This window comes from Micromonospora citrea, assembly GCF_900090315.1.
In the GTDB taxonomy this organism is placed as follows: Bacteria; Actinomycetota; Actinomycetes; order Mycobacteriales; family Micromonosporaceae; genus Micromonospora; species Micromonospora citrea.
On the sequence record NZ_FMHZ01000002.1, the window covers coordinates 5,457,958 to 5,917,934 of the forward strand.

Below are 459,977 nucleotides of genomic sequence, written 5' to 3' on the forward strand. Positions count from 1 at the left end.
GAGCCGCTCACCGTCGGCGGTGATGCGGAACCAGCCGTCGCTGACGCTGACCAGACCGGCCCCGACGAGGCGGCGGACCGCCGTCTCCACCTCGTGCCGTTCGGGGATGGTCTGGTTGAGGTGGTCGGCCGTGGAGAGCACGTCGGCCAGGCGCACGCCCTCGGGCCGCCGGCTCGACGCCGCCCGGCGGTGCCGTCCGGCGCCGCTGGCGATCACCAGCGAGACGAAGATCCAGGCGTCGCTCCAGCGCCAACCGCTCTCCCCCATGCCAGGATTCTGCCGGGCGTCGCGGCGGAAGGGAACACCGACGCCGGGTCGGGTCAGGTCGCCGGGAGCGGCCCGACCGGGGCCGGGGCCGCCTCCGCCGGCTGCGGGACGGTGAACAACGGCAGGAAGAACTGGGTCAGCGGGCCGATGGCGAGCGCGTACGCGACCGTGCCGACGCCGACCGTGCCGCCGAGCAGCCAGCCCAGCGCCAGCACGGTGACCTCGATGGCGGTGCGGACCCGCCGGATCGACCGGCCGGGCCGCCGGGCCACGTAGCCGGTCATCAGGCCGTCGCGCGGGCCGGGCCCGAGGCGGGCGCCGATGTAGAGGCCGGTCGCCGCGCCGTTGGCCACGATGCCGGCGACCAGCAGGCCGATCCGTACGCCGAGCGGCCCGCCGGCCGGCAGCACGGCCAGCGCCGCGTCCACCACCAGCCCGATCACCAGGACGTTGCTGACCGTGCCGAGCCCCGGGCGCTGCCGCAGCGGGATCCAGAGGAGCAGCACCGCCGCGCCCACCGCGATGGTGACGGTGCCGAAGGAGAGGCCGGTCCGCTCGGACAGGCCCTGGTGGAACACGTCCCACGGGTCGAGGCCCAGCCCCGAGTTGATCAGGAGGGCCATGCTGAGGCCGTAGAGCACGAGCCCCGCGTAGAGCTGGGTGAGCCGCCGCACGGGGCGCTGCCGGAGATTGCCAATTGCTGCCACTCATGCCACCCTAGGGTCCAATTGGCGGTCGGGAAGAGCCAATATCGGGGGAGTGGCCATGACGAGTCAGGTTCGGGGTGCCCAATTGGCGCGGCTCCTGGGTCAGTGGCATGCGCTTCCGGGCCGCCGGCGCAGCCCCGACTACGCCGCCCTGGCCGGCGCCGTCCGGGGCCTGCTCGCCGACGGCCGGCTGCCGCTGGGCGTACGCCTGCCGGCCGAGCGGGAACTGGCCGAGGCCCTGAAGATCAGCCGTACCACGGTCACCGCCGCGTACCGGGAGCTGCGCGAGAGCGGGCACCTGGCGAGCCGGCGCGGCGCCGGCAGCTGGACCATGCTCCCGGGCACCCACCGGGTGGCGAGCACCGGGCTCTGGACCCCGCTGGACGACCGGGACATGATCGATCTCGGTGTGGCCGCGCTCGCCGCCCCGCCGGAACTGCTGCCCGCCGCCCGGGCCGCGGCCGAGGACCTGCCGCGCTACCTGGGCGGGGCCGGCTACCACCCGACCGGGATCATCGAGCTGCGCGAGGCGGTGGCCGCCGCGTACACCGCGCGGGGCCTGCCCACCTCGCCCGACCAGATCATGGTCACCAACGGCACCCAGCACGCCCTGGACCTGGTGCTCCGCCTGGCGCTCGCGCCCGGCGGCACCGTGCTGGTGGAGGCGCCCAGCTATCCGAACGCGCTGGCCGCGCTCTCGGCCCGGCGGGCCCGGATCACCACCCACGGCCTGGCCGTCGAGGAACCCGGCTGGGACGCCGACCTGCTGCTCGGCAGCCTCCGTCAGGTCCGGCCGAAGCTGGCGTACCTGATCCCCGACTTCCAGAACCCCACCGGCCACCTGATGCCGGCGCCGCTGCGCGAGCGGGTGGTGGCCACCGCGCACGCCGTCGGCACCGACCTGGTCGTCGACGAGTCCTTCGTCGACCTGCCGCTGGACGGGACGGTGCTGCCTCCGCCCACCGCCGCCCACGACCGGCACTCCCGCGTGATCACCATCGGCGGGATGAGCAAGCCGTTCTGGGGTGGCCTGCGGATCGGCTGGGTCCGCGCCTCGGCGCCGCAGGTGCAGCGGTTGGCCGCCGCCCGGGTCGGGGTCGACATGGCCAGTCCCGTGCTGGACCAACTGGTCGCGGTCCACCTGCTCGCCGAGGCCCCGGCCATCGTCGCCGCGCGCCGGGCGCAGCTCACCGCCCAGCGCGACGCGCTGCTGGCGGCGCTCGCGCAGCGCCTGCCCGAGTGGCGGGTCACCGTGCCGCACGGCGGGGTGACCCTCTGGGCCGAGCTGGACGGCCCGATCTCCAGCGCGCTCGCCCGCGCCACCGAGGAGGTCGGCGTACGGCTGGCGCCCGGGCCCCGGTTCGGCCTGGACGGCACGCTGGAGCGCTTCCTGCGGCTGCCGTTCACCCTGCCCGTCGCCGACCTGGTCGAGGCGGTCGACCGGATCGCCGCGGTCCGGTACGACCTGGACCGGGGCGGCCGGCCGCAGTGGCGGGAACCGGCCGTCATCGCCTGATCGGCGCTGTCCCGGGGCACCGGGCGGGCCCGTCGGCTGCCAGACTGTGCGCCGTGACAATCGGCGGTACGACGCGGCGCGCGCCGCGCATGCGGGCCATGACGGAGGGGTCCACCGTGACCCCGCTGGAGCTCTTCTTCGATCTGGTCTTCGTCTACGCGCTCACCCAGGTGACCGCGCTGATGGCCGACGACCTCACCGGGCGCGGGCTGCTGCGGGGCCTGCTGCTGCTGGCCCTGCTGTGGTGGTGCTGGTGCTGCTACGCGTGGCTCGGCAACACCGTACGGGCCGACGAGGGCGTCGTCCGGGTCGCCCTGTTCGCGGTCATGGCCGCCATGTTCGTGGTGGCGGTGACCATTCCGGAGGCCTTCGACGACCTGCCCGGCGGGCTCTCCGGGCCGGTGGTCTTCGCCGCGTGCTACCTCGTCGTGCGGGTGCTGCACCTGGTCGTCTACTGGCACGCCGCGCGCGGCGACGCCGGCCTGCGCCGACAGCTGCTGCGGGCGGCGCTGCCCATGCTGGGCGGGGCGCTGCTGCTCTTCTCCGCCGCGTTGCTGCCGCAGCAGCTCGCCGACGACCCGGCCCGGGTCTCCACCATCCGGACGGCGCTGTGGATGCTCGCGCTGGTGGTGGACTACGCCGGCATCATGCTCATCGGCGCGGACGGCTGGCGGATCTTCTCGGCGGCGCACTGGGCCGAGCGGCACGGTCTGATCATCATCGTGGCGCTGGGGGAGTCGCTGGTCGCCATCGGCGTCGGCGTCACGCAGCTGCCGATCTCCTGGCCGATCATCGTCGCGTCCGCGTTGGCCATCACCGTGACCGCCGCGCTGTGGTGGGCGTACTTCGACGTGGTGGCCATCGCGGCGGAGCGGGTGCTGCACCGCGCCGAGGGCGCGGCCCGCGCCGCGCTGGCGCGGGACTCGTACACCTACCTGCACCTGCCGATGGTGATCGGCATCATCCTGCTCGCGCTCGGCTTCAAGAAGGTGCTGTCGTACGTCGGCGACGGCGTCGAGCACGACCTCACCGACCCGCTGCACGGTCTGGGCCTCTACGCCCTCTACGGCGGGGTGGTGCTCTACCTGCTCGGGCATCTCGGCTTCCGGCTGCGCAACATGGGCTCGGTCAACTGGCCCCGGGCGGCGGCCGTGCTGCTGCTGGTCGGCCTCGTGCCGCTGGCCGACCGCCTGCCGGCGCTGGCCGCGCTCGCGATGCTCGCCGTCGTCTGCGTCGGCATGGTGGTGGCCGAGACGCTGCTCTTCAGCGAGGCGCGGCGCGCCCTGCGGGAGTCGGCGCTGCCCCCGCACGGCACCGGCGCCGAACCCGGCCACTGACCAACCCCGTCGCGTCGGTGGCCGGCCCCGGCCGCCGCTCCGGCCCCGGCCGCCGACGCGACGCGCCCGCCGCCCCGGCACGGTCGCCGTCCCTGGCCCGGCCAGCGGCCCGGCGCGGCCCCGGTGCGGCGCGGCCACCAAGGTGTGGCCCCGCACGGTTGCGGCCGTTCGGACGGGCTGCGCCGATCCGGCCCTCGGGTGCCGGGTCTGCTGAAACACTGCCCTGGTGGAGAGCACGGGCGGCGTCCGGTGGCCGCGCGGGATCCAGCCCAGCGCGCCGGGTTCCCGCACCACCCGGCTCGAACTCTTCTACGACCTCGTCTTCGTCTTCGCCTTCCTCAACGTCACCACGGCGACCGCCGGCAACCCGACCGCGCGCGGGCTGATCCAGTGCCTGGTCCTGCTCGCCCTGCTCTGGTGGTGCTGGAGCGGATTCGCGGCCCTGGGCAACGTGGTCCGCACCGACCAGGGCGTGGCGCCGCTGGTCGGCTTCGCCGCCTCCGCCGCGGTCTTCGTGCTCGCGCTGATCCTGCCGAAGGCCTTCGTCGACCGGCCCGGCGGGCTGTCCGGCCCGGTGGTCTTCGTCGTCTGCTACTTCCTGGTCCGGGCGTCCGAGGTGACGATCTTCCTGTGGGTGGCCCGCGCCAACCGGGCGGTGCGCCGGCGGACCCTGCCGTTCGTGCTGCCGGTGCTGCTGGCGACGGCGCTGCTGCTCGCCGCCGCCCTCCTGCCGCAGCGGGTGTCCGACGGCACGGCGGAGGGCCTGCTCCGGCTGGCGCTGTGGCTCGCCGCCCTCGGCGTCGAGTACGGCTTCGGCGCGGCGCTGGGCGGCGCCGGGTGGACGGTGCTCTCGGCGGGACACTGGGCCGAACGGCACGCCCTGATCGTCATGGTGGCGCTCGGCGAGTCGATCATCGCGCTCGGCCTGGGGCCGGGGGCCGGCACCGGGCTGCCGGTGACCTGGCCGGTGATCATCGCGGCGGTCCTCGGGGTCGCGGTGGTCGCGGCGCTGTGGTGGGCGTACTTCGACACCCTCGCCCTCGCCATGGAGCAGACGCTGCACCGCACCCGGGAGCCGGCCGCCCGCGCCGCGCTGGCCCGGGACGTCTACACGTTCCTGCACCTGCCGCTGATCGCGGGCGTGATCCTCTTCGCCCTCGGCCTCAAGGGGCTCATCTACGAGGGGGCCGCCCCGGAGACCCCGACCTGGGGGGTTCCGCTGCCCGGGTTCGACCTGCTGGCCCTCTACGGCGGGGTGGCGACCTACCTGGTCACGCTGATCCTGCTGGGAAAGCGGGCGCTGGGGGCGCCCCGGTGGCCGTCGGTCGCCGGGGTGGCGCTCCTCGTCGCGCTGGTCCCGGCCGTCGCCCGGCTGCCGGAGCTGGTGGCGCTGGCCGTGCTGGCGGCGGCCGCCGTGGCGACGGTCGCCGGGCAGACGGTCGTCGACGCCCCGCGACGGCGGGAGGTGCGGCGGGTGGCGCTGGAGGAACAGCTCGCCACCGAGGTCGAGCAGACGAGGTGGCGGGGGCACCACCTGTGACGGCCGGCGGTCCCGGGCCGGGCCCGGGACCGCCGGCGCGGCGTGCTCAGAGTTCGGCGAGCGTGCCGGCGTACATCTTCTCGATCTCGGCGGCGAAGTTGCTCTCCACGCCCCGGCGCTTGATCTTCAGCGACGGCGTGATCTCGCCGTGCTCGATGGTCAGGTCGCGCGGCAGGATGGCGACCTTCTTGATCGTCTCCCAGCGGTTGAGCTTGGCGTTGAGCTCGGCCACGTATCCCTCGACCATGGCCTTCGCCTCCGGCGAGGCGACGATCTCGGCGTAGTCGCGACCCTCCAGCGGCGTGCCGGCGGCCCAGCCCTTGATCGCGTCCGGGTCCAGCGTGACCAGCATCGTGCAGTAGTTGCGGGCCTGGCCGATCACGACCGCCTGCGAGGTGTACGGGCAGGTGGCCTTGAACATCCCCTCGATGTGCGAGGGCGCGATGTACTTGCCGCCCGAGGTCTTGACCAGGTCCTTCTTCCGGTCGGTGATCTTGAGGTAGCCGTCGGCGTCCAGGGTGCCGATGTCGCCGGTGCGGAAGAAGCCGTCCTCGGTGAACGCGGCGGCGGTCTCCTCGGGCAGGTTGTGGTAGCCGCGCATCACCGGCCGGCCACGCACCAGGATCTCGCCGTCGGTGTCGATGCGGCACTCCAGGTCGCCCATCGCCTTGCCGACGGTGCCGATCCGCAGCCCGTCCGGCGGGTTGACGAAGTTGCCGGCGCTGGTCTCGGTGAGGCCGTAGCCCTCGGAGATCGGCAGGTTGGCCGCGGCGAAGAAGGTGGCGATCTCCGGGCTGAGCGGGGCCGCGCCGGAGACGAGCACCCGGATCCGGCCGCCGAGCCGGGCCTGGAGCTTGCTGAAGACGAGCTTCTCGGCCACCGCGTACTTCAGCTTCAGCCCCGCCGGGACCGGCCGGCCGGCCTGCTCCAGGGCGACCTTCTCCTTGCCGACGCGCACGCCCCAGGCGAAGATCTTCGCCTTCGCGCCGCCGGCGGCCTGCGCGGTCGTGACCGCCTTGTTGTAGACCTTCTCGAACACGCGGGGGGCGCCGCACATCAGCGTCGGCCGGATCACCGCGAGCAGGTCGACCAGCTTGTCCACCCGGCCGTCGACGTACGTCGGCAGGCCCACGTGGATCGCTCCGCAGAGCAGCGTCTTGCCGAACGAGTGGGACAGCGGCAGCCAGAGGTATTGCAGGTCGTCGTCGCGGAGCAGCCCCAGTTCGGCCTGCGCCACGCCCTCCCAGCACCAGCCGCCGTGCAGCAGCTCGACGCCCTTCGGCCGCCCGGTGGTGCCCGAGGTGTAGATCAGGGTGGCCAGGTGGTCGGGGCCGATCCCGGCGACGAGCATCTCGATCAGGTCGGGCTCGGCGGCCAGCGCCCGGACGCCCCGCTCCTCGAGCTCGGCGAGGGTGAGCTGCGGGACGGCGGCGGACGGGTCGGCGGCGCCGTCGAAGAGCACCACGTGGGTCAGGGCGGGCAGGTCCGCTCCGGCGATCTTGGCCGCCTGGGCCGGGTTCTCGGCGAAGAGCACCCGCGAGCCCGAGTCGGCGATGATGTAGGTCGCGTCCTCCGGCTCGGTGGTGGGGTAGACGGTGGTGGTCGCGCCGCCGGCACACATGATGCCGAGGTCGGCGAGCACCCATTCGAGCCGGGTGTTGGCCAGGATCGCCACCGGATGCTCCTGACCGACCCCGAGCCCGTGCAGCCCGGCGGCGATCGCCTTGGCGCGGCGGCCCACCTGCTCCCAGGTCAGCCAGACCGGGCCGGAGTCGTCGGGGGCCGGGTGGGCGAAGGCGTCGCGGTCGGGGGACGCCGCCACGCGCTTGAGGAACATGTCAGGGATGGAGCGGTACGGTACATCGAGAGCCATCGCTGTAGCCGCCTTCGGGGGTGGAGGCGTGACGGTCGTCACGTCGGTGTTCGTTACCGAAGAGTATTGCCTGCACCCGCGGGTCGGCCAGCCCTCTGTCGATCACGGCTGGGCCACGTCCCGGCACGTGGAACGCCGTCAGGCGTACCGGGCGGCGCGCAGCGACCAGTCGTAGGTGGCCCGGATCCAGTTCCGCCGGGCGGTCACCGCGGGCCGCAGGCTGTCGTCGCCGGCCGCCAGCAGCGCCGACTCCGTCGTCAGGTAGGCGGCCAGGGACTCGTTGAACCGGTCGGCCGCCGCCCGCAGTGCCGCCGACTCGTCGCCACCGGCGCGTCCGGCGGCGATGACCGCCACCAGGTTGTGTCCGTCCGGCTGGTCGGCGCTCTCCTTGCCGTACGAGAAGACGTCGTTGCACCAGCAGACCAGGTCGGCGGCGAGCAGGTCGAGCGCGACCAGCGCGGGCGCGGCGCGGTCGGCCGCCCCCGGTTGCCCCCCGGCGGCCAGCTCCGTAAGCGTGAAGCTCGGGTGCACCCCGCCGGTGTGCCGGCGCATCTGCACGTACTCGGCCAGCTCCGGCACCCGGCCCTGCTCCCGGTTCGCCGCCTCCCACAGCAACGCCAGCAGATACTCCCGCACCTCGCCGACGAAGCGCAGCAGCATCGCCGGCGTCCCGACGGCCCGGACCCGCCGGCACAGGTCGGCCAGCGCGTCGCCCAGCGGGCCCGCCGCGCCCGGCCCCCCGGCCGCTTCGCCGTGCCGGTCCAGCACGTCGAGCAGGGCCGCGACCGTCGGCGCCAGCCGGGTGGGGGCGTCGCCGAGGCCGTCCTCGTCGCAGGCGTCGTCCATCACGAACAGCCAGGAGATGAGGTCGGCGAGCAGGCGCAGCCGGTCGACCGACCCCTCCGGGCAGGCCCGCCCGGCCAGCCCGGCGGCGTCGGCCCGGTGCAGGCGGCGCAGCCGGTGCCCGCTAATGATCAGGCCGAGGTCGAGCACCCACTCGGTGCTCTCCTGTGCCACCTGATCGGTGGCGTAGTGTCGGCGCGCGGGGAAAGGGGGTTCCCGCAGTGCCGAGACCGCAAAGGTCCGCATGGTGCCCCCTGTCGCGCCGCCCCCGGGCGGGACGGCGCGGGACAGCGTACGGGAGCGGGGATCGGTCGCGGTCGTTGGGTCGAGCCGATTTCAGATTACGACGCGACCGCTTCCGTACATTGAGTTACATGCCCAGGTGGGCGTTGCGGAGTCGGTCGGCCGCCGCCGGCGGCCCGTCGATCTGCACCCGGGCGACCCGCTGGCGGCCGGAGAGGAACAGGACGAGCTCGCTCGGCGCACCGACCACCCGGACGGGCTCGCCGCCCCGGCCGACGGCGAGCGCGCCGTAGCCGGGCGCCTGCACGAAGACGTCGGCCGGGAACCGGCGCAGGGCCAGCCGGGCCATCCCGGCGGCCCGACGCCACAGCACCGCCTGGAGCCCGGCCGCCAGGTCACGCGGGAGCCAGCCCGGGCGGGCGCGCCGGACGTCCTCGTGGTGGATGAAGAACTCCATCGTGTTGGCCAGTTCGTCGGTCACCGGGTTGCTGACCGGGCTCCACACCGGCGCCCGGCGCACCTGCTCGACCAGGCGCGGCCAGGGGCGCTTCGCGATGCGCCGGCGCATCCGCTCCGCGTACCCCCGCAGGGGCGGCAGCACGATGCCGCCGGCGGCGTCCGGGCGGCGCTCCCGCAGCACCAGGTGGGCGGCGAGGTCGCGGGTGGTCCACCCCTCGTTGACCGTCGGCGCGTCCGGTCCCAGCGTGAGCATCAGGTCGGCGAGCGCCTCGCGCTCCGATCGGGCGTACCGCGGCATGTCACCGATCGTAGGCGCGCGGAACCGGCTCGGCGCGCCGGGCGTGGCGGGCCGGGGTCCGTGACGGCGGACATACCGGCCCGGGGCGGCGGAGCGGGCCCCGAGCGGTAAGGATGAGGGAGATAATTGCGGCTTACGGCGGGGGAGAGCGTGGCGAGCAAGGCAAGTCGGGACGTGCTCGGCAGAGGGCTGGCCGTCCTCGGGAGGGCGATCCGGGAACAGCCGCGGATCTTCGCGGTCGCGGTGACCGGCAGCGTGCTCTTCGGCGCCATGACGGTGGCCAGCGCGTTCGTGGTGGGCGCGGTGGTCGGCGACGTGGTGGTCCCGGCGATCGAGCGCGGCTCGGTCGGGGTCGGGGCGCTCGCCCTGGCCGCCGTCGCGCTGTTCGGCATCAGCGTGCTGCGGGTGGTCGGCATCTTCGGCCGCCGCCTCGGCGCGGGCTACATGCAGTACCGCCTCCAGGCCGCCTACCGGCGTCGGGTCACCCGGCGCTACCTGGAGCTGCCGCTGTCGTGGCACCACCGCAACGCCACCGGCACGCTGCTGTCCAACGCCAACTCCGACGTGGAGGCGGCCTGGCACCCCATCGCCCCGCTGCCGTTCGCGGTCGGCACCCTGGTGATGCTCGTCGGCGCGGTCGCCTCGCTCTTCGCCACCGACTGGGCGTTGGCCCTGGTCGGCCTCGGCGTCTTCCCGGCGCTCTTCGCGCTCAACGTCGCCTACTCGCGCCGGATGGCCCCGCGCCAGGCCCGGGCCCAGCGACTGCGCGCCGAGGTCAGCGGCATCGCCCACGAGAGCTTCGACGGCGCCCTCGTGGTCAAGACGATGGGCCGGGAGGCCCAGGAGACCGACCGGTTCGCCGCCCGCGCGGGCGAGCTGCGCGACGCGCTGGTCTCCGTCGGTCGGCTGCGCGGCGTCTTCGACCCGGTGCTGGAGACACTGCCCAGCCTCGGCACCCTCGCCGTGCTGGTGGTGGGCACCTTCCGGCTGCGGCAGGGCGCGATCAGCGTCACCGAGCTGGTCAGCGTCGCGTTCCTCTTCACCGTGCTGGCCTTCCCCGTGCGGGCCATCGGCTGGGTGCTGGCCGAGCTGCCGCGCAGCGTCGCCGGCTGGGACCGGGTCCGCCGGGTGCTCGACGCCACCGGCGAGATGCCGTACGGCGACGTCACGCTCGACGCGGCCGATCCCCGCCCGGCCACGCTCACCTTCTCCGGCGTCCGGTTCGGCTACGAGCCCGCCGAGGCGCACCTGCCCGGCGCCGAGGTGCTCGGCGAGGTCTCCTTCACCGTGCCCGCCGGCAAGACCGTCGCCCTGGTCGGGCCCACCGGCGCCGGCAAGTCCACGGTCGCGGCGCTGGCCGTCCGGCTGGTCGACCCCCGGGCCGGCACGGTGACGCTGGACGGGGTGGACGTGCGCCGGCTCACCGCCGCCTCGCTGGCCGGCACCGCCGCGCTGGTCGCCCAGGTGCCGTTCGTCTTCGACGACACCGTCCGGGCCAACATCACCCTGGACCGGCCCGGCGTCGGCGACGACGACGTCTGGGCGGCGCTGCGGCTGGCCGAGGCGGACGGCTTCGTCGCCGCCCTGCCCGACGGCCTCGACACGATGGTCGGCGAGCGGGGCACCTCGCTCTCCGGCGGCCAGCGGCAGCGGCTCACCCTGGCCCGCGCGCTCGCCGGCCGGCCCCGCCTGCTGGTGCTCGACGACGCGACCAGCGCCGTCGACCCCCGGGTGGAGGCGGCCATCCTGGCCGGGCTGCGCTCGTCGGCCGGGGAGCCCGGCGCGCCCGCCGCGTCGATCCTGGTGGTCGCCTACCGGCGGGCCACCATCGCGCTGGCCGACGAGGTGGTCTACCTGGAGCAGGGGCGGGTGGTCGCCCGCGGCACGCACGCCGAGCTGCTCGCCACCGTGCCGGGCTACGCCGACCTGGTCACCGCCTACGAGCAGGCGGAGGTCGACCACACCAAGGACGAGACGTACGACGAGGTCGCCCCGCTGAGTTCGGGCCTGGAAATCGAGGTGGACCGGTGAGCGCGACCGAGAGCAAGGCGGCGTCGGCCGAGATGACCGAGACGGCGGAGACGACCTGGCAGACGCTGCGGCGGGGGCTCGCGCTCTCCCCGGAGCTGCGGGTCGGTCTCGCCGGCACCCTCGGCCTGGCCCTGGTCTACATGGTCGGCCGGGCGGCCGTGCCGGTGGCCGTGCAGCAGGGCATCGACAACGGCATCGTGGGCGGGCTCGACCTGACCGTGGTCTGGACGGTGGTCGCGGCCACCGCGGCCGTGCTGGTGGTGACCACGCTCTGCGGCTACCTGATGATGCGCCGGCTCTTCACGGTCAGCGAGACCGCGCTGGCGAACGTGCGGGTGCGGGCGTTCCGGCACGTGCACGACCTGTCCATGCTGCACCAGCAGTCGGAGCGGCGCGGCTCGCTGGTGTCGCGGGTGACCAGCGACGTCGACCAGATCACCCAGTTCCTCCAGTGGGGCGGCGTGATCCTGGTGATCAATCTCGGCCAGCTGGTGGTGACCACGCTGGTGATGCTGGCCTACTCCTGGCAGTTGACCCTCGTCGTCTACGCCGCCTTCCTGCCCGCCGTGCTGGTGATCCGGCTGTTGCAGCGCCGCCTCGCCGGGGCGTACGGGGTGGTGCGGCAGCGCACCGGGGCCCTGCTCGGGGCGATCGGCGAGAGCGTGGTCGGCGCGCCGGTGATCCGCGCGTACGGGATCGCGGGGCGGACCGCGCGCCGGCTGGACGAGGCGATCGACGGCCAGCGGCGGGCCCAGCAGAAGGCGATCAGGATCAGCATCCTGGGCAGCTCGGTCGGCGAGCTGGCCGCCGGGCTGGCCCTCGCGGGCGTGGTGGTGCTCGGGGTGACCCTCGGCGCCGACCGCACCCTGAGCGTCGGCGAGGTGACCGCCTTCCTCTTCCTGGTCACGCTCTTCATCCAGCCGGTGCAGATCGCCACCGAGGTGCTCAACGAGGCGCAGAACGCCATCGCCGGCTGGCGCCGCGTGCTGGACGTGCTGGACGTCGCGCCGGACGTCGCCGACCCGGGCGAGCAGGGGCGCGAGCTGCCGCCCGGCCCGCTGGACATCCGCTTCGCCGGGGTGGGCTTCGCCTACCCGGGCGGCCCGCCCGTGCTGCACGACATCGACGTGGAGATCCCGGCGAAGAGCCGGGTCGCGGTGGTCGGCGAGACCGGCAGCGGCAAGACCACGTTCGCGAAGCTGCTCACCCGGCTGATGGATCCGACCGCCGGCCAGGTGCTGCTCTCCGGGGTGCCGCTGGAGCAGGTGCGGTTCGCGTCGCTGCGGTCGCGGGTGGTGATGGTCCCGCAGGACGGCTTCCTCTTCGACGCCACGGTCGCGGAGAACGTCCGCTTCGCCCGGCCGGAGCTGACCGACGAGCAGCTCGGCGCCGCCTTCACCGAGCTTGGGCTCGCCGACTGGGTGGACGGGTTGCCGTCGGGCCTGCACACGCCCGTCGGGGAGCGGGGCGAGGCGCTGAGCGTGGGGGAGCGGCAGCTGGTGGCGCTCGCCCGCGCGTACGTGGCGGACCCGGACCTGCTGGTGCTGGACGAGGCGACCAGCGCGGTCGACCCGGCCACGGAGGTGCGGCTGCAACGCACCCTGGACGCGGTGACCCGGGGGCGCACCACGCTCGCCATCGCGCACCGGCTCTCCACTGCGCAGTCGGCGGACGAGGTCATCGTGGTGGACCGGGGCCGGATCGTGCAGCGCGGCCCGCACGACGAGCTGGTCCGCGACCCGGAGTCGGTGTACGGCCTGCTCTACGCCTCCTGGCTGGAGCAGACCCGCTGAACCGACCCGTCCTGGCCGCGGCGGGCGCGCCGGAACGCGCCCACCGCGGCCCGTCGGCCCGTCGGAGCGCCGGTCAGCGGGAGTGGAACTCCACGACGAACTGCTCGTCGCAGTGCACCGGGACCTCGTGCCGGGCGGGCTCGCGCAGCTCGGCCAGCTCCACCGACAGGTACGGCCGGGCCGTACCGTCGCCCGCGTTGGCGCCGGCGGTGGCGAGCTAAAACGGCGTCGACCCGCGGCTGCGCTCGCGGACGGCCACCACCCGGCCGGGCCGCAGCCGGTAGGACGGCCGGTCGACCTTGCGGGTCAGCGGGATGCCGAGGGCGTGGGAGAGCCGGGCTTGGGCCTGGGGTGGTTCACGCTGGACGTCTCCGAACCGGTGCTCTAGTCTCCGATTTAGGTAAGCCTAACCTACCTTGGAGGTCGGCCATGCGGCCCAGCCCGGCGGAGATCGTCCGTACCCTCGTCGCCGGCCGGTTGCCCGGCCTCGCCCACGTGGCGCGCCGGCCCGGCCCGCACCAGGTGCGGCACGTGACCGACCCGGACGGGCGGGTGCTGCTGCTCGTGCCGGTGGTCAGCGACCTCGCCGCGGCGCTGCGGCCCGCCGCCGGCGAGACCGACGTCGCGCTGGTGCTGGACGTGCTCGACCTGCCGCCCGCCGCCGGAGCGCCCAGCCTCGGCCGGGCCTGGGTCTCCGGCTGGGCGACCCGGCTGGACGGCGCCCGGGAGCGCCGGGCCGCGCTGGACTTCGCCGAGGTCGAGCCGACCGGCGACCTGCTCGACGTCGGCACCCGCTTCCGGCTGCACCGCTTCGAGGTGGCCGAGGCCCGCTGGGAACGCGCCGACGCCGTCCGCCGCATCGACCCGACGGCGTACGCCGAGGCCGAGCCGGACCCCCTGCACCCGGTCGAGGCGGGGCTGCTGGCCGACCTGGCCGAGCACCACGCCGCCGAGATGGCCGCCTACCTGCGGCGGCAGCTCGGCCTGGCCGACACCGGCCCGGACACCGCGCCACGGGTGGTCCGGATCGACCGGTACGGCCTGCTGGTGGCACACGGCCGGCCCGGCGCCCGCCGGCGCGCCCGCCTGACCTTCCCGCGCCCGCTGACCGGCGAGGCGGAGCTGGCCCGCGTCCTGCCCCCGATGCTCTGCCGCCACGCCGCCGCCCGGCACGCGGACCACGCCTGATCCCGCCGCGTCAGCCGGCGAGGACCTCGGCGAGATCGCCGGTCAGGTAGCGCTGCACCGTCGGGCCGACCGCCGCGACGAGCGTCTCCGGGGCGGCCGAGGCGACCGGCTCCAGCCGGATCACGTGCCGCATCATGGCCAGGCCGATCATCTGGCTGGCCACCAGCGAGCCGCGCAACGGCAGCTCGGCCGGGTCGACGTCGAGCCGGTTCAGGACCGTGCGGAGCACCTGGCTGACCAGGAACTCCCGCAGCAGTCGGGCGGTCCACTCGTTGCTCACCGCCGAGCGCAGCAGGGCCACCCCGGCGGCGCCGGCCGGGGAGTCCCAGACGCCGAGGAAGGTGCGGACCAGTCGCTCGCCGACGCCGTCCCGGTCGCCCGCCAGCACCCTAGGCAGCAGCTCGCCGGGGTCGACCGGGGCCCGCATCGCGGCCAGGAAGAGCTGGTCCTTGCTGCCGAAGTAGTGGTGCACCAGGGCCGGGTCGACCTGTGCGGCGGCGGCGATGGCCCGGATCGAGGCCGCGTCGAACCCGCGCTCGGCGAAGGCGGCGCGGGCCGCGTCGAGGATCGCTTCCCGGGTGTCCGGGTTGCCGGGTCGCCGTCCGGTCCGCCGCGCCATCGCCGCCCTTCACCTCGTCGTCCGCCGCCCGCCCGGGCCGGCGTGCGCGGCGTCAGCCGCTGCGCCGCCGCAGGGTGGCCGCGGCGAGCACCAGCGCCAGCACCGCCGCGCCGGCGACCACCGCCACGTCCTGCCACATCGTGCCGGTCGGCTCGGCGTTGGCGCCCACCTCCTGCAGCGCCTCGACGGCGTACGACAGCGGCAGCACGTCGCTGACCGCCTGCAACCAGCCCGCCATCTCGCCCCGGGGCACGAACAGCCCGCAGAGCAGCAACTGGGGCACCACCACGACCGGCATGAACTGTACGGCCTGGAACTCGGTGCGGGCGAAGGCGCTGCAGAAGAGCCCGAGCGCGACGGCGAGCACCGCGTTCAGCGCGGCGATCATGATCACCAGCCCGCTGTCGCCGGCGGTGTACAGGTCGAAGACCCCGTACGCGACGGCGGTCGCGATGACGGCCTGGACCACCGCGGCCAGCCCGAACGCGATGCCGTAGCCGAAGAGCAGGTCGAGCTTGCCCAGCGGGGTGGTGAGCAGCCGCTCCAGCGTGCCGGTGGTGCGCTCGCGCAGCATCGCGATGCTGGTCACCAGAAACATGATCACGAAGGGGAAGAACCCGAGCATCACCAGGGCGACCCGGTCGAACACCGACGGCTGCCCGGGCGGGGCGGGCTGGTCGACGTACATGAAGTAGACCAGGGCGAGCAGCGCCGACGGCACCACCGCCAGCAGCGCGACGGTGCGCCGGTCGTGCCGCAGCTGGCGCAGGATGCGGCCGGTGGTGGCGGCGAGGATCCGCGGGTTCACGACGCCTCCCCTCCGGCGGCCCCGCCGGCTCTGATCAGCCGCAGGAACGCCTCGTCCAGGTCGTCGACGCCGGCGGCGGCGCGGATCGCGTCGGGGGTGTCGTCGGCGATCAGCCGCCCCTCGCGGATCAGCAGCAGCCGGTCGCAGCGGGCCGCCTCGTCCATCACGTGGCTGGAGACCAGCAGGGTGGTGCCGGCGGCGGCCAGGGCGTGGAACCGGGCCCAGAGGTCGGCCCGCAGGACCGGGTCCTGGCCGACGGTCGGCTCGTCGAGGACGACCAGCTCCGGCTCCCCGACGAGGGCGCAGGCCAGCGACGCCCGGCTGCGCTGCCCGCCGGAGAGGGTGCCGACCAGCTGGCCGGCCGCCTCGGCCAGGCCGACGTCGGCGACGGCCCGGTCGGCGTCGGCCCGGCCCCGGCCGTGCAGCGCGGCGAAGTAACGCGCGTTCTCCCGCACCGTCAGGTCGGCGTAGACGCTCGGCGCCTGGGTGAGGTAGCCGACCCGGCGGCGCAGCTCCGGCGACCCGGCGGGCCGACCGAGCACGGTGACCGTGCCGGCGCCGACCACCTGCACCCCGACGACCGCGCGCATCAGCGTGGTCTTGCCGCTGCCGCTGGGCCCGAGCAGCCCGGTGACCTCGCCGCGCGGCACCGACGCGGTGACGCCGTGCAGCACCCGTCGCCCGCCCCGGTCGACGACCAGGTCGCGGACGGCGATCGCCTCCTCCATCGCCACCTCCACGCGAAACTCAACGCCCGATGAACTCGACGCTAGGTGAGACCTTCCCGGGCGCGCAACGGTTGACTTCGCGTGTATCTCCGACACCTGGCGGTACCCCGAGGCGTCGATGGAGTTCCCCGGGCATTAGCCTTCGGACCGGACACCGGGTCCGGCATCGGGCATTGCGCGCCGATCGGGCGTACGGCACGATGGCGCCGTGGGTCACGCTCCGTCACCGGACGAGGGGTTCCTCCGCGAATGGACCGCCCGGTTGCGGGCCGGCGCAGAGCAGCCCGTGGTCGGCATCATGCTGCGCGGCAGTCACGCCCGGCGGGCCGCGACCGCGCACAGCGACATCGACGTGGACGTGCTGCTCGGCGGCGCCCCGTACGCGGCCCGCAGCGCGTACCTGGCGGAGCACGCCGGTCGGCTGACCCACGTCTCGGTGGCCGCCCGCGACGTGCGCTCCTGGCTGACCCGGCTCGGCGAGCCGGCCGACTGGGCGTTCGGGCTGCCGGTGACGGCGCCGGCGCGGCTGCTCTGGGCCGATCCGCACTGGCGACTGCGGATCGACCTGCCGGTGCTCTGCCAGCCGGCCGGCGCGCCGCAGCTCGAGGAGCTGATCGCGACCCTCGGCAAGGTGGCCGGCGCGCGGGACGCCGACGACCGTCTCGGCGTCCGGCTGGCCGCCGCCGACCTGGCCCGCCTCTGCCCCTCCGTGCTGCGGCCGGCCAACCCGTCGGTCCGGGTGGCGTCGCGCCGGGCGGCCTTCGCCGCCGCCCTCGACCTGCCCGTGGCGCCGCCGACCTACCGCGAGGACATGCTGCTCTGCCTCGGGCTGCGCCCCGGGTCCGTCGGCCAGGTCTGCGCGGCGGCGACCCGCCTGGTCGCGGGCGCCCTGCCGCTGATCCGCCCATACGCCGCCGAGATCGCCGAGACCGCCGGGGCGGACCTGGCCGACGCCCTCGTCGACGGCCGGCTGGACCGCTACGTCGCGCAACTGGCCCGGCCCGCCGACGCCCCGCCGCGACCCTGGCGGGAGCCGTCGCCGGTGCCCGCCCCGCGTGCGGGACAATGGGTCACTGTGCCCGTACCTGACGCGCCGGTGACCGGCGCCCACCCCAGCCCGCAGGGGCCCGCGGCCGGCCCGGCGCGCGCCTCCCGGCTCGACCCGGCCATCGCCGCCCGGCTCCGTCGCACCCCCGACGGCCTGGTCGCCGCGGTGGTCCGCCAGCACGACTCCGGCGAGGTGCTGATGGTCGCCTGGATGGACGACGAGGCGCTGCACCGCACCCTGACCACCGGGCGGGCCACCTACTGGTCGCGCAGCCGCCAGGAGTACTGGGTCAAGGGCGCCACCTCCGGGCACCACCAGTACGTCCGCTCGGTGGCGCTGGACTGCGACGGCGACGCCCTGCTGGTCGACGTCGAGCAGGTCGGCGCGGCGTGCCACACGGGGCACCGGACCTGCTTCTTCACCGAGCTGCCCGTGACCGGGGAAGGGGCGGGGGCCCGGTGACCGCGCCGCACCCGGCGCCGCCCGGCGTGGCGGCCGGCTCCCGCAGCGACGGCGCGGTCAGCCCCGACGTGGCCACCTTCACCGAGCTGGCCGCCCGCTGGCGGGTCGTACCGGTCACCCGGCGGCTGCTCGCCGACGCGGAGACCCCGGTCGGCGTCTACCGCAAGCTCGCCGGGGGCCCCGGCACCTTCCTGCTGGAGTCCGCCGAACAGGGCGTCGGCTCGGCCGGGCTGGCCTGGTCGCGGTACTCGTTCATCGGCGTGCGCAGCAGCGCCACGCTGACCGAACGGGACGGCGTGGCGACGTGGACGGGGCAGCCGCCGGCCGGCGTGCCCGCCTCCGGTGACCCGGTCCGGGTGCTGCGCGAGACCGTCGCGGCGCTGGCGGGCCCGGCCTTCGACGCGGCCAGTGGGATGCCGCCGCTGACCGGGGGCATGGTCGGCTTCCTCGGCTACGAGCTGATCCGCCGGTTCGAGCGGCTGCCCGAGCTGACCGAGGACGACCTCGGCCTGCCCGAGCTGGGCATGATGCTCGCCACCGACCTGGTGGTGCTGGACCACTATGACGGCTCGGCGATCCTCGTCGCCAACGCGATCCTGCCGCCGCCGGACGAGCCGGACCGCGGCGCGCTGGTGGCCGCCGCGTACCACCACGCGGTCGGCCGGCTCGACGCGATGACCACCGCCCTGTCCCGGCCCATCCCGCCGATGGTCTCCACGGTCGCCCGGCCGCCGTCGGGCGAGGTGCGCAGCCGCACCCCCGAGGGCGGCTACCCGAAGGCCGTGGAGGCGGCGAAGGAGGCGATCCGGGCCGGCGAGTGCTTCCAGATCGTGCTGTCCCAGCGGTTCGAGCGGGAGACGCACGCCGACCCGCTGGACGTCTACCGGGTGCTGCGCACGACGAACCCCAGCCCGTACATGTACCTGCTGCGCTTCGACGGCTTCGACATCGTCGGCTCCTCCCCGGAGGCGCACCTGAAGGTGACCACCGACGGCGACGGGCGGCGGCGCGCGCTGCTGCACCCGATCGCCGGCACCCGGCCGCGCGGCGGCAGCCCGGTCGCCGACGCCCGGCTCGCCGCCGAGCTGCTCGCCGACCCGAAGGAGCGGGCCGAGCACGTCATGCTGGTCGACCTGGGCCGCAACGACCTCGGCCGGGTCTGCCTGCCGGGCAGCGTGGAGGTGCCGGAGTTCGCCACCATCGAGCGCTACAGCCACGTCATGCACATCGTCTCCACCGTGGTCGGCACCCTGCGCGACGATCGCACGGCCTTCGACGCGCTCGCCGCGACCTTCCCCGCCGGCACGCTCTCCGGCGCGCCGAAGGTTCGCGCCATGGAGATCATCGAAGAGCTGGAGCCGGTCCGCCGCGGCGTCTACGGCGGCACGGTGGGCTACTTCGGCTTCGGCGGCGACCTCGACATGGCCATCGCCATCCGCACCGCGCTGATGCGCGACGGCCGCGCCTACGTGCAGGCCGGTGCGGGGGTGGTGGCCGACTCGGACCCGGCCGCCGAGGACCAGGAGACGCGGAACAAGGCCGCCGCCGTGCTCGCCGCGATCGCCGCCGCCGAGACCCTGCGGCCCGCCCGATGACGGCCGCCACGCCGCGCGGCGGCGAACCGGCGACCGCCGCGGCGGCCGAGGCCGAGGAACGCGGCCGGGCGGTCGCGGGCAGACGCGAGCTGACGTACGCGGTGCTGCTCTGCGTGGCCGGCGCGGGCCTGGCGCTGTGGGCGTCGACGCGCACCTGGGCGGTCGAGCTGACGGCCCGGCCCACCCCGCTGCCGCCGGTACGCGATGTCCGCACGGGCACCGACCTGCTGCCCTGGCTGCCGGCGCTGGCCCTGGTCGGGCTGGCCGGCGGCGGCGCGGTGCTCGCCACCCGGGGCCGGGCGCGGCGGCTGCTGGGCGGGCTGCTCGCCGGGCTCGGCGCGGCGGTGACGGCCGGTGGCGGCTACGGCCTGTTCGCCGCGTTCGACGGCGAGGTCAGCCGGCAGTGGCCGGCGCTGTGCCTGGTGGGTGGCCTGCTCGCCACGGCGGGCGGGCTGCTGACGGCGCTGCGCAGCCGGCGGTGGCCGGCGATGGGCGCCCGCTACGAGCGCCCGGCCCGGGACGGCGGCGCGCCGGTCGCCCGGGACTCCGACGGCCGGGTCACCGGCCGGCGCACCACCGAGGCGTGGGACGCGCTGGACCGGGGCGAGGACCCGACGGTCAGCTGACCGGCTGGCGGGCCCGGGCGGCGGCCCGGGCCGCCGCCAGCTCCGCCACCAGGCGGTCGAGTTCGGCCCGCTGCTCGGCCCGGGCCCGGTCGGCGCAGACGGCCTCCCAGGCGTTGCCGCGCGCGGTCCGCATCCGGGCCTCGCCGACCACCGCGCGCTCGAGGGTGTGCACCACGCCGACGGCGAGGGACGCGACGGTGCGCGAGATGGTCGTCAGTCCGATGGTCTGGTTGGGTTCGACAGTGCTCATGATCACCCCGCACGGAGATCGTCGGTGTCGGTGGGGCAGGCGCGACGTCGAGTCTGCCCGAGAAAGATGCTGGCTGGCTCACGTTTCGCCGTGGTGACCGACACGTCAACTCTGCGTCCGGGGCCGCGACCAGGGAAAGGGCCCTTCGTCCTTGAGCTACGTCACAGCCCGTCGGCGTACCCCGGGCCGTCGCGCGCAACCGGGCGGGGCGCAGGGCGGGCGGATAGGATCAGGTCGATGCGTAAGGGGGGTGGGGGGTGGAGCGGGCGGGTGACGGCCGTCGATGGGCATGGTCGCCCTGCGTGACATCCCGTTCACCGGAAGTCGGCCATTATGCCGCAGCCCATCTCGTGAGGCACGCCATACCCCCGGCACTTGTCGCCAGGTGGCGCCCCCTAGCATCGGCCCATGACACCCGGAGAGGGGAGTCCGTTGGTGACTGCAGAGCATGCGCACGCGGAGGGCAACGAGGCCGGTCCGGCGGCGTCCGTAGGCGTGCTCGACGAGATCCTGGCCGGCGTGCGCGAGGACGTCGCGCGGCGACAGGCGCAGGTTCCGCTGGAGCGGATCCGTGAACTGGCCGCCGCCGCGCCGCCGCCGCTGGACGCGTACGCCGCGCTGCGCAAGCCGGGCGTCGCGGTGATCGCCGAGGTGAAGCGCTCGTCGCCGTCCAAGGGACGGCTGGCCGAGATCGCCGACCCGGCAGACCTGGCCGGCGACTACGCCGCCGGGGGCGCGCGGGCGATCAGCGTGCTCACCGAGGGGCGGTGGTTCGGCGGCTCGCTCGACGACCTGGCCGCCGTCCGTGCCGCCGTCACCATCCCGGTGCTGCGCAAGGACTTCGTCGTCTCCAGCTACCAGGTGCACGAGGCCCGGGCGCACGGCGCCGACCTGGTGCTGCTGATCGTCGCCGCCCTGGAGCAGAACGTCCTCGTCGGCCTGCTGGAGCGGATCGAGTCCCTCGGGATGACCGCTCTGGTCGAGGTGCACGACGAGGAGGAGGCCGACCGGGCACTGGAGGCCGGTGCCCAGGTGATCGGGGTCAACGCCCGCAACCTGCGTACCCTGGAGGTCGACCGCTCGGTGTTCGAGCGGATCGCGCCCGGCCTGCCCAGCAGCGTCGTCAAGATCGCCGAGTCGGGGGTGCGCGGCCCGCACGACCTCATCCGGTACGCCTCGGCGGGCGCCGACGCGGTCCTGGTCGGGGAGGGCCTGGTCACCCAGAAGAGCCCTCGCGAGGCGGTGGCCGAGCTGGTCAACGCCGGCAACCACCCGGCCACGCCCCGCCCGGTGCGCTGATCCCGCGCCGGTTCGTCAGCACCGAGAGGACGATCCCATGACGCGAAGCGGAGTGTCGGCATGAGCGAGCGCAGCGAGCGAATCATCAGGCTCAGCGTGATGGTGCCTCATGGCGGCACGGAGCGAAGCGGAGTGTCGGCATGAGCGAGCGCAGCGAGCGAATCATCAGGCTCAGCGTGATGGTGCCTCAGGGCGGCACGGAGCGAAGCGGAGTGTCGGCATGAGCGCCGACGCGTTGGCCGCCCCGGCCGGTCCGCAGCCCGACTCCGCCGGTCACTTCGGCCGGTTCGGCGGCCGGTTCGTGCCGGAGGCCCTGGTGGCGGCGCTCGACGAGCTGGACGCCGCGCACCGCTCGGCGATGGCCGACGAGTCGTTCCGGGCCGAGTTCGGCGCCCTGCTGCGCGACTACGCCGGCACCCCCTCGCTGCTCTACACGGCCGAGCGGTTCTCCGCCAAGGTGGGCGCGCGGGTGCTGCTCAAGCGGGAGGACCTCAACCACACCGGGGCGCACAAGGTGCGTAACGTGCTCGGTCAGGCCCTGCTCACCCGGCGGATGGGCAAGCGCCGGGTGATCGCGGAGACCGGCGCCGGCCAGCACGGCGTCGCCACCGCCACCGCCGCCGCGCTGTTCGACCTCGAGTGCGTGGTCTACATGGGCCAGGTCGACACCGAGCGGCAGGCGCTCAACGTGGCCCGGATGCGGATGCTCGGCGCCACCGTCGTGCCGGTCACCACCGGCTCGCGCACCCTCAAGGACGCGATGAACGAGGCGATGCGGGACTGGGTCGCCAACGTCGACGACACGCACTACCTGATCGGCACCGCCGCCGGCCCGCACCCGTTCCCGGCGTTGGTCCGCGACTTCGTCCGCGGTATCGGCGACGAGGCCCGCAAGCAGTGCCTCGACCTCACCGGCGCGCTGCCGGACGCGGTCACCGCCTGCGTCGGCGGCGGCTCCAACGCGCTGGGCATCTTCCACGCGTTCGTCGGCGACCCCGACGTGCGGCTCTACGGCTTCGAGGCCGGCGGCGACGGGGTGGAGACCGGCCGGCACGCGGCCAGCATCACCGGCGGCTCTGCCGGGGTGCTGCACGGCACCCGGACGTACGTGCTCCAGGACGCCGACGGGCAGACCTGCGAGTCGCACTCGATCTCCGCCGGGCTGGACTACCCCGGCGTCGGGCCGGAGCACGCCTGGCTGCACGACACCGGCCGCGCGACCTACCTGCCCGTCGACGACGACGAGGCGATGGCCGCGTTCGAGCTGCTCTGCCGCACCGAGGGCATCATCCCGGCGATCGAGAGCGCGCACGCGCTCGCCGGCACCATCAAGATCGCCCCGAAGCTCGCCGCCGAGCTGGGCCGGGAGCCCACGATCGTCGTCAACCTCTCCGGCCGGGGCGACAAGGACGTGCACACCGCCGGCGACTACTTCGGCATCCTCGACAGGGAGCGGTGAGAACGTGAGCCGGATCGGGGTGGCGTTCGACAAGGCGCGCGCCGACGGGCGGGCGGTGCTGGTCGGCTGCATGCCGGCCGGTTTCCCGACCGTCGAGGGCAGCATCGCCGCGATGACCGCGATGGTCTCCGCCGGCGTCGACGTGATCGAGGTGGAGATCCCGTACTCCGACCCGGTGATGGACGGCCCGGTCATCCAGAAGGCCAGCGACATCGCCCTCGCCGGTGGCGTACGCACCGCCGACACGCTGCGCATCATCGAGGCGGTCGCCGCCACGGGGGCGCCTGTGGTCACCATGACCTACTGGAACCCGGTGGAGCGCTACGGCGTCGACGCCTTCGCCCGCGACCTCGCCTCGGCCGGGGGCACCGGCCTGATCACGCCGGACCTGATCCCCGAGGAGGCCGGCGAGTGGCTCGCCGCCTCCGACGCGTACGGGCTGGACCGCACCTTCCTGGTGTCGCCGTCCTCCACCGACGCGCGGCTGGCGATGACCACCGCCCACTGCCGGGGCTTCGTCTACGCCACCGCGATCATGGGCGTCACCGGCGCCCGGGCGAAGACCTCCGACGCGGCCCCGATCCTGGTCTCCCGCACACGGGAGGTCACCGAGCTGCCGATTGGTGTCGGGCTGGGTGTCGGCACGGGCGCGCAGGCCGCCACGGTCGCCGGGTACGCCGACGGCGTCATCGTCGGCAGTGCCCTGATCCGCTGCCTGCTCGACGCCCCGGACGAGGCGTCCGGGCTGGCCGCCCTCCGCACCCTCAGCGCCGAACTGGCCGAAGGCGTCCGCACCCCCACCCGCTGACCCTCCCACCCCACCCACCGTCCTCCCCACCCTCCACCGCCCGCGATCTTGCAGTTTCTGCCCCCGGAATGCGTGGAACGCCCCGTTTGACGGGGCAGCAAGTGCAAGATCGCCGAGCGGGGAGGGCCCCGACGGCGGGGGTCAGGGGCGGGGTACGCGGTCGGTGGAGGGCTCCGCGCGTTGGCCCGGGGGTGGGGCCGGCGTGGCCCTGGGCGTGGTCGGCGGCGGTGGGTGGGTGCGCGTGGTGGCGTCCGGGCTCTGCGGTCGGTCCGTGCTCGTCACCGTGTCCGGCGCGTCGGCGCTTGCCGCCGTGTCCGGGGTCGGCGGGGTACCGGCGCTTGTCGTGGCGTCCGGGCTCTGCGGCGCGCGCAGGACGCCGGAGCGGCCCGCGAGCGCGTCGGCCAGGGCGGCGCGGGTGGTCGGCGTGAGCGCCTCTGGCAGGGCCGCGACGTCGTGCCAGGACACGCGGCAGCCGCCCATCGGGTCGCCGGTCGGCCCCGCCCCCAGGACGCGGGCTCGGAACACGTGCACCAGGACGTCCGGCAGTGGCCCCGCGCGTCCGGCCGACGACGCGGCCAACCCGGCCGGGATGTCGGGCGTCGGCGGGAAAGTGGCGTCGGGTGTCGGTGGGGAGGTGGTGCGGGCGGCCGGCGGGGAGGCGGCGGCCGGCGGCCGGGGGCACGGCGCGGCGAGGTGGTAGAGGCCGACGAGGTCCACCACCTCGACGTCCCAGCCTGTCTCGGCCCGGATGTCGCGCACCACGGCCTGCGCCGGGCTCTCCGCCGGGCGAAGCCGGCCGCCGGGAAGCGCGTGGCGACGCTCGCCCCGGCCCTGCCGGCAGAGCAGCACCCGGCCGGCGTCGTCGGTGACGACCGCCGCGACCGCCCAGGTGAGCGCGCCCATGGACAAAGAGCCTACGGCGGCGCAAACCAGAAGTCACCGGGATCGCGCGACGGCGGACCGGGGTGCCGCCGGAGGGGCCGGCGACGGTAGCGTGTGCACCCGTGACTCTCGCCTCGCTGACACCCCAGGCGGCCCTGCCCAGCCCCAGCACCGCCGTCTGGCAGCTCGGACCGGTGCCTGTCCGGGCGTACGCGTTGTGCATCATCGTCGGCATCGTGGTGGCCTGCTGGGTCACCGAGCGGCGGCTGCGCCAGCGCGGCGTGGCTCCCGGCGCCGTCCTTGACATCGCGGTCTGGGCGGTGCCGGCGGGCATCATCGGCGCCCGGATCTACCACGTGATCACCTCCCCGGAGAAGTACTTCGGCACCGGCGGCGACCCGATGAAGGCGTTCGCCATCTGGGAGGGTGGTCTCGGCATCTGGGGTGCGGTGGCCGGCGGCGCGCTGGGCGCCTGGATGGCCGCCCGGCAGCTCGGCATCCCGTTCGCGGTGGTCGCCGACGCGCTGGCCCCGGGCCTGCCGCTGGCCCAGGCGATCGGCCGGCTCGGCAACTGGTTCAACAACGAGCTCTACGGCGGCCGGACCACCCTGCCCTGGGGGCTGGAGATCCACCGGATGGACCCGGACAATCCCGGCCAGGCGCTGCGGGACGACGCCGGCAACCCGATCCTCGAACCGGGGCTCTACCACCCGACGTTCGCCTACGAGGCGCTGTGGAACGTCGGCGTCGCCGCGCTGGTCTTCGTCCTCGACCGCAAGCTGCGGCTCGGCCGTGGGCGGGCGTTCGCGCTCTACGTGATGGGCTACACCGCCGGGCGGTTCTGGATCGAGCTGATGCGCACCGACGAGGCGAACACGATCCTCGGCGTACGGCTGAACGTCTGGACCGCCGGCCTGGTCTTCCTGGGCGCGCTCGCCTACTTCGTGCGGGTGCGCGGCCCCCGGGAGTACCTCGTCCCGGTCGGCGACGTCCCGCCGTCCGCGCCGCCCGTCGACTCCGACGTCTCGCAGGTCGACCTGTCGGCCCGCGAGGCCGGCGCCGAGCCGGTCGCCCCGGAGGGCTACCGGGTGGTCGACGAGCAGCAGTACCGGCGCTGGCGGGAGACCGGCGAGACGCCGGCCGGGACGGGCGGCGACACGCCGTCGGCGGAGGGGGCCACGCCAGCCGACGCCACGCCGAGTAACGACGACCGGCCCGGGGACGACGAGCCCACGGGTGACGGATCCACCGGCGACAGTTCCGTCGGGCCCGACACCGTGGAGAGCGCCGGGGAGGCCCCGCAGGACCGGGCGGGGGCCGGCGGCTCCCGCCCCGCCGACCGCGACAGCTGAGGGGGGAGCACCACATGCGTAGCGCGGTGGTGGTGGGCGCCGGCATCGGCGGCCTCGCGGTCGCCGGCGCGCTCGCCCGCTCCGGGTGGCGGGTCACCCTGCTGGAACGGGCCGACCGGGTCCGCCCCGAGCCGACCGCCGTGGTGCTCTGGCCCAACGGCGTACGCGCGCTGCGCGTCCTGGGGCTCGGCGCCGGCCTGGAGGCGATCGCCACGCCGCTGCCCGACGGCGGGGTGCGCCGCCCGGACGGGCACTGGCTGGTGCAGCCCCGCCCGACCCCGCCCGACCGGATGCCGGTGGTGGTGCACCGGGAGGACCTGCACGACGCGCTGATCGCCGGCCTGGGCGACGAGGTCGAGCTGCGCACCGGCGTGACGGTGCGGACGGTCCGCGCCCAGCCCGGCGAACGCCCGGCGGTCGGCGACGGCCGGCACACCATCGAGGCGGACCTGGTCGTCGCCGGCGACGGCACCGACAGCGAGCTGCGCCGGCAGCTCGCGCCGGAGTCGGGGGTGGTCAGCTCGGGGTGCGCCGCCTGGCGGGCGGTGATCCCCTGGTACCGGGCGCCGAAGCTGCCCGCCGACCGGCCCGTCGGCGGCGAGGTGCTCGGCGCCGGCTACCGCTTCGTCTCCGCCTCGCTGGGCGAGCGGGGTTCCTCGGGCGCCTCCAGTCGGGGCGGCATCTACTGGGTGGCCACCGCCGCCGGCGCGCCCCGCCCCGAGCCGCCGGAGACCCAGCTCGCCCTGCTGCGCCGCTGGTACGCGGGCTGGCCCGCCCCGGTCGCCGACCTGCTCGACGCCACCGACCCGGCGGACCTCGTGCAGCAGGAGATCCGCGAGCTGCGGCCACTGCCCAGGTCGTACGCCTTCCCGGCCGGCCCGGGCGGGGTGGTGCTGCTCGGCGACGCCGCGCACGCCATGCCGCCGCACCTCGGCCAGGGCGCCTGCCTCGCCTTCGAGGACGCGGCCACCCTCGCCTCGCTGCTGCGCGAGTCCCGGCTGCCCGACGCCCTGGTCGCGTACGACCGGGCGCGCCGGCCCCGGGCGGCGACGGTGGTGCGGCAGACCCGCCGGATGTCGGCGGTGCTGAAGGCCCGGGGCCCGTTGGCGCTGCGCGCCCGCGACGCCGCCCTCGGCACCCTCAGCCCGCGCCTGCTCTCGACGGCCGCCGCGACGGCGGCCCAGTGGCGCCCTCCGGCCTGACCCACCCCGCCGCGCCCGTCGGACGCCGACGGGCGCACGTCGTGGCGGGAGGACGGGCGGACCGGTGGCGCCCTCCGGCCGGATCCACCCGCCGCGCCCGGCGGACGCACGTCGTGGCGGGAGGACGGGCGGACCGGGCACCGCGGGGTCGACCGTCAGGGGGTGACGGGGGCGGGTTCGGCGATGCAGGCGGTGCCGACGCGGCGGAAGCCGACCCGCAGGTAGACCCGGGCGATCTCCTCACTGCCGGCGGAGAGGAAGACCAGTTCGGTGCCGGCCGTCAGCAGTTCGCGGGCCAGCGCGGCGGTGACGGCCGCGCCCAGGCCCCGCCGGCGCGCGGCCGGCAGCGTGGCGACCCCGGCGATCTCGGCGACGTCGCCGACCCGCATCGCCATGCCGCTGGCCAGCGCGCCGTCGGCGGGCGTCCCGGCCAGCGCCGACAGCCGGCGGCCGTCGGCGACGCGGGCGCGCTCCTCGTCCAGCGCCGCCTCGTCGATCTCCGCGACGGCGGCGTCCCGCTGCGCCGGGCCGGCCTCTCCGCGCCCGGTGCCGGGGGCGGAGAACCCGACGGCGGCGACCGCGCGGCGGGCGGCCACGTCCGCCGCGAAGTTCGGGTCCGCCGGGTCGAGCAGCCGCACCGGTACGTCGGTGAGGGTCCCCGGGTCGGGCAGGGCCGCCGGGTCGAGCACCATCAGCGGCGCCTCCAGCACCGACAGGCCCGCCGAGCGGGCCACCGCCAGCAGGTCGGGGGTCGTCTCGTGCACCCACTCGAACGCCTCGGGCAGGCCGAGTTCGCGCTGCCGTTCCCGCACCGCCGCGACGTCGGCCAGCGATGGCGGCGTGTCGGCGTCGAGCCGGGGGCGTGCGTAGAACGGCCAGCCGGCGCCGTCGCGGACGAACAGCACAAGGGCGCCGTGCTCCTCCGCCCGGGCGGCGTCACGGGGCACCGCGTCGTAGAACCGTTCCAACCGGTCGAAGAGGTCCGTACGCACGCCATCCACCGCGCGAGACTACACGTCCCAGACTCTGGAAGGTGTGATCAATCTGCACTGGCCTTGCGTACCGGACCCTAACGTAGACTCAATAGACCCTTGAGGGCCGACGTCGTCCCGATCGAGTTCCAACCTGAGTGACGACAGGAGGCCCGGTGGCCTTTCCGTACCCTCACAGCAGCCCGCAGCAGGCCCCGCACCTCGGCCCGGGAGCGCCCGCGGCCGGGCTCTACGATCCCGCGCAGGAGCACGACGCCTGCGGCGTGGCCTTCGTGGCGGACCTGCACGGGCGGCGCTCGCACGCGGTCGTGGCCAACGGCCTCCACGCGCTCCGCCGGCTGGACCACCGGGGCGCCCGGGGCGCGGAACCGAACACCGGTGACGGCGCGGGAATCATGATCCAGGTGCCGGACGCGTTCCTGCGCGCGACTGTCGACTTCCCGCTGCCGCCCGCCGGCGAGTACGCCACCGGCCTGGTCTTCCTCCCCGACGACGACGCCGCCGAGGCCCGCGCCCGCCGCGTGGTCGAGAAGTACGCGCTGGTCGAGGGCGCCGACGTGCTCGGCTGGCGCGACGTGCCGGTCGACCCGCGCGGCCTCGGCGAGACCGCCCTCGCGGCGATGCCCCGCGTCCGGCAGCTCTTCCTCGCCGCGCATCGGCTCACCGACTCGCCGGCCGGGCCGGCCGGGTCGCCGCTGCGCGGCATCGAGCTGGAGCGGGTGGCGTTCTGCCTGCGCAAGCAGGCGGAGCGGGAGAGCGCCGAGCGGGGCGTGCCGGCGTACTTCCCGTCGCTGTCGGCGCGGACCATGGTGTTCAAGGGCATGCTGACCCCCGACCAGCTGCCGGCGTTCTATCCGGAGCTGACCGACGAGCGGGTGCAGAGCGCGATCGCGCTGGTGCACTCCCGCTTCTCCACCAACACGTTCCCGTCCTGGCCGCTGGCGCACCCGTACCGGCTCATCGCGCACAACGGCGAGATCAACACGATCCGGGGCAACCGCAACTGGATGCAGGCGAGAGAGTCGATGCTCACCAGCGGCGCTTCCTCAGCCGCCGGCGGAGCCGGCGGTCACCTTCCCGGCAACATCCGCCGGGTCTTCCCGGTCTGCACCCCCGCCGCCTCCGACTCGGCGAACTTCGACGAGGTCCTGGAGCTGCTGCACCTGGCCGGGCGCAGCCTGCCGCACGCGGTGCTGATGATGATCCCCGAGGCGTGGGAGAACGACCCGGACATGGCCGCCGACAAGCGCGCCTTCTACCGCTTCCACGCGAGCCTGATGGAGCCCTGGGACGGGCCGGCGTCGGTCGCCTTCACCGACGGCGAGATCGTCGGTGCCGTGCTGGACCGCAACGGGCTGCGCCCGGGCCGCTGGTGGCGGACGGCCGACGGGCTCGTGGTGCTCGGCAGCGAGGCGGGCGTGCTCGACCTCGACCCGGCCCGGGTGGTCGCCAAGGGCCGGCTCCAGCCGGGCAAGATGTTCCTGGTCGACACCGTCGCCGGCCGCATCGTGCACGACGAGGAGATCAAGGCCGAACTGGCGGCCGAGCAGCCGTACGCCGACTGGCTGCACGCCGGTCTCATCGAGCTGACCGACCTGCCGGCGCGCGAGCACATCGTCTACACCCACGACTCGGTACGCCGTCGCCAGCAGACCTTCGGCTACACCGAGGAGGAGCTGAAGATCCTGCTCGCGCCGATGGCGCGCAGCGGCGCCGAGCCGATCGGCTCGATGGGCACCGACACCCCGATCGCCCCGCTGTCGACCCGGCCGCGGCTGCTCTACGACTACTTCCACCAGCTCTTCGCGCAGGTCACGAACCCGCCGCTGGACGCCATCCGGGAGGAGCTGGTGACCAGCCTGGCGTCGACCATCGGGCCGGAGGGCAACCTGCTCGACCCGGGCCCGGCGAGCTGCCGGCAGATCGTGCTGCCGTACCCGGTCATCGACAACGACGAGCTGGCCAAGATCCTCTCCATCGACGAGGACGGCGACCTGCCCGGTTTCAAGGCCGTCCGGGTCTCCGGGCTCTACCGGGTGCGGGAGGGCGGCGCCGGCATCAAGGCCCGGCTGACGGAGATCTGCCGGCACGTCTCCGAGGCGATCGAGGACGGCGTACGCATCCTGGTGCTGTCGGACCGCGACTCCAACGCCGACCTGGCCCCGATCCCGTCGCTGCTGCTCACCGCCGCCGTGCACCAGCACCTGGTGCGCGAGCAGACCCGCACCCAGGTGGCGCTGGTCGTCGAGTCCGGCGACTGCCGCGAGGTGCACCACGCGGCGGTGCTGATCGGCTACGGCGCGGCGGCGGTGAACCCGTACCTGGCGTTCGAGTCGGTGGAGGACATGATCTCCACCGGCGCGCTGGTCGGCGTCGAGCGCACCACGGCGGTCCGCAACTACGTCAAGGGCCTCGGCAAGGGCGTCCTCAAGATCATGTCCAAGATGGGCATCTCGACGGTGTCGTCGTACTGCGGGGCGCAGGTCTTCGAGGCCGTCGGGCTCGACTCCCGGCTCGTCGAGCGCTACTTCCGCGGCACCCCGAGCAAGATCGGCGGGATCGGGCTGGACGGCATCCACGCCGAGGTCGCCGCCCGGCACTCGCTGGCCTGGCCGGCGCCGGGCGCCACGGCGTCCGACCGTCTCGAGGTGGGCGGCGAGTACCAGTGGCGCCGCGAGGGCGAGCTGCACCTGTTCAACCCGGAGACGGTATTCCTGCTCCAGCACGCCACCCGCAGCCGCCAGTACGACGTGTTCCGGCAGTACACCGCCAAGGTCGACGAGCTGGCCGCGAGGGCCGGCTCGCTGCGCGGGCTGTTCCGGCTGCGTACGGGCGTGCGGCCCCCGGTGCCGATCGAGGAGGTCGAGCCGGCCACCGAGATCGTCAAGCGGTTCGCCACCGGCGCCATGTCGTACGGGTCGATCTCGGCGGAGGCGCACGAGACCCTGGCGATCGCGATGAACCGCCTCGGCGGCAAGTCCAACACCGGCGAGGGCGGCGAGGACGTCGAGCGGCTGCACGACCCGGCCCGCCGCTCCGCGGTCAAGCAGATCGCCAGCGGCCGGTTCGGGGTGACCAGCGAATACCTGGTCAACGCCGACGACCTCCAGATCAAGATGGCGCAGGGCGCCAAGCCTGGCGAGGGCGGGCAGCTGCCCGGCAACAAGGTCTGGCCGTGGATCGCCCGTACCCGCCACGCCACCCCCGGCGTGGGCCTGATCTCCCCGCCGCCGCACCACGACATCTACTCCATCGAGGACCTCGCGCAGCTCGTCCACGACCTGAAGTGCGTCAACCCGTCCGCGCGGGTGCACGTCAAGCTCGTCAGCGAGGTGGGCGTCGGCACGGTGGCGGCGGGCGTGGCCAAGCTCAAGGCCGACGTCATCCTGATCTCGGGCCACGACGGCGGCACCGGCGCGTCGCCGCTGAACTCGCTCAAGCACGCCGGCACCCCGTGGGAGCTGGGGCTGGCCGAGGCGCAGCAGACGCTGCTGCTCAACAAGCTGCGCGACCGGGTCACCGTGCAGGTCGACGGGCAGCTCAAGACCGGCCGCGACGTGCTGGTCGCGGCGCTGCTCGGCGCCGAGGAGTTCGGCTTCGCCACCGCGCCGCTGATCGTCGAGGGCTGCGTGATGATGCGCGTCTGCCACCTCGACACCTGCCCGGTCGGCATCGCCACCCAGAACCCGGTGCTGCGGGAACGCTTCACCGGGCGGCCCGAGTTCGTGGAGAACTTCTTCCTCTTCCTCGCCGAGGAGGTCCGCGGCTACCTCGCCGAGCTGGGCCTGCGCTCGATCGAGGAGGCCATCGGGCAGGCCGAGCTGCTCGACGTCGCCCCGGCGATCGCGCACTGGAAGGCCGGCGGGCTCGACCTGACCCCCGTGCTGCACCTGCCGGAGTTGCCGGCCGGGGCCGCCCGCCGGGGCGTACGGGCCCAGGACCACGGCCTGGAGCTGGCACTGGACAACGAGCTGATCGCGCTGGCCGCCCCGGCGCTGCGCGACCGTACGCCGGTGCGGGTGGCGGTGGCGGTGCGCAACGAGCACCGCAGCGTCGGCGCGATGCTCGGCGGCGAGGTGACCCGCCGCTTCGGCGGGGCGGGCCTGCCCGCCGACACGATCGAGTTCACGCTGCGCGGCACCGCCGGGCAGTCGTTCGGCGCGTTCCTGCCGCCCGGGGTGACCCTGCGCCTGCACGGAGACGCCAACGACTACGTCGGCAAGGGACTCTCCGGCGGCCGGCTCGTCGTCCGGCCGGACGCCACCGCGCCGTTCGTCGACGGCGACGCTCCGGCGGGGCAGCGCGCCGAGGACCAGACCATCGCCGGTAACACCATCCTCTACGGGGCCACGGCGGGCGAGCTGTTCCTGCGCGGCCGGGTGGGGGAGCGGTTCGCGGTGCGCAACTCCGGCGCGGTGGCCGTCGTCGAGGGCGTCGGCGACCACGGCTGCGAGTACATGACCGGCGGGACCGTGGTGGTGCTGGGGCCGACCGGCCGCAACTTCGCCGCCGGCATGTCCGGCGGTACCGCGTTCGTGTACCGGCTGGACCGCCGCCGGGTCAACGCCGAACTGGTCGACCTGGCCCCGCTGTCGGAGGAGGAGCAGGCCGTGCTGCACGAACTGGTGCAGCGGCACTTCGCCGAGACCGACTCGTCGGTCGCCGAGGGGCTGCTCAAGCGCTGGCCGGAGGCGGTTGCGGAGTTCACCGCCGTGGTGCCCCGCGACTACCGCCGGGTTGTGGAGATCATGCGGGCCGCCGAAGCCGCCGGCCGCGACGTCGACGACGCGGTGATGAGCGCGCTCTCCGCGCCCGCCGCGAAGTCCGTGCCGACCACGCCCGCCCCGCGGGCGGCGGTCCAGGAGGTGGCTCGTGCCTGACCCGAACGGTTTCCTGCGCTACGACCGGCGGCTGCCCGCGCGCCGCCCGGTGCCGGTGCGGATCAGCGACTGGCGGGAGGTGTACCCACCGGCCGGCGAGGAGCTGATCCGTGAGCAGGCCACCCGCTGCATGGACTGCGGCATCCCGTTCTGCCACGACGGCTGCCCCCTGGGCAACCGCATCCCGGACTGGAACGACCTGGTCCGCACGGGCAACTGGGACGCCGCGGTGGAGTCGCTGCACGCCACCAACAACTTCCCCGAGTTCACCGGCCGGCTCTGCCCGGCGCCCTGCGAGGCGGCCTGCGTGCTCGGCATCGGCGGCGGTCAGCCCGTCACCATCAAGCAGGTCGAGGTGGAGATCGCCGACGCGGCAGTCGCGCGGGGCGGCCTGTCGCCGCGCCCGCGGCCCGCGCCGACCGGCCGGTCGGTCGCCGTGGTCGGCTCCGGCCCCGCCGGGCTCGCCGCCGCGCAGCAGCTCGCCCGCGCCGGTCACGCCGTGACGGTGTACGAGCGCGACGACGCGATCGGCGGCCTGCTCCGGTACGGCATCCCCGACTTCAAGCTGGAGAAGGTCCACATCGACCGGCGGCTGGCCCAGCTCGCCGCCGAGGGGGTGCGTTTCCGCACCGGGGTGAACGTCGGTGTGGACGTCACCGCCGAGCAGTTGCGCGCCGAGCACGACGCGGTGCTGCTCGCCTGCGGCGCGCTGCGGGGCCGGGACACCCCGGAGACTCCGGGTCGGGGTCTGCGCGGCGTACACCAGGCGATGGACCACCTCGTCGCCGCCAACCGGGTGGTCGCCGCGGCGGCCGGCGGCCGGCCCGATCCGGCGGTGCTGCCCGACGGCACGCCGATCGACGCGGCCGGCAGGCACGTCGTGATCATCGGCGGCGGCGACACCGCGGCAGACTGCCTGGGCGTGGCGCACCGGCAGGGCGCCGCCGGCGTATACCAGCTGGACCTCTACCCGCAGCCGCCGCAGACCCGGGACGAGGCCCGGGACCCGTGGCCCACCTGGCCGTGGCTGCTGCGCAGCTACCCGGCGCACGAGGAGGGCGGCGAGCGGGTCTTCGCCGTCGCGGTGCAGGAGTTCGTCGACGACGGCACCGGCCAGGTGCGGGCGGTGCGGATCGCCGAGGTGACAGTGGAGAAGCGGGACGGGCGGCGGATCGTCACCCCGCTCCCCGGCTCCGAGCGGGAACTGCCGGCCGACCTGGTGCTGCTGGCGATCGGCTTCGAGGGCACCGAGGAGCAGCCGCTGCTCGACCAGCTCGGGGTCGCCCGCAACGCACGCGGCGCGGTCGACGCCCGGCCGGACTGGCAGACCGACGCCGACGGCGTCTTCGTCGCCGGCGACATGCACCGGGGCGCCTCGCTCATCGTCTGGGCGATCGCCGAGGGGCGGGCCGCGGCGTCGGCCATCCACGCCTACCTCGGCGGGACGGGAGCCCTGCCGGCCCCGGTCGACCCGGCCCGGCAACCCCTGGCGGCCCGATAGCGGCGGCCCCAGCCGGGCTCGCCCCCGGTCCCTGCCGGGCTCGCCCCCGGTCCCTGCCGGGCTCGCCCCCGGTCCCTGCCGGGCTCGCCCCCGGTCCCTGCCGGGCTCGCCCCCGGTCCCTGCCGGGCTCGGCCCCGGCCCCGGCCGGCCCCGGCCCCGGCCGGCCCCGGCCCCGGCAGCGCGTTGCGGTGCGGTTGCCGGCGCCGCCCTCGACAGCGCGGTATCGCGCCTCCGGGGCGCCCGCCGGCCGGGCTCGGCGCTGCCTACCTCCGCCGGTCCGGTCCGGGCAGACGGGTGCCGCAGGCTCGGCGTCCGCCTGCCGGGCCAGTGCGCGGTGCGGCGCCTCGGACGGTGCTGCGGCGTGTGGGACGGTGCTGTGGCGTGTGGGACGGGTGCCGTGGCGTGTGGGACGGTGCCGTCGCGTGTCGGACGGTGCCGTCGCGTGTCGGACGGTGCCGTGGCGTATGGGGACGGGTGCTGCGGCGTGTGGATGGTGCCGTGGCGTATGGGGACGGGTGCTGCGGCGTGTGGATGGTGCCGTGGCGTGTCGGACTGGTGCGGCATCCCTATGACGGCGGCCTGTCGAGCTGATGTCGTAAACGAATCACGGGGTGGGCAAGCGCGGGGCGGCAACGTCGTCCAACCCGTGGGTGCCGCCGTTCAACGGGCGATGGCGCCGCCCGGTGAACGGTGCGCTTGCCCGCGCCGAGGACGACCTGTCTACTTCGCCTGAGAGCTGACCCTCATGGTTCCGTGCGGCGGCGATGCCCGTCGTACGCGGGGGTTGCCCGCCGTGACGGGGTTGCCCGCCGTGACGGGGTTGCCCGCCGGGATGGGGGTTGCCCGCCGGGATGGGGGTTGCCCGCCGCGATGGGGGTTGCCCGCCGCGATGGGGGTTGCCCTGCCGTGGGGTGGGTTGCCCTGCCGTGCGTTGGCGTGGCCGGCGTGCGACGCGTGGCACGCCGAGACGGCGACGGTGATTCGTTTACGACATCAGCTCGACAGCGTCGGTGCGGTCATCCCGCGGCCTCCGGCCCGCCCGGCTACCTGCCTGCCTGCCTGGATGTTCGTCCGGCTGTCCGGCTGCCGCCAGCTGCTCGGCGGTCCAGCCACCCGAACTGCCCAGCCACCCAAACTGCCCAGCCACCGGACTGCCCAGCCGCCCAGCCACCCGGACTGCCCAGCCACCCAAACTGCCCAGCCACCCGGACTGCCTGGCCGCCCAGCCGGTCGCCCGACCGGCCCGGTCCGTCCGCGCGCCCGGCGGGACGCGCGGACGGACCAGGGTGAGGTTGCAGCGGTGGCGGGGCGGCGGTCAGCGGCCCAGTAGCGCGTGCGCCTCGCGGATCCTCGCCCACGACTTCGGCTCGGCGGGCGGCGCGGCCGTCGGCTCGGCCCGGCGGTCGGCTCCAGCCACGTTCGGGCGGCCGGGGGTGAGCAGCCAGGTGGTGAACAGCTCGTCCAGGTCCAGTCCGGAGATCTGCTCGGCGAGGGCCCGGAACTGCGCGATCGTGGCGTTGCCGTGCCGGTGCGCGGCGGTCCAGGCCGGCAGGATCTTGAAGAACGCGTCGTCGCCGACCGCCAGGCGGAGCTGGTGCAGGGCCATCGCGCCCCGGTCGTAGACCGCGTCGTCGAAGATCCTGGCCGGGCCCGGCTCGCCCGGCGGCACCTGCCAGAACTCGTCGTCCGCCGGATGGCTGGCGTACGTGAAGTCGAACAGCTCCTGCGCGGTGCCCTCGCCCTGCTCCTCCGACCAGAGCCACTCCGCGTACGAGGCGAAGCCCTCGTTGAGCCAGATGTCGCTCCAGTCGGCCACCGAGACCGAGTCGCCGAACCACTGGTGGGCGTTCTCGTGCACCACCACGTAGGTGTTGGCGCCTCGCCGCCAGAAGCCCGGCCCGTACACCGAGCGGGTCTGCGTCTCCAGCGCGAAGCCGATGCCGTCGACCGGCCCGGCCACCCCGCCCTGCGCCTCGAAGGGGTACGGGCCGAAGAGGCCGCTGCCCCACTCGACGATCTCGGCGGTGCGCTCGATGCTGGCGCGCGCGGCCGGCCCCAGCTCGCCCAGCGTGGTGCTGTACGCGTTGACCACCGGCCGGCCGTCGGGCGCGGTGTCGGTGACGATCTCGTACTGGCCGATGGCGAGGAACGCCAGATAGGTGGCGGTCGGCGAGGTGGTCCGCCAGCTCCACCGGGTGCGGTTGCCCGCCTCGGGCAGCGGCGCGCGCGGCTGGACGCCGTTGCTGACCACCTCGACGCCGGTGGGCACCGACACGGAGATGTCGTAGGTGGCCTTGTCCAGGGGGTGGTCGTTGCTCGGGAACCACCACCAGGCCGACTCCGGCTCGTTGACCGCCATCGCGCCGTCGGCGGTGCGGGTCCAGCCGGTGTAGCCGCCGACGAGGGTCTCCGAGGGTACGCCCGAGTACCGCACCACGACGGTGAGCTGCTGGCCGGCGGTGATCGCGCGGCGCGGGGTGACCACGAGCTCGTGCGCGCCCTCGCGGGCGGTGCCGGCCTGCCAGCCGTTGACCCGCACCGACTCGACGTCGAGCAGGAAGTCCAGGTTGAACCGGGACAGGTCCTGGGTGGCCCGGGCCAGGATCGTGGTGGTGCCGGTGAGCCGGTCGGTGTCCGGGTCGTAGCGCAGCCGGACGTCGTAGTGGGTGACGTCGTAGCCGCCGTTGCCGTAGTCGGGGAAGTAGCTGTCGCCCAGGCCGGAGCCGCCGGGTTGCGGCGCGGCGGCGGGGACGGCGGGCCGGCCCCAGCCCGAGGGGGCGGCGTGGCCGGGGGCGCCGGTGACCAGGCCGCCGGCGGTGGTGACGGTCAGGGCGGCGATGGCCGCCGTGAGAGCGCGTCGCACGGGGTGGACTCCCTCCGTCGGGGTGTACGCACCGGCCAACCTAATCGACATTTGTGAACCCGTTAGACCCGTCGGATGATCGCGGGGCATTCCATTGTTGCGAATGTTTCGATAGCATTACCGCCTGGTAACAACCCCGTCCCTGGCCACGCGCGCGGTCACCGGGCCCCACCACTCCGTCCCCGTGGAGGTCCCCCATGCCCCACCGCCCCCTGGCCCGTGCCCTCGCCACGCTGGTCGCCGTGCTCACCGCCACCCTCGGCGCGGTGTTCGTTCCCGGAACCGCCCAGGCCGCCACCGTCAACTACGTCGCCCTCGGCGACTCCTACTCCTCCGGCGTCGGCGCCGGCCCGTACGACCTGTCGACCTGCCTGCGCAGCCAGAAGTCGTACGCCCCGCTCTGGGCCGCCGCCAACGCGGTCACCAGCTTCAAGTTCGCCGCCTGCGGCGGCGCGGTCACCGCCGACGTGATCAACAACCAGGTCGCCTCGCTGAGCACCAGCACCACCCTGGTCACCATCACCATCGGCGGCAACGACGCCGGCTTCGCCGACGTGATCACCAGTTGCCGCTTCGGCAGCACCTCCACCTGCACCAACGCCGTCAACGAGGCCAAGGCGTTCGCCACCGCCACGCTGCCCGGCCGGCTCGACGCCACGTACGCCGCCATCCGCGACCGGGCCCCGAACGCCCGGCTGATCGTGCTCGGCTACCCGCGGCTGTTCGAGACCAACTACTGCGGCCTGCTGGCGATGAGCACCTACAAGCGGACCATCCTCAACGAGGCCGCCGACGTGCTCGCCACTGTCATCTCGGGCCGGGCCCGGGCGGCGGGCGCCACCTTCGCCGACACCCGGCCGTACTTCGCCGGGCACGGCGTCTGCGCGGGCGACCCGTGGATCCGCGACGTCAGCGGCGTCATCGAGGCGTACCACCCGGACGCCGACGGCTACCGCTTCGGCTACCTGCCCGCCCTGAACGCCGTCACCCGCTGACCGCCCCGCCCACCTGCGGTGTGGGGAAGGGGCACTTCCTCACACCGCAGCCGCCGCGCCCGGGTTCGTCACTGTCCGGTGTCGTCGGTGTCCGTTAGGGTCTTCGTGGATCAGGTGGGCGACGGCGACGGGAGCGAGAAGTGAGCAGGCTCGCGTCGGCGTACGGGCAGGCGGTCGCCGCCCACCGGGCCGCCCGCGTCCACCTCGAAAACGCCCGCGCCGCGTGGCGGGCCGCGCCACCGCCCGCCCCACCGGAGGCCGACCCCGACCTGGTCGCCCGGCTGGCCCGCGTCGGCGGCGCGCTCGCCGCCCCCGCTCCGGGCACCCCGCTGACCGGTACGCCCCGGCCGGTCCGCCTCGGTGAGGCGATCACCGCTGGCGGCGGGTTCCCCGTGCTGGTGCCCCTCGGCGGCGGCCATCACCTGTCCGTCGACGTCGACGCCCGTGACCCGCGTACCGCAGCGCTGCTGCGGGCCGTCGTCCTGCGGATGTTGGCCACCGCGCCGCCCGGTGGGCTGCGGGTCGCCGGGCTCGACGCCGCCGCCCTCGGGGCCACCTTCGGACCGCTGCGCCCGCTGGTCGACGCCGGGGTGCTCGACCCGCCCGCCACCACCGAGGCGGAGGTGGCCGCGCTGCTCGACGACGCGGAGCGGCACGCCCGCGCCGCCCGCAACGGCGACCGCGTCGACCAGGAGCTGTTGCTGGTGGTGGCCGCGTCCGCCCCGTCGCCTCGCGAGGCCGCCCGGCTCGCCGCGCTCACCCACGCCGGCCCGGCCGCCGCCGTCTGCGTCCTGGTCGGCGGCTGGCCGTCCGGGCCGTCGGCCACCCCACCGCCGCCGCTGGGCACCACCACCGCGCTGCGCCTGACCTCCGACGGCTACGCCCACGTCGGCGACCCGCCCGGCGCGCCGTTCAGCGCCGACGGCAGCGGGCTGGCCGTGCCGGTGCTGCTCGACGGCGATCCGCCGCCGGCGGCCGTCTCGGCCCTCGCGGGGCACCTCGACGCCGCCGTCCGCCGCCAGGCCGCCGTGGGCTTCGCCGACCTGCTGCCCCCGCGCCGGTGGACGGAGTCCGGCCGGGCCGGCCTGCGTACCGTGGTCGGGCGCGCCGGCCGGGAAGCCGTCGCGGTCGCCTTCGACGACGCCACCCCGCACTGGCTCGTCGGCGGGCGCACCGGCGGCGGCAAGACGGTCTTCCTGCTCGACGTCCTCTACGGGCTGGCTGCCCGCTACTCCCCGGCCGAGCTTCAGCTCTACCTGCTCGATTTCAAGGAGGGCGTGAGCTTCACCGAGTTCGTGCCGACCGAGCGCGACCCCGCCTGGCTGCCGCACGCCCGCGCGGTGGGCATCGAGAGCGACCGCGAGTACGGCGTCGCCGTGCTGCGCGAGCTGCGCCGCGAGCTGAACCGCCGGGCCACCCTGCTCAAGCGGTACGGCGTCACGAAGCTCGCCGACCTGCCCGCCGACGTCGCGGCCCCCCGGGTCGTGGCGGTGGTCGACGAGTTCCAGGTGCTGCTGGCCGGCCGGGACGCGCTCGCCCGCGAGTCGGTGGACCTGTTGGAGGAGTTGGCCCGCAAGGGCCGCTCCTACGGGGTGCACCTGGTGCTGGCCAGCCAGAGCATGACCGGTATCGACGCCCTCTACGGGCGGGCCGAGGCCGTCTTCGGGCAGTTCGCCCTGCGGGTGGCGCTGCCCGGTGGCGGCGGCGTGCTGGACCGCGACAACCCCTCCGCCGCCACCCTGAGCGTCGGCACGGCCGTGCTCAACGCCGCCGCCGGGGCCACCGGCGCCGACACGGTCGTCCGTTTCCCCGACGCGCACGCCGAATCCGGCGCGCTGTCCCGGCTGCGCCACGAGCTGTGGCAGGCCCGCCCGGCGGGTGCCCGCCCGCCGTCGGTGTTCCGGGGATACGAGAGGGCCCGCGTCGAGGACGACACCACGTTCGCCGGTCTGCGCCCCGGCGGCCGGCGCCCCCTGGCGCTGGTCGGCCGCACCGTCGACATGGACGGCACGTCCGCGCTGTTCATGATGGACACCAGCCCTGGCCGGCACCTGGCCGTCGTGGGCACCGCCGTTACCGCCGCCGAGGTGCTGCGCGCGGCCACCCTCAGCCTCGCCCGCCAGCACGGCCCCGGCGAGGCGCGGTTCCTGCTCGCATCCCTCGTGGCCGCCGCCGACCCGGCCGTCGACGACACCGTCGCCGCGCTCGTGGCCGCCGGCCACACCGTGGAATTCCTCGACGCGCACGCCCTGCGCGACCGGATCGTGGCGCTGGCCGCGTCGGCCCCCGGCCCAGCGGCGTCGACTGTCCCGGTGCCCGCGACCAGCCCGGCGACGTCGACCAGTGCGGGGCCGGCCCGCAGCTACCTGGTCGTGTTCGGGATGGATGCCGCCTCCGCCGTGCTCGCCGCCGCTGATCCGGTGACGTTCCGTTCCGCCCATGAGGACCTGCGTGCCCTGCTGCGTCAGGGGCCGGGGCGGGGCGTGCACCTACTGGGCTGGTGGCGCGGCCTGCGCCGGCTCGCCGACGACCTCGGTGGCACCCAGAACCGGGACGACGTGGCCTGTCTGGTCGCGCTGAACGTGACCGGCGCCGAGCTGGGGCTGCACCTGGGCGTGCACGATCTGGCCTACGAGCCGCGCTCCGACCGGGCGCTGCTGGTCGACCGGCACGACCAGCGGGTACGCCTCATCGTGCCGTTCACCCGCGACGGGCACCCGCCGGACGGAGAGAGCTGAGTGTCCACCTTCGAGGACTACGCGGCGCTGGTTCGTCATCTCGCCGCCCAGCGGCAGGCCGGTGAGCAGGGCGCCGCCGCCGAGTCGGCCCGCCAGCGGGACCTGCACGCCGCCGTCGACTACCTCGATCGCCGGCTCACCGCGCAGGGGCAGCGCCTCGACCAGATCGGCCACACGATCGGCAGTCCACCCCCGCCCCCCGGCCAGCCCGCCCCCGGCGCCCCACCGGGCGGCCCGCTTCCGGTTGCGCCGACGTCGGGCGGGCCGGTGGCGGGTGCGCCCACGTCGGGCGGCCCGTCGGCCGTCGGGGTGCCGTCGGCCGGGCAGCCCCACGGGTTGCCGCCACCGGGGACGGGATCGGTCGGCGGCGCAGCCGCCGTGCCGGGGCGGCCGGGGGTCGGGGCGTACCCCCAGGGAAGCCCGGGGGAGACGGCGCTGGCGGTGCCGGGCGGGGTGCCCACGCCGCGCGCCGGGGAGCTGGACCCGGCGGCGGAGCTGGAGTCGGCGCGGCGCTGGGCCGACGAGGCCGACCGGCTGGGCCAGCAGGTCGAGCTGCTGGCCCAGCGCCCGGCGCTCCTGCCGGGCTGGTCACCGATGGCCCGGGCGCTCGCCGTCTATCTCGGCTGTGCCGGCGTCGGCGTGCTGCTGATGCTGGTCATGGTGCTCGCCTCCGGCGTCGGGGCGCTCGGCCTCGGCACGCTCTACACGTGGATGTGTGCCGGGCTGCCCGCCGTGTCGCTGATCGCCGGGTGGCTCATCCTCGGTCGCTGGGGCACGCCCGCCGTGGTCGTCGGCACGCCGCCGCGCTACCCCCTGCTGGGCATCCTGGTCTGCTTCCTGGCCGTCCCACTGGCCTACTGCGGCTACCTGCTGATGTTCCGCGCTCTGCGCTGACGCCGCGCCCTGCGCTGACACCGCGCCGTCGCGCCGGGCGGCGGTCTCGGTGGCGGCGAGGAAGGCGTCCAGCTCGGCGGGGGTGAGCCCCTCGTCCTCCAGCAGCGCCAGGAGCAGCACCGTGCCGGCGGTCACCGCTGCGGCGGTGCCGGGCGGCGGCGGGCGCTCGCCCAGGGCCGCGCCGAGCAGCGTCTCCGCCAGGGTCGGGTCGACGTCCACGCCGGTCAGGTCGTAGCGTTCCCGGGCCGCCGCGACGAACCTGATAAGCGGCGCGCGGTCCTGCCCGGCGACGAACCGGCGGCGCGCGGCCACCAGCAGCGCCCCGGCGAGCAGGTCGGCGTAGCGCAGCCACTGCGGCTCGGTGAAGCGGCGCAACCGGCGGTCGTGCCGGCCGAGCCGCCCGTCGAGCAGGCTCCGCAGGGCGGTCGTCGGGTCGTCGGTCATCGGCGGTTCCACCTTCCTCGGTTCTGTCGGCTGCGCGGCAGGCCCGCTCCGGCCCGCGGGGCGTGCCGTTTGGCGCTGGCGACGACCAGGTCGGCGGCGGCCCGTGCCCCCTGTGCCGTTGCCCGTGCGGTCGCTGATGCGTCCGCCCGCGCCGGGGCGACCCGCCGGGGCGGCAGCGCGGGTGCCGGCTCCGGTGTGCCGGACAGGGCCGCCGCCCACCGGTCGATGGCCCGGCCGCCGTGCGCCAACCGCGCGGCCACCAGGTCCAGCCGGGCCACGGCCGCCCGGAACCGGCCCGCCGCGGCCAGGTCGCTCGGGTCGCGCGCCGCGCCGGGCCGCTGCGGCAGGTTGCCCCCGCTGGTGGGGCCGGAACGCTCCCGGTGATGGCTGCGGCGGATCCGGTCCTCGGCCGCCGCCAGCCACCATCGGGTCCTGGCGGCCTCGGCGCCGGCCCGGTCCGCGTCGGCGCGGGCCGCCCGCAGCCCGGCGAGCAGGTCACCGGCGCTGCCGGAACCGGCCCGGGCCACGCCGAGCCCGGCGTGCACGAGGCTCAGCGCCCGCCAGCATTCGGTGACGGCATCCTGCCAGGGCAGCCGCCGGTCGGGCGGTCCCGCGCCGTGCAGCAGCCCGCCGGCCCGGTCGGCCGCCGCGATGGTCGCCAGCCAGGCGTCCCGAAGCCGGTCGACGGCACGCGCGTGCCCTGGCAACTCCGGTGGCGCCGCCCGGCCTCGGGGCGCCGGCAGCACGGGCGACGCCGGGCGGATCGGCGGCGCAGCGTCGCGTCGGTCACGGAGCCGGGCCCGCGCGGCGCGCTGCGCGTCGCAGGGGCCGGGCCGTCCGCAGCTGCGGCAGATCCCGGTGTACGCCTCCGTGTCGTGCTCGGCCACCGTCCGCCGCGCCTCGGCCAGCTCGCGTAGGACGTGGCGGCGCAGCTCGTCGGCGTTCACAGGGCGACCCTGGCGTGCTTCACCAGGTGGGCGAAGCGCACCTCCGGGCACGGGTACGGCTCGCCGCACCCGCACATCCAGCGCGTCACGGGCCGGGGCGGGTGGGCGAACAGCACGTCGTCCGCGTCCTCGACGTCCTGCGCCGACGCGAATTCCGTGCCGCTGATGGGTGGAGTGTGTTCGCCAGGTGGCATGTTTGGTTCGTAGGGCACGAGGGTGTCTCCCGTCCGTCACTTGCGGTGCGGAATCCAGCCGGGGCCGCGTGCGGCGACCACGGCACGCCCGGCCGACCGGGGGGATCGACCGGCCGGGCGCTCTGTGCGGTGGGGAAGAACCAACTCCGTGGTTGCTGACCAGGGGAGCCGGCCGAGAGACAGCTTTACATGTGCGCCCATTCAAAGCAAGACCTGATCGTCATGGGTGGCCATTTCTTGCCATGTAAAGCTTCGGCGTGATCAAATGGCGGTGCTGACCAGGGAGTCCACATGCCCGCCAAACCCAAGTGGGAGCGGCTCGCCGACCATCTGCGCGCTCAGATCGAGTCGGGTGAGCTGGCACCCGGAGCCAAACTGCCGTCGACCGCTGAGCTGTGTCTGGAGCACAAGGTCTCTGCGATCACCGTGCGCCAGGCCATCTTCAAGCTGCGTACCGAGGGGCTGATCGAGGGCGTCCAGGGTGTAGGCGTCTTCGTCGTCGATGAGTAGAGCCCGGCGGTGATCGCCGTGCGGCTCTGAGCCGCATCCGTAGATGACACCTTCGGAACGAGCTTCGCTCGAATTTTGGTCCGCTCGCTCGTTCCTGCGGTAATCGGGTGGTCGCGCTAAGTGCGTTGATCTCGTACTCTCCTCTGTGGTCGTCGCTCGTGCGGGGCGCGGCTCGTCAGGAACCGGGGGAGGGCGTGTGAGCGCAGCGGAGATGATCGCCAGGTTGGCGGCGGCGTCGCAGAAGCTGGACGAGGCGAAGGCAAAGACGGCGGCGGCTGCCCAAGACGCGGCCGAGGCGCGACAACTCGTCGCGGGTGCGTTGCAGGGCATCGGGGCCGGACCGCTCATTGGAATGATCGATTCATATCGGGAAGCGCTCACGAGGGCCGCGCAGGGCAGCGAGCCGGCCAAGCAGCAGGTCCAGGAGACGATCGCCAAGGTGCATGCGCTGGGAAACTGAGCACGGGTGGTGGCGGCGGTACCGGTCAGCCACCCGTTGTCGCGAGACCAGTGATTCGACCGGCCATTCCCCGAAGGCTTGACGCCGGTGCTCGCGGGCAGGCCGCTCCTCCCGCTCGCCCACGCGAACGCCTCTCCAGCGAGTCGATCGCCTGGTGGACATCAGCGACGGCGACGGCGTATGCGACGTTTCAAGAGTTCCTGCCGCCTGTGGTGAAGGCGTTCGCCGGCACTGTCCTGGCTGCCGCCACATCTGTCGGCTCATACAAGGCATGGCAAGCGGAGCGGAGAGATCGGAGTAGTGTCGATGAAGATCGATGACCGTGTCGAGGCGCTGGTCAGATCTGTCCTGGATGCGGCGGTCCACAAGGATGCCGACCGCCTGGCTGCGGCAACGGCGTCGCTCGGGGACAAGGCGACCGTGACGAAGGCTGTGGAACTCAGCCTCGCGGTAGCGGCTGCCGTGCTCTTCGAGGTTCATGAGGGGATGCCCTCGGCCGATCAGGTCACGGAGATTTCCCGCACGATCGCGGAGCAGGAACGGTGGAGCGGGGTCCGAGCTGCCGAGGTCGATGCCCTGCTGCGAGCGATTTCGACCGGAAGCCCGGTGGTAACGGGGAGTGGTTCGGCGTCGGCTGCCGTGCCGTTTGTGGTCACGGCGAACCTGCTCGCCGCTGCTTCCCAGCCGGATGAGGGCGAGTGGTGGTTCAACTACCTGGACAAGGTGGAGGCGGCGATCGAGGCGGCGGGATGACCGGGGCGTCCGAGCCGGTAACGCGTGACGGTGGGGTGCTGGACGGGTTCCACATCCGGCAGGTGCCGGGTGACACCGGCACCGAGGTCTCCGACTTCGCCAGCGAATGGGACGACGTCCGGTTCGCCACGCGGGTCTGGGAGCGACAGACCGACGACGGTCACCAGGTCGACCTGCGCGTACATGTCATGCGGGGCGAGCGGCTGACCGACCTCGCCGCGCTGCGCGACTTCCTCACCGAGTATCACGAGCACGACCCTGACGACTGGCCGTTGATCGACTTCATGCACGGTGAGTCTGCGGGACTTCGGGACGACTCCCAGGCGTTCTGGCTCGCTGAGCCTGGCGTCGCCGTCAACGTGCTGGTCGCCACCGACTTGGCGGGCGGAGGGCAGCTTCTGGCAACGGCGCTTGCTGTCGTGGCGGTATCGGATCGAGGTGGCCCAGTCAGCTCAGGCGTCGAACGGCCGGCCGCAGCACGTCCACCAGCGGACTAGCCCGGCAGGATCCCCTGCCGTTCGTCTCCGGTGTCGAAGAACCTGTCCAGGTAGGCGTCGGCGGGGAGGTTGCTGTCTCTCATCAGCGAGTAGATCTCCGCGCCGTGGCCCGGCTCGGCGGACAGGTGATGGACCTGCGCAAAGCCCAAATGGACGCGGTCGACGCCCTCCGTGTACTCGGCGGCCTCGGCCTCAGCCATAACGACCGCCGCGTCGAAGCTCGATGCGCGCCAGATCGTGATGCGTTCCTCGTACACGTGCGGTGCGGCATTGCCGTACTGGAAGACGGACCTTACTGCGTACCAACCGTGCTCCACTGCCTCGGCGGTACCCTGCACGTCGTCCACCCGCCCATCCTGTCCCGGTACCCCCGTCGCCGCCAAGGTGTTTACCGCGTGCGGTCCGTCGACCTGCATGTCAATCAGGTCGAACCGCTTCGTCATCGCTAGGGTGTCCGCGAGGTGTCAAGCCCCGGGTTTAATGGACCGCATGGCCGCTCGCACAGTGGACCGGACCGCCCACGTTGTCGCGTACGCCGAGGCTGGCGGGCGTGCCGGTCAGATCGTGTGGATCGTGATGAGGTCTTCGAGACCTGCGAGGTCGTCGGCGTTGCGGGTGTACAGGGCGGCGTCATGGGCGTGTGCGGTTGCAGCGATGAGCAGATCCATCACCCTGGCTCGTGGCTGGCGGCCGATCTCGACCACGCGTGCAGCCAGTCGTGCGTAGCTGTCGGCAATGGCTTCGTCGATGGGAAGGGGATCAAACCGACGTTGGATGGCGCTCAGTCGCGCCAGACGGAGCGCCCTCGCCTCGGAGGTCTTCGCGATCAGGACACCGAACTGGAGTTCGCCAATGCTGGCGACGCTGATGGCCAGTTCCCCGGGAATCGGGGTTACATCAGTAGCGATGAGAACGCTGGTGTCGAGGATGCCTCGGCTCACCGCTCGACCCACGGATCGGTGACGGTGTCGTCGAGGAGGCCCCGATCGCCGGCCCACTCTGGGTCTGTGGGTTGGTCGAACATGCCGGCAAGGTCGTCCCACTCGCGCCAGGTTCGAGGACTGACCGGGCCGAGCACGGCTGCCGGTCGGCCGGCGACAGTGATCGTCACGCGTTCACCCGCTTGCGCCCGCCGTACCAGTTCGCTGGCGTCCTGTCGCATCTCCCGCAGCCCAACCTCACGCATACGCTCTACCGTAGCACTTGTGCTACATGCCGTCGAAGGTTGCCGCACCCCGGGTGTCGGATAGGCGTGTCGACCATCGACTACGTGGAGCAGTTGACGTTCCCGCTGTTCCTCAAGATGGCCGACGAGCGGGCGAAGCGGTTGAGCGCCCGGCTCGCCGGCCGACGCGGCGCGACCCGGGGCGCGTCGGCGCTGACAACGCAGCCCGCCGGCCTGCTCCCCGGTCCGGCCCGCGGTCACGTGCGCTCGACGACGACGACGGGGATCTCCCGGTCGGTCTCCTTCTGGTAGCGGGCGTACGTCGGGAAGACCTTCGTCATCACCTGCCACAGCCGGGGCCGCTCCTCGGCGGTCGCGGTACGCGCCGTGGCCCGGAACTTCTCGGCCCCGACCTGCACCTCCACCTGCGGGTCGGCGCTCAGGTTGAGATACCAGTTGGGGTGCCGCGCCGCGCCGCCGTTGGACGCCACCAGCAGGTAGCGGTCGCCGTCGCGGCCGTAGATGAGCGCCGTCCGCCGCAGCGTGCCCGTCCGGCGCCCCCGGGTGGTGAGCAGCAGGGCGTCGTAGCCGTGGTACTTCCCGCCGTCCGCGCCGTCGGTGGCCAGGTAGCGCTGGACGTGGCTGGCCACCCAGCCGACCGGACTGTCCTCGATGGTCTCTGCCATCGCAGCAGCCTAGCCGTCTCAGCGGTAGTCCGCGGTCCGCCGGACGGCGCCGAAGCGGGGAAAGATCCGCTCGACGGCGAACTCGTGTTCGTCGGCGGCGAAAGCGGACATCGCGTCGGCCACGAACTCCAGCTCGTAGCCGTGGTCGCTGGCGGCGCGGGCCGTCGACTCGACGCCCATCGTGGTGACCAGCCCGGCCAGCACCAGGGTGTCGACCCCGCGCCCGCGCAGTTGCTCGTGCAGATCGGTGCCGTGGAACGCGCCGACGGTGTGCTTGACGACCACGATGTCGCCCGGCTCGACCAGCGCTTCGGCGAAGCCGCTGCCCGGCGGCTGCTCGGCCACCCCGGGCCGATCGACGCGGACCTGCGCCACCGGCCGGCCCTGGGCGCGGAACGCGGCGGCGAGTTGGCGGCAGCGGTCGAGGACCTCCTCGCCGCGGTACGGAGCCAGTTCCAGGCCGATGATCCGGGGCATCAGGTCGATGAGCACGAGGGCGGCCGTCACCCGGATGATCATAGAGGACGGGCGGTGCGGATCAGGGATCGGTGAGCAGCAGCCAGTCGTCGTCGAGCCGCGCGACGGTCGTGCCCTCGGGCCAGACGTGCGGGCCGGCCGCCGCCGCCCGCGCCTGGTCGACCAGGGGCGGTCGGGCGAACGTCGCCCCGTCGAAGGTCGCCAGGTCGTGGAAGCGGGCCCGGCCGAAGTTCGCGGCGCCGTCGAAGCGGGCCCGCTCGAACCAGGTCTGGCCGCCGAACTCGGTCCACCGGAACAGGGCCAGGTCGGCGAAGCGGGCCTGCCGGAATCCGGCGTAGCCGCCGACCGCGGCGTGGTCCATCGAGAGCCCGCTGAGGAAGACCGCCTCGCGGAACGTCGCGCTTCTGGTGAAGCGGGTCCCGTCGAAGCTCGCCGTCCGTCCGACCGTGGTGCCCCGGAAGTATGCCCGCGCGACGGTGGCGTGCCGGCACGACAGGCCGCCGCCGATCTCGGCGCGGTCGAAGCTGAGGCGGCCGGCGATCCGGGCGTCGTCCAGGACGATCTCGGCGTCACCGCGCAGGTCGTCGCAGATCAGGTCCGCGAAGGTGGCGCCGAGGGACAGCCGGCCGCGCACGGTCGCGCCGGCGAGGCTGGTGGTGCCGGCGCAGACCGCGCCGGTGAGGTCCGCGTCGACCAGGGTGCAGCCGGCGGCGTCGAAGCCGTCGAGGTGGGCGCCGGTCAGGTCCAGCGTGACGCCGGGCCAGAAGGCGTCGTCGTCGGCGCGCAGGTGCCGGGTCAACATCCGCTGCGCGGTGCGGCGCACCTCCGCCTCGCCCGCGTCGGCGTCGGCCGGCGGCATCCGCAGGTACGCGCAGAGCACCGCCACGATCGTCGGCCGCTGTGCCGGATTGTCCTGCCCGAGCCGTTCCAGGGCGTGCAGTCCGCCGAGGCGTACGGCCGCCTTGTCGTTGCCGAGCAGCTCGACGGCGCGGGTGTAGAGCTCGGTGAGCCGGCGCTCGGCGGCATCGTGTTCGGCGGCCTCGGCCTGCCGGTCCTGGTGCCGCTGCCCGGCCTCGGCGACGGCCTCCACGTGGGCCTGCGCCCGGTCCCGGTGCGCCTGCTCCTGCGCGGCGACGGCCTCCTGGTGCCGCTGGGCGCGCTCGCTGATCCACTGGCGGCGGGCGGCCAGCAGCAGCGCCAGGCCGCCGCCGGTGCCGGCCACCACGGTCAGCCCGGTGCGGATGGCGTCGATGCGCAGGGTGGCGCGGGTGTCCGGCTGGGCGGCCCGGTCGGCCTCGCCGAGCAGCCAGTCCAGGACCAGCCAGCCCAGCAGCCCGGCGGCCAGCAGCCCGACGAGCACGAGCCACCAGGGCATCACCCGCAGCGGCTTCTCGCCGGTCGGTGTCCGAGGCACGGGCCACAGCATGCCACCGGCGTCGGGCTCGCGCGCGCACCGTCCCGCGTGGACGGCTGGCCGCCGGGTCGCCCCGCTCCGGCGTGCCCGCGAGCGCGCCAGCGGTGAGGGGCCGACCCGACCCCGCCTCGACCGCGCGCGAATTGCCGGTTTGCGCTCCCGGCGCGACAAGGGTTACCAGTCCGTAACTTAGTTATTGACGATCGTAAATCTAAACCCTCATCATCGTCCCACGATCGATCGGACCCCCCGCCCGCCGTCCCGGGTTCCCGGGTACCTCCCGCCGGAGGTGCAGCCATGCTGCTCCGAAAGATCCTCGCCGTCGCCGCCACCGCCGCCCTGCTGCTCGTCCCGGCCACCGCCGCGACGGCCGCCCCCGACCGCCCCGCCGCCGGCACCCCGGTCGTCGCCGACAGGCCGGCGACGGTGACGGCGACGACCACCGCCGCCGATCCCGTCATCGTCGTCGGGGGCCTGGTCGGCGTCTCCATCGCGTACGAGCCGATCGCCGCCCGGCTGCGCGCCGACGGCTTCCGGGTCTTCGTCTACCAACTGCCCGGCCTCGGCTTCGGCGACATCCGCGACTCCGCCCGCGCCTTCGCCGCGTACGTCGAGCAGGTCCGCTCCGTCACCGGGGCGTCCCGGGTGGACGTCGTCGGCCACTCCGAGGGCGGACTGGTCTCCCGCTGGTACGTGAAGTTCCTCGGCGGCGCGGGCGCCGTCGGCCGCTACGTCAGCCTCGGCAGCCCGCAGCAGGGCACGTACGTCGCGAACATCCTGCGGTTCGTCGGCCTCGGCAGCTGCGCCGGAATCGTCGCCTGCCAGCAGATGTCGATCGGGTCGAGCTTCCTCGCCGAGCTCAACGGCGGCGACGACACCCCCGGCGCGGTCCGCTGGACGACCGTCCGGACGTGGCAGGACGAGCTGGTCCGGCCGGTCGGCAACGCCACCCTGGCCGACGGGGCGACAAACGTGCTGATCCAGGCCGCGTGCCCGCTGCGGGTGGTCGGGCACCTCGGTCTCGTGCTCGACGGCACCACGTACACCGTGGTGCGGCAGGCGCTGCGCGACGCGCCCGTCCGCCCCGACTGCCTCGCGCTGTAGCGGGCCGTCCCCGGGGCGGGCGGCGCGCGCCGCCCGCCCCGCCCCGCGTCAGGCGGCCGCGGCGAGGGCCTCGTACTCCTCGTCGCTGAGCCGCACCTCGGCGGCGGCGACGTTCTCCTCCAGGTGCGCGACCGACGACGTGCCCGGGATCGGCAGCATCACCGGTGACCGGCGCAGCAGCCACGCGAGGGCGAGCTGCGCGGGCGTCGCGCCGTGCTCCGTGCTGATCGCGTCCAACGGCCCGCCGGGCCGGGCCAGGTTGCCGGTGGCGATCGGGAACCACGGGATGAACGCGAGGTCGTTGCGCTCGCAGTGCTCCAGGACGGCCTCCGCGCTGCGGTCCGCCAGGTTGTAGAGGTTCTGCACCGACACGATCGGCGTGATCTTCCGGGCCGCCTCGATCTCCTCGACCGACACCTCCGACAGGCCGACGTGCCGGATCTTGCCCTCCTGCTTGAGCAGCGCCAGCTCGCCGAGCTGGTCGGCCAGCGGCACCTGCGGGTCGATCCGGTGCAGCTGGTAGAGCGGGATGCAGTCCAGGCCGAGGTGCCGCAGGCTCAGCTCGCACTGCTGGCGCAGGTATTCGGGGCGGCCGACCGGCCGCCAGTCGCCGGGCCCCGAGCGGGTCAGGCCGGCCTTGGTCGCGATGACCAGGTCGTCGGCGTACGGGTGCAGCGCCTCCCGGATCAGCAGCTCGCTGACGAAGGGCCCGTACGAGTCGGCGGTGTCGATGAAGGTCACGCCCAGCTCGTACGCCCGGCGCAGCACCCGCACCGCCTCGGCCGGGTCCTTCGGGTCGCCCCACACCCCGGGGCCGGTGATCTGCATCGCCCCGTAGCCGAGGCGGTCGACCTGGAGGTCGCCGCCGATCCGGTAGGTCCCGGAGGCCTTCGCGGGCTGTTTGCCGGCGTCGTTCGCCATGCGTGGATTCCCCATCCTGTCGATCGTCTCCAGCGGCCACCGTAGCCACCACCGGATCGGCTTTCCCGCGGATCGCCGGGCGCACCACCACCGGGATGCATGGAGACCGGGATCACCGGCCCCGGGCCCCGCCGTGGCACGCCGGGAGCGCCCCGTCCGGGCGGGCGAAATTCGCGCCCGGGCGGCAACCGGACGCCGGCGGCGACGGAGTTGACCGGAGCACCCGTGCCGGCAGCCCGCACGTGCGACGCTGGGCGCGGGCCGGTCGGCGTCGCCCAGGCGTCGCCGCGCGGCGCGACGCGGGGGAGGGAGCGCCCATGACGGGAGTGCCGCAGGTCGACTTCGCGCTCGACACGTACGAGTGCATCGTGCTGTATCCCGGCCCGGCCGGGCGGGCGCTGCCGGCGGAGACGGTGCAGCGGCTGCAGGCCGAGCACCTCGCGCACATGCAGGCACTGCAACGGCGGGGCATCATCCTGGTCGCCGGCTCGGTCGACGGCCCGGCCCGCGAGCCGGACCCGCCGATCGGCTTCGGCCTGGCCAGGACCGGGTCCGTGGACGACGTGCGCAGCGTGATGGAGGCCGACCCGGCCGTGCAGGCCGGGCTCTACCGGGTGGACGTGATGACCTTTCTCTGCCCGGCGGGCTCGCTGGAGTTCCCCCTGGTCAAGACGCAGAGCTAGCCCGCGTCGGCCGTTACGGCCCGGCCGTCACGCGCGGTGCCTGTCGGCAGGACGACGGCGGCGGTCGTCCGCCGGTGCTACGGTCGCGCGCAGCGAGGACCGCCGCCAGGGCGCACCGGGCGCCGGCGACCGGCCCCGGTCGAGGAGCCGCCATGACCTCCGCCGCCCCCGACGTCCGGCTCGCCGCCACCCTGCTGCGCGAGGCCCTCGGCGACCGGCTGCTGCTGCCCGGCGACCCGGGTCACGCCGCCGCCGTCCGGCTGTGGAACGCCGCCGTCGACCGGGCGCCCGCGCTGCTCGCCCGCTGCGTCGACGCCGAAGAGGTGGCGCTGGCCCTGCGGGTCGCCCGGCGGTGCCACCTGCCGCTGTCCGTACGCGCCGGGGGCCACGACTGGGCGGGCCGCGCGCTGCGCGACGGCGGCCTGGTCCTGGACCTGACGCTGATGCGTCGCGTGGACCTCGACGCGCCGGCCGAAGAGGTCACCGTGGCCGGCGGGGCCACCGCCGCCGACGTGCTCGCCGTCACCGGCCCGCACGACCTCGTCGTCGCCACGGGCGTGGTCCGCGCGGTCGGCATGGCCGGCCTCACCCTCGCCGGCGGGTACGGTCCGCTCTGCGGCCGGTACGGGCTGGCGCTGGACAACCTCCTCGGCGCCGAGGTGGTGCTCGCAGACGGCCGGCGGGTGACGGCCGGCCCCGGGCACGACGCCGAACTCCACTGGGCGCTGCGCGGCGGCGGCGGCAACTTCGGGGTGGTCACCGCACTGCGCCTGCGGACCCATCGACTGCCGGCCGCGCTCGCCGGCATGATCATGTTTCCGCTGGACCAGGCGGCGGCGGTGCTGCGCGGCTACCGCGCGGTCATCGCCGACGCCCCCGACGAGTTGACCGTGATGGCCGGCTTCCTCGCCGGCGCCGGGGGCGAGCCGCTGGTCTTCGTCTTCCCGACCTACGTCGGCCCGGACCCGGCGGCCGGTTGGCCGTGGGTGGAGCGGCTCCGCGCGCTGGGCGACCCCGTCGTCGACCAGGTCGCCCCGATGCCGTACGACGAGGTGCTGCGGATGTTCGACGGCGGGATGGTCGACGGCAACCACTACCTGCTGCGGACCCGCTGGCTGGGCACCCTCGCCGACGCCGCCGTCGAGGCGCTCGTCGACGCCGCCCGCCGGATCACCTCGCCGTACTCGACGCTGGCCCTGCACCACTTCCACGGGGCGGCCAGCCGCGTCGGGGCGGGCGACACCGCGTTCGGCCTGCGTGCCGACCACCTGCTGGTGGAGGTGATCGCCGTCTGGCGGCCCGGCGACGATCCCGGCCGGCACCGCGAGTGGGCCGAGCGGACCTCCGCCGCGCTGGCCCCGCACGCCCTGCCCGGCGGCTATCCCAACCTGCTCGCCCCCGCCGAGACCGACCGCGTCCGGCTGGCGTACGGCGACAACTGGGACCGGCTGCGCCGCGCGAAGCGCCGCTACGACCCGCGCGGCGTCTTCTCGGCCGTGCCGACGCTGCCGCCGTCGACCCCGTCGCCGCCACCGGGGCCCGGGCCGGGCTGAGGCGGCGGGGAGCACCCGGGTGTCCGGTCGCGCCGGGGGCGTACGATTCCGGGCGCGCGGTCGCCGATGCCCGCCACCCTCGACGTCCCGGCGTGGGTTCCGCCCGCCGGCTGCGCGCGTGACGCGCGCCGTTGGACAATGTTCCGCAGCCCGCAAGGGGTCGGCCCGCATTCCGACCCGGAGGAGAGACTAGCCTGATGGGCGTGACACGCCGCGCGAAGATCGTCTGCACTCTTGGTCCTGCCACCTCGTCGCCGGAGCGCATCCGAGGGCTCGTCGAGGCCGGCATGAACGTGGCCAGACTCAACTTCAGCCACGGCAGCCACGCCGACCACGAGGCGGTCTACCGGCTGGTCCGCGAGGCCGCCGAGGCGGCCGGCCGCCCGGTGGCCGTCCTCGCCGACCTCCAGGGCCCGAAGATCCGGCTCGGTCGCTTCGCCGACGGCCCGCACGAGTGGCGCACCGGCGACTCGGTCGTCATCACCGGCGACGACGTCCTCGGCACGAAGGACCGGGTCTCCTGCACCTACCGGAAGCTTCCGCAGGAGGTCAAGCCCGGCGACCGGCTGCTGATCGACGACGGGCGGGTCGCCGTCGAGGTCACCGACGTCACCGGCAACGACATCCGCTGCCTGGTCACCGAGGGCGGCCCGGTCTCCAACAACAAGGGCGTCTCGCTGCCCAACGTGGCGGTCAGCGTGCCCGCGCTGTCCGAGAAGGACGCGGAGGACCTGCGCTTCGCCCTCGGCCTCGGCGTCGACCTGATCGCGCTCTCCTTCGTCCGCTCCGCCGACGACATCAAGCTGGTGCACGCCATCATGGCCGAGGTCGGGGTGCACCGACCGGTGCTGGCCAAGGTGGAGAAGCCCGAGGCCGTCGACTGCCTGGAGCAGATCGTGCTGGCCTTCGACGGCGTCATGGTCGCCCGCGGCGACCTCGGCGTGGAGCTGCCGCTCGACCAGGTCCCGCTGGTGCAGAAGCGTGCCGTGCAGCTCTGCCGGGAGAACGCCAAGCCGGTCATCGTGGCCACCCAGATGCTCGACTCGATGATCGAGAATTCCCGCCCGACCCGCGCCGAGGCCTCCGACGTGGCCAACGCCGTGCTCGACGGCGCGGACGCGGTCATGCTCTCCGGCGAGACCAGCGTCGGCAAGTACCCGGTGCTCACCGTCAGCACCATGGCGAAGATCGTAACCACCACCGAGTCCGGCTCGATCGGGGTGCCGCGCCTGCAGCACGACCCGCGTACGCACGGCGGCGCGCTGACCGTGGCGGCCTCCTCGATCGCCCGGGCCATCGGCGCGAAGGCCATGGTCGCCTTCTCGCAGACCGGCGACACCGTGCGGCGGCTGTCCCGGCTGCACTGCGACCTGCCGCTGCTCGCCTTCACCCCGGTGCCCGAGGTGCGTAACCAGCTCGCCCTCTCCTGGGGCGTGGAGACCTTCCTGATGCCGTTCGTCGAGCACACCGACGAGATGTTCCGCCAGGTCGACCAGGCGATGCTCGGGCTCAACCGGGCCGACCCCGGCGACTACGTGGTGATCGTCGCCGGCAGCCCGCCCGGCACCCCCGGCTCGACGAACACGCTGCGCGTACACCAGCTCGGGTCGCTCGTCGACGCCGCGTCCGCGCGGGCGTTGCAGTGAGCGGCCGGGAGGTCGCGGTCGGCCAGGCCGCGGTCGACCAGCTGCTCGAGGTGCTCGACCTGGAGCACACCGGCGAGATGAGTTTCCGGGGGATGAGCCCGCCGGTCGGCCCCCAGCGGGTGTACGGCGGGCAGGTCGCCGGCCAGGCGCTGGTGGCCGCCGGCCGGACCGTCGACCCGACGCGCTTCGTGCACTCCCTGCACGGCTACTTCGTGCGCGCCGGCGACCCCAGCGAGCCGATCGCCTACGAGGTGGAGAACGTCCGCGACGGCCGCTCCTTCTCGGTGCGCCGGTCGGTGGCGCTCCAGCACGGCAAGCCGATCTTCTTCATGTCGGCGTCGTTCCACCGCCCCGAGGAGGGCCTGGACCACCACGCGCCGACCCCGCCGGACGTGCCGGGGCCCGACGCGGTGCCGACGATGACCGACCGGCTCTCCCGCTACCCGGAGCGGCTCGGCATCTGGGCCCAGATCCCGCGCCCGATCGACGTCCGCTACGTCGGCGAGCCCGGCTGGGTACGCCCCGGCGACCGCCCCGCCGACCCGCACCAGCGGGTCTGGATGCGCATCGACGGCAAGCTGCCCGACGACCCGCTGCTGCACGCCTGCGCGCTGACCTACGCCTCCGACCTGACGCTGCTCGACTCGGTGCTGTCGGTGCACGGCGAGGTGTGGGGTCCGGGCGGCGTGGTGGGGGCCAGCCTCGACCACGCGCTGTGGTTCCACCGGCCGTTCCGCGCCGACGAGTGGTTCCTCTACGACTGCTGGAGCCCGTCCGCCTCCGGTGCCCGGGGGCTCGCCACCGGCCGCCTGTTCACCACCGACGGCCGGCACATCGCCAGCGCCGTGCAGGAGGGGCTGCTGCGCCGCGTCGGGGAGTGACCTCCACCCCGCGCACATCGTCGCCGACCGATCGGCCGAGGGGTGATCGGCCGGGCGGAGTGACCAGCGGGTTAACCTTTCCGGCATGCGTCTCTCCGCCCGGGTCGACTACGCCCTCCGCGCGGTTGCCGAGCTCGCCTCGGTGACCGGCGGCGCCGGGGCCGGGCGAGGTCGGCCGGTGACCGCCGAGCAGATCGCCCGCGCCCAGGAGATCCCGCCGAAGTTCCTGGAGAGCATCCTGCTGCAACTGCGCCGGGGCGGCATCGTGCACGCCCAGCGTGGCCCCGAGGGCGGCTACTGGCTGGCCCGGCCGGGCGGCGAGATCTCGCTGGCCGAGGTGATCCGGGTGATCGACGGCCCGCTCGCCCACGTACGCGGGCAGCGGCCCGAGGAACTCGGCTACCACGGCGCCGCCCGCGCCCTCCAGGAGGTCTGGATCGCCCTGCGGGCCAGCGAACGCCAGATCCTGGAACTGGTCACCGTCGCCGACGTGGCCGCCGGCACGCTGCCCGAGCGGGTCACGGAACTGTCCGCCGACCCGCGCGCCTGGACCTGAGGCCGGCACGGCCGCCGGAGCCGGCCCGCGCGCCTGGGCCTGAGGCCGGCACGGCCGCCGGAGCCGGCCCGCGCGCCTGGGCCTGAGGCCGGCACGGCCGCCGGTGCGGGTCGGCGAGCGGGCTTCCGCCACCTCGACCCGCCCGGAGCGGGCCACCGAACCGGCCCGCGCCTGGATCTGACGTGGGCACGTCACTGTCGTCTCACTGACCGGTAGGAGGCTTGACCCGGCCCCGCGCGTGCCGCATTGTCGACCAAGTCGATAGGAGATGCCGAAAAGTCTGGGGGCGCTCGTGCGCAAGCTGCTGGTCCTCGCGCTGGTCGGGCTCGCCGCGCAACTCGTCGACGGCGCGCTCGGCATGGCGTACGGGCTCACCTCCTCCACGCTGCTGCTGTTCGTCGGCGTCGCCCCGGCCGCCGCGTCGGCCTCGGTGCACCTGGCCGAGATCGGCACGACGCTCGCCGCCGGGGTCGCGCACTGGCGGTTCGGCAACGTCGACTGGCGAGTGGTCGCCCGCATCGCCGTCCCCGGGGCGGCGGGTGCCTTCGCCGGCGCGACCTTCCTCAGCGCGATCTCCACGGAGTCGGCCGCGCCGTGGATGGCCGGCATCCTGTTCACCCTCGGCGCGTACCTGCTGGTGCGGTTCACCCGACCGCTGCGCACGGACCGGCGCGCCGGCCGGCTGCGCGGCCGTCACCTCGGCCCGCTCGGCCTGGTCGCCGGCTTCGTCGACGCCACCGGCGGCGGCGGATGGGGGCCGGTCGCCACGCCGGCGCTGCTGGTCAGCGGCCGGATGGAGCCCCGCAAGGTGATCGGTTCGGTGGACACGGCGGAGTTCGTGGTCGCCGGCGCCGCCAGCATCGGTTTCCTCATCGGCCTCGGCTCGGAGGGCTTCCTGCTGCCGATGGTGGCCGCGCTGCTCGTCGGCGGCCTGATCGCCGCGCCGGTCGCCGCCTGGCTCGTCCGGATCGTCCCCGCCCAGTTGCTCGGCGCGGCGATCGGCGGCGTGATCGTGCTGACCAACGCCCGCACCCTGATGCGCGCCGCCGATCTCGACGGTCCGGCCCGGCCCACGGTCTACGCGGTGCTGGCCGCCGCCTGGGTCGTCGCCCTGGTGCTGGCCGTCCGGGTGCTGCGGCGCGCCCGCCGGCAGCGGACCGTCGCCGCGACCGCCCTCGCGGACCACGCCCCGGCGGGCGCCGCACCGCAGCGGACGCCGGGTGCCCCGCCGGCACCGAGGTTCGAGCACGCCCCGGCGCCCCGGTAGGCGCGACGGCCGACGCCCGTTCCGGTCACGTCTGCGAGCGTGGCGCGGCGGGGTCCGGGGCCGCCGGGGGCCTCGTGTAGAGGACGTCGCGGGCCTGCTCCGCGGCGCGGGTGATGTTCTCGCCGATGAAGTCGACGAAGCGGGCGATGTTCTCCAGGCGGGCGGCGGCGGGGGTGTGGGGTCCGAGGACGTCGATGCCGTCGCGCGCGGTCTCGGCGAGCTGGGCGAGGGACCGGGCGTTGCTGATCATCGACTGGTACCAGACGTCGTCGTCCACGACGTAGCGCTCGCGGCGGCCTTCGTCGCGGTCCCGGCGGACGAGGCCCAGGCTTTCGAGGAGGGCGATCGCCTTCGAGACGGACGCCGGGCTGACCTGGAGGCGCTGGACGAGTTCGGCCGCGGTGAGGCTGCCCTCGTCGGTGGTGTAGAGGCAGGTCAGCACCCGGGCCATCATCTTGGGCAGGCCCTGCTGCATCAGGAGGGTGGTGAAGGCCTCCTCGTACTCGCGTACGACCGCGCTGTCGCGCCCGTAGGCCGGTGCGGACGCCTGCGGCGTCCCCGGGGCGGCGGCCTTGCGGTGTCGCCGGGCGCGGCGTTCGGTGGCGCGGTGGGCCAGGTCGGCGCGGTAGGCGGTGGGGCCGCCGTTGCGCATCACCTCACGCGTGATCGTCGAGGTGGGACGGTCGAGACGTCTGGCGATCTCCGCGTACGCGAGCCCGTCGGCGAGCCCCAGCGCGATCTGCTGGCGTTCCTGCTGGCTGAGCCTGCCTCCCGGCACCGCTGCCCCCTTCTGTCCGGTATCGAGCTGGAGCGCTTCGATCCCGCAATGATCTCGTTGCCCCGCCCCTGAACGCAACGTAGCGTTTCCTCCGCCGGAAACGACGGTGCGGGAGGAGAAGCCCGACACCCCGCCGTGGCCGCGCGCGGCAGCGGAACCGACGGCCCGGGGCGGGTCAGCGGGGGAGCAGGGCGTCCGCGGCGTCGCCGAGCAGGGACCACGCCTCGTCGACGTGGGCCTCGGTGGTCTGCGGGGAGCCGACGGCCAGGCGCAGCGTGTAGCGGCCGTCGACCCGGGTGTGCGTCAGATGCACCCGGCCCGTGGCGTTGACCCGGGCCAGCAGCTCCGCGTTGACCTCGTCGTCGGCGCGCAAGCGGAAGCAGACCAGCGAGTACGGGTGCGCCCCCACCAGCGCGAACCGGTCGTCGCCGCCGACCCGCTCGGCGAACCGGGCGGCCAGCGCCACCCCGGACCGGATGTGCGACCGCAGCCCCGCGACGCCGTACCAGCGCAGCACGAACCAGAGCTTCAACGCCCGGAACCGGCGCCCCAGCGGCACCTGCCAGTCCCGGTAGTCGATCACCGCGCCCGACTCGGTGGCGGCGTTGCGCAGGTACTCGGGCAGCACGCTCAGCGCCTCGATCAGCTCCGCCGAGTCGGCCACCCAGAACGCGTCGCAGTCGAAGCCGGTCAGCAGCCACTTGTGCGGGTCGAAGCAGTACGAGTCGGCGTACTCCAGGCCGGCGTGCCCGAACCGCAGCTCCGGGCAGACCGCAGCCGCCCCCGCGTACGCGGCGTCGACGTGCAGGAAGATCCCGTACTCGGCGCAGATCGCGCCGATCTCCGGCAGCGGGTCGACGGCGGTCGTGGACGTGGTGCCGACGGTCGCCACCACGATCGCCGGCACCACACCGGCCGCCACGTCCGCCTCGATCGCCGCGCGCAGCGCCGCCGGGGACATCGCCTGCGTCTCCGGGTCGACCTCGACCGGGCGTACGCCGTCGGCGCCCAGCCCGGCGATCCGCGCGGCTTTCTCGATCGACGAGTGCCCCTGGGTGGACGCGTAGGCGCGGTGACGGCGGTCGACGCCGACCTCCCGCCACCGGCCGCCGCCGGCGCGGTGCAACGCGACCAGGGTCGCCACCAGCGTCGCCGACGACGCCGAGTCCTGGATCACCCCGCCGCCGCCCGAGCCGGAGCGGAACCGCTTCGGCAGGTCCAGCAGCTCGGCGAGCCAGTCCAGCATCACGGTCTCCAGCTCGGTGCACGCCGGACCGGTGGCCCAGAGCATGCCCTGCACCCCCAGCCCCGAACTGACCAGGTCGCCCAGCACGCTCGGGCCGGAGGTGTTCGCGGGGAAGTAGCCGAAGAACCCGGGATGCTGCCAGTGCGTCAGCCCGGGGACGACGAGGGCGTCCAGGTCGGCGAGGACCGCCTCCACCGGCTCACCGTGCTCCGGCGGGCCGGCGGGCAGCCGGGCGGCCACCGCGCCGGGCGGATCCTGCGACGTCACGGGGCGTTGCCCCACCGTCGCCCAGTAGTCGGCGATCCAGTCCACCACGGCGTGCCCGGCGCGGCGGAACTCGTCCGGGGTCATGTGCTCAGCCACGACCTGAGTCGATCAAGAATCCGGACCGGCGGCAAGGTGGCGGCCGATTGTGTCGAGAAAGCGCTTGCCCTAGCATCCCAGGTGCGCGGAGCCACCCTCGTGTCGACGCCGATCGGTCGCGTCGCACCACCACCGCCGCCAGCGCGGCGTACGCCTCCCGCCGGCCCAGGGCAGGCCGACGGCGACCGGCGGCCGCGCGCCGACCTCCCCGGAGGATCGCCCCATGCCCGTCACCCCCCACCGCGTCGCGCTCCTCGCCGCGGGCGCCGCGGCCGCTCTCGTCGCCGGCGCACTCCCGACCCTGACCGCCGCGGCCGCCGCCACCGCCTGCCGGGTCGACTACCGGATCACCAGCCAGTGGCCCGGCGGTTTCGGCGCCGACGTCACCGTGACCAATCTCGGCGACCCGCTCACCGGCTGGACCCTGACGTGGTCCTACGCCGCCGGCCAGCGGGTCGGCCAGGCGTGGAACGCCGTCGTGACCCAGTCCGGGGCGCAGGTCACCGCCCGCAACGTCGACCACAACGGTGCGATCGGCACCGGCGGCGCCGCCGCCTTCGGCTTCACCGGCTCGTGGGACGGCACGGCCAACCCCGTTCCGGCGGGCTTCGCCCTCGACGGTACGGCCTGCACCGGCGCGCCACCCACCAGCACGCCACCCACCAGCACGCCACCGACGACTCCGCCCCCGACGACCCCACCGCCTGGTGCCAAGCAGATGGAGGATCTCGACCGGGGCCTGGTCAGCGTCCGGTCCGGCACCGGCAACCTGGTCTCCTGGCGGCTGCTCGGCACCGAGACCTCCGGGGTGGCGTTCCACCTCTACCGCGACGGCACCCGGATCACCGGCGCGCCGATCACGGGCGCCACCGCCTGGCTCGACGCCGGCGCGGCGGCCGGGGCGTCCTACACCGTGCGGGCCGTGGTAGGCGGGGCGGAACAGGCCCCCTCCGCGCCCGCGCTTCAGCTTCCCGCCGGCCACCTCGACGTGCCGTTGCAGGTGCCGGCCGGCGGGGTCACCCCGAGCGGGGAGAGCTACACCTACTCCGCCAACGACGCCAGCGTCGGCGACCTCGACGGCGACGGCGACTACGAGTTCGTGGTCAAATGGGAGCCGTCGAACGCCAGGGACAACTCCCAGTCCGGCTACACCGGCAACGTGTACGTCGACGCGTACACCCTGACCGGCGCCCGGCTGTGGCGCGTCGACCTGGGCCGAAACATCCGTGCCGGCGCCCACTACACCCAGTTCCAGGTGTACGACTACGACGGCGACGGCCGCGCCGAGGTGGCCATGAAGACCGCCGACGGCACCCGCACCGGCACCGGCCAGGTCATCGGCTCCGCGACGGCGGACCACCGCAACTCCGGCGGCTACGTCCTGACCGGCCCCGAGTACCTCACGATGTTCGACGGGCGCACCGGCGCGGCGCTCTCCACCGTCGCCTACGACCCGCCGCGCGGCACGGTCTCCTCCTGGGGCGACAGCTACGGCAACCGGGTCGACCGCTTCCTCGCCGCCACCGCCTACCTCGACGGGCGGCGCCCGTCGCTGGTGATGGCCCGGGGCTACTACACCCGCGCGGTCATCGCCGCCTGGGACTTCCGCGACGGCACCCTGCGCAAGCGGTGGACCTTCGACTCGAACGCCTCGGGCAACGGCGCCGCCTCCGGTCAGGGCAACCACAACCTCTCCGTCGCCGACGTCGACGCCGACGGGCGGCAGGAGATCGTGTACGGCTCCGCCACCGTCGACGACGACGGTCGCCTGATGTACGCCACCGGCTACGGTCACGGCGACGCCCTGCACGTCGGCGACCTCGTCCCGCAGCGCGCCGGGCTGGAGGTCTTCACCATCCACGAGTCCGGCAGCCAGCCCGCGGCCGACCTGCACGACGCCCGCACCGGCCAGGTCGTCTGGCAGCGGCCGAACAACGGGGGAGCCGAGGGGCCCGGCCGGGGCGTCGCCGCCGACGTCCACGCCGGCAGCCCCGGCGCCGAGTTCTGGGGCGCCGGCACCCACATGGGCGACCTCTACGGCGCGACCGGAGCCGTCGTCGGCCGCCGGCCGTCCTCGGCGAACTTCCTCGTCTGGTGGGACGGCGACCCCGTCCGGGAGCTGCTCGACGGCACCCGGATCGACAAGTACGGAACGGGCGGCGACACCCGCCTGCTGACCGGCAGCGGGGTGGCGTCGAACAACGGCACCAAGTCCACCCCGGCGCTCTCCGCCGACCTGTTCGGCGACTGGCGGGAGGAGGTCGTCTGGCGCACCAGCGACAGTCGCGCCCTGCGGATCCACAGCACGCCCACACCCACGGGCACCCGGATCCACACGCTGATGCACGACCCGCAGTACCGGGTCGCGGTCGCCTGGCAGAACACCGCCTACAACCAGCCCCCGCACCCGGGCTTCTTCCTCGGCGACGGGATGGGCGCGCCGCCGACGCCGAACATCTACCTGCGCTGACCCGGCCGGCGCTCACGCCCGCCACCCCGCCGGCGGGGGAGGGAACGGAGGGGGCAGGCCGCCGGAGACGAGTCAGACCGCCGGAGACGAGTCAGACCGCCGGAGACGGAACAAGACGCCGGTGGCGGGACAGGCACCGGGCCCGGCCGCGGAATCCGCACAGCCGAGGCCCGGTGCCCCACACCGCGGCATCCCCGACCCGTCCCGACCGGAGATGCCGTACCACCACCGGGGACAAACCTAGGCGGTCCGCGCGTCTCCCCGGTGACGGCGACGTGAAGATCGTGTTTCAGCCGTCCCGGCGCAGGCCACCGGCCACCTTGGTCGCGATCAGCTCGTACGACCGCACCCGGTCGGCCACGTCGTACACCAGCGTGGTCAGCATCAGCTCGTCCGCCCCGGTACGCGCCAACAGCTCACCGAGCTGCCGCCGTACCGTCTCCGGCGACCCCATCGCCTGCCCCTCCCGGCGCTGCCGCACGAACTCCCGCTCGACCTCCGTGAAGGGGTACGCCGCCGCCTCGTCCGGCGACGCCAGCGGCCCCGGACGACCCGAGCGCAGCCGCAGCAGCGACAGCGCGCTCGGCCCCGCCAGCCACTCCGCCCGCTCGTCGCTGTCCGCGCAGACCGCGTTGACCGCCACCATCGCGTACGGCTCGGCGAGCCACCGCGACGGCCGGAAGCTCTGCCGGTACAGCGCCAGCGCGGGCAGCGTGTGCTGCGAACTGAAGTGGTGCGCGAACGAGAACGGCAACCCCAGCATCCCGGCGAGCTGGGCGCTGAACCCGCTGGAGCCGAGCAGCCAGACCGCCGGCTGCTGGCCGCGACCGGGAGTGGCGGTGATCGGCCCGGGCCGCTCGCCGGTGAAGTGGTTCATCAGTTCCGCCAGCTCCCGGGGGAAACCCTCCGCCGACAGCCCCTCCATCGTCCGGCGCAGCGCCAGCGCGGTCACCTGGTCGGTGCCCGGGGCACGCCCGATGCCCAGGTCGATCCGGCCCGGATGCAACGCGTCGAGCGTGCCGAACTGCTCGGCCACCACCAGCGGCGCGTGGTTGGGCAGCATCACTCCGCCCGAGCCCAGCCGGATCGTCGAGGTGTGCGCGGCCAGGTGCGCCAGCAGCACCGCCGGGGCGGAACTCGCGATCCCCGGCATGTTGTGGTGCTCGGCCACCCAGAACCGGTGGTATCCCAGCTCCTCCGTACGCCGGGCCAGCTCGGTGGTGTGCCGCAGGGCCTCACCGGCCGTGGCGCCGGCCGCGACCGGGGCGAGGTCAAGAACAGACAGCGGTACGTCGATCACACAGCAGGGCAACCCGGCCCGCTCCCGAATTGTTCCCCGGAGCAACCAGCCCCACGTTCCGACCCGGCCGTCAGCCCTGGCCCCTGGCCTGCTCGAAGATCAGGCTCGTCTGGGTGTGCTGCACCGCCGGATCCACCGCCAGATGGTCCAGCACGAAGTCGCGCAGGGCGTCCGCCGACGCGGCCCGCACATGCAGCACGTAGTCCTCCGCGCCCGCCACGTGGAACACCGACACCACTCCCGGAAACCGCACCGACCGCGCCCGGAACGCGTCCACCACCGCCCGCTCGTGCGCGGTCAGCCGCACCGACACGAGCGCCTGCAACGGCAGCCCCATCGCGGCCGGATCCACCTCCGCGTGGAACCCCCGGATCGCGCCGCTCTCCCGCAGCGCCCGGGTGCGGGTCAGGCACGTCGACGGGGCGACCCCGACCCGCTCGGCCAGGGCGTTGTTCGGCAGCCGCCCGTCGGCGGCCAACTCCGACAGGATCGCGCGGTCGGTGTCGTCGAGGGCCGCGAACCGCCGCACATCATTCGTCGCAAGGGGCATGGAAACATCCTCCACCGAATCAGCAAGCCAACGGAAGGATTGTTATCGAATCATCTTCGGATCTATTGCCTCACTGCGGCGCTATGTTCGATCCTTCCGGCATGACGACCGTGGACACCCGAGCCGTGCACGCCGGCCGCGACGACCTCGCCGCCCTGGGCGTCCACGTGCCACCCATCGACCTCTCCACCACCAATCCGCTGCCGTCGGTCGAGGCCGGCGGCGACGCGTACGAGACCCTCGCCACCGGGGGCACCCTGCCCACCGGCGGCAGCGCCGTCTACCAGCGCCTGTGGAACCCGACCGTCGCCCGCTTCGAGACCGCCCTCGCCGCCCTCGAAGACACCACCGACGCCGTCGCCTTCGCCAGCGGCATGGCCGCCCTCACCGCCACGCTCCTCGCCGCCACCCGGGACGGCAAACGCCACCTCGTCGCCGTCCGCCCGCTCTACGGCGGCACCGACCACGTGCTCGCCACCGGCCTGCTCGGCACCACCGTGACCTGGGCCGGGCCCGACGAGGTCGCGGCCGCCGTCCGCCCCGACACCGCCCTGGTGATCGCCGAGACCCCGGCCAACCCCACCCTCGACCTGGTGGAGATCGCCGCGCTCGCCCGCGCCGCCGGCGACGTGCCCCTGCTCGTCGACAACACCGTCGCCACCCCCGTGCTCCAGCAGCCCGCCCGCCACGGTGCCGCCCTCGTGCTGCACAGCGCCACCAAGAGCATCGGCGGCCACGGCGACGTCCTCGCCGGCGTGGTCGCCTGCGACGCCGACTGGGCAGCCCGGCTGCGCCAGGTCCGCGCGCTCACCGGCGCGATCCTGCACCCCCTCGGCGGCTACCTGCTGCACCGCGGCCTGCAGACCCTGCCGGTGCGGGTCCGCGCCCAGCAGGCCGGCGCCGAGAAGCTCGCCGCCTGGCTCGCCGCCCACCCGGCCGTCACCCGGGCGCACCACCCGTCACTGCACGACCCGGCCGGGCTCGTCGGCCGGCAGATGAGCGGCCCGGGCAGCCTCCTCGCCTTCGAGGTACGCGGCGGCGCGCCCGCCGCGGCAGCCGTCGCGAACGCCTGCCAGCTGATCACCCACGCGGTGTCGCTCGGCGGCGTCGACACCCTCATCCAGCACCCGGCGTCGCTGACCCACCGCCCGGTCGAGGGCGAGGCCAAGCCCGCCGGCGGCCTGCTGCGCGTCTCCGTCGGCCTGGAGGACCCGGAGGACCTGCGCGTGGACCTGGCGCGGGCGCTCGCCGAACTCGGCTGAGCCGGCGCCTCCGCGCGCCCGGCAGCTCGGCACTTCCGCCCCTGCGAGCCAAAGCCAGCCGGGTCGGGCGGGCAGCCGGTCGCGAGGCGGTCGCCCGCCCCTCCGAGCGGGTCGCACAGCGGGGGATTCCAGCGGGCGGGTCAGGACTTCGGGCCGACGTGGCGGTCGAGGGTGGTGACCGCCTCGCGGCGCGCGACCGACAGGGAGTTGCGGCGGTTCATCCGCCAGGCGACCCCGAGCAGGTCGAGCGCCCACTGGCAGAGGCCCATGATGTCGGCCGACTCGTTGACGAACATGTAGCGCGGGTAGACATACGCCTTGCCGCGCACCGTCACCCGGTTGCTGACTCGACACCCGTCCGAGTGGAAGAGGCCCCGCAGGAAGTAGCCGGGGTGCGCCGTGAGGATCCTTCTCTGCCAGTCGCAGAGGACGATCGACCGCTCATGTTTCTTGCCCGGCCCGTGCTGCGGAAGCAGACACGGCCAATGCGTGCCCGTGCTCTGCACCGCCACGCAGCCCTTCTTCCGTATCCGCTGGACCTTGTTCGCGAGCACGGCCTTCATCGCGGCGTCGCAGAGGTCCACCAGATCAGCCCACGCGTCGGCGCAGTAGATCCGCAGGACCGGCACCCTGTCGGTGGTGACCAGATGACCGTCGCCGAGGTAGAGGCCCAGTAGGTAGGAGTAGGCCGCCGGGTCGGTCGGGTAGCCGACATCGGGCGAGCAGCGGAAGCAGCGGGCGGCGGTGCCGGTCATGCGCGGCTCGGGCCGGTCGACGCACCAGTGCCAGACGGTGGTGTAGGGCAGGGACAGGGCGCGGGCAACCGACCGGATATCGCTTCCTCGGGCGCGGAGGGCGCGGGCACGCATCTCGGGTGGGTGCACCCACGCATCATGGAACAGCTGTATGACAATGGTGCCGGGAGCGGGATTCGAACCCGCAAGCCCTTTCGGGCAGAAGTGTTTGAGACTTCCGTGTATGCCGTTCCACCATCCCGGCGAGTGCCGCTTACTGTACCCGACTACGCTCATGCGGGAGCATGGGTGGTAGCCGTGCCGGGAACAATGGTGGGAGTGGCTCGTGGCCGAGACGCAGACGGACGCCGAGCGCAGGCGCGTACTGATCGCCGAGGACGAGGCGCTCATCCGGCTGGACCTCGCCGAGATGCTGGTCGAAGAGGGCTACGAGGTGGTCGGGGAGGCCGGCGACGGCGAGACCGCCGTCCGGCTCGCCGAGGAGCTGAAGCCCGACCTGGTCATCCTCGACATCAAGATGCCGATCATGGACGGGTTGGCCGCCGCCGAGCGGATCGCGGGCGCGCGGATCGCTCCGGTGATCATCCTGACCGCGTTCAGCCAGCGTGATCTGGTGGAGCGGGCCCGGGCGGCCGGCGCGATGGCGTACCTCGTGAAGCCCTTCCAGAAGAGCGACCTGGTGCCGGCGGTGGAGATCGCGCTGTCCCGCTACTCGGAGATCGCCGCCCTGGAGGCGGAGGTCGCCGGGCTGACCGACCGGCTGGAGATCCGCAAGACCGTCGAGCGCGCCAAGGGCGCGCTGATGACGACGTACGGCATGACCGAGCCGCAGGCGTTCAAGTGGATCCAGCGCACGGCGATGGACCACCGGATGACCATGAAGGAGGTCGCCGAGCGGATCCTCGCCGAGACCGCCGGCGGCGAGGTCGCCCAGCCGGCCTCCTGACGCGGCCCGGCCGACGACGGCGATGTCACGACACGCCGGATGCCGCGCGCCGGGGCCCCACGCCGGGCCAGCCGATCGATAAGATCTGATCCCATGCGGATCCGGCGGCTGGTGGCGGTGCTGGGCGTCCTCGCCGTGCTGTCGGTCGGCTGCGACCGGGCCCCGGTGGAGCCCGCCGACGAGCCGCTGCGCCCGCGGTGGCAGGCGCTGACCCTGCCCGCGCCGCCGGGCGCGGCCGGTCGGCCGCTGCTGCGCGACGCGGTGGCGTGCGCGGGCCGGTGGTACGTGGTGGGCGGGCTGGCCGACGCGACGGGGGAGACCCGGCCGGCGGCCTGGGGCAGCGCCGACGGCGTGTCGTGGTCGGCGCTGCCGGTGGCGGCGTCGAGCTTCTACGGCCGCCAGCACGTGTTGTACGCGGTCGCCTGCCGGGAGGGGCGGCTGGCGGCGCTCGGGGCGAAGAACGGCGGCGTGCACGGCAATCCCCGCACGGGCACCTGGGCCCTCGCCCCGGGCGGCGCGCTGCGTGAGGTCCCCGCTCCCTTCGAGTTGTACGCGGGCCCGCGGGCGGTGAGCGTGGCGCGGTTGGCGGCGGGGCCGGCCGGCTGGCTGATCGCGGGGGCGCGGGTCGACGGGGCGGCGGTCTGGACGTCGGCGGACGGCGAGCGGTTCGCCGTCCGGGAGGGCGTGCCGGAGCTCGCCGGCGACGGGCGTGGTCGGACGGTGGCGTACGACGCGGTGGCCGTGCCGTCGGGTTGGTGGGTGGTGGGGGCGGTGCTGCCGCCGGGTGCGACGGCGCTGGCGCCCCTGGCCTGGTCCTCGGCCGACGGGCGGGCCTGGCGGCGGGTGGCCCTGCCGGTGCCGGACGGGCGCGGGCAGGCGCAGCGGGTGGCGGCCGTCGACGGTGGGTTGGTGGCGGTGGGCCCGGTGCGCGACGGGTTCGGGGCCTGGCGGCTGGTCGGGGACGAGTGGCGGCGGGTGGGTGGGTTCCGCGCGGCGGGGTCGGGGGTGTCGTCGGTCGACGGTCTGGTGTCGGCCGGGCGGGCCCTGGTGGCGGTGTCGGGTGACGGTGACGGTCACCGGCTGTGGTCCTCGGTCGATGCGGGGGATTCGTGGCGGGCGATGGCGATGCCCGACGTGGTGCCGGACGGGGGGAACTCGGCGGTGGGGGTGGCGCTGCAGGGGGATCGACTGTTGTTGGTCGCGGACGACGGTCAGGCGTCCCGTGCCTGGTGGCTGGGGTTGTCGACCATCGGTCGGTAGGGGGTCGGGGATCGTTGACCCGTTACCGACGATCCGAAGGTGAAAGCCACTCGCGACAGACGGTTCTTACAGCGATCGTTTCCAATTCGCCACGGCGTGTAACGGTTCGGTCAACCCGCTCCGCTGGGGCTTTCGTCACAGCTGAAAGGTGGGATAGCGTCCGGCCCCAGACCGGCGACGACGGTCTGGTTCGTCCGCCCCCGCAAGGGCCAATCGGCAGCGGGTGGTTCGGACCATGGGACGGAGGAGGGTTCGGGCCTTGAGGCAGAAGCTCGCGCGCGTTATCGGTGGGGTGGCCATGCTGGCGCTCGTCGCCGGCGGCACCGCATGCTCCAGCGGTGGCGACGACACGGCGTCCGGTGACGCCTGTGGCAGCAAGATCGCGTTCTTCGGCGCGCTGACCGGCAGCTCGGCGGCGCTCGGCATCAACGAGCACAACGGCGTCAAGCTGGCCGTCGACAAGTACAACAAGGAAAACGCCGACTGCAAGGTCGAGCTGGTTCCGCTGGACTCGCAGGGCAGCCCGGACCAGGCTCCGCAGCTGGCCCAGAAGGCCATCGACGACACGAAGATCCTCGGCATCGTCGGCCCGGCCTACTCGGGTGAGTCGGAGGCCGCCGGCCCGCTGTTCAACGAGGCCGGTCTGGTGACCATCACCCCCTCCGCGACCCGTCCGAGCCTGGCGGAGCAGGGCTGGAAGACCTTCTTCCGGGCGGTCGGCAACGACTTCAGCCAGGGCCCCGCGGCCGGCAACTACATCAAGAACGTGCTGAAGGCCGACAAGGTCTACGTCATCGACGACCAGTCCGCGTACGGCGCCGGCCTGGCCGACGAGGTCAAGAAGCTGCTCGGCCCGGCGGTCGTCGGCTCGGACAAGGTCCAGGGCGAGGGCAAGCAGGTCGAGTTCTCCGCCGTGGTCACCAAGGTGAAGGCCGCCAACGTGAAGGCGATCTTCTACGGTGGCTACTACCAGGAGGCCGGCCTGATCCGTAAGCAGCTCACCGCTGCCGGGGTCAACGCCCCGCTGGTCGCCGGCGACGGCGTGAACGACGTCGCGTACATCACCTCCGCGGGTGCGGCGGCGGCCGAGGGCACCATCCTCACCTGCCCGTGCCAGCCGGCCACCGAGGCGCGCGGCACCTTCGCCCAGGAGTACAAGGCCCTCAACGGCACCGACCCGGGCACCTACAGCGACACCGCCTACGACGCGGCGAACATCCTGCTCGCCGGCATCAAGGCGGGCAAGGCCACCCGCGAGGGTCTGCTGGAGTTCGTGAAGGGCTACAGCGGCGAGGGCGTGGCGGCGAGCTACAAGTTCGTCGAGGGTGGCGAGCTCGACCCCGCGCAGGTCAAGGTCTGGGCCTTCAAGGTCCAGGGCGGCAAGGTCGTCCCGGACCAGGAGATCCCGAAGTCCTGACGCCGGTCGCTGCTACAGCGATTGAGTTGTGATCGCGGGTGCGGCCGGGAGCTCGCTCCCGGCCGCACCCCCTTTTTCTCTCCAGACCCTGATGGAGCGTCCCTCCCTTGAACTTCGACGGACTGTTCTCCAACTTCGGAGAACTCACGACGACCGGCCTGACGCAGGGCGCCATCTACGCCCTGGTCGCGCTGGGCTACACGCTGGTCTACGGCGTGCTGAGACTCATCAACTTCGCCCACTCCGAGGTCTTCATCGCCGGCGCGTTCGCCGCGCTGTGGACCTGGAACGGATTCGGCCTCAACCAGGACTCGCAGGTCAGCGGTGTCGGCACGATCATCTTCTACCTGCTGGCGGCGATGGTCGTGGCGGCGGTCGCCTCGGCCGGCACCGCGACGGTCATCGAGCGGGTGGCGTACCGGCCGCTGCGTAAGCGCAACGCGCCGCCGCTGGCGTTCCTGATCACCGCGATCGGCGCGTCGATCGCCATCGCCGAGGCGTTCGGCGTCTACACCGACCGTCGCCCGCAGGGCGCCCCGGCGCTGGTCAGCTCCAAACCGTTGTTCGAGGTCGCCGGGGTGCCGATCGACGCCATCCAGCTGCTGACCATCGGCGCCGCGCTGGTGATGATGATCGGGCTGGACATGTTCATCAACCGCAGCCGGGTCGGTCGCGGCATCCGGGCGGTCGCCCAGGACGCCAACACCGCCGCGCTGATGGGCGTGAACAAGGACCGGATCATCATGATGGTCTTCATCGCCGGTGGCGCGATGGCCGGCGTCGCCGGCCTCCTCTACGACGTGCGGATCCAGACCCTCACCTACAGCGTCGGCTTCCTGCTCGGCCTCAAGGCGTTCACCGCCGCGGTGCTGGGCGGCATCGGCAACCTGCGCGGCGCGCTCCTCGGCGGCCTGCTGCTGGGCGTCGTGGAGAACTACGCCTCCGGACTGTTCGGCAGCGAGTGGAAGGACTTCGCCGCGTTCGCGCTGCTGGTGGTGTTGCTGATGTTCCGGCCGACCGGTCTGCTGGGTGAGTCGCTGGGGAGGGCACGGGCATGACGACCGTCCTGGAGAAGGTGCGCTCCGGCCGCGAGGCGGCCGGCGAACGGTGGCGTGGCGCGCCGCGCTGGGTGCGCTGGGCGCTCCTGGCCGCGGTGATCGTGTTCTTCTACGCGCTGCCGAACAAGGAGTTCTACCAGTACCTCGGGCCGATCCCGACCCCCGGTGCGAACTTCACGCAGGTGATGTTCACCGTCTCGATCTACGTGCTGCTGGCCGTCGGGCTGAACATCGTGGTCGGCTTCGCCGGCCTGCTCGACCTCGGCTACTTCGGCTTCTTCGCCGTCGGCGCGTACACCGTGGCGGTGCTGACCTCGCCGAGCAGCGACATCAAGACGCTGTGGCCGTGGCTGCTGGCGGTGCCGGTGGCGATCGCCCTGACGATGGTCTCCGGCGTCATGCTCGGCACGCCGACCCTGCGGCTGCGGGGCGACTACCTGGCGCTGGTGACGCTCGGCTTCGCCGAGATGATCCGGATCGGCGCGGTCAGCTCCGAGTTCCTGAAGGGTCAGCGGGGCTTCAACCAGATCCCGCACCCGCCGGGCCAGTACGCCGACGGCAAGCCGGTCTTCGGCGTGCTCGACGCCCGGCCGTACTACTGGCTGGTGCTCACGCTGATCATCCTGGTCGTCATCGGGGTGCGGAACCTGACCCACAGCCGGGTCGGTCGCGCCTGGATCTCGATCCGGGAGGACGAGGACGCGGCACAGCTGATGGGCGTGCCGACCTTCAAGTTCAAGCTGTGGGCGTTCGCGGCGGGCGCGGCGATCGCCGGTCTGGCCGGCGCGCTCTTCGCGGGCAAGCAGAACTTCGTCAACTCGCAGAACTTCGAGCTGCTCAACTCGATCATCATCCTGGCCGCGGTCATCTTCGGCGGCTCGGGCAACATCGTCGGCGCGATCGTCGGCGGTGGCCTGGTGGCGTACATGATCGAGCGGTTCCGCGGCATCGAGGTGTTCGGCTTCGAGCTGTACGAGTTCCGGTTCCTCTTCTTCGGCCTGGTCCTGGTGATCATGATGATCTTCCGGCCCGAGGGCCTGATCCCGAACCGACGACGCGCGGCGGAGTTCAAGGACCGCCGCAAGGAGGTGACCGTCGGTGAGTGACACCGAACAGACGCCGGCCGTCCCGGCGCAGGCCGGCGCGCCGGCCGTGGAGGCGGTGCCCACCCGGGAGCCGCTGCTGGAGGTCGACAACGTCACGCTGCGCTTCGGCGGCGTGGTGGCCCTGAACGAGGTGGACTTCACCCTCTACAAGGGGGAGATCCTCGGTCTGATCGGCCCGAACGGCGCCGGCAAGACCACCTGCTTCAACGCGATGACCGGCATCTACCAGCCCAGCGAGGGGCAGATCCGGTTCCGCGGCCAGAAGATCAGCGGCAAGAAGCGCCACCAGATCACCAGGATGGGGATGGCGCGGACGTTCCAGAACATCCGCCTCTTCCCCGAGATGACCGCGCTGGAGAACGTCCTGGTCGGCGCCGACGCGCACCACAAGACCAGCGTCATCTCCGCGCTGTTCCGCCTGCCGCGGTACTGGAAGGAGGAGCGCGAGGGCCGGGAGAAGGCCGAGCGCCTGCTGGAGTTCGTCGGCATCCGCAAGCGGATGCACGAGTTCGCCCGCAACCTCTCCTACGGCGAGCAGCGGCGCCTCGAGATCGCCCGCGCGCTGGCCACCGACCCGGTGCTGCTCTGCCTGGACGAGCCGGCCGCCGGCTTCAACCCGGCGGAGAAGGAGGAGCTGCTCCAGCTCATCCGGCAGATCCGGGACACCGGCGTGACCGTGCTGCTCATCGAGCACGACATGCGCCTGGTCATGGGCGTCACCGACCGGATCGTGGTTCTGGAGTTCGGAAAGAAGATCGCCGAGGGGCTCCCCGCCGAGGTGCGGGACAACCCGAAGGTGATCGCGGCGTACCTGGGGGTGCCGGACGATGCTGCTTGAGATCGACGATGTGAGCCTGCTCTACGGGCGGATCCAGGCGCTGCACGGCATCAGCCTGACGGTGGACGAGGGCGAGATCGTCGCCCTGATCGGGGCCAACGGCGCCGGCAAGTCGACCACGATGCGGGCGATCTCCGGGATCCGGCCGGTCGCCACCGGCAGCATCCGCTTCGACGGCGAGGACATCACCAAGCTCCGGGCGGACCTGCGGGTCCGGCGCGGGCTGTGCCAGGCCCCCGAGGGCCGGGGCATCTTCCCCGGCATGACGGTGCTGGAGAACCTGGACATGGGCGCGTACACCCGGCGGGACCGGGCCGGCATCGCCCAGGACCTCGACCGGGTGCTGGGGCTCTTCCCGCGCCTGGCCGAGCGGCGCAAGCAGCACGGCGGCACCCTCTCCGGCGGCGAGCAGCAGATGCTGGCCGTCGGCCGGGCGCTGATGAGCCGGCCGAAGCTGCTGCTGCTCGACGAGCCCTCGATGGGTCTGGCGCCGATGCTGATCCAGCAGATCTTCGACATCATCGTCGAGATCAACCAACAGGGCACCACCGTCCTGCTCGTCGAGCAGAACGCCCAGCAGGCCCTGGCCCGCGCCCACCGGGCGTACGTGCTGGAGACCGGCCGGATCGTCAAGAGCGGCACCGGCGCCGAGCTGCTGCACGACCCGGCGGTCAAAGAGGCCTACCTCGGCGTGGCCTGACCTGCCGCCACCCCTCACCGCAAGGAGAACCACATGTTCCACATCACTGGTGGCCGCCGGGCCGTGCTCGGCGCCGCGGGTGCCGCGCTGCTCGCCCTCTCGATCGCCGGTTGCGGTGAGAAGGAGAACACCGAGCAGCCCGGCGCCGGCCCCAGCGTCACCGCCGCCGCCGACTCGGCGCTGGCCGCGAAGGTGCCCGACGCCATCAAGGCCGACGGGGTGATCAAGGTCGGCACCGACTCGACGTACGCCCCGGCGGAGTTCCTCGACGCCGACGGCAAGACGGTCGTCGGCTTCGACGTCGAGCTGTTCAACGCCGTCGCGCAGAAGCTCGGCCTCAAGGCCGAGTACGAGTCGGCCCCGTTCGACTCGATCCTGCCCGGCGTGGACTCCGGCAAGTACGAGGTCGGCGTCTCGTCGTTCACGATCAACGCCGAGCGGATGAAGACCGTCAACATGGTCAGCTACTTCTCGGCCGGCACGCAGTGGGCCACCAAGTCGGGCAACCCGGCCAAGGTCGACCCGAACGACGCCTGCGGCAAGAAGGTCGCCGTGCAGGTCGGCACCGTGCAGCTCGACGACATCACCGCCCGGTCGAAGAAGTGCACCGACGCCGGCAAGCCGGCCATCACCATCGACCAGTACCAGGCGCAGAGCGACGCCACCGCGGCCGTGGTCAGCGGCAAGGACGACGCCATGCTGGCCGACTCCCCGGTCGGCGCGTACGCGGTGAAGCAGAGCAACGGCCAGCTGGAGCTGCTCGGCGACATCTACGAGTCCGCCCCGTACGGCTACGCGGTGAAGAAGGACCAGGCCGCGTTCGCCGAGGTGCTCAAGGAGGCCGTCGCGGCGGTCATCGCCGACGGCACGTACGAGGGCGCGCTGAAGAAGTGGGGCGTCGAGGGCGGCGCCATCACGACTCCGGCGCTGAACCCGACCAGCTGACCATGTCGGTCGAGACAGACACACCCGAGCGGGCACGGCCGGAACCCATCCGCGCCGTGCCCGTGCGGCATCCCGGACGGTGGGTCGCCGTCGCCGTGATCGGGGTGCTGGTGGCCATGTTCGTCCACCTGCTGGTGACGAACAAGGCGTTCAACTGGTCGTTCATGGTCGACGAGATGTTCCGTCCGCCGATCATGGAGGGCGTACGCGGCAGCCTCGCGCTGTTGGTGACCGCCATGCTCATCGGCGTCGGGCTGGGCGTCGTCATCGCCATCATGCGGCTGTCGGAGAACCCGATCCTGCGCGGCGTCGCCTGGGCGTACACCTGGTTCTTCCGGGCGGTGCCCCGGCTGGTGCTGGCGATCCTCTTCGGCAACCTGGGCATCCTCTGGGCCCGGATCGAGTTCGGGCTGCCCTTCGACCGGCAGATCGGCGCCCTGTTCGGGGTGGACGACTTCGAGGCGCGGCTGTTCGGCTTCTCCTCGGTGGACATCCTGACCGGCTTCGTCGCCGGCATGCTGGCGCTCGGCCTGTCCGAGGCCGCCTACATGGCGGAGATCGTCCGGGCCGGCATCCAGTCGGTCGACGAGGGGCAGACGGAGGCCGCGCAGGCGCTGGGCATGCGGCGCGGGCAGATCCTGCGTCGTATCGTGCTGCCGCAGGCCATGCGGGTGATCGTCCCGCCGACCGGCAACGAGACGATCGCCATGCTCAAGGACACCTCGCTGGTGGCCTTCGTGCCGGTCTCCGCCGAGCTGTTCTTCCAGCTCAGGGCCGTCGGCAGCCGGACCTTCCAGGTCTTCCCGATGCTGGTCGCGGCGACCATCTGGTACCTGCTGCTGACCAGCGTGCTGCTGGTGGGTCAGTACTACCTGGAGCGGCACTTCTCCAAGGGCGTGGGGCGCAGCGGTCGGGCGAGGACGCGGCTGCGGGCAATCACGGCGGAGAGCGGCGGCACGACCGGGAAGGCGGGCGGCGCATGACCGAGCTGACGGTGCCGACCCTGGCTGACGGGGCGGTGGATTCCGGGCCGATGGTCCGGGCCGAGCAGGTGCACAAGTCGTTCGGGTCGATCGAGGTGCTCAAGGGCATCGACCTGGAGGTCCGCGCGGGCGAGGTGTGCTGCCTCCTCGGGCCCTCGGGCTCCGGCAAGTCGACGTTCCTGCGCTGCATCAACCACCTGGAGAAGATCAACGCCGGTCGGATCTGGGTGGACGGCGAGCTGATCGGCTACCGGGAGCGCGGCGGGAAGCTGCACGAGCTGCGGGAGAAGGAGGTGGCCGCGCAGCGCCGGTCGATCGGCATGGTGTTCCAGCGGTTCAACCTCTTCCCGCACATGACCGCGCTGCAGAACGTCGCCGAGGCGCCGGTGCTGCTCGGGCGGGAGAAGAAGGCGGACGCCCGGGACCGGGCCGCCGCCCTGCTGGAGCGGGTGGGGCTGGGCGACAAGCTCGGCAACTATCCCGGTCAGCTCTCCGGCGGCCAGCAGCAGCGGGTGGCGATCGCCCGGGCGCTGGCCATGCAGCCGAAGCTGATGCTCTTCGACGAGCCCACCAGCGCGCTCGACCCGGAGCTGGTCGGCGAGGTGCTCGACGTGATGAAGGACCTGGCCCGCGACGGCATGACCATGATCGTGGTGACCCACGAGATCGGCTTCGCCCGCGAGGTCGGCGACTCGCTGGTCTTCATGGACGGCGGCGTGGTCGTCGAGTCCGGCAACCCGCGCGAGGTGATCGCCAACCCGCGTCACGACCGGACGAAGGCGTTCCTGGCGAAGGTGCTCTGACCGGCACGCCGGCGCGGCCCGGAGGCGGGCCGCGCCGGCGTCGACCGGTGGCGTGGCACGGCGTGCCGGCGGTGGCCGTGCCGGTGTCCCAGGTTGTCGGAGTGGGCGGCTAGAGTCGCTCGCGTGACAGCTACGACGCCGCGCCTGCTCCTCGTCGACGGACACTCCCTGGCATACCGGGCGTTCTTCGCCCTGCCGGTGGAAAACTTCTCCACCACGACGGGCCAGCCGACCAACGCGGTCTACGGCTTCACGTCCATGCTGATCAACGTGCTGCGCGACGAGCAGCCGACGCACATCGTCGTCGCCTTCGACGTCTCCCGCCGCTCCTTCCGCACCGAGAAGTACGCGGAGTACAAGGCCGGCCGCAGCGAGACCCCGACCGACTTCAAGGGCCAGGTCAGCCTGGTCAAGGAGGTCCTCGCGGCGCTGCGCGTCCCGGTGGTGGAGAAGGAGGGCTACGAGGCCGACGACATCATCGCCACCCTCGCCTGCCAGGCCCGCGACCAGGGCATGTCGGTGTTGATCAGCACCGGCGACCGGGACGCGTTCCAGCTCGTCGGCGAGAGCATCACGGTGCTCTACCCGCGCAAGGGCGTCTCGGACCTGGCCCGGATGGATCCGGCGGCGATCGAGGCGAAATACGGTGTCGCCCCCGAGCGCTACCGCGACCTGGCCGCCCTGGTCGGCGAGACCAGCGACAACCTGCCCGGCGTCCCGGGCGTGGGCCCGAAGACCGCCGCGAAGTGGATCAACCTCTACGGCGGGGTCGAGGGTGTCGTCGCGCGGGCCGACGAGATCAAGGGCAAGGCCGGCGACAGCCTGCGCGAGCGGCTCGCCGACGTGATCCGCAACTACGAGATCAACTGCCTCGTCTCCGACCTGGAGCTGCCGCTGCGCCCCGAGGACGCGCGCTGGGAGGGGTGGGACCGCGAGGCGGTGCACCAGGTCTTCGACACCCTCGAGTTCCGCATCCTGCGCGACCGGCTCTACCAGTACCTGGAGGCGGTGGAGCCCGAGGCCGAGGCCGGGTTCGACCTGACCGGCGAGGTGCTCACCGCGCCCGGCGCGGTGGCCGGGTGGCTGGAGACGCACGCGCCGGCCGGGACCCCGGTGGGGCTGGCCGTGAAGCTCGACACCGGGCCCAACCGGCGGCACACCGCCACGGTGACCGGCCTGGCCCTGGCGACCGCCGGCGGCGCGGCGGCCTGGCTCGACCCCGCCGTGCTGGAGCCGGCCGACGAGGCGGCCCTGGCGGCCTGGCTGGCCGACGCGGCGCGGCCCAAGGTGCTGCACGACAGCAAGCCCGCCGTGCTCGCGTTCGCCGCGCACGGCTGGGGGCTGGCGGGCATCCTCCGCGACACCCAGATCGCCGCCTACCTGGCCCGCCCCGACCAGCGCTCCTACGACCTCACCGACCTGGCGCTGCGCTACCTGCACCGCGAGCTGCGCGTCGACGCCCCGGAGACCGGTCAGCTCACCCTCGACGGGCTCGGCAACGACGGCGAGGCGGAGCAGAACCTCATGCTCCAGGCCCGCGCGACGCTCGACCTCGCCGACGCGATCGACGCCGAGCTCTCCCGCGACGGCGAGCAGTCCGCCCGGCTGATGGCCGAGGTGGAGCTGCCGCTGATGCGGGTGCTCGCCACGATGGAGCGCACGGGCATCGCCGCCGACACGCACTACCTCTCGGAGCTGGAGGCGCACTTCGCCGCCGAGGTGAAGGCCGCCGCCCAGGGCGCCTACGCGGCGGTCGGGCGGGAGTTCAACCTCGGCTCGCCCAAGCAGCTGCAGGAGATCCTCTTCGGCGAGCTGGGCCTGCCGAAGACCAAGAAGATCAAGACGGGCTACACCACCGACGCCGACGCCCTGCAGTGGCTCTACGCGCAGAACCCGCACCCGGTGCTGGCCCACCTGCTGCGCCACCGCGACGTGGCGAAGCTCAAGACGACCGTCGACGGGCTGCTCAAGTCGGTCTCCGACGACGGACGCATCCACACCACCTTCAACCAGACGGTGGCGGCCACCGGCCGGCTCTCCTCGACCGAGCCCAACCTGCAGAACATCCCGATCCGCACGGAGGAGGGGCGGCGCATCCGCCGCGCCTTCGTGGTGGGGGAGGGCTACGAGTGCCTGCTCACCGCCGACTACAGCCAGATCGAGATGCGGATCATGGCGCACCTGTCGTCGGACGACGCGCTCATCGAGGCGTTCAACTCCGGCGCCGACTTCCACGCCGCCACCGCCTCGTCGGTGTTCGCGGTGCCCCTCGAGGAGGTCACCGCCGACCAGCGGCGCAAGATCAAGGCGATGAACTACGGCCTGGCGTACGGGCTGAGCGCGTTCGGCCTGTCCCAGCAGCTCGGGATCACCGCCGACGAGGCGCGCGGGCTGATGGAGGACTACTTCGCCGGGTTCGGCGGGGTGCGTGACTACCTCCAGGAGGTCGTCGCCCGGGCCCGGCACGACGGCTACACCTCCACGATCCTGGGTCGCCGGCGCTACCTGCCCGACCTGGTCAGCGACAACCGGCAGCGTCGCGAGATGGCTGAGCGGATGGCGCTCAACGCCCCCATCCAGGGTTCGGCGGCCGACATCATCAAGGTGGCCATGCTGCACGTCGACACCGCGCTGCGCGAGGCCGGCCTGCGCTCGCGGATGCTGCTCCAGGTGCACGACGAGTTGGTCTTCGAGGTCGCCCCCGGCGAGCGGGAGACCCTGGAGGCGCTGGTGCGGCGGGAGATGGGCGGGGCATACCCGCTGTCGGTGCCGCTGGAGGTCTCCGTCGGCGAGGGCCGGGACTGGAACAGCGCCGACCACTGACGCCCGCCAGCCCCGCCCGGCCGGCGCCGTCCTGGGCACGGGCGGTGACCCACATCGGCCGGCGGCCGACCACCGGTCGGTCCGGGCGCCGCAGGTCCGGACGTGGTTACGACCGGTCCGGCCGCCGGCTCACGGGCCGGTCCGGCCGCCGGCTCACGGGCCGGGTCGGCCGCCGGCTCACGGGCCGGGTGGTGCGTCGTGGGACCTCGCCGGGATCACCGGCCCGGTCCCCGGCGCGTCTTCGGCGGGGCGCCGCGCCGTTCGAGGGCCTGCCGGGACCGGCCGCCCGGGGCCGGCAGCGGCGCCTTGAGGGGATCGTGGCCCCAGTTCATCAGCGACCAGCGCCACTTGGTGTTGCGGACGTCGCCCGACGGGCGCTGCGCCATGTGCCGGCGGACGTACCCGACGACCTTGCGCATGTGTCGGTAGTCGCCCTCGGAGAGCTCGCCGCGCTTGCGGCGCAGCAGACCGATGATCTTCCGGCCGGACTCGTGGCCGACGGACTCGCCGCCTCCGCTGCCCTTCTTCCGCCAGCCGACGTGCTTCGACTCGTCGGTCTCCAGCCACTTGGACAGCTCGCCGGGCTTCATGTTGACCGCCTCGGTGAACTCGCGGTAGGTGTCCCGGCCCTCGTCATCCCTGCTCACGGCGCAGCACCTCCGGTCGGTGGGCGACGTCCCGGCCCGAGTCGTCGTTGCGGATCCGGTACTGCGGGTCGTCGGGGGACGCGTTCACGGCGTGCCCGCGTACGTGCGTCCGTTCGGTGATCTTCTCCTTGACCACGCCGTACGCCCGGCCGCTGTGACTGGCCCAGGAGACGTGGTCACCCTTGCGGAACTCGTTCTGCTCGGCCATGCCGCGCGGGTACCCGGCGTCGCCGGGTGGAAACAGCGGCGCCGGGCTACGGGACGATCTCGGCGACCGGGAGCTTGATCTCGAACGGTTCGGTCAGCTCGATCAGCTCGGCGCTGTCGGCGACCAGTTCGTACTGCCGCTCGCCGCCCGGACCGATCCGGTCGCCCCGCCGGTACGCGTAGACGTGCACCGGATCCTGCTCGATCCGCCAGTAGAAGGGGATGCCGGCGGCGGCGTACTCGCCGGGCTTGGCGAACCGGTCCGTCCGCCGGGTGCCGGGCGACACGATCTCCACCGCGAGCACCACGTCCTCCGGCCGCAGCAGAGACCGGTCGGACGGTACGTCGACGCTGCGCAGCAACACGTCGGGCTGCCGGCTGGTGTTGGCGTTCAGCGCGACTCCGACGGCCTGGGCGACCCGGAGGTGCCCCGGTGCGTGCCGCAGCAGCCAGTGCGCGAGCAGCAGGGAGATGTCCTGGTGGCCCAGGGTGGGGGAGGGTGTCACCTGGATGACTCCGTCGACGAGTTCGACGCGGGGGGCGTCGTCCGGCAGGTCGAGCAGGTCCTCCAGCGTGTAGTCGGCACGCTGCTGCCGGAGCGGGTCCGGACACCAGGGGTCAGGTGGTGTCGCGATCGGCTCGGCGCTCACCGGCTCAGCGTAACCCCGTCCGGGCCCGGCGCAGTCGCACCCGGTGTCCGGCCTGTCACGCGGCCGGTTTCTCGGCGACGAAGATGGCGGTGCCGGGGAAGAGGCGGCCGCGCAGCGGGCTCCACTGCCCCCAGATCCCCTCGTGCCCCGCGGGCCACTCCGGCTCCACGAGGTCGACCAGGCGGAACCCGGCCGCCACCAGTTCCCGGACGCGGTCGCCCAGCGTGCGGTGCTGCTCGACGTAGGTGGCCCGGCCGGTCTCGTCCTGCTCGACGTAGGGGGAGCGGTCGAAGTACGAGTGCACGGCCGTGAGCCCGCCCTCGCCGGGGTCGTCGAGGAAGATCCAGCGCATCGGGTGGGTCACCGAGAACACCCACCGGCCGCCCGGGCGCAGCACCCGGAACACCTCGCGCATCGCCGCCGCCGAGTCGGCCACGAACGGGATCGCCCCGAACGCCGTGCACGCGGTGTCGAACGCCGCGTCGGCGAAGGGCAGCGCCAGCGCGTCGCCCTGCACCAGCGGCACGCGTACGCCGGTGCGTCCGGCGGCGAGGGCGGCGTGCCGCAGCATGCCGGCGGAGAGGTCCATCGCGACCGGCCGGGCGCCCTGGGCGGCCAGCCACCGCGCGGCGGCCGCCGCGCCGCAGCCGACCTCCAGCACCCGCCGCCCGGGCAGCTCGCCCAGCAGCCGTACGTCCGCCTCGCGGACCCCCTCGGGGCACCAGACGAAGTCGACGTCGCCGAGGAAGTCGCCGTGCTCGGCCTGGTAGTCGTCGGCGTCGGCGTCCCACCAGCGGCGGTTGGCCCGACGGGCCTCGGCGTCACCCACCCGGCGCCGGGTCACCCGGCTGTCGTCATCCACCCGCTCACGCTAGGCCCCGGTCATGCCCGGCGCGAGGGCGGGCGGCGGGCACCCCCGGGTGCGGCGGTTCCCGCGTGGCGCTACCGTCTCCGGTGGTGCTCCTGTGACGGACGCGACACCTGGGGCTTGTTCCTGCCGATATCTCCGCTTTCGCAGGTGGCGCGGCAGCGAGAGGACGGGAGGCCTTGCACGCTGTGGTAATGCAGCGGGTAGGCTAGACGACGCGCTCGCGGATCGTGTGCCTCGGCAGGGAGCAGGTGCGCGGTCTCCGGGACCACTGGCGGAGTTTCTCCATGATCTCACTCGATCTCTCGGTGTGCCCGGCGACGGATCCGCTGGCGCGAACAGGTCACCGCGACACCAGCCTGCTGTGACACACCATCCGACCGGAGCAACCGCCCACATGACGAGCAGCATCGAGGCCCCCTCGAGCGCCACCCGGGTCACCCACGACGATCTCGGTTCCGAGGAAGCTTTCCTCGCCGCCATCGACGAGACCATCAAGTACTTCAACGACGGCGACATTGTCGAAGGCACCGTCGTCAAGGTCGATCGGGACGAGGTCCTGCTCGACATCGGCTACAAGACCGAGGGTGTCATCCCCTCTCGTGAGTTGTCGATCAAGCACGACGTGGACCCGGCCGAGGTCGTTTCGGTTGGTGACCACATCGAGGCCCTGGTTCTCCAGAAGGAGGACAAGGAGGGGCGTCTGATCCTCTCCAAGAAGCGGGCGCAGTACGAGCGGGCCTGGGGCACCATCGAGAAGATCAAGGACGAGGACGGCGTCGTCCGCGGCTCGGTCATCGAGGTCGTCAAGGGTGGTCTCATCCTCGACATCGGCCTGCGCGGCTTCCTGCCCGCCTCCCTGGTCGAGATGCGCCGGGTGCGGGACCTGCAGCCGTACGTCGGCCGCGAGCTCGAGGCCAAGATCATCGAGCTGGACAAGAACCGCAACAACGTGGTCCTGTCCCGCCGGGCCTGGCTGGAGCAGACGCAGTCCGAGGTGCGCACCGAGTTCCTCAACAAGCTGCAGAAGGGCCAGGTCCGCAAGGGCGTCGTGTCCTCGATCGTCAACTTCGGCGCGTTCGTCGACCTGGGCGGCGTGGACGGCCTGGTACACGTCTCCGAGCTGTCCTGGAAGCACATCGACCACCCGTCCGAGGTCGTCGAGGTGGGCCAGGAGGTCGAGGTCGAGGTCCTGGACGTCGACCTGGACCGCGAGCGGGTCTCGCTGTCGCTGAAGGCGACCCAGGAGGACCCGTGGCGTCAGTTCGCCCGCACCCACGCGATCCAGCAGATCGTGCCGGGTAAGGTCACCAAGCTGGTGCCGTTCGGCGCCTTCGTCCGGGTGGACGACGGCATCGAGGGCCTGGTCCACATCTCCGAGCTGGCCGAGCGCCACGTGGAGATCCCGGAGCAGGTCGTCCAGGTCGGCTCCGAGGTCATGGTCAAGGTCATCGACATCGACCTGGAGCGCCGCCGGATCTCGCTGTCGCTCAAGCAGGCCAACGAGGGCTTCGTCGAGGGCGAGGAGCACTTCGACCCGACCCTCTACGGCATGGCCGCGACCTACGACGCCGAGGGCAACTACATCTACCCGGAGGGCTTCGACCCGGAGACGGGCGAGTGGCTCGAGGGGTACGAGAAGCAGCGCGAGACCTGGGAGCAGCAGTACGCCGAGGCGCGTCAGCGCTGGGAGGCCCACACCAAGCAGGTGCAGACCTCCCGGGCCGCCGACGCCGAGGCCGCTGCCAACCCGGCTCCGGCCGTCACCGGTGGCACCACCACCTCGACCAGCGCGGCCCCGAGCCGGCAGGCCGAGGAGCCGGCCGGCACCCTGGCCACCGACGAGGCGCTCGCCGCTCTGCGGGAGAAGCTCGCCGGCGGCAAGTGACCCGCTGAACGACGGAAGGGCCCCGTCCCCGCGATCGTGAGATCGCCGGGGGCGGGGCCCTCGCCGTTGCCGAGCCGCGCGAGCGCTCAACCGGCGGCGGCGACCGGCTGCCGCAGGATGGTGCGTTGCCTTTCGGGCGCGACCCTGCGGAAGTCGCTGAGGTAGATCTCGTGGTGTCTGCCCGCCAGCCGCAGCCCGTTGGCCGGCACGAACTCGCCGTGCAGCCGCGCCAGCACCTCCGCCTCGTCGTCGAAGGAACCGACGTGCAGCGTCTGCACGCACCGCCCCTCGGACAGCGTCTCCAGCCGGGTGTCGTCCAGGCGCGACGGGCGGTTCCCGGCCCCGGCCTGTCTCACGGCGGCGGCGAACATGTCCTCGTCGATCCAGTCCGGCACCATGATCATCAAGGTCCAGTCCCACCGGGACTTGTCGCGCTCCGCGGTGAAGGACGCCATGTCCTCGGCCCACCACAGGCCCTCCAGCGGCGGTACGACGTAGTCGCGCCCGAGGTCTCGCCTGCTGGCGAACTTGAGCTTGTAGGCCACCGGGTAGAGGGCCTCGACGGCGTCGGAGAACGCCGGCGAGGTGTTGGGGTCGCCGTGGCCATCGATCATGAGATACCGCGTGTCGGGCACGTCCACGATCCGGAACCGGCCACGGGTGGCGCGGTAGGCGTCGAGGGTCTTCTTGAAGTCAGTCTTGTCGGTCATCGATCACCTGGGCCCGGCCGGCGAGCCACTGCCTCTCTGCCTCGAGGAGGCTCAGCGAGTACGAGAACACCTCACGCGCCGGTCGCGGGAGGGGGGACTGCGTCCGCTGCGCCGCGCGGACCGACTCGATGCGGGACTCGACCCGCGCCAAGCGGGTGCGCAGCGCCCGCGCGTAGTCCCGTTCGGACAGCAGGGAGAGGTTGGCGATCCCGACCAGGAGCGGGTGCGGGACCGGGCGTGGTTCCTCGATGAGGGCCAGCGCGGTGCGCGCCGCGGTCTCCCGGCCCTGCGCGGTGGCGTGGAAGACGCGGCGCGACCTGGCGGCGGCGGGCGCCTCGGGGACGTTCACCAGTCCGCGCTTCTCCAGCTTGGCGAGCAGGTAGTAGATCGAGGAGAACCCGACGTCGGCCCACTGCCGGATGCCGCGCTGCTCGATCACCTGCTCCAGGTCGTAGCCGTGTCGGGGGCGTTCGACGATCAGGCCCAACACGGTCAGTTCGGCGGCGGTCAGCTCCACGAGGCTATTCTAGCGCTAGAATAGAAGGCGGGGCGTCCCGCCGGGCCCTGGGCTGCCGTGCGCGCCCGACGAGGTGCCCCGGTGCCGGCGGCGCGGTGGTGATCCGGTTGACTGGTGCCGTGCTGAAGGTGGGACTGACCGGAGGAATCGGGTCCGGCAAGAGCGCCGTGGCGAGCCGGCTGGCCGAGCACGGCGCCGTGGTCATCGACGCCGACAAGGTGGCCCGAGAGGTGGTCGCCCCGGGCACCGAGGGGCTGGCCGAGATCGTCGCGGCCTTCTCCGGCCGGGTCCTCGACGCCGACGGCGCCCTCGACCGCGCCGCGCTCGGCGCCGTGGTCTTCGCCGACGAGACAGCGCGCCGCCGGCTGGAGGCGATCACCCACCCCCGCGTACGGGCCCGCACGGCGGAGCTGGCCGCCGCGGCGTCGCCCGACGCGATCGTCGTCAACGACGTGCCCCTGCTGGTGGAGGTGGGCCTCGCACCCACGTACCACCTGGTGGTCGTGGTGCAGACGGCGGTGACCACCCGGCTGACGCGGCTGGCCCGCGACCGGGGAATGGACCGGGCGGAGGCCGAGCGGCGGATCGCCGCGCAGGCCGACGACGCCCGGCGGCGGGCCGCGGCCGACGTGGTGCTGACCAACGACGGCAGCCTCGCCGAGCTGCACGCCGCGGTCGACGCGCTGTGGCGGGAGCGGCTGGTGCCCTTCGAGGCCAACGTGCGCGGACGGCGGCCGGTGCACCCGCACCGCGTCGAGCTGACCGAGGCCGACCCGACGTGGCCGCAGCAGTACGCGCGCCTCGCCGCCCGGATCCGGCACGCGCTGGCCCCCGCCGACCTGCGGATCGACCACATCGGCTCGACGGCGGTCCCCGGCCTCGCCGCCAAGGACGTGATCGACATCCAGCTCACCGTGCCGACCCTCGCCGACGCGGACGGGCCCCTGGCCGAGCGGCTCGCCGCCGCGGGCTTTCCGCGCCTGCCCGGCGACTGGTGGGACAACCCGCGTCCGCCCGGCAGTGGCCGGTGGGAGAAGCGGCTGCACGGCAGCGCCGACCCGGGCCGCCCCGTGCACCTGCACGTCCGCGCGGTGGACTCGCCGGGCTGGCGGTACGCGCTGCTGATGCGCGACCACCTGCGCGCCGACCCGGACCAGCGGGCGGCCTACCTGCTGCTCAAGCGGGAGCTGGCCGCCTCGGCCCCGGACAGCGTCACCTACACCACGGCGAAGGACCCGTGGTTCGACGAGGAGCACCTGCGCGCGGAGGAGTGGGCGGCGCAGACCGGCTGGCGCCCCTGACCGTTCCCAGCCGTCGGCGCGCGGCTCGGGGCTCCGCCCGCTGCCACAAAGCGTGGGTCCGGCCGTTCACCGGCGGGCGTGGCCGCTCCGCGCGCTGCCCGGCCGGCGTCGCCGGTCCGGCCGTTCACCGGCCGGCGGTCGGCGTTCTCGGGCGCTGCGGGGCCGGCCCGACCGGGGGCAGTCGGGGCGTCGCGCCCGGGGCCAGGTCGAGCTGGGCCCAGGCGCCCGGGCGGGTGCGCAGCTCCAACCGGCGGAGCAGGCCGGACCGGTCGATCCAGTAGCGCAGCAGCGCCCGGGAGGTGCGCAGCTCGACCACGTCCACGCTCTTTCCGGCGAGGCTGTCCCCGCGCACCCGCAGGGCGGTGCCCCGTTGGCCGGGCGACCGGGCGGCCCGCAGCGCCGCGTCGAGCAGCAGGCCCAGGTCGCCGGCGCGCGCCGGATCGGCCCGCCAGCCCCGGGCCGGGGGCGGCAGCGGGGGCCGGCCGGGCGCCTCCACCCCGCCCGGCACCGTCGCGGCGGGCACCTCCGCCCTGGTCACGCCGGCGGCGTCGATCCGCAGCAGCGTCCGGCGTTCCGGTGTGCCGAGGTCGGCGAGGGTCACGTACGCGACCGGTCCCGTCCAGCTCACCCAGCCCGTGCCGCGCAGGTCGGTGCCGGCGGCGAGCGGCGCGGCCAGGGTGACGGCGGCGCCGCCGGCGGCCCGGAGCCGCCCGGGCAGCCGGTCCAGCCGGCCTCGCTCGGCGGCGGTCAGCGCGCGGGGCTGCCCGGGATGGCCGCCGAGGGCGTCGACCGGCCGCAGCGTGGGCCGATCGGTCCGGGTCAGCTGCACGGTGACCGGTCCGAGACCGGGCAGTTCCGTCTCGAGCCGGTGCAGGCGCGCGTCGCGGTCAAGCCAGTAGCGCCGCGCCGCCGGCGCCGATGGTGGCGTGCCCTGAATGGGCGGCGGCGCCTGGAGGATGTCGACCGGCTCCGCCCCGACCGTGGCGCGCCCCACCCACCGGGCGCTCTCCGCGGGCGGCTCGGGGCGGTCCGCGCCGAGCCGGAAGAGCAGGTCGAGCACGGCGGCGAGCCCGCGCCCGGCCGCCGGGTCGTGCAGCCGCCAGCGGCCCGCCGGCGGCACCAGCGGGGGCGGCGCCGGGGTCGGCACCGCCGACGGGTCGGGGCGCAGCACGGCCACGGTCGGGGTGGCCTGGAGCAGGCCGCGTTCCGCGCCCGCGCCGGGCCCACCGACGTCCAGGTAGAGCAGCGGCCGGGACCAGTCGACCCAGCCGACGAGTTCGGTACGCGCGGGCCCGGCCCCCGCCGTCACGCGGACTCCGGCCCGCAGGTCGCGGACGTTGGTGACCCGCATCGCGGCGAGCCGGTCACGCTCGTCGCCGGTCAGCGCGCGGGGCGGCTCGGACCGGTCGGGCGACCAGCTCAGCAGCCCCACGACCAGGGCCGTCGCGGAGAGCACGGCCACGACCGCGAGCACCAGCAGGGTGACGCGGCGTCGGCCGGTCACCACCCGGGGGAGGCTCCCGGTGTGGGCGTCGTCGTGCGGCGGGTGGCCCGGCGGCGGGACGGCGCGGTCGGTACGGGCGGCGGAGGTCTCCACGGATGGTTGAACGGGATTCACCGTCGCGGGGTGACGAGCAGGGGCGCTCGCGGCGGCCGGTCAGCGCCTCGGCGCGACCACGTCGGGTGCGCACGCCGGGCGTGCCGGGTGCTGCGACCCCTGTGCCGGGGGCGGGCCGGCCGTCGAGGCCTGGCCACCTGCCCGGTCGGCCGCCGCGAGCGGCCTACACCGAGAGCGTAGTCCGGTGAGATGGGCCACACAATGGGAATATCGAAGCCGATCAGGGACTGTCCGTAGTCGGCGCGGGGTGTCGGACCCCCGGCGTACCGTTGGGGTCATGGCGCTCGACATTCCCCGGCTCGACGGCCGCTTCCAGGTCGTCAGCGAGTTTCAGCCGGCCGGCGACCAGCCGGCGGCCATCGACGACCTGGAGCGTCGGGTCCGACGCGGTGACCGCAACACCGTGCTGCTCGGCGCGACCGGCACCGGCAAGAGCGCCACCACGGCGTGGCTGATCGAGCGGTTGCAGCGGCCGACGTTGGTGCTCGCGCCCAACAAGACGCTCTGCGCGCAGCTCGCCAAGGAGTTCAGCGAGCTGCTGCCGCACAACGCGGTGGAGTACTTCGTCTCCTACTACGACTACTACCAGCCCGAGGCCTACATCCCGCAGACCGACACCTACATCGAGAAGGACTCCTCGATCAACGAGGAGGTCGAGCGGCTGCGGCACTCGGCGACCATGTCGCTGCTGACCCGCCGCGACGTGGTCGTCGTGGCCACCGTCTCGGCGATCTACGGCCTGGGCACCCCGGAGGAATACCTCGACCGCGCCGTGCGGGTCGCCGTCGGGCAGGAGCTCGACCGCGACCAGTTGCTGCGTCGGCTGGTCGACATCCAGTACTCGCGCAACGACATGGCCTTCAACCGGGGCACCTTCCGGGTCCGCGGGGACACCCTGGAGATCATCCCGGCCTACGAGGAGCTGGCCGTGCGGATCGAGCTGTTCGGCGACGAGGTGGAGAAGCTCTACTACCTCAACCCGCTGACCGGCGACGTCGTCCGCGAGGTCGACCACCTGCTGATCTTCCCGGCGACGCACTACGCGGCCGGCCCGGAGCGGATGGAGCGGGCGATCCGCGACATCGAGGCCGAGCTGGCCGAGCGGCTGGCCGAGCTGGAGCGGCAGGGCAAGCTGCTGGAGGCCCAGCGGCTGCGGATGCGCACCACCTACGACATCGAGATGATGCGGCAGGTCGGCTTCTGCTCCGGCATCGAGAACTACTCGATGCACATCGACGGCCGGCTGCCCGGCAGCCCGCCGCACTGCCTGCTCGACTACTTTCCCGACGACTTCCTGACCGTCGTCGACGAGTCGCACGTGACGATCCCCCAGATCGGCGGCATGTACGAGGGCGACGCGTCGCGCAAGCGGATGCTCATCGACCACGGGTTCCGGCTGCCCAGCGCGGCCGACAACCGGCCGTTGCGGTTCGACGAGTTCCTGGAGCGGGTCGGCCAGATGGTCTTCCTCTCCGCCACGCCCGGCCCGTGGGAGCTGGAGCAGGCCCAGGGCGAGTTCGTCGAGCAGGTGATCCGCCCGACCGGCCTGGTCGACCCCGAGGTCGTCGTCAAGCCCACCAAGGGCCAGATCGACGACCTGATGCACGAGATCAAGCTGCGCACCGAGCGCGACGAGCGGGTGCTGGTCACCACGCTGACCAAGAAGATGGCGGAGGACCTGTCCGACTATCTGCTGGAGAACGGCATCCGGGTGCGCTACCTGCACTCCGAGGTCGACACGCTGCGCCGGGTGGAGCTGTTGCGGGAGCTGCGCAAGGGCGACTACGACGTGCTGGTCGGCATCAACCTGCTCCGGGAGGGCCTCGACCTGCCCGAGGTGTCGCTGGTCGCCATCCTCGACGCCGACAAGGAGGGCTTCCTGCGCAGCGGCCGGTCGCTGATCCAGACCATCGGCCGGGCGGCGCGGAACGTCTCCGGCCAGGTGCACATGTACGCCGACAAGATCACTCCGTCGATGGCGGAGGCGATCGAGGAGACCAACCGCCGGCGCGACAAGCAGATCGCGCACAACGAGGCGCACGGCATCAGCCCCGAGCCGCTGCGTAAGAAGATCCACGACATCCTCGACGACATCTACCGCGAGGCGGAGGACACGGAGAACAGCCGGGTCGGCGGCGCGGTGCGGCAGCTCTCCCGGGGCAAGGCGCCGGTCAAGGAGACGCGCAGCCGGAGCCGGGCCGGCGCCGGGCCGGCGCGGGAGGGGATGGCCCGGGCCGAGCTGGCCCAGCTCATCCAGGACCTCAACGACCAGATGCTGGCCGCCGCGCGGGAGCTGCAGTTCGAGCTGGCCGCCCGGATCCGCGACGAGGTCGCCGACCTCAAGAAGGAGCTGCGCGGCATGGACGCGGCCGGGGTGAAGTGATCCACCTCGACGTCGAGGGCCGCCGGGAGCCGCTGCGGTGGTGAGGCGCGCGGATGACGGTTGCGGTGTGCGAGTGAGCTATTGCGCTGTGTGATCGTCCTGCGTAGTCTCCCTCGGTGGGGAGGCTGGGGATGCCGTTGCCAACGAGTCCGGTCATTCGTCGCGCCCGGCTGGGCGCCGAGCTGCGTCAGCTGCGGCGGCGGGAGGCACTGACCCTGGAGCAGGTCTGCGACCGGCTGGGTTGGGCCTCCACCTCGAAGCTGTCCCGCATCGAGCTGGGGCAGAGTCGGCCGGACCTGGCCGACGTGCTGGATCTGCTCGACGTCTACGAGGTGCCGCCGCCGCAGCGCGACGCGCTGATCGTCATCGCCCGTGACGCCGCCACCAGCAGGGGCTGGTGGAAGGCGCTGGGGGAGATGGGAGAGCGGCAGCGCACCTACGCCGAGCTGGAGGCGGGGGCTGCCACCATCGTCGACTGGCAGCCCGCCGTCGTGCCCGGGTTGCTCCAGACCCCGGCGTACGCGCGGCTGCGGATCGCCGCCGGGCGGCTGCTCGACCCGACCGTGGACGTGGAGGCCGACGTACGCGCCCGCGCGATGCGGCACGAGGTGCTGCGGCGTGCCGATCCGCCGCGCTACACGGCGCTGCTCGGGGAGGCGGCCTGCGAGGCCGGCGACACCCCGCCGTCCGTGTGGCGCGAGCAGTTGCGGCACCTGGTCGACCTGGCCGGCCTGCCGCACGTGACGATCCGGCTGCTGCCCGGGAGCGTCGTTCCGCGGGGCGGGGTGCGGCCGCTCACGCCCTACTCCTGCTACTCGTTTCCCGACCCGGCCGACCCGCGCACCGTGATGCTGGAGGCGCTCACCACCGACGTGCGCCTGGTGACCACGGCCGACGTCGACCGCTACGAGCAGCTCACCGGCTGGCTGCTGGAGGCGGCCCTGAGCCCGGAGGAGACGAGCGCGGCGCTGAGCCGCCACGCCGGCGGCTGACAGGGGCTGAGTCGTTGCGCCCGGCGGCTGACGTGACGGGGCTGAGTCGTTGCGCCCGGCGGCTGACGTGACGGGGCTGAGCCGTTGCGCCGGCGGGCTGACAGGGGCTGAGTCGTTGCGCCCGGCGGCCGACTGGGCTGAGCCGCTTTGCCGGCGGCTGAGCGGGCGGGCATCGGGTCGGGGCGCGTCCGTCGACGGCGTCGGGCACGGGCGTCCCGCTCTGGAAGGGCCCCGCGGGTAACCAGTCGGCCGGCGGCCGTGGCGGGGTCAGCGATCGACGCCGCGCGGCCACCGGGCCCGGCGCCCCCGAGCCCGTCGGGACCGACGGCCGCGCGTGCACCGTGCAGGATAGGGCGGGGGTACGACAGCCTCAGGCCGGCACGTCGACGAAGTGCTCGACCAGCGGCGGGTTGGCGAAGTGCGGACCGATCAGCGCCCGCCATTGGGAGAAGCGCTCGGTGCCCCGGAAGTTGTCGTTGTGCGCCTCGACCGAGTCCCACTCGACCAGCAGCACGAACCGCGACGGGGACTCGACGCCCCGGGTCATCCGCACCGACCGGCAGCCCGGCGTCCCGGCGAGCACCGGGTGTCCCTCGGCGTACGCGGCGGCGAACGCGTCCTCGTGTCCGGGCAGTACGTCGATGAGCGCGACCTCAAGCACCATGACGGCAGCTTTTCACGTGGCCCTCCCGGCCGGGCGTCGCGGGGGTCCGTTCCCGACGGTCGGACCGACCGGCCCGCACCCGGACCGACCGGCCCGCACCCGGACAGGCCTGCACCCCGATGGGCCGACCCCGTACCCCGGACAGGGCCTGCACCCCGTTGGGCCGGTCCGCACCCGGACAGGGCCCGCACCCCGATGGTCCGGTCCGCACCCGGATCGGCCGGCCGGCGAGATGACCTGCGGCGCCTGCTCGCGTTCCGCCGCTGCCGACCACTGACGAGGCCCACCCTTCACACCTAGCCTCCTAGGAAGCGCTGGGGAAGGTGCGCCGAGCCACCCAGGGGGATCCCACCCCGTCGGGTCCCGCACCCGCCCAGACCACCGCGCCGGGACCGGCGCGGCCGGCCGTGTGCGCGGTCCCGCCAGGAAGCCCGTGCGCTGCGCGGAAGGGGCGGACGGCTGGCGCGGCGGCGCCCCCGTACGGCGGTGTCGCCCGGATCGCGGATCCGGGGTGGGCGAGGACACCGAGGCCCGAGGTGCGGTGACTGGCCGTGGTGGGCAAGAATGACGGACGAGGAGGGGAGTATTCCCCCGCGACGGAGTCGTCAGCACGGTCGAGCGCCGATCCCCGGCGGGCGACCCGGCCCCGTCGGTCACCGCCTCCAGGGGCGATGGCGGAAGAGACCTCCGACAGTCACCAGAGTCAGCGTCACCGGCACACCGCGCCCACGGAGGGCGTACGGTGTGCCCGTCGTTGCGTGTCTGCCGGAGGAATGAACCTTGGACGTGTCCGGACTGGTCTGGGCGGGGACTCTCGTCGTACTGACCGGGATCCTGCTCGTGGATCTGCTGATCATCGGTCGGCGACCGCACGAGCCGAGCGTGCGTGAGTCGAGCCTCTGGGTCGGCTTCTATGTCGCCCTGGCCCTGATCTTCGGCGCCGGCGTCTGGCTCGCCTCCGGGGCGCGTGCGGCGGGGGAGTTCTACACGGGCTGGCTGACGGAGTACAGCCTCTCGGTCGACAACCTCTTCGTCTTCGTGATCATCATGGCGCGCTTCGGCGTGCCCCGGAAGTACCAGCAGAAGGTGCTGCTCATCGGCATCGTGCTGGCGCTGGTCATGCGGGGCGGGTTCATCGCCGCCGGCGCGGCGCTGATCTCCCAGTTCTCGTGGGTGTTCTACATCTTCGGCGCGTTCCTCATCTACACCGCGATCAACCTCGCCCGGCAGGGTGAGCCGGACGAGGACGAATTCAGCGAGAACGTGCTGATCCGGTGGAGTCGCAGGGCGCTGCCGATCTCCCGGGACTACGACGGGGCGAAGATGACCACCCGCTCGCCGAACGGCAAGCGGATGTTCACCCCGATGCTGATCGTCATGATCGCCATCGGCACCACCGACCTGATCTTCGCGCTCGACTCGATTCCGGCGATCTTCGGCATCACGCAGGAGCCGTACCTGGTCTTCACCGCCAACGTCTTCGCGCTGATGGGCCTGCGGCAGCTCTACTTCCTGCTCGGCGGCCTGCTGGAGCGGCTCATCTACCTCAGCTACGGCCTGGCCGTGGTGCTCGGCTTCATCGGCGTGAAGCTGGTGCTGGAGGCGCTCGCGGAGAACAACCTGCCGTTCGTCAACGGCGGGGAGCACGTCTCCTGGGCTCCGCACATCCCGATCTGGCTCTCGCTGACGGTCATCCTCGGCACCCTCGCCGTGGCGACCGTGGCCAGCCTGGTCAAGTCCTCCCGCGACCGGCGCCGCCTGCTGGCCGACGCCCGCCGCTGAGGCGTACCCACGCGACGAGGGGGCGCTCCCGGTCCGGGAGCGCCCCCTCGTCGCGCGACCGGGTCAGACCCGGTGCACGCCCACCAGGGTGGCGGTGCGCTCGGCCGGCAGCCGCTCCTCCAGCACCCGGCGTTGCCGGTAGCAGGCGTGCAGCATGCGCCGGTCGTCGCCGGGGCGCGGGTCGGCGGTGACGATGCCGATGTGGTGGATCTTCCGGCCGGGCCGGGCGAAGAAGTAGAGGTCGCCGGGGCGTTCGGTGCCCAGCGGCACCGGTGTGGTCGCCGTCGCCTGGTCGTCGGCGTCGCGCGGCAGCAGCCGGCCGAGCCGCCGCCAGGCCAGGTGGACCAGGCCGGAACAGTCGATGCCGTACGCCGACACCCCACCCCAGATGTAGACCACGTCGAGCAGCCGTCGGGCGATCGCCAGCACCTCGCCGGCCGACGGGGGCGTGACGGGCACCGGTACGGCGTCGGCTGCGGGCAGCCAGAGCGGGTCGGTGTGACCGGGCGCGTGCACCGGGCGCCAGCCGTCGACCGCCGGGCCGGCCGGGGTCAGCCCGGTGCCGAGCACCACCCCGGGCACCACCTCGGCTCCGCCCGGCGTGGCGCGCAGGGCGGTGACGGTGGCGTCGACCACGAGCGGGTCGCCCTCGCCGGTGACCGTGGCGGTGGTCAGCTGCTCGGCGGGCAGCCAGCCGGGGTAGCCGCGCGGGTCCAGCTTGGGGGCCGGCTGCTCGACGGCCACCACGTGTGCCCAGCCGTCGGGGCGTACCTCGGTGACGAGCACCCGCTCGCCGAGCAGCAGTTGGCTCAGCACGCAGTCGCCGACCTGCTGGTCGGTGTCCATGCCGGCGATCCAGCCGGCGATGTCGGTGCGGGCGGCGAGGGCGGGGCGGTCGACGGGCCGTACCGCCTCGGGGGAGGCCCAGAGGGTCGCGACGGCGACCCGGACCACGGCCTCCCGGCCGGCTTGCAGCTCCACGTGCACCCCCAGGTCGGTCGTCTCCGCGACCCTATGAAAATTTCCGCCAACCATCAATTACGAGTTTGCATCTTTACTTCAGTCACGGAGGTCACGCCGAGCCCGGGCGCGTCCGGCAGCACGACGGTCGCGCCGTCGTACCGCAGGCCGCCCCGCACCGGCGACCAGGCCAGCCACCAGGCGGCGTCCAGGTCGGAGACGGCCGTGGTGCGGTAGGCGGCGACCAGGCTGGCGGCGGCGCCGATGCCCACCTGGCTCTCCATCATCGACCCGACGATCGTGCCGAGTCCGTGCGCGGCCGCCAGGTCCAGCAGGGTCCGGGCGGGGTGCAGGCCGCCGCACTTGGCGAGCTTGACGTTGACCATGTCGGCGGCCCGGCGGCGGATCACCTCGACCAGGTCCCGGACGCCGAAGACCGACTCGTCGGCGAGGATCGGCACCTCCACCCGGTCGCTGACCCAGGCCAGCCCGTCCAGGTCCCAGCGGGCGACGGGCTGCTCGACCAGTTCCACGTCCAGCCCCGCGTCCTCGACGCCGCGGATGACCCGGACCGCCTCGCGCGGGGTCCATCCCTGGTTGGCGTCGAGCCGGATCCGCACGTCCGGGCCGACCGCCGCCCGTACGGCGCGGACCCGCTCCAGGTCGCCGGCGGCGTCGGTGCCCACCTTCATCTTGAGCACGCCGAAGCCCTCCTCCCGCCGCTGCCGGGCCGCCGCCGCGAGGTCCACCGCGTCGCCCGCGGCCAGCGTGACGTCCGTGGGGACCCGCAGGCCCGTGCCGCCCAGCAGCCGCACCAGCGGTACGCCGAGCCGCCGCGCCGCCAGGTCGTGCAGCGCGACGTCGACGGCGGCCTTGGCGGCCTCGTTGCCGACGACGGCGCGCTGCACCTCGGTGCAGCGGGCCACCAGGTCGTCGGCGTCGCGGCCGGTGAGGGTGGGGCCGAGCAGGTCGCGCACGCACGCCTCGGAGCCGGCGACCGAGGCGCCGGTCACCTGCCACACCTGGGGCGCCTCGCCGTAGCCGGAACGGCCGTCGGCGTCGACGATCTCCACCACCAGGGTCTCCACAGTGGTGGTGCGGCGCAGCGCGGTCACGAACGGGGTGTGCAGGGGGGCGGAGAGCCGGTGGGTGCGGACCGCGGCGATCGTCATGTGCGGCACCCTATACGGACACGCACAGGCGAAGGGGAGGCCGCATGAGCGAGCGAGTCGTCGGGCGCGGGGCGGTGGCGCCCCGGGGTGCACGGGCCGCGGACGGGGCGCCGGCATGAGCGGGCGGGACTGGGAACTGGTGGGTGCGCCGAACGCCAGGGACCTCGGCGGGCTGGTCGGCGCGGACGGCCGGCGGGTGCGCCGCGGCGTGCTGATCCGCACCCCGGCGCTGGGCCGGCTGGCGGACGAGGACCTGCCGGTGCTGGCGAAGCTCGGCCCGGCGTGCGTGGTCGACCTGCGGGACCACTCGGAGATCGCGGTCGCGCCGCCGGACCGGTTGCCGGGCGAGCCGACGGTGGTGCACCTGCCGGTGCACGACGCCGAGCACCCGGTGTTCACCTACGTCTCGGCGGTGCTGCTCGGCCACGACCTGGGGGCGTACGCGGCCCTGGCCGAGGAGGGCACGCCGGCGGCGATGGCGGCGATCTACCGCTGGTTCGTCACGGGTGAGTCGGCGCGGGAGAGCTTCGGGGCGGCGGTGCGGCTGGCGGCGCAGGCGCGGAACCTGCCGCTGGTCTACCACTGTTCGGCGGGGAAGGACCGCACCGGCTGGCTGACGGTGCTGCTGCTGGGCGCGCTCGGCGTGGACGAGGCGGCGATCCGGGCGGACTACCTGGCCAACAACCGGCTGACCGAGAGCCTGCGGGAGGTCATCCTGGAGGCGATGCGCCGGCGGCAGCCGGGGTTGGACGTCGCGGCGGTGCGTCCGGTACTGGAGGTGCGGCCGGAGTACCTGGACGCCGCGTACGCGGAGGTGCGCCGGGTGCACGGCTCGTTCGGGGCGTACCTGCGCGACGGGTTGGGGGTCACCGACGACGTCGTGGCGGCGCTGCGGGCGCACCTGTTGGAGTGACGCCCGCCGGCCGTCAGAGGTCGTGCCGCGCGTCCCAGGCGGCGGCGGAGATCCGCGCGATCAGCCGGCAGGCGTCGTCCTCGGGCTCCTCGCCGGTGGGGCCGCCGTCGGCGAGTTCGGTGGTGGTGCAGCCGACGACGGCGTACGGCGGCGCGTCGTCGGGGAAGACCACTCCGGCGCCGTGCCGCACGCCCCGTACCCAGCCGTTCTTGTGTGCGATGCGGGTGCCCTCGGGCAGCCCGGCGGCCAGGTCCTCGCGGTGTTCCTGGGCGAACAGCACGTCCAGCATGGCGGCGCAGCCGGCCGGCGAGGCCAGCGGGCCCGGGGTGTCGGCCCCGGCGGCCAGCGCGCCGAGCAGGGCGGCCAGGTCGGCGGCGGTGACCAGGTTGGTGATGCCCGCGTCGCGGGCGGCGAAGTCCTCGATGCCCCGCCCGGTGACGCTGTGCCGGGCCCCGGCCAGGGCCCAGACCTCCGCCACCGCCGGCAGGCCGACGTGGCCGATGACCAGGTTGGTGGCCAGGTTGCTGGAGCGGACGATCATGCGGTGGGCGAGCCAGCGCAGCGACGCGGTGTCGCCGGCCCGGTCCCAGACGGCCTCGTCGTTGTCGTAGTGGCGGGCGCAGGAGAACCGGGGCGCGCTGGGCAGCGCCGAGTCGAACTCGTTGCGCACCGGCACCGGGGCGTCCAGGTCGAGGGCGCCGGCCTCGGCGGCCCGGTGCAGCGCGACGAGCACCGCCACCTTCATGGTGCTGGCCGCGTAGTGGGTGGCGTCGGCGTGCCGGGTCCAGGCGGGGGCGGCGCCGAGGCGCCCCACGTACGCCGACAGGGTGCCAGGCACCCCGTCCAGGTGTGCGTCGAGCTCGTCCCAGGTCATGCGGGTGACCGTAGCGGATCATCTGCCCGGCGGCGGGGCGGGGCGACGGGTCGACCGGGTCGCCCCTGCTCGCCCCGGGCCGGGGTGGGCCGCGACGGCCCGGAGCCCGGACCGCGGGGGGCGGTCCGGGCTCCGGGGCGGCTGTGGTCGTACGTCAGCCGGCGTGCTTGCGTCGGGCGGCGGCCCGGCCGCGGAGCTGCTGGTCGAGCACGACCTTGCGGATCCGTACGGCGGCCGGGGTGACCTCGACGCACTCGTCCTCGCGGCAGAACTCGAGGGCCTGCTCCAGCGACAGCTTGCGCGGCGGGATCAGCTTCTCGGTCTCGTCGGCGGTCGACGAGCGCATGTTGGTGAGCTTCTTCTCCTTGGTGATGTTGACGTCCATGTCGTCGGAGCGGGAGTTCTCCCCGACGATCATGCCTTCGTACACCTCGGTGCCGGGCTCGACGAAGAGCTGGCCGCGCTCCTGGAGGTTGGTCATCGCGAAGGCGGTGACGCTGCCTGCGCGGTCGGCGACCAGGGAGCCGTTGTTGCGGGTGCGCAGCTCGCCGAACCACGGCTCGTAGGACTCGAAGACGTGGTGCAGGATGCCGGTGCCCCGGGTCTCGGTGAGGAACTCGGTGCGGAAGCCGATCAGGCCGCGGGCGGGGACCAGCCACTCCATCCGGATCCAGCCGGTGCCGTGGTTGACCAGCTGCTCCATCCGGCCCTTGCGGGTGGCGAGGAGCTGGGTGATCGCGCCGAGGTACTCCTCGGGGGCGTCGATGGTGAGCCGCTCGACCGGCTCGCAGGTCCGGCCGTCGATCTCCTTGGTGACGACCTGCGGCTTGCCCACGGTCAGCTCGTAGGACTCGCGGCGCATCTGCTCGACCAGGATGGCCAGCGCCAGCTCGCCCCGGCCCTGGACCTCCCAGGCGTCGGGGCGCTCGGTGGGCAGCACCCGCAGCGACACGTTGCCGATCAGTTCCTTGTCGAGCCGGTCCTTGACCATGCGGGCGGTGACCTTGGCGCCCTTGACCCGGCCGACCAGCGGCGAGGTGTTGGTGCCGATGGTCATCGAGATGGCCGGCTCGTCGACGGTGATCAACGGCAGCGGCTGCGGGTTCTCCGCGTCGGCCAGGGTCTCGCCGATCATGATCTCGGGGATGCCGGCGACCGCGATGATGTCGCCGGGGCCGGCCGAATCGGCCGGCTTGCGCTCCAGGCCCTCGGTCATCAGCAGTTCCGAGATGCGGACCCGCTGGGTGCTGCCGTCGGTGCGGCACCAGGCCACGGTCTGGCCCTTGCTGATGGTGCCCTGCCGCACCCGGCACAGCGCCAGCCGGCCGAGGAATGGGGAGGCGTCGAGGTTGGTGACGTGCGCCTGCAGCGGCGCGTCCTGCTCGTACGCGGGCGGCGGGATGGTGTCGAGCAGCGTGCGGAACAGCGGCTCGAGGTTGTGGCTGTCGTCGGGGACGGCGCCGTCGGCGGGCTGGGTGAGCGAGGCGATGCCGTCGCGCGCGCAGGCGTAGACGATCGGGAAGTCGATCTGCTCCTCGTCGGCGTCCAGGTCGAGGAAGAGCTCGTAGGTGTCGTCCACGACCTCCTTGATCCGGGCGTCGGGACGGTCCACCTTGTTGATCACCAGGATGATCGGCATGCGGGCCTTGAGCGCCTTGCGGAGCACGAACCGGGTCTGCGGCAGGGGGCCCTCGCTGGCGTCCACCAGCAGCACCACGCCGTCGACCATGGTCAGGCCGCGCTCCACCTCGCCGCCGAAGTCGGCGTGGCCGGGAGTGTCGATGATGTTGATGGTCACCGGGTCGGAGCCGTCGGCCGGCATGTACCGCACGCCGGTGTTCTTGGCGAGGATGGTGATGCCCTTTTCCCGTTCGAGGTCCATCGAGTCCATGACCCGCTCGGTTACCTCGCCGCGGGCGCCGTAGGCGCCGGCCTGCCGCAACATGGCGTCGACCAGGGTCGTCTTGCCATGGTCGACGTGGGCGATGATGGCGACGTTGCGGAGGTCGGTGCGAAGCTGCATACCCTCCATACTCCTGTCTGCGGTTGCCGGGGCACGCGTCGGGGTCTCCCCCCAGATGGCCCGGATCTCTGCCGAAACTGATGTTCCGACCGTTTCAGCGCCTGGCATGCTGACCCCCGTGGGAATGGGGGCCCGATGCACGACCTGCTGACCTCGCTGCAGGGCCTGCCGCCCCTGCTGATCTATGTGATCGCCGCGATTATCGTCGCGGGGGAGACCGCCGTGATCTTCGGTCTGCTGGTGCCGGGCGAGGCGACCCTGCTGCTGGTCGGTTTCCTAGCGTACGCGGGGACGCTGCGGCTCGCGCCGGCGCTGCTGGTGATGATCCTTGCAGCGGTGATCGGGGACACACTGGCGTTCCGGGCCGGCCGCCGGTACGGGCCGCGGGCGCGGGCGGGGCGGTGGGGTGCCCGGGTGGGTCACCAGCGGTGGGGCCGGGCGGAGGCGATGCTCGGCCGGCTGGGCGGGCGCGGGGTGCTCACGGCCCGCTGGGTGGCCTTCGCCCGCACGCTGGTGCCCCGGCTGGCCGGGGCGGCGGGGATGCCGTACCGGCGGTTCGCGCCGTGGAACCTCGCCGGGGTGGTGACCTGGGTCGGTGGCTCGGTGCTCGCCGGCAACCTGGCCGGGGAGTCGTACGAGACGGTCTCCCGGCTGCTGGGGCGGGCGACCGGCGCGGTGCTGGTGCTGGTGGCGGCGCTGGTCGCGGTGGTGCTGGCCGGGCGGTGGCTGGGCCGCAACCCGGATCCGGCCCGGGCGCTGGTCTCCCGGGCCGCCGGGCTGCGGCCGGTGCGCTGGCTCAGCGGCCGGTACGGCGTGCTGTTCTTCCTGCTCGCCATGTACGTCGGGCCGACCTGGACGTTGCTGATCAACCTGGTCGGCGGGCTGTTGCTGCTCTTCGTGGCCGGGTTCGCCATCGCGTGGGTGTTCGAGGCGGTGGTCCGGCACAGCGGGCTGGCGGCGGTCGACGGCGCCATCGCCGGCTGGTTCGCCGACCGCCGTACGCCCGGCGCGGTCGACGTCACGCTGGCGGTGGTGTCGGCGCTGCGGGGCCCGTTCCTGATCGCGCTGGTGGCCGTCGTGGCGGCGGTGCTGGCCTGGCGCAACCGGCCGTGGCGGGCGGACCTGCTCGGCGTCGTGGGCACGGTGGGGGCGTTCGTGCCGCTGGTGGTGCTCGCCGTGGTGGTCGAGCTGACCGGGCCGGGCGTCGGCGGGCCGGGCGGCCGGGACGCCGGCCCGTTCCCGACGCAGAACGCCGTGGTGGCGGCCAGCCTCTGCACCCTGGCCTGGCTGTTGTCGCGTGGGGCGCGCTGGCCGGTGGCGGTGGCCGCGTGGACCGGGGCGGCGGCCGGGGTGGTCGGCATCGTCGGCGCCCGCCTCTACCTCGGGCTGAGCAGCGCCAGCGGCAGCGCCACGGCGGTGCTGCTGGGAGTGGCGTGGACGGCGTTGTTCGTGGTGGCGTGGGCCACCCGCGACCGGGCGGTGGGCGAGGCGTCGGCGGAGCCGGAACGGTCGGCGGTGCCCGCCGAGACGTGAGGTGGACCGGCCTCCGGCGGCGCGGGCGGCGTGAGGTGGCGCGGAGCGGGCGGCGCGGAGCGGGACGGCGCGGCCGCGACGGGCGGTGGGGGCGGAACGCGGACCGGGGGTCGTGGCGTGGCCGTCACGACCCCCGGTGGTGCGTCGGTCAGTCCCGGGCCGCCACCGGCTCCGGGGCCGGGGCGTCGTCCGGGGCGGGCTCCCGGGCGATCCGGCCCGGCCACCAGAAGCGGTCGCCGAGCGTGAACGCCAGCGCCGGCACCAGGACCGTCCGGACGAGCAGCGTGTCCAGCAGGACGCCGATGCAGACGATGATCCCGATCTGGGTCAGCAGGATCAGCGGCAGGACGCCCAGTACGGCGAAGACCGCCGCGAGCAGGATGCCGGCGCTGGTGATGACGCCGCCGGTGACCCGCAGGGCCGACAGCATGCCGTCGCGGGTGCCGGTGCGGCGGGCGTCCTCCCGGGCCCGGGTGACGAGGAAGATGTTGTAGTCCACGCCGAGGGCCACGAGGAACACGAAGGCGAGCAGGAGCACGCCGCTGTCCAGCGCCGGCATGTCGAGCACGTGGTCGAAGAGCAGCCACGACGCGCCGATGCTGGCGAAGAACGAGGCGATCACCGTGAGCACGAGCAGCACCGGCGCGACGAGGCCGCGCAGGAGCAGCACGAGCACGAGGCCGACCAGCAGCAGGATGACCGGCAGGATCAGGCGCAGGTCCTTGCCGTTGGCCTCGTTCTCGTCGTAGGTGGCGGCGACGGAGCCGCCGACGACCGCTCCGTCGAACGCGGGTGCGCCCGCCACCGCCGGCGGGGCGGAGTCGGGGACCGCCGCGACCGTGTCCCGCAGGGCCCCGACGGCCCGGTTGGCGGCGTCGGTGCCCGGTTCGGCCTCCAGCACGACGTCGACCTGGGCGACCCGGTCGCTCGCCTCGCCGGGGCGGGCGGAGGCGACGCCGGGCACCGCCGAGGCGGCGTCCGTGACGGCCTTCGCCGCCTCGGGGGTGGTGAGCACCGCGACCGGCTGGGTCGTGCCGGCGGGGAAGGACCGGGCGAGGGTCTCGGCGCCGGCGACCGCCTCGGGCTTGACCCGGAACTGCTCGGTCTCCGACAGGCCGGTGCGGATGCCGAGCCCGCCGAGGGCGAGGGCGGCGAGCAGCAGCGTGGCGAGCACGGCGACCGGTGCGGGGCGGCGTTCGACGGCGGTGCCGAGGCGGCCCCAGAGCCGGCCCTCGCGGACCGCCCCGCCGACGCGGGGCACGAACGGCCAGAACAGGCCGCGGCCGAAGATCACCAGCGCCGCGGGCAGGACGAACAGCGCCGAGAGCATGGCGAGCACGACGCCTGTCGCGCAGGCCACGGCGAGGGCGCGGTTGAGTTCCTGCTCGGACAGCAGCAGGGTGAGCACGCCGAGGACGACGGTGGATCCGCTGGCGAGGATCGGCTCGGCGGTGCGGCGCAGCGCGGCGCGCATCGCCGTGAACCGGTCCTCCTCGCGGCGCAGCTCCTCGCGGTAGCGGGCGATGAGCAGCAGCGCGTAGTCGGTGGCGGCGCCGAAGACCAGGACGCTGGCGATGCCGGTGACGGCGCCGCCGGGCAGGTTGACGCCGGCCGCCGGGACGATGGTGTCGAGGGCGCGCAGCGTGAGCTGCTCGGTGGCGGCGACGACGACCAGGGGCACGATCCACAGGAACGGGCTGCGGTAGGTGATCAGCAGCAGCAGCGCGACGACGGAGGCGGTGACGATGAGCAGCGTGGTGTCGGCGCCGTCGAAGACCTTCGTCAGGTCGGTGGTGAACGCGGGCCCGCCGGTCACCTCCACCTTCAGCCCCGCCGGCACGTCGTCCAGGGACGCGCGGAGCTGGTCGATGCGGCCGGCGATCTCCTCCTGTCCGCCGGCGGTGGACAGCGGGACGGCGACGAGCGCCACGGTGCCGTCGGGGGAGACCTGCGGAGGGCTGACGCGGCCGCCGACGGCGAATCGGCCGAGGTCGTCGGACCGGCCGGTCAGGGCCGCGCGGTCGGTCTCGGTGAGGGCGGCCCGGTCGGCGCGGCTGACCACCACGATCGCCGGCTGGACGTCGCGGGAGGGCAGTTGCTCCTGGAGGCGCTCCACCTGGGTCGACTGCCACTGCACCGAAAGGCCGGTCGACGAGACGGGGGCGGGGTTGTCGGGCTTGGGCAGCCCGAAGACGGCGGCGCCGAAGACGATCGCGGCGACCACGGTGAGCCACGCGGCCAGGCGGCCGTGGGCCACGCGGGTGAACACTGACATCGGATGCCCTTCACGGTCTCTCGGCGGGTTTCTGCCAGGTCAAGACCTCGCGGACGACGCAAAATGCCGACCGTCGAGTATCTTGATGAACGAGATTATCGACTGCTGAGTTATGCTGCAACCGGGACGGACGGCAGGAGGCGGCGACCGACGTGGCAGGTCACGGCATGTACCGACGGCGCGACACCCGCCGCGAACGACTGGTCGCCGAGATCGGGGCCGAGCTGCGGCGCTACTCCGTCGACGCCCAGCACATCGGGCACGCCTTCGCCAACCTGCACGGCCTCAACGCCACCGACCTGCAGGCGCTGATCGCGGTCATGGACGCCGAGCTGGTCGGCCGGCCCATCACCCCCGGCCGCCTCGGCGAGCAGCTCAACCTCTCCTCCGGCTCCGTCACCGCCCTGATCGACCGGTTGGAGCGCGCCGGCCACATCCGCCGCGACCGCGACACCGCCGACCGGCGCAAGGTCTTCCTGCACTACGCCGAGCGCGGCGCCGCGCTCGCCATGGAATTCTTCCGTCCTCTCGGCCGGCGCACCGACGACGTGATGGCCGGCTTCGACGACGACGAGCTGGAGGTGGTACACCGGTTCATGACCGCGATGACCGCCTCGATGCGGGAACACCGTGACGCGGTGCGCGCGGCCCGCGACGAGCCGGCCCGGCGCGCGAACGGCTGACGTCGTGCTCGACCGGCTGGCCACCCGCCTCGCCACCGCCGCGCTGCGGCTGCCGGCCGCGCGCGCCCGGCGGGTCACCCTCACCCGGGGCATCCCGGTGCGGGTACGCGACGGGGTGCCGCTGCGCACCGACCATCACGCCCCGGACCTGCCCGGCGCGCCGACCGTGCTGATCCGCACGCCGTACGGGCGGGGCGGGCCGATGCGGCTGCTGGGCCGGCTGGCCGCCGAACGCGGGTTCCACGTGGTGATCCAGTCCTGCCGGGGCACGTTCGGCTCGGGCGGCACGTTCGACCCGCTGGTGCACGAGCGCGACGACGGGCTGGACACCCTCGACTGGCTGCGCCGCCAGCCCTGGTGGACCGGCGCGTTCGGCATGTTCGGCGCGAGCTACCAGGGCTTCGTGCAGTGGGCGCTGGCCGCCGACGCGGGGGAGGAGCTGCGGGCGATGGTCGCGGTGGTGACGGCCTCGGGCACCCGCGACTCGACGTACGCCGGGGACTCGTTCGCCCTCGACACGGTGCTCACCTGGGCCGAGCTGCTCCAGGCCCAGACCGTGCCCTGGCTGGCCCGGCAGTGGGAGCTCAAGCGCGGCCAGCCCCGACTGACGGCGGCGCTGGCGCACCTGCCGCTGGTCGAGGCCGACCGGGTGGCCACCGGGGTGACGGTGCCGTTCTTCCAGGAGTGGCTGCGCCACCACACCCCCGACGCCGGCTACTGGCGCGACCGCGTCTTCGGCGACCGGATCGCCGAGGTCCGGGCGCCGGTGGCGATGGTCACCGGCTGGCACGACATCTTCCTGCCGGCCCAACTGCGCGACTTCGCGGCGCTGCGCGCGGCCGGCGCCCACCCCCGGCTCACGGTCGGGCCGTGGACGCACGGCAGCCCCGGGCTCTTCGTGGCCGCCCTGCGCGACGGGCTGGACTGGCTGGACGAGCACCTCGCCGGCCGGCCGCCGCGGCGGGGCGCCGCCGCCGGGCGGGCGGCGCCGGTGCGGGTGCACGTCGGCGGGGCCGGCGGCGGCTGGCGGGACCTGCCGGACTGGCCGCCGCCGGCGGTGCCCACGCGGTGGCACCTGCACCCGGGCGGAGGGCTGCGTACCGCCGCCCCGGTCCCCTCGGCCCCGGACCGCTTCCGCTACGACCCGGCCGACCCGACGCCCTCGCTCGGCGGCCCGCTGCTCGTGGCCCAGCGGGCCGGGCCGGTCGACAACCGTCCGGTCGAGGCTCGACCCGACGTGCTGACCTACACCAGCGCCCCGCTCGCCGCGCCCGTCGAGGTGGTCGGCCCGGTGCGCGCCGAGATCCACCTGCGCAGCGAGCTGTCCCACCTGGACGTCTTCGTGCGACTGTGCGACGTGGACCGGCGCGGCCGGTCGTGGAACGTCTGCGACGGGCTGGTCCGCGTCGAGCCCGGCCGGTACCCGACCGACCCGGCCGGCGTGGTGACCGTGCCGGTGGAGCTCTGGCCCGCGGCGCACCGGTTCGCGCCCGGCCACCGGCTGCGCGTGCAGGTGTCCGGCGGCGCCCATCCGCGCTACGCGCGCAACCCCGGCACGGGCGAGATGCTCGGCACGGCTGTCACCCTGCGTGCCGGCTGGCGAGAGATCCTGCACGACCCGCGGCGACCGTCCGCAGTGGTCCTACCGATCATGCCGATCGCCTCCGGGCTTTCTGCCAGCCGAAATAACCCCTCCTGACCTGGGCATTCATTCATCGACGGGGCTATGGTGGGGTCAATGCCCGGCGCTGTGCACCACTCGGCCGGGCCTGAGCGTGAGGCCTCACACCGCCTACGCGGTGTCACCGTCGTGCCCGGCCCCCGACCATCCGCAAGGGGGAACCCATGACGCGGGCACCGGAGAATCTGCTGACCGTCCGCCGTCTGCTGCTCGACCACCTCGACCTCGACCCCGACACCAGCCGCAGCCAGGACCTGGAACCCGCCGAGGTCGGCATCGTCGGCGACTCCGCCCACCGGGGCGGCTACCACTGCGGCTCCGACCGGGTGGTGACCAACGACTACTCGGTCGTCGAGTCGCCCCGCGACTCGTCCGGCCTCACTCTCGACGCGGCCGCGCTCGACGTCGGCCTGTTCCAGGTCAGCGCCGGCGGCCGTACGCACGACCTGCGCACCTTCTCCACCTGGTGCGTGGCGCAGTGCGTCGCCGACACCCCGGACACCAGGGACATCAGGGAGATCATCTATTCGCCCGACGGCGCGGTCGTGCGGCGCTGGGACCGGCTCCGCCGGCGCAGCAGCGGGGACGACTCGCACCTGTGGCACACCCACTTCAGCTTCTTCCGCGACTCGATCAAGGCGAACCGGGACCAGACCCCGCTGTTCCGCCGCTACCTGACCACCATCGGACTCCTGGAGGACGACATGAGCGCACAGGCCGAGAGCCAGATCAACAGCATCTTCACCGGGATGTTCTACGGCGGATCGAGCATGGGTCGCAGCGTCGACCCCGACGCCGGCGGACCCGCGACGGCCAGCAACAGCCTCGTGGCGAAGCTGGACTACACGATGCAACGCCTCGACGCGGTGGCCGCGCAGCTCACGGCCCTGTCCGGCAGGGACTTCACCGACGAGCAGGCGATCGTCGCGGGCGTGCTCGCCACGCTCACCCCCGAGAAGATCGCCGCGGCGATCCCCCCCACGATGGCCCAGCAGGTCGCCGACGAACTCGCCCGGCGGCTGACCGCCTGATCCCGACGCCCCGGCCCCGCGGGGTGTCAACGGGAACCGGCAACGACAGTTTCGCAATAATCGTTGCGCAACTGTCGTTGCCGGTGTCAGGCTGTGGGCATGACGAATCCCGACGTACGCCAGGTCACCGACTCGCGGGTCCTCGCCGCGCTGTCGCACCCGCTGCGCCGCCGGCTGATGGACGTGCTCAAGGTCCACGGCCCCTCGACCGTCGGCCAGCTCGCCGAGCGGACCAGCCAGGCGCCGGCGAACACCAGCCACCACCTTAAGGTGCTGGCCGGCGCCGAGCTGGTCGAGGAGGCGCCGGAGCTGGCCCGCGACCGCCGGGAACGGTGGTGGCGGCTGGTCAACCGCAGCCTGAGCTGGTCGCGGTCCGACTTCGAGGCCGACCCCGCCGACCGGGCCGTCGCCGACGCGGCCGTCTCGCTCAACCTGGAGCGGCACGCCGCCCTCGTCCGCGCCTGGTACGCCGCCGCCGACGACACCCAGGCGGCCTGGGGGCAGGGGCCGTTCTCCATGGACCGGTGGCTGCGCCTGACCCCGCAGGAGCTGGCGCAGCTCGACCGCGAGATGAACGACCTGCTGACCCGGTGGGCCGACCGGGAGGTGCCCGACGACGGGCGACACCGCGAACCGGTCTTCGTGTTCGCCTACGGCGTTCCGGCCACCCCGTGACGCGGCCCGCCGCGCCACCGCGCACCCCCGACGCCGGCGCGCCACGGCCGGACCCGGTCGCGGCACCGCAGGGAACCGACGCGCCCGGGCCGGAGCGTGCCGCGCCGCCGCAGGGTTCCAACGGGTCGCGGCCCGCGTCCGCCGAGCCGCCGCAGCCGTCCGGCGCGTCGCGGCCCGGGCCCGCCGCGCCGACACCGGAGCCCGCCGCGCCCGGCCCGGCGGCGCCGCGAGGCGGCCTGCTGCGGCACCGGGACTTCCGGCTGCTCTGGGCCGGGCAGACGGCCAGCTCCATCGGCAGCAACGTCACCACCGTGGCGCTGCCCCTGGTCGCGGTGACCGTGCTCGACACCGGCACCTTCGGCGTCGCGGTGCTCACCGCCGCCGCCTGGCTGCCGTGGCTGCTCTTCGGCCTGCCGGCCGGCGCCTGGGTCGACCGGCTGCCGCGCCGCCCTGTGATGATCGTCTGCGACCTGGTCTGCGCGCTGCTGTTCCTCAGCGTCCCGGTCGCCGCCGTGCTCGGCGTGCTGACCGTCGGGCAGTTGCTCGTGGTGGCGCTGGGCGCCGGACTGGCCCGGGTCTTCTTCGAGACGGCCGACCAGGTCTACCTGCCCGTGCTGCTGCGCCCCGAGCAGGTGCCGGAGGGCAACGCCAAGATCCAGGCCACCCACACCGCGAGCTACGTGCTCGGCCCCGGCATCGCCGGCGTCGTCGCGCAGGCCGTCGGCGCGGTCGCCGCGCTGCTGCTCGACGCGCTGAGCTTCCTGTTCTCCGCGGCCTGCCTGCTGCGCATCCGCACCGTCGAGAAGCGCCCCGGGCGCGTCGAGCGGTCCCGGTCGCTGCGCCGGGAGATCGGCGAGGGGATCCGGTTCGTCGCCCGCGACCCGTACCTGCGGGTGCTCGCCGTCTTCGGCGCGGCCAGCAACGTGGGGCTGATCGGCTACCAGGCGGTCCTGGTGGTCTTCCTCGTCCGGGAGGCGCGCCTGGCGCCCGCGGCGGTCGGCGCGCTGGTCGCGGTGATGAGCCTCGGCGGCATCGCCGGCGCGCTGCTGGCCACCCGGCTCGGCCGGCGGCTCGGCACCGCCCGCGCGATGCTGCTGGCCGGAGCGCTCACCGGCCCGACGGCGCTGCTGATCCCGCTCGCCGGCCCCGGCGGGCGGCTGGCCCTGCCGGCGATCGGCGGCGTGCTGGTCAGCCTCGGGGTGGCCGTCGGCAACGTGCTCAAGGGCAGCTTCCGGCAGACCTACACCCCGCACCACCTGCTCGGCCGGGTGACGGTGAGCATGCAGATGCTCAACTACGGCACGATTCCGCTGGCCGCTGTGCTGTCCGGGGCGATCGGCGCGGCCTACGGGGCCGGCACGGCGATCGCGGTGATGACCGGCTGGCTGGCGCTCACCCCGGTGATCCTGCTGGTCGGGCCGCTGCGACGGCGACGGGACCTGCCCGTCGCGCCGGAGCTGCCCTGAACGCGCTGCGGCGGCGGTCGGGACCCGACCGCCGCCACCGGCACGGATCTACATCGGGCGGACGTTGTCCGCCTGCGGACCCTTCTGCCCCTGGGTCACCTCGAACTCGACCTTCTGGCCCTCGTTCAGCTCCCGGTAACCGCTCGTCGCGATGGCCGAGTAGTGGACGAAGACGTCCGGCCCTCCGCCGTCCTGCTCGATGAAGCCGAAGCCCTTTTCCGAGTTGAACCACTTAACCGTGCCGGTTGCCATGCATCTCTCCCTGTTCCAATGCGGGTGACCCTCGGTCGTCGACCGAATGATCGCCCGGTACCACCCCGACAGTAACCGGCCGGACCCCGATTCGCTGGCCGAAGTGCCGTAGGCGGCGTGGTGAACTCTCGGAGCCCGCCGTGCGAAAGCGGCGTGGCGGCCCGCCCGCTGGGGCATGCTTGCGCCGATGAGGGGTGCCACGGCCGTCGCGCTGACCGAACTGGAGCGGGAGATCGACGCTCCGGGCGGCGGGCTGGACCGGCTCCGGTTGGTGCGGATCCCGTTCGTGCCCGAGGTGCGGCTGCACCTGGCCGAGGACGCCATCGTCTGGTGGGCCCGGATGGAGGCGCACGCCGGGCACGCCCTGCCGCCGCCGTACTGGGCCTCGGTCTGGGCCGGTGGGCAGGCCCTCGCCCGTCACCTGCTCGACCACCCCGACCTCGCGGCCGGGCGCCGGGTGCTCGACCTGGCCGCCGGGTCCGGCCTGGTGGCGATCGCCGCCGCGCTCGCCGGCGCCGAGCGGGTCGTCGCCAACGACATCGACCCGTACGCGGTCGCGGCGGTGACCGTCAACGCCCGCGCCAACCGGGTGACGGTCGCGGCCACCGGAGGCGACCTGCTCGACTCCGATCCGGCCGGAGTGGACCTGCTGGTCGCCGGGGACGTGCTCTACGACGAGGCGATGGCCGCGCGGGTGCTGCCCTTCCTGCGCCGGGCCGCCGCCACCGGCGCAGACGTGCTGGTCGGCGACCCGGGGCGGGGGCACCTGCCGCCGGACGTGCTGGCGGCCGTGGCCAGCTACCCCGTGCCGACCACCGAGCCGGCCGTGGACTCGCCCGTGCGGCGGGTGCAGGTGCTGCGGCCCCGCTGACGCGGGCGTTCTCAGGGTCGACCCCGAGCCGGATACCAGGGGGCGGTGGGGGATCGGACCCGATGCCGGGGGTGGCGGGGCGGCCATAGCGTACGGGGCATGACGGATTGGCTGGCCCAGGTCGGAGAGCTTCCCACCACCCTGCTGATGGGGGTGCTCGGGGTGGTGATGCTCTTCGACGCCGTGCCGCTGCTCGGGGTGCTGGTCCCCGGCGACGTGGCGATCCTGGCCGCCGTGGGGGTCGGGGGGCCCCTCACCGGCGTCACCACCTTCGCCGTCGTGGTGGCCGGCTGCCTGTCCGGGTGGTCGCTGAGCTTCCTCGCCGGCCGCCGGTACGGGGAGCGGCTGCGACGCAGCCGGATCGGCGGGTGGATCGGCGAGGAACGCTGGGCGGCGGCGGAGGGCATCCTGCAGCGCGGGGGTGGCCGGATGGTGCTGGTCGCGCCGTTCCTGCCGGTGTTCAACGCGCTGCTGCCGCTGGCGGCGGGCGGGCTGCGGATGTCGTACCGGCGCTTCCTGGCCTCGGCGGCGCTCGGCGCCGCGGCCTGGGCGGGTCTCTACCTGGCGCTGGGCAGCGCCTCGCGATCGCTGGCCGGGCTGCTTCCCGGCGAGTCCAGCCCGATGCTGGTCACCATGGCGGTCGGGCTGGTGCTGGCGGGGGTCGTGCTGATGGGCACGCGGCGCCGGCTGCGGGCGGTCACGGGGGCCTGACCGCCGTCCACCGGGGGAGCGGGGCCGGGCGCGACACGCGCCCGGCCCCGCTGGTGCTCACCAGCCCCGGGCGCGCCACTGCGGCAGCGCCGGGCGCTCCGCGCCGAGCGTGCTGTCCTTGCCGTGGCCCGGATAGAACCAGGTCTCGTCGGGCAACCTGTCGAAGAGCTTGCGCTCGACGTCGTCGATCAGCGCGGTGAAGCGCTCCGGGTCCTTGTCGGTGTTGCCGACCCCGCCGGGGAAGAGGCTGTCGCCGGTGAACAGGTGCGGCGTGCCGGCCGGGTCGCGGTAGAGCAGGGCGATCGAGCCCGGGGTGTGGCCCTTGATGTGGATGACCTCCAGCGCGCAGTCGCCCACCGGCACGGTGTCGCCGTCGGTCAGCGTCTCCGCCTCGATCGGCAGCCCCGCCGCGTCGTCGGCGTGCACCAGCGGCCGGGCGCCGGTCTTGGCGACCACCTCCTCCAGCGCCACCCAGTGGTCCATGTGCTGGTGGGTGGTGACCACCGTGGTCAGCCCGGCGTCGCCGACGAGGTCGAGCAGCCGGGGCGCCTCGTTCGCCGCGTCGATCAGCACCTGCTCGCCGGTGGACCGGCAGCGCAGCAGGTAGGCGTTGTTGTCCATCGGGCCCACCGACACCTTGGTGATGGTGAGCCCGTCGAGCTCACGTACGGCCGGCGCACCGCCGGGCGTGACGTCTCCGCTGTAGGTCATGAGGTTGCCTATATCCATTCCGGTGGTTGCGGCAGCGGACCGTCCGGGGTGACGGTCAGCACGGTGCCGGGGCTGCGGCCGATCAGCCAGGCGGCGAGTTCGGGGGCGGAGCCGGTGACCGTGGGCGCGGCCGCCGGGTCGCCGACGACGACTTCGTGCCGGCTGCCGTCGAAGCGCAGCACCATCGGCGGCACGTCGGCGCGTGCGGCGAGACCGTCGGCGACCTCGTGCAGCAGCCGGTGGGCGAACGCCTCGGGCCAGTCGGCCGGCCGGTAGCCGGCGTCGAGGTCCACGTGGTGCACCTCGACCTCGCGCAGCCGGCCCCAGACCAGCATGGTCGCCGGCCAGGGGCCGCGCCGCGTCTGGACCGTGGCCGCCCACGCCTCGACCGGCATCGCCGCGACCGCCTCGGTGAACCGGTCGGCCGAGCGGCGCAGGTCGTCGAGGTGCTCGTCGGGCGGCCGGGCGGCGCCGGCCTCGATCTCGGCGTCCCGGGCCTGCGCGGAGGCGTACATCGGGACCGGCTCGCCCGTGCGCGCGGCGGTGAGCAGGTTGACCATGGCGTCGGCGTTGCGGGCCAGGTGCGCCAGTACGTGCCCGCGGGTCCAGCCCGGCAGCAGCGACGCGGCGGCGACGCCCGCGTCGTCGAGGGCGGCGGCGGTCCGCAGCAGGCGGTCCGTGGCCGCGTCCACCTCGCCGGTGAGCAGAAGCGGATCAGTCGTCACGCCACCGACCCTATCCGCCGGCCGGCCGTCCGTCGCCGGGGAAATCGCTTTCGGCGCGTCGCCGCACGCCCTACCGTCGGCGTCGCAACGCGGCACCGGGAGGTCGGAAGGAGGTGGTGACGTTGCCGGTCCACGCACGCGTGCACCACCCGCTCCGACACCGATGAGGATGCCATGACCATCGATCTGACCGCCCTCGGCTGGGACGCCGACCGGGCGGCACACGTACGACGACGCGGCGGCCGCCGCCCGGGCCGGGTGGCCCGGGTGGACCGGGGCGTCTGCACCGTGCTCTGCGCGGACGGACCGGTCCGCGCCACCCTGGGCGGCGCGGTCCTGGCGGCCGCCGCCCGGGACCTGACCCGCCTGCCCTGTGCGGGTGACTGGGTGCTGCTCGGCGCCTGGCCGGACGGCAACGTGACAGTGGAGGCGGTGCTGCCGCGGCGCACCGCCCTGATCCGGCGGACCGCCGGCAAGGACGCCAGCGGCCAGGTGCTCGCCGCCAACCTCGACGCCGCCGCAGTGGTGGAGCCGGTGCACCCGGAGCCCGACACCGGGCGCATCGAGCGGCTGCTGTCGCTGGCGCACGACTCCGGCGCCCGGCCGCTGGTCGTGCTCACCAAGGCCGACCTGGCGGCCGACCCGGAGGCGGTGGCGCGCCAGCTCGCGGCCGTCGCGCCGGGGGTGCCGGTGCTGGCGGTCAGCGCCGAGCGGGGCACCGGGCTGGAGCCGCTGCGCGCCGAGGTGGCGCCGGGGCGCACGCTCGGCCTGCTCGGCCCGTCCGGCGCCGGCAAGTCCAGCCTGGTCAACGCGCTGGCCGGGGCGGCGGTGATGCCCACCCAGGCGATCCGGCGGGTCGACGGCAAGGGCCGGCACACCACCACGTGGCGGGCGCTGATCCCGGTGCCCGGCGGCGGCGCGGTGCTCGACACCCCGGGGGTACGCGCGGTCGGCCTGCTGGACGGCTCGGCGGGGCTGGACCGGGCGTTCGCCGACATCGCCGAACTGGCCGCCGGCTGCCGCTACGGCGACTGCGGGCACGACGGCGAGCCCGCCTGCGCGGTGCGCGAGGCGCTGGACAGCGGCGAGCTGCCGGTGCGCCGCTGGGAGAGCTGGCGGCGGTTGCAGCGGGAGCTGGCCCACGAGAGCGGGCGGCGGGAGACGCGGCTGGCCGCCGAGCGCCGCGGCGGCTGGCGTTCGGCCCGCCGTCGGGCCGCCCGCCCCTGACGGACGTGCGTGGCGGGGCCGGTCGACGACCGGCCCCGCCCCCGTCTCCGGGTGCGGCCGACCGGGCTGAGCTGGGGGAATGTGCCGGCGGGGAAAAGTGTCGTACCTCAGGGCTAGAGTTGCCGGGGCGCCTTTCCTGCGCGCACACAACCGCTCAGACCAGCCTCGGAGCGGACATTTCCTCCTCATCTTCTTCACCCGGGAGTACACGGACAGTGGCCGACCGACTGATAATCCGTGGCGCGCGCGAGCACAACCTGCGTGACGTCAGTCTCGACCTGCCCCGGGATGCCCTGATCGTCTTCACCGGGCTCTCCGGGTCGGGCAAGTCGAGCCTGGCCTTCGACACGATCTTCGCCGAGGGGCAGCGCCGCTACGTTGAGTCGCTGTCGTCGTACGCGCGGCAGTTCCTCGGCCAGATGGACAAGCCGGACGTCGACTTCATCGAGGGCCTGAGCCCGGCCGTCTCCATCGACCAGAAGTCCACCTCGCGCAACCCGCGCTCGACGGTGGGCACCATCACGGAGGTCTACGACTACCTCCGGCTCCTCTTCGCCCGCATCGGCGAGCCGCACTGCCCGGTCTGCGGCGAGCGGATCTCCCGGCAGACCCCCCAGCAGATCGTCGACCGGGTCCTCGCCATGGCCGAGGGCACCCGGTTCATGGTGCTCGCGCCGGTGGTGCGGGGCCGCAAGGGCGAATACGTCGACCTCTTCGCCGAGCTCCAGGCCAAGGGCTACGCCCGGGCCCGGGTCGACGGCGTGGTGCACCAGCTCACCGAGCCGCCGAAGCTGAAGAAGCAGGAGAAGCACACCATCGAGGTGGTGATCGACCGGCTCACCGTCAAGCCGAGCGCCAAGCAGCGGCTGACCGACTCGGTCGAGGCGGCCCTGGGCCTGTCCAACGGCCTGGTCCTGCTCGACTTCGTCGACCTGCCCGAGGGCGACCCGGAGCGCGAGCGGCGCTACTCCGAGCACCTGGCCTGCCCCAACGACCACCCCCTGGCGATCGAGGACCTGGAGCCCCGGGTCTTCTCCTTCAACGCGCCCTACGGCGCGTGCCCGGAGTGCACGGGCATCGGCACCAAGAAGGAGGTCGACCCCGAGCTGGTCGTCCCCGACCCCGAGCGCACCCTGCGCGAGGGCGCGGTCCAGCCCTGGTCGACCGGGCACAACCTGGAATACTTCCTCCGCCTGCTGGAGGCCCTCGGCGAGGCCGAGCACTTCGACGTCGACACCCCGTGGCGGGCCCTGCCGTCCCGGGCGCAGAAGACGATCCTGCACGGCTCCGACGACCAGGTGCACGTGCGCTACCGCAACAAGTTCGGCCGCGAACGCTCCTACTACACCGGCTTCGAGGGCGTGGTGCAGTGGATCGAGCGCCGGCACACCGACACCGAGTCGGAGTGGTCGCGGGAGAAGTACGAGGGCTACATGCGGGACGTGCCCTGCGCGGCCTGCGGCGGCGCCCGGCTCAAGCCCGAGGTGCTCGCGGTGACCCTGGCCGGCAAGAGCATCGCCGAGGTCTGCAACCTCTCCGTCGGGGAGGCAGCCGACCTGCTCGCCGGCATCGAGCTGACCGACCGGCAGAAGCTGATCGCCGAGCGGGTGCTCAAGGAGATCAACGCCCGGCTGAGGTTCCTGCTCGACGTCGGCCTGGACTACCTCTCCCTCGACCGGCCGGCCGGCACCCTCTCCGGCGGCGAGGCGCAGCGCATCCGGCTGGCCACCCAGATCGGCTCAGGCCTCGTCGGGGTGCTCTACGTGCTCGACGAGCCGTCGATCGGGCTGCACCAGCGCGACAACCACCGGCTGATCGAGACCCTGGTCCGGCTGCGTGGCCTGGGCAACACGCTGATCGTGGTCGAGCACGACGAGGACACCATCCGCACCGCCGACTGGATCGTCGACATCGGTCCCGGCGCCGGCGAGCACGGCGGCAGGATCGTGCACAGCGGCTCGGTGCCGGCGCTGCTGGAGAACCCGGAGTCGGTGACCGGGGCGTACCTGTCCGGCCGGCGGTCGATCCCGACGCCGCGGCAGCGCCGCCCGCAGACGCCGGGCCGGGAACTGGTCGTGCACGGCGCGCGCGAGCACAACCTGCGCAACCTGACCGTCTCGTTCCCGCTCGGCCAGCTCATCGCCGTCACCGGAGTCAGCGGCTCCGGCAAGTCCACGCTGGTCAACGACATCCTCCACGCGGTGCTGGCCAACCAGATCAACGGCGCGCGGCTGGTGCCGGGGCGGCACACCCGCGTCTCGGGGCTGGAACACGTCGACAAGGTCGTGGGTGTCGACCAGTCGCCGATCGGGCGCACGCCGCGCTCCAACCCGGCCACCTACACCGGCGTCTGGGACCACGTCCGCAAGCTGTTCGCCGAGACCACCGAGGCCAAGGTCCGGGGGTACGGCCCGGGGCGGTTCTCGTTCAACGTCAAGGGCGGCCGCTGCGAGGCGTGCTCCGGCGACGGCACGATCAAGATCGAGATGAACTTCCTGCCCGACGTGTACGTCCCGTGCGAGGTCTGCAAGGGCGCCCGCTACAACCGGGAGACCCTGGAGGTGCACTACAAGGGCAAGACCGTCTCGGACGTGCTGGAGATGCCGATCGAGGAGGCGGCCGAGTTCTTCTCCGCCATCCCCGCCATCCACCGGCACCTCAAGACGCTGGTGGACGTCGGCCTGGGCTACGTACGGCTCGGCCAGCCCGCGCCGACGCTCTCCGGCGGCGAGGCGCAGCGGGTCAAGCTCGCCTCGGAGCTGCAGAAGCGCTCCACCGGCCGGACGGTCTACGTGCTGGACGAGCCGACCACCGGCCTGCACTTCGAGGACATCCGCAAGCTGCTGATGGTGCTGGAGGGGCTGGTCGACAAGGGCAACACCGTGATCACGATCGAGCACAACCTCGATGTGATCAAGTCGGCCGACTGGCTGATCGACATGGGTCCCGAGGGCGGCCACCGGGGCGGCACCGTGCTCGCCACCGGCACCCCCGAGGAGGTCGCGGAGGTGCCGGAGAGCCACACCGGGCAGTTCCTGCGGCAGGTGCTCAAGCTCGACGGCGAGGCCAAGGGCGCGAAGGCGGCCACCACCCGGGCGGCCAAGGCCAACGGGGCGAAGACCCGTGCGCGGAAGGTCCCGGCCGGGGCCCGCTGACCCGACGTGGCGCGCCCCGGACGGGTCGTTCCCGCCCGTCCGGGCGCCCGGCGGTCGCCGATCGGGTGAACCGTCGGGCACAGTGATCCGTGTACCCGAGCATGGCCGCGGATCATGACTGGGCGGCGGCAGCCGAGAGAGAGGCGAGGCATGAGTGACGAGCAGGAGCTGACCGGGCCGGCGACACAGACACGGCGCGCCCTCCTCACGGGCGCGGGCGCGGTCGGCGCGGCGGTGATCCTGGCCGCCTGCGGCAGCGACGACTCCGGCGGCGGCGCGGCCCCGACCAGCGGCGGCCCGGCCGTGCCCAGCACCGGCGACGCCGGCGGCGGCGACCGCGAGGGCGCGCAGTCGCTGGCCCGCACCGCCGACATCCCGGTCGGCGGGGGCGCCGTCTACCCCGCCCAGGGCGTGGTGATCACGCAGCCGACCGCCGGCCAGTTCAAGGCGTTCGACTCGATCTGCACCCACCAGGGCTGCCCCGTGACGAACGTCGACGGCGGCACCATCAACTGCACCTGCCACTTCAGCAAGTTCTCGATCGAGGACGGCTCGGTGAAGGGCGGCCCGGCCACCAAGCCCCTCCCGGCGAAGAACATCAAGGTCACGGGCGACCAGATCTCCCTGGCCTGACCGGCATGGCGCGGTCGGCGACCCCCACCGGGTCGCCGGCTCCCGCGGCACCGGCGCCGGTCGGGGTCGTACCGTCTCGACACCGGCCGGGGCCCATCCGTCGCGGTGCCGACACCGGTCGGGGTCATTTCGTCGCGGTGCCGGCGCCGGTCGGGGTCATCCCGGCGTGTTCTCGCCGCCGGCCGGGTCATCGCGTCGGGGCGTCCGCGTCGGCCCGTGCCGGGGCGGCCCGCGAGGGCTCCCGGAGGGCGGCCGGCGGCAGGTGCCGCTCCAGCGCCAGCACCCCGGCCGCGCCGGCGGCGTTGAGCAGCGCCAGGGCCAGCCACGGCGCGGCGTCGTGAGCCTCGTACAGGGTGGCGAAGAACGCCGGCGCGACCAGCGAGGCGACCGCGAAGGAGTACTGGAACGCCGCCAGGTAGCGACCACGGGCGGCGACCGGCGCGGCGGCGGCGGCCAGCGCGGCGGACGCCGGCGCGTGGACCAGTTCCGCCGCCGTGAACAGCAGCGTGGCCGCGGCCAGCAGCACGGCCACGGTGGCCAGCCGGCCCGGACCGACAGTCGCCATGGCCAGTCCCCAGGCCGCCCAGAGGACCGCCGCCGCCGCGATCGCGCGGGTGCGGCGGTGGCGCGGCAGGCGCGTGCCGACGGACGCGGACAGCAGGGCGACGAGGAACGCGTTGCCGGCGAGGACGGTCGAGGTCAGCCAGGCGGGCCCGCGCACGTCCGTGAGCATCACCGTGGGCAGCGCCAGGCCGAGCATCATGCTGCTCAGTGCGAAGACGGTGTTCAGGCCGGTCAGCGCCAGGAACGGTCGGTCGCGGGCCAGCGTGGCGTACCCGCCGCGCCGCAGGGCCACCGGCCGGTCGGTGGCCGCCGGGGTGCGCACGCACGCGGCGATGAGCACCGCGGCGAGGGCGAAGCAGGCCGCCGCCGCATACGCCACCGCCCGGTAGGTGCCGGCCCGCCCGTCGGCGACCACCACGCCGGTGACGAGGCCCCCCGCCGCCAGTCCGGCGGTACGCGCGCCGTTACTGACCGCGTACCAGGTGTCCCGGGTCCAGGCGCCGGGGCTGCTGTCGGCGTAGTCGGCGACGGCGGTGAAGACCGTGGACCAGAAGAACCGCACGCCGACGGCGACCAGCGCCGCCGCGACGAAGACCCCGACCGGGCCCCGCACCCAGGCGTACGCCAGATAGCCGGCGGCCTGGAGCAGTTGCGCGGCGACGACCACCGGCAGGGCGCCCACCCGGTCCGCCAGCGCGCCGGCCCACAGCGGCACCGGGAGCGTGAGCACGGTCGCGGCGCTGAGCAGCACGCCGAGCAGCGACAGGGGCACGTCGGTCAGCCGCAGGAAGTAGACAAGCGACAGCGGCAGGAACAGCCCGTTGCCGACGGAGTCGACGGTGAGCGCCGCCACGAGGACGGCGCCCCCTCGACCACGTTCCGCGACGTCCGCCCCCATCCGCCCGTGCTCCCCTCGCGTCTGGTCCGTCAGGGGCGGATGCTAGCCGGGAGCGTTCCCGGCGGCACCGGATTAACCCCGGGTCGGCGGGCGGGCGCGGGACGCGGGGTTCCGGGGGCTGTCGGGGGTGCGGACTACGCTTGCTGGCGTGGCTGACCCCTCGACCTACCGTCCCGCACCCGGCACCATCCCGGAGTCGCCGGGGGTCTACCGCTTCCGCGACGGCACCGGCCGGGTGATCTACGTCGGCAAGGCGAAGAACCTGCGCAGCCGGCTCAACTCCTACTTCGCCGACCTGTGGGGCCTGCACCAGCGCACCCAGCAGATGGTCACCACCGCCGAGTCGGTCGACTGGGTCACCGTCGGCACCGAGGTCGAGGCGCTCCAGCTCGAATACACCTGGATCAAGCAGTACGACCCGCGCTTCAACGTCCGCTACCGCGACGACAAGTCCTACCCCTACCTGGCGGTGACCCTCGACGAGGAGTTCCCGCGCCTGCAGGTGATGCGGGGCGCCAAGCGCAAGGGGGTGCGCTACTTCGGGCCCTACTCGCACGCCTGGGCGATCCGCGAGACGCTCGACCTGCTGCTGCGCGTCTTCCCGGCGCGCACCTGCTCGGCCGGGGTGTTCAAGCGTGCCGGCCAGGTCGGCCGGCCCTGCCTGCTGGGCTACATCGGCAAGTGCTCGGCGCCCTGCGTGGGCAGCGTCACCCCCGAGCGGCACCGCGAGATCGTCGACGGCTTCTGCGAGTTCATGGCCGGCCGCACCGACACCATGGTCCGCAAGCTGGAACGGGAGATGACCGACGCCAGCGAGCAGCTGGAGTTCGAGCGGGCCGCCCGGCTGCGCGACGACATCGCCGCCCTGCGTCGGGCGATGGAGAAGCAGACCGTGGTGCTCGGCGACGGCACCGACGCGGACGTGGTGGCGTTCGCCGACGACCCCCTGGAGGCGGCCGTCCAGGTGTTCCACGTGCGCGACGGCCGGGTCCGGGGCCAGCGCGGCTGGGTGGTGGAGAAGACCGAGGACCTGACCACGGGCGACCTGGTGCACCACTTCTGCACCCAGGTCTACGGCGGCGAGCAGGGCGAGGCCGACGTGCCGCGCGAGCTGCTCGTGCCGGAGCTGCCCGCCGACGCGGCCGCGCTGGCCGACTGGCTCTCCGGCCGCCGGGGCAGCCGGGTCTCCCTGCGGGTGCCGCAGCGCGGCGACAAGCGGTCGCTGCTGGAGACGGTCGAACGCAACGCCAGGGACGCCCTCGCCCGGCACAAGCTGCGCCGCGCCGGCGACCTGACCACCCGTGGCAAGGCCCTCGACGAGATCAGCGAGGCCCTCGACATGCGCACGTCGCCGCTGCGCATCGAGTGCTTCGACATCTCGCAGATGCAGGGCACCGACGTGGTCGCGAGCATGGTCGTCTTCGAGGACGGGCTGCCCCGCAAGAGCGAATACCGGCGCTTCATCATCCGTGGCGCCACCGACGACCTCTCGGCCATGTCCGAGGTGCTGCGCCGTCGCTTCGCCCGCTACCTCGACGCGCGGGCCGAGACCGGGGAGGCGGGCGTCGAGCCGGCCGACGACCCCGACGCCCCGGCCGGCCAGGCCGGGGCCGACGAGCCCCGGGTCGGCGCCCTGATCGACCCGACCACCGGCCGCCCGCGCAAGTTCGCGTACCCCCCGCAGCTGGTGGTGGTCGACGGCGGCGCGCCGCAGGTCGCGGCGGCGGCCCAGGCCCTCGCGGAGCTGGGCGTCGACGACGTGGCGCTGTGCGGCCTGGCCAAGCGGCTGGAGGAGGTCTGGCTGCCCGACGACGAGTTCCCGGTCATCCTGCCGCGCACCTCGGAGGGGCTCTACCTGCTGCAACGGGTCCGCGACGAGGCGCACCGCTTCGCCATCACCTTCCACCGGCAGCGGCGCTCCAAGCGGATGACGGAGTCGGCGCTGGACAGGGTGCCGGGCCTGGGGGAGGTGCGGCGCAAGGCGCTGCTGCGCCATTTCGGCTCGCTCAAGCGCCTCTCCGCCGCCACCGTCGAAGAGATCACCGAGGTGCCCGGCGTGGGCCGGCGCACCGCCGAGGCGATCCTCGCCGCCCTGGACGAAGGCGCCCAGCGCGCCCCCGACGCCTGACCCGCCGCCGGGTTCTCCACGAGCCTGCCCGCTTCGGGGCGTTCCTGTTCGGCAACCGCGAATGGCGGCGGTGAACGAGCCGTATGCCGAATACGAGCGTCGCCTCCGCCGCCGGACCGCTCGGGGCGCTGTTCCTGCGAGGTATCCGGTTCGTGTCGAAAATGCGAGTCGATTCACGTCTTCGCATCGTGCTCGGGCGGGCCGAAGCAAACTCGGGCGAGGCCAAAGTAAAAGCAGGGATACCGCTCCCTGCCACTGTCAACATATATCGCACCCCGGGTCTTGCGGCAAGGCCCAGATGCTGGCGCAGAATCAGCGGCCGGAAGTCGGAAGGCACGGATTCGGAAGCACATTGCTGCGGAGACGGGAGTCGGGCGTGCGGATTCTGTTGACGGCATGGGGGTCGCGCGGAGATGTGGAGCCGCTGGTGGGGCTGGCGGTGGAATTGCGGAAACTCGGCGCGCAGGTGCGGGTGTGCGCGCCGCCGGACGAGGAGTTCCGGGCGCTACTGGCGCGGGTCGACGTGCCGTTGCTGCCGTTGGGCCCGACGGTGCGTTCGGTGGTCGCCGGAACGAAGCCGCCCACGGCGGAGGACGCGTTCCGGCTCGCTCCCGCGCTTGTCGCCGCGCGGTTCGACACGCTCGCCGGAGCCGCCGAGGGAAGTGACGTGCTGCTGGCGACCGGCCTGATGCCGGCGGGTGCCAGGGACGTGGCCGAGAAACTCGGCATCCGCTACGTGTACGCGTGCTTCCACATCCTCGGGCTGCCGTCGCGGCATTTTCCCCCGGGGGCACGGCCGGGCAGGCAGTCCCCGGCGGACGAGTCGGACAATCGAGTGCTGTGGGAGCAGGACGCCCAGCGGGTGAACGCGTTGTACGGCGAGGCGCTCAACCGCCATCGAGCGGCGATCGGCCTGCCGCCGGTGGAGAACGTCCGCGATCACGTCTTCACCGGCCGGCCGTGGCTGGCGGCGGACGCGACGCTGTGCCCGTCGCGGGGGCTGACGGATCTCGATGTCCGACAGACCGGGCCGTGGCTCCTGCCGGACGACCGTCCGCTCCCGGAAGGGCTGGAGGCGTTCCTGGACGCCGGTCCCGCGCCGGTGTACGTGGGCTTCGGCAGCATGGCGGCGCACGCCCCGGAGGGCATCGCCCGGGTGGCCGTGGAAGCGTGCCGCGCGCACGGCCGTCGCCTGGTCCTCGGCCGTGGCTGGGCGGACCTGGCGGCGGTCGACGACGCCGATGACTGCTTCGTCGTCGGTGAGGTCAACCAGCAGGCGCTGTTTCGTCGGGTGGCCGCCGTCGTGCACCACGGGGGTGCGGGCACCACGACGACGGCGGCCCTGGCCGGCGCGCCCCAGGTGGTGGTGCCCCGGATCGCGGACCAGCCGCACTGGGCGGCCCGAGTGGCGGAGCTGGGCCTCGGCCGGGCGCACGACGACTCGACGCCCACCGTCGACTCTCTCTCCGCCGCGCTCGACGGTGCCCTGACCGCCGAGATCCGGGCCCGAGCGACGGCCGTGGCCGCTCTGATCCGGACCGACGGTGCGGCGGTGGCCGCAAGAACGCTCCTCGACGGCCTCGACCCGGAAGGGTCGCCTGGATCGGCGTGACGCTGCGGGCAGGCTTCGGAGCGGGGCCGGTCACCCGACGGCGGGCCCTCGCCCGAGGGGCCCGGCGAACCCGTCGGGGCCACCGCCCCCGCCGAATGGCGACCGCCGGCGGAGGAGATCCGACGGGCCGACCCCCGCGAGGGGGCCGGCCCGTCGTCGTCTCACCCCTCGGCGAGCACGGCGAGGATGCCCTCGCCGTACTTGGCCAGCTTGTTCTCGCCGACGCCGCTGACCCGGGACAGCTCCGCCAGCGAGGCGGGCGCGTCGGTGGCGATCTGCCGCAGCGTGGCGTCGTGGAAGATCACGTACGCCGGGACGCCCTGCTCCTTGGCGGTGGCCGCCCGCCAGGCGCGCAGCCGCTCGAAGACCGCCGTCGCCGCCGGGGACAGCTCGGCGACGACGGTGGCCGCGCCGCGCGGCTTGGCGGCCCGGGACGAGGCGACCTTCTCCGGCTCGCGACGCATCATCACCGTGCGGCGGCGGCCCAGCACCTCCGCGCTGGCCTCGGTGAGCGTCAGCGTGCCGTAGTCGCCCTCCACGGCCAGCAGTCCTTCCGCCAGCAGTTGGCGCACCACGCCGCGCCACTCGGCCTCGCGCAGCTCGCCGCCGATGCCGAACACGGTCAGCGAGTCGTGGCCGTACTGGCTGACCTTGTCGGTCGCGCGGCCGAGCAGGATGTCGATGCAGTGCCCCGCGCCGAAGCGCTGGTTGCGTTCCCGGTCGAGCCGGAAGACCGTGGAGAGCAGCTTCTGCGCCGCCACCGTGCCGTCCCACGACTCCGGCGGCTCCAGGCAGGTGTCGCAGTTGCCGCAGGCGGCCGTGGCCTGCTCGCCGAAGTAGTCGAGCAGTTGGGTGCGGCGGCACCGGACCGTCTCGCAGAGCGCCAGCATCGCGTCGAGGTGGGCGGCGAGGTTGCGCCGGTGGGCGAGGTCGCCCTCCGAGGTCTCGATCATCTTGCGCTGCTGCACCACGTCCTGCAGCCCGTACGCCAGCCAGGCGGTCGACGGCAGACCGTCGCGCCCGGCCCGGCCGGTCTCCTGGTAGTAGCCCTCGACGGACTTGGGCAGGTCGAGGTGGGCGACGAAGCGGACGTCGGGCTTGTCGATGCCCATCCCGAAGGCGATGGTGGCCACCATCACCAGGCCCTCCTCGCGCAGGAAGCGCTGCTGGTTGCGGGCGCGGGTGCCCGCGTCCAGCCCGGCGTGGTAGGGCAGCGCGGCGATGCCGTTGGCGGTGAGGAACTCGGCCGTCTTCTCCACCGAGGCGCGGGACAGGCAGTAGACGATGCCCGCGTCGCCGGGGTGCTCGTCGCGCAGCAGGCCGAGCAGCTGCTTGCGCGGCTCACGCTTGGGCACGATGCGGTACTGGATGTTGGGCCGGTCGAAGCTGGCCACGAAGTGCCGGGCGTCGGTGAGCTTGAGCCGGGTGGCGATCTCGGCGCGGGTCGCGCTGGTCGCGGTGGCGGTCAGCGCGATGCGGGGCACGTCGGGCCAGCGTTCGTGCAGCATCGACAGGGCCAGGTAGTCGGGGCGGAAGTCGTGCCCCCACTGCGACACGCAGTGCGCCTCGTCGATGGCGAACAGGGCGATCCTGCCCCGGTCCAGCAGTTGCTGCACGCCGCGGGTGCCCAGCGCCTCCGGGGCGAGGTAGAGCAGGTCCAGCTCGCCGCCGACGAACGCCCGCTCCACCGCCCGGCGGGCGTCGAGATCCTGCGTCGAGTTGAGGAAGCCGGCCCGCACGCCGACCGCCGTCAGCGCGTCGACCTGGTCCTGCATCAGCGCGATCAGCGGCGAGACCACCACCGCCACGCCGTCGCGCACCAGCGCCGGGATCTGGTAGCACAGCGACTTGCCGCCGCCGGTCGGCATCAGGACCAGCGCGTCACCGCCGGCCACCACGTGGTCGATCACCTCCTGCTGGAAGCCGCGGAAGGCGTCGTAGCCGAACACCCGGCGCAGCACCTCCAGGGCGTCGGAGGCGCGCAGGTCGGTGGGGGATGCCATCCCGGGATTCTACGAACCGCCCCCGACACCGGTCGGCCCGCGCCGCCCGGGCGCGCCGGGTCGCGGGCCGCGGGTGGGGTCGGCGACCCGTCGGCGGCGTCGCGTCGATCCACCGGGCCGCGCCGGTCGCGGGCCGCGGGTGGGGTCGGCGATCCGTCGGCGGCGTCGCGTCGATCCACCGGGCCGCGCCGGTCGCGGGCCGCGGGTGGGGTCGGCGACCCGTCGGCGGCGTCGCGTCGGCCCGCCGGGCCGCGCCGGCCACGGGCGTACGCCGGCCGGCCGGGGACGGCGGGATAGAGTCGCTGATTGACCACACGCGGCCCGGGGTGCCGGCCGCGTGCGCCACGGCTGGGGGGTAGTGGGTGAGCGAGGCGCGTACGGCCGAGGATCGGGGCGCGACGGTGGCCGGGCAGTCGGGCCCGGCGGAGTCGGACACCACCCTGGTGGTGGTCACCGGCCTCTCCGGCGGTGGTCGCAGCACGGTGGCCCGGGCGCTGGAGAACGTCGGCTTCTACGTGGTGGACAACCTGCCCCAGGCGCTGATGCTCGACATGGCCGAGCTGGCGTTCAAGGCCGGCGGTGCGGCCCGTCGCACGGCGATGGTGCTGGACGTGCGCTCCCGCGCCTTCTCCACCGACCTGGCCGGGGCGATCCGGGAGCTGAAGGAGCGCGGTTTCTCGCCCCGGGTGGTCTTCGTCGACGCCGACGACGAGGTGCTGATCCGGCGCTTCGAGAGCGTCCGGCGGTCGCACCCGTTGCAGGGCGACGGGCGGCTCGCCGACGGCATCGCGGTCGAGCGCGGCCTGCTGGAGGAGGCCCGCGACCAGGCCGACGTGATCATCGACACCAGCCACCTGAACGTCAACCAGCTCCGCCGCCGCATCGAGGAGCTGTTCGGCGGCGAGGACGCCCGCCGGCTGCGGGTCACCGTGCTCTCCTTCGGCTTCAAGTACGGGCTGCCGCCGGACGCCGACTTCGTGCTCGACGCCCGTTTCCTGCCCAACCCGTACTGGGTGCCCGAGCTGCGAGAGCACACCGGCCGGGAGGAGGCGGTCAGCTCGTACGTGCTGGGGCAGGAGGGCGCGGACGCCTTCGTCGACTCCTACGCCGACCTGGTCAACGCCACCACCGCAGGCTTCGAGCGGGAGGGCAAGCGCTACCTGACCGTCGCCGTCGGCTGCACCGGCGGCAAGCACCGCAGCGTGGCCATCGCCGAGGAGCTGTCGGCCCGGCTGCGCCAGTCCGGCCTGGCGGCCAACGCCCAGCACCGCGACCTGGGGCGCGAATGACGGCGACGCGGGTGGTCGCCTTCGGCGGCGGGCACGGCCTGTCCGCCTCGCTGCGCGCGTTGCGTCGCTGCGCCCCCGAGCTGGACCTGGACATCACGGCGGTGGTGACCGTCGGCGACGACGGTGGCTCCAGCGGCCGGCTGCGCGCCGAGCGGGGCGGCCTGCCCCCGGGCGACCTGCGGCAGGCGCTGGTCGCGCTGGCGGGGGACCATCCGGCGACCCGGCGCAGCGCCGGGCTGTTCCAGCACCGCTTCGCCGAGGTGCCGCCGTCGTACGCCGGCGGGGCGCCTCCCACCGGCGGCTCGGCGGACGGGCTGGCCGGGCACGCGGTGGGCAACCTCGTGCTCTGCGGGCTGATGGAGCTGCTCGGCGACCCGGTGGCCGCCCTGGAGCACGCCGGCGCGATGCTCGGCGCGGTGGGCCGGGTGCTGCCGATGTCCTGCGAGCCGGTGGGCATCGAGGCGCGGGTGCGTGGCGCCGACCCGAGCCGGCCCGACGAGGTGCGTACGTTGAGCGGCCAGCACCAGGTCGCGGTGACCACGGGCCGGGTGGAGTCGCTGCGGCTCACGCCGACCGCCCCGCGGGCGTGCCCGCAGGCGGTCGCGGCGATCGGCGCGGCGGAGTGGCTGATCTTCGGGCCGGGCAGCTGGTACACCAGCGTGCTGCCGCACCTGCTGGTGCCGGAGCTGGCCGCCGCGATCGTCGCCAGCCCGGCGCGGCGGCTGGTCACCCTGAACCTCGCGGCGGAGAAGGAGACGCTCGGGCTCTCGTTGGCCGACCACCTGGCCGCCCTGAGCTGGTACCTGCCGGAGCTGAAGGTCGACCATGTGGTCGCCGATTCCAAGGCGGTGGGTGACCCCGAACCGGTCGGACGTGCGGCAGAATCGCTGGGTGCCCGCCTGGTCCTCGCTCCCGTCGCGGTCACCGACGGCACTCCCCGTCATGATCCGGCCGCCCTGGGCGCCGCACTGGTGCCTGTCCTGGGCGCCGATCGTTAGACACGTACGTAATCTCCGGCGACACGCCGGAACAGGTCCGTGAGGGGACGCACAATGGCGATGACGGCTGCGGTCAAGGACGAGCTGAGTCGGGTCGACGTGCCCAAGCCCTGCTGTCGGCGGGCGGAGATGGCGGCGCTGCTGCGCTTCGCCGGCGGGCTGCACATCGTCTCCGGTCGGGTCGTGGTGGAGGCCGAGCTCGACACGGGGGCGGTGGCCCGACGGCTGCGGCGGGAGATCGCGGAGGTCTACGGCTACCCCAGCGAGATCCACGTGCTCGCGTCCGGCGGCCTGCGCAAGGGCAGCCACTTCATCGTGCGGGTGGTCAAGGACGGCGAGGCCCTGGCGCGGCAGACCGGCCTGCTGGACGTGCGGGGGCGCCCGGTGCGCGGCCTGCCGCCGCACGTCGTCGCCGCGAACGTCTGCTGCGCCGTGTCGGCCTGGCGGGGCGCGTTCATGGCGCACGGCTCGCTGACCGAGCCCGGCCGCTCCAGCGCGCTGGAGATCACCTGCCCCGGCCCGGAGTCGGCGCTGGCCCTGGTCGGCGCGGCCCGCCGGATCGGCATCACCGCCAAGAACCGCGAGGTGCGCGGCGTGGACCGGGTGGTGGTCAAGGACGGCGACGCGATCGCCGCGCTGCTCACCCGCATCGGCGCCCACTCCAGCGTGCTGGCCTGGGAGGAGCGCCGGGTCCGCCGCGAGGTCCGGGCCACGGCGAACCGGCTGGCCAACTTCGACGACGCCAACCTGCGCCGCTCGGCGCGGGCGGCGGTGGCCGCCGCCGCCCGGGTCACCCGGGCGCTGGAGATCCTCGCCGACGACGCGCCGAACCACCTCACCTCGGCCGGTCGGCTGCGCCTGGAGCACCGGCAGGCCTCGCTGGAGGAGCTGGGCGCGCTGGCCGACCCGCCGCTGACCAAGGACGCGATCGCCGGCCGGATCCGCCGGCTGCTGGCGCTGGCCGACAAGCGTGCCCGCGACCTGGGCATCCCGGATACGGAAGCGGCCGTCACGCCCGACATGCTCGTGGTCTGATAGGACGGTGAGGCTCGGCGCCGCCAGTGGGATCACCACCCGGCGCTGCACGGTGTCGCACGCTCGGATAGGGTCGCTGCGTACGGCAAGGGGGCCGGCACAGGCACTCCTCGCCGTGCTCACCGCCTCGGGCGGTCAAGGTCCGACGAGACCGCGGCGGGGTGGCCGAGATGAATCGTCAACGGCCGGCTCCAACGGTCGGCGCACACACCTCCGCCGGCCCGGGTCTGACGCCGGCGGACCAGAACGCGAGGAGATGGGACCTGTGACCATCCGGGTTGGCATCAACGGCTTCGGCCGGATCGGCCGCAACTTCTTCCGGGCAGTGCTGGCGTCCGGCGCTGACATCGAGGTCGTGGCGGTCAACGACCTGACCGACAACGCGACGCTCGCCCACCTGCTCAAGTACGACAGCATCCTGGGTCGCCTCCCGCACGAGGTGAAGGCCACCGCCGACGAGATCACCGTGGGTGGCAAGACCATCAAGGCGTACGCCGAGAAGGATCCGTCGAAGCTGCCGTGGGGCGAGGTCGGCGCGGACGTGGTCATCGAGTCCACCGGTTTCTTCACCGACGCCACCAAGGCGAAGGCGCACGTCGACGGCGGGGCCAAGAAGGTCATCATCTCCGCCCCGGCGAAGAACGAGGACGTCACGGTCGTCATGGGCGTCAACCACGAGCAGTACGACCCGGCCAAGCACACCATCATCTCCAACGCCTCCTGCACCACCAACTGCCTCGCCCCGATGGCGAAGGTCCTGCACGACACGTTCGGCATCCAGCACGGCCTGATGACGACGATCCACGCGTACACCCAGGACCAGAACCTGCAGGACGCGCCGCACAAGGACCTGCGTCGGGCCCGCGCCGCCGCGCTGAACATCGTGCCGACCTCGACCGGCGCGGCGAAGGCGATCGGCCTGGTGCTGCCGGAGCTGAAGGGCAAGCTGGACGGCTACGCGCTGCGCGTGCCGATCCCGACCGGCTCGGCCACCGACCTGACCGTCGACGTCAACCGGGAGACCACGGTGGACGAGGTCAACGCCGCGCTGAAGGCCGCCGCCGAGGGCCCGCTCAAGGGCATCCTGACCTACAACGAGGACCCGATCGTCTCCGCCGACATCGTCACCGACCCGGCGTCGTGCATCTTCGACGCGCCGCTGACGAAGGTCGTCGGCAACCAGGTCAAGGTCGTCGGCTGGTACGACAACGAGTGGGGCTACTCCAACCGCCTGGTCGACCTGGTCAAGCTGGTGGGTAGCTCGCTGTGAGCATCCGTACCCTCGACGACCTGCTCGCTGAGGGGGTGTCGGGTCGGCGCGTGCTGGTGCGCGCCGACCTGAACGTCCCGCTCGACAAGCAGACCGGCGAAATAACAGACGACGGCCGCATCCGGGCCGTGCTGCCGACGCTGAGCGCGCTCACCGGGGCCGGCGCCAAGGTGGTCGTCTGCTCGCACCTGGGCCGCCCGAAGGGCACGCCGGACCCGCAGTTCAGCCTGAGCCCGGTCGCCGGGCGGCTCGGGGAGCTGCTCGGCACGCGCGTGCACTTCGCCTCCGACACGGTCGGCGAGTCCGCCCGCTCCACGGTGGACGCGCTCGCCGACGGCGAGGTCGCGCTGCTGGAGAACCTGCGCTTCAACGCCGGCGAGACCAGCAAGGACGACGCCGAGCGGGGCGCCTTCGCCGACCAGCTCGCCGCGTTCGGCGACGCCTACGTCGACGACGCGTTCGGCGCGGTGCACCGCAGGCACGCCAGCGTCCACGACGTGCCGGCCCGGCTGCCGCACGTCGCGGGCCGGCTGGTGCTGCGCGAGGTGGAGGTCCTGTCCCGGCTGACCGGTGAGCCGGAGCGCCCGTACGTGGTGGTGCTCGGCGGCTCGAAGGTCTCCGACAAGCTGGCGGTGATCGAGGCGCTGCTGCCGACGGTCGACCGGCTGCTCATCGGCGGCGGGATGTGCTTCACCTTCCTCAAGGCCCAGGGCCACGAGGTGGGCTCCTCGCTGTTGGAGGAGGAGATGGTCGAGACCTGCCGCAGCCTGCTGGAGCGCTCCGAGGGCAAGATCATGCTCCCGGTCGACGTGGTGGCCGCGGACGCGTTCGCCCCGGACGCCGCGCACGACACCGTGCCGGCCGACGGCATCCCCAGCAAGCGGGTCGGGCTCGACATCGGGCCGGAGACGGTCGCCGGGTTCGCCGCCGCACTCAAGGGCGCGCGGACGATCTTCTGGAACGGCCCGATGGGCGTGTTCGAGATGCCGGCGTTCGCCCACGGCACCCGGGGGATCGCCGAGACGATCGCGAAGTCCGACGCGTTCACCGTCGTCGGTGGCGGTGACTCGGCGGCGGCGGTCCGTGCCCTGGGGCTGGACGAGTCCTCCTTCGGGCACATCTCCACCGGCGGTGGCGCCTCCCTGGAATACCTGGAGGGCAAGACCCTCCCCGGCATCGCGGCTCTGGAGAACTGATGGCGAGCGCCACCCGCCGGCCGCTGATGGCCGGCAACTGGAAGATGAACCTCAACCACCTCGAGGCCAACCTGCTGGTGCAGAAGCTGGCGGCCAGCCTCACCGAGAAGCAGCTCACCGACGTGGAGACGGTGGTCCTGCCGCCGTTCACCGACCTGCGTACGGTGCAGACCGCCGTCGACGGCGACAAGCTGCTCATCGGCTACGGCGCGCAGGACCTCTCGCCGCACGCGTCGGGGGCCTACACCGGTGACATCTCCGGCCCGATGCTGGCCAAGCTGGGCTGCACCTACGTCGTGGTCGGGCACTCCGAGCGGCGGGCCTACCACCACGAGGACGACTCGGTCGTCAACGCCAAGGTGCAGGCGGCGCTGACCCACGGGCTCACCCCGATCCTCTGCGTGGGGGAGGGGCTCGACATCCGGGACCAGGGCACCCACGTGGCGCACTGCAGCGATCAGCTCGACGGCGCCCTGAAGGGGCTCACCGCCGAGCAGGTGGCGAAGGTCGTGGTGGCCTACGAGCCGGTCTGGGCCATCGGCACGGGCAAGACGGCCACCCCGGAGGACGCGCAGGAGGTGTGCGAGGCGGTCCGTCAGCGGCTGGCCGAGTCCTTCGGCCAGGACACCGCCGACAAGGTCCGGGTCCTCTACGGCGGCTCGGTCAAGTCCTCGAACGTCGCGGCGATCATGGCCAAGCCGGACGTCGACGGGGCGTTGGTCGGCGGCGCGAGCCTGGACGCCGAGGAGTTCGCGAAGATCTGCCGGTTCCCGGAGCACATCGCCCGCTGATCGCTCGCTATCCTTGACTCCGCCCGTCCGTCGGTCGGTGCCACCGTGCCCGATCTGCCCGGGCGAGGATCGTAACGAGAGGACTGACCCCAGCCATGCCGATCTGGTTCGCATACACGTTGATCGTGTTGCTGGTCATCACGAGCATCCTGCTGACCATGCTGATCCTGCTGCACCGCGGTAAGGGCGGCGGGTTGTCGAGCATGTTCGGTGGCGGCGTCAGCTCCAGCCTCGCCGGCTCGTCGGTGGCGGAGAAGAACCTGGACCGCTACACCGTCCTGGTGGGCATCGTCTGGTTCGCCTGCATCGTCGGGCTCGGGCTCTGGCTGCGCCTCCAGACGGCCAGCGGCGTCGTCTGAGCGCCGTCAAGTCGTACAATCTGCGCGCGGTCCGTCACTGACGGGCCGCGCGCAGTCCGTTTCACCCGCTGCACCGCGTCGCCCGCCGCCCCCTCCGCGGCGGTACCCCTCCGACGACAGGAGCGAGCAGCCGTGCCGAGTGGCAACGTCATCCGGGGCACCCGCGTCGGGTCCGCCCGCGAGCGTCACGCCGAGCGCTACCAGCCGGCCCCGTGCCGGGCGGTCACCTACTGGTGTCGCAACGACCACCGCACCGAGATCCGGATCGCCGCGGAGGCCGAGGCCCCGCAGGTGTGGGACTGCCCGCGCTGCGGCCTGCCCGCCGGCCAGGACGCGGGGAACCCGCCGGGACGGGCCCGGCTGGAGCCCTACAAGACCCACCTGGCGTACGTGAAGGAGCGGCGCACCGCCGAGGAGGGCGCGGCCATCCTCGCCGAGGCCCTCGCCGACCTGCGCCGCCGCCGGGGCCGCCCGCCGGTGTGAGGAGGGGCGCCTCGTCGGGCCCGTCCCCGCGTGCGAGGACGGGCCCCTCCTGGACGCACGGCGTCCACGAGGGGCCCCTCACCCGGTCAGCGCAGGCTGCGCAGGCGGGCCGGCACGTCGGCGGCCGCAGCCCGGTCCAGCAGCCAGAGGGTGCGCCCCGTGCCCTGCACCCCGGCCGCCGGCAGCTGCACCGGCCCCGCCCCGGCCAGCGCCATGCCGACGGCCCGGGACTTGTCGGCGCCGCTGGCGACCAGCCAGACCTCCTCGGCGGTGTTGATCGCCGGGAGGGTCAGGGTGGTCCGCACCGGCGGAGGCTTCGGGCTGCCCCGGACGGCGCTGACCGGCCGGTTGTCGTGGTGCACGGGGTGCTCCGGGAACACCGACGCCACGTGCCCGTCCTCGCCGACGCCCAGCATCAGCACGTCGAAGTGGGGGAGGGCGGCGTGGCCGGGGCGTGCCGCGCGGGCGAGTTCCTCGGCGTACCGGGCGGCCGCCTCCTCCGGGTCGGGGCCGGCCGGACCGTCGGAGGCCGGCATCGGGTGGACCCGGGCCGGGTCCAGCGGGACCGCGTCCAGCAGGGCCGCCCGGGCCTGCGTCTCGTTGCGGTCCGGGTCGCCGGCGGGCAGGAACCGCTCGTCGCCCCACCAGACGTCCACCCGGGACCAGTCCACCGCGTCCCGCGCCGGCAGCGCCGCCACCGCCCGGTGGACCGCCGCGGCGATCCGCCCGCCGGTCAGCACGACCGACGCCTGGCCCCGTTCGGCCTGCGCGTCGAGCAGCTTCACCACCAGCCGGGCAGCGACAGCCTGCGCCAGCAGGTCGGCGTCGGCGTGGACGGCGACACTCGCCTCACTCATTCCCTGTGCCTTCGTTTCTCCGGCCGCCGCGCGGTCGGTGTTTCGCTCGTGCGCCCGGCAGTCGGGCGCTCAGTGCTCGGCGCTCGTTCCCGCGTGCGCGGTCACCCCCGCCTCGGCCCGCTGGGCGGTGGCCGGGTCCTTCCAGACGTGCACCCGCTGCGCCGGCCGCTGATCCAGGCCGCTCAGGCCCGCCGCCGCGCCGAGCGCCTCCGCGTACACCTGGTCGGCGTCGAGGCGGCGAAGCTCCTCGGCCAGTTCGTCGCCGAGGGGCCGGCGGACGAGCGGCAGCTGCCGGTCGTCCTGGCCGGTACGCCGGAACGTCGCCACGCTGTCCTCCCGGGTGAGGGTCAGCTCGTCGCCGTTGGCGCAGCGCAGCTGCACCTCCCGCATCCGGGGGAACTCGTCGGTGCGCTGCCACACCGGCTCGATGCCGAGGCGGGCGGCCAGCCAGCCCCGCATCAGCGCCGCCGTGGGGTCGGAGGCCGGGGCGACCACCGTCGCCTCGGTCACCCGGGCCTGGGTGGTGTCGAACGCCCCGGCCACCAGGGTGCGCCACGGGGTGATCCGGGTCCACGCCAGGTCGGTGTCGCCCGGGGCGTAGTCCCGGGCCCGCTGGCGCAGCGCCTCGATCGGGTCGGCGGCCTGCGCGGAGTCGGTGATCCGCCGGTCGGCCACCACGCCGAGGAAGTCCGTGGCGATCTCGGCCGGCGGCTCACCGTGCCACCACGTCACGACCGGCACGTCGGGCACCAGCAGCGGCATCACCACCGACTCGGCGTGCAGGGCCAACCGCCCGTACATCCGGGTGACGACAGCCTCGCACGGGCCGAGGCGACCGCCGACGACGATCTCCGCGTCCAGCCGGTTGCGTTCCCGCTCGACGTCGGCGCGGACCACCACCACCAGCCGGCAGGGGTGGGCGGCGGCCGCTATGGTCGCCGCCGCCTCCGCCTCGCGGACCCGCTTCTCGTCCACCACCACGATCAGGGTGAGCGCCATGCCGCTGGCCACCCCGCCGGCGCTGCGCCGCTCGGCGGCGAGCGCCTTGACCACCTCGTTGCCGGTGGTGTCCCACAGGCCGATCACTGGAGCCTCCTGGTTGACTCGCTGGGCATGCTCACCGCGCCTGCCTTCGTCTGCGACTGCGGGGCTCGCAGAACCGGCTCACTCCTCGCGCTCACGCTCGCCGCCACGCCCGGCCCTCGCGGGCCAGCATCTCGTCGGCGGCCCGGGGGCCCCACTCGCCGGCCCGGTACGGCTCCGGCCTGGTGCCCGCCCACGCGTGCTCCAGCGGATCCACCACCTGCCAGCTCTGCTCGACCTCGGCGGCGTCCGGGAACAGGGTGCGGTCGCCGATGAGCACGTCAAGCACGAGCCGCTCGTACGCCTCGGGGCTGGACTCGGTGAACGCCTCGCCGTACTGGAAGTCCATCGCGATGTCGCGGACCTCCATGGTGGTGCCGGGCACCTTGGAGCCGAACTTCAGCACCACCCCCTCGTCCGGCTGCACCCGGATGACGAGCTGGTTGTTGCCCAGCGACTCCATGTCGGCGGCGTTGAACGGCAGGTGCGGCGCCTTCTTGAACATGATGGCGACCTCGGTGACCCGGCGCGGCAGCCGCTTGCCGGCCCGGATGTAGAACGGCACCTCCGCCCAGCGGCGGTTCTGGATGCCGAGCCGGACCGCCACGTACGTCTCGGTGGTCGAGTCCGCCGGGACGCCCTCCTCCTCCAGGTAGCCGACGGCGCGCTGGCCGCCCACCCAGCCGGGCAGGTACTGGCCGCGGACGGTGCCCTCCGCGATGTCCTTCGGCAGGGTGATCGCCCGGAGCACCTTGAGCTTCTCGGTGCGGATCTCGTCCGCGTCGAAGCTCGTCGGCTCCTCCATCGCCACCAGCGCCAGCAACTGGAGCAGGTGGTTCTGGAGCACGTCGCGGGCCGCGCCGGCCGAGTCGTAGAAGCCGGCGCGGGTGCCGATGCCGACGTCCTCGGCCATGGTGATCTGCACCGAGTCGACGTACTTGGAGTTCCACAGCGGCTCGAACAGGTTGTTGGCGAACCGCAGGGCGAGGATGTTCTGGACCGTCTCCTTGCCCAGGTAGTGGTCGATGCGGAAGACGTCCTTGCGGGTGAAGACGTCGTCGACCAGGTCGTTGAGCGCCTTCGCCGAGGGCAGGTCGTGCCCGAACGGCTTCTCCACCACCACCCGACGCCAGCCGCCGGACTTGGCGTTGTCGGCCATTCCGGTGCGCGCCAGCTGCTTGAGCACCACGGGGAACGCCGCCGGGGGGATGGAGAAGTAGAAGGCGGCGTTGCCCGGGATGCCGTGGGTCTGGCGCAGCTCGTCGAGGGTGGTGGCGAGCTGGTCGAACGCGGCGTCGTCGTCGAACGAGCCACCGACGAACTTGATGTTGCCGACCAGCCGCGCCCACACCTCCTCCCGCCAGGGGGTGCGGGCATGCTTCTTGGCGGCCTCGTGGGCCAGCGACTCGAAGTCGCCGTCGCCCCAGTCGCGGCGGGCGAAGCCGAGCACGACGAAGCCCGGGGGCAGCAGCCCCCGGTTCGCCAGGTCGTACACCGCCGGCAGGAGCTTCTTGCGGGCCAGGTCGCCGGTGACGCCGAAGATCACCAGGGCGCACGACTCCGGAATCCTGGGCAGCCGGCGGTCCTGCGGGTCGCGCAGCGGGTTCACGCCGCCTCCTCGCTCCGCGTCGTCCACGGTCCTCATCGTCACGCCCGCAACGCCCCGGTCGCGTCCAGCAGCTGGGCCACGCCCACGGACCGGTCGGTCAGGTGCAGCCGCACCACCGGGCGCTGCCGCTCCGCCAGGGCCTGCCGGTCGCCGGCGGCCTGCGCCGCCTGCAGCTCCCCGAAGGTGTACGGCCGGCCCGGCACCGGCAGGTCGTCGGTGACCGCGCCGGTGAGCTGGAGGTAGCTGCCGACCTGCGGACCGCCCTTGTGGTACTGGCCGGTGGAGTGCAGGAACCGCGGCCCCCAGCCGAAGGTGACCGGCCGCCCGGCCGCCCCGGCCAGCAGCGGCCGCAGCCGGGCCGCGTCGGCGTCGGCGAACCGGTCGAGGTAGGCCATCACCGCGAGGTAGCCGTCGCCGCCCAGCCCGTCGACCAACCAGCGGAGCACACCCGCCAGGTCGCCCGGGGCGCCCTGCGGCGCGTACACCTCGATCGCGCCCTCCGTGAACGACGGCGTCTCCGCCGGCGGCCCGGAGGCGAGGATCTTGTTGGTGTTCTCCTTGGACTCGGTGACGTTGGGCTGGTTGAACGGGTCGATGCCCAGCACCGCGCCGGCGATCGCCGTGGCGTACTCCCAGGTCAGGAACTGCGCGCCGAGCGGGCCGTTGACCGCCACGTCGGCGCCGACGCCGCCGCCCGGGACGGTCCCGGTGGCCAGCGCCCCGCCGTAGGTCACGGTGAGCACGTCGTCGCCGGTGGCGCCGGGGCTCTGCGGAGACTCCACGACGACCGGCAGGATGCCGACCCCGGACTTGCCGGTGGACTCGGCGATGAGCTGCTCGGCCCAGTCGCCGAGGCCGTCGATGCCGGTGCCGTCGGAGACCAGGGCGACCTTGTCGCGCCCCATGGTGGCCGCCGCGCCGAGGGCGGCGCCCAGCGCCAGGCCCGGATTGTCCCGGTCGCCACCCAGCGACCGGGACAGCGCGTCGGCCTCGTCGAGCAGCTCCGCCACCTCGACGCCGGCCAGCGCCGACGGGACCAGCCCGAACGCGGTCAGCGCGGAGTAGCGACCGCCCACGTTCGGGTCGGCCAGCACCGTGAAGGCGCCCATCTCGGCGGCGGTCCGCTCCAGCGGCGAGCCCGGGTCGGTGACGATGACGAAGTGCCGGCCGGCCTCCGCCTCGGTCATCCCGGCGTCCAGGAACGCCTGCCAGTAGGCCCGGCGGTGGCTGTCGGTCTCCACCGTCGAGCCGGACTTGCTGGCCACCACGACCACGGTGCGCTCCAGCCGGTCGGCCAGCGCCGCCCGGACCTGCCCCGGGTCGGTGGTGTCGAGCACGGTCAGCTGCTTGCCGAGGGTGCGCGCGATGACCTCGGGGGCCAGCGACGAGCCGCCCATGCCGGCGAGCACCACGTGGTCCAGGTCGGCCAGCTCGGCCTTCAGCTCGGCGAGCTGGGGGAGCAGCTCGCGGCTGCGCCGGTGGGTGTCCACCCAGCCGAGGCGGATCTTCGCCTCGGCCTCGGCGCCCGGGCCCCACAGGGTCGGGTCCTTCTCGGCCAGCCGGCCCGGGACGCCGGCGGAGACCAGGGCGTCCCGGGTCGAGGCGGGGGCCGACCTGTCGACCGTGTCGGCGCCGTGCACGGCGAGCCCGGCGGCCGCCTCGACCGGCCCGTTGAGCAGGTCACTCACGCCGCCACCTCGCTCCGCTCGGCGGCGGCGCGAGGCGCCGCACCGCTGAGCCTGATGGTTCGCTCGCTGCGCTCGCTCACGCGTTGCCTCCCGCCTGTTGCGCGGCCTGGGCGTTGCCCTTCGCGGCGCTGCCCGGGTGGCCGGTGCCCCTGCCGGCGGCGGCCAGCGACTTGCGGACGCCGTCGAGCAGCTCCTGCCAGCTCGCCTCGAACTTCTCCACGCCCTCGCGCTCCAGGGTGGCGATGACGTCGGCCATGTCGACGCCGACCGACTCCAGGCCCGCGAACACCTGGCGGGCCTCGTCGTACGAGCCGGTGATGGTGTCGCCGCGGGTCTCGCCGTGGTCGGCGTACGCGTGGACGACCGGCTCCGGCATCGTGTTGACGGTGCCGGGGGCGATCAGCTCCTCGACGTAGATGACGTCGCGGTAGTCCGGGTTCTTGGTGGAGGTCGACGCCCACAGCGGCCGCTGCGGGTGCGCGCCGGCGTCGGCGAGGGCCTGCCACCGGCCGGAGGAGAAGACCTCGCCGTAGCGCTCGTACGCCAGCTTGGCGTTGGCGACGGCGGCCTTGCCGCGCAGCGCCTTGGCCTCGGCGGAGCCGAGCTTCTCCAGCCTCTTGTCGACCTCGCTGTCGACGCGGGAGACGAAGAACGACGCGACCGAGCCGATCTTGCTCAGGTCGTGGCCGTTGGCCTTCGCCTGCTCCAGGCCGGCCAGGAACGCCTCCATCACCTGCGAGTAGCGGTCCAGCCCGAAGATCAGCGTGACGTTGACGCTGATCCCCTCCGCCAGGGTGGCGGTGATGGCCGGCAGGCCCGCCTCGGTGGCCGGGATCTTGATGAAGAGGTTGGGGCGGTCGACCAGCCACCACAGCGCCTTGGCCTCGGCGACGGTCTTGTCGGTCTCGTGGGCCAGCCGCGGGTCCACCTCGATGGAGACCCGGCCGTCGACGCCCGCGCTGCCCTCGTACGACGGGCGCATCACGTCGCACGCCCACCGCACGTCGTAGGTGGTGAGCATCCGCACGGCCTCCTCGACCTCCACCCCTCGGGTGGCGAGGTCGCGCAGCTGCCAGTCGTACTCGTCGGCGTCGCTCAGCGCCTTCGCGAAGATCGTCGGGTTGGTGGTCACCCCGGCCACGTGCTTCTCCCGGCGGAGCTGGTCCAGCCCGCCTGAGCTCAGTCGCACCCGGGAAAGATCGTCGAGCCAGACCGCCACGCCCGCGGCGGTGAGTTCGCTCAGCCTGTCCGTCATGCCGTCCACGCTCCCCTCAGTTGCCGGTCGTGAAACCGGTGATGTCGCCCACCCGGGTCATCGCCGCGTGTGCGGCGGCCACGATCCGGTCGGGGGTGAACCCGAACTGCTCGAACAGCACGGTGTGCGGGGCGCTGGCGCCGTAGTGCTCCAGGCTGACGCTCTCGCCGAGGTCGCCGACGACGCCGCGCCAGGACATGGCGATGCCCGCCTCCACGCTCACCCGTGCCTTTACCCCGCGCGGGAGCACCGACTCCCGGTAGGCCTCGTCCTGCTCGTAGAACCACTCCTGGCAGGGCATGGAGACCACCCGGGTGGGGGTGCCGTCGGCCTCCAGCCGCTCCCTCGCGGTCAGGCAGAGCTGCACCTCCGAACCGGTGCCGACGAGGATCACCTGCGGCTTGCCGGTGGAGGCCTCGGCCAGCACGTAGCCGCCCTTCGCCACGCCCTCGGCGCCGGCCAGCTCCGACCGGTCGAAGGTCGGCAGCGCCTGGCGGCTCAGCGCCAGCGCGGTCGGCCGGTCGGTGTGCTCCAGGGCCTGCCGCCAGGCCCAGGCGGTCTCGTTGGCGTCGGCCGGGCGGACCACGTCCAGGCCCGGGATGGCCCGCAGCGCGGTCAGGTGCTCCACCGGCTGGTGGGTCGGGCCGTCCTCGCCGAGGCCGATCGAGTCGTGCGTCCAGACGTAGATCACCGGCAGCTTCATCAGCGCGGCGAGCCGGACGGACGGGCGCATGTAGTCGCTGAACACCAGGAACGTGCCGCCGTAGGGGCGGGTGCCGCCGTGCAGGGCGATGCCGTTGAGGATCGCGCCCATGGCGTGCTCGCGGATGCCGAAGTGCAGCGTCCGGCCGTACTCGTGGCCGGGGAAGTCCTTGGTGGCGTGGGCGGCCGGGACGAACGACGGCTCGCCCTTCATCGTGGTGTTGTTGCTCTCGGCCAGGTCGGCCGAGCCGCCCCACAGCTCCGGCAGCACCGGCGCGAGCGCCTCCAGGACCTTGCCGGAGGCGGCGCGGGTGGCGATGCCCTTGGCGTCGGCCGGGAACTCCGGCAGCGCGTCGGCCCAGCCCTGGGGCAGCACCCGGCGGGCCGTCCGGTCGTAGAGCGACCTGCGCTCCGGGTTCGCCTTCGACCAGGCGTCGAACGCCGTGGTCCACTCCTGCTGGGCGCGGGCGCCGCGCTCCATCACCTGGCGGGCGTGCCCCAGCACCTCCTCGTCGACCTCGAAGGACTGCGCCGGGTCGAAGCCGAGGATCTGCTTGGTGGCGGCCACCTCGTCGGCGCCGAGCGCGGACCCGTGGATCTTGCCGGTGTTCTTCTTGTTGGGCGCGGGCCAGCCGATGATGGTGCGCAGCGAGATGAAGGAGGGACGGCCGGTCTCGGCCTTCGCCGCCAGCAGCGCCCGGTGCAGGGCCTCCACGTCCTCGTGGTAGTCGCCCTGGTCGGCGTCGCCGGTGCGCCAGTCGACGGTCTGCACGTGCCAGCCGTACGCCTCGTAGCGGGCCGCGACGTCCTCGCTCATGGCGATCCGGGTGTCGTCCTCGATCGAGATCTCGTTGTCGTCGTAGATCACGCAGAGGTTGCCCAGCTGCTGGTGGCCGGCGAGGGCACTGGCCTCGTGGCTGATGCCCTCCTCGATGTCGCCGTCGGAGGCGATGCACCAGATGTCGTGGTCGAAGACCGACGTGCCCGGCTCCGCCTCCGGGTCGAACAGGCCGCGCTCGCGGCGGGCCGCCATCGCCATGCCGACCGCGTTGCCGATGCCCTGGCCGAGCGGCCCGGTGGTGGTCTCCACGCCGGGGGTGTGCCCGTGCTCGGGGTGGCCGGGGGTGAGCGAGCCCCACTGCCGCAGGGACTTGAGGTCCTCCAGGGCCAGCGGGTAGCCGGAGAGGAAGAGCTGGATGTAGAGGGTGAGGCTGGAGTGGCCCGCGGAGAGCACGAACCGGTCCCGGCCGGGCCAGTTCGGGTCGGCCGGGTTGTGCCGCATGACCCGGTTGAAGAGGAGGTAGGCCGCGGGCGCGAGGCTCATCGCGGTGCCCGGGTGGCCGTTGCCGGATTTCTCCACGGCGTCCATGGCCAGCACGCGGACGGTGTCGACGGCCCGGCGGTCGAGGTCGGACCAGTTGAGTGCGGGGTGCTCGGGTCGATTGGCAGCCACGATGGTTGTGCTCCTCGGCAGATGGGCGGAACCCTCAGTGATGACCCTATCGAGCGGTCCTAAACGTCCGCCCGGGGATCTCCGCATGCTGGTCTGTGCGTGTCCGGGAGGATCGGTGGTTCGCCCCGGCGGTGTGACGGCCCGCACCGTTGTCGGGTCGCCCGGGCAGCCAAAACGACAGCGCGTAGTCTGTGGTGCGGTGTGTGGCCCGAGCCGGGTCCGACCGACCCGACCTCCCCTGCCGACGCCGGAAGGTGGCAATCCGTGAGCATGATCACCGAGCGCCCCGTCAGCAACCCTGCCGGTCAGCCGGTGCGCAAGGCGGCGGAGGCGCCGGCGGTCGGCCGGCGGGACGTCCGCGCGGTGATCTCGGCGTACGTGACGCTGACCAAGCCGCGGATCGTCGAGCTGCTCCTCGTCACCACCGTGCCGGCGATGATGCTCGCCGACGGCGGCCTGCCCTCGCTGTGGCTGATGGCCGTGGTGCTGGTCGGCGGCTCGCTCGCCGCCGGCGCGGCCAGCGTCATCAACTGCTACATCGACCGGGACATCGACCAGTTGATGCGGCGCACCAAGCGCCGCCCGCTGCCGGCGCACACCGTGACGCCGCGCAACGCGCTGATCTTCGGTCTGGTGCTGGCCACGGTGTCGGTCGCGCTGATGGTCGCGTTCACCAACCTGCTGGCCGCCGGGCTCACCCTGGCCGCGATCGTCTACTACGACGTCGTCTACACCCTCTGGCTCAAGCGCACCACGACGGCGAACACGTTCTGGGGCGGCGCCTGCGGGGCGGCGCCGGTGCTGATCGGCTGGGCGGCGGTGACCGGCTCGCTGGCGCCGGCCGCGTGGGCGCTCTTCGCGGTGGTCTTCTTCTGGCAGATGCCGCACTTCTACCCGCTGGCGATGAAGTACAAGGACGACTACGCCCGCGCCAACATCCCGATGCTGCCGGTGGTCGCCTCCACCCGGCGGGTGAACGCCGAGATCATCGGCTTCGCGTGGCTGACCGTGGCGTCCTCGCTGGCCGTGTGGCCGCTGGGCATGAGCCTGATCTACGGCGTGCCCGCCGTGGTGGTCGGCGCCATCTTCCTGGTGGAGGCGCACCGGCTCGCCCGCCGGGCCGTGCGCGGCCAGGCCGTGAAGCCGATGCGGCTGTTCCACTGGTCCACGACCTACCTGACCATCCTCTTCGCGGCCGTCGCGCTCGACGCGCTGATCTGATCCGGGTGGCGACCGGCCGGCGGTCCGGCCGTTCCCCCTCCGATCCACCCTCCCCGGGGGGTTGGTGGCCGGCCTCGGCGCCGGCCCCGGGGACCGCTGCGGAACCGTTCCCCGCGCCATCGGCCGGCTCCGCGCTCCGTCCGCGCCGCGGGTCGCCGTCCCTCGCCGCCGGGCCCACCCGTCGTCGTCCCTCGCCGTCGCGCCCCCGGCCGCCGTCCCTGTCCGGTCGCCGGTCGCCGCGTCGGTCGACGTCCCGGCAAATCATCATCGTGTATGCCTTGTCCGGGTTTCTCGTCACATCGACGACACCTTCGCCATCGGTCCGAGAGGTGGGCCATGTGCCGGGTGGCACCGGTTCGGGCCGGCGATTTGACCCGATCAGTCCGGATAAAACGGCCCATCTCGCCTGTGGTCTTCCTTAAACCTCCAGGTAATTGGCATCACAAAAGGTTCATGGTTCTCGCCCGCCCGGGTGGATGTCTGCTTACGCTTCGCGTCATGGCAGATGGTTCCGATACGACGCTGACGGCCGAACAGACCGCCGGGCAGGCCCCCCAGGGCCTGGTCGCGGGCATCAAGTCGTTCGCCGCCGGGCACGGCGGGGCGAAGGCGGTCATCGAGTACGTCGGCAAGCGTGGCGCACGCATCGTCCTCGTGGGTGAGGACGGGGTGTGGGGCGACCAGTTCGCCGACGACACCGTCGTCGCGCGGGAGGCCTGCGCGAAGGCGGGAGTCACCGTCGAGAACGCCTGGGAGCGTGAACTGATGGACCAGATGCGTCCGAGCAACGACCTCTGGCGGTCGATGGCCCGGCGCTCGATGGCCCGTTGACATAAATTGACCGACCACCACCAGTCGACCCGGGGGGAACCCCGGGTCGCCCTCGTCACCTGTGCCGAACTGCCCGACCTCGACCCGGACGACCGCCTGCTGCTCGCCTCGCTGACCGAGCGCGGGGTGACCGCCGAGCCGGTGGTCTGGGACGATCCGGCGGCCGACTGGTCGGCGTACGACCTGACGGTGCTCCGCTCGCCCTGGGACTACGCGCTGCGCCGCGACGAGTTCGTCGCCTGGGCGTCGACCGTGCCCGCCCTGGCCAACCCGGCCGACGTGGTCCGCTGGAACACCGACAAGCGCTACCTGGGCGAGCTGTCGGCGGCCGGGGTGCCGACCGTGCCGACCTCCTGGGTCGCGCCGGGCGAGACCTGGCAGCCGCCCGCCGAGCGGGGCGAGTACGTCGTCAAGCCGGCGGTCAGCGCCGGCAGCCAGGACACCGGCCGCTACGACCTCGCCGACCCGGAGCACCGGGAACTGGCCGCGGCGCACGTGCGACGGCTGTCGGACGCCGGCCGGCTGACCATGGTGCAGCCGTACCTCGACGCGGTCGACACGGCCGGGGAGACGGCGCTGCTGTTCCTCGCCGGGCCGGCGGGCCCGACGTTCAGCCACGCCATCCGCAAGGGGCCGATGCTGACCGGCCCGGACCTCGGCGTCGAGGAGCTCTACAAGCCCGAGGAGATCACCGCCCGCACCGCCACGGCGGAGCAGTTGGCGGTCGCGGAGCTGGCCCTGGCGGCGGTGCCCGGCGGGGCGCGACGGCTGCTCTACGCCCGGGTGGACCTGATCCCGGGCCCGGACGGCGCGCCCGTCCTGGTCGAGCTGGAGCTCACCGAGCCGTCGCTGTTCCTCGGGCACGCCGACGGCGCCGCCGACCGCCTGGCCGACGCCGTCCTGACCCGCCTGAGCGCCACGGCCCGCTGACCGCCCGGGTGCCCGTCAGGCGGGCACCGGGACGGCGTCCTCGGTGGTGGGGGTGGGCTCCGGGGTCGGCGCGACGGCGCGGCGCTCGCGGGTGGACCACTGGACCGAGAGTGTGGCGAGCAGCACCAGGCAGGAGCCGAGCATGTGCGCGCCCACCAGCACGGCCGGCAGGTTGGTGAAGTACTGCACGAAGCCGATCAGGCCCTGTCCCAGCTCGACGGCGACCAGCACCAGCGCCGCCCGGGCGGCCCGCCGTGCGCCGACCGCGCGGAACGCGAACACCAGCGCCACCGACAGGCCGATCAGCAGGAAGACGCTGTCGGCGTGCACCTGGGCGATCGTCTCCGGAGCGAGGCCGTTGCGGGCGGAGCCGTGGTCGCCCGCGTGCGGGCCGCTGCCGGTCACCCAGGTGCCGATCACCAGCACGGCCGCGCTGACCACGGTGGTGAGCAGGGCCAGGGTCCGCAGCGGGGCCGGGACGACGGGCGCCGCCGGGCCGGCCGGGTCCTTGATCCGCCGCCACAGGGCGTACGCGGCGGCGATGACCGCCATCGAGGCGAGGAAGTGCAGGCCGACCACCCACGGGTTGAGGTCGGTGAGCACGGTGATGCCGCCGATGATCGCCTGGGCGGGGATGCCGAAGAGCACGGCGACCGCCAGCGGGACCAGCTCCCGGCGGCGGGGGCGTTGCAGCAGCACCGCCACCAGCACGGCCAATGCGATGCCCCCGACGACGAAGGCGAGGAGGCGGTTGCCGAACTCGATCGCGCCGTTGATGCCCATCTCGGCGGTCGCCACGTACGACTCGTCGGTGCACCTGGGCCAGGTGGGGCAGCCGAGACCGGACTCGGTGAGCCGGACGGCCCCGCCGGTGACGACGATGCCGACGTTCGCGATGATCGAGGCGAGCGCGAGGCGGCGCAGCAGGGCGGTGGAGACCGGGAACCGGACGGATCGCTTCACGGCGCAAATCCTACGCACCGTAGTGGAGCGCGATCGGGTGACTCCGCCGGCGCGGTGGTTGGGATCACCGGGACCCGGGTTTGCGGCCCTCCGGCGAATTACGTAACGTGGGCGTTGTGAAAAACGCGGCGGCGCTCTCCGGGCACCAGCCGGCGGCCGCCCCGGCCGCCGGTCAGTCCGCGTCCGCCGGCGACCTCTCCACCCGCGACCGGGTCACCCGGCTGCTGCTGGAGCGGGGGGCCACCACCGCCGCGCAGCTCGGTTCGGCGCTCGGGCTCAGCCCCGCCGCCATCCGCCGGCACCTCGACGCGATGCTCGCCGACGGTGACGTGGTCGCCCGCGAGCAGACGGTGCGCGGCCACCGGGGTCGCGGCCGGCCGGCGAAGGTGTTCCTGCTGACCGACGCCGCGCGGGGCCGGTGCGGCACCCACCACTACGACAACATGGCCACCGCCGCGCTGCGCTGGATCGCCCGCAACGGCGGCTCCGAGGCGGTCGAGGCGTTCGCCGCCGACCAGGTGGCCGCCCTGGAGGCCCGCTGCCGGGCCGCCATGGAGGACGCCGGCGACGAGCCCCTGGCGCGGGCCGAGGCGCTCGCGGGGGCACTGACCGCCGAGGGCTACGCTGCCAACGCGTCCACGATCGCCTCCGGCGGCCAGCTGTGTCAGCACCACTGCCCGGTGGCGCACGTGGCCGCCGAGTTCCCCCAGCTGTGCGAGGCCGAGACCGCGGTGATCTCCCGCCTGGTCGGCACCCACGTGCAGCGCCTGGCCACCATCGCGCACGGCGACGGGGTGTGCACCACGCACATCCCCACCCAGCCGCGCATGTCCGGTAACACCGTCACCACTGTGAGGACAGATAGATGACCGAGCAGATCGTCCAGCCCCTGACCCAGGAAGAGCAGCTCGCCGCCCTGGGTCGCTACGAGTACGGCTGGGCCGACCCCGACGTCGCCGGGGCGGTCGCCCAGCGCGGCCTCAACGAGGCGGTGGTGCGGGACATCTCGGCCAAGAAGAACGAGCCCGCCTGGATGCTCGACCTGCGGCTGAAGGGCCTGCGGCTGTTCGACCGCAAGCCCATGCCGGCGTGGGGCGCCGACCTCACCGGGATCGACTTCGACAACATCAAGTACTTCGTCCGGTCCACCGAGAAGCAGGCCACCAGCTGGGAGGACCTGCCCGAGGACATCAAGAACACCTACGACAAGCTGGGCATCCCCGAGGCGGAGAAGCAGCGGCTGATCGCGGGCGTCGCGGCGCAGTACGAGTCCGAGGTCGTCTACCACAAGATCCGTGAGGACCTGGAGGAGCAGGGCGTCGTCTTCCTCGACACCGACACCGCCCTCAAGGAGCACGAGGACCTGTTCAAGGAGTACTTCGGCACCGTCATCCCGGTCGGCGACAACAAGTTCGCCGCGCTGAACACCTCCGTCTGGTCCGGTGGCTCGTTCATCTACGTGCCGAAGGGCGTGCACGTGGAGATCCCGCTGCAGGCCTACTTCCGGATCAACACGGAGAACATGGGCCAGTTCGAGCGGACGCTGATCATCGTCGACGAGGGCGCGTACGTGCACTACGTCGAGGGCTGCACCGCGCCCATCTACTCCTCCGACTCGCTGCACAGCGCCGTCGTGGAGATCATCGTCAAGAAGAACGCCCGGTGCCGTTACACGACCATCCAGAACTGGTCGAACAACGTCTACAACCTGGTCACCAAGCGGGCCGTGTGCCACGAGGGCGCGACCATGGAGTGGATCGACGGCAACATCGGCTCCAAGGTCACCATGAAGTACCCGGCGGTCTACATGACCGGCGAGCACGCCAAGGGCGAGGTGCTCTCGGTGGCCATGGCCGGCGAGGGCCAGCACCAGGACGCCGGCGCCAAGATGGTGCACGCCGCGCCGCACACCTCCTCCACCATCGTCTCGAAGTCGATCGCCCGCGGTGGCGGCCGGACGTCGTACCGGGGTCTGGTGCAGGTGCTGGAGGGCTCGACCAACAGCCGCAGCACGGTCAAGTGCGACGCGCTGCTGGTCGACACGATCTCCCGCTCCGACACCTACCCGTACGTCGACATCCGCGAGGACGACGTGTCGATGGGGCACGAGGCCACCGTCTCCAAGGTCAGCGAGGACCAGCTCTTCTACCTGATGAGCCGGGGCCTGAGCGAGGACGAGGCGATGGCGATGATCGTGCGCGGCTTCATCGAGCCGATCGCCAAGGAGCTCCCGATGGAGTACGCCCTGGAGCTCAACCGGCTGATCGAGCTGCAGATGGAGGGCGCGGTCGGCTGACGCCACCGGCCCTCGCGCGGCCCGAGCCCGTCGCGCCGCGTCGTGAGCAGCCCGTCCGACCCTCCGACCAATCGCAGAACAGACCAAGGAAGAAATGACTACCCAGGCTTCCGCGCCGCCCAGCACCAAGTCGCAGGCGCTCCGCTCGTACGACGTCGCCGACTTCCCGGCCCTCACCGGCCTGGAGGAGGATTGGCGGTTCACCCCGCTGAAGCGCCTGCGTGGCCTGGTCGGCGGGGCGCAGGCCGCCACCGGCACGGTCCGCCACGAGCACGGCGACCTGCCCGAGGGCGTGGCCGTCTCCCGGATCGGGAAGGACGATCCGCGGGTGGGCAGCGTGCTCACCCCGGTCGACCGGGTCAGCGCGCTGGCGTACGGCGGCGCCGACCAGGCGCTGCTGGTGCAGATCGCCCGGGACGCGGTGGTCGCCGAGCCGGTGGCCCTGCGGGTGGTCGGCGACGGCGCGGACGGCCTCGCCTTCGGGCACACCTTCGTCGAGGTCGACCGCTTCGCCGAGGCGACCCTGGTGCTGGAGCACGCCGGGTCGGCGACGCTGGCCGACAACGTCGAGGTGAGCGTGGCCGACGGGGCGAAGCTGACGCTGGTCACCGTCGCGGACTGGGCGGCCGACGCGGTGCAGGCCCAGCACCTCAAGGTGCGGCTGGGCCGCGACGCCAGGGTGGTGCACGTCCAGGTCACCCTCGGCGGGGACCTGGTCCGGCAGTACACCTCGGTGGAGTACACGGACCGGGGCGGCGAGGCCGAACTGTACGGCCTCTACTTCGCCGACTCCGGGCAGCACCTGGAGCACCGCCAGCTGGTCGACCACAGCGTGCCGGACTGCCGCAGCCACGTCGGCTACCGGGGCGCCCTGCAGGGCGAGAGCGCGCGTACCGTCTGGGTGGGCGACGTGCTGATCCGCGCCGAGGCGACCGGCACCGACACGTACGAGATCAACCGGAACCTGCTGCTGACCGACGGCGCGCGGGCCGACTCCGTACCCAACCTGGAGATCGAGACCGGCGAGATCGCCGGCGCCGGCCACGCGAGCGCGACCGGCCGCTTCGACGACGAGCAGCTGTTCTACCTGATGGCCCGGGGCATCCCGGAGGCCGAGGCGCGCCGCCTGGTGGTGCGCGGCTTCTTCGCCGAGCTGATCAACAAGATCCCGGTCGAGGAGCTGCGCGAGCGGCTCGGCGACGCCATCGAGGCCCGACTGGCCAAGGCCGGCGCCTGATGATCAAGATCTGTTCGACCGAGGACGTGCCGAAGGGCACCGCGATCAGCGCCGACGTCGACGGCACCCAGATCGCGGTCGTGCACGGCGAGGACGACAACTTCTACGCCGTCCACGACGAGTGCTCGCACGCCGCGGTCGCCCTCTCCGAGGGGGAGGTGTCCGGCTGCACGCTGGAATGCTGGCTGCACGGATCCCGTTTCGACCTGAGGACCGGCGAGCCGACCGGGCTGCCCGCCACCGAACCCGTTCCCGTCTATCCCGTCGAAGTCCGCGACGGTGACATCTACGTCAGCCTCACGCCGAGCAATGGAGTGACCCGATAATGAGCACCCTGGAGATCCGCGACCTGAAGGTGTCGGTCAAGCTGCCCGAGGGTGAGCTCAAGCCGATCCTCGCCGGGGTAGACCTGACGGTGAGGTCGGGGGAGACCCACGCGATCATGGGCCCGAACGGGTCCGGCAAGTCGACCCTGGCCTACTCGATCGCCGGCCACCCCAAGTACGAGATCACCGGCGGCTCGGTGACCCTCGACGGCGAGGACGTGCTGGCCATGTCCGTCGACGAGCGGGCCCGCGCCGGCCTCTTCCTGGCCATGCAGTACCCGGTCGAGGTGCCCGGCGTGTCCGTGGCGAACTTCCTGCGTACCGCCAAGACCGCCATCGACGGCGAGGCGCCGAAGCTGCGCACCTGGGGCGGCGAGCTGCGCGGCGCCATGGAGCGCCTCCAGATGGACCCGGCGTTCGCCCAGCGCAACGTCAACGAGGGCTTCTCCGGCGGCGAGAAGAAGCGGCACGAGATCGTGCAGCTCGAGCTGCTCAAGCCGAAGATGGCCATCCTCGACGAGACCGACTCCGGCCTCGACGTCGACGCGCTGCGCGTGGTCAGCGAGGGCGTCAACCGGGTCCGCGACACCGGCGACACCGGCCTGCTGCTGATCACCCACTACACCCGGATCCTGCGCTACATCAAGCCGGACTTCGTGCACGTCTTCGTCGCCGGCCGGATCGTCGAGCAGGGCGGCCGGGAGCTGGCCGACAAGCTCGAGGAAGAGGGCTACGAGCGGTACGTCGCCGGGGCCGGTTCGGCGCGGGCCTGAGGGTAAGGACCAGCTGAGGTGACCACCATCGCGATCCCGCCCGGGATGCCGCAGTACGACGACGTGCCGCGTTACGACGTGGCCAAGGTGCGCGCCGACTTCCCGATCCTCGACCGGGAGGTCAACGGGCACCGGCTGGTCTATCTCGACAGCGCCAACACCTCGCACAAGCCGCGGCAGGTGCTCGACGTGCTCGCCGAGCACTACGCCGCGCACAACGCCAACGTGTCCCGCTCGGTGCACACGCTGGGCACGGAGGCCACCGAGGCGTACGAGGGCGCGCGGGCGAAGGTCGCGGCGTTCATCAACGCGCCGAGCGCGGACGAGGTGGTGTTCACCAAGAACTCCACCGAGGCGATCAACATCGTGGCGTACGCGTTCTCCAATTCCTCGCTGCGGCCCGACGCCGACCCCCGCTTCCGGCTCGGCCCCGGCGACGAGATCGTGATCTCCGAGATGGAGCACCACTCGAACATCGTCCCGTGGCAGCTGCTGGCCGAGCGCACCGGCGCGACGCTGCGCTGGTTCCCCGTCACCGACCACGGGCGCCTGGACGAGTCCGGGCTGGAGGACCTGGTCACCGAGCGGACGAAGATCGTCTCGCTGGTGCACATGTCCAACATCCTCGGCACCGTCAACGCCACCTCGCGGATCACCGAGCGGGTCCGGCAGGTGGGAGCGCTGCTGCTGCTCGACTGCTCCCAGTCGGTGCCGCACATGCCGATGGACGTGGTCGACTACGACGCCGACTTCATCGTCTTCACCGGTCACAAGATGTGCGGCCCGACCGGCATCGGGGTGCTCTGGGGTCGGGCCGAGCTGCTGGCGGCGATGCCGCCGGTGTTCGGCGGCGGCTCGATGATCGAGACGGTGTCCATGGCCGGCTCCACGTTCGCCGCGCCGCCGGCCCGGTTCGAGGCGGGCACCCCGCCGATCGCCGAGGCCGTCGCGCTGGGTGCCGCCGTCGACTACCTCAGCGGCATCGGGATGCGCGCCATCCAGTGGCACGAGAAGGAGTTGACGGCGTACGCGCTGGACGCGCTCGGCTCGGTGCGCGGCCTGCGGATCTTCGGGCCGACAGTGCCGGTGGGCCGGGGCGGCACCATCTCGTTCGCCCTCGGCGACATCCACCCGCACGACGTGGGGCAGGTGCTCGACTCCCTCGGCGTGCAGGTGCGGGTCGGCCACCACTGCGCCCGGCCGGTGTGCACCCGGTTCGGCGTGCCGGCCATGACGCGGGCCTCGTTCTACCTCTACACCACCACGGAGGAGATCGACGCCCTGGTGGCGGGCCTGGAGCGGGTGCGGAAGGTGTTCGAGTGAGCGGCGACGCAGGAGCCCGCGGAGCTTACGGGAGTTCAGCCTGATGCAGCTTGAGTCTCTTTACCAGGAGATCATCCTGGACCACTACAAGCACCCGCACGGCCGCGGCCTGCGGGACGCGGGCGACCCGGCGGACCGGGTGGCCGAGGCGCACCACGTGAACCCGACCTGCGGTGACGAGGTGACCGTCCGGGTCGCCACCGACGGCGAGGTGCTGCACGACGTCTCGTACGACGGCATGGGCTGCTCGATCAGCCAGGCGTCGGCGAGCGTGCTGCACGAGCTGCTGGTCGGGCGCGCCGCGGGCGAGGCGTTCCGGGTGCACGAGGCGTTCGTCGAGTTGATGTCCGGCCGCGGCCAGGTCGCGCCGGACGAGGACGTGCTCGGTGACGGGGTGGCGTTCGCGGGCGTCGCCCGCTACCCCGCCCGGGTCAAGTGCGCGCTGCTGCCGTGGATGGCGTTCAAGGACGCCGCGGCACGCGCCGGCGTGGGCGTGAGCCCTTCGGAGGTTAAGGCATGAGTAGCGAGGACACCGCCACCGCGGCGACGCCGGCGGTCGAGGGCACGACGACGCCGCAGACGGCCGCCGCCGCGCCGGGCACGGACGCCGCGCCGGCCACGGACGCCGCGCCGGCGGCCCGGGGCAAGGCCGCCGTCGCCGACATCGAGGAGGCGATGAAGGACGTCGTCGACCCCGAGCTGGGCATCAACGTGGTCGACCTCGGCCTGGTGTACGGCGTGCACGTCGGCGACGACAACGTCGCCACCCTGGACATGACGCTGACCTCGGCGGCCTGCCCGCTGACCGACGTGATCGAGGACCAGGCCCGGCAGGCGCTGACCACCGGCCCGGGCGGCGGCCTGGTCGACGACATCCGGATCAACTGGGTGTGGCTCCCGCCGTGGGGCCCCGACAAGATCACCGACGAGGGACGCGACCAGCTCCGCTCCCTCGGCTTCAACGTCTGACCCGGCCCACGCCGGCCCCGTCGAGCGCGTCGCCCACCCGGGCGGCGCGCTCGACCCGTCCGCCCCTCAACTCCGCCGGGCTCCGCGTGGGCTTCGCCAGGCTCCGTCGGCTTCGCCGGGCTCCGTTGGGCTCCGCGTGGGCTCCGTCGGGCTCCGTCGGGGCTTCGTCGGGCTCCGCCCCTCGGCTCCGTCCTCGACGGCCGGCCGCGGGTCGCCGCCCTCGACGAGGCCGAAGCCCTGTCCTGCGGCCCGGAGCCGCGCAGGATGGTTTCCCAGCCGTGATTCCGCTGGCCCCCGCCCAACCCGTCACTCGCTGCCCGCGCCGCACCCCCACCCAGCACGTCCACCCCCACCCAGCACGTCCACCCCGCCCACGCGCTCACTACCCGGCGCGCCCCTCGCCGTAGCCCGCCCCGCCTGGCGCTCCCACCACCGCGCGCCCCCGCCCTCCTCGCCCGCGATCTTGCACTTCCTGCCCCGACAAACCGGACGCTCTCGACATCTCGCGGGCAGAAAATGCAAGATCGGCGCCCTGTCGCCCTGTCGCCCTGTCGCCCTGCGGCTGTGGCGTCATGCGCCCGGGAAGGGGACGCGGCGGCGGTCGGGTGGGGATTTCGGTGGCCGGGAGGTGGAGTGGGGAAGCAGGATCTGGGGGTGACCGAGACCTGCCTGGTGAAGCCCGCCCCCGTCGTCGCGACCGTCGTTGCGCGGCGACAGCGCACGGCAGCCGGGTTCGCATCGGCGCGCCTTCGACCGTCTTGAGCGGGGCCTTCCTCGCCGGCCTGCTCGCCGGCTACGGCGTGGCGATACCCGTCGGCGCCATCGCGGTGCTCATCCTCGGGCTCACCGCCCGCACGTCGTTCCGGGTCGGCGCCGCCGCCGCGTTCGGGGTGGCGACGGCCGACGGGCTCTACGCCGCGGTGGCGGCTCTCGGCGGCACCGTGGTCGCCGGGCTGATCGCCCCGGTCGCCGGGCCGCTGCGGTTGGCCGCCGCCGTCGTGCTGCTCGTCCTCGCCGGCCACGGCGCCTGGCGCACCCTGCGTCCGGGCGCCGCGTCCGCAGTTCCCGCCGGCAGTCGCCGGGGCCTGGACACCCCGGCCCGGGCCTTCGCCGGCGTGCTGGCCCTGACCCTGCTGAACCCGGCGACGGTGGTCTACTTCGTCGCCCTCGTCATCGGCCGGCAGGGCGGCGCGGACCCGGGCGCGGCCGACGCGCTGCTCTTCGTGGCGGGCGCCTTCGCCGCCTCGGCCAGTTGGCAGCTGCTGATCGCCGGCGGGGGCACGCTCGTCGGGCGGGTGCTGACCGGGCCGCGCGGCCGGCGGGTCACGGCGCTGGTCTCCAGCGCCCTGATCGCGGCCCTGGCGGCAGCCATGCTGCTGCCACGGTGAGGTCCGGGTGTCAACGCGCCCCCGGCCAGGTCGGCGAGCCTCCTCGGGGGAGAGCCGATGCCAGGGTGGCGTCTCCGCCAGCGGTCTCCGCCAGCGCTCTCCGCCGGGTGGCCTCTCCGCCGGGTGGCGGTCTCCGCCGGGGTGGCGGCCCCGCGAAGGTGGCGGGCATCCCTCCAGCCGGAACGCCCGCCGCCGATCCGCTGCCGTCCACTGTCAGTCGGCGTAGCCGGGTGACATCGCCGCCGCCAGGCGCAGGTGGGCGGCGGCCCGTGGGCTGTCGCCCTGCCGCTGGAGGGTCCGACCCAGCAGCAACTGCACGTACGAGTCGTCCGGCGTCTCCGCCGCCAGCGGCTCCAGGATTCGCAGCGCCCGGGTGAGCTGGGCGGAGTGGAAGTAGGCCCGGGCGGCGAGCAGCCGGGTGCCGCGATCGTCGCCGTGGGCGTCGAGCAGGGGTCCGAGCAGGGTGAGGGCGCCGAGGGGGTCACCGAGGTCCAGCAGCGCCTCGGCGTGCCGGAAGCGTTCGACCTCCTCGGGGAGTTGCCGAGGGGCGCGCCGGGCGGCCTCGACCAGGAAGTCGTGGATCACCTCCGGCGGCTGTGCGCCTCGCAGCGCCGCGCCGTTCACGACGAAAGTCGGAGAGGTCGCCACCCCCGCGGCCCGGCCCCGCAGCACGAGCTCCCGGACGGCGGTGTCGCCTTCGCCGTCGGCGAGCAGCCCGCCGCTCGCCGGGAAGCCCGCCCGGCGGGACACCTCGTCCAGCACGGCCGGGAGGCTGATGTCCAGGGCGTCGACGAAGTGCGCCCGCATGACCTCCTCGGCCACCGCGTCCTGCAGTCGCGTACCGCCTGCCTCGTGGGCGAGGGCGATGAGGCGGTGCGCGTCGTGGCTGCTGGACCGCCACCCGGCTCCCCAGCGCGGGCCGAGGCCCTCGGCGAGCGCGATGCGGGAGACGCGTTCCCGGTTCTCGCCGGGCGTGAGGTCCGGTGCGCATCCCCGCAGGGCGGCGTCCACCATCGGGTCGCGCAGCACCTCCGCCAGCGGCTCGCCGGGGGTGGGGGCGGAGGGGTCGATCCGGTAGGGCCGCCACACGACCTCGACCGGGTCGCCCTGCCAGGAGGCCAGCGCCCGCTCCAGCCGGCGCTTGCCGATGTACGCCCACGGGCAGACGACGTCCGCCCAGATCTCGATCCGCATGACCGGAGACGTTACACGACACCTGTCGCATAAACCACGGGTGTCGTATAGTCTCGGGGTGACCTCCTCCGACCCCCGCGCCCGGCGGACCCGGGCCAGGCTGCGGGCGGCCGTCCTCGACCTGGCCGCCGAGCGGGAGCTGGGCGACATCACGATCGCCGAGGTGGCCAAGCGGGCCGGGGTGAACCGCGCGACGACCTACCTCCACTTTCCCGACCTGGACGCGCTCGTCACCGACGCGATGGAGGAGGCGGTCGCCCAGGTGGCGCGCGCCGCGGCGCTCTGCCCGCTGGACGCCCCGCGCGACGAGCCGCCGCAGCCGCTGCGCGACCTCTTCGACACGGTCGCCGCCAACGCGGTCCTCTACCGTCGGATGCTGTCACCGCACGGCAGCGCCCGCTTCGCGGCGACCCTGCGGGACCGGCTCGCCGCCGAACTGCGGCGGAGCCTTGAGGCGCGGTCCCGTCCCCGTGGCACGGACGACGTGCCGGTGGACGTCCACGCCGCCTACCTCGCCGGCGCCCTGACCGGCGTCATCGCCACCTGGACGGCGGCGGGGGCCCCGGCCGGCGCGGCCGACACGGCACTCGCGACGTGGCGGTTGCTCCGTGGTTGACGACGGTGCCGTCGTCGGCACCCAAGTGGCGCAGGCCCGCCCGGTCCCGCTCACCAGGCGTACGTCATTCGGGAGGTTGTCGTGGTCGGCAGGCCGGCGGTAGGCGGAGGTCGATGGGTCGAGGTGGATCCGGGCCGGGTCGCCCGCTGGGTCGCCGGCTTCGCCGACCGGCACGGCCCGCCCACCACCGCCGAGCAGGCGTACGGCCTGCTGCTGGCCGCCCCGGACGGCGCGACCGCCGAGCTGCACACCCCGCCCGGCGCGCGAGCCGCCTCGGACGTGCCCGGGTTCGCCGCCGCCGCGCTCACGCCCCGCCGCATCGGTCTGCTGCTGGCCCGCAAGGGCGCGGTGGCCGTCGGCGTGGCGGCGGGGGAGGAGCTCGTGGTCTCCAAGGTGGACACCCGATACGTGCAGGGCCGCACCGCCGCCGGCGGCTGGTCCCAGCAGCGCTTCGCCCGGCGCCGCGACAACCAGGCGAAGGCGGCGCTGGGCGACGCCGCCGACCTGGCCGTACGCCTGCTGCTGCCGGAGGCGTCGTCGCTGAGTGCGCTGGTCTGCGGCGGCGACCGGCGGGCGGTGGACACCGTGCTCGCCGACCGGCGGCTCGCCCCGCTCGCCGCCCTCCGCGCCGAGCGCCTGCTCGACGTCCCCGAGCCCCGGCGCGCGGTGCTGGTCGCGGCCGTGGCCGCTGCCCGGGCGGTCCGGATCCTGGTACGCGATCCCGCGCCGTCCTGATCCGGGATCCCGCGCCGTCCTGATCCGCGGGCCACGACGGCCCGGGCCGATGGACGCCGCTCGGGACGGCCGGCCGGCCGGCGGTCGCACTAGGCTGGTCGCGAGGGTCGGGAAGGAGCCGGGATGGCGGAGACGGCTGCGGCCGACGTCGTCGTGGTCGGTGCCGGGACCACCCCCGACGACGAGCTGGTGGTGGAGAGCCTGGGCCACCGGATCAGGCGGCTGCGGGCGGCCCGGGGCCTGACCCAGCAGCAGGTGGTCGGCACCCGCTACACCCGCGCGTTCCTCGGCGCGGTGGAGTCGGGCGCGCGGGCGCCCAGCCCCGAGGCGCTGGCATACTTCGCGGACCGGCTCGGGCTGCCGGTGGACGACCTGCGGTACGGCCGACCGGCCGACGCGGCAGACCGGCTCGCGGCTGAGCACGCCGCGGCCCGGCGCGCTCTCTCCGCCGGCCGGCTGGACGCCGCCGAGCGGGCGTTGGCCGGGATACGCCGTCGGGCGGAGCACTACGGACTCTCCGAACTGGCCGGTTGGGCCGAATACCACCTGGCGGAGGCGCAACTGCACCGGGGGCGGACGGAGGACGCCGCCGCCGGCTACGACGAGCTGGCGAAGGCGCTGCCCGACGGGTGTCCGGCGCTGCGCGCGGCGGTGCTGGCCCGGCAGGCGTACTGCCTGCTGGTCACCGGGGACGCCCCTCGGGCGGTGGCGATGCTGGAGGGTGGGCTGCGGTGCCTGCGGGCGGCGCCGCCGGTGGACGCCGACGCCGAGCTGCGGTTGACCAACGCGTTGATGTACACGTACCTCGAACTGAGCTGGCGCGAGCGGGCCCGCCGGCTGGAGCGGGAGGTGACGCCCCTGCTCGACCGGGTGGGCAACCGGGAATGGGTGGCGCAGTTCCACGCCGTCGCCGGGCAGTTGCGCCGCGACGGGGAGCTGGCCGAGGCGGACCGGCACCTGCGGGAGGCCGCCCGGGGCTACGCCGAACTGGGGCTGACCCGCGAGATCGCGCTGTGCCGCTGGGCCCGTGGCTACGTGCTGCTGCGGGCCGGGCGGCCGGCGGAGGCGGGGGCGGAGCTGCGGGCCGCCCGGGAGATGCTGGGTGCCGTCGGCGCGGTGCTCGACCACGCCGGGGCGACGTTGGAGCTGGCCGAGGCGCGCCGGCGGGAGGGCGCCCTCGACGAGGCGGGCGAGCTGGCCGAGGAGGCCGCCCGGACGTGTGCCGCCTGCGACCACCGCGAACTCATGGCCGAGGCCGACCGGGTACGCGGACTGGTGCGGGCCGCCCAGGGCGACGACGACCAGGCGCGGCGGCTGTTGTCGCGCGCGGTCGACCGGTACGAGCGGGCCGGCCTGATGGGGGACGTGGTGATCACCTGCCGTCACCTCGCCGAGCTGCTGCTGGGCCGGTCGGAGCGGGACGCGGCCGCTGCGGTGCTGCGCCGGGGTCTGCGCGCGGCGGAGCGCCTGTCGTGACCGGGCCGGCGCCCGCCGTGGTGGGTGACGCGGCTCGGGGCGGGCTGGGCGCGCGACTCCACCGGTTGCGTACGGAGCGGGGCCTGACCCAGCGCGCCCTCGCGGAGCCCCGGTACACCGCGGCCTACGTCTCCGCCGTGGAGGGCGGGCGCCGGGTGCCCTCCGCCGACGCCGTCGCCCACTTCGCCGAGCGGCTCGGCGTGACCCCCGGGGACCTGGCCACCGGCCGCTCGCCGGCCGAGGCGGTACGCCTTCGGCTCCGGCTGGTCGGCACGGACCTGGCCGGGGCGGCGGGCGACCCGAGCGCCGTCCTCCGGGAGGTGGCAGTGGCCGCCGTCGACCTGGCGGAGCCGGTGCTGGCCGGCAGGGCCCGGCTCGGTCTGGCCCGCGCCGCGCTGCGCCGGGGCGATCCCGACGCCGCGTCGGTCGAGGTGGACCGGGCGGAGGAGCTGCTGGCGGGGGCGTCACCGCACGTGCGTGCGGAGGTGGCGGCCGGCCGCGCGGCGGTGGCGTGTCACGCCGGCGATCCCCGGTACGCCCGCTACCTGCTCACCGAGGCGCGGGACGCGCTGACCCGGGAGGGCTATCCGGACCCGTCGGCCCTGCTGGCCCTGCACGCCGAGCTGGTGCTCTGCCACGTCGCGCTCGGCGACGGGGACGCGGCGGCGGAGGACGCCGCGCGGGCCCTGGCCCTGGCGGTGCTGCCCGCGCCGGCGCAGGTGGCGGAGCTGCACCTGACCGTCGCCCGCTCGCTGCTCGCCGCGAAACGGACGGCGGAGGCCGAGGCCGCCGCCGAGCAGGCCCGTCAGGCGGCCCGGCAGGTCGCCATGGGGGTGCAGTTGGCGTGCTGCCGCAGGGCCCGGGGGCAGGGCCGGCGGGCCGCGGGCGACCTGGCCGGCGCGCTCGCCGACCTGGCCGACGCGCACGCGGCGCTGGCCGCCGCCGGGCGGCGGGTCCTGGCCGGGGACGTCGGAGTGGAGTTGGCCGAGGTCCACCATGCCCTGGGCCAGCCCGAGCGCGCCGAAGCGCTGCTGCGCGACGCCGCCGACCCGGGTGGCGACGTGGTGGTGGCGGCCCGCGCCGAGCGGGTACGCGGACTGCTGCGGGCCGACGCCGGGGACCGGGCCGGCGCCGAGCGGCACCTGCGGGCGGCGATCGCCGGCTACCGGGCGGCCGGGCGGCGCCGGGAGCTGGCCGGAGTGGTCCTGCTGCTGGCCGACCGGCTGGACGGGTGGGGCCGGTCCGGCGACGCGCTCGACCTGCTCCGCGACGGACTGCACCAGGTGGAGCAGCTCGGCGAGCGGGTCGCCGCGCTCCGCGCCACGGCCTGACCCGGCCGGCCCGCGCCGGGCCGGGCCGTCGCACGCGCCGGCGCGTCCGGTCCACCGCCCCGGGCGACCGGTCCGTCCGGGGCGACCGGTCGCCCGTCCGCGACCCACGACAAGACGGGCGACCGGTCCGTTCACGGTCCCGCGTCAGTCGCGGGCCCAGAGCGCCGGCGTGTGCGGCGGCTCCCAGCCGGGCTGGGCGGTGTGCGCCTGGAGACACCGGTAGCCCAGGCCGCCGTACGTCACCCGGGCGCCCGCCGGGTACGCGGTGCCGGGTGCCCAGGTGCCGCCGGGCGCGGTGCCGGTCGGGGTGGGGGTGGGGCCGGAGGTGACGTTCAGGACGAAGTCGAAGGTGGCCTCCCGACCGCCGTCCACCGCACGCACCGTCATGAGCAGGGCGGGGTCGAAGATCGGGTCGGTGTTGTTGCGCGGTTCGCCGGGGAAGTACAGCTGGGTGGTGAGCACCGGCCGGTTGGGCGCCTGCGCCTTGACGTGGATGTGCCGCGTCCGTCCGGGATAGAGGCCGGGCACGATCGTGGTGAGCCGGTACGCGCCCGACGCGTCGGTGAACTGGTGGCCGCGCAGCCGGTAGCCGGTGTTGTCGTAGGCGCCGTTGGCGTCGGCCTGCCAGAAGTCCAGCAGCGCGCCGGCAACCGGCCGGCAGTCCAGCCCGAAGACGTGGCCGACGACGGTGAGCCGGGTGCCGACCACGCCGGCCTCGACCAGGGAGGTGCGCCGCGGCGAGTTCGGCTTGAAGTAGGGGCCCTCCATCTGCTCCGGCGTCGGGTCGTCGCCGTCGTCGCAGTACGGGGTCAGGGGCGGTGGCGACGCGGTCGCCCCCGCGCCCGAACCCTGTGCGGCGCCGGCGACGAGGAACGGGGCGGGCAGCGCCAGCGCCGCCACCTTCAGCACGCTCTTGCGTGTCACGCCGCTGCGGGGGCCGGGGTCGCCGGGCTCCTGCGCGTCGCTCGGTGCACCGTTCATGAGCGCTCCTCCTCGTGGGACATCGGATCTTCCGGCCCGGCCGGCCCGTGGGCCCGCGACGCCGGGTGGGCCGGCGCGGCCGGCGATCCGACGGTATTGACCGACGTCAGGGCGCGTCGATGTGCCGCGGGCCGCGGTCGTGGTGTTTTCCGCCGTGCCGTCGGAACGCGCCGGGGGAGTCGCCGACCTCGCGGCGGAAGAACCGGCAGAAGTAGGCGGGGTCGGCGAAGCCGAGCCGACCGGCGATGGCGGCCACGGTCAGGTCGGTTCCGGTCAGCAGGCGTTTCGCCTCCAGCACCCGGGCCCGGCGGATCAGCCGGGCGGGGGTGGTGCCGGTGGCCAGCGGCACCGCGTCGTTGAGGTGGCGTACCGACACGCCGATCCGGCGGGCGTACGCGCCGGGCGGCTCGCCGACGAGGTCCGGTTCGGCGAGCAGTTCCTCGAAGCGGCGGGCGATGGCGGCGGCCCGGCGGTTGCGGGTGGTGGCCCCTGGCGGCGGGTCGGGGGCCGGCCGCGTGGGGCGGGCCCGGAGCACCTCGGTGAGCAGGAGGTGCAGGTAGGCCCGGAGGGTGTCTTCGCGGCCCGGCGCGGCCCGGCGGTGTTCGGCGGTCGCCCAGCGGAGCAGGGTGACCACCCTCCTCGCCTGGGTGGCGTCGCGGGGGCGCCAGGAGCGGTTTGTCGAGCGGTGCAGCGCGTCGCGGGCGGCCGGCACGGTGAGCAGGAACTCCGCGGCGCAGAGCAGCACGTGCCCGCGCAGGTCGCGCTGGTCTCGCCAGTGGTGCACCTGGCCCGGGGTGACGACGAACAGGTGTGGCGGCCGGACGGGGTGGGCGTCGAGGTCGATGACGTGCGACGCCCGGCCGTGGGTGACGTACACCAGCTCGTAGAAGGTGTGCCGGTGCGGGAAGTCGGCGCGGGAGAGCGGGCCGATCTCGTCGAAGGTGCCAACGGCGAACGGCACGTCGTCCGGGGCGGGCGCCGCGAGGTGGTGCCGGGGCAGGGCCGGCGGTGGTGCGGCGACGGCCGGTCGTGAGCGGAGGGACGGGGCCGGGCGGGGGGACTCCTCGGGCGGGCGCGACGGGGACACGGGCAACTCCTGCGGCTGACGCGGGACGGATGCAGATCGATCGACGCCTCTATTGACGGCATCGGATGCCTAACCTACGGTAATGGCAACAGAGTTAACAACAAATGTTGCCTCTCTAGTAGCGCACGGCGGGGAGCCCGCCACTTGGCGCTGCGTACCTGCTCATGCCTGGTCGATTCGACCCTCCACATCGTCCTGACCGCGAGGAGACCCCCATGCTCCGCCGAACAGCCACCGTGGCGGCAACTACCCTGAGTGCCGCCTCCCTGGTGCTGACCGTGGCCCTGGCAGCCCATGCCGGCGCCGATCCCACTGCCGCGTCCGCCGCCCCGGTCGCCGCCCCCGAGGGCGTCGCCCCCGAGATGTTCGCCGCCCTGCAGCGGGACCTGCGGCTGACCCCGGCCCAGGCCCGAGCTCGTCTCGACGTCGACGACCGGGCCAGCCGGGTCCAGCGGGTGCTGCGCACCACCCTCGGCGCCCGCTACGGCGGCACCTGGGTCGCGGAGCGGGGCGACGCCGTGTCGGTCGGCGTCACCAGTGCCGCCGACGCCGCCTCCGTCCGCAACCTCGGCGCGCTCCCCGTTCCGGTGACGTACCCCGAGCGTGCCCTGGACGCGGCGGTCGACCGGCTGAACCGCGGGGCCGCCGCCGCGCCGGACGCGGTCGTCGGCTGGTACGCCGACCTGCCCGGCAACGCCGTCGTGGTCCTCGCCCGCGACGGCGGCACGTCCGCCGCCCGCTCCTTCGCGGCCGCCGCCGGGGTGCCGGCCGGCGTGCTGCGCGTCCGCGCCAGCACGGAGGACCCGAGGCCGTACGCGGACGTGATCGGCGGCAACGCCTACTACACCGGCAGCAGCCGCTGCTCGATCGGGTTCTCGGTCAACGGCGGCTTCGTCACCGCCGGCCACTGTGGCCGGGCCGGCGCCCGCACCTCGCAACCGGGCGGCACGGTGCGTGGCTCCACGTTCCCCGGCCGCGACTACGCCTGGGTGCAGGTGGACGCTGGGAACACCCCGCGCGGGCTGGTGAACGACTACCGGGGCGGGACGGTGGCCGTGGCCGGCAGCGTCGAGGCCGCGGTGGGCGCGGCGGTCTGCCGGTCCGGCTCCACCACCGGCTGGCGCTGCGGCACCATCCAGCAGAAGAACGCCTCGGTGACCTACCCCGAGGGCACCGTGAGCGGGCTGACCCGCAGCAACGCCTGCGCCGAGCCGGGCGACTCGGGCGGCTCCTGGATCTCCGGTAACCAGGCCCAGGGCGTGACCTCGGGCGGCTCCGGCAACTGCAGCACCGGCGGCACCATGTACTTCCAGCCCGTCAACCCGATCCTGGCGGCGTACGGGCTGACGCTGGTCACGACCGGAGGCCCCGGCCCGACCCCCACGCCCACCTCGACCGGCACCCCGCCGGGCGGCACGACCTGGCAGGTCGGCACCGCGTACGCCGCCGGCGCGACGGTGGACCACGCCGGGGTCTCCTACCGTTGCCTCCAGGGGCACACCGCGCAGCCCGGGTGGGAGCCGCCGAACGTGCCGGCGCTCTGGCAGCGGCTCTGACCACCGCCTGCGCCACGACGTGTACGGGCCCGGTCGCCACGGCGACCGGGCCCGTACCCTGCGGGCAGGTGGTCAGCCCGCCCGCCTCGCCGTCGTCACAGCGACCCGCCGAAGGTGTCGCAGGACTTCGGGTCGCCGGTGGAGTAGCCCCGGGTGAACCACTGCCGGCGCTGCTCCGAGGAGCCGTGGGTGAACTCCTCCGGGTTCACCGGCCGGTTCGCCCGCTCGGAGATGGCGTCGTCGCCGATCTTCTCGGCGGTGTCGATGGCCTGCCGGATGTCCTGCTCGGTGATGCTGGTGAAGATCTTCTGACCGCTGGCGTCGGCGGTGCCGGTGGCGTTCTTGGCCCAGGCGCCGGCGTAGCAGTCGGCCTGCAGCTCCAGCTTCACCGACAGCGCGTTGGCGTTGTCGGGGTCGCGCTGCTGCTGGCGGCGCATCTGGGCCTCGGTGCCGAGCAGGTCCTGCACGTGGTGGCCGTACTCGTGGGCGAGCACGTACGGCTGGGCGAACTCGCCCTCCGCGCCGAGCTGCCGCGCGAGCACCTGGTAGAAGGTGAGGTCGATGTAGACCTGGTCGTCGGCGGGGCAGTAGAACGGGCCGACGCCGGAGTCGGCCTGCCCGCAGGCGGTGCTGACGCCCTGGCTGAAGAACACCGTCTTCGACGGGCGGTACTGCTCGCCGAACGCCTGGGGCAGGGCCTTCTGCCAGTACGCCTGGATGGAGTTGACGTAGAGCGTGTTGCGGCAGTCGAGCTGCTGGAGCGCGTCCTCGGCCGAGCACTTCTGCTCCAGCGACGTGTTGTCGCCCTGCGGCTCGTCGCCGCCGTTGGTGGCGGCGTTCAGGCCGAAGCCGCCGCCGACGAGGGCGACGAGCACGGCGATGACGAGGCCGACGATGCCGCCCCGGCCGCCGCCGATCGGGATGGGGATGCCGCCCAGCCCACCGCCTCCGCCGGATCCTCGCCGGTCGTCCACCTGGCTGGTGTCGATCCGCGCGTTCTCGTTCAGCTCCATGTCTACCCCGATCACCGTTCGATCCGTCTTGGTGGCTGCGGTACCGGACCGGGTCCGGACGGCGTTTCCGGTACCCGATGATCTTGGTCGGTAATCCGGAGGGGCGGCCGGGCGACGCCCGGTACACTTGCCCCGTGCTGCTCTGCGAAGGCTGAACCGCCCCGCGCCGACGGGCCTCGTGCTCGCCGGCGCTTTCGCGTGCCCTGAGTCAGCCCTTCCAGACCCCGAGAGCGAGTCCTCCGACATGATCACTGCCACCGGCCTGGAGCTGCGCGCCGGCGCCCGCATCCTGCTGTCCGACACCACGCTGCGCGTGCAGCCGGGTGACCGGATTGGCCTGGTCGGCCGCAACGGCGCCGGCAAGACCACCACGCTCAAGGTGCTCGCCGGCGAGGGGCAGCCGTACGCCGGGCAGATCGACCGGCGCAGCGCCATCGGCTACCTCCCGCAGGACCCGCGCACCGGCGACCTGGAGGTCACCGGCCGCGACCGGGTCCTCTCCGCCCGGGGTCTGGACGTGCTGATGGCCCAGATGAAGGAGATCGAGGCCAAGCTCGCCGACGGCGCCGACGACAGGCTGGTCCGCCGCTACGGCGCGCTGGAGGACCAGTTCGCCTCCCTCGGCGGGTACGCGGCCGAGGCCGAGGCCGCCCGGATCTGCGCCAACCTCGGGCTGCCGGACCGGGCGCTCGCCCAGACCATCGGCACGCTCTCCGGCGGCCAGCGCCGCCGCATCGAGCTGGCCCGGATCCTGTTCCGCGACGCCGGCGAGAACGGCGGCGGCATCCTGCTGCTCGACGAGCCGACCAACCACCTCGACGCCGACTCGATCACCTGGCTGCGCGGCTTCCTCGCCAACCACAAGGGCGGCCTGATCGTGATCTCCCACGACGGCTCGCTGCTGGAGTCGGTGGTCAACAAGGTGTGGTTCCTCGACGCCACCCGCTCCGTGGTCGACGTCTACAACCTGGGCTGGAAGGCCTACCTGGAGGCCCGCGAGACCGACGAGCGGCGCCGCCGCCGCGAACGGGCCAACGCCGAGAAGAAGGCCGGCGCGCTGATGGCACAGGCCGACAAGATGCGGGCCAAGGCCACCAAGACCGTCGCCGCGCAGAACATGGCCCGCCGCGCCGAGAAGCTGATCTCCGGACTGGAGGAGGTACGCGTCGCCGACAAGGTGGCGAAGGTGCGCTTCCCCAGCCCGGCCCCGTGCGGCAAGACGCCGCTCACCGCGACGGGCCTGTCCAAGTCGTACGGCTCGCTGGAGATCTTCACCGACGTGAACGTGGCGGTGGACCGGGGCTCGCGGGTCGCCATCCTCGGGCTCAACGGCGCCGGCAAGACCACCCTGCTGCGGATGCTCGGCGGCCTGCTGGAGCCGGACACCGGCGAGGTGCACGCCGGGCACGGCCTGCGGCTGGGCTACTACGCGCAGGAACACGAGACCCTCGACGTGGACCGGACGGTGCTGGAGCACATGCGCAGCGCCGCCATCGAGCAGACCGACACCGAGCTGCGCAAGATCCTCGGCGCGTTCCTCTTCTCCGGCGAGGACGTGGACAAGCCGGCCGGGGTCCTCTCCGGCGGCGAGAAGACCCGGCTGGCCCTGGCCACCCTGGTCTGCTCCGGCGCGAACGTGCTGCTGCTCGACGAGCCGACGAACAACCTCGACCCGGTTAGCCGGGAGCAGGTGCTCGACGCCATCGCCCGCTACCCGGGCGCGATCGTGCTGGTCACCCACGACCCCGGCGCGGTCATGGCACTGAAGCCCGACCGCGCCATCCTGCTTCCCGACGGCGACGAGGACGCCTGGAGCGACGACCTCCTGGAACTGGTCGAACTCGCCTGACCCCGCCTCTGCCCCTGTCCTCCCGTCGCCCGGGCGGCGGGGTGCCCGCCCGTCGGTGTCGCCCGGGCGGCGGCGCGGGCCGGTGCTCCGGTCGGCAGGATCACTCTATCGGGAAGATGACAACGCATAGCGTGTCGGTTGGCGAAGAGTTGATATCTGGCGCATGATCGTTCGAGGCGGTCTAATAGGTGGGACCGTATCCGAACCGCACAGTCTGGGACGTGAGGACACAGCATGGCAGCCACTGGCACAGCCACCAGCACTGAGAAGGGTCGCCGGATCGTCGGAGCCGAGCGTCAGACGCTCGCCAAGGACCTGGTAAAGCGGTACACCTCGGGTGAGAGCATCCGCGCGCTCGCGGCCTCGACCGGCCGTTCCTACGGGTTCATCCACCGGGTGCTCACCGAGTCCGGGGTTCAGCTGCGGCAGCGTGGCGGCGCCCGGCGTCGCAAGAAGGCATGATCCGCCCACCAGCGTCGTCCATCAGCGCCGCGCCCCGGGTCGCCCCTTGAGTTCAGAGGCGACCGGGGTTCGGCTGGAGTGCGACGGGCCGGTCGCGACGGTCACGCTGTGCCGGCCCGACGTGCTCAACGCCCAGACCCCGGCGATGTGGCACGCGATGAGCGAGTTCGCCCGGAATCTCCCCGGCGACGTGCGTGTCGTGGTCGTCCGCGGCGAGGGGCGGGCGTTCTCCGCCGGCCTCGACCTGACGGTGGCCGGGGCGTCCGGGCCGGGCTCGTTCGCCGAGCTCGCCACCCTGCCCGAGCACGAGTGTGCCGACCGGATCGGGGAGATGCAGGGCGGCTTCACCTGGCTGCACCGGCCCGACATCGTCTCCGTCGCCGCCGTGCAGGGCCACGCGATCGGCGCCGGGTTCCAGCTGGCGCTCGCCTGCGACCTGCGGGTGCTCGCCGAGGACGCGAAGTTCTCCATGGCCGAGGTGACGCTCGGCCTGGTGCCGGATCTCGCCGGCACCAAGCGCCTGGTCGACCTGGTCGGCTACAGCCGCGCGCTGGAGATCTGCGCCACCGGCCGGCGGATGGACGCCGCCGAAGCGGACCGGATCGGCCTGGCCACGGTGGTGGTGCCGAACGCCGACCTGGACGCCGCGGTGCGCGACCTGACCGCCGGGCTGCTGGCCAACAACCGCAACGCGGTGGTGGAGATCAAGGCGCTGCTGGCCGGCGCCGTCGGTCGGTCGGCCGCCGAGCAGCAGCGGGCCGAGCGTGAGGCGCAGACCCGGCGGCTGCGCGACCTCGCGGGTCGGGGAGAATAGTAAGGACCGTTCGGGAAGATCCGGGTTACGACCGAGGTTGTCAGAGTCGTCGGGAGAATTGACCTGACGGTGTGGTCGACCCGACGACCCGGAGGTGAAAGTGTCCAACCCGATGTCCGGTGGCGGCATGGCCGGTTGGAGCATGCTCCGGTCGATGCGCAGCCGCGACGAGATCTCCACCCACCGGCTCAAGCGCGGCGTGGCCCGCCGGATCGTGGCCTTCGCCCGGCCCTACCGCCGGGACATCGTCGTGTTCCTGGTGACCGTGGTGCTGGCCGCGATCATCGGCGTGGCCACCCCGGTGCTGGCCGGCGACGTGATCGACGCGATCAGCCGGGGCGGCTCGGGGGCCGGCGACCTGGTGGTCCGGTTGGCCCTGGTCATCGCGGCGCTCGCGGTGGCCGACGCGCTGCTCTCCCTGGCCCAGCGGTGGTATTCGGCCCGCATCGGCGAGGGCATCATCCTCGACCTGCGCACCCGGGTCTACGACCACGTCCAGCGGATGCCGCTGCAGTTCTTCACCCGCACCCAGACCGGCGCGCTGGTCAGCCGGCTCAACAACGACGTGCTCGGCGCACAGCGGGCGTTCACGTCGACGCTGTCGGGCGTGGTCAGCAACGTCATCCAGCTGGTGCTCACCGCCGCCGTGATGTTCACCCTGTCCTGGCAGATCACGGCGCTGTCGCTGGTGCTGCTGCCGGTGTTCATCATCCCGGCCCGACGGGTCGGCAAGCGGCTCGCCGAGATCACCCGCGAGTCCTACAACCTCGACGCCAAGATGAACGCCACGATGACCGAGCGCTTCGGTGTGTCGGGGGCGCTGCTGGTGAAGCTCTTCGGCCGGCCGGAGGTGGAGGCGCGTCGGTTCGCCGGGCGGGCCGAGCGGGTCCGCGACATCGGCATCCAGTCCGCGATGTACTCGCGGACCTTCTTCGTCGCCATGCTGCTGGTCGCCTCACTGGCCCAGGCGCTCACCTACGGCCTGGGCGGCTGGCTCGCCGTCACCGGCAACGTCAGCGCCGGCACCGTGGTGACCCTCGCGCTGCTGCTCACCCGCCTCTACGGCCCGCTGACCGCGCTGTCCAACGTGCGCGTCGACGTGATGAGCGCGCTGGTCTCCTTCGACCGGGTCTTCGAGGTGCTCGACCTGAGGCCCAGCATCGAGGAGAAGCCCGACGCTGTTCCGGTGCCGCGCGGCAGCGGTCGGGTGGAGTTCCGCGAGGTGCGGTTCCGCTATCCCAGCGCCGCCGAGATCTCGCTGGCCTCGCTGGAGGAGGTCGCCGCGCTGGACCGTACGGTCAACGAGCCGGTACTCAAGGGCGTCTCGTTCGCCGTCGAGCCGGGGCAGATGGTGGCGCTGGTGGGCCCCTCCGGCGCCGGCAAGTCGACGCTGTCCATGCTGATCTCCCGGATCTACGACGTCACCGACGGGCAGGTGCTGGTCGGCGGGGTGGACGTCCGCGACGCCACCCTCGACTCGCTGCGCGACGAGATCGGCGTGGTCACGCAGGATTCGCACCTGTTCCACGAGACCATCGCCGAGAACCTGCGCTACGCCAAGCCGGACGCCACGGACGACGAGATCTGGGCGGCCCTGGCCGGCGCGCAGGTCGCCGACCTGGTCCGGTCGCTGCCGGAAGGGCTGGACACCCTCGTCGGTGAGCGGGGCTACCGCTTCTCCGGCGGCGAGAAGCAGCGCATCGCCATCGCCCGGCTGCTGCTCAAGGCCCCGTCGATCGTGATCCTCGACGAGGCGACCGCGCACCTCGACTCCGAGAGCGAGGCGGCGGTGCAGCGGGCGCTCGCGGTGGCGCTGACCGGGCGTACGGCGTTGGTGATCGCGCACCGGCTCTCCACGGTCCGCGACGCCGACCAGATCCTGGTCCTCGACGACGGGCGGATCGTCGAGCGGGGCCGGCACGAGGAGCTGGTCGCCGTGGGCGGCCTCTACGCCGAGCTCTACCGCACCCAGTTCGCGGTGGCCGACTCTCCCACCCCGTACGGCGACGCGACGGGCCCCGAGCCGGTGGCCGTGCCGCCGCTGCGGCCCTACCTCGCCGACGAGGCACTGCCACCGGCCGCAGCCAACTGACCTCGGCCGGCGGTGCCGACCGACGTCTCGGCCGGCACGAATCTGCCGGCGGCGGCCGGCGGGTAAGCCGGCGGCGGGCGATCGGCGCCGGGGTCGGCGGGGCGGACGGCGGCCTCAGCCGGTGACGACCGCCGCCCGTAACTCCCCGAACGCGGCGCCGAGCGTCTCGGGGGTGAAGTGCGCGTTCAGGCCGCTGGGGTTGGGCAGCACCCAGAGCCGGGCGTCGGCCAGGGGCTCCGGCTGCGGCCCGAAGGCGGCCTTCGGCCGCGCGAACCCGATCCGGTACGCGGTCACCCCGACCACGGCGACCCACCGGGGCCGGTACCGCGCGACCTTGCCGGCGAGGATCTGCGCCCCCTCGACCAGTTCGGCCGGGGTCAGCTCGTCCGCCCGGGCGCTGGCGCGCGCCACCATGTTGGTGATGCCGAGGCCGAGGCCGGGTAGTTCGTGCTGCTCGCTCGGGTGCTGCAGCCGGGGCGTGAAACCGCCCCGGTGCAGTGCCGGCCAGAACCGGTTGCCCGGCCGGGCGAAGTGCCAGCCGGTCGCGGCCGACCACAGGCCCGGGTTGATCCCGACGAAGAGCACGTCCAGCCCGGGGGCGATGACGTCGGGAATGGTGCGCTCCGCCGCCGCGGCGAGTTCGTCGCGGGTGGGGCGCGGGTGCCGCCCGGCCGCGTCCCCCGCCCCGGCCCGCCGCCCAGCCGGGGAGTCGGGGGCCGGCCGGGCGGGGGTACCGGCCACTACAGGCCCCGCAGCGCGCCGCCGTCGACCGGCACGGTGACCCCGGTGAGGTAGCTCGCGGCGGGGGAGAGCACGAACGCGGCCACCCGGCCGAACTCGGCGGGGGCGCCGATGCGGCGCAGCGGGATGCCCGCCTCGGCCTCCGCGCGGGCCCGCTCGGGGTCGCCGGTGGCGGCGAAGAGCTCGACGTTGCGGTCGGTCATGATCCGACCGGGCAGCAGCCCGAGCACCCGCACGCCGCGGGGGCCGTACTCGTCGGCGACGTCCTTGGCCATGCCCGCCAGGCCGGGCCGCAGGCCGTTGGAGATGCCCAGCCCGGGCAGGGGCGAACGCACCGAGGTCGACAGGACCAGCCCGATCGCGCCGCCGTCGCCCTCGGCCAGGGCGGTGGCGATCGTCCGCACCGCGCGGACGGTGCCCAGGAAGACCGTCTCGAAGGAGCGGCGCCACTGCTCGTCGGTGACCGACGCGGCGCTGCCCGGTGGCGGCCCACCCACCGACACGAGCGCCCCGTCCAGGCGTCCGAAGTGGTTGCGGGCCGCCGCCACCAGCCGCTCCGGCGTCTCGGGGTCGGTCAGGTCGGCGGCCACCCCGACGGCCCGCTCCGGCCCGCCGAGGCGCTGCGCGGCGGCGGCCACCGCGTCGGCGTCGCGGGCGGAGAGCACCACGCGGGCACCGTCGGCGACGAGGCACTCCGCGGTCGCGTGGCCCAGGCCGCGGGAGGCGCCGGTCAACACGTACACCCGATCGGTCAGTCCGAGATCCATGCCGACGATCCTGCCGCACGCGCCGGGATCCGCCAGCCGGGGGCGGCGGGTCGGTTCAGCGGCGGGCGGGGCGCAGCAGGCGTACGCGACCGGCGACCTGCACGGCGACGGCGCCGCCGGCGCGTCCCCACCCGGGCAGGCGGCGCGGCCGCGGCGGCCGGTGGCCGTCGTAGCGGTGGGTCGCCTCCCGCGCGGCCAGCTCCTCCGCGCCCAGCGGCGGCAGCGTGCCCTGACCGCGCAGGTCACGGGCGAGGTCCCAGCCGTCGCGCAGCGAGCCGCGGGTCGGTCGCCGCGCCGCCCACCGGGCGAAGGTCGCCGGCCAGTCGGCGCCGAGACCGGCGGCGAGCAGCGGCCAGTGCCGGGCCACGTCCCCGGCCCGTTTGCGCAGCAGCGCGGCCCGGGCGGCGGCCAGCGCCGCCGGGTCGAAGCCGGGCGGGAGCGGAGCGCCGGCCACCAGCGCCGCGACCAGTGCGGCCTGCCGGTCGGCCAGGTCGCCGCTCACGCCACGGCCGGGAAGCCGGAGGCGGCGGCGAGGGCGTCCAGCTCGGCGCGCAGCGCCGCGGCAGGCGGGTAGTGCCCGTCGCGTTCCAGCAGCAGCGCCGGCGGCCGGTGGCGGGCGCACAGCTCGCGCAGCAGGTCGAGCACCGCCGGGGGCACCGGGTCGGTGTGCGTGTCGTGGTAGAAGCCGCCGTGCTCGGCGCCGCCCGCCACGTGCAGGTAGGCGACCCGGTCCAGCGGCAGCCGGTCGAGCAGCGCGACCGGGTCGGTGCCCCGGTTGTGGGCGTTGGCGTAGACGTTCGCGACGTCGAGCAGCAGGAACGCGCCGGTGCGGTCCAGGATCTCGGTGAGGAAGTCGGCCTCGTCGAGCTCGTCGTCGGGCCAGTCGAACAGGGCCGCGATCGGCTCCAGGGCGATCGGCGCCGGCAACTCCGCCTGGGCGCGGGCGACGTTGGCGCAGACCGCGTCGACCGCCGCCCGGCTGCGGGGCAGCGGCAGCAGGTGGCCGGCCTCGACGCCGCCGGCCCGGACGAACGCGATGTGCTCGCTGACCAGCGGCGCGTCCGTCAGCTCCGCCACCGCCGCCAGGTGGGCGACACGGGCCGGATCGACCGGCTCCGCGCCGCCGAGGGAGAGCCGCACGCCGTGCGGTACGACCGTCACGCCGCGCTCGCGCAGCGCGGCGAGCCCGCCGGGCAGCGGCCCGGCCGCCGGGACGGACTCCGCCACGACCTCCACGAAGCGCAGCCCGGGCAGGTCGGCCACGAAGCCGGAGATCTCCGGCCGCCAGCCGATCCCGACCCCGCGCGGGCCGGTCATCCTCCGCACCCGCCGCCGCCCCCGCCGCCGCAGGAGCTGCCGCCACCGCAGGAGCTGCCGCCACCGCAGGAGCTGCCGCCGCCGCAGCCGGAGGAGCCGCCGGCACTGCTGGCCGCCTGCCGCTGGATCTCGGCCTGCTCGGCGAAGCCGGGGTCCATCGCCCACAGCGACGCGGCGCCGAACAGCGCCACGCCCATCGCGGCGCCCGTCGCGCCGTAGGTGGCGTAGGCGGGGGCCGACGCGGGTGCGAGGTAGGTGTGCTGCTGCCGCAGGCCGCGCAGCTCCCGGGTGGCGGCACGGGTCCGCCTGGGCACCCGGTACAGCAGGACGGCCGCCACGATCAGCGGGAGCTGGCTCAGCACGAGCCAGCCCACCGGCCGGTCGTTCGACAGGCCCGCGAAGATCCGGACGAACCCGACCAGCAGCAGGGCGGAGAGCAGGAACGGGCCTCTGCGCAGGGCCGCCCGCCGGGCCGGCGCGAGCGCCAGCCCGCGCTGCTCCAGGCCGGTCCGGAGCTGGTCCAGCGCCCGGCGTACCCACTCGTCGTGGCGCAGCTCCCGGGTGGTGGCGTGCCGGCTGGCCGCGCGGTGGATCGCCTGGTCCAGCGGGGTGGTCCCGGCCGGCGGCGGACCGCCGGTGGCCAGCCGCCGGTCCGGTCGTACGCCGATCGCCCCGCTGCCGCGCAGCCCGCCGAGCGAGGCCCAGATCGCCAGCTGCTCCCCGCCGTTGAGGTAGGCGACCTGTTGCGGGCCGAGCGGGCCGACGGCACCGGCCGGCGGCCCGGCGAGGACGCGGGCCCGGTGCACGATCGAGGCGACGACGACCACGGCGGCGGCGAGGAGATAGACGCGGAGGAAGAGGGGGCCGGGGATGCCCCAGGTGTCACCCGGTGCGGCGAGGACAAGCATCTGCTGCTCCTGTCGAGCGAGGGGTCGCGGCCTCATTGTGGGGCAGGTCCGCCAGGCCGGACCCACCGCGAGGGGCGAGTTACCGGACCGATACGCGGACGGCCGGACGCGGGGAGGGACGGCGCGGCGGACGGGCTGCCGGCGGGGCGGGGGCGTCGTGCCGGTCAGCGGCGAGAGCCCGCCTCCCCGACCAGGTGGACCGTCGAGCCGGCCAGCGGCGGCGGAACCCGCCGGCCGGGTGGACAGCCGTGCCGGTCAGCGGCGGCGGTACCCGCCGGCCGGGTGGACAGCCGTGCCGGTCAGCGGCGGCGGTACCCGCCGGCCGGGTGGACAGCCGTGCCGGTCAGCGGCGGCGGACCGCCTCCTCGACCAGGTCGAGCACCGGGCCGAGGTCGCCGGCGGGGCGGCCCATCGCCAGGTGCAGCACCAGCCCGTCGTAGGCGAGTTCGAGGAACTGGGCCAGCACGTCGATCGGCACGTCGTCGCGGAGCACGCCGGCCTCCCGCTGGCGGGCCAGCCGCTCGCGGGTCGCCTCGGCGATCGCGGCGGACCGCTGGGCCCACCGCTTCGCGAACGCCGGGTCGGTGCGCAGCCGTCGGGAGACCTCGAGCTGGCTGCCCAGCCAGCCGGTGGTGTCGGGGGAGACCGCGCCGGCCAGCAGGTCCCGCATCACCTGGACCAGACCGTTGCGAGCGACAGTCTCCACCATGGCGGCGGCGTCGTCCTCGGCGACGGCCAGGAAGAGCGAGTCCTTGTCGCGGAAGTGGTGGAAGATCGCGCCCCGGGACAGCCGGGTGGCCTCCTCGAGCCGGCGCACGGTGGCACCCTCGTAGCCGTGCCGCGCGAAACACGCCCGCGCGGCGGCGAGGATCTCCTGCCGGCGCGCGTCGAGCTGGTCCTGGCTTACTCTGGGCACGGGTCGATCGTGTCAGGTCGCCCCTTGTCCTGCAAACCGTACGTACGGCTTGGTTGCGCCGAACGAATGATCATCGGGAGTGGCGGGGCCCTCTAGGATCGGCGCGTGACGTCACTCCCCGCCGCCGAGGCACCTGCCGCCGCCGAGGTTCCCGCCGCGCCGCTGACCGTCGCGACCGTGCAGGCCGAGGCCGTCCCCGGTGACGTGGCCGGCAACGCGGCCACCGCCGCCCGGCTCGTCCGTCGGGCCACGGAGCGGGGTGCCCGGGTGACCGTGCTGCCCGAGCTGTTCCTGCCCGCGTACCACCCGCAGACGCTGGCGGCCGACCCGGCCGGCACCGACGTCGCGGCCGACGCCACCGCGACGGTCGACGACCCTCGGCTGGACCCGCTGCGCGAGGCGGCCCGCGACGGCGGCGCCGCCGTGGTGATCGGCGCGGCGGTCCAGCACCCCGACGGCAGGCGGACCATCTCCTCGCTGGTGGTCGACCCGGCCGGCGTGGTCCGCGTCGGCTACGACAAGCAGCAGCTCTGGGGCGGCGAGCGGGAGCTGTTCGTCGCCGGCGACCGGGGCGCCACCCTGCTGGTCGACGGCTGGCGGTTCGGGCTCGGCATCTGCTACGACGGCTGCTTCCCGGAGCACGGCCGGGCCGCCGCGGTCGACGGCGCGCACGGCTACCTCTGCCCGAGCGGTTACGTGGTCGGCTCCGAGCACCGTCGCGACCTCTACTACGCCGCCCGCGCGCTGGACAACACGATGTACGTGGTCTTCTCCAACGCCGTCGGCGGGGAGGGCCGGTGGCGGTTCGGCGGCGGCGCCGCCGTCTACGACCCGGAGGGCCGGCCGCTGGCGCGGGGCGCGGACACCGGCGAGGACGTGCTGGTCGTCGCGCTCGACCCGGAGGCCCTCGCGGCCACCCGGGCGGCGCACTCCATGCTGCTCGACCGCCTGCCCGACCAGGGGCCCGCCCGTACGGCGCTGTCGGCCTGACCAGGGGCGTGGCCGTGGGGCGCTGTCGGCCTGACCCGACGACCGGGACGGTTGCGGCGACATCGGGCGTCACCGGCCCGCCGCCGCGGCCTCCGGCGGGCACCCCTGGGGCGCGTCGGCCCGCCGGAGGCCGCCCCGCCGCGCGGGCCTGTCGGGGGAGGTCGCAGTCCCGTAGTGTGCGCGAGTGCCGCTGCTCCTGCTGGATCTGGACGACACCCTGCTCGACCGGGCCGGCCCCTTCCGCGCCTGGGCGGAACGTTTCCTGGACGGCGTCGGCGCGCCGGCCGGCGACATCGACTGGCTGCTCTCCGTCGACGCCGACGGGCTGACCGACCGGTGGGACGTGGCGGACGCCGTCCGGGACCGGTACGGGCTGCGGATCCCGTCCATCGACCTGGTCGAGGAGCTGCACGACGCCGTGGTCGCCAACAGCCGGCTCGACCCGCTGGTCGCCTGCGCGCTGCGGATCGCCGACGACGCCGGCTGGACGCCCGTGGTGGTCTGCAACGGCGCGGTGCGGCAGCAGGAGGCCAAGATCCGGCGTACCGGGCTGGACCGGTTCGTCGCCGACTGGGTGATCTCCGAGGAGGCCGGGGTCAGCAAGCCCAACCCGAGGATCTTCGCGCTGGCCGCGCGGCGGGCGCGGCTGCCGCTGCGGGGTGCCTGGGTGGTCGGTGACGGGCCGGAGGCGGACATCGGCGGCGCCGCCGCCATCGGGCTGCCCAGCGTCTGGTTGCACCGGGGGCGCGCCTGGACCGACGGCCGGTTCGCGCCGACCCGCACCGCCGACGGCCTGATCGCCGCCGTCGCCGTGGTGCTGGGCGGCTGACGCCCGGGCGGTAATCCGCTTGACCCGGCGACGCCGGAGGCGTGAGCATGGTCGGCGCATCGTGCAGCCGGGCGTGCGTCCGGTCGAGGAGAGGGGGTCGGTCATGGCCGTCTTCGCAGGTCACTTCCACCTGCCTCCATCAGCCTCGAGCAAGGGATCACCACCGCAGTGCGCGATCACGACCTTCCGGCGCGCGAGCGCCGTACCCGCGGCAAGCGCCGCTTCGACGACGACGAACAGCTCTTCCTGAAGCACGGCCGGGCCGCCGCGCCCGCCCCCGCCGACCCCGACGCCGAGCCGGACCCCGACACGGGGGAGCGCTGGTCCTCCTGGGACGACGCCGTGCACGGCCCGCAGCCCCACCCGGACTGGCTGGTCACCGAGCTGGCCGCGAAGGACACCGAACTCGGTGTGCTCAAGACCGGCAAGGAGGCGGACGTCCACCTGGTGCGCCGGGCGGTGCCCGACACCGACCGGTCCTGCCTGCTGGCGGTCAAGCGCTACCGGGACGCCCAGCACCGGCTCTTCCACCGCGACGCCGGCTACCTGGAGGGGCGCCGGGTGCGCCGCTCCCGCGAGAACCGGGCGATGGCCGGCCGCACGGCGTTCGGCCGGCAGATGATCGCCGGTCAGTGGGCGGCGGCGGAGTTCGCCGCGCTGGCCCGGCTCTGGGAGATCGGCGCCCGGTACGGCACGATCTCCGTCCCCTATCCGGTGCAGCTGCGCGGCACCGAGCTGATGCTGGAGTTCCTCGGCGATCCGGCCGAGGGAACGGCCGCGCCCCGGCTGGCCCAGCTGCGGCCCGAGGCCGGTGAGCTGCGCGACCTGTGGGAGCAGATGGTCGACGCCCTGGTGGTGCTCGCCCGCGCCGGCCTGGCGCACGGCGACCTGTCGCCGTACAACCTCCTGGTGCACGCGGGGCGGCTGGTGCTGATCGACCTGCCGCAGGTGGTCGACGTGGTGGCCAACCCGCAGGGACCGGAGTTCCTGGCCCGCGACGTCCGCGTTGTCGCGACCTGGTTCGCGGCCCGGGGGCTGCCGGCGGAGGCCGCCGACCCGGCCACGCTGACGGCGTTGCTGCTGCGGGAGGCGGGGATCCGTTGACCGGGTGCCCCGGGCGGTCGAACTCGGCCGCCCGGGGCCCGGCTCACTGCAGGTAGCGCTCGACCTCGGGCCGGGGGCGCACGCCCTGGGCGTCCGGGTCGCCGTGGGTCTGCCGTGCCGCCCGGCGCCGGCGCAGCAGGTCCCAGCACTGGTCGAGGGACTCCTCCAGCTCGCGCAGCCGGGTGCGGGCGTCGTCGTCGGTGCCCGACTCGTTGGCCTGCGCGTCGGCGCGCAGCCGGTGCTCCTCGTCGACCAGCTCGGAGATCCGGTTCAGGATGGTCTTGTCGTCCATGCCCTGAGCCTGGCACAGGCGGTGCGGGCGCGCCCGGATTCCACCTTCGACCGCCCCCCGCCGTGGGGGCCGCTGCGGTAGGTTTCCCAGCCATGGCGCTCACCGTCCGGGCCGCCGCGCCGCGCGACGCGGTGCCGGTCGCCGGCCTGCTCCGCGCCGCCGAGCCCCACCTGGTCGTCACGCCCGAGCTGCTCGCCTGGCAGGCGACCGGCAAGCCTGCGGAGCGCTTCGGGATGCTCGTGGCCGAGGCGGGCGACGGGATCGCCGGCGTGGCCCGGACGGGGCTGCTGCACGAGAGCGCCGAGCCGGGGCTCGGCTTCGTCAACCTCGTCGTGCGTCGCGAGCGGCGGGGCCGGGGCGTCGGGTCGGCGCTGCTCGCCGCCGCCGAGGAGCGGCTCGCCGGGCTCGGGGTGCGCCGGGCGTACGCGCGGGTGGCCGACGAGCCGGCCGCCGTCTCCTTCGCCGAGCGGCGCGGCTACCGACCGGGCCGGCGCAACCTCATCCTCCGCCTGGACCTGACGGTGGCGCTGCCGGCGCCGCCCGCCGCGCCGCCGGGGGTGCGGCTGATCGCGGCCGCCGACCTGCCCGATCCCCACCCGCTCTACGAGGCGGACCTCGACGCCGCCGCCGACGAGCCGGGCGACGTGGGGATGGACGAGATCGACTACGCCGACTGGCGGGCCGCGTACTGGGACCGGCCGGACCTGGACCGGCGGCTGACCACGGTGGCCCTGGTGGACGACGAGGTCGTCGCGTTCAGCGTCGCGCTGACCGACGGCGGGGCCGCCTACCTCTCGGGGATGACCGGCACCCGGCGCGAATGGCGGGGTCGGGGCCTGGCCCGGCTGGTCAAGCACGCGTCGCTGCGCTCCGCCCGGTCGGCCGGCCACCGGCAGGCGTTCACCGTCAACGACGCCGGGAACGACGCCATGCGCGCGGTGAACGAGTGGTTCGGCTACCAGCGGGTGGCGGCCGAGCGGCGTTACCTCGCGGAGCTGCCCCGTCGACCGTCATCCATTGCGTGACAGTGGGACATTTCGCAGCGCAAACGCTGGAGCTGCTCCCTGCGGTGATGAGATGCTCTCGGCACCCAGGCGGTGGAAGTTCCATGTGGACCTGCGACGGATCACCGCCGACACGACGAGGAGACGTGGTACGCGATGCCAAGCCTGCCTGACGGCCAGGACGCCCCTCTCTCCGCCGACCCGCGCACCATCCCGCTGCGGCGGGCGCTGCCCGCCCTGATCCGGGACCCCCTCGGCGCGCTGGTCGGCTTCGCCGAGGAATCCGGCGGGGACGTCGTCCGGCTCAACCTCGGAACGTTCCGCCCGTTCCTGGTCAGCCACCCCGAACACCTGCAGTACGTGCTGCGGGACCGCGCGGACAACTACGTCCGGGACGGTCGGGGGCTGCTGTGGCGTCCGGTCCGCCGGGTCGTCGGGGAGGCCATCCTGGTCGCTGAGGGCGAGGTGTGGGAGTCCAGCCGCGACGCCCTGCAACCGCTGTTCACCGCGAAGCGGGCTGAAATGCTGGTGGACCGGATGGCCGAGGCGATCAGCGAGGCGGTCGACGAGTGGGACGAGCCCGCCCGGCAGGGGCGGCCGATCGACACAGCCGACGAGCTGACCCGTATCGTCCTGCGCGCCACCATGCGGGTGCTCTTCGCCGACCGGATCTCCGTGCCGGACGCGCAGCGGATCAGCGCCGCGCTGGACACCGTCACCACCTCGATGCTTCCCCGCCTGCTGGTGCCCTTCGTGCCCTACTCGGTGCCGGTGCCCGGCGACCGCGCGTTCCGGGCCGCCGTCCGGACCATCGACGACGTGGTGTTGCCGATCATCCGCGAGGCGCGGGCTCGGCCGGGCGACGGCGACGACATCATCTCCACCCTCTGCCGGCCCCGCCCGGACGGCCGCAAGCCGGACGAGTACCAGATCCGGGGCGATGTCGTGGCCATGTTCTCCACCGCCACCGAGACCACCATCGCGCTGCTGTCCTGGCTCTGGCCGGTGCTGGAAACCCAGCCGGAGGTCGCTGCCCGGCTCTATGCCGAAGTGGACCGGGTGGTCGGCGGCGACCGGGTGCGGCGGGAGCACCTCGGCGAGCTGCGGTACGGGCGCATGGTGCTGGACGAGATGCTGCGGCTCTATCCCGCCGGTTGGATGATTCCCCGGACGGCGGTCGCCGACGACGTGCTGGGCGGGGTGCGGATCAAGGCGGGCGCGACGGTGCTGGTCAGCCCGTACGTGACCCAACGGATGCCGATGTTCTGGGACGACCCGGACCGGTTCGATCCCGAACGCTTCTCGCCGGAAAAGCCCCGACGCCGCTACCGCTACTCCTACTTTCCCTTCGGCGGTGGCCCCCACCAGTGTCTGGGGCAGTACCTGTTCCTCCTGGAGGCGCAGATCATCGTGAGCACACTGCTGAGCCGCTTCCGGTTCCGACCCACGGAGCCGGCCGACCTGACCCCCCGGATGGGCGCCTCGCTCTCGCCCCGGCAGCGGCTGCGGGTGACCCTGTCGCCGGTGCAGCGGCCGGTCGCCCCGTGAGCACGACGGACGCGCCGCCGCGGGCCGGCCAGGCCGACGTTGCCGAGCAGGGCAGGATCTGCGCCCTGGCCACCCGGGGCGTACGCGACCTGCAGAAGGTGACCGCCGCGCATCCCGGACTCTTCTCCGCCGCCACGTTCGATTCCGCGCTGCTCGGTTCCGTCGCCAGCGCCATCGCCTTCACCGCGCCCTGGCACAGCGCCGCCGAGCTGCGCATCACTACCCGTACGCTGCTCTGGGTCTTTGCGGCGGACTGGCAGGTCGACTACCTGGCGACATCCGCCGACGCCGTGCAGGCGGTGGTGGCGGAGTGCCTGGCGGTGGCCGACGGCGCCCATCCGCCGGCGGGGCTGCACCTTGCGCGGCTGCTGGCCGACATCCGCGATGATCTGGCGACCGTGCCGGCGTTCGACCGGTTCCGCCCGGTGTGGCGCGACGAGCTGGCCCGGATGTTCGCCGCGGTGGCTCGGGAGTGGGACTGGAAGAACGCCTCGCGCGCGCCGGGCGGCTCCCTGCCCACCCTCGACCGCTACCTCGACAACGCCGACAACCTGGCCTGTTCCTTCGTCAACGCCACCCACTGGATCGCCACCGGCGACGGGAAGTGCCTACGGCACCTGGACGAGCTGCTGACGGTGGGTCGGGAGGTGCAGCGGGTGCTACGCCTCGTCAACGACCTGGCCACGCACGAGCGGGACGTGGAGTGGGGGGACCTCAACGCGCTCATGCTGGTGCCGGATCCCGCCCTCGTGCGCGACCGGTTGACCCAGCTCACGCGGCGCTGCCAAGGGCTGCTGGACCTGCTGGCCGAGCGGGATCCCCGGCAGGCCGACTACCTGCGCCGGCAGATCTCCTTCACCGCCGGCTTCTACCAGGTCTCGGACTTCTGGGGGCGCGATGAGTGACGGCGGATCCCGGGCGGCCACGACACCGGCTCAGCGCACCGGCCACGACCCCGACGGCTGCGCCGACCTGGCCCGGGAACTCGTCGCCACCATGGCGCTGCGACCGTGGGGAGAGGTAGCTCCCTCCGTCTACGAGACCGGCCGGTTGGTGGTCGTCGCGCCCCGGCTCGCCGGGCACGCGGAGCGGGTCGCGTTCCTCGTGCGGACCCAGCGCGCCGACGGCGCGTGGGGACCCCCGGAGGGCTACGCGCTGGTGCCGACACTGAGTGCCACCGAGGCGCTGCTGGCGGCGCTGACGGACGAGTTCCTGCCGGCGACCGCCCGCCCGGCCCTGGCCGACGCGGCCGGGCGCGGACTGCGCGCCCTGTCCGTCCTGCTCGCGGCGAGCTCCGCAATGCCGGACACCCCCGCCGCCGACCTGATCGTGCCGGCCCTGGTGGACTCGATCAACGCACGGACCGCCGGGCCGGACGCCGCGCTGTCGATCCCGTACCCGTTGAACCTTCCCACCGGGACGGACCGTCACCGATTGACCGCGGTCCGGGCGGCGCACGCCGCCGGCGCCGACCTGCCTCCGAAACTGGCGCATTTCGGCGAGCTGCTGCACGGGCCGGCGCCGCGGTCCCGCGCGGCCGATCCGACCGCGGTCGGGGCCTCGCCGGCGGCGACCGCGGCATGGCTGGCCGCCGCCGGTCCCGACGCCGACGGGCGAGAGGCCCGCGTCTTCCTGGAACGGGTGGTCGGCGAGGGCGACGGGGCGGTGCCGTGCCCCATGCCGATCACCGTCTTCGAACGCGCCTGGGTCCTCGGCGGACTGTCCCGCGCCGGCGTCCCGGTGCAGCCACCGAGGTCCGTCCTCGCCAGCCTCACCGACGCCGTCGGCCCCGCCGGTGTCGCCACCGGAGCGGGCCTGCCGACCGACGCGGACACCACGGCCGTGACCCTGTACGCGCTCGGGCGCCTGGGGCGTCCGATCGAGCCGACGAGCCTGTGGGCGTACGAGACGGCGGAGGGCTTCTGCACCTGGCCAGGAGAGGACGGCTTCTCGGTCACCACCAACGCGCACGTGCTCGACGCCCTCGGGCAGCATGCCGTGCGTGACCCGGGCGCCGCCCGTTACCGGAGGGCCGTCGACCGGCTGACCCGGGTGCTCCGGGAGCGGCAGGAGGCCGACGGCAGCTGGCACGACCGGTGGCACGCCTCGCCGTACTACGCCACCGCCTGCTGCGTGCTCGCGCTGACCGAGTCCACTCATCACGGAGACCGGGCGGGGGCTGTCGACCGAGCGGTGTGCTGGGTGCTGGCCAACCAGCGCGACGACGGGTCGTGGGGCCGGTGGGAGGGCACCGCGGAGGAGACCGCGTACGCCCTGCAGATCCTGCTGGCCGTGCCCTCGAACGAGCCGGCGGTGGTCGATGCCGTCCTCAGGGGACACGCCTACCTCCGGGCCCGCGTCGGCCGGCGCGAGCACCCGCCGCTGTGGTACGGCAAGGAACTCTACTGCCCGACGACCATCGTCCGGGCGGCGGTGGTCGGCGCCGTCCACATCGCACACCGCTGGCCCGGAAACCGGCGCACTGCTGGGCATGTCGTGACCGGACGGCAGAAATCAGCAACTTGAGGCAACATGTGGGCACTGCTAGCGTACGCACTGCCTCCGTCCCGCACGCCTGCCCTGCGGGACATCCGCATCTCTACGAACTGTCGTTGATGACCTGAGTCAACGCCGGCCTGGGACGGTTCAATGCGTTCTCGCGGTACAAGTATCCGTACGAAGGTTGTCGCTCTCCTGCTCTCCCTGGTCGCGCTCTGGATGTTCGCCGCCTGGGTGACCCTTCGGGACGGTTTCAACCTGCTCGGCGTCCAGATGCTCAACACGAAGGTCTACGTCCCCAGTGAGCCGCTGCTGCAGGAACTCCAGGTCGAACGTCGCCTGACCCAGGCGTACCTCAGTGATCCGGGTCCGGCGCAGCGGGCGGCGCTCGAGGCCGAGCACCGCACGACGGCGGAGCTGACGAGCGCCTTCACCGCCTCCGTCCGGCACTGGCAGGTCGACGTCGCGGGCACCGACAAGCTGGGTAGGCACCTCGACCAGTCGGTGGCGCAGCTGGAGGCGCTGGCCAAGGTCCGCGAAGCGGTACTCGCCCGGGGCGTGGACCGGGTGTCCGCGGCGGACGCCTACACCCGGGCCATCGGATCGATCTTCCAGGTGTACGAGGTCACCGGCAGCCTGGACGACAAGGAGTTGGCGGCGGAGGCGACGGCGCTCATCCGGCTCAACCAGATGCGGGAGCTGATCTCTCAGCAGGACGCACTGCTCAGTGGTCTCTTCGGCAGCGGCCGCATGACCGGGTCGGAGTACGCCCGGTACACCGCGCTCGTCGGTGCCGAGCGCTTCCTCGGCGACGAGACCAGGTTGAAGCTCTCCGCCGCCGACCAGCGTCGCTACCAGGAGCTCGTCGAAAGCGACGCGTTCAAGCGACTGCGCTCTGTGCAGGACAGCATCATCCACGACGGCCGGCCGGTGACGCGGCTGCCGTTGAGCCAGGACGAGTGGCGTGGCACGGTCGACCCGGCGCTGACCGGAGTGAACGACGCGGTGGTGGCGGGCGGCGAGGGCCTTGTCGACCGCGCGACCACCATGGCCGCGATGGTGATCCTGCGCCTCGTCCTGGCCACCGGTCTGGGTCTGCTGGCGGTCGTCGCCTCGATCATCATCTCCGTCACGACGGCCCGCGCGCTGTTGCGGCAGCTGGAGCGGCTGCGGGAGGCGGCGTTCCGGCTCGCCAACGAGCGGCTGCCCGGCGTGGTGGAGCGGCTCGGCCACGGCGAGGAGGTCGACGTCGCCAAGGAGGCGCCCCCGCTCGAGTTCGGCGACGACGAGGTCGGCCAGGTGGGCAAGGCGTTCAACGCCGTGCAGGAGACCGCGATCCGCACCGCCGTCGAGCAGGCCGAGCTGCGCCGCAACGTCCGGGAGGTCTTCCTCAGCCTGGCCCGGCGCACCCAGGCGCTGGTGCACCGCCAGCTCACCCTGCTCGACGCGATGGAACGGCGCGAGCACGACGCCGAGGAGCTGGAGGACCTGTTCCGGGTCGACCACCTGGCGACCCGGATGCGGCGCAACGCGGAAAACCTGATCCTGCTCTCCGGCTCCACCCCGGGCCGGGCGTGGCGGCGCAACGTGCCGATGGTCGACGTGGTCCGGGGCGCGGTCGCCGAGGTCGAGGACTACACGCGGGTCAACGTGCTGCCCCTCGGCGCGGTCTCGCTGACCGGGCGCGCGGTGGGTGACGTCATCCACCTGCTGGCCGAGCTGATCGAGAACGGGCTGTCGTTCTCGCCGCCGCACACCACCGTCGAGGTACGCGGGCAGATGGTGGCCAACGGCTTCGCCATCGAGATCGAGGACCGCGGCCTGGGCATGAGCGAGGAGGACCTCGCCGCCGCGAACCACCGGATCGTGGACCAGTCCGAGCTGAACCTGGCCAACGCCTCCCGTCTGGGGCTCTACGTGGTCAGCCGGCTGACCGAACGGCACGGCGTGCGGGTGCAGCTCAGGGAGTCGGCGTACGGAGGGACGACCGCCGTCGTGCTGATCCCCGCCGAGTTGGTCACCGCCGACGACGCGGACCCGAGCACCTCGGGCGGCTTCCCGACCGGCGCGCCGGGCGTCGCCACCCCGGCGACCGCGGCCCCCGCCGCCGAGCGGCCCGCCACGGCGCCGGTGGCGCTGGCCGAACCGCAGGCCGCCCTCCCGGCGTCGAACACCGACGCCACAGCGGACGGGGAATCCGCCGACGACGCCCTGCCCACCCGCACGCGCGGCCGGAGCCTGCCGACCGCCGCCCCGACGGAGGAGCGGCTGCCCACCCGGAGCCGGGGGGCGTCGACGCAGCCGGCCCTGGACGGCCCGACCCTGCCGACCGGCCTGCCGGTGACGGCCGCCCGCCCGCAGGCGGCCGGCGCCGCGGCACCGGCGCCCGGGCCCGAGACGGCGGAGACCGCCCCGGCGGGCGGCGGCCCGGCGCGGACGGCCCGACCGGTGCAGGCGCGCACCGACTCTGGCCTGCCGGTGCGGGTCCGCCAGGCCAGCATCGTGCCGGAACTCCGCGACGAGCCCGCCGAGGCTGAGCACGACGACGACACGGTACGCCCGCCGGAGCAGGTGCGCCGGATGATGAGCTCCTATCAGACCGGCACGCGGCGCGGTCGTACGGACGCCGCCCGGCTGGTCGGCGGTGCCGGCGGCGGCCGGGCCGAGGCCGACGAGGGACCCGACGCCAGCGACCAGCAGGCGACCTGACCGGCGCCGCCCGCGCTGCGGGAAGACCCCGCGGCATGGCGGTCAGCCCAGACGAGCACGGCGACTAAAGCCGGGGGAGAAGAGGACGACGAGTGGGGCAGAAGACGGCTTCGAGTGCCGACCTGACGTGGTTGCTGGATGACCTGGTCGGCCGGGTGAAGCAGGCCGAGCATGCGGTCGCGCTCTCGACGGACGGCCTGCTGATGGCCGCCTCGGGAGGGCTCAGCCGCGACGACGGAGAGCACCTGGCGGCGATGGCGGCAGGCATCCAGAGCCTGGCCCGGGGGGCGGGCAAGCGCTTCGGCGGCGGGCAGGTGCAGCAGACCATCATCGAGATGCAGTCGTCGTTCCTGTTCGTCACGGCGGCCGGACGCAACGCCTGCCTGGCCGTCCTCGCCAGCGAGGACGCCGACGTCGGCCTGATCGCCTACGAGATGGCGATGCTGGTCACCCGCGTCGGCAAGTACGTCGCGTCGCCGTCGCGGACCGAGCAGCCGGCCGGCGAGAAGTAGCCGCGATGACGGTGCAGGGGGAGTCCGCCGAGCACCAGTGGGTCGACGACCATGCCGGCCCGGTCGTGCGACCCTACGCGGTGACCCGCGGCCGGGCCCGACCGGTCACCGGCACGTTCGACCTGATCTCCCTGGTGACGGCGACCCGCGCGGACGTGACCCCGGAGGTCGGGCTGGGTCCGGAGCACCTGGCGATCGTCGGGCTCTGCCAGCGGATCCAGTCCGTCGCCGAGATCGCCGCCCACCTGGACCTTCCGGTGGGCACCATCCGGGTCCTGCTCGGTGATCTCGTGGCCCGCAGCCTGGTGCAGGTACGCGAGCCGCAAACCACGGCCGGCCTTCCCGACAACAGCGTTTTCGAGGCGGTAATCAATGGACTACGGGCACTCTGAGCGGCCGGCGGGAGCGACGCCACTGCCCACCGCGATCAAGATCCTCGTCGCGGGCGGTTTCGGCGTGGGCAAGACGACAATGGTCGGCGCGGTCAGCGAGACCCGCCCGCTGCGCACGGAGGAGGTGCTGACCGAGTCCGGCGTCGGCATCGACGACCTGTCCGGGGTGGAGAGCAAGACGACCACCACGGTGGCGATGGACTTCGGCCGCATCACCATCAGCGACGACCTGGTGCTCTACCTCTTCGGCACGCCGGGGCAGGACCGCTTCTGGTTCGTCTGGGACGAGCTGGCGCTCGGCGCCATCGGCGCGGTGGTGCTCGCCGACACCCGGCGGTTGGCGGACTGCTTCCCCTCCATCGACTACTTCGAGGGGCGCGGCACGCCGTTCGTGGTCGCGGTGAACTGCTTCGAGGGCGCGCGGCAGTACCGGCTCGACGAGGTGCAGGCGGCGCTCAACCTCGACCCCGGGGTGCCGGTGCTGCTCTGCGACGCCCGGCAGCGGGAGTCGAGCAAGGAGGTGCTCATCACGCTGCTGGAGCACGCCATGAAGACCCGCGAGGCCCGCCGCCGCGCCGCCGCGGTCGACTGAGACCGCTTCCGCCGGACCGCTCCCGCGCGGGGTTCCGGCGCCTCCGGCGGTCCCGGACACGCGAGGGGCCTCCTGCCGTACGGCAGGAGGCCCCTCGTTCGTGTCGTCAGCTGGCGATCATGCGGCGCAGGACGTACTGCAGGATGCCGCCGTGGCGGTAGTAGTCCGCCTCGCCCGGCGTGTCGATCCGCACCACGGCGTCGAACTCGACGCCGGTGTCGGTGCTGACCTTCACCGTGCGCGGGGTCTCGCCGTCGTTGAGCGCGGTGACCCCGGTGATGGTGAACGTCTCCGTGCCGGCCAGGCCCAGCGACTCGGCGGTCTCGCCGGCCGGGAACTGCAGCGGGAGCACGCCCATGCCGATCAGGTTCGAGCGGTGGATCCGCTCGTACGACTCGGCGATGACCGCCTTGACGCCGAGCAGCATGGTGCCCTTGGCCGCCCAGTCGCGGGACGAGCCGGAGCCGTACTCCTTGCCGGCCAGGACGACCAGCGGGACGCCCGCCTCCTGGTAGGCCACCGAGGCGTCGTAGATCGAGGTCTGCTCGCCGGTCAGGTGGTTGACCGTGAAGCCGCCCTCGACGCCCGGAACCAGCTGGTTCCGCAGCCGGATGTTGGCGAAGGTGCCCCGGATCATGACCTCGTGGTTGCCCCGTCGGGAGCCGTACGAGTTGAACTCGTGGCGCGGCACGCCGTGCTCGGCGAGGTACCTGCCGGCGGGGGAGTCGGCCTTGATGGAGCCGGCCGGCGAGATGTGGTCGGTGGTCACCGAGTCGCCAAGCTTGGCCAGCACCCGCGCGCCGCTGATGTCGACGACCGCCTTCGGCTCCCGCTGCATGCCCTCGAAGTACGGGGGCTTGCGGACGTAGGTGGACTCGTCAGCCCAGGCGAACGTGTCGCCGGTCGGCGTCGGCAGCGACTGCCAGCGCTCGTCGCCGGCGAAGACGTTCTCGTACGCGGCGCTGAAGCCGGTGGCGCCGATCGCCGAGGCGATGACGTCCTGGATCTCGGCGCTGTTCGGCCAGATGTCGCGCAGGAACACCGGGTTGCCCTGGCTGTCGTCGCCGATCGGCTCGTTGGCCAGGTCGATGTCCATCGTGCCGGCCAGCGCGTACGCCACCACCAGCGGCGGGGACGCCAGGTAGTTCATCTTGACGTCCGGGTTGATCCGGCCCTCGAAGTTGCGGTTGCCGGAGAGCACCGACACGACGGCCAGGTCGGCCTCGTTGACCGCGGCGGAGACCTCCTCCGGCAGCGGGCCGGAGTTGCCGATGCAGGTGGTGCAGCCGTAGCCGACCAGGTTGAAGCCGAGCTTGTCCAGGTAGGGGGTCAGGCCGGCCCGCTCGTAGTAGTCCATGACGACCTTGGAGCCCGGGGCCAGGGTGGTCTTCACCCACGGCTTGCGGGTCAGGCCCTTCTCCACCGCGTTGCGGGCCAGCAGCGCCGCACCGATCATGACCTGCGGGTTGGAGGTGTTGGTGCAGGAGGTGATCGCGGCGATCACCACGGCGCCGTGGTCCAGTTCGTACTCGACGCCGTCGGCGCCGGTGACGCGGATCGGGTTGCTGGCCCGACCACCGGAGCCCACCGCCGCGGTCTCCAGGTCACGCGGGGCGTCGGCCGGGTCGCTGACCCCGTTGGCCGGCGGGTCGCTGGCCGGGAACGACTCGGCGCTCGCCTCGTCGGCGTGGCCGTCGGCCCCGAACGGCTTCTCGAGCTGCGGCACACCCGGCTTGCGGGAGCGGTCGCCGCCGGTCTCGTCGGCGGCCACGTAGTCGGTGAGCGCCGAGCGGAACAGCGTCTTGGCGTTGCCCAGCGGGACGCGGTCCTGCGGCCGCTTCGGGCCGGCCAGAGACGGCTCGATCGTGCTCAGGTCGAGCTCCAGGCGCTCCGAGTACTCCGGCTCGGCGTCCGGGTCGTGCCAGAGGCCCTGCTCCTTGGCGTACGCCTCGACGAGCGCGACCTGCTGCGGGTCCCGGCCGGTCAGCTCCAGGTAGCGGACGGTCTCGGCGTCGATCGGGAAGATCGCGACGGTGGAGCCGTACTCCGGGGACATGTTGCCGATGGTGGCCCGGTTGGCCAGCGGCACCGCGCTCACGCCGGGACCGTAGAACTCGACGAACTTGCCGACCACGCCGTGCTTGCGCAGCATCTCGGTGATGGTGAGCACCAGGTCGGTGGCGGTGGTGCCGGCCGGCATCTCGCCGGAGAGCTTGAAGCCCACCACGCGCGGGATCAGCATGCTGACCGGCTGGCCGAGCATCGCGGCCTCGGCCTCGATGCCGCCGACGCCCCAGCCCAGCACGCCGAGGCCGTTGACCATCGTGGTGTGCGAGTCGGTGCCGACCACGGTGTCCGGGTACGCTTGGCCGTTGCGCTCCATGATCGTACGGGCCAGGTACTCGATGTTGACCTGGTGCACGATGCCGGTGCCCGGCGGGACGACCTTGAACTCGTTGAACGCGGTCTGGCCCCAGCGCAGGAACTGGTAGCGCTCCTTGTTGCGCTCGTACTCCAGCTCAACGTTGCGCTGGAAGGCGTCCTCGCGGCCGAACAGGTCGGCGATGACGGAGTGGTCGATGACCAGCTCGGCCGGGGCGAGCGGGTTGACCTTAGTGGCGTCGCCGCCGAGGTCGCGTACGGCCTCGCGCATGGTGGCCAGGTCGACCACGCAGGGGACACCGGTGAAGTCCTGCATGAGCACCCGCGCCGGGGTGAACTGGATCTCCACGCTCGGGTCGGCGGTGGGGTCCCAGCCGCCGAGCTGCCGGATGTGGTCGGCGGTGATGTTCGCGCCGTCCTCGGTCCGGAGCAGGTTCTCCAGGAGGATCTTCAGGCTGTAGGGGAGCCGTTCGTGGCCCTCCACCTTGCCGATCTTGAAAATCTCGTAGCTCGCGTCTCCGACGCGTAGCTGGGTCTTCGCACCGAAGGTGTCGAGGCTCGCCACGTCGTACTCCTTCACACCAGCGACCGTGAGTAGTCCTGAGCAGTCTGTCGCACCGGCCGGAGTGCCGCCGTGGTTAGGGGACACTTACCGCCGATTCTCGTCGTCAACAAAACCGTACGTCCGTCTTGCTAACTCCGCAACCTCGTGCCATCGTTCGGGACGAGGAGGTGCCACCATGATCCATCACGTCCTGCTCGCCTGCCCACGCGGCTCCGAGGATGCCTCGCGGGCCTTCTACGTCGGGGTGCTCGGGATGACCGAGAAAGCCAAGCCGCCCGCGCTGGCGGCCCGTGGTGGCTGCTGGTTCGTCGGGCACGGCATCGAACTGCACCTGGGCGTGGAGGACGACTTCCGCCCGGCCCGCAAGGCCCACCCCGGCCTGCTCTGGCCCGACCTGGACGCGCTCGCCGGCCGGCTGGCCGCCGCCGGGCACCCGGTCACCTGGGGCGACGAGGAAGTGCCCGGGATGCGCCGCTTCCACGCCCACGACGTGCACGGCAACCGGCTGGAGTTCCTCGCCCCGATCGGCTGACCCGCCTGTCCGGCTGCGCCTGCCCCCGCTTCCCGGTCACGGTCGCCTGACCGCCTGTCGGGCTGCGCCTGCCGGACACGACGAAAGGGCCGGCTCCCGGGGTGGGGGCCGGCCCTTTGCATCGTGTTGGTGTCAGGCGGTGTAGCCGCGGGTGGCGATCCAGTCGGCGAGGGTGTCGACGCTCATCCGGTAGGAGGCCTGGTTGGGGTCGGCGGAGTCGGCGATGGTGACGGTGTTGCCGTTGTCGCGGTAGCCGACGACGCTGATGTAGTGGCCGCCTTCGAAGGAGTGGGTGGTGCCGTCGGTGTCGGTGGCGGTGCCGGCGATGTTGGCGACGACGGCGTGGCCTTCGTCGATGGCGGTGACGATGTCGGTGCGCAGCTTGTCGGTCTGCTTGTCGTCGGCGGTGGCCTCGCGGATCTCGACGGACTGGTAGGCGTCCTTACCGGTTTCCTTGTTCAGGACGGGGGTGATGTCGTTGATGGAGTTGGTGCCGGCTTCGGTGGTGCCCATCAGTTTGGCCATGCCGTCGACGTCGATGTCCTTGCCCTGGACGCTGAGGGCGTTGCGGGCGGCGGCGGGGCCGCAGTAGTAGAAGTTCGGCTGGGCCTCGTAGCGCACGCCGAGTTCCCGCTCGCCGTTCTTGCGGTCCTGGCTGACGGTGGCGGGCTTGTTCTCGGTGGTGGTGGCGTGGGCGGTGGTGACGGGGCCGGCGATGGCGCCGCCGGTGAAGGCGAGGCCGGCAGCGGTCAGGGCGGTCTTACGCAGGATGTCGGTACGCATGGTGAGGTCACCTTTCGATCGGGGGTACGCGGACACGCCGGGGGTGGGTCGTGTCGCGGGTCGGGAAAGGTCACGCCAGAAAATGCAGGGTGCGCCCCTTGCGGTGCGGGGTGGGGCGCGGGGCTTCCGGGGGAGGTAACCGGTGGGGGCGGGCCGGGTGTTTCCGGCGGCCGCCGCAGCCGGCGGTGTCCCTGGGTCCGGGGGATGTAACGACGTGGCTCCGGCCGGCATTCCGGCCGCCGCCTCGGCCCGAGGGCCGGCGGGTCATGGGCTCGCGGTGGTTACAACGCCCCGCGTCGGCGGGCGATGCCCGCCGGGCCGGTGACCCCCACCACCACAGAACGCCACGAACCGGACACCCGGCCGAGGCCGGCACCGCCCTCGCCCCGCCAGCCTGGCCCTTCGCCCCGCCGGGCTGGCCTGTCGCCTCGCCGGGCTGACCTGTCGCCTCGCCGGTCCAGCCTGTCGCCTCGCCTCGCCCGTCCTGCCCTTGCCTCGCCGGTCTGCCTCTTGCCCCGCTCCGGGCGCCCTCACCGCCGGCGAAACCGGACAGACAGCCCAGGTGGCCCCTGGCCCCGACAGACGGGGCGGTGTCCCTGGGACGCCTCCGGCTCGTGAAGGGCGCACCGTCGTCGACCTGCGCGGTGGGCCTTCGGGGGTCAGTGCTGTCTCTTGAAGGGCGGACCCGGACCCTCGTGGCGGAGCATTCGGGGGACGGGCCTGTGCTGTGCGCCCTGTCGAGCTGAATCGCTTACGACATCACCATCCGGTTGCCTCGCTCGGCCCCTGGTGTGCGACAAGAGACGTGCCCAGGCACGCGTGCGGGGTGCCCGAAACGCGGCCCCGGGCGCAGAACCCGGACTGGAAGATCACCCTGAGCCGTTGCCGAGCGTGAATCGTCTACGACATCAGTTCGACAGGCGGGTGCGACAAGTGGTCGAGCCGCCGTCGGCAGCGAGCCGGGCGACAGTCCTGCGCCCGGTGTGAGATCGGCCTGATCAAGGTGCCGCCGGCGATGCGGGAGGGCATCGTCACGGCGTCTCTACAGGGCCCCGCTCCCGGGGCGCACGGCCCCAGCGTCGTCAGCCTGCTCCAGTTCGACGAGATGGTCGAGGTGGGCCGCGCCGCCGCGACAGGCGCACCGCCCCGGGGGAAGCCGGTGCCCCGCAACCGGATGGATGGCGCCGGCGAGCAGGCACCGCGGCGGGCGTCCGGTGCGGGTGGATGGCGCCGGCGAGCAGGCACCGCGGCGGACGTCCGGTCGGCGGCGAGCAGGCCACCGCGGCGGACGCCCGGGCGTGGCCGCCGTGGGCCGAAACGCGACGGCTGCCACCATGACCGCATGGAGATCTGGAACAACCCGTCCTGCTCGAAGTGCGCCGCCGCCCGCTCCGCCCTCGACGAGGCCGGCGTGGGCTACGGCGTGCGCCCCTACCTGGACCGGCCGCCGAGCGCGGCGGAGTTGACCGAGGTGCTGCGCAGGCTCGGCGCCCGGCCCTGGGACGTCTGCCGCACGCAGGAGCCGGCGGCGGTGGCCCTCGGCATGGCCGACTGGCCGCGGGACGAGGCGGCCGAGCCGCGGTGGATCGAGGCGATGGTGGCCGCCCCGGAGCTGATCCAGCGCCCCCTGCTGCTGCTCGACGACGGCAGCGCGCTCGTGGGGCGTACCCCCGAGGCGGTGGCGGAGGCGGTGCGCCGCGCCGCCGTGTCGCCCGGCACGGGCGCGGGGCCCGGCGGTCCCTCGCCCCGATGAGGCGGCGAACGACCGAACCGGTGGACCCGCGAACCGGCTGACCGCCCGCTGAACCGATGGCGCGTTTCCACCCTTGGCCGTTCGGGAATGCGGCCTGCTCGGAGTGCACCCGCCGCACGCCGAGGAGGAGGGTCGGATGCCGCGCCAGAGCCTGTCCACCGCCACCCCGCAACGGCTCACCCCGGTCGCCGGGGCACCCCTGTGGTGCGACGCGCGCGAGTTCGGGTTGCGCGGCGACGGCGTGACGAACGACCAGCCGGCACTGTCCGACCTGGTGGACCGCCTCGGCGAGGGGTACGCCGCCGACGGGCGGGCCCGGGTCATCTACTGCCCGCCGGGGATCTACTCGATCCGGGACGCCGGCACGGTGTGGCGCAGCGGAGTGTCGCTGATCGGCGCCGGTCCGGGGGCGACCCGGTTCCTGCTCAGCAACGAGGGGAACCGGGCCGAGCCGACGCCGCTGGCGTTCTGGACCACGGTGCAGCACGGCGCGAGCCGCGACCGGCACATCGCCGACTGCACCTTCGCCGACTTCGAGATCGACGGCTCCGGCGTGGCGATGGTGGAGTACAGCTACCTAGCCAAGGGCCTCGGCCTCCAGTACGTCGTGCGCGGCGTCTTCCGCAACCTCTACATCCACCACACCGGGGCGACCGGCCTCGGCTGCGACTTCCTGCAGGACAGCCTGATCGACGGGGTGGTCGTGGTCGGCTGCGGTCGCCTGGACAACGGCGAGGAGATGGGCGGGGCCGGCATCGGCGTGGGCATCGGCGGGTGGGGCGACGTGGAGCGGCTCACCATCGCCAACTGCACCACCGTCGGCAACGGCACCAACGGGATCTTCCTGGAACTGCAGAAGAACTACTGGACTCCGCCGCGCGGCTACCGCATCATCGGCTGCCACAGCCAGGCCAACCGCTTCGGCATCTCCGACTGGGGCGCCGACGGCCTGATCGTCTCCGCCTGCACCCTCACCGGCAACCTGGAGGCCGGCTTCGACGTCTCCGCGAACGGCACGGCGGGGGTCGCGGGGCGGGGCGGGATCCTCACCGACTGCGTCATCGACCGCAACGTCCGCGACGGGATCAGCATCGGCAACACCCCGGGTCCGTACACGATCCGTGGCAACCGGGTCAGCGCCAACGGGGCGTACGGCCACCACGAGCACGACCTCGGGCACGGCTACCGGGGCGCGGCGGCCGACGTGGTCGTCGACAGCAACGAGTTCTGGGACAACGGCCTGGACGCGATCCGCATCGACCGGTCGATGACCGACGCCGTGCTGACGAACAACCGGATCCGCAACAACGGTCGACGACACGCGCCGGCGACGACCGGCGGGGGCGAGGCGGTGCGCTACCAGGACCGCTCCGTCACGGACCGGACGGCGCACTGGCCGCACGACGGGCACCGGGGCAAGGTCGTGCGGGTCGGGTCACGGGCGGCGGTGGTGGTGTCCAACACGGACACCGAGCTGACCCTCGCCGAGGTGCGGGCGGACTCGCCGACGGGATGGAACGAGGACACACCCCCGGCCGGTGCGGCCTACGAGCTGCCCGCCGCTCCGCCCGTCCGGGCCGGGATCACCGTCAACGCGCCGGTCGACTCCGCCACCGTGCGGGGCAACCGCGTCTGGGACCGCGGCGAGCGGACCCAGACCCACGGGCTGTGGATCACCCCGGCGGGCAGTTGCGTGTCCTGTCGGATCGAGGACAACGACTTCGCCGGCAACGCGGACGGGCCGGTGCGGCTCGACACCCCGCCGATCGGCGGGCGCTGGGACCGCAACCACCACGACGAGGACTGACGCCCGGGGCGGTCAGCGCGCGTCGTCGGCGGGCGTCGTGGCCGCCGCGTGCCGGTCGCGCAGCCGGGCCCGGATCTCCTCCGGGGTGTACGCCCGACGCCGCCGTTCCGCCCGCGCGATCACCACGCCGGAGGCCGCGACGCCGGCGAGACCCGCGAGCCCGAGCACCTTCCACCACCGCATCCGTTGCCGCATCGGCCTAGGGTAGACCCCCATGAGCATCAGCCTGGACGAGGCAGTGGAGCTGACCCGCACCGGCGACGTGTGGGTGTTCCGGGGCCGCAGCGTGCCGGACCGGGCCATCCAGTTGACCACCAACAGCCCGGTCAACCACGTCGGCATGGCCGTGGTGCTGGACGACATGCCGCCCCTGATGTGGCACGCCGAGCTGGGTCGGTCGCTGCCCGACATGTGGTCCGGCACCCACCAGCGCGGCGTGCAGCTGCACGACCTGCGGGACGCGGTCTGCGTCTGGGCCAACCGGTACGGCCAGCGGGCCTGGCTGCGCCAGCTCGACCCGCCGGCCGACGCGGAGATGGAGAACGCGGTGCTGCGCACCGTCGCCCGCCTCGACGGCACGCCGTTCCCGTCCACCGCCCAGCTCGCCTGGCGCTGGCTGCGCGGCCGGGTCCCGGCGGTACGGCTGCCGGCGCTGCCCCGACCCGCGCGGGACCGCTCCGCCGCGTCGGTGCGCGACCGCGCGCTCGAGACGGCGTACTGCGCGGAGGTCGTCGCGGTGACCTACGAGGCGATGGGGCTGCTCCCCGCCGGGCGGCGGCCGAACTGGTACGACCCGGGCCGGTTCTGGAGCGGCGACGACCTCGGCCTGGCCGGCGACGCGCGGCTCGGCGCCGAGATCGAGGTGCGGATCCCGCCGCGCTGAGGTTTGGCGGGGCGGCCGGCCGGCAAATGCTGTCCCCGTGACAGCATCCACCGATCTCGACACGCTTACCGACTTCTTCGACCGGTACGGCGTGGCGCTGACCACCGGCGACCTGCCCGCCATCGCCGGCTGTTACGCCCTGCCCGGGCTGGTGGTGGCCGACACCTACAGCTTCGCCTTCACCTCCCCGGCGGCGGTGGCGCTGTCCTTCGTGGGCGCGGCCCCCGACTACCAGGAGCGCGAGCTGGTCGCGGCGCACGCGGCCATCGAGGACGTGCAGCCGATGTCGGCGCTGCTGACGATGGTCGCGGTCGAGTGGGAGTTCCTGGACAGCCAGGGCCGGACGGTGCCCGGCGAGCGCTACCGCTACCTGCTGCGCAGCACCGAGGACGGCCCGGTCATCTGCACCGTCCTGCGGACCGCCTGACCTCCGGGGCGAGCCGAACCGTCCCGCGACGGCAGTCGTTTCGCGCTGCACCGTGTCGTCGCCGACCGTTACGCTGCCTCCGACGACGGCTGGAGGAGGGGCATGTCCGGCACCCGCCGCACATCGAGCAGGTCCTACGGCACGACCGCCATCGCGTCCTCACCCTGGATCGTGGTGTCCGTCGGAGTCGGGGTGATGGTGGTGCTGCTGGTCATCGCGCTCGGCGCGTACCGGGGGCGCGGGCCCGCGTACGAGGCGCAGCCCGCCCCGCCCGAGCCGACCCTCGCCCTGCCCGATCCGCGTCCCTCGGGGAGCAGCCCGTCGGCGACCTCGTCGCCGTCGCGGCGGGCGTCGGCCTCGCCGTCCGCCCGCCCCAGCCGGTCCGTCCGCCCCACGCCGGACCCCAGGCGTACGTCGTCGCCGACGGCCGGCGGGAGCTCTGACGCGGTGCTGGTGGTGCCCCCGTCCCCCGCGCCGCCGGTCACCGGGCGCTACCGGGTGGTGGACGAGTCCCACGGCGGGTTCATCGGTGAGGTGCAGGTCAGCAACACGTCGTCGACCGCGCGGGAGTGGACGGCGCGGCTGGCTTTTCCCGGCGGGCGGCTGGGCAGCGCGTGGCTCGAGGGCGCGCCACAGGGGACGGTGAGTCGCACCGACGACGGCTTCACCTACCGCAGCGGCCAGGACCTGGCCGGTGGCGCGTCGGTGCTGCTGCGCTTCTACGTCGAGCGGGCGGACAGCCGCCCGACGAGCTGCACCGTCGACGGCGGCACCTGCCGAGGGTTGTAGGCGCACGTCCGCCAGGCCCTCGCCCGATTCGGTCATCCGAGGCTGCACGGTGGCCCGGCGCGGATCCGCGCCGGGCCACGTTCTTTGCAAGCAGGCTGCTTTGTTGCGACTTGATTTGCAAGGTATTGCAGAATGTTTCGGCAAGGGCTAGCGTGCGGGCGAATCAGCGACCAGAGGAAGGCCGTCGATGAAACCCCCGCCGATGTCCCGCAAGGCCCTGCTCGCCCTCACCTGCATGCTCACCCTCACCCTCGTGGGCGCCCCGGTCGCCGTACGCCAGCTCGGGGCCGACGCCACCGACGGCACGGACGGCACCGGCCCGCTCGCCGCCGCCGGTGCCGCGCAGTGGCGCGCCGAGCCGTCGGCGGAGGCGCTGCTCTCCGCCGGCAGCAGCCAGGCCCGCGCCGAACAGTTCTACTTCGTCCTGCCGGACCGGTTCGCCAACGGCGACCGGCGCAACGACACCGGCGGCCTGACCGGCGACCGGCTCGCCACCGGCCTGGACCCGACCGACAAGGGCTTCTACCACGGCGGCGACCTCAAGGGCGTCATGGACCGGCTCGACTACATCGAGGGGCTCGGCACGACGGCCATCTGGCTCGCACCGATCTTCAAGAACCGCCCCGTGCAGGGCACCGGATCCGACGTCTCCGCCGGCTACCACGGCTACTGGATCACCGACTTCACCCAGGTCGACCCGCACTTCGGCACCAAGGAGGACCTGAAGCGGCTGGTCAAGCTGGCCCACCGGCGGGGCATCAAGGTCTACCTCGACGTCATCGTCAACCACACCGCCGACGTCATCAGGTACGCCGAGGACAAGTACACCTACGTCGACAAGGCGACCTCGCCCTACACCGACGCGCAGGGGCGTCCCTTCGAGGACCGCAACTACGCCGACGGCAGCCGGGGCTTCCCGAAGGTCGACGCCACGTCGTTCCCGTACACCCCGACGTTCGCCAACCCGGCCGACGCGAAGGTAAAGGTCCCGGCGTGGCTGAACGACCCGACGATGTACCACAACCGGGGCGACTCCACCTTCGCCGGTGAGAACAGCGAGTACGGCGACTTCTTCGGCCTCGACGACCTGTGGACCGAGCGCCCCGAGGTGGTACGCGGGCTGACCGACGTCTACTCCGAGTGGGTGGAGTCGACCGGCGTGGACGGCTTCCGGCTCGACACCGTCAAGCACGCCAACCTCGACTTCTGGCCGCAGTTCAGCCAGGGCGTCGAGCGCGCCGCCGACCGCGCGGGCAAGAAGGACTTCTTCATGTTCGGCGAGGTCTACAGCGCCGACCCGGAGATCACCTCGACGTACGTGCGGCGCGGCGGCCTGCCGGCCACCCTCGACTTCGCCTTCCAGGAGGCGGCGCGCGGCTACACCGCCGGCCACGGCTCCGCCAGGGCGCTCGCCGACGTCTACGCCCGCGACGACCTCTACCGCGCCCGCGACACCGACGCGCGCCGGCTGACCACCTTCCTCGGCAACCACGACATGGGGCGGATCGGCTCGTTCATCGCCGGCGGCGGCACCGACCCGGCCACCCACCTGCGCCGCGACCGGCTCGCCCACGAGCTGATGTTCCTGACCCGTGGTCAGCCGGTGGTCTACTCCGGCGACGAGCAGGGCTTCACCGGCCCGGGCGGCGACAAGGACGCCCGGCAGGACATGTTCGCCTCGAAGACCCCCGACTACCTCGACGACGACCTGCTCGGCACCGACCGCACCCACGCGAGCGACCAGTTCGACCGCGCCCACCCGCTGTACCGGGCCGTCGCCGAGCTGGGCGCGCTGCGCCGGGCGCACCCGGCCCTGCGCGACGGCGTGCAGGTCAGCCGCTACGCCGCCGACGGGCCGGGCGTCTTCGCGTTCTCCCGGATCGACCCGAAGCAGCGCACCGAGTACGTCGTCGCGGTGAACAACGCCGCGACGGCGCAGACTGTCACCGTGGACACCTGGTCGGCGGGCGCCACCTTCACCGGCGTCTACGGCGCGTCGGCCGCCCCGGTCGCCGGCGGCGACGGCAAGCTCACCCTGACCGTGCCGCCGCTGTCGGCCGTGGTGCACCGCGCCGGCACGCCGATCGCGCTGCCCGACGCCGCGCCGAAGATCACGATCACCGCCCCGGCGCCTGGCGAGCCCGTCGCCACGAAGGCCCCCGTGACCGCCCAGGTCACCGGCGACCCGCTGGCCACCGTGACGGTCGCCGCCCGGGTCGCCGGCGGCAGGTGGACGCTGCTCGGCAGCGCCGAGACGGCCCCGTACACCGTGCACCACGACCTGACCGGCCTGGCCGGCGGCACGAAGATCGAGTACAAGGCCGTCGTCCGCGACGGAAAGGGGCGCACCGCGACCGCCCGGTCCACCGCGACCGTGGGCACCCCGGCGCAGTCCGCGTCCCGGGAGTGGGCCGTGGTGCACTACCAGCGCCCCGCCGGCGGCTACGACGCCTGGGGCCTGTACGCCTGGGGCGACATCGACCCCGCGTACGCCACGGAGTGGCCCAAGGGGCAGCCGTTCGCCGGCGAGGACTCCTACGGCCGCTTCGCGTGGGTGAAGCTCAAGCCGGGCGCGAAGTCCGTCGGCTTCCTGGTCGTCGACAAGTCCGGCAACAAGGACGTCGGGCAGGATCGCACCATCGACGTGACGCGGACCGGCGAGATCTGGGTCAAGCAGGGCGACCCGGCGGTCTACCCGAGCCGGCAGGCCGCCACCGGCGAGCCCGACCCGCCGGTGGAGGAGGGCACCGCCGTCGTCCACTACCGCCGCGCCGACGGCAACTACGACGGCTGGGGCCTGCACGTGTGGGACGGCGCCGCCAGCCCGACGGACTGGGCCGCCCCGCTCGCCCCCGCCCGGATCGACTCCTTCGGCGCGGTCTTCCGGGTGCCGCTGGCCGCCGGGGCGACCGGACTCAGCTACATCATTCACAAGGGGGACGAGAAGGACCTGCCGACCGACCAGCGGCTCGACTTCGCCGCCGCCGGGCGGGAGGTGTGGCTGCTCGCCGGCACGCCGGGGCGGCTGCTGCCGTCCACCGCGTCCGGTGCCGCCCGGGACGTCGACATCACGAAGCAGAAGGCGCACTGGATCGACCGCTCCACCGTGGCCTGGCAGGCCGGGCCCACCGACGGCCGGACGTACGCCCTGGTCGCCGCCCCTGCCGGCGGGGTCACCGTCGCCGACGGCGAGCTGGCCGGCACGTACACGACGCTGCCGCTGACCGCGCAGCGCAACGGGCTCACCGAGGCCCAGCGCGCGGCCTTCCCGCACCTGTGGGCGTACCGGAGCTTCACCCTCGACCGGCGGGACCTGGCGAAGGTGCCGGCGGCCCTGCGCGGGCAGCTCCTGGTGACCGAGCGGGACGCCGAGGGCACCCTGCTCGCCGCGACCGGCGTGCAGATTCCCGGCGTGCTCGACGACGTCTACGCCCGGGCCGTCGACGCGCGCCTCGGGCCGACCTTCGCCGGCGGGGTACCGACGCTGGCGCTCTGGGCACCGACGGCGCGAAACGTGTCGCTGCAGCTCTTCGACTCGCCGACCGCGCAGCCGAGGACGGTGGCGATGCGCCGCGACGACCGCACCGGCGTCTGGTCGGTACGCGGCTCCCGCGACTGGCGAAACAGGTACTACCGCTACCAGGTCCAGGCGTGGCAGCCGGCGACGCAGCGGATGGTCACGGCCTCGGTGACCGACCCGTACTCGCTGGCGCTGGCGCCGGACTCCACGCACAGCCAGATCGTGGACCTGGCCGACCCGGCTCTCGCGCCGGCCGGCTGGGCGAAGCTGCGCAAGCCGGCGGCCGTGCCGTCGACGAAGGTGCAGATCTCCGAGCTGTCGGTGCGGGACTTCTCCGTCGCCGACACCACCGTGCCGGCCGAGCGGCGGGGCACCTACCTCGCCTTCACCGACCCGGGCACCGCCGGCATGAAACACCTGAAGGCGCTCGGCGACGCCGGGGTGACCCACCTGCACCTGCTGCCCGCGTTCGACTTCGCCACCATCCCCGAGCGCCGCGCCGACCAGCGGCAGCCGGCCTGCGACCTGGCCGCGCTGCCGCCGGACTCCGAGGAGCAGCAGAAGTGTGTCGCGGCCGTCGCCGACACCGACGGCTACAACTGGGGGTACGACCCGCTGCACTACACCGTGCCGGAGGGCGGCTACGCCGTCGACCCGGCCGGCGCGAGGCGCACCACCGAGTTCCGGCAGATGGTGGCCGGCGTCAACGGCGCCGGGCTGCGCGTGGTGATGGACGTCGTCTACAACCACACCTCGGCGGCGGGCGCCGATCCGAAGTCGGTGCTCGACCAGATCGTGCCCGGCTACTACCACCGCCTGCTCGACGACGGTGCCGTCGCCAACTCGACCTGCTGCGCCAACACCGCCCCCGAGCACGCCATGATGGGCAAGCTCGTCGTGGACTCGCTGGTCACCTGGGCCCGGGCGTACAAGGTGGACGGCTTCCGGTTCGACCTGATGGGCCACCACCCGAAGGCGAACATCCTGGCCGTACGCAAGGCGCTCGACGAGCTGACCGTCGCCCGCGACGGCGTGGACGGCAGGAGGATCCTGCTCTACGGCGAGGGCTGGAACTTCGGCGAGGTGGCGAACGACGCCCGGTTCACGCAGGCCACCCAGGCCAACATGGCCGGCACCGGCGTCGGCACCTTCAACGACCGGCTCCGCGACGCGGTGCGCGGCGGTGGGCCGTTCGACGCCAACCCGCGGGTGCAGGGCTTCGCCTCCGGGCTGTTCACCGACCCCAACGGCGACCCGGTCAACGGGACCGCCGCCGAGCAGCGGGCCCGGCTGCTGCACCAGCACGACCTGATCAAGGTCGGCCTCACCGGCAACCTGGGCGGCTACCGGTTCACCGACTCGTCGGGCCGGCAGGTGACCGGCGCGCAGGTCGACTACAACGGCTCGCCCGCCGGCTACACCGCCGCGCCGGGGGAAGCCGTCACCTACGTCGACGCGCACGACAACGAGATTCTGTACGACGCGCTGGCGTACAAGCTGCCGCAGGACACCCCGGCGGCGGACCGGGCGCGGATGCAGGTGCTGGCGCTGAGCACGGTGGTGATGGGGCAGGGCACCGGGTTCGTCACCACCGGCACCGAGCGGCTGCGCTCGAAGTCGCTGGACCGCAACTCCTACAACTCCGGTGACTGGTTCAACCAGCTCCGGTGGGACTGCGCCCAGGGCAACGGGTTCGGCGCCGGCCTGCCGCCCGCGCAGGACAACCGCGACAAGTGGTCGTACGCCAGGCCGCTGCTGGCCGATCCGAAGCTGGTGCCGGACTGCGCGGCGGTCGACACCACCAACGCCCGGTACGCCGAGCTGCTGAAGATCCGGGCCTCGTCGCCGGTCTTCGGGCTGACCACGGCCGACCAGGTGCAGAAGCGGGTGGCCTTCCCGCTCTCCGGCGCGGCCGAGACGCCCGGCGTGCTCACCATGACGCTGGACGGGCGTGGCCTCGACGGGCGCTGGAAGTCGGTGACGGTGGTCTTCAACGCCACTCCCGAGACGGCGACGCAGCGGCTGACCGGGCTGCGCGGGGCGGACGTGGCGCTGCACCCGGTGCTGCGCACGTCGGCGGACGAGGTGCTGCGGACGGCCTCCTTCGACCGGGCCAGCGGCACGTTCACCGTGCCGGCGCGCAGCGTGGCGGTCTTCGTGCAGCAGTAGTAGGTGGCACGATCCGGCCCCCTTCCGCTGCGCGGAAGGGGGCCGGCCGTCTTTCTGCGTCAGCCGATGCCGTACCGGCCGATCACCGTGTCACCGGTCTCAGTTGGCGCAGCCGGGGACGTTGGTGCAGTTGCGGGGTTCGTTCTTCTTGATGATGGTCTTGTCGTCGAGGTTGACGGCGTTGTTGGCGTTGTTGGCGTTGAAGATGCCGCCGGCGCCGGCGGTTGCGCTGGCGAAGTTGCCGACGATCTTGCTGGTGCGGATGGTGAGTCTGGCGTTGTTGCTGTTGTAGATGGCGCCGCCCTCGCGGGCGTGGTTGCCCGTGAACTCGCTGTCGTGGAGGTTCAGGGTGCTGCCGATGCCGTTGAAAATGCCGCCGCCGTTGTTGCCTGCGGTGTTGTCGGTGAAGGCGGCGTGCTTGATGGTGGCGTCACTGTTGCTGTTGTGGTGGACGCCTCCGCCGTCGTTGGTGGCCTTGTTTTCGGCGATGATGACGTACTCCAGCAGCATGGTGGAGTTGCCGACGTTGTTGATGCCGCCGCCGTTACCGCAGGCGGTGTTGCCGGCGATCTTGGTGCGGGTGACGGTGAGGTGGGCGGTGCTGGCGCTGTTGATGCCGCCGCCGGCGTTGCTGGCCTTGTTGTTGGTGATCTGGCTGTAGGCGATGGTGGCGATGCCGTTCGCCGCGTTGGCGATGCCGCCGCCGCTGCCGCTGACCGCGCTGTTGCCGGTGGCGGTGTTGTTGTCGATGCGGGTGTCGTGGACGGTAAGTTCGCCTTCGTTGTAGATGGCGCCGCCGTCGCCGCCAGCGCCGACGCCGCGGGCGTGGTTGTTGGCGAGGACACTCTTGTCGATCTCGACCTTGCCGAGGTTGTAGATGGCGCCGCCGTTGCCCTGGGTGCCGACGCCGGTGGCACGGTTGTCGATCAGTTTGGTGTGCGTCAGGGTGGCCTCGCCGCCCAGTTGGACCAGCAGGGCGCCGCCGTTGGCGGTGCTCAGCGGCGGCGGGGGCGCGGTCACCTGGCCGCCCTTGAGGGTGAGGTCCTTGAGCGTCAGGTCGCCGCCGGAGGCGACTTCGAAGAACCGGAACAGTGTGCTGCCGTCGTGGAACAACGTCGAGTTGTTGCCCAGGATCGTGATCCGCTCGTCGATGACGGGGAAGGCGTTGTTGCCGGTGGCCTCGCTGAACTTGTAGGTGCAGTCCTTGGCCAGCTTGAACACGCCGCCGTTGTCCTCGTTGGCCCGGTTCACCGCCTCGACCAGGACGTCGACATCGCACGGCAGTTCCTTGGCGTCCTTGCCGTCCTTGTCCCGGCCGTCCTTGTCCTTACCGTCCCGGCCGTCCTTGCCCGACCAGTCCTTGCCGTCCTTGCCGTGCCAGTCCTTGCCCTGCCAGTCCTGACCGCCGCGGTCGTCCCGCCCTTCCTGGCCCTTGCCGTCCTCGCGGCCCTCGCGACCGGCGGCGTCGTCCTTGGCGACCTGCTCGGCCGTGGACCACTTCAGGTTGGCGAGGCTGTCGACCCCGACGGCGCCCGCGCTGCTCGCGGCGGCGACGCCAGCGAGGCTGACCACGCCGGTCAGCCCGGCGACGCCGGTGGCGAGCCAGAGCTTGCGCCGGCTGTTCGGCGCGGTGTTCTCTGCGTTCTTGCGAAGGTAGTTGGACATCGGAGCTCTCTGCTCTCTCCTCGTACCAGACAGGGCCGCTCCATCACCGCGGGGCTGCCCTGGCTACAAATCGGTTGTAGCTACTGAGGATCACCGTATGAGAATCTTCTTCTCTTCACGGCCATATCCGAAAGTAACCCACGTTAGGGATAAGACCGGTCAAGGTGGACGGCCTGGACGATGGTGAGCTCGGCCCCGGAGTTGCCAGTCGGGTCGAACTGGCACCTTGCGCCACGTGTGGCCCCGAACGGTGCGGAACTCCGCGCCGAGCCGCCACCGCTCCGATTCCCGAGGCTGAGGTTCTGGACCGGATGCTCACACGGAAGGGATCCCTTCCTCCGTGCCCGGTGGAAGGGATCCCTTTCGTTATGTGGTGGTTCAGTTGGCGCAGCCGGGGACGTTGGTGCAGTTGCGGGGTTCGTTCTTCTTGATGATGGTCTTGTCGTCGAGGTTGACGGCGTTGTTGGCGTTGTTGGCGTTGAAGATGCCGCCGGCGCCGGCGGTTGCGCTGGCGAAGTTGCCGACGATCTTGCTGGTGCGGATGGTGAGTCTGGCGTTGTTGCTGTTGTAGATGGCGCCGCCCTCGCGGGCGTGGTTGCCCGTGAACTCGCTGTCGTGGAGGTTCAGGGTGCTGCCGATGCCGTTGAAAATGCCGCCGCCGTTGTTGCCTGCGGTGTTGTCGGTGAAGGCGGCGTGCTTGATGGTGGCGTCACTGTTGCTGTTGTGGTGGACGCCTCCGCCGTCGTTGGTGGCCTTGTTTTCGGCGATGATGACGTACTCCAGCAGCATGGTGGAGTTGCCGACGTTGTTGATGCCGCCGCCGTTACCGCAGGCGGTGTTGCCGGCGATCTTGGTGCGGGTGACGGTGAGGTGGGCGGTGCTGGCGCTGTTGATGCCGCCGCCGGCGTTGCTGGCCTTGTTGTTGGTGATCTGGCTGTAGGCGATGGTGGCGATGCCGTTCGCCGCGTTGGCGATGCCGCCGCCGCTGCCGCTGACCGCGCTGTTGCCGGTGGCGGTGTTGTTGTCGATGCGGGTGTCGTGGACGGTAAGTTCGCCTTCGTTGTAGATGGCGCCGCCGTCGCCGCCAGCGCCGACGCCGCGGGCGTGGTTGTTGGCGAGGACACTCTTGTCGATCTCGACCTTGCCGAGGTTGTAGATGGCGCCGCCGTTGCCCTGGGTGCCGACGCCGGTGGCACGGTTGTCGATCAGTTTGGTGTGCGTCAGGGTGGCCTCGCCGCCCAGTTGGACCAGCAGGGCGCCGCCGTTGGCGGTGCTCAGCGGCGGCGGGGGCGCGGTCACCTGGCCGCCCTTGAGGGTGAGGTCCTTGAGCGTCAGGTCGCCGCCGGAGGCGACTTCGAAGAACCGGAACAGTGTGCTGCCGTCGTGGAACAACGTCGAGTTGTTGCCCAGGATCGTGATCCGCTCGTCGATGACGGGGAAGGCGTTGTTGCCGGTGGCCTCGCTGAACTTGTAGGTGCAGTCCTTGGCCAGCTTGAACACGCCGCCGTTGTCCTCGTTGGCCCGGTTCACCGCCTCGACCAGGACGTCGACATCGCACGGCAGTTCCTTGGCGTCCTTGCCGTCCTTGTCCCGGCCGTCCTTGTCCTTACCGTCCCGGCCGTCCTTGCCCGACCAGTCCTTGCCGTCCTTGCCGTGCCAGTCCTTGCCCTGCCAGTCCTGACCGCCGCGGTCGTCCCGCCCTTCCTTCTCCTCGTCGCGTGCGTCGGAGGCCGGGTCGGCCTTGCCGGCGTCGCTGACGTTCTGCTTCGGCGTCGACGACTGCGCGTCCGACAGCCGGTCCACGCCGCCGGGCTTGTCATCGCGAGCGGCCAGGCCACCCAGCGCGGCCAGGCCGACCACGCCGGTCAGCCCGGCGACGCCCGCGGCCACCCAGAGTTTGCGCCGCCCTCGGGTCGGTGCGCCCACGGGGGCGTCACCGTCGGGAGTCGTTACGTCATTGGACATCGGAGCCTTCCGCCCTTTCCTGCTGCCAGACGGGGTCGCACCATGCGAAGCGGCGCGACCAGCTACAAATGTGTTTGCAGCCTCTGATAGCCACCGTATGAGAAGGTTCCTCGCGAGAGGGCCGAATCCGAGAAACCCCCGCATTACCCTCACTTCGGGCGCGACCCGGCAACCCGGCGGATCCGGGCAGGAAGCCGAGTGAGCAGCGCAAACGCCGACGGGCCCCGCCGCAGGTGCGTCGACGTCGGAAAACGTCGCGACCCGGCGGCGGGGCCCGTTGTGGTCGTACCGCTGGCGTCAGCCGGGCAGGCGGGGTCCCGCCTCGCGCTGCTCGGCCAGCCAGGTCTCCACCTCGTCGGCCGCCCGCGGCAGCCCGGCGGAGAGGTTCACCGCACCGGTGGCGGTGACCAGGATGTCGTCCTCGATCCGGATGCCGATGCCGCGCAGCTCCTCCGGGACCATCTCGTCCTCGGGCTGGAAATAGAGCCCGGGCTCGACGGTGAGCACGTAGCCCTCGCCCAGCGTGCCCTTCTTGTAGTTCTCGTCGCGGGCGTTGGAGCAGTCGTGCACGTCGATGCCGAGCATGTGGCCGAAACCGTGCAGCGTCCACCGCCGATAGACCGTCGACTTCTCGTCCATCGCCTCGTCCACGCTGCCCGGCAGCAGGCCCAGGTCGGCCAGGCCCTCGGCGAGCACCCGCATGCAGGTCAGGTGCACGTCGCGGAACGCCACCCCGGGCCTGATCGCGTCGATGCCGGCCTGCTGCGAGGCGTACACCACGTCGTAGACCTGGCGCTGCAGCGGACTGAACCGGCCGTCGACCGGCAGCACCCGGGTCACGTCGGCCGTGTAGAGGTGTCGGTTCTCCACGCCCATGTCCATCAGCAGCAGCTCGCCCGGGCGGGTCGACCCGTTGTTGCGTACCCAGTGCAGGATCGTCGCGTGCTCGCCGGCGCCGACGATCGAGCCGTAGCCGACGTCGTTGCCGTCGTGCCGGGCGCGCAGCGCGAAGACCCCCTCCAGCAGGCGCTCCGAGACCCCCCGGTCCGCCGGCAGCACGCGGGCCACGTCCTCGAAGCCGCGCACGGTGGCGTCGATCGCGTCCTGGAGCTGGCTGATCTCCCACTCGTCCTTGGCCAGCTTCAGCTCCGCGATGGCGATCGCCAGCTCCCAGTCGCGGGCCGGCTGGCCCTGGGCGCGGGGACCGTCGTACGGGCGCACGGCCCGGTCCACCCGCCCGTCGAAGCCGCGCAGCACCCGGGTCCGCCCCGGCGCCAGGTCGGCCAGCGCGCCCTCCAGCTCGGTCAGGTCGGCGGTCGGCACGCCCAGCTCGGTCGACTTCTCGGCCAGGCTGTGCCGCCGGCCGAGCCACAGCTCACCGTGGCGGCTGCGGAAGAACTCGTCGTTCTGCCGGGACGACCGGGGACGCATGTACAGCGTGGCGTCGTGACCCGACCCGTTCGGCCGCAGCACGAGCACGCTGTCCGGTTCGTGGTCGCCCGTCAGGTAGGCGAAGTCACTGCCCGGCCGGAACGGGTACGCGGTGTCGTTGGCGCGAACCTTCTCGCCGCCGGTCGGGATCACCAGGGTCTCGCCCGGGAAGGCGGCGGAGAGCGCGGCGCGGCGCTTGGCGTAGTTGGGCACCTCCGGCCGCGGCCCGATCGGCAGCGTCGTGTCCCGCCAGCCCTGCCGCATGAACGCCAGGAACGCCTCCGGGAAGGCCGGGTCGTGCGACTCGGTGCCGTCGGCCGGCTTGTTGTCGGTGCGTTCCTCGGTCATGCTTCGCTCCCTCCGGATCCGTGCTGGTCCTGACGGTACTCCGCGCCTCGGCGGCCCGGGCGCCCCGGTACGCCCGCCGCGTGGGCCGGGACGGAAGAGGCTGCGGTGCCGCGACGCCCGGTCGGGGCGCGTGGAAAGATGACCACCATGTGCGGACTCCTGGCCTTCTTCAGCGCGCGCGGCGACGCCGCCGCCCACCGCGACAACATCGCCGGGGCGTTGGAATGCCTGCACCACCGCGGACCGGACGAGACCGGTGTCGAGGTGGTCGGCGACGCCTCCGGCCGGTACGCGGACGGGGTGTTCGCGCACAAGCGCCTGGCGATCATCGACGTGGCCTCGAGCCAGGAGCCCCTGTCCTACGCGAACGGGCGCTACCTGCTCACCTTCAACGGCGAGATCTACAACTACATCGAGCTGCGCGAGGAGCTGATCCGGAACTTCGGCGCGCAGTTCGCCACCGCGGGTGACGGCGAGGTGATCGTCGCCGGCTACCACTTCTGGGGCGAGCAGGTGCTCACCCGGCTGCGCGGCATGTTCGCCTTCGTCATCTGGGACCGGCAGGAGCGCCGCGCCTTCGGCGGCCGGGACTACTTCGGCATCAAGCCGCTGCACTACCTGGAGACCGCCGACGGCCTCTACCTCGCCTCGGAGAAGAAGGCGCTGCTGCCCTTCGCGCACTCCAACTACCAGGGCGACGCCGGCATCGACACCGCCAACCTCAGCCACTACCTGACGCTGCAGTACGTGCCGGAGCCCGGCACCCTGCACAAGGGGATCAACCGGATCGGCTCGGGGGAGTACCTCACCTGGACCCCGGGCGGGCGGATCGACGTGCGGCGGTGGTACAGGCCGGTGTTCCGGCCCACCCCGGTCTCCGACGAGCAGCGGCTCTACCACGAGATCCGGGAGACGCTGCGGGAGAGCGTCCGGATGCACATGCGCTCCGACGTGCCGGTCGGCTCGTTCCTCTCCAGCGGCATCGACTCGACCGCCGTGGTCGCCCTGGCGCGCGAGTTCAACCCGAACATCCTCACCTTCACCGTCGGCTACGACGTCCCGGGCTACTCCGAGATCGACGTCGCCCAGGACTCGGCCCGACACCTCGACGTGACGACCATCCCGACGAAGATCGGGCCGTACGACATGATCGAGGCGCTGCCGAAGATCGTCTGGCACCTGGACGACCCGGTGGCCGACCCGGCGCTGGTGCCCCTGTACTTCGTGGCCAAGAAGGCCGCCGAGCACGTCACGGTGGTCCTCTCCGGCGAGGGCGCCGACGAGTTCTTCGGCGGCTACACGATCTACCGCGAGCCGCTGTCGCTCAGCGGCGTCAACGGCCTGCCGGGCGGCGTGCAGAAGGGGCTGCGGGCGGTCTCCAAGGCGATCCCGCAGGGCGTCAAGGGCAAGAGCTTCCTGGAGCGCGGCACCACCCCGATCGAGCAGCGCTACTACGGCAACGCCCGGATGTTCACCGAGGAGGAGAAGCAGCACCTGCTGCGCCGCTACGACCCCTCGGTGCGCTACACCGACGTCACCGCGCCGATCTACGCGGAGTGCACCGAACTCGACGACGTGACCAAGATGCAGTACGTCGACCTCTACACGTGGCTGCGCGGCGACATCCTGGTCAAGGCCGACCGGATCTCGATGGCGCACTCGCTGGAGGTGCGGGTGCCCTTCCTGGACCGGGAGGTCTTCGACGTGGCGTCGCGGATCCCGGTGGACCTGAAGCTCCCGCCGCGCTCCGACGCCACCAAGTACGCGATGCGTCAGGCGCTGCAGGGCGTGGTGCCGCCGGCCATCGTCAACCGCAAGAAGCTCGGCTTCCCGACCCCCACCCGGGTCTGGCTGCGCGGCGAGATGTACGAGTGGGCCCGGCACGTGCTGGCCACCTCCGGCGCGGGCGACCTGCTCGACCTGTCGTACGCGATGCGGCTGCTGGAGGAGCACAAGCGGGAGGAGGCCGACCACTCCCGCAAGGTGTGGACCGTGCTGATCTTCTGCATCTGGCACGCCATCTTCGTGGCGAAGACCCTCGACCCGGGCATCCAGCGCAACCAGTCCGCCCTGCTCACCAAGCCGGTGGTCGGTTCGATGGTCCGCTGAACCACCCCGCCTCCGGGCCCGCCCGCGTCGTCGATCAGGAGGTCTGCGTCACCGGAACGGTCGGTGGTGACGCAGACCTCCTGATCGCTTCAGGGTCGGCGCCCGGCCCGGGTCCAGGGCCCGGGCCGGGGAGTGCGGGTGTCGGGTCAGCGGCCGGAGCAGGTGACCGTGGGCAGGGTGTTGGTGCCGTTGGTGGTGGCGACGAAGCCGAAGGTCGTGGTGCCCTCCGGGGCGATCGTGCCGTTCCAGGCCGCGTTGGTCACGGTGACCGAGGAACCGGATCCGCCCAGCGTGCCGCTCCACAGGCTGTTGATGCTCTGCCCGCTGGGCCACGTCCAGTTCGCCGTCCATCCGGACCACGTCGAGGCGGTGTGATTCATGATCGTGACCTCGCCCTGGAAGCCGCCGTTCCACGAGCCGACCACCTTGTAGACCGCCATGCAGTCACCGTCGTGCGGCGGCGGGGTGGTCGGGCTCGGCGGGGGCGTGGTCGGGTTCGGCGGCGGGGTCGTGGTGGGCGGCGGCAGCGTGCCGCCGGGGCCGACGCCGGTCACCTCGCCGTTGCCCCCGTCGAAGGTCACGTCCGAGCAGCCGAAGAAGTTCTCCTGGCTGTCCGAGCGGACCCACCGCGAGTAGATGATGTGCCGGCCGCTCTTGTTGGCCGGCAGGTTGCCGCTGAAGTAGTAGTGCCCGTCGTTGGTGCCGACCGCACCCCGCTGGGGCGGGTTGGTCACCGTCAGGAACGGCTGCTCCTCCAGGTCGCTCCAGGCCAGCGGGCGGGTGGGGCTCCAGCTGTCCTTCGTCACGTAGAAGTAGAAGGTGCCGGGGTGGTGGGCCCAGTTGCTGTAGCGGAACTCCATCCGCGCCCCGGCCGTCAGGTGGGTCAGCGGCCAGTCGGTGCGGGCCAGGTCGTAGCCGGCGAAGCCGGTGTTGCCGCCGCTGCACAGCTTGCCGTCCGGGATGTAGCCGACGGTCCGGCCGCCGGCGTCGGAGCGCAGCACGCTGAACCAGTTGTAGAGCGAGTTGGCGCCGCTCTGCGCCACGGCGGCCGAGCAGGCGGGGTTGTTCGGCCTGATCTCGCCGGTGGCGGTGAGGCCGTCCTTCCAGCACAGGAACGTCCGGCTGCCGGGGGTCATGGCGGCGCCGTGCGCGGCGGCGGGGTCGGGCCCCGCCGTCAGGGCGACGGCGCCCACGAGGAGGGTGGCGGCCGCGGTGAGCAACGCGGCCGTACGCGATCGGTGGGACACGGGTTCTCCTGACTCGCGGGACGCGGGCGTCCCGCGGGTGACGCGGGGTGGCAGCGCCGGCCGCCCCGCTGCACGAGCGGATACGACGGTCGCGGCGGACGTGCCCCGGCGCGGATGGCCGGCGGACGTGCGCCGTCGGCGGCCCGTTCTCGCGGGCCGGTGCCCTCGCGTGGATGTGAACCCGGCGCCGGCGGCACGGCAGCCCCCGCACCGCCCGGCATGCGCCATCCCACCACGCGGGCGGGACGGCGCGCAATAGCCCTTTCTCGATGTGTCAGTAACGCTCGGCGAGGTGTTCGCGGCCGGGCGGCGGCTCGTAGGCCGCCGGCCAGAACTCGGTGATCTCGCGGACCAGACCGGCGTCGTCGAGGTCGAAGAAGCTCGTGGCGGGGAGCTGCTCGCCCCGGTAGGCGCAGGTGATCCAGGTGGCGGCGTGCCGGCCCGAGGCGACCGCGCGGGTCACCGCGAGATGCCAGTCGCCGGGGTATTCCTGGTTGAAGCGCAGGAACGACTCCCGGCCGACGATCCGCTCGCGGGTCTGCGGCATGTGGTAGACCACGTCGTCGGCGAGCAGGCCGGCGAGGGTGTCCCAGTCCCTCGCCTCCAACGCCGTCCAGTAGGCCGACACGGCGGCTTCGGTGTTCATCATGGCGCGTACTGTGCCAGCCTGGTGCGACACGTTGAGTCGGCGCGCGGTGCGGACGAGGGGGAGCGGATGGGTTACGCGGTGGTGCTCGGTGAGGCGCTGGTCGACCTGCTCGACACCGAGTGCGACGGGGAGCCGGTCTACCGGCAGGCCGTCGGCGGCGGGCCGCTGAACGTGGCGGTCTGCGTCGCCCGGCTCGGCGGCGCGGTGCAGTTCGTCGGGTCGCTCGGCGACGACGCCCTGGCCGGGCGGATCCGCGACTTCCTGGCCGGGGCCGGCGTCGGCCTGGCCGGGGCGGTCACCGTCGCCGCCCCGACCGCGCTGGCGGTGGCCACCTTCGCCGGGCCCGAGCCCGACTTCCGGTTCTACGGCGAGCCGCCCTCCTACGGCCTGCTCGGCCCCGACGACCTCGACGCCGACCTGGTCGCGGGCGCCGACGTCCTGTACTGCGGGTCGATCGTGCTGCTCCAGCCGTCGGTGCTGGCCGCCGCTCGCCGGGCCTGGGCGCTGGCCGGCGGCCTGCGGGTCCTCGACCCCAACGTGCGACCCCGGCTGCTCGACGGGCCGGCCGCGCTGGCCGGGCTGCGCGAGATCGTGGCCGAGTTCGCCGCCGGCGCCCACCTGGTCAAGCTGAGCGCGGCCGACGCGAAGCTGCTCTACCCCGGCGAGCCGGAGGAGGGGGTGGCGGCGTACCTGCGGGAACTCGGCGCGGGCACCGTCGTGGTCACCCTCGGCGCAGCCGGCGCGGTGGTCGCCGCCGCCGGCGCCGATCCGGTACGCGTGCCCGCCCCGAAGGTGGAAGCGGTGGACGCGACCGGCGCCGGCGACTCGGTGATGGGGGCGCTCGTCGCCGACCTGCTGACCGACGGCGAACCCGCCGCGCCGGCCGGCTGGCACGAGCGGGTGGCCTTCGCGCTGCGGGTGGCCGCCCTGGTCTGCGAGTCGCCGGGCGGCGCGACCGCCATGCCCACCCGCGCCGAGGTCCTCGCCCGCTTCGCCCGCTGACCCGGAACCGTTCCGTCCGGTCGCCGACGGGTGGGAGGCCGCCCGCCGGCGCCCTCAGGCGGTGCCGTCGAGCTCGGCGTAGCCGCGGCGCGCGGCGTGCAGGGCGGGGCGCGCGCCGAAGGGCGCCTCGGCGGCGACGCGCTCGGGCGGGGCGCCGCCGGTGTGCCCGGCCCGGATGAGCCAGGCCAGCTCGACGAGCTGGGCGTGCTGCGCGCGGACGAACGCGGCGTCCACCGGCTCGCCGTGCCCCGGCACGACGACGGTCGCCGGGGTGGTCATCCGGAGCAGCTCGGCCAGGGCGTCCGGCCACTGCAGGGGGTAGGACTCCTCGAAGGCGGGCGGGCCGCTCTGCTCCACCAGGTCGCCGGCGACGAGCACGTCGGCGTCCGGCACGTGCACCACGAGGTCGCCCGCGGTGTGCCCGCGACCGGGATGGCGCAGCACCACCCGCCGGCCGCCCACGTCGAGCACGGTCTCGCCGTGCACGGTGTGGGTGGGCGCGAGCAGCGTGGTGCCGGGCAGCTCCTCGGCCAGCGCGGGGTGCTCGTCGCGCATCTCCTCGTACGCCTCCCGGCGCAGCCGGTCCGCCTCCTCGCGCATCGCCGCGGCGGCCACCTCGTGGGCGTAGACCGGGCGCGGCGGGTCGGCGGCGAGGGTCGCGTTGCCGAAGCAGTGGTCGAAGTGGTGGTGGGTGTTCACCACCGTCCACGGGTGGGTGGTGACCGCCCGGGCGGCGGCGGCCAGCTCGGCGGCCTGCCCGGCGGTGGAGAGCGTGTCGACCAGCAGCGCCGCCCCGTCGCCGACGACCAGCGTGACGTTGACGTGCAGCAGCGGCTCGCGCAGCACGTGCACCCCGTCGGCGACCTGCGTGAAGCCGGCGGTCATGACGACCGCGCGGCGCGTTCCACGAAGCGCTGCCGGTCGACCAGCACCCGCTCCACCCGGCCCTCGGCGACCGTCTCGTCGCCGTCGCTGACGCTCACCTCGAAGTGCAGGCGTCGCCCCTCGACCGCGGCCAGCCGGGCCTGCGCCACCACCGTCCGCCCCACCGGGGTGGCCGCGCGGTGGTCGAGCTCGACGCGGGTGCCGACCGTCGTCGACCCGCTGGGCATCCGGGTGGCGGTGGCCGCCACGGTGGCGGCCTCGGCGAGGGCGAGCACCCGGGGCGTGCCCAGCACCGGCACGTCCCCGGAGCCCACCGCCTGGGCGGTGTCGGTGTCGGTGACGGTCAGCTCCACCCGGGCGGTCAGACCCGGCGTGAGGGCGGGCTCCGGCTGCTGCTGCATGGTCAGAGCCTAGACGAGACGGCACCCGGTGGCGGGCCGCCCGCGCGGGAGCGTGGTGGTCGGCGTCGGTGGATGCCGCCCGCGCCGTTAACCTTGACCGCGATGTCTGTCGCGACCGACCCCCAGCCCCCCGCCCGGACCGGCCCACCCGCCTCGCCCGACGGCGGGCGTCGGCGCGTGGTCGCGATGACGGTCTGGGGGGTCGCCTTCGTCGCCGGCTGGCTCGGCATCGGCCTGCCGACCGACCCGGCCTACGCGTTCCTGTGGATCTGGGCGGCGACGATCGCCTGGAACAGCAGCCGCCCCTGGCGCAGCCACCTGCGCTTCGCCCGGGACTGGGTGCCGGTGGTGCTGCTGCTCGCGGTCTACAACCTCTCCCGGGGCTTCGCCGACAACGGCGCGACCCCGCACGCGTACGAGCTGATCGTCGCCGACCGGGTCATGTTCGGCTGGGCGACCGGCGGCGAGGTGCCGACGGTCTGGCTCCAGCAGCACCTCTACCGGCTCGAGGTGCACTGGTGGGACGTCCTCGTGAGCTGGGTCTACTTCTCCCACTTCGTGGTGGCGCTGGCCGCCGCGGCGGTGCTCTGGCTGCGCGACCGGGGGCGCTGGGCGGCGTTCATGCGCCGCTGGGGCTTCCTGTGCGCCACCGGGCTGGTCACCTACTTCCTCTACCCGGCCGCCCCGCCGTGGTGGGCGGCGCAGAACGGCCTGCTGGAGGAGGTCGCCCGGATCTCCACCCGGGGCTGGAAGGCGTTCGGCATGCACGGCGCGGGCAACCTGCTCAACGCCGGGCAGATCGCCTCCAACCCGGTGGCCGCCATGCCGTCGCTGCACACCGCGTTCGCCCTGTTCGTGGTGCTGTTCTTCATCCGGCAGACCCGCCGCCGCTGGTGGCCGCTGCTGCTGGCGTACCCGCTGGCGATGACCTTCACGCTGGTCTACTCGGGCGAGCACTACGTCATCGACGTGCTGGTCGGCTGGGCGTACGTCGGGATGACCTTCCTGGCGGTCGGCCTGGCGGAGCGCTGGTGGGCGGCCCGCCGGGCCCGCCGGCAGCCCGCCGGCAGCGACGCCGGGCCGGCCGATCCGCCGGCCCCCGCCGAACCGCCGGCGGTGCCGGCGACGCGCTGACCGCCGGGCGCGTCTGCCCGCACCTGCTGGTCGGTGGTCTGCTGGCCGTGGTCGCCCGGGCGGCGGTCAGCCCGCCCGCCGGGCGGCGCGCGCCCGGTCGGTCAGCTCCGCCGCCAGGGCCCACGCCTCGGCCAGGTCGCGGTCCCGGGCGGCCGCGCCGGCCCCGCCGGCGGTGTCGGCGTGCACCGTCGCCAGCCCCAGCCGCCGCTGCGCCGGCCCCTGCACCACCCGCACGCTCTGGATCCGGGCGTACGGCACGAGCGCCACCTGCCGCGTGAGCAGGCCGGACCGCACCGCGAAGACCCGGTCGTCCAGGCCGGCGCCGAGCACGTCCCGGCTCAGCGGGTTGAGCCAGCGGGCCCGCGCGGGGGGCGGGCTCAACGGCAGCGCGGCGAGCCGCACCCCGGGCAGCACCTCGGCCACGATCGCCTCGCCGGTCGGCAGGTCCCCGACGGGGAGCAGCCGGTCCGGGCGGTTACGGTCGTCGCCCTCGCCGGCGGAGTAGCCGGCCACCTCCAGGCGCAGCCGCAGCCAGCCCTTGACCCGCCACAGCAGCGGCCAGCTCACCCCGACGGTCTGCACTCGGTCCAGCGGGACCGTCTGGGCGCGGGTCTCCAGCAGCCCGTTGCGGATCCGCAGCGTGCCCTCGTCGCGGGCGAGCCGGAAGTTCCAGTCGTCGAGCACCCGGCGCACCGGCTGCAGCAGCACACCCGCCATGGCGGTGAGGGTGCTCGCCACCGCGATGAACGACCACGAGTCCTCGGAGAGGAACTGGGCCAGCACGAACGCCACGCCGAACGGGATCATGAACGCCTGCGGCGTCAGCAACTGGCTGACCAGCAGGTCGTTGTTGCGGACGGTGTGCAGCGGCCGGCCGGGCGGCGCGGACACCTCCGCCGGCGCCGCACCCGTCTCCGCCTCCGCCGCGACCCCGCCGGCCTGTGCCCGCCCCGCCAGGACGAGCAGCCGCCCGCGCAGCGCGGTCGCGTCGGCGACGCTCAGGTATGCCAGCGGCGCCTCGGTCTTGCCCCCGCCCACCACCTCCAGCCGCAGCTCGGCCAGGCCGGTGAGCTGGGCGAGCAGCGGGCGGACCACCTCGACGGCCTGGAGCCGTTCCAGCGGGATCGCCCGGGTGCGCCGCCAGACGAGCCCTTCGTGCACCCGCAGCTCGCGGCCGACCACGTGGTAGCCGGTGTGGTACCAGCTCACCACCGCCAGCACGGTCGCGCCCAGCGCCAGCACGACCGCCATCAGCGCGAACCAGCCGAAGCCGACCCGGGACAGCGTCGACCAGGACAGGCCGGCGATCACCACGACCAGCGACTTCGCGCCGTGCAGCGCGGGGCTGAGCGGATGCAGCCGCTGCCGGGGCTCGTGCGGCTCCGGCGCCCTGCCCACCTGCGCCGGCCCGGCGAACGAGGCCGCCGTGCCCGCCGGCGCCGGCCCGGTGAACGCGGGCGGCGGGTGCGGGCCGTCCGGGGCGTGGGCGGCGGCCGGATCCGGTCCGGCCGGCGCGGCGGCGGCCAGCCCGGGCGGGTCCGTCCGGTCCGCCGCGGGGCCGGCCGGGTCGCTCACAGCCCCTCCGCCCGGTCCTCGCCGAGCGCGGTGAGCCGATCGCGCAGCCGTGACGCCTCCGCCGGGCGCAGCCCCGGCACCCGGGCGTCGCTCGCCGCCGCCGCGGTGTGCAACTGCACGGTGGCCAGGTTGAACGCCCGCTCCAGCGGCCCGGCGCTGACGTCCACGAACTGCATCCGGGAGTACGGCACGATGGAGAGCCGGCGCACCAGCAGCCCGTGCCGCACCAGCAGGTCGTCCTCCCGCTCGGCGTACCCCCAGGCGCGTACGGCCCGGACGATGGTCACGACCCGCAGGGCGCCCAACAGCAGCACCACGCCGAACGCGACGCCGACGGGCCAGGCCCCGCTGAGCGCCCAGCCGACACCCAGCCCGAGCAGGACCACGCCCAGCAGCATCGCCAGCCGCAGCAGCTCCACCCAGATCAGGTCCGACGAGATCGTCTGCCAGCGGACCGTGTCCGGCCACGGCTCCAGCGGGCCCGCCGCGGGGCGGGGCGCCGCCGGCGGCGGGCCGGCGAACTCGGCACCGGTCACCGGAGAAATCCGTTGTGCGCGCTCACCCTTCGAGCGTAGGCGATCCGGCCACCGGTACGACCTCCCGGAGGAAGCCACGGGCGTCGAGAAAGTCGCCGAGGGTCGAGCGGTGCTCGGCGCAGGCGAGCCAGGTCTTGCGCCGGTCGGCGTCGTGCAGCCGGGGATTGTTCCACCGCAGCGCCCAGCGGGCGGGGGCACGACAGCCGCGCGACGAGCAGATCAGCGGCTCGTCGGTGGGGAGGGGGTCGCTCATCCGGCCCACTCTAGGGCGGGACGGGAGATTGAGCGCCGGGCGGCCACGGGGGGAGCCGCCCGGCGACGGGGTGAATCGTACACGCGCCGGACCCGTCGGTGTCCACCCGGTGAGCGACGATTCCGCCACGTGGAACGGCGTGGCGGAACGGCCCGGCGATCCGGCGAGCGGGGGCGGCGCGGCGAAAATCGGGTTCTCCCCACCTCGGCACTCAGCCGGGCATGCGAGTCTTGGTACGCACCACGCCGCGCGACAACCGATCATGCTGTGGAGGACCGGTGGCCCAGCCGACCACGCCCGACGCCCCGACGCCCAACGGGACGCGCCCGGAGACATCCGCGCCGGCGACCACGCCGGCCGAGGACGCGACCCTGCTGGAGCGGGCGCTGTTCGAGATCAAGCGGGTGATCGTCGGGCAGGATCGGATGGTCGAGCGGATGTTCGTCGCGCTGCTGGCCCGGGGCCACTGCCTGCTGGAGGGCGTGCCCGGGGTGGCCAAGACGCTCGCCGTGGAGACGCTGGCCAGGGTCGTCGGTGGCTCCTTCGCCCGGGTGCAGTTCACCCCCGACCTGGTGCCGGCCGACATCATGGGCACCCGCATCTACCGGCAGTCGAGCGAGAAGTTCGACGTCGAGCTGGGCCCCGTCTTCGTCAACTTCCTGCTCGCCGACGAGATCAACCGGGCGCCGGCCAAGGTGCAGTCGGCGCTGCTGGAGGTGATGAGCGAGCGGCAGGTCTCCATCGGCGGGGAGACCCACCGGGTGCCCGACCCGTTCCTGGTGATGGCCACGCAGAACCCGATCGAGCAGGAGGGCGTCTACCCGCTGCCCGAGGCGCAGCGGGACCGCTTCCTCATGAAGATCGTCGTCGGCTACCCGACCGACGCCGAGGAGCGGGAGATCGTCTACCGGATGGGGGTGGCCCCGCCCGAGCCGGTACCGGTGTTCACCACCGCCGACCTGGTCGCGTTGCAGCGGAAGGCGGACCAGGTGTTCGTGCACAACGCCCTGGTCGACTACGCGGTCCGCCTGGTGCTGGCCACGCGCGCCCCGGCGGAGCACGGCATGCCGGACGTCGCCCAGCTCATCCAGTACGGCGCCAGCCCGCGCGCCTCGCTCGGCCTCGTCCGGGCCACCCGGGCGCTGGCGCTGCTGCGGGGCCGCGACTACGCGCTGCCGCAGGACGTGCAGGACATCGCGCCGGACATCCTGCGCCACCGGCTGGTGCTCAGCTACGACGCGCTCGCCGACGACGTGCCCGCCGACCACGTCGTGCACCGGGTGATGTCCACGATCCCGCTGCCGTCGGTCGCGCCCCGCCAGCAGGCCACACCGACGCCGACCGCCACGCCGCCCGGTGCCGGTTGGCCCGGGCAGCGGCCGTGACCTCACCCGTCCGTCGGCCCGCCGACACCCCCTCGGACCGTACCGAAGCCGTCCTGTCGCGGCTGCAACTGCTGGTCACCCGCAAACTCGACGGCCTGCTCCAGGGCGACTACGCCGGCCTGCTGCCGGGGCCGGGCAGCGAGGCGGGGGAGTCCCGGGAATACCGCCCCGGCGACGACGTGCGCCGGATGGACTGGCCGGTGACGGCCCGCACGACGATGCCGCACGTGCGGCGTACGGTGGCCGACCGCGAGCTGGAGACGTGGCTGGCGGTGGACCTCTCGGCCAGCCTGGACTTCGGAACCGGCCGGTGGCTCAAGCGGGACGTCGTGGTGGCGGCCGCGGCGGCGCTGACCCACCTGACCGTGCGCGGCGGCAACCGGATCGGGGCGGTGATCGGCAGCGGCGGCGGCACGAGCGCTCCGGCGCGCCGCTGGCGCGGCGCGCCCCCGGTCCCCGGCCCGGACGTGTTCACCCGGGTGCCCGCCCGCTCCGGCCGCAAGGAGGCACAGGGGCTGCTGCGGGCGATCGCCGGCACCGAGATCCGCCCGGGGCGCAGCGATCTGGGCACGCTGGTGGACATGCTCAACCGGCCGCCCCGGCGGCGCGGGGTGGCGGTGGTCATCTCCGACTTCCTCGCCCCGACCGACCGCTGGGCCCGGCCGCTGCGCAAGCTGCGCGTCCGCCACGACGTGCTGGCGATCGAGGTGGTCGACCCGCGGGAGCTGGAGCTGCCCGACGTCGGGGTGCTGCCGGTGGTCGACCCGGAGACCGGGGGCCTGCACGAGGTGCAGACCGCGGACCCGCTGCTGCGACACCGCTACGCCGAGGCGGCGGCCGCCCAGCGGGCGGAGATCTCCGCCGCGCTGCGCGGCGCGGGCGCGGCCCACCTGCGGCTGCGTACGGACCGAGACTGGCTGCTCGACATGGTGCGCTTCGTGGCCGCGCAGCGGCACGCCCGCACCAGGGGGACGACACGATGATCCGATTTCTGCAACCGTGGTGGCTGCTGGCCGTGCTGCCGGTGCTCGCCCTCGCCGCGCTCTACGTCTGGCGGCAACGCAACCGCCGGGCGTACGCGATGCGGTTCACCAACGTGGACCTGCTGCGCACCCTGGCGCCGAAGGGGCTGGGCTGGCGGCGGCACGTCCCGGCCACCGCCTTCCTGCTCTGCCTGCTGGTGCTGGCGACGGCGCTGGCCCGGCCCGCGGTCGACACTCGGGAGCCGCTGGAGCGCGCCACCGTCATGCTCGCCATCGACGTGTCGTTGTCCATGCAGGCCGACGACGTGTCGCCGAACCGGCTGGAGGCGGCGCAGGAGGCGGCCAAGCAGTTCGTCGGCGAGCTGCCGGAGAGCTACAACCTGGGGCTGGTGTCGTTCGCCAAGGCGGCGAACGTGCTGGTGCCGCCCACCAAGGACCGGGAGGCGGTGACCAGCGCGATCGACGGGCTGGTGCTGGCCGAGGCGACGGCGACCGGGGAGGCGGTCTTCACCTGCCTGGAGGCGATCCGGTCGGTGCCGGCCGACGGCGCGGCGGGGGTCCCGCCGGCGCGTATCGTGCTGCTCTCTGACGGCTACCGCACCTCGGGCCGGTCGGTGGAGGAGGCCGCCGCGGCCGCTCAGGCGGCCAACGTGCCGGTCTCCACCATCGCCTTCGGCACCGACTCGGGCCAGGTGGACATCGGGGGTCAGTTGCAGCGGGTGCCGGTCGACCGGCTGGCCCTGGCCGACCTGGCCGAGGCCACGGAGGGCTACTTCTACGAGGCGGCCTCGGTCGCCGAGCTCAAGCAGGTCTACCAGGACATGGGCAGCTCGATCGGGTTCCGCACGGAGCCCCGCGAGGTCACCCAGTGGTACGCCGGCGTGGCCCTGCTGCTGGCGCTCTGCGCGGGCGCCCTCAGCCTGCTGTGGTCGTCCCGGATGCTGTGAATCCGCGTCGCCGGCCGAGCGGCGGTCGGTGGGCGCCGCCGACGGCCGGTGACGGTCGGTGCGCGCTGCCGACGGCCGCTCGGCCGGTGGGCGCTGCCGTCGGCCGGCGGTGGTCGGTGGGCGCCGCCGGCCGGCCGTCAGTGGGCGCCGCCGCCGGCTGCCGAGCGGCGGTCAGTGGGCGCCGCCGCCGGCCAGGACGAAGACGACGGCCACCCAGACGGCGGCGAGGGTGAAGCCCAGCGGGGCGACGTAGCGGCTCATGGACGGCTCCGGGTGGCGACTGGACGGTCCGCGCGTGCGGGGGCGGACCGCAGGGGGGTGGATCAGGACGCGCACACGAAGTCGTGACCGGGCGGCTCCCGGCGGACCGCCCGGCTGCGGGCGGCGCGGCACGGCGACCGGCGAGGGGCCGGGTGACCGTGCGGAGGCGGGGAGCGGAGCTGGGTCAGCTCACCTGCTGAGTCGTGGCTCAGCGGGGCTGACGTTCGGCCCGGCCACGACTGGGAGGATCGCTATCTCGCACAGCGATCACCTCCTGCGGTCGGCGGGGCCCGGAAGGCGGGCCGGCACGGCCCGCGAACGCCGATCATCGTACACCCGCGGGCGCGTGCCCCCGCACTCAGCCGACCGGGCGGGCGATCCCGTCCGCCGGTGGACGCCCGGCCGGCCGCGCGGCCGCCGCAGCGCCGGTCGTCCGCCCACGGATCAGCACCACCAGCACGGCGGCCAGCACCGGCAACCAGCAGAGCCGGGCCACCAGCCAGCCGGGGCCGTCCGGCGCCGTGTGCAGCCCGGGCAGGGCGACGCCGGTGCGGCCCGCCAGCACCGCAACCCCGACCAGCACCGGCTGGTGCCAGAGGTAGACGCGCACCGCGTGGCGGTTGACCAGGCCCACCGCCCGCCCGGCCCACGGCCGCCTGGACAGCCGGGCCAGCGCCGGCCGGGCCGCCAGACCCACCCCGACCTGGGTCACCGCCAGGGCGACCGCCAGCAGCGACGGCGGGTGCAGGTTGGACACCTGCGCGCCGGGCACCCCGACCGCGCTGACCGGGTAGCCGAGCGCGACCAGGCCGGCCAGCCCGGCGGCCCCCGCGCCGGCCAGCCCCAGCGCGGCCCGTCGACCGGCGAGCCGGCCGTCGGCGTGCGCCAGCCCCAGCAGGTAGGGCACCGCCCACGCGGCCAGCACGGCGACCGGCAGCCGCCCGGGGACCTGCGGGAGCAGCCGGCCGGCCAGGTCGACCGCCGCCACCACGGCCACCGCCGGGGCGGCACAGCGCAGCGGACCCCATCGGCGTACGGCGGCGCGCAGCGGGGCGGTCAGCGCCACCAGGACCAGCAGCGGGAGCAGGAACCACAGCGGACTGACCGTCAGCGTCAGCGCCACGGACAGGGTGGCGTCGGGGGTGCCCAGCGCGGTGGCGGCCAGCAGCACCGCCGCCCCGGTGCCGAGCAACGCCACGGCGGGCAGCACCAGCCGCCGCAGGCGGCGGGCGAGCCAGGCCGGCCCGCCGCGCCGGCGGGCGGCCGAGCGGGCCGAGGCGTACCCGGCGGCGAAGAAGAACAGCCCGAGGGTCTGCAACAGCCAACTGGCCGGCGCCAGCGACGGCATCGCGGTCAGCGGGCTGGCCTGGGACAGCGTGCCGTCCGGGGCGAGCACCAGGCCGGTGACCAGCCAGTGCCCGAGCACCACTCCGCCCACCGCGTACGCCCGCAGCGCGTCGACCGCGCGGTCCCGGCTCACCGGGCCGCCCCGCCCGTGCCCGCCCCGCCGGTGAGCACCACCGACGCGACTGCGCCGACGGTCGCCGCGCCCGGGCTGAGGTAACTGTCGTGCCCGGTCACCCCGGCCACCGGCAGCGGCCGGGCGCCGAAGGCCGGGTCGGCCGGCCGGATCCCGTGCCCGAGCCCGGGCAGCCGCAGCTGGGGCACGCGGCGGATCCAGTCCGTCTCCGCCTCCGCCGCCCAGAACCGCACGCCGCCGAACCGGTCCGCCCGGTCCGTGCCGACGCCGACCCCGCCGAGGGCCACCACGTCGGTGACCTGCGCCGGCGCCCCCGTCGCGGCCAGCCCGACCACCAGCGCGCCGTAGCTGTGCCCGATCAGCGTGACCCGGGCCCGCGGCCGGCGCGCGGCCAGCTCGGCCAGCAGCTCGGACAGGGCGGCGGCGCCCCGCCGTGCGGCGCCCGCCCCGGCCGCCGCGAGCACCCCGTCCGGCGGGTCGTAGCCGAGCCAGGCGAGCACGGCGACCCGGGCGCCGGGGTCGGTCGACCGCAGCGCGGCGTGCAGCCCGGCGGCCTGCACGGCCGGCGCGCGGCGAGCCACCCCGCCGAGCCCCCGGTCGAAGTCGCGCAGCGTGCAGCCCACCCCGGGCACCAGCACCGCGATCGCGTCCGCGCCGGCCAGGTCGCCGAGCACCTCGACGGCCAGCCCGTCGCCGCGCGGGTCGAAGGCCAGGAACCGCCGGCCGCGCTCGGCCCAGTCGGCGTACGGCGCGCCGGCGGCCCGCATCGCCGCCGTCGTCGCCGGGTACCGCTCGACGAAACCCGCCGCGGCAACCGGGGCCGGCCGGGCCGGCAGCACCACCCCGGCGCCGAGCAGCGCGGCGAGCACGACCTTAAGGACATCCCCGCTCCGCATCACCGTGCTCCCTCCGTGTCCGTCCACGGTGGGCAGCGTGCGGTGCCGGGCGCCGCCGGCGCGTCACCCCGGGGAGCCGTCTCCGGCCCGGTACCGGGGTGCTACTCGCCGGCGGCCACCAGACCCGACTCGTACGCCGGCACCACGGCCTGCGCGCGGTCGCGCAGGCCCAGCCTGGCCGGGATCCGACCGACGTGGTCTTCACGGTCTGCTCGGCGACGACCAGGTCGGCGGCGTAGTCGTCCAGGTCGAAGGTGGTCAGGATGAGCCCCCGGGGACGGTCGGCGGGGCGGTCGCCGAGGAGCTTCCGGGTGGCCGCCAGGCCGTCCAGCACCGGCATCCGCACGTCCATCAGCACCACGTCGGGATCGGGCCGGAGGGCCGCCTCGACCGCCTGCGCCCCGTCGGCGGCGTCGCCGACCACCAGCAGGTCCGCCACGCCCACAGCGGCCACCGCGCCGCCAGCGCCACCGGAACGGTGGCGCCCAGGGCGAGGCGACGGCGTACGCGTCGGTCAGCCCGCGGTCGTGGCGGCCGCGGCGGTGAGCCCGAGCAGGGCCGGCAGGGCGACCGGGACCAGGTAGGCGCGCCAGCCGTGCCAGCGGCGCCGGCTGGCCGCCGGGCGCGGCGGCACGTCCGGGCCGACGAGCAGCCGACGCAGGTCGCGCAGGGCGACACTGGCCGGATTGTCGGGCTGGACCATCCGGGGAGGCTACGACGACGGCGCCGCGCCGGTCGTGCCACCACGGGACGACCCGGACGTCGTACCCAGGGGTGACGTGCCCACCCGTTAGCGCTTACCTGCCGGTAACGCCTAGGCTCCGACCGACCGGGAGATCACTGAGCAGAGGGGGACCCGTGGCCCGTACCGTCCTGGTGACCGGCGGCAACCGGGGGATCGGCCTGGCGATCGCGCAGGCCTTCGCCAAGCAGGGTGACCGGGTGGCGGTGACCCATCGGGGTGGGGGAGTGCCCGGCGCCGGCGCAGCCGAGCCGGGGTCTGGCGCAGGCGGAGCCGGCCATCAGGGCGGCCTGTTCGGGGTGCGCTGCGACGTGACCGACCCGGACTCGGTCGACGCGGCGTTCACCACCGTCGAGGCCGAGCTGGGGCCGGTCGAGGTGCTGGTCGCCAACGCCGGCATCACCGACGACACGCTGCTGATGCGGATGTCCGAGGAGCAGTTCACCCGGGTGCTGGACACCAACCTGACCGGCGCGTTCCGGTGCGCCAAGCGGGCCTCGACGAAGATGCTCCGGGCCAGGTGGGGCCGCATGATCTTCATCTCCTCGGTGGTCGGCCTCTACGGCGGCCCCGGCCAGGTCAACTACGCGGCGAGCAAGGCCGGCCTGGTGGGCGTGGCCCGCTCGATCACCCGCGAGCTGGGCAGCCGCAACATCACCGCCAACGTGGTGGCGCCCGGCTACGTCGAGACCGACATGACCGCCGCGCTGCCCGAGGACCGCAAGACCGAGTACCGCAAGGTCATCCCCGCCGGCCGCTTCGCGCAGCCGGACGAGGTCGCGGCGGCGGTCACCTGGTTGGCCGGGGACGGCGCGGGCTACATCTCCGGCGCCGTCATCCCCGTCGACGGCGGCCTCGGCATGGGCCACTGACAGCGGCCACTGACAGACTACGGAGGAACCCCTGCATGTCCGGACTGCTCGCCGGTAAGCGGCTGCTGGTCACCGGCGTCATCACCGACGCCTCGATCGCCTTCTCGGTGGCGAAGCTCGCCCAGGAGAACGGGGCGCGGGTCGTGCTCACCGGCTACGGCCGGCTGTCCCTGGTCGAGCGGATCGCCAGGCGGCTGCCCGAGCCGGCCCCGGTGATCGAGCTGGACGTGACCAACGCCGAGCACCTCGCCGGGCTCGCCGACCGGGTCCGCGAGCACGTCGACGGCCTGGACGGGGTGGTGCACTCGATCGGCTTCGCCCCGCAGAGCTGCCTCGGCGGCGGCTTCCTCGACGCCCCCTGGGAGGACGTGGCGACCGCGTTGCAGGTCTCCACGTACTCCTACAAGTCCCTCGCGATGGCGGCGCTGCCGCTGATGTCGGCCGGTGGCGCGGTGGTCGGCCTGACCTTCGACGCGACCAAGGCGTGGCCGGTCTACGACTGGATGGGCGTGGCCAAGGCCGGGCTGGAGTCCGCCTCCCGCTACCTGGCGCTGCACCTGGGCAAGCAGGGCATCCGCAGCAACCTCGTCGCCGCCGGGCCGCTGCGCACCATCGCCGCCAAGTCGATCCCCGGCTTCGACCAGTTCGAGGACGCCTGGACCGAGCGCGCGCCGCTGGGCTGGAGCCTCACCGACCAGGAACCGGCCGCCCGGGCCTGCCTGGCCCTGCTCTCCGACTGGTTCCCGGCCACCACCGGCGAGATCGTCCACGTCGACGGCGGCTATCACGCCATCGGCGCCTGAGGTGTGCGGAAGGGCCCCTGCCGTCGCGTCTCGGACGGCGGGGGCCCCTCCTCGCACCACGCGACCAGGGGGCTCTGCCCGGCGGGGGCGGCCGACCGGGAAGAATGGGCCCATGGCGTACGACGCGGTGGTCCTGGTGTCCTTCGGCGGGCCGGAGCGGCCCGAGGACGTGATGCCGTTCCTGCAGAACGTGACCCGTGGGCGGGGCGTGCCCCCGGAGCGGCTGGCGGAGGTGGCCGAGCACTACCAGCACTTCGGCGGCGTCTCCCCGATCAACCAGCAGTGCCGGGAGCTGCTCGCGGCGATCCGGGAGGACTTCGCCGCCAACGGGATCGACCTGCCCGTCTACTGGGGCAACCGGAACTGGCACCCGATGCTCGCCGACACCCTGGCGCAGATGCGCGACGACGGCGTCCGGCACGCGCTGGCGTTCGTGACCAGCGCGTTCGGTGGCTACTCCTCCTGCCGGCAGTACCAGGAGGACATCGCCGCCGCCCGCGCGGCGGTCGGCCCGGACGCCCCGCTGGTCGACAAGATCCGCCAGTTCTGGGACCATCCGGGCTTCGTCGAGCCGCACGCCGACGCGGTGCGGGCGGCGCTGGGCCAGCTCGACCCGGCGAAGCGCGACAGCACCCGGCTGGTGTTCACCGCCCACTCGGTGCCGAACTCGATGGCCGCCAGCGCGGGCCCGCACGGCGGCCGGTACGAGGCGCAGCTCCACGAGGTCGCCCGGCTGGTCCACGCGGCGGCGGCCCCCGACCTGCCCTGGGACCTGGTCTGGCAGAGCCGCTCCGGCCCGCCGCAGGTGCCGTGGCTGGAGCCGGACGTCAACGACCACCTGGCCGCGCTGGCCGACAACGGCACCACCAGCGTGGTGGTCAGCCCGATCGGGTTCGTCTCCGACCACCTGGAGGTCGTGTGGGACCTGGACACCGAGGCGCGGCAGACGGCCAGGCAGGTCGGCCTCGACTTCGCCCGCGCCGGCACCCCGGGCACCGACCCCCGGTTCGTGGCGATGGTCCGCGAGCTGGTGCGGGAGCGGATCGAGCCGGACGGGGTGAACCTGCGCCGCCGCCTCGGCGAGCTGCCGATGTGGGACACCTGCCCGACGGTGTGCTGTGTCCCCGCCCGCCGCCCCACCGCCGCCGCCTCCGGGCAGCCCGCCTCCTGACCCCCGCCGCCGACCGCCGCCGGGCCGACCGCAGCCCCGACCCGCGGCACCCGCCCGACTGCCGTCGGGCCCGGCCCGGTCCCCGGGCCGCCCACCGACCGCCGCGCCGGCCCCGCCGGCCGACCCGACACCCCTGGAACGAGTCGAGATGCAGGACCGCAAGCCGGTGGAGAGCTGGCTGACCGACATGGACGGCGTGCTGGTGCACGAGGGCCAGCCCGTGCCCGGCGCGCCGGAGTTTGTCTCCCGACTGCGCGCCTCGGGCAAGCCGTTCCTGGTGCTGACGAACAACTCGATCTACACGCCACGGGACCTCACGGCCCGGCTGAGCCGGATGGGCCTCGACGTGCCCGAGCAGGCGATCTGGTCCTCCGCGCTGGCCACCGCCCAGTTCCTGGCCGACCAGCGGCCGGGCGGCACCGCGTACGTGATCGGGGAGGCCGGGCTGACCACGGCGCTGCACGCGGTCGGCTACGTGCTGACCGACTTCGCGCCGGACTACGTGGTGCTGGGGGAGACCCGCACCTACAGCTTCGAGGCGATCACCAAGGCGGTCCGGCTGATCAACGACGGAGCGCGGTTCATCTGCACCAACCCCGACGTGACCGGCCCGTCGGTGGAGGGCGCGCTGCCCGCCGCCGGCTCGGTCGCCGCGATGATCTCCAAGGCGACGGGGGTCGAGCCGTACTTCGTCGGCAAGCCCAACCCGATGATGATGCGCTCCGCGCTCAACACGATCAACGCGCACTCCGAGACGACCGCGATGATCGGCGACCGGATGGACACCGACATCCTGTGCGGGCTGGAGGCCGGCCTGGAGACGATCCTGGTGCTGACCGGGATCAGCAGCCGCGCCGAGGCGGAGCGCTACCCGTACCGTCCGTCGCGGATCGTCAACTCCGTCGCCGACCTGGTCGACGAGGTCTGACGCGCGGGCCCGCCTCGGTGCGTCGGGCGATCCCGGGCGCGATCGGCGGAAGGCACGGACGGCAGGCCCGGCCGCCGGCGCGGCCGACCGGCGCGACGCTCAGGGGCGCAGCGGGGCGTTGCAGGCGGCCACCAGCGCCTGCCGGCAGGCGGTGGTCAGCGGGCGCAGCGCGGCGTCGCGCTGCTGGGCCTCGTAGTTGTTGACGGCGCCGCCGGGCGCGGCGTGCCCGGCCAGCGCCAGCACCCGGTCGAGCACGGCGGCCCGGGCGAAGAGCCGCCGGGCCCGCGGGTCGAAACCGGGCGGCAGGTCGGTGGCGCCGTCCGGCCGGCGCAGCGCCTCCAACGCCCCGGCCAGCTCGGGGCGCCACTGGGCGACGTCCAGCCGGGTCAGCGCGGCGGTGGTGTCGTGCAGGGCCGCCGCCAGTTCCGCCTCGGCCTCGGCCGCGCCGGGCAGCGCGAGCGAGGCGGCCGGGGCGTCGGCCGGCAGCGGATAGACCCGCCAGAGCACCGTCTCGAAGGTGTCGCCGGAGCCGGAGGTGTGCGTGCGCACGTGCGGGATCAGCCCGAGGCTGCCCGCCACGACCGCCTCGCCGGCGAGCAGCGCCGCACCGGCGAAGTCGCCCGGACCCGGCAGGCCGCGCGGGTCGCCCGGCGCGGGCAGCACCAGCCGGATCTCGTCCGGCGAGAGCTTGGCCAGGGTGGGCAGCGCCTCGGCCAGCGGGACGTCTGTCCAGGTGCCGGGCGCGTCGGCGACCAGGTGCTCCTCGTCGCCGGCGACGGCGTCGGCGACCTCGTCGAAGGGCACCAGCCCGGCGCGCCACGCGCGCACCCAGGCAACGAACCGGCTGGACCGGCGCGGCGCGAGAGTGGCCGCGCCCGCTGCGGGGGTGGACATGCCGAAAAGGGTACGTGGTCACCGCCGCCCCTGTCTCGACTGCCGCTCCGCCCGCCCACCGCCATGTCGATCATGCGATCGTGGTGGACGGGGCGTCGAACGGGGGCCCGTCACCCGGGCAGCGTGACCGCCCCCTCGGGGCGCCGTCACCCGTCGCGGCGTGTCGGATGCGGGGGTGCGGGCGGCCGGTTAGCTTCTCTGGCATGGGGCGGCGGTATGCGGACGACGTGTTGGCGGGGGACTGGCGGCGGCGCAAGGTCACGCCCGAGGTCGACGCGGAACCGGACCTCGTGGTCGAGGACGCCGACTCCGGCTTCTGCGGGGCGGTGGTCGGCTTCGAGTCCGGCGCGGTGGTGCTGGAGGACCGGCACGGCCGGCGGCGCAACTTCCCGCTGCTGCCGGCGGCGTTCCTGCTCGACGGGCAGCCGGTGACGCTGCGCCGACCCGCCCGCGCCCCCGTCCCGGCGGCCCGCCGGCGCACCGCCTCCGGCTCGATCGCCGTGGACGGCGTCCGCGCCCAGGTCGCCAAGGCCAGCCGGATCTGGGTGGAGGGCGTCCACGACGCCGCCCTCGTCGAGCGGATCTGGGGCGACGACCTGCGCATCGAGGGCGTGGTGGTGGAGCCGCTGGACGGCGTCGACGCCCTCGACGCCGAGGTGCGCGCCTTCGCTCCCGGCCCCGGCCGCCGTCTCGGCGTGCTGGTCGACCACCTGGTCCCCGGGTCCAAGGAGAGCCGGATCGTGGCGAAGGTGACCTCACCGCACGTGCTGGTCACCGGTCACCCGTACGTCGACGTGTGGCAGGCGGTCAAGCCGTCGGCGCTGGGCATCCGGGCGTGGCCGGTGGTGCCCCCGGGGCAGCCGTGGAAGGAGGGGGTCTGCGCCGCGCTCGGGGTGGCCGAGCCGGCCGACATGTGGCGGCACATCCTGTCCCGGGTCGACAGCTTCGCCGACGTGGAGACCCCGCTGATCAACGCGATGGAACGCCTGATCGACTTCGTCACCGAGCCCGCCTGAGCGTGGTTGCGGTCAGGGCCGGGGCCGCCGTGCCCGGTTCCGGGCGGCCAGGCTCCGCCTTCCGTCCGCGTGCGAGATCGTGCTCGATCCTGGATGTGGTGGCCTCGGGTGGCTCGCGAGGGCACCCGATCCAGGATGTTGCGTGATCCTGTTGGCCGTGGTGGCCCGGACAGGGACGGGCGGGGTCAGGGCTCCTGGTCGGGGGTGCGGGTGAAGACGAAGGTGGCGATGTCCAGGGCCGCCACCCGGCCGGCCTCGTCGCGCAGCACCGACAGGATCTCGCCGTTCTCCGGGCCGGAGCGGCCCCGCCAGCGGTCGGGCCCCTCCGGGGCGAACGCGCTCACCCGCTCCCCGCGTACGTAGACCACCAGCTCGCCCGCGCCCGGGTCCCAGGTGACGTCGAGCGAGGCGCCCATCCACCACCAGCGGCCGCTGATCTCCGCGACCTCCGCGGGCGGGGCGCCCGTGGCGGGCCGCCACGGGCGAGGCAGGGCCGGCTCGGCGTCCAGCACGGTGGTGAGGGCCCGCTGCGCGAGCCCGCCGATGCCGCCGGTGCGGAAGCCGTACGAGTTGGCGAAGCCGATCACGCCGGTGCGGGAGGGGCGGTGCACGGCCAGGGCGGCCACGTAGCCGGGCATCGAGCCGCCGTGCCCGACGTACACCCGCTCGCCGTCGCGGTAGAGCTCCAGGCCCAGGCCGTGCCCGCCGGTCCACGAGTCGAGGTCGCTGATCACCACCGGGGCGCACATCTCGGTCAGCGTCCGCGCCGCCAGCACCTCCGGCGCCGGGTCGGCCAGGAACGCCGCCCACCTGGCCAGGTCCTCGGCGGTCGACCAGAGCTGCCCGGCCGGCGCCATCGCCCCGGTGTCGGTGCGCGGCTCCTCCCGCAGGGTGTCGTGCCAGGGGTGCACCACGTAGCCGCGGGCGAACGGCTCCGTCGCCGCGTACGTCGTGCGGCGCATGCCGAGCGGCTCCAGGAGGCGCTCGCGCAGCAGGTCGGCCCAGGGCGTGCCGGTGATCCGCTCCAGCACCCCACCCAGCAGCCCGTACGCCAGGTTGGAGTAGTGGTAGGCCCGGTGGGCGGGATAGGCGATCTTCTCGGCGGTCACCCCGGCCAGCAGCGTGGCCAGGTCCGGGCCCTCGGCGCGCTCCCACCAGGCCCCCTCCGGCTCGCGCTGCAACCCGCTCGCGTGGCCGAGCAACTGCCGCAGCGTGAGGGCGCCGACGGGGGTGCCGGGCAGGTGCTCGCCCAGCGCGTCGTCGAGGGTCAGCCGGCCGGCGTCGCGCTCCTGCATGACCAGCACGGCGGTCATCGTCTTGCTGATCGAGCCGATCCGGTACTGCAGGTCGGCGTCGGGGCGCGGGTGTTCGCCGGCGGTGGCGAGGTGGGTAAGCGCGCCGTCGCGTACCACGCCGATCACCAGCGACGGCGTACGGCCGGCGGACTGCGCCTCCGCGACGAGGGCGTCGACCTGGCGGGCGGTGGTGGGCAGCAGGGGCACGGGGCGCTCCTCGCTCGGGGCCCGGGGCGGGCCGCTGGTGTGCCGAAAGTCGCCCCGCGGGGGCGCCGACCGGTGTGCCGCCGGGCGGCCCGCGGGGGCGCCGACGTACGCCGCCGGGCGGCTTGGAGGGGCGTCGCCGGCGTGCCGCCGAGCTTACTGATCTTCGAGGCTGGGTGGTGCGTGCACCGGCGTGTCACGATCGTGGGGTGGACGCCGTGCTGTGGATCGTGCTGGGCGTCGTGCTGGCGGTCGCCGAGATCTTCACCACGACGCTGTTCCTGATCATGTTCGCGGCCGGGGCCTTCGCCGCCGCCGGCGCCGCGGCCCTCGGCGCGCCGGTCGGCGTGCAGGCGATCGTCTTCGCCGCGGTGTCGGCGCTGACGGTGCTGGGCGTGCGGCCGACGCTGCGCCGGCACCGGCGCTCGGCGCTGGACAGCGGCGAGCAGGCCTTCGGCGTGGAGGCGATCGAGGGCAGCGCGGCGTTGGTGCTGGAGCGGGTCGACGCCGGGCAGGGCATGGTCAAGATCGACGGTGAGCTGTGGCAGGCCCGCTCCTACGACGCGAGCCAGGTCTTCGCCCCGGGCGACCGGGTGCAGGTGATCCAGGTGCGGGGCGCCACCGCCCTGGTGTGGCGGGACGACGTTTCCCCTTCCGGCGAGCTACCCGAAGCGAAAAGGTGAGCACATGGAACTCGTGATCCCGGTCCTCCTGATAGCCGTCGCGCTGATCGGGGTGATCACCCTGGCCAAGGCGGTGCGGATCGTGCCGCAGCAGCGTCAGGACGTGGTCGAGCGGCTGGGTCGGTACAAGCGCACGCTCAACCCGGGGCTGAACCTCCTGGTCCCCTTCATCGACGCGGTGCGCACCAAGGTCGACATGCGCGAGCAGGTGGTCAGCTTCCCGCCGCAGCCGGTGATCACCTCCGACAACCTGGTGGTCTCGATCGACACGGTCCTCTACTTCAAGGTGGTCGACTCGGTCCGGGCCACGTACGAGATCTCCAACTTCCTCCAGGCCATCGAGCAGCTCACCGTCACCACGCTGCGCAACGTCATCGGTTCTCTCGACCTGGAGCGGGCGCTGACCAGCCGCGAGGAGATCAACCGGCACCTGTCCGGGGTGCTGGACGAGACGACCGGCCGCTGGGGCATCAAGGTCACCCGGGTGGAGATCAAGGCGATCGAGCCGCCGCCGAGCATCCGCGACTCGATGGAGAAGCAGATGCGCGCCGAGCGGGACCGCCGCGCGGCCATCCTCAACGCCGAGGGGCACAAGCAGTCGCAGATCCTCACCGCCGAGGGCGAGAAGCAGGCCGCGGTGCTGCGCGCCGACGGTGACCGGCAGGCGCGGATCCTGCAGGCCGAGGGCCAGGCCAAGGCGATCCGGACGGTGTTCGACGCCATCCACCAGGCCAACCCGAGCCAGAAGGTGCTGGCCTACCAGTACCTCCAGGCCCTGCCGCAGATCGCCAACGGCACCGCGAACAAGGTCTGGATCGTGCCGGCCGAGCTGACCAAGGCCCTCGAGGGGATGGGCGGCGCGCTCGGCGGGCTGAGCCAGATGGTGGGTGACACCCCGGCGCCCGAGGCCGCCGACCACGCGAGCCAGGTCGAGCGCGAGGCGGCGGAGGCCGCGCAGGCCGCGGCGGCCGCCGCCCAGCAGATCCACGACGAGGTACGCGTCGCCGAGGCGCAGGCCTCCGGCGGCAAGCCGCAGGGACTGCCGGCGCCGGAGCCGGTCTCCCCGGCGAGCCTGCTCAACGACCCGGCCGACCAGCGCGAGCGGGGCTGACCGGCCCGGTCGACCAGCGCGAGCGGGGCTGACCGGCCCGGTCGACCAGCGCGAGCGGGGCTGACCGGCCCGGGCGGCGATCGCCCGGGGAAATGCGAGAAAGACTCATGGGGCGCTCCGGTGCCTGCCACCATCGGTCCTAGGACGGGCGGTGACCAGGCACCGGGGCGCCCCGGCGCGTCCCGCGCCGCTCGCGGACGAGCGAGGTGACGCATGAAGGATCCGGCGAAGCGGATGTGGTCCTCGGCCCCGGTGCCCGGCGCGCACGACCCCACCGGGCCGCTGGGGAGCCGGCGCACCGGCGGCGGGTTCGGGGTGCTGCCGTTCGTCGAGCCGACGCCGGTCGGGCCGGCCACCAACGCCAGCTGGGCCTGGTCGCTGCGGCGGCTCGCCCGGGCGGCGGTGTGGCTGCTTCCCGCGTACGCCGTGCTCTACGGCGTCGTGGCGATGGCCAGCGACGGCGGGGTGGGCAACGACCCGTACCCGGCCGACGGGCGGCCGCTCTACCTGGTGGGCTGGGTGGCGTCGGTCTGGCTCGGGCTGCTCGCGCTGCTGGCGCTGACGGGTCTGCTGGCGGCGGCCCGCAGCCGCCGGGCGGCCGTGGCGGGCCTGCTGGTGTCCATGGCCGGCACGGTGCTCATGCTGCCCTTCGCGGGGCTGGCGGAGCAGACCCCGGTCTTCGGCACCACCGCCCGCGCGCTCGTGCTCGTCGGGGCCACCTGCTACAGCGTGGGCTGGCTGCTGACCGGTTGGTCGGTGGCCCGGTCCGGGACGTTCAGCATCGGTGACGGCACCATGCTGATGATCGCCGCCCCGCTGCTGGGCGTCGGCGGCGCGCTGATCGGCTCGTTGCAGACCTTCGGGGCCATCTTCGTGCTGGTCGCCGGCATCGGCATCGGCTACCGCTCCGGGCGCCTGATGCCCCGCGACATCGTCCGCGACGCCGCCAGCGCCAGCCTCGCCACGGCCGCCGCCCCGACCGGGCCGGGCCCGAACGGCCCGCTGGCCGCCGGCTGAGCCGCGCGCCACCGGCGCAGGCCGCATCCGGGGCGGTGCCGGTGGGGCCCCCGGGGAGGCTGGGGCGGCTGGGTGGGAGGTCGCTGGCAGCCGGCGGTGAAGTTGCTGACAGGTGGCCCGCGGGGGTGGTCGGTCGGCGGCTTTCGTGGCAATCCTGGAGACCATGGCCCCACCCCGCTCGCCGCTGTCGCGGCTGTTCACCGTGCTGCTCGCCGGCGTGCTCGCCGGCCTGGTGCTGGCGGTCGCCGCGCTGCCGGGCAACCTGCTGTTCGGGTTCGCCGCCAAGGCCGCGGCGGGGTCGTACGAGGCGCTGCCCGAGGCGCTGCGCACCCCTGCCACGCCGCAGCGCTCCTACCTCTACGCCAACGACGGCAAGACGCTGATCACCACGTTCTACGACGTCAACCGCACCGACGTGCCGCTGGACGAGATCGCCCCGGTGATGCGGCAGGCGATCGTGGCGGCCGAGGACCGGCGCTTCTACGACCACGGCGGCGCGGACCTGCGCGGGCTGCTGCGGGCCGTGGTGTCGAACGCCTCCGGCGGGCAGCAGGGCGGTTCGACGCTGACCATGCAGTACGTCCGCAACGTGCTCAAGACCGACCCCGGCCGCACCGCCGAGCAGCGCGCCGCGGCCACCGAGCAGACCGTCGGGCGCAAGATCCAGGAGATCCGGTACGCCACGGCGCTGGAGCAGCGCCTGAGCAAGGACGAGATCCTCAACCGCTACCTGAACATCGCGTACTTCGGCTCCGGGGCGTACGGCGTCGCGGCGGCCAGCCAGCGCTACTTCGCCAAGGCCCCGGCGGAGCTGACCCTCGGCGAGGCGGCCCTGCTCGCCGGCCTGGTGCAGTCGCCGGAGGCGTACAGCCCGATCGACGGCGACGCGGACGCGGCGCTTCAGCGGCGCGGCTACGTGCTGGACGCGATGGTCTCCACCGGCGCGATCAGCGCCGAGGAGGCCGCGCGGGCCCGCGCGGAGAAGCTGACGCTGCGCCCCACCGCCCAGCCCAACGGCTGCACCGCCGTCGCCCAGGGCCACGACGACTGGGGCTTCTTCTGCGACTACCTGCGGCAGTGGTGGCTCGCGCAGCCCGCGTTCGGCGAGACCGTCGAGGAGCGCGAACAGGCCCTGCGCCGGGGCGGCTACACCGTGGTGACGTCGCTGGACCCGCAGGTCCAGGCCACCGCGCAGAAGGAGGCCACCCGGGTCTACGGGTACGCCGACAAGCGCGCCCTGCCGATCGCCGCCGTCGAGCCGGGCACCGGCCGGGTGCTGGCGATGGCCGTCAACCGGCACTACAGCCTCGACGCCAACCCGGACGGGCGGGCCAACCGCCCCAACACCGTCAACCCGCTGATCTCCGGCGGCGACAGCGTCGACGGCTACCAGGCCGGGTCGACGTTCAAGCTGTTCACCATGCTCGCCGCCCTGGAGGCCGGCAAGCCCCTCGCGACCGGCTTCGACGCGCCCAGCCGGCTGCCCACCCGGTACGCCGCCGAGGGCGAGGGAAGCTGCGAGGGCCGGTGGTGCCCGGCAAACGCCAACCCGGAGTGGATGGACGGCTACCGGATGATGTGGGACGGCTTCGGTCGCTCGGTCAACACCTACTTCGTCTGGCTGGCCGAACAGGTCGGGCAGGAGAAGGTGGTGGAGATGGCGCAGCGCCTCGGCATCACCTTCCGGGCCGACGCCGACGCCGCGTTCGCCGAGAACGACGCCGCCAACTGGGGCTCGTTCACCCTGGGCGTGGCCGCCACCACCCCGCTCGACCTGGCCAACGCGTACGCCACGGTGGCCGCCGAGGGGACCTACTGCACGCCGCTGCCGGTGGTCTCGGTGACCGCCCCCGACGGCGAACGGGTGCCCGTGGGCGACCCGTCCTGCCGCCGGGTGCTCGACGCCGACGTGGCCCGGGCCGCCACCGACGCGGCGCGCTGCCCGGTGGGCCAGCAGTCCGCGTTCGGGCAGTGCAACGGCGGCACGGCCACCTCGGTGAACCGGATCCTCGACGGCCGCCCGGTCGCCGGCAAGACCGGTAGCTCGGAGCGCAACGCGACGGAGACGTTCGTCGGCTTCACCCCGCAGGTGGCGGTGGCCGGCATCGCCGCCAACCCGGACGACCCGACCGACTCGGTGGGCGCCGCGGTGCAGGCCAAGGTGATCGACGCGGTCGCCCGGGTCATCGCCACCGCCGTCGACGGGCAGCCGGAGAAGAGCTTCGCGGCCCCCAGCCGCGAACTCGTCGGCGACCCGCGCCGCCCGGTGGAGCGACCCCGGGTCGAGCCGCGTCGCCCCGCCGAGGAACGGCGGCCCTCGGACGAGCAGCGCCTGTCCGACCTGCGACGCTGGCTCGAGCGCCGGGGCTGACGACGCGCCGGGCCGGGCCGGCCGGTGCCGTCGCCCGGGTGGGTCCGGCGGGAAAAGACCTCCCGGAGAAATCTTCCCGGGGCCGTCGGATCCGGCGTCGCCGCTCCGACCCCCTGGCGAGAACGCCCACGAGGGGCGTCCGACGCCAACGGGAGCAGGACCATGCGGAAGATCGTCTACGGGGTGCACCAGTCGCTGGACGGCTTCATCGAGGGGCCGAACGGCGAGTTCGACTGGCCGCGGATGGGCCCGGAGCTGTCCGCCTTCTCGCTGGAGCAGTGCGGCCGGGCCGGGTCACTCGTCTACGGCCGCCGGGTCTGGGAGTTCATGGCGGCCTACTGGCCGCAGGCGGAGTCGATCTCCGACCACCCGCACGACCTCGCGTTCGTGCCGATCTGGCGGCGCACGCCCAAGGTGGTGATCTCGCGCACGCTCGCCGAGGCCGACCACGGTGCCCGGGTGGTCGGCGGCGGCGACCTCGCCAGGGAGGTCACCGCGCTCAAGGACCAGCCGGGCGGTGACCTGCTGCTCAACGGTGGCGCCGAAGCGGCCGCCGCGCTGACCGCGCTCGGCCTGGTCGACGAGTACCAGATCTTCGTGCACCCGGTGGTGCTGGGCGGCGGCAAGCCGGTCTTCTCGGCCACGGAGCGGCTGAAGCTGCGACTGGTGGAGTCGCGGACCTTCGACGGCACCTCCGTGCTGCTGCGATACCACCGGGCCGGCTGACGACGGCCGGGTCCGGGGGCGGCGCGGCGCGTCCGGCAGAATCGTGCGGGTGCCAGTCCACCAGATCACCGACCCGGACGACGACCGGATCGCCGACTACCGCGCGCTGACCGACGTCGAGCTGCGTACCCGCTGGGAGCCGCCGCACGGCCTGTTCATCGCCGAGGGTGAGCTGGTGCTGCGGCGGGCCCTGCGGGCCGGCTATCCGGCCCGGTCGTACCTGGTGGACGCCAAGCGGGTCGACCAGCTCGCCGACCTGGACACGGGCGACGCCCCCGTCTACGCGGCCACGCAGGACGTGCTGGAGCGGGCGACCGGCTTCCACGTGCACCGGGGCGTGCTGGCGTCGTTCCGGCGCAAGCCGCTGCCGGCCGCGGAGGAGGTGCTCGCCGCCGCCCGGCGGGTGGTCATCCTGGAGGACGTCAACAACCACACCAACCTCGGCGCGGTGTTCAGGGGCGCCGCCGCGCTCGGCATCGACGCGGTGCTGCTGTCGCCGTCCTGCGCCGATCCGCTGTACCGACGCAGCGTGCGGGTCAGCATGGGAGAGGTCTTCGCGGTCCCGTACGCCAAGCTCGAGCGCTGGCCCGCGGGCCTGGACCAGGTGCGGGAGGCGGGCTTCACGGTGCTCGCCATGACGCCCGCCCCGGACGCCGTACCGATCCAGCGGTTGACTCCGGCGCAGCGCGAGCGGGCGGCGCTGCTGCTCGGGGCCGAGGGGCCCGGCCTCACCGCGGCGGCCCAGTCGGCCAGCGACGTACGGGTGGTCATCCCGATGCGGCGCGGCGTCGACTCGTTGAACGTCGCCGCCGCCGCGGCGGTGGCGTTCTGGGAACTGGGTCGCGACGACCCGCCGTTCGGCAACGGGTAGCCGCCGAGGATGGTCGATCTCAGGTCTCGGCTTGCATGACCATGCGCTCTGGTGAATAATCTTCCCCGTGTCCAAGGTTCTCACCTCCCTGCCCATCGGTGAACGTGTCGGCATCGCCTTCTCCGGCGGCCTCGACACCTCGGTCGCGGTCGCGTGGATGCGCGACAAGGGCGCCGTGCCCTGCGCCTACACCGCCGACATCGGCCAGTACGACGAGCCCGACATCGCCTCGGTGCCCGGCCGCGCGCTCAGCTACGGCGCCGAGGTCGCCCGACTGGTCGACTGCCGCGCCGCCCTGGTCGAGGAGGGCCTGGCGGCGTTGACCTGCGGGGCGTTCCACATCCGCTCCGGCGGACGGGCGTACTTCAACACCACCCCGCTGGGCCGGGCCGTGACCGGGACGCTGCTGGTGCGGGCGATGATCGCCGACGACGTGCAGATCTGGGGCGACGGCTCGACGTTCAAGGGCAACGACATCGAGCGGTTCTACCGGTACGGCTTGCTGGCCAACCCGCAGCTGCGCATCTACAAGCCGTGGCTGGACACCGACTTCGTCACCGAACTGGGCGGGCGCACCGAGATGTCGGAGTGGCTGCTGGAGCGCGGCCTGCCCTACCGGGACAGCACCGAGAAGGCGTACTCCACCGACGCCAACATCTGGGGCGCCACCCACGAGGCCAAGACACTCGAACACCTGGACACCGGCATCGAGACGGTCGACCCGATCATGGGAGTCCGGTTCTGGGACCCGTCGGTGGAGATCCCCACCGAGGACGTCACGATCGGCTTCGACCAGGGCCGCCCGGTGACGATCAACGGCAAGGAGTTCGGCAGCGCGGTCGACCTGGTGCTGGAGGCCAACGCCATCGGCGGCCGGCACGGCCTGGGCATGTCGGACCAGATCGAGAACCGGATCATCGAGGCCAAGAGCCGGGGCATCTACGAGGCGCCCGGCATGGCGCTGCTGCACGCCGCGTACGAACGGCTGGTCAACGCCATCCACAACGAGGACACCCTGGCGAACTACCACAACGAGGGCCGCCGCCTCGGTCGGCTGATGTACGAGGGGCGCTGGCTGGACCCGCAGGCGCTGATGCTGCGCGAGTCGTTGCAGCGCTGGGTCGGTACGGCGGTCACCGGCGAGGTGACGTTGCGGCTGCGCCGGGGCGAGGACTACTCGATCCTCGACACCACCGGCCCGGCGTTCAGCTACCACCCCGACAAGCTGTCGATGGAGCGCACCGAGGACTCGGCGTTCGGCCCGTCGGACCGGATCGGCCAGCTCACCATGCGTAACCTGGACATCGCCGACTCGCGGGCGAAGCTGGAGCAGTACGCCACCCTCGGCATGGTCGGCGGCGCGGCCCCCCAGCGGATGGTCGGCGCCGCGCAGGCGGCGTCGACCGGGCTGATCGGTGCGATGCCGCAGGGCGGCGCGGAAGCCATCGCCTCCCGGGGCGTCCCCTCCGTCGACGACGAGGCACTCGACCGCGCCGCGATGGAGTTCGGCGTCGACTGAGCGACGACCCGGGAAGGGATCGGTGGAGCCGTCCGTGACCGGCCGGCCGTACGATTCGTGATCATGACGACTCCCGCAGACGCGAGCCTCCGTCCCTTCCGGGTCGACGTCCCGCAGCACGACCTCGACGACCTGCACGAGCGGCTCGACCGCACCAGGTGGCCCGACGAGCTGCCCGGGGTGGGCTGGGAGTACGGCGTCCCCCGGGACTACCTCATGGAGCTGGCGGGCTACTGGCGGCACGAGTACGACTGGCGGGCCGCCGAGGCGAAACTCAACGAGTGGCCGCAGTTCGTCACCACGATCGACGGGGCGGACGTCCACCTCGCGCACGTCCGCTCCCCGGAGCCCGACGCGACCCCGCTGCTCGTCACGCACGGCTGGCCCGGCTCGATCGTCGAGTTCACCCGGATCGCCGGGCCGCTGACGGATCCGCGGGCGCACGGCGGCGACCCGTCCGACGCCTTCCACCTGGTCATGCCGAGCATCCCGGGGTTCGGCCTCTCCTGGCCGACGCGGGAGACCGGCTGGGAGTTCCGGCGGGTGGCGGCCGCCTTCGCCGAGCTGATGCGCCGCCTCGGCTACCAGCGGTACGGGGTGCAGGGCGGCGACTGGGGCTCGCTCATCTCCCGCGAACTCGGCCGCACCCGCACCGACCAGGTCATCGGCGTACACCTGAACCTGCTGCCGCGCTCGGCCGCGACGGAGGAGCCCGACGCGGAGCTGCTCTCCTCCCTGAGCCCGGCGGAGCGGGAGCGGACGCTGGCCTCGTGGCGGCGCACGCGACAGTGGGAGCGCGACAGCGGCGGCTACGCGGCCATCCAGTCCACGCGGCCGCAGACGCTCGCCTACGGCCTGACCGACTCGCCGGTCGGCCAGCTGGCCTGGATCGCCGAGAAGTTCAAGGAGTGGACGGACTCGTCGGCCCGCCCGGAGGACGCCGTCGACCGCGACCACCTGCTCACCAACGTCATGCTCTACTGGCTCACCGGAACGGCCGGCTCGTCCGCCCGCATCTACTACGAGCGGGCGCACTCGGACTACTTCGACTCGCCGCCGGAGCCGTCGGCCGCGCCGACCGCGGTGGCCGTCTTCCCCCGGGACAACTTCATCCCGCTGCGGCACATCGCCGAGCAGACGAACAACATCGTGCGGTGGACCGAGTTCGACCGGGGCGGGCACTTCGCCGCCATGGAGGCCCCCGAGCTGCTGGTCGGTGACGTCCGGGCGTTCTTCCGGCAGCTCCGCGCGGAGACGTCCGACTGATCGAGCGGTCGAGAATCGGGGTCACGGACGGTAGCGTGTCGCCCGTGTTCCCTACCGTCCGTGAGATCCTCGCGCTGGATCCCGTCCGCCACGGTGCCCCGCGCGTGGTCGCCGGGGACGTCGGGCTGGACCGTCCGGTGCGGTGGGTGCACGTGGCGGAGGTGCCCGACATCGCCACCCTGCTCGGGGGCGGTGAGCTGGTGCTCACCACCGGCATCGGGCTGCCCGCCGACGACGACGGGTTGCGCGCCTTCATCGGCGACCTGGCCGACGTCGGGGTCTCGGGGCTGGTCGTCGAGCTGGGCCGCCGGTACGTCAGCGGGGTCCCCCGGGTGATGGCGGCCGTCGCCGAGCGTCGTGGGCTGCCGCTGGTCGAGCTGCGCCGGGCCACCCCGTTCGTCCGCGTCACCGAGGCGGTGCACGCGCTGATCGTCGACGCCCAGCTCACCGAGCTGCGGGCGACCGAGGAGATCCACCAGCGCTTCACCGAGCTGTCGGTGGAGGGCGCCGGCCCCGGCGAGGTGGTCCGGCAGGCCGCCGAGCTGTCCGGCTGCCCCGTGGTGCTGGAGAACCTCTCCCGGCAGGTGCTCGCGTACGACCCGGCGGGGGAGAGCGCCGAGTTGCTGCTCGACGGCTGGGAACAGCACTCCCGCCGGATCCGGCCGGCGGGACGGACGGCGTACGACGCGGACAGCGGCTGGCTGGTGACCACCGTGGGAGCCCGGGGCCACGACTGGGGCCGGCTGCTGCTGCGCTGGCCGGGCGGGGGCGACCTGGCCGCCGGCCGGCGCGTACCCGGCCCGGCGGCCGACGACGGGACGACCGTCACCGGCGCGCCGCCCACCCGGCTGACGATCCTGGTCGAGCGGGCCGCCTCGACGCTGGCCCTGGGCCGGCTGATCCGCCGCGACGCGGAGGGCCTGGAGCGGCAGATCCACCGTACGCTGCTGACGGCCCTGCTCGACCACTCCCGGCCGGTGGACGAGGTGGCCCTGCGGGCCCGGGCGTTGGGGGTGGTGCTGGAGCGGCGGCACCTCGTCGGGGTGGTGGTCCGGCACCGGGCCGACGGCCCGGGGGAGGGCGGGGCGGCGGTCGAGTTCGCCGCTGCGGGTGAGCCCGGCGCGGACGGCCCGGAGGCGGGCCCGGCGCGGCTGCGGGACCTCGCCGAGGCGGTCGGTCAGGCGCTGCACGAGGCGAAGCTGGCCGGGCTGACCAGCGCCGTCGACGACCACGCCGTCGGCGTGCTGCTCGCCCTGCCGGAACCGGCGGCCGAGGAGCGGGCGCTGGCCGCGTTCGCCGCCGCGCTGCGTCGGGGCCGCCCCGACGCTCCGGGCCGCCGGGACGCTCCGGGCCGCCGGGACGTTCCGGGCCGCCGGGACGTTCCGGGCCGCCGGGACGTTCCGGGCCGCCGGGACGTTCCGGGCCGTTTCGACGGGGCGTCCCGGGCGGAGGCCCGGTGGGACGGCTCCGCCCGGCCGCCGTCGACGGGTGCCCTGCTGATCGCCGCCGGCTCCGGGGTGGGCAGCCTCCGGGAGGCCCGACGGTCGCTGATCGAGGCCCGGCAGGTCGCCGAGGCCGCCCGGCGGGACCGGCGGGACCTGCCGATCTTCCGGCTGCCGCACGTCGGGCTTGCCGGCCTGCTGCACCTGCTCCGCGACGAGCCCCGGCTGCAGACCTTCGTCGAGCGGGAACTCGGCGCCCTGCTGACGTACGACGCGCGACACCCCCGGGAGCAGCTGCTCGGCACCCTGCGGGCATACCTGGACGCCGGCCGGAACAAGTCCGCGGCGGCCGCCGCCGCGCACCTGTCCCGGCCGGCGTTCTACGAGCGGCTGGCCCGGATCGGCCGCGTCCTCGACGTCGACCTCGACTCGGTGGAGGCCTGCCTCTCCCTCCACGTCGCCCTGCTCGCCCTCGACGCCATCCGCACCCCCTGACCCCCACCCGTTCCCGCCCGCCCCGTCCCGGCCCCCGTCCCGGCCCCCGTCCCGGCCCCCGTCCGTTGATCATGGCGTTGGCGGGGACGAATCGCCCGAACCGCACCGCTAACGTCATGATCAACGGGCGCAGCGCGCCGCGGGCCGGGGCAGCGGGGGCGGGGGTGGGGTGGGGGTGGGGTGGGTTAGGTGAGGGTGGTCAGGGCCTTGGTGTAGGCGGGGGGGACGTGGTGCGGGCCGCCGGGGGTGAAGACGTCCGAGGTGGCCGCCGCCGACCAGGCCGTGGGCGGTACGGCGTCGACGAGGGCACGGACGACGGGGGCGTCGCGCCACTGCTCCTGCTCGGCGAGCAGGCTCAGCGCCACCACCGACTCCTCCACCTCGCCGACGCACTCGAACGGCTTGTGCCCGTCCACGCCGAGCAGCTCCCGGTAGCCGGGGATCTGCGAGGAGTCGGCGAGCAGGTCGCCGCCGAAGATGTGGGTGATCCGCTCGCGGGACATGAACGGCGCCATCGCCAGGAAGACGAAGCGGCACTTCGGGCAGTCGCGGCACCAGCGCTCGCTGGCGTCGCGCAGCTTGAACGCGGCGTTGCAGCTCGTCACCACGTCGTCGTAGCGGTCGATCTCGGCGAACAGTCGGGCGATGTGCAGCTCCGACAGCGAGCGCAGCAGGGAGAAGTACGGCTCGGTGAGCCCGGCGTGCTCGGCCAGCGCCGCCCGCAGCAGCCCCTCCGCCTCCACGCCCTTGGACCACTGGTGGTTGATCTCGTGGCCGTCCCAGACCAGGTTCGGGTCCGACGCCGACCGCTCGTTGGACATCACCACCGGGCCCAGCCCGTGCAGCACCGCCGTGGCGACCGCGATCAGCGAGTTGATCGCGGTGACCGGGATGTGGCCGTTGAGCGCGCCGGCGGCGTTCAGCTCGAACAGCACCGGGTCGATGCGCCGCCGGGCGGCGAGCGGGGCGAGCCCGGACGCCTCGTTCACCGCGACGATCACGTGGTTGGGGTTGACCGAGAACGGCACCGGGTCGAGACCGGCCCGACGCAGCGCCTCCAGGCTGACGATGGAGTCCTTGCCGCCGCCGACGGCCGAGAGCGGACGCCGGTCCGAGTCGTCGTACACCCGGGGCGGCGACACCTCGCCGGCCGGCACCTCCGGTCGCAACCGGAGCACGTGCGGCAGCCGGTTGCGGTACGCGTACTCCGCCAGGCCCTTGGTGTAGACGGCGGTGACCAGCTCGGCGGCGGCCGCGCCCAGCGGCGCCGGCAGCACCAGGCGCGGCGGCGCGGCGGCCTTGTAGTAGCTGACGCCGGCGACGACGTGCAGCAGCTCCAGCACCCGGCCGAGGGTCGCCACGGTCTCGTCCGACGGCGGCGCGTCGGGCAGCGGGAGGGTGATCACCTCGGTGAACCGCTGCTCGCCGTCGGGGCCGGTGAGGGCGTAGTCGAAGAGCACCTCCCCGGTGGAGAGGTCGATCGAGTAGGACGGGAAGGTGAAGGCGTCCATCCGCCGCAGCTGCTCATTGGGCACACGCCATACTAGGCCCTGGTTCGTCCGGCGTGTCCGGCTGTGCCGGACGTGCCTGTGCCCCGCCGTCGACATCCCCGAGGAGAACCAGTGCGCCTGTCTGACCTGCGCGGACGTGCCGTCGCCGTCTGGGGGGCCGGCCGGGAGGGCCGGGCCGCGGTGACCGCGATCGCCGCGCACGGCCCGGCCGACCTGGTCGCCGTCGACGACAGCGCCAACTTCCTCAGCCTGCCCTGGGAGGGGCCGCTGGCCGAGGCGGCGCCGCTGGTCACCGGCGAGGAGGGCTTCGCCCGGCTGGCCGCCGCCGACGTGGTGGTCCGCTCGCCCGGCGTGCCGCAGACCCACCCGTGGCTGGTGGAGCTGCGCCGGCGCGGCGTGACCGTCACCCAGGGCACGGCCCTGTGGATGGCCGACCACGCCGACCGCACCGTCGGCGTCACCGGCAGCAAGGGCAAGAGCACCACCTCCAGCCTGATCAGCCACCTGCTCGCCGCCGTGGACCGGCCGAACGTCTTCGGCGGCAACATCGGCGTGCCGACGCTGGACCTGCCGGAGGCGGAGCTGTACGTGCTGGAGCTCTCCAGCTACCAGTGCAGCGACCTGACGGACTCGCCGCGCGTGGCGGTGGTCACCTCGCTCTTCCCCGAGCACCTCGACGCGCACGGCGGCGAGCGCGAGTACTACCGCGACAAGCTCAACCTGCTGGCGCACGGCCCGCGCACCGTCGTGGTCAACGGCGCCGACCCGCGGCTCGCCCTCGAACTGGGCGACCGCGCGGCGGTACGCGCCGGCCTGCCGGACACCGTCCACGTGGCCGGCGGCGCGGACGGCACGCCCTGGTTCCACCTCGCCGACCAGCCGCTCTTCCCGCGCGCGGTCCTGCCGCTGGTCGGCCGGCACAACGAGGGCAACCTCTGCGTCGCCCTCGCCGTGCTCGACGCGCTGGGCGTCGACGTGGTGGCCCGCAAGGACACCCTGGCCGTGGCGGTCGCCGAGTTCCAGGGGCTGGCGCACCGGCTCACCGAGATCGCCGACCCGTCCGGCCTGACCTTCGTCGACGACACCCTCGCCACCAGCCCGTACGCGGCCATGCACGCCATCGACGCGTACGAGGGACGGCCGTTGACGGTGATCGTCGGCGGCACGGACCGGGGCCTAGACTACGCGCCGCTGCGCGAGCACCTCGCGGAGCGCGAGATCACCGTGCTCGGCATCCCCGACAGCGGCGCCCGGATCGTCGAGGCGCTCGCGGGGCTGCCCAAGGTGCGCGCCGAGGTGGTCGACGACCTGGTCGCCGCCGTCCGGCGGGCCCGCGAGCTGACCCCGGCCGACGGCGTGGTGCTGCTCTCCCCGGCCGCGCCCAGCTACGGGCGGTTCCGCAACTTCGAGCACCGCTCCGAGGTCTTCGCCCAAGCCGTCCGCGACACCGCGTCCGGCTGACCGCCGGCCGGCGCGGTCCCGGGGCTCAGCCGCCGGGCGCGAGGCCGGCGATCAGGTCGGCGGCGTCCAGCAGCCGCACCCGGTCGCCGTCCAGGTCGCCTCGGTACAGCGCGTACGCCTGCGCCCCCTCCGCCAGCGGCAGGTCACCGCGCACCAGCGCGGCGAACGCCGGCGCGGCGGTCGGGACGTCGCGCGGGTCGGTGGGGCCCAGCGCGACGAGCCGGCCGGCGAACGCCGCGTCGCCCTCGCCGGGCTCGCGCCGATAGGCCGAGGTCGCGCCGTCGCGGTGCCGGACCACGACCGTCCCGGCCCGGGCGGCGGCGTGCCAGCACGCCAGCTCCCAGAGGCTCACCCGCCGTCCGGCCGCGAAGTGTCCGTCGGCCGCGGCGCTGAGCCGGGCGAGCGTACGCGAGTACCGGGCCACCGAGTGGTAGCTGCCCGTGCCGGTCATCGTGGCGTCGATCCAGCGCAGCGTCCCGAGGTGGAGGTCGACGACGAGCGGGGTGGCCGCCTTGACCTGGCCGGTGAGGTCGAAGCGCTGCTCGACGGCCTTCGGCTCGAACGGCCCGCCCCGCCCGGGGTCGCCCAGGAGACCGGCGAACGCGTCGGTCATCGCGTCGAACGGCACGTTGTTGTAGCTGAACACCACCATCGCGACGTACCGGATCCCGCGCCCGCGCAGCGCCGCCACGTCGAGGTCGACGAACTCGCTCGCCCCCAGCGGCGCCGGCGCGGAGGTCAGGTCGCCGGAGTGCACGGCGGCGTCGTGGAAGCGCAGCCGGGTGTAGTCGCACCAGCCGGCGAACCGGCCGTCGTCGGCGACCATCGCGACGGAGAGGTCGAGGTCGACCCGGGTGCCGGTCGGCTCGGTCCAGTGCAGGAAGAGCCGGACCCGCCGCCCCGGCGGCAACGGCTGGCTGCTGCCCCGGGGCAGGCGGACCAGGGCGGCCGAGGCGGTACGTTCGGCGAACGGGGCGGTGAGGTCGGCCAGTCCGGCGTCGACGACGGCGACCTCGACGCCGGGCAGCAGCCCGGCGCGTCTGCGCAGCTCGCCGGTGAGCACCTCGTCCAGCGCGCCGCCCAGGTCGGCCGGCAACCGCGGCCGCCGGTCCGGCTCAGCCCAGAGCCGGGCCCGCCCGCCGCGCGGGAAGTACAACCGGGACACCGCCGGCCACGTCGCGGCGCGGACCGCGCCCACGGCGGCCACCAGCACCCCCGGTGCGACGGCGCCCGCGACGGCCGCCACCGTGTCGAGCAGGTGTCGCGGGTCGTCGACGCGTGCGGCCAGCGCCACCACCCGGCGCAGCAGCTCACCGGGGCGACCGGCGAGCAGCCGGACGGCGGTCGGCGCGTCGCCGGCGCGCAGCGCCTCCTCCACCCGGGTGCCCCAGGACGCGGCGCGCAGCCGGCCGTCCTCGATCCGCAGCAGCGGCGCGTGCGTGGCAGCCGCCGCCCGCAGCAGCCGGCCCAGCGCGGTGGCGTCGTCGACCGGCGTGCCGCGCAGCACCGCGAACGCGGCCGCGGCGCGCGGGTGCCGGTCGGGCCGCTCGAACGGGTGCAGCGGCTCCGCCGCGTGCAGCCAGCGGGACCGGTGGCGCAGCAGATCGTCCACCAGGAGCCCCGGGTCGAGGGCGTCCAGGCGGGCGAGCAGCGCCCGGCGCAGCGGACGGGGCAGGGACCGGTGCCGCTTCGGCGGCGCGACCAGCCCCGGGTCGCCGCCGTGCAGGGCGTACAGCAGGCGCAGCGCGTCGGTCGCGGAGGTGACGTGGCGGTCGAGCAGCTCCGTCGTCCGCGCCGCGGTGAGCGGGCCGGCGAGGAGCCGGGCCAGCACCAGCGCCCGGGTCTCCCGGACCGGGATGTCCGGCAGCCAGGCCGGGTCGGCGGTGCCGACCCGGTCGAGCAGGACCGCCAGATCGGCCCGGTCCACCGGGGACAGCGGCGTGCGCCGGGCCAGCAGCGCCGCGAGCGTCTCGTGGGCGGCCCGCTCGACGTCCCCGGCGAGTTCCAGCACCGCGGCGCGCCGGGGCATGGGCAGGACGGGACCGCCGTGCGGTCGGGCGGCCGGGCTGAGGAACGGCCCGTCCCCGGTCAGCCGGCGGTGGCACAGCGGGCAGCCCGTGTAACCGTCGTCCCAGCAGGCCGTGCAGACCAGGTGCGCGCACGGCGACACCGGCCCGACCGTGCCCACCCGCCCGCACAGCACGCACGGCTGTGCCGGCTCCTGGAGGAGCAGCGTGAACACCCGGCGTACGTAGAGCTCGTCGGTGTCGGCCGGCACACGACGTGGGAAGTCCCGGAACAGGGGCACGTGCGGTGTGTGCGCGCCGACCGCCGACTCCAGCACCGCCAGCAGCGCCAGGCCGGTGACGGCGAGCCGGTCGGCGGGCAGCCCGGCCAGCGCGGCGCGCAGCCGCGGCCCGACCTGCCAGCCCAGCGCCAGCGCGTCGGCCTCCAGTGCCCGCAGCCCGGTGTCGACGGCCGCCGGCCGCCGGCCGGCCCGCTTGGCCTTGCGACCGCCGCCGAGCAGGCCCGCCGCGACGAGCCCCGAGCGCCGCACCAGAGTGACCGCGAGCGGATGCACCGCCGCGCCGGCCGCCTGGACCGTGAGCTGGGTCGCCACCGCCATCCTCCCCGAGAGACGCAGAACGGCGAGGGCGGAGATCGGGCGCGCTAGCAGGTCACCAAGACAGGATGAGAAGGAAGCACGCCCAGGAGCCGCCCTCGCCGTGCCGCGAAGGCTACCGGCCGGCCCGTGGCCGCCGCAGCCCGGTTTCCGCGCGCCGCCCGTCGGTCCGGCACCCCGCCCCTGGCTCCGCCACCGCCGGGGCGGCCGGCCCGGTTCAGGCCTGGACGGGGGCGGCGTGCAGGGCGCGCATCGACCGGATCGCGGAGCGGATCTCCTGGAGGTAGCGGCCCGGGGTGAGGGTGGGCTCGGGCAGCCCGGCCAGGTCGGGCAGGGCCGGGTCGACGCCGACGGTCTCGATCGCGCAGCCGTACGGCACGGCGAGGGTGCGCAGCGCGTCGCAGTGCTGGAACGGCACGTAGATCGGGGCGGTCACCAGCAGCACCGGGTCGCCGGGGGAGAGCCGGACGTGCTCGGCCCAGAAGCGCTGGGTGTCGGCGGTGTGTGCGCGACGTCGGTCGGGCTCGCTGGACGGGGCGGCCAGCACCCGCACCGGCGGGCCGCCCGGCCGGTAGGTGCGCGACGACCAGGAGTGGTGCGGGTGGCCGGCGTCGTGGCCGTCCTCCTCGGCCGGGGCGGGCACCCGGAACTCGCGCCGCACCGCCGCGTCCAGCGCCTCCACCTCGGTGTCGCAGGGCGGGACGCCGGCCGCCGCCAGCCCCGCGCACTCCACCGGCGACAGCGGGCGGAAGCTGCCGAGCACGGCCACCTCGCCGGCGACGCGGATGCCGGCGCGCAGCAGGTGCGCCGCGTACGCGACCCGGCGCTGGCAGGCGTTCGACAGGCCGCCGAGCACCACCAGGTGGGCGTACTCGGTGCGGGCCGGCGGGACCGCGTGGACCAGGCCCAGCGCGGCGGCGGCGTCGAGCACCAGGTTGGCGGTGGCCGGGTCGAGGGCGGGCTCCCGGGCGTCGGGGCGTTCCCGGCCGCCCCGGAAGTCCCAGTGCCGGGCGGAGAAGTCGTCGAGGGCGGCGAGCACCGCCGCCAGGTCACCGGCCGGCCAGTCGCCGCCGAAGTGCCCGACGAGGGCGCGCAGCGGCGCCGAGGCCACCCAGGCCCGGACGCCGGCCGCGATCTGCCCGGCGTCCGGGCCCGCGGCGCCGGTGGGCAACGCCACCTCCCCGATCCGCACCGCCGGATCGTACCGGCGGCGCACGCGCGCGGCGGCGGGGCGCGCCACCGTGGCCCGGCAGGACGCGCGCCCGCTCACCCGGCCTCGGCGACCAGCTCCGCGATCCGGTCCAGGGGTGCGGCGTACGCGGGCCAGTCGAGGCCGTCCACGCTGAGCTCGGCGCGCCGGCGTACGCCGTCCACGGCGCCGGCGTGCAGCACGATCGCGGTCAGCACCTCGTAGGACCACTCGGGGCGGAGCAGGTCGCGCAGGGCCGGCACGTCGGGGCGCAGCACCGCCAGCGCGCCCACCAGGGCGGCGGCGGCCCAGTTCGAGGTGCCGCCGACGAGCAGCGCGTCGCAGTCGACGACGCACCGGATCCGCTCGCCCCGGTCGACCGCCCGCCCGACGAGTTCCGCCGGCAGCCGGCCCATGCCCAGCTCGTTGCCGCCGTCACCGATGCCCACCCGGAAACCGGGCCCGGCGGTGTAGAGCCGGTCGAGCGGGGCGGTGTGCGCGCCGATGTCCTCCCCGCGCATGTTGCGGGGACGGCCGTCGACGCCGGGGCCGCCCCGTTCGCAGGCGATCAGGTGTGACAGCTTCGCGTACCGTCGTGCGGCGGCGTCCGCCCAGGCGTCGTACCCCTGCAGCGGCGCGACCTCCAGCGGCACCTCCGGGGCGGCGGCCAGCGCGGCGGTGAGCACCGGCGCGCACGGGGCGTCGGTGACAATCCGGGCCCGGCCGCCGAGCGCCCGCAGCGCGGCGGCGATCTGCACCGACCCGATCGGCCCGTCGGTCTCCGCCGCGGGCGGTTCGGCGCCGGGGATGAAGAATCCGGTGAGCACGGCGACGTCGGGCGCCGGATGCTCGGCCAGGGACCGGGCGGCGGCGAGCAGGCCCCCGGCCGCCGGCCCGGCCAGCTTGGCGCTGCCCCGGCCCACGTCGGTCGCGGCCACCCGTTCCAGCTCGTTGATCGTTTCCTCCACCCGCACGGGGCGCACCTCCTCGTCGTGGCGGAACGGACCCAAGGGTATGCCCGACCATCGATCCGCGCCCGTCGCCGGACCGATTGCGGAATAAGTTGTGGGAGCGTTCACAAATTGCCGAATCGGGGGCAGGTGTTCCCGCCCCACCATCGGAAACCGCAGATCGGACGGGAGTCGCAGGGTGGGCCGGCGGTCAGCCCCGGCTCGCCCACGCCGACCTGAGCAGCCGCAGGACGCCGGCCCCGGCCAGGTACGCGACCAGCGACGGCGCCGGCACGCCCAACGGCTCGGGCGCCGACCTCGGCGTCTCGGCGTTGACCACCAGGGCGTACACCACGGCGGCGAATCCGGCGGCGGTGAGCGCGGCGCGGACGCCGCCCCACCGCCGCGGACCGCCGGCCGGCCCGTCGCCGCCGGCCCGTCCGTCGCCGCCCGCCCGCCCGTCGCCGCCCGCCGGCCGCGCGGCCGGCGCGCGGCCTCGGGTCGGTGCCCCGCCGCCGTCGGCCCGCCGACGGTCCCGGGCGCGGCCGCTCGGGCCGGTGCGGGCCTCCACGGGGCCGAAGACGGCCACCAGGGCGGCCAGCAGCACGGTCAGCATGAGCACCCACGGCACCCGCCAGGCCAGCCAGGCGGCCGAACCCACCGGCGGGGTGGGCAGCCACCCCGCCGCGGCCAGCGCGCCGACCAGCAGGATCGCCGCGGTCAGGTGCCAGAGGAAGACGGTGAGCACGACGGCGTTCACCGCGATCACCGCCTGCCAGGGGCGGGGGCGGCGCAGCCAGCGCTCCGCCGGGTCGCGCAGGAGCAGGATCAGCCCGAGCTGGGCGGTGGTCAGGGTCAGCAGCGCCAGGCTGGGCGGCGCGGCGTTGTCGAGCCGCTCGCCCGGCACGTTGAGCATGCTGACCGGGTAGGGCCCGACGGTCAGCAGCACCGTCGCGGCGAGCCCGCCCAGCAGCGCCGTCCCGCCGGCCCGCCGGGACAGCGGCAGCCGCGTGGCGCGCACGCCCCGCCGCGCGGACCCGGCCCGGCGGCCCGCCGGCCCGTCGTCGGGCGGCTCGGCGCGGGCGTCGCGCCACGCGAAGCCGAGCTGGTGGACGGCCAACCAGCCGAAGACGTAATTCGGCAGCGCCAGTTCGGCCGGCCCGAGCGCGCGTCCCAGGTCGCCCGCCGCGACCAGCGCGGCCAGCACCAGCGGGACGAGCAGGCCGAAACGCCGGTGCAGGGCGTACATCGCCGGGGTCAGCGGCACCACCACCAGGTAGGCGGCGAGGAACCACAGCGGGATGGTGGCGAACCAGCCGACCGTACGCACCATCGTCGCCCCGACCCCGGCCAGCGACGCGACCCCGGCGCCGGCAGCGATGACCAGCAGCAGGGCGGTCGTGGGCCGCAGCAGCCGCGCGCCCCGGTCCAGCAGCCAGGAGACGGCGTCGCCGCCGGCGGCCCGGCGCGCGGCCAGCGAGGCGGCGTTGGCATACCCCCCGACCAGGAAGAAGACGGGCATCACCTGGGCCACCCAGGTCAGCGGGTACGCCCAGGGAAGGTCGGGCAGCGCCGAGCGGGCCGTCGGCCGGCCGGTAGGGTCCTCACCGATGGCGGCGATCGCCCAGTGGCCGAAGACGACCATCACGATCGCGAGCGCCCGGAGCAGGTCGACGTAGCGCTCCCGACCAGCCGGCGTGCGTGCGGCGAGTTGCCGCAGACGGCGCATGGCCCCGAGGGTATGTCAGGCGCGAACTGGCCGGTGGTGATAACGGTTCGGTCTGCGGTCTTGAAGTCCGCGGGTTCCTGCCGTAGAAATTCTTCAGCAACATCAACCAAACTGAAGACAACTTCCCCCTGTGCCTCGTGCGGCGGTCGCCTTCCCCCAACCCGGCGACCGCCCGGACCCGATCCGAGGAGAGACCATGAACAGGCGTGACATCCTGCGGCGCAGCGCCGCCGCCGGCCTGCTGGCCACCCCCGCCGCCGGCCTGCTCGCCGGCTGCGCCACCGGTGGTGGCGACGACAAGGGCGACGCCGGCGCCTACAAGGGCACCAAGAGCGAGCAGAACCCGCTCGGGGTCAAGGAGGACGCGCCCCTCGAGGTGGTGATCTTCAACGGCGGCTTCGGCGAGGAGTACGCGAAGGCCCACGAGGCCATGTACACCGAGAAGTACCCGAAGGCGAAGATCAACCACTCGGCGACGCAGGAGATCGCCAAGACCCTCCAGCCGCGCTTCGTCGACGGCACCCCGCCGGACGTGGTCAACAACTCCGGCAAGGACCAGATCGACTTCAACAGCCTGGTCTCCCAGAACGCCATCGCCGACCTGGGTGAGCTGCTCGCCGCCCCGAGCCTCGACGTCCCCGGCAAGACGGTCAAGGACACGCTGCTGCCGGGCGCCGTCGAGGTCGGCTCGTACGACGGCAAGTTCATGGTGCTGAACTACACCTACACCGCCTACGGCATCTGGCACTCCACGAAGCTCTTCGCCGACCGGGGCTGGCAGTACGCCAAGACCTGGGACGAGCACATCGCGCTGTGCAAGAAGATCAAGGCGGCCGGCATCGCCCCGTGGACGTACGCGGGCAAGCACCCCCGCTACATGAGCTGGCCGGTGATCGCCACGGCCATCAAGTTCGGCGGGGCGTCCGTCGCCACGGCGATCGACAACCTGGAGCCCAACGCGTGGAAGTCCGACGCGATGAAGGCCGCGGCGGACGCGTGGCACCAGATCGTCAAGGACGGCTTCATCCTCGCCGGTTCGCCGGGCCTCGACCACGTGCAGTCGCAGACCGCGTGGTGCCAGGGCAAGGCCGCCTTCATCTCCTGCGGCTCCTGGCTGGAGAGCGAGCAGAAGAAGGTCACGCCCGAGGGCTTCAACATGACGATCCAGCCGACGCCCAGCCTGGGCAGCGGCGACAAGCTGCCGTTCGAGGCGATCCGCGGCACCGCCGGAGAGCCGTTCATGCTCCCGGCCAAGGCGAAGAACCTCGCCGGCGGCCTGGAGTACTTCCGGATCATGCTCTCGAAGAAGGGCGCCCAGGACTTCACCAAGAAGGTCTCCAGCCTGACCGTGGTGGCCGGGTCGACCGAGGGCGTCGAGCTGCCGTTCGGCCTCAGCACCGTGAGCAAGGCGCTGGAGGCATCCGGCAGCAACGGCTTCAACTGGGTCTACAACAACTTCTACCGCAAGCTGGAGCGCGAGCTCGTCGACGCCGCGTGCGGCGAGTTCTTCAGCGGTCGGATCGGCCCGGCCGAGTTCCTCGACATGTGCCAGAAGGGCGCCGACTCGATCGCCCAGGACAGCTCGATCAAGAAGTACAAGCGGGCCGCGTGACGTCCGGCCGGTGGGGGCGGATCCGCCCCCACCGGCCCACGGCTGGGGGAGAAGGTCCTTTCTCGTGAAACATGGCAAGTACCCGCTGATCATCACGTTCCTGGTGCCGCCGCTGCTGCTCTACGGCATCTTCGTGCTCTCGCCGTACCTGCAGGCCTTCCAGATCTCGACCACCGACTGGCTCGGCTACTCGCCCGAGGCCAACTCCGTCGGACTGGCCAACTTCGAGAGGCTGCTGGACGACGATCGGGTGTGGAACGCCCTCAAGAACAACGCGTGGCTGCTCCTGGTGGTGCCGGTGGTGACCATCGTGCTCGGCCTCTTCTTCGCCACGATGCTCAGCATGGGTGGTCGCAAGGGCCGGGCGGGGGTGACGGGCGTACGCGGCACGTCCGTGTACCGGATGGTCTACTTCTTCCCGCAGGTGCTTTCCGTGGTCATCATCGCCCTGCTGTGGAAGGAGGTCTACCACCCCAACAGCGGCCTGCTCAACGGTGCTCTCGGCGCCGTCGGGCTGCCCACGCCGGCCTGGCTCGGTGATCCCCGGTTCGCCTTCTGGTGCGCGATGGCGGTGATGATCTGGAGCAACGTCGGCTTCTACGTGGTGCTCTTCGGCGCGGCGATGTCGGCGATTCCGCGCGACATCTACGAGGCGGTGATGCTCGACGGCGCGTCGCGGTGGACCACCCTGCGCAAGATCACCATTCCGCTGCTCTGGGACACCGTGCAGGTGGCCTGGATCTACCTCGCGATCGCCGCCCTGGACGGGTTCATCCTGATCCAGCAGATGACCAACGGCGGCCCCAACTTCTCCTCCGACGTCATCGGCCTGCGGATGTACGAAACCGCGTTCGGTAGCGAGAGCAAGTTCGGTTATGCCTCGGCGATCGGCGTGGTGCTCTTGTTCCTGACCCTCTCGGTGGCGGTGCTGGCGCTGCGAGCCGCCCGGCGTGATCGGATCGAGTACTCGTGACAACCCTCGACAGGACCGCGTCCGACGGCACGGCCGTGGCGGACCGGCCGGTGCCGCAGGACCGCAAGCTCCGCCGCGATCTCGGCATCGCCAACGTCTTCTCGCACTGGTTCCTGCTGCTCTGGGGCGCGGTGACCGCGCTGCCGCTGCTCTGGATGTTCCTCAGCTCGTTCAAGAGCGACGGGGAGATCCTCTCCGACCCGTGGGGGCTGCCCGGCGCGCTGCGGTTCGAGAACTGGGGGCGGGCCTGGACCGAGGCGCACATCGGCCAGTACTTCCTGAACAGCGCGATCGTGGTGACCGGATCGCTCACCCTGACCATGCTGATGGGTGCCACGGCGGCGTACGTCTTCGCCCGTTACGAGTTCCGGGGCCGGCAGTTCCTCTACTACCTGTTCGTCGGCGGGATGATGTTCCCCGTCTTCCTGGCCCTCGTGCCGCTGTTCTTCGTGGTGCGCAACGCCGGTCTCTTCGGCACCTGGACCGGGCTGGTGCTGGTGTACGCCGCCTACTCGTTGCCGTTCACCGTCTTCTTCCTCACCGCCTTCTTCCGGACCTTGCCGACCGCGGTCGCGGAGGCGGCGCTCATGGACGGGTGCGGTCACTTCCGGCTCTTCTTCCGGGTGATGCTGCCGATGGCCCGACCGGGTCTGATCAGCATCGCGATCTTCAACTTCCTCAGTCACTGGAACCAGTTCATCCTGCCCCAGGTGCTGATGCAGGGCGACGATTCGAAGTGGGTGCTCGCGCAGGGGCTCGCCGCGCTGGCGGTCAGCCAGGGCTACGAGGGTGACTACAGCGGACTCTTCGCGGGTCTGACCATCGCCACGCTGCCGGTGCTGGTCGTGTACATCCTCTTCCAGCGGCAGATCCAGTCCGGCCTGACCGCCGGCCAGCTCAAGTAGCCGCTCTCCGTCGTCCGGTTCTGAACATCGGCGGGGGACACGCCGGCCGCCGGCCGGCATGTCCCCCGCCGTCCTGCCCGGTGGCCCACAGACCGACGCCCCCCGGCCGCGAGCGGCCTTCAGCGCGCGGCCGGGCCGAACTAGGATGCGGCGATGCCGATCACGAACTCGATGCCCGGTGGCGTCGCGGAGGCCGTCCGGGCGCTGGCCGATCCCGAGCACGAACGCCGACGCGAGGCACACCGGACGCTGGTCGCGGCCGGGGCCGAGGCGGTCGGGCCGCTGATCTCGGGGCTGCTCGACGAGGAGTCCCCGGTGGACTGGGCGCACGCGGCGGGCTCGGCGCTCAGGGAGATCGGCGCGCCCGCCTTCGAGCCGCTGGTCGGGGCCATCGCCGCCGCGAGCACCGTGGAGGTCCGGCGGCGATGCGGTTGGGCGTTCCAGGGCTTCGGGGTGGAGCTGCTGGAGGCGTACGCGGCAGCGCTGTCCCACCCGAGCCCGCACGTCCGGCAGGACGCCGCCCTGGGCATCCAGTACCGGGGCGCGGCCGCCGTCCCCGCGGTCCCGGCGCTGCTGCCGCTGCTCGCCGACCCGGAGCCCGACGTCCGGCAGCGCGCCGTCTGGGCGCTCTCCGCCATCGGCCCCGGCGCCCTGCCGGCGCTGCACGAGATCCGGCGGCACGGCCCCGGGCGGTTGCGCGCGGGCGCGCTGCGAGCCATCGCCGAGCTGGCCGGCGAGCCGGCGTTCAGCGCGCCGGACCGGGCCGCCGTGGAGCGGCTCATCCGGATCAAGCTGCTCACCGAGCGCCCCGGGTCGGTGGCCGGCCGCGTGCCGTGCGGGCCGTGGCTGGCGCTGCCCACCGGCGACCGGGCCGCCGTCCTGGACGCGCTGGAGCTCTCCGACGCGCGTCCGGCCACCCTGCGACTGGGCTACGCCGCGTTCGCGAGCGACAGCCACCGCGCCGACGAGCGGCTCGCCCGCAGCCGCGTCTTCGTCACCCCCGAGCTGAACGGCTGGACGCTCGTCCTCGGCCCCTGGTACGTCTTCCGGGGCGGCCCGAAGCGAGAGGCCGAGGCCTGCCGGGCGCTGAGTGAGCGGTTCGGGGCGGCCCAGTCGTACTGGTTCGACGCCAGCGGCGCCGGCTCCGCCTGGCTGATCTGCCGCGCCGGCGAGGTGCTTCGGCAGTACGACGAAGACAAGCCGAAGCGCAGCGTCGGCCCCCGACTGCCGGTGGAGGAGGGCCTGCTGCTGCCGCACGAGGAGCCCGACATCCCGGACGAGGCCTGGGCGTCGTGGGACCACGCCGCGCCGGACGCGGACGAACGCTGGGCGGAGATCACGCGCCGGTACGGCGTGCCGGACACCTGCGACGCGCTGACCGTCGCGGCCGCCATGTCGGTGGATCCGGCGGGGCTCGGCCCGGACACCGACATGCGCGGGCACGGCCTGCTGGCGCTGACCAGGGAGGGACGCAGGCACGGCGTCGCCCCCGGCGCCCTGCCCATCTGATCCGGGCCCGTGCAGGGCGGGTACGCGTGGGCAGCCCACGACGGCGATCCTGACGGGCGCCCGTGACGGCGGCCGGGATCAGGCTGTCGCGGGGACCAGCAGGGCGTGCAGCGCGGCGGGGTCGGTCACCTCGGGCAGGTCGCGGGCGGCGAGCCAGGCCGCCGCGGCGGCCCCGTCGCCGGCCGAGTGCAGCGGCGCGTCCGGCCACTGCCGGGCGACCCGCACCCGCACCGCCGCGGCGAGCGGGGTGTCGCCGGTCAGCAGGCCGCCGCCGAGCACGATGGGGGACGCGTCGCCGACCGGGCGGATCCGCGCCGTGCTCTCCACGAGATGCGCGGCGGCCTCGTCGATCAGCCCGGCGGCGACGGGTTCCCCGTCGACGGCGGCGGCGACCACGAGGGGCGCGAGCCGGGCCAGCTCCACGGGGGACCGCCGGGTCACCGCCTGGACCAGGGCGTCGACGGTGTCGCGGGGGCGGGCCGCCACGTCGGCGCAGCCGAGCAGTTCGGCGAGCACCGCGGTCGCCAGCCGGCCGGGCGCGTGGCCCCGGTCGAGGTCGGCCAGCAGGCGGCGGACCGCCTCCCGGCCCAGCCAGAAGCCCGAGCCGGCGTCGCCGAGCAGCCAGCCGTGACCGTCGGCGACCCGGTCGAGCCGCAGCTCGCGGACGCCGGCGGCGATCGCGCCGGTGCCGGCGATGACCACCGTGCCGTCCGGGCTCGCGGTGCCCGAGGCGTAGGCGACCAGGGCGTCGCCGTGCACGGCGTACGGGCAGCGCAGGCCGGCGTCGCGCCAGGCCCGGTCGAAGGCGTCCCGGCCGGCGGGGTCGGCGAGCAGCCGGCCCGCCCCGGCCAGCCCGATGGTGCCGGCCCGGACCCGGGCCGGGTCGACGTCGACGAGCGCCTGCCGCAGGGCGGCCAGGAGTTCCGCGGCGGCCCGCTCGGCGCCGTGGCTGGTGGGGTTGCCGCCGCCGGCCCGGCCGGTGCCGAGGCGCTGCCCGTCCAGGCCCAGGGCGGTGGCGCGGGTGGACGTACCCCCGACGTCGAGGCCGACCACGACGGTGTCGGACATCGGCACCCACCTCCTTGATCGACGTCGCGTTCATGCTGGTCGGCCCGACGGTTTCCGGCAAGGGCCGGGACCCGCCGCCGGCTGTGCGCCAGGTAACAGTTTGAAAACTTCGCCCACGGCCTTGACATCGGAGGGCCTTCAGTAAGAACTTTTACCAGTAACAGTAAACACTCTTACCCGAAAAGGTGTCCCATGGTTGATCACGAGGCCGACATCTCCGCGGGGACCGCGGTGGTCGACGCCGGCGCGGTCGACCGACGGGGCGCGCTCGGGGTCGCCTCCGACGGCGTGCTGGCGCGGGTCCGGGCCGGCGCGGGGGAGCTGACGGGGGCGCTGCGCCGGGTCGCCGAGCACGTGCTCAGCGACCCGGAGGCGGCGGCCCGGGCCACGATCGTGGAGCTGGCCGAGCGCAGCGGGACCTCCCCGGCCACGATCACCCGGTTCTGCCGCGCGATGGGCTTCGAGGGCTACGCCGACCTGCGGCTGGGCATCGCCGCCGAGACCGGCCGGGTCCGCTCGGCGGGCTGGACCGTCGACATCGGACGCGAGATCCAGCCGAGCGACCCGCTGTCCCGGGTGCTCGACCAGATCATGGCCGCCGACACCCGGGCCATGCACGACACCGCCGCGCTGCTCGACCTGGCCGAGGTCGAACGCGCCGCCGTCGCCATCGCCGGAGCGTCCCGGGTGAACATCTTCGGCGCCAGCGGCAGCGCCCTGGTGGGCGAGGAGATGCAGTTCAGCCTGCACCGCATCGGGGTCGCGGCCTGGGTCTGGAACGACGTGCACGAAGGGCTGGCCAGCGCGGCCCTGCTGCGCCAGGGCGACGTGGCGCTCGGCATCTCGCACACCGGCCAGACCCGGGAGACCATCGAGATGCTCGCCGAGGCGGGCAGTCGGGGGGCGACCACCGTCGCGCTGACCGGCTTCCCGCGCTCGCCGCTGGCCGAGCTGGCCGACATCGTGCTGCTCACCGCCAGCCAGGCCACCACGTTCCGCCCCGACGCGCTGTCGGCCCGGCACCCGCAGCTGGTCGTGCTCGACCTGCTCTACATCGCCGTCGCCCAGCGCACCCACGACCGCGCCCACGCGGCCTTCCGACGCACCGCCCAGGCCGTCGACGGGCACAAGGCCGCGAAGGGGGCGGCCTCATGATCAGCCGAGGGCGGCGGCGCGGTCCGCGCGGTCTCGTCGGTCACCTCCGCGCCGCTGGCGCAGTTGCCGACCGCAGTGGTCGCACGACGGTTCCACCAGGGCGGGGAGGTACCCCCAGCTACCTCACCGCCGACGTCCCCGGCGGGGACGAGCACCACGACGCCCTCGAGTCGCGGCACGCCGGGCGCCTCCGGCGGACCGCCTGACCCGAACACCACAAGGAGAGACGACGATGTCGATTACCCCCGAGAACCCGGTGGATCTGAGCCGCCGGACGGTGCTGCGCCGGGCGGCCGCCGCGGGCCTGCTCGCCACGCCCGCCGTCGGCCTGCTGAGCGCCTGCGCGACCAGCGGTGGCGACGAGAAGAACGAGCAGGTCGCGGGCGGCACCAAGAGCGCCACCAACCCGCTCGGCGTTCCCGAGGACGCGCCGGTCGAGGTGATCATCTTCAACGGCGGCTACGGCGAGAAGTACGCCACCGACGTGCACCAGCCGCTGTACAAGAAGGCCTTCCCGAAGGCCGAGGTCAAGCACCAGTCCACCCAGGCCGTCTCCACCGTGCTCCAGCCGCGGTTCGCCTCGGGCAACCCGCCCGAGTTCGTCAACAACTCCGGCGAGAAGCTGATGGACTTCGGCGCCCTGGTCGCCGACGGCCAGCTGATGGACCTCACCGAGCTGTGGGACGCCCCGTCGGTCGACGACCCGAACAAGAAGGTCCGCGACACCGTCGTGCCGGGCACCGTCGAGGCCGGGTCGTTCAACGGCAAGCCGTACGTCCTCTACTACGTCTCCACCGTCTTCGGCATCTGGTACTCCGGCAAGCTGTTCAAGGACAACGGCTGGGCGCCGGCGAAGAACTGGTCGGAGTTCACCGCGCTGCTCGACAAGATCAAGGCCAAGGGGATCACGCCGTACGGCTACGCGGGCGCGAACGCGGCCTACTACCAGTGGAACGTGATCCTCACCCACGCCGCGAAGATCGGCGGCACGGACGTGCTCAAGAACATCGACAACCTGGAGGACGGCGCCTGGCAGCAGGACGCGGTCAAGCAGGCCGCCGAGGCGTGGGCCGAGATCGGCGCCAAGTACGTCGACAAGAGCTTCGAAGGGCTCAAGCACACCGACGTGCAGCTGCGGCAGAACCAGTACAAGCTGGCGCTCTACCCCAGCGGCGACTGGCTGGAGGGCGAGCAGAAGAAGGACACGCCGCCCGGCTTCGAATACCAGATGATGCCGGTGCCGAGCCTGTCCGCCTCCGACAAGCTGCCGACAACGGCGCTGCGGGCGACGGCCGGTGAGGGCTACTTCGTCTCGGCCAAGAGCAAGAACCCCCGGGGCGGCCTGGAGTACATGCGCCAGATGCTGTCGGTGGCCGGCGCGAAGGGCTTCACCGAGGTCGTCAAGGCCCCGACGGTGGTCACCGCCGGCTCGGAGGGCTACGCCTTCCCGCCCGGCGTGGCCAGCTCCCAGGGCGCGCTCAAGGCCGCCGGCCAGGACGTGTTCAACCTGTACTTCGACGGCTGGTACAAGGAGCTCGACACGGAGGCGCGCACCGCCACCAACGAGCTGATGTTCGGCCGGATCAAGGCGGACGCCTTCGTGGAGCGCATCCAGAAGCGCGCCGACGCGATCAAGAAGGACAGCTCCGTCACCAAGTTCAAGCGCTGATCGGGGCGTGGGGGTCATGCGGCACGGCAAGTATCCGTTCGTGATCGGGTTCCTCTTCGTCCCGGTCACGCTGTACGTGGTCTTCGTCATCGCGCCGTACGCGCAGGCGTTCCAGATCTCGATGACCAACTGGCGGGGGCTGTCGGCCCCGCAGTGGGTGGGCTTCGACAACTACCGGAGGTTGTTCGACGACGACAGCTTCTGGAAGGCCGTCCAGCACCACGGCGTACTCCTGCTTGCCCTGCCGCTGATCACCATCGCCATCGCGCTGCTCTTCTCGTTCCTGCTCAACGTGGGCGGAAAGAGCAGCGGCGGGCAGCGCCAGGGGGTCTGGGGGGCGAAGTTCTACCGCGTGGTGTTCTTCTTCCCCCAGGTCCTGGCGGTGGCCATCATCGCGGTGCTGTTCCAGATGGTCTACCGGCCCAACGAGTCCGGCCTGATCAACGGCGTGCTGATGAAGCTCGGCTTCGACCCGGTGCTCTTCCTGGTCCGGCCGAACCTGGCGCTCTGGTCGATCATCGCGGTGCTGGTCTGGCAGGCGGTCGGCTTCTACGTGGTGCTCTTCTCGGCCGGCATGGCCTCCATCCCCGGCGAGATCTACGAGGCCGCCGAAATGGACGGGGCGAGCCGGGTGACGCTCTTCTTCCGGGTCACCCTGCCGCTGCTGTGGGACACCCTCCAGGTCGCCTGGGTCTACCTCGGCATCGCCGCGTTCGACGCGTTCGCCATCGTCGCGGTGCTCTCGGTGGACAGCGGCGGCCCGGACGGCGCGACCACGGTGCTGGCCATGGAGATCTACCGCAACGCCTTCGTCTACTCGAAGTACGGCTACGCCTCCGCCATGGGCGTGGCGCTGTTCTTCCTCACCATCACCTTCGCGGCGTTGACGCTGCGGCTCACCAAGCGGGAAAGCGTGGAGTACTGATGAACCCGCAGACGACGCTGCCGCCGACGCCGGCGGCGCTACCGCCGAAGACAGTGAAGCCGGGTGCCGCGGCCGGACGCCGGGGCCGCCGCTCGGAGGTGCGGCTGCTCGCCGGCCTCGGGCACGTGGCCCTCGCCGTCTGGGCGGTCATCGTGATCGTGCCGATCCTCTGGACCTTCCTCGCCTCGTTCAAGAACACCACGGAGATCTTCAGCAGCCCGTGGACCCTGCCGGCGGAGCTGCGCTTCGAGAACTACGCCCGGGCGTGGAACAAGGCCAACGTCGGCCGCTACTTCCTCAACAGCGTGATCGTGGTGACGTTCAGCACCTTCGGCACCATGCTGTTCGGCTCGATGGCCGCGTACGTGCTGGCCCGCTACCGGTTCTGGGGCAACCGGGCGATCTACTACCTGTTCGTCTCCGGGCTGGCCTTCCCGGTCTTCCTGGCCCTGGTGCCGCTCTTCTTCGTGGTGAAGAACCTGGGGCTGCTGGACACCCACACCGGGGTTGTCCTGGTCTACATCGCCTACTCGCTGCCGTTCACCGTCTTCTTCCTGGCGGCGTTCTTCAAGACGCTGCCCGCGTCGGTGGCCGAGGCGGGAATGATCGACGGCTGTTCGCACACCCGGCTGTTCTTCCAGGTGATGCTGCCGATGGCGAAGCCCGGCCTGATCAGCGTCGGGATCTTCAACATCATCGGCCAGTGGGCGCAGTACCAGCTCCCGCTCGTGCTGCTCTCCAACGCCAAGGAGAAGTGGGTGCTCACCCAGGGCATCGCGGACATCTCCGTCAACGCCGGCTACGAGGCCGACTGGTCGGGGCTGTTCGCCGCCCTGACCATCGCGATCCTTCCGATGATCGTCGTGTACGCGATCTTCCAGCGCCAGATCCAGTCCGGCCTCACCTCGGGGGCGGTGAAGTGACCGGCTGGCCGGGCGGCCCCACGGGGCCGCCCGGCCAGTTCCTGGTGTAGATCCAGTCGAGGCCGTCCTCACCTTCGGTGTCGAGGCCCGGGGCACGGCGCAGCCCGGCTCGCGCGGCGACCCTGGCGGAGGCGACGTTGGCGGGCCGGACCCGGGCGACGAGCGGACGGCCGGGCAGGTGGGTGGCCGCCCAGTCGACGACCGCGGTGGCGGCCTCGGTGGCCACGCCGTTGCCCCAGGCGGCGGGGTCGAGGCGGTAGAAGAGGTTGAGCACCTCCCGGCCGTGCAGCCGCATGAGCTTGAGTCCGCAGAAGCCGAGGACGAGGTGCCGCTCGTCGGCCGCGCGTGGCTGGACGACCCGGTAACCGAAGCCGTGCTGCCGCCAGTGCCGGTCCCACCGGCGGTAGAGGTCCTCCGCGTCCGCCCGGGTGGCGAGCAGGTCCGCCGGGTTGTGCGCGCATGCCTCCGGGTCGTGATGGACGCGGTAGATCGCGTCGACGTCGGCCGGGAGGGGACGCCGTAGGGACAGGCGCTCGGTGCGCAGCTCCACGTCGTCGGCCCGCTTATCGCCCATGATGGTGATCCTTCCACGACGGCCCCCGGCCGGCTGACGGGCCCGAGGCGGCCTCCGGCCGGCTGACGGGCCCGCGAGCGGGGTGTCGCGGGGGCGGGACATGGCGCCGCCTGTCGGTGATGCCTGACGCCGGGTGTCACAGGGGCGAGGCAGAATCACGTCCGTGCTGGTGGCGGTGGTGGCCGACGACCGGGGCGGGGGAGTGCTGTGCCCGCTGCGGCCCGACGGGCTGCCCGCCGGGCCCGCCGAGCCGGTCGCCGACCTGGCCGCCGCCGTCGCCGCCCGGGAGGCCGCCGACCGGCCGCGCTGGGTGTGGGCCTCCGGCGCGACGGTCTACCCGCCGTTGCTGCGCGCCGGGGTGCGGGTGGAGCGCTGCCACGACGTGGAGCTGACCGAGTCCCTGCTGCTGGGCCACGCCGGCCGCTGGGGCGAGCCCCGCGCGCTCGCCGCGGCCTGGGCCCGTCTCACCGGCGCGCCGGTGCCGGCCGACCCGCCGCCGCGCCCGGCCGCGCCGCCCGGCCACGGCCAGGGCGCGCTCTTCGACGCCCTGCCCGGCCCGCCGGGGCCCGGCATCGAGGCCCTGACCCGGGTGTACGCCGACCAGGTCGCCCGCATCGCCGCGACCGAGCACCCCGGCCGGTTCCGGCTGCTGGTCGCCGCCGAGTCGGCCGGCGCGCTCATCGCGGTGGAGATGGGCGCGGCCGGGCTGCCCTGGCGGGCCGACGTGCACGACGAGATCCTCGCCGAGCTGCTCGGCGAGCCGTCCCCGGTGGGCGGCCCGCCCCGCCGGCTGGCCGAGCTGGCCGCGCGGATCGCCGCCGCGTTCGGCGTACGCCAGTTGCACGCCGACTCCCCGGCGGAGCTGTTGCGGGCGTTCGCCCGGGCCGGCGTGGAGGTGCCCAACACGCGGGCCTGGGTGCTGCGCGGGGTGGACCACCCGGCGGTGCCGCTGGTCCTGGAATACAAGGAGCTCTACCGGATCTGGACGGCGCACGGCTGGGCCTGGCGCGACGCCTGGGTGCGCGACGGGCGGTTCCAGCCGGAGTACGTCCCGGGCGGGGTGGTCTCCGGTCGCTGGGCCACCCGGGGCGGCGGCGCGTTGCAGATCCCGAAGGTGATCCGGCGGGCGGTGGTGGCCGACCCGGGCTGGCGGTTCGTCGTCGCCGACGCCGGCCAGTTGGAGCCCAGGGTGCTCGCCGCGGTCTCCGGCGACGCGCGGCTGGCGGCGGCCGGTGGGGCCGGCGACCTCTACGCCGCCCTCGCCCAGGACGCCTTCGGCGGCGACCGGGCCCGGGCCAAGGTGGCCCTGCTCGGTGCCATGTACGGGCAGACCGGCGGGTCGGCGGTGCCGGCGCTGGCGGTGCTGCGCCGCAGCTACCCGACCGCCTTCGGCTACGTCGAGGCGGCCGCCCGCACCGGCGAGGCGGGTGGCCTGGTGCGTTCCTGGTTGGGGCGCACCTGCCCGCCGGGCACGGCGGGGTTCGGCGACGGCGAGGAGGCCGAGCCCGACGGCGGCGGCGACCCGCGGTCGCCGCGCGCCCGGGCGGCCCGGTCCCGGGGCCGGTTCACCCGCAACTTCGTCATCCAGGCCACCGCCGCCGAGTGGGCCTCCACGCTGCTGGCGACGCTCCGCGGCGAGCTGGCCGGTACCCGCGCCGAGCTGGTCTTCTTCCAGCACGACGAGGTGATCGTGCACTGCCCGGCGGAGCAGGCGGGCGCGGTCGCCGAGGCGGTCAGCCGCGCGGGCGAGCGGGCGGCCGCGCTGCTCTTCGGCGACACCCCGGTCCGTTTCCCGCTGGATCTGTCCGTCGTGGACTGCTACGCCGACGCGGCGTGACGGGCCCGGGTCAGGAGACGGCGGATCCGGGGTTGGCGGCGTCCCACGCCTGGCGGGACTCGGCGATCGCTTCCTTGTGTGCCAGCGACCAGTCGGCCAACTGCCGCACGAGGTGGGTCAGGCTCCTGCCGCGTTCGGTCAGCTCGTAGGTCACGGTCACCGGGACGGTCGGGTACGCGGTGCGCAGCACCAGGCCGTCGCGTTCCAGGCGGCGCAGGGTCAGGGTGAGCATCCGCTGCGAGATGCCGTGGATGCCCCGCTGTAGCTCCCGGAACCGCCGTACGCCGGAGGAGAGCTCGACGATCGCGAGCACCGACCACTTGTCGCCGATGCGGTCGAGCACGTCGCGGATCCCGCAGTCCGGGTGCTCGGGCAGCCCGCAGGGCGCGAGCGCGTCGGTTACCGCCGTGTGCCCTGCCGACATGGAAGTGCCTCCTTGTGCCCGATTCCGTGGTTCCCGACGATGAGGTTAGTTCCGATTCGGTACCACGCGGAAGGCTCATCATGCTGTTGGTCACCGGTGCCTCCGGGCACCTGGGCTCCCTCGTCCACGCCGGGCTGGTCGAGCGCGGTCTCGCCCCGCTCGCCGGCACCCGCACCCCCGGGCGGTTCGCCGGGGCCGGGCGGCGGATGGACTTCGACGACCCGGCGGGGCCGGACCTGTCGGGCGTACGCACCCTGGTGCTGGTCTCGGCCGGCTACGGCGAGGACGACGTGGTCACCGCCCGCCACCAGCGGGTGATCGCCGCGGCGGAGCGGCACGGGGTGGAGCACGTGGTCTACACGAGCCTGGTCGGCGCCGGCGACCACCTGGCGTTCGCGCTGGCGCACCGGTGGACGGAGCGCCGCCTGCGGGAGAGCGCGCTGGGGTGGACGATCCTGCGCAACGGCCTCTACGCCGAGTTGTTCGGCCAGTTGGCGGCCCCGTCCGGCGGGGCGGTCACGGCCCCGTTCGGCGCGGGCGGGCTGGCCGCGGTGGCCCGGCAGGACCTGGCGGACGTCGCCGTGCGGGTGGCCGCCGAGCCGGCCGCCCACCGCGGGCGCACGTACGAGCTGGCCGGGCCGGTGGCGCTCACGGCGGCCGACCTCGCCGCCGCGCTGGGGGTGCCCTACCGTCCGGAGCCGCTGGGCGCGCGGCGGGTCGCGCTGGCCGGGGCGGGGCTGCTGCCGTTCCAGCCGGCGATGCTCATGTCGATCTACTCCGCCACGGCGGGCGGCTTCCTCGCCGGGACCCGCGGCGACCTGGCCCGCCTGCTGGCGCGCCCGCCCCGCGATCCGATGCCGGTCGCCGTGGCCGCCGCGACGGCGTCGTCCTGACCGGACGGACAGCCCGGGACCGGCGATCCGACGGGGTTGCCGATCGGTAACAGTTGCACTATTTTCCCCTTTCGCCCCGCTACCCGGCGCGCGTCGTCCTCGTTGCTCCCGATGTCCGTACGACGGAGCGGGCCGTGCCCTCGCGACACGGCCCGCTCCACGGTGGAGGGGGCCCAGCTGAACCGGATCGCAGGAATGATCATCGCCGCGGGCGGGGGACGCCGCATCGGTGGCCCGGAGGCCCTGCTGCACCAGGGGGAGAAGCCCCTGGTGAACCGGATGATCGACACGATGACCGAGGCGGGCTGCGAGCGGATCGTGGTCGTGCTGGGCGCGGCGGCCGACCAGGTCCGCGAGACGGCCGACCTGAGCCGGGCCACGGTGGTGATCAACCGGGCGTGGGGCACCGGCGTCGGCTCGTCCATCCGCGCCGGCCTGGCCGCGCTCGACGACGAGGGCATCGAGGCGGTCGTGGTCGTGCCGGTCGACATGCCCGGCCTGACCGCCGCCGCCGTCCGCCGGGTGACCGCGTTGCCCTACCCCGACGTGCTGGTCTGCGCCACCTACGACGGGCTGCGCGGCTACCCGATGCTGTTCGGCCGCCGGCACTGGTCCGGCATCGCCACCCTGGCCAGCGCGGACGTCGGCGCCCGGCCCTACCTGCTGGCGCACAAGGACCAGATCGTCGACATCTCCTGCGACTCGGTCGCCGACGGCAGCCGGGTCGACACGCCGGAGCTGATGACGCTCTACGGCCTGACCGTCCCGCCCCAGCGCGTCGGCGTCTAGGTCGTCGCGGCCGGGAGGGCGCCGCCCGCCGACGGATCAGTGGGTGACGCGGACGGCGTCCTCGATGAACAGATATTCACACGTCTCCGAGCCGCACAGTTCGAGGCTCGCAGTGACCAGCGTCTCGCCGGGCCGGAAGATGGCGCCGTCGGGCTGGGCCGCCACCCGCCCCGTCACCTCCTGGGGCTGGCCCGTGCAGGAAACGGGTGCCCAGCCGGACCCGTACGCCACGCCGTTGCCCGACCGCTGCCTGAGGTTCAACTCGAAGGCGCCGGTCGAGCCGGCGGGGCACGCCACGGTGAGGGTGAGGTCCACGGCGACGCCTCGGGCGACCAGGGTCGCGGACGTGACGTCGACGGTGCTGGCCGCGCTCGCCGGAGTCGGTGCCAGCATTGTGAACAGTGCGAGGGCGAGCAGCGCGAGGGTGGTCAGGCTACGGCGCACGCGATTCTCCTCTGTGGTGTCGGTCGGTCGACTGCGCCAACCATAGACCTCACGACACGTCTGGTCATCGGCCGATCACCGACTGATGATGCACCGGTTGTCGGACTCGATCAATAGATTGTCTCCCGTGACTGAATACCGGATTGTCCATCGCTTGTCCGGCCACGACGGCTACGTCAAGAGTGCAGCGCTGACCGAGACGGACGGCGCCTCGCAGCTGGTCGGTGTGAACGGCTCAGGCGAGGTCTGGATGTGGGACCTGCGCCGTGGCGACTGCTCGCAGCTGTCTCTGTCCCTTGACGCCGCCGCGCCCGATGAGGAGTGGTTCCGCGAGCACGGCCTGCTCGACGAGCACGACGACGAGGTCGACGACGAATACGACGAATACGACGACGAGGACGGCGACGCGGTGGGCGACGCGTCCGAGATCGTCGACTCGTTGGTGGTGGCCGAGATCGACGCCCAACGTGTGCTCGTCACGGGTGGCAGCCGGTTCGATCTCGCGTTCTACGACGAGGATCAGATGGGCGGTGCCCTGCGGGTCTGGGACCTGCGCACCGGCCGGAAACTGGGCAGGACGATGACCGGTCACGGCCTGGGTGTCACCTCCATGGCCGTCGTCGCGTCCGAGCGGGGCCCGTTGTCGGTCAGCAGCTCGGAGGAGGGCACCCTGCTGGCCTGGGACCTGACCAGTGGGCAACTCGTCTCCAGGCTTGAGGGCAGCTACAACGGCGCGATGGGTGCGGCGAACATCGGCGGCCGACCGATCGCCGTCACCGGCGGCCACGACGACCACCTCGAGGCGTGGGACATCCTGGCCGGCCAGAAGATCGCGACTCTGCCTGGCGTCGAGGAGGGAGCCGGCGTTGTCGCGCTGACGGAGTTGGGCGGCCGGGGGGTCGTCGTGGCCGGCTGCGGCGATCGCACGCTACGCATGTGGGACGTGGCGACGCAGGATCAGATCGGCCCGCCCCGCACCGGCCACCCGGAGCAGGTCGACCGGATCGCAGTCGTGAGGATCGGTGGCCGCACCGTGGCCGTGACCGGAAGTAGCGACGGCACTCGGTTGTGGGATCTGAGCCAGGGTGACCAGATCGGGAACACCCTCGTCGACCACCAGTTCCTTCTCGCGGCCGAGCTGGCGGGCAGCCCGGTCGTCGTCACCGACGGTCCGGATCAGACCGTGCACGTCTGGGACGTGACCTCCGCCGGCCGCTGACCGGGCAGCCCCGTCGGCCCTTCTCCTCGGCCGGAGGAGAAGGGCCGCTCCGCCGTCACCGGCGATCCGGGCAGGCAGGAGACGAGTCGCCGAGGGGGTGCCCGGCGGATCATGCGACGGCCTTGCGCGGCTCAGCCGTTTCCCTGGCTGGCTGCCGAGCGCGCTGGGGTGCGGCCGTAGGGTTCTCGCTGTGACAGTGCACCGGATGCCCGCTGCGGAGGTGCCAGTCTCTGTCGAGCTGGTGCGCCGTCTGCTCGATCAGCAGCACCCCGATCTGGCGGACCTGCCGGTCGAGGTGCTGGCCAACGGCTGGGACAACCTCGTGTGTCGGCTCGGTGAGGAACTCCTGGCCCGGTTGCCTCGGCGCGCCATGGCCGCCCAACTCGTCGCCCACGAGCAGCGGTGGTTGCCGGAGTTGGCCGGCCGCCTGCCGTTGCCGGTGCCAGCGCCGGTGCGTGTCGGGCAGCCGACGGCTCAGTACCCGTGGCCCTGGAGTGTGGTGCCGTTCTTCCCGGGCCGGATCGCGGCGCGATCGAAGCCCGACGACCTCTGGTCAGCCGCCGCCGCCCTCGGCGGCTTCCTGGGCGCGCTGCATGCCCCGGCTCCGTCGGAGGCACCCGTCAACCCGTCTCGCGGGATTCCACTGGCCGGGCGCGCCGAGGGAGTCCTGACCGGGCTGGCACACGTCGATCCGGCTGACCGCGCCGCCGCACTGCGGGTCTGGGAGGCAGCCGCCGCCACACCTGCATGGGATGGTCCGCCGCTGTGGCTGCACGGGGACCTGCACCCGGCCAACATCCTGGTCGACCGCGGTCGAATCAGCGCCGTGATCGACTTCGGTGACATCACCTCGGGCGATCCCGCCACCGACCTGTCCGTGGCCTGGATGCTGTTCACGGCGGAGCAGCGTGCCGCTCTTCGACGGGCGTATGCCCGCGCAGACGACGCGACCTGGGAGCGGTCGCGTGGGTGGGCGCTCGTCCTGTCGCTGGTCTTCCTGACGCACTCGGCGGACAACCCGCTGATGCGCGGCATCGGCGAGCGCGCCCTCCGCGCGGTGCTGGATCAGCGGCCGACCGCCAGGTGTACCTGAACACCCGAGTCCCTCGTCGAGCCGGTGCTGGCGAGGAATCGACCGTCCCTTCAGGATCAGGAGCGTGCTGCGTCGTGCCCGGCCGCATGCTGGTGAGCCCGTGACGGGTCGCCGTCCCGGACCCCGCCCGTCCGCTCGCCCGCCGAGACGCCCCACAGCACCAGTGCCCCGAGCAGCGCCGCGCCGGGCGCCACGGCCAGCCCGTACCGGAGACCGGCCGACACCAGCGGGCCGGCGAGCGCGGAGCCGGCGGCGCTGCCGATCACGAACGCCGTGGCCACCCAGGCGAACGCCTCGGCCACCGTCCCCGGCTCCGCCAGCCGCTCCGCGGCGAGGAAGACCGCGGTGAGTACGGGCGGCAGCGCCAGCCCGCTGACCACCAGCAGGCCGGCCATCGGCAGCGGGCCGGGGGCGAGCAGTAGCGGCAGGTATCCCAAGCTGAGAGCGGTGGCCAGCAGCGGCAGCCGGCCCGGACCGCCCGGCCGCGCCCGGGTGTAGAGCAGCCCGCCGGCCAGCGCGCCCGCCGCCTGGGCCGCGAGCAGCCATCCGCTGAGCCGCCGGTCGCCGGCCGCCTCCGCGTAGCCGGTCACCGCCACCGCGATGCTGCCGACCGCCGCCCCGACGCCGATAACGGCGGCCACCATGACCGTGAACCGGGGCACGCGCAGCGGGCCGGCCCAGTGCCGCGCCGCCGGCACCCCACGCCACTCCCGGACGGCGGGGGCCGTCGCGTACGCCGCGGTGCCGACGAGCTGCGCCAACGCGGCGGCGGCCAGCCCGGCCGACGGCCCGCCCACGGTCACCGCCAGCACGGTGACCAACGGACCCACCACGAAGATGACCTCCTGCACGGCGATGTCGAGGGTGTACGCCGTCGGCACCGCGGTCGGCGGGAGCATTCCAGGCCAGAGGGTGCGCAGGCAGGCCTCCAGCGGCGGCGTACCGAGCCCGGCCACCGCCGCGCCGACCATCGCGCCCGCCAGGTGCCCGCCGCTCAGCGCCACCGCGCCGAACCCGAGGCCGGAGAGCACCGCCGAGCCCCACAGCACCGGCGGCTGCCGCCAGCGGTCCACCGCCCGGGCGAGCAACGGCGTGCCCACCGCCATGCCGGCGGTGTACGCGGCGACGAGCAGCCCGGCGGTGGTCAGGCTCAGGGACTGCCGGGCGAACAACAACAGCGCCAGCGGGCCGCTGGCGGTGGGCAGCCGGCCGACCTGGCTGCTGACGAGGACACGCAGGACCTGGGGTGCGCGCAGCACCATCCGGATCCCGGGGTTGTCGACGGACATGAGGCATCGCTCCCGGTGCGTTTCTGGGCTGGGGAAGGGTGGAGGGGAACCGGGAGCGGTTCAGGGAGCGAAGTCGGCCCGCTCGTGGTCGTCGCCGTAGAGCGGCAGCGCGGGCGTGACCCACCGCGCGTACGCGGCTGCGACGGCCTCCATCGGGATCACCCGCCGACGATAGCCACCGGCCGGTCGGCACACCGCCCCGGCCGAGCATGGGCGCCGGTGCCTCCGCCGGCCGACCGGCGTCGCCGACGAGTTCCACCGCGACGCCCGGGCGGGACGTCCAGCCGACGCGCATCCCGGCGCCGGCTGGTGGGCGTCCGGGCGGGACATCCACCGCGGGTTCGCCTCGGGTAGCGTCCGGGCCGTGGCGGCTCGACGCCGCCGCGCGACGCCGGCCGCGGCCAGCCGGCACGGGGAGGTACGCCGATGGTCGGCACGGTGGCCCGGCACGTCGCCGGTGCGGTGGCAGCCTGGCTGGTCTGCGTCGCCGAGGGCCTGCTCGGCTACCTGGCGTTGACGGCGTACGCGATGCTCGCCGACGTCGACCCGGGCGGGCCGCTCGCCGGGCCGTTCATGGTGCTGGGCGCCGCCCTGCTGGGTGCCGCGCTGGTGCCGCTGGTCGTGGCGCCCGCCGTCGTGGTCGGCGACGTCGCCGCGAGCCGTCGCGGGCCGCTCGGCCGCACGCTGGCGGCCTGCCTCGTCGCCGTGGTGATCGTCGGCCTGTACGTCGGCGGCGTTGCGGCGGCCACGGGGACGGCGGTCGCCGACGCGGCGCTGGCCTGGCCGCTCACCACGGCCTCGGTGCTCTGCCCCGTCGTGGCCTACGCGTCCGTGGTGCACGGCTCGCGGGCGGCGGCCCTGCTCCTGGCCCGCCGGCGGCGGCACACCACGACACCCCCGACGGGGCCGGCGTGACGGCCGGGCGGCGTGGCGACGCCGAGCTTCCGTCCGGCCGGCGTGACGGCCGGCCGGCGTGGCGACACCGAGGTTCCGTCGGGGCCGGCGTGACGGCCGGGCGGCGTGGCGACGCCGAGCTTCCGTCGAGGCCGACGAGGCGGCACCGACCGGGTCAGCCCTCGATGTTGAAGCGCTGCAACACCGACGGGGCGACCAGACCGAGCGCCGCGAGCACCGAGATCGCGGTCAGCACGGCCCGGACGACGACCACCTCGGTCTTGCTGCCGGCCCGCAGGGCGATCTTGTTGGGCAGGCCGATCGGCGTCCACATCCGACGCTTGATCGGAATCGGCCACAGGATCGGCACGCCGGCCCGGGTGATCATGTCGCCGAGGATGTGCACGAAGCAGCCGACGCCGACGGCGGTGCCGATCAGCGGATAGCCCCGGCCGCCGGGCAGGTTGGCGAAGGTGAACCAGGCCGCCGCGGCCGACGCGAGGGTCACGATCACCCAGCCGGCGCGCTCCGCCCACTTGTCGAACAGCCCGCGCAGGGCCAGGCCGAACATGAAGAACAGGATGCCGATCACCGCCCACTTGCCGTACGCGGCGCAGAGCGTGGTGGTGCCCCAGCCGACCAGCACGGTGAAGGGGATGGTGTGGGTCAGGGTCCGGTGGCCGTTGTTGCGGCGCGGGTCCTTGCTGAGCTTGGTCGCGTAGTAGACGCCGAGCGAGATCTTTTCCATCACCTCGGCGATGAACAGCGAGAACACGCCGAAGGTGCGGGCGACGGTCGCCCCGCCCTGGTTGCGGGTCACCTTGCCGGACAGGTCGAGGTCGGGGAAGAGCGCCCCGCCGGCGCAGACGGCGGTGCCGACGGCGAGTTCCAGCGGGGTCTGGTGGTAGTTGGCGAAGTGGTCCAGCGCCCAGGACCCGGTCAGCCACACCGCCGCGCCGGACAGCGCGTGGGACGGTCCCATCATGTCGGCTCACCCTCCCCAGGGATCTTGAGCGCCAAAGCTACGCCACTGTAGTTCGCCGCCGTGGCGCAGGGCATCACCCGGACGGTCCACAGGGGCCGGTGCCGGGGAGGGGTGCGACGCCCCGCCGGGCCACCGGCCGCACCATTGCGCGAACCGGTGGTACTCCTGAAGCGCCCCCGTCCGTTGGGCGGGGGCATTGACGTGTCGGTGGGATCACGCGGTCGACCAGACGATGATCCGCGCGTACGGGCTGGCCGGATAGGACCGACTACCGCTGGTCGTCGGTGTCGTTCGGCATCCTCGGGCCGGGTGGCCAGTCTACGCCGGCCACCCGGCTGATCACGTCATCCGGTTTCGCCCAGCTCGGGCGGACGCCGGCAGAACACGCATGAGGGGGTGTCAGCTGACGCGGCCCGCAGGCGGCGCCCGCTCCGAGGTGGAGTTGCGCGGCCCGACCGTCAGGGTCCGACTTCCGGTCTGAACGCATCGCACGTTCCGCGGCTCATCGGGCATTTTCATCGGTGCTGCCCCGGGATGCGTTCCGCCAGCTCCATCAGTGCATGATCGAAAGCCCCCGGGTCGGGGGAATCTCGGACTGGTCCTCGCGCTGTAGGGCGTCCGTGCGACGGAATTGACGGACGCCCGAAAGACGCCGATCAGCGGTGACGGAAGAAGCCTGTCAGGTGTGGGGTGACCCCGAGCGAAGCCGTGCCACCATTTTTCGTCAGACCGTCCATGACTTCCTTGCTGGGCTGCCCGTAAACGTCAAGTGCCTCCACGGAGCAGTGCTCCATGACCTTTTGGATGTAGGGATCGGCGAGCTGCCAGTGCTTCAGCACCGCGGCAGAGTCAGGGTACAGCTGGAAGCTGTAGGCGCGTAGGTTGGCTTCGTCAATGAACACTTCAACCATGAGTTGCGGGCCGTGCTCCCTTACGAAGTCAACAGCAGAACGAACCGCCTCTCGATATGCTTCGAGGTGGCCCTCCTTGATGCGCATGGTGTTGCGGAGAAGAATCGGGCCATCTGCCAACTGGGTGGTTGACCGGGGCATCGGTGAGCTATTCCTTCCGTGCTTGTCGAATCGCGCAGGACGTCGGCTGGCGTTAGTAGCTCGCGACGCTTGAGTGGCGGCTCTGCACGTGCCTGACCTGCGTACAGCTGGGCATGTCGGTGGCGGGGCCGTATCGAGGCAGGCTGTCCGGCCTCCTATGGGACTTCTCGTCGATCGACGACGGCGGTGAGACCCTCGCCTGAGCGGTTGTCGGCGAGGAGCGCCTCGATTCGCGCTGCCACGATCGGAAGGCCGCCGTCGCCGAGCGGGCTGCCGGCACGTTGTTCGACGAGATGACGGAGCACGGTGAGGTGCTCGCCGAGGTTGGCCGGGCCGGGCGGGTAGTCAGCTTCGAGAAGCTCGGTCGCGGTGGCCGTGGCCGAGTTGACCACGTGGCCGAGTTGGGTACCGGCGGTCCGGGCGAATTCGGTGATGTCGATGCCAGCGGCGCGTACGGTGTCGAGAGCGCGGAGCAGGCCCAGTTGTGCGTCGTACCAGACGCCGAAGAGGGCCAGATCCCAGATCGCGGCGGCCGCTGGCGCGTCTCCGACGAAGCGGGGCGGACCGAGCAGGCGCAAGGTGTCGAGGTGAAGTTCGTACGCGGCGCGGTCGCCGCCGTACAGGATGGTGGCCCTGGCGGTGCCGATCGTCTCCGGCGAGGCCTGGACGCCCGCGTCAAGATACCGAGCGCCCATGCCGGCGACCAGCTCGGCCGTCTTCTGCGCCTCCGCCGGTGTGCCGGTGCACAACGCGACAATGGTCCGCCCGGCCCGGTCCGGGTGCATGGCGGCCAGGCAGTCGGCGACCGCGCGGTGGTCGGTGAGGGTGAGCAGGACGAGATCGCTCGACGACACGGCCGCGGCGACCGAGTCGACGGGCCGAGCACCCGCCTCCACCAGGCCGTTGAGCCGGTGCTGAGTGCGGTTCCACACCGTCACCTCGCGGCCCGCGTCGAGTAGACGGTGTGCCACCGCTGTCCCGATGGCGCCGGTTCCGATAACTGTGATGGTCTCTGCCATGCGGCCATCCTCAAACCTCAACTCGACTTCATGTCAAGCCGTGACGTCGAGACGAAGGGGGCTGCCCCCTGTCGGCTCGGACACCTCGAGGTCGGTCAGGGTGGTGGCGGGTCACCGGCGATCGTGGCGGCGCGGTTCGCGTGGTGGTACCGCCGGGCCACCAGGAATTATCGCCGGCCGGCCGGCGGGTGGGCGGCGGCGTTCTGCCGGCCAGGCGACGGTGTGTCGCGGGGCGGCGCGGCACGCCGTCAAGGGTGGCCGTCGCCCCCCGTTCAGCAGGCGGCGTCGCCGACCGCGAGGAGGTTCCCCTCAGGAATGGTGATCTTCTGTCGGGCCTCGCCGGGCCGGGCGGCGGCCCGGTGGGCCCGCGCCGGGCCGTGCTCCCGGCGGGCGGCCCCGTAGGTGGCGGCGGTCCGGGCCGCGATGGTCGCCCAGCCGTACCGCCGGCCGACCATGGTGCGGGCCCGTCGGGCCACCCGGCGGGCGAAGACCTCGTCGCCGACGAGTTGGTCGACCGCGCCGGCGAGGGCGTCCGGGTCGCTGTGCGGGAACGTCACGCCGGTCACGCCCGGCTCGACGATCTCGGCGAGACCGCCCGTGCGGGCCACCGCGAGCGGCGCGCCGGCCGCCGCCGCCTCCAGCGCCACCATCCCGAACGGCTCGTAGAGGCTGGGCACCACCGTCGCGTCGGTGGCGCCGAGCAGCGCCGGAAGTTGGGTGGCGTCCATGAAGCCGGCGAAGCGTACGGTCTGCCCGAGCGCGAGCCGGCGGGCCTCCTCCTCCAGTTCGGTCCGGTAGGGGCCGTCCCCGGCGATCACGACCCGCAGCCCGGGGTGCCGGTCGCGCAGGTACGGCACGGCGTGCACGAGGTGCTGCACGCCCTTCTCGTAGACGAGCCGGCCGGCGTACCCGACGAGGGGCCCGTCGCCGGCGAACCGGGCCCGGGCCTCGGCGACCGCGCGGGGGCGCGCCCGCCAGGCCCGGTCGTCGACGCCGTTGGGCACCACGTCGATCCGCTCGGCCGGCACGCCGAACAGCGTGGTGACCTGGTCGCGCATGTATCCGGAGCAGGCGATGACGCGGCCGGATTCGCCGGCGAGCCAGTGTTCGACGCCGTGGATGGTGCGGTTCATCTCGTCGGGTAGCCAGCCCTGGTGTCGGCCGGCCTCGGTGGCGTGGATGGTGGTGACGAGGGGGATGTCGAGGTGGTCGCGCAGGGTCATGGCGGTGTGGGCGACGAGCCAGTCGTGGGCGTGGATGACGTCGTAGGTGTCGGCTTCGGTGGCGCGTAGGGCGGCGCGGGTGAGGGTGTGGTTGAAGGCCATGGTCCAGGCGAGCAGGGAGGGGGTGGCCAGGGGGAAGGTGACGGGGTCCTCGGCGGCGCGGATGATGCGCACGTCGTCGGCGTATTCCTCGAGGGGTGCGCCGTCGGCGTGGCGGGTGACGACGGTGACGTCGTGGCCGGCGGCGGCCAGGGCCACGGAGAGGGCGTGCACGTGCCGGCCGAGGCCGCCGACCAGCACCGGCGGATATTCCCAGGAGAGCATCAGCACCCGCTGCCGCCGGGCGGGGTGGATGTCGATCACGTCGGCGTCAGGTGACATGCGGCCCCCTTCGAGTTGTCCCCGAGCGCGCGCACGGGCACCGCGGCGGGTGCCTCGGTCGTCGCGACCGGATCGGAACCCATCCTGCTGGCGCCCGGCTAACCGGCGGAGACGTCGCCGTTGCCGTCGTGTAAAGCGCTACCGGCCGGTGCGGCGGACGCGCAGCACCTCGGCGACCGACCATGCCTGGAAGGGGCAACCGGTCGCGCCGTGCGGCGCGAGGCCGTCGGCCGTCTCGCTCACCGAGCCTAGCCCGTATTCGGTCAGATGGGCCTCGATGCCTACGAAAAGGTCGTCAACCGACATCTTGGCCCGCCGGGCGGCGTCGGCGTACGGGCCGAGCAGCCACGGCCAGACCGTGCCCTGGTGGTAGGCGCCGTCCCGTTCGGCCGGGCCGCCCCGGTGCCGCCCGACGAACTCCGGCGAGTCGGGGGAGAGGCTGCGCGGGCCGAGCGGGGTGAGCAGCCCGGCGGCGATGCGGCGCAGCGTGGGCTCGTCGGGTTCCAGCGGGGCGTTCGGCAGCGACCAGGCCAGCAGTTGGTTCGGACGCAGCAGGTCGTCGTCGTGCTGGGCGGCCCCACCCAGCGGGTACGCGGGCGCGGGCGCGTCCAGCACGTCGTGCAGCCAGCCCGTCGGCGCCGGGAAGCGGGCCCGGAACGCGGCGGCGGCCCGCCCGTGCAGCCGCCACAGCTCGCCCGCGTCCCGTCCCGCCAGCTCGGTCAGCTCGGCGAGGCCGGCCAGCCCGTTGACCCACAGCGCGTTGACCTCCACCGGCTTGCCGGTGCGGGGGGTGACCGGCACCCCGTACACCCGGGCGTCCATCCAGGTCAGCGCGGTGCCCGGGGTGCCGCCCTGGGTGAGCAGCCCGTCGGCCGGGTCGACGGCGATGCCGAACCGGGTGCCGACCACGTGCGCGTCGACCACCCCGTGCAGCGCGGGCAGCAGCTCGTCGCCGAGGTCGGTGTCGCCGGTGACGGTGACGTGCCGGCTCACCGCGTGCAGGAACCACAGGGTCGCGTCGACGGTGTTGTACTCCACCCGGCCCGTGTCGGCGGTGTTGGCGAGCATCCCCTCCGACAGCGTCGCCGCGTACGCCCGCAGCAGCTCCCGGCCCTCGTCGGCCCGGTTCGTGCAGAGGAACAGCCCCTCGTAGGAGATCATCGTGTCCCGTGACCAGGCGCCGAACCACGGGTAGCCGGCCACCACGTCGGGCCCCGTGGCCGTGTCGACGACGAACGCGTCGGCGGCCAGCGCGAGCGTCGCCTCCACCGGGTCGGCCGGCTTGGCCGCCGCCACCACCCGCCGGTTGCGCGCCCGGGCCGCCGCGACCACCTCCGTGGCCGGCGGCGGCTCCTGCGCCAGGTCGCCGGCCCAGGCGAGCACCGACACCGTGTCGCCCGGGCGTGCCAGCTCGCCGGAGAAGCGACCGGCGTACCAGAGGTCCTCGTCGGGGTTCAGGCCGCGCGCCGCCTCCTCCCGGTGGTGGGCGCCGAGCCACCACTGGCCCTGCGGGGTCCAGTCCGGCCCGGCCAGCCGGAACGCGCTCTCGATCACCGCGCCGCCGGGCGCCGGCTCGACGCGCGGATCGGGGCCGTCGGCGCGGCGCTCGCCGTGCGCGTCTCGCCAGGTGCAGACCGCAGCCAGGTCGAGCCGCACCGGCCCGCCGGAGACCAGCCGGTGCACCACGGCCACGCACGGCCGGCCGTGGGTCATCGCCAACTCCCGCTCGACGACCACGTCGCCGACCCGCCAGCGCCACCGGGGCAGCCCGTCGGTCAGGTCGAAGCGTTCCAGCAGTTCGAAGCCGCGCGGGTCGACGTCGCCGGAGGCCCACTCGTGGGCTCCCAGCCGCACGCGGGCGCCCGAGGGGAACAGCAGGGCCGCGTCCAGGCTGACCAGTCCCACCCGGCGGGACGCCGGCGTCTCGCCGGCCACCACCAGCAGGCCGTGGTAGCGGCGGGTGCGCAGCCCGCCGACCGTGCCGGTGGCGTACCCGCCGAGGCCGTCGGTGACCAGCCACTCCCGGGCCGTCCCCGCGGCGACGTCACCGCAGACCTGCGGCCCGAAACGAAGATCGATCAACTTTCCTCCACCGGCGGCGGCGTGCGGCGGACCACGACGACAATGGCCCGTGTGGTGAAGTCCTCCGGCAGCGTCGAAGATGTGCGGGTGATCACCGACGTGCCGCCCATCGACGACCGCGCGCCCGACCCCGAACGGCTCCGGCTGGCTCAGGCCGACGCCGGCGAGCAGGACTGGCGCGCATGGGGTCCCTATCTGTCCGAACGGGCGTGGGGGACGGTACGGGAGGACTACAGCGAGCACGGTACGGCCTGGGACTACTTCCCGCACGACCACGCGCGGTCCCGAGCCTACCGGTGGAGCGAGGACGGGATGGCGGGCGTCTGCGACGACCGGCAGACGTTCTGCTTCGCCCTCGCGCTGTGGAACGGCAGGGACCCGATCCTCAAGGAGCGGATGTTCGGCCTCGGCGGCGACGGCGGCAACCACGGCGAGGACGCCAAGGAGTACTGGTGGTACGAGGACTCCACCCCCACCCACTCCTGGATGCGCTGGCGCTACCACTACCCGCAGGCCGCCTTCCCGTACGACGAGCTGGTCGCCGTGAACGCGCTGCGCGGCCGGGACGACACCGAGTACGAGCTGGTGGACACCGGCATCTTCGACGACGACCGGTACTGGGCGGTGACCGTCGACTACGCCAAGGCGGGCCCGACGGACATGTGCGTCGTGATCACGGTCGCCAACCGGGGCGACCGGGCCGCCACCCTGCACGTGCTGCCCACCCTCTGGTTCCGCAACACCTGGGCGTGGGGGCTGCCCGGCGGCGACCGGGTGCCCCGGCTCGTGGGTGAGGGTTCGCGGCTGGTGGGGGAGCACCGGGTGCTCGGGCAACTGCTGCTGGAGGGCGACGGCGAGCCGACGCCGCTGCTGTGCGACAACGACTCCAACGCCGAGCGGCTCTGGGGGCTGCCCGGCCGGTCCCGCTACCCGAAGGACGGCATCAACGACCACGTGGTCGACGGGGCCGCGACGGTCAATCCGGCGCGGGAGGGCACCAAGGGCGCGCTGCACTACGTGCTGGACGTGCCGGCCGGGGCGCAGCGGCGGATCCGGCTGCGGCTGACCCGCACCGCCCCGCCGCCCGGCGGCAGCCCGCCGCCCCCGGCCGACCTGGGTGACGGCTTCGACGCGGTGGTGTGGGCCCGCCGGGCGGAGGCGAACCGCTTCTTCGCCGGGGTGATCCCGGCCGCGGCGACCCCCGACGAGGCGCTGGTGGCCCGGCAGGCGATCGCCGGGCTGATGTGGGGCAAGCAGTTCTACCACTTCGACGTCAAGCGGTGGCTGGAGGGCGATCCCGGCTCCGCGCCGCCGCCGGGGCGCCGGCACGGGCGCAACAGCGCCTGGTGGCACATGAACAGCTTCGACGTGATCTCCATGCCGGACCCGTGGGAGTACCCCTGGTACGCGGCCTGGGACCTGGCCTTCCACTGCGTCAGCATCGCCCGGGTCGACCCCGGCTTCGCCAAGGAGCAGCTGCTGCTCCTGCTACGCGAGTGGTACCTGCACCCCAACGGGCAGATCCCGGCGTACGAGTGGGCGTTCGGCGACGTGAACCCGCCGGTGCACGCGTGGGCGGCGCTGAAGGTCTTCGAGATCGACGGCGGCCGGGACCACGACTTCCTGGCCCGGGTGATGCACAAGCTGCTGCTGAACTTCACCTGGTGGGTCAACCGCAAGGACACCGTCGGCAACAACGTCTTCGAGGGCGGCTTCCTCGGGCTGGACAACGTCGGCCCGTTCGACCGCTCGGCGGCGCTGCCGGTGGCCGGGGTACTGGAGCAGTCCGACGGCACGGCGTGGATGGCGATGTACGCGCTCAACCTGCTCGACATCGCCGTCGTGCTGGCCGAGCACGACCGCACCTGGGTCGACACCGCCACCAAGTTCTTCGAGCACTTCGCCTACATCGCCGCCGCCGCGTACGAGCAGGGCCTGTGGGACGCCGAGGACGAGTTCTTCTACGACGTGCTGCGGCTGGCCGACGGCACGAGAGTGCCGCTGCGGGTCCGTTCGGTCGTCGGCCTGCTGCCGCTGGCGGCGACGACCCGGCTCACCGCCCACACCCTGCACCGGCTGCCCGAGCTGCACGCCCGGCTGCGCTGGTTCCTCACCAACCGCCCCGAGTACGCCGACGTGATCGGCGCCCGGCGGCTCGGGCCCGACGGTCGCCAGCACCGGCTGCTGTCGATGGTCGGCCCGGAGCAGATCGTGCGGCTGCTCGCCCGGATGCTCGACACCGACGAGTTCCTCTCCGAGTACGGGCTGCGGACGCTGTCGCGGGCGCACCTGGACAAGCCGTTCTCGGTGACCCTCGGCGGGCAGGAGTTCAGCGTCGGCTACGAACCGGCCGAGTCGACCAGCGGCCTGTTCGGGGGCAACTCGAACTGGCGCGGCCCGATCTGGATGCCGACCAACTTCCTGCTGATCAGCGCGCTGCGCGACTACGCCGCCTTCTTCGGCGACGACCTGCAGGTGGAGTACCCGACGCGGTCGGGGGTGAAGCGGACCCTCGACGAGATCGCCGACGACCTCTCCGCGCGGCTGGTCTCGCTGTTCACCCGCGACGGCTGGGGCCGGCGACCGATCTACGGCGCCGCCCAGCTCTTCCAGACCCACCCGGACTGGCGGGACCTGATCTGCTTCCCCGAGTACTTCCACGGCGACAACGGCGCCGGCCTGGGCGCCTGGCACCAGACCGGCTGGACGGCGCTGGTCGCCGACCTGATCCTCACCCTGCGACGCTGACCTGCCCGTCTCGCCCTGTGCCCGCGCCGAGGTGCGGTCCGGGCCCCGGTCCGTCGCCCCATGCCGGCGACAGTCGCCAATCCGTCGCGGAGTCGTCACGGCCTGTGACACTCGCTAGCATCGGCGGCGTGTCGCCAGCAGACGGATCAGACGCCGCCCCCGAGCGCGAGCGGGTGGCGCTGGCCGCCCGGGAGTTGGCCGAGGCGGAGGGGTGGGCGGCGGTGACCCACCGCCGGCTGGCCGAGCGGATCGGGATCGACATCGAGGTCGTCTACCGCTGGTTTCCGGATCCCGCCGCGCTGATGTCGGCCGTGGCGGTGCTCGGCTTCGCCGACCTGGCCGCCGCGCTCGCCGCCGCCCGGGAGACCGCCGCCGGGGGCGGGCACGGCGAGTGGCCGGCCGTGGTGACGGCCTACCTGGATTTCGCGTACGCCAGTCCCGAGGTCTACGACGCGATGCTCGCCCACACCTCGGATCTCACCCTGGGCCGCGACCCGGGTCCCGGGGCACCCTGGGCGGCCTTCGCCGAACTGCGCGTGGCCCTGGCGCCGTTGGCCGCCGGCCGTGACCCCGACACGCTCGCCGAGGTCGGCTGGGCGCTGCTGCACGGCACGGTCATGCTGACCCGGGGCGGGCGGCTGCGCCCCGACAGGCAGGAACAGCGCGAGGACATGATCGTCTCCGGTGTGTTCGCCAACCCGTGACCCCCGCACCCCGGACCCCTGTCGCGAGCCGCTCCCAACTCGCTTGCCGCTCGGAATCCTGGACAGTTACGGTGCGCACCGCACGGGAACTGTCCAAGATCACATGGGTGCGCCCCCGCCAGCTCGGCCCGGAGTCGCATCGCGGGGAGGAAGTCATGGGGGACGCGACGCGCAGGCGCGGCGGGCAGGTGCTCGTCTTCGACGCCGACGACACGCTCTGGGAGAACAACGTCCTGTTCGAGCGGGTGATCGACGACTTCCTGGAGTGGCTGGACCACCCGACCCTCGACCGGGCCGAGACCCGGGCCATCCTCGACGACGTCGAGCGGGCCAACGCGGTCGCCCACGGGTACGGCAGCAAGGTGTTCCTGCGCAGCCTGGCGGAGTGCCTGGAGCGGCTGCGCCAGCGGCCCGCCACGGAGGCGGAGCGGCGCGAGATCGAGGGCCTGGCGGCGGCGCTGGTCGAGCACCGGGTCGAGCTGATGCCGGGGGTGGCCGAGGCGCTCGACGAGCTGGCCGGGCGGCACGAGCTGCTGCTGCTGACCAAGGGCGACCGCGAGGAACAGCAGCGCAAGCTGGACGCCTGCGGGCTGCTGCACCACTTCCGGGCCGCGCACATCGTGCCGGAGAAGGACGTCGACACCTACCGTTGGCTCACCCGGGAGCACGACCTCGACCCGGCCGGCGCGTGGATGATCGGCAACTCCCCGAAGTCCGACATCCTGCCGGCCCGCGCCGCCGGCATGAACGCCGTGTTCATCCCCAACGACAACACGTGGGTGCTGGAGCACGACGAGCTGGACCCGACCGACCGGGGCGTGCTGCGGCTGTCCGCCTTCCCCGAACTGCTGCTGCACTTCTGAACCGCACGCCGGCCGCCGCCGCGGGCCGTAGGCTGGGCGGCGGCGCGGGCCGTACGCCGGCCACCGCGCCCTCGGCGCGGGCCGTACGCCGGCCACCGCCGAGGGCCGAAGGCCGGGTGTCGGCGGCGGCGCGGGCACCGGCCACACGGTTGTCGCCTCGACGGGAAAACAGCGCTGCTCGGCATGGCCGTGTTACGTCGACATGCCGCTTTTTCACCTTGACATCAATCACCCGCGCCCGGCCCCGGTTCGTCCTTGTCCGGCCACCGGCGGCACGCCTAGCCTGATCCGGCGCTCACGGCTCCTCGGGGTGAGTCGGGGGCGCGCCGAAGTCCGGTAGTTGGGCACCGTGGAGCTGAGTGCAGGCGGCAGGCTCGCCGTGTTGAGCCCGGCGTGGGCGGCGTGCCACGCCCGCGCGCTCATCTGGCGAAGTCCGCTACCACGCCGGACGGCTGGGGGTCAGGACCGGGGAGTTGCGGACCCGGTCCTGACCCGCCCCGGCAGGTGCCCGGGGGTCGACCCCGCTCGACGCGAAGGAGCCCGGGACACCGTGACGCCAGGCATCCCCCGCCCGTACGCGAGCCTCGACCGTCACTGACATGGGCGGTTGGGTCGACGTCTACCAGCGCGACGACGGCCGCCTCTACGTGTCCAGCCACTCCCGCGTCGTGGGCGGCCCGAGGGTGGTGAACGGCTGGTGCGAGGCGACCACCGCCGACGTGGCCGACGGCCGCCTCGGCGCGCTGGTGCGCGACGGCCTGCGGGCCGGCGAGGAGCCGCTGCGGGACGTCACGGCGGACGACGTGCGGGAGTTCCTGCGCCGGCTCCTGGCGTTGGCGCGGGTCGGTTCCGTCGCCGTCTTCGCCCGGGGCGCCCGGGCGGTGGGCGTCGAGCGTCACGACTCCGGCGGCTGCGTGGTCGTCGCCACCGAGTACCGGGGCGCGGGCCTCGGGTTCGTGTTCACGGACACCACGATCGCCGTCCCGGCGGAGGCCCCCGCCGACGACCTCGGCAGGGCCGTCCGGCGAGGGCTCGCCTCCTCCTGCGATCCCGGGAGCCGAGGACACCGCCGTTGACGCCGGAATCGGCCCGCTTGCGATCCCGGGAGCCGACGACACCGCCGTTGACGCCGGAATCGGCCCGACCACCCCGCGCGGGCGTCGGTGTCCGAAGCGCGGGACGGTGGCGGCTCGGCCGTCCAGCCCGATCAGGCTCGGCGCCGCGCCCGCCAGGCCGGTCCAGCGCACCACGGCGAACGGGACGAGCAGGAGCGTCCCCGTCAGCCCGCCGAAGACCCCACGTACGGTCGCGCTCACGGACCTGTCCGTCAGCTTTCCGGCGGTGATGTCGCCGAGGAGACTGCCCGCGCCGTAGGCGAGCGGTCTTCCGGCGTCGTGTACGGGCGGTCACGCCTGGGTCAGGAGACCTCGCCGCGCACGATCGCGACCGCCACCCGGCAGAACTCGTCCATGTCCGGCTCGAAGCCGGCAGCGATGTCGGGGTGCAGGCCGCCACGGGTCTCGTCGAGCAGTCGCTGGCAGACCTGCTCGACCGGCTCGCCGGCGTAGCTGGCGCTGACCCGTTCCGTCGCGGCCCGCAGCGCCGAGGTCAGCTGGTCCTCCAACGGGCCGCGCAGCTTCTGCTGCACGGGATCGAGCCCGCGAGGGTCCAGCGTGACATGTGGCTCCGACATCGGCGCTCCCTTCGTCGGCGTCCGCGATACCCCACCGCGGTCGTCGGTCAAACCACGTTCGGTACGGCGGCGACCCGCACCCGGTACGAGAAGTCCTCCGCCGGTTCCTCGACGTACGACAGCCGGCGGATCTGCCGGTCGTCGTCGTAGAGGGCGACATCCACGAGGACGCCGAGGTGCGCCAGGCCGATGCTGGTCACCCGCTTCTTGTCCTGGAGCACCGCACACACCCCGCCCAGCAGGGTGCTGGCGTCGGAGGTGCGGTGCCCCGGCGGGCAGCGCAGCACGAGATCCACCTCGACCGGCCCCGACAGCGGGGTCCAGCCGGTGCGCTGGGCCGCCTCGCAGGCCGCCAGGAGCAGGGTGCGGACCCTCGTCGCCTGCCGGTGCCCGGCGGCGAAGACGGACAGCGCCTCGGTCTTCACCGGTGGCAGGCCGCTCACCTCGAACGTCAGGGCGAGAGCGCGGGTGTCCTGCACGACGGCACCTCCTCGTTGGGGACGATCCTGCCCAACCGGGCCGGCGGTGCAGGGGAGTTCCCGCGAGAATTAACCGATCGGACGGGGGCGGGGTCGGCCGGAGGCGGGTCGACGTCGGCGGTGAACGGTTGAGGGCCTGGTCGCGCTCGCGTTCGCAGCGGGCGAGTCCTCGAACAGGCCGACGCTTTCGTCACCCGTGCCGGCATGGGCGGCTGCGGCGAAGGGCTCCTCGCCGGCGTTCCCATGATCGCCGTGCCGCAGGGAGCCGAGCAGTTCATGAACGCCGACCGCCTCGTGGAACTCGGCGTCGCCCGCCGTGTGGATACCGCTGACGCCACCGCCGAGACCCTGCGCGCGGCGCTGGACGACCTGGTCGCGGATCCGGAACGCGCCGACCGGTCCAAGCGGTTGCAGGCCGCCGCCCGAGCCGAGGGCGGCACCTTCCGCGCGGCCGACCTCATCGAGAGCATCCTGGCCGCCGCGGCGAGCCCCGCGCACTGAACACTGCGGCTGACCGTGGTGCCGCAAGGATGCCTACGGCGTGCGGGGTAGTCGGACCGTGACAAGGAGGCCACCGTTGGGGCTGGGGGCGAGGTCGAGGGTTCCTTGGTGGGCGCGGACGATGCTGTGCACGATGGCCAGGCCGAGGCCGACGCCGGCGTGTTGGTCGGTGCTTACGCGTTCAGTTCCGCGCTGGAAGGGTTCGGTGAGGGTCGGTATCAGTTCTGGTGCGAGCCGGCGGCCGTTGTTCTCGACCCGCAGCACGCTTGTTCCGCCGAGCGCCTCAGTGTGGACCGTTACGGTGCCGTCGGTGGGAAGGTTGTGGACGATGGCGTTCTGGATGAGGTTCGTCACCATCCGCAACAGGAGTTCGGCGGAGCCGCTGGTCGGGGCCGCCCCGCCGGTGAGGTCCAGCGTGGTCCGGCGCTGTTCGGCGAGGGGAAGCAGCGTTTCGGCGGCTTCTTCGGCGATGAGGGACAGGTCGACCCTCTCACGGGTGAGGTTTCCGCGGTCGCTGCGGCTGAGTAGCAGGAGGGCCTCGGTGAGATTGATCGCCCGCATGTTGGCGGAGTGCAGGCGTTCGATGAGTTCGCCCCGGGCCCGCGTGGGGTCCTGGCGGGCGACGTCAAGGAGTGTTCGCGAGATCGCGAGTGGGGTGCGCAGTTCGTGGGAGGCGTTCGCGGCGAACCTCTGCTGCTCGGCGACGTGGGACTCGAGTTGTTCGAGCATCGAGTCGAACGCGTCGGAGAGTTCATGGAATTCGTCCTGGCGGCCCTTCATGCGGATCCGGTGGGACAGCGAACCGTTCCCGGCCAGCCTTGCCGCATCCGTGATCTGCGTGAGTGGTGCGAGCATCTGGCCGGCGAGGATCCATCCCCCGACGAGCCCGAACACGAGCAGGAAGACCATCGCCACGGCGGCAGCGGGGGCGAAGAGTTGAAGGAGGACGTAGCGGTTGGGCGAGATCCCGAGAAGGCCCTGGGAGGTGTCGGGTACGTAGCGCAGCAGGAAGCCCCACACCACGGCCAGCAGGAGCGCGCCTGCGACGGCGAGGAACCCGGCGTAGCTGAGGGTGAGTTTCAGTCGGGCGCTGAGCCCTGGGCGTCTATGCATGCGTACTGCCGGGGGTGGTGGTGTCACTGCCAGGGGCGATGGTGTTCGTATCGGTGTTGATCCGGTAGCCGACGCCGGGCGCGGTCTCGATGATCCATGGTTCGCCGAGCCGTTTGCGCAGTGCGGAGACGGTGATGCGCACGGCGTTGGTGAGGGGGTTGGCGTTCTCGTCCCAGGCCCGTTCCAGGAGCTCTTCGGCGCTGACGACACCGCCCTCGGCGGCGACGAGGACTTCCAGCACGGCGAACTGTTTGCGGGTGAGCGCGACGTAGCGTTCATCGCGGAAGACTTCCCGGCGGAAGGGGTCGAGCCGTAGGCCCGCGATCTGGCGGACCGGGGGTCGGGCGTACGCGCGTCTACGGTCGAGCGCCCTCAGCCGCAGGACGAGCTCGCGCAGCTCGAACGGTTTGGTGAGGTAGTCGTCGGCGCCGAGCTCGAACCCGGAAGCCTTGTCGTCGATCCGGTCGGCAGCGGTGAGCATGAGGATCGGGGTGCCGCTGCCGGAGGCGACGATGCGCCGGGCAATCTCGTCGCCGGAGGGGCCGGGGATGTCGCGGTCGAGGACTGCGAGGTCGTAGGAGTTGACGCTGAGCAGTTCCAGGGCGGTGTTGCCGTCGCTGGCGATGTCGGCGGCGATCGCCTCCAGCCGCAGACCGTCACGGACGGCTTCGGCGAGGTGGGGCTCGTCCTCCACGATCAGTACGCGCATGCCTGAAGCCTATGATCGGCAAAAGATAGCGCCGAGGTGTGCACACCGGACACGCGACTCAGCCTGCCGCCGTCGGGGCGGGCCGAGGCTGGTCCGACGGCCTCTCCGCCGTAGTGCGCCACCAGTGGCGTGACGCCAGCGCGGCCAGCACGGCGCCGGCGGCGTTGACCAGTACGTCATCGACGGAGGAGACCCTGTCCAGCCGTAGGATGTACTGTGCGGTTTCGACCAGGGCCGAGCAGCCTGCCCCGAGTCCCAGGATCCGCGGCACGGACGCCAGCGCCGCGAACCGCATCGGAGCGAAGAACCCCAGCGCCGCGAAGATCAGCAGGTTGCCGCCGATTCCGACCGGCCCCATCGTGAGCAGGTCCCGCAGCGGGACCAGGCTCACCCGGCCCGGGGCGATGCCGGCCCCCGGGCCCGGCATCGTGGTCATCCATACGAGCGGCACCGTCCCGTAGACCATGCTCACCTCGGCCGTCGACGTCCGCCACGCCGACGTGGGGCCGTCGGCACGTCGGCGGTGCGCCAGGGCCCACACCACCAGAGCGGCCAGCGGCAGCGCGACCAGCATCATCAGCAGCACCCCGTTGAACGTGTCGTAGCAGCCGTGCCATCGCCCGGCCATGCATCTCGGAGCGGACATCATGAGCGGCTGCCACACAACGAACGCCGCGCTCGCCAGGCCGAGGATCGCCAGGCTGGCGAGCACGATCCTGCGGGTGCGGCGGGGCGGGGCTGACGGGGATGCGCTGTGGTTCATGGCTTCCATTGGAGACGGCGGGCCGTTGCGGTGGCGTATGCACTTTTGGATACGTGCGCGATACACGGAATCCCGGCGTCGTCGCCCGGCACCCCGGCTGCGACCGGGGCCCGCAGCCGGGGTGCCGACGTCGATGGGCGACCGGTCCACGATTCGGACGGTCAGCGCTTGCTCGGCCTGGTGCAGCGCGAAGCGCACGACCCGGTCGATGCGCCCGCTCACCGGCGGCTCGATCTGCTCCGTCCGGCAGCCACCAGCAGCTCCGCTGCGCGGAGCCCTGCACAACTACGCCCATGCCTTCTCCGATGGGCTCGCATCGACGAATCATGACTCACACCGCTCCAGGCCGTGTCGCGAGCAAACTGCCTCAGCCACCCGACCCGTCACCGCGCGAAGCCCCGGTGATGGCCTGCATCTCCCGCCCGATCATGTCCTGCAGCGGCGCGCCGTCGCGGTTGCTGAGGATGACGCCGACCCAGCCGGTGTCCGGGTAGATGCTCCAGTTGGCGCCGACACCGGGATTGCCCCCGGCGCGCTGGAACATCCACTGGCCGCCGACGATGCGGATCGGGATCCCGTACGTCCCGAACGACCCCGGCCTGTGGGGGATCTTGGCCCCGGTGAGCACGTCGGCCCAGGGCCTGTCCAGCACCGTGCCGTCGCTCAGCGCCTGGGCGAACCGGACCAGATCCGGCGCGGTGGCGAAGCCGCCGTCTCCGGGGGCGTCGATGAAGGCGCGGCCCGGGTTCTTGCCGAGTACGTACGGGTACGGGCTGCCCTGGTCCAAGTTGCGAACGGCGTCCACCACGCTGCCGTCGGCAAGCGTCATGTACGGGTGCGCGATGTGCGCGTCGGTGAGCCACTGCGGCCGGGTGTAGAACGCCGAGCCGGTCATGCCGCAGCGCCGGAAGATGTTCTCCTGGACGTAGTCCCAGTACGTCGTGCCGGCCACGGCCTCCACGATCAGCGCGGAAATGGTGACCTCCGCCTCCGCGTGGCGGGTGCCGGGAAGGCCCGGGACGCCCACCAGTTTCGCCTGCCGGGCCCGCTGCTCGTAGTACTCGTGCACCTCATCCCGGCTCTGGAAGACGCGTTGCACGTCCTCATCCGGGGACTCCAGCCCGGAAGTGCCGGTCAGCAGGTGGTGGATGTTCACCTGGTCGGCGATGTCCGTGGCGAAGCCGGTCAGGTGGGTGCCCACCGTGTCCGACAGCCACAGCTTGCCCTGCTGGGCCAGCTGCAAGATGGCCACCGCGTGGAACGGCTTGCCCGCCGAGCTGAGGCTGAATGCCGTGCCCTCATGGTTGCGGATCCCCTTCTCCTGGTCGGCCATGCCGTAGCTGCGGGACAGCACCGTCCGGCCCCGGTGCGACAGCAGCACCACACCGGAGAACTTGCCCTCGGCGGCCAACCGGGCCACGTACCGGTCGTAGGCTCCGCCGGGAAGGGTGTCCGGCGGAATCCGGTCCGGCGCGGCGGGGGTGGTGCCGGCGTGGCTGATCCCGGCGCTCACCAGCGGCACGGCGGCCACCGCGCCGGCGGCCGCCAACCCGCCCCATTTGACCAGCCGCCGCCGGTCGATGCCACGTACCGAATCCGAGTCCATGCTCACGGTCCTTCCCGGTCGAAAATCTGGCGCTGACATTGATGCGCCGCGGTTCGTCCCTCCACTGAAGACGTCAGGCTGTTGCGGTGGCGTATGCGTTTTTCGATACGTCCGCGATACACGTTCCGGGAAGAACACTGGTCGTCGTGTGCCGTGGCGATCTCGCGCGCAACCTCGTCGGCGCAGGCGCGTCGAGGCGGCGCTCAGGTGGGTCGGGATCGCGGGCGAGGGGGTGGCCGTTGCCGGGCTGTCTCGCACGGAGCTGCTCGACCTCGGCCTGAGCGCGAGGGGCGTCTGCCATGACCCAGGGAAGAGCCAACGCGTGGAAGGTCGGCCATGTGGTGGATGTCCTGGAGCGTGAGGTCTTCTCGGAGGCGGAGGCTGCCCGGCTGCTGCGGGTGGCGCGGCACGTACGTGCGCGTCGCCCAGGCGACGGCACTGCAACGGTTTCGTCAACCACTCGCCCGGATGTCGGACACCACCGCCACCAGTCGATCGCGCCGCTTGCTGGACGGCCCGCCGCTCACCGGCCGGGACGCGGCGCGAAGGCGCAGAACTCGTTGCCCTCCGGGTCGGCCAGGACCCACCAGTCGACGGCGTCGTCCGGCTCGCGCAGCAGCGTCGCGCCGGCCCGGATCAGTGCGGTCGGCTCCGGGGCGCTCAGGTCGACGTCCCAGTGCATCCGGTTCTTGACCGACTTGCGTTCCGGTACCGGGACGAACACCCACCAGTCCCACGGGAAGCCGGCGGCGTCCACCACGAACGCGACGCCCGTGGCGCTGGTGTCGGCCTTGCCGCCGGTCACGCCGGCCCACCAGGCGGCCTGGGCGGCGGGGTCGGCCGCGTCGACGACCAGCTCGAACGGGCCGGGTCGGGCGTCCTCCCCGGGCGGGAACGCGCAGAACTGGTTGCCGTCCGGGTCGGCCAGCACCCACCACTCGACCTCCGCGTCCGGCTCGCGCACGAGCCGGGCGCCGGCCGCCAGCAGTGCCGCCGGGTCGGCCTGGGGCAGCCGCAGGTCCAGGTGTACGCGGGTCTTGGCCGTACGCGGCTCGGGCACCCGGTTGACCCAGATCGACTCGGCGTCGGCGCCGGCCGCCCGGGGGTCGACGCGGGTGTCGCCGTCGCCGAGGTCCACCAGTTCCCCGCCGAGCACCCGGGACCAGAACGCTCCCGTCTCGCGGGGGTCGGCGGCGTCCAGACAGAGATCCTTGAAGCGCGCGATCACGCCCCCATCATCCCGCCCGATCCGGCCCGGCCCGGCCCGCCACGCCCGCCCCCACCTTCCACCGACCACTCCGCCTCTTCACCCGCCAGCCCGTTGAAAACGAAGTTGGCTGCGGCGGCGCGGACGATTCGCGTCGACGACCTCATGATCAACCGGATGAGGGGGCGGGAGGACGGAGGAGGTCAGTGGCGGGCGCGCTTGACCTCGTGGAAGGCGGGCATGCGGATCAGGGGGAGCAGCGAGTCCCAGATGGTCAGGGCGTCGTCGGTGCCGGGCACCTCGGTCAGGATCGGGCCGTGCACGCCCCGGTCGGCGCCGGGCACCATCAGCACCGGTGAGCCGACGTCGGGGCCGGCGGAGGCGTACGCCAGCGCGTGCGACTCGCGTACCGCGTCGTCCCAGCGGTCGTCGTCGAGGGCCGGCGCGGCCTCCCGCAGGCCCGCCGCCTCGACGGCCGCGTCCACGATCTTCGGCGACAGCGGGTTGCCGGCGTCGTGGCTGCGGGCCCCGACCTCGGCGTAGAAGCGGGCGACGGCGTCGTGGCGGCCGTCGGCGCGCAGCGCCTCCACCAGTCGCAGCGCCCGGCTGGAGGCGGCCAGCGCCTCGGCGAACTGCGGCGCGACGTCGCCCTCGTTGAGGATGGCCAGGCTGAACGCCCGCCACTCGACGTGCAGGGTGCGGGCGTCGGCGACGGCGACCAGCCAGCGGGAGGTGCGCCAGGTCCACGGGCAGGCCGGGTCGAAGAAGAAGGTGGCGTCCATCGGCCGAGCCTACGGTCGGCGGGGGCGGCCCGCACGGCGGTGAACCACGCCACACCGGGCTCTGTCGGGGCCGTCTCACCAGCGCCAGGTTTCGCCGCTTCGCAGGTCGGGCAGTGTTGGGGCCACGAAACCCCGGGGTCGCAGATTTTCGCTGGTCAGCGCCCTGAGAGTTCCGCCGTGCGCCGGGGCACGGAGCCCCACCCCGGCTTTGGCCGACACGAGGGGAGGGGCGAATGAGCGACCCTGACAAGGCCCGACGCCGCAGGCGGCCCCGCGCACGCGCGATGGCCGCCGCCGCGGCGTTGACGCTGGTGGCGCCGACGGTGGCCGCCTGCGGTTCCGGCGGGGACGGCGGAACGCCCACGATCAATCTGTACTACCCGCCGGAGCAGAACCTGCAGAAGGTCGTCGACGACTGCAACGCGCAGGCCCAGGGGCGTTACCAGATCGCCTACCGGGTGCTGCCGCGGCAGGCCGACGACCAGCGGGTGCAGATGGTGCGCCGGCTGGCCGCGCAGGACAGCGGCATGGACGTGCTCGGCCTCGACGTGACCTGGACCCAGGAGTTCGCCAGCGCCGACTGGATCCTGGAGTGGACCGGGCAGGACAAGGCCGAGGTGGAGCAGGGCACCCTCGCCGGCCCACTCGAAACGGCCCGCTACCAGGACAAGCTCTACGGCGCGCCGAAGAACACCAACGTGCAGCTGCTCTGGTACCGCAAGGACCTCGTGCCCGAGCCGCCGAAGACGTGGGACCAGATGATCTCCACGGCCCAGGAGTTGAAGCAGCAGGGCAAGCCCCACCAGGTGCTCACCATGGGCGCCCAGTACGAGGGCCTCGTCGTGCTCTACAACACCCTCGCCGAGAGCGCCGGCGGCAAGATCCTCAGCGACGACGGCGAGCAGGCCGTGATGGACGCCGGCACCGTCCGGGCGTTGGAGCAGCTCCAGCGGTTCGCCACGTCGGGCGTGACGTCGCCGTCGTTCAGCAACGCCACCGAGGACCCGGTGCGGCTGGAGTTCCAGTCCGGCAACGGCGCGTTCCAGGTCAACTGGCCGTTCGTCTATCCGGCGATGCAGGAAGCCAACCCGGAGCTGGCGAAGCAGGTCGGCTGGGCGCGGGTCCCGGGCGTCGACGAGAACACCCCGAGCAAGGTCACCATCGGCGGGGTCAACATGGCCGTCAGCGCGTACTCGAAGCACCCCGAGGAGTCCTTCGAGGCGGCCCGGTGCATCCGCAACGAGAAGAACCAGAAGTTCTCCGCGGTCAACGACGGCGTGCCGCCGACCATCGAGAAGGTCTACGCCGACCCGGAGATGGCCGAGGCGTACCCGATGCGGGACACCATCCTCGAAGAGCTCAAGGACCCGGCGGTCCGGCCGCTGACCCCGGCGTACCAGAGCATCTCCACCGTCATGTCGGCGATCCTGTCGCCACCGTCGGCCATCGACCCGCAGCGGACCGCCGACGAGCTGCGCGACGCCATCGCCGACGCCCTCGAATCGAAGGGGGTCCTGCCGTGAGCGAGCGCACCGGGCGACCCGACGCCGACGGCCGGGAGGTGGGGGCATGAGCGTCAACGCCACCCCGGCGGGCGCCGACGTGACCGCCGAGGAGACGGCCCGTCCCGACCGGCACGCCGCGGTGCCGGCCCAGCGGGGCGGGCGCGGCCGCAAGGCCCCGCTGAGCGAGAACAAGAAGGCCGAGCGGCGGCTGGGCTGGCTGCTCTGCGCGCCCGCCGCGCTGGTCATGGTGCTGGTGACCGCGTACCCGATCATCTACTCGGTCTGGCTGTCGCTGCAGCGCTTCGACCTGCGTTTTCCCGACGAGCGTGAGTTCATCGGGCTGGAGAACTACGTCACCGTGCTGACCAACGAGTTCTGGTGGACGGCGTTCGGGGTCACCGCGCTGATCACCGTGGTCACGGTCGCGGTCGAGCTGGTGCTCGGCATGGGGCTCGCGCTGATCATGCACCGTACGCTGGTCGGCCGGGGCCTAGTGCGCACCTCCGCGTTGATTCCGTACGGCATCGTCACGGTGGTCGCCGCGTTCTCCTGGCGGTACGCGTGGACGCCGGGGACCGGCTACCTGGCGAACCTGTTCAGCGACGGCGCGCCGCTGACCGAGCGGGCCAGCTCGCTGGCGATCATCATGCTGGCCGAGATCTGGAAGACCACGCCGTTCATGGCGCTGCTGCTGATGGCCGGCCTGGCGCTGGTGCCGGAGGACCTGCTCAAGGCCGCCTCCACCGACGGCGCCACCGCCTGGCAGCGGTTCACGAAGGTGATGCTGCCGGTGATGAAGCCGGCGATCCTGGTCGCGCTGCTGTTCCGCACCCTGGACGCGTTCCGGGTGTTCGACAACATCTTCGTGCTCACCGCGGGCGGCAACGAGACCTCGTCGGTGTCGATGCTCGCCTACAACAACCTGATCCGGGGCCTGAACCTCGGTATCGGGTCGACGATGTCGGTGTTGATCTTCCTCACCGTGGCGATCATCGCCTTCGTCTTCGTGAAGCTGTTCGGTACCGCTGCCCCCGGCAGCGACGACGGGGAGAGGCGCTGAGATGGCCGAGACCACCACCCGGGCCAAGCTGCGCTGGGGCCTGCTGGACGCCATCGTGGTCGTCTTCGCGCTGGTGCCGGTGCTGTGGATCATGTCGTTGTCGTTCAAGACGCCCGCGACCCTGACCGACGGGAAGTTCATCCCGCGCGAGTGGACGCTGGACAACTACCGGAGCATCTTCTCCACCGACCAGTTCGTCCGGGCCCTGGTCAACTCGATCGGCATCGCCCTGATCGCCACGCTGATCGCCGTGGTGCTCGGCGCGATGGCCGCGTACGCGATCTCCCGGCTGGACTTCCCCGGCAAGCGGCTGCTGGTCGGCGTCTCGCTGCTGATCGCGATGTTCCCGCAGGTGTCGCTGGTGTCGCCGCTGTTCGAGATCGAGCGGCAGCTCGGCCTCTTCGACACGTGGCCGGGCCTGATCCTGCCGTACATCACCTTCGCGCTGCCGCTGGCGATCTACACGCTGTCGGCGTTCTTCAAGCAGATCCCGTGGGACCTGGAGAAGGCGGCGAAGATGGACGGCGCGACGCAGGGCCAGGCGTTCCGGCGGGTCATCGCCCCGCTGGCCGCGCCCGGGCTGTTCACCACGGCGATCCTGGTCTTCATCTTCTGCTGGAACGACTTCCTCTTCGCCATCACGCTGACCTCGACCGAGCGGGCCCGCACGGTGCCGGTGGCGCTGTCGTTCTTCACCGGCGAGTCGCAGTTCGAGGACCCCACCGGGGCGATCTGCGCCGCCGCCGTGGTGATCACCATTCCGATCATCCTGTTCGTCCTCTTCTTCCAGCGCCGCATCGTCTCCGGCCTGACCTCCGGCGCAGTCAAGGGATAGGTGGTAGTCATGGCTGACATCGTGCTCGACAAGGTGAGCAAGAGGTTCCCGGACGGGACCACGGCGGTGCGGGACGTCGACCTGGAGATCGCCGACGGCGAGTTCGTGATCCTGGTCGGCCCGTCCGGCTGCGGGAAGTCGACCACCCTCAACATGATCGCGGGCCTGGAGGACATCAGCTCCGGCGAGCTGCGCATCGGCGGCGAGCGGGTCAACGACAAGGCTCCCCGGGACCGGGACATCGCGATGGTGTTCCAGTCGTACGCGCTCTACCCGAACATGACCGTGCGGGAGAACATGGCGTTCCCGCTGCGGCTGGCGAAGCTCGACAAGGAGACGATCAACCGGAAGGTGGAGGAGGCGGCGAAGGTCCTGGAGCTGTCGGCGCTGCTGGACCGCAAGCCGGCGAACCTCTCCGGCGGCCAGCGCCAGCGGGTGGCGATGGGTCGGGCGATCGTCCGGCAGCCCAAGGCGTTCCTGATGGACGAGCCGCTGTCCAACCTGGACGCGAAGCTGCGGGTGCAGATGCGCACCGTCGTGTCGCGCCTGCAGAAGAAGCTCGGCACCACGACCGTCTACGTCACCCACGACCAGACCGAGGCGATGACGCTCGGCGACCGCGTGGTGATCATGCGGGGCGGCGCGGTGCAGCAGGTCGGCCCGCCGCAGGAGCTGTACGACCACCCCCGCAACCTCTTCGTCGCCGGGTTCATCGGCTCGCCGTCGATGAACTTCCTGCACGCCGCCGTCGAGGACGGCAAGCTGCGTACGGCGCTGGGCGACGTGCCGATCGGCGAGCGGATCCGGCGCGAGCTGGAGGGGGCCGACGCGCCGCGCGAGCTGATCCTCGGCATCCGCCCGGAGCACTTCGAGGACGCCGCGCTGATCGACGACGACACCCGGCGCCGGGGCATGGAGTTCGAGGCGCCGGTGGACATCGTCGAGTCGATGGGCTCCGACAAGTACGTCTACTTCACCGTCGAGGGGGAGCGGGCCAGCGCCGCCGAGCTGGAGGAACTCGCCGCCGACGCGGGCGCCGACTTCAGCGGCGGCGGCGCCAGCCTGGTGACCCGGCTGTCGGCCGAGTCCCCGGTCGAGGAGGGGCAGCCGCGGCGGGTCTGGTTCAACCTGGAGAAGATCCACCTGTTCGACCCGTCCAACGGGCGCAACCTGACCCTGCACGAGGGCCGGGCGGCGGGCGCGCTCGCCGACTGACGCGACGACGCGCGGGGCGGATGGGTCGCACCGACCCACCCGCCCTTCGCCGTGCCAGCGGTCAGCGACGTCGCCGGGCCGGCTCCGGGATGTCCGCCTCGACCCGCTCGCGCCGGATCTGGTCGTCGACGGGCTGCTGCTCGACGACCTCGTCCTTGGCGAGGTGGACCCGCTCGACGGGCACCGTGTCCTTCGCGACCACGGGCCGCTCGGCGCGCAGGGTCATCTCCTGCTCGGCCTCGCCGATGTCGGCGCGGACACCACGGGCGTCGCCGGCGGCGATGGGCTCCCGCTCGACGTACACCTCGTCGTGCTCGACCGGCACGGTGGTGTGCACGTCCTCGGTGACGACGTACTTGCGCAGCCGTGCCGTGCCGGCGGGCTGGCTCTCCGTGCCGACCCGGAGCCGCTCCTCGGACCGGACGAGGTCCTCGCCCGCACCCGGTGCCCGGCCCCGCGAGGCGCTCGGCGCCGGCTGGGGTCGCAGGTGGTAGTGGGCGTAGAGCTGCTCGATCTGCGCCGTGTCGAGCGGCTGGTCGGTGCCGGCGTCCACGACGGGGGCGTTCTTCACCGTGGACTTGTCGTAGTCGACCGCGAGCCCGCTGTCGGTGATCCGGGCCTTGTCCAGCGGAGCCATCGACTCCTTCTGGCCCATCAGCCCGGTCTTGACGCTGACCCAGGTCGGCTCGCCGGTGGCGTCGGTCCAGATCTGACCCACGTTGCCGATCTTCGACCCCGAGCGGTCCTTGACGTCCTGCCCGTACAGCGAGTTGGCCTGCTGTGCGTTGAGCTTCATCGGTCGTCTACCTCCCTCTCGGTCACCGCCCGGATACCCGGCCGCCGGGAGCGGATTCGTCGACGGGCCGTCGGATAGGAGCAGTGCCGGCGGGCGGGTCGCCGTCACCGCTGAGGTCAGCGTGGCCTGCGGTGCCGGCGGGGCTGCCGGGAGGCCCGCGGTCAGTCGGGCCAGTCGACCCGCAGCGACCGGCCCAGGAACTCGGCGTAGCGCCTCAGCGCCCCCTCCACCCGCTCCCTGGTCGGCCCGTCGAGCGGCACCAGGGGGAGCACCCGGACCGTCACGCGGGCCTTGTCCAGGGACCGTTTCCAGGTGCCCACCACCCGGCCGCCGCGCACGACGGTGGCCTGGAAGACGCCGTTGCCGCCCGGCACGATCGCGTTCTTGTGCGCGGCGTCGAGCATCAGCGAGCGGTCCTTGAAGCCGAGCAGGTATTCGTCGAAGCCCGGCAGCACGAGCAGGTCGTCGACCGCCGGGCGCGGCGCGTCCAGCAGGGCCGCGTCGACCAACGCCTCCTCCCCGTCGACCCGCACGGTCGCCAGCGCGCCGCCGGTGGCCGCGAAACCCCGGCGGGCGTCGGTGAGCGTCAGCCCCGTCCACCCGGCGAACTCCCGGGCGGTGACGGGGCCGTGGGAGCGCACGTAGCGCTGGGCGAGGAGCGCCAGGGCCTCGTCCCGTTCCGGCCGGCGCGGTGCGGGCGCCCACTCGTCGAGCAGGGCGAAGGTCTGCTCGGTGCCCACGCTCGGCGCGAGGCAGGTGACGCCGCGCACGCTGGCGTACCAGAGCAGGTGGTAGCCGCGCTGGTCGGAGGTGCCGATGCCGGCCGCCTCCAGCGCGGCCAGGCACCGCGCCCGGGTCAGCCGGCCGCCGCCGGCGAGCGCGGCGCCGAGCACGTCGACCGCCCGGTCCGCGTCGGCCTCGGTCAGCCCGAGCTGGGCGCGGCGGGTGGCGGCGGAGGTCAGCGGGCGTACGCCGGTCAGCTCCAGCATCCAGCGGGCGTCGCGAGGCGGCACCAGGTGCACGGTGCCCCGCATCGGCCAGGTGCGCAGCGCCTCCCGCCGCTCCAGCGCGGCGTGCACCTCGTCGTGGTCGAGCGCGGGCAGCCGGACCCCGAGCGACCACATGCCGCTGGCCAGGTCCTGCGCCTGCATGGCGCCGAACCATTCCACCACGTCGGCCACCGTGGCCGGGTGCGCGCCGGGGTGCGGGCGCAGCAGCAGGCTGGTCATCCGCAGCGCGAGCGCCTCGCGCCCGTCGAGGTCCACCGTCATCGGGCTCCCTTCACGAAAGGTCGCCGTCAGCCTAGGACCGCCCACCGACGTCGCCGGGCTCGCATACGCGCGGCCGAAGCGGGAAAGCGCCCGCCCAGGTACGCGCAACGGTGCGCGTGGAGGGAGCGAAATGACTGCGTCCAATGAGCCGTCCCGGCGCGGCGCCGCACCGACGCGGTCCGCCGAGCGCGGGGCCGGCACGTCGGCGAAGACCAGTGCCGCCGCCGCGTTCGCGCTGGTCTTCGGTGTGGCGGCACTGATCAGCGTGCTGACCGTGATCCTGTCCTGGATCGGGCTGCTGCTGGGCATCATCGGGGTGATCCTGGGCATCGTCGGGCTCAGGATGGCCGGCCGGCCCGGGGTGACCGGCCGGGGCGTGGCGATCGGCGGCCTGGTGCTCAGCGCCCTGGCGGTGCTGATCGGGCTGGCCTTCGCCGCCGGGGTGACCACCGTCCTCAACGACGAGGGCGCGGTGGACCGCATCCAGCGGGAGGTCGACGACCTGCGGGACAAGCTGGACAAGTGACGCCCGTGGCTCCCCTGATCGCGCTTCGCCAGCGGCGCTGCCGGCGGAGCGCGATCCCCCGTTCAGGTTCGCCGGCGCGTCGGCGGCTGCCGTTTCCGCCCGCACCGGTGTGACCAGGATCCCCGGTCCGGCGGCCCGACCGGCACCGTACGCATCGATTCTTGCGGACATCTTGAGGTACGGCGGCGTCCCGGTCGGCTCGACCATCTCCCGTCCCTGACCGCGGGGACGCTCACCATCGTCGCCACTTCGGCACATCGCGCCGGGACATCTGCCGCCAGAACCGGCGCATGTTGGCGCGGTGGACACCCTGCCAGGGCGCTCGCGCGCGCAGCACGTACCGCAGCGTGGACAGGTCGGCCTGACGGGCGCAGAAGTTCTGGTCCATCCGGTGTGGCAGCGGTTCACCCTTCGCCGGCAGTGGGCACAGCCGGAACGGACAGTCGTCGAGGCACGTCTCCCCCGGCGTGCACGGCTCGGTGGTGCGCAGGCTGCGCTGCGGCTCCATCGCCGATCGGTCACTGGTGAGGCACGGGGGCAGGTCGCAGCGGTCCGCGCGATGCAGCCGCATCTCGCGGTGGGCGGGGGAGCTGCCACGCTGTGCCAGGTTGAGCAGGAGCATGACGTCGGCGAGGAGCCGTTCCGCCCGCGGGTCCAGCACACTCCAACCCATCGAGTCGGGGATCCACAGGCTCTGGATCCGTCGTACGTCCGGCGACGGGCTGCACGAGCCGACGCGCCCGGCCGTCTCACCCTCGTCCACCCAGCAGAACCGTTCCGGTTCCCGGCTGACCAGCGCTTGGAGACAGAGGCGCCCCGCTTCGAGCAGGAACGGGTGGGCCGTGCACCTGTCCCGGTCCGGCACCGCGCTGCCGGCTGTCCGCAACCAGTGCTGCACCAGGCCGACGGGGTTGGCGCCATGTCCGCGTACCGGCAGTTCCTCGGCGGGGTCCATCGGCAGGGACAGCAGGGTGAGGGCCTGGACCAGGGCCAGGTGGCTGTACCAGAACCGGGAATGGGCCAGGGCGAACTCGGCCTTCTCGACGAGGAAACTGCGGTCGGCGTCCTGACGGCCCACCGGTAGTTGGCGCACGTTGGCGGCGAGCCGGAAACCCTGGGCGAGGGCGATCTCGGCGCCGAGGCCGAGGGAGCGCCCCGTCGTCCCGTGCGCCGCCAGTGCCTGCAGCCAGTCTCGCAGGTAGGTGTCCGTCTCGCCGGGCAGGTCCTTCGTGTCCTGGGGCAGGTCCTCCGCGTCGTCGGTGTCCCGGATCGTGGCGAGGTGGAGCAGTGGCACCACCCAGGCACGAAGCTGCTGGTCCCGTTCGGCGTGGTCGTCGTGGGGCGGATCGGGCCGGGGGGCGAGCCCGTCGAGGCGGCGCAGGGCGCGTGCGGCCGGTCGGCCCCCCAGGGCGATCTCCCGGGCGGCGCAGAGCCGGACCCGGTACGACTCCTCCTGCGCCGCCACCCGGAACAGCCGGTCGTACGCGGGCGGCGCGGGCCGGTCCTGATCTCCCCGGGTGACGTGCCTGCGGTCGTCGGCGACGAGCCGAGCCACGTTTCCCCAGCAGCGGATCAGGCCCAGCTTCGCCTCGTCGAGAGGGCGGTCGCCGATCGCCGGCTCCTGGAAGCGGGGCCAGTTCTGTTCGATCTCGGCCACGAGCAGGTCGAGCGCGGGCGGGGGCGCCTTGACGGCCACCTCCATGCCCGCGGTGTACATCTCGAGTTGCCAGCACCGGTTCCCTTCGTCCTCTGCCGCGCGCCTCCTGAGTTGATCGACGATTTCGGCGAGGGGGTGTCGGGGCGCCGGCGGCGGTAGCCGAAGGAAGGTCTGCCAGATCTGACGCCCGACCTGCCGTCCACGCTCGCCGGGGTCGGGCTTTCCACGCTCCTGTTCCTGACCGACGAGCAGGCGCGACAGCAGGACCAGCGCGATCAGGGACTCACGGCTCGGCTCGTGGGCGACGAGGTCGGGCAGCAGTGTCTCGCGTACGGCGGTGTCGGCAAGCAACCGCGCGCCGAGGAACGCCTGGATGACCCCGTGGTGGAAGCGCACCCCCTCGGATTCGACCTCGACGAGGGACAGTTCGCCGGCGGTGGTCACCGCGGCGGCCAGATCCGCCCTGCTGCTGAGGTCGAGGTTTCCGGCGGTTCGGCCGTGCAGGTACTCGTAGAGCACGTGTTGCCGGTGAGACCGCTGCTGCCAACCATCGTCGCCGAGGAGTTGGTCGTACCGCACCCGCAGGGTGTTCTCGCGCAGGCCGACGCAGGCGAAGGCGCCGGCCACCTGGAGGGCCTGCGCCCGTTGGTCGTGGTCGCGCGCGAAGTTCTCGCAGATGTAGCCCTCCTCGAGTGCCTGGGACCAGGCATCGAGCAGCTTCCAGCGTACTTCGGCGCGGTCGGTCGGGCGGATCGTCGCGCTCGACTCGGGCGGAATGAACCCGTGCAGCCGACCCTGTTGGTTGAGGTCCCGGATGATCTTCAGATACAGGGGGGATTCGGTCGCGTCGGCGCCGACGATCAGGTGTGCCACGGTGGCCCACGAGGGGCGGGCGTGGGGGGTGTCGGTGGCGAGCCCGAACTCCAGTGCCCGGCCCTCGCTCAGCGGCTCCAGCTCGACGACGACCACCGGCATGGCGCGCAGCGGGTCGTACGGGCGGGTGGCGGCGATCAGGGGCAGGCCGTCCTGGGCCGACTTCGTGAAGGCGTTCCGCAGCAGGCTGTCGTGTTGGCCGGCCGGTCCGTGCTGGTCCTCGCCCCCGATCTCGTCGAGTCCGTCGGCGAGGACCGCGATCTGGTTGCTCCAACGCAGTTGTCGCCAGAGTCGGTCCGCCTGCGAGTCGCTGTACAGGCGCGGGTCGATGAAGTCGGCGAACCGCTTCTTGGCAGCCTGCTCGAAATCGATCTCGCCGCCGTCGACCGGTACGTCGCGCATCCGCAGCGGTATCGGCAGCACGTGACGGGCGGCCAGTTCATGGGCCAGCTTGGCCAGGACGGCGCTCTTGCCGGATCCCACGCCACCGATTAGCACCATGGGACAGCGCACATCGGGGTCGCGAACGCGTTCGATCAGCACCTCGCACAACTCGTCGCGCCCCGTGATGTCGGCGAGCGTGTCGTTGGAGGTGGTGACCAGCCGCTCGGGCATACGGCGGGCGATCCGGAGATACCAGTTGTGCACGTGGAACCGGGTGAAGGCGAAGAAGACGACGAAGGCGAGGGCCAGGGTGACGGCCTTGCCGAGGAAGTCGCCGGCCTTCGCGCAGCTGCCCTGCTGGCCCTTCGGGCACCAGTGTTTGCTCGACAGCCAGGGGAGGGGTGGCCGCCGGGGAAGGTCGAGCCAGGCGAGGGCGATGTCGATCGCCGGCAGGACGAGCTGGGTGAGGGTCCAGAGCGCTGCGATCACGACCGCCAGGGTGGCGAGCGTGAGCCACCACCAGGGACGGTGCCACCAGCGCGCGGTCGTGGCCGCCTGGGTGGCCCGGGCCCGCTGCTCCCCCTGTTCCCACCACTGCAGTCGGGACACGGTGCGGCGCATCGCCGTTGAAAGGTAGATCCGAGGGCTCCACAGCCAGCCCCGCCAGAGGGGACCCCGCATCCGTCGCACCTCCGTCCACGGATCTTCTGGCGGCCAGCATGCGAGCAATACCCTCGAATTGGCCCGAAGTGAGGCTAACCCGGCCAATCCGGGTGCGGGCGTGGATCGCCGAACGGCCGTCGCTGCGCGCTGCGAGGGGCCGCCAGGGCAACCGCCAACGGCCGGAGCGCCGATCGGTGGCGGAGGCTCAGAGCCGACGGTGCATGACGAGCAGGTCGACGTAGCCCTCGGTCGGGTGCCGGAACGCCTCCGGCACCCGACCGACCACCTCGAAGCCCAGCGACCGCCACAGGGCCACCGCCCGGGTGTTCGTCGCCACCACGGCGTTGAACTGCATGGCCCGGTAGCCGTCGGCGCGGGCCAGCCCCAGCACGTGCTCGCCAAGGGCCCGGCCCACCCCGCGCCCGCCGGCGGCGGGGTCGACCATGAAACTGGCGTTGGCGACGTGGTCGCCCGGCCCGAGCTGGTTGGCCACGAGCTTCGCCGAGCCCAGCACCGTGCCGTCCGGGTCGACGGCGACCACGACGCGCCCGGGCGGCGGCACCAGCCACATCGTCCGGGCCCGTTCCTCGTCAACGTCGCGGGGCCAGGTGTAGGTCTGGCCGGCCGCCACGATCTCGCGGAGGAACGGCCAGATCCTCGGCCAGTCGTCGGCGGCGGCGGCTCTGATCAGCATGCCTCAGCATCCCCCGCCGGCCGCGGGCGGCCGCCGCCGGGTGCCGGCCGCCGTCGAGGCGGTCGGAGCGGGCACCGTTTGCCGGCGCGGCTGACGGGTAGTCGCCGGGGCTGACCCGACATGAGGGGAGAAACACCTGATGGCTGCCCAGACGAAGGTCGCGGTGATCTACTACAGCGCGACCGGCATCACGTACCAGATGGCGCAGGCGGCGTGCGAGGCCGCCGGTGAGGCCGGCGCCGAGGTGCGCCTGCGCAAGGTGCGGGAGCTGGCGCCGGACGAGGCGATCCGGTCGAACTCCGGCTGGCACGCGCACCATCTGCAGACCCAGGACGTCCCCGAGGTGCAGTTGGACGACCTGTCCTGGGCCGACGTGGTGATCTTCGGGACGCCGACCCGGTACGGCGTGATGGCCGCCCAGCTCAAGCAGTTCATCGACACCACCGGGCCGCTGTGGTCGCAGGGCGCCCTGGCCAACAAGGTCTATTCGGCGTTCTGCACGACGGCCACGTCGCACGGCGGCCAGGAGGCGACCCTGCTGTCGCTGTTCACCGTCTTCTACCACTGGGGCGGGGTCGTGGTCACGCCCGGCTACACCGACGCCAGCCAGTTCGTCGCCGGCAACCCGTACGGCGCCTCGCACACCAGCAACAACGGCGAGATCGCGCCGGACGACATCGCCCTGGGGGCGACCGCGCTGACGGTGCGGCGGGCGGTGCAGATCGGCGCGGCGTTGAAGGCCGGGATGGCCGCCTGATCCGGTCGGCCGTGACGCCAGGGGAACGAGGTGGACGGCGAGGGCGGCGGGTCGACTCTCGCGACGCTGCCTCGGCGGCGATGCGCGGCAGCTTCTTCGGCATGGCCGGCGGGTAGTGGGTGAGGTGACCAGCGGTACCCGCCCGCCCCGGACGGAACGCTTCTCGCGTTCGCGCTGGCCCGCGTCCGGGCCCGACATGGCCGGAGCGTCCGCGTACCCGCTCGTCGCGCCGGGCCGCCGCATCGCCGCCGCCCGGCTGGTGACGGGTGACGTGCGGGACGACCGACCTCGAATTAGCCGCTGAGCAGTCGGGTGAGGCGAGCCTCGACGTCACCGAGGCCGGTGACGTCGATGCCGAAGCGGCCGGTGAGCACTTCGATGACCGCTGCCGCCGAACCGAGGACGACGCGCTCGCTGTCACCGGTGCGCCGGTGCACCCTCAGGAGGTTGCCGCGCAGACCCCACCGGGCGTCGTCGGCTACGAGACCGGCACTCAGGCCCCGGACAAAGGCCGACTCGGGATGGGTTGAGACGTACCAGCTTCCCACTTCGAGATCGATTCGTGCCTGCGCATCCGGCCCGAGCACGTAGAGCGGCCGCCACGTGCCGCGGATCTCGGCCTCCAGCCGGCGCCAACCGTCGGGCATCGCCACCAGGCGGTACGGCTCGTGCCTGGTCGGCTGCGGACCTTCCCCGTCGATCCGGATGGGCGCGGAGAGCGTCTGTGCCCCGAAACCGACGTCGACGAGGTACCGCTCGCCGGTGGTCGGGACCGCGACGGCGAGGGCGAGGTGGGTGCGCGGTGTGGGCGGGGCGTCATCGGGCTGCTTCCAGACGACTCGACCGGTGAGCGCGGCGACGTCGTATCCGAGCGCCAGCAGTGCCCCGCTGAGGAGGCCGTTCTGCTCGTAGCAGTAGCCGCCCCGATGCCGGTGCACCAGCTTCTCGACCAGTGCTCCGGTGCGTAGGTCGGCGACCGGACGGCCGAGTGCCGGATCGAGAGTCTCGAACGGGATGCTGCGGATGTGTCCGGCCACCACCGTCTCGAGCGTGCCCAGTGTCGGCTCCGGGCACGCGCCGAGCAGATCGGCCACGTCGATCCGCCGAAGGTAGGCATGCAGTTCGCTCGCGGTCATCGGAGTGTCCATGGTCAGGCGGCTCTCTCGCTCGGTTTCCTCCACCGTCCCGAGCGGACTTACCGTGCACTGACAGTGCGCTGACGGTGACCCGCCAGGTACGACCTGGCGGCGCGAGGCTTCCTGCGGTCGTGCGGGCATCCGTGCACAGCCACAACACCGAAGACGAAGTAGACCTGCTGTTGCGGCACTGTCCCGCCTGCCGAGCGGCGAGCCGCGGTAACCCCGGCGGGTACGAGGATGATCACCGGCTGGGGGTGGCGACCGGCGACCCGGGCGGGGGCTCTCGACCCGTCCGGACCGCCGGTCGCCCCCAGCCCTACCCCCGATCGGCGCGACTATGCGCGTTCCGCCGCGCCCGTCGTCGCCGGCAGCCGGCCGGCCGCCGGCGGCAGCAGCCCGGTCAGCAGGTCGGCGAGGACGGCCAGGCCGTCCGGGCTGAGCACGGACTCGGGGTGGAACTGCACCCCCGCGAAGCCTCGCCCGCGCAGCGCGTGCACCGCGCCGTCCGCGCCGTCGCGGGCCACCTCCACCGGGCCGTACGGGGTGGCCAGCCGGTCGGCGTCGGCCCGCGCGGTGAACGACGAGTAGAAGCCGACGCGGCGGCGCGCGCCGAACATCTCCACCTCCCGTTGGAGCCCCTGGTAGGGGGCGTCCCGGCGGTGCAGGGCCAACCCGAGCAGGCCGCAGAGCAGCTGGTGGCCCAGGCACACCGCCAGGGTCGGCCGGCCCTCGGCGAGCAGCCCGGCGAGCAGGTCACGCATCGCGGCCATCTTCGGCGCGGTGGGGCTGCCCGGGTCGCCCGGGCCGGGGCCCACCACCACCAGGTCGAAACCGGTCACGGGCCCGGCGGCCTGCCAGGGCCGCAGCGTCACGGCCAGGCCCAGCGCGCCCAACTGGTGGGCCAGCATCCCGGTGAAGGTGTCCTCGCCGTCGACGATGAGCACGCGCCGCCCGGCCAGCCCCGGCAGCCCGGGGGCGTCCGGGTCGCGCTGGTCCAGCCAGAACCGCGCCAGCGGCGCGTTGCGGGCGGCCAGCGCCGCGCGGACCTCGGGGTCCTCGGCGAGGCGTACGGGTGGGCGCGCGCCCGACGCGGGCGCCTGCGGGCCCAGGCCCAGCGCGGCGAGCACGCCGGCCGCCTTCGCGTGTGTCTCGGCCACCTCGCCGGCGGGCGTGGAGTGCCGCACCAGGGTGGCCCCGACCGGCACCCGCAGCCCGCCCGTGGGGGAGATCTCGGCGGTACGGATGAGGATCGGCGCGTCCAGGGTCTGCCGGCCGTCGTCGTCGCGGCCGAGCAGCGCCAGCACCCCGGCGTAGTAGCGCCGCCCGGTGTGCTCGTGGCGGGCGATCACGCGGCAGGCGTTCTCCATCGGGCTGCCGGTGACCGTGGGGGCGAACATCGTCTCCCGCAGCACCTCCCGCACGTCCCTCGTGCCCCGGCCGGCGAGCAGGTATTCGGTGTGCGCCAGGTGGGACATCTCCTTGAGGTACGGCCCGACGACCTGGCCGCCGTGCTCGGCGACGGTGGCCATCATCTTCAGTTCCTCGTCCAGCACCATGTACAGCTCCTCGACCTCCTTGGGGTCGGCGAGGAAGCGCAGCAGGGCGTCCCGGTCGGCGTCCGCGCCGGTGTGCCGGAACGTGCCACTGATCGGGTTCATCATGACCAGGCCGTCGCCGACGCTTACGTGTCGCTCCGGGCTGGCCCCGACCAGGATCCGGGTGCCGGTGTGCACCACGAAGGTCCAGTACGCCCCGCGTTCGCGCAGCAGCAGCCGGCGCAGCGCGGCGAGCGCGGCGACCAGTGGCGGCCCCTCGACGGTGGCCCGCAGGCAGCGGTGGATGACGAAGTTGGCGCCCTCGCCGCGCCCGATCTCCTCCGCGAGCACCCGGCCGACGGTGGCCGCGTACGTGTCGTCGTCGACGTCGAAGGCGGCGTCGGCGGTGCGCACCGGCACGTCGGGCAGCGCGGCGAGCGCGTCGGACAGGGCGACCCGCTCGTGCCGGTCGATCTCCAGGCACTCCAGCGGGGTGTCGTCGTCGACGCAGGCGAAGCCCCGCTCGGCGACCTGCCGGAAGGGCACCAGCGCCAGCGTGCGGGGGCCGGACGCCCCGTCGGGCAGCGGGATGTCGGCCAGGCGCGGCACCGCGCGTACGGCGCCGGTGAACAGTTCCAGGTGGTCGGCGCCCTCGCGCCGGACGAGTGCGAACGGGCCGGGGTCGCCGGCGGCGGCGACGGCGGCCAGCAGCTCGGGCAGGTGGGTCATCGGGTCTCCTCGGGCCGGGCGGCGCCGGCGGGGCGACCGTGAGGCCGGAGCGAGTACCGGCGGCCGCCTCGTCGGGCGGCCGCGTGGGGAGCTACGCGCGGGGGATGGCCGCCGGGTCGGCGGGCCACCAGCAGGACAGGTGCGCGAGCATGGCACCCACCCTACGGGCCGGCCCGCGAAGCGGGAAGCCGATCGGGCGTACGGCCCACCCGGTGGGACGCGGGGACGCGGCGCAACCGGTAACTTGACCCGCGATGAACACTCTCGCGCTCGACCTGGGCACCTCCTCGGTACGCGGGCTCGTGCTGGACGCGGACGCCCGGCCGCTGCCCGGGGCGTTGGCCCGGCGCAGGGTGAGCCTGGTCGTGCACGACGACGGCACCGGCACCCTGGACGGCCCGGGCTACCTGGCCTGCCTGAGCGAGTGCCTTGACGAGTTGGCCGCCGGCGGGCACCTGCGCGACGTGTCGCTGGTGGCGACCAGCGCGCAGTGGCACTCGGTGCTGCCCCTGGGCGCCGACGGCGCGCCCCTCGGGCCGGTGCTGACCTGGCTGGACACCCGCCCGCACGCCCTGCCCGGGGCCGCGGGGCCGGCCGACCCGGACGACTTCCACCAGCGCACGGGCACCTGGTGGCACCGCTGCTACTGGTCGGTCCGGCTGCCGTGGCTGCGGGAGCACACCGGCAGCCGGGTGACCCGGTTCGTCGGCCTGACCGAGTACGTGCTGGGTGAGCTGCTCGACTCCGCGCCCATGTCGGTCTCCCAGGCGTCCGGCACGGGGCTGCTGGGGCTGCGGACGCTGGACTGGGACGCCGAGGCCTGCACGCTGGCCGGCAGCCGCGCCGGCGAGCTGCCGGAGCTGGCCCCGTCGGGCTGGCGGGGGCGGCTGCGGGCGGCGTACGCCCGGCGCTGGCCGCAGCTGACGGACGCGCCGTGGGCCGGCCCGGTGGGCGACGGCGCGGCGTCGAACGTGGGCTCCGGCTGCGTCGGGCCGGAGCGGGTCGCGGTGACGGTCGGCACGTCGGCGGCGGTCCGGCTGGTGCAGCGCGTCCCGGCGGGGCAGGAGCTGCCGGCGCTGCCCGAGTCGCTGTGGCGCTACCGGGTCGACCGCGACCACGTGGTGACCGGCGCCGCGTACTCCTCCGGCGGCAACCTCTTCGCCTGGGCCAGCAGGGAGCTGCGGCTGCCCGAGGGCGCGGAGCTGGACGCCGCGCTGTCCCGGCTGGCGCCGGACGACCTGCTGCCGGCGAACGTGCGCTTCGGCGGGGACCGGCCGCCCGGCCTGGCTCCGGCCGGTTCGGGGGAGCTGCGGGGGCTCAGCTTCGGCACCACCGCCGTGGAGATCCTGGCCGGGCTGATGCGCGGCCTCTGCGACCTGGTCGCCGACGACCTCGCCGTGCTGGAGTCCACAGTCGACAGGCCGGTCGAGGTGGTGCTCGGCGGCGGGGCGGTGGCGGCGTCGCCGTGGTGGCGTTCGGCGTTCGCCTCGGCGCTCGCGCCGCGGCCGGTGTGGCACGGGCGCGACCCGGAGGTCGGGGCGCGCGGCGCGGCGCTGGTGGCGCTGGGGCGCGTCGGGGACGCCACCCGGCTGGCGGACATCGGCCGGATGGACGAGACCGCCTCACCCTCCTGAGTCGCACCTCAGCCCGGCCCGTTGACACAGCTCGCGGGCCTGGTTGGATGGACTCCGCTCCCCGGCTCGCGGCGGACGCGAGGGGACGTAGGAGGCACGTGTGGGCGCAGGTCCGGATTCGGCGCGGGCCGCGGTGGCCCACCACCGCCGGCGCCGGTTCGACGTCCGGGTCGTTCCGCACCGCCGCCGCTCGCCGTTCCGGATGCGGGACTGGCGGATGCGCACCAAGCTCGCCACGGTGCTGGTCATCCCCTCGGTGGCGTTCCTGGTGCTGGCCGGGGTGCAGACCCACGCCCTGGTCGGGCAGACCACCGCGCTCGGCGACTTCGCCCGGCAGGTGGGCATCGGCCGGGAGATCACCGTGCTGGTGCACCAGCTCCAGCAGGAACGGGACCGGGCCGCCGGCGAGCTGAGCGAGCTGCGGCGCAGCGGCGCGGGCGCGGACCGGGACGCGGCCATCGCCGCGCTGAAGCCGTTGCAGGCCGCCACTGACCAGGCCCTGCGGGAGCTGCGCCGCGCGGCCGAGCCGCTGGCCGACGCCGACGCGTCCTGGCGGGTGGCCTATTCGGAGGCGCTGGAGGCGTACCAGCAGGTCGTCTACATCCGGGCGGCGATCCCCCCGGCGGTGCTGGGCAGCGACACCATCCTCAGCAACTACCACCGGGCGGTCGACGCGCTGCTCAGCCTCCTCGCCGAGCCGTCGCCCGGCGAGGACCAGCCCGCCCTCAGCGACGCGGTGCTGCGCTACGTCCAGCTGGCCCGGGTCAAGGAGCTCTCCTCCCGGGTGCGCGCCCAGCTCTACGAGGCCGCCCGCGCCGGCCGGTACGGCGTGGAGGCCCAGGTGGTCCTCAGCGACCTGCGGGCCCAGCAGCTCACCGCGCTGGGCGCGTTCCGGGTCGCCGCGACCGCCGCGCAGGTGCGCCGCTACGACGAGACCTCGGCCGACCCGGCGTTCCTGGCCGCCACCCGGCTGGAGGAGCAGAGCCTGCCGAGCGGCGCGGGTCCGCCGGCCGTGCTGCCCGCTCCACAGTGGTGGGCGGCCAGCGAGCAGCGTCAGGAGCTGCTGCGCGGGCTGGAGGCGTCGGTGCTCGACGACGCCGTACGCCGGGCCGACGAGGTCAGCGCCGCGCAGTTGCGGACCACGCTGCTGGTCATCGGCGTGATCGTCGTGGTGCTGCTGGTGGCCCTGCTCATCTCCGTCCTGGTCGGCCGGTCCATCGCCCGGTCGATGCGGCTGCTGCGGGGCCAGGCGTTGCGGATCGCCCAGATCGAGCTGCCGGAGGCCCTGGACCGGCTCCGCACCGTGACCGGCGGCGTGCCCACCATCGAGGTGCCGCCGGCGGTGGTCCGTTCGCTCGACGAGATCGGCGAGCTGGCCGAGGCGTTCGTGGCGGTGCACCGCAGCGCGGTCAGCGTCGCCGTGGAGCAGGCCGCCACGCGGCGCAACGTCAACGCCATGTTCGTCAACCTCGCGCGGCGCAGCCAGGTGCTCGTGGAACGCCAGCTGGAGCTGCTGGACGACCTGGAACGCGAGGAGAGCGACCCGGACCAGTTGGAGAACCTGTTCAAGCTCGACCACCTGGCCGCCCGGATGCGGCGCAACGACGACAGCCTGCTGGTGCTGGCCGGCACCGAGTCGACCCGCCGGTGGAACCGGCCGGTGGGGCTCGGCGCGGTGCTGCTCGCCGCCAGCGCCGAGATCGAGCAGTACCAGCGGGTGCGCCACGACGCGGTGGCCGACCTGCACATCGTCGGGCATGCCGTCGGTGAGCTGGTCCACGTCCTCGCCGAGCTGTTGGAGAACGCCACCTCGTTCTCCCGCCCCGACACGGTCGTGGTGGTCACCGCCGGGGTCGAGGGCGACGGCGCGGTCGTCGAGCTCGCCGACGAGGGCCTCGGCATGAGCCCGGCCGCCCTGGCCGAGGCGAACGCCGTCCTGGCCACGCCGCCGGCCGCCGACGTCGCGACCGTCGAGCGGATGGGTCTGTTCGTGGTCAGCCACCTGGCCGCCCGGCTCGGTCTCGAGGTGCGGCTGCGCGCCGGCGCGAGCGCCGGTCTGGTCGCCCGGATCCGGTTGCCCGGCGACCTGCTGGCCCCGGCGCCGTCGGCGGCTCCGGACGCGTCCGCCCCGGCGCGCATGCTGACCTCCGCGGTCGCCGCCGTCGCCTGGGCCGGGGCGCCGTCGCCCGACGAGATGCCCGTGGCCGGCAGGCGCCCGGACCCCGCGCCCCGTCAGGCGCGGCCCGTTCCGGTGCGGGCCGAGGACGTGCTCGCCCCGGCGGCCGGCCCGGCCGCTCCGGCCGGCGGAGGCTGGTGGTCCCGGCAGGGGCCGGCGCCGGCGCGGGAGACCGCGCCCACCCCGCCCGCCGTGCCGGTCACCGGCGGTACCAACGCCCGCGGGTTGCCCGTACGGGTGCCGATGGCCCAGCTCTCGGCCGTCACCCAGCCGGCGCCGCCGCAGCGGCCTGCGGCACGCCACGACCCGGACCCGGAGGCGGTCGGCGGCATGCTGTCGCGGCTCTACAGCGGCGTGCGGCGGGCCGAGGCCGAGGAGACCACCGAGATATTCATGCCGCCCGGCGGCGTGCGCACCGAAGGGGGACAGCGATGACGACGTTGAGCCAGGAGGCCCGGGACCTGAGCTGGCTGGTCAGCGGTTTCGCGCAGCGGGTGCCGGGGGTGGCGCACGCCATCGTGGTCAGCTCCGACGGCCTGCTGGTGGCGATCTCCGACCACCTGCCCCGGGACAACGCCGACAAGCTCGCCGCGGTGACGTCGGGGCTGATGAGCATCACCGCGGGCGCCGCCCAGATGTTCGACGGGGACGTGGTCAAGCAGACCGTCGTCGAGATGGGGCGCGGCTACTTCCTGGTCATGCAGGTGCGCGACGGGTCCATCCTGGCGACGCTGGCCGGCGCGGACGCCGACATCGGCGTGGTCGGCTACGAGATGGCGCGGCTGGCCAAGCAGGCGGGGGAGATGCTCACCCCCGCGCTGCGGGCGGAGTTGCAGCAGGCGCTGCCGCGCTGACCGAGGGTGCCCGGCGGCCCGGGCCGCCGGGCCACGGCGTCGCGCCGGCCCCCGCCGCACGCTCACGTGGTCGGAGCCACCGCCAGCGGTCCCTGACGGGAGGGCCGGCGGCGGCTCCGGTCGTTCACCAGGGCAGTGGGCCGTCCTCGTCGAAGAAGCCCCCGCTCGGCCCGTCGGCCGGCAGGGTCGCCAGCCGTACGGCGGCCGACGCGCCCTGCTCGGGGGTGCGGTCACCGCTGCCCCCGTTCATGTCCGTGGCGCAGTACCCGGGGTCGGCCGCGTTGACCTTGATCGGGGTGTCCCGCAGCTCGTTGGCGTAGCAGACGGTCACCGCGTTCACCGCGGTCTTCGAGACGTTGTACGCCACCATCGGCATCCGCGCGTAGGGCGACGCCGGATCGGTGGTGACGGCGAGCGAGCCCAGCCCGCTGGAGAGGTTGACGATCCGTCCGGCCGGGGCGCGGCGCAGCAGCGGCAGCATCGCGTTGGTCACCGCCACCACCCCGAGCACGTTCGTCTCGAGGGTGCCGCGCACCGCGTCGAGCGGGGCGGCGCTCGGGGCGACCCCGAAGTCGAGCAGCACCGCGGCGTTGTTGACCAGCACGTCGAGCCGGCCGTGCTCGTGTTCGACGGTGTGCGCGGCGGCGGCCACCGACTCGGGGTCGGTGACGTCGAGCCGCACCGTCGACACGTCGTATCCCTCGGCGGTGAGCTTCCCGGCGGCCTCCCGGCCCCGCGTCGCCGACCGGGCGCCGATCAGCACCCGCAGCCCGGCCGCGGCCAGGCCGCGTGCGATCTCGTAACCGATTCCCTTGTTGGCCCCCGTGACGAGGGCGACCTGTGCGCTCATGCCGCCAACCCTGTGGCGTGGGGTCGGGGCCGGGAAGGCACCGGCCGTCCAGGGACCGGCGGTCCCTGGATGGCGGTCGCGGCGGGGGCCATCATGGGCGGATGGACCGCGCTCTGCTCGCCGAGTTCCTCCGTAGCCGACGCGCCCGGGTGCGTCCCGCGGAGGTCGGCCTGCCTCCCGGGGCGCGCCGCCGCACGCCGGGGCTGCGGCGGGAGGAGGTCGCCCAGCTCGCCGCGATCTCCGTGGACTACTACAACCGGCTGGAGCAGGCCCGGGCGTCGCGGCCGTCCCGGCAGGTGCTCGCGGCGTTGGGGCGCGCCCTGATGCTCTACCCGACCGAGCGGGCGCACCTGTTCCGCCTCGCCGGCGAGGTGCCCGACCCGCCGGCCCGCCCGGACGACGTGGTGCCGCACGGGGTGCGGCACCTGCTCGACCGGCTCGCCGACACCCCCGCCTACGTCATCGACGCCCGGTACGAGCTGCTCGCCTGGAATCCGCTCGCGGTGGCCGTGCTGGGCGATCCGGACGACTGGGCGCCGGACGAGCGCAACCTGGCCTGGCGGATGCTCTGCGGCCGCACCGCGCCGGAGGTCGATCCGGCCGGCGCGGGGGCCGTGGCCGCGCGGTGCGTGGCGGACCTGCGCGCGGCCGCCAGCCGCTACCCGGGCGATCCGGGCCTGGGTCGGCTGCTGGCGCGGCTCCGCGCCGAGAGCCCCGAGTTCGACCGCCGCTGGCGCGACCACGGGGTGTGCGTGCGCGACGGCCCGGACCGGATCGTGCTGACCCACCGGGCGGTGGGCGAGCTGGCGCTCGACCGCGAGGTGCTGGAGCTGGCCGAGGGCGGGCAACGGCTGGTCCTGCACATCGCCGCGCGAGGCAGCCGGTCGGCCGAGGCGCTGCGGCTGCTGGGCGTCATCGGGGCCGACTGGCAGACGGCGCCGGTGGATTGAGGCGACCCGTACGCGGCGACCGGCGGCGCCCCGCCCGGGCCGGCCGCCGCGCCGGCGGCGCCATCGCCGGTCGGGGCCTCGCCGATCGGGGTCCCGCCGGTCGAAGGTGGGCGGTGAGAGCGCCGCCGGTCCAGGTGCGCCGGTGGGGCGGCGCCGCCCGGCGCGGCGGTCAGAGGCCGTTGGCGGCGATGACCCGGCGGTACCAGTGGGCGCTGCTCTTGAGCACGCGCCGCTGGGTCGGATAGTCCACGTAGACCAGGCCCCAGCGCTGGTCGTACCCCTCGGCCCACTCGAAGTTGTCCAGCAACGACCAGACGTGGAAGCTCTCCAGCGGCACCCCGGCGGCGACGGCGCGGTGGGCGGCGGCGAGGTGGTCGCGCAGGAAGCTGATCCGCCCGGCGTCGTCGACCACGCCGTCGGCGTCGGGGACGTCGGGGGTGGGCAGGCCGTTCTCGGTGACGGTGAGCGGGATCGGGCCGTAGTCGCGGGTCACCCGGGTCAGGATGTCGTACATCCCGTCGGGGTAGATCTGCTGCCAGTCGGCCTCGGAGGTGGGCCACCGCCCGGTCGTCCGGCCGTCGGCGGTGACGTAGTAGGGGGTGTAGTACTGCACGGCCAGCAGGTCCACCGGGGCGGAGATGGTGGCCAGGTCCCCGTCGCGGATGCCGCGCGCCATCCGGCTGTCGGGTCCGAGGTCGTCCAGCACGTCCTGCGGGTAGCGGCCGGTGAGGATGGAGTCGAGGTACAGGCGGTTCTCGTAGCCGTCGTGGAGCCGGCTCGCCCGGGCCGCCTCGGGGGAGGCGTCGGCCGGGTAGCAGGGGTGCAGGTTCAGCGCCGGGCCGATCCGGCCGGGGCCGGTGGCGCGCAGCGCCGCGACGGCGAGCCCGTGGGCGAGCTGGAGGTGGTGGGCGACCAGGTACGCGGCGTCGGGGTCCTGCCGGCCCGGCGCGTGGTGGCCCGAGAGGTAACCGTTCTGCACGACCGTCTTCGGCTCGTTGATGGTCAGCCAGGTCGGCACCCGGTCGCCGAGGGCGCGGTAGACGATCTCGGCGTAGTCGGCGAACCGGTGGGCGACGTCGCGCGACTCCCAGCCCCCGGCGTCCTGGAGGGCCTGCGGCAGGTCCCAGTGGAACAGCGTCGCCATCGGCGTGATGCCCCGCTCGTGCAGGCCGTCGACCAGCCGGCGGTAGAAGTCGAGGCCGCGTTGGTTGGGGGCGCCGGTGCCGTCGGCCTGCACGCGCGGCCAGGAGATCGAGAACCGGTAGCTGTGCAGGCCAAGGTCGCGCATCAGGTCGAGGTCCTCGGCGTACCGGTGGTAGTGGTCGGCGGCGACGTCACCGGTGTCGCCGTTGCGCGTGCGTCCGGGCGTACGGCTGAAGGTGTCCCAGACCGACTCGCCCCGGCCGTCCTCCTTGGCGGCGCCCTCGATCTGGTACGCCGAGGTGGCCGCGCCCCAGCCGAAGCCCGGCGGGAAGCGCAGGCCGTCGGCCGGCGTCCGCTCGGCGTGCGGCGTGGGGTCGCCGTCCCGGTCTGTGCGGTCGGCGGTCGCGGCGGCGCCCAGCCCGGTGCTGGCGGTGGCGGGGGGTGCGGCGTGGGCGAGCGGCTGCCGCCGGGTGGGCATCGACATGGGTTCTCCTCGTGGTCTGCGTGGCCACCGCCGGGCCGGGAGCGCTCCCAGCATAGTCGGACGGTGCCCACCGATCGCCGCCGGTCGGCCGGTCGGAGGGGCGGGCGGTGCGGGCGGCGGTCGGAGCTGGCGGAAGGGGTGTGCGGCGTGCGCCAGTGGGGCGGCGGCGCGGGGCGTGGGCGCGCGCTGGCGTGCCGGCGGGAAGGGGCCGGGCGTGGGGTGTCGCGGGGTCGGGGCGCCGTGGGTCGCCGGGAGCGGGCGGACCCGGGCGGGCGAGGGGGTGCGGACAGCGGACGAGGCCGGTCGGAACGGCGACACCGGCCAGTTCCGTCGGCCTCTTTTCCCATCGTGTGAGGGGCTTTAGTGTGGGGACGGGGGAGGGCAACCCCCGTCCCCACCGTTGCTGCACACGCACGGGCGGAATTGGCGTCCTGCCGTGCGTGTCGCGCGGGAGCCGGGCCACGCGAGTGGCTTGAGGATCCACCTCCCTCCACGCTGGCGGGTTGATGGCTGGCGGCGGCGTCCGGGCTGGCCCGCCGTCAGCCCTCGGGCTGACTCCCCGGTCCCGTCGGACGGTTCCGGGTGATCTTCCACTTGGAACTCTGTCGATGGAAGCGCTCCCATCGACGATGCTTGCGACTGTAACGCCCGTCACGGCTTTGTGAAAGACCCAAAACAAGATCGAAACATCTGACTGTCCGAAGTGGCCGCACCTGTTGTGGGAGCGCTTCCATGCGTGGCACACTGACGCCACCGCGACACGGAGCCAGATCACGTGAGCGTGGGTGGCCGAGGGCAGCCGGTGTCTCCGGCGCGGCACCCGACGCGGCCGGCGCAGCCCCACCGAAGGGGCCGCCGCGCGCCGCCACCCCGGCCGGGCCGGGGCCGACCACCATCCCCCGGGCGCCTCGAATCCCCCTTCGCGGGGAGGCGCCCCCGCCGGGGACCCGCTTCCCGGCCAGGTCCGAGGAGACACCGCGCACATGAGAGATCTGGCAAGACGTCGCCGCCTGGCGATGGTCGCCGCCGCCGCGCTCGCCGTCGGCGGGGTGACCCTGCCGGCCGGCGCCGCGCAGGCCGCCCCGGCCTGCGACGTGGTCTACGCGACCAGCGACTGGAACAACGGCTTCACCGCCAACGTCACCATCAAGAACCTCGGCGACCCGATCAACGGCTGGACGCTGAAGTTCGCCTTCCCCGGCGACCAGCGGGTCACGCAGGGCTGGTCGGCCAGGTGGAGCCAGACCGGCAAGGAGGTCACCGCGACCAACGAGTCGTGGAACGGCAGCCTCGGCACCGGCGCCTCCACCAGCATCGGCTTCAACGGCTCGCACGGCGGCACCAACCCGAAGCCCACCTCGTTCTCGGTCAACGGGGTGACCTGCGGCGGCACCCAGCAGCAGCCGCCGACGGTCGCCCTCGGCGTGCCGGCCGGGCCCTTCGAGGCCCCCGCCGACGTGCCGCTGACCGCCACCGCCAGCGACCCCGACGGCACCATCAGCAAGGTCGAGTTCTACCGCAACGGCCTGCTGGTCAACACCGACACCACCGCCCCGTACGGCTACACGCTGGAGGACCTGCCCGCCGGCGCGTACACCGTGCAGGCCAAGGCGTACGACAACGCCAACCTGACCGCCACGGCGGAGAAGTCCTTCACCGTCACGGCCGCGTCCGGACCGGTGCTGGTGGCCACCCCGTCGGCCGTCAGCGTGACCGAGGGCGGCAGCTCGACGGTCAACCTCAAGCTCAGCGCCGCGCCGAGCGCCAACGTGCCGGTGACCCTGGCGCGTACGGGGGACGCCGACATCACCGTCTCGCCGGCCTCGGTGACGCTGACCCCGAGCAACTGGAACACCGGGGCCACCGTGACCGTCGCGGCGGCCGAGGACGCCGACACGGTCGGCGGCACCGCCACGGTCACCGCCTCGGCGACCGGCTACGCGCCGCTGGCGATCACCGCCACCGAGGTCGACAACGACACCGGGGGCGGGGACAACACCTACGTCAAGCGGTTCCTCGACCAGTACGGCAAGATCAAGAACTCGGGCTACTTCAGTCCCGAGGGCGTGCCGTACCACTCCATCGAGACGCTGATCGTCGAGGCGCCCGACCACGGCCACGAGACCACCTCGGAGGCGTTCAGCTTCTGGCTGTGGCTGGAGGCCAACTACGGGCGGGTGACCCAGAACTGGGCGCCGTTCAACAACGCCTGGACCGTGATGGAGAAATACATAATTCCGTCGCACGCCGACCAGCCGACCGCGGGCGCGGCGGGCACCCCGCAGTACGCCGCCGAGCACGACCTGCCCAGCCAGTACCCGTCCCAGCTCGAGCCGTCCGTGCCGGTCGGGCAGGACCCGCTGCGCGCCGAGCTGCAGTCCACCTACGGCACCGGCGACATCTACGGCATGCACTGGCTGCTCGACGTGGACAACACCTACGGCTACGGCCGCTGCGGCGACGGCACCACCCGGCCGGCGTACATCAACACCTTCCAGCGCGGCACCCAGGAGTCGGTGTGGGAGACCGTGCCGCAGCCGTCCTGCGACACCTTCGCCCACGGCGGCCGGTACGGCTACCTCGACCTGTTCGTCAAGGAGGCCAACGCCCCGGCCAAGCAGTGGAAGTACACCAACGCCCCCGACGCCGACGCCCGTGCCGTACAGGCCGCGTACTGGGCCCTGACGTGGGCCCGCGAGCAGGGCAAGGAGGCCGACGTGGCCGCCACCGTGGCCAAGGCCGCGAAGATGGGCGACTACCTGCGGTACGCCATGTTCGACAAGTACTTCAAGAAGATCGGCAACTGCGTCGGGGCGTCCACCTGCCCGGCCGGCACCGGCAAGGACTCGGCGCACTACCTGATGTCCTGGTACTACGCCTGGGGCGGCGCGTACGAGACGAACCAGAACTGGTCGTGGCGCATCGGCTCCAGCCACAACCACTTCGGCTACCAGAACCCGTTCGCGGCCTGGGCGCTGACCAACGTCAACGAGCTGAAGCCGAAGTCGCCGACCGCGGTCGCCGACTGGACCAAGAGCTTCGAGCGGCAGTTGGAGTTCTACACCTGGCTCCAGTCCGCCGAGGGCGGCATCGCCGGCGGCGCGACCAACAGCTGGGGCGGCCACTACGGCCAGCCGCCGGCCGGCACGTCGACCTTCTACGGCATGTACTACGACGTCGACCCGGTCTACAACGACCCGCCGTCGAACCAGTGGTTCGGCATGCAGGCCTGGTCGATGCAGCGCATCGCCGAGCTGTACCTGCAGACCGGCAACGCCAAGGCCAAGGCGCTGCTGGACAAGTGGGTGCCGTGGGCGATCGCCAACACCACGCTCGGCGCCAACTGGTCGATCCCGTCGGACATGAAGTGGACCGGCCAGCCGACCACCTGGAACCCGGCCAACCCGCAGCCCAACACCAACCTGCACGTCGAGGTCACCGTGAAGGGCCAGGACGTCGGCGTCGCCGCTGCCTACGCCCGGACCCTGATCGCGTACGCGGCCAAGTCGGGCAACGCGGCGGCGAAGGACACCGCCAAGGGGCTGCTGGACGCCCTGCACGCGGCCAGCGACGCCCAGGGCGTGTCCACGGTGGAGAAGCGCGGCGACTACCGGCGCTTCGACGACACCTATGACGCCGCCACCGGCCAGGGCCTCTACGTGCCCCCGGGCTGGACGGGCACGATGGCCAACGGCGACGCCATCGCCCCGGGCAAGAGCTTCGTCGACATCCGCTCCTTCTACAAGAACGACCCGGCCTGGCCGAAGGTCCAGGCGTACCTCGACGGCGGCCCCGAGCCGGAGTTCCGGTACCACCGGTTCTGGGCCCAGGCCGACGTCGCCATGGCGTACGCCGACTACGGGAAGCTGTTCCCCAACGGCTGAACCAGCGCCTCCGGGTGGGCGGCGAGGCCCGTCCACCCGGGGGCCGACCGGGCGAGGGGGAACGCGACGCCCGGTCGGCGGACGGCCTGACTCCCACGGTCAGGCCGGGGTGGGTCGGCCCTCCGGCCGACGCAGCGGAGCGGACCGGCCCACCCCACCACCCGGATACGCAACGGGCGCGAAAAAGCCCGTAAAACCGGGCTCGCGGGATCACGCGCGGGACCGCGACGGAGTAACGTACGTCACCGGAGAGGCCGCTCCCCCCGTGGCGGCCTCTCCGCTATTCTTCCGCCGCCACGACCCGGTCGACCGGGTGTCGCAGCCCCGGATGACCGGCCGGCAGCGACCGGCGCACCACCACCCAGCTCACCGCCAGCGCCGTGGCCACCAGCGGCCACGTCAGCGCCACCCGGGCGACCGTCAGCGCGACGACCTGCCCGGCCAGCCACAGCGGCAGAAACACCGCGACCCGCAGCACGTAGGTCGCCGCCCACACCCAACTGGCCCGGGCGTACGCGCGCAGCAGCGCCGGGTCGCGCCGCCACCGGCCGCGCTGCCCGAGCGCGACACCCACCACCACGCCGAGCAGCGGCCAGCGCACCACGATGCTGACCACCCAGGCCAGCGCGCTCGCGGCGTTGGACAGCAGCTGGACGAGGAAGAAGTCCTCGGCGCGGCCCGTGCGCAGGGCGATCAGCGCCGCCACGCAGACCGCCAGCAGCCCGACCAGCACCGAGCGGGGCCGGTCGCCCCGGCGCAGCCGCCAGGCGGCCAGGGCCGCGCCGGTGACCACCGCCGCGCCGACCCCGGCCCACAGCGAGTGGCCGCCGAGCAGCCAACCGGCCGCGAACGCCACCGGCGGCAGGGTGGCGTCGACCGCGCCCCGGCGCCCGCCGAGCAGGTCGGCGAGGGTCTCCGGTCGGTCCGCCAGGGCCGTCCCGCGCTCCGGTGTGCTGGTCACCGCGCCCTCCTCACGTCCGCACCCCAACCTAGCCGCCGCCGGTCGGTGGGCCACCGGGCGGCCGGGGCGGGCCGGCCGTTACCGTGTGCGGGTGCGAGCGACGCCGAGGGGTTGGACCGCGGTCTGGTTGGTCGTCATGGCGATCGTCCAGGCGGCCGCCCTGTTGGCCGTCTGGCGCGTCGCCGTGCACACCGAGATCGGCCAGTGGGCCGACACCGTCGCGCTGACCGGAAACCGCATCGGCCAGGACCGCATCGACGGCCCGGTGGACCGGATCCTCAACGCCATGTCGGTCGTGTCGCTGCTGGCCGCGACCGCGGTGATCGGCTTCATCGCGCTGATCCGGGGCCGCATCGCGCTCGCCGTCACGGCCACCCTGCTGATCGCCGGCGCCAACGGCGCCACCCAGGTGCTCAAGCACGGCCTGGCCCGCCCGGACTTCGGCATCGACCCGGAACGGATCTACGCCGGCAACAGCCTGCCCAGCGGGCACGCCACGGTCGCCGCGTCGGTCGCGGTGGCGCTGGTGCTCGTGCTGCCGCGCAAGGTGCGGGCGCTCGGCGCGTTCCTCGGGGCCGGCTACGCCGCGATCGCCGGGGTGGCCACCCTCTCCGCCGGCTGGCACCGGCCCAGCGACGCGGTGGCGGCGTTCCTGGTGGTCGGGGTGTGGGCGGCCCTGGCCGGGCTGCTGCTGCTGGTCTTCCAGCGGGAGCAGGCGCAGGTGGAGCCGGCCGACGCGCACCGGGTCGCCGCGACGGTGCTCGGCGTGGGCGGCGTGCTGGCGGCGGTGGCCAGCGTGCTCGCGCTGGCCTGGCTGGTCGACACGTACGGCACGCCACCCGTCCTGCCGGCCGACCTGGCCCGCCGGCCGCTGTTCGTCGGCTACGCGGGCAGCGCCGCGGGCATCGCCGGGACGATGGGCGTGGTGATGGCGCTGGTGCTGGCCGTCGTGCACCGGCTGGTGCCCCGCGTGAAGGGCTGACGGCGCTCCGCCGCCCGGTCGGGCCGGCCCGGCGTCCCGCGCGGCCGGCCCGGCGTCAGCGGGAGAAGGTGCCCACCATCGTCCCGCTGGCGATGTCCCGCTGCACGAGGGCCCGGTGCACGTCGGCGGCGCGCGGGGTGTCGGGCAGGTCGAGGGGTCGGTCCAGCGCGTAGAGCCGGAAGAAGTACCGGTGGGGGTCGTCGCCCTGCGGCGGGTGCGGGCCGCCCCAACCGGTCGTGCCGAAGTCGTTGGGCCACTCCCGGCCGCCCAGGGGAACCCCGCCCTCGGGGGCCCCGGCCGCGCTCGGCGCGATCCCCGTCACCAGCCAGTGCAGGAACGGGGCCTTCCCGGCGTCCGGGTCCTCGACGAAAAGGACCAGCTCGGTCGCGGACTCCGGCACCTGCGACCACTCCAGCGGCGGTGACACGTTGCCGCCCTCGCGGGAGAAGCGGCTCGGCAGCATGTCGTGGTCGTTGAACGCGGTGCTGCGCAGCATGATCCCGGCCATCGGTGGCGCTCCTCTCCTCGGCCCGGCGCGCGTACCCGCCCGACGCCCGCCGAAACGGGCCGCACGGGCGGGACCGGCGGTGTGGAAGGATCTTGAAGGCTGCGGGCGGAGGGAGATCCGGTGGAGCGGGAACGGGCGGCGTTCCGGGCCGAGTGCGAGCGGCTCGGCGAGGCGCTGCGCGGCGTCGACGCGGCGGATCTCGACCGCCCCACCGACTGCGACCCCTGGACGGTGCGGGAGCTGCTGGCCCACGTGCGCACCGGCGCCGGGCGGCTGACGGACATGCTCGCCGCGCCTGCCCCATCCTGCGCCGAGGTGGACGCCGCCGGCTACTTCGGCGCGGCGAAGTTCACCCCGCCGGTGGACGCCGCCCGCATCGACAGCGGCCGGCGCGAGGCCCGGGAACTCGACGGCCCGGCCCTGGTGGCCGACTTCGACCGGGCGTGGCGGGCCGCCCTGGCCGCCGTGGACGCCCAGCCGCCCGGTCGGCTGGTACGCACCCGCCACGGCGACGCGATGGCGCTTGTCGAGTTCCTGCGTACCCGCGTGGTGGAGGTCGGGGTGCACGGCCTGGACCTGGCGACGGCGCTCGACCGGGAGCCGTGGCTGACCCCCACGGCGGCGGAGGTCGTCGCCGAACTGCTGACCGGCGGGGGGCCCGTCCCGGCGGAGCTGGGCTGGGACCGGCTCACGCTGATCCGCAAGGCGACCGGCCGGGCGCAGCTCACCGACCGGGAGCGGGCCGTCGTCGACGCGGCCGGCTTCCGCTGGCTCTCCTTCGGCGGCTGAGCCGGGCGGAGGGTTCGGGCAGACCCGTCCGCCGGACCGTCAGGCGTCGGCGCCCAGCGGATCCGTCCCCGGGCGGGGCGCGGGCACGCGCGGGACGGCCTTGCGCAGGTGGTCCAGCACCACGGGGTCGATGCGGCCGGGCACCAGCCGCTCCTCCAGGTTCTCCATTCCGGCCCAGGCGAACAACGCCTCCTGCGGCCCTTCCGCGTCGACCGGCAGGCCCAACGCGGCCAGCAGCGCGCCGACCTCGGCGGCGACCGCGCCGGTCAGGTCGAGCAGGGTGGCCGGGTCGGGACGGCTGAACAGCAGGGTGTGCACGGCGAGCAGCCGACCGAGCTCGGTCACCGGGTCGGGGTGGTCGTCGACCCGCAGGTCGACCAGGACGTCGCTGGTGCCGCCGTACCCGCCGCCGCGCTCGACGACCAGCAGCCCGGCGCTCTGCCGGCCGCGCCGGTCGCCGCCGGCCTGGTCCCCGGCGCGCAGCGCGGCGAGCAGCCGGTCGGGGAACGGCAGCGCCGCCCCGCCCAGCCAGGCGTCGCGCAGGGCGTCGACGACCTGCGGGCCGGCCAGGATGTTGCCCTGCGCCGCCCAGCCGTCCCCGGCCTGGCCGCCGGCCCACGGGTGGCAGGCCGGGCCGGTCCAGGTCGCGCCGGTGCCGGTGGCGGCGACCACGCCGAGCTGGCGGTGGTCGCGGTCGGGGTCGGCGGCGACCAGGCCGGCGACCACGTCGGCCGCGGCCACTCCGGTGCGCAACAGGGTGAGCCCCTGCGGCCGGTAGGCGAGGTTGACGTGCGCCTGGGTGGCGAGCGCGCCGATCTCGGCCTCGGCGGCCGGGACCAGGGCGCCGGCGGCCAGGAAGCGGCTGGCCACGACGACGCCGTGCAGGCGGCCGTCGTCGGAGCGGGCGACGAGCGAGAAGGTCACGCACGGAGACTAGCCGCCGCGACCACGTACGGTCACCGCCGCCGGGTCGTGGGCTGCCCGGAGGGCCGCGGCGGACACGTGCGGGTCGACACCTCCGAAAACTTGATTGATTCCAAAAAAGTGAGCTAGGGTCGCCGCATGACGTCCGACTTCGAGGCCGAGTTGCGGGCGGTCTCGTTGCGCGTGACCCGGCCCCGGTTGGCGGTGCTCGCCGCACTGCGCGACCACCCGCACATCGACACCGACGCGGTGATCGCGCTGGTGCGCGCCCAGCAGCCCACGGTCTCCCACCAGACGGTGTACGACGTGCTGCGGGCGCTCACCGACGCCGGCCTGGTGCGGCGCATCCAGCCGGCCGGCGCGACCGCCCGGTACGAGTCCCGGGTGGGGGACAACCACCACCACATCGTGTGCCGCTCCTGCGGCGCGATCGCCGACGTCGACTGCGCCGTCGGCCAGGCACCCTGTCTCACCGCCTCCGACGACCACGGCTTCGTGGTCGACGAGGCAGAGGTCGTCTACTGGGGCACCTGCCCCGACTGCGCGACCGCACGCACCTCCCACTGATCCACCGGTTCGGAAGGAAGTAGATGAGCGACATCCAGGACAACGGCCCCGCCAGCGCCCAGGGCGTGGACAAGAAGGCGGCGGCCGGTTGCCCGATCGCGCACGACTCCGTGACCTCTCACGGCAGCGAGAGCGAGAACCCGGCGATCGACTCGCCCACGCCGAAGACGGGCGGGCGTCCGCGCACCAACCGGGACTGGTGGCCCAACCAGCTCGACCTGTCGGTGCTGCACTCCCGCTCCTCCACGGCCAACCCGCTGGGCAGGGACTTCAGCTACGCCAGGGAGTTCGCCAAGCTCGACGTCGAGGCCCTCAAGCGGGACATCGTCGAGACCCTGACGACCTCGCAGGACTGGTGGCCGGCCGACTTCGGTCACTACGGCGGCCTGATGATCCGGATGAGCTGGCACTCCGCGGGCACCTACCGCATCCACGACGGTCGCGGCGGCGCCGGCGACGGCGGCCAGCGCTTCGCCCCGCTCAACAGCTGGCCCGACAACGCCAACCTCGACAAGGCCCGCCGCCTGCTGTGGCCGGTCAAGCAGAAGTACGGCCAGAAGATCTCGTGGGCCGACCTGCTCGTGCTCGCCGGCAACGTCGCCCTGGAGTCGATGGGCTTCAAGACCTTCGGCTTCGGCTTCGGCCGGGAGGACGTCTGGGAGCCCGAGGAGATCTTCTGGGGCCCGGAGGACGCCTGGCTCGGCGACGAGCGCTACGTCTCCGAGAAGGAGATGTCGCCGGAGGTCGGGGCGACCGAGATGGGTCTCATCTACGTCAACCCGGAGGGCCCGCGCGGCAACGCGGACCCGATCGCGGCGGCGCACTTCATCCGCGAGACCTTCGCCCGGATGGCGATGAACGACGAGGAGACCGTCGCCCTCATCGCCGGCGGCCACACCTTCGGCAAGACCCACGGCGCCGGCGTCGCCGACGACCACGTGGGCCCCGAGCCCGAGGCCGCCCCGTTGGAGGCGCAGGGCCTGGGCTGGCTGAGCACCCACGGCAGCGGCAAGGGCGGGGACACCATCACCAGCGGTCTCGAGGTGACGTGGACCGACCGGCCCACCGAGTGGAGCAACCGCTTCTTCGAGATCCTCTTCGGCTACGAGTGGGAGCTGACCACCAGCCCCGGCGGCGCGAAGCAGTGGGTCGCCAAGGACGCCGAGGCCATCATCCCCGACGCCCACGACCCGTCGAAGAAGCACAAGCCGACGATGCTCACCACCGACCTGTCGCTGCGCTTCGACCCGGCGTACGAGAAGATCTCGCGCCGCTTCCTGGAGAACCCCGACGAGTTCGCGCTGGCGTTCGCCAAGGCCTGGTACAAGCTGCTGCACCGCGACATGGGTCCGGTCAGCCGCTTCCTCGGGCCCTGGGTCCCGGAGCCCCAGCTGTGGCAGGACCCGGTGCCGGCCGTCGACCACGAGCTGGTCGGCGACGCCGACGTCGCCGCGCTCAAGGCGAAGGTCCTGGAGTCGGGCCTGACCACCGCCCAGCTGGTCACCACCGCGTGGGCCTCGGCGGCCAGCTTCCGCTCCACCGACAAGCGGGGCGGCGCCAACGGCGCGCGCATCCGGCTGGAGCCGCAGCGCAGCTGGGCGGTCAACCAGCCCGAGCAGCTCGCCACGGTCCTGGAGACCCTCGAGGGCATCCAGCGGGAGTTCAACGCCGCAGGCGGCGCGCGGATCTCGCTCGCGGACCTGATCGTGCTGGCCGGCTCGGCCGCCGTCGAGAAGGCGGCGCGTGACGCCGGCGTCGAGGTGACCGTGCCGTTCCACCCGGGCCGCACCGACGCCAGCCAGGAGCAGACCGACGTCGACTCCTTCCGGGTCCTCGAGCCGCGCGCCGACGGGTTCCGCAACTACCTGCGTGCCGGCGAGAAGACGCAGCCGGAGGTGCTGCTCGTCGACCGCGCCTACATGCTCAACCTGACCGCGCCCGAGATGACCGTCCTCGTCGGCGGCCTGCGTGCCCTCGGGGCCAACACCGGCGGCACCCGGCACGGCGTCCTGACCGACCGGCCCGGCGTGCTCACCAACGACTTCTTCGCCAACCTGCTCTCCCCGGGCACCCGGTGGAAGGCGTCGGAGTCCGAGGAGCACGTCTACGAGATCCGGGACCTGGCCACCGACCAGGTGAAGTGGACCGCCACGGCGGTCGACCTCATCTTCGGCTCCAACTCCCAGCTGCGGGCCCTCGCGGAGGTCTACGCCAGCGAGGACGCGCGCGAGAAGTTCGTCGCCGACTTCGTCGCGGCCTGGACCAAGGTCATGGAACTGGACCGGTTCGACCTCGCCTGATCCGGCTCCACGTGACGAGCTCCGGTCGATCCGTCAGCGGATCGGCCGGGGCTCGTCCGTCGTCGGGGTCGGTCGGCGGCGCGACCGCCGTGGTGCGGCGGCAGTTCCGGTCGCCTGTGCCGCGGGTGGGATGGTCCACGGGATCTTGCCCAGCGGCGCGGAGAGCGGGCACCATCGACCGATGACGACGCGATGGGGCATGACGGTGCCGCTGGACGGCATCCCGCTCGCCGAGCACGCCGCGGTCTACGCGGCCCTCGACGCCGCCGGGTTCACCGACGTCTGGTCCGCCGAGGTCAACGGGGCGGACGCGTTCACCCCGCTGGCGCTCGCCGCCGCCTGGCAGCCGAGGCTGCGCCTGGGCACCGCCATCGCGCCGGTGTTCACCCGGGGGCCGGGCCTGCTGGCGATGAGCGCCGCCGCGCTGGCCGACGCCGCGCCCGGCCGGTTCGCGCTCGGCATCGGCGCGTCCTCGCCCGTCGTCGTCGGCAACTGGAACGCCGTACCGTTCGACGAGCCGTTCCGGCGCACCCGCGACGTGCTGCGGTTCCTGCGCGCGGCCCTGTCCGGCGAGACCGTCGACGGCAAGTTCGACACCTTCGCCGTACGCCGCTTCACGCTGGACCGCAAGCCGGCCGTGCCGCCGCCGGTGCTGCTCGCCGCGCTGCGCCCGGGAATGCTGCGGCTGGCCGGCGCGGAGGCCGACGGCGTCATCCTCAACTGGCTCGGCGCCGACGACGTGCCGCGCGCGCTGGCCGAGGTGGGCGAGCGGCGCCCCGGCTTCGACGTGGTCGCCCGGATCTTCGTCTGTCCGACCGAGGACGCCGCGCACGCCCGCGCCCTGGGCCGCCGGCTGATCACCAGCTACCTCACCGTCCCCGCGTACGCGGCGTTCCACCGCTGGCTCGGCCGCGAGGAGACGCTCGGGCCGATGTGGCGGGCCTGGGACGCCGGGGACCGGCGCGGCGCGGGCGCGGCGGTGCCCGACGAGGTGGTCGACGCGCTGGTGCTGCACGGCTCGCCGGAGCGGTGCCGCGAACAGGTCCGCCGTTACGCCGACGCCGGGGTCGACGTGCCGGTGCTGGCCCTGCTTCCCACCCCCGAGCTGGCCGCGGGCGGCGCGAAGGCGCTGGGCGACGTGATCGCGCGGCTGGGCACGGGCGGCGCGCGGTGAACCTCACCGACCGGGTGGCGGTGGTCACCGGCGGAGCCGGCGGCATCGGCGCGGCCCTGGCGCGGCGGTTCGTCGCCGAGGGCGCGACCGCCGTGGTGGTCGCCGACCTCGACGCCGACGCCGCCCGCGCGGTCGCCGACGGCATCGGTGCGGCCGCCCACGCCGCCGCCCTCGACGTGACCGACGAGGAGCAGGTCCGCGCGCTGGTCGCCGACACCGAGCGGCGGTACGGGCGGATCGACCTGTTCTGCGCCAACGCCGGCGTGGCCACCAGTGGGGGAGTGGAGGTCGACGACGCCGGCTGGGAGCGCGCCTGGCGGGTCAACGTGCTCTCCCACGTCTACGCCGCCCGCGCGGTGCTGCCGGCGATGCTGGCCCGGGGCGGCGGCTACCTGCTGCACACCTGCTCGGCCGCGGGCGTGCTGACCGCGGTCGGGGACGCGCCCTACACGACCACGAAGCACGCCGCCGTGGGCTTCGCCGAGTGGCTCTCGGTCACCTACCGCGACCAGGGCGTCCGGGTCAGCGCCCTGTGCCCGCAGGGCGTGGACACGCCGATGCTCGCCGAAGGGCTGGCCGCCGGCCACCTCGGCGCGCGGGTCATCGCCGCCTCCGGCGCGGTGCTCACGCCGGACCAGGTGGCCGACTCGGTGATCGCCGGCCTGGCCGAGGAGCGGTTCCTCATCCTGCCGCACCCCGAGGTCGCCGCGTACGCCCGCCGCCGCGCGGAGGACCCGGACGGCTGGCAGTCCGGCCTGCGCAAGCTCGTCCGCCGCCTGCGGACGTAGCGCCTCGACACAGGGGCGGGCGACGATGGCCGGCCTGCGTGCGCTCGCCGTCGTCGTCTGCCTGCTCACTGCGGCGGAGCCGTGCGAGTTGGGCCTGGACGGGGGGCGGGACGCGGCCCGTCGCGCCGGTCTGGACTTCGTCTGGTTGCCCGTCGCGGATCGCGGAGTTGCCGACGCCGCCGCATTCCTTCCGGTGCTGGGCGACCTGGTCCATCGTCTCGACAGGGGCCACCACGTCGTCGCGCACTGCCGCTTCCGGATCGGGCGGGCGTCCCTCCTCGCCGCCGCGTTGCTGACCGCGCACGGCTGCGACCCCGATCGGGCGTGGAAGCTCATCTCCGCGGCCGGTGGGCACCGCGTCCCGGACACTGATGATCAACGCAACTGGATCCGTCAGTACGTCCTCATCGGTCGACGGGAGGGACGGGACCCGCGCAGCGGTGCCCGGTCTTGAGTCATGCCGGTACCTGCGTGTCATCGAAGAGCACCGTCATTGCGTTGGTGGCCTTGAGACCGGAGCCGGTGAGCAGCACGACCGTGGTCTCGCCGGGGCGGATCGCTCCCTGGGCGGCGAAGGCGTCGATCGCCGCGGCGGCTGTTGCCGAGGTGGGTTCGGCGTACAGGCCTCGGCTGGTGAGGCGGCGTAGGGCGGCGGCGATGTCGGCTTCGTCGATCGTGGTGGTGTCGCCGGCGGAACGGCGGATGGCGTCGACGACTTCAGCCAGCCGGACTGGTTCGCGGATCGCGGTGCCTTCGGCGATCGTCGGCCCGAACGACACGTCGGACAGTCCGCTGAACGCGGCGTGGATCGGGGCACAGCGGGCGGGTTGGGCGACCAGCAGCCGCGGTAGGCGCGCGATGTGCCCCGCGGCGAGCAGCTCGCTGAAACCGAGGTCCATGCCGAGGACGGTGCTGCCTGCGCCGGCCACGGTGACGACGGCGTCCGGGGCGGTGAAGCCGAGGTCTTCCCACAGTTCGTAGGCGAGGGTCTTGGTGCCCTGCAGGAACAGCGGATGCCAGTTGTGGCTGGCGTAGCAGGTGGTCTCGGCGTCGCGTAGGGCCTGCCGGGCGGTCGCGTCGCGGCCACCCGGCACCAGGGTGAGCGCGGCACCGAACGCCCGGGACTGCAACACCTTCGCCGCGGAGGTCGCCTCCGGGACGAGTATGCGGGCGCGGAGCCCGGCGGCGGCGCAGTACGCGGCGACCGACGAGCCGCCGTTGCCGGAGCTGTCCTCGATAACGGCGTCGACACCGGCCTGGGCCAGGTGCGACACCATCACGCTGGTGCCGCGATCCTTGAAGCTGCCGGTCGGGTTGAACCACTCCAGCTTGAACCGCACCTCGTGCTCGCCCCACCGGCCGGGAATCAAGGGGGTGCAACCCTCGCCCAGCGACACCGGGTGGGTGACCCGGCCGGGCAGGGCCGCTCGGTAGCGCCACAGTGACCGGATGGGGCCGTCGATGTCGCTGGGACCGATGCCGGGCCGGGGCGTCATCGTCAGCGGGGCGCCGTCGTCACCGCGCCACCGCAGCGCGTTGAACGGGTAACTCCGGCCCGATCTCGGGTCCAAGTACGTGTCCACGGCGACCTCCCACCGGCTAAGATGATCAGTCTAGCATTGGACAAAAAATCCAGACGATCATCCGTTTCGGGCGCGGGTGAGGGTGGCGTAGAGACCAGATCGGGACACGCCCAACTTCGCCGCCACCCGAGGGACCGCGTTGCGGACACTGAAGACGCCGCGCGCATCAAGGGCGCCGACCAACCGGATGCGTTCCTCGGGGGTGAGTGTGGCGACCGGCTTGCCCAGTCGAGCCTCCTCCGCGGTCACCATGGCGTCGAGGACCTCGTCGAAGTCGTCGGTGAACGTTGTCGTGGCGACCTGCCGCGTTTCAGCTCCGATCAGGTGGTTGACGAGGCTGCCGACCTGCCGTAGCGGCATGATGTCGAGGTTGATGCACAGCGCGGCGAACACGTGCCCGTTCGCGTCGCGCAGCGGCATGGTGGACGACTTGATGACTTTGCCGTGCGGGGTGCGGTTGACGTAGTTGAGGTCGTTGACCGCGTCATCGCCGCGGGCCAGCATCGACAGGCCGATCTCGCTCATCGCGCCCCCGACATGCCGGTTGGTGACCGAACCGGCGATTGCGACGACCGAGCGTTCTGGGCGCCGGTAGTCGTGCAGCACGACCTCGCACCAAGGTCCGAAGGTCTCGGCGATGCCCTCAATGACGGGCCGCAGAGCGTCGAGAATCGCGTCCTGCGATGTGTGGGCCGCGACGGCGGCACGGCGGTCGTCGAGCATCCCAGCAGTCTCGCAGCACACGCACGAGGACCAAACCCGTGCCCCTGATCGCGCGTAATCTCCGGGCGCACCGCGCCGCAGGCTCCGACGCAGCGGATGACACAAGAACCCGAGCGGCAGCCGCGGCCCCGCCGAACGGGCGACCCGCGTCAGGCAGCTGCTCGCGGCGTCCAGATGGGCGGCCATCTCCGACACCGCCTACGACCTGGGCGCGGACCAGCACTACGACCACATCAAGCCAAGGAAGCAGTCTGCACCACCGCAGAGGCGCAGCGCGATCGTGCTCGACAACCACTCCTCGCGCCTGACCACGAGAAAGGACACCCGCACCGGCGACCGGGCCACGGCCGACACCGTCGACACGTCGTACTGGGTGATGACTCTCTGCTATGCCCCGCTGTTGCTGTGGGGTCCGCTGCTCGCGGTGGTGACCTTCGCCTATTACCGGCGCCGCCGCCACGAAACCCGATAGCCGCCACCGAGTATCCCGACCGACCAGTCACTGTCGACCAATCTCCGAAAGGGGCGAACCTTGCGCACCAGAATCACCGCCACGCTAGCCGCACTCACGACGCTCACCGTCGCGGGCGCCATCGGCACCACCACGGCGGCCACCGCCGGCACCGAAACCGGCGAGGCGCCGGCCGGGCCAGACATCGCCAGCGTCACCGGGGCCGCAGACGTACGCCTCACCTACCAGCGCGACGACGACATCCGGTCGTTCGCGTTCGACGCGCACGCCGCCCCCTACACCAACGGTCCGATTCCCACCGCCGATGGTCGGACGTTGCCCGGCGCGCCCAACGACGCGACCGGCACGGTCAAGATCACACACCATGCGGCGCAGTGGGATATCACCTTCACGGCCGAGGGCCGCGTCGACTCCATGGTGACCGCGCCCGGTTACGCGACCCTGACCGCGGTCATCACCACCGTCAGCCCCGGCGGGCCGGACTACTGGATCGGCAAGCGCTTCGGATTCAGCGTCTACGACGCCGGCAAGGACCGCCCCCGCCGCTTTCGCGACCGGGTCGGATTCTCCTGGGAGTTCATGAACATGACCAGGAACGCGAAGGGCGAGTGGGCCGAGTCCGAGGTCGGCACCAGCATGGCGCCCGCCCCGTTCGCACCCGTCGAGGCCGGCGGTTACACGGTCACCCACGCTGACCTGCCACCCGCGCCGAAGGACCGGTCGTAGCGACCCCGACGGTCGTTGTCGACGTGGCGACCTGACCCGAGGTGAGACCTCCGGCGAGGTGTGCGGCGCTGACGCCCACCTCGCCGGAGGTCTCACCGCCTGCCGCAACGCCCGCCTGTCGTGGCGTGGCCCGACCATGTGGTGGTCAGGAAGCGGTACCAGCGGCGCGGTCGCCTGACGTCGACCACGGGGACGGCGCAGCGGTGCGAGCCGTCGGTCATCTGGCGGAGGGCTCACCCGCACCTCGCGGTGTGGTGACTCGCCGGGGCTCGGACGGCTGAGGGCTCATCGCCAACTGAAATACGTTCTAGAAATACGCTCTAGATTCCGGTTAGGCTGACGGTCATGGCGAAGACGGCGGTCGTGACCGGAGCCAATCGCGGCATCGGGTTCGCGGTGGCCACCCAACTGGTGCGACAGGGCTGCCGGGTGGTGCTGGTGACCAGGAACCGGGTGCGGGGCGAACAGGCGGTGGCGGCGCTGGCGGCGTCCCCTGACGGCGCGGGCGGCTCGGCGGAGCTGGTCGTGGGCGACCTGTCGGTGCTGTCGTCCGTCCGGGCCGTCGCGGCCGAGCTGCACGACCGCTGCGAACGAATCGACGTGCTGGTGCACAACGCCGGCGTCTGGCCCACCCGGCTGGTGCGCACCGAGGACGGGTACGAACAGTCGTTCGCGGTCAACCACCTCGCGCCGTTCCTGCTCAACCACCTGCTGGAGGAGCGGCTGGGGAGGGTGGTCCAGGTCAGCGCCGGCCTCTGCGTCAGGGGCAGGGTGGACCTGGACCGTACGCCCCACGGCGAGAACTTCCACCGGATGCGCACCTACTGCGACACCAAGCTCGCGAACCTGCTCACCGTGCCGCTGTTCGCCGAGCACTGGAAGAATGCCGGGGTGACCATCGACGCGGTGCACCCCGGCGTCATCAGGACCGACCTGGGAGATCCCGGCGGCGTGCCCGGCCTGCTGCTCAAGGCGGTCAAGCGCCGGTGGGAAGCCCCGGCGGTCGGCGCGGCGCGGGTCGTGCGCCTGGCGTTCGCGCCCGGCGAGGGGTCCGGCCGCTACTTCGACGGTGACCGTCAGGTGCCGCTCGCGCCCGTGGCGGACGATCCGGTCCTGGCGCGCCGGCTGTGGGATCAAGGGCTGGCGCATGTCGCCTAAGCAGCAGCGGGGCGAGGCGACCGCCGAACGACTGCTGGCCTCGGCGCTGGACGTGTTCGACTCGGCCGGCCAGCCCGGCTTCACGGTCAACGCGGTGACCGCCGCCAGCGGGGTCAGCCTCGGCAGTCTCTACCACCATTTCGGCAGCTTCGACGGGCTGGCCGCGGCGCTGTACAGCCGGTGCATGTCGGCGCTGTTCGACGAGCTGATCGCCGGACTGAGCCGGGCCCGGACCGCCCGCACCGGCGTCCGCGCCATCGTGCTGGCCTACCTGCGCTTCACGGAGGTCAACCCGGCCGCCGCGCGGTTCATCCACGCCTCGGCCTACGCCGGCTACCTCGCCGCACACGCCGAACAGGTGACGGCCGCCAAGGCGCCGTTCATGGCGGCCGTCGCCGACTGGCTGCGTCCCCGCATGGCGGCCGGCGAGATCGCCACCCTGCCGGAGCCGCTGGTCGAAATGCTGCTGATCGGCCCGGTGGCGGAGACCGCGCGCCGGTGGCTCGCCGGCGTACCGGGCATCGACCTCGAGCAGGCGGCCCGCGTGCTGCCCGACCGGGTCTGGCGTTCGCTCGCGGCGGACTGACCGCAGCAGCCGACGGCCGGTCAGACCCTCCACGGCCCGGTGGGGCGGTCGGCCGGGTGGCGGCTCGTCGTCGGACGCGTCTACTGCTTCCCGTGGCGGGAACGGCGGTCAGCGTCCGGAGCCCGTACCCGGCTGAGCGCGTCGCGCCGATCGTCGCGGCGGAGGTGGCCGCCGAGGGCGATTGAGCCTTCGGGTGATCGCCCTGGACATCGACGCCTGGTTCGCGCCACAGCCGCCCTACCGATCAGGCTCGATGGCGTTCATGGAAGCGCCCCAGCCGGCCCGATCGTGACCCGTGCAGCCAGGGCGCAACCTTGGGCGCCGCGACGATCAGGGCGACCGTGAGTGCGGCGATCACCGCCTGCCCGATCCGGCCCGGCGTGACCCCCGGCGCGGTGTCCAGCACGTAGTTGGCGTAACCGTTCGCCGCCGCGTCGCTGCCGAGCACGGCACAGGCGAGCAGCAGCCCTTCGGTCCGGCGCAGTGCCAGCAGCAGCGCCGCGAGCGGGTCGAAGACCGTCAGCGAGGTGAAGTACAGCATCAGCCAGGTGGGGGTGGACGGGCCCGGGCCGCCTGGCCGGACGCCGAGCAGGTCGCCCAGGTGGACGATCCCGCCGTATGTGAGGAGGCAGCCGGCGGCGATCACGACGACCCCTACCCACCCGGGCACGCCGGCCCACCGCCGGTGCGATGTCCGCCTCGCCGCGCCCACCGGCCTCCCGTCTCCGAAAACTGGCCGTGCGCTACGAAACCACCCTGACCACCGCCGCCATCAACCGGTACCCCCGGGGCCTACGAAACACGGGCTGGTAGCGAACCGTCAACTTGTCGCACCGAGCGGTTACGGGCCGGATGGGCTTGGGCCCGACGTGCGGGCTTCTTCCGTCGCTTCCGCTGCCTAATCCCTGGTCGATCAGGGCCCGGCGCCTCTGGCCCCTGCACGAACTGTCCCGTGAGCTGCGGAAACGCTGCCCTGGGCGCCAGTGGCCCAGGGCAGCGTGGCCCCGGATTTCATCCGCGTCGATTCGGCATGGGCGACCGGTGGCGGGCTGCCGCGCATCGTCTCCGCGCCGGAATCCGACCCTGCTCAGCTACTCGCAAGGAGCGGCCGAGGACTCCGCGGGATCCTAGGAGTGGATCCGGACACATGCGGGTGAGATCTGGGTGCCGTCGGTCCATCGCGCCGCAACGCACACGTAGCTGTTGTTGGCGAGGTGCCGGTTGATGTTGAGGCGGACCTGCGTCGTGTCGGAGGGGGTCCCGGGGTCGCCGTGACCACGGTAGTAGATACCGTCGCCCCACACCTCGATCTCCAGGTAGAGGCCGGTCCGGTATCGGATGGTCCCGACGATGTAGTTGACGTAGGTGCCGCTGCCGTTGACGTACACGCAGCGGTCGACCGGGTAGCCCGTGTAGGTGCAGCCGCTCGCGCTGGCAGCTGCCGGCTGGGCGAGCCCGAAGACGCCTGCGATCAGCAGTGTGAGCACAACGAGGATCGAACGGCTTCTCGGCCTCGACCCCGCGCCCCGAAGTGCGGCGTCTGTGATCGGATGTGCCCGCTCGACGAGCATTGCCTTCATGTGAATCTCCCGACCTCGAATGTGGTGGATGACGGTCGGCCCTCGGGTTCGGGGGCCGTGCAGACAGGATCCGCGCTGCTGTCCGGTAGTGGCCGAGGCGTTGCGCACGGTAGTCCGCCGTGCAATAAATGGCCGCGTGGGAGCTGGGAGGAGCACCACGGGCCGCCGTGGCCGCCCGTACCGGGCGGTTGCCGGACCGGCCGACCGGCCGCGCCTGCCGGCGCACCAGCACCGAGTGGGCTGGCTGCTGCGGGTCAACCGGCTGTACGGGCGGAGCGAACGGTGGCTGCGGTCGGCGGCATTCGCCGAGGCGTTCCAGGGCGGCTGCTGGCCCGAGCACGCCAGCCTCTATCAGGTATCCCGCTGGGAGACGGCGGCGGTGCGCGCCCCCTACCTGGCCGTCCGCCGATACGAGGAGCTACTGGACCTGCCGTCGCATCACCTCGTCGCGCTCGTGGACACCATCCACCGTTACACGGCGTCCACCGAGAACGTGTTGCCGGCGCTGGCGCGGGCGCCCGACCGGTCCGCCGCCTCGGGCCGCCTCGACGAGCTCGTGGACCGGGCAGCTTCCTCGACGGCGCTGCTGACCGGCGTCGAGTGGGACGAGCTGACGCGACGGCTGTCGGCCGCGCCGGGGGTGGTGATCAGCCCGCACCGGGCCTGGGCGGACATCGCCGAGCGGCTGCTCAGCGAGACCATCGTCGCCGACGGGATCGCCTGGATGCAGCGGTACGAGGCGCTGAGCCGGCTCCTGGCGCACCCTGTCGGTCAGCAGGCGGCGGTCGCCGCGTGCGCGAGTCTCGCGGCGGACCGCACGAACCAGGTGTTCGTCGAGACGGTGAGCGTGCTGGATGCCAGCGACCATCCCGACGCGAACCGGCACGTGCTCCAGCAGCTCGTTCACCCCACCAACGAACGCGCCCAGTACGGCGCCCTGCGGGCCAGCGTCCGCAAGCTGCGTTTCGGGCATTTCACCGCAGTCGAGATGCCGCGCCTGGTGGCGATCATCCAGGAGCTGACCTTCGACACGACCCGGCGCGACGACCTCCAGCCCTTGGCGGCCGAGCTGCTACGCCGCCTGCCGGACACGATCTCGTCGGCGAGCCGCACCAGGCTGCTGGCGCTGGCCGCCGATCCGATCCTGGACCAGGTGCTCCGTGCCGGTCGGTTGGCCGATCGGGAAGCGAGCCGACGGTTGGTGGCCCGGCTCGCCGGCACGGTGGTAGCGCTGATGCCGCGCGACGTCCCGCAATTCCGCGACGACGTGCTGCCGACCCTGTTGGACGAGATGTTGTTCAGCCCAGTCTTCGACGTCCGGCTACTGGCGGCGATCACGGTCAGCGGAACCCCGTACCGCCGGCCGCTCGCCGCCACGCTCGCCGCGGAGTTGGCCGTCCCGGCGGTGCTGGGCGCATCGGTTGCGCCCGCCATCATCGAGGCGCTGCGAGTGCTCGGCGGGACCGAGCAGCGCGCGGCGATCGAGCGGCTCATCACCGTGAGCGGCGTGCCGGCGCGGGTCACGGTCGCCGCGGCGCAGGCGATCGGGCACGTCGGCGGGCGCAGCGAGGACCGGTTCTGGAGGCAGGCGATCACGTACCACGCGGGGCTGTGGCGGCGTACGCGGCGGCCGGCCAGCGCGGCGGCGCTCAACGGCCTGACCTACGGCCTGGGCATGGCCCGCAACCGGGGCGTGCTGCACCGGCTACGGGCCGACGACCGAATGCCCGAGCAGGTGCGAGCCGCCGCCACATGGTGGCTCAATCTATCGACGGTGGTGTACGAGGGCGCCAACCGATAGGCCTCGCCTCAGCCGGCCCAGCGAGGCGGGCGGGAGTGCGCGGCCTCGGCGCGCTCGTGGTTCTGGTCGATGTGGGAGAGCTCGTCCCGGGGCCAGTACCGGCTCGCTGGGAAGGTCGTCGAGGACCGCTACCGGTTCGGCGTCACCGCGGTGACCCTCGCCGAGACCCTGGCCGTCGTCGACGATCCAAGGGACCGGGCCGCGCGCCAGCAGCAGTCTCTCCGGAGAGCCGGACGAGCGCTCGGCCGCCGCTCGTGGCTCGCCAGCCGACACCGGCCAGCGGTGGTGGCCGGTGTCGGGAAAGTCAGCCGTCCCGGTCGAAGCTGCCCAGCAGGGCGCCCGCGTGGCGGGGCGGGTGACGGTCGGCGTCGTCATGATCCGAGGGTGTGCGAGCGTTCGAGGAGGCGGAGCATCGGCCGATGGAACTCGTCGCGTGGGTCGCGGACGATCCGTCAGCGGTCCGCGTGGCGGACGCCGCGCAGGCGGCCGTACGCCCACGCCGTCAGCGCGATGAGGCCCCAGAGGACGAGGGCCCAGCTCGTCGGTGGAGTCCAGGCCGACAGTGATCCCGCGATGTCCGCCTCGCTCAGCGGGGCGCGCGGCTGCGTCCCCGACAGCGCCAGCGCGGCGAAGCCGGCGGCGACGAGGCCGCACAGCACCGGTACGACGGCACGGCGGAACATGACCGCGGCGAGCAGGGCCGTCGTCAGCCACAGGGACGCCCCGGACAGGAAGGCGGCGGCGGTGGTGGCGCGGTCGACCGGAGACGGTTCCTCGCCGAAGAACGGCGCGGAGGCGACGATCGCCGCGTACCAGGACCACACGGCGCCGGGCAGCGCCAGGACCAGCAGGATCCAGGGCTGCGCCCAGTGGCTTCGTTCGCGGGGAGCGGAAGGCTGTGCGACGGCGCCGTCGTGCCGCCCGCCCTCCTCTGCGCTGGTCATTCCCCGATCATGGTCCGGTACGGCGCGGGCCGCCTGAGTGGCCGTACTCAGCGCGCTCGCCCTCGCGCGCCCGGGGCCGCGCCGCGACACGTCCGGCGGCGGGGGCGCGGGGCCGTGCGCGGCTCGTCGCGCGCGCCGGGGCAGCGGTCGACCCGTGGGCGCTCGCGGCACGTGTCGACGAGCGCCGTCGCCACCCTCAAGGGCTAGAAGATGATCCTGGCCAAACTCCGCTGCAGCCCCCGACCGCGCCATCGCGGTCGTCCGAGCCATCCTCGTCCTACCTGACGTCTCGACCAGCCGAAACCCACGATGAAAGGCGTTCGGTCACACTTCGTGGACCGGAACCCGGAATCGGGATCTGGCTCAGATTTCTTGGCGGTCCCGATTTGGCATGTGGGCCTCGCCCCATCGGATAGGAATCAAGGTCACGGGTCCACACCACGCGGCCTCCTCGTTGTTCAATCGCTGTCGGCGAAGGACTGTCCTCGCTTGGTGATGGGCCGTGTTCCATCCCTGCCGAGGTTGAAGATGGACGATGGTGCCTCTGGGTCCACAATGGGGGATGGCACGGACGTTCCGGGCCGACGTTCGTCCAGTTGCGGAGTGCGGACATCGATCGGGGCCCGGCGAGATCGTCAGGCGGGTGTCAAGCAGAGCCGGCGGGCGCCGCGGTCACCAGGCCGGTCTCGTAGGCGACGATGACGAGTTGCGCCCGGTCACGGGCGTTCAGCTTGGTGAGCAGCCGGCCGATGTGCGATTTCACGGTGGCCATGCTGAGGGTCAGGTGAGTGGCGATGTCGGCATTGGACAGGCCGCGCGCAATCAGCGCCAGGATCTCGCGCTCGCGATCGGTGACCCCGGTCAGCGTGCGATGGAACGAGCGGGACGGCCGGGGCTGGGCACCGAACGCGGCGATGAGCCGCCGGGTGACGCTGGGTGCGAGCAGCGCGTCGCCTGCGGCGACGACGCGGAGGGCGGTGAGCAGGTCGGCGGCGTTGGCGTCCTTGAGCAGGAATCCGCTGGCGCCGGCGCGGAGCGCACCGTAGACGTATTCGTCAACGTCGAAAGTCGTGAGGATGAGCACGCGAACGTCACCGTTCGTGGCGCAAATTTCCTTGGTGGCCTCGATACCTGTCATATCCGGCATGCGAATGTCCATCAGGGCCACGTCGGGGCGCTGGGTCGATGCGAGTTCGACGGCTTCGCGACCGGTCCCGGCCTCGCCGACCACGGTGAAGTCCGGGGTTGTGTCGAGCAGGAGGCGGAGGCTGTCGCGCAACAGCACCTGGTCGTCGGCGATGAGGACGCGGATCGGGTCGGTCACCGCTGGCCACCTTCGACGGGCTGGGCGGTGGGTAGGCGCACGGCCACCGCGAACCCGCCGGACGGGCGTGGCGCGGCGTGCAGGCTACCACCGTAGGCGGAGACGCGTTCACGCATGCCACGCAGGCCGTATCCGGTCGCGTCGGTGGCACCGGACGCGGTGCCGTCGTCGGCCACGTCGACGGTGACCGCGTCTGCGTCGACTGCGACGCTGACCGTGCACCGCGTGGCCTTCGCGTGCCGGATCACGTTGGTCAACGCCTCCTGGACGACGCGGTACACGACGAGCCGGATCCCGGCCGGCAGCGCAGCTTCGCCGACGAGCGTCAGCTCCACCCGGATGCCGGCCTGCTCGGCGCGATCGACCAACGCACGCACGTCGTCGGCGGAACCCACCGGCAGGTCAGGATCGTCGTTGGCGCGGAGCAGGCCCAGCGCGCCGCGCATCTCCACCAGCGCCTCCCGGCCGACGGCCTCGATGACCTCCAGGGCCGTCACACTCTCCTCGGGGCGTGCCGCGGCGACGTGACGGGCGATGCTGGCCTTCATCGCGATCACACTCAGGTTGTGGGCGACCGTGTCATGCAGGTCGCGAGCGATGCGCAGCCGCTCCTCCGCGACCGCACGCGCCGCCCGCTCGTCGGCCAACCGCTCTGTGAGGTGCCGCCGGTGCCGGACCAACCGGCCCACCAGCCAGGGGAGCGTGACCGCCGGCATCGCCACCAGCGGCGCCGACGGCGCCAGAAACGCCAGCACGCCGGCGCCGGCCAGCCCGGCGGCGAGCACGGACCCGGACCGCGTCGCCGGCAGTTTCGCCGCCACCGAGTACTGGGTCAGCGCCACCGCCGCGACCAGGCTCACCGCAGCGTACGGCGGTATCACGTCGTAGCCGAGCGCGGCGACGGACGCGGTGAGCGTCACCAGGGCGGCGATCAGCGACCACCGGTCGCGGACGGCGATCGGCAGGGCGACGGCGCCGATGACCGTCCAGTGCCACCACGGCGGCCGGCCAGCCTCGGTCACCGCGACACCGCACGCCGCGAGCACGGCGAGCGCCGCCATAGCGTCGACGACCTGCCACCGCAACCTGATCACGCCGCAAGGCTATCGGGAGCCAACGGATTTGCCGTCGGACCCGAGGCGGTCATCCTCTGGTACTACGCGAGGCCCGCGGCCCAGCCCAACGCCGATGTCGCCGGTTGGTGTCGTGGTCCGATGTGCCACATGTGGGTGTCGCGGCAGTGTCATCGGCATGATCACAGCGACCCACGGCCGGCGGCACACCACCGCGCAGACCTTCACCTTCCCGGGCCCGTGGCTGGGCGGAACATCCCTCATCGTCGGGCCGATCCTGCTCCTGACCGGCACCCTCGTGCGGCTCGGCGTCCCGTTCTTCTTCCCGCATCAGCTCGCCGCGTACCAGCGGCAACCCGCGCTCATCGGTGCCGCGTACGCGATATTTCTCGCCGGCGTCATCGCGCTGTGGCCGGGCGTCGTCGCGGTCGCGACCCGAATCGGCGAAACCCGGCCCGGCTGGGCGCTGTGGGGCGGCAGCCTGGTGATGTTCGGCCTGTTCGCACGCACCTTCCACTACGGCGTCAACACCTTCGCGTTCTCCCTCGTCAACAGCGCGGGCCTCGACAACGCCACGCGGGCCGTCGAGGCCTACTACGGCTACCGCGAATGGGTCGTCACCAGCCTCAGCCTGTCGCTGGTCTCCGGCTGGGTGGTCCTGGCGGTCGGATGCTTCCTGTCCCGCACCCTCCGCCTGCTGCCGGCCATCGCGTTGGCGCTGATGTCCGGCCTGATGGTCGGAGTTCTCAAGGGCAGCACCTGGGCCTCGGTCGTGGAGGTGACCGGCCTGGTCGTGGCATTCGTTCCACTGGGTGTCAGTCTCCTGCGTGCCGCCGACCGCCCGTCGTCACGGACGCTCCGGCGGGTGTCGCCCCTGCTGCTGCTCTTCATCGCCGGCTCCATCGTGCTCGGCCAGCTCGGTTGACTCCGAGGCGCCTGTGGTGCCGCCACGGGACGGGAACCAACCCGACCGGCGGCCGGGTCACCTGCGGCTCGGCTGCCGTCCGCCGCTCAGCGGTGCCAGCGCAGCGGGCCGGGGCGTACGGACCAGAGCAGCCGGCGCCAGCGGGGACGGGCCGCCCGCAACCCGGTCACGTAGGCGGTCGCGGTGGCGGCGGCCCGGTCGGCCTGTTCCTCAGTCGCGGTGCCGGGCGCGAAGGCGACCTGGTTGATCAGGCCGGCCAGCTCGTCGATGCGGGCGTCCCGGCCGGCGGAAGGGTGGGCCGCCGTCGCGTCGGCGAGGGCGCGGTGGGCCTGGGCGGCGATCTCGGTGGCCGCCAGGTCACCCCCGACCGGCCGGCCGGCCAGGCGCAGCGCGTCGGTGACCTCCCGCCAGGCGCCGGCGATGCGCTGGCCGGGGTCGCCCCGTTCCAGCCGTGCCCGGGTCTGGGACCGGCGCATCAGCAGCAGGACGAGCAGCGCCGCCACCACCAGCAGCAGTGTGCCGCCCGTGCCGCCGCCGACGAGCAGCGCCGTCGACGGCCCGCCGGGGTCGGCCGGTCCGCCCGGCGCGGCCTCGGGCTCCGGCGGTTGCGTGGGCTCGACGGTGGGCTGTGGCACCTCGGACGGGGGCGGCTCCTCAGGCGTCGGGCGGAAGTCCTCCTCCACCGGGCGCGGCTCCTCGTCGGGGCGGGGCAGCGGGTCGAACGGCACCCAGCCGAGCCCGTCGAAGAGGACCTCCGGCCAGGCGTACGCGTCGCCGGCCCGCACGGGCCCGTCGCCGGTGGAGCGGAAGCCGACCACCACCCGGGTGGGCAGCCCGGCCAGCCGGCCCAGCACGGCGAACGCCGCGGCGAACTGTTCGGAGGTGCCGCGCTGGCCGCCGGCGTTGCGGGGGCCGAAGAGGAAGAAGTTCAGGTTCGGGTACGCGTGCCCGCTCGGGGCGTCCGCGACGAGGCGGTAGTGCTCGGCGAGGAACTGCTCCACGGCGGCGGCCCGCGCGTACGAGGCGCCGTTGGACTCGGCGAGCTGGGTGGCGAGGCGGCGCAGCGGATCGGGCACCCCGTCGGCGACGCGCAGCACCCGGGCCACCTCGTCGCCGGCGGGCACGTCGGCGGTGCTCAGCAGGGTCGTGTCGGGCGTCTCGGCGGCCGAGGTCACGGTGTACCGCAGGCCGGGCGTGAGACCTTCGGGCCGGATCAGCGTCCCGGTGGTCGGGTCGTACGCCACCCGCGCCCCGGTCACCTCGCGTGGGGTGGCGACGGCGGGCAGCAGCCGCCCGGTCAGGTCGGCGATCGTGATCTCCTGGCGTACGGTTCGCACGCTGCTGTCCGGGGCGGGCGCGGTCGCCGGCAGGATCCGCCCCGCGTTGCGGTACGTCGCGCCGACCCGCCAGGTCACCCCGTCGTAGTCGCTGAGCACAGCCAGCCGGATCGGCGTGGGACGGCCGTCGGCATCCGGCCCGGCGTCGGCATCCGGGGCGGGCTCGGGCGTCCCGGTCGGCGCCGGTTCGGCCGGCCCGTCGGCGCGCACGTCGAGCAGCTTCTGCCCGGGGTTGAGCGCCCAGCCGGAGATGCGGATGAGCGGGCTCTCGTCCAGCGCCTCCACCTGCGGCGGCTCGACGTAGCGGCGGGGGTCCACCGGCCGGCCGTCGACCCGGCCGGCGAGGGCCGGGCCGAGCAGGGCGGCCAGCGCGACGACCACGGCCAGCCCGGCGGCGGAGGCGGCGGCGAGCCGGGCCCGGACGGCGGCGCGGACCGCCGGCGCCAGCCCGGCGCTCGGGTCACCGGCGGCCGTGACCGGGCCGGCCGCCGGCACCGCCAGGCCGACCGCCGCCACGGCCACGAAGGCCAGCGTGGTCCCGATCGCCGGGTCGGCGTTCGGGCCGACGACGTAGAGCGCGGCGGCGTAGAGCAGCGCCGCCGGCAGATAGCCGAGCAGCACCCGGCCCGCCCGCAGGGCCACCTCCGCGCCGGCGAGCCCGGCCAGCCAGGCGGCGACGAGCGGCACCAGCACCGTGTCCGGGGTCGGCTCGACCGGGATCATCGCGGTCAGCAGCCGGGGGATGCCGTTGGCGGCGGCGTCGGCGGTGATGTCGGCGAGGCCGCCGGGCAGCTCGGCCCGGGTCGCGGCGAGCCGCAGCGACAAGGCCGTCCAGCCGGCCATCGCGGTCACCGAGATCGGCGCGACCAGCCACGACGGCAGCCGGCGGCTGGCCACGCTGACCAGCACCGAGCCCACCGCCGCGCCGAGCACCAGCCGGGTCAGCAGAGGGCCGGCGTAGACCCGGCCGAGGACCGCGCCGGCCAGGCCGATCATCGCGATCAGCGCCAGCGGCACCGGGACCGCCCGCAGCGCCCGCCCCAGCGCCTGCCCCGCCCCGCCGCGGGAGCCGGTTCCGCCGCCGACACCGGCTTCCGGCCCCGCCGGGGCCCCGGGCGCCGTCACCACCGGCGCACCCCGTCCCACTCGGCGGCGAACGCGGCGCCGTCGGGGGCGTCGATCACGACCAGGCCGGCCGTGCCCGCCGGCGCCGGCTCCGTCGCCCCGAAGATCCCGACCACCACCGACGGGTACGCGGCGCGCAGCGCGCCCACCGCACCCAGGTCGTCGCGGCCACCGGGGCCGGTGAGGAAGACCAGCGTGTCGCCGAGCCGCTCGCGCCGCAGCCGGGCGGTCGTGGCGTCGATGACGTCGTCGTCGGCGAGCCGCGCCGCGGCCAGCCGGTCCAGCGGCCCACCGCCGTGCCCGGTGGCGTCGCCGGTCGCGTCCGGCGCGGACGGCTCCGGGTCGGCCATCAGCAGCACCACCGGCAGGTCCTCCCGGTAGGCGGCGGTCACCACCGAGGCGGCGGCCTCGCACGCCGACTCGAACGACTCGGCCACCCCGTCGCGGCGCTCCGGATGGGCGACGGCCCGGTTGTCCAGCAGCACCACGATGCGGGGCAGGCTGGTGTCCACGTTCTCCCGCACCATCAGCTCGCCGACGCGGGCGCTGGTGCGCCAGTGCACCCGCCGCAACTCGTCGCCGACGACGTACTCGCGCAGCGAGTCGAAGGTGATCGAGCCGTGCGGCACCCTGTCGACCCGGCCGTCGAGGCTGCGCCCCGCGCCCGTGGGCACCGCGTGCAGCGGGTGCACGCGCGGATGCACCCAGACCGGCACCGTGCCGCCGTAGGGGCGGGCCAGCGTCACCAGGCCCAGCGGGTCGCGGCGGGTCACCCGCAGCGGCCCGACCGGCACCACCCCGCGGCGGTGGGTCGGCACGTCGTAGCGGACCGTGGTGTCGCGGCCCGGCCGCAGTCGCAGCAGCGGCACCGGGACCGGCCGGTCCCCGCAGCGGTCCTCGGCCACCAGGCTGGCGGCGCGCAGCCGGCCGGTGTTGCGCACGGTCAGCGTCATCGCGGCCGGCTCGCCGCGCGCCACCCGGTCCGGGTCGGCGCTGCGGGTCACCTCCAGCCGGGGCCGCCAGGCCGCCGTCGCCAGGGCGTAGCCGACGGCGATGCCGGCCGCCGCGCCGAGCAGCGTCAGCTCCGGGTACGCGAAGCGGAAGCCGACGCCGAGCAGCACGACGGCGGCGACGAGCAGCCCGACGCCTCGGGCGGTGAGCGCGGACACCGGCGTCGCCGGTCAGCCCTGGACCGGGGCCGGCTGGCCCGAGGGGAGCGGCACCGGCACCGAGGCGACCGCCTGGCGCAGCACCTCGGCGGCGGTCACCCCGCGCACCTGCGCGTCGGGGGTGAGCAGCAGCCGGTGGGCGAAGACGGGCTCGGCCAGCGCCTTGAGGTCCTCCGGCATGATCCAGCCCCGCCCGTCGATGAGCGCGTACGCGCAGGCCGCCCGGGTCAGCGCGATCACGCCCCGGGGGCTGACCCCGACCCGCACCTGGGGATGGTTGCGGGTGGCCGCGGCCAGCCGCACCGCGTACGTGTAGAGGGGCTCGGCGATGTGGACCCGGCGGGCCATGCGGACCATCTCCCCGACGGTGGCCGTGTCGGTGACCGCGGTGAGCGCCTCGGGTGAGCGGACCGTGGCCCCGCGCAGCACCTCCACCTCGACGGCCTCGTCGGGGTAGCCGACGGAGAGCTTCACCAGGAACCGGTCGAGCTGTGCCTCGGGCAGCCGGTAGGTGCCGTCCATCTCCACCGGGTTCTGGGTGGCGACGACCAGGAACGGCTGCGGCACCGGGTGGCGGACGCCGTCGACGGTGACGGTGCGCTCCTCCATCACCTCCAGCAGCGCCGACTGGGTCTTCGGCGACGCCCGGTTGATCTCGTCGGCGATGACGATGTTGGCGAACACCGGCCCCGGGTGGAACTCGAAGCCCCGGGTGGCCTGGTTGAAGATGGTCACCCCGGACACGTCCGACGGGAGCAGGTCCGGGGTGAACTGGATGCGCCGCCACTGCCCCTTGACGGTGGCGGCGATGGCGCGGGCCAGGGTGGTCTTGCCGACCCCGGGCACGTCCTCCAGCAGCACGTGCCCCTGCGCGAAGAGGGCGGTGAGCGCCAACCGGACCACCTGTGGCTTGCCCAGCACCACCGCGTTGACGTTCTCGGCCAGCCGGGCGGCGAGGGCGGCGAAGCCCTGCACCTCCGGCTGGGTGAGCGGTTCTGGGGTGTTCACGGGTGGTGCTCCTCGCCTGGGTGGGTCAGCAGGTGGGCAGGACGTTGATGTTGTCGCCGCCCTCCAGGTTGAGCCACGCCCACGGGATGTAGTTGCGGCCGGAGTATTCGACCTGCACCCACCAGCTGCTCTGCTTCTGGTTGTTGTAGATCCAGGAGTCGACGTTCTCGCCCGACTTCTTGCAGTACGCCTTGAGCCGGGTGCCGGGCTTGGCCCAGCCGACCTGCCGGTCGTTGTCCTGTCGGGGCACGGAGAAGATCTCGTTGCCGTTGCGGCCGTCGACGTCCTTGTTGCAGTAGGTGCGCTGGTCGCCGTCGGGGCCGTTGTTGCAGGTCGCGATGCCGTAGAGGGCGTCGGTGGCCTGGGCGCGGGTGGCGGTGCCCTTGCCGGCGGCGTTGCTGGCGGTGACGGTGAAGGTGTACTTCGTGCCGGGCGTCAGGCCCGTCATCGTGATTCCGGAGCAGTTTCCGGTCTTCGCCGGCTCGCCGGGCGCGCTCAGCGAGCAGGTCGCCCTGCCGCCGCCGGCGTCCACGGTGAACGTCACGGTCGCCGAGGTCGCGGTCGCCGACGAGCCGGTCACGGTGACGCGGGGCTCGGCGACGGTGCGGGCGGTGGCGGTGGCCTCCGGGCCGGCACCGGCCTCGTTGACCGCCTTCACCTTCACGGTGACGTTCTGGCCGTTGCCCAGCCCGTCCACGGTGGCCCGGGTGTCGGTCACCTCGCTGCTGCGCCCGCCCACGTCCACCAGATACTTCGTCACCGGACGGCCGTTGGCCTCCGCCGGCGACCACTGCACCGCCACGGAGCCCGGCCGGTCGGCCACCGTGGTCGCCCGCAGCCCGGCCGGCCGGCCGGGAGCCGCGTACGGCACGACGGTGTTGCTGACCGGGGAGGCCGCCGATCCGGCGCCCCGGTCGTTGACGGCGACGACCGTGAACGCGTACTGCGTGCCGTACTCCAGCTCGCCGGCCGGCACCACCAGTTCCGTCTTGCGGGACTCTCCGGCCGGGGCGTTGGTGCCCGCCGAGGTGGCCGTGACCACGTACTTGGCGATGGTGTTGCCCTGCCCGTTCGCCGCCGGCCAGCGCACCAGCACCGTGCCGTCGGGCCGCTCCTGGGCGGTGACGCTGGCCGGCGGGTCGGGTACCGCGGCCGTCGGCGTCACCGGGTTGCTGGTGCGCGCCGGCCCGTCGCCCTTGGCGTTGACCGCGTGCACCGAGAACCGGTACGTCTCGCCGTTGGTCAGGCCCTTGATCTCCACGGCCCGCTGGTTGGCGCCCACCTGCACCCGCTGGCCGGCGCCCTCCACCACGTACCTGGTGATCTCCGCGCCGTTGGCCGGGGCCGGCCGCCAGCTCACCCGCGCCTGCGCGTTGCCGGCGGCGGCGGTGACGCTGCGCGGCGCGCCCGGCTTGCCCACCTTCGGCTTCTTCGGCGGGGGCGGCGGCGGGGGAGTGGGCGGCGGGTCGCCGCCGAGCACGTCGTTGGCGTACTTGTCGACCTCGCGCACCTGGTGCCTGTCGTCCACCACCCGGGCGGTCGCCGAGTCGGGGGCGTTGATGAACAGGTGGTTCTCCCGCACCTCCAGCTCCAGCGGCCCGGCACCCCGGCTGCGGATGGTGTCGACCAGCCGGCCGCCTGTGTCGAACGCGTAGACGGTGCCCGACGCCTCGTCGGCGCAGTAGAACCGGCCGGCCCACGCCACGGCCGGGCTGAGCCGGTCGCCGGCGCCCGGCACGGTGAACGCGCTCACCTCGCCGCCTTCGCCGACCACGTGCACCCGCCGTTCGCCGGGCACCGTCACGGGCACGGTCGGCCCGCTGGTGCGCGCCGGCAGCGCGCCGGGGGCGCTCATCTTCAACGGCGTCGGTTTGACCTCGCCTCGCCGCACGGTGACCAGCGCGCCAGCCGTGCGGTCGAGCACCGCGACACCGTCGTCCAGGGTGGAGACGACCAACTCGTGGCTGGCGTCGGCGACGTCGTACGTCTCGACCTGCTTCGGGCTCAGGCCGGCCTCGGCGGGGGCCGAGGCGGGCGCGGAGGGCAGCGCGGCGGCGGTGATCGCCGAGACGGTGCCCTCGCTGGGCACCGCGATCCAGAGCCGGCCCTCGCCGTCGAACGATCCGCCGGTGATGCCCGGCGGGTAGCGCACCGGCTCGCCGACCGGCGTCAGGGACCGCGGGTCGAGCTGCCGGACGATGCCCTGCACGGCGTCGACGACGAACGCCGCGTCCTCGTGCAGGGCGACGTTGACCCCGAAGCCCGGGGTGGTGCGGGTGGTCGCGGTGATCTGGAGGGTGGCCAGGTCCAGCGAGCTGACCTGACCGGTGTTCAGGTCCCGCAGGATCAGCAGCCGGTCGGTCTGGGTGACCTGCATCGGGTGCCGGCGGGCGCCCGGGACGCCGACGCGGGTGTCGACGCGTGCGGTGACCCCGTTGACCCGGGCCATCTCGCTGCGCGCGGCGCTCCACAGCCAGGAACTGGCGTCGTGGCTCGCCACCGCGTTGTCCGCCGCGCCGAGGCCGAGGACGGTCAGCCCCATGGCGGCCAGCAGCGCGGCCACCGTGCCGATGGTGACCAGCCCGCCCCGGATCCGGCGGTTGCGGGGGCGCGGGGCGCCGGCGGTCACGGCGTCGTCGATGGTGGCCACTACCGGCTGCCTCCCGTGTCGTCCTGGCAGGTGGCGCCCCGTCCGGCGGCGACCCTCCCCTGAGCCGGGTGCCATCATATGGCCCGGCCGGTGGCGGGGGAACCCGCAGTGTCCCGCCGTGGATACCCAGCGTGTGCGCCACGCGCGGTGCTGCCTCAGGTCGCCGGCGTGCCGTTCTCCCGCTCGGTGCAGACCTGCCCGGACGTGGCGAACGTGTCCGTCGAATAGACCGCGAGCACCGTGAAGCAGTAGTCCACCCGCGAGTTCAGCCCGTTGACGGTGTAGCTGGTCTGGCCAGGGTCCACCGTGGCCATCACGCCCAGCTTCTGTCCGGCCCGCCCACCGGCGACCATGAACGGCACGCCGCCGCCGGCCGGATCCGTCCAACGCAGGGTGATCGTCGCCGAGTCGTCCCGCAACGTCAGGTCGGTCGGCGGCGGCCGGTCCGCGCTCGGCGCGCCCGCCGTGGCCGACGCGGCCGCCGGCGAGGCGGGCCCCGACGGCGGCGCGGCTTCCCGGCTCAGCAGCAGCACGCCCACCCCGACGAGCGCCACGAGCGCCAGGAGCACGACCACCACGGCGACGATCATCACCGTCCGGCTGCGGCCGGGCTCCTCGGGCTCTCCGAGCATCGGGTACGCCGGCGGCGGCGGGACGACCGGCCATTGGCGGAATGCTTCGGGCGCGTCGTGTCGGGGCAACGCCGTCATCGGGAACGTCTCGATGTCGGGATGCGCCGGCGCCTGGTCGTGGCCCTCCTGCCGCTCCTGCTCCTGCGCCGGCTCCGGCCCGCCCACGACATTCTGGTGGTAGGCGCCGTCGTGGTTGTGCTCGCCGCCGGTGGTGGTCGGCTCGGTCAGCGCCTGCGGGGGCGCCGTGCTGCTCCACGGTGGCGCGGTCATGCTCCACGGCGGCGCGGCCGCCCCGCTGACGGGCTGCGGCGGCGCGCTGACCGGCCGGGCCGACCCGACGGCTGCGCTGGCCGGTGGGGCGCTGACCGGTGGCGTGGGCGGCGTGCTGACCGGTGGTGCGCTGACCGAGGGCTCGGGCGTGCCGGCCGATCTGGTCGGCGCGGGCGTGTGCGACGCCGGGGCGGCGTGCGCCGGCGATGCGGCGGTGGCCGGCGAGAGCGTCCCAGGCGGCGGAGGACTCACCGGGGCGCCGCTGTCCGCGCCGGGCTGCGGCGTGCCGCCCGCGCGGGCGATCTCCTCGGCGAGCAGGGGCTCGATCTGCCGTACCTGGATCGTCGGCTCGTCCCACCCAGGACCGGACCGCGCCGGCCGTTCCGGCGTCTCCGGCTGGTCGGAAGCGGCCGCGTCCGTCGCGGGGGACCGGCGCGACTCGGTCGCCGCTGCCGAGGTGGCCGCCTCGGCGGGTGCCGGCGGCGGAGAGGCCGCGATGGCGGGCGACGACGGCGCGGCGGCGGGCGACGACGGCGCGGCGCGACGGGTGTCGGGCGTCGGTGGCACGGACGCCCCGCCGGCCGGCTGCGCCGGGTCGGGGTTGGCGGGCGGCCCCACGTGTCGCGGGACGGAGGCATCCGGCGGCACGGGCGGGCCCGACACCACGGGGGCGGCCGGCGGTGCCGCGTGTCGGGGCGGGGACGACCCGGCGGGCGGCGCCTCGCTCGTCGGCACGGCGGGGAAGGACGACACGGGGGACTCCGCCGCGGGCGGGGCTGGTGGTGGCGGAGCGGCCCTGTCGGTCGGGGTGGGCGCGGCAGTGCCCTGCGTCGCCGGCGTGGCGGGACGCGACGGGCCCTGCGGGGCCGGCGGCGGCGTCGGGGTCGCGAAGGGCTGGCCGGGCGCCGGTGCCCACGGAGACGACGGGGCCGTGGCGCCGGGGCGCTGCGCGGGTACGACCGGTGGCGGCACCACGGGCGGCGGCGGGATCTGTTGTGCCGGAGGGTCCGGTGGGCCGGCCGGTCCGGCCCCGGTGGTGTGCGGCGGGGCGGGCGGCGTCGGGACCCGGGCGTGGGCGGAATGCGGCAGGTCCGGCACCGCGGGCGGTGCCGGCGGGGCCCAGGCGGAAGGCGGCGGCGCTGGTGGCGTCGGGGCGGCGGGCTGCTGCGGCGGGTACGGGGGCGTCGCGGTGTGCGGCGGAGCCGGGACGCCCCGCTGGGGTGGAACGACCGGCGGAGGCGGGACCGGAGGGGCGTGCGGCGGGGCAGGCGGGCCGCTGACGACGTGCGGTGGGATCGGCTGCGCGCCCGGCGGCTGGGCGATCGGTCGCTGCGGCGGGCTGGCGACCGTGGCCGGCTCGTGGGGCCGCCAGGCCGTGGAGAGAACCGACAGTGACATCGTCGGTTCGGATAGTGCCGGCATGCTCGGTTGGCTGCCCGGCTGGGGGGCGGGAGCGGCGTCGCCGAGATACTGCCGGGCCGTACGTACCGCCGGGTGGTCGGCGCCGAGCGCGGCAGGCCCGAGTGCGGCGACGCGGGTGTAGTTGCGGCGGGCCTCGTGCCGGTTGCCCAGTTCGTCTGCCACCGCTGCCAGCTCGAAGGAGAGCGCCAGCATCAGCGGGTCGGCGTGTGGCCAGCTCCGCTCGCCGGCGGCGAACGCCTCCTCCAGCACCCGGCGGGCGGTGCCCGGTTCGTCCGCCTCACGGTGCAGGCGGGCCAGCAGGTGTGCGGTGCTCAGCACGTCCGGGTGATCCAAGCCGTACGGCGGCCGGGCGGACCCGACGGCGTCGGCGAGCAGCTGACGGGCGGCGGTGAGATCGCCCGCGGCGCGCAGGGCGAGGGCCCGATGCTGAACGGCGGCCAGGGGAGAGGGTTGGGACACGTGGCCATGCTGCCGGGTCGGGGTGGCCGAACGCTACCCGGGCCCGCCGGCTACCGGCGGACGGACGGTCCGCGGACCCGTCCCGACCTGCACGGACCTACCTGCCGGAAGCCGATGTGCATGATCCACCCGGGGCGTGTACAGTAACTCCCCGTGCGGCCCGCCGGGGCCGGCCGAGCCGGTGAGTCGATCACCTCGGCCGACACGGTAGGCTGAACGAGTAAGTCCGGGTGGCGGAATGGCAGACGCGCTAGCTTGAGGTGCTAGTGCCCGTATAGGGCGTGGGGGTTCAAGTCCCCCCTCGGACACCAATCAGACCAGGCAGTGACAAGGCCGTTGAGCTGGCATTACTCAGCTCAGCGGCCTTGAGTGTTTTCGGGATACTGCCCGCCTGGGGATCACCTGGGTCTCACCGGCTCGGAGTCGCGCCGTTCGCGTCAGCGGGAGGCGCGATCTTGTCCTGACCCGTCGAGACGGTTACGGTCCCACTGTTGCGCATATAGCTGCGCGGCTGGCGGCAGAGCCCGCGACGGGTCGAGGCCGCCTGTTCACGTGGAGGAACAGTGGCGCAGATCGAGAAGAGGACCGCGAAGAGCGGCACCCGTTGGCGGGTGAAGTGGCGTACCGGCGGCGGACGCGACGGCCAGTGGAACGTCGAGACGTTCGACTTCCAGGTGGACGCGAAGCGGTTCAAGGCGCTGGTGGACGCCAACGGCAACCACCGGCCCACGCCGCAGCAGCTGGCCGAGCACGGCTTCGTCGAGCTCCTTCCCGCCGGCGTGGCCGCCGCCCCGGCGCCCGAGCCCGCCGCGGCGGTGCTGACGTTCCGGGCGTACGCCGAGGAGTGGCTGGGCACGCTGGTGAAGCCGCACCCGGAGACGGTGCGCAAGTACCGGGAGCGCCTGGAGAAGCACGTCTTCCCGCGGCTCGGCGACCGGCCGATCGCCGAGATCACCCGGCGGGAGATGCGCGAGTGGCAGCAGGGCCTGCGCGACGCCGGCCTGTCGGCGAAGACGATCGCCAACATCCGGGGCGAGTCCGTGGTCCCGGTCTTCAAGGCGGCGTGCCGGCCGGGCGAGGACGGCGAGCCCGCCGTGCGGACGGCCAACCCGATGGACGGGCTGCCGCTGCCGGAGGGCCCGCGCGCCGAGCGGGACATCCTGGAGAGCCCGGACGAGGCCCGGCTGTTCCTCGAGGCGGCGTACGCGGTCGACCCGGAGGCGGCGGACCTGCTGCTGTGCAAGCTGTCGACGGGGCTGCGCTGGGGTGAGGTGTCGGCGCTGCCGCCCCGGGCCGTCAACGTCGTGCGGGGCACGGTGTCCATCGTGCAGGTCCTGCGGAAGGTGAACCGGCGGTGGGTGGTCGAGCCCAAGCCGAAGACGAAGCAGGGCTACCGGGAGGTGCCGCTGACCGCCGCGGTGGCGCGGATGGTCGCCGAGCGGTGCGCGGCCGCCAGCCGCGACCCGGGCCGGCAGTTCGTGTTCGTGGCGCCGCGCGGCAACCACTGGCGGTACGAGGACTTCTACACGGACCGGTGGGTGAAGATCCGCGACCTGGCGCGGGAGAAGGGCCTGCCGCGCCGGATGACGATGCACGGGTTGCGGCACTCGCTGCTGACGCTGCTGGCCACCGAGGGCGTCGACCTCGCGGCGCTGCGGACGATGGCCGGGCACGCCAGCGTGACGACGACGATGAACGTGTACGTGCACGCGACCCGGCGGCACCACGAGCCGGTGCGGCAGATCGTCGGGAGCTTCCTCTGCGTCGACGAACTGACGACCGCGGGCGGCAGGCCAACCCGCATGGCAGCGCGGGTGGTGCAGGCTCCAGTTGATAGCTGAGCTTCGTGATAGTCCGTCCGCCTCCCCCGACGGGGAGGCGGACGGATGCCATGCCAGCGCAGCGATAGCAGTACCGCCCGCTCCCGGACGTTGAGGCAGGCAAAGATCAGGTCCCTGCGGGGAGGAGACCCTGAAAGGGATCGTCGTGCGGAATGTCGTCGGTCCAGAACCCATAGCGGTGTTCGAGTACCTGCATGACGGGGTCGGCGGACGTGTCTCCATGATGGAGAACCAGTCCCCAGCGTCGTAGGCTGCTCACGGCCGCCATGTGGATTCTGTGCATCATGACGTCGCGGGAGATCTCTGCCGGAGAAACGCGCGGGTCGTCTGGTCCCTCTTCCCTCAACGCCTCGTCGAAGACAGCCTCCCGAAGCTGTCCCAACCGTTCTGCAGTGAGCGGCCCGTAACGGGCTTCTATGCGGTGGTTGACAGTCAGGTTCATCACGACGGTGAGCAGGTGCCAGTCCTTCCAGCCTTCATCGCGCAGGCTGTTGAACAGATCCCGCACTCGCTCATCTTGCAGTAGCGCCGGCAGAGTGTGGCGGATGGGTATGGGCAAAACCTCGTAGCGCTCCGCCAGGATCGCCTGGGCCTTCTCGACGCTATAACCCGGACCCGGGTCCGAGCGCGGTTCGAGGTGCGGTGAGCCGCCTCGTGGAGTCGTGCGTTCGCCATGGACGAGAGGGCGATAGCGGGCGTCGGCGAGAGGTGGGATGGGTTGTGTCCGGAATCGCGCCAGTTCGTGGTAGGGGCGACCGACTTCCAGGTTCTGGAACAGTCCGTTGCGGGCTGCCTGGTCCATGAGTTGGCTGAACGGTTCCCGGTCGAGTAGCGAGTTGCCGAGCAGGACCTGGAACGCCAGATGTAGGACGCCTTGGCGTATTCGTTGCTCGTCGTCTGCCTCGTCTTGCGGTTCGGCGGGCAGGAATAGCAGCCACAGGCGCCGGCCTCCGTCGACGCGGGTCATGTAGGTGTCGGTCGGTCGTCGATCGGCCGGGTAGGTGCGGATCTCGATGTCGACGTCTTGTGGAATGATCGTTGGGTCGAGGGAGGCGAACTCCACGAGCAGGATCTGCAGGGTCGATGTGAAGTCCTCGATCGCCAGCACGATGTTCTGCTCGTTGCGCCCGTGGATGGTCCAGACCACCCCCAGCGCGCGGAAGACGATGGTGCGCTCTGGGCCGACGTCGCTGAACGGTGCGCCGGCCTTCTCGGACAGCCAGTCCAGCCACTCCTGCTCGTTGTATGACACCCTTGCCGACCACGCATCGACGCCGGTTCGGACGAGGGGAGTCAAGTGGCCTCGGTCGAGGATGTCCCAAAAGGCTGTTTCGAAGTTCGGGCGGGTCTGACGCGCTACGAGGCCGGTGTACACCTGGTACTGCACGGCCTCTGACACGTAGGTGTGGCGGTCGAGATTTGCAGGATCGGGTGCGTAGGCGAGGTGGGCGAGGCTGGCGATCGACGCCAGGTCCGCGGAGGCGATCCAAGCCCCGACCAGGTGGTCCTGGTTTGCCGCCGAGAACAGTGCCATCGGAAGGAACTCACGGTCGGACGGATCGAGGCTGTTGTGTGCGATAGCGGCCATGGCCAACGCGTACTTCTTGGCAGCGAGGTACATGCCCAGGGCGCAGTAGATATCCACGATGTTGGCCATCGCCCGTAGCGCGCCGTAGAGGGTGTCACCATGGAACCAGTTGACCTTGGCCTGGTGGAACTCTCTCAGGGCGTCAAGCAGACGGCCGGCCTTTTGCAGGGCAGTAGCTCGCTGGCGGCATTTGTCGCCGACCGCGGCGTCACCCTCCTGCCGCTTGACGGCATCGTCCAGCCCGTCGCACACCCGCCGGTATAGCGGATGGTCGCGCAGGGTGGGCGCGAGGATGTCGATGACGGCGCTGAATGATTCGATCGGGTAGCCGCGTGCGTCGGGAAGTAGTTCGGCGAGTTCGAGCAGCCGCCGCATGCCGTCGTCGAGGTCCACCACGGGTGCCGCGTCGAGATGTTGCTGGAGCGCACCCTCGTGGATCGCTTCCATCAATGCTTCGTACTGCTGGTCGAGCTCGGCGAGGGTCGCGCTGCCGCGGACCTCGGCGCCGGTGTAGTCGACGTGCAGCGCCAGGTGGGCGGCGGCCTGCAGCAGACCTGCTCGGGTGTTAGGTCCCCAGTCCCGTTCGAGGAGCTGGTCGACGTGGCGACGTTGCTGCGGTATCCAGGTCAAGATCTCGGGCAGTGGGATGTCGGTGTGGTTGAGCGCGGCCGCTGTGGTGCAGACCTGGACGAGGACGCTCGCGTTGAACAGGATGGTCGGGTCGTCGCTCAGTTCGATCTCCGCCATGAACCGGCGGATCAACGGCTCCGCAGGTCGAAGATCCGCCTTCCCCCGGCTTCGCGCCGCGACGATCTCGTAGACAGCGTGCAGCCGCACATCGGCGTCTGCGCTGTGCTCGGCGAGCCGGGTCATGAGAGTCAGCCACCCATCGAGGTCCACTCGTGTCGGCCCCGGTGGTATGGCGTGTCTCAGCCCGTGGCGCAAGTCGAACATGTCGCCCAGGTTGGACGGGGTCCGGTGCGGCTCCTGCCAGTACTCGCGGAGTTCGACGTACCAGTCGGGAAGGTCCGGCTCGGGCTCATCAGCCTGGCGAGGTGCCAGCTCGGCCGGCAGGTGCAGGTATTCCTGGGCGATCCAGTACAGGTCTGGCTCGGCAAGCCACTCCGCCAGCCCGAACCCGTCAATGATCTCCAACCCGACGTTGTACTGCTCCAGCGCCCAGGCTTCTACCTTCTTGCGCAGACCCACGGGTACTTCCGCCACGGCGAAGATGTAGATCCGGTCGACGTGGGTTCCCTGCGTACAGATGGCCGCGATGTCGCTCTCAAACTTCGCCCGCAGCTTGTCCCGTTGAATGGTGCAGGCGAAGGCGACGACGTCCCGAGACGCCAACGCCAGAAAGCCCAGGGCGAACGGCAACTCCTCTACCAGGTAGGTGCGGAACGTCTCAAAGTCTCTGCCCTGGTCTCCACCAGCGGAAACCGGGCCGGTGGCGGGCAGAACGTTGCTGGCGATCCGCCGCTTGGCCACGTGGCGACACACGTGCTCGAACGAATGATGCGCGTTCTCTCCCGCCAGGAGGCTCAAGCTGACCCTGATCATCTGCGCTCTCTCGACCGGAGTAGCCACCACGCCTCACCTCACGCCTAGCCCAGTCCGTCGCATCCTGCCACCCTCTGTCGAGTTCGCCATGGACATGCAGGCCAGACCTGTGCGGGCTGCGCCAACACGGCTGCAAGGGTCCTGTCGATCTTGCACCAGTTCATCCGTTCAATGCCGACGGATGAACGCGCGCCCGGCGAGGGCGAACAAGGACAGGCTGATCGTCGCGACGAACACGCGCACCGTCGGGTCGAAGTTCAGAGCTGAGCCGAGATCGCGGGAGACATGCGTGCCGATGAAGGTCGGCACCGCGCTCCATACTGTATCTGCGAGCAGAAGCATCGCGGTGATCGCGATGAAGCCGGCGAGCAGGCACTGGCGCACGTACCGACCGGATTGCTTGCTGCGTACCCACAGCCGGGCAAGCGTCGACGTGGGCGGCCTGCGCCAACTGCCATGTCGTACCCAGGCGTCCTCCTGCTCGTCGAGGGAGTAGCGATTGACGATCGCCAGGATCAGCTTGTAGGTCCGCATGAGCAGGGCGAACGTCGACGGGGTGCCGAACGCCCACGAGCGCTGTAGCTCCCTCGCCTCCGCGCGGATCCGGCCGGCCCATCCGCGCAACTGCCGATCGGTGACGTCGACACCGGTTCGATTCACGCGATGCCACGCGAGCTCGAACCTGGTAGCGGCGCGGTCAAGTTCCGCCACAGCATGGCGCCGGTGCTCTGGCGCAAACTCGACACGGTCGCTGAACTGGAGGAGAGCGGCGACCATTGCCACGTCAGGGCGCGCCCAGTGGTTCCGCTCGACGCGCCACGCAAGCACGAGCGGCCACATCGCGCCGACAAACAATGCAGCAGCCGCGAACGCTAGTCCCACCAGGACCTCGTACCACCGTGTTGCGTGGATCGTGGGAACGGCCGACGCCACGACGCACGCCACGGCTGAGGCTGCGGCGCCGATGGCCGCCATGCGGGCCGAAATGGCGAAGCTCGAAACCGTGATCGCGAACCAGCAGCCGAAGATCAGGCAGGCGGCGAAGGCCGCCAGCCTGTGGGTCGCAGAACCATCGACGATCACGAGCGTTGCAATGGCGGCCACAGCCACGTTGATCTTAAGCGCTAGTGGCTGCGGCCTGCTCAACCGGTCCTGCGCGAGGTCGAGCCGGTCCTGCGCGAGGTTGGCGGCCCGTACCGTGGGCAAGGCCGACTCGGGGGGGTCATCGTCGACGTAACCCCAGAAATGGTCGTAGATATCAAAAAAGCCGCTCTGTCTCTCGTTCTCGCGCTTCCTGCTCCGGTTGGCCAGTGCAATCCCTTCGATTCTCTCGCCGCGGAGGATCCACCATGGTGCTCGATCACGCAGGTCATCGGGCTCATCGGCGGGCAGCGGCTCGCTAACGCCCGACCCGTCGGCGTCGTCCTGCGTGCCGATGGGTTCGTCATCCCTGAACGGCACGGCGTCATCGGCGTCATCCTCTTCGCCGCCGATGTTCCTCGGCACCGCTACCGATTCGGGCGGGGCGGCCGCCCACCTTCGCGGCTCAGGTCGGAATCGAGGTACTGCCTCATCGTCCACGCGATCACCACCAGGTCGCGAATGTGTTTCCATCCAGTACCACACCACGGCAAGACCGTGCCGGCCGTGGGGTCCCGGTCCAGGCCGTAGTTACCGCGCCAGAGGACGCCTATCACTTCGGCGAGCGGCGGTCCCGGCGCGGACGGCGAGCCAGAGATGGGGCTGGGGTGCCGTGCCGTCCGGTGGGACCGACCCTCCTAGGACGGTCTAGGGGGTGTGGCGCGGGGCGGGGCCTCCAGCTGCCGGCATCGGGCCAGCAGTCACCGATGAGTGCGTGGCGCGACCATCCTGGACGCCCATCACCATCAGCGCCGCGCCGTGGCGGGTGCCGGCTTGTAGGCGGCGGCCAGGTCTTCGTCGGTGAAGCGGACCTTGCGGCCGAGCCGGTGGCAGGGGATGCGGCCCTTGGACACCCAGCGCCGGAGGGTGGTCTCCGCGATGCGCAGCTTCGCCGCGGCCTCGGCGTAGGTGTAGTCCCTGGCCACCTCGTCCTCCTCCTGCCCTCCGGCGCTGATGTGCGGTCACTGTAGACCATTGCGGCCCGATAGATCTACGGTGGGCTACGCCGCGCCACGGTGAGATCGGAGGCGTACAGTCCCTCTCGCCGACGGCCAGGTGTACGGCTACTATCCGGTACTGCGCGTGCATTGCACGCCGTGCGCTGGAAGTGCTGTTGGCTGGCACGCCGCCGTTCCACGGTGGAGGCCCAGGTTCGAGTCCTGGCCGGCGCTCGACGCCCGGCCACAGGGGAAGGTGGTGAGCGGCGTGTTCCACGGCAGCATCCCGGCTGACCTGCGCTCGATCATCTACGAGCACGCGGAGTCTTGGCCGGACACCGACCTGTACGTCGGCTGCTCGGGGAACTTCACGATTGAGCGGACGCTGCACAGCCGGCCCGGCGAGGGCCGGGCGATCCACGGCAACGACGTCCAGGCGTACAGCTCGGCGCTCGGCTGGTGGCTCGCCGGCCGCGAGCTGGACTACCGGCTCAAGGAGGAGCACGCCGAGGAGCTGGCCTGGCTGGAGCCGTACCTGGCCACGTCGACGGACACCCTCGCCACGCTGATGCTCGGCACCCGGTTCCTCCAGTACGTCGGCCGGCAGGGCGTCTACTACGAGCGGATGGTCCGGGCGACCGTCGGCCAGTTCCCGTCGATGCACGCCAAGACGGTGGCGAAGCTGAACGCGCTGACCCTGCGCCTGGCCGACTACTACTGCGGGGACGTGCGGGACTACCTGCGCGACGTCGTGCCGGCCGACGCGCCGGTGGCCATGTTCCCGCCGTTCTACGCCGGGGACTACGAGGCGCAGTTCGCCGGCATCGACGAGTTCTTCGACTGGCCGGCGCCGAGCTACGACCTGCTGGACGAGGACGGCAAGGAGGAGATCATCGGGGCGGTGCTCGACCGCCCCCACTGGATCCTCGGCCTGCACATCGCCCGCGACGAGCTGCGCCCCTGGCTGCGCGGCGTCGTCCAGACGTCCAACCGCGGCATGCCGATCTACGTGTACGCCAGCTCCGGAGCCCGCCGGGTGGTCGCGCCCGCCCAGCAGGTCGCGCCGATCCTGCTGCCGAAGATCGGGCCCGACGAGGACCTGGGCGACCGCATGGCGATCCACGTGCTGACCGGCGGCCAGTTCTCGGCAGTGCGGTCGCAGTTCATGAGCAAGACGATCCTGCCCGGGTCGCCGCTGCTGGCGTGCGCGGTGAGCGTCGACCGGAAGCTGATCGGGGCGTTCGCGTACCTGCCGCCGAAGTTCGACCCGAGCACCGCGTACCTGATGAGCGACTTCCCGGTGTCGTGGACCCGGTACCGGCGGCTGGCGAAGCTGATCGTGATGGCGGCCGCCAGCCGCGAGGCGCAGCTGCTGTTGCAGCGGTCCCTGTCGAAGCGGCTGACCGGCTGGTCGACCACGGCGTTCACCGACCGGCCGAACAGCGCGAAGTACGGCCGGGGCATCCCCGGCGTGAAGTTGCAGAAGCGCAGCGAGCCGGCCGCCGACGGCATCCACCGCTACCAGCTCCAGTACGGCGGCCCACTGGGTGACTGGACCCTGCAAGAGGCGCTGGCGGAGTGGAAGCGCCGCCACGGGAAGGACGAGCGACGATGAGCGACGAGCACCGCGGCGACCCGCCGGCCGCCGAGCAGCCGGGCTGCCCGAAGACGCTGTGGGACGGCATGACGCCCTACCAGTGCGACGAGGGCGCCGAGACGGGCGTCTGCCCCACCCACGGCCGGTTCCGGATGCCGCCGCCGTCGGCGGACCCGGACAAGCCGTGCCAGCACGTCGACATGCACCTGGACGCCGACGTGCAGCGGCTGACCGCCTCCGACGACGACCCCACGGTGGTGGCGTACATCGTGGAGCTCTCGATCTGCTGCCTCGGCTGCCAGGAGCGGTTCCGGTGGACGGGCGTGCCCGCCGGGATGATGCCGAACCGGCCCGCCTGCTCGGCCGACGAGTTCGTGCTGCACGCGCCGATCCGGCCGGCGAGCGCCGACCCGGACTTCGGCCTCGGCATCCCCGGGTTCGCCATCCAGTACCGGGCGGGAGGCGGGCGGTGAGCGACGTCGACGAGCTGCCCCTGGACCCGCGGCTGATGACCGTCCGGCCGCAGGACCTGACGCTGCTGGAAGTCAACGCGCGGTACATGCGCAAGGAGCAGTACGACCGCCTGGTGGCGAACATCAAGCGGGACGGCTGCCTGACGAGCGTGCCGCTGGTGTGGCACGACGTCGACGGCGACCGGAAGGTGGTGCTGTCCGGCAACCACCGGGTCACCGCCTCGATCGACGCCGGCCTCACCGAGATCACGGTGATGGTGGTGCAGCAGAAGCTGACCCGCGCCCGGCAGGTCGCCTTGCAGCTGTCGCACAACGCGATCGCCGGCGAGGACGACCCGGCCACGTTGAAGCACCTGTACGAGGAGCTGGACGACGTGGACTGGCGGGCCTACTCGGGCCTGGACGACAAGCAGCTCGACCTGCTCGCGCAGGTCGACCTGGAGGGCCTGTCCGAGGCGAACCTGGACTTCGCCACGGTGCAGCTGGTGTTCCTGCCGCACGAGCTGGAGGCGGCCCGCGCCAGCTTCGACGAGGCGCGGAAGCTCACCCAGGCGGACGCCCGCTGGCTCGCCGGGTACGGCGACTACGAGACCACCCTGGACGCGCTCGCGACGGCCCACGGCGCCCACAACGTCGGCAACGTGGCCACCGCGCTCGGCCTCATCCTCGCCGTGTTCGAGCGGCACCTCGGCGAGCTGCGCGACGGCGTGTGGCTCGACGAGGAGAGCGGCGAGCCGATCGGGCACGCGCACCGCCTGGTGCCGATCGAGACGGTGCTGGAGACGCGCTCCATGCCGGCCGACGCGGCGGCGGTGCTGCACCGCGCCGTCGACAAGCTGGTCCGCTCGGGCGAGGTGCCCGCTGACCAGCGGTGGCGGGCGCTGGAGCTGCTGGCCGCGGACTACCTCGCCGGATGAGCGGCCGGCTGCCCCGGTCGACGAAGGTGATCGCCGCCGTCTACCTGGTGGTGATCGTCGGCGGGCTGATAGCCGGCTGCATCGGGCACTGGCCCTTCTGAGCCCCGCCCCTCGACTCCCGGCCGGCAGACCGCCGGCCGGTGCCCCGGCCGCAGTTACCCACTGCGGCCCGACCCCTGGAGGAAGAGATGACCGGACCCGCCCAGAGCGGCGAGGACCTGTACGCCGGCCTCGACGAGCGCCAGCGGTACGAGCTGGACCGGCGGTGCGACTACCACCCGCCCGTCGACCTGGCGACCGCCGAGGCCCACCAGGCGTGGCGGCGAACGATCAAGGGCGCGATGGCGCAGGCCATGCGCAGCCTGCCCGCCGGGCGGGAGACGTCGATGGTGCTGTCCGCTTTGGACGACGCCCTGATGTACGGCAACGCGGCGATCGCCCGGCCGCCCATGAGCGGGGGACGCAAGGGCGGGCACTGAGACGTGGGCGGCCCGGCGCTGCACCCGCCGGGCCGCCCGCCTAGCAGCACGAGGAGGTGACCATGAGCGAACCGGAGGTGCTGGCCTGGGACCGGCAGCGCAGCGAGCCCGAGCGGGCGTACGGGTACTTCGCCCTGTACCGCGACCTGGGCCGCGCCCGCACCGTCGCGAAGGTCGCCGAGCAGGTCAACAAAAGCCGGGACTACCTCCACAAGCTGGCGACGACGTGGAAGTGGGTGCAGCGGGCTGCGGCGTGGGACCGGGAAGAGGACCGGCTGTACGCCGAGGGCCTGGCCGAGCAGCGGCGCGACATGGCCCGCCGGCACGCGCGAATCGCGTCGGCGTTGCAGGGGAAGCTCGTCACCCGGTTGCAGAACCTCGACGCGTCGAAGCTGACCCCAGGCGATATCGCCCGCTGGCTGGAGGTGTCGACCCGCGTCGAGCGGCTGGCCCTGGGCCTGCCCGACTCCACGACGGCGCACACCGGCCCGGACGGCGGCCCGATCCGCGCCGAGGTCGAGCAGATGAACGAGCAGCAGCGCGCCGACTTCTTCCGGGCGCTGATGGCCGAGGCCGCCGCCCGCGCCGGGCAGACGGCCACGGGAAGGGAGCCGGACGACCTGGCCGGCGACGGGGACGAGGACGACGAGGACGGGGAGGCGGCCGGTGGGCCGGAGGAGCGAGGGTGACGGCGAGGCGTGGATCGCCGTGGAGGTGCGGGCGCCGCGCTGGGCGGTGTGGTGCGTGGCGGTCTGCTCGGTGGTGATGGGCATGGCCGGCGTGGCGCTGGTGGCGCTGCGATGGTGACCCGCGGCCCCCGGTCGGCGCGGCGGCTGACGGCGCACCCGGTGCCGGCCGCCGCCCCGGCGTACCGGCCGGGCGGCCCGGTGCGTGGCCTCGCCCCGGTCGACCCGCTGCCGCCGGCGCCGAGCCTGAGCGTGCCGCCGCCCCCGCCGCTGAGCCGGGAGCAGGCGCGAGCTCTCGCCCGCCGGGCGTGGGGCTGGCGGGCGCTGCTCGGCGGCTGGGCGGCGCTGCTGGCCGCCGTGGTGTGGGCGGGCCTGCGGTGGGTCGGCCCGGCGTCGCTGGGCTGCCCGGCGGTGATGCTGGCGACCGAGCTGGCGCTGGCCTGGTGCGCGGTCGTCGACCTGCGCCAGCGCGCGGCCGAGATGCGGGCCGAGGGCTGAGCCGTGCTGCTGGCCTACCCGGACCCGGCGCTGATGACCGACGCCGAGCTGGCCGCCTACCTGCGCGAGGTGTCGGAGGTCCAGGGCCTCGTCCGGTACGACTGGCGGCGGCACGCCCGCCCAGAGCAGATGGAGCCGGCGTACTACCGGATCTGGATGCTGCTGGCCGGTCGTGGCTTCGGCAAGACCCGCACCGGGGCGGAGACGGTGCGCGGCTGGGCGGGGACCAGGCCGGGCGGGCACTACGCGGTCGTCGCGAAGACGCACCGCGAGGTGTTCAACGTCTGCTTTACGGCGCGGCGTGCCGGCCTGCTGGCGGTGATCCCGCCGAAGGAGGTGCGGACGTTCAACAAGAGCGAGCCGTACCTGGAGCTGACCAACGGGGCGATCATCCGGGGCTTCGGCGCGCAGGACCCGGACACGCTGCGCGGCTACGACTTCGACGGCTGCTGGCTCGACGAGTATGCGGCCTGGCCGTTGCAGACGGCGCAGGGCGTGTTCGACATGCTGTGGTTCTGCATGCGCGAGGCGCCCGACCCGCGCATGGTCATCAGCACGACCCCGAAGCCGCTGCCGCACGTGAAGAAGCTGCTGGCGCGGTCGAAGAAGCAGCGGGCGCGCAGCCGCCGGCCCCGGGTGGTCATCACCCGCGGGCGGACGCTGGACAACGCCGAGAACCTATCGGCGGAGGCGCTGGAGGAGCTGCTGGAGCAGTACGGCGGCACCCGGCTGGGCCGGCAGGAGCTGGACGCCGAGCTGCTGTCCGACGTCGACGGCGCGCTGTGGAAGTCGGCGTGGATCGAGGCCGGGCGGGTCGACAAGGACGACGTGCCGCCGCTGGTGCGGACCGTGGTCAGCGTCGACCCGGCGGACACGGTGTCGGAGACGAGCGACGAGACGGGCATCGTCGCCGTCGGCCGGGGCGAGGACGGCGAGCACTACGTGCTGGCGGACCGGAGCATGAAGATCGCCGGCATGGCGGCGGCCCGCCGGATCTGGCAGTGCTACCTGGACGTCGACGCGGACGTCGTGGTGTACGAGGGCTCGTCGGCGTGGCTGCGGGACATCCTGGTCGACGCGTGGGTGGCCATGCAGAAGGAGGGCCTGCTGCCGGGTGGTGACCCGCCGCTGGACGTGGTGCAGGCCCGCCAGTCGAAGCGGGTGCGCGCCGAGCCGGTGGCAGCCCGGTACGAGGTCGACCCGCCGCGCGTGCATCACGTGGGGACGTTCCCGTTGCTGGAGGACCAGCTGACGACCTGGACGCCGGAGTCCGGCGACTCCCCGGACCGGCTGGACGCCCTGGTGCACGGCGTGACGTACCTGCGGTCGAAGGAGTCCCGGCGGGCGGTGGTGGCGTCGCCGCTGGGCCAGCAGGCACGGCCGTCTGCGGGGCCGCGGTGACCCAGGGATCAAATGAGCGGCTGCGCGAGCGGCTGCGTGAGCACCTCGACGCCGGCCGCCTGCGCCCAGCGGTTGATCGTGGGACGGATCTGCTGATGCCAGTGGGGAAGGCGGATACCGCCGTCGGCGGTGATCTGCCTGACCTCGGGGGCGCCGAACGCCTGGAACAGCTCGCTGGTGAGGCGGTACGTTGCCGCGACCAGCCCGGGACCGTCGGCGCAGAGATCGTCGATGTCGGCGACCGTGTCAGCCCACGCGCCGTTCGTGATCTCACCGCCCTTCCCCGTTGCCAGAGCCTGGGCCGCAAACCAGCCGAGCCGGTCCTCCGGCCAGCCGAGGGTGTCTACCAGCGCGGCCGGGACGTACGGCGCGATGGCGGCCCGGACGGTGGCGAGGCCACCGGCCGCCGCCCTGTCGCGCGCGTGGCGGGCCAGGAATCGCAGTCCCGCGGCGATGCCGAGGGTGAGCCACTGGTCGTCGACGAGACGGGACGTCAGGTCCTCGACGCCCGACGTCCGCACGTCAACCGCGCTGGAGAAGACGCCGCTGCCGCTCTCGTGCAGCTCGCACGCCCCGCGCGAGTACGGCTTGTTCGGTTGGTACCTCGTTGCACCTACAAGGCACCGGCGCCGCACGGTCGACCGGATGAAGTGGCGCACCCCGATGCCGAACGCGGTGTGCGTGGTGTCGGCGTTGCTCAGCCCGAATGCCCTCAGCGCGGGGGTGTCGATGGTGAAGACCCCCGGCATGTCGGGGACGAGGGTTACGACTACGAACGTCTCGTCCGGCGCGAGGCGTTCAACGAAGTCGGCTTCGATCCGGGCGGCTTCGTCGATGCGGTCTGCGAAGCCGGCGAATCGTGCCCGGTACGCCTCGGCCACCAGTGCCTCGGACAGCCAGGCCCTCTGCGTGCCGATCCGCTTGGGGTAGAGCAGCGAGTTGTTCTGGATGTAGGCGTGCGGCGCTGTCGCCGTCCGGGCGACCCAGATGACGAGGAATCCGGTGCCGGGCCGGTCGGGATCCTCTACCGGGATGATGTCGAAGGTCGGCGTCGGCTGGACGTTGGCGACGACGGTCTGGTGGAGCCGGACGCGCTCGGCGTCGCTGATGTCCACGCCGACGTCCTTCGTGGCGCGGCCCTGGCTGTCCTCCTCCATGCCGAGGATGAGCAGGCCGCCGTTGGCATTGGCCAGCCCGCCGACATCGGCACACAACTCCTTCCGGTCCTTGTCGCGGCTGCCGTACGTGTCGCGCTTGAAATCCAGGTCGGGGCCTTCCGTGGTGTCCGGGATGAGCCCCTTGACCTGCTTGTAGGTCAGGGTTTCGTCAATCGGTCCGCCGAGGAGCTGTTCGAGCCTGCGGTTTCGCAGCGTGGGCATGCGTTCGATCGTGGACCGCCCCGCCGCAGGGGAGCAAATCGGCAGGTCAGCGAGGCTCCTGATTGGACGGCAGATGATCTTGATTGATACAATGAATATGTACGGCCCTGGCCGTACCTCCGTGTTCACGTGGAAGAGGAGAGACCGGAAGTGACAGCAGCAGTGAAGGCGCGGCCCCGAGGCAAGAAGGCCCCGCACCTCGCCCAGATCGACCCGCGGGCGCTGCTCGCGCACGAGAGCAACCTGCGCAGCTCGCTCGGCGACCTGACCGAGCTGCGCGCCTCGATCGCCGCGAGCGGCGTTCTGCAGGCGCTGACCGTCGTGCCCGACGGCGACGGCCACCGGATCGTCGCCGGCCACCGACGCGCGAAGGCGGCGGCCGAGGCGATCGAGGCCGGCGAGTGGCCCGACGGCCAGCCGCAGACCGTGCCGTGCCTGGTGCGGCCCGACCTGGAGGGCCTGGCCCCCGCGCAGATCGTCGCGATGCTCGTCGAGAACGACCAGCGCGCCGACCTGACCGAGAGCGAGCGGGCGAACGGGTACGCGCAGCTGGAGCTGTTCGGCCTGGACGTCGCCGAGATCGCCCGGCGCACCGGCCGGAGCCAGAAGCACGTCAAGTCCGCGTTGAAGTTGAAGACGCTCGGCGACGTGGCGACCGAGGCGGCCGACGCGGGCAAGCTGACGCTGGAGGACGTCGCCGCGCTGGAGGAGTTCGAGGACGACCCGAAGGCGATGGAGCGGATCCTCAAGGGCGTCGAGTCCGGCTGGGGTGTGCGCCACCGGGTCCAGGAGGAGAAGCGCAAGCGCGAGGACAAGAGCGCGACCGAGACGCTGACCGAGGAGCTGACGGCGGCCGGCGTCCGGGTGTTGAAGAAGCCGAAGGACTGGCCGTGGAACTGCGCGGCGGCGAAGGTCGAGGACCTGGTGGACGCCGACGGCCAGCCGCTGGACGTCGAGAAGGTCAAGACGCTGGAGGGGTTCGGCGCGATCGTCGAGGGCTCGTACGGGAACATGCGGGCCGTCATCGTGTGCGAGGACCCCGACGCCCACGGGTACAAGCGCACGAAGTGGACGCAGTACAAGAGCCCCGCGCAGAAGGTCGCCGAGGAGCTGGCGAAGCGGGAGGCCGAGGAGCGGCGGCAGAAGCTGCTCGACGCCGGCGAGGTGCGGCGGCGGTTCCTCGTCGAGAAGTGGGGCAGCGCGAAGGGCGCGAAGGCCCTGCTGGTCGACGCGATGCGCGCCGCCGTGGTGATGCCAGGCTTCTACGACCGGGCCGAGGAGGACCTGGTCGCGGCCCTGGCGGGCGGTGACCCGCGCGACGGGCAGACGGCCGGCATCGATCGGCTGAACCGGCTGCTGGTCGCCCGGTTCGTCGCCGCGCACGAGGGCAACACGGCGACCGTGGCGGCCGGGCGGTACTCCAACCGGGAGCACCTGGTGCTGCCGTGGCTGGACCGCCTGGTGGCCGAGGGCTACGAGCTGTCGGAGGCTGAGAAGGCCTGGCACGCCGAGCTGGTCGAGGAGGAGGCCGAGCGGCAGCGTGCTATCGAGCAGGAAGAGGCCGAGGCGGCGCTGGAGTACGACGACGCCGAAGGCTACGTGGAGGACGCCGAAGGCGTGCGGCCGATCGAGGACGTGCAGCTGCCCGAGGGCGACGTGGAGCCGGCGGCCGAGCCGGACGACGACGCCGACGGCGACGCCGAGCCGCAGGCCGAGGCCGACCCGGACCCGTGCCCGGAGGCGGACCTGGACGCGGCCGAGCCCGACGCGAAGGGCGACGAGTGAGCGCGACCCCCGCGGGTCGGCCGGAGGCGCGTACCGAGATGGTGCGCGCCTCCGGCGCCGGTCCGACCGACAGCGTGGAGACGCCCGTGGACGAGGAGCTGCTGCGCGGGACCTGCCCGGCCTGCCAGGCGGTGATCGGCGACGCGCACCGCGACGACTGTGACGTGGCCGAGTGCCTGGCCACCGGGCGTAAGCGCATGTGGTGCCGGGCGCAGCCCGGCACCGCGGGCCACGACTGCGGGCGCGCGGACTGGACCGGCCGGTGGCCGGCGCACGCGGAGGCCCGCGAGTTCGGCTGGCACGTGCGGTGGGACGTGGAGGCGCGGAGGTTCGTGCGCTGCGCCCCCGACGTGGAGGGCTCCGGGCCGGACCTGTCGCGGCTGTACGAGAACGCGCGGTGGGACCAGGCGGCGCGGCGCTGGGTGCGGCGCCGGGCGGTGCTGTTCTCCCGGGCGGTGCGCGGCGGCCGGGCCACCATCGAGGAGCTGACGAAGCAGGCGCGGCGGTACTGCGCGGAGCAGGGCTACGAGGTGGTCGGCGAGCACGTCGGCGCTCGCGGCTGGCGGGAGGCCGTCGCCGACGTCGACGAGGGCAAGGCCGACGTGGTGGTGGTGCCGTCTCTGGAGCGGCTGGGCTTCGGCAAGCAGGTGTTCGAGCGGGTCGACGCGGTGCGGGCGGCGGGCGGCCGGGTGGCCGGCCCCGGTCTGCGGGTCGGCGCGGACGGCCGGGTCGTCGCCTCGACCAGCACGGAACATGAGGAGGATCCGCGTGGAGATCGGTGACCGGGCGATCCTCGGCTGCCCGCCGACGAACCTGAACGCGCTGCTGGAGGGCAGCGGGATGCCGGACTACGTGCCGACCGTCGAGCACGCGCTGGCGACGTGCGAGCAGTGCGGGACGGACGTGTGGATCGGGCCGCGCCAGCGGCAGGCGCGGGCGCTGCTCGGCGACGGCGCGGTGGTGCTGTGCATGGTGTGCGCGATCGGGGTGCAGCGGGAGCGCGGCGTCGGGATCGTGCGGCACCTCGGCGGCGGCGACGGCCGACCGCGGCTGAGCTAGTCCGTTGAGCGGACTAGCGACGCGAGGCTAGTCCGGCAGGCGGACCAACCGGGGCGGGTCACGGAGACGTGGCCCGCCTCTTCGTGTCGCAGTCCCCGCCGACCGGCGGGTCCGCGAGGACGTCGGGGCAGCGGCGGCAGCGCAGCACCAGGTGCCCGCCGCAGGAGCAGGGCCACCAGTCGCGGGCCGGCCGGGTGGCGGATCCGCCGGCGTAGGCGTGCCCGGCGCGGCAGTGCGTCGGCTCGTCGCCGACCAGCTCGCGGACCTGGCGGTAGGGGAAGGCGACCACGTGCGGGTCGGCACGGGCCCGCGCGATGAGGTGGCGCAGGTCGGCGGCCGAGTCGGCCACGCGCTCGACCACGGTCACACCGGCGGGCGAGTTGTCGGCCCGGTCCCAGCGGATCTGGATGTGCCAGCGCGTTCGCCACTCCACGCTCGCAGGCTAATCGAACACACGTTCCAACAGGCGCAGTTGCACCCAGAGTTGGTGGTCCCCAGCTTGACCGACAGGGGTGTCCGCCTCACCCTGGTCAATCCCACCGGCCACGTCCAGCGGGTGCTGTCGATGACCGGGATCCTGCCAATGCTCGCCAAGCCCGGCGGCCACGACTAGTACAACTCGGCGTGGATTCTGCGATCGTGCTGGTGCCCAGCATGTCGCGGGTGCCCGCAGAACGGGGATGATCGTCGTCGTTGACTGAACGTGCGCGTCGCTCCGCCGTGTCGGCTACCGCGAGCCGGGGGGATTGCCCTCATGCCCCCACCTGTTCGGCCAGTATCGATCGTGTTCGGTGACGAGGGCGGTGAGTGTGACCACTGCCTCGCGCATCAGCTTGACGTCACGCTTGTCGGGCTCGGTCGGCTTGCCGCTTGTGTCTGCTCCCATCATGTCGGTGCCGGCAAGGGCGGTGACGGTTCGCTGTGCGGCGGCGAGTGCTCGCCGGTAGTCAGCGGAGTCGGGGTCGGGATCCGGGTTTTCAGCGGCCAGGATCGCGGCGGCCTTGATGAACGCTCGATTGTCGTCCGGCTCCAGGTTGAGGGGTACCTGCTTCCCGTGGATGTTCACTTGGGCGCTGGTGATCACGTCTACGACCACGAGCTGCCGGTGGGCGAGGCCGCCTCGAGCGGCGTCGTTGACCCGTTGGTTGGTGCTCTGGGTTGGGCCAGGGGTGGTCAACGCATACATCGCGGCCCGCAGATCTTTGGCGGCTCCATGGTGTGCGTGAGGACCTACGCTTACCCGCCAAACCCCGGGAACGGCCGGGCCGCTGGGGAACATCACCTTGTCGGCGATCATCGTTACGGTGCCGAGCCGCCGCCACTCGAAGCTCGCTTGCACTCCCGTCATTAGCCCCTCCTATCTAAGGGCGGGATATTTTTCAATAATGCGGGATGATCGGCTGGGCGTCAAGCAGTCAGTCCATCGAGAAGGGAGGCACCTGTACGCGACCGTCGGCTTGGAGTCGGCAGATTGACGAGCTTGCTATCGGCGCACTCCCCTGTAGCGGGAGCACTATGGTCGCCTCATGCCCAAGTCCGTGTCGGTCCCCGAGAAAACGCTCGAGCACTGGTCCAGCCAGTACCTGACGTACCGTTATCGGTCCCAGGCCGCGTTATGGTGGCCCAGTAGCCGCGAAGACATCGACGTCCGCTGGTTGCCGACGAGACCAGGCAAGGCCGTCCAACTCGAGCTGAAAACGACGACTGTCGCCGGTACGGGTCTCCACGATGTGCTGGTGGATCTGGGGCAACTGTGGGAGTACCGCCAACGTCCAATCGGGCACCAGCCGTTCTATGCCTTCCCCTGGCCGGGCTGGCACGGCGACCTGACCACCGCAGCCATTGCCGGAGGACGTCCGGTGACAGAACTAGGATTCGGCCGCAGCGGTCCAGGCTGGTGGTTCGCAGACTGGATGGTCGTCTTGACGGCCGCCCAAGTGGAGAGAGTGCTGCACAAGGAGCTGGCGGCGCACGGCTGCGCAAGGCGAGGCACTAAGAAGCGGCTGGTCCGCTTCGACCTGACCCATTCCCAGCTCAACCCTGTGGTCACGTGGGGCTCTAGCGCGACTCCGCCTCAAGTCGTCCGCTGGCGTAACTTCTGGGCCGAGCTCGAACAGTGTGGGCGCGCCGGGTGGCCGCAGCTGATCAGGCTCCCTGCGCGATTTATGCAAGCCCGAGGCCTCTATACAAGCTCGAGGCTGGCCGGTTTGCTGCAGGAAGCGGCATACATGATCGCGGCTGGTGAGTGGGGCGATGACGACCAGCTCGTCACACTCGCGCCCGACGCGGACGGGAACTATCAGGTCGCACCGGACCCTGTCCTCGACCTCGGTGAACAGCATGCTGACTCAACCGATGACGTCCGCGACCACCGGCAGGTCGTCTTCCTGGAGGCCGGGGTGCTGCTTCGCCGGAGATAGCGTAGGTCGCGGCGATGAGCTGGAGCCAGATCGCTGGCTCCTTCATGGCGCGTCCTGCTGGCATGGCATCAGCCAGCGAGGCACCCGAGTTTCGGCTGGTCCAACCGAACCGACCAGTCATCGCTCCACTGGAAGCAATCGAGCTTGCGCCCGTTGCGTAGCACGGAGCGCGGAGAGCTGACCGTGGAATGAGCCATGCCGGTTCTGGTCGAGGTTGAGTGGAAGCACGCAGGATCGGATCAGCTCCTCCTCAAGCTTCCACGGCTGATCCGTCGCCGCCCACACGACCTGGGCGTGCTCGGCCATCCATGCGGTGAGCCGCTTCTCACCCTCTCGGCCGAACGTCAGCCGGTTGCCGCTACCGACCCGCCGTAGGCCAATCCCGAGCTCGTCGGCAAGGAGCGAGCCAAGGGTCAGGCGCAGCGTGGACCCGGCCGCGTTGCCCCGGTAGTGATAGCGGATTCGGCTGCGGATTGTCTGCCGGCTCGGAGGGCGCCCGTTGCTCGGCGGTGCCTTCGGTGAGATGCCCACGTAAAGCAGCACCGCCTCGTCCCTCTCATGGCACCCGGCAACTGGGACGAGGCGTGGCGGCGAGGTGAAGTACCAGGCGTAGGCACCGGGAGCCGCAGGTATAGGGCAGCCACGTCCACGGACTTCCTCAGCCCGATAAAGCCGGGGGGGACGGAGCAATGCTTCCTCCGGGGCCACTGGCACTCCTCGTCGATGTCGCTGCGCTGGCTGTACAGCCATCCGTACAGCCAAGCCTGCCAGCTAAGCCCGACACGATCCGACACCGGCGGCCGGCCTGAGCAGGGACAGGGCGTTGACCAGCCATCTGAGATCTTCTTCTAATTCCAAGCCCCCAGGTTCGAATCCTGCCGGCGCTCCACCTTGGCCCGGTCCAGCGAGGCCGGACGGTCGTTGACTGCCTGACGAGGAGATCCGCCAGCAACCGACCAAGCAGCACGGGCTTCCCTGCGTGTTGGTCTAGCGACGCTTGCCGAGGCTCGGAAGGCCGCTCGGCCTTGCCGAGACGCTCTGGGAAGGCCCGTCGTAGTACTGCGGGCTTCTCGGTTTTGGCTGGGGTGGCGTCCGCAGGGGAGGCAGGGTAGGCCGCTTGGCCCTTCCCGGCTGGGGTGGAATTACAGCGGAAGCCGACGCGGGACAAACCTTTGTCTGGTGCGGATAGTTGTGCGAGTGGAGGCGCCCCGACCGGAGGTTGACCTTCGTCGCGCGCCCGCAGACAGGGCAGTCATGCGGTGCGACGTTCGGATTTCCGCGGTTTGCGCGCTCCTGGAGCTCACGCTCAACTGTCATCCAATTTCGCAGAGTCACGGGGCTGATCCCAAGGTCCCGAGCAACGCGGTGAACACCATGGCCTGAGCGCACCATTCGTAGCGCGTCGTCGCGCTTGGCAGCCAATCGTTCTCGCTCCGGTTGATCCACCGATCCTCCCATGCGATTGACCAGGCAAACGTAGCTTCGATCGGTGCTGATCGGAATCAGCCGAACGTTCCAGTGACCCCAGCGCGACCCCGAGCTACTCCTAACCCCAAGGCCGGCTCCTGAACCTGGCAGTCCGCATTCAGCCCGCAACCGGGTGGCAGAAGGCGGGGGGCGGCGTGAGACACCGAGATCCGTTTCCGCTGCAAGATCGCTGTGCTCAGGTCGCGCGAAGTAGGCAATTTGATCTCGTAATGCGCAGGTCCGGGGCATTGGTCTTGCCTGATCTGCGCCCGCGCCCCGCCCCCGCCGTCCCACGATCGTGGGGGAGGGAAGCGCATGAGCGGCGCTCGCGGTGTGGGCGGATGGGGCTGGAGGGGTTGAGCCCGGCCTGGCGGTGGGAGACGTCGCCGGGTGGGCCGGTGCTGGGCCGGCCTGTCGCCCCGATGCTGGCCGCGCCGGTCGACTCAGTGCCCGAGGGCCCGAACCTGGTCTATGAACCGAAGTGGGATGGGTGGCGGGCGCTGGCCTTCCGGGGAGCCTCGGACGTCTACTTGCAGTCGCGCGCCGGCAGGAATCTGACGCCGTACTTCCCGGACATCACGCGGGCGGTGCGGGCTTTCGTCCCGCCCGGCACGGTGCTCGACGGTGAATTGGTCGTCTGGGAGCGGGGGCGGACGAACTTCGCCCTGCTGCAGCGGCGGGTCACCGCCGGCCGACAGTTGCTGCGCGAGGCCCGTGAGCACCCGGCCTACTACGTCACCTTTGACCTGCTGGTGGACGCTGGCGGGGAGTCGGTGCTGGACGCCCAGCTGGTCGAGCGTCGTGCCCGGCTGGTGCGGCTGCTCGCCGGCGCTCCGCCCCAGCTGGCGGTCACCCCGCAGAGCGCCGACGTCTCCGAGGTCAGCGAATGGCTGACCACCTGGACCGCGGCCGGCGTCGAAGGGGTTGTGATCAAACGGCTCGACAGCCGGTATGAGCCTGGCCAGCGAGGGTGGGCGAAGTTCCGGGCCCGTGCCACCACGGAGGCGATCATCGGCGGAGTCACCGGCAGCATCCGCAACCCCGACACCGCTCTCCTCGGCCGGTTCGACCGGCGCGGTCGGCTGCGATACACCGGCCGGACGCACCCGCTGGCCACGCCGCAGCGCCAGGAGCTGGCGAGGCTGCTGTCCCCGCCACGTCCGACCGAGCGTCGTGTTGTCATCCATCCCTGGCCCGATCCGCTACCGGCTGCCTGGTCCGGCCAGTTCGAGCGGCCCGAGCCGCTGCGCTACGCCCAGGTCGAGCCGACCGTGGTCGCTGAGATTCAGGTGGACACCGCCTACGAGCACCACCGATGGCGTCACCGCGTCCGGTACGCGCGGCCCAGGCCGGACGTGTCGGTGTACGACGTGCCGCTGATACTCGACGAAGGCGAAGACCCCTTCTCCGACTACGCCAGGAGCGCCTGATCGACCGCGGCTGAAGTCCTGCTACAGCAACGGCGTCGCAACCAACCGGGCAACGCAAGAGAGCGGCAGGCGCGGTGCCCTGATCGATGAGCAGCTACGGAACGGCTGCCGGCTACAGCAGCCAGTCAGTAATCTCGGCGAACAGCGCTTCGGAGTCGATGTCGAAGTGTCCCCACCCAAGGGCCAGCTCGTCGAGACCCTCGGCCACCATTCGACGTTGTGAGGCTCGATTGAGTCCGAAGGGGCCCACGACCCGCAGCCCAGTCTCTGATCGGAATACTTCCGACGTCTCTCCTAGGATCGAAAGATCAACGGCGTCTGCCAGGCTAAGTTGGCGATAGCCGCCACCACTGTCGGCGCGTGTGCCTGCTCGCAGGTGCATTTCGATGAACGGCGGTGCAGCCAGTGGCATTTCGTCGTAGGACACCGCTAGGGCAGTCGGCAGGACAAGCGCGGTGCTCCATGCCGAGGTCAACACCTCGATGACCTCTGGGAGCGAAAGCCTAATGTCCGCGTCCACTGGTAGGGAAGCTCCCGAATCCACGAGCACATTACGCCACGCAGCCAGATTGATACTCAGATCCACATATCCGATCACAGACGATGAAGAGCGAAGGCTGCCGAGCTGGAGGATCGCGTTTGCTGCCAGTGCTGAGGCACCATCAGGTGCAGCAAGGCAGGCGCGCATGTGCGAACTCGTGCCGGAGTGGTAGGTGTGTAGTCCGCCCGCCGGCTGCCAAGGCGGTAAGGCGATCGTGGCGCCACGACGCGCGGAAAGGCTTGACAGCACCGCCGCGAACCCGGTGCCAGGCAGCAAAGCTTGGTGGTCCGCCCGAACCGCCCTCGACAAGGAACGAGAGCGCTGCGGAAACCCTTGCCACGAGATGTCGAGAACGGCACGGACGACGACGTCTACGTGACCGCCGTCGGGCCAATGGCTGTTGTAACTTATCTGGAAGTCAAGCCGCGGGATGGGGCGCCACATCCACGGCTCGTGCGGCGATGAGCGGATAAGGCAGCCTGCTCGCCAACTTCCGCCGTCGAGTTCCACTACCGTGGCATCACGGTCAATAATCAACGGTGTCCCGTCGGCTGGCGTCTTTGGCAACCCGATCTTGCTGATGCTGGATTCTTGATTCGCATCGCCTCCGGCACGGCACAAGCTCTCCCAGATCTGATCCGGCACGACCGCGCACCCGTGACCGGGTAGCGCGGACAAGATTGCCCCGGGTTGCTCGCTGTTGCCGGAGAGTGGCTGTATGAAGCCGGGGCCAAGCGAGGTAACCGCATCCGTTGGATGACCAAGGACTGATTCACCGCCTGCTGCGGCGTATGCGGTCTCGAACTCGCGCCTCATCGCGCCTGACCCAACGCCGACAAGCGGAACCTGTGGCTTGTCCCGCATCGGTAGCGTTGAGGCGACGGCTTCATGAAGTGCCAGGACGATGTTCTCGCGCGGACCGTCCAACGCGTTCCATCCTGCCGAGAGCAGCTTTTGAAGGTCGCTGTGCGAGAGCCACTGCGTGGCGTCGCCGTCCCGGATGGGCACCGCCACAGCCGGTGCCCTCCTCCCTTCTAGGATGTCCACAATAAACGGCTTGGCCGATTCGTGCTGACGCGGAACATCGATGACCAGCACGCCCCTGTCGCCATCGGTCGAGTAGAAGGCGATGTCAAGTCCTCTGACGTGCGGCTGGACCCGTTCCCGCGCCAACTTGCGGTAGCGGTCAAGGTCCACGACGCCGCTCGGCACGGGCCGAAGCTTCTCGATGATTTCGCGGCTGCCCTCGCGGCGGGTTGAAAACCCGACTATGAGTAGGCCACCACCTCCGTTGGCGAACGCGGCAACGTCCTTGGCCAGTTCTGCTGCGCTTCGGGGATCATCGAGTCGGTACGGCCCTGACTTGACATCAAGCCAGGCAGACTCGGGCAAGCCAACAAAGCGGGCCATTTGCCCTGTCACCAGCCAAGTTCGAGCTGACTCAATCCCACCAGTCTCCACCGCACCAGTGTGAGTCCTCGGCCCGGATGACGGGTGCAAGGGGGCCCCAGGGGCGGGTAGCAGCGGCATGTGCGCCGCTGGTCGAATCTCGTGCCAGGCTGGTGCGGCCGCTCGCTGGCGCCCGGCAGCACCTGGCGGTCACCTCGCGAAGCGCCTGGCCGAACTGAACCTTCGGCCACTGCGAGGGGGAGCTGCCCGGCGGCGCGGACCTCTGCGAACGCCACGACTCATGGGCGGAAGTGCCTTTTAGCGTGTCGTCAGGCGCGGGTGCGCGTCGGAGGTGCCCGGGGCCGGGCCCGAACTGTCGCGGCCGCGGCCCGATCAGGCGGCGTCGGAACGTCGAGGCGCGGCGATGGCTGTGGCGGCGGGCGGTGCTGTTCTCCCGGGCGGTGCGCGGCGGCCGAGCCACCGTCGAGGAACTGACCAAGGCGGCGCAGCGCTGGTGCACCCAGCAGGGCTAGGTGGTGGTCGGCGAGCACCTCGGGGCGAAGGTGGCGGGCGGCGTCGCAGACGTAAAGGAGGGCCTGGCCGACCTGGTGGTGGTGCCGTCGGCGGCGGGACTGGGCTTCGGCAAGCAGTCGTTCGAGCGGATCGCGGCGATATGCGGGTCGGGCGGCGACGTCGCCGGCGCCGGTGTGCGGTCGACGCGGACGGCAAGAAGGTCTCGGCCCCGGCCGCGGCCGAGTAGCTGGCGCCAGAGCCAAATCTGATCCGACATCGAACACGGGTGGGCCGGTCCCCATCAGCGCCGGGCTCGCCTTATTCTGACTGCTCGGGGAAGCCTTCCTTCACGCCGCTGGCTCGATGAGACGCAGGCGTCCCCGCCCATGGCCCCCGTTTGCTCGCGCGGGGTCGTAAACAGACGATCACCACCGGAAGGCAGGCGGCATGAGCAGCGCCCTTCGCGGCATCCGGAGCACCTGCGTTCCCAGGCCGGACGTGCTCGCCGGCGGCATGAGTGACAACCAGTTCGCCGCTCAGCTCGACAAGGTCGTCCGTGACCCGAGCGGCTACGAGGTCTACTCTGACGCCGACCGGTTCTTCGACCTGACGTACCCGACGAGCGGGTTGAAGCAACTCCTCGCGAAGACGTTCGGACGCCTTGCGGGCGTCGCCGGCGATGACGGCGACCACGGCGTCCTCCGCGCTGAGACGTCGTTCGGCGGCGGCAAGACCCACAGTTTGGTGGCCGTGTACCACCTCGCAAAGGGTGCCCGCCCGGCGAACGTCAACGACTTCCTCGACACGTCGCTGCTGCCCGAGGGGCCGGTTAGCGTCGCTGCCGTCGTCGGCGACGCCCTCGACCCGGTGAACGGTCTCGCCACCAACGGCCTGACGAGCCGTACTCTCTGGGGCGAGGTGGGGGCTCAGCTCGGGCCCGCCGCCCACCAGGCGCTCGCTCAGTCCGACCTGGAACGCACGGCCCCCGGGACCGAGACCCTTCGCAAGGCCCTGGGTGGCCGACCGACCGTCATCATCATCGACGAGATTGCCCAGCACCTGCGCCAGGTCGCGGAGTCCGGCAACGAGAGTGTCCGCCGCTCCGCGGCCCAGGTGCCCGTCTTTCTCAAGAACTTGTTCGAACTCGCGATGGGCGACCCCGGCGTGGTCGTCATCATCAGCCTCGCCTCCTCCGGCGACGCCTACGCCAAGGAGACCAGCGAACTCGGCCAGCTCCTCGACGGCGCCACCAGGGCTGCGACGGCCCACGCAGAGAGTGCCAGCGTGCTCTCCCGGTCGGGGCGGGTGATCCAGCCGGCGACCGATAGCGAGATCGCGGAAATCCTCAAGCGGCGGCTGTTCGAGAGCATCGATCCGGCTGCGGCGAAGGAGGCCGGGGAGGCGTACCGCGGCCTGTACGAACAAATCGGGGAAACCGTTGCGCTGGCCGGCGGCGCGGAGAGCCCGGCTCGCTACGGTGACGCTGTCGCTGCGAGCTACCCGTTCCACCCGGAGACGATCCGCGTGCTAGATAAGCGGCTCGGGAGCATCCCGAACTTCCAGCGCGCCCGTGGCTCGCTCAAGCTTCTCGCGGAAGTAGTGGCGGACCTGTGGGAAGGCACGGCCAACCCCGAGATCATCAACGTCGCCGACATCAACCTCGCTCGGCTGAACACGCTCAACCACCTCACCATCGCGATCGACCGCGCCGCCTTCTCTGGCGTCGCGAAGGTCGATCTGGCCGGCCCTGAGTCGCACTGCCACGCTGTCGATGTCGCCCGCTTCCCCGGTAAGCCGCCGTTCGCCACCCGCGCCGCCACCACGGTGTTCCTGCACTCGCTGGAGATGCGCGCAGGTGTCGGCGCCGGGCGCAGCGAGTACGTTCTAGGGTCGCTGCGCGTCGGCGAAGACCCGGAGATCCTTGACGAGGCGTTGGCCGAGGCAGAGCGGGTCTGCTGGCACCTGACCTACGACGGCACGCGCTGGCGCTTCCATACCGAGCCAAACGTTAACAAGATCGTCGAGGATGGCAAGCGCGATATCCCAAGCACCCGGGTCACCGAGGAGACCAAGGCACTCATCGCCAAGTCCTTCACCAGCGATGCCGGCGTTACTGCCGTCGTGTTTCCCACTAGCCCTGCCTCTGTTCCGGACGAGCCGCGGCTTCGAGTTGTCGCCTTCGACTACGACCACCTATCGGTGGAGGGCACCTCGTCGGCGACGGCGCCTCCTCAGGTGGTCGAGATGCGCGATCGGGCCGGAGCAGCAGGGAGCCTGCGGGCATACCGCAACGCTGTGGTGTTCGTCGTCGCTGACACCGGAGCCGTCGAGGACCTCAAGGACCGGGTCCGCTCCCAGCTAGCGCTGGAAGCCCTGGTCACCGAGCCGGCGCGCCTCGCGACGTTTGCGAAAGAGGTCAAGACGAGGGTCCGCGAGATGTACGACGACAGCGGCCTGAACGCCCGCATCGCTGTCACCCGCTGCTACAAGCATGTGTACTACCCGGTCAAGGACGCCAGCAGCAACCATCTTGCGCACCGCGAACTCCCCGCGGCGCAGAAGGGCGACACCGCCAAGAGCGTCATCCGCACCATTCGTGAGCTGCTTGTCAACGAGGGCAAGGTCCGCACCGAGCCCATCCCGACGAACTGGCTTCGACAGCGTGCCTGGGAGAAGCCCGAGTCGACGACAACTAAGAAGATCAGCGACTGGTTCTGGAGGGACCAGTCGGCGCTTCTACTACTCGACCCGACGCTGCTCACCGACGCCATTAAGAAGGGCATCGCGAACGACGGTTGGGTCTACTACGACACGCTCACCGAGAAGGCGTACAGCGCTACGTCTGCCACCCCCGCAGTTCAGCTGGTGGACACCGCCGAGCTTTACACCGCCGAGGAGGCGGCCGCTAAGGGGGTCCTCGGCCGCCCGCCTTCCCTCGGGGATGTGCTTGCCAGCGTCAGCCCGGCGACCACCGGTCCCGCACTGCGAGCCGCACTCGAGGCCCGCTGCCAGAAGGAGCCGACCAAGGCGCAGGTGGCCGACCAGCTCGCCGAGGCGTTCCGGCAGGGCAAGCTTGTCGTCACGGACGTTACCCCTGCTGCCGGTGTGAAGGCGCTAGGCGTGAAGGAAATCCGTGAGCGGAGTCTGGACGGCTTTCACATCCTTACCAAGGCCGAGGCCGACAGTCTGGGCGTCCAGTCGGCCGTCGCCAAGCCGGCGTCCAAGCGCATCGAGGCCAAGACGGGCCAAGCCGGCGTCGCGCTAAGCAACTTCCGCGACGAACTCATGGACAAGGGCAAGCCACTCGTCGAGATGCGGCTCACCGTTCGCGCCGAGCCTGGCAGGGGCCCGCAGGACATAGACCTACTCGGTATGGCTGTCGCGCAGATGCCCAAGCAGCCCGCGAAGGTCACCATCGACGTCGCCGCGTCCATGCCCGGCCTAGAAGGCGTCATCGAAATCAGGCTGGAAGGCGACAAGGCCAAGTACCAGCAGGCCAGTAGCAAGCTCGGCCCGCTTCTCAAGGCAGCGGAGGAGATCGACGGGACGCTTACTCTCACCCTCGACTTCGGGGAGAACGGCGTGACCGTAACCGACAACGCCTTCAGCACGGTCGACTCGGTCATCCGGGGCCTCGGCCCTAGCGAGCTCACAGTCGAAGGGACGCTGGCATGAGCGCCCAGCCAGCCACAGTCTCCAGGCTGCACAAGGCCGGCATCCGAACGTTCCGGCTCACCGTACAGCCCGCCCCGGCCCGGACAGGGGAAGGCGACCGGTACGGCGTTCGGCTCGAAGAGGAGTACGCCGACGGCGACCGCACCCTCGCCGCCGCGGTCGCCACCGCGACGCCGCTGCATACCGCGCGAGTCCTTGACGCCCTGGTCGCCGCCGTTCGCGCTAGCGGGCACCAGGCCGGCGTTCTGTCCGTGTCCCGACGCAAGCCCATCCACTTGGACGAAGCCGCTGGCGTCCGGCTCGCGCTCGCGCTGCTCGCCGCGCAGCCCGTCAGCAAGCCCGAGCGCATCCGGCGCATTGTTGCTGGGGTCTCCGCCATGAGCACCGAGGAGACCTACTACTGGTACGCCAAGGCCGTCGGGCCGGCCGCCGAGCGGGTCCGGCGAGCGCTTCGGATTTTCCTGGCGGAGGAGTGACCGTGTCCACTGGAAGCAGCTCTAATCGCGTACTCATCGAAGACTGGCTGCCCGTTGCGGAACTGAGCATCGAGTCACGCCGGGAACGGGGGGCGGTGCATGCTCTCCCCCCGCTCTCGTTCCTGCACGTGTGGTGGGCACGTCGACCACTCGTCGCGAGCGCCGCTGTGGTACTCGGCGGGCTGCTGCCAACCTGGTCACAGGAACTCGCGTCCGCCATCTCGAGCGAACACCTCAAGGACAGCTCTGCGTATCGAGCCTGGTTCAGGCGGCTCATCGGTATCTGGGGCGACCCCATCACGGCGCAAAGAGCAGCGGACCATGCCAAGGCGAGCGGTGTGCCCCTGCAAGACAACCCCTTCACCTACCGACAGGCCTACCGAAACCCCATCCCTCTTGCGGACATCGAGCTGCTACACAAGGTGCTCGCGCACACATGGGGAGATCTGCCGCAGGTTGCCGATCCGACAGCCGGTGGGGGAAGCATCCCCTTTGCATCGGCGAGGCTGGGTCTCCCGACCTATGCCAACGACCTCAACGGCGTCGCAGCGTCCGTTCTCGCCGCAGGCGTCAAGCTCGCGGCGGAACGGGGACTCGACATCGCCGAGGACCTAGACCGCTGGGGGAAGGTCCTCGTCAAGCGAGTCACTGATCGCCTCAAGCCGTACTTTCCCTCCGGCCGAGGGGAGCAGGTAGCGAACTTCATTTGGGTAAACGCGATCGCGTGCCCACGTACCGGCCGCTTGATCCCTCTGCTCCCAGACAAGTGGCTGCGGAAGACACCGGGGTTTGAGGTGGCCGTGGAGGCCGTCACGACCACGGAGGACGGCACGGACCTCCGGGAGCCGACATTCGTCGTCGTACAGGGTAATGCGGTAGACCGGCATGACGCAGGTCAGGGCTTCATCGCGCGCGGCGCAGCCCTCAGCCCGTACAGCGGCATGGTCGTTGATGGCGAGTACGTGAAGGCCGAGGCCCAAGCGGGTCGAATGACTCAACTGCTGTACGCGGTGGCCTTCCGCGACCACAAGGGCAAGCGCTCGTTCCGCAGCCCGACGCCCGCCGATTTGGACGCCATCGCGTCCGCGTCCAAGGAACTGGCACGGGTCCGCCGGGAGTGGGAGGCGAACGGTTACCTGCCGACGGAGGATATCGCTGAAGGTAACTATGACCGCGGCCATCGGATGTACGGGATGTTTCGTTGGGCTGACCTCTTCACGGATCGCCAGCTCTTGGTTCACGGCACCTTCGCTGAGGAGTTCGCCAAGCTCGCGCGCGAGGTCCGGTCGGTAGCGCCGAACAACGCCGACGCAGTGCTGCACGTGCTGGCCATGATGCAGGGCAAGGCGCTGAACTACAACAGCCGACTGTGCTCTTGGCACACCCCGAAGCAGACCATGCGGTCGGTCTTCGAAAAGCACAACTTCTCGTTCAAGTGGACCTTCGCCGAGTTCGAGGGAGCCACCGAGCTCTATCCCTGGTGCCTGGATCAGGCGATCCGGACGTACGAGGGCGTCGCCAGCTTGCTTGCGAACACGGGCATCGACCCCATCGACGGCAAGACCCGGCTACACCGCGAAGTGACAGTCACGCAAGGCTCCGCTGGCGCCCTGTCGCTGCCGGACCGCAGCATCGCTCACGTCTGCATGGATCCGCCATACTACGACAACGTCATGTACGCCGAGCTCAGTGATTTCTTCTACGTGTGGGAGAAGCGGACGATCGGCCGAATCATGCCGGAGTTCTTCGCCGGGGACCTAGCGGATAAGGACAACGAGGCCGTCGCCAACGTCGCACGGTTTGCACACATGGGCAAGCGCACGCGAGTTCTCGCCGACGCGGACTACGAGGCGAAGATGACGGCCATCTTCAGCGAGGCCAGGCGTGTTCTTCGTGACGATGGCGTGCTGACGGTGATGTTTACGCACAAGCGCGCGGAGGCGTGGGACACGCTCGGCATGGGTCTGCTGAAGGCTGGCTTCACCATCGAGGCATCGTGGCCCGTCAACACGGAGGCGGAGCATTCACTCCACCAGTCCGGTGTGAACTCCGCGGCCAGCACGATCATGCTCGTCTGCCGGAAGCGAAGCTTGCAGGCGGCGACCGCCGTGGATGTATACCTGGAGGACATCGAGGGCGAGGTGAGACAGGTCGCCCGCGAGTCCGTCGAGCGATTCCGCGCCGACGGCATTGACGGCGTCGACCTGCTGCTGTCGGCCTATGGCCCGACGCTCGGCGTCGTCAGCCAGCACTGGCCGGTACATAGCAGCGAGGCTGATGAGAGCGGGCGCGCTAGACTTCTTCGCCCCGAGGAGGCGTTAGGCATCGCCCGGTCGGAAATCGTGCGTGTCCAGCGCGCGCGCCTCGTCGGCCACCCGATCGAGTTCGACCCACTGACGGACTTCGTCGTGGCGTTCTGGGACGTGGTGAAGGACGACACCGCGACGTTCGACGAAGGACGCCGGCTGGCCCTGGCCGTCGGTGGCCTCGACATCGACGAACTCCAGCGCTCAAAGATCGTGGAGAAGAAGGCCGGCACGGTGCGGCTGCTCAGCCCGAAGGAGCGGGTACGCCCACGTGCGGGAGACGAAGAACTGCCGGGCGTCCGCCCGCAGGCTGCGTCCTTCGGCAGCCTGATCGACGCGGTGCACACCGTATGCCTGGTCGCAGACGAGGACGGTCTGGCGCACGCGAAGGCCATCATGGACCGCGTCGGCCTATCGAAGGACAGTCGGTTCGTCGCGGCAGTGCAAGCCTTGGTCAACGCAGTACCTCGGGTGAAGGCGAAGGGCGCATTCGTGCTGCCGCTCGCCGGCAGCCTCGACCGGCTCGTCACGGCCTATCTCCCGCAGGTGACTGTCCCGCACGATCCGGCGAAGAAGGAGACGCTGGTGCAGGGCGACATGCTCGCGGACCTGCTCGCGTGACCCAGCCGGCTTTCACAGTGCCTGCGGCAGGGCCTGTAGCTCAGGCCCTGCCGGAGTCGGACTTCACCCAGGTCGCGCTGCGGGTTGCGTACTCGACCGGCGAGCAGCCGCTCACCCGGTTCTACGTGCCGCTGCTGGCGCGTGCGACGGGGTACAAGCGGCTCGTCGGCTACTTCAGCGCGCAGGTCTTGGCGCGGGCCGCCGCTGGCTTCGCGCCATTCGCCGCCCGCCGAGGAAAGATGCAGCTCGTAGTGGGCGCGCAACTCTCCGATGAGGACGTCGACGCCGTCCTGCGCGGCGAGCCGCTAGACCAGGTCGTCGCCGAGCGACTGTGCCTTGAACCGCTCACCGAAGGCGTGAGCATCGTTCAGAAGGAGCACTTGCGGCTATTAGCATGGATGCTGCGCGAGGGTTTGCTGGAGCTCCGCGTCGGGGTGCCGGTTGACAGCGACGGCAAGCCGCTGCGGCCGGAGCAGGCCCGTCGCTACTTCCACTCCAAGTACGGGCTGTTCACTGATGCGCTTGGCCGGCAGGTCGCGTTCTCTGGCAGCGACAATGAAACGGTCGCCGGGTGGACCGGCAACCACGAGACCTTCCACGTCTATTGGTCGTGGAATGACGCCGTGTGGCCGCTGTACGGCGCGGATGTCACTCGCCGGTTGGAGCAGCACTGGGACGGTACGCCGGACACGGGCTGGGCAGTGCTGCCGGTTCCGACTGCACTGCGGCAGGGTCTCATCAACATCGTTCCGGCTGGCTGGACCCCGCCCGCGCAGGACCCCGACCCGCGGCTCCGCGACTTCGACGTGCCGGACGACCCGCTGGGCGGAGGCCCTGCGCCGGGCTGGACCTCCACGCCGGCAGAGGACTCGAAGGCCGACGAGAATGCAGTCGAGGCCGACCGGGTCAGGCTGCTGGAGATTCTGCGCGCTCCGCTGTCCCGCACCATGGTGGGCGTGGCGAGCGCGGCGGCCGTGCCGCTGCCGCACCAGCAGCTCATCGCGGTGCGGGCGGTGGAGACCTACCCGCGCGGCTATCTGCTTGCGGACGAGGTCGGCTTAGGCAAGACAATCGAGGCGGGGCTAATTCTGCGCGAGCTGCTCCTGTCCGGCCGGGCTGAGACGGCGCTCCTGCTGGTCCCCGCAAGCGTGATGTCGCAGTGGCAGGAGGAGCTCCACGAGAAGATCAGCCTGGACGTACCGCGGTATGAAGGCGGCGTGTTCCTTGATCGGCACAACCGAGAGGTCCCGTCCGAGCCAACCGCAAACCCGTGGACGGCGTTCCCGGTCGTACTCGCGTCCTCCCATCTGGCGCGGCGCGCCGATCGGCGCGCGCAGGTCCTCGCCGGTAGCTGGGACGTGGTGCTGGTTGACGAGGCGCACCACGCCCGCCGGCGCGGGCTGAAGGCCAACGGCACGCCGAACACGCTGCTGGGCCTGCTGCAGACGATGAAGGCACAGCAGTCCTGGAAGGCGCTATACCTAGCGTCGGCCACCCCTATGCAGATGGCACCGCACGAGGCGTGGGACCTCATCGAACTCCTCGGTCTGCCAGGCGAGTGGTCCGAATCCGCGGACAAGTTCGTCCGGTACTTCGCCGAGCTCCGCCGACCGCACGCCGACCGTGACTGGGCGCTCCTGTCGCGCATGCTCCGCGACGAGCTCGACGCGCCGGATGCCGCCGCCGACGAGCCGCTGAGGAACCGGGTCGTCAGCGAGCTAGGGCCGGTGGTCTCGCGCAGCATATTGCGGCTGCACCAGCCGCCGCCGCCCAGTCGCCAACGCGTCCTCGGGTGGAAGATCCGACAATGCGAACTCGCCGACGAGTGGCTGCGGGCCCACACGCCAATGCGCGACCGAGTGTTCCGGCATACCCGCGGCACGATGCGCCGTTACCAAGAGCAGGGTCTGCTACCCGCCGACCTCATCATTCCGCGACGCACGATCCGCGACGAGTTCATCGAGCTGTCCCCGGCCGAGTGGACGTTATACGAGCGCATCGATGCTTACATCAGTCGCTACTACAACGCCTACATGGCCGCCGGCCCAGGCAACCCCGCCGCCAGAGCCCTCGGTTTCATCATGACGGTGTACCGGCGCCGCCTGACCAGCAGCTTCCAGGCCGTCCGGTTGTCGCTCAAGCGGCGCCGGGATGCGCTCGCCGCCGGACGGGCGCTCGCCATCTCCGAGCTGCTCGATCCTGACGACAAGACAGCAACTGAAGACGACGAAAGCGGAGTCGACCTGACTGGCGTCGCGGACCCGATCTCGGCCGATCTGCTGGCCGCCGAGATCGCCGAACTCGACTCGTTCATCGCTGACATAGAGGCGCTCGGCGGTCAGGACACGAAGGCCGAGCAGCTCTACGGCGACCTCAATGAGGCTCTCCTTAGCGGCTACGACAGTGTCGTGCTGTTTACGCAGTACACCGACACGATGGACTACCTACGAGACCGGCTCGCTGGCCCATACCAGCGCGTTGCGTGCTACTCCGGCCGAGGCGGCGAGCGGTGGGACCCCGCCACGTCCACTTGGACGAAGATCACGAAGAACGAGCTCAAGCAGCTGTTTCGGGAGGGCGAGATCCGCATCCTGCTCGGCACCGACAGCATGAGCGAGGGTCTGAACCTGCAGACCAGCGGCCGGCTGTTCAACTACGACATGCCCTGGAACCTCATGCGGGTGGAACAGCGCATCGGACGCGTCGACCGGATCGGTGCCTCGCACGAGGTCGTGACCATCAGCAACTACTTCTACGCTGACACCGTCGAGCAGGCGATCTACTCGTCCATCAAGGACGACTTCGGTGACTTTACGGAGATCGTGGGCGATGCCCAGCCGGTCCTCGCCGCCACCGAGGCGGCGATCAAGGCAGCGGCGATGGCTGCCGGCCCTGCCCAGCGGGACGCCGCAGCGGCCCAAGCCGCCCGCGATATTCGGGACCGAGTGCAGGAGGCCACCAGCGGCGACGTGCGCCTATCGGATGCGGAGCAGCAGACCCTGTCCGTTCCCGAGCTCCACCCATCCGACACCCTCGCCGATTTGGCCGCGGCCATTGTCGGCAACAAGGCCGTCGCGCCGTGGCTAACAGCCGACCCCACCGAGGAGGGCGCCTGGGAACTCGCGCTCCCGGGTGCGCCGCCGCAGCTCGTGTCCTTTGACCGTGCCGTGGTCGATGCGAGTAAGCGCGATGTGGCGTTGTTCACTTGGGGAACCGCGGAGGCGAAAGCCTTGGCGGAACGGCTGGAGGCAGCTACACCGGGTGACGCGATCCTGCCGGCGCCGCGCCAGGCGTGCGACGGGGGGTGAGCGTATAGGGGTACGTGGCGCGGGCAGGTGCATGCACCTATGGTCAAGCTCTCGCTTGGACCGCCAGGTCAAGTCTCTCGATGAAGTCGCGGCACGCCGAGGCGGCTGCTGCGAGGCTGTCGTCGGAGAGCACGATTCTGTTGTCGTTGACTGTAATGCCTGCCGCCTTGAGCTTCGACTTGACGCTATTCTCGCTCCGCAGCTGGCGCCTCGTCAGCTTCCCCAGGCCGTGGGCTACGGCGTTGCGCGCCTCGGCTAGTCGTTCTACCGCCTTCCAGTCCTCACCGACACCGAGCCAGTCCTTATAGGACTTCTTTTGATCTTGCCAGGTGCTAGTGCCGCGGATGACGGCCTCGTCGGCCACCTTGGTGGCGGTGGCGTTCCCTGTGCCCACGACTGATCGGTCGACTTCGCGCGACAGCATGTCCGACGCGAACGCCTCGGTGATCGACAGCAGCCTCACCAGTGTGGCTTGGCATCTGTCCTGGATCGGATCGCCATCTGGCGCAGTCCGCAGTCGCGGGCGCGGCCGCGGTTTGAGGGCCGCGACCGCAGAGCGGTGCGCGCCAAGGGTGCGGAACAGCAGCGCCGACGCCGCTTCGGCATCGGCCGATGGGACCTGCGGGACCGGGGTGGTCATTGCGGGGCCGCGGCAGTGAGCAGCAAGCGGTCCAACTCGTCGTCAGCTGTGGCTTCGGCTCTCTCGCGGTCAAGGCCAATCAAGCCCCAAAAGGCCAGGCGCCGCCATTCCGGGCCGACCCGCTCGACAGCGGCTGCCACCAGGTCGGGGTCTCCTCGGCCGATTCGCCCCAAGGCGGCCGCGGCGGTGGCAGCTAGGCCATCGTGGCCGTCGGCGGCGCACTCGGCGAGCCAGTCTTCGTGGCCGTGTCTGCTCCGTGCACGCCGCAAGCCGCCAGCAGCGTGTGCGAGCCACATGGCCTGCCATGCGCTGAGGATGTCGCCGCTGACGGCTTCGTCCAGCGCGCTGCGGATCTGGGTCCGCGCGCGCGGGCTCTTCTGGGAGTATGCATCGATATATGAAGCCACCTGTGGCGTGAGAGCGGGCTCATAGCGGAGCAAGTCGGATAACAAGGTGAGCGGACCGTCGTCGCCGGCCGCACCAAGCGCTGGCAAGGCGCGGCCGAGCAGAGACTGCGTGACCGCGGCGTCTTGGCCAGCCTGCGTCTCTTCGGACTCGTCCTCGGCTACCCACAGTTCCCACGCCCGCTGCGCGGCCCGGAGACGCTGCGGGTTGACTTCTTCCGAGGCTTCCTCGTCGCCCGTGGCGAGCGCTTCGTCCTCATCAACACTGCTGCCCAACGGTGAGGTGCCGAGCATCAATGGGGCCTCAGCGTCGCCGTCAGCTTCGCCGTAGTCTGGGTCTAGGAACCCCAGGCCGTCGAAGGGCGCCTCGTCGTCGGCAAACAGGCGCTGTTCCGCGTCGGCGAACGACGTCAGAGACCTCTGGTAGTTCTCCACGCCGTAGGTGTAGGTCTTGCGCTCGTTGAGCACCAAGCCGAGGGCCCGGACCTCCATCGCGCACGCTTCCAGCGCGGTGCGGGCTTCGCCGAGTGAAGGAGAGGCAATCCGGAAATCGTCAGAGTAAGTAGACACGGCATGTCCCCGGCGCAGCAGGCGCCTGCGAACTGGGTCGATGTAGGCATCGCCCAGGACGTCGCTAGAAGGATGCACCTGCGGCAGCCCGACGCGGCGGCAAAGAACCGAAGCCAGAAGGTCGGCCAGCGCGTCGACGGCCAGCTCCTCGCCGGTCTGTGCGATCAGCTCAGCACACAGCACGTCGTGGTCGATGAACTCGTAGTAGGCCGTCACGTCTGTCTTGCTGATGTACTGGGTGCCCTGGACGCCGAGTGGCGCGCGTCGGAACTCTTCGATCGGCACCCGGCTGCGCAGCCGCTCCGGCAGCGCCTCGCTGATGAGTTCCACTAGCGCCCGGTACAGCACCCTGTCCTCGAGAGTCATGACGTGCAGCGGCCGGACGCCTCGCCACCCCTTGTCCGCAAACACGATGCTGGCGTTTCTTCCAGAAGGGCCGCGTCGCAGCTGTGGGCGCAGCCAGGTCTCCACCGCGGACGAGTCCAGGGCGAGGGCCGCGTAATCCCAGCGGCGGGGCAACAGTCGGTTGCGTGACGACAGCTCGAGCGCGACGGCCTTGGGCAGGTCCGCGCGGCGCAGGAGGCTGCGGTCAATCGGCACGCTCGTTCCTCCGTCGAGATGATGGGTGCAGGTCTTCTTCAAACTGCGGTGGCGCGCATCCGCCACGGGCACACGGTAGAGCAGGTGGGCAAGATCCCGCCGCCTGTCCGGCCGCAGTTGGTTTGCATATGCTCATATCCGTGACGGAGCTGATCGAGATCGTGGTGGTGCTGTTCGTCGTTGCGCGGGTGACCCGGCTGGTCACCGCCGACGAGATCACCCGGCGACCCCGAGAGGCGATCGTGAGGCGGCTGCCCGAGGGCAGCCCATGCGCCTACCTGCTGTTCTGCCGCTGGTGCCTTTCCGTGTGGATCGCCGCGCCGGCTGCCGCTGCCTGGTGGCACCTGTCCGACGTCCCCCGCTGGTCGGGCTACTGGTGGGTCGACGTGCCCACGGTCGCGCTGGCTCTGTCATACGCCACGGGCCTGCTGGTGCGGGCCGAGCCCGGGGAGTAGCGCATGGCATGGTGGGGCACGAAGCCCAACGTCGACAGCGCGGTCGGCAAGGCGACTGCCGTCGTCGCGTCGGCGGCGAAGATGCGCTACGAGTCCAGCGGCAGCCTGCGGAAGGTCACCAAGCAGGAGTGGCAGGACGAGGCGTGGCGGCACTACGAGCAGTGCGGCGAGCTGGCGTACCTCGTCGACCTCATCGCTAAGGCGATGGGCCGCGCACGGCTGTACATCACGCAGGTCGACGAGCAGGGCCGGCCGGTCGAGACGCCCGACCAGGCGCCGGCCGGCGTCAACGAGACGTTCCTCGGCGGGCCCGGCCAGCAGGCCGAGCTGCTGCACGACGCCGGGATCCAGCTCGGCGTGCCCGGCGAGTGCTATCTGATCGGCGAGCCGGAGAAGAACGCCGAGGGCGACGCAACCGACCGGGAGCGCTGGTTCATCGCGTCGACCGAGGAGCTTCAAGAGCGAGCCGGGACGTACGTGCTCGACCAGGGCGACGGGCCGCGCGAGCTCGAAGCCGACGAGACGGTCATCGTCCGAATCTGGGCCCCGTCCCCGCGCAAGCACGCCCTGCCGAAGTCGCAGGTGCAGGCCAACCGGCGGGTGCTGCGGCTCATCGAGCGGCTAACGCAGTACGTCCAGTCGCAGATCGACTCCCGGTTGGCCGGGGCGGGCATCCTGCTGCTGCCGAACGAGCTGTCGTTCGCCGCCGCCGAGCAGGAGGAGGACGCCGAGGACGGGGTGACGTCGTTCCTGGCGACGCTGACCGAGGCGATGACCACCGCGGTGAAGGACCGCGACTCCGTGGCAGCTCTCGTCCCGATCGTGGTGCAGGGCCCCGCCGAGCACCTGGAGAAGGCCCGGCTGCTCAGCTTCGCCACCGAGCTGTCGGCCACGGTGCCGTCGATGCTGGACGGCGCGATCCGTCGGCTCGCCCTCGGCTTGGACGCGCCGCCGGAGATGTTGCTCGGCATGACGCAGGCGAACCATTGGGGCGCCTGGATGACCGACGAGGCGACGATCAAGTACCACGTCGAGTCGAAGTTGGAGCTGTTTTGTGCGGCGCTGACGCAGCAGATGCTGTGGCCGGCGCTGGAGGGTGCGCCCGGTGTCGCCGACGCCAAGCAGTGGATCGTCTGGTACGACACCAGCGAGCTGACGCAGACGCCGGACAAGGGCGCGGACGCGAAGGACCTGTACGGCCTCGGCGAGCTGTCGGGTGACGCGCTGCGCCGGGAGACCGGCTTCGGCGACGGCGATAAGCCGACCGACGACGAGCGGGAGCTGCGCCGGCTGCTGGAGATCATCCGCACGGTGCCGGCGGCGGGGCCGCTGCTCGTGCAGCGGCTGCTGGAGGTCGCCGGAGTGTCCGTCGACCTCGACGCGGAGGCGTTGAAGCCGGCCCCGCAGCCGGAGCTCCCGCCGGGCGGCGAGCCGCCTGCTGAGGGGGAGCCGACCGCGGAGGAGCCGCCGCCCGGCGACACCGAGGACCGCGGCCCGCCCGAGAGGGCGGCGATCGCCGCTGCGGGGGCCGACCCGCTGAGCGAGCCGTTCGTGGCCGCGTGCGAGGTGCTGGCGCTGCGGGCGCTGGAGATCGCCGGCAAGCGGGTGCTGGGCCGCGAGCGGTACCGGCACAACGGGTTGAAGGCGTGGGAGTACCACACGGTGCGGCAGTCCGCGCCGACATCGCTGCCCCGGTTGCTGGACGGCGCGTGGACGTCGGTGCCGGCGATCGCCGCGCGGCTTGGCGTCGACCAGGAGAAGTTGACCGCGGCCCTGACCGCGTACGTCGGCGGGCTGCTGGTGACCGGGGCGCGGCACGACGTCGCCGAGCTGCGCGAGCACCTGGCGGCCACCGTCGCCGGGGAGCTGGTGCCGGCATGAGCGTGACGATCCTCGTGCCGGACCTGGTGGCCGCCCACGGGTACGCCTGCCAGCGGTCCGGGCGCGGCAAGGGCTGCGAGCGGCTGGGGTGGACGATCTGCCGCACCTGCGGATGGTGGGGCGACCTGTGGGAGGGCGACCAGCCGCCGCTGACCGACGCCGGCCACGTGTGTGACCCGGAAGTCGTGGCGCGACGCAACGTCGCGAGGAGGAGGACCGATGGCTGACCCGGAGAGCGTGACCCTGACCCAGCTGCGCGAGTGTTTCGCGTCGGTGGGTATCGACCTCGGCGCCGATTTCGTGAAGCTGGAGCTGCACGACGACGTGTTGATCCTGGAGCGGCTCATCCGCAGCCCGGCCGGGCTGCCGGTGTCCCGCCCCGACGGCGGTGTGCAGGTCCAGGGCGTGCAGGTCGCCGTGGTCGCGGACCCGCCGGCGGGAGGCTGAGCCGTGGCCGAGCCGGACCCGTGGCTGCCGCTGCGCCTCGACCACGAGGCGCGGGTGGTGGCCGCCGAGCGGCGGGTGCTGCGGGCGGCGCGGGCCGCGCTGCGGACGTGGCTGGCCGACGCGCGGGCGAAGGCCCTGCCGGTCGTCACCGCGGCGGCGCTGCCGCCCGACCCGAGCGCGTTGGCCGGCGCGGGGCAGGCGTGGTTCGAGGCGATGACGGTGCACCTGGTGCCGGCCGTCGACAAAACGTTCCTCGAGGGAGTGGCCGACGCGGGCGGCGACGTCGACCTGCTGCGCGTGGCGCAGTTGAAGGACGAGTACCTGGCGGCGCTGCCGAACCGGCTGACCGGCGTGCCGGACTCGGCGTGGCAGCTGGTCGTCGCGGCGGTCGCCGAGCTGACCGGCGAAGGCGCGAGCGTGCCGCGCATCCGCGACGCGATCGAGGGGATCCTGGGCGAGCGGTCGTGGGAGGACCGGGCGGTGACGATCGCCCGGACGGAGACGATCGGCGCGTACAACGCGGGGACGCTGACCGCGTGGCTGACCGCCGAGCTGGCGCTCGACGAGAAGCTGGACAAGGTGTGGGTGGCCACGCACGACGAGCGGACCCGGGACGACCACCGGCACGCCGACGGGCAGCGGGTCGCCCTGGACGGCGTGTTCATGGTCGGCGGGGTGCCGATGCGGTACCCGGGCGACCCGGCCGCGCCGCCCGGGCAGACGGTGAACTGCCGCTGCACGATGATCGAGGTGGAGGCCGACGAGCCCCTGCCTGTGGTCCCGAAGCACCCGTGGCCCCGGCGTGACCGGGCCACCGGGTTGGACATCACGGTGACGGCGGCGGCAGCCGCGAAGGGTGGCAAGCAGATGGCGACGTGGAAGGGGACGCTGGCGCCGCTGGGTGCCAAGTCGGGCGACCGGCGGATCTTCGCGGCGGACGGCGAGTGGTCGTTCCGCGACCTGCCGCTGGCGCTGCGGTGGGCCCGCGAGGACGCCCCGGGGCATGAGGGCGCGGTGACGATCGGCCGGATCGTGACCGGCGAGGTGCAGAAGTCGAAGCTGGTCGGCGCGGGCGACTTCATCGACGCGGTGCCGGAGCTGGGCGAGGCGCTGGAGCTGCTGCGCCAGGGCGTGCTGTTCCCGAGCGTGGACCTAGACGACTTCGAGTTCGTGTTCACCGACGCGGACGGCAAGCCGATCGAGGAGATGTCCGACGAGGAGTGGGACGCCTTCATGGAGGCCGGCGAGGAGCCGTGCATCACGGTGACCAAGGGCCGGGTGATGGCGGTGACGCTCGTCGGGACGCAGGCGTTCATGGAGGCGAAGCTGGAGCTGGTCGACGACGAGGAGCCGGCCGACGGCGAGCCCTCCGATGAGGAGCCGAAGGAGGAAGAGGCGGTCGCGGCGTCCGGCGCGGCGGCGAGGAAGAAGCAGGTCGCGCCGCTGTACCCGCCGCGCGCCTGGTTTGACGACCCGGGCCTGGCCGAGCTGACGCCGATCACGGTCACCGCGGACGGGCAGGTGTTTGGGCACCTCGCCGACAGGGACTGCCACCTGTCGTTCCTGACCGGCGGGCAGTGCGTGATGCCGCCCGACGAGGGCGGCTTCGACTGGTTCCACCGGCCGGAGATCCAGACGGCCGAGGGGGAGCTGGTCGCGGTCGGACACATCACGGCGGCGACCGGGCACGCCGACCTGTCCGCCAGCGCGGCGGCCGCCGTCGAGCACTACGACGACACCGGCACGCAGGTGGCGGTGGTGCGCGCGGGCCGGGACGCCCACGGCACGTGGGTGGCCGGGTCGCTGGTGCCGGAGGCGACGGAGGAGCAGGTGCAGCTGCTGCGCCGGTCGCCGCTGTCCGGGGACTGGCGGTGGATCGGCGGCGCCCGGCAGCTCGTCGCGGCGCTGTGCGTCAACGTCGGCGGGTTCCCGGTGGTGCGGGGCCGGTCGTCGGGCGGGCGGGCGTACGCGATGGTCGCCTCCGGGTGGGCCGGCTGGAAGCCGTCGGACTCTGCCTCCGGCCGGCGGGAGACGGCGGCGCTGTCGCCGGCCGCCCTCGACGCGGCGGTGCGCCGGGCGGTCGCCGCCGGGTTCGCCGCCGAGCGGCAGCGGGCTGCCACCGCGGCGAACGCGGAGCGGATCGCGGCGACGATCGGCCGGGACCGCAGGACGCTGGTGGCGGCGCTGGCCGCCGAGGTGCACGTGAAGTAGGGGAGGAGCAGGCGATGGCGTGCGGCAGGTGCGGTGCCCGCAAGGTGGGCGCGACGGTGTGGGTGCTGTCCTACGAGGACGGCCGGCAGAGCGGCGAGTTCGCGTCGAAGACGGACGCGGAGATCGCCGACGTGAAGAGGGGCGGCGGCGGCACGATCCGCCAGGTGCAGAGGTGACACTGGGGGCGGTGCTGTTGCACCGCCCCCGACACGTCTATGTCATGGGCCGCCACCTCCGCTCGGAGGTTCGGCGGCGCCCTCGATGGCCTGCGGCACGCCCGCCGCAGTCGTCACCTCGGGCTGAGCTACCTGTTCCTGGGCCTCAGCACTCCCGCTGTTGCCCTTTCGCTGCAATGTGATCTTGATGCGGAACGCAACGGCCTTCCAGTCGATCTCGATGGACCCGCCGCTCTTCTCGACCCGCCTCACCAGCAGGAATGCGAGAAGAATGAGCAGGATCGGGATCACCAGGGGAGTGACCGCGGCGTACGCGCTCGCGGCGACTCCCACAGTTGCGGACCTAGCTGACCGTCATGGGCATGTCCAGAGGCCCACCTTTCGTCGCTCGAAGGGGTTGCCTTGGCAGGGCAAGGGGATTGGCCGGCGATACCTCCCGGGTGTGTGCTTCGAATTGACTATCGGTAGGCGCTGGTGAGCTGCGCCCGCCCGCGCAATGCGCATCCCGGTTCGCAGCCGGGATGCCACGCATCGCGACCCCATCGTGCAGCGCTCGCAGCCTTGATCGGAACTGCCCGCCGCTGCGTTACGCTGTGCGCTGAACCGCCGATGCTGGCTGCGGGCCGGTCGGGGATGAGATCCCTACCGTGCTGAGGAGCCGACGGTGGACTTTGAGATCCCTTCGAGCCTCGACGGGCTCGACCTCGACGCGCTGACCGAGCTGGAGAACCAGTCGGTCGCGGCATTCGACGCTCTCCGCGACGACCCGTCCCTGGACGCCGACGGCCTCGCCCGGCTGCGGGAGCTGGCTGCGTTCGTCCAGTCCGTGCGTACGGAGCAGGCGCGGATCGAGCAGGCGGCCGAGCAGGTCGCCGCCGAGCTGGACGACCTGACCGCAACGGTGCACGGCGCCCCGGAGCACGGCGATGGCGACGGTGACGAGGGCGACGGCGGCGAAGCCGAGGAGGAGCCGGCTGAGGAGGAGCCGGCCGAGGAGACGCCTGCCGACGAGACGCCGGCCGAGGAACCTGCGCAGCAGCAGCCGACGCCGGTCGTCGCGTCGCTGGCTCGCCGGGCGGCCCGCCGTCAGCCGAAGCCGAAGATGACCAGCGCCGGCAAGTCGGCGGTCATCAAGGCGGCGGCCGACGTGCCGAACGTCCCGCACGGGCACGTGTTCTCCTCCGTGTCGGAGGTTGCGTCGGCGTTCGACGACAAGTTCGCCGGCTTCCCGCGTGGGGTGGGGGTCGCGACCCGCATCAAGCAGAACGTGGCCCGGGTGGAGCTGCCCGTCGACCGGGCGCTCGTCGCCGGGGGCAGGGGCCTGACCGACATGGAGCTGGTGGAGCTGGCCGCGTCGGAGTCGCGGCTGTCGGGCGGCAACCTCGTCGCGGCCGGCGGCTGGGGTGCCCCGTCGGAGACGCTGTGGGAGCTGTGCGAGGGCCTGGAGACGACCGAGGGCCTGCTGGACCTTCCGGGCATCACGATCCCGCGCGGCGGCGGTATCAAGGTGCCGGCCAACCTTGACTTCCGCGACCTGTATTCGGGGATCGGCTTCGTGCAGACCGAGGCTGACAGCACCGCGGGGGTGGAGAAATCCTCGTACCGGGTGCCGACGGTGAACTGGGCTGAGACGCGCCTGGAGGTGGACGGGGTGCAGATCGAGCAGGACATCGTGCAGAACGCGGTGTGGCCCGAGCTGACCCGGGACGTGGTGCGGCGGGCGCTGACGGCCCACGAGCACAAGATCAACGCACGGGTGATTCAGCGGATGGCCACCGCCCCCGGCCAGTCGACGCAGTTCGCGCTGACCCTCGGCGGCGACGTCGACGGCGACGAGACGACCACCGCGCTGCTCGGCGCGATCTCCCTCGCCGCGACGGACTACCGGTACCGGTACCGGCTGGGCCGCCGGCAGCTCCTCGAGTGCGTGGCGCCGCTGTGGCTGATCGACTGGATCCGGGCGGACATGTCGCGCCGAGCCGGGGTGAACTACCTCGACGTGACCGACGAGCAGATCACAGCGTGGTTCACCCGACGGCACCTGCGCCCGCAGTTCGTCTACGACTGGCAGGACGGGTACGCCGACGCGGGCGGCAACGGGTTCGGCGGCAGCGTCGCCCCGGGCCAGTGGCCGGGCACCGCGGACTTGCTGATCTATGCGCCGGGCACGTGGGTGAAGGGCTCCAAGCCGATCATCGACCTGTCGGCGGTCTACGACAGCACGAAGCTGAAGGACAACGAGTACATCGCGCTGTTCACCGAGCAGGCGACGCTGCTGGTGAAGCGGTGCTTCGTGTCCTACAAGGTGAGCGTGCCGCTGTGCCCGACGGGCGTCACCGGCAGCACCGTGGCGTTCGACTGCTCGGCGGTCTGAGCTACCCGTTTGACGGGGCCGCGCCCTGCTGGGGCGCGGCCCCCCGCCACGGAGGAGATGACGGGTGACGCAGCCCCTGGTGTATGTGGACGCCCCGGCGACGACGCCGTATCGGTTCGGGCTGTTCTCGGCTGCGGCCGTGGTCGACCCGGCCGACCAGCGCGAGTTCCAGGCCGGGGTGGAGTGGGAGCCGCAGTGCGTCGACGCGCCCGCCCCGACGAGCGCCGCCGCGGCCTCGGACCCGGCGCGGGCGCCGATGGCGCTGCCGGACGGGGTGCCGAGCGTGAAGGCCGGCGTGATCCGGCTGTACGCCGGGCTGACCGGCCGGTCGGTGGCCCGGCCGGACCTGCTGGACCGGGCTCGCCGGGCGATGGGCATGGTGGAGCAGCAGTCGCTGGAGCACTACGTGTGGACCGGCGAGGGCGGCAACGACGTGTTCCTGGCGGAGGCGGACACGGAGGTGCTGGCCGGCTCGGCAGCGGCGCCGGTGCCGCTGGAGACGGGCGTGGGCCTGCTGGAGGAGCACATCGGCGACAAGTCGGGTGCGCTCGGGGCGGTGTGGGCTCCGCGGTGGACGTCCGGCTGGTTCGCGGGGAAGAGCCTGACGCGGATCGAGGGTCCACGGCAGGTGGCCCCGCTGGGCAACCCGCTGGTGTTCGCGCAGACGACCGGCGTTGGCCCGGGCGGTGTGGAGCCGGGCGCGGACGAGGCGTGGCTGTACGCGACGGGGCCGGTGATGGTGCGGCGGTCGGCGGTGTTCCTGCCGAAGCTGCCGGAGGCCCTGGACCGCACGGACAACGAGGTGTTCGCGGTCGCCGAGCGGTTCTACACGGTGGGGTGGAGCTGCGCGGTGGCGGCGGTGAAGGTCAAGCTGCCGGGCGTGCCGGCGTAGGAGGAGACATGGCGCTGATCTACCCGAAGGACCGCGAGGACGCGAAGGCCCTCGCCCAGCAGCTGCTCGACGCGGCCGGCGACGAACGGCACGACGAGGTGCGGACGACGACGGACGGCCCGGTGGGGCTGGCGTTCGACGTGCCGGAGGACCTGGCGCAGAAGGTGCTGGGCTCCGGGGACGGGCGGCAGCTCGTCGAGACGCCGGAGCAGCCGGCGACGACCGCGCAAGGCACGTCGGCTGACGCCGGGGCCGACGGGTCCGGGGCGCACGCCAAGTCGGCGGACGGTTCCTCTCAGCCGTCGACGAAGGCGTCCCGGTCGACCTCGCGCACGCGGAGCTGACTGGTAGCCCCACGCCCCGGACCGCGCCGCCCTGCCTGGTTTCTTCCCCGTGCCAGGCGGGGCGGCGCTTTTTGTGTGACCCGCTCCACGGTCCGAGGCGTACATAAAATTTGTACGCGACACTGAAACTTGCATACAATGAATATGTACGTCACGCGCTACCCCTACAGGAGGCTGAGAGATGGAGAAGCGGGTCAACGAGCTGGCCACCGAGTTCGGCGTCGAGGCCGAGGCCGCCGACCAGTGGGGCCTGATCGCCCAGCTGGCGCGGGCGGTGGTGGAGGCCGAGCGGGAGCTGGCGCGGCACTCTCGCGAGCTCATCGGCGCGACCGAGGACGCGGTGGTGACCGCGAAGGCGGGCGACCTGCGGACGTCGGTGCGCGGCGACCTGCTGGCCGCCGTGAGCGACAAGGCGGCGGCGGTGGACGGCGCGCTGATGAAGGTGGCCGAGCGGCGGCAGGCCCTGGCGCTCGTCGCCGAGAGCGTGAAGGCTGCGCGGCCGAAGCCGGCGCCGGAGCTGGCCGAGCGCGACGAGGTGACCTGGACGCTGGGTGGCCGGGAGCACCGCGGCAAGGTCAGCCAGGTGGTGGACGGCCGCGCGTTCGTGGTCGACGCCGAGAACGAGGTGACGTGGGTGCTGCTGGCGGCCGAGGTGACGAAGGTGCCGCCGGCGAAGGCGGACGACCACGTGGGGTGCCGGGGCTTCGACAACCAGGAGTTCTACTGGCACTGCTACACGCACGAGGTGTACAACCAGTCGTTCTGAGCGAGCGGCCCGACGCCCCTCGCGCCCCACGTGGGCGCGGGGGGCGTCGTCGTTGTGTGGCCCGCTCCACAGTCCGAGGCGTACATAAAACTTGTATGCGGCCCTGGCGGTCGCATACAATGAATATGTACAGCAAGCCGCCCCGACTGCGTGAGGAGTGCCCGATGGCCCGCGAGATGAGCTACCAGATGACCCGGACGATCGAGGCGCTGGACGCGCTGACCGCCAGCTACCGCGAGCGCCTGGTGGCCGGCGAGGGCCTGTTCCCGCGCGAGACGGAGGAGCAGGAGCGTGCCCGCCTGGCCAACAACCGGGCGGCGCGCGAGCACAACGCGCGGGTGTACGCCGAGCGCGAGCGGGTGGCGCGGGAGAAGCAGGCGGCCGAGAACGCGGCGGAGGTGGCGGCGGTGCGCAAGCGGCTGTGCGACAGCTGCTTCTGCGAGCTGCCGGCGTCGGGCGTGTGCGGCAACTGCTGACCGAGCGAGCGAGAGAGAGGGAGCTGACCATGACCGTCGAGCTGATCGAGGCCGAGCCGAGCGCCGAGCAGTGGGAGGTCGTCGCGCTGTCCGAGGTGGAGGACGGCGACGTCGTGTCGTTCGACCTGGCGGCGCTGACCGAGCGGCGGCACGAGAGGGCCCCGCGCGTCGACTGGACGCGGGTGATGGAGGAGGCCGCCGCCGTGGCGTGGAAGGCGGACCTGGGCGGGAGCGTGCGCCTGGACTTCTACGACCTGACCTGCGAGACGGTGGTGGGCCTGCCCAGATGGAGGTGTTGCGGCTGGTCTGAGCCGCCTGAGCGCCCCCGCAGCCGTGCTGGCTGCGGGGGCGCTGCCGTTCCCGCCGGCGGGAGAGCTGCCGGCAGTTCACGTGGAGGAAGAGCATGACGACAACGACGGTGGCGCGGCGCGCGAACGCCGTGCCGAGCGACCCGAGGGAGCACGCGCGGGCGATCGCCGAGGCGGTCGACGAGGCGTGGCACAGCCGGTACGGCGGCTCGCGGATCGAGGTGCCGATGAGCGTGGTGGCCGCCCTGGCGCTGGTGGCGCGGGAGGCGCCGGACGCCGAGCAGCTGGACCGGCTGGGCGAGGCGGCGGAGCGCCTGGACCACGAGGGCTTCTGGCTGCTGGTGCAGCGGCTGTGGTGCGAGTTCGCGGCGCTGCGGCCGGACCTGAACCCGCGGACGAAGCACCTGTGGTACTGGATCGACGAGGAGCCCGACGAGACGACGCAGCGCGCGATCCACGCGGTCGGCCAGGCGGCGCTGCGGCGCGGCGTGTTCGGCCGGTTCGGGCCGGACGGCTGGGGCGACACGGACCTGCTGGGGATGCTGCTCCAGACGATGAAGAGCCACGGCGGCCGCAAGGGCATCGGGCAGTTCCTGACGCCGGAGAGCGTGACGCTGCTGCTCGGCCGGATGGTCGCGCCGAACGAGGGCGCGAGGGTCCTGGAGCCGTGCGCCGGGACGGGCACGATGCTGCTCGGCGCGGCGCAGGCGATGCGGGAGAACGGGCTCGACCCCACGCAGTGCGAGTGGTGGGCGAACGACCTCGACCCGCTGGCGGCGGCGCTGTGCGCGGTGAACCTGCACCTGTGGGGGCTGGGCTGGCGGGTGGTCGTCGGCTGCGGCGACGGGTTGCAGGACGCCTGGATGCACGAGGCGCTGCGGGACCGCCAGGTGGCGATCGACGAGATGCAGGCGGCGTGGCGGCAGGCCATGCAGATCGTCGCGGTGCGGCAGCTGCTGGACCTGCCGACGCCGGAGAGCGACCTGGAGCGGGCGATGCGGAAGGCGCGGCCGAAGCCGCCGCCCCCGCCGCCGCCCGCGCCGGCCTCGTCCACGTTCGACGCGGACGCGGTGTACCGGCAGGGCTCGCTGTTCTGACCGGCCGGGTGTGTGACGCGCTACACGGCCCACCGCGTACATAAAACGTGTACGCCGGGGGGGCCGATCGCATACAATGAATATGTACAGCACGCGCACCCTGAGTAGCGGAGGCGGAGATGGAGAAGCTGGTGGAGCTCTTCGAGGTGATCGAGCGGCGTGGCGGGGCGGTCTACCGCACCCGGTACGTCCGCGACGAGTGGGTGGACGTCGACGCCCGCGCGCCCGAGGGCTTCGTCTACGCCAACAAGTCGACGAGCTACGAGGGCCGGACGCTGCGGATGCGTCGGGCCTGACCGGGTGCCGAGGACGAGGAGGGGCTGAGATGGCGGAGAGCACGGTGCAGGCCGGCCGGCGCGCGGCGAGCGCGGCCGGCTGGCTGGACGAGAACGACTGCTGCACGGAGTGCGGGGAGCACTTCTCGGGGCCGTGCGCCCCGGGGTGCCCACGCGGCGAGCCGGCCGACGAGTGCGACACGCTCCCGGTGCACCTGTCCTAGTGGCTGCGTAGGCGGGGCTGGGCGGGTGCCCGGCCCCGGTGCGGAGCCCCTAGCCGGGGTTCTGCTGTCCGGTCGCTATTGACGATTGCGGCCGGACAGCGCAAGGTAACTGTCCGAAGCAAGACCCGGTTCACGTGGAGGTAAACCATGGGTCTACGCGCGCTGGTCGGCACCGAGGGTGCCGACGGCACGTACGTCGCGCGGCACGTCCAGCACGACGGCTGCCCGACGATGGTCGTCCCGGCCCTGTCGGTGCTGCTGCACGAGCTGTGCGGCCACAGCCCCGAGCGGGCGGCGGCGGTCCTGTTGCAGAACGACTGGTCGCGGCTCTACGCGGTGCCCGGCACGGGGTCGACCGGCCACGTGGCCGGCGTGCCCTCCGAGGGCTACCCGGTGGAGACCGGCCGGATCGTCGAGGCCCGCGCGGGCGACCGCGAGTGGGCGTACCTGTTCGGTGGCCACCGGCTGCACGTCTACCTGGGGGTGTTCCCCGAGCGCGGCCCGAAGCGCTGGGAGGCGTGGGCGTGCTGGTCGCTGCACGAGCTGGGCGACCTGTCGCAGCTGGACCTGCTGGAGGTCCAGAAGGCGGGCTACGCGGCGCAGTGGCGGGCGTCCGACTACCGCGGCTACATGGAGGCCGTCCGCGAGGCGGCCCGGGACTCGACCCGGATCCAGCTGATGCAGGCCGGCCGGTGAAGGCGCTGGTGGGGCAGTTCGCCCCGGACAGCCGGTGGTACCGGGCCCGCCTGGTCGAGCTGGAGGGCCAGCCGAGCTGGACGCTCGCCCAGATGCGGGCGATGTGGGACCGCAGCTTCCAGGGCGACACCGCGGCGATGGTGCGGCAGCTGCTGCACCGGCACTGGTCGGTGCTGGCGAACACGCACTGGCCGGAGCAGGCGAAGGCCGAGCGCCGGCCGGAGTGGACGTACGTGTGCGGCGTCGGCCGGGGCTACAGCGACCGGGTGTGCAGCCCGGCGGCGGTCGGGCTGATGGGCGCCGACCAGCCGTTCGACGACGAAGGCTGGGCGTACCTGTGGGAGCACGGGCTGGGCGCGCTGCACGTCTACGGGGCGCACGGCGGCCGGTGGCACCACCTGGCCACGCTGCCCGCCGACGTGTGGGCGGGCCTGACGACGCAACTGGTGATCGATGTCGAGGCCAGGTTCTGCTGGCTGGAGCGAGAGGAGGCGGCGGCGTGACCGCTGTGACGAGAGGGCAGGGCAGCCAGCCGATCCGGACGGACGAGCTGATCCGCCGAGACGAGGTGCTGCTGTTCGGGCAGCTGGTGGAGATCGCCGACGTGCAGGAGGTGCGCGACTTCCCGAGCTGCGTCAACCTGGTGATCCTGCCGAAGCCGGGCGGGCAGCCGAGGGAGACGCTGGTGCCCCGGGACATGCTGCTGCTCGGGATGCGGCTGCCCCGGCTGGTGGCGCTGAGCTGCCGCGGCTGCAAGGCCGTCGTGAAGGTGCCGGTCGACCTGGCGCACGGCCCGGTGCCCGACGTGCTGTGCGGCGGGTGCCGGGGCCGGGTCGTCGAGGGCACGGCGCGGCTGACGCCGCCCGTCCCGGCGGGGCGGTACTGATGAACAACGTGCTGCGGGCGCTGATGGCCGACACCGACGAAGAGCGGGACGCGCACCTGAACCGGGAGACGCTGCTGTACGCGGTGCAGCGGACGATCCAGTGCCAGCGGACCGGGGCGATCCTGGACGTGCGGACGGCGGTGATGGTGACGACGATCCTCGGCGACAAGCGGGGCGCGTGGGTGCTGACCGGTGAGGCCTGGGACGAGATGGAGGAGTGGACCCGGGCGAAGGCCGCCGAAATCGGCGCGACGCTGGAGGTGATCGACGGCCGCAAGCTGTGACGGCCGTAGAGAGCGGGGCCGCACCCAGCCGGGTGCGGCCCCGCTCCGCTTTGGCGGGGCCCTGTCTCGGCTACGCTGACGGGGTATTCGCCGCTGGCTGCGGGCCGGGCATGGACCTTCGCTGTTGAGGGATGCCTGATGACCGCAGTGTGCGATACCCCCGTGAAGGGGAAGATGCTCCGGGCCACGAAGCTCGGGGTGTGCGGCGACCCGATCCTGGGCGCCGGAGGCTGGCCGGTCCACGTGACGTCGAAGGGCTTCGTCTCGGTCGAGTACGGGGCCGAGGTCGACGACGGCGAGGAGATCGACCAGAAGGACGCCAACGGCGACCCGCTGGTCTACGAGCCGGCTCGGCGGCGGATCAAGCTGTACAACGTGACGGTGACGGCGGGCCGGGTCGACCCGGAGCTGTACACGCTGTTCACCGGGATGCCGGTGGTCCTCGACGAGGACGGCAACGCGACGGGCATGCGGATCACGTCGGCGGTGAACCTCGACAGCGCGGTGGCGCTGGAGGTGTGGTCGGGCACGCAGCTCAAGAAGTGCGTGGCCGGGTCGTTGCAGCGGCCGAGGTTCGGGTACTTCCTGCTCCCGCAGATCATCGACGGGCAGATCGGGGACTTCACGATCGAGAACGGAGCGGCGAGCTTCACGCTGACCGGCAAGGCGATCGAGAACCCGGGCTGGGGTGTCGGCCCGTACGACGTCTACCTGCGCAAGACGGGCGTCGAGGCCCTGATGGACCCGATGGGCGACCAGGACCTGCTGCACCTCGACTGGACGTACCTGCCGCCGCCGGCGCCGACGTGCGGGCTGACCGTGCGGCCGCCGGACGGCACGGTGGCGGCCGACGCCACGGACGCGACGAACATGACGGCGGAGTTCACGGCGACGTACGTGCCGGCCGCGCCGGACAACACGTACACGGTGGATTGGGGCGACGGGGCGTCGTCCGCCGGCCCGGCCGAGGCGGCGAAGGTGAGCCACGAGTACGCGGCGCCGGGTACGTACCTCATCACGCTGACCGACTCGACGACGGGCGCGCAGCGCTTCAAGTCGTTCGTGGCGCCGGCCGCCTGAGGTAGACGGTGACGCAGCCGGCGCGGACCGGCCCATGCGAGTGGCCGCTGAACACGGCGTACTGCAAGGGCTGGGACCAGCTCGACGAGGCGGTGCAGAAGGCGGCCACGGACCTCGCGACGGAGGTCCTGTGGGCGCTGTCCGGCCGCCGCTTCGGCGTGTGCGACTCGACGGTGCGGCCGGTGCGGCGCGGCGACGGCGAGGCGTGGCGGCGGTGGGAGTCGTGGCTGGACCTGCCGTACGGCGGCAGCTTCGCGGTGACGTTCTGCGGCTGCCCGGTGGGGACGTGCGCGTGCGGGCCGGTCGGGCAGGAGCTGAGCCTGCCCGGCCCGGTCAACGCGGTAACCCGGGTTGTCATCGACGGCCAGGAGCTGCCGGCCGAGGCGTACGCGGTCTACGACCGGCGGTGGCTGGTCCGGATCGACGGCGGGAGCTGGCCGACCTGGCAGGACCTCACCGCGGCCGACGACCAGCCGGGCGCGTGGGCGGTCACCTACGAGCGGGGCGTGCCGGTGCCGGCCGGCGGCCAGGTGGCGGCCGGCGCGTTCGCCTGCGAGGTGGCGAAGGCGATGGTCGCGGACACGACCTGCCGGCTGCCGAGGCGGGTGGCGTCGCTGGTGCGCCAGGGCGTGCAGCAGACGTTCGTCGACCCGGCGCAGCTCGCCCGGGACGGCATGACCGGGCTGCCGGAGGTCGACCAGTGGCTGCGGGTGGTGAACCCGCACCGGCTGCCCCGCGACACGGTGGTGTGGTCGCCGGACCTGAACCGAGGAAGAAGGAGGACGTCGTGACCGAGCCCGTGGTGGAGCCCGTCGACGACGTGGCCTGGCCGGTGGCGGTGAAGCTGCGCGAGGTCATCGGGACGGCGCTGGACGGGGCGCTCGGCGGGACGCCCGCCGTGGTGGCGGTGGTGCCCGGCCGGGACGTGGCGATCGACTCGTGCTGCGAGGGCCAGGCGTGGGTGCGGATCGTGCGGACGTACCCGGTGCTGCCCGGCGAGTTCCCCGGCGGGCGGGGCAGCCCGATCGACGACGGCGGCGACCCGGGCGTGTTCTGGGCGGTGGAGCTGGGCGCCGGGACGGCCCGGTGCGCGCCGAGCCCCGACGACGCCGGGAACCCGCCGACGGCGGCGCAGCTCGAGCGCAGCGCGGCGGAGCTGGCCGACGACGCCGGCAGGGTCCGGCGGACGGTGCTGTGCGAGCTGCAGAAGCTGCCAGCCGTCGAGGAGGTGTGGATCGGGGAGCAGTCCAGCGTCGGCCCGTCCGGCGGCTGCGTCGGCCAGGAGGTCCTGGTCGCGGTGATGACGAACATCTGCGTGTGCGAGGAGGAAGCCGGTGCGTAAGGGCCAGAAGGTGACGGTGAAGGCGCTGACCGCGATGCCGGGCGTGCCGGACGGGTCGGTGCAGCACCTGGAGTGGGGGCCGCGGCTGGCCACGCTCGTCGACGCCGGCCGGTACGAGGTGCTGGAGGGCGAGGAGGCGGCGCAGGCGGCCACCGTGGACCTGCGGCCGCCGGACGCGACGGAGCCGACCCCGGCGCCGACGATCGCGGCGGACGGCGGCGGCGACGAGCAGAGCCGGCCGAGGCGGGCGCGGAGCCGCTGATGGCAGTGGTGGTCCGGCCGCGCGTCGACCTGTTCGCCGGCGAGATGCGCCAGCTGCTCACCGGCTCGACGGGGCAGGTGGTGTCGTTCATCCGCAGCGTGACCCGGAAGGTGCGGACCCGGGCGGTGCTCAAGTGCCCGGTGGACACCGGCCGGCTGCGGGCGGCGCACCGCGAGGAGGTCGGCGTGCGGGGCGGCCAGGTGTACGGGTTCGTGGAGAACGACGTCGAGTACGCGGCCGCCGTGCACGACGGCATGGCGGCGCACCTGATCCGGCCACGGCGGGCCGGGGGGGATGCTGCGGTTCGAGACGGGCGGCCAGGTGGTGTTCACCAGCCTGGTGCGCCACCCGGGGACGCGGGCGCAGCCGTGGCTGCGCGAGGCGATGGAAGAGGTAGCGGGGTCGGAGGGGTTCCGGCTCGTCCGCTCGTAGGGAGGAAGCAGGATGCGGGAGTTCACGACCAGCGCGAAGGTGGCGAAGCAGTCCGGCGGTGAGAAGAAGCTGCCGGACGTGCCCTTCAAGCTGGACGGGGTGGAGATGGTGTGCCGGGCGCCGAAGGACGCGCAGCTGGCGTACCTGATGGCGGCGGCGTCGTCGAGCCGGTCCGAGGCGGACCAGGTGGCGGCGGTGCTCGACTTCTTCGAGCAGACGCTGGACAAGCCGAGCCTGACGGTGTTCCGGAAGCGGCTGCTGAACACGGAGGACGAGTTCGACTTCACCGACGCCATGGGGATCTTCACGCACGTGTGCGAGGAGTGGTCCGGCCGCCCTACTGGATCGGGCAGCGCCTCCTGACCCTGGCGGTCAAACGCTGGCCCGAGTTCCACGGGATCCTGCTGATGCGCACCGGCCGGGAGCCGCTGGACCTGCCGCTGCCGTCGCTGCTGGACGTGATCTACGCCTGGTGGGTGGAGGGCGGCGACGAGAATGAGGTGGCGAAATTCCGGCAGCGGCTGGAAGCCCCGCCGGTTGGCGCGGAGCTGGAGGGCCGCGAGGAATGGTCCGACGAGGAGACTGCCCAGAGTTTCGCCCGGGCACTGTCGGGCTCCAGTTGATGTCCCGGCTGGGGCGTCGGCCTGTTCAGCTGGTTGCCCCACCCCAAAAGATCCATCCCAGCTCAGCTCTTGAAGGCCGCATTCCGAGCTTCGTAACTTCAGTTGATGCAGACGGGGGGGGATACCACCCGGTTCGGCGGTCGATCTCTACCGGGCCGTCGCGAGACCGGTCCGTCCTCGATGCTTGTCGCTGATCCGCGAACATCGTCAACCGTCGCTGATGGGCATACGCTCCCACTCGTGAGTTCTCCCTCGCCTGTTGCCGTTGCTCTGGACCGAGACGTCGCCGACCTACGCTGCCTGGCCGCGTTGCTCGATGCCCATCGCCGGTGGGAGGCCGAAACGAACTCGCGTGCCAGCGTGAAGGCGCTGCGGGAGTGGCTGTGGTTCTACTGGCAAGCTCCCCGCCGTCCGCAGCCGCTGATTCGCAGCAAGTACCCTGCTCCGTTGCCCTGGTCGGAGGCCGCACGTCGTGCGGTCGTCGCGGACCCCAAATGCGCGCTCGTTATCGAGCACTGTGAGCCTGTCCACCTCGTGATCCGTGACCTACTCGATCATCCACCTGCCGACCTCGACCAGCTCCGCGACGTACTTGACAATCGTCTCGCCTGCTGCGTCATCACGAAGGCTGAGGATGACGCGATCAACGCGGCCGGGTTCGGTACACGTTTGGTTCCGGGAGCTGAACACGACCCGTGGGCTCGCTACCGGGCCGCCGGGATCGACCCGGAAGGTTTCGCGCCATATTCGGGAACAGGGTCTCTGCCAGAGGCGGTTGGATAGGCGCGGTTCTACCGATGAGGGGACCACGAGCGGCTGGCTATGCTCCGGACATGAGTGAAACGGCTGGACAGCTTTCCTCGCTGGCGGCTTCCACCGAAGCCGAGTCCCTGATGTCAGTTCTCGAGCGCAACCGGCGGACCTTCGCCTGGAAGACGTCGGGGCTCGACGAGAAGGGCCTGCGGGCGACCACGGCCGCCAGTGCCATGACCCTCGGTGGTCTCGTCAAGCATGTGGCCTTGGTCGAGGCAGACTGGTTGGCTGTCAAGCTCGCCGGACAGGAGTACGGAGCCCCCTGGGACACCATCAACTTCGACGCCGACCCGGACTGGGAATGGCGCACCGGGGCGCTGGACTCTCCGGAGGATGTCTATGCAGTGTGGCGAGACGCTGTCGAGCGGTCGCGCGAGCTCGTGGCGGAGGTCATCAGAGAGCGCGGGCTCGACGGACCGGCGTCCTTCACCTGGCCGGACGGTCGCACGCCCACCGTCCGGGCGATGCTTCTGGACATGATTGAGGAGTACGCACGACACACGGGCCATGCGGACATCCTCCGTGAATCAGTGGATGGCCGCGTGGGCGAAGGCGCGCCAGAAAACTTCACCGTCTAAACGCCCTCAACTGCCGCTTGTTGGGACGTTGCCGACCCGGCGGGGCACGTACGGAACGGCCGCGAGATGCAACAGAAAGGGGCCTAGCGACGTGAGCGCAGCCCGCCGGAAGCGCCAACATCCCAGCGGTCGCGCCCGCTCGGGCGGTCGCCCGTCGTCCAATAGAGAGACTGCGGCGCCAATGGAGTCGCATCAGACGTATCTCGTCGATGAGACCGAGCATCGGTTTGCACGCCTACTAGAAGCAATTCAAGAACGCGAAGGCGATATGCTCGCCGCGATCCAGCGGTCAGAAGTCGGTGAGGAATTGGATCGGGCGGGTGGATTACCGCAAGGCAAGCGCCTAGCACAGCAGGATGCTCAAGACTACTTGCGTAGGTATGAGGCTGCAGTGGTAAATCGAATGCGGGTGCTGCTGCCGGACATGTCTCCCGGTGAGTGGCTGTGGTACCTCCGCCGCGTCCCGTCAAGCTTCACCGCCGGGTCCGTCTTGAGCACTTCAGGCTATGTAGGCGCACTGGCCGAAATGATGTCAGGCACTATGGGGTCACACCCATCGAAAGTCATTGGACGTCACGCTAGCGGTTATGCGCTGCCCGTGACTACAGCGGCGGCCCGCCGTGTTGCTGCCTTGGTGAGTTTTTCGCGACTTATTGCCTACGCACACTCGATGGCCCGATGGTGTGGCAAGGGCGCGTCGATTAAATGGCGACCCGATGGCTGGCCATACACAGTAGATAATCGAGAGATTAGGCCCTTCGTCGAGCTATACGACCAACGTATGTCACTTGACTCTGGAAACCTCCTGAGCGGCCTTGGTACGGCACTTCCGCCATTAAGTCGGCGACAGATCCTGGGGCCCCGTGGGACTCAAATGCTGATGTTCGGTCGGACGACCCAGCCCGATAGTCTCAGTCTCCCGCATCCCGAAAACCAGCACGATGTCGTCATTCCCAGAAGATATTGGCCCTTAGGTCTTCCACTAGACCATATACTCGATCTAGTCGAGAATCTCGATTTTTCGACTGGTCGGCGAGATGACGGCCTCCTTGGCGTCAATCTATTGCTGACTCAGACGGCGAGCGACATATTCCGTAGCTCCGACCGGGCAGCATTCGACATCCTTCAGCGCGGCTACTCCATCATGTCGAAAGAAACCTTGCTTGCCGAACTGGAGGAGACGTTGGCCGTGATGCTTACGTCGGTCGACGCTGCACGCCTTCCATTTCTCCTTCCGCCATCGGGCGAGCAGGCCCTACAGGCTCTCCTAGACTGGCGTGGCTCTTCTTTTCCCTTGTTCCCCTCATCGCCGGTCCGAGAATTGGCCGACGCCGTGATTCTCGATGTCGTCGGCGCATCAGAAAGTCTGCGGCGGCTGCTCACCTATTCGTCTGCCGATGGAAAAATTGCCAACGTCCGCGGGCAGCACTTCGAGCGAAAGCTACAGGAACTCATTGACGACACGCCCGCAAAACCGACAGGCGTCGCTCGATCGCTTATCCGCCGGAAAATCAAGCGTGCAGGCAATGCGTTTACGGACATCGACGCGGTCGCTTATCGCGACGGCACGCTACTTCTAGTGGACGCCAAGAGCAAGCGATACGACGACAACTACGAAACGGGATCATGGCAGGCGGTGAAAAACCTACGCGATGCGCTAGAAAAGGATGCGGCCAAGTGGCAGCAGCAGGTCACGGCCATGGTCGATGAAAACCTTGTTGACGAATTGAGCTCTTACTCGGCGGTTAAGGGCGTCGTATGTACCCCTTTCGTACCATACTTGATGAGTGCTGACGCCCTGGATTTTGTGGTCGACGGCTTGCGGGCGGTCGTATCGGGCGGTGAACTTGAATCCTGGTGCCGGAGGGGGCAGTAGAAGAGTTCACGCTGGGCGCCTACGCCAGCGGTCCAAACCCGAGCGGCGTTGTATCTTCGTCTTCACCTGCCGCTTGACCGCGGTCATCGAGCATCTGTTGGGACGGGGGTGCCCGTCGCAAGAGGACAAGAGCCGTCGTGCGCTGGGCAGCATGGCCGGCGCGGGCTCGAGATAGAAGGGAGGCGGCCCCGAACCGGGACCGCCGCCCTCCTTCCGATCCGGGCTCAGCGGAATCCGTCGCCCGGGAACAGGGTGGAGCTGGGCTCGCGGCGAGGCAGGGGGACCGGCGGCTGCTCGTGGGCGGGCGCGGAAGCCAGGAATGGCAGGTAGCGCCGGAGGAAGTCGTCGACGCCGGGGATTGCGAGGACGCGGGTCACCGCGGCGGCGACGGCGAGGGCCTGGGCGACGAGCGGCACCGCCTCGATACCGGCGGCGGCGGCGATGGTCGGCAGCAGCGACAGCAGCGCGACGACGGCCGCGAAGGTGGTGCGGGTGACGGCCCGCCACGGGTGGCGGGTCTGGGTGGTGCTGGCGGTCACGGGATTTTCCCTCCTAGTTGCTGGATGAGGCCTTGAGCTGGACGTTCTCGATGAGGAGCTTGTCCCGCTCGGCGGCCAGGGTTTGCCGGGCGGCCAGCTCGGCGCGGAGCTGGGCGACCTCGGCCTTGGTGATGGCCAGCTCTTCGTGGAGCTGGTGGATGGTCAGATTGGCCGCCGCCATCTGCGTCTCGGCGAGGCTGAGCTTCGTCTCGGCGCCGGCGAGCTGGGCGTCCATGCGGCCGAGCAACCTCTCGGCGATCTGCGTCTCGTAGTCGGCGAGGCTGGTGCGCTCCTTGCGCCGGCCGAGGATCGCCGTGAGCACGCGGTCGACGACGGCGCCCGCGATCGACCCGCCGCCGACGAGCGCGGCGATGAGCACGGGCTCCATCGCCGCCGCCTCAGGTGACCGGGTTCTTGAAGGCGGCGTCCCAGGTGGCGACGCCGATCAGCCCGTCGACGCGCAGCCGCTGGTCGCGCTGGAACGCTTCGGCGAGGGCGCGGTACTCCGGGCCGTAGATGCCGTCGTTTCCGGCGCCGCCGAGCCACGTCTTGCCCTTGCCGATCGACCAGCGCCGGCGGTCGAGCTGGGTGGCCCACTCGCGCATCCACGTCCGGTCGGTGCGGCCCTTGAAGTAGCGCTCGTACTTGCCGGAGACGCTGTAGTCGGGGCCGGACGCCGGGCCGAAGTACCAGCCGGCGGGCAAGGGGAAGGCGATCGGCGTGCCGGGTGCGGGCTTGCCGGCGGCCGGCGGCTTGGCGGGCGCGGGCGTGGTTCCGCCGACGATGGGCAGGCCGGCGTGCAGCCATGCGTAGATCTCGTCGCCGGGGCAGGAGGTGTTCCCGCGGTCGCGGTGGCCGAGCAGCTGGAGCCGCTTGCCCGTGCGGTCGTTGGCCTGCTCGTAGAGCCACTTGAAGGCGCGGCGGGCGGCGTCGGAGACGTCCTGGCGGCCGGGCTGGTCCTTGCCGATGATGCAGACGCCGATGGCCTCAGTGTTGTGGCCGGAGCAGTGCGCGCCGAGCGTCGTCCAGCCCCGGCCCTCGTAGATGACGCCGCTGATGGAGTTGATGAGGAAGTTGTAGCCGATGTCGGACCAGCCCTTGACCCGCAGGTGGTAGTCCTGGATCTGGCGCGGGGTCTGTGTCGCCGACGCGGCGGAGTAGTGGCCCATAAAGACGGTCCGCTTCGACCAGGGCACGGTCGAGCGGGACTCGGGTGGGCGGGCGCCCCATTCGGCGCGGCTGATGATGTGCACTGGTTGTCCTCCCGGCAGCGTGGATCGTCTGTCGGGGGACAGCGGCTCTACGGTAGCGGGCCGGGGTGACGTGCGCGGGGCGAAAGCAGGCCCGCCGGCCGCCGCTGCGCGGACAGCGGCGACCGGCGGGGGTCGTGCGGAGGCCGGCCACGACGCTAGGGCCGGCCTCCGGGTCAGCGGGCGTGCGCGGGCAGGTCGAACTCGCCCGCCTTCGCGCCCGCGATGAAGGCGTCCCACTCGCCCGCGTCGAAGACCCGGGTCGGGCCCTGCGGGTCGCGGCTGTTGCGCAGCTCGACGTTGCCGCCGCCGAGGAACTGGACCTCGACGCAGTTGTCGCAGTTGGGGCCGGACTTGCTGGACTTGAACCACTGGCCGATCGGCCGCTGCTGCATGTCCACGGCGTGCTCCTTCGGTTGCTTGCTGGCCGCTCCCGTCGCGGCGGGCGGGTCTACGTGCGCCAGATGTAGCGCAGGTCGTCGGGAGCGTTGGCGCGGAGGATCACCTTGACTAGCAGCTGCTCCAGCACCGACTTGCGGAACGGCGGGGCGATGCCGGAGAGGGTGGCCCGGCGCTCGGCGGCGGTCCAGGTGACCGCCTCGATGGCCTCGGCGGAGAGGGGGACCTTCCGGCAGCCGAGCGGGCATTTGTAGGTGCGCTCGCCGCAGTGCGGGTGCGGGTGCATGGGCACGTCGCACCGGCCGCACCACAGCAGGGTGCGCAGCAGGTACGGGTCAGTGCTGGCGGCCATGTGTCGCCGGCCCCAGGCGGCGGCCCGGCCGCACAGGGAGCCGCCGGAGATCAGGCTGGGGCGGGTGGCGTTCACGGCCGCCCCCCGTTGCCGCGCCACCGCTGCGCGGGCGTGGTCAGCACCGCGGTGGAGAGGATGACGGTCGGCCCGTTCCAGGAGGGCGGGGCGGCCGGGGTGGTGGGCCGGGCGCCGGCTTCGGGTACCGACGCCCGGCGGTCCGGGGTGGAGCGGCGGTGCAGCCAGCGGGACCAGCGGCGGTGCCCCGCGGGGGCGGTCACAGCGCCCAGCCGTAGGCGTCGACCTGGACCTGCTCCGCCCAGCTCGCGGCGCTGCACGGCCAGGCGTTGCGGCACCAGGTGCAGCGGCGGTCGTTGACGGCGATGAACGGCCAGGCGAAGCCGACGCGGACGACAGGGCCGTCGGGCTGGTGCGTGGCGAGCATGTGCCCGGCAAGGGTCAGCCTTTCGCCGGGGCTGAGGACGAGGTAGCCGTAGCTGGGGACGACCTCGCCGGGCGGCGGGGGCGGGACCACGAGCCGCTCTCGAAATGGAGGGGAGCCCGAGCGGCCTGCCGAGGCGGCGCCGGGCCTGCCGCTGTGTGATTGGCCCCGACCGGTAGATAGAACGACCACGAGTAGCCCCCAGCCTTCTCTGAACCCGGGCGCTCACCAGTGATCGAGCGGTCACTGTGCATCACGCCCACCAGGGACCGTATGGGCGGTCGCCGATGGCGTGCGAGGATGTTGCACGATGTTGCATCAACTCGCGTCGTCGTCCAGATCCCGGAGCGCCCCCGTGATGAGGGCCCGCGCCTCCCGGCCGTAGGCGGCTGACCCGGCGAGCCGTTCGAAGGCCCGGCTGTAGACGGCGATGTCCCGGGGCTGGGTCAGCTTGAGTTCTGCGGAGATGGTTTCGACGAGGACGGTCTTCGCGTCGAGGATCCAGAACCCGTGCAGGGGGAGGAAACCGTGTGCTGCGCGGGTGGGAATGACACCCAGGTGAACGCGGGGGAGGGTCGAAAGGGCGAGCAGCCGGTCCAGTTGACCGGCGAGTACGTCGGGAGGCGCGACGCCCAGAGTCAAAGCCGCCTGGCAGAACACCATGTGGAACCGGTGGTCACCCCGGTAGAGGATGCTCTGACGCTCCATTCGCGCGGCGACGCCTTCTTCCACGTCGTCCGGCAGATCGTGAAAGCCGATGAACGCGCTGAGGATGGCGGCGGCGTACTCGGCTGTTTGCAGGAGTCCCGGGATGACCTGCGGCTCGAATGCGCGAAACAGCTTCGTGTCAGCCTCGAAGCGGACGCTTTCCCGTTGCCGTGTCCGTGTGCCGGACCTGAGCAGCCGCCGCCACTCGACGAACATGGTGTCGATGGAGCGCACGACCGCGATGAGGTCCGCCGCCTGGTCGTCGGCCCCGCAGAGCCGGCACCACGTGCGTACGTCCTCCTCGGAGGCGTTGATGACGCCGTGCTCCAGTTTGGAGACCTTCGTGTAGTGCCAACCGGCGCCTGCGGCAAGCGCTCTGCCCGTCAGGTCGGCGTCCTGCCGGATGTCCCTGAGCCTGACCCCCAGCGCTTCCCGGGCCTGACGGGCAGGTGTGCTCACGTCGTTGCAGGTCGGTACTCGGTGTACGGAACCGCACGCGGCCACAGGTCGTCACGGGTTGCCCGATACAGGGTCAGCTGCTCGGGATCGTCCTCTACGGCGTAGCCGGCACCACGCCCATCCGGCTTGAACAGGCTGAGGACGAGCAGGTGGTCATCGAAGAGCCAGCAGTCCTCCGCGGGTAGCGGGCGTTCGGCTACCTGCGCGCGCGGAACGTACCTGACTTCCTCGCCGGCCTCGATGTTGCCTGGGTCCAGCGCCATCGCCCAGCGCATGTAGTCCGACAGGGGCTCCGTCACAATGCGCAGCCGCTGGACCTGAGTCCCTGCCGACGTCACCTCGCTCATGAAGGACAGCCAGTCCTTCCGCCATGCGAAGTCGTCCGGTATGCCGCGCAACCACAAGTCGAACGGAACGTCCTCGTCCTCGACGTGGTATGTGTCACGCAGCTCCAAATGCCACGCTCGGCTGCCGGGGCGGAACATGGACCGGAACTCGGCACTGGTGATGGGTTTCATCGACTGCTGGCCACCAGGTTCTGCATGTGGCGAGCCGAAACCTCGACACAGGTTTCATGGCCCGGGATGTCCATGAGAGCGAGAGCTGCCTGGTCGGTTACACGCGCACCCTGAATGATGTAGTTGCCGTCCGTGGTGACGTCGATGATGGGCGCCTCGATCCGGGTCACCACCCCGGCGAGGCCGTTCTTGGCCAGGTGGCGCATCAGGGGGGCGGGCACCTCAACGACTGTCTCCTGTTCTGTCTCGAGGGCGAGGATCGTGGGATCGGCGACCTTCCAGCCCTGCACCACGTAGCTGTCTCGGTCCGTGGCGTAAAGCGTGGGGGATTGCCCGCCCGTCGACTCCTTGCCCAAGAACGTTAACCGCATGCCCCTGCCTCCCAGCGATGGTTGCACGTTGTTGCCCGTCCTGCAGATCGTCGGCCGCAGCGCGTGCAACGTCAAGGGATCGACTTGGTCGCAGGAGGCATAGCTACACGGCCGCAGTGAGGGATTGCGACCGCCCAATCTGGCCTACGCTGGGGGCGTGGCGCTGGGACGTGCGTACATCGAGATCATCGGCGACGTAAGGAAGTTCGCGCCGGACCTGAAACGCGGGCTGAAGTCGGCGCTGAAGATCGGCGCGCTGAGCGGGGTGGCCGCCAGCGCGACGGGCAGCCTGGTCGGCCTGGCCGGTGCGCTGGCGCAGGTCAGCGGCGCGGCGTTCGCCGTGCCCGCGGCGGCGTCGGTCTACGGCGCGGCGATGGGCGCGCTGCGGATCGCGACGTCGGGCTTCGGGGACGCGATGGGCGCGGTCGTCGAGGGCGACGCGAAGACGTTCGAGAAGGCGCTGGAGAACCTGTCGCCGCAGGCGCAGAAGCTGGCCCGCGAGTTCCAGGCGGTGGGCCCGGCGATCGAGGGCATCCGCACGGCGACGCAGGACGCGTTCGCCGGGCCGATGCTCGGGCAGGTCAAGGCGACCGCCTCGGTGCTGGCGGGGCCGCTGCGCGCCGGCCTGGCCGGCATCGCGGCCGAGTACGGGCTGGTGGCGCGGCGGGCGCTGGAGTTCGCCCGGGAGGGCGCCACCGTGTCGGTGCTGCGCGGGGTGCTGATGGGCGCGCGGGAGGCCGTGGCGAACCTCGCCGTGGCGGTGGGGCCGCTGCTGGCCGGGTTCCGCGACATAGCCGTGGTGGGCCTCCCGGCGGTGAGCCAGCTGTCCGGTGTGGCCGGCGGCCTGGGCGCGAAGTTCGGCGCGTGGCTGTCGGCGATGGCGCAGAGCGGCGCGGCCACCGCGGCGATCCAGACGGCGCTGGGCATCCTGCGGCAGCTCGGCCAGGTCGCGGCGAACGTCGGCGGGATCCTCCGCTCGGTCTTCGAGGCGGTCAGCCAGGCGGCCGGCGGCGGCGGCTTCCTCGGCAGCCTGGTGATGGCCACCGGCACGCTGCGGGAGTTCTTCGCCTCGGCGGAGGGCGCGCAGGCGCTGCAAGGGGTGTTCACGGCGCTGGGCACGGCGGCGTCGGGCCTGTCGCCGGTGCTGATGACGCTGCTGGGGATCATCGGCAAGTCGCTGGTGCCGGCCCTCCTGCCGATCGTGCAGGCGGTTGTGCCGGCGTTGCAGGCCGTCGCGACGGCGCTGGGGCCGGCGATCGGCACGCTCGGCGCGGCGCTCGGCCCGGTGCTGTCCGCCCTGTCGGTGGGCATCCAGGCGCTGGCCCCGTCGCTGGGCCCGATCGCGCAGGTGATCGCGTCGATCGCGCTGGCGATCGCGCCGCTGCTGCCGGTCGTCGGGCAGCTGGTGGCCATGCTGATCGGCCCGCTGGCGACGGCGCTGAACGCGCTGGTCCCGCTGATCGGGCCGCTGATCACCGCGCTGGCGCCGATCCTGCTCCAGGTCGGGCAGACGATCGCCGCGATCCTCGCCCCCGCCGCCGGGCAGCTCGCGCAGTTGTTCACCCAGATGGGCCCGGTGCTCGGCCAGCTCGTCGCCGCGCTGGGCAGCGCGCTTGCCCCGATCCTCGGGGTGCTTGGCCCGCTGGTCATGCAGGTGGTGCAGGCGATGGCGCCGATGCTGCCGACGATCCTGTCGCTGCTGCCGCCGCTGATCGAGGTCGTGGTGGCGTTGACGCCGCTGATCCAGCTGGTGGCACAGCTCGCCGTCGTGGCGGTCGCCCTGGTCGCGCCGCTGATCAAGGTCGCGGCGCTGCTGGTGCAGTTCCTGGTGTCGGCGGCGATCGCGCCGCTGATCTCGGCGCTCGCGGGCGCGCTGACGTGGCTGCTGTCGCCGCTGACCGGGGTGGCCGAGTGGCTGGGCAAGGTCGCCGCCTGGCTGAACGGGATCGACTGGGCCGGGGTCGGGGCGGCGATCGGCGGGGCGTTCTCGTCGGCGTGGAACGCGGTGGTCGGGTTCTTCTCCTCGCTCGGCACCTGGTTCGCCGAGCTGCCCGGGAAGATCGGTTCGTTCCTGGCGAGCCTGCCGGGGATGCTGTGGAACCTGTTCACGTCGGCGCTGGGCATGGCGCTCCAGGCCGTGGGCGTCGGGATCGGCCTGCTGATCTTCTCGGTGACGCAGCTGCCCGGGATGGTCCTCAGCGGCATTGCGGCGCTGCCGGGCCTGCTGGCCGGGTTCTTCTCCCGGCTGTGGGCCAGCGCGCGGGCGCTGACGACCGCGGGCATCAACGCGGTGGTGTCGTTCGTGACCGGGCTGCCCGGCCGGATCATGTCGGGCCTGTCGCGGCTGCCGGGCATCCTGGCCGGCGCGCTGTCGTCGGCGATGAGCGCGGCGCGTAGCGCGGCGTCGAGCGGCGTGAGCGCCCTGGTGTCGTTCATCAGCAGCGTGCCCGGCCGGCTCGCCGGACTGGCCGGGAAGTTCGTGTCGGCGGGCCGGAGCCTCATCAGCGGGTTCATGAACGGGCTCAAGAACGTGGGCGGGTTCATCGGCGACGTCGCCGGGTCGATCACGTCGGCGATCACGGGGTTCATCAACCGGGTCATCGGCAAGATCAACTCGGGTATCGCGTCGATCGACGCCAAGCTGCCCGGGTCGCTGCCTCGCATCCCGGCGCTGGCCAACGGCGCGATCCTGCGCCGGCCGACGCTGTTCGTCGGCGGCGAGGCCGGCGACGAGGTGGTGGTGCCGCTGACCCGGCCGCGCCGGGCGCGGGAGCTGGCCGAGCAGTCCGGGCTGATGCGGCTGCTCGGCGGCGACGGTGGCGGGTCCGTGATGTTCGGGCGCGACGCGATCCGAGTGACCTTCGAGGGAGTCCTGCCGACCCGGCAGGAGGCGCTGGACACCGGCCGGGCGGTCGGTGAAGGCGTACTGGAGACGCTGGCCCGCAGGGACGTGGCCACGACCGTGAGGACGATCTGAGTGGGCGAGTACAACCCGGACCGGCCCTACGTGCTGGGGATGCAGTGGGCGCCGCTGGTGGCCGACACGGTGCAGCTCGACACGGGAAGCGAGCTGGGCTACACGTTCCGGGCCCGCGCCAGCCACGCCGCCGGCGCCGGGCTGCGGCGGGTGCGGCTGCACGTGGCGTCGCCGCCGCCGGGCCTGCCGAACCGCAAGGAGCTGCTGGTCAACCTGTACCCGGCGGGCCAGGTCGCCGGCACCGGGCCGGTGCGCAAGCTGGTCATCCCGGTGCGGGACGGCGCGATGCTGCCCGGCGGAGCCCTCGCGGGCGGCTCGGCGACGCCGCCGGACGCGGTGAGCAACCCGTCCGACCCGCGGCACATCACGCTGACCGGGCCGAACGCGGCGGCGCGGTTCTGGTTCGACACGGACGTGTCGCGCACCCACGCCGCGCTGGACGGCCGGCGGATCCTCGACGTGTCGGTGCTGTACGTGATCTCGGGCCCGTTCGCCGACCTGGCCCCGGCGGTGACCCTCGGCCTCGAGCGCCCGTCGGCCGGGGTGAACTGGCTGATGGACGAGACGCTGAACGGGCCGGCCGCCCACAACGGGGTGACGGCGGTCAGCCGGTCGCGCCTCGGCGAGCTGAACCCGTGGTGGAACACGGCGGCGGCGCCGACGACGGAACGGGGCCGGGTGCCGTGGCGGTCGCGGACCCTCGCGTCGACCGGCAACCCGCCGGCGGGCCTGTCGGCGCTGGCGGCGTCGGGCGGGACGAACATCAACGTGCGGCTCCAGGTCGCCGCCAACGCGGCGGCCACCGCGGTGTTCCAGGTGCACTACCTGGCGCTGGAGGTGACGTACGGGGAGGAGAACCGGGTCGGCGGCGGCGGCCTCGACCTGTCCCAGGGGGCGGCGTACATCGGCGGGTACTACTACGAGGTGCCGATCTGGGAGGCGAAGAACTTCTCCGGCACGGTGGAGCTGACCGGCGGGCGGGAGTACGCGGTGACGGTCGGGCAGGCGTACTCGGGGCAGCAGTCGGTGGCCTCGCCGGTGCCGGTGAAGGTGGACCGGCTGGGGCCGGTCGAGCCGTACCCGGCGCACCGCGGCGTGCTGCTGCGCAAGACGCTGCGGGCCGGGCAGACGCCGACGGTGGAGACGGTCGACGAGCTGCCGTCGGTGGTGCTGTTCACCGGGGTCAGCGCCCCGGGCAACCCGGACCTGAGCAGCCACAGCTACCTGACCCGGGCGGTGGCCACGGTGTCGGAGCTGACCCCTTCGGGCTGGACGATGCAGCAGCTCGTGGAGGAGGTGGCGGCGGATTGGGTGTGGGTGCGGTTCTACGCGCGGCACCTGCCGGGCACGCGGGCTCCGCTGGAGTTGGCGCAGGTCTCCGAGCTGGACACGAGCCAGCGGCGGGGCCCGCTGGCCCGGGTCACGGTGGAGGAGTTCGACGCGCTGCCGGAGATCGCCGACGGCTGGCGGGAGGTGACGGCGCGCCTCGACCCGCCGTACCTGTCCGACGGGATTGGCGAGACGACGTACTGGACGTTCACCAGCAGCGCGGACGGGCAGTCGCCGTGGCAGGTCCTCGGCGCCGACGCGAACCCGTGGAGCACGCAGCCCGCCGGCTTCGAGGCGGACACCGGCTACGGCGGCCGCACCGCGTTCGCGGTCGTCGACGGGCAGTCCGACGAGTCGGCGGACCTGACGCTGATGTTCGCGCAGGAGATGGACGCGGTGTTGGGCCTGGAGGTGCTGCTGGCCGTGCAGCCGCTGCGGGTCGTCGACGAGCAGTGCGACCGGCCGGCGGCGAAGATCCCGACCGGCATCCGGTTCCACCGGCTGTCGTGGATGGCCGTCAACTCGTCGGTGGTGGGCGGCTGGGGCTGCTACGAGGTGCAGCGCCAGGACGACACGATGCCCGCCGGTGAGTGGGAGACGATCGCCAAGGTGATCGAGCCGTCCGTGGCGGCGGTCGACGACTACGAGGCGCGGGTGGGCGTCGAGTCGCGGTACCGGATCAGGATGGTGCACCGCCTCGGCGTCGCCGGGCCGTGGTCGCTTCCGGTGGCGGCGACGATCGCCTCGCCGGGCGTGGAGGGCCGCAACGTCGACACGGGCGTGCTGATCCTGACCTCCAATCACAACCCGGCCGGGAACCTGGCGTACGTGGCGAACTACGACCGGTCGACGGTGGAGGAGTTCACGTTCCCCGAGGCGGGGCAGGTCGAGTTGCAGGAGATGTTCGACCGGGACTTCCGCACGGCGTTCCGGCCGCTGGAGCGCGGTGGGGTGGAGTTCACCCGGGCGGTGCTGGTGAACTCGGCGGCGGTGCCGCCGGAGACGCTGGACCGCGGCTTCACCGACCTGCGGGACCTGGCGTGGGACACGGTGCCGTACGTGTGCGTGCGCGACGAGCTGAACAACCGGTGGCTGTCGACGCTGCTGGTGCCGTCGGGGTCGGCGAAGCGCCGCAAGGCGGGCCAGCTGCTGCTGGCGCAGCTCCAGGTGATCGAGGTGACGCGCACGCCGGCCCCGCTGGACGGCGGCCCGGCCCCGTGCGAGGGCCTGCGCCCGGAGGGGCAGGTGGAGTCGGTGACGGCGGGCACGCCCGTCCCGGCGGCCGGCATCGCGCCGCAGGTGTTCCAGGACCTGTTCGGCCGGAACGTGGTGGACGGGCTGGGCGGCGGTTGGGCGATCGTCGAAGGCGCCGCGACGGACTTCTCGGTGGCTTCCGAGTCGGCGACGATCAAGCTGGCCGGCGGGGGCTCGCGCATGGCGGTCGTCGGCGCCGGCTGGGAGGACGTCGACTTCCAGGCGCGGTTCAGGTTCAGCGCGGTGGCGACCGGCCAGCCGATCAACGCGTACGTGGTCGCCCGGTACACGGCGGTCGGCACGAACTACCGGGCGCGGCTGGCCGCGCAGACCGACGGCCGGCTGGGCGTGTCGATCGAACGGGTGGTGGGCGGCGCGCTGACGACGGTCACGCCGCTGGCCACGGTGCGGGCGGCGAACGGCACCGACTTCCTCGCCTACCAGGCGGGGCCGTGGTACTGGATGCGGTTGCAGGTCCGCGACGGGGCGGTCCGGGTGGCGGTGTGGCCGGACGGGCAGAACATGGCGCGGTGGGAGCAGTCGGCGAAGGACACCGGGTTGGCGGGCGTTGGCCAGATCGGTGTGCGGGGCGTGCTGACGGCGGGCAACACGAACGCGGCCCCGACGGTCAGCGTGGCCGCGGTGTCGGTGCGGCAGCCGGCGTCGAACGACCTGGACCTGCGGGTGGAGCTGCGGCCGACCGGCGACGAGTGGTCGGCCGAGCTGTCGCGCACCGACGACGGCGGGGCGACCGGCTGGGGGCTGACCGCCGACACGGCGCAGACCTGCCTGCGGCTGTGGGGCGGCGGCGGGTTCACCGGATGCGAGGACACCCGGGACCTGGTGGTGACCCGGCAGCGGCGGTGGCTGCGGGTGACGTACCGCAACGACTTCATCGGCGACGGCGCGGCGTCGTTCTGGCACTCGGACGACGGCGTGACGTGGACGGAGCTGGGCGGGCCGGTCGCGGCGCCGGAACCGCCGACGGTGGACGCGGGTCGGCTGGCGCTGACGCTGACCGGCGCCGTGACGGTGGCCCGGGCCGAGGTGCGCCAGGGCGTCGACGGGCCGGTGCTGGCCGCGCCGGACTTCGAGGGCCAGGCGGCCGGCACGACGCAGTTCGCCGACGCGCAGGGCAATGTGTGGGAGGTGGACGGCCGTGGCATCTGCGCCGTCGCCTGACCTGCTGGACCTGCCCGACTGGCGCGGGCAGCGGTCGGCGTCGTTCCGGTTCGACCTGATCGACGGGCGGACCGGGGTGGTCCGCCGCGAGCTCACGCCGCTGCGGGACACGTCGCCGAGCTTGAGCCACGACAGCACGTCGACGATCCCGCGCCGGCTGTCCGGGGTGACCCTCGGCGTGGAGGACGCGAAGCGGGTCAACCAGCTGACGGACCGGATCGCACCCCGGATGGTGCTGGGCGACGGCAGCTCGTACCGGCTGGGCCGCTACCTGGTGTCGGACTCGTCGGACCTGGTGACCAGCGCCGGCTCGACGGCGCCGCTGACGCTGCTGGACGAGATGTTCGTGGTCGACCAGGAGCTGGACGTCGGCTTCGACGCGGGCGGCCAGCTCGTCGACCAGGTGGTCGCGCGGCTGGTGGAGGGGCTGCCGATCGGGCAGCTGGTGGTCGACGCGACGGAGTTCACGTCGGTGGCAGCCTGGTCGCCGGGCACGTCGCGGGCGAACGCGCTGCGGGACCTGGCGACGTCGGGCGGGTACTTCATGCCGTGGTTCGACCACCGCGGCTGGCTGCGGCTGCGGCGGGCGTTCGACCCGGCCGACCAGGCGGTGACGATCGACCTGGACGCCTCCCGCCGGGTGATCCGGGGGTCGATCTCCCGGGGGACGGACCTGCTGACCGCGCCGAACCGCTTCGTGGTGGTGTCCAACGACCCGGGCTCGGAGGCGGAGCCGGTGGTCGGGGTGTACGACGTGCCGGCGTCGGCGCCCCACTCGATCGCGCAGCGCGGGTTCGTGCTGCCGAAGACGGTCGACGTGCAGGTGCGCTCGCAGGCGCAGGCGACGGTGTACGCGCGGACGCTGGGGCTCCAGCAGACGGTGTACGAGGTGGTGGAGCTGAGCACCCCGGTGGACCCGCGGCACGACGCCTACGAGGTGGTGCGCTGGGACCGGGTGCGGTGGCTGGAGGTCAGCTGGACGATGCCGCTGGTGCCGGGCGGGGAGATGCGGCACACGCTGCGGCGGGCGTACCCGGAGACGGAAGGCGGGGAGGCGTGAGCGGGAACGGGAAGGTACCGGGCCTGGCGGTTCCGGTGAAGGCGCTCGCCGAGGCGGTGCTGGAGAAGGCGGTCCGGCTGGGGCTGACGTGGCGGCTACGGCCGGCGACGGTGACGAGCGTCGCCAGCGACGGCACGGTCCGGGCGCTGCACGACGGCGACACCCAGGCGATCCGGGTGACGTCGATGATCGGCGCGGTCCCGGTGCGCGCCCGGGTGATGGTGCTCAAGTCGCCGCCGGCCGGGAACCACATCGTCGGCGTGGTCGGCTCGCCCGGGCCCGACGCGCCGATGAAGACGTTCACGGAGAGCGGGACGTTCAAGGTGCCGGCGGGCGCGCGGTGGATCCGGGCGTACGGCGTCGGCGGCGGTGGTGGCGGCGGCGGGGTGACCGGCGCGACCGGCGGCAACGGCGCGGCCGGTGGCGGCGGTGGCGGCGGCTACTGCGAGAGCGTGTGGTCGGCGGCCGAGCTGCCGGCCGAGGTGCAGGTGACGGTCGGCGCGGGCGGCGCTGGCGGGGCGTTCGGGGGCGGCGGCACGGGCGGGGACACGAGCTTCGGGGGGCTGTGGACGGCCGGCGGCGGCGGCTCCGCCCCCGGGGTGTCCGCGGTCGTTGGCGACCAGGCCGGCGGACGCGGCGGTGGCGGCACCGCGGTGGGCGGGAACGTGCTGAACTCGCCGGGCGAGTACGGCGACTACAACCGGACCCTCGACTCCCGGCACACCTTCCGGGGCAAGGGCGGCAACTCGCTGCTCGGGTTCGGGGCGAACTCGTCCGGGTCGGTCAGCGGCGACGCGCCGGCCGCCCTCGGCTGGGGTGGTGGCGGGGCTGGCGCGATCGGCCAGGCGACGTCGCGGCGCGGTGGCAACGGCAAGGGCGGCATCGTGATCGTGGAGGTCGTCTACTGACCGCCTCACCTGGCCTTGGAAACAGCGCAGCCCCGGATCGCGAAATCCGGGGCTGCGCTGCGTTCACGTGGAGACACCAGCATAGCGGCCCGCGCCGACAGCGAGCAAAGCGCCGCGCCGCCGTACATATAACATTGACGCTGAGGCCCGAGTCGTATACAATGTCTTTGTACGTATCGCCGCCCTCAACAGGAGGTTTGGATGGGCAAGGCATTGGTCGTGGCCTGGGGCCACGAGTTCGTGGACGAGGTGGTGGACGCCCTCGGCGACGCCGCCGTGGACGTCGTTGTCGGGAAGCCGACCGTCGCGCAGTGGCGCGGTGCGCCGCTGGTGCTGGTCGACGCCCGCGTGCAGACGCTGGCGGCCGGGATGCCGGCGCACCCGTGCATGGTGGTCGTCGCTCCGGAGAAGCTGGACGGCGACCGGCTGGCCGCCGCGTACCGCGGCTGGCAGGCCGAGTACCCGGAGGTGCCGGTGTACCACCTGCCGACCGGCGCGCAGGCCGTCCGCCAGCTGGTCGCCGAGGCGGCCAACGGGCAGGCGGCCGAGGTGCGCGTCGGCGTGGTCGGCGGCCACGGCGGCGCCGGGGCGACGACCCTGGCGGTGGCGCTGGGGCTGGTCGCGGCCGAGGGCGGGCGGCGCACGCTGCTCGTCGACGCGACCGGGCGTGGCGGCGTGGACGACCGGCTCGGCACGCCGGCCGAGGGCCTGCGGGTGGTCGACGAGCCGTTCAAGCCGCTGCGGCCGGTCGACCGGTTCGCGGCCGACGTGAAGGTGGTCGACCTGGACCGGGCGCTGGAGGCCGGGCAGATCGAGGTGGCCCGCCAGTGCGACCTGGTGCTGCTGGTCGCCAACGTGCAGCGCAACGTGGCGGCGACCCGGTGGGTCGCCGCCACGCTGTCCGAGGCGGGCGTGCGGTGGGCGCTGGTGCCGACGTGGATGCACGACAAGGCGGGCCAGGAGCTGGCCAGCGAGTTCCGGGTGCGGTTCATGGCCGAGGTGCCGCTGGAGCCGCCGTCGATCTTCTCGGACGGCCGGGTGCACCTGCTCGACCGTTGCTGCCTGCTCGACCTGGCGCGGGACCTGCTGCGCGCCGCGCCGTACGCCGCCGCCCGGGTGGCGGCCTGACCGTCCCCGGCGGGTGCCGTACATTGACCTTGTATGGCATCCGGCCGTGGGAGGAGAGGAACAGTGAAGGTGAACCAGGTCAAGCTGAAGGCGGTTACGCGGAGGATCGCGGCCGACCTGATGACGCCGGGCCCGCTGTCGCTGCCGGTGATGGTCGGGCTCAAGGAGCTGGTCCGCATGTTCGGCGTGAAGGACAACACGCCGTACCAGTGGCGGTCGAAGGGCCAGCTGCCCAAGGAGGACGGCGAGGTCAGCAACAACCCGCAGTGGAAGCTGACGACGATCTACGCCTGGGCGGAGGAGACGAACCGGAAGATCGTGTGGGACCCGTGGGACGTCCTCGACGAGGACGCGGACGAGGCGGCGTAGGTATGAGCACGTCCGATGCCATTGCAGCCGTACAGAGCGGGTGTAGGGTGCCGGAAAACGTCTCGACCCCGCCAGGCGGTCATCTGGCGGGGCCGAAATGGACGTACCCGGAACGGAGAACGGGTCGCACGCGCATCGTACGCCAGTTCGGGCGACGGTGCGCTGGCGGCTTTGCACAGAGAGGCCGCCTGCATGGTGGACCGGTGGACGGTCGAGCGCGCGGTGAGGCACGAGCTCTGCACGCTGGACCCTCCCGGCCGGCAGCTCGTCCTGACGCTGCTTACGTGGGCCGACGCGGCCACAGCGGTGATCCCCGAGAAGTTCACGCCGAGCCTGACCGACTTGCAGAAGGCGACCGGGCTCGCCCGGTCGTCGGTCGCGAAGTGGCTGAACCTGCTGGAGGGAAAGGACGGCGAGGACGGCGAGGAGCGCCCGGAGAGCAAGTGGGTGTGGCGCGAGCGGCCGACGGTCGCGGACGCCAGGCGCAAGAAGGCCCGGACGGTGTACCGCCTGGGGGTGCCGCCGGATCTGTTGCGGCGGCTCACCGAGCTGGGCGTAGTTGGTCCGCGTGCCGGACCAGCCGCGCCCGAATCGCCCGGGTCTGGTAGTCCGGTGGACGGATCAGTGAAGGGCGCATCTAGTCCGGGTCGCGGACTAGAACTAGTCCGTCACGCGGACCGAGTTGGTCCGCCACCCGGACGCAAGACATACAGGGAACAAGAAACAGTTGGGGTCCGCGCCGCGAGCGGTGTCGACCACCGTTACGTCGAGGGGCCGAATGGCTCCTGTGCCCATCCCGGGTGTAGGAAGTCGGCTCCGCTGCACGGGCCCGCGCTGCGGGCCGTGCCTGAGAAGGGAAGGAGAGTGATCGGGGAGTGAGGGTGTACCTCGCGCCGGTCGACGTCGCGCAGTGCGCGACGTGCGGCGGCGACCTGGTGGCCGCCGGGGACGACTGGCGGCACCGCGACGCCACGGGTTGCACCGAGTTGGCCACGCCGGTGATCTGCCGGCATCCCGCCTGCGGCCTGCCGGCCGCTGTCGGGAGCTTGGCTTGCGCGGACTGCGCGGGTGCTTTTTCGTCGGTCGCGGGTGTCGGGTCGCAGTGCCCAACGGCGACCGTATAGAGTCTATGTAGGACGTTCGTTCACGTGGAAAGGGACGAAGGATGAGTTCACGGTTCATGCCCGCCAGCCGCAAGAAGGCCAAGGCGCGGATCGCCCTCGCAGGGCCGAGCGGGGCAGGCAAGACCCTGACCGGGTTGAAGCTGCTGTACACGCTGACCGGCTCGGTGACCGTCGCCGACGGCATCGAGCGGATCGCGTTCGTCGACACCGAGCGGGACTCGGCGGACAAGTACGCGGTCAACCCGGAGCTGCCCGGCGTCGGCGACATGACGCCCGAGGAGGCCGGTGGCTACGGGTTCTCGAAGATCAGCCCGGTGCGGTACGACCCGCGGCAGCTCGTTGAGCTGATCGACGAGGCGGCGGTGGCCGGCTTCACCGGCTTCATGCTCGACTCGGCCTCGCACTACTGGTTCGGGCCGGGCGGCATCCTGGAGCTGGTCGACCTGTTCGCCCGCAACCACGGCGGCCGGTCGATGGACGGCTGGAAGGACGTGCGCCCGGTCGAGCGGGCGTACATCGAGGCGCTGATGAGCTTCCCCGGGCACGTTGTGGTGTGCCTCCGGTCGAAGCAGAAGTACGAGATCACGGAGGGCGCCGACGGGCGGAAGCAGGTGTCCAAGCTGGGCATGCAGCCCGACCAGCGCGATGGCCTGGAGTACGAGTTCGACCTGGTGGGCGACCTCGACCAGGGGCACTACCTGCGGGTGACGAAGAGCCGGTGCGACGCCCTGGCCGACGAGGTGATCCACAAGCCGGACGCGGAGCTGGGCCACCAGCTGCTCGACTGGCTGGACAACGGCGAGCCGCCGAAGGACCTCGACTGGCCGAAGGCCCTGGCGGCGTGCTCGTCGCGGGAGGACCTGGCGGTCCTGTGGCAGCGGGCGCAGCGCCTCGGCAAGACGCAGAAGCTGCGGGACGCCTTCAATGCGCGAGGCGCGGAGATCGCGGCCGCGCGGCGAGCGGCCGAGGCCCCGGGCACCCAGCTCGACAGCGGGCTGAGCGAGGCGGCCGGCGCGACGTCGGTCAACGGCCGGCAGCCGGAGACGGCGGGAGCGGGCCGGTGAACGTGCAGCAGGCGGCCATGCGGGCGGCGGTGTTGAAGGCCCTGATGGACGAGGTGCGCAAGGTCTACGACCTGGCGCGGGCCGAGGCCGACGGCCAGCTGGTCGAGCTGAACGGCGAGCTGGGCGTGACGACGGTGCAGGTGAAGCTGCCGGGCTACGACGGCGCGGTGGCGCAGGTGACGCTCTCCGAGCCGAAGACGGGCTACGTGGTCGACGAGGCCGGGTTCCTGGCCTGGTGCAAGCAGGAGCACCCGTCGGAGGTGGCGGTGACGACTCCGGCGCCGGTCGAGTCGGTGCGGGCCGCCTGGCGCAAGGCGCTGCTCGGCCGGATGAAGGTCGAGCCGGACGGCACGGTGGTCGACGGCGAGACGGGCCGGGTCCTCGACTTCGTGGAGGTCGCGGAGCCGCCGCCGCCGTCGACGACGCTGACGTTCAAGAAGGGCGGCCGGGAGGAGGTGGCGGCGGCCTACCGGGACGGTCGGCTGGCGCTGCCGGAGCTGCTGGCGCTGCCGGCGGCCGAGCAGGAGTGAGCGGGTGCGGGGCCGGGCGAGGGGCGACCTTCTCCCGGCCCCGCTCCACATCGGAGCCGGGGGAGGTGAGCGGTGGCGATCGACGCGCGGCTGGTGCGTGACGGCCTGGTCGACGTGGAGGCGTTCGCCGCCGCCGCCGAGGTCGGCCCGGTCGGGGTGTGCGACGGCTGCGCCGGGCTGCTCGACGGCTCGGCGACCGAGGGCGGTGGCCTGGTGTGGCTGACGACCAGGTGCCAGGGCTGCGGGCGGGAGCGGACCGCACCGGGCGGGCGTGCGCTGCCGCGCCCCGCGGGCCAGCGGCCGGGCCCGCCGGCGTGGCTGCTGGAGGCGGCGGCCGAGCTGGACGCACGGCGGCTGGGCGAGCGGCCCGACCGCTCACAGCCCGTCTAAGCCGGGCCGGCGGACCGCCTCACTCCACTACCCGGCCCGGGCTGTTCGGCGCTCTCCGGGGACGGGGGACGACCGCCCTTTGTGTGACGCGCTCCACGGCCCGGAGCGTACATAAAACTTGTACGCGAGATTACCGTCTGCCTACAATGAAGTTGTACGTTCCGCCCCCCACTCTGCCTGTGAGGAGAGAGCCGAGATGCTGAGCTACGAGGAGATCCTGGAGCGCGCCCTGCTGGCCGCTGCCGAGACGCTGGACCTGGAGGAGGCCGCCGAGTCGGCGGGCGAGGAGCCGCTGGCCGACAGCGACGGCGAGCCGACCGAGGTCCGCGAGGTCCAGTCGCTGAGCGACGCGGGCTTCATGACGACCGACCACGGGGTGGTCATCCGGCTGACCGACGGCCGCGAGTTCACCCTGTCGCTCAAGCAGTACCGCTGACCGAGCCGGCGGGCGCGCCTCGAGCGTGCCCGCCGCTTCCGTGCCCGACCCGACCTGCCCTGACCTGAGGAGCGAGAGATGACCGAGCTGACCTGCACCGAGCGCCTTGTGACCCCGACCTTCAACGCCGAGTTCGTGCCCGAGGAGGACGGCGGGCCGTGCACCCAGCCGGCGGTCGCCCGCGTGGTGCTCGAGCACGACGGCGAGAAGTGCGGGGACGGCGGGCTGTGCCTGTTCGACCCGGAGGAGGGCCTGGAGCTGGCCCCGTGGACGCAGGAGCGCCTGCTGTGCGCCAACCACTTGCACGAGCACGAGGCGGCTGTGGCCGAGCGCGGCGAGCTGGTGGGGGAGACGCTGACCCGCCTGTGACGACCGACGAGAGCCGCCCGGGACCCCCGGGCGGCCTCGACCTGTTGGAGGGAAACCGATGGAGAGCAAGAGGGTGCCGGACGTGCCGGCACTGCCGACCGGCGGCGGTGCCGCCGAGGCCGCCGGGTAGGCCGGCGTGGTTCACGTGGAGAAGGTCGACGTGCCGGAGCGGCCGAGCCGGGGCGCGTGGGCGTCGGTGTGGCTGGCGTTCAGTGCCGGCATCGCGGCATCGCTGGCGGCGAACATCGCGCACGCCGGTGCCGGTGCCGTGGCGCGTGCCGTCGCGGGGTGGGCGCCGCTGGCGCTGCTGCTGTGCTCGGAGGTGATGACGCGGGTGCCGCCCCCGCGGCACACCTGGCTGCGGCGCGTGCAGATCGCCAGCACGGTGATCGTCGCCGGGGTCGCCGCGCTGGCCAGCTACCGGCACATGAAGGGCCTGGCCCTGGAGTACGGCGAGGACGGCCTGACGGCGAGCACGCTGCCGCTGTCCGTCGACGGCCTGGTGGTTGTGGCGTCGATCGGGCTGGTGGTGCTGTCGCAGCAGCGGCGCGAGGCGGACGCGGCCGAGCGTGCCGCCGCCCTGGCCCGTGCCGCCGAGCGGGAGGCGTTCCTGGCGTCCGTCGCCGCGGCCCCGGTGCCGCCGCCCCCGGTGCCGGTGCCGAAGCCCGGGCCGGAGCCGGTGCCGCCGGCCGCCGTGCCGGAGTGCGAGCCGGTGCCGCGTGCCGACGAGCCCGAGCACGTGCCGGTGCCGCTGCCGGACCCCGAGCCGGAGCCGCTGCCATTGCCGCCGGACCCCGAGCCGGTGCCGCAGTCGGCGCGGGTGCCGCTGCCGTCGCTGGACGTGGTGGTGCCGCCGGAGCCGTGGCCAGCCCAGCAGCCGGTGCCGCCGCCGGACCCGGTGCCGCCGGACACGGCTGACGAGAACGCGGCGGCCCGGAAGGTGTGGCGGGACTCGCTGGCGGCCGGGGAGCCGCTGACGGGCAAGGCGCTCGGCGACCGCTTCAAGCGCAGCGAGCGGTGGGGCCGGAACCGGATCAAGGAGGCCCGGGGCGAGCTCCAGGCCGAGCAGGAGGCCGGCGGTGGCGTCGCCGGCGAAACCGACCAGCAGGAAGCCCGGGTGCCGGTCGGCGCCGGGGTCGAGTAGAGGAGGAGAGACAGATGGTGTCGATGGCGATGATCCAGGCCGCGCGGGCGGCGCAGTTCCCCAGCGACCCGTACGCCTGGGTGCTGACCCGGGACCGGGACCACGAGCTGCACGGCACGTCGGAGTCGGAGGTCGGGACGGCTGGCCCCGGGCAGGCGACCGAGGAGATGTTCGAGCGGGCCCGGACGCAGGGCCGCCGGTTCCGACTGCTCGACGAGGGCGACATCGACGAGGGCGCGATCGCGGACGGGAAGGACGTCGACCCGGACGAGCGCGGCGTGGTGTACGAGGGCCTGATCTGGACCGAGGGGGAGCCCGGCGGCGAGGCCGACTTCGGGCCGCTGTACGACTTCGGCACGCCGAACTACGGGTGCGTCGAGATCCAGTACCGCGAGGGCGACCGCTGGGTTTCGCTGTAGTGGCGAGCCGTCCGGTCGCAGTGGTTGAATGTGACCGGCCTCGTCCCACGATGCCGTGCGGTGTGCGGGGCCGGTCAGGAGAGCCGTCGGGGGACAGCGAGGCCTGACCGGACCCGCAACCGACCAAGAGCCCGGGACCTCGAGCAGGGGGTCCCGGGCTCATTGTGTCCGCAGTTGTCCGAGTTGCCTGTGAGGTCACAGTGTCTGGAAGGCGACAATTGCTGCGGGTGACTCATACGAGCCCGTAGGTAGCACGGTGCGATGGAGCACTGCTAGCTTATAGGCCGGTCGAGTTCAGGCCGGCTTTTCGCGTGCTGGGGGTCCGATGCGTTGCTACGGGTACGACGAGACAGGACTGGAGATCATCGACGCCGAGGCGGCGGTGATCCGCGACGTCGTGAAGCGAGTGCTCGACGGGGAGAGTATGCGATCAACCGTCGCCGATCTGCGGGCGCGAGAGATCATGACGTCGGCCGGGCGGCCCTGGACCCAGCAGTCGCTGTCGCGGCTGCTGCGCAACCCGCGGCTGGCGGGCCTGCGGACCTACCACGGCGAGGTCGTCGGCAGCGGCTCGTGGGCGCCGATCATCGACGCGGCCACCCACCAGCGGCTGCTGGAGCTGCTGGACGCTCCGGAGCGCAAGCAGCCGGGCGCGACGAACGTGCGGAAGTACCTGCTGTCCGGCGGGTTCCTGGTGTGCGGCTACCCGCTGCCGGATGAGCACGGGCCGGGCACGCACATCGACGGGAAGCCGCTCTACACGCAGCCGAGCAACAGCGGCAAGCGCGGGTACGTCTGCCGGGCCGGCAGCCCGAGCTACGGGTGCGGGCGCATCCGGATCGCGGCGGAGAGCCTGGAGGAGGAGGTCGCCGCCCGGGCGCTCGCGCGGCTGGCGTCGCCGAAGGTGCGCGCCCGGCTGGAGCGCGCGGTCGGCTCGGCGCTCAGCGGCGAGGGGACGATGCAGGCGGTTCTGCAGGCGATCGACGACCGTCTCGCCGAGGCCGGCCAGGCGTACGCCAAGCGGGAGATCAGCCTGGTGACGCTGACGGCGATCGAGGCCGAGGCGAAGCGCGAGCAGAAGCAGCTGCGCGAGCGGCTGGCCCAGGCGCAGCGGTTGCAGGCGCTGCCGGCGACGACGCCGGAGGGCCTGGCCGAGTGGTGGATCGACGCGCCGCTGGAGCGGCGCCGCGAGCTGCTGGCGCTGGTGCTGGACCGGATCATCGTGAAGCCGGCGACCCGGGCGGGGGCGACGCAGCTCGACGTCGACCGCCTGGAGTTCGTCTGGAAGTGACCGGTGAGTAGTTTCCTCCGCATTGTTCTATCGGCGCGGGGTGCCTCGATGTAACAGGGCGCTGCCGCGTGGTGCGTGAAAAGTATTTGCCGAGTTCGGTTCCGCCCTGTTTTTTCCGGCCACCGTCTGCATAGGATCATCTGCGTTGATCTTTCTTAAGGCTGCCTTAACCGCCGGCTGCCCTGTGGGGCCGCAGTGGGATGGTTAGTGCATCGAGACGGATGACGGGGAGCTGAGACGTTGTACCGGAAGCGCGAGATCGAGGTCCAGACGCTGGCGGAGCGGATCGAGGCGGAGCTGGCGTCGGGGCGGGTGGACGACGCCGACCTCAGCGACGAGCAGGCGGAGAAGGTGGCGGCCGTGCTGCGGCCTGAGGCGCCGGTCGAGATGCTGTCGAGAGTGGCCGGTCGGGCGGTGCGGCGCACGGTGCGGCGCACGGTGCGGACGGCTCGCAGCATGGCGGCCGCTGGCCCCCTGGCCCCGACGCTCCTCGCGGCGATGGTGTCCTCGACGGCGATGGCATCGTGACGCGCTCCACGGTCCGGTGTACATAAAACATTGACGGCAAGATCGTCTTTTGACTACAATGAATGTGTACCGCTTGGTGCGCCCCCGTTCACTGTGGAGGAAGACGATGGTTGCGAGTGTGACTGCGAAGAAGCCGGCGAAGCCGGTGCTGCGGACGATCCCCGTCGGAAAGATCGAGGCGGACCCGGACCAGCCGCGCAAGCAGTTCACCGAGGAGGAGCTGGCCGAGCTGGCGGCGTCGATGAAGAAGCTCGGCCAGCTCCAGCCGGTCGCCGTGCGGAAGCTGGCGAAGGCGGGCACCTACCGCCTGGTCGTCGGCGAGCGGCGCTGGCGGGCCGCCCAGCAGGGCGGCATCGAGGAGCTGGCCGCGATGGTCTGGGAGATGGACGACGAGGCGGCGTTCATCGCGCAGGTGGCGGAGAACGTCAACCGGCAGGACATGACGGCGATGGAGGAGGCCGCGGCCTACGCGCGCCTCGCGGACGCCGGCTGGGAGGTCGAGGCGATCGCCGAGCTGTTCGGCAAGAGCCAGCCGTACATCGGGTGGCGGATCGACCTGCTCGGCCTGATCGACGACGCGAAGCAGCTCGTGGCCAAGGGTCAGCTGCAGGTGGGCGTCGCCTGGTACGTGTGCCGGCTGTCCGCCGACCAGCAGCGGCGGTTCCTGGTGAAGTGGGCGCGCGGCGAGTTCTCGTCGGCGCGGGACGCGGAGGCGTTCGCCAAGGCGTGCAAGGCGGCGGAGGACCAGGGCGGGTTCTTCCAGCTCGACGAGGCCGAGCACAGCGAGGAAGAGCAGGCCGAGGTGGTTGCCAAGCGGAAGAAGGTGACCAGCAAGATCGACCGCCTGGCGGCGGCCGGCGAGATCCTGGCCGAGCTGGCGCAGCTGGACGAGGTGGAGCTGGCGAAGCTGCTCGCCGGCGCCGACGGCGGCGTGGCCGCGTACCGGCAGCGCGTCGACCACCTGCGGACGGCGGCGGGGAAGGTGTCGGCGAAGCTGCGCAAGGCGCAGGCGATCGCGGCGTCGGTCAAGGTGGAGCTTGACCCGGAAGTCGTGGTGGAGGTGCCGGCCGAGCTGGTCGACGTGACGCCGGTGCCGACGGTGCCGGGGCCGCTGGTCAACGACGGGTCGATCAAGGTGGACCCGAACTGCACGTGGGAGGGCCACGCCGACGCGGTGCAGGAGGTCGGGTTCTGCTCGGTGTGCCAGCACTGACCGGTGCGAGTGGACGCCCCGCGGGCTGACCCGCGGGGCGTTCCTCGTCCCGGCGCAGCCTGCGCGGGCGCGGTGGGAGTGGCTATGCTCCGGGCGTGGACGCCTGTTCGCGTGGAGCGCACTGATGCCGGTGCTCGGGCCGATCGACCTGACGCCGTGCGGGATCTGCCGGCGAGCCCGGGTGCGGGCCCGCCGGGGCGACCGTGACCCGGTGGTGCTGTGCCTGGCCTGCGACGGCGGGCCGCTGGTCGAGAAGGCCCGGCGGGTGCTCTCCGACGAGCAGCGGCGGGCTCTGAACCTGTGAGGCGGCGTCGCCGTGCCCGTCACCTGTACGGTCGCAGTTTGACTGTGCGTGGTCTGTCCGATACAATGTCTATGTACAACCCCCGGCTGTTGGAGGCGATCGGTGCGAGGCGAGTGGTCACGGTCCTGTGGGCGTGGCCGCTGCCGTCCGGGCCGGCCCGCCTGCGGCAGGCGATGCGACGAGCGCAGGCCGAGCTGTACCGGCAGGCGCGGATGATGAACGCGGTCCCGCTCGGACCGGCGGCCTTCCGGGTCGCCCGACGCGCGGTGTTCGACACCCACGCCGGTCCGGCGCTCGTCGCGGAAGTCAGGGCAGCTCAGCTGCCGAAACCGAACGGAGAGGGGACAACTGTGCCCGCAAGCTGTACGGCCGCAATGCGTGACTGCGGCCCCAAATATCGGTGGGGTGAGGCCCGATGAGCCACACCACCCAGCACGAAGAGCAGGCCCGGCAGGTGAAGGCGGCCCTGCCCGGCTACCTGGAGGTGCGGGAGACGGCGGCCGCCGTGCTCGTCGCCACCGGGAAGGACATTGGGCTGCGCCTCGACGAGCGCGACGCCCGCGACCTGGCCGAGGCCGTGGTCGACGCGATCCACAAGGGCGCCGAGGTGCGCGGGATCGCGTTCGCCTGCGACGTCGCCGACCTGGAGCTGGCCGCCCACGAGCGGTACCTGCTGCCCGGCGCGCGGCAGAAGGCGGCCAGCGGCGACTCGCTGGCCCGTGCGGTCCTGCACGACCTGGAGCAGTACGTCCAGGGCGCGGTGAAGCTGCGCAACGAGCTGGTCGAGCGGCTGGCCCGCGTCGGCGGCGAGTGGCTGGCCAGCCGCACCGCGAGGGCGGTCGTGCCGATGCCGGCGCCGAAGGGGCAGCACCGGGCCGGGGCCAAGGTCGCGGCGTAGTGGCCGACGAGCCGAAGACGGCGCGGGACCGGGCTCTGGCCCGGGCCCGCGCCACCCGGCGCGAGACGGGGGCCGAGCCGCCGCCGCGCCGGGGCCGCCCGATGGCGACCCGGCCGCCGGCGGACGCCCCGCCGGTCGACGACCGGGTGGCGACCCTGGCCACGAGGTACCTCGTCGACGGCTACAGCGCCGACGAGGTGGCCGAACGGCTCGGGGTCGACCGCGGATGGTGCCAGGGGATTGCCGCCCGGCTGCGAGGGAGGAGGTAGCCGATGCCTGACCAGGTGGCGGCCAGCCCCGACGAAGAGCCCGTGGAGTGCGAGGACTGCGGACGTCCGCTGCGGACGAAGCGGGCTCGTGCCGAGCGGGTCGGACCGAAGTGCCGCATCAAGCGGCTACTGATGGAGGGAGCAGCGTGAGCGTGATCCTGAGGCACGAGGGCGGGATCTACGTGCCGAGGGTGGAGGCGAGGGCGGTCCTGCCGCTGCCGCCGCTGCCCGACGCCCAGCCGGTCGATGTCGCCCACGGCGACGCGATCGTGGAGCTGGAGCTGCTGACCATCCAGGGTCCGCCGTCGGTGGTCGCGTCCGCGCTGGACGCGCTGGGCGCTCACCTGGACGAGCTGGTCCCGTTGATCGGGAAGCTCTACTACGACCACGAAGAGCCTCAACATGGAGGTTGAGTTGCAGCTGTACACGAACCGCTACCAGCGGTTCAGCCCTGACCAGGGCGCGCCGGTCCGGACGACGGTCGGCAAGCCCCGGTTCCCGTTGCCGTACGACCTGGCCGGGTTCGCCCGGCTGCTGGCGCCGACGTACGGGATGCTGCGGATGCAGGAAGGGCCGTACCGGCACATCTACCTGGAGCGGCTGGAGGCCGCCGGGGTGGACCTGATCTCCGAGCAGTTCGCGGAGATCGCCGACGCGGCCGGTAGCGACCGCCTGGTCCTGCTCTGCTTCTGCGACCTGAACGTGCCGCCGCCGGAGAACTGGTGCCACCGGCGCATGTTCGCGGCGTGGTGGGAGGACCAGACCGGACACGAAGTGCGCGAGCTGGACCGGCGGCGCGAAACGCCGGCAGCGACCCTGTTCTGACGACGAAGGAGTTCACGTGGAACTGACTCTTGACCGACCTCGACCGGACGCGGGCGTGCCGCTCGACCTCGACCCGCACCTCCAGCCCGGCGAGCCCGGGTACTTCTCGGGGGAGTGGCTGGAGTACCCGTACGACGGCGGCCGCCGGTTCGAGTCGGCGTACGCCGGCACGCTGGTCCGGCGGTGGAACGGCTGGGCGGTGTGGTCCTGCACCCGCGACGTCGCCGCCGCGGTGGTGACCGACCAGGAGATGTCCCGGCGGCACAACCGGGTGCTGCTGGAGCACTCGGGGCTGGCCGGCGACAAGCTGGAGCGGTACCTGGACCAGGACGTGCCGCCGATGCGCTGGGAAGGCGACGTGATCGTGGTCGACCGGAAGGCCCTCGATGAGGAGGACCTGCGCATCGAGCCGGACGAGCACGGCCGGTACGTTGTGATGGGCGGCCACTGGATGTGGGAAGAGGTGCCGGTCGACGCGGCCGACACGGTGCACGGGGTCGCTGAGCGACCGTAGCCGTACAGCTGGGGGCCGGTCCGATGGGCCGGCCCCCTTCGCTTGGGCAAGATCAACGGTGATCCCCGGGGGATCACGGCGGGGAACAGAGGGCTACAAGCGGCCACGACCGGGCACGAGTAGACACAAGCTGAGCAGCGCCGATAGAATCGTTGCAGCTCAACGGGTTGGAGCTGCGGGGTTCAAGTCCCCCCTCGGACACCACTCTTCGTGCCAGATCACGAGAGCTCACCATCATGGTGGCTCTCGATGAGGGCACCGCGTAGCACTCCTGCATCCGTCGTTGGTCGCGGCCTTCGCTGTTGCGCGCTGACGACCCGCGAACGCCTGCGGCGGTCACCATGACGACCGCCGGGCAACCGTTCCGCCGACGCCTCAACGAGCAGATGATCGGCGCGGTCATCCCCACTCCGCTTCCTCGCCCGGCACCGCCACCGGCTCCCATGCCGGCGCTGCCCGCAGCCCTCCTAGCTGGGCGGGAACCGGTCGAGGACCTCGTCTTCGACGTGGCCCGCCCGACCGCCGACGGCCGGGTGGCGGCCCGAACGTTGCTGCGGGCGCTTCGCTGGCCTGCCGGTCACCGCCTCCACGTCGACGTCACCGACGGCCTTCTTCTGATCACTGCGAGACCCGACGGGACGCACGCCGTCGGCGCCCGCGCGGCACTACCTCTGCCCGCCGCAGCCCGGCAACTCTGCGGTATCCATCCGCGTCGGCCGGTGCTGCTGGCGGCGATCCCGCCACGCGATCTGCTCGTCGTGCACCCCTCGAACACCATCACGCGACTCCTCACGGACCTGCACGCCACCCTCCTCGGAGACCCCTCGCATGCCGGCTGATCCGTCACGCATCGCCACCGCCCGGCAGATGCTGGCCCACCTCGGCCTCACCCTGGCCGACCTCGCCGCCGACCCTGACCTGTCGCGCGATATGCCGACGCTCGCCGAATACCTCCCGCGGGTCGCGGCCGCCGCCAGTCCGGGCACCCGCCGCACCTACGGCACCTACTGGGACAGGATGACTGCGGCGCTCGGTCACCTGCGGTTGGACGAGGTGACCCCCAGCGACATCGAAGCCTTCATGCGGCAGGTCACCGCCGGTGCCCGCACCCGACGCACGGGCCGCCAGGGCCGTCATGCCGGTGAGCATGTCATCGCCGCCGCCCGCGCCGTCTACCGCCGGGCCATCGCCGACGGCTACCTCACCGCCGCGGCAAGCCCGGCCCACCGGGTCGTTAAGCCGCGCCGGCTACCCAATCCCCGCCGCGCCCTCACGCCCGAGGAACCGCAGGACATCAACCTGGTGGTGCGTGCCAGCGGCAACGACGTCATCCTGGATGCCCTGCTGCTGCGGCTGCACACCGAAACCGCCTGCCGACGCGGCGGCGCCCTCGCCCTCCGCCTGGTCGACCTCGACACCGCCCATGCCCTGGTCCGCCTCACCGAGAAGGGTGGCACCCTGCGCTGGCAACCCATCACCCCGACCCTCGCCGAACGCCTCCAAGAACACGCCCACGCCCGGGGCGCGGTCCTGCCCCCCGACCGGTTGCTGCGCTACCGCAACGGCCGGCCGATCAGCAGCCGCCGCTACGATCACCTATGGAAACGCATCGGCGAACGTCTGCCCTGGGTAGCCGCGCAGGGCATCTCCACCCACTGGCTGCGCCACACCACCCTCACCTGGGTCGAACGCCACTTCGGCTACGGAGTAGCCCGCGCCTACGCCGGACACACCGACCGCCGCGGACCCGCCACCACCACCTACATCAAGGCAGACCTTCACGCCGTCGCCACCGCCCTCGCGGCCATGACCGGCGAGCCACACCCCCTCGCCTCACCGCACACCTCCAGGTAGGCGACGTCGTTACGCGGACGGCGGGTGCGGTTGTTACGGCTGTGCCACGCGTCAGGACACTCCCACCTTGTCACCCTGGCCCTGGCCCGCTCCAGGAATGTGGGTCGGCGGCAGACAGTGTGGATTCAGGTCGTGGCCCAGGTGGTCGGAGGCTCGGCTACTACTTCTCTGCCTCGGCCACGAAGACGCCGACTCCGGGGCGGCCGAGCAGAATCCGGCGCTCCACCCACACTCCGACGTCGACGGCATCCGCACGCTCCTGCGCGCACTGACCAAAAGCCCTCGCTGACCTCGACGCCGAACCACACGAAGACACGATCACGCTGGCCACCCAGCTCCGCACCAGCCTGGATGAGAAGTGACCGTCCCCGCCCCGCCCCGACTCACCTCCGCCGGCTGCCCTCGCCAGCCGTTGTGCCGGTCCTGGGCTGTCCACCGTCGTCCACGGCGTGCCCCCGACCAGCCGTGGCAAACCGCCTGCGCGTGCGGGCAACCGCTGTGGTCGAACCCCGTCCTCCACCTGGCTGCTGCACCGGATACGGCTGGCGCACCGCCTACACCGTCGAGGCCCTCGCCGCGCCCCGCTGCCCGGCCGGGCCGGCTGGCTATTGGCCACCGTCGCGTTGTGGACCGCCGGCATGATCGTGCTCGCCCTCATTGACCTGGTCGTCATGCTCCGGAAGTGGTCGGCGGCGGTTTCGTAACCAGCAGCACGGCATCGGTCGTCTGGCGTATCCGCTTCTGCTTGATATGCCGATGAGCGCTCACGTGATCATGGTGCGTCCGGCGACCGTCGACTGGCTGGCGCCTCCGAACCGTCGTCTGCCGGCGGCCGGGGGCATCGGGAAGGCGTAGCAGCGTGTGCCGACCTCTCCGGCGCCCGAAGACGAGCCGCATCGCAGCGGGTGGTAGGCGGGAGACGAGGTCACAGTAGTCGGCCGCGAAGCGCGCCATCTCCGTCGCGCTCAGATGTGCCGCGACGCACCTGCCGTACCCCAGGCGCCGAAATCGCGCGACCTCCCAAGTGGTGCACCTACAGCGTCGACGGCCAGTCCGGCCGTCGGCGCAACTGCTCCTGGTCGAGCGCGGGCACGGCAACTAGCAGCTCGACCGCCAAGTACGCGACGTCTGTGGCCGCTCCACACAGGTCCGCCCATGTCGGCTTTCCGGCCCGGGCTGCCATCCGAGGTCGGCAGAGGCCCGGCTGTTCTACCCGTTGCGAAGAGTCGTGATGATCCGGTCGGTGTCCCCGGACGCGATCGCGTCGAGGATCCCGGTGATCCTGGCATCTTTCTCGGCCGCCTTAATGACCTTCGTCAAGTTCGCGCGGTCGGTGTAGAGGGAGCGGGCGAGTTCGGCGATCGGCAGCTCCTCACTCGGCACCCGCGCGTACCCCGCTAGGCCGAACTTCAGGGAGTGGCGGGCTTGCTGGAGCTGTGCCTCGCCCGCCTCGCGCATCAGCCATGCGCTCACGACCGATTGCGCCATGCCGGGCGGTCGGGGCGTGTCGGAAGCAATTGCCTCGTCAGCGCTTCCATACTCCAGGGCAAGGTCGGTGACCCATCGGGCGTAGGTGCCGTACGCATCGAGAACGGTGTACGTGTGTACGACCTCGATACCGCCGCCGGCCAGGGTACGGATGATCTTCGACTCCTTGGGGCCGACTTCCTCGGGCACGATTGCGACGACCCGGTCCCGCCATCCACAGAACTGGCTGGCGGCCCCGGTGCGCAGGCTTTGGGCCAGGAAGACGCGGGCGGCGTCGTCGAATACGTCCTCCCGTCGAGTGCCCGCTGTCGCTATCCACATTCGGGACGGGGTTCCAGGCTCCCAGCCACCGTCAGCGTCCAGCGTGATGTCGCTCTCGTATAGGACCGTCTCGCCCGATTTCACCGCTTCACCGAGGACCCGGCCGGCTTGAGAGATGAAGCCGGCGATGTACTCGGATGTGCCGGTGTCGACCAGGCCGGCAAGGCGGTTCCGTTCGGCCGGGTCGTCGACTGTGGCAGCGTGGCGTGGGGTGAGGAGGTCCGCGAGGTACCGAAAGTCAACGCGTGTCATGGGTACACACTACACATCCCTCCTTCACCTTGGTCGAGAGTCACACCAGCGGTTACTTCGATTGCGTGTCGACGGTCTCCCGCGATTGGCTGGGGTGACTCAACCTACGGAAACTCGGCGGTGATGTGCGCTCACGCCACCCAAAGGCGGGCGTTGACCGTCAGCGCCTGTCACTGTCCGTGTGCCTACCCGCTCGGGACTCGTTGCGGTTGTTCTCGCCAGCGGAGTACAGCCCGCTGCCGGGGTGGGGGATGCCTCGGTAGGAGGGCGAGGGCTTCCCGACCGCCGGGCACGTCGTGGACTATCTGCGGGCCTGCGAGCAGCGGTACGACCTGCGGGTGTGCAGGCCGCTCCGGGTTCCGCGTGGCGTGATCGGGCGGGCTTGTGGTAGCAGCCGACCGCGAATGCTCGGTGAAGATCACTTGCCAGCTTGCGCCGGAGCTGCGTTTCGGACTACTTGGTTTACGCTTCGATCTGCGCTAAGGTCTTGTCAACGCGAGCGGAGGATGATGCATGGCCACGATTGAGGTTGACGACGGCACCAAGCGGACCGTGTCCTTCGCCGCGCGGATGGCGAACGTCACGGAAGGTGAGATCGTGCGGCGGCTGATCGCCGATAGCTCCTTGGCTGGCGATGAGCCAACCGAAAGAGAGAACGGCGTACCGATTTACGCCGACTACGAGGGGCACCGGACGCGTGCACTCTATTTCGCACCAGCCCGAGTTCAGATCGTCGACGGCCCACTCAAGGGCAAGTCCTTCAAGACTCCCACCGGCGCGGCCCGCGCAATTGTTCGCCACTACAACCCGAGGGTGAACGACAACCGCAACGGCTGGAGCTTCTGGCAGATCGACAACGGCGGCCCTCGAGTCTGGCTCCAGTCGATCCGCCCAACGAACGCCGACGACTGATCGCCTAGTCAACATTGTCAAACGATCGCCAGCAGCCGTGCCCCGCCCGTCTGCGGCGCACGTCACGTGAGGCCTGCCGATGGTAGGTTTCACCCCAGGATTGAAGGGGCACCCACCGACGAGTTCGGTCGCTGCCCCTCTTCCTTCTCTGGCGAAAGCGCTATCGGCGCCTAGGCTCGAGCAGCTCGACGACCGACAGGCCGGTCTCCCCATCGACCAACTGAAGAGCCAGCTCTGCCCGGGCGGCCAGGTCGAGCGGGTGAATGCCCTCGGTTAGGGCCGCATGGGCCAGCCGGTCGAGCCCGGCACCGACCAGCGGCGCGCCGATGCGCAAGGCTGCCTGCAGCGCCACGCCCTTGGTCGACCCGCCATGCAGCACGATGTTGCGGGTCCGGTACAACCTCCGCAACGCGATCTTGAAGGTCGTGACCGCTTTGTTCAGCTCGGCGCGGGGTTCGGCGACCAAACGGACCATCCGCTCGACGGCGGCCATGTCGCTGTGGCGCTGCAACTTGCGTCCAGACAGGTAGGGCAGCGCCGTTCTGGCGATCATGCCGTCGGCCACCGCCCGGGCACGCTCGATGTTGGTCGTGCACGACCCCAGGGCCGCGCTGAGCGTGTCCGGCTGGGGCGGATCGTGGCGGTGTGCCAACGCAGTGAGCTCGGCTCGGGGCCACGAGCAGGCGATGATCGCGGCGAGCCGGTCGGCGGCGACGGCCTTGCCGGAGCGCTCCTCCTCCTGAGGATCGTCGGGGTGAGTGAGCAGCGACTCCACAGCGGCCCAGCCGCCGGCGACCGCCGGGCCGAGCGCGCCCTGGTTGAGTGGTGCCGCCAGTTCCAGCGCGTCGTCGATCAGGCTGCGTTCGCCGTCAACGCGGTAGAGGTGGCCTTCGTGTACGAGCGCGAGGATGTTGGCCCCGCGCGCCGGGGTGAGCAGCGGTATCGGTTCGGAGTGGCCGTCGACCCAGATGGACGGGGCAGCGGTGATGCCGCCGCGGTTGCTTCGCTGGAACGACGAGCGGGCCACCATCCGTTCCACAAGCTGGCGGGCATGGTCGGCAGCGCCGTAGGCGTCCAACGCTCTGACCTCGTATCGAAAGCCACCGCCGGCGCGAAGACCGCGGGTGGTGAAGCCACGCGCTTTGAGCCATTCGATGACCTGCCCTTTGGTCATCCAGTTCGGTTGCTGTTCCGCTAGCAGCCGCTCTGGTGCGGCCAGCAGCACCACAACGACGTCGAAAGACCGCTTGGTCGCACGTGCCAGTGCGGCAGCGGCTTCGATGACCTCGATCGCCGTGGCCTGGCCGGCATTGAGTTCGTTGGCCCAGACCGCAAGATGGTTTGCGTCGTATCCCAGGTCCAGCAGGTGCCCGGCAACCGTCCGTGCGAGCCGCTCGGGCTTGGGTCGCTCGGCGAGGTGCTTGGCGACCGCGGCGGCCCACCGGTCGACGTAGCCGGGACGGGCGTGCTCGATGAGCTCTTTGAGACGTCGCCGGGCTGGGCTCGGGTCGGGCAGCGGCGCATTGAGCAGGGCTGTCAGCTCCTTGCGCAGCTCCTTTTCGCCAAGGCCGACGTCGGGGCCGACAACTGCGCGCAGCTGGTTGCGCTGCCAGTCACATGCCGTGGCAGTGAGCACCTTCTGCGCCGCCCAGGCGCTAGCCTCCCATAACTCCTCCAAGGCCAGCAACGAGCCGACGTCCCACAGCCGCCGCGGCCAGGGGGTGCCGTCGATGGTGAAGAAGTCGATCATTCGGGCGATCACGTGCCGGTCGTAGGTCGCGGTGGCTGCCGGCGTGGTGGGCGTGGTCACATATGAACGGTAGTGGGAGACCCCGACAGCCGCCGTCCCGGCGGTGGCCGGCCAGGTCGTGTATTGTTTTTGGCAGACACAGAGGGGCACCCGCCGAAAGGCTACTGCCCCTCTTTCTTTACGCCCTGATGTCTGCTTTCGCCTGTTGTGGGCTCGCGTGGGCCCTCTCAGCCCACGCCGCTGCGGCGATGCGCCCGACCCAGACCCGCACATGATCTGCTGTTCTCCGGGATTGGTCTACACACCCCCGCCTCGTGCACTGCGGCACCGCTGGCCACGTGCACGACCAGCGGCAAGATCCTTGACGCCGCCTGGCAAGCCCACCCGGACCGGTTCACCCGCCGCCCCCCGACCCCGGCCCTGCCCGACACCGTATGGATCAACAAACCAGCAGCTCAACCCGCAGATTTACAGAACACCTGACCACGAAAATTTCCCACTTGACTTGTGTCAGGTTCCGCTCAGGATCCACGCGAAGCGGTACGCGTCGTCGGCCACCGATGGCTCCCGACCGTCGGGAACGACGAGGCCCAGGACGCCGTCTCCCGTTGTCACCGCCATGACACGACCTTCCCTCCAGGGCCCCGGCAAAGTCGTCAGGTGATGCCGATTAGTGCCAGGGGGCGGGTGCTGTCGCGGGCGTGATGTCGGTTGGCGGCGGCGATGTTGGTGACCCCGGTCAGGCGGAGGGCGCCGATGGCGGCGTTGCGTAGGGTGGCCATGACCTCGGGTCCGGTGCCGGTGCGGATCTGGGATCGGTCTTCGTCGTAGGTGACGTTCCGCACCCAGTGGATCTTGTTTTCGATGTTCCAGTGGCCGCGGATCCATGCGGCCAGTTGCCCCGGTCTCGCTTGGTGCACGCGCAGGTCGGTGATGGCGTAGACGGTCTCGGTGGTGAAGCGTTTCGGCTGGTCCAGGCGCCGCCTGCGGCGGCGGATCTGCAGCGCTTGAGCGGCGTGGGGGAAGTTGATGCCGGTGGAGATCGTCAGCGCCTTCATGGTGCGGACCTCGCGGCGGCCGTGTCCACGGTCGGTGTCGCGGGTGGCGTCGGGGACGGCCCGCCAGGGCAGACCGGGAGCTGGGCGTGCAGGCTCGGCTGGTTGCCCTTCACGGTCAGGATCCAGTGCGCGCCCCGTTCGGCGAGGTAGTCGACATGCTCCCGCTGGCAGTGCAGCGCGTCAGCGGTGATCACGGTGTCGCGCAGGTCGCCCGCCCGCCGAGGTTGCGTCCAGGGAAGTGGTGTACGACTTGCCCGTGATGGGCGTGTTGCGTAGATGAGAGACGGCCATCGCGTCGATCCTTCAAGACGACCAAGTCAGAGAAGGAAGAGAGAACGCGATGGCCGCTTCAGAGAGTGTGAACCCTGTTGACCTGCTGCGCGAGCAGATCGAGGGCGCGTCGCCGGACGTGTTGCAGGCGATGATCAAAACGTTCGCGCAGGCGTTGATGTCCGCTGAGGCGGACGCGATCTGCGGCGCCGGTTACGGGCAGCGCAGCGAGGATCGGGTGAACTCCCGCAATGGCTACCGGCCTCGGGAGTGGGACACCCGGGCCGGGACGATCGACCTGGCGATCCCGAAGCTGCGCCAGGGCTCCTACTTCCCCGACTGGTTGCTGACCCATCGCCGGCGGGCCGAGCAGGCCCTGGTCTCGGTCGTGGCCACCTCCTACCTGCTCGGGGTGTCGACCCGGCGGGTGGAGAAGCTGGTCGAGCAGCTCGGGATCCGGCAGCTGTCCAAGTCGCAGGTATCGGAGATGGCCGCCCACCTGGACGCGCAGGTCGAGGCGTTCCGCAACCGGCCCCTCGACTCGGGCCATTACACGTTCGTGTGGATGGACGCGCTGACGATGAAAGTCCGCGAGGCAGGCCGGACCGTCAACGTTCATGCCCTGATCGCCGTCGGCGTCAACGCCGACGGAGGGCGCGAAGTCCTCGGCCTCGACGTCGCCTCGGACGAGGACGGCGCCGGCTGGCTGGCCTTCCTACGATCCTTGACCGCCCGCGGCCTGACCGGTGTCCGCCTGGTCATCTCCGACGCCCACGCCGGCCTCGTGGCCGCGATCGGAGCCGCCCTGCCCGGCGCGTCATGGCAACGCTGCCGCACCCACTACCTGCGCAACCTGCTGACCAAAGTCCCGAAGTCGGCGCAACCGTGGATCGCCACACTCGTCCGCACGATCTTCGACCAACCCGACACCGACGCCGTCCGCGCCCAGTTCACACGGGTCGTGACCACCATCGAAGCCAGGTTCCCGGCCGCGGCCGAGCACCTCGACACCGCCCGCGACGACCTCCTCGCGTTCACCGGCTTCCCCCGCGAGATCTGGCGCCAGATCTGGTCGAACAACCCGCAGGAACGGCTGAACAAGGAGATCCGACGCCGCACCGACGTCGTCGGGATCTTCCCCAACCGGCCGGCGATCATCCGCCTCGTCGGCGCCGTCCTGGCCGAGCAGACCGACGAGTGGACCGAAGGCCGCCGCTACATGGGCTTGGAACTCCTCGCCAAAGCCCGCCTCATCCCTGCCCAGCCCGACCGACACGACACCGACCAGGACGAGCCCACCCCGATCGCCGCATAACATCAACCCGGATCCCGCGATGGCCGTCTCTTACACCACTCGCGCGGACGTGACCGTCGCCCGATCTGGTCGAGCAGTGGCTGAAATCGGGTGATCTCATTGGTTTTACCGTCGACGTCGGTACTGGCCAGGACCACGCCGACCGCCTGGTCGCAGGCAGCGAGCACATGCCGGGCCGCGTTGTCGGTGGTGCGCGAGCCGCGCAACGTCTTGCCGTCGACGGCGATCGCTCGCCGGGCCGTCGACGTGCCGGCCGCAGACCGGCTGGCGAGCCAGACACTGACCGCCGCGGTCAGCAGCTGCGGGTCCATGGCCTGCAACAGCCGGCGGATCATCGCCTCGGACGGGTGCCGGTCCGGGGGCCATGCCCAGCGCAAACGCGGTCGTCGCCGGCACGTCGGCGATTCACTCAGCGATCGCGGTGTAGGAACGATTGCCCGCCACCACCGCGCATACCGCAGCGGTCACCACCACCGACAGCCGGTGCCGCACCCCTCGCCGGGCCCGCGGATCAGGCAGATCGGCCAGCGCTGCGAGCAGCCCGCCAGCGGCTTCGGACACAGTCAGAGCCGGTGCACACGACACCGACGAGATCAGCGATGATGGCAGCGCGGGCATGACTCACTTCGGCGATCAACACGGCGTAGGAACCTTGATGATCTTCCGAACCAGTCATGCCCGTCTTGCTGCCATCAACAACGGCGCTTCTGCTCCAGTCCACTCAAGTCGGACACCGCCACGACTTTGCCGGGGCCCTGACCTTCCCTCCGACCGGGCGGTAAGCAGCTTGTCTCTCCGCTTGTTCCTGCCGCCCTGCCCGCTCGTCCGCGTCCCCGTCCGGTATCGATGCCGGCACTACCCGCCCGAGTTCAACTACCGGCGGCCGCCAATCCCGCTGAACTTCTGCTAGGGACGGCCCTCCCATCCCGCTGCGGCCGAGTGGTCGCGCAGCACATCCTGCGCGCGCTGGGCTGGCAGCCGGGACATCACCTCGACATCCAGCCGCACCAAGGGATGCTCATCATCGCCTCGGCCGGCGATGGTCGGCACAAGGTGGGTAGCCGAGGGCAGCTGCCACTGCCGGCGTATGCGCGACGTATGTGCCGAATCGAGCAGGGCCAGCCGGTGCTGCTGGCTGCTCTTGTCATCCATGACCTGATCGTTGTGCATCCGATCGGCGCCGTCGCTCGGCTGCTCGCCGACCTGCATGTCGAGGTGGCAGGAGCCAGCTATGTCTGCTGACCCTGCCACTGTTGCCGCGGCCCGGCAGGTCCTCGCGCATCTCGGTGCACCCTGGCCGACCTCCAGTCCAACGCCGGCATGTCACTCTCTCTGCCGACGGTCGCCGAGTACCTGCCTCGCGTCCTTGCGGCGGCGGGCCCGGGTGCGAGACGTACGTACGGCACGTACTGGGCGCGGATGGCCGCAGCGTGGGGTGATTGGCCTCTAAACCACGTCGCAGCGAGCGACATCGAGGCGATGAAACAGCAGATGATCGCCAGGGCCCGGTCGCGGCGTAACAGCCGCAACGGCCGGCATGCCGGCGAGCATGTCATCGCCGCCGCCCGCGCCTTCTACTCCCGGGCTGTGGCTGATGGCCTGATCGACGCCTCGGCCAGTCCCGCCCACCGCGTCGCCAAACCCCGCCGCCTCCCCAGCACACGCCGCGCCCTGACGCCGCACGAACTGGAGGAGATCAACGCGGTGGCGCGGACCAGCGGCAACGACGTCATCCTCGACGCCCTCCTGCTGCGCCTGCACACCGAAAGCGCCTGCCGCCGCGGCGGCGCCCTCGCCCTGCGGCTTATCGACCTGGATCGCACCAACGGGCTCGTGCGCCTGGCAGAGAAAGGCACCGTGCGGTGGCAGCCGATCAGCCTCGACCTGGCCGAGCACCTGCACGAACGCGCCCGCGTCCGCGGCGCCGTTCTGCCCACCGACCGCTTGTTGCGCTACCGCGACGGCCAGCCGATCAGCAGCCGCCGCTACGACAACCTGTGGAAACGCATCGGCGAGCGCCTGCCCTGGGTCGCCGAGCAGGGCATCTCCACCCACTGGCTGCGCCACACCACCCTCACCTGGGTGGAACGCCACTTCGGCTACGGGATAGCCCGCGCCTACGCCGGGCATACAGACAGCCCAGGATCTTCCACCACCACCTACATCAAGGCCGACCTCCAAGACGTCGCTGACGCCCTGTCGGCGATGACCGGACAGCCGCACCCACTCGTCACGACGCGCGAGACCTCCAACGGTCCGGCGACAGCAACCTTGTCCTGACCGGCCAATCTGACTTGCCCCAGGCGGCGCGGTGGGGAGTGGCTCCCCATCGCGCCGCAGCACGGCACGGCAGGTTGAGGATTGCGGGTTGGGCGACAACAACACAGAGCGCGTCCCTCCATGGATCGGTTGGTGGCGCTTCACCGCATAGCCTTGCGGCGGTCGACGGACAGCAAATGATCACATCGTGCGATGGCTTCGTCGCACTGTGCGGGTAGCCTGACGCCGGCCGAGCGAACACGCGGGGTCTGTGGATCTAACGGTGTTTCCGGCCTGACCCACCGGGCGTTGTGCCTGGTGAGGAGGGTGCCGTGATGACCGCGACACTGAACGACGTGACCGGACGGAAGAAGCGGCCTGAGCCGTCTGCGGAGGAGCAGGCCGCTGCCGAGCTCGTTCGGGCGGCCAAGGAACAGGGCCTGTCGTTGACCGGGCCGGACGGTCTGTTGAAGCAGTTGACCAAGACGGTCCTGGAGACCGCGTTGAACGAGGAGATGACCGAGCATCTCGGCTACGCCAAGCACGATGCGGCCGGTGCGGGGTCGGGCAACATCCGTAACGGCAGCCGGCCGAAGACGGTGCTGACCGACACCAGCGGGCCGGTGCAGATCAACGTGCCACGGGACCGGGCCGGCACGTTCGATCCTCAGATCGTCCGCAAGCGGCAGCGGCGCCTGTCGGGGGTCGACGAGGTGGTGTTGTCGTTGTATGCCAAGGGATTGACGACCGGGGAGATCTCGGCGCACTTCGCTGAGATCTATGGAGCGTCGGTGTCGAAGGAGACGATCTCCCGGATCACCGACAAGGTCATCGAGGAGATGACCGACTGGTCCCACCGGCCCTTGGACGCCATTTACGCGGCGGTGTTCATCGACGCCATCGTGGTCAAGGTTAGGGACGGGCAGGTGGCGAACCGGCCGTTCTACGCCGCGATCGGCGTCTCTCTCGACGGCGAGAAGGACATCCTCGGGCTGTGGGCCGGCACAGGTGGTGAGGGCGCGAAGTTCTGGATGAGTGTACTGACCGACCTGCGCAACCGCGGCGTCAAGGACGTGTTCTTCCTCGTCTGCGACGGGCTGAAAGGGCTGCCCGAGGTGGTCACGAACGTGTGGCCGCAGACGGTGGTGCAGACGTGCGTGATTCATCTGATCCGCAACACGTTCCGGTTGACCTCCCGCAAGTACTGGGACGAGTTGAAGCGTGACATCAAGCCGATCTACACCGCGGTCAACGCCACCGCCGCCAGGGCGGCGTTCGACGACCTGGCCGACAAGTGGGGCGGCCGGTATCCGGCGGTGATCCGGTTGTGGGACAACGCCTGGACGGAGTTCATTCCGTTCCTCGACTACGACGTCGAGATCCGCACGGTGATCTGCTCGACCAACGCGATCGAGTCCCTCAACGCCCGCTACCGGCGAGCGATCAAGGCCCGCGGCCACTTCCCGAACGAGCAGGCCGCGTTGAAGTGTCTGTACCTGGTGACCCGGTCCCTGGACCCCACCGGAGCAGGCAGAGCCCGATGGACGATGCGCTGGAAACCCGCGTTGAACGCCTTCGCCATCACCTTCAGCGACCGCTTCCCAGCCGCTGAAACCTACTAACCAAGATCGCCGGAAACACCGTTGGCGAGACAGCCCCAACACGCGAGGGAAGATGCCCGTGGAGTACGACGAGATCGATTGGTTGCGCCGTCAGGACCCTGCATGGCGGCTGCTCCGTGCCGACCATGCACCGCTGGTGCTGCGGTTCCTTGGCCAGGTGTTCGTTGATGACAACGTCAGGTCGATCTCGGGGGATCGGCTCGCTGAGCGTCTCGACGAGATGCTGTTCGCACTGAATGACCAGTACGGCGAGGGGACGTTCCCGAAGAGCGCCCGTGCCTACCTTGGTGACTGGGTAGATGCGGGCTGGCTACGCCGGTACTACCCGCCGGACTCCGACGAGGTTCACTTCGACGCAACCCCGGCGGTGGAACGCGCGCTGGCATGGGTACGCAGCCTGCAGGCACGCGAGTTCGTGGGAACAGAGTCCCGCCTCAACATCGCCGTGGACCTGCTACGGCAGATGGCCTTCGGCGCGGAGACTGACCCTGACGCACGCGTTGAGGTCCTGCAGCGACGCCGCGCGGAGGTCGACGCGGAGATAGCTCGGGTTCGCGCCGGTGACTTCACCGTGCTTGATGACGCCGCTCAGCGGGACCGTTATCAGCAGTTCGTGGCGACGGCGCGGAGCCTGCTCGGGGATCTGCGGGAGGTGGAGGCCAACTTTCGGGCCCTCGATCGGCGGGTGCGTGAGCGGATCGCGGCGTGGCAGGGATCCAAGGGCGAACTGCTCGATGAGATCGTCGGTAGTCGGCAGGCGATCTCCGGGTCCGATCAGGGTCGCAGCTTCGACGCGTTCTACGATTTCCTGCTCTCGCTACGCCGTCAGGAGGAGTTCACCGATCTGCTGGAACGGGTGCAGGCCCTCGACGCCATCGGCCATGTAGACCCACGCATGAACCGTGTGCAGTACGACTGGCTGGAGGCAGCCGGCCGGACACAGGCCACCGTGCGACTGTTGTCGGAGCAGCTTCGTCGGTTCCTTGACGATCAGGCGTGGCTGGAGAACCGCCGGGTCATGGACGTTCTCCGCAGCATTGAGGCACGCGCACTCGCTCTACGAGATGTGGACACGTCGAGGGTGAGGACGTCACTGGACGACACTCGGGTCGAGGTCGTGCTGCCAATGGAGCGGCCGCTGTACCAACCCCGTGCTCGGCACGCCGTCAACAGCACCAGCACCACCGCCCCCGCAGTCGACGTAGACATGTCGGCGCTGTTCCAGCAGGTGTATGTCGACCCCGCGCGTCTGGTGGCGGCAGTGCGCGACGTGCTTCGCGGAGCATCGCAGGCGTCGCTGCGGGACATCATCGGCGCTCACCCACCGACTGAAGGGCTCGCCGAGCTGGTGGGCTACCTGTCCCTGAATGACACCTCCTTCGAGGTGGTCTTCGACGAGTCACGCCGCGAGCCGATTACCTGGACCGATTCCGAGGGCAACCGCCGTACGGTCACCGCTCCGTCGGTGACGTTCGTCCGGGCGGGGGAGGGGAGAGCGAATGAACGCGCCGGACACACGGAGTGAGCCGTCGCTTTCCGTGGCGGTAACGCAGCTCATGAAGGGTGTGGTCTACCGAGACAGCCATGCGACGGCCTGGCAGCATTTGGCGGCGCTGCAGCCCCAAGTCCGTGATTACGTCGCTGTGCTCGGGCTGGTCGTCGTCATCGACGAGTCTGAGGGATACGCCTATCTGAAATCCCGGCCCGAGGATCCCGATCTCCCGCCTGTGCCGCGGCTGGTGCCGCGTCGGTCCCTGTCGTTCCACGTCAGCCTGTTGCTCGCCCTACTGCGCCGCAAGCTGGCCGAAGCCGACACCAGTGGTGTGGATCCCCGGCTCGTGCTGACCCGCCACCAGATCATCGAATTGCTGACGGTATTCATGCCCCCTGGCGCCAACGACGCCCGTCTGGTCGACCAGATCGACGCTCACCTGACGAAGGTCGTCGAGCTGGGATTCCTGCGCCGGACGAAGGACAAGGAGCCCAGCTTCGAGGTGCGCCGCATCCTAAAGGCGTTCGTCGATGCCCAGTGGCTGGCGGACTTCGACTCCCGCCTTGCGGAGTACGCCGCCGAACTCACCGAAGATGAGGAAGATGCTGCATGACCCGCCACGGCTACCGCCTGCACCGGTTGGAAGTCCGCAACTGGGGCACCTTTGATCAGCGGGTCTGGACCTTCCACCTCGACGGAGCCGACAGCCTCCTCACCGGCGACATCGGCTCTGGCAAGTCCACCCTTGTCGACGCAGTAACGACGCTGCTGCTACCAGCCAACAAGATCTCTTACAACAAGGCGGCCGGAGCGGAGACCCGCGAGCGGTCGCTGCGCTCCTACGTTCTCGGCTACTACAAGTCCGAGAGCAATGACGCCACCGGCACCTCCAAGCCGGTCGGATTGCGCAGCGGCAGTTGCTTTTCGGTGATCCTCGGCGTCTTCGCTGACGAGACGCAAGGAACGACAGTGACCCTCGCCCAAGTGTTCTGGCTGAACGATGCCAACACCGGCCAACCCGAGCGCTTCTACGTCACCGCCGGTACCTCCCTGTCGATCAGCGAAGACTTCCTCGACTTCGGCACGGAGATCTCCCAACTACGTCGACGGCTACGCCAACGCGGAGCCAAGATCGCCGATCACTTCCCTGAGTACGGCCAAGACTTCCGCCGGAGACTCGGCATCGCCTCCGAGCAGGCAATGGACCTGTTCCACCAGACCGTATCGATGAAGGCAGTCGGCAACCTCAACGACTTCGTCCGCAGCCACATGCTCGAACCCTTCGACGCCGCATCGGTGATCCGCCAGCTCATCGACCACTTTGACGACCTCAACCGCGCTCATGACGCGGTCCTGCGCGCCCGAGAACAGATCGCCGGGCTCACCCCGATTCTCGCGGCCTGCGACGCACACGACCAGCACGGCCAGACGCTGCAAACCCTCGACGCGCAACGCGCCGCCCTGCCGCACCTCGTCGCTCGCCGCAGCGCCGACCTCCTCGACGCACAGATCACGAAGTTGACCGACCAGCTCACCACAAACCGGACACTGCTCGACCAGGTGGACGGGGAGATCGGGGCCTTGGAAGAAGAACACCGCCGCGCCGACCTCGCACGAGAGGGCCTCGGCGGCGGACGCATCAGGGAACTCGAGCGACAGATCAAAGACGTCTCCGTAACCCGCGACCTGCGCAGGGACCGCATGACGGGCCTGAACGCACTGCTCGACGCAGTCGGACTCGCCCGCGTCGCCGACGCCGCCACCTTCGCGACCCGCCAGATGGCAGTCGCCGAGGAAATCCAGCGATATGACAGCGCGATCGCCGACCTTCACACCGCCGCCACCGACGCAGGCGTCCACGTCCGTGACCTGGAAAAGGACGCAGCCGAGATCAACGCCGAGCTGCGCAGCCTTAGCGGCCGACCGAGCAACATCCCACGCCACAACCTCGCCCTGCGGCAACGTCTCTGCGCTGGCCTCGACCTACCCGAAACCGAACTACCCTTCGTCGGCGAACTCGTCCAAGTCCGCGCCGAACACGTCGAGTGGGAAGGCGCCGCCGAACGCGTCCTGCGAGGCTTCGCGCTGTCGCTGCTCGTCCCCGATGAGCACTACCGGGCAGTCGCCGACTGGGTCGACGAACACCATCTGGACGGCCGACTCGTCTACTACCGGGTACCAGCCACCGTGCCTAAGACGGTCGAGACGCCGCCGCTCAACGCCGGCCTCCAACTGTTTGACACCCTCGACCTCAAAGACTCACCGCTCACCCCGTGGCTGCAACGGGAACTTCGCCACCGCGCGGCACACCAATGCGTCACCACCATGGTCGACTTCCGTCGCGCTCCCAAGGCGATCACCCGGACCGGCCAGCTTAAGGACCCTTCTGGACGCCACGAAAAAGACGACCGCAGACGCATCGACGACCGCAGCCAATACGTCCTGGGCTGGTCCAACGAGTCGAAGATCCACGCCCTCGTCGAACAGGGCCAACGAATCGACCGCCTCCTAGACGCCGCCCGCAAGACCGAGAGCGAGCTCGCCAGCAAGATCAAAGCCCGGAGCCAGCGGCTGGGCGAGCTCCACAAGATCACCGTCTACCAGGACTTCGCCGACCTCGACTGGGAAGCAGCCACCCACACGATAGAACGCCTGCAGGACGAGAAACGTCGCATCGAGTCCGGCACCCAAGGTATCGCCGAACTCACCGCCGAACTGGACCGCCTCACGCAACTGCTGCAGGGCGCGAGACGCCGTCGTGACGAGCACAGCAACAAGATCGTCCTCACCGAGAACGCGTTGAAAGCTGCCGAGTCTCGCCGCCAAGAGGCCGACGAGCTTCTCGACGACCCACGCCATGAAGCGGCAAGTGCCCACTTCCCGCAGCTCATGACGCTCATCCCGGTCCAACCGGTCACGCCCGAGGGCTGGGACCGCCTCCGCGAATCACTCATGACGACACTCGCGCGCCAGCGGGACGACGTCATGAAGAAGCAGAACCAGGAGAGCAACAAGGCGGTCGGCCTGATGACGGCCTTCCGCAGCACCTACCCCCTGGACACCGCGGAGATGGACGCCTCGCTCGCGGCCGCCGCCGAGTACCGCACCATGCACCAGCGCCTCGTCCACGATGACCTACCTCGCTTCGAAGCCGAGTTCAAGACCTACCTCAACACCAACGCCATCCGGGACATCGCCACCTTCCACTCCCAACTGCGTCAACAGGCCGCCCTCATCAAGAACCGCATCGCCACGATCAACGAATCCCTCGTCGGGATCGACTACAACCCAGGCCGCTACATCCGGCTCGACGGCAACCCGAGCCCGAACGTCGAGGTCCGCGAGTTCCGAACCGAGCTGCGCGCCTGCACGGACGACGCCCTCGGCCACGATGACTCCGAGCAATACTCGGAACGTAAATTCCTCCAGGTCAAAGCCCTCATCGAGCGCTTCCGCGGCCGGGAAGGCCAGACAGAGACCGACCGCGCCTGGACCAGACGCGTCACCGACGTCCGCAACTGGTTCACCTTTACAGCCACCGAGCGCTGGCGAGACGACGACACCGAATACGAAACCTACGCTGACTCCGGCGGCAAGTCCGGAGGGCAGAAAGAGAAGCTCGCCTACACCATCCTGGCCGCGTCCCTGGCCTACCAGTTTCGTCTCGACGCCGAGAACACCAGCACATTCCGGTTCGTCGTCATCGACGAAGCCTTCGGCCGTGGCTCCGACGACTCCACCCGCTTCGCGCTTGCCCTGTTCCAGCGTCTCGGCCTGCAACTGCTGATCGTCACACCCCTGCAGAAGATCCACGTCATCGAGCCATACGTATCCGCAGTCGGCTTCGTCGACAACCCCACCGACAACTTCTCCCGGCTGCAGACCCTGACCATCGACGAATACCACCGCCGGCGACAGGCCCACACCGGCGCCGACCCGGAGGCATAACCATGCCGCGCAGCCGCAGCAGCCAACGAGCCTCATGGGCCACCGTCGAGGACGTCATCGCCGTCTTGCGACGGCGCTGGGAACGCGGCGACTTCCTGCGCGACGTTGCCCACGGCACATCCCCAACACCGGTCGCCGTGCCGTTGAAAGGACCGACCGCCGCCGACACCGCCGACAACTTCGGGGATGTCCAACAGTGGGCCACCCGCTGGCGCGAAGTCGACGGCCGATCCCTGCGTGTCGAGTACCGCAGCGTAGGCGGACGGCTCATCGGCACCAACCAACTCCCGAACAAGGCATGGATAGACACGCCCGACGCCCTCTGGCGAACGCTCGGCGTCCAGGCCCAGGTCGACCGCTATCAAACCCTCCTCGACGTAACCCGCGCCGTCTCACCTCCGATAGCCGCGTGGGCCGCCGAGCGCCCGATGAAGCTCCTCACCCACGAACAGGACTGGATTCGCCTGCTCGACACGGTCGCGTGGATCGACCATCACGCCGATCCCGCCACCTACCTGCGACAGATCGACGTCCACGACGTCGACACCAAGTTCGTCGAGACCCGCCGCAGCATCCTCGCCGAGCTACTCGACCGACACCTCCCCGCTGATCGAGTCAACGTCGCTCACCCGCCGTCAGCCTTCGCTGAACGCTACGGACTACGGCCCAAGCCTCTGCTCGTTCGAATCCGCTTCCTCGACAACCACCACCGCCCCGTGCCGTACAGCGACCTCACCGTCCGCGCGAGCGAACTGGCGGCCACACCCCCGCCTGTGGCGACCGTCTATGTCGTCGAGAACGAAACCACCTTCCTCGCCTTCCCGCCCGTCCACGACGCTGCCGTCATCCTCGGCAGCGGCTACGCCGTCGCGAAACTTGAGCCCCTGACATGGCTCCGCGACCGCAACCTCATCTACTGGGGCGACATCGACACACACGGATTCGCCATCCTCGATCGGCTGCGCGCCGCCTTCTCACACACACGCTCAATTCTCATGGACCGCGAAACCCTGCTCACCCACCGCGCACACTGGGGTCGCGAACCGACGCCCACCCGCCGATCACTTCCGCAGCTTACGGAACAAGAGCGTGCACTTGTTGACGACCTCGTCAATGGCACATTCGCCCCGTCCCTCCGGCTAGAGCAGGAACACATCCGATACTCAGCGATAAGCGATGCCCTCAAGGCTTCGGCCGATTGATGTCCGGACAGTTCCCGGGCCTCGGGAGCCTCCTGCCCGGGTAGCCGAAAAAGAGTTCGATCTTGGCTGGGGGCGCTTCCGCCGCTCGCTACTGCCGGCGGCAGTAAATCAGTAACCCTGAGGGCCACCCGTTCACCGGCGGAGCCTTGTTGGGCCCGCCCTGGCGCCCCAGGCTTCGGCGCGCTTCTGATCCTGCTCACCACCCAGGGTGTCGCCCGACCGGCGGCACCACGACAGGCCGAGCCACTGGCCGAGCCCAAGGCTCCATAGCCCCTCCGTCATGGCCTCACCACCGCGCCGTCCCTGTTGCTACCGCGTGAACTCCAGCACTGACTCTGCCTGGCGGCGGCCCAATTCTTCCTGCCTCGACTGACTACGTTGCTGTTGTCTCTTCAGGCGCATTGAATCGGCTTCCTTCGGTAATTAATTGATGCTCACAGACGGCTCGCGCGTGTAGTGTTTACGCACCGTGAGGTGCTAGGCTTACCGCATGAGCACCCGTTTGTGTAACGGATGCTACATAGGAGAGTTCAGATTCCCCCCTCGGACACCAAATTGCAGCATCCATGCTGTGTTTCGCGTACTGGTGGTCAAGCACGCTTGATCACGCAAATCTGATCTCAGCGACACCCTCGATCGAGCCTGTCTTGAGCGGGGGCGGTTGTCCTGGCTGAGCGTTCTGTGGCTCCGGTCATTCCGCCCGTGGTGCTGGCTGACCGAGAGCAGGCTTCTCCTCGCCCGCGAGGTGGAGTTCCTCGCCGTCCTCCCTTGCCACTGCCGGTCCTGGCGTCGCCGCGCGCCGGCACGATGGTGTACGGCCTGGCTGCCATCGACCCCAGTGGCCGGATCGCCGACCGTACGGTCATCCGGGCCCTTGGATGGGGGCCGGGCACGCGGCTGCACATCCGTGAGGGCTCGGGAGTCATCGTCGTCCGGCTGGACCGGCAGGGCGTCTTCACCGTCACCGGCCAGGGCCACCTCCACCTGCCGGCGGCTGTCCGGCACTGGTGTGGGCTGACCGCCGGGGACGGGTGCTGCTGGCCGCCAGCCCTGCTGAAGGCCTGCTCGTGGTGCACCCTCCTGCCGCCTTGGACGCGATGGTCGTGGCGGTTCATGCAGACCTGCTGGGCGGTGGTCAGGCATGAGTGACACCACGGTGGGCCGGGCGGAGCCGGTACGAGCCGGGAACAGACCGTCGGCAAAGCCGGTGTGGCACTGCTCGATGCGCTTGGCGCCGGAGGACCGCGAGCGGGTGCTCACCGACGGCACCTGGGGGCGCATGGCCCGGGAGATGCTCACCGAAGCGGGACTCGCCACGGAAGCGGACGACCCGGGCCTGCGATGGGTGGTGGTGCGGCACAACGACGACCACATCCACGTCGTCGCCACACTTGTGCGCGAAGACGGCCGCACGAACTGGGCTTGCAACGACTACCGCAAGTGTGTGAAGGCCACCTACAACGTCGCCCGCCGCTACGGCCTGCGCAGGCAGGTGCCCCCGGCCGACCGCACCGCCCACCGGAGGCCACACCCGGTGGAGGTCGGCAAGGCCCGCCGCAAGGGTTGGAGCGACACCCCGCGCGACGAGTTGCGACGGCGGGTCCGCACCGCCGTCGCCGCCGCTGGCGCCGAGCTGGAGTTTTTCGACCGGCTGGCGGAGGCAGGGGTGCTGATCAGAGTGCGTCGCAGCACCGTCATCGCCGATGAGATCACCGGCTACGCCGTCGCCCTGCCTGGCGCGGGCACTGGTGACGGTCGACCCGTGTGGTTCTCCGGTGGGCGCCTCGCCCTCGACCTGACCCTGCCGAAGCTGCGCCGCCGGTGGGGCGACCCGCCGCCGGCCGTCGGCCTACCGTCGGGAGGTCGGGTCGCGGCCCGCGCCCAAGCCCTACGCGACGCCGTCGGCGTCACCCAGGTCGCGGCTGAAGAGATCCGCCGCAGCGCCCGCGAGGATCCCGCGGCCGCTCAGGCCGCCGCTACCGCTGCAGCCGACGTGCTCACCAGCCTGGCGTACGCGAGGGAAGGCAGCCTGCGTGGGCCGTTGCACCGGGCGGCGGAGGTGTTCGACCGCGCCGCACGCGACATGTACGCACGGACCGCGCGCACGACGTCCCGCTCGTACGAACTGAGGGCGATGTCGCGGCTGGTAGCGCTCATAGGTCGCATCGCCGCAGACGAGGACTCGGTCGCCGCGATGGCGCTGGTGCTCGACTGGCCCGGCTTGCCGACGCGCTTGAGTACCTCCGCACCGCTCAGCAGCGACTGCACCAGGCACAGGCAGCCCGGGACGCGGCCCGGCAACTCCGGACTCTCGCCACCGGCTGGCAGCGGTCGGTAACGGCACCGCTCACGGTGGCGGCAACGCCCGGCCCGACAGTGGACAGTGCCCGCCGCACACCGCGGCCCTGGTAACGGGAGGAGTCAGAATGATGCAACCACGGCACGATGATCCGGTCGACGAGGCCAGACAGAAGGCGATGCAGTTCTTCGGCGTTGTCTCTACCCTCAGCGAGGCCGTCGCCCGCTTTGCTGCGGTGGGCATCCAGCGCAAGGCCGCCGAGGCGGCACGGAGCTGGGGGTCGAACGGTCGACGGCGGGCACGTCCTCGGCCGTCTATGGTCGAACAGCCCACATCCCCGGAGGTAGCGTGATGGCCGAAGCCCAGCCTGCTTCGTATCGCCGTGCGGCGCTGTTCGTCGACTTCGAGAACGTGTACATCGGTTTGCGCAACTCGAGTCCCGACGCGGCTGCGGCGTTCGCCACGGACCCGGGCCGGTGGGTGCGGTGGATGGAGCAGGATCTCGGCCCGTTCCGGGTCGACGACGACGAAGTCCCGCGGGTGCTGCTACGTCGGATCTGTTATCTGGAGCCGAGCCATTCTGGCAGGTTCCGTTCATACTTCACTCGGGCCGGGTTCCGGGTCGTGGACTGCCCGTCGCTGACGAGCATGGGCAAGAACAGTGCCGACATCCACATGGTGCTCGACATCCTCGATACCCTGACCCACCCGACCCGGTTCGACGATTTCGTCGTCCTGTCGACCGACGCGGACTTCACCCCGGTGTTCATGCGGCTGCGGGAGCACGACAGGACGTCGGCGATGCTGGTGAGCGGGCCGACCGCTGCCGCGCTGCAGTCGGTGTGCGACTTCGCGATTCCGGACATCATGTTCATCGAGGAGGCCTTGGGCCTGAGTCCGTCGCAGGCCGGGGTGGACCAGGTTCGTACCCCCGTGCCGCAGCCACGCGCGACTGCTGCTGCGCCGTCCGACCGCGACAGTGACAGCGTGCGGAACCGCCTCGAGGCGGCGGTGCGGGAGCTTGTGGCGCAGTCGACGGCGCCGGTCGACCTCGCCTCCGCAGCGCACTACGTCCGCAAGGCCGTGGGACGGGAGGCGACGACGGACTGGGCCGGGGCGGGCGGGTTCAAGCAGTTCGTCGCGGCGATCCAGAGCGACACGCTGGTGCTGGAGCCGCGCCACCCCGGATGGCTGTTCGACCCGGCCAGGCATGAGCTGGTCCAGCCCGCGAGCGCGCCGGAGATCGCCGAACGGGTGAGCCGGGTCGTCGGAGCACCCTTGATTGGCACAGATGCCTATCGGGCCCTGTTCCGGTCGATCGCCGACGAGGGTCGCGCCAATCCCGCCTTGCCACAGGCGCAGGCGGAGGAGGTGATCCGTGAGGCGTGCGGCCGGCGGGGACACACGGTCACCAGGAGCGCGATCCACTTCGTGCTCATCGGCCTGAAGTACAGCGGGGTCGACTGGCGGGAAGCACGACACGACGCGGCGAGCCTCGCCTCGGAGTTCGCCGGTAACGTGCTGCGGCTGACGGTCAACGCTCGGATGGAGTTGACGGAGGCGGAGCGGGCCGCGGTGCGCGCGTGGATCCAGGACGAGCACTGAACCACGCTCAGCCCGCAGCCACTCATGAACTCCGACCAGATCCCGGTGCGCTGTCCTCGGCACGACCGCGCGCCGCCACCCTTGGACGGCGGCTGCGACCCGTGACGCGCGGTCAGCGGCATGAGTGACTGCGTCGGGCCAGTGACTAACGTCCCTGTCATGACAGCAGAAGCAGCGGGAACGTTTCGTCGGACGCAGATCGAGCGATCGGACCAGCGCGTCGCATGGGAGCGGACAGACCAGGCTTTCTTCGCTGCCGGGGCGTGTCATGTCCTCGCCTGGGTATGCCGAGAGTTCTACGCGGACCGGTCGATTGAGATGGCGGCGGTGCGCTTCGCTGGCGAGCGGCAGGTCTTCCACGTCTATGCGGTCTGGGACGGCTGGGCGTTCGACCACTCAGGCTGGCATCCCGAGCCGCAGTTGCTGG

The 459,977-nt window shown here is 72.8% G+C and carries 411 protein-coding genes, 3 tRNA genes and 4 pseudogenes (2 of these 418 only partly in view); 263 read left to right on the plus strand and 155 right to left on the minus strand.

The window, feature by feature from the left end:
- Positions 1-267: the 5' portion of a hypothetical protein gene (locus GA0070606_RS25020; protein WP_091104929.1), read on the minus strand. Its footprint begins 195 nt before the window's first position; 267 of the gene's 462 nt are visible here — the first part of the coding sequence; it begins with the start codon at positions 265-267; its stop codon lies off the left edge, out of view.
- Positions 268-320: 53 nt separating this feature from the next.
- Positions 321-974 carry a membrane protein YczE gene (yczE, locus tag GA0070606_RS25025; protein WP_091104932.1) on the minus strand — a complete coding sequence of 218 codons (654 nt, stop codon included), beginning with the start codon at positions 972-974 and terminating at the stop codon, positions 321-323.
- Positions 975-1,032: 58 nt separating this feature from the next.
- Between yczE and yczR the strand changes: the two genes are divergently transcribed.
- The 3 genes from yczR to GA0070606_RS25040 all read left to right on the plus strand — a co-directional run bounded on the left by yczR (position 1,033) and on the right by GA0070606_RS25040 (position 5,367).
- Positions 1,033-2,490 carry a MocR-like transcription factor YczR gene (gene yczR / locus GA0070606_RS25030; protein WP_091104934.1) on the plus strand — a complete coding sequence of 486 codons (1,458 nt, stop codon included), beginning with the start codon at positions 1,033-1,035 and terminating at the stop codon, positions 2,488-2,490.
- Positions 2,491-2,588: 98 nt separating this feature from the next.
- A complete protein-coding gene (locus GA0070606_RS25035; protein WP_091108167.1) occupies positions 2,589-3,827 on the plus strand; it encodes a low temperature requirement protein A in 1,239 nt (412 codons plus the stop codon).
- Between the two features lie 226 nt (positions 3,828-4,053).
- Positions 4,054-5,367 (plus strand): low temperature requirement protein A, encoded by a 1,314-nt coding sequence (locus GA0070606_RS25040; RefSeq protein WP_245724797.1) that lies wholly within the window; start codon positions 4,054-4,056, stop codon positions 5,365-5,367.
- 46 nt (positions 5,368-5,413) lie between these two features.
- On the opposite strand, the gene GA0070606_RS25045 is transcribed toward GA0070606_RS25040, so the two are convergent.
- The 3 genes from GA0070606_RS25045 to GA0070606_RS25055 form a co-directional block, all read right to left on the minus strand.
- Positions 5,414-7,240, minus strand: a complete 1,827-nt coding sequence (locus GA0070606_RS25045) for an AMP-dependent synthetase/ligase (RefSeq protein WP_091104936.1) — start codon at positions 7,238-7,240, stop codon at positions 5,414-5,416.
- 138 nt (positions 7,241-7,378) lie between these two features.
- Positions 7,379-8,257, minus strand: a complete 879-nt coding sequence (locus tag GA0070606_RS25050; RefSeq protein WP_245724798.1) for a terpene synthase family protein — start codon at positions 8,255-8,257, stop codon at positions 7,379-7,381.
- 196 nt (positions 8,258-8,453) lie between these two features.
- Positions 8,454-9,083 carry a TIGR03085 family metal-binding protein gene (locus GA0070606_RS25055; protein WP_091104941.1) on the minus strand — a complete coding sequence of 210 codons (630 nt, stop codon included), beginning with the start codon at positions 9,081-9,083 and terminating at the stop codon, positions 8,454-8,456.
- 150 nt (positions 9,084-9,233) lie between these two features.
- Between GA0070606_RS25055 and GA0070606_RS25060 the strand changes: the two genes are divergently transcribed.
- The 3 genes from GA0070606_RS25060 (at position 9,234) to GA0070606_RS25075 (ending at position 14,095) form a co-directional block, all read left to right on the plus strand.
- Positions 9,234-11,114, plus strand: a complete 1,881-nt coding sequence (locus tag GA0070606_RS25060; protein WP_091104944.1) for an ABC transporter ATP-binding protein — start codon at positions 9,234-9,236, stop codon at positions 11,112-11,114.
- 32 nt (positions 11,115-11,146) lie between these two features.
- On the plus strand, positions 11,147-12,907 hold the full coding sequence (locus GA0070606_RS25065; protein WP_091108172.1) for an ABC transporter ATP-binding protein: 1,761 nt from the start codon (positions 11,147-11,149) through the stop codon (positions 12,905-12,907).
- A 429-nt stretch (positions 12,908-13,336) separates the two neighbouring features.
- On the plus strand, positions 13,337-14,095 hold the full coding sequence (locus GA0070606_RS25075) for a DUF2470 domain-containing protein (RefSeq protein ID WP_091104946.1): 759 nt from the start codon (positions 13,337-13,339) through the stop codon (positions 14,093-14,095).
- A gap of 10 nt (positions 14,096-14,105) precedes the next feature.
- On the opposite strand, the gene GA0070606_RS25080 is transcribed toward GA0070606_RS25075, so the two are convergent.
- Genes GA0070606_RS25080 through GA0070606_RS25090 form a run of 3 tightly spaced genes read right to left on the minus strand, consistent with a single transcriptional unit; the run spans position 14,106 to position 16,250 of the window.
- Positions 14,106-14,714, minus strand: coding sequence for a TetR/AcrR family transcriptional regulator (locus GA0070606_RS25080; protein WP_091104949.1), 609 nt, complete (start codon positions 14,712-14,714; stop codon positions 14,106-14,108).
- Positions 14,715-14,766: 52 nt separating this feature from the next.
- Entirely contained in the window at positions 14,767-15,522 is a 756-nt protein-coding gene (locus GA0070606_RS25085; RefSeq protein ID WP_091104951.1) for an ABC transporter permease, read from the minus strand.
- On the minus strand, positions 15,519-16,250 hold the full coding sequence (locus tag GA0070606_RS25090) for an ABC transporter ATP-binding protein (RefSeq protein WP_091108173.1): 732 nt from the start codon (positions 16,248-16,250) through the stop codon (positions 15,519-15,521). Before GA0070606_RS25090 ends, GA0070606_RS25085 begins: the two co-directional genes overlap by 4 nt.
- A 298-nt stretch (positions 16,251-16,548) precedes the next feature.
- Between GA0070606_RS25090 and GA0070606_RS33515 the strand changes: the two are divergent.
- From GA0070606_RS33515 to GA0070606_RS25105, 4 genes and pseudogenes are all read left to right on the plus strand, one after another.
- Positions 16,549-17,142 (plus strand): annotated as a pseudogene (locus tag GA0070606_RS33515) (phosphoribosyl-AMP cyclohydrolase); the annotation flags it as partial.
- A 183-nt stretch (positions 17,143-17,325) separates the two neighbouring features.
- Positions 17,326-17,760, plus strand: a complete 435-nt coding sequence (gene hisI, locus GA0070606_RS33520) for a phosphoribosyl-AMP cyclohydrolase (RefSeq protein WP_091108175.1) — start codon at positions 17,326-17,328, stop codon at positions 17,758-17,760.
- A gap of 26 nt (positions 17,761-17,786) precedes the next feature.
- Positions 17,787-19,355: an anthranilate synthase component I gene (locus tag GA0070606_RS25100; RefSeq protein WP_091108177.1), complete on the plus strand. Its 1,569-nt coding sequence runs from the start codon at positions 17,787-17,789 to the stop codon at positions 19,353-19,355.
- Positions 19,352-19,981 carry a Trp biosynthesis-associated membrane protein gene (locus GA0070606_RS25105; RefSeq protein WP_091104953.1) on the plus strand — a complete coding sequence of 210 codons (630 nt, stop codon included), beginning with the start codon at positions 19,352-19,354 and terminating at the stop codon, positions 19,979-19,981. Before GA0070606_RS25100 ends, GA0070606_RS25105 begins: the two co-directional genes overlap by 4 nt.
- Here GA0070606_RS25105 and GA0070606_RS25110 read toward each other — a convergent pair.
- Entirely contained in the window at positions 19,974-20,231 is a 258-nt protein-coding gene (locus GA0070606_RS25110) for a hypothetical protein (protein ID WP_091108179.1), read from the minus strand. The two genes, GA0070606_RS25105 and GA0070606_RS25110, sit on opposite strands and share 8 nt — an antisense overlap.
- A gap of 495 nt (positions 20,232-20,726) precedes the next feature.
- Between GA0070606_RS25110 and trpC the strand changes: the two genes are divergently transcribed.
- The 3 genes from trpC to trpA all read left to right on the plus strand — a co-directional run bounded on the left by trpC (position 20,727) and on the right by trpA (position 23,797).
- Positions 20,727-21,530: an indole-3-glycerol phosphate synthase TrpC gene (trpC, locus tag GA0070606_RS25115; RefSeq protein WP_176737576.1), complete on the plus strand. Its 804-nt coding sequence runs from the start codon at positions 20,727-20,729 to the stop codon at positions 21,528-21,530.
- Positions 21,531-21,750: 220 nt separating this feature from the next.
- Positions 21,751-22,989: a tryptophan synthase subunit beta gene (gene trpB / locus GA0070606_RS25120; protein WP_091104959.1), complete on the plus strand. Its 1,239-nt coding sequence runs from the start codon at positions 21,751-21,753 to the stop codon at positions 22,987-22,989.
- A gap of 4 nt (positions 22,990-22,993) precedes the next feature.
- Complete coding sequence (trpA, locus tag GA0070606_RS25125; protein ID WP_091104962.1) at positions 22,994-23,797, plus strand: tryptophan synthase subunit alpha; 804 nt, start codon at positions 22,994-22,996, stop codon at positions 23,795-23,797.
- Between the two features lie 141 nt (positions 23,798-23,938).
- On the opposite strand, the gene GA0070606_RS25130 is transcribed toward trpA, so the two are convergent.
- Positions 23,939-24,700, minus strand: a complete 762-nt coding sequence (locus tag GA0070606_RS25130) for an NUDIX hydrolase (protein WP_091104964.1) — start codon at positions 24,698-24,700, stop codon at positions 23,939-23,941.
- A gap of 101 nt (positions 24,701-24,801) precedes the next feature.
- Between GA0070606_RS25130 and lgt the strand changes: the two genes are divergently transcribed.
- Positions 24,802-26,031 carry a prolipoprotein diacylglyceryl transferase gene (gene lgt, locus GA0070606_RS25135; protein WP_091104966.1) on the plus strand — a complete coding sequence of 410 codons (1,230 nt, stop codon included), beginning with the start codon at positions 24,802-24,804 and terminating at the stop codon, positions 26,029-26,031.
- A 14-nt stretch (positions 26,032-26,045) separates the two neighbouring features.
- Positions 26,046-27,233, plus strand: a complete 1,188-nt coding sequence (locus GA0070606_RS25140) for an FAD-dependent oxidoreductase (RefSeq protein WP_091104967.1) — start codon at positions 26,046-26,048, stop codon at positions 27,231-27,233.
- 155 nt (positions 27,234-27,388) lie between these two features.
- On the opposite strand, the gene GA0070606_RS25145 is transcribed toward GA0070606_RS25140, so the two are convergent.
- On the minus strand, positions 27,389-28,234 hold the full coding sequence (locus tag GA0070606_RS25145; protein WP_091104969.1) for a GNAT family N-acetyltransferase: 846 nt from the start codon (positions 28,232-28,234) through the stop codon (positions 27,389-27,391).
- A gap of 146 nt (positions 28,235-28,380) precedes the next feature.
- Here GA0070606_RS25145 and gltB point away from each other — a divergent pair, with 146 nt between their 5' ends.
- A complete protein-coding gene (gene gltB, locus GA0070606_RS25150) occupies positions 28,381-33,105 on the plus strand; it encodes a glutamate synthase large subunit (RefSeq protein WP_091104971.1) in 4,725 nt (1,574 codons plus the stop codon).
- Positions 33,098-34,606, plus strand: coding sequence for a glutamate synthase subunit beta (locus GA0070606_RS25155; protein ID WP_091104974.1), 1,509 nt, complete (start codon positions 33,098-33,100; stop codon positions 34,604-34,606). The genes gltB and GA0070606_RS25155 overlap by 8 nt, the downstream gene beginning before the upstream one ends.
- Before the next feature lie 1,315 nt (positions 34,607-35,921).
- Here the strand turns inward: GA0070606_RS25155 and GA0070606_RS25160 are convergent.
- Positions 35,922-37,469, minus strand: coding sequence for a M1 family metallopeptidase (locus tag GA0070606_RS25160; RefSeq protein ID WP_091104976.1), 1,548 nt, complete (start codon positions 37,467-37,469; stop codon positions 35,922-35,924).
- A gap of 197 nt (positions 37,470-37,666) precedes the next feature.
- Between GA0070606_RS25160 and GA0070606_RS25165 the strand changes: the two genes are divergently transcribed.
- The 3 genes from GA0070606_RS25165 (at position 37,667) to GA0070606_RS25175 (ending at position 42,096) form a co-directional block, all read left to right on the plus strand.
- Positions 37,667-38,464: an SGNH/GDSL hydrolase family protein gene (locus tag GA0070606_RS25165; protein ID WP_091104979.1), complete on the plus strand. Its 798-nt coding sequence runs from the start codon at positions 37,667-37,669 to the stop codon at positions 38,462-38,464.
- Positions 38,465-38,604: 140 nt separating this feature from the next.
- Entirely contained in the window at positions 38,605-41,202 is a 2,598-nt protein-coding gene (locus tag GA0070606_RS25170) for an FtsK/SpoIIIE domain-containing protein (RefSeq protein WP_091104981.1), read from the plus strand.
- On the plus strand, positions 41,203-42,096 hold the full coding sequence (locus GA0070606_RS25175) for a hypothetical protein (protein WP_091104984.1): 894 nt from the start codon (positions 41,203-41,205) through the stop codon (positions 42,094-42,096). It begins immediately after the preceding gene.
- Positions 42,097-42,536: 440 nt separating this feature from the next.
- Here GA0070606_RS25175 and GA0070606_RS25180 read toward each other — a convergent pair whose 3' ends face one another.
- Positions 42,537-43,487, minus strand: a complete 951-nt coding sequence (locus GA0070606_RS25180) for a hypothetical protein (protein ID WP_091104987.1) — start codon at positions 43,485-43,487, stop codon at positions 42,537-42,539.
- Positions 43,484-43,681 carry a hypothetical protein gene (locus GA0070606_RS25185; protein WP_091104989.1) on the minus strand — a complete coding sequence of 66 codons (198 nt, stop codon included), beginning with the start codon at positions 43,679-43,681 and terminating at the stop codon, positions 43,484-43,486. Before GA0070606_RS25185 ends, GA0070606_RS25180 begins: the two co-directional genes overlap by 4 nt.
- Positions 43,682-43,972: 291 nt before the next feature.
- Between GA0070606_RS25185 and GA0070606_RS25190 the strand changes: the two genes are divergently transcribed.
- The 4 genes from GA0070606_RS25190 (at position 43,973) to GA0070606_RS25205 (ending at position 45,901) form a co-directional block, all read left to right on the plus strand.
- Positions 43,973-44,191 carry a winged helix-turn-helix domain-containing protein gene (locus tag GA0070606_RS25190; protein ID WP_091104991.1) on the plus strand — a complete coding sequence of 73 codons (219 nt, stop codon included), beginning with the start codon at positions 43,973-43,975 and terminating at the stop codon, positions 44,189-44,191.
- 196 nt (positions 44,192-44,387) lie between these two features.
- Positions 44,388-44,651: a DUF6244 family protein gene (locus GA0070606_RS25195; RefSeq protein ID WP_091104994.1), complete on the plus strand. Its 264-nt coding sequence runs from the start codon at positions 44,388-44,390 to the stop codon at positions 44,649-44,651.
- A gap of 306 nt (positions 44,652-44,957) precedes the next feature.
- Complete coding sequence (locus GA0070606_RS25200; protein ID WP_141721799.1) at positions 44,958-45,404, plus strand: hypothetical protein; 447 nt, start codon at positions 44,958-44,960, stop codon at positions 45,402-45,404.
- Between the two features lie 35 nt (positions 45,405-45,439).
- A complete protein-coding gene (locus GA0070606_RS25205) occupies positions 45,440-45,901 on the plus strand; it encodes a hypothetical protein (RefSeq protein WP_091105000.1) in 462 nt (153 codons plus the stop codon).
- Here GA0070606_RS25205 and GA0070606_RS25210 read toward each other — a convergent pair.
- The 3 genes from GA0070606_RS25210 to GA0070606_RS25220 all read right to left on the minus strand — a co-directional run bounded on the left by GA0070606_RS25210 (position 45,898) and on the right by GA0070606_RS25220 (position 47,087).
- Positions 45,898-46,344, minus strand: coding sequence for a hypothetical protein (locus tag GA0070606_RS25210; RefSeq protein WP_218106051.1), 447 nt, complete (start codon positions 46,342-46,344; stop codon positions 45,898-45,900). The two genes, GA0070606_RS25205 and GA0070606_RS25210, sit on opposite strands and share 4 nt — an antisense overlap.
- Positions 46,345-46,458: 114 nt before the next feature.
- Positions 46,459-46,842 carry a PIN domain-containing protein gene (locus tag GA0070606_RS25215; protein ID WP_091105003.1) on the minus strand — a complete coding sequence of 128 codons (384 nt, stop codon included), beginning with the start codon at positions 46,840-46,842 and terminating at the stop codon, positions 46,459-46,461.
- Positions 46,839-47,087, minus strand: a complete 249-nt coding sequence (locus GA0070606_RS25220; protein ID WP_091105006.1) for a type II toxin-antitoxin system Phd/YefM family antitoxin — start codon at positions 47,085-47,087, stop codon at positions 46,839-46,841. Before GA0070606_RS25220 ends, GA0070606_RS25215 begins: the two co-directional genes overlap by 4 nt.
- A 66-nt stretch (positions 47,088-47,153) precedes the next feature.
- On the opposite strand from GA0070606_RS25220, the gene GA0070606_RS32960 reads away from it, so the two are divergent.
- Positions 47,154-47,378 carry a hypothetical protein gene (locus tag GA0070606_RS32960; RefSeq protein ID WP_091105008.1) on the plus strand — a complete coding sequence of 75 codons (225 nt, stop codon included), beginning with the start codon at positions 47,154-47,156 and terminating at the stop codon, positions 47,376-47,378.
- Here GA0070606_RS32960 and GA0070606_RS25230 read toward each other — a convergent pair.
- Genes GA0070606_RS25230 through GA0070606_RS25240 form a run of 3 tightly spaced genes read right to left on the minus strand, consistent with a single transcriptional unit; the run spans position 47,324 to position 49,643 of the window.
- Complete coding sequence (locus GA0070606_RS25230; protein ID WP_091105011.1) at positions 47,324-47,752, minus strand: nitroreductase family deazaflavin-dependent oxidoreductase; 429 nt, start codon at positions 47,750-47,752, stop codon at positions 47,324-47,326. The genes GA0070606_RS32960 and GA0070606_RS25230 overlap by 55 nt on opposite strands.
- Positions 47,753-47,770: 18 nt before the next feature.
- The gene (locus GA0070606_RS25235) at positions 47,771-48,259 is read right to left on the minus strand and encodes an isochorismatase family protein (protein ID WP_245724800.1); all 489 of its coding nucleotides are present in this window, start codon (positions 48,257-48,259) and stop codon (positions 47,771-47,773) included.
- Between the two features lie 31 nt (positions 48,260-48,290).
- Positions 48,291-49,643: a pentapeptide repeat-containing protein gene (locus tag GA0070606_RS25240; protein ID WP_141721803.1), complete on the minus strand. Its 1,353-nt coding sequence runs from the start codon at positions 49,641-49,643 to the stop codon at positions 48,291-48,293.
- 297 nt (positions 49,644-49,940) lie between these two features.
- Between GA0070606_RS25240 and GA0070606_RS25245 the strand changes: the two genes are divergently transcribed.
- Positions 49,941-50,747 carry a lipase family alpha/beta hydrolase gene (locus tag GA0070606_RS25245; protein WP_091105022.1) on the plus strand — a complete coding sequence of 269 codons (807 nt, stop codon included), beginning with the start codon at positions 49,941-49,943 and terminating at the stop codon, positions 50,745-50,747.
- 48 nt (positions 50,748-50,795) lie between these two features.
- Here the strand turns inward: GA0070606_RS25245 and GA0070606_RS25250 are convergent, their stop codons facing one another.
- The gene (locus GA0070606_RS25250; protein ID WP_091105023.1) at positions 50,796-51,668 is read right to left on the minus strand and encodes an aldo/keto reductase; all 873 of its coding nucleotides are present in this window, start codon (positions 51,666-51,668) and stop codon (positions 50,796-50,798) included.
- Between the two features lie 317 nt (positions 51,669-51,985).
- Here GA0070606_RS25250 and GA0070606_RS25255 point away from each other — a divergent pair, with 317 nt between their 5' ends.
- The 6 genes from GA0070606_RS25255 to GA0070606_RS25280 all read left to right on the plus strand — a co-directional run bounded on the left by GA0070606_RS25255 (position 51,986) and on the right by GA0070606_RS25280 (position 58,254).
- Positions 51,986-52,351 (plus strand): YciI family protein, encoded by a 366-nt coding sequence (locus GA0070606_RS25255; protein WP_091105027.1) that lies wholly within the window; start codon positions 51,986-51,988, stop codon positions 52,349-52,351.
- Between the two features lie 152 nt (positions 52,352-52,503).
- Positions 52,504-53,904, plus strand: a complete 1,401-nt coding sequence (locus GA0070606_RS25260; protein WP_091105029.1) for an FAD-binding oxidoreductase — start codon at positions 52,504-52,506, stop codon at positions 53,902-53,904.
- Between the two features lie 197 nt (positions 53,905-54,101).
- Complete coding sequence (gene pyk / locus GA0070606_RS25265) at positions 54,102-55,550, plus strand: pyruvate kinase (RefSeq protein WP_091105032.1); 1,449 nt, start codon at positions 54,102-54,104, stop codon at positions 55,548-55,550.
- A complete protein-coding gene (locus tag GA0070606_RS25270; protein WP_091105034.1) occupies positions 55,547-56,431 on the plus strand; it encodes an acyl-CoA thioesterase in 885 nt (294 codons plus the stop codon). The genes pyk and GA0070606_RS25270 overlap by 4 nt, the downstream gene beginning before the upstream one ends.
- Positions 56,432-56,516: 85 nt before the next feature.
- Positions 56,517-56,987: an RrF2 family transcriptional regulator gene (locus tag GA0070606_RS25275; protein WP_091105036.1), complete on the plus strand. Its 471-nt coding sequence runs from the start codon at positions 56,517-56,519 to the stop codon at positions 56,985-56,987.
- Positions 56,988-57,279: 292 nt separating this feature from the next.
- On the plus strand, positions 57,280-58,254 hold the full coding sequence (locus tag GA0070606_RS25280) for a TSUP family transporter (protein ID WP_091105039.1): 975 nt from the start codon (positions 57,280-57,282) through the stop codon (positions 58,252-58,254).
- A 25-nt stretch (positions 58,255-58,279) separates the two neighbouring features.
- Here the strand turns inward: GA0070606_RS25280 and GA0070606_RS25285 are convergent, their stop codons facing one another.
- On the minus strand, positions 58,280-59,032 hold the full coding sequence (locus GA0070606_RS25285) for a GbsR/MarR family transcriptional regulator (protein WP_091105042.1): 753 nt from the start codon (positions 59,030-59,032) through the stop codon (positions 58,280-58,282).
- A gap of 175 nt (positions 59,033-59,207) precedes the next feature.
- Positions 59,208-60,641 carry a pyridoxal-dependent decarboxylase gene (locus GA0070606_RS25290; RefSeq protein ID WP_245724801.1) on the minus strand — a complete coding sequence of 478 codons (1,434 nt, stop codon included), beginning with the start codon at positions 60,639-60,641 and terminating at the stop codon, positions 59,208-59,210.
- Positions 60,642-60,864: 223 nt separating this feature from the next.
- On the opposite strand from GA0070606_RS25290, the gene GA0070606_RS25295 reads away from it, so the two are divergent.
- Positions 60,865-63,111 carry a rhamnogalacturonan lyase family protein gene (locus GA0070606_RS25295; RefSeq protein WP_091105048.1) on the plus strand — a complete coding sequence of 749 codons (2,247 nt, stop codon included), beginning with the start codon at positions 60,865-60,867 and terminating at the stop codon, positions 63,109-63,111.
- Positions 63,112-63,400: 289 nt separating this feature from the next.
- Here the strand turns inward: GA0070606_RS25295 and GA0070606_RS25300 are convergent, their stop codons facing one another.
- Positions 63,401-64,411, minus strand: coding sequence for an LLM class flavin-dependent oxidoreductase (locus GA0070606_RS25300; RefSeq protein ID WP_176737414.1), 1,011 nt, complete (start codon positions 64,409-64,411; stop codon positions 63,401-63,403).
- A 70-nt stretch (positions 64,412-64,481) separates the two neighbouring features.
- Positions 64,482-64,961 (minus strand): Lrp/AsnC family transcriptional regulator, encoded by a 480-nt coding sequence (locus GA0070606_RS25305; RefSeq protein WP_091105052.1) that lies wholly within the window; start codon positions 64,959-64,961, stop codon positions 64,482-64,484.
- Between the two features lie 83 nt (positions 64,962-65,044).
- Between GA0070606_RS25305 and GA0070606_RS25310 the strand changes: the two genes are divergently transcribed.
- Positions 65,045-66,223 (plus strand): trans-sulfuration enzyme family protein, encoded by a 1,179-nt coding sequence (locus tag GA0070606_RS25310; RefSeq protein WP_091105055.1) that lies wholly within the window; start codon positions 65,045-65,047, stop codon positions 66,221-66,223.
- 140 nt (positions 66,224-66,363) lie between these two features.
- Here GA0070606_RS25310 and GA0070606_RS25315 read toward each other — a convergent pair whose 3' ends face one another.
- Together GA0070606_RS25315 and GA0070606_RS25320 are read right to left on the minus strand one after the other, a co-directional pair.
- Positions 66,364-67,107, minus strand: a complete 744-nt coding sequence (locus tag GA0070606_RS25315; RefSeq protein WP_091105058.1) for a transcriptional regulator — start codon at positions 67,105-67,107, stop codon at positions 66,364-66,366.
- A gap of 29 nt (positions 67,108-67,136) precedes the next feature.
- Positions 67,137-67,222, minus strand: a tRNA-Leu gene (locus tag GA0070606_RS25320).
- Between the two features lie 81 nt (positions 67,223-67,303).
- On the opposite strand from GA0070606_RS25320, the gene GA0070606_RS25325 reads away from it, so the two are divergent.
- From GA0070606_RS25325 to polA, 11 genes are all read left to right on the plus strand, one after another.
- Positions 67,304-67,924, plus strand: coding sequence for an ANTAR domain-containing response regulator (locus GA0070606_RS25325; protein WP_043969321.1), 621 nt, complete (start codon positions 67,304-67,306; stop codon positions 67,922-67,924).
- Between the two features lie 93 nt (positions 67,925-68,017).
- A complete protein-coding gene (locus tag GA0070606_RS25330) occupies positions 68,018-69,184 on the plus strand; it encodes a hypothetical protein (RefSeq protein WP_091105061.1) in 1,167 nt (388 codons plus the stop codon).
- Positions 69,185-69,443: 259 nt separating this feature from the next.
- A complete protein-coding gene (locus tag GA0070606_RS25335) occupies positions 69,444-70,601 on the plus strand; it encodes a branched-chain amino acid ABC transporter substrate-binding protein (RefSeq protein WP_091105064.1) in 1,158 nt (385 codons plus the stop codon).
- 107 nt (positions 70,602-70,708) lie between these two features.
- Positions 70,709-71,659: a branched-chain amino acid ABC transporter permease gene (locus GA0070606_RS25340; protein ID WP_091105066.1), complete on the plus strand. Its 951-nt coding sequence runs from the start codon at positions 70,709-70,711 to the stop codon at positions 71,657-71,659.
- The gene (locus GA0070606_RS25345; protein ID WP_091105069.1) at positions 71,656-72,765 is read left to right on the plus strand and encodes a branched-chain amino acid ABC transporter permease; all 1,110 of its coding nucleotides are present in this window, start codon (positions 71,656-71,658) and stop codon (positions 72,763-72,765) included. Before GA0070606_RS25340 ends, GA0070606_RS25345 begins: the two co-directional genes overlap by 4 nt.
- Entirely contained in the window at positions 72,758-73,603 is an 846-nt protein-coding gene (locus tag GA0070606_RS25350) for an ABC transporter ATP-binding protein (RefSeq protein ID WP_091105071.1), read from the plus strand. The genes GA0070606_RS25345 and GA0070606_RS25350 overlap by 8 nt, the downstream gene beginning before the upstream one ends.
- Positions 73,593-74,303, plus strand: a complete 711-nt coding sequence (locus GA0070606_RS25355; RefSeq protein ID WP_091105074.1) for an ABC transporter ATP-binding protein — start codon at positions 73,593-73,595, stop codon at positions 74,301-74,303. The genes GA0070606_RS25350 and GA0070606_RS25355 overlap by 11 nt, the downstream gene beginning before the upstream one ends.
- A 33-nt stretch (positions 74,304-74,336) precedes the next feature.
- On the plus strand, positions 74,337-75,248 hold the full coding sequence (locus GA0070606_RS25360; protein ID WP_091105076.1) for an ABC transporter substrate-binding protein: 912 nt from the start codon (positions 74,337-74,339) through the stop codon (positions 75,246-75,248).
- 2 nt (positions 75,249-75,250) lie between these two features.
- Positions 75,251-76,231 (plus strand): amino acid ABC transporter permease, encoded by a 981-nt coding sequence (locus GA0070606_RS25365; protein WP_091105079.1) that lies wholly within the window; start codon positions 75,251-75,253, stop codon positions 76,229-76,231.
- Positions 76,228-77,034, plus strand: a complete 807-nt coding sequence (locus GA0070606_RS25370) for an amino acid ABC transporter ATP-binding protein (RefSeq protein WP_091105082.1) — start codon at positions 76,228-76,230, stop codon at positions 77,032-77,034. Before GA0070606_RS25365 ends, GA0070606_RS25370 begins: the two co-directional genes overlap by 4 nt.
- A gap of 123 nt (positions 77,035-77,157) precedes the next feature.
- Positions 77,158-79,857 (plus strand): DNA polymerase I, encoded by a 2,700-nt coding sequence (gene polA / locus GA0070606_RS25375; RefSeq protein WP_091105084.1) that lies wholly within the window; start codon positions 77,158-77,160, stop codon positions 79,855-79,857.
- Positions 79,858-80,072: 215 nt separating this feature from the next.
- Here the strand turns inward: polA and GA0070606_RS25380 are convergent, their stop codons facing one another.
- Genes GA0070606_RS25380 through GA0070606_RS25395 form a run of 4 tightly spaced genes read right to left on the minus strand, consistent with a single transcriptional unit; the run spans position 80,073 to position 82,223 of the window.
- Positions 80,073-80,504: a DUF3140 domain-containing protein gene (locus GA0070606_RS25380; RefSeq protein ID WP_091105087.1), complete on the minus strand. Its 432-nt coding sequence runs from the start codon at positions 80,502-80,504 to the stop codon at positions 80,073-80,075.
- Positions 80,491-80,712, minus strand: coding sequence for a hypervirulence associated TUDOR domain-containing protein (locus GA0070606_RS25385; protein WP_091105089.1), 222 nt, complete (start codon positions 80,710-80,712; stop codon positions 80,491-80,493). The genes GA0070606_RS25380 and GA0070606_RS25385 overlap by 14 nt, the downstream gene beginning before the upstream one ends.
- 46 nt (positions 80,713-80,758) lie before the next feature.
- The gene (locus GA0070606_RS25390) at positions 80,759-81,361 is read right to left on the minus strand and encodes a Uma2 family endonuclease (protein WP_091105092.1); all 603 of its coding nucleotides are present in this window, start codon (positions 81,359-81,361) and stop codon (positions 80,759-80,761) included.
- 55 nt (positions 81,362-81,416) lie between these two features.
- Positions 81,417-82,223: a class I SAM-dependent methyltransferase gene (locus GA0070606_RS25395; protein WP_091105094.1), complete on the minus strand. Its 807-nt coding sequence runs from the start codon at positions 82,221-82,223 to the stop codon at positions 81,417-81,419.
- Positions 82,224-82,626: 403 nt separating this feature from the next.
- On the opposite strand from GA0070606_RS25395, the gene rpsA reads away from it, so the two are divergent.
- Positions 82,627-84,117: a 30S ribosomal protein S1 gene (gene rpsA, locus GA0070606_RS25400; protein WP_091105097.1), complete on the plus strand. Its 1,491-nt coding sequence runs from the start codon at positions 82,627-82,629 to the stop codon at positions 84,115-84,117.
- An 86-nt stretch (positions 84,118-84,203) separates the two neighbouring features.
- Here the strand turns inward: rpsA and GA0070606_RS25405 are convergent, their stop codons facing one another.
- Positions 84,204-84,827: a GyrI-like domain-containing protein gene (locus GA0070606_RS25405; protein ID WP_091105099.1), complete on the minus strand. Its 624-nt coding sequence runs from the start codon at positions 84,825-84,827 to the stop codon at positions 84,204-84,206.
- Complete coding sequence (locus GA0070606_RS25410; protein WP_091105102.1) at positions 84,811-85,344, minus strand: PadR family transcriptional regulator; 534 nt, start codon at positions 85,342-85,344, stop codon at positions 84,811-84,813. The genes GA0070606_RS25405 and GA0070606_RS25410 overlap by 17 nt, the downstream gene beginning before the upstream one ends.
- A gap of 119 nt (positions 85,345-85,463) precedes the next feature.
- Here GA0070606_RS25410 and coaE point away from each other — a divergent pair, with 119 nt between their 5' ends.
- Positions 85,464-86,645: a dephospho-CoA kinase gene (gene coaE, locus GA0070606_RS25415; protein WP_091105105.1), complete on the plus strand. Its 1,182-nt coding sequence runs from the start codon at positions 85,464-85,466 to the stop codon at positions 86,643-86,645.
- A 124-nt stretch (positions 86,646-86,769) separates the two neighbouring features.
- On the opposite strand, the gene GA0070606_RS25420 is transcribed toward coaE, so the two are convergent.
- A complete protein-coding gene (locus GA0070606_RS25420; RefSeq protein ID WP_245724802.1) occupies positions 86,770-88,242 on the minus strand; it encodes a hypothetical protein in 1,473 nt (490 codons plus the stop codon).
- Between the two features lie 298 nt (positions 88,243-88,540).
- Here GA0070606_RS25420 and uvrB point away from each other — a divergent pair, with 298 nt between their 5' ends.
- Both uvrB and GA0070606_RS25430 read left to right on the plus strand, forming a co-directional pair.
- On the plus strand, positions 88,541-90,646 hold the full coding sequence (uvrB, locus tag GA0070606_RS25425; protein WP_091105108.1) for an excinuclease ABC subunit UvrB: 2,106 nt from the start codon (positions 88,541-88,543) through the stop codon (positions 90,644-90,646).
- A 131-nt stretch (positions 90,647-90,777) separates the two neighbouring features.
- A complete protein-coding gene (locus tag GA0070606_RS25430; protein ID WP_091105111.1) occupies positions 90,778-91,638 on the plus strand; it encodes a helix-turn-helix domain-containing protein in 861 nt (286 codons plus the stop codon).
- A gap of 370 nt (positions 91,639-92,008) precedes the next feature.
- Here the strand turns inward: GA0070606_RS25430 and GA0070606_RS25435 are convergent, their stop codons facing one another.
- Complete coding sequence (locus GA0070606_RS25435; RefSeq protein WP_091105114.1) at positions 92,009-92,302, minus strand: antibiotic biosynthesis monooxygenase family protein; 294 nt, start codon at positions 92,300-92,302, stop codon at positions 92,009-92,011.
- Positions 92,303-93,082: 780 nt separating this feature from the next.
- Between GA0070606_RS25435 and GA0070606_RS25440 the strand changes: the two genes are divergently transcribed.
- Positions 93,083-94,084 (plus strand): TerC family protein, encoded by a 1,002-nt coding sequence (locus GA0070606_RS25440; protein WP_091105116.1) that lies wholly within the window; start codon positions 93,083-93,085, stop codon positions 94,082-94,084.
- Positions 94,085-94,147: 63 nt separating this feature from the next.
- Here the strand turns inward: GA0070606_RS25440 and GA0070606_RS25445 are convergent, their stop codons facing one another.
- Both GA0070606_RS25445 and GA0070606_RS25450 read right to left on the minus strand, forming a co-directional pair.
- A complete protein-coding gene (locus GA0070606_RS25445) occupies positions 94,148-95,119 on the minus strand; it encodes a C40 family peptidase (protein WP_245724803.1) in 972 nt (323 codons plus the stop codon).
- Complete coding sequence (locus GA0070606_RS25450; RefSeq protein WP_091105119.1) at positions 95,119-96,216, minus strand: mandelate racemase/muconate lactonizing enzyme family protein; 1,098 nt, start codon at positions 96,214-96,216, stop codon at positions 95,119-95,121. The genes GA0070606_RS25445 and GA0070606_RS25450 overlap by 1 nt, the downstream gene beginning before the upstream one ends.
- Before the next feature lie 115 nt (positions 96,217-96,331).
- Here GA0070606_RS25450 and GA0070606_RS25455 point away from each other — a divergent pair, with 115 nt between their 5' ends.
- Entirely contained in the window at positions 96,332-97,129 is a 798-nt protein-coding gene (locus GA0070606_RS25455) for a tyrosine-protein phosphatase (RefSeq protein WP_091105122.1), read from the plus strand.
- A 13-nt stretch (positions 97,130-97,142) separates the two neighbouring features.
- On the opposite strand, the gene GA0070606_RS25460 is transcribed toward GA0070606_RS25455, so the two are convergent.
- Both GA0070606_RS25460 and typA read right to left on the minus strand, forming a co-directional pair.
- The gene (locus GA0070606_RS25460) at positions 97,143-98,003 is read right to left on the minus strand and encodes a serine hydrolase (protein WP_091105125.1); all 861 of its coding nucleotides are present in this window, start codon (positions 98,001-98,003) and stop codon (positions 97,143-97,145) included.
- Positions 98,004-98,157: 154 nt separating this feature from the next.
- Entirely contained in the window at positions 98,158-100,026 is a 1,869-nt protein-coding gene (gene typA / locus GA0070606_RS25465) for a translational GTPase TypA (RefSeq protein ID WP_091105127.1), read from the minus strand.
- A gap of 135 nt (positions 100,027-100,161) precedes the next feature.
- Here typA and GA0070606_RS25470 point away from each other — a divergent pair, with 135 nt between their 5' ends.
- Positions 100,162-101,559, plus strand: coding sequence for a DedA family protein (locus tag GA0070606_RS25470; RefSeq protein WP_091105129.1), 1,398 nt, complete (start codon positions 100,162-100,164; stop codon positions 101,557-101,559).
- 148 nt (positions 101,560-101,707) lie between these two features.
- Here the strand turns inward: GA0070606_RS25470 and GA0070606_RS25475 are convergent, their stop codons facing one another.
- Positions 101,708-103,834, minus strand: coding sequence for an MMPL family transporter (locus GA0070606_RS25475; RefSeq protein WP_091105131.1), 2,127 nt, complete (start codon positions 103,832-103,834; stop codon positions 101,708-101,710).
- Between the two features lie 167 nt (positions 103,835-104,001).
- On the opposite strand from GA0070606_RS25475, the gene GA0070606_RS25480 reads away from it, so the two are divergent.
- The 5 genes from GA0070606_RS25480 to GA0070606_RS25500 all read left to right on the plus strand — a co-directional run bounded on the left by GA0070606_RS25480 (position 104,002) and on the right by GA0070606_RS25500 (position 109,370).
- A complete protein-coding gene (locus GA0070606_RS25480) occupies positions 104,002-104,517 on the plus strand; it encodes a MarR family winged helix-turn-helix transcriptional regulator (RefSeq protein WP_091105134.1) in 516 nt (171 codons plus the stop codon).
- Positions 104,518-104,521: 4 nt separating this feature from the next.
- A complete protein-coding gene (locus tag GA0070606_RS25485) occupies positions 104,522-106,216 on the plus strand; it encodes a CocE/NonD family hydrolase (protein WP_091108184.1) in 1,695 nt (564 codons plus the stop codon).
- Between the two features lie 146 nt (positions 106,217-106,362).
- Positions 106,363-107,229 carry a hypothetical protein gene (locus GA0070606_RS25490; protein WP_091105137.1) on the plus strand — a complete coding sequence of 289 codons (867 nt, stop codon included), beginning with the start codon at positions 106,363-106,365 and terminating at the stop codon, positions 107,227-107,229.
- A 99-nt stretch (positions 107,230-107,328) separates the two neighbouring features.
- Entirely contained in the window at positions 107,329-107,904 is a 576-nt protein-coding gene (locus GA0070606_RS25495; RefSeq protein ID WP_091105140.1) for an ArsR/SmtB family transcription factor, read from the plus strand.
- Complete coding sequence (locus GA0070606_RS25500; RefSeq protein WP_245724804.1) at positions 107,901-109,370, plus strand: MFS transporter; 1,470 nt, start codon at positions 107,901-107,903, stop codon at positions 109,368-109,370. Before GA0070606_RS25495 ends, GA0070606_RS25500 begins: the two co-directional genes overlap by 4 nt.
- 48 nt (positions 109,371-109,418) lie before the next feature.
- Here GA0070606_RS25500 and GA0070606_RS25505 read toward each other — a convergent pair whose 3' ends face one another.
- The gene (locus tag GA0070606_RS25505; RefSeq protein WP_007072071.1) at positions 109,419-109,622 is read right to left on the minus strand and encodes a cold-shock protein; all 204 of its coding nucleotides are present in this window, start codon (positions 109,620-109,622) and stop codon (positions 109,419-109,421) included.
- Between the two features lie 187 nt (positions 109,623-109,809).
- Here GA0070606_RS25505 and GA0070606_RS25510 point away from each other — a divergent pair, with 187 nt between their 5' ends.
- Together GA0070606_RS25510 and GA0070606_RS25515 are read left to right on the plus strand one after the other, a co-directional pair.
- Positions 109,810-110,493, plus strand: coding sequence for a class I SAM-dependent methyltransferase (locus GA0070606_RS25510; protein WP_342672174.1), 684 nt, complete (start codon positions 109,810-109,812; stop codon positions 110,491-110,493).
- Between the two features lie 99 nt (positions 110,494-110,592).
- Positions 110,593-111,204 (plus strand): DedA family protein, encoded by a 612-nt coding sequence (locus GA0070606_RS25515; protein ID WP_091105144.1) that lies wholly within the window; start codon positions 110,593-110,595, stop codon positions 111,202-111,204.
- A gap of 57 nt (positions 111,205-111,261) precedes the next feature.
- Here GA0070606_RS25515 and GA0070606_RS25520 read toward each other — a convergent pair whose 3' ends face one another.
- Complete coding sequence (locus GA0070606_RS25520) at positions 111,262-111,915, minus strand: MBL fold metallo-hydrolase (RefSeq protein WP_091105147.1); 654 nt, start codon at positions 111,913-111,915, stop codon at positions 111,262-111,264.
- Positions 111,916-111,923: 8 nt separating this feature from the next.
- Positions 111,924-112,640 carry a maleylpyruvate isomerase family mycothiol-dependent enzyme gene (locus tag GA0070606_RS25525; RefSeq protein ID WP_091105149.1) on the minus strand — a complete coding sequence of 239 codons (717 nt, stop codon included), beginning with the start codon at positions 112,638-112,640 and terminating at the stop codon, positions 111,924-111,926.
- A gap of 174 nt (positions 112,641-112,814) precedes the next feature.
- Here GA0070606_RS25525 and rsgA point away from each other — a divergent pair, with 174 nt between their 5' ends.
- From rsgA to GA0070606_RS25540, 3 genes are all read left to right on the plus strand, one after another.
- The gene (rsgA, locus tag GA0070606_RS25530) at positions 112,815-113,867 is read left to right on the plus strand and encodes a ribosome small subunit-dependent GTPase A (RefSeq protein ID WP_091105153.1); all 1,053 of its coding nucleotides are present in this window, start codon (positions 112,815-112,817) and stop codon (positions 113,865-113,867) included.
- Between the two features lie 215 nt (positions 113,868-114,082).
- Positions 114,083-117,022, plus strand: coding sequence for an excinuclease ABC subunit UvrA (gene uvrA / locus GA0070606_RS25535; RefSeq protein WP_091105155.1), 2,940 nt, complete (start codon positions 114,083-114,085; stop codon positions 117,020-117,022).
- A 150-nt stretch (positions 117,023-117,172) separates the two neighbouring features.
- Positions 117,173-117,655, plus strand: coding sequence for a Rieske (2Fe-2S) protein (locus GA0070606_RS25540; RefSeq protein ID WP_091105158.1), 483 nt, complete (start codon positions 117,173-117,175; stop codon positions 117,653-117,655).
- Positions 117,656-117,842: 187 nt separating this feature from the next.
- Here GA0070606_RS25540 and GA0070606_RS25545 read toward each other — a convergent pair whose 3' ends face one another.
- Entirely contained in the window at positions 117,843-119,117 is a 1,275-nt protein-coding gene (locus GA0070606_RS25545) for an MFS transporter (RefSeq protein WP_091105160.1), read from the minus strand.
- A gap of 148 nt (positions 119,118-119,265) precedes the next feature.
- Here GA0070606_RS25545 and uvrC point away from each other — a divergent pair, with 148 nt between their 5' ends.
- The gene (gene uvrC, locus GA0070606_RS25550; RefSeq protein WP_091105163.1) at positions 119,266-121,245 is read left to right on the plus strand and encodes an excinuclease ABC subunit UvrC; all 1,980 of its coding nucleotides are present in this window, start codon (positions 119,266-119,268) and stop codon (positions 121,243-121,245) included.
- Positions 121,246-121,621: 376 nt separating this feature from the next.
- Positions 121,622-122,857 carry a glycosyltransferase gene (locus GA0070606_RS25555; RefSeq protein WP_091105166.1) on the plus strand — a complete coding sequence of 412 codons (1,236 nt, stop codon included), beginning with the start codon at positions 121,622-121,624 and terminating at the stop codon, positions 122,855-122,857.
- A 161-nt stretch (positions 122,858-123,018) separates the two neighbouring features.
- On the opposite strand, the gene recQ is transcribed toward GA0070606_RS25555, so the two are convergent.
- Positions 123,019-124,860, minus strand: coding sequence for a DNA helicase RecQ (gene recQ, locus GA0070606_RS25560; protein WP_091105168.1), 1,842 nt, complete (start codon positions 124,858-124,860; stop codon positions 123,019-123,021).
- A 401-nt stretch (positions 124,861-125,261) separates the two neighbouring features.
- Between recQ and rapZ the strand changes: the two genes are divergently transcribed.
- The 8 genes from rapZ (at position 125,262) to GA0070606_RS25600 (ending at position 132,281) form a co-directional block, all read left to right on the plus strand.
- Entirely contained in the window at positions 125,262-126,149 is an 888-nt protein-coding gene (gene rapZ, locus GA0070606_RS25565) for an RNase adapter RapZ (protein WP_091105171.1), read from the plus strand.
- On the plus strand, positions 126,146-127,147 hold the full coding sequence (locus tag GA0070606_RS25570) for a gluconeogenesis factor YvcK family protein (RefSeq protein ID WP_091105173.1): 1,002 nt from the start codon (positions 126,146-126,148) through the stop codon (positions 127,145-127,147). The genes rapZ and GA0070606_RS25570 overlap by 4 nt, the downstream gene beginning before the upstream one ends.
- A 54-nt stretch (positions 127,148-127,201) precedes the next feature.
- Positions 127,202-128,182, plus strand: coding sequence for a DNA-binding protein WhiA (gene whiA / locus GA0070606_RS25575; RefSeq protein ID WP_076467662.1), 981 nt, complete (start codon positions 127,202-127,204; stop codon positions 128,180-128,182).
- Positions 128,183-128,447: 265 nt separating this feature from the next.
- Positions 128,448-129,452 carry a type I glyceraldehyde-3-phosphate dehydrogenase gene (gene gap / locus GA0070606_RS25580; protein WP_091105176.1) on the plus strand — a complete coding sequence of 335 codons (1,005 nt, stop codon included), beginning with the start codon at positions 128,448-128,450 and terminating at the stop codon, positions 129,450-129,452.
- Positions 129,449-130,648 carry a phosphoglycerate kinase gene (locus tag GA0070606_RS25585; RefSeq protein ID WP_091105178.1) on the plus strand — a complete coding sequence of 400 codons (1,200 nt, stop codon included), beginning with the start codon at positions 129,449-129,451 and terminating at the stop codon, positions 130,646-130,648. Before gap ends, GA0070606_RS25585 begins: the two co-directional genes overlap by 4 nt.
- A complete protein-coding gene (gene tpiA / locus GA0070606_RS25590) occupies positions 130,648-131,439 on the plus strand; it encodes a triose-phosphate isomerase (protein WP_091105181.1) in 792 nt (263 codons plus the stop codon). The genes GA0070606_RS25585 and tpiA overlap by 1 nt, the downstream gene beginning before the upstream one ends.
- A 95-nt stretch (positions 131,440-131,534) precedes the next feature.
- Positions 131,535-131,798 carry a preprotein translocase subunit SecG gene (gene secG / locus GA0070606_RS25595; protein ID WP_091105184.1) on the plus strand — a complete coding sequence of 88 codons (264 nt, stop codon included), beginning with the start codon at positions 131,535-131,537 and terminating at the stop codon, positions 131,796-131,798.
- Positions 131,799-131,930: 132 nt separating this feature from the next.
- Complete coding sequence (locus GA0070606_RS25600; protein ID WP_091105186.1) at positions 131,931-132,281, plus strand: RNA polymerase-binding protein RbpA; 351 nt, start codon at positions 131,931-131,933, stop codon at positions 132,279-132,281.
- 86 nt (positions 132,282-132,367) lie between these two features.
- Here GA0070606_RS25600 and pgl read toward each other — a convergent pair whose 3' ends face one another.
- The 6 genes from pgl to tkt all read right to left on the minus strand — a co-directional run bounded on the left by pgl (position 132,368) and on the right by tkt (position 140,928).
- Complete coding sequence (pgl, locus tag GA0070606_RS25605) at positions 132,368-133,138, minus strand: 6-phosphogluconolactonase (RefSeq protein ID WP_091105189.1); 771 nt, start codon at positions 133,136-133,138, stop codon at positions 132,368-132,370.
- Between the two features lie 69 nt (positions 133,139-133,207).
- Positions 133,208-134,224 (minus strand): glucose-6-phosphate dehydrogenase assembly protein OpcA, encoded by a 1,017-nt coding sequence (locus tag GA0070606_RS25610; RefSeq protein ID WP_091105192.1) that lies wholly within the window; start codon positions 134,222-134,224, stop codon positions 133,208-133,210.
- A gap of 91 nt (positions 134,225-134,315) precedes the next feature.
- A complete protein-coding gene (gene zwf, locus GA0070606_RS25615; RefSeq protein ID WP_091105195.1) occupies positions 134,316-135,866 on the minus strand; it encodes a glucose-6-phosphate dehydrogenase in 1,551 nt (516 codons plus the stop codon).
- Between the two features lie 2 nt (positions 135,867-135,868).
- Positions 135,869-137,518: a glucose-6-phosphate isomerase gene (locus GA0070606_RS25620; protein ID WP_091105197.1), complete on the minus strand. Its 1,650-nt coding sequence runs from the start codon at positions 137,516-137,518 to the stop codon at positions 135,869-135,871.
- 76 nt (positions 137,519-137,594) lie between these two features.
- Positions 137,595-138,773 carry a transaldolase gene (gene tal, locus GA0070606_RS25625; protein WP_091108189.1) on the minus strand — a complete coding sequence of 393 codons (1,179 nt, stop codon included), beginning with the start codon at positions 138,771-138,773 and terminating at the stop codon, positions 137,595-137,597.
- A gap of 16 nt (positions 138,774-138,789) precedes the next feature.
- On the minus strand, positions 138,790-140,928 hold the full coding sequence (tkt, locus tag GA0070606_RS25630; protein WP_091105200.1) for a transketolase: 2,139 nt from the start codon (positions 140,926-140,928) through the stop codon (positions 138,790-138,792).
- 264 nt (positions 140,929-141,192) lie between these two features.
- Between tkt and GA0070606_RS25635 the strand changes: the two genes are divergently transcribed.
- From GA0070606_RS25635 to GA0070606_RS25645, 3 genes are all read left to right on the plus strand, one after another.
- Positions 141,193-142,149 (plus strand): heme o synthase, encoded by a 957-nt coding sequence (locus tag GA0070606_RS25635; RefSeq protein WP_091105203.1) that lies wholly within the window; start codon positions 141,193-141,195, stop codon positions 142,147-142,149.
- Positions 142,150-142,647: 498 nt separating this feature from the next.
- Positions 142,648-142,980: a hypothetical protein gene (locus tag GA0070606_RS25640; RefSeq protein ID WP_091105206.1), complete on the plus strand. Its 333-nt coding sequence runs from the start codon at positions 142,648-142,650 to the stop codon at positions 142,978-142,980.
- A 6-nt stretch (positions 142,981-142,986) separates the two neighbouring features.
- Complete coding sequence (locus GA0070606_RS25645; RefSeq protein WP_091105208.1) at positions 142,987-143,910, plus strand: ATP-grasp domain-containing protein; 924 nt, start codon at positions 142,987-142,989, stop codon at positions 143,908-143,910.
- Positions 143,911-143,925: 15 nt separating this feature from the next.
- Here GA0070606_RS25645 and GA0070606_RS25650 read toward each other — a convergent pair whose 3' ends face one another.
- Entirely contained in the window at positions 143,926-144,891 is a 966-nt protein-coding gene (locus tag GA0070606_RS25650; RefSeq protein WP_176737415.1) for a COX15/CtaA family protein, read from the minus strand.
- A gap of 98 nt (positions 144,892-144,989) precedes the next feature.
- Here GA0070606_RS25650 and GA0070606_RS25655 point away from each other — a divergent pair, with 98 nt between their 5' ends.
- The 9 genes from GA0070606_RS25655 to GA0070606_RS25695 all read left to right on the plus strand — a co-directional run bounded on the left by GA0070606_RS25655 (position 144,990) and on the right by GA0070606_RS25695 (position 153,185).
- On the plus strand, positions 144,990-145,742 hold the full coding sequence (locus tag GA0070606_RS25655; protein ID WP_091105213.1) for a helix-turn-helix transcriptional regulator: 753 nt from the start codon (positions 144,990-144,992) through the stop codon (positions 145,740-145,742).
- Positions 145,739-147,169, plus strand: a complete 1,431-nt coding sequence (gene sufB, locus GA0070606_RS25660; RefSeq protein WP_091105216.1) for a Fe-S cluster assembly protein SufB — start codon at positions 145,739-145,741, stop codon at positions 147,167-147,169. The genes GA0070606_RS25655 and sufB overlap by 4 nt, the downstream gene beginning before the upstream one ends.
- A 94-nt stretch (positions 147,170-147,263) precedes the next feature.
- Positions 147,264-148,406, plus strand: a complete 1,143-nt coding sequence (gene sufD, locus GA0070606_RS25665; protein ID WP_091105219.1) for a Fe-S cluster assembly protein SufD — start codon at positions 147,264-147,266, stop codon at positions 148,404-148,406.
- Positions 148,406-148,732: a non-heme iron oxygenase ferredoxin subunit gene (locus tag GA0070606_RS25670; RefSeq protein ID WP_091105221.1), complete on the plus strand. Its 327-nt coding sequence runs from the start codon at positions 148,406-148,408 to the stop codon at positions 148,730-148,732. The genes sufD and GA0070606_RS25670 overlap by 1 nt, the downstream gene beginning before the upstream one ends.
- Complete coding sequence (gene sufC / locus GA0070606_RS25675; RefSeq protein WP_091105224.1) at positions 148,732-149,505, plus strand: Fe-S cluster assembly ATPase SufC; 774 nt, start codon at positions 148,732-148,734, stop codon at positions 149,503-149,505. Before GA0070606_RS25670 ends, sufC begins: the two co-directional genes overlap by 1 nt.
- A gap of 18 nt (positions 149,506-149,523) precedes the next feature.
- The gene (locus GA0070606_RS25680; RefSeq protein WP_091105227.1) at positions 149,524-150,828 is read left to right on the plus strand and encodes a cysteine desulfurase; all 1,305 of its coding nucleotides are present in this window, start codon (positions 149,524-149,526) and stop codon (positions 150,826-150,828) included.
- A gap of 43 nt (positions 150,829-150,871) precedes the next feature.
- Positions 150,872-151,348, plus strand: a complete 477-nt coding sequence (sufU, locus tag GA0070606_RS25685) for a Fe-S cluster assembly sulfur transfer protein SufU (protein ID WP_091105230.1) — start codon at positions 150,872-150,874, stop codon at positions 151,346-151,348.
- A complete protein-coding gene (locus tag GA0070606_RS25690) occupies positions 151,345-151,797 on the plus strand; it encodes a metal-sulfur cluster assembly factor (RefSeq protein WP_091105233.1) in 453 nt (150 codons plus the stop codon). Before sufU ends, GA0070606_RS25690 begins: the two co-directional genes overlap by 4 nt.
- Before the next feature lie 758 nt (positions 151,798-152,555).
- Positions 152,556-153,185 carry a LysE family transporter gene (locus GA0070606_RS25695; RefSeq protein ID WP_245724805.1) on the plus strand — a complete coding sequence of 210 codons (630 nt, stop codon included), beginning with the start codon at positions 152,556-152,558 and terminating at the stop codon, positions 153,183-153,185.
- A 213-nt stretch (positions 153,186-153,398) separates the two neighbouring features.
- Here the strand turns inward: GA0070606_RS25695 and GA0070606_RS25700 are convergent, their stop codons facing one another.
- Positions 153,399-154,379 (minus strand): DsbA family oxidoreductase, encoded by a 981-nt coding sequence (locus GA0070606_RS25700; RefSeq protein ID WP_091105238.1) that lies wholly within the window; start codon positions 154,377-154,379, stop codon positions 153,399-153,401.
- Positions 154,380-154,437: 58 nt separating this feature from the next.
- Between GA0070606_RS25700 and GA0070606_RS25705 the strand changes: the two genes are divergently transcribed.
- The 4 genes from GA0070606_RS25705 to GA0070606_RS32695 all read left to right on the plus strand — a co-directional run bounded on the left by GA0070606_RS25705 (position 154,438) and on the right by GA0070606_RS32695 (position 158,537).
- Positions 154,438-154,995 (plus strand): TetR/AcrR family transcriptional regulator, encoded by a 558-nt coding sequence (locus tag GA0070606_RS25705; RefSeq protein WP_091105241.1) that lies wholly within the window; start codon positions 154,438-154,440, stop codon positions 154,993-154,995.
- 81 nt (positions 154,996-155,076) lie between these two features.
- On the plus strand, positions 155,077-155,730 hold the full coding sequence (locus GA0070606_RS25710) for an acVLRF1 family peptidyl-tRNA hydrolase (RefSeq protein ID WP_091105245.1): 654 nt from the start codon (positions 155,077-155,079) through the stop codon (positions 155,728-155,730).
- Between the two features lie 123 nt (positions 155,731-155,853).
- Positions 155,854-157,206, plus strand: coding sequence for a helix-turn-helix domain-containing protein (locus GA0070606_RS25715; protein ID WP_091105248.1), 1,353 nt, complete (start codon positions 155,854-155,856; stop codon positions 157,204-157,206).
- Entirely contained in the window at positions 157,203-158,537 is a 1,335-nt protein-coding gene (locus GA0070606_RS32695) for a helix-turn-helix domain-containing protein (RefSeq protein WP_091105251.1), read from the plus strand. Before GA0070606_RS25715 ends, GA0070606_RS32695 begins: the two co-directional genes overlap by 4 nt.
- 144 nt (positions 158,538-158,681) lie before the next feature.
- Here GA0070606_RS32695 and GA0070606_RS25725 read toward each other — a convergent pair whose 3' ends face one another.
- Together GA0070606_RS25725 and GA0070606_RS25730 are read right to left on the minus strand one after the other, a co-directional pair.
- Positions 158,682-159,518: a dioxygenase family protein gene (locus GA0070606_RS25725; protein WP_091105255.1), complete on the minus strand. Its 837-nt coding sequence runs from the start codon at positions 159,516-159,518 to the stop codon at positions 158,682-158,684.
- Between the two features lie 106 nt (positions 159,519-159,624).
- On the minus strand, positions 159,625-160,605 hold the full coding sequence (locus tag GA0070606_RS25730; RefSeq protein WP_218106052.1) for a helix-turn-helix domain-containing protein: 981 nt from the start codon (positions 160,603-160,605) through the stop codon (positions 159,625-159,627).
- 215 nt (positions 160,606-160,820) lie between these two features.
- Between GA0070606_RS25730 and GA0070606_RS25735 the strand changes: the two genes are divergently transcribed.
- Positions 160,821-162,161 carry a carbohydrate-binding protein gene (locus tag GA0070606_RS25735; RefSeq protein WP_091105257.1) on the plus strand — a complete coding sequence of 447 codons (1,341 nt, stop codon included), beginning with the start codon at positions 160,821-160,823 and terminating at the stop codon, positions 162,159-162,161.
- A 95-nt stretch (positions 162,162-162,256) separates the two neighbouring features.
- On the opposite strand, the gene ypfJ is transcribed toward GA0070606_RS25735, so the two are convergent.
- Positions 162,257-163,174, minus strand: a complete 918-nt coding sequence (gene ypfJ / locus GA0070606_RS25740; protein ID WP_091105259.1) for a KPN_02809 family neutral zinc metallopeptidase — start codon at positions 163,172-163,174, stop codon at positions 162,257-162,259.
- Between the two features lie 244 nt (positions 163,175-163,418).
- On the opposite strand from ypfJ, the gene GA0070606_RS25745 reads away from it, so the two are divergent.
- From GA0070606_RS25745 to GA0070606_RS25760, 4 genes are all read left to right on the plus strand, one after another.
- Positions 163,419-165,023 (plus strand): ABC-F family ATP-binding cassette domain-containing protein, encoded by a 1,605-nt coding sequence (locus GA0070606_RS25745; protein WP_091105261.1) that lies wholly within the window; start codon positions 163,419-163,421, stop codon positions 165,021-165,023.
- Positions 165,024-165,257: 234 nt separating this feature from the next.
- Positions 165,258-165,485: a helix-turn-helix domain-containing protein gene (locus GA0070606_RS25750; protein WP_007462679.1), complete on the plus strand. Its 228-nt coding sequence runs from the start codon at positions 165,258-165,260 to the stop codon at positions 165,483-165,485.
- A 46-nt stretch (positions 165,486-165,531) separates the two neighbouring features.
- Entirely contained in the window at positions 165,532-166,299 is a 768-nt protein-coding gene (locus tag GA0070606_RS25755; protein ID WP_091105264.1) for an enoyl-CoA hydratase/isomerase family protein, read from the plus strand.
- 112 nt (positions 166,300-166,411) lie between these two features.
- On the plus strand, positions 166,412-168,391 hold the full coding sequence (locus GA0070606_RS25760; RefSeq protein WP_091105266.1) for an ABC transporter ATP-binding protein: 1,980 nt from the start codon (positions 166,412-166,414) through the stop codon (positions 168,389-168,391).
- Between the two features lie 114 nt (positions 168,392-168,505).
- Here the strand turns inward: GA0070606_RS25760 and mug are convergent, their stop codons facing one another.
- The 6 genes from mug to GA0070606_RS25790 form a co-directional block, all read right to left on the minus strand.
- Entirely contained in the window at positions 168,506-169,132 is a 627-nt protein-coding gene (gene mug, locus GA0070606_RS25765) for a G/U mismatch-specific DNA glycosylase (RefSeq protein WP_091105268.1), read from the minus strand.
- The gene (locus tag GA0070606_RS25770) at positions 169,132-169,899 is read right to left on the minus strand and encodes an SDR family oxidoreductase (RefSeq protein WP_091105270.1); all 768 of its coding nucleotides are present in this window, start codon (positions 169,897-169,899) and stop codon (positions 169,132-169,134) included. Before GA0070606_RS25770 ends, mug begins: the two co-directional genes overlap by 1 nt.
- 55 nt (positions 169,900-169,954) lie before the next feature.
- Entirely contained in the window at positions 169,955-170,401 is a 447-nt protein-coding gene (locus GA0070606_RS25775) for an SCO6045 C-terminal-like domain-containing protein (protein WP_091105272.1), read from the minus strand.
- The gene (locus tag GA0070606_RS25780; protein ID WP_091105275.1) at positions 170,398-171,216 is read right to left on the minus strand and encodes an MbnB/TglH/ChrH family RiPP precursor modification enzyme; all 819 of its coding nucleotides are present in this window, start codon (positions 171,214-171,216) and stop codon (positions 170,398-170,400) included. The genes GA0070606_RS25775 and GA0070606_RS25780 overlap by 4 nt, the downstream gene beginning before the upstream one ends.
- Entirely contained in the window at positions 171,213-172,124 is a 912-nt protein-coding gene (locus tag GA0070606_RS25785; protein ID WP_091105278.1) for a TIGR04222 domain-containing membrane protein, read from the minus strand. The genes GA0070606_RS25780 and GA0070606_RS25785 overlap by 4 nt, the downstream gene beginning before the upstream one ends.
- Positions 172,125-172,467: 343 nt before the next feature.
- On the minus strand, positions 172,468-173,040 hold the full coding sequence (locus GA0070606_RS25790) for a TetR/AcrR family transcriptional regulator (protein ID WP_091105281.1): 573 nt from the start codon (positions 173,038-173,040) through the stop codon (positions 172,468-172,470).
- Positions 173,041-173,145: 105 nt separating this feature from the next.
- Here GA0070606_RS25790 and GA0070606_RS25795 point away from each other — a divergent pair, with 105 nt between their 5' ends.
- From GA0070606_RS25795 to GA0070606_RS25805, 3 genes are all read left to right on the plus strand, one after another.
- The gene (locus GA0070606_RS25795; protein ID WP_091105283.1) at positions 173,146-174,030 is read left to right on the plus strand and encodes a carbon-nitrogen hydrolase family protein; all 885 of its coding nucleotides are present in this window, start codon (positions 173,146-173,148) and stop codon (positions 174,028-174,030) included.
- A gap of 184 nt (positions 174,031-174,214) precedes the next feature.
- Positions 174,215-174,859, plus strand: a complete 645-nt coding sequence (locus GA0070606_RS25800) for an HAD family hydrolase (protein WP_091105286.1) — start codon at positions 174,215-174,217, stop codon at positions 174,857-174,859.
- A gap of 168 nt (positions 174,860-175,027) precedes the next feature.
- A complete protein-coding gene (locus GA0070606_RS25805) occupies positions 175,028-175,963 on the plus strand; it encodes a serine protein kinase RIO (RefSeq protein ID WP_091105288.1) in 936 nt (311 codons plus the stop codon).
- Positions 175,964-176,006: 43 nt separating this feature from the next.
- On the opposite strand, the gene GA0070606_RS25810 is transcribed toward GA0070606_RS25805, so the two are convergent.
- On the minus strand, positions 176,007-176,255 hold the full coding sequence (locus tag GA0070606_RS25810; protein WP_091105291.1) for a DUF2630 family protein: 249 nt from the start codon (positions 176,253-176,255) through the stop codon (positions 176,007-176,009).
- A gap of 92 nt (positions 176,256-176,347) precedes the next feature.
- On the opposite strand from GA0070606_RS25810, the gene GA0070606_RS25815 reads away from it, so the two are divergent.
- The 8 genes from GA0070606_RS25815 (at position 176,348) to GA0070606_RS25850 (ending at position 185,511) form a co-directional block, all read left to right on the plus strand.
- The gene (locus tag GA0070606_RS25815; RefSeq protein WP_091105292.1) at positions 176,348-177,280 is read left to right on the plus strand and encodes a GNAT family N-acetyltransferase; all 933 of its coding nucleotides are present in this window, start codon (positions 176,348-176,350) and stop codon (positions 177,278-177,280) included.
- Between the two features lie 189 nt (positions 177,281-177,469).
- Positions 177,470-178,807: a cytochrome P450 gene (locus tag GA0070606_RS25820; protein ID WP_425413112.1), complete on the plus strand. Its 1,338-nt coding sequence runs from the start codon at positions 177,470-177,472 to the stop codon at positions 178,805-178,807.
- The gene (locus tag GA0070606_RS25825; RefSeq protein WP_091105297.1) at positions 178,804-179,712 is read left to right on the plus strand and encodes a terpene synthase family protein; all 909 of its coding nucleotides are present in this window, start codon (positions 178,804-178,806) and stop codon (positions 179,710-179,712) included. The genes GA0070606_RS25820 and GA0070606_RS25825 overlap by 4 nt, the downstream gene beginning before the upstream one ends.
- Entirely contained in the window at positions 179,705-181,333 is a 1,629-nt protein-coding gene (locus tag GA0070606_RS25830) for a prenyltransferase/squalene oxidase repeat-containing protein (RefSeq protein WP_091105301.1), read from the plus strand. Before GA0070606_RS25825 ends, GA0070606_RS25830 begins: the two co-directional genes overlap by 8 nt.
- Positions 181,334-181,456: 123 nt before the next feature.
- Complete coding sequence (locus GA0070606_RS25835) at positions 181,457-184,015, plus strand: sensor histidine kinase (protein ID WP_091105304.1); 2,559 nt, start codon at positions 181,457-181,459, stop codon at positions 184,013-184,015.
- 92 nt (positions 184,016-184,107) lie between these two features.
- Entirely contained in the window at positions 184,108-184,527 is a 420-nt protein-coding gene (locus GA0070606_RS25840; RefSeq protein WP_091105306.1) for a roadblock/LC7 domain-containing protein, read from the plus strand.
- A 5-nt stretch (positions 184,528-184,532) separates the two neighbouring features.
- Positions 184,533-184,919: a DUF742 domain-containing protein gene (locus tag GA0070606_RS25845; protein ID WP_091105308.1), complete on the plus strand. Its 387-nt coding sequence runs from the start codon at positions 184,533-184,535 to the stop codon at positions 184,917-184,919.
- Positions 184,900-185,511 (plus strand): GTP-binding protein, encoded by a 612-nt coding sequence (locus GA0070606_RS25850; RefSeq protein WP_091105310.1) that lies wholly within the window; start codon positions 184,900-184,902, stop codon positions 185,509-185,511. Before GA0070606_RS25845 ends, GA0070606_RS25850 begins: the two co-directional genes overlap by 20 nt.
- A gap of 106 nt (positions 185,512-185,617) precedes the next feature.
- On the opposite strand, the gene GA0070606_RS25855 is transcribed toward GA0070606_RS25850, so the two are convergent.
- On the minus strand, positions 185,618-188,473 hold the full coding sequence (locus GA0070606_RS25855; protein WP_091105312.1) for an aconitate hydratase: 2,856 nt from the start codon (positions 188,471-188,473) through the stop codon (positions 185,618-185,620).
- 160 nt (positions 188,474-188,633) lie between these two features.
- Here GA0070606_RS25855 and GA0070606_RS25860 point away from each other — a divergent pair, with 160 nt between their 5' ends.
- The gene (locus GA0070606_RS25860; protein WP_091105315.1) at positions 188,634-188,990 is read left to right on the plus strand and encodes a VOC family protein; all 357 of its coding nucleotides are present in this window, start codon (positions 188,634-188,636) and stop codon (positions 188,988-188,990) included.
- A gap of 132 nt (positions 188,991-189,122) precedes the next feature.
- Here GA0070606_RS25860 and GA0070606_RS25865 read toward each other — a convergent pair whose 3' ends face one another.
- Complete coding sequence (locus GA0070606_RS25865; RefSeq protein ID WP_091105318.1) at positions 189,123-189,773, minus strand: C39 family peptidase; 651 nt, start codon at positions 189,771-189,773, stop codon at positions 189,123-189,125.
- Positions 189,774-191,115: 1,342 nt separating this feature from the next.
- Between GA0070606_RS25865 and GA0070606_RS25870 the strand changes: the two genes are divergently transcribed.
- Complete coding sequence (locus GA0070606_RS25870; protein ID WP_091105321.1) at positions 191,116-191,526, plus strand: ArsC/Spx/MgsR family protein; 411 nt, start codon at positions 191,116-191,118, stop codon at positions 191,524-191,526.
- A 136-nt stretch (positions 191,527-191,662) separates the two neighbouring features.
- A complete protein-coding gene (locus GA0070606_RS25875; protein WP_091108192.1) occupies positions 191,663-193,333 on the plus strand; it encodes a right-handed parallel beta-helix repeat-containing protein in 1,671 nt (556 codons plus the stop codon).
- Positions 193,334-193,345: 12 nt separating this feature from the next.
- Here the strand turns inward: GA0070606_RS25875 and GA0070606_RS25880 are convergent, their stop codons facing one another.
- On the minus strand, positions 193,346-193,528 hold the full coding sequence (locus tag GA0070606_RS25880) for a hypothetical protein (protein WP_091105324.1): 183 nt from the start codon (positions 193,526-193,528) through the stop codon (positions 193,346-193,348).
- A 19-nt stretch (positions 193,529-193,547) separates the two neighbouring features.
- On the opposite strand from GA0070606_RS25880, the gene GA0070606_RS25885 reads away from it, so the two are divergent.
- The 4 genes from GA0070606_RS25885 to pulA all read left to right on the plus strand — a co-directional run bounded on the left by GA0070606_RS25885 (position 193,548) and on the right by pulA (position 201,121).
- Positions 193,548-194,216, plus strand: coding sequence for a hypothetical protein (locus GA0070606_RS25885; RefSeq protein WP_091105326.1), 669 nt, complete (start codon positions 193,548-193,550; stop codon positions 194,214-194,216).
- Between the two features lie 37 nt (positions 194,217-194,253).
- Positions 194,254-194,643 (plus strand): hypothetical protein, encoded by a 390-nt coding sequence (locus tag GA0070606_RS25890; RefSeq protein ID WP_091105328.1) that lies wholly within the window; start codon positions 194,254-194,256, stop codon positions 194,641-194,643.
- Between the two features lie 102 nt (positions 194,644-194,745).
- Positions 194,746-195,432, plus strand: coding sequence for a cellulose binding domain-containing protein (locus GA0070606_RS25895; protein WP_091105331.1), 687 nt, complete (start codon positions 194,746-194,748; stop codon positions 195,430-195,432).
- Positions 195,433-195,619: 187 nt separating this feature from the next.
- Entirely contained in the window at positions 195,620-201,121 is a 5,502-nt protein-coding gene (gene pulA, locus GA0070606_RS25900; protein ID WP_091105334.1) for a pullulanase-type alpha-1,6-glucosidase, read from the plus strand.
- Positions 201,122-201,220: 99 nt separating this feature from the next.
- Here the strand turns inward: pulA and GA0070606_RS25905 are convergent, their stop codons facing one another.
- The 3 genes from GA0070606_RS25905 to GA0070606_RS25915 form a co-directional block, all read right to left on the minus strand.
- On the minus strand, positions 201,221-202,786 hold the full coding sequence (locus GA0070606_RS25905) for a hypothetical protein (protein WP_091105337.1): 1,566 nt from the start codon (positions 202,784-202,786) through the stop codon (positions 201,221-201,223).
- Positions 202,787-203,164: 378 nt separating this feature from the next.
- Entirely contained in the window at positions 203,165-204,751 is a 1,587-nt protein-coding gene (locus GA0070606_RS25910; RefSeq protein WP_245724806.1) for a hypothetical protein, read from the minus strand.
- 297 nt (positions 204,752-205,048) lie between these two features.
- Positions 205,049-206,530, minus strand: a complete 1,482-nt coding sequence (locus tag GA0070606_RS25915; RefSeq protein ID WP_091105341.1) for an aminopeptidase P family protein — start codon at positions 206,528-206,530, stop codon at positions 205,049-205,051.
- Positions 206,531-206,677: 147 nt separating this feature from the next.
- Here GA0070606_RS25915 and asnB point away from each other — a divergent pair, with 147 nt between their 5' ends.
- The gene (gene asnB / locus GA0070606_RS25920) at positions 206,678-208,639 is read left to right on the plus strand and encodes an asparagine synthase (glutamine-hydrolyzing) (protein ID WP_091108194.1); all 1,962 of its coding nucleotides are present in this window, start codon (positions 206,678-206,680) and stop codon (positions 208,637-208,639) included.
- 146 nt (positions 208,640-208,785) lie between these two features.
- Here the strand turns inward: asnB and GA0070606_RS25925 are convergent, their stop codons facing one another.
- Together GA0070606_RS25925 and GA0070606_RS25930 are read right to left on the minus strand one after the other, a co-directional pair.
- Entirely contained in the window at positions 208,786-209,886 is a 1,101-nt protein-coding gene (locus GA0070606_RS25925; protein WP_091105343.1) for a lytic polysaccharide monooxygenase, read from the minus strand.
- Positions 209,887-210,160: 274 nt separating this feature from the next.
- Entirely contained in the window at positions 210,161-210,535 is a 375-nt protein-coding gene (locus tag GA0070606_RS25930; RefSeq protein WP_218106053.1) for a nuclear transport factor 2 family protein, read from the minus strand.
- A 66-nt stretch (positions 210,536-210,601) separates the two neighbouring features.
- Here GA0070606_RS25930 and GA0070606_RS25935 point away from each other — a divergent pair, with 66 nt between their 5' ends.
- A complete protein-coding gene (locus GA0070606_RS25935; RefSeq protein WP_091105348.1) occupies positions 210,602-211,537 on the plus strand; it encodes a PfkB family carbohydrate kinase in 936 nt (311 codons plus the stop codon).
- Positions 211,538-211,591: 54 nt separating this feature from the next.
- Here the strand turns inward: GA0070606_RS25935 and GA0070606_RS25940 are convergent, their stop codons facing one another.
- Together GA0070606_RS25940 and GA0070606_RS25945 are read right to left on the minus strand one after the other, a co-directional pair.
- Positions 211,592-212,422 carry an MBL fold metallo-hydrolase gene (locus GA0070606_RS25940; RefSeq protein ID WP_091105352.1) on the minus strand — a complete coding sequence of 277 codons (831 nt, stop codon included), beginning with the start codon at positions 212,420-212,422 and terminating at the stop codon, positions 211,592-211,594.
- Complete coding sequence (locus GA0070606_RS25945; protein ID WP_176737579.1) at positions 212,419-212,829, minus strand: thioesterase family protein; 411 nt, start codon at positions 212,827-212,829, stop codon at positions 212,419-212,421. Before GA0070606_RS25945 ends, GA0070606_RS25940 begins: the two co-directional genes overlap by 4 nt.
- Before the next feature lie 96 nt (positions 212,830-212,925).
- Here GA0070606_RS25945 and GA0070606_RS25950 point away from each other — a divergent pair, with 96 nt between their 5' ends.
- Positions 212,926-213,957: a phosphatase PAP2 family protein gene (locus GA0070606_RS25950; RefSeq protein ID WP_245724807.1), complete on the plus strand. Its 1,032-nt coding sequence runs from the start codon at positions 212,926-212,928 to the stop codon at positions 213,955-213,957.
- A gap of 66 nt (positions 213,958-214,023) precedes the next feature.
- Here the strand turns inward: GA0070606_RS25950 and GA0070606_RS25955 are convergent, their stop codons facing one another.
- From GA0070606_RS25955 to GA0070606_RS25965, 3 genes are read right to left on the minus strand one after another with little or no spacing between them, the layout of a single operon-like run.
- Positions 214,024-215,484, minus strand: a complete 1,461-nt coding sequence (locus GA0070606_RS25955; protein WP_176737580.1) for a PH domain-containing protein — start codon at positions 215,482-215,484, stop codon at positions 214,024-214,026.
- 44 nt (positions 215,485-215,528) lie between these two features.
- Positions 215,529-216,068, minus strand: a complete 540-nt coding sequence (locus GA0070606_RS25960; RefSeq protein WP_091105357.1) for a PH domain-containing protein — start codon at positions 216,066-216,068, stop codon at positions 215,529-215,531.
- A 22-nt stretch (positions 216,069-216,090) separates the two neighbouring features.
- Positions 216,091-216,321: a hypothetical protein gene (locus GA0070606_RS25965; RefSeq protein WP_091108197.1), complete on the minus strand. Its 231-nt coding sequence runs from the start codon at positions 216,319-216,321 to the stop codon at positions 216,091-216,093.
- 278 nt (positions 216,322-216,599) lie between these two features.
- Between GA0070606_RS25965 and GA0070606_RS25970 the strand changes: the two genes are divergently transcribed.
- From GA0070606_RS25970 to GA0070606_RS25980, 3 genes are read left to right on the plus strand one after another with little or no spacing between them, the layout of a single operon-like run.
- Positions 216,600-217,706 (plus strand): AAA family ATPase, encoded by a 1,107-nt coding sequence (locus tag GA0070606_RS25970; RefSeq protein WP_091105359.1) that lies wholly within the window; start codon positions 216,600-216,602, stop codon positions 217,704-217,706.
- A complete protein-coding gene (locus tag GA0070606_RS25975; protein ID WP_091105362.1) occupies positions 217,685-218,689 on the plus strand; it encodes a DUF58 domain-containing protein in 1,005 nt (334 codons plus the stop codon). The genes GA0070606_RS25970 and GA0070606_RS25975 overlap by 22 nt, the downstream gene beginning before the upstream one ends.
- Positions 218,686-219,636: a VWA domain-containing protein gene (locus GA0070606_RS25980; protein ID WP_091105364.1), complete on the plus strand. Its 951-nt coding sequence runs from the start codon at positions 218,686-218,688 to the stop codon at positions 219,634-219,636. Before GA0070606_RS25975 ends, GA0070606_RS25980 begins: the two co-directional genes overlap by 4 nt.
- 619 nt (positions 219,637-220,255) lie before the next feature.
- Here GA0070606_RS25980 and GA0070606_RS25985 read toward each other — a convergent pair.
- The 4 genes and pseudogenes from GA0070606_RS25985 to GA0070606_RS26000 form a co-directional block, all read right to left on the minus strand.
- Complete coding sequence (locus GA0070606_RS25985) at positions 220,256-221,377, minus strand: acyltransferase family protein (RefSeq protein ID WP_091105366.1); 1,122 nt, start codon at positions 221,375-221,377, stop codon at positions 220,256-220,258.
- Positions 221,374-222,273, minus strand: coding sequence for an alpha/beta hydrolase (locus GA0070606_RS33780; protein WP_091105369.1), 900 nt, complete (start codon positions 222,271-222,273; stop codon positions 221,374-221,376). Before GA0070606_RS33780 ends, GA0070606_RS25985 begins: the two co-directional genes overlap by 4 nt.
- Positions 222,274-222,374: 101 nt before the next feature.
- Positions 222,375-222,727: pseudogene (locus GA0070606_RS25995) on the minus strand (response regulator transcription factor).
- Between the two features lie 60 nt (positions 222,728-222,787).
- Complete coding sequence (locus GA0070606_RS26000) at positions 222,788-222,976, minus strand: hypothetical protein (protein ID WP_091105371.1); 189 nt, start codon at positions 222,974-222,976, stop codon at positions 222,788-222,790.
- A 155-nt stretch (positions 222,977-223,131) separates the two neighbouring features.
- Here GA0070606_RS26000 and fabG point away from each other — a divergent pair, with 155 nt between their 5' ends.
- The 4 genes from fabG to GA0070606_RS26020 all read left to right on the plus strand — a co-directional run bounded on the left by fabG (position 223,132) and on the right by GA0070606_RS26020 (position 226,789).
- Positions 223,132-223,887, plus strand: a complete 756-nt coding sequence (fabG, locus tag GA0070606_RS26005) for a beta-ketoacyl-ACP reductase (protein WP_091105373.1) — start codon at positions 223,132-223,134, stop codon at positions 223,885-223,887.
- A 35-nt stretch (positions 223,888-223,922) separates the two neighbouring features.
- Positions 223,923-224,690: an enoyl-ACP reductase FabI gene (gene fabI / locus GA0070606_RS26010; RefSeq protein ID WP_091105376.1), complete on the plus strand. Its 768-nt coding sequence runs from the start codon at positions 223,923-223,925 to the stop codon at positions 224,688-224,690.
- A gap of 112 nt (positions 224,691-224,802) precedes the next feature.
- Positions 224,803-225,861 (plus strand): ferrochelatase, encoded by a 1,059-nt coding sequence (locus tag GA0070606_RS26015; RefSeq protein ID WP_091105378.1) that lies wholly within the window; start codon positions 224,803-224,805, stop codon positions 225,859-225,861.
- A gap of 148 nt (positions 225,862-226,009) precedes the next feature.
- On the plus strand, positions 226,010-226,789 hold the full coding sequence (locus tag GA0070606_RS26020) for an HAD-IIA family hydrolase (RefSeq protein ID WP_091105381.1): 780 nt from the start codon (positions 226,010-226,012) through the stop codon (positions 226,787-226,789).
- A gap of 99 nt (positions 226,790-226,888) precedes the next feature.
- Here the strand turns inward: GA0070606_RS26020 and GA0070606_RS26025 are convergent, their stop codons facing one another.
- Positions 226,889-227,683, minus strand: a complete 795-nt coding sequence (locus tag GA0070606_RS26025) for a hypothetical protein (protein WP_091105383.1) — start codon at positions 227,681-227,683, stop codon at positions 226,889-226,891.
- Between the two features lie 203 nt (positions 227,684-227,886).
- Here GA0070606_RS26025 and GA0070606_RS26030 point away from each other — a divergent pair, with 203 nt between their 5' ends.
- Positions 227,887-228,699 (plus strand): DUF3097 domain-containing protein, encoded by an 813-nt coding sequence (locus tag GA0070606_RS26030; RefSeq protein ID WP_091105385.1) that lies wholly within the window; start codon positions 227,887-227,889, stop codon positions 228,697-228,699.
- Between the two features lie 185 nt (positions 228,700-228,884).
- On the opposite strand, the gene GA0070606_RS26035 is transcribed toward GA0070606_RS26030, so the two are convergent.
- Positions 228,885-230,201 (minus strand): serine hydrolase domain-containing protein, encoded by a 1,317-nt coding sequence (locus GA0070606_RS26035; protein ID WP_091105386.1) that lies wholly within the window; start codon positions 230,199-230,201, stop codon positions 228,885-228,887.
- A gap of 206 nt (positions 230,202-230,407) precedes the next feature.
- Here GA0070606_RS26035 and GA0070606_RS26040 point away from each other — a divergent pair, with 206 nt between their 5' ends.
- The 9 genes from GA0070606_RS26040 to GA0070606_RS26080 all read left to right on the plus strand — a co-directional run bounded on the left by GA0070606_RS26040 (position 230,408) and on the right by GA0070606_RS26080 (position 241,699).
- The gene (locus GA0070606_RS26040) at positions 230,408-230,881 is read left to right on the plus strand and encodes an NfeD family protein (protein WP_091105388.1); all 474 of its coding nucleotides are present in this window, start codon (positions 230,408-230,410) and stop codon (positions 230,879-230,881) included.
- A 4-nt stretch (positions 230,882-230,885) separates the two neighbouring features.
- Positions 230,886-231,992, plus strand: a complete 1,107-nt coding sequence (locus tag GA0070606_RS26045) for an SPFH domain-containing protein (RefSeq protein ID WP_091105391.1) — start codon at positions 230,886-230,888, stop codon at positions 231,990-231,992.
- A 213-nt stretch (positions 231,993-232,205) separates the two neighbouring features.
- Positions 232,206-233,009 (plus strand): hypothetical protein, encoded by an 804-nt coding sequence (locus GA0070606_RS26050; RefSeq protein WP_091105394.1) that lies wholly within the window; start codon positions 232,206-232,208, stop codon positions 233,007-233,009.
- Positions 233,010-233,172: 163 nt separating this feature from the next.
- A complete protein-coding gene (locus GA0070606_RS26055) occupies positions 233,173-235,380 on the plus strand; it encodes a transglycosylase domain-containing protein (RefSeq protein ID WP_091105396.1) in 2,208 nt (735 codons plus the stop codon).
- A 162-nt stretch (positions 235,381-235,542) separates the two neighbouring features.
- Positions 235,543-236,106 carry a dihydrofolate reductase family protein gene (locus tag GA0070606_RS26060; protein WP_091105399.1) on the plus strand — a complete coding sequence of 188 codons (564 nt, stop codon included), beginning with the start codon at positions 235,543-235,545 and terminating at the stop codon, positions 236,104-236,106.
- 49 nt (positions 236,107-236,155) lie between these two features.
- Positions 236,156-236,977 carry a TrmH family RNA methyltransferase gene (locus GA0070606_RS26065; RefSeq protein WP_091105401.1) on the plus strand — a complete coding sequence of 274 codons (822 nt, stop codon included), beginning with the start codon at positions 236,156-236,158 and terminating at the stop codon, positions 236,975-236,977.
- Between the two features lie 67 nt (positions 236,978-237,044).
- Positions 237,045-238,496: an argininosuccinate synthase gene (gene argG, locus GA0070606_RS26070; protein WP_091105405.1), complete on the plus strand. Its 1,452-nt coding sequence runs from the start codon at positions 237,045-237,047 to the stop codon at positions 238,494-238,496.
- A 63-nt stretch (positions 238,497-238,559) separates the two neighbouring features.
- Positions 238,560-239,762, plus strand: coding sequence for an epoxide hydrolase family protein (locus GA0070606_RS26075; RefSeq protein ID WP_091108199.1), 1,203 nt, complete (start codon positions 238,560-238,562; stop codon positions 239,760-239,762).
- 44 nt (positions 239,763-239,806) lie between these two features.
- The gene (locus GA0070606_RS26080; RefSeq protein WP_483819073.1) at positions 239,807-241,699 is read left to right on the plus strand and encodes a PucR family transcriptional regulator; all 1,893 of its coding nucleotides are present in this window, start codon (positions 239,807-239,809) and stop codon (positions 241,697-241,699) included.
- A 185-nt stretch (positions 241,700-241,884) separates the two neighbouring features.
- Here GA0070606_RS26080 and GA0070606_RS26085 read toward each other — a convergent pair whose 3' ends face one another.
- Positions 241,885-243,234 carry a MurL-like N-terminal domain-containing gene (locus tag GA0070606_RS26085; protein WP_091105410.1) on the minus strand — a complete coding sequence of 450 codons (1,350 nt, stop codon included), beginning with the start codon at positions 243,232-243,234 and terminating at the stop codon, positions 241,885-241,887.
- Between the two features lie 87 nt (positions 243,235-243,321).
- Here GA0070606_RS26085 and murD point away from each other — a divergent pair, with 87 nt between their 5' ends.
- Complete coding sequence (gene murD / locus GA0070606_RS26090; RefSeq protein ID WP_091105412.1) at positions 243,322-244,671, plus strand: UDP-N-acetylmuramoyl-L-alanine--D-glutamate ligase; 1,350 nt, start codon at positions 243,322-243,324, stop codon at positions 244,669-244,671.
- A 25-nt stretch (positions 244,672-244,696) separates the two neighbouring features.
- Here the strand turns inward: murD and GA0070606_RS26095 are convergent, their stop codons facing one another.
- The 4 genes from GA0070606_RS26095 to GA0070606_RS26110 all read right to left on the minus strand — a co-directional run bounded on the left by GA0070606_RS26095 (position 244,697) and on the right by GA0070606_RS26110 (position 251,162).
- On the minus strand, positions 244,697-247,291 hold the full coding sequence (locus GA0070606_RS26095) for an MXAN_6230/SCO0854 family RING domain-containing protein (RefSeq protein ID WP_218106054.1): 2,595 nt from the start codon (positions 247,289-247,291) through the stop codon (positions 244,697-244,699).
- Between the two features lie 220 nt (positions 247,292-247,511).
- Entirely contained in the window at positions 247,512-248,486 is a 975-nt protein-coding gene (locus GA0070606_RS26100; RefSeq protein ID WP_245724808.1) for a hypothetical protein, read from the minus strand.
- A 74-nt stretch (positions 248,487-248,560) separates the two neighbouring features.
- Positions 248,561-249,457, minus strand: a complete 897-nt coding sequence (locus GA0070606_RS26105) for a glutamate cyclase domain-containing protein (protein WP_091108204.1) — start codon at positions 249,455-249,457, stop codon at positions 248,561-248,563.
- A gap of 187 nt (positions 249,458-249,644) precedes the next feature.
- Entirely contained in the window at positions 249,645-251,162 is a 1,518-nt protein-coding gene (locus tag GA0070606_RS26110) for an acyltransferase family protein (RefSeq protein ID WP_091105414.1), read from the minus strand.
- A 196-nt stretch (positions 251,163-251,358) separates the two neighbouring features.
- Between GA0070606_RS26110 and ngcE (GA0070606_RS26115) the strand changes: the two genes are divergently transcribed.
- The 4 genes from ngcE (GA0070606_RS26115) to GA0070606_RS26130 all read left to right on the plus strand — a co-directional run bounded on the left by ngcE (GA0070606_RS26115) (position 251,359) and on the right by GA0070606_RS26130 (position 256,161).
- Positions 251,359-252,774 (plus strand): N-acetylglucosamine/diacetylchitobiose ABC transporter substrate-binding protein, encoded by a 1,416-nt coding sequence (gene ngcE, locus GA0070606_RS26115; protein ID WP_091105416.1) that lies wholly within the window; start codon positions 251,359-251,361, stop codon positions 252,772-252,774.
- 64 nt (positions 252,775-252,838) lie between these two features.
- The gene (locus GA0070606_RS26120) at positions 252,839-253,747 is read left to right on the plus strand and encodes a carbohydrate ABC transporter permease (RefSeq protein WP_091105418.1); all 909 of its coding nucleotides are present in this window, start codon (positions 252,839-252,841) and stop codon (positions 253,745-253,747) included.
- Entirely contained in the window at positions 253,744-254,652 is a 909-nt protein-coding gene (locus GA0070606_RS26125) for a carbohydrate ABC transporter permease (RefSeq protein ID WP_091105421.1), read from the plus strand. Before GA0070606_RS26120 ends, GA0070606_RS26125 begins: the two co-directional genes overlap by 4 nt.
- 153 nt (positions 254,653-254,805) lie before the next feature.
- A complete protein-coding gene (locus GA0070606_RS26130) occupies positions 254,806-256,161 on the plus strand; it encodes a HEAT repeat domain-containing protein (protein WP_091105424.1) in 1,356 nt (451 codons plus the stop codon).
- Between the two features lie 78 nt (positions 256,162-256,239).
- Here GA0070606_RS26130 and GA0070606_RS26135 read toward each other — a convergent pair whose 3' ends face one another.
- The gene (locus tag GA0070606_RS26135) at positions 256,240-257,229 is read right to left on the minus strand and encodes an N-acetylglucosamine kinase (RefSeq protein WP_091105427.1); all 990 of its coding nucleotides are present in this window, start codon (positions 257,227-257,229) and stop codon (positions 256,240-256,242) included.
- A 192-nt stretch (positions 257,230-257,421) separates the two neighbouring features.
- Between GA0070606_RS26135 and GA0070606_RS26140 the strand changes: the two genes are divergently transcribed.
- The 4 genes from GA0070606_RS26140 (at position 257,422) to GA0070606_RS26160 (ending at position 261,901) form a co-directional block, all read left to right on the plus strand.
- The gene (locus GA0070606_RS26140; RefSeq protein WP_091105429.1) at positions 257,422-258,384 is read left to right on the plus strand and encodes a MurR/RpiR family transcriptional regulator; all 963 of its coding nucleotides are present in this window, start codon (positions 257,422-257,424) and stop codon (positions 258,382-258,384) included.
- Between the two features lie 232 nt (positions 258,385-258,616).
- Complete coding sequence (ngcE, locus tag GA0070606_RS26150) at positions 258,617-260,053, plus strand: N-acetylglucosamine/diacetylchitobiose ABC transporter substrate-binding protein (RefSeq protein ID WP_091105432.1); 1,437 nt, start codon at positions 258,617-258,619, stop codon at positions 260,051-260,053.
- A 16-nt stretch (positions 260,054-260,069) separates the two neighbouring features.
- Entirely contained in the window at positions 260,070-260,978 is a 909-nt protein-coding gene (locus GA0070606_RS26155; RefSeq protein WP_091108206.1) for a carbohydrate ABC transporter permease, read from the plus strand.
- Positions 260,978-261,901 (plus strand): carbohydrate ABC transporter permease, encoded by a 924-nt coding sequence (locus tag GA0070606_RS26160; RefSeq protein ID WP_091105435.1) that lies wholly within the window; start codon positions 260,978-260,980, stop codon positions 261,899-261,901. The genes GA0070606_RS26155 and GA0070606_RS26160 overlap by 1 nt, the downstream gene beginning before the upstream one ends.
- On the opposite strand, the gene GA0070606_RS26165 is transcribed toward GA0070606_RS26160, so the two are convergent.
- Positions 261,879-262,475 (minus strand): GNAT family N-acetyltransferase, encoded by a 597-nt coding sequence (locus GA0070606_RS26165; protein WP_091105437.1) that lies wholly within the window; start codon positions 262,473-262,475, stop codon positions 261,879-261,881. The genes GA0070606_RS26160 and GA0070606_RS26165 overlap by 23 nt on opposite strands.
- A gap of 163 nt (positions 262,476-262,638) precedes the next feature.
- Between GA0070606_RS26165 and GA0070606_RS26170 the strand changes: the two genes are divergently transcribed.
- Positions 262,639-264,312 (plus strand): bifunctional 3'-5' exonuclease/DNA polymerase, encoded by a 1,674-nt coding sequence (locus GA0070606_RS26170; RefSeq protein WP_425413070.1) that lies wholly within the window; start codon positions 262,639-262,641, stop codon positions 264,310-264,312.
- 10 nt (positions 264,313-264,322) lie between these two features.
- Here GA0070606_RS26170 and GA0070606_RS26175 read toward each other — a convergent pair whose 3' ends face one another.
- Positions 264,323-264,736, minus strand: coding sequence for a winged helix-turn-helix transcriptional regulator (locus tag GA0070606_RS26175; protein WP_091105439.1), 414 nt, complete (start codon positions 264,734-264,736; stop codon positions 264,323-264,325).
- A gap of 80 nt (positions 264,737-264,816) precedes the next feature.
- On the opposite strand from GA0070606_RS26175, the gene GA0070606_RS26180 reads away from it, so the two are divergent.
- Positions 264,817-265,629: an NAD(P)H-binding protein gene (locus GA0070606_RS26180; protein WP_091105441.1), complete on the plus strand. Its 813-nt coding sequence runs from the start codon at positions 264,817-264,819 to the stop codon at positions 265,627-265,629.
- Between the two features lie 195 nt (positions 265,630-265,824).
- Positions 265,825-266,418, plus strand: a complete 594-nt coding sequence (locus GA0070606_RS26185; RefSeq protein ID WP_091105444.1) for a nucleotidyltransferase family protein — start codon at positions 265,825-265,827, stop codon at positions 266,416-266,418.
- Between the two features lie 36 nt (positions 266,419-266,454).
- Here the strand turns inward: GA0070606_RS26185 and GA0070606_RS26190 are convergent, their stop codons facing one another.
- On the minus strand, positions 266,455-266,862 hold the full coding sequence (locus GA0070606_RS26190; RefSeq protein ID WP_091105447.1) for a hypothetical protein: 408 nt from the start codon (positions 266,860-266,862) through the stop codon (positions 266,455-266,457).
- Between the two features lie 127 nt (positions 266,863-266,989).
- On the opposite strand from GA0070606_RS26190, the gene GA0070606_RS26195 reads away from it, so the two are divergent.
- Positions 266,990-268,081, plus strand: coding sequence for a WD40 repeat domain-containing protein (locus GA0070606_RS26195; protein ID WP_141721807.1), 1,092 nt, complete (start codon positions 266,990-266,992; stop codon positions 268,079-268,081).
- A gap of 220 nt (positions 268,082-268,301) precedes the next feature.
- Positions 268,302-269,174: an aminoglycoside phosphotransferase family protein gene (locus tag GA0070606_RS26200; RefSeq protein ID WP_245724809.1), complete on the plus strand. Its 873-nt coding sequence runs from the start codon at positions 268,302-268,304 to the stop codon at positions 269,172-269,174.
- A gap of 56 nt (positions 269,175-269,230) precedes the next feature.
- Here GA0070606_RS26200 and GA0070606_RS26205 read toward each other — a convergent pair whose 3' ends face one another.
- Positions 269,231-270,463, minus strand: a complete 1,233-nt coding sequence (locus tag GA0070606_RS26205; protein WP_176737419.1) for an MFS transporter — start codon at positions 270,461-270,463, stop codon at positions 269,231-269,233.
- Between the two features lie 426 nt (positions 270,464-270,889).
- Between GA0070606_RS26205 and GA0070606_RS26210 the strand changes: the two genes are divergently transcribed.
- On the plus strand, positions 270,890-271,378 hold the full coding sequence (locus GA0070606_RS26210) for a hypothetical protein (protein ID WP_091105455.1): 489 nt from the start codon (positions 270,890-270,892) through the stop codon (positions 271,376-271,378).
- 154 nt (positions 271,379-271,532) lie between these two features.
- On the opposite strand, the gene GA0070606_RS26215 is transcribed toward GA0070606_RS26210, so the two are convergent.
- The 5 genes from GA0070606_RS26215 to GA0070606_RS26235 form a co-directional block, all read right to left on the minus strand.
- Positions 271,533-272,342: a metal-dependent hydrolase gene (locus GA0070606_RS26215; protein WP_091105457.1), complete on the minus strand. Its 810-nt coding sequence runs from the start codon at positions 272,340-272,342 to the stop codon at positions 271,533-271,535.
- A gap of 656 nt (positions 272,343-272,998) precedes the next feature.
- Complete coding sequence (locus GA0070606_RS26220) at positions 272,999-273,340, minus strand: hypothetical protein (protein WP_218106055.1); 342 nt, start codon at positions 273,338-273,340, stop codon at positions 272,999-273,001.
- A 209-nt stretch (positions 273,341-273,549) separates the two neighbouring features.
- Complete coding sequence (locus GA0070606_RS26225; protein ID WP_091105461.1) at positions 273,550-274,413, minus strand: NAD(P)-dependent oxidoreductase; 864 nt, start codon at positions 274,411-274,413, stop codon at positions 273,550-273,552.
- A gap of 272 nt (positions 274,414-274,685) precedes the next feature.
- A complete protein-coding gene (locus tag GA0070606_RS26230) occupies positions 274,686-276,017 on the minus strand; it encodes a glycosyltransferase family 4 protein (RefSeq protein ID WP_091105464.1) in 1,332 nt (443 codons plus the stop codon).
- A gap of 138 nt (positions 276,018-276,155) precedes the next feature.
- Positions 276,156-278,099, minus strand: coding sequence for an amylo-alpha-1,6-glucosidase (locus GA0070606_RS26235; protein WP_091105467.1), 1,944 nt, complete (start codon positions 278,097-278,099; stop codon positions 276,156-276,158).
- A 42-nt stretch (positions 278,100-278,141) separates the two neighbouring features.
- Between GA0070606_RS26235 and GA0070606_RS26240 the strand changes: the two genes are divergently transcribed.
- The 4 genes from GA0070606_RS26240 to GA0070606_RS32170 all read left to right on the plus strand — a co-directional run bounded on the left by GA0070606_RS26240 (position 278,142) and on the right by GA0070606_RS32170 (position 283,490).
- Entirely contained in the window at positions 278,142-280,847 is a 2,706-nt protein-coding gene (locus GA0070606_RS26240) for an MGH1-like glycoside hydrolase domain-containing protein (protein ID WP_091105470.1), read from the plus strand.
- A 128-nt stretch (positions 280,848-280,975) separates the two neighbouring features.
- A complete protein-coding gene (locus GA0070606_RS26245; RefSeq protein WP_245724810.1) occupies positions 280,976-281,551 on the plus strand; it encodes a TetR/AcrR family transcriptional regulator in 576 nt (191 codons plus the stop codon).
- A 155-nt stretch (positions 281,552-281,706) separates the two neighbouring features.
- Positions 281,707-282,414 carry an HAD family hydrolase gene (locus tag GA0070606_RS26250; protein ID WP_091105476.1) on the plus strand — a complete coding sequence of 236 codons (708 nt, stop codon included), beginning with the start codon at positions 281,707-281,709 and terminating at the stop codon, positions 282,412-282,414.
- A 599-nt stretch (positions 282,415-283,013) separates the two neighbouring features.
- A complete protein-coding gene (locus GA0070606_RS32170; RefSeq protein WP_141721809.1) occupies positions 283,014-283,490 on the plus strand; it encodes a hypothetical protein in 477 nt (158 codons plus the stop codon).
- Between the two features lie 341 nt (positions 283,491-283,831).
- Here the strand turns inward: GA0070606_RS32170 and GA0070606_RS26260 are convergent, their stop codons facing one another.
- Positions 283,832-284,107: a hypothetical protein gene (locus GA0070606_RS26260; protein ID WP_091105481.1), complete on the minus strand. Its 276-nt coding sequence runs from the start codon at positions 284,105-284,107 to the stop codon at positions 283,832-283,834.
- A 47-nt stretch (positions 284,108-284,154) separates the two neighbouring features.
- Positions 284,155-284,586, minus strand: coding sequence for a RusA family crossover junction endodeoxyribonuclease (locus tag GA0070606_RS26265; RefSeq protein ID WP_091105483.1), 432 nt, complete (start codon positions 284,584-284,586; stop codon positions 284,155-284,157).
- A 162-nt stretch (positions 284,587-284,748) separates the two neighbouring features.
- On the opposite strand from GA0070606_RS26265, the pseudogene GA0070606_RS26270 reads away from it, so the two are divergent.
- Positions 284,749-285,087, plus strand: a pseudogene (locus tag GA0070606_RS26270) (glycosyltransferase); the annotation flags it as partial.
- A 33-nt stretch (positions 285,088-285,120) separates the two neighbouring features.
- Here GA0070606_RS26270 and GA0070606_RS26275 read toward each other — a convergent pair.
- From GA0070606_RS26275 to GA0070606_RS26300, 6 genes are all read right to left on the minus strand, one after another.
- On the minus strand, positions 285,121-286,200 hold the full coding sequence (locus tag GA0070606_RS26275) for a sensor histidine kinase (RefSeq protein WP_091105485.1): 1,080 nt from the start codon (positions 286,198-286,200) through the stop codon (positions 285,121-285,123).
- Positions 286,193-286,909: a response regulator transcription factor gene (locus GA0070606_RS26280; RefSeq protein ID WP_091105488.1), complete on the minus strand. Its 717-nt coding sequence runs from the start codon at positions 286,907-286,909 to the stop codon at positions 286,193-286,195. Before GA0070606_RS26280 ends, GA0070606_RS26275 begins: the two co-directional genes overlap by 8 nt.
- A 58-nt stretch (positions 286,910-286,967) precedes the next feature.
- Complete coding sequence (locus GA0070606_RS26285) at positions 286,968-287,672, minus strand: VanZ family protein (protein ID WP_091105490.1); 705 nt, start codon at positions 287,670-287,672, stop codon at positions 286,968-286,970.
- Between the two features lie 367 nt (positions 287,673-288,039).
- A complete protein-coding gene (locus GA0070606_RS26290; protein WP_091105493.1) occupies positions 288,040-289,278 on the minus strand; it encodes a serine hydrolase domain-containing protein in 1,239 nt (412 codons plus the stop codon).
- Between the two features lie 523 nt (positions 289,279-289,801).
- Positions 289,802-290,506, minus strand: coding sequence for a VOC family protein (locus tag GA0070606_RS26295; RefSeq protein WP_091105496.1), 705 nt, complete (start codon positions 290,504-290,506; stop codon positions 289,802-289,804).
- 182 nt (positions 290,507-290,688) lie between these two features.
- Positions 290,689-291,267 carry a DsbA family protein gene (locus tag GA0070606_RS26300; RefSeq protein ID WP_091105501.1) on the minus strand — a complete coding sequence of 193 codons (579 nt, stop codon included), beginning with the start codon at positions 291,265-291,267 and terminating at the stop codon, positions 290,689-290,691.
- A gap of 233 nt (positions 291,268-291,500) precedes the next feature.
- On the opposite strand from GA0070606_RS26300, the gene GA0070606_RS26305 reads away from it, so the two are divergent.
- Genes GA0070606_RS26305 through GA0070606_RS26320 form a run of 4 tightly spaced genes read left to right on the plus strand, consistent with a single transcriptional unit; the run spans position 291,501 to position 295,882 of the window.
- Positions 291,501-292,790 (plus strand): ABC transporter substrate-binding protein, encoded by a 1,290-nt coding sequence (locus GA0070606_RS26305; protein WP_091105504.1) that lies wholly within the window; start codon positions 291,501-291,503, stop codon positions 292,788-292,790.
- A gap of 46 nt (positions 292,791-292,836) precedes the next feature.
- Positions 292,837-293,832: a carbohydrate ABC transporter permease gene (locus GA0070606_RS26310; RefSeq protein ID WP_091105506.1), complete on the plus strand. Its 996-nt coding sequence runs from the start codon at positions 292,837-292,839 to the stop codon at positions 293,830-293,832.
- Between the two features lies 1 nt (position 293,833).
- Positions 293,834-294,667 (plus strand): carbohydrate ABC transporter permease, encoded by an 834-nt coding sequence (locus GA0070606_RS26315; protein WP_091105508.1) that lies wholly within the window; start codon positions 293,834-293,836, stop codon positions 294,665-294,667.
- Positions 294,668-294,676: 9 nt separating this feature from the next.
- A complete protein-coding gene (locus GA0070606_RS26320; protein ID WP_091105511.1) occupies positions 294,677-295,882 on the plus strand; it encodes an ABC transporter ATP-binding protein in 1,206 nt (401 codons plus the stop codon).
- 61 nt (positions 295,883-295,943) lie between these two features.
- On the opposite strand, the gene GA0070606_RS26325 is transcribed toward GA0070606_RS26320, so the two are convergent.
- Both GA0070606_RS26325 and GA0070606_RS26330 read right to left on the minus strand, forming a co-directional pair.
- Positions 295,944-296,678, minus strand: coding sequence for a YsnF/AvaK domain-containing protein (locus GA0070606_RS26325; protein ID WP_091105513.1), 735 nt, complete (start codon positions 296,676-296,678; stop codon positions 295,944-295,946).
- Between the two features lie 161 nt (positions 296,679-296,839).
- On the minus strand, positions 296,840-297,949 hold the full coding sequence (locus tag GA0070606_RS26330) for a winged helix DNA-binding domain-containing protein (RefSeq protein ID WP_091105516.1): 1,110 nt from the start codon (positions 297,947-297,949) through the stop codon (positions 296,840-296,842).
- Positions 297,950-298,079: 130 nt separating this feature from the next.
- On the opposite strand from GA0070606_RS26330, the gene GA0070606_RS26335 reads away from it, so the two are divergent.
- On the plus strand, positions 298,080-298,475 hold the full coding sequence (locus GA0070606_RS26335; RefSeq protein WP_091105518.1) for a DUF4190 domain-containing protein: 396 nt from the start codon (positions 298,080-298,082) through the stop codon (positions 298,473-298,475).
- Positions 298,476-298,707: 232 nt separating this feature from the next.
- Here the strand turns inward: GA0070606_RS26335 and GA0070606_RS26340 are convergent, their stop codons facing one another.
- Positions 298,708-302,070 (minus strand): NACHT domain-containing protein, encoded by a 3,363-nt coding sequence (locus GA0070606_RS26340; RefSeq protein ID WP_091105521.1) that lies wholly within the window; start codon positions 302,068-302,070, stop codon positions 298,708-298,710.
- Between the two features lie 187 nt (positions 302,071-302,257).
- Positions 302,258-302,746 carry a GNAT family N-acetyltransferase gene (locus tag GA0070606_RS26345; RefSeq protein WP_091105525.1) on the minus strand — a complete coding sequence of 163 codons (489 nt, stop codon included), beginning with the start codon at positions 302,744-302,746 and terminating at the stop codon, positions 302,258-302,260.
- 139 nt (positions 302,747-302,885) lie between these two features.
- Here GA0070606_RS26345 and wrbA point away from each other — a divergent pair, with 139 nt between their 5' ends.
- On the plus strand, positions 302,886-303,503 hold the full coding sequence (gene wrbA / locus GA0070606_RS26350; protein WP_091105528.1) for an NAD(P)H:quinone oxidoreductase: 618 nt from the start codon (positions 302,886-302,888) through the stop codon (positions 303,501-303,503).
- A gap of 293 nt (positions 303,504-303,796) precedes the next feature.
- Here wrbA and GA0070606_RS26355 read toward each other — a convergent pair whose 3' ends face one another.
- Together GA0070606_RS26355 and GA0070606_RS26360 are read right to left on the minus strand one after the other, a co-directional pair.
- On the minus strand, positions 303,797-304,684 hold the full coding sequence (locus GA0070606_RS26355; protein WP_245724812.1) for an arylamine N-acetyltransferase family protein: 888 nt from the start codon (positions 304,682-304,684) through the stop codon (positions 303,797-303,799).
- Between the two features lie 293 nt (positions 304,685-304,977).
- On the minus strand, positions 304,978-306,906 hold the full coding sequence (locus tag GA0070606_RS26360) for a chorismate-binding protein (protein ID WP_091105530.1): 1,929 nt from the start codon (positions 306,904-306,906) through the stop codon (positions 304,978-304,980).
- Positions 306,907-307,160: 254 nt separating this feature from the next.
- On the opposite strand from GA0070606_RS26360, the gene GA0070606_RS26365 reads away from it, so the two are divergent.
- The 3 genes from GA0070606_RS26365 to GA0070606_RS26375 all read left to right on the plus strand — a co-directional run bounded on the left by GA0070606_RS26365 (position 307,161) and on the right by GA0070606_RS26375 (position 311,570).
- Positions 307,161-308,540 (plus strand): FGGY family carbohydrate kinase, encoded by a 1,380-nt coding sequence (locus tag GA0070606_RS26365; protein ID WP_091105532.1) that lies wholly within the window; start codon positions 307,161-307,163, stop codon positions 308,538-308,540.
- Between the two features lie 100 nt (positions 308,541-308,640).
- Positions 308,641-311,151 (plus strand): sensor histidine kinase, encoded by a 2,511-nt coding sequence (locus GA0070606_RS26370; protein ID WP_091105534.1) that lies wholly within the window; start codon positions 308,641-308,643, stop codon positions 311,149-311,151.
- On the plus strand, positions 311,148-311,570 hold the full coding sequence (locus GA0070606_RS26375; protein WP_091105537.1) for a roadblock/LC7 domain-containing protein: 423 nt from the start codon (positions 311,148-311,150) through the stop codon (positions 311,568-311,570). The genes GA0070606_RS26370 and GA0070606_RS26375 overlap by 4 nt, the downstream gene beginning before the upstream one ends.
- A gap of 124 nt (positions 311,571-311,694) precedes the next feature.
- Here GA0070606_RS26375 and GA0070606_RS26380 read toward each other — a convergent pair whose 3' ends face one another.
- Complete coding sequence (locus GA0070606_RS26380) at positions 311,695-312,420, minus strand: SDR family oxidoreductase (protein ID WP_091105549.1); 726 nt, start codon at positions 312,418-312,420, stop codon at positions 311,695-311,697.
- A gap of 101 nt (positions 312,421-312,521) precedes the next feature.
- On the opposite strand from GA0070606_RS26380, the gene GA0070606_RS26385 reads away from it, so the two are divergent.
- The gene (locus tag GA0070606_RS26385) at positions 312,522-313,370 is read left to right on the plus strand and encodes a helix-turn-helix transcriptional regulator (protein WP_091105552.1); all 849 of its coding nucleotides are present in this window, start codon (positions 312,522-312,524) and stop codon (positions 313,368-313,370) included.
- Positions 313,371-313,539: 169 nt separating this feature from the next.
- Here GA0070606_RS26385 and GA0070606_RS26390 read toward each other — a convergent pair whose 3' ends face one another.
- Complete coding sequence (locus tag GA0070606_RS26390) at positions 313,540-314,997, minus strand: GH1 family beta-glucosidase (RefSeq protein WP_091105554.1); 1,458 nt, start codon at positions 314,995-314,997, stop codon at positions 313,540-313,542.
- 992 nt (positions 314,998-315,989) lie between these two features.
- On the opposite strand from GA0070606_RS26390, the gene GA0070606_RS26395 reads away from it, so the two are divergent.
- A complete protein-coding gene (locus GA0070606_RS26395) occupies positions 315,990-318,881 on the plus strand; it encodes a glycoside hydrolase family 48 protein (protein WP_176737583.1) in 2,892 nt (963 codons plus the stop codon).
- A 280-nt stretch (positions 318,882-319,161) separates the two neighbouring features.
- Here GA0070606_RS26395 and GA0070606_RS26400 read toward each other — a convergent pair whose 3' ends face one another.
- Complete coding sequence (locus GA0070606_RS26400) at positions 319,162-319,842, minus strand: DUF3159 domain-containing protein (RefSeq protein WP_342672175.1); 681 nt, start codon at positions 319,840-319,842, stop codon at positions 319,162-319,164.
- A gap of 85 nt (positions 319,843-319,927) precedes the next feature.
- Here GA0070606_RS26400 and GA0070606_RS26405 point away from each other — a divergent pair, with 85 nt between their 5' ends.
- Positions 319,928-320,824 carry a phosphatase PAP2 family protein gene (locus tag GA0070606_RS26405; protein ID WP_176737420.1) on the plus strand — a complete coding sequence of 299 codons (897 nt, stop codon included), beginning with the start codon at positions 319,928-319,930 and terminating at the stop codon, positions 320,822-320,824.
- Between the two features lie 55 nt (positions 320,825-320,879).
- Here GA0070606_RS26405 and GA0070606_RS26410 read toward each other — a convergent pair whose 3' ends face one another.
- Complete coding sequence (locus tag GA0070606_RS26410; RefSeq protein WP_091105559.1) at positions 320,880-321,332, minus strand: YbhB/YbcL family Raf kinase inhibitor-like protein; 453 nt, start codon at positions 321,330-321,332, stop codon at positions 320,880-320,882.
- Positions 321,333-321,431: 99 nt separating this feature from the next.
- Here GA0070606_RS26410 and GA0070606_RS26415 point away from each other — a divergent pair, with 99 nt between their 5' ends.
- A complete protein-coding gene (locus tag GA0070606_RS26415; protein ID WP_091105562.1) occupies positions 321,432-322,121 on the plus strand; it encodes a maleylpyruvate isomerase N-terminal domain-containing protein in 690 nt (229 codons plus the stop codon).
- 39 nt (positions 322,122-322,160) lie between these two features.
- Here GA0070606_RS26415 and GA0070606_RS26420 read toward each other — a convergent pair whose 3' ends face one another.
- Entirely contained in the window at positions 322,161-323,045 is an 885-nt protein-coding gene (locus GA0070606_RS26420) for a DUF1028 domain-containing protein (RefSeq protein ID WP_091105564.1), read from the minus strand.
- Positions 323,046-323,183: 138 nt separating this feature from the next.
- On the opposite strand from GA0070606_RS26420, the gene GA0070606_RS26425 reads away from it, so the two are divergent.
- From GA0070606_RS26425 to GA0070606_RS26445, 5 genes are all read left to right on the plus strand, one after another.
- On the plus strand, positions 323,184-323,612 hold the full coding sequence (locus GA0070606_RS26425) for a Fur family transcriptional regulator (RefSeq protein ID WP_091105568.1): 429 nt from the start codon (positions 323,184-323,186) through the stop codon (positions 323,610-323,612).
- A gap of 23 nt (positions 323,613-323,635) precedes the next feature.
- On the plus strand, positions 323,636-325,912 hold the full coding sequence (gene katG / locus GA0070606_RS26430) for a catalase/peroxidase HPI (RefSeq protein ID WP_091105571.1): 2,277 nt from the start codon (positions 323,636-323,638) through the stop codon (positions 325,910-325,912).
- A 199-nt stretch (positions 325,913-326,111) separates the two neighbouring features.
- Positions 326,112-327,086: an LLM class F420-dependent oxidoreductase gene (locus GA0070606_RS26435; protein WP_091105573.1), complete on the plus strand. Its 975-nt coding sequence runs from the start codon at positions 326,112-326,114 to the stop codon at positions 327,084-327,086.
- On the plus strand, positions 327,083-327,874 hold the full coding sequence (locus GA0070606_RS26440) for an SDR family oxidoreductase (RefSeq protein WP_091105576.1): 792 nt from the start codon (positions 327,083-327,085) through the stop codon (positions 327,872-327,874). Before GA0070606_RS26435 ends, GA0070606_RS26440 begins: the two co-directional genes overlap by 4 nt.
- Positions 327,875-327,899: 25 nt before the next feature.
- Positions 327,900-328,328 (plus strand): protein-tyrosine phosphatase family protein, encoded by a 429-nt coding sequence (locus tag GA0070606_RS26445; protein WP_091105578.1) that lies wholly within the window; start codon positions 327,900-327,902, stop codon positions 328,326-328,328.
- A gap of 1 nt (position 328,329) precedes the next feature.
- Here the strand turns inward: GA0070606_RS26445 and GA0070606_RS26450 are convergent, their stop codons facing one another.
- Together GA0070606_RS26450 and GA0070606_RS26455 are read right to left on the minus strand one after the other, a co-directional pair.
- Positions 328,330-329,457 carry a threonine synthase gene (locus GA0070606_RS26450; RefSeq protein ID WP_245724813.1) on the minus strand — a complete coding sequence of 376 codons (1,128 nt, stop codon included), beginning with the start codon at positions 329,455-329,457 and terminating at the stop codon, positions 328,330-328,332.
- A 57-nt stretch (positions 329,458-329,514) separates the two neighbouring features.
- Positions 329,515-330,180 (minus strand): helix-turn-helix transcriptional regulator, encoded by a 666-nt coding sequence (locus tag GA0070606_RS26455; RefSeq protein ID WP_091105580.1) that lies wholly within the window; start codon positions 330,178-330,180, stop codon positions 329,515-329,517.
- A 280-nt stretch (positions 330,181-330,460) separates the two neighbouring features.
- Here GA0070606_RS26455 and GA0070606_RS26460 point away from each other — a divergent pair, with 280 nt between their 5' ends.
- From GA0070606_RS26460 to GA0070606_RS26475, 4 genes are all read left to right on the plus strand, one after another.
- Positions 330,461-330,652, plus strand: coding sequence for a hypothetical protein (locus GA0070606_RS26460; RefSeq protein ID WP_091105583.1), 192 nt, complete (start codon positions 330,461-330,463; stop codon positions 330,650-330,652).
- 60 nt (positions 330,653-330,712) lie between these two features.
- A complete protein-coding gene (locus GA0070606_RS26465; RefSeq protein ID WP_091105585.1) occupies positions 330,713-331,378 on the plus strand; it encodes a hypothetical protein in 666 nt (221 codons plus the stop codon).
- 345 nt (positions 331,379-331,723) lie between these two features.
- On the plus strand, positions 331,724-332,536 hold the full coding sequence (locus tag GA0070606_RS26470; protein ID WP_091105588.1) for an SDR family NAD(P)-dependent oxidoreductase: 813 nt from the start codon (positions 331,724-331,726) through the stop codon (positions 332,534-332,536).
- The gene (locus GA0070606_RS26475; protein WP_091105590.1) at positions 332,526-333,122 is read left to right on the plus strand and encodes a TetR/AcrR family transcriptional regulator; all 597 of its coding nucleotides are present in this window, start codon (positions 332,526-332,528) and stop codon (positions 333,120-333,122) included. Before GA0070606_RS26470 ends, GA0070606_RS26475 begins: the two co-directional genes overlap by 11 nt.
- A 244-nt stretch (positions 333,123-333,366) precedes the next feature.
- On the opposite strand, the gene GA0070606_RS26480 is transcribed toward GA0070606_RS26475, so the two are convergent.
- Positions 333,367-333,792 (minus strand): hypothetical protein, encoded by a 426-nt coding sequence (locus tag GA0070606_RS26480; protein WP_176737421.1) that lies wholly within the window; start codon positions 333,790-333,792, stop codon positions 333,367-333,369.
- Positions 333,793-334,249: 457 nt separating this feature from the next.
- Entirely contained in the window at positions 334,250-334,609 is a 360-nt protein-coding gene (locus tag GA0070606_RS26485) for a hypothetical protein (RefSeq protein ID WP_091105593.1), read from the minus strand.
- Positions 334,610-334,937: 328 nt separating this feature from the next.
- Here GA0070606_RS26485 and GA0070606_RS26490 point away from each other — a divergent pair, with 328 nt between their 5' ends.
- Positions 334,938-336,503, plus strand: coding sequence for a hypothetical protein (locus tag GA0070606_RS26490; RefSeq protein ID WP_091105595.1), 1,566 nt, complete (start codon positions 334,938-334,940; stop codon positions 336,501-336,503).
- A 452-nt stretch (positions 336,504-336,955) separates the two neighbouring features.
- Here GA0070606_RS26490 and GA0070606_RS26495 read toward each other — a convergent pair whose 3' ends face one another.
- The 3 genes from GA0070606_RS26495 to GA0070606_RS26505 all read right to left on the minus strand — a co-directional run bounded on the left by GA0070606_RS26495 (position 336,956) and on the right by GA0070606_RS26505 (position 339,865).
- The gene (locus GA0070606_RS26495; protein ID WP_091105598.1) at positions 336,956-337,447 is read right to left on the minus strand and encodes a hypothetical protein; all 492 of its coding nucleotides are present in this window, start codon (positions 337,445-337,447) and stop codon (positions 336,956-336,958) included.
- Between the two features lie 646 nt (positions 337,448-338,093).
- On the minus strand, positions 338,094-338,771 hold the full coding sequence (locus GA0070606_RS26500; RefSeq protein WP_091105601.1) for a response regulator: 678 nt from the start codon (positions 338,769-338,771) through the stop codon (positions 338,094-338,096).
- A complete protein-coding gene (locus GA0070606_RS26505) occupies positions 338,768-339,865 on the minus strand; it encodes a sensor histidine kinase (protein ID WP_141721810.1) in 1,098 nt (365 codons plus the stop codon). The genes GA0070606_RS26500 and GA0070606_RS26505 overlap by 4 nt, the downstream gene beginning before the upstream one ends.
- 157 nt (positions 339,866-340,022) lie before the next feature.
- Here GA0070606_RS26505 and GA0070606_RS26510 point away from each other — a divergent pair, with 157 nt between their 5' ends.
- Positions 340,023-340,769 (plus strand): hypothetical protein, encoded by a 747-nt coding sequence (locus tag GA0070606_RS26510; protein WP_091105605.1) that lies wholly within the window; start codon positions 340,023-340,025, stop codon positions 340,767-340,769.
- 86 nt (positions 340,770-340,855) lie between these two features.
- Here GA0070606_RS26510 and GA0070606_RS26515 read toward each other — a convergent pair whose 3' ends face one another.
- The 5 genes and pseudogenes from GA0070606_RS26515 to GA0070606_RS33920 all read right to left on the minus strand — a co-directional run.
- A complete protein-coding gene (locus tag GA0070606_RS26515) occupies positions 340,856-343,252 on the minus strand; it encodes a transglutaminase TgpA family protein (protein WP_425413071.1) in 2,397 nt (798 codons plus the stop codon).
- Entirely contained in the window at positions 343,228-344,400 is a 1,173-nt protein-coding gene (locus tag GA0070606_RS26520; protein WP_091105608.1) for a DUF58 domain-containing protein, read from the minus strand. Before GA0070606_RS26520 ends, GA0070606_RS26515 begins: the two co-directional genes overlap by 25 nt.
- A gap of 12 nt (positions 344,401-344,412) precedes the next feature.
- Complete coding sequence (locus tag GA0070606_RS26525) at positions 344,413-345,408, minus strand: AAA family ATPase (protein WP_091105611.1); 996 nt, start codon at positions 345,406-345,408, stop codon at positions 344,413-344,415.
- Positions 345,409-345,433: 25 nt separating this feature from the next.
- Positions 345,434-348,058 (minus strand): fibronectin type III domain-containing protein, encoded by a 2,625-nt coding sequence (locus GA0070606_RS26530; RefSeq protein WP_091105612.1) that lies wholly within the window; start codon positions 348,056-348,058, stop codon positions 345,434-345,436.
- A gap of 2,144 nt (positions 348,059-350,202) precedes the next feature.
- A pseudogene (locus tag GA0070606_RS33920) lies at positions 350,203-350,841 on the minus strand (tetratricopeptide repeat protein); the annotation flags it as partial.
- Between the two features lie 224 nt (positions 350,842-351,065).
- On the opposite strand from GA0070606_RS33920, the gene GA0070606_RS26545 reads away from it, so the two are divergent.
- Positions 351,066-351,152, plus strand: a tRNA-Leu gene (locus GA0070606_RS26545).
- A 252-nt stretch (positions 351,153-351,404) separates the two neighbouring features.
- Positions 351,405-352,682 (plus strand): tyrosine-type recombinase/integrase, encoded by a 1,278-nt coding sequence (locus tag GA0070606_RS26550; protein WP_091105614.1) that lies wholly within the window; start codon positions 351,405-351,407, stop codon positions 352,680-352,682.
- A gap of 106 nt (positions 352,683-352,788) precedes the next feature.
- Here the strand turns inward: GA0070606_RS26550 and GA0070606_RS26555 are convergent, their stop codons facing one another.
- From GA0070606_RS26555 to GA0070606_RS26565, 3 genes are all read right to left on the minus strand, one after another.
- A complete protein-coding gene (locus tag GA0070606_RS26555; RefSeq protein ID WP_141721812.1) occupies positions 352,789-355,833 on the minus strand; it encodes a hypothetical protein in 3,045 nt (1,014 codons plus the stop codon).
- A gap of 168 nt (positions 355,834-356,001) precedes the next feature.
- The gene (locus GA0070606_RS26560; protein ID WP_091105620.1) at positions 356,002-357,339 is read right to left on the minus strand and encodes a hypothetical protein; all 1,338 of its coding nucleotides are present in this window, start codon (positions 357,337-357,339) and stop codon (positions 356,002-356,004) included.
- Positions 357,340-357,719: 380 nt separating this feature from the next.
- The gene (locus GA0070606_RS26565) at positions 357,720-357,899 is read right to left on the minus strand and encodes a helix-turn-helix domain-containing protein (protein ID WP_176737422.1); all 180 of its coding nucleotides are present in this window, start codon (positions 357,897-357,899) and stop codon (positions 357,720-357,722) included.
- Between the two features lie 173 nt (positions 357,900-358,072).
- Here GA0070606_RS26565 and GA0070606_RS26570 point away from each other — a divergent pair.
- From GA0070606_RS26570 to GA0070606_RS26605, 9 genes are all read left to right on the plus strand, one after another.
- Positions 358,073-358,145, plus strand: a tRNA-Gly gene (locus GA0070606_RS26570).
- A 25-nt stretch (positions 358,146-358,170) separates the two neighbouring features.
- A complete protein-coding gene (locus GA0070606_RS26575; RefSeq protein ID WP_245724815.1) occupies positions 358,171-359,526 on the plus strand; it encodes a putative antirestriction adenine methyltransferase in 1,356 nt (451 codons plus the stop codon).
- Complete coding sequence (locus GA0070606_RS26580; protein WP_091105626.1) at positions 359,523-359,981, plus strand: hypothetical protein; 459 nt, start codon at positions 359,523-359,525, stop codon at positions 359,979-359,981. Before GA0070606_RS26575 ends, GA0070606_RS26580 begins: the two co-directional genes overlap by 4 nt.
- The gene (locus tag GA0070606_RS26585; protein ID WP_218106057.1) at positions 359,978-360,898 is read left to right on the plus strand and encodes a ParB N-terminal domain-containing protein; all 921 of its coding nucleotides are present in this window, start codon (positions 359,978-359,980) and stop codon (positions 360,896-360,898) included. The genes GA0070606_RS26580 and GA0070606_RS26585 overlap by 4 nt, the downstream gene beginning before the upstream one ends.
- Positions 360,899-361,086: 188 nt before the next feature.
- Positions 361,087-361,377 (plus strand): Acb2/Tad1 domain-containing protein, encoded by a 291-nt coding sequence (locus tag GA0070606_RS26590; protein WP_091105629.1) that lies wholly within the window; start codon positions 361,087-361,089, stop codon positions 361,375-361,377.
- Between the two features lie 62 nt (positions 361,378-361,439).
- A complete protein-coding gene (locus GA0070606_RS26595; protein WP_091105631.1) occupies positions 361,440-362,066 on the plus strand; it encodes a hypothetical protein in 627 nt (208 codons plus the stop codon).
- Positions 362,044-362,184, plus strand: a complete 141-nt coding sequence (locus GA0070606_RS32700) for a hypothetical protein (RefSeq protein ID WP_176737423.1) — start codon at positions 362,044-362,046, stop codon at positions 362,182-362,184. Before GA0070606_RS26595 ends, GA0070606_RS32700 begins: the two co-directional genes overlap by 23 nt.
- On the plus strand, positions 362,178-362,561 hold the full coding sequence (locus GA0070606_RS26600) for a hypothetical protein (protein WP_091105634.1): 384 nt from the start codon (positions 362,178-362,180) through the stop codon (positions 362,559-362,561). Before GA0070606_RS32700 ends, GA0070606_RS26600 begins: the two co-directional genes overlap by 7 nt.
- Before the next feature lie 3 nt (positions 362,562-362,564).
- Entirely contained in the window at positions 362,565-363,962 is a 1,398-nt protein-coding gene (locus GA0070606_RS26605; RefSeq protein ID WP_091105636.1) for a terminase large subunit domain-containing protein, read from the plus strand.
- Between the two features lie 8 nt (positions 363,963-363,970).
- Here the strand turns inward: GA0070606_RS26605 and GA0070606_RS26610 are convergent, their stop codons facing one another.
- Entirely contained in the window at positions 363,971-365,341 is a 1,371-nt protein-coding gene (locus GA0070606_RS26610) for an AlbA family DNA-binding domain-containing protein (protein WP_091105639.1), read from the minus strand.
- Between the two features lie 150 nt (positions 365,342-365,491).
- On the opposite strand from GA0070606_RS26610, the gene GA0070606_RS26615 reads away from it, so the two are divergent.
- Genes GA0070606_RS26615 through GA0070606_RS26625 form a run of 3 tightly spaced genes read left to right on the plus strand, consistent with a single transcriptional unit; the run spans position 365,492 to position 368,185 of the window.
- Positions 365,492-367,126, plus strand: a complete 1,635-nt coding sequence (locus GA0070606_RS26615; RefSeq protein ID WP_176737424.1) for a ParB/RepB/Spo0J family partition protein — start codon at positions 365,492-365,494, stop codon at positions 367,124-367,126.
- On the plus strand, positions 367,123-367,908 hold the full coding sequence (locus GA0070606_RS26620) for a recombinase family protein (protein WP_091105644.1): 786 nt from the start codon (positions 367,123-367,125) through the stop codon (positions 367,906-367,908). The genes GA0070606_RS26615 and GA0070606_RS26620 overlap by 4 nt, the downstream gene beginning before the upstream one ends.
- A complete protein-coding gene (locus GA0070606_RS26625) occupies positions 367,895-368,185 on the plus strand; it encodes a hypothetical protein (RefSeq protein WP_091105647.1) in 291 nt (96 codons plus the stop codon). Before GA0070606_RS26620 ends, GA0070606_RS26625 begins: the two co-directional genes overlap by 14 nt.
- Positions 368,186-368,243: 58 nt before the next feature.
- Here GA0070606_RS26625 and GA0070606_RS26630 read toward each other — a convergent pair whose 3' ends face one another.
- The gene (locus GA0070606_RS26630) at positions 368,244-368,618 is read right to left on the minus strand and encodes a hypothetical protein (RefSeq protein WP_091105650.1); all 375 of its coding nucleotides are present in this window, start codon (positions 368,616-368,618) and stop codon (positions 368,244-368,246) included.
- Positions 368,619-368,912: 294 nt separating this feature from the next.
- On the minus strand, positions 368,913-369,533 hold the full coding sequence (locus GA0070606_RS26635) for a hypothetical protein (RefSeq protein ID WP_141721814.1): 621 nt from the start codon (positions 369,531-369,533) through the stop codon (positions 368,913-368,915).
- Between the two features lie 178 nt (positions 369,534-369,711).
- On the opposite strand from GA0070606_RS26635, the gene GA0070606_RS26640 reads away from it, so the two are divergent.
- Complete coding sequence (locus GA0070606_RS26640) at positions 369,712-370,605, plus strand: hypothetical protein (protein ID WP_091105655.1); 894 nt, start codon at positions 369,712-369,714, stop codon at positions 370,603-370,605.
- A gap of 117 nt (positions 370,606-370,722) precedes the next feature.
- Here GA0070606_RS26640 and GA0070606_RS26645 read toward each other — a convergent pair whose 3' ends face one another.
- A complete protein-coding gene (locus tag GA0070606_RS26645) occupies positions 370,723-371,355 on the minus strand; it encodes a GIY-YIG nuclease family protein (RefSeq protein WP_091105658.1) in 633 nt (210 codons plus the stop codon).
- A 1,058-nt stretch (positions 371,356-372,413) separates the two neighbouring features.
- On the opposite strand from GA0070606_RS26645, the gene GA0070606_RS26650 reads away from it, so the two are divergent.
- A complete protein-coding gene (locus GA0070606_RS26650) occupies positions 372,414-373,502 on the plus strand; it encodes an ATP-dependent DNA ligase (RefSeq protein ID WP_245724816.1) in 1,089 nt (362 codons plus the stop codon).
- Between the two features lie 112 nt (positions 373,503-373,614).
- Here GA0070606_RS26650 and GA0070606_RS32185 read toward each other — a convergent pair whose 3' ends face one another.
- The gene (locus tag GA0070606_RS32185; protein WP_141721815.1) at positions 373,615-375,504 is read right to left on the minus strand and encodes an AlbA family DNA-binding domain-containing protein; all 1,890 of its coding nucleotides are present in this window, start codon (positions 375,502-375,504) and stop codon (positions 373,615-373,617) included.
- A gap of 461 nt (positions 375,505-375,965) precedes the next feature.
- Between GA0070606_RS32185 and GA0070606_RS26655 the strand changes: the two genes are divergently transcribed.
- The 5 genes from GA0070606_RS26655 to GA0070606_RS26675 all read left to right on the plus strand — a co-directional run bounded on the left by GA0070606_RS26655 (position 375,966) and on the right by GA0070606_RS26675 (position 386,331).
- Positions 375,966-376,214, plus strand: a complete 249-nt coding sequence (locus GA0070606_RS26655) for a hypothetical protein (RefSeq protein WP_091105660.1) — start codon at positions 375,966-375,968, stop codon at positions 376,212-376,214.
- Between the two features lie 178 nt (positions 376,215-376,392).
- The gene (locus tag GA0070606_RS26660) at positions 376,393-379,620 is read left to right on the plus strand and encodes an ATP-binding protein (RefSeq protein WP_091105663.1); all 3,228 of its coding nucleotides are present in this window, start codon (positions 376,393-376,395) and stop codon (positions 379,618-379,620) included.
- On the plus strand, positions 379,617-380,096 hold the full coding sequence (locus tag GA0070606_RS26665) for a DUF7680 family protein (RefSeq protein ID WP_091105665.1): 480 nt from the start codon (positions 379,617-379,619) through the stop codon (positions 380,094-380,096). Before GA0070606_RS26660 ends, GA0070606_RS26665 begins: the two co-directional genes overlap by 4 nt.
- A 2-nt stretch (positions 380,097-380,098) precedes the next feature.
- Positions 380,099-383,023: a DUF1156 domain-containing protein gene (locus GA0070606_RS26670; protein ID WP_176737425.1), complete on the plus strand. Its 2,925-nt coding sequence runs from the start codon at positions 380,099-380,101 to the stop codon at positions 383,021-383,023.
- Positions 383,020-386,331, plus strand: coding sequence for a DEAD/DEAH box helicase (locus tag GA0070606_RS26675; RefSeq protein ID WP_176737426.1), 3,312 nt, complete (start codon positions 383,020-383,022; stop codon positions 386,329-386,331). Before GA0070606_RS26670 ends, GA0070606_RS26675 begins: the two co-directional genes overlap by 4 nt.
- A gap of 43 nt (positions 386,332-386,374) precedes the next feature.
- Here GA0070606_RS26675 and GA0070606_RS26680 read toward each other — a convergent pair whose 3' ends face one another.
- Together GA0070606_RS26680 and GA0070606_RS26685 are read right to left on the minus strand one after the other, a co-directional pair.
- On the minus strand, positions 386,375-386,971 hold the full coding sequence (locus tag GA0070606_RS26680) for a hypothetical protein (protein ID WP_141721817.1): 597 nt from the start codon (positions 386,969-386,971) through the stop codon (positions 386,375-386,377).
- Positions 386,968-388,611 carry an RNA-directed DNA polymerase gene (locus tag GA0070606_RS26685; protein WP_141721818.1) on the minus strand — a complete coding sequence of 548 codons (1,644 nt, stop codon included), beginning with the start codon at positions 388,609-388,611 and terminating at the stop codon, positions 386,968-386,970. Before GA0070606_RS26685 ends, GA0070606_RS26680 begins: the two co-directional genes overlap by 4 nt.
- Before the next feature lie 74 nt (positions 388,612-388,685).
- Between GA0070606_RS26685 and GA0070606_RS26690 the strand changes: the two genes are divergently transcribed.
- The 6 genes from GA0070606_RS26690 to GA0070606_RS32705 are packed head-to-tail and all read left to right on the plus strand — an operon-like array spanning position 388,686 to position 393,715.
- Positions 388,686-389,000 (plus strand): hypothetical protein, encoded by a 315-nt coding sequence (locus GA0070606_RS26690; protein ID WP_091105676.1) that lies wholly within the window; start codon positions 388,686-388,688, stop codon positions 388,998-389,000.
- A gap of 3 nt (positions 389,001-389,003) precedes the next feature.
- On the plus strand, positions 389,004-390,881 hold the full coding sequence (locus GA0070606_RS26695; RefSeq protein WP_091105678.1) for a hypothetical protein: 1,878 nt from the start codon (positions 389,004-389,006) through the stop codon (positions 390,879-390,881).
- Positions 390,878-391,108, plus strand: coding sequence for a hypothetical protein (locus GA0070606_RS26700; protein ID WP_141721820.1), 231 nt, complete (start codon positions 390,878-390,880; stop codon positions 391,106-391,108). The genes GA0070606_RS26695 and GA0070606_RS26700 overlap by 4 nt, the downstream gene beginning before the upstream one ends.
- Positions 391,101-391,328 carry a hypothetical protein gene (locus GA0070606_RS26705; RefSeq protein ID WP_091105684.1) on the plus strand — a complete coding sequence of 76 codons (228 nt, stop codon included), beginning with the start codon at positions 391,101-391,103 and terminating at the stop codon, positions 391,326-391,328. Before GA0070606_RS26700 ends, GA0070606_RS26705 begins: the two co-directional genes overlap by 8 nt.
- Positions 391,329-391,331: 3 nt before the next feature.
- Positions 391,332-393,539: a phage minor head protein gene (locus GA0070606_RS26710; protein WP_091105687.1), complete on the plus strand. Its 2,208-nt coding sequence runs from the start codon at positions 391,332-391,334 to the stop codon at positions 393,537-393,539.
- A 14-nt stretch (positions 393,540-393,553) separates the two neighbouring features.
- The gene (locus GA0070606_RS32705) at positions 393,554-393,715 is read left to right on the plus strand and encodes a hypothetical protein (RefSeq protein WP_176737427.1); all 162 of its coding nucleotides are present in this window, start codon (positions 393,554-393,556) and stop codon (positions 393,713-393,715) included.
- Positions 393,716-393,757: 42 nt separating this feature from the next.
- On the opposite strand, the gene GA0070606_RS26715 is transcribed toward GA0070606_RS32705, so the two are convergent.
- Positions 393,758-394,006, minus strand: a complete 249-nt coding sequence (locus GA0070606_RS26715) for a hypothetical protein (RefSeq protein WP_141721822.1) — start codon at positions 394,004-394,006, stop codon at positions 393,758-393,760.
- A gap of 373 nt (positions 394,007-394,379) precedes the next feature.
- On the opposite strand from GA0070606_RS26715, the gene GA0070606_RS26720 reads away from it, so the two are divergent.
- The 23 genes from GA0070606_RS26720 (at position 394,380) to GA0070606_RS32195 (ending at position 409,343) form a co-directional block, all read left to right on the plus strand.
- Positions 394,380-396,089, plus strand: a complete 1,710-nt coding sequence (locus GA0070606_RS26720; protein WP_091105691.1) for a major capsid protein — start codon at positions 394,380-394,382, stop codon at positions 396,087-396,089.
- Positions 396,090-396,153: 64 nt separating this feature from the next.
- Positions 396,154-396,981 carry a hypothetical protein gene (locus tag GA0070606_RS26725; RefSeq protein ID WP_091105693.1) on the plus strand — a complete coding sequence of 276 codons (828 nt, stop codon included), beginning with the start codon at positions 396,154-396,156 and terminating at the stop codon, positions 396,979-396,981.
- A gap of 8 nt (positions 396,982-396,989) precedes the next feature.
- The gene (locus GA0070606_RS26730) at positions 396,990-397,325 is read left to right on the plus strand and encodes a hypothetical protein (protein WP_091105696.1); all 336 of its coding nucleotides are present in this window, start codon (positions 396,990-396,992) and stop codon (positions 397,323-397,325) included.
- 181 nt (positions 397,326-397,506) lie between these two features.
- Complete coding sequence (locus GA0070606_RS26735; protein ID WP_091105699.1) at positions 397,507-398,091, plus strand: hypothetical protein; 585 nt, start codon at positions 397,507-397,509, stop codon at positions 398,089-398,091.
- Between the two features lie 164 nt (positions 398,092-398,255).
- On the plus strand, positions 398,256-398,567 hold the full coding sequence (locus GA0070606_RS26740) for a hypothetical protein (RefSeq protein WP_091105701.1): 312 nt from the start codon (positions 398,256-398,258) through the stop codon (positions 398,565-398,567).
- Positions 398,568-398,596: 29 nt separating this feature from the next.
- Positions 398,597-398,974: a hypothetical protein gene (locus GA0070606_RS26745; protein ID WP_141721824.1), complete on the plus strand. Its 378-nt coding sequence runs from the start codon at positions 398,597-398,599 to the stop codon at positions 398,972-398,974.
- Positions 398,971-399,972: an N-6 DNA methylase gene (locus tag GA0070606_RS33785; RefSeq protein WP_141721826.1), complete on the plus strand. Its 1,002-nt coding sequence runs from the start codon at positions 398,971-398,973 to the stop codon at positions 399,970-399,972. The genes GA0070606_RS26745 and GA0070606_RS33785 overlap by 4 nt, the downstream gene beginning before the upstream one ends.
- Before the next feature lie 119 nt (positions 399,973-400,091).
- On the plus strand, positions 400,092-400,268 hold the full coding sequence (locus tag GA0070606_RS32710) for a hypothetical protein (RefSeq protein WP_176737428.1): 177 nt from the start codon (positions 400,092-400,094) through the stop codon (positions 400,266-400,268).
- A gap of 29 nt (positions 400,269-400,297) precedes the next feature.
- Complete coding sequence (locus tag GA0070606_RS32715; RefSeq protein WP_176737429.1) at positions 400,298-400,471, plus strand: hypothetical protein; 174 nt, start codon at positions 400,298-400,300, stop codon at positions 400,469-400,471.
- A 147-nt stretch (positions 400,472-400,618) separates the two neighbouring features.
- Positions 400,619-401,167 carry a hypothetical protein gene (locus GA0070606_RS26755; protein ID WP_091105709.1) on the plus strand — a complete coding sequence of 183 codons (549 nt, stop codon included), beginning with the start codon at positions 400,619-400,621 and terminating at the stop codon, positions 401,165-401,167.
- Positions 401,164-401,670, plus strand: a complete 507-nt coding sequence (locus tag GA0070606_RS26760; protein WP_091105712.1) for a hypothetical protein — start codon at positions 401,164-401,166, stop codon at positions 401,668-401,670. The genes GA0070606_RS26755 and GA0070606_RS26760 overlap by 4 nt, the downstream gene beginning before the upstream one ends.
- The gene (locus tag GA0070606_RS26765; RefSeq protein WP_141721828.1) at positions 401,667-402,053 is read left to right on the plus strand and encodes a hypothetical protein; all 387 of its coding nucleotides are present in this window, start codon (positions 401,667-401,669) and stop codon (positions 402,051-402,053) included. Before GA0070606_RS26760 ends, GA0070606_RS26765 begins: the two co-directional genes overlap by 4 nt.
- Positions 402,053-402,337 carry a hypothetical protein gene (locus GA0070606_RS26770; protein WP_091105716.1) on the plus strand — a complete coding sequence of 95 codons (285 nt, stop codon included), beginning with the start codon at positions 402,053-402,055 and terminating at the stop codon, positions 402,335-402,337. The genes GA0070606_RS26765 and GA0070606_RS26770 overlap by 1 nt, the downstream gene beginning before the upstream one ends.
- A gap of 162 nt (positions 402,338-402,499) precedes the next feature.
- Positions 402,500-403,417: a PKD domain-containing protein gene (locus GA0070606_RS26775; RefSeq protein ID WP_091105719.1), complete on the plus strand. Its 918-nt coding sequence runs from the start codon at positions 402,500-402,502 to the stop codon at positions 403,415-403,417.
- Positions 403,418-403,425: 8 nt separating this feature from the next.
- A complete protein-coding gene (locus tag GA0070606_RS26780; RefSeq protein WP_091105722.1) occupies positions 403,426-404,208 on the plus strand; it encodes a hypothetical protein in 783 nt (260 codons plus the stop codon).
- Positions 404,205-404,759 (plus strand): hypothetical protein, encoded by a 555-nt coding sequence (locus GA0070606_RS26785; RefSeq protein ID WP_091105724.1) that lies wholly within the window; start codon positions 404,205-404,207, stop codon positions 404,757-404,759. The genes GA0070606_RS26780 and GA0070606_RS26785 overlap by 4 nt, the downstream gene beginning before the upstream one ends.
- Positions 404,752-405,021, plus strand: a complete 270-nt coding sequence (locus tag GA0070606_RS26790; RefSeq protein ID WP_091105727.1) for a hypothetical protein — start codon at positions 404,752-404,754, stop codon at positions 405,019-405,021. The genes GA0070606_RS26785 and GA0070606_RS26790 overlap by 8 nt, the downstream gene beginning before the upstream one ends.
- A 294-nt stretch (positions 405,022-405,315) precedes the next feature.
- On the plus strand, positions 405,316-405,453 hold the full coding sequence (locus GA0070606_RS32965) for a hypothetical protein (RefSeq protein ID WP_218106060.1): 138 nt from the start codon (positions 405,316-405,318) through the stop codon (positions 405,451-405,453).
- A gap of 12 nt (positions 405,454-405,465) precedes the next feature.
- Positions 405,466-405,816: a hypothetical protein gene (locus GA0070606_RS26800; RefSeq protein WP_091105729.1), complete on the plus strand. Its 351-nt coding sequence runs from the start codon at positions 405,466-405,468 to the stop codon at positions 405,814-405,816.
- Positions 405,768-406,076: a hypothetical protein gene (locus GA0070606_RS26805; protein ID WP_141721832.1), complete on the plus strand. Its 309-nt coding sequence runs from the start codon at positions 405,768-405,770 to the stop codon at positions 406,074-406,076. Before GA0070606_RS26800 ends, GA0070606_RS26805 begins: the two co-directional genes overlap by 49 nt.
- 240 nt (positions 406,077-406,316) lie before the next feature.
- Positions 406,317-406,859 (plus strand): hypothetical protein, encoded by a 543-nt coding sequence (locus GA0070606_RS32190; RefSeq protein ID WP_141721834.1) that lies wholly within the window; start codon positions 406,317-406,319, stop codon positions 406,857-406,859.
- Between the two features lie 50 nt (positions 406,860-406,909).
- The gene (locus tag GA0070606_RS26810) at positions 406,910-407,467 is read left to right on the plus strand and encodes a DinB family protein (RefSeq protein WP_091105733.1); all 558 of its coding nucleotides are present in this window, start codon (positions 406,910-406,912) and stop codon (positions 407,465-407,467) included.
- 181 nt (positions 407,468-407,648) lie between these two features.
- Positions 407,649-409,343, plus strand: coding sequence for a hypothetical protein (locus GA0070606_RS32195; protein ID WP_141721835.1), 1,695 nt, complete (start codon positions 407,649-407,651; stop codon positions 409,341-409,343).
- Between the two features lie 224 nt (positions 409,344-409,567).
- Here GA0070606_RS32195 and GA0070606_RS26820 read toward each other — a convergent pair whose 3' ends face one another.
- The 10 genes from GA0070606_RS26820 to GA0070606_RS26865 all read right to left on the minus strand — a co-directional run bounded on the left by GA0070606_RS26820 (position 409,568) and on the right by GA0070606_RS26865 (position 414,378).
- On the minus strand, positions 409,568-409,882 hold the full coding sequence (locus GA0070606_RS26820; RefSeq protein WP_091105737.1) for a hypothetical protein: 315 nt from the start codon (positions 409,880-409,882) through the stop codon (positions 409,568-409,570).
- Positions 409,883-409,895: 13 nt separating this feature from the next.
- Positions 409,896-410,270 (minus strand): hypothetical protein, encoded by a 375-nt coding sequence (locus tag GA0070606_RS26825; protein ID WP_091105741.1) that lies wholly within the window; start codon positions 410,268-410,270, stop codon positions 409,896-409,898.
- A 10-nt stretch (positions 410,271-410,280) separates the two neighbouring features.
- Positions 410,281-411,135, minus strand: coding sequence for a peptidoglycan recognition protein family protein (locus GA0070606_RS26830; RefSeq protein ID WP_091105743.1), 855 nt, complete (start codon positions 411,133-411,135; stop codon positions 410,281-410,283).
- Positions 411,136-411,308: 173 nt separating this feature from the next.
- Positions 411,309-411,527 (minus strand): DUF397 domain-containing protein, encoded by a 219-nt coding sequence (locus GA0070606_RS26835; protein ID WP_091108228.1) that lies wholly within the window; start codon positions 411,525-411,527, stop codon positions 411,309-411,311.
- Positions 411,528-411,583: 56 nt separating this feature from the next.
- Complete coding sequence (locus tag GA0070606_RS26840; RefSeq protein WP_141721837.1) at positions 411,584-411,958, minus strand: recombinase zinc ribbon domain-containing protein; 375 nt, start codon at positions 411,956-411,958, stop codon at positions 411,584-411,586.
- Positions 411,955-412,161, minus strand: coding sequence for a hypothetical protein (locus tag GA0070606_RS32720; RefSeq protein WP_091105747.1), 207 nt, complete (start codon positions 412,159-412,161; stop codon positions 411,955-411,957). The genes GA0070606_RS26840 and GA0070606_RS32720 overlap by 4 nt, the downstream gene beginning before the upstream one ends.
- Positions 412,158-412,415, minus strand: a complete 258-nt coding sequence (locus tag GA0070606_RS26850; RefSeq protein WP_091105750.1) for a hypothetical protein — start codon at positions 412,413-412,415, stop codon at positions 412,158-412,160. Before GA0070606_RS26850 ends, GA0070606_RS32720 begins: the two co-directional genes overlap by 4 nt.
- Before the next feature lie 225 nt (positions 412,416-412,640).
- Positions 412,641-413,489 carry a helix-turn-helix domain-containing protein gene (locus GA0070606_RS26855; RefSeq protein ID WP_091105754.1) on the minus strand — a complete coding sequence of 283 codons (849 nt, stop codon included), beginning with the start codon at positions 413,487-413,489 and terminating at the stop codon, positions 412,641-412,643.
- Positions 413,486-414,007: a DUF6879 family protein gene (locus tag GA0070606_RS26860; protein WP_141721839.1), complete on the minus strand. Its 522-nt coding sequence runs from the start codon at positions 414,005-414,007 to the stop codon at positions 413,486-413,488. The genes GA0070606_RS26855 and GA0070606_RS26860 overlap by 4 nt, the downstream gene beginning before the upstream one ends.
- Positions 414,004-414,378 carry a hypothetical protein gene (locus tag GA0070606_RS26865; RefSeq protein WP_091105759.1) on the minus strand — a complete coding sequence of 125 codons (375 nt, stop codon included), beginning with the start codon at positions 414,376-414,378 and terminating at the stop codon, positions 414,004-414,006. Before GA0070606_RS26865 ends, GA0070606_RS26860 begins: the two co-directional genes overlap by 4 nt.
- Positions 414,379-414,535: 157 nt before the next feature.
- Between GA0070606_RS26865 and GA0070606_RS26870 the strand changes: the two genes are divergently transcribed.
- The 25 genes from GA0070606_RS26870 to GA0070606_RS26995 all read left to right on the plus strand — a co-directional run bounded on the left by GA0070606_RS26870 (position 414,536) and on the right by GA0070606_RS26995 (position 437,757).
- The gene (locus GA0070606_RS26870; protein ID WP_091105761.1) at positions 414,536-417,355 is read left to right on the plus strand and encodes a phage tail protein; all 2,820 of its coding nucleotides are present in this window, start codon (positions 414,536-414,538) and stop codon (positions 417,353-417,355) included.
- A complete protein-coding gene (locus GA0070606_RS26875; RefSeq protein ID WP_091105764.1) occupies positions 417,356-421,120 on the plus strand; it encodes a hypothetical protein in 3,765 nt (1,254 codons plus the stop codon).
- Complete coding sequence (locus tag GA0070606_RS26880) at positions 421,098-422,180, plus strand: hypothetical protein (RefSeq protein ID WP_245724817.1); 1,083 nt, start codon at positions 421,098-421,100, stop codon at positions 422,178-422,180. The genes GA0070606_RS26875 and GA0070606_RS26880 overlap by 23 nt, the downstream gene beginning before the upstream one ends.
- Positions 422,177-423,088, plus strand: a complete 912-nt coding sequence (locus tag GA0070606_RS32725; RefSeq protein WP_176737430.1) for a glycine-rich domain-containing protein — start codon at positions 422,177-422,179, stop codon at positions 423,086-423,088. Before GA0070606_RS26880 ends, GA0070606_RS32725 begins: the two co-directional genes overlap by 4 nt.
- A gap of 201 nt (positions 423,089-423,289) precedes the next feature.
- Complete coding sequence (locus GA0070606_RS26895; protein WP_091105771.1) at positions 423,290-424,216, plus strand: hypothetical protein; 927 nt, start codon at positions 423,290-423,292, stop codon at positions 424,214-424,216.
- Positions 424,217-424,279: 63 nt separating this feature from the next.
- A complete protein-coding gene (locus tag GA0070606_RS26900) occupies positions 424,280-424,585 on the plus strand; it encodes a hypothetical protein (RefSeq protein ID WP_091105774.1) in 306 nt (101 codons plus the stop codon).
- 1,165 nt (positions 424,586-425,750) lie between these two features.
- Positions 425,751-426,773 carry an AAA family ATPase gene (locus tag GA0070606_RS26910; RefSeq protein ID WP_091105779.1) on the plus strand — a complete coding sequence of 341 codons (1,023 nt, stop codon included), beginning with the start codon at positions 425,751-425,753 and terminating at the stop codon, positions 426,771-426,773.
- A complete protein-coding gene (locus GA0070606_RS26915; RefSeq protein ID WP_091105781.1) occupies positions 426,770-427,303 on the plus strand; it encodes a hypothetical protein in 534 nt (177 codons plus the stop codon). Before GA0070606_RS26910 ends, GA0070606_RS26915 begins: the two co-directional genes overlap by 4 nt.
- 72 nt (positions 427,304-427,375) lie before the next feature.
- A complete protein-coding gene (locus tag GA0070606_RS26920; RefSeq protein WP_091105785.1) occupies positions 427,376-427,693 on the plus strand; it encodes a hypothetical protein in 318 nt (105 codons plus the stop codon).
- A 196-nt stretch (positions 427,694-427,889) separates the two neighbouring features.
- Positions 427,890-428,129 (plus strand): hypothetical protein, encoded by a 240-nt coding sequence (locus GA0070606_RS26925; RefSeq protein ID WP_091105787.1) that lies wholly within the window; start codon positions 427,890-427,892, stop codon positions 428,127-428,129.
- A 78-nt stretch (positions 428,130-428,207) separates the two neighbouring features.
- Positions 428,208-428,498, plus strand: a complete 291-nt coding sequence (locus tag GA0070606_RS26930) for a hypothetical protein (protein WP_091105790.1) — start codon at positions 428,208-428,210, stop codon at positions 428,496-428,498.
- Between the two features lie 136 nt (positions 428,499-428,634).
- On the plus strand, positions 428,635-429,642 hold the full coding sequence (locus tag GA0070606_RS26935; RefSeq protein ID WP_141721843.1) for a DUF2637 domain-containing protein: 1,008 nt from the start codon (positions 428,635-428,637) through the stop codon (positions 429,640-429,642).
- A 14-nt stretch (positions 429,643-429,656) separates the two neighbouring features.
- Positions 429,657-430,061 carry a hypothetical protein gene (locus tag GA0070606_RS26940; protein WP_091105796.1) on the plus strand — a complete coding sequence of 135 codons (405 nt, stop codon included), beginning with the start codon at positions 429,657-429,659 and terminating at the stop codon, positions 430,059-430,061.
- A 325-nt stretch (positions 430,062-430,386) separates the two neighbouring features.
- Positions 430,387-431,352, plus strand: a complete 966-nt coding sequence (locus GA0070606_RS26945) for a recombinase family protein (protein ID WP_091105798.1) — start codon at positions 430,387-430,389, stop codon at positions 431,350-431,352.
- Positions 431,353-431,592: 240 nt separating this feature from the next.
- Entirely contained in the window at positions 431,593-431,880 is a 288-nt protein-coding gene (locus GA0070606_RS26950; RefSeq protein WP_091105801.1) for a hypothetical protein, read from the plus strand.
- A gap of 118 nt (positions 431,881-431,998) precedes the next feature.
- Positions 431,999-433,093: a ParB/RepB/Spo0J family partition protein gene (locus tag GA0070606_RS26955; RefSeq protein WP_176737431.1), complete on the plus strand. Its 1,095-nt coding sequence runs from the start codon at positions 431,999-432,001 to the stop codon at positions 433,091-433,093.
- A 124-nt stretch (positions 433,094-433,217) separates the two neighbouring features.
- Positions 433,218-433,397, plus strand: a complete 180-nt coding sequence (locus GA0070606_RS26960) for a hypothetical protein (protein ID WP_091105807.1) — start codon at positions 433,218-433,220, stop codon at positions 433,395-433,397.
- A 415-nt stretch (positions 433,398-433,812) separates the two neighbouring features.
- Positions 433,813-434,295: a hypothetical protein gene (locus GA0070606_RS26965; protein WP_091105810.1), complete on the plus strand. Its 483-nt coding sequence runs from the start codon at positions 433,813-433,815 to the stop codon at positions 434,293-434,295.
- A complete protein-coding gene (locus GA0070606_RS26970; RefSeq protein WP_091105812.1) occupies positions 434,295-434,564 on the plus strand; it encodes a hypothetical protein in 270 nt (89 codons plus the stop codon). Before GA0070606_RS26965 ends, GA0070606_RS26970 begins: the two co-directional genes overlap by 1 nt.
- Before the next feature lie 3 nt (positions 434,565-434,567).
- Positions 434,568-434,714, plus strand: a complete 147-nt coding sequence (locus tag GA0070606_RS32730) for a DUF6011 domain-containing protein (protein WP_176737432.1) — start codon at positions 434,568-434,570, stop codon at positions 434,712-434,714.
- The gene (locus tag GA0070606_RS26975) at positions 434,711-434,977 is read left to right on the plus strand and encodes a hypothetical protein (protein ID WP_091105815.1); all 267 of its coding nucleotides are present in this window, start codon (positions 434,711-434,713) and stop codon (positions 434,975-434,977) included. Before GA0070606_RS32730 ends, GA0070606_RS26975 begins: the two co-directional genes overlap by 4 nt.
- Complete coding sequence (locus GA0070606_RS26980) at positions 434,967-435,389, plus strand: hypothetical protein (protein WP_091105818.1); 423 nt, start codon at positions 434,967-434,969, stop codon at positions 435,387-435,389. Before GA0070606_RS26975 ends, GA0070606_RS26980 begins: the two co-directional genes overlap by 11 nt.
- Positions 435,390-435,405: 16 nt before the next feature.
- Positions 435,406-435,903 (plus strand): hypothetical protein, encoded by a 498-nt coding sequence (locus GA0070606_RS26985; RefSeq protein WP_141721845.1) that lies wholly within the window; start codon positions 435,406-435,408, stop codon positions 435,901-435,903.
- A gap of 341 nt (positions 435,904-436,244) precedes the next feature.
- Positions 436,245-436,742 (plus strand): hypothetical protein, encoded by a 498-nt coding sequence (locus tag GA0070606_RS26990; RefSeq protein WP_091105823.1) that lies wholly within the window; start codon positions 436,245-436,247, stop codon positions 436,740-436,742.
- Positions 436,732-437,757, plus strand: coding sequence for a tyrosine-type recombinase/integrase (locus GA0070606_RS26995; protein ID WP_091105825.1), 1,026 nt, complete (start codon positions 436,732-436,734; stop codon positions 437,755-437,757). The genes GA0070606_RS26990 and GA0070606_RS26995 overlap by 11 nt, the downstream gene beginning before the upstream one ends.
- Positions 437,758-438,966: 1,209 nt before the next feature.
- Here GA0070606_RS26995 and GA0070606_RS27000 read toward each other — a convergent pair.
- Positions 438,967-439,818: a hypothetical protein gene (locus tag GA0070606_RS27000; RefSeq protein ID WP_091105828.1), complete on the minus strand. Its 852-nt coding sequence runs from the start codon at positions 439,816-439,818 to the stop codon at positions 438,967-438,969.
- Positions 439,819-440,331: 513 nt separating this feature from the next.
- Between GA0070606_RS27000 and GA0070606_RS27010 the strand changes: the two genes are divergently transcribed.
- Positions 440,332-440,730, plus strand: coding sequence for a hypothetical protein (locus tag GA0070606_RS27010; RefSeq protein WP_091105830.1), 399 nt, complete (start codon positions 440,332-440,334; stop codon positions 440,728-440,730).
- A gap of 160 nt (positions 440,731-440,890) precedes the next feature.
- On the opposite strand, the gene GA0070606_RS32735 is transcribed toward GA0070606_RS27010, so the two are convergent.
- From GA0070606_RS32735 to GA0070606_RS33540, 3 genes are all read right to left on the minus strand, one after another.
- A complete protein-coding gene (locus GA0070606_RS32735) occupies positions 440,891-442,540 on the minus strand; it encodes an integrase (RefSeq protein ID WP_176737171.1) in 1,650 nt (549 codons plus the stop codon).
- 596 nt (positions 442,541-443,136) lie between these two features.
- A complete protein-coding gene (locus GA0070606_RS27020) occupies positions 443,137-443,538 on the minus strand; it encodes a transposase (protein ID WP_245724818.1) in 402 nt (133 codons plus the stop codon).
- Complete coding sequence (locus tag GA0070606_RS33540; RefSeq protein ID WP_245724819.1) at positions 443,535-443,732, minus strand: hypothetical protein; 198 nt, start codon at positions 443,730-443,732, stop codon at positions 443,535-443,537. Before GA0070606_RS33540 ends, GA0070606_RS27020 begins: the two co-directional genes overlap by 4 nt.
- Positions 443,733-443,878: 146 nt before the next feature.
- Here GA0070606_RS33540 and GA0070606_RS27025 point away from each other — a divergent pair, with 146 nt between their 5' ends.
- A complete protein-coding gene (locus tag GA0070606_RS27025; RefSeq protein ID WP_091105832.1) occupies positions 443,879-445,123 on the plus strand; it encodes an IS256 family transposase in 1,245 nt (414 codons plus the stop codon).
- A gap of 2 nt (positions 445,124-445,125) precedes the next feature.
- On the opposite strand, the gene GA0070606_RS33545 is transcribed toward GA0070606_RS27025, so the two are convergent.
- Both GA0070606_RS33545 and GA0070606_RS33550 read right to left on the minus strand, forming a co-directional pair.
- Positions 445,126-445,458, minus strand: coding sequence for a transposase (locus tag GA0070606_RS33545; protein ID WP_245724820.1), 333 nt, complete (start codon positions 445,456-445,458; stop codon positions 445,126-445,128).
- A gap of 70 nt (positions 445,459-445,528) precedes the next feature.
- On the minus strand, positions 445,529-445,741 hold the full coding sequence (locus GA0070606_RS33550) for a transposase family protein (protein ID WP_245724821.1): 213 nt from the start codon (positions 445,739-445,741) through the stop codon (positions 445,529-445,531).
- A 321-nt stretch (positions 445,742-446,062) separates the two neighbouring features.
- On the opposite strand from GA0070606_RS33550, the gene GA0070606_RS32205 reads away from it, so the two are divergent.
- The 11 genes from GA0070606_RS32205 to GA0070606_RS27085 form a co-directional block, all read left to right on the plus strand.
- On the plus strand, positions 446,063-446,365 hold the full coding sequence (locus tag GA0070606_RS32205) for an AbrB/MazE/SpoVT family DNA-binding domain-containing protein (RefSeq protein WP_141721847.1): 303 nt from the start codon (positions 446,063-446,065) through the stop codon (positions 446,363-446,365).
- Between the two features lie 237 nt (positions 446,366-446,602).
- The gene (locus GA0070606_RS27040; RefSeq protein WP_245724822.1) at positions 446,603-447,403 is read left to right on the plus strand and encodes a tyrosine-type recombinase/integrase; all 801 of its coding nucleotides are present in this window, start codon (positions 446,603-446,605) and stop codon (positions 447,401-447,403) included.
- Positions 447,404-447,717: 314 nt separating this feature from the next.
- Entirely contained in the window at positions 447,718-449,004 is a 1,287-nt protein-coding gene (locus GA0070606_RS27045; RefSeq protein WP_091094740.1) for an IS256 family transposase, read from the plus strand.
- Positions 449,005-449,062: 58 nt separating this feature from the next.
- Positions 449,063-450,529: a DUF3375 domain-containing protein gene (locus GA0070606_RS27050; protein WP_091108230.1), complete on the plus strand. Its 1,467-nt coding sequence runs from the start codon at positions 449,063-449,065 to the stop codon at positions 450,527-450,529.
- Positions 450,504-451,109, plus strand: a complete 606-nt coding sequence (locus GA0070606_RS27055; protein ID WP_091105836.1) for a DUF4194 domain-containing protein — start codon at positions 450,504-450,506, stop codon at positions 451,107-451,109. The genes GA0070606_RS27050 and GA0070606_RS27055 overlap by 26 nt, the downstream gene beginning before the upstream one ends.
- Positions 451,106-454,444: an ATP-binding protein gene (locus GA0070606_RS27060; RefSeq protein WP_091105839.1), complete on the plus strand. Its 3,339-nt coding sequence runs from the start codon at positions 451,106-451,108 to the stop codon at positions 454,442-454,444. Before GA0070606_RS27055 ends, GA0070606_RS27060 begins: the two co-directional genes overlap by 4 nt.
- A 2-nt stretch (positions 454,445-454,446) precedes the next feature.
- Positions 454,447-455,646: a Wadjet anti-phage system protein JetD domain-containing protein gene (locus GA0070606_RS27065; RefSeq protein WP_091105842.1), complete on the plus strand. Its 1,200-nt coding sequence runs from the start codon at positions 454,447-454,449 to the stop codon at positions 455,644-455,646.
- A gap of 768 nt (positions 455,647-456,414) precedes the next feature.
- Positions 456,415-456,795, plus strand: coding sequence for a hypothetical protein (locus tag GA0070606_RS27070; RefSeq protein WP_218106062.1), 381 nt, complete (start codon positions 456,415-456,417; stop codon positions 456,793-456,795).
- Entirely contained in the window at positions 456,788-457,984 is a 1,197-nt protein-coding gene (locus GA0070606_RS27075; RefSeq protein ID WP_141721851.1) for a relaxase/mobilization nuclease domain-containing protein, read from the plus strand. The genes GA0070606_RS27070 and GA0070606_RS27075 overlap by 8 nt, the downstream gene beginning before the upstream one ends.
- Positions 457,985-458,296: 312 nt before the next feature.
- A complete protein-coding gene (locus tag GA0070606_RS27080) occupies positions 458,297-459,550 on the plus strand; it encodes an NYN domain-containing protein (RefSeq protein WP_091105847.1) in 1,254 nt (417 codons plus the stop codon).
- Between the two features lie 159 nt (positions 459,551-459,709).
- On the plus strand, positions 459,710-459,977 hold the 5' portion of the coding sequence (locus GA0070606_RS27085; RefSeq protein ID WP_091105849.1) for a hypothetical protein. It continues 167 nt past the right edge of the window; 268 of the gene's 435 nt are visible here — the first part of the coding sequence; its start codon is at positions 459,710-459,712; its stop codon lies off the right edge, out of view.

Excerpts from the sequence above, each read along its gene's own strand:
- sufC (WP_091105224.1), top strand. The coding sequence starts at position 148,732 with ATGAGCACCCTGGAGATCCGCGACCTGAAGGTGTCGGTCAAGCTGCCC.
- GA0070606_RS25245 (WP_091105022.1), top strand. The coding sequence starts at position 49,941 with ATGCTGCTCCGAAAGATCCTCGCCGTCGCCGCCACCGCCGCCCTGCTG.
- GA0070606_RS26220 (WP_218106055.1), bottom strand. The coding sequence starts at position 273,340 with ATGCGCATCAAGGAGGGCCACCTCGAAGCATATCGAGAGGCGGTTCGT.
- GA0070606_RS25515 (WP_091105144.1), top strand. The coding sequence starts at position 110,593 with ATGACGGATTGGCTGGCCCAGGTCGGAGAGCTTCCCACCACCCTGCTG.
- GA0070606_RS26240 (WP_091105470.1), top strand. The coding sequence starts at position 278,142 with ATGGCCCGTGTGGTGAAGTCCTCCGGCAGCGTCGAAGATGTGCGGGTG.
- GA0070606_RS26730 (WP_091105696.1), top strand. The coding sequence starts at position 396,990 with ATGGCGCTGATCTACCCGAAGGACCGCGAGGACGCGAAGGCCCTCGCC.
- GA0070606_RS25250 (WP_091105023.1), bottom strand. The coding sequence starts at position 51,668 with ATGGCGAACGACGCCGGCAAACAGCCCGCGAAGGCCTCCGGGACCTAC.
- GA0070606_RS26135 (WP_091105427.1), bottom strand. The coding sequence starts at position 257,229 with ATGTCCGACACCGTCGTGGTCGGCCTCGACGTCGGGGGTACGTCCACC.
- GA0070606_RS26050 (WP_091105394.1), top strand. The coding sequence starts at position 232,206 with ATGAAGGATCCGGCGAAGCGGATGTGGTCCTCGGCCCCGGTGCCCGGC.
- typA (WP_091105127.1), bottom strand. The coding sequence starts at position 100,026 with ATGCAGCTTCGCACCGACCTCCGCAACGTCGCCATCATCGCCCACGTC.
- GA0070606_RS25480 (WP_091105134.1), top strand. The coding sequence starts at position 104,002 with ATGTACCGACGGCGCGACACCCGCCGCGAACGACTGGTCGCCGAGATC.
- GA0070606_RS26030 (WP_091105385.1), top strand. The coding sequence starts at position 227,887 with ATGGGGCGGCGGTATGCGGACGACGTGTTGGCGGGGGACTGGCGGCGG.
- GA0070606_RS26635 (WP_141721814.1), bottom strand. The coding sequence starts at position 369,533 with ATGACGGGAGTGCAAGCGAGCTTCGAGTGGCGGCGGCTCGGCACCGTA.
- uvrB (WP_091105108.1), top strand. The coding sequence starts at position 88,541 with ATGGCGCTCGACATTCCCCGGCTCGACGGCCGCTTCCAGGTCGTCAGC.
- GA0070606_RS26865 (WP_091105759.1), bottom strand. The coding sequence starts at position 414,378 with ATGCGGTTAACGTTCTTGGGCAAGGAGTCGACGGGCGGGCAATCCCCC.
- GA0070606_RS25255 (WP_091105027.1), top strand. The coding sequence starts at position 51,986 with ATGACGGGAGTGCCGCAGGTCGACTTCGCGCTCGACACGTACGAGTGC.
- secG (WP_091105184.1), top strand. The coding sequence starts at position 131,535 with ATGCCGATCTGGTTCGCATACACGTTGATCGTGTTGCTGGTCATCACG.
- GA0070606_RS26755 (WP_091105709.1), top strand. The coding sequence starts at position 400,619 with ATGGGTCTACGCGCGCTGGTCGGCACCGAGGGTGCCGACGGCACGTAC.
- GA0070606_RS25875 (WP_091108192.1), top strand. The coding sequence starts at position 191,663 with ATGCCGCGCCAGAGCCTGTCCACCGCCACCCCGCAACGGCTCACCCCG.
- GA0070606_RS26345 (WP_091105525.1), bottom strand. The coding sequence starts at position 302,746 with ATGCTGATCAGAGCCGCCGCCGCCGACGACTGGCCGAGGATCTGGCCG.
- GA0070606_RS25365 (WP_091105079.1), top strand. The coding sequence starts at position 75,251 with ATGTCGGTCGAGACAGACACACCCGAGCGGGCACGGCCGGAACCCATC.
- GA0070606_RS25455 (WP_091105122.1), top strand. The coding sequence starts at position 96,332 with ATGAGCGGGCGGGACTGGGAACTGGTGGGTGCGCCGAACGCCAGGGAC.
- GA0070606_RS26185 (WP_091105444.1), top strand. The coding sequence starts at position 265,825 with ATGATCATCGCCGCGGGCGGGGGACGCCGCATCGGTGGCCCGGAGGCC.
- GA0070606_RS25915 (WP_091105341.1), bottom strand. The coding sequence starts at position 206,530 with ATGACCGAGGAACGCACCGACAACAAGCCGGCCGACGGCACCGAGTCG.
- GA0070606_RS25305 (WP_091105052.1), bottom strand. The coding sequence starts at position 64,961 with ATGCCCCTTGCGACGAATGATGTGCGGCGGTTCGCGGCCCTCGACGAC.
- GA0070606_RS26695 (WP_091105678.1), top strand. The coding sequence starts at position 389,004 with ATGGCATGGTGGGGCACGAAGCCCAACGTCGACAGCGCGGTCGGCAAG.
- rpsA (WP_091105097.1), top strand. The coding sequence starts at position 82,627 with ATGACGAGCAGCATCGAGGCCCCCTCGAGCGCCACCCGGGTCACCCAC.
- GA0070606_RS25080 (WP_091104949.1), bottom strand. The coding sequence starts at position 14,714 with ATGGCGCGGCGGACCGGACGGCGACCCGGCAACCCGGACACCCGGGAA.
- GA0070606_RS25130 (WP_091104964.1), bottom strand. The coding sequence starts at position 24,700 with ATGGGCGCGCTCACCTGGGCGGTCGCGGCGGTCGTCACCGACGACGCC.
- GA0070606_RS25230 (WP_091105011.1), bottom strand. The coding sequence starts at position 47,752 with ATGGCAGAGACCATCGAGGACAGTCCGGTCGGCTGGGTGGCCAGCCAC.
- GA0070606_RS26895 (WP_091105771.1), top strand. The coding sequence starts at position 423,290 with ATGGGCAAGGCATTGGTCGTGGCCTGGGGCCACGAGTTCGTGGACGAG.
- GA0070606_RS25360 (WP_091105076.1), top strand. The coding sequence starts at position 74,337 with ATGTTCCACATCACTGGTGGCCGCCGGGCCGTGCTCGGCGCCGCGGGT.
- GA0070606_RS26705 (WP_091105684.1), top strand. The coding sequence starts at position 391,101 with ATGGCTGACCCGGAGAGCGTGACCCTGACCCAGCTGCGCGAGTGTTTC.
- GA0070606_RS25745 (WP_091105261.1), top strand. The coding sequence starts at position 163,419 with ATGATCACTGCCACCGGCCTGGAGCTGCGCGCCGGCGCCCGCATCCTG.
- GA0070606_RS26510 (WP_091105605.1), top strand. The coding sequence starts at position 340,023 with ATGATCACAGCGACCCACGGCCGGCGGCACACCACCGCGCAGACCTTC.
- GA0070606_RS25450 (WP_091105119.1), bottom strand. The coding sequence starts at position 96,216 with ATGACGATCGCCGCGGTCCGCACCCACCGGCTCTCCGCCCCCCTGCAC.
- GA0070606_RS25075 (WP_091104946.1), top strand. The coding sequence starts at position 13,337 with ATGCGGCCCAGCCCGGCGGAGATCGTCCGTACCCTCGTCGCCGGCCGG.
- GA0070606_RS25950 (WP_245724807.1), top strand. The coding sequence starts at position 212,926 with ATGTCTGTCGCGACCGACCCCCAGCCCCCCGCCCGGACCGGCCCACCC.
- GA0070606_RS27060 (WP_091105839.1), top strand. The coding sequence starts at position 451,106 with ATGACCCGCCACGGCTACCGCCTGCACCGGTTGGAAGTCCGCAACTGG.
- GA0070606_RS25165 (WP_091104979.1), top strand. The coding sequence starts at position 37,667 with ATGCCCCACCGCCCCCTGGCCCGTGCCCTCGCCACGCTGGTCGCCGTG.
- GA0070606_RS26595 (WP_091105631.1), top strand. The coding sequence starts at position 361,440 with ATGAGCGAACCGGAGGTGCTGGCCTGGGACCGGCAGCGCAGCGAGCCC.
- GA0070606_RS26965 (WP_091105810.1), top strand. The coding sequence starts at position 433,813 with ATGAGCCACACCACCCAGCACGAAGAGCAGGCCCGGCAGGTGAAGGCG.
- GA0070606_RS26130 (WP_091105424.1), top strand. The coding sequence starts at position 254,806 with ATGCCGATCACGAACTCGATGCCCGGTGGCGTCGCGGAGGCCGTCCGG.
- GA0070606_RS25735 (WP_091105257.1), top strand. The coding sequence starts at position 160,821 with ATGCTCCGCCGAACAGCCACCGTGGCGGCAACTACCCTGAGTGCCGCC.
- GA0070606_RS27080 (WP_091105847.1), top strand. The coding sequence starts at position 458,297 with ATGGCCGAAGCCCAGCCTGCTTCGTATCGCCGTGCGGCGCTGTTCGTC.
- GA0070606_RS26555 (WP_141721812.1), bottom strand. The coding sequence starts at position 355,833 with ATGATCAGGGTCAGCTTGAGCCTCCTGGCGGGAGAGAACGCGCATCAT.
- GA0070606_RS26160 (WP_091105435.1), top strand. The coding sequence starts at position 260,978 with ATGAACCCGCAGACGACGCTGCCGCCGACGCCGGCGGCGCTACCGCCG.
- GA0070606_RS26610 (WP_091105639.1), bottom strand. The coding sequence starts at position 365,341 with ATGCCCACGCTGCGAAACCGCAGGCTCGAACAGCTCCTCGGCGGACCG.
- tal (WP_091108189.1), bottom strand. The coding sequence starts at position 138,773 with ATGACGGACAGGCTGAGCGAACTCACCGCCGCGGGCGTGGCGGTCTGG.
- GA0070606_RS26165 (WP_091105437.1), bottom strand. The coding sequence starts at position 262,475 with ATGGGCGATAAGCGGGCCGACGACGTGGAGCTGCGCACCGAGCGCCTG.
- GA0070606_RS26110 (WP_091105414.1), bottom strand. The coding sequence starts at position 251,162 with ATGCGCCGTCTGCGGCAACTCGCCGCACGCACGCCGGCTGGTCGGGAG.
- GA0070606_RS25760 (WP_091105266.1), top strand. The coding sequence starts at position 166,412 with ATGTCCGGTGGCGGCATGGCCGGTTGGAGCATGCTCCGGTCGATGCGC.
- GA0070606_RS25405 (WP_091105099.1), bottom strand. The coding sequence starts at position 84,827 with ATGACCGACAAGACTGACTTCAAGAAGACCCTCGACGCCTACCGCGCC.
- GA0070606_RS25780 (WP_091105275.1), bottom strand. The coding sequence starts at position 171,216 with ATGACCGGCCCGCGCGGGGTCGGGATCGGCTGGCGGCCGGAGATCTCC.
- GA0070606_RS26290 (WP_091105493.1), bottom strand. The coding sequence starts at position 289,278 with ATGGACTCGGATTCGGTACGTGGCATCGACCGGCGGCGGCTGGTCAAA.
- GA0070606_RS26025 (WP_091105383.1), bottom strand. The coding sequence starts at position 227,683 with ATGTCCACCCCCGCAGCGGGCGCGGCCACTCTCGCGCCGCGCCGGTCC.
- GA0070606_RS25505 (WP_007072071.1), bottom strand. The coding sequence starts at position 109,622 with ATGGCAACCGGCACGGTTAAGTGGTTCAACTCGGAAAAGGGCTTCGGC.
- GA0070606_RS25045 (WP_091104936.1), bottom strand. The coding sequence starts at position 7,240 with ATGGCTCTCGATGTACCGTACCGCTCCATCCCTGACATGTTCCTCAAG.
- recQ (WP_091105168.1), bottom strand. The coding sequence starts at position 124,860 with ATGGCATCCCCCACCGACCTGCGCGCCTCCGACGCCCTGGAGGTGCTG.
- GA0070606_RS26140 (WP_091105429.1), top strand. The coding sequence starts at position 257,422 with ATGGTTGATCACGAGGCCGACATCTCCGCGGGGACCGCGGTGGTCGAC.
- GA0070606_RS25930 (WP_218106053.1), bottom strand. The coding sequence starts at position 210,535 with ATGATGAACACCGAAGCCGCCGTGTCGGCCTACTGGACGGCGTTGGAG.
- GA0070606_RS26300 (WP_091105501.1), bottom strand. The coding sequence starts at position 291,267 with ATGGACGCCACCTTCTTCTTCGACCCGGCCTGCCCGTGGACCTGGCGC.
- GA0070606_RS25520 (WP_091105147.1), bottom strand. The coding sequence starts at position 111,915 with ATGACCTACAGCGGAGACGTCACGCCCGGCGGTGCGCCGGCCGTACGT.
- GA0070606_RS26390 (WP_091105554.1), bottom strand. The coding sequence starts at position 314,997 with ATGTCGATGCCCACCCGGCGGCAGCCGCTCGCCCACGCCGCACCCCCC.
- GA0070606_RS25910 (WP_245724806.1), bottom strand. The coding sequence starts at position 204,751 with ATGTCCAATGACGTAACGACTCCCGACGGTGACGCCCCCGTGGGCGCA.
- GA0070606_RS25065 (WP_091108172.1), top strand. The coding sequence starts at position 11,147 with ATGACCGAGACGGCGGAGACGACCTGGCAGACGCTGCGGCGGGGGCTC.
- GA0070606_RS25905 (WP_091105337.1), bottom strand. The coding sequence starts at position 202,786 with ATGTCCAACTACCTTCGCAAGAACGCAGAGAACACCGCGCCGAACAGC.
- fabI (WP_091105376.1), top strand. The coding sequence starts at position 223,923 with ATGTCCGGACTGCTCGCCGGTAAGCGGCTGCTGGTCACCGGCGTCATC.
- GA0070606_RS25980 (WP_091105364.1), top strand. The coding sequence starts at position 218,686 with ATGATCCGATTTCTGCAACCGTGGTGGCTGCTGGCCGTGCTGCCGGTG.
- GA0070606_RS25110 (WP_091108179.1), bottom strand. The coding sequence starts at position 20,231 with ATGAGCACTGTCGAACCCAACCAGACCATCGGACTGACGACCATCTCG.
- GA0070606_RS26435 (WP_091105573.1), top strand. The coding sequence starts at position 326,112 with ATGACGGTGCCGCTGGACGGCATCCCGCTCGCCGAGCACGCCGCGGTC.
- GA0070606_RS27025 (WP_091105832.1), top strand. The coding sequence starts at position 443,879 with ATGGCCGCTTCAGAGAGTGTGAACCCTGTTGACCTGCTGCGCGAGCAG.
- GA0070606_RS26330 (WP_091105516.1), bottom strand. The coding sequence starts at position 297,949 with ATGACGGTGGACCTCGACGGGCGCGAGGCGCTCGCGCTGCGGATGACC.
- GA0070606_RS26455 (WP_091105580.1), bottom strand. The coding sequence starts at position 330,180 with ATGCTCGACGACCGCCGTGCCGCCGTCGCGGCCCACACATCGCAGGAC.
- GA0070606_RS25295 (WP_091105048.1), top strand. The coding sequence starts at position 60,865 with ATGCCCGTCACCCCCCACCGCGTCGCGCTCCTCGCCGCGGGCGCCGCG.
- GA0070606_RS26960 (WP_091105807.1), top strand. The coding sequence starts at position 433,218 with ATGCCGGTGCTCGGGCCGATCGACCTGACGCCGTGCGGGATCTGCCGG.
- GA0070606_RS26995 (WP_091105825.1), top strand. The coding sequence starts at position 436,732 with ATGCCGGCTGATCCGTCACGCATCGCCACCGCCCGGCAGATGCTGGCC.
- GA0070606_RS26910 (WP_091105779.1), top strand. The coding sequence starts at position 425,751 with ATGAGTTCACGGTTCATGCCCGCCAGCCGCAAGAAGGCCAAGGCGCGG.
- GA0070606_RS26745 (WP_141721824.1), top strand. The coding sequence starts at position 398,597 with ATGACCGTCGAGCTGATCGAGGCCGAGCCGAGCGCCGAGCAGTGGGAG.
- GA0070606_RS25345 (WP_091105069.1), top strand. The coding sequence starts at position 71,656 with ATGACGACCGTCCTGGAGAAGGTGCGCTCCGGCCGCGAGGCGGCCGGC.
- GA0070606_RS26495 (WP_091105598.1), bottom strand. The coding sequence starts at position 337,447 with ATGACCAGCGCAGAGGAGGGCGGGCGGCACGACGGCGCCGTCGCACAG.
- GA0070606_RS26660 (WP_091105663.1), top strand. The coding sequence starts at position 376,393 with ATGAGCAGCGCCCTTCGCGGCATCCGGAGCACCTGCGTTCCCAGGCCG.
- GA0070606_RS25330 (WP_091105061.1), top strand. The coding sequence starts at position 68,018 with ATGCGGATCCGGCGGCTGGTGGCGGTGCTGGGCGTCCTCGCCGTGCTG.
- GA0070606_RS26260 (WP_091105481.1), bottom strand. The coding sequence starts at position 284,107 with ATGTCGGAGCCACATGTCACGCTGGACCCTCGCGGGCTCGATCCCGTG.
- GA0070606_RS26700 (WP_141721820.1), top strand. The coding sequence starts at position 390,878 with ATGAGCGTGACGATCCTCGTGCCGGACCTGGTGGCCGCCCACGGGTAC.
- GA0070606_RS25445 (WP_245724803.1), bottom strand. The coding sequence starts at position 95,119 with ATGGTTGGCGGAAATTTTCATAGGGTCGCGGAGACGACCGACCTGGGG.
- GA0070606_RS26640 (WP_091105655.1), top strand. The coding sequence starts at position 369,712 with ATGCCCAAGTCCGTGTCGGTCCCCGAGAAAACGCTCGAGCACTGGTCC.
- GA0070606_RS32730 (WP_176737432.1), top strand. The coding sequence starts at position 434,568 with ATGCCTGACCAGGTGGCGGCCAGCCCCGACGAAGAGCCCGTGGAGTGC.
- rsgA (WP_091105153.1), top strand. The coding sequence starts at position 112,815 with ATGACCATCGATCTGACCGCCCTCGGCTGGGACGCCGACCGGGCGGCA.
- GA0070606_RS32715 (WP_176737429.1), top strand. The coding sequence starts at position 400,298 with ATGGCGGAGAGCACGGTGCAGGCCGGCCGGCGCGCGGCGAGCGCGGCC.
- sufB (WP_091105216.1), top strand. The coding sequence starts at position 145,739 with ATGACCGAGCAGATCGTCCAGCCCCTGACCCAGGAAGAGCAGCTCGCC.
- GA0070606_RS25055 (WP_091104941.1), bottom strand. The coding sequence starts at position 9,083 with ATGCCGCGGTACGCCCGATCGGAGCGCGAGGCGCTCGCCGACCTGATG.
- GA0070606_RS26325 (WP_091105513.1), bottom strand. The coding sequence starts at position 296,678 with ATGAAGCTCAACGCACAGCAGGCCAACTCGCTGTACGGGCAGGACGTC.
- GA0070606_RS26230 (WP_091105464.1), bottom strand. The coding sequence starts at position 276,017 with ATGTCACCTGACGCCGACGTGATCGACATCCACCCCGCCCGGCGGCAG.
- GA0070606_RS25885 (WP_091105326.1), top strand. The coding sequence starts at position 193,548 with ATGAGCATCAGCCTGGACGAGGCAGTGGAGCTGACCCGCACCGGCGAC.
- GA0070606_RS25940 (WP_091105352.1), bottom strand. The coding sequence starts at position 212,422 with ATGACCGCCGGCTTCACGCAGGTCGCCGACGGGGTGCACGTGCTGCGC.
- GA0070606_RS26945 (WP_091105798.1), top strand. The coding sequence starts at position 430,387 with ATGCGTTGCTACGGGTACGACGAGACAGGACTGGAGATCATCGACGCC.
- GA0070606_RS25185 (WP_091104989.1), bottom strand. The coding sequence starts at position 43,681 with ATGCCACCTGGCGAACACACTCCACCCATCAGCGGCACGGAATTCGCG.
- GA0070606_RS26740 (WP_091105701.1), top strand. The coding sequence starts at position 398,256 with ATGGCCCGCGAGATGAGCTACCAGATGACCCGGACGATCGAGGCGCTG.
- GA0070606_RS26280 (WP_091105488.1), bottom strand. The coding sequence starts at position 286,909 with ATGCGCGTACTGATCGTGGAGGACGAGCCCCACCTCGCCGAAGCCGTC.
- GA0070606_RS25495 (WP_091105140.1), top strand. The coding sequence starts at position 107,329 with ATGACGAATCCCGACGTACGCCAGGTCACCGACTCGCGGGTCCTCGCC.
- GA0070606_RS25880 (WP_091105324.1), bottom strand. The coding sequence starts at position 193,528 with ATGCGGCAACGGATGCGGTGGTGGAAGGTGCTCGGGCTCGCGGGTCTC.
- GA0070606_RS26860 (WP_141721839.1), bottom strand. The coding sequence starts at position 414,007 with ATGAAACCCATCACCAGTGCCGAGTTCCGGTCCATGTTCCGCCCCGGC.
- GA0070606_RS25835 (WP_091105304.1), top strand. The coding sequence starts at position 181,457 with ATGCGTTCTCGCGGTACAAGTATCCGTACGAAGGTTGTCGCTCTCCTG.
- GA0070606_RS26925 (WP_091105787.1), top strand. The coding sequence starts at position 427,890 with ATGCTGAGCTACGAGGAGATCCTGGAGCGCGCCCTGCTGGCCGCTGCC.
- GA0070606_RS25725 (WP_091105255.1), bottom strand. The coding sequence starts at position 159,518 with ATGAACGGTGCACCGAGCGACGCGCAGGAGCCCGGCGACCCCGGCCCC.
- GA0070606_RS26305 (WP_091105504.1), top strand. The coding sequence starts at position 291,501 with ATGAGCGACCCTGACAAGGCCCGACGCCGCAGGCGGCCCCGCGCACGC.
- GA0070606_RS26990 (WP_091105823.1), top strand. The coding sequence starts at position 436,245 with ATGACGACCGCCGGGCAACCGTTCCGCCGACGCCTCAACGAGCAGATG.
- GA0070606_RS25700 (WP_091105238.1), bottom strand. The coding sequence starts at position 154,379 with ATGCGGATCGAGATCTGGGCGGACGTCGTCTGCCCGTGGGCGTACATC.
- GA0070606_RS26375 (WP_091105537.1), top strand. The coding sequence starts at position 311,148 with ATGACGACGTTGAGCCAGGAGGCCCGGGACCTGAGCTGGCTGGTCAGC.
- GA0070606_RS26800 (WP_091105729.1), top strand. The coding sequence starts at position 405,466 with ATGCGGGAGTTCACGACCAGCGCGAAGGTGGCGAAGCAGTCCGGCGGT.
- GA0070606_RS25370 (WP_091105082.1), top strand. The coding sequence starts at position 76,228 with ATGACCGAGCTGACGGTGCCGACCCTGGCTGACGGGGCGGTGGATTCC.
- GA0070606_RS27065 (WP_091105842.1), top strand. The coding sequence starts at position 454,447 with ATGCCGCGCAGCCGCAGCAGCCAACGAGCCTCATGGGCCACCGTCGAG.
- GA0070606_RS26205 (WP_176737419.1), bottom strand. The coding sequence starts at position 270,463 with ATGTCCGTCGACAACCCCGGGATCCGGATGGTGCTGCGCGCACCCCAG.
- GA0070606_RS26385 (WP_091105552.1), top strand. The coding sequence starts at position 312,522 with ATGGACCGCGCTCTGCTCGCCGAGTTCCTCCGTAGCCGACGCGCCCGG.
- GA0070606_RS25640 (WP_091105206.1), top strand. The coding sequence starts at position 142,648 with ATGGCAGATGGTTCCGATACGACGCTGACGGCCGAACAGACCGCCGGG.
- sufU (WP_091105230.1), top strand. The coding sequence starts at position 150,872 with ATGCAGCTTGAGTCTCTTTACCAGGAGATCATCCTGGACCACTACAAG.
- GA0070606_RS25870 (WP_091105321.1), top strand. The coding sequence starts at position 191,116 with ATGGAGATCTGGAACAACCCGTCCTGCTCGAAGTGCGCCGCCGCCCGC.
- GA0070606_RS25670 (WP_091105221.1), top strand. The coding sequence starts at position 148,406 with ATGATCAAGATCTGTTCGACCGAGGACGTGCCGAAGGGCACCGCGATC.
- ngcE (WP_091105416.1), top strand. The coding sequence starts at position 251,359 with ATGAACAGGCGTGACATCCTGCGGCGCAGCGCCGCCGCCGGCCTGCTG.
- trpB (WP_091104959.1), top strand. The coding sequence starts at position 21,751 with ATGAGCGCCGACGCGTTGGCCGCCCCGGCCGGTCCGCAGCCCGACTCC.
- GA0070606_RS25850 (WP_091105310.1), top strand. The coding sequence starts at position 184,900 with ATGGACTACGGGCACTCTGAGCGGCCGGCGGGAGCGACGCCACTGCCC.
- GA0070606_RS25965 (WP_091108197.1), bottom strand. The coding sequence starts at position 216,321 with ATGAGCGACCCCCTCCCCACCGACGAGCCGCTGATCTGCTCGTCGCGC.
- GA0070606_RS26445 (WP_091105578.1), top strand. The coding sequence starts at position 327,900 with ATGGCCGGCCTGCGTGCGCTCGCCGTCGTCGTCTGCCTGCTCACTGCG.
- GA0070606_RS25385 (WP_091105089.1), bottom strand. The coding sequence starts at position 80,712 with ATGGCCGAGCAGAACGAGTTCCGCAAGGGTGACCACGTCTCCTGGGCC.
- GA0070606_RS26210 (WP_091105455.1), top strand. The coding sequence starts at position 270,890 with ATGGTCGGCACGGTGGCCCGGCACGTCGCCGGTGCGGTGGCAGCCTGG.
- GA0070606_RS26940 (WP_091105796.1), top strand. The coding sequence starts at position 429,657 with ATGGTGTCGATGGCGATGATCCAGGCCGCGCGGGCGGCGCAGTTCCCC.
- GA0070606_RS25220 (WP_091105006.1), bottom strand. The coding sequence starts at position 47,087 with ATGCGTGAGGTTGGGCTGCGGGAGATGCGACAGGACGCCAGCGAACTG.
- GA0070606_RS26835 (WP_091108228.1), bottom strand. The coding sequence starts at position 411,527 with ATGCAGCAGCGGCCGATCGGCCAGTGGTTCAAGTCCAGCAAGTCCGGC.
- GA0070606_RS26215 (WP_091105457.1), bottom strand. The coding sequence starts at position 272,342 with ATGATGGGACCGTCCCACGCGCTGTCCGGCGCGGCGGTGTGGCTGACC.
- GA0070606_RS26075 (WP_091108199.1), top strand. The coding sequence starts at position 238,560 with ATGACGACTCCCGCAGACGCGAGCCTCCGTCCCTTCCGGGTCGACGTC.
- GA0070606_RS26055 (WP_091105396.1), top strand. The coding sequence starts at position 233,173 with ATGGCCCCACCCCGCTCGCCGCTGTCGCGGCTGTTCACCGTGCTGCTC.
- ngcE (WP_091105432.1), top strand. The coding sequence starts at position 258,617 with ATGTCGATTACCCCCGAGAACCCGGTGGATCTGAGCCGCCGGACGGTG.
- GA0070606_RS25310 (WP_091105055.1), top strand. The coding sequence starts at position 65,045 with ATGTTCGATCCTTCCGGCATGACGACCGTGGACACCCGAGCCGTGCAC.
- tpiA (WP_091105181.1), top strand. The coding sequence starts at position 130,648 with ATGGCGAGCGCCACCCGCCGGCCGCTGATGGCCGGCAACTGGAAGATG.
- GA0070606_RS25860 (WP_091105315.1), top strand. The coding sequence starts at position 188,634 with ATGATCCATCACGTCCTGCTCGCCTGCCCACGCGGCTCCGAGGATGCC.
- GA0070606_RS33785 (WP_141721826.1), top strand. The coding sequence starts at position 398,971 with ATGACGACAACGACGGTGGCGCGGCGCGCGAACGCCGTGCCGAGCGAC.
- GA0070606_RS26665 (WP_091105665.1), top strand. The coding sequence starts at position 379,617 with ATGAGCGCCCAGCCAGCCACAGTCTCCAGGCTGCACAAGGCCGGCATC.
- GA0070606_RS25275 (WP_091105036.1), top strand. The coding sequence starts at position 56,517 with ATGCGTCTCTCCGCCCGGGTCGACTACGCCCTCCGCGCGGTTGCCGAG.
- GA0070606_RS25355 (WP_091105074.1), top strand. The coding sequence starts at position 73,593 with ATGCTGCTTGAGATCGACGATGTGAGCCTGCTCTACGGGCGGATCCAG.
- GA0070606_RS25210 (WP_218106051.1), bottom strand. The coding sequence starts at position 46,344 with ATGACGAAGCGGTTCGACCTGATTGACATGCAGGTCGACGGACCGCAC.
- GA0070606_RS26225 (WP_091105461.1), bottom strand. The coding sequence starts at position 274,413 with ATGGCAGAGACCATCACAGTTATCGGAACCGGCGCCATCGGGACAGCG.
- GA0070606_RS26000 (WP_091105371.1), bottom strand. The coding sequence starts at position 222,976 with ATGGTCCAGCCCGACAATCCGGCCAGTGTCGCCCTGCGCGACCTGCGT.
- GA0070606_RS26470 (WP_091105588.1), top strand. The coding sequence starts at position 331,724 with ATGGCGAAGACGGCGGTCGTGACCGGAGCCAATCGCGGCATCGGGTTC.
- GA0070606_RS25490 (WP_091105137.1), top strand. The coding sequence starts at position 106,363 with ATGACGCGGGCACCGGAGAATCTGCTGACCGTCCGCCGTCTGCTGCTC.
- GA0070606_RS33780 (WP_091105369.1), bottom strand. The coding sequence starts at position 222,273 with ATGCGGAGCGGGGATGTCCTTAAGGTCGTGCTCGCCGCGCTGCTCGGC.
- GA0070606_RS26310 (WP_091105506.1), top strand. The coding sequence starts at position 292,837 with ATGAGCGTCAACGCCACCCCGGCGGGCGCCGACGTGACCGCCGAGGAG.
- GA0070606_RS26060 (WP_091105399.1), top strand. The coding sequence starts at position 235,543 with ATGCGGAAGATCGTCTACGGGGTGCACCAGTCGCTGGACGGCTTCATC.
- GA0070606_RS26340 (WP_091105521.1), bottom strand. The coding sequence starts at position 302,070 with ATGCGGGGTCCCCTCTGGCGGGGCTGGCTGTGGAGCCCTCGGATCTAC.
- zwf (WP_091105195.1), bottom strand. The coding sequence starts at position 135,866 with ATGAGGACCGTGGACGACGCGGAGCGAGGAGGCGGCGTGAACCCGCTG.
- GA0070606_RS25200 (WP_141721799.1), top strand. The coding sequence starts at position 44,958 with ATGAAGATCGATGACCGTGTCGAGGCGCTGGTCAGATCTGTCCTGGAT.
- GA0070606_RS25470 (WP_091105129.1), top strand. The coding sequence starts at position 100,162 with ATGCACGACCTGCTGACCTCGCTGCAGGGCCTGCCGCCCCTGCTGATC.
- GA0070606_RS26825 (WP_091105741.1), bottom strand. The coding sequence starts at position 410,270 with ATGGAGCCCGTGCTCATCGCCGCGCTCGTCGGCGGCGGGTCGATCGCG.
- GA0070606_RS26175 (WP_091105439.1), bottom strand. The coding sequence starts at position 264,736 with ATGTCGGCAGGGCACACGGCGGTAACCGACGCGCTCGCGCCCTGCGGG.
- GA0070606_RS26045 (WP_091105391.1), top strand. The coding sequence starts at position 230,886 with ATGGAACTCGTGATCCCGGTCCTCCTGATAGCCGTCGCGCTGATCGGG.
- GA0070606_RS26015 (WP_091105378.1), top strand. The coding sequence starts at position 224,803 with ATGGCGTACGACGCGGTGGTCCTGGTGTCCTTCGGCGGGCCGGAGCGG.
- GA0070606_RS26275 (WP_091105485.1), bottom strand. The coding sequence starts at position 286,200 with ATGCATAGACGCCCAGGGCTCAGCGCCCGACTGAAACTCACCCTCAGC.
- GA0070606_RS26320 (WP_091105511.1), top strand. The coding sequence starts at position 294,677 with ATGGCTGACATCGTGCTCGACAAGGTGAGCAAGAGGTTCCCGGACGGG.
- GA0070606_RS27020 (WP_245724818.1), bottom strand. The coding sequence starts at position 443,538 with ATGAAGGCGCTGACGATCTCCACCGGCATCAACTTCCCCCACGCCGCT.
- pgl (WP_091105189.1), bottom strand. The coding sequence starts at position 133,138 with ATGAGTGAGGCGAGTGTCGCCGTCCACGCCGACGCCGACCTGCTGGCG.
- GA0070606_RS25190 (WP_091104991.1), top strand. The coding sequence starts at position 43,973 with ATGCCCGCCAAACCCAAGTGGGAGCGGCTCGCCGACCATCTGCGCGCT.
- GA0070606_RS26645 (WP_091105658.1), bottom strand. The coding sequence starts at position 371,355 with ATGGCTGTACAGCCAGCGCAGCGACATCGACGAGGAGTGCCAGTGGCC.
- GA0070606_RS25935 (WP_091105348.1), top strand. The coding sequence starts at position 210,602 with ATGGGTTACGCGGTGGTGCTCGGTGAGGCGCTGGTCGACCTGCTCGAC.
- GA0070606_RS26650 (WP_245724816.1), top strand. The coding sequence starts at position 372,414 with ATGGGGCTGGAGGGGTTGAGCCCGGCCTGGCGGTGGGAGACGTCGCCG.
- GA0070606_RS25770 (WP_091105270.1), bottom strand. The coding sequence starts at position 169,899 with ATGGATCTCGGACTGACCGATCGGGTGTACGTGTTGACCGGCGCCTCC.
- GA0070606_RS26930 (WP_091105790.1), top strand. The coding sequence starts at position 428,208 with ATGACCGAGCTGACCTGCACCGAGCGCCTTGTGACCCCGACCTTCAAC.
- GA0070606_RS27045 (WP_091094740.1), top strand. The coding sequence starts at position 447,718 with ATGACCGCGACACTGAACGACGTGACCGGACGGAAGAAGCGGCCTGAG.
- GA0070606_RS25895 (WP_091105331.1), top strand. The coding sequence starts at position 194,746 with ATGTCCGGCACCCGCCGCACATCGAGCAGGTCCTACGGCACGACCGCC.
- GA0070606_RS26475 (WP_091105590.1), top strand. The coding sequence starts at position 332,526 with ATGTCGCCTAAGCAGCAGCGGGGCGAGGCGACCGCCGAACGACTGCTG.
- pyk (WP_091105032.1), top strand. The coding sequence starts at position 54,102 with ATGGGCGTGACACGCCGCGCGAAGATCGTCTGCACTCTTGGTCCTGCC.
- GA0070606_RS25570 (WP_091105173.1), top strand. The coding sequence starts at position 126,146 with ATGACGGCGACGCGGGTGGTCGCCTTCGGCGGCGGGCACGGCCTGTCC.
- GA0070606_RS33550 (WP_245724821.1), bottom strand. The coding sequence starts at position 445,741 with ATGCCCGCGCTGCCATCATCGCTGATCTCGTCGGTGTCGTGTGCACCG.
- asnB (WP_091108194.1), top strand. The coding sequence starts at position 206,678 with ATGTGCGGACTCCTGGCCTTCTTCAGCGCGCGCGGCGACGCCGCCGCC.
- GA0070606_RS26380 (WP_091105549.1), bottom strand. The coding sequence starts at position 312,420 with ATGAGCGCACAGGTCGCCCTCGTCACGGGGGCCAACAAGGGAATCGGT.
- wrbA (WP_091105528.1), top strand. The coding sequence starts at position 302,886 with ATGGCTGCCCAGACGAAGGTCGCGGTGATCTACTACAGCGCGACCGGC.
- GA0070606_RS27010 (WP_091105830.1), top strand. The coding sequence starts at position 440,332 with ATGGCCACGATTGAGGTTGACGACGGCACCAAGCGGACCGTGTCCTTC.
- GA0070606_RS25845 (WP_091105308.1), top strand. The coding sequence starts at position 184,533 with ATGACGGTGCAGGGGGAGTCCGCCGAGCACCAGTGGGTCGACGACCAT.
- GA0070606_RS25715 (WP_091105248.1), top strand. The coding sequence starts at position 155,854 with ATGGCGGAGACGGCTGCGGCCGACGTCGTCGTGGTCGGTGCCGGGACC.
- GA0070606_RS25435 (WP_091105114.1), bottom strand. The coding sequence starts at position 92,302 with ATGGTGCTTGAGGTCGCGCTCATCGACGTACTGCCCGGACACGAGGAC.
- GA0070606_RS26590 (WP_091105629.1), top strand. The coding sequence starts at position 361,087 with ATGACCGGACCCGCCCAGAGCGGCGAGGACCTGTACGCCGGCCTCGAC.
- GA0070606_RS25430 (WP_091105111.1), top strand. The coding sequence starts at position 90,778 with ATGCCGTTGCCAACGAGTCCGGTCATTCGTCGCGCCCGGCTGGGCGCC.
- GA0070606_RS25460 (WP_091105125.1), bottom strand. The coding sequence starts at position 98,003 with ATGACCTGGGACGAGCTCGACGCACACCTGGACGGGGTGCCTGGCACC.
- GA0070606_RS25815 (WP_091105292.1), top strand. The coding sequence starts at position 176,348 with ATGGCGCTCACCGTCCGGGCCGCCGCGCCGCGCGACGCGGTGCCGGTC.
- whiA (WP_076467662.1), top strand. The coding sequence starts at position 127,202 with ATGGCGATGACGGCTGCGGTCAAGGACGAGCTGAGTCGGGTCGACGTG.
- GA0070606_RS25140 (WP_091104967.1), top strand. The coding sequence starts at position 26,046 with ATGCGTAGCGCGGTGGTGGTGGGCGCCGGCATCGGCGGCCTCGCGGTC.
- katG (WP_091105571.1), top strand. The coding sequence starts at position 323,636 with ATGAGCGACATCCAGGACAACGGCCCCGCCAGCGCCCAGGGCGTGGAC.
- GA0070606_RS25260 (WP_091105029.1), top strand. The coding sequence starts at position 52,504 with ATGACCTCCGCCGCCCCCGACGTCCGGCTCGCCGCCACCCTGCTGCGC.
- GA0070606_RS32710 (WP_176737428.1), top strand. The coding sequence starts at position 400,092 with ATGGAGAAGCTGGTGGAGCTCTTCGAGGTGATCGAGCGGCGTGGCGGG.
- GA0070606_RS25475 (WP_091105131.1), bottom strand. The coding sequence starts at position 103,834 with ATGTCAGTGTTCACCCGCGTGGCCCACGGCCGCCTGGCCGCGTGGCTC.
- GA0070606_RS26360 (WP_091105530.1), bottom strand. The coding sequence starts at position 306,906 with ATGACCCACCTGCCCGAGCTGCTGGCCGCCGTCGCCGCCGCCGGCGAC.
- GA0070606_RS26155 (WP_091108206.1), top strand. The coding sequence starts at position 260,070 with ATGCGGCACGGCAAGTATCCGTTCGTGATCGGGTTCCTCTTCGTCCCG.
- GA0070606_RS26735 (WP_091105699.1), top strand. The coding sequence starts at position 397,507 with ATGGAGAAGCGGGTCAACGAGCTGGCCACCGAGTTCGGCGTCGAGGCC.
- GA0070606_RS26580 (WP_091105626.1), top strand. The coding sequence starts at position 359,523 with ATGAGCGACGAGCACCGCGGCGACCCGCCGGCCGCCGAGCAGCCGGGC.
- GA0070606_RS25830 (WP_091105301.1), top strand. The coding sequence starts at position 179,705 with ATGAGTGACGGCGGATCCCGGGCGGCCACGACACCGGCTCAGCGCACC.
- sufD (WP_091105219.1), top strand. The coding sequence starts at position 147,264 with ATGACTACCCAGGCTTCCGCGCCGCCCAGCACCAAGTCGCAGGCGCTC.
- GA0070606_RS26315 (WP_091105508.1), top strand. The coding sequence starts at position 293,834 with ATGGCCGAGACCACCACCCGGGCCAAGCTGCGCTGGGGCCTGCTGGAC.
- GA0070606_RS26335 (WP_091105518.1), top strand. The coding sequence starts at position 298,080 with ATGACTGCGTCCAATGAGCCGTCCCGGCGCGGCGCCGCACCGACGCGG.
- GA0070606_RS25690 (WP_091105233.1), top strand. The coding sequence starts at position 151,345 with ATGAGTAGCGAGGACACCGCCACCGCGGCGACGCCGGCGGTCGAGGGC.
- GA0070606_RS25810 (WP_091105291.1), bottom strand. The coding sequence starts at position 176,255 with ATGGACGACAAGACCATCCTGAACCGGATCTCCGAGCTGGTCGACGAG.
- GA0070606_RS27055 (WP_091105836.1), top strand. The coding sequence starts at position 450,504 with ATGAACGCGCCGGACACACGGAGTGAGCCGTCGCTTTCCGTGGCGGTA.
- GA0070606_RS27040 (WP_245724822.1), top strand. The coding sequence starts at position 446,603 with ATGAAACAGCAGATGATCGCCAGGGCCCGGTCGCGGCGTAACAGCCGC.
- GA0070606_RS26425 (WP_091105568.1), top strand. The coding sequence starts at position 323,184 with ATGACGTCCGACTTCGAGGCCGAGTTGCGGGCGGTCTCGTTGCGCGTG.
- GA0070606_RS26410 (WP_091105559.1), bottom strand. The coding sequence starts at position 321,332 with ATGGCCGGGATCATGCTGCGCAGCACCGCGTTCAACGACCACGACATG.
- GA0070606_RS32705 (WP_176737427.1), top strand. The coding sequence starts at position 393,554 with ATGGCGTGCGGCAGGTGCGGTGCCCGCAAGGTGGGCGCGACGGTGTGG.
- GA0070606_RS25785 (WP_091105278.1), bottom strand. The coding sequence starts at position 172,124 with ATGCTTGTCCTCGCCGCACCGGGTGACACCTGGGGCATCCCCGGCCCC.
- GA0070606_RS26810 (WP_091105733.1), top strand. The coding sequence starts at position 406,910 with ATGAGTGAAACGGCTGGACAGCTTTCCTCGCTGGCGGCTTCCACCGAA.
- GA0070606_RS25545 (WP_091105160.1), bottom strand. The coding sequence starts at position 119,117 with ATGGGGGCGGACGTCGCGGAACGTGGTCGAGGGGGCGCCGTCCTCGTG.
- GA0070606_RS27075 (WP_141721851.1), top strand. The coding sequence starts at position 456,788 with ATGAGTGACACCACGGTGGGCCGGGCGGAGCCGGTACGAGCCGGGAAC.
- GA0070606_RS25865 (WP_091105318.1), bottom strand. The coding sequence starts at position 189,773 with ATGCGTACCGACATCCTGCGTAAGACCGCCCTGACCGCTGCCGGCCTC.
- GA0070606_RS32965 (WP_218106060.1), top strand. The coding sequence starts at position 405,316 with ATGCTGCGGTTCGAGACGGGCGGCCAGGTGGTGTTCACCAGCCTGGTG.
- GA0070606_RS27000 (WP_091105828.1), bottom strand. The coding sequence starts at position 439,818 with ATGACACGCGTTGACTTTCGGTACCTCGCGGACCTCCTCACCCCACGC.
- GA0070606_RS26600 (WP_091105634.1), top strand. The coding sequence starts at position 362,178 with ATGGTGACCCGCGGCCCCCGGTCGGCGCGGCGGCTGACGGCGCACCCG.
- GA0070606_RS26770 (WP_091105716.1), top strand. The coding sequence starts at position 402,053 with ATGAACAACGTGCTGCGGGCGCTGATGGCCGACACCGACGAAGAGCGG.
- GA0070606_RS26365 (WP_091105532.1), top strand. The coding sequence starts at position 307,161 with ATGAACACTCTCGCGCTCGACCTGGGCACCTCCTCGGTACGCGGGCTC.
- GA0070606_RS25035 (WP_091108167.1), top strand. The coding sequence starts at position 2,589 with ATGACGGAGGGGTCCACCGTGACCCCGCTGGAGCTCTTCTTCGATCTG.
- GA0070606_RS26250 (WP_091105476.1), top strand. The coding sequence starts at position 281,707 with ATGGGGGACGCGACGCGCAGGCGCGGCGGGCAGGTGCTCGTCTTCGAC.
- GA0070606_RS26680 (WP_141721817.1), bottom strand. The coding sequence starts at position 386,971 with ATGACCACCCCGGTCCCGCAGGTCCCATCGGCCGATGCCGAAGCGGCG.
- GA0070606_RS26020 (WP_091105381.1), top strand. The coding sequence starts at position 226,010 with ATGCAGGACCGCAAGCCGGTGGAGAGCTGGCTGACCGACATGGACGGC.
- GA0070606_RS32195 (WP_141721835.1), top strand. The coding sequence starts at position 407,649 with ATGGAGTCGCATCAGACGTATCTCGTCGATGAGACCGAGCATCGGTTT.
- GA0070606_RS33545 (WP_245724820.1), bottom strand. The coding sequence starts at position 445,458 with ATGATCCGCCGGCTGTTGCAGGCCATGGACCCGCAGCTGCTGACCGCG.
- pulA (WP_091105334.1), top strand. The coding sequence starts at position 195,620 with ATGAAACCCCCGCCGATGTCCCGCAAGGCCCTGCTCGCCCTCACCTGC.
- GA0070606_RS25105 (WP_091104953.1), top strand. The coding sequence starts at position 19,352 with ATGACGGCCGCCACGCCGCGCGGCGGCGAACCGGCGACCGCCGCGGCG.
- GA0070606_RS25540 (WP_091105158.1), top strand. The coding sequence starts at position 117,173 with ATGAGTGACGAGCAGGAGCTGACCGGGCCGGCGACACAGACACGGCGC.
- GA0070606_RS26180 (WP_091105441.1), top strand. The coding sequence starts at position 264,817 with ATGCTGTTGGTCACCGGTGCCTCCGGGCACCTGGGCTCCCTCGTCCAC.
- yczR (WP_091104934.1), top strand. The coding sequence starts at position 1,033 with ATGACGAGTCAGGTTCGGGGTGCCCAATTGGCGCGGCTCCTGGGTCAG.
- ypfJ (WP_091105259.1), bottom strand. The coding sequence starts at position 163,174 with ATGGAGCTGAACGAGAACGCGCGGATCGACACCAGCCAGGTGGACGAC.
- GA0070606_RS25750 (WP_007462679.1), top strand. The coding sequence starts at position 165,258 with ATGGCAGCCACTGGCACAGCCACCAGCACTGAGAAGGGTCGCCGGATC.
- GA0070606_RS32170 (WP_141721809.1), top strand. The coding sequence starts at position 283,014 with ATGGGCGGTTGGGTCGACGTCTACCAGCGCGACGACGGCCGCCTCTAC.
- GA0070606_RS26285 (WP_091105490.1), bottom strand. The coding sequence starts at position 287,672 with ATGAACCACAGCGCATCCCCGTCAGCCCCGCCCCGCCGCACCCGCAGG.
- GA0070606_RS25510 (WP_342672174.1), top strand. The coding sequence starts at position 109,810 with ATGAGGGGTGCCACGGCCGTCGCGCTGACCGAACTGGAGCGGGAGATC.
- GA0070606_RS26980 (WP_091105818.1), top strand. The coding sequence starts at position 434,967 with ATGGAGGTTGAGTTGCAGCTGTACACGAACCGCTACCAGCGGTTCAGC.
- GA0070606_RS25090 (WP_091108173.1), bottom strand. The coding sequence starts at position 16,250 with ATGGAGGAGGCGATCGCCGTCCGCGACCTGGTCGTCGACCGGGGCGGG.